The sequence below is a fragment of the Brachybacterium sp. P6-10-X1 genome (genome assembly GCF_001969445.1).
Lineage (GTDB): Bacteria > Actinomycetota > Actinomycetes > Actinomycetales > Dermabacteraceae > Brachybacterium.
This window is the reverse complement of record NZ_CP017297.1, coordinates 1,826,629-2,288,001: the sequence shown is the minus strand read 5'-3', so window position 1 is coordinate 2,288,001 and position 461,373 is coordinate 1,826,629. Positions and strand designations below refer to the sequence as shown.

General features: G+C 71.3%; 400 protein-coding genes, 11 tRNA genes, 3 pseudogenes and 1 riboswitch (2 of these 415 cut by a window edge). Of the genes and pseudogenes, 256 read left to right on the top strand and 158 right to left on the bottom strand.

Going from position 1 to position 461,373, the window contains the following annotated elements; all coding sequences use genetic code 11:
• Positions 1-1,428 carry the 3' portion of a DUF3488 and transglutaminase-like domain-containing protein gene (locus tag BH708_RS10430; protein WP_076808507.1) on the top strand. It extends 1,242 nt beyond the left edge of the window, so 1,428 of the gene's 2,670 nt are visible here — the last part of the coding sequence; its start codon lies beyond the left edge, outside the window; its stop codon occupies positions 1,426-1,428.
• A 75-nt stretch (positions 1,429-1,503) separates the two neighbouring features.
• On the opposite strand, the gene BH708_RS10425 is transcribed toward BH708_RS10430, so the two are convergent.
• On the bottom strand, positions 1,504-2,949 hold the full coding sequence (locus BH708_RS10425; protein ID WP_076808506.1) for an NAD(P)/FAD-dependent oxidoreductase: 1,446 nt from the start codon (positions 2,947-2,949) through the stop codon (positions 1,504-1,506).
• A 563-nt stretch (positions 2,950-3,512) separates the two neighbouring features.
• On the opposite strand from BH708_RS10425, the gene BH708_RS10420 reads away from it, so the two are divergent.
• From BH708_RS10420 to BH708_RS10400, 5 genes are all read left to right on the top strand, one after another.
• Positions 3,513-6,002 (top strand): bifunctional UDP-sugar hydrolase/5'-nucleotidase, encoded by a 2,490-nt coding sequence (locus BH708_RS10420; RefSeq protein ID WP_076808505.1) that lies wholly within the window; start codon positions 3,513-3,515, stop codon positions 6,000-6,002.
• A 253-nt stretch (positions 6,003-6,255) separates the two neighbouring features.
• A complete protein-coding gene (locus BH708_RS10415; protein WP_076808504.1) occupies positions 6,256-9,015 on the top strand; it encodes an ExeM/NucH family extracellular endonuclease in 2,760 nt (919 codons plus the stop codon).
• A 60-nt stretch (positions 9,016-9,075) separates the two neighbouring features.
• Positions 9,076-10,482, top strand: coding sequence for an APC family permease (locus BH708_RS10410; RefSeq protein ID WP_076808503.1), 1,407 nt, complete (start codon positions 9,076-9,078; stop codon positions 10,480-10,482).
• Positions 10,483-10,614: 132 nt separating this feature from the next.
• Positions 10,615-11,064, top strand: a complete 450-nt coding sequence (locus BH708_RS10405) for a helix-turn-helix transcriptional regulator (RefSeq protein WP_076808502.1) — start codon at positions 10,615-10,617, stop codon at positions 11,062-11,064.
• Between the two features lies 1 nt (position 11,065).
• Positions 11,066-11,731: an SRPBCC domain-containing protein gene (locus BH708_RS10400; protein WP_076808501.1), complete on the top strand. Its 666-nt coding sequence runs from the start codon at positions 11,066-11,068 to the stop codon at positions 11,729-11,731.
• 144 nt (positions 11,732-11,875) lie between these two features.
• Here BH708_RS10400 and BH708_RS10395 read toward each other — a convergent pair whose 3' ends face one another.
• From BH708_RS10395 to BH708_RS10380, 4 genes are all read right to left on the bottom strand, one after another.
• The gene (locus tag BH708_RS10395; protein ID WP_076808500.1) at positions 11,876-12,634 is read right to left on the bottom strand and encodes a class I SAM-dependent methyltransferase; all 759 of its coding nucleotides are present in this window, start codon (positions 12,632-12,634) and stop codon (positions 11,876-11,878) included.
• A 286-nt stretch (positions 12,635-12,920) separates the two neighbouring features.
• A complete protein-coding gene (locus BH708_RS10390; RefSeq protein WP_076808499.1) occupies positions 12,921-13,826 on the bottom strand; it encodes an alpha/beta hydrolase in 906 nt (301 codons plus the stop codon).
• A 113-nt stretch (positions 13,827-13,939) separates the two neighbouring features.
• A complete protein-coding gene (locus BH708_RS10385) occupies positions 13,940-14,632 on the bottom strand; it encodes a hypothetical protein (protein WP_076808498.1) in 693 nt (230 codons plus the stop codon).
• Between the two features lie 194 nt (positions 14,633-14,826).
• Positions 14,827-16,317 (bottom strand): NAD(P)/FAD-dependent oxidoreductase, encoded by a 1,491-nt coding sequence (locus BH708_RS10380; RefSeq protein ID WP_076808497.1) that lies wholly within the window; start codon positions 16,315-16,317, stop codon positions 14,827-14,829.
• 227 nt (positions 16,318-16,544) lie between these two features.
• On the opposite strand from BH708_RS10380, the gene BH708_RS10375 reads away from it, so the two are divergent.
• The 3 genes from BH708_RS10375 to BH708_RS10365 all read left to right on the top strand — a co-directional run bounded on the left by BH708_RS10375 (position 16,545) and on the right by BH708_RS10365 (position 20,844).
• Positions 16,545-17,681, top strand: coding sequence for an ROK family transcriptional regulator (locus BH708_RS10375; RefSeq protein WP_076808496.1), 1,137 nt, complete (start codon positions 16,545-16,547; stop codon positions 17,679-17,681).
• 68 nt (positions 17,682-17,749) lie between these two features.
• Positions 17,750-19,264: a sugar porter family MFS transporter gene (locus BH708_RS10370; protein ID WP_076808495.1), complete on the top strand. Its 1,515-nt coding sequence runs from the start codon at positions 17,750-17,752 to the stop codon at positions 19,262-19,264.
• 29 nt (positions 19,265-19,293) lie between these two features.
• Positions 19,294-20,844: a sulfatase-like hydrolase/transferase gene (locus tag BH708_RS10365; RefSeq protein ID WP_083713476.1), complete on the top strand. Its 1,551-nt coding sequence runs from the start codon at positions 19,294-19,296 to the stop codon at positions 20,842-20,844.
• 124 nt (positions 20,845-20,968) lie between these two features.
• On the opposite strand, the gene BH708_RS10360 is transcribed toward BH708_RS10365, so the two are convergent.
• Positions 20,969-22,438 (bottom strand): NAD-dependent succinate-semialdehyde dehydrogenase, encoded by a 1,470-nt coding sequence (locus tag BH708_RS10360; RefSeq protein WP_076808494.1) that lies wholly within the window; start codon positions 22,436-22,438, stop codon positions 20,969-20,971.
• Between BH708_RS10360 and BH708_RS20500 the strand changes: the two genes are divergently transcribed.
• The 4 genes from BH708_RS20500 (at position 22,437) to BH708_RS10340 (ending at position 28,502) form a co-directional block, all read left to right on the top strand.
• Positions 22,437-23,024, top strand: coding sequence for an aldolase/citrate lyase family protein (locus BH708_RS20500; RefSeq protein ID WP_083713475.1), 588 nt, complete (start codon positions 22,437-22,439; stop codon positions 23,022-23,024). The two genes, BH708_RS10360 and BH708_RS20500, sit on opposite strands and share 2 nt — an antisense overlap.
• A gap of 123 nt (positions 23,025-23,147) precedes the next feature.
• Entirely contained in the window at positions 23,148-24,323 is a 1,176-nt protein-coding gene (locus tag BH708_RS10350) for an exonuclease SbcCD subunit D (RefSeq protein WP_076808492.1), read from the top strand.
• Positions 24,320-27,463, top strand: coding sequence for an AAA family ATPase (locus tag BH708_RS10345; protein WP_076808491.1), 3,144 nt, complete (start codon positions 24,320-24,322; stop codon positions 27,461-27,463). Before BH708_RS10350 ends, BH708_RS10345 begins: the two co-directional genes overlap by 4 nt.
• An 85-nt stretch (positions 27,464-27,548) precedes the next feature.
• A complete protein-coding gene (locus tag BH708_RS10340) occupies positions 27,549-28,502 on the top strand; it encodes a beta-ketoacyl-ACP synthase III (protein ID WP_076808490.1) in 954 nt (317 codons plus the stop codon).
• A 154-nt stretch (positions 28,503-28,656) separates the two neighbouring features.
• On the opposite strand, the gene BH708_RS10335 is transcribed toward BH708_RS10340, so the two are convergent.
• The 3 genes from BH708_RS10335 to BH708_RS20005 are packed head-to-tail and all read right to left on the bottom strand — an operon-like array spanning position 28,657 to position 30,468.
• On the bottom strand, positions 28,657-29,091 hold the full coding sequence (locus BH708_RS10335; RefSeq protein ID WP_157235856.1) for a hypothetical protein: 435 nt from the start codon (positions 29,089-29,091) through the stop codon (positions 28,657-28,659).
• Positions 29,092-29,099: 8 nt separating this feature from the next.
• The gene (locus BH708_RS10330; RefSeq protein ID WP_076808488.1) at positions 29,100-29,768 is read right to left on the bottom strand and encodes a VanZ family protein; all 669 of its coding nucleotides are present in this window, start codon (positions 29,766-29,768) and stop codon (positions 29,100-29,102) included.
• 10 nt (positions 29,769-29,778) lie between these two features.
• Entirely contained in the window at positions 29,779-30,468 is a 690-nt protein-coding gene (locus tag BH708_RS20005; RefSeq protein WP_172805753.1) for a TetR/AcrR family transcriptional regulator, read from the bottom strand.
• Between the two features lie 252 nt (positions 30,469-30,720).
• Here BH708_RS20005 and BH708_RS10320 point away from each other — a divergent pair, with 252 nt between their 5' ends.
• Both BH708_RS10320 and BH708_RS10315 read left to right on the top strand, forming a co-directional pair.
• Positions 30,721-31,341, top strand: coding sequence for an N-acetyltransferase (locus BH708_RS10320; RefSeq protein ID WP_076808487.1), 621 nt, complete (start codon positions 30,721-30,723; stop codon positions 31,339-31,341).
• Between the two features lie 67 nt (positions 31,342-31,408).
• Entirely contained in the window at positions 31,409-31,951 is a 543-nt protein-coding gene (locus tag BH708_RS10315) for a hypothetical protein (RefSeq protein WP_076808486.1), read from the top strand.
• Here the strand turns inward: BH708_RS10315 and BH708_RS10310 are convergent.
• Positions 31,890-32,381 (bottom strand): Lrp/AsnC family transcriptional regulator, encoded by a 492-nt coding sequence (locus tag BH708_RS10310; RefSeq protein ID WP_076808485.1) that lies wholly within the window; start codon positions 32,379-32,381, stop codon positions 31,890-31,892. The two genes, BH708_RS10315 and BH708_RS10310, sit on opposite strands and share 62 nt — an antisense overlap.
• Positions 32,382-32,454: 73 nt before the next feature.
• Between BH708_RS10310 and BH708_RS10305 the strand changes: the two genes are divergently transcribed.
• From BH708_RS10305 to BH708_RS10275, 7 genes are all read left to right on the top strand, one after another.
• Complete coding sequence (locus tag BH708_RS10305; protein ID WP_253705301.1) at positions 32,455-33,429, top strand: AzlC family ABC transporter permease; 975 nt, start codon at positions 32,455-32,457, stop codon at positions 33,427-33,429.
• Entirely contained in the window at positions 33,422-33,748 is a 327-nt protein-coding gene (locus BH708_RS10300) for a branched-chain amino acid transporter permease (RefSeq protein ID WP_076808484.1), read from the top strand. Before BH708_RS10305 ends, BH708_RS10300 begins: the two co-directional genes overlap by 8 nt.
• A gap of 217 nt (positions 33,749-33,965) precedes the next feature.
• Positions 33,966-34,475, top strand: a complete 510-nt coding sequence (locus tag BH708_RS10295) for a DUF456 domain-containing protein (RefSeq protein ID WP_076808483.1) — start codon at positions 33,966-33,968, stop codon at positions 34,473-34,475.
• On the top strand, positions 34,472-36,724 hold the full coding sequence (locus BH708_RS10290) for an ABC transporter ATP-binding protein (RefSeq protein WP_076808482.1): 2,253 nt from the start codon (positions 34,472-34,474) through the stop codon (positions 36,722-36,724). The genes BH708_RS10295 and BH708_RS10290 overlap by 4 nt, the downstream gene beginning before the upstream one ends.
• Entirely contained in the window at positions 36,721-38,598 is a 1,878-nt protein-coding gene (locus BH708_RS10285) for an ABC transporter ATP-binding protein (protein ID WP_083713473.1), read from the top strand. Before BH708_RS10290 ends, BH708_RS10285 begins: the two co-directional genes overlap by 4 nt.
• A gap of 5 nt (positions 38,599-38,603) precedes the next feature.
• Entirely contained in the window at positions 38,604-39,008 is a 405-nt protein-coding gene (locus BH708_RS10280) for a hypothetical protein (protein WP_076808481.1), read from the top strand.
• 130 nt (positions 39,009-39,138) lie between these two features.
• Positions 39,139-40,173 (top strand): class I SAM-dependent methyltransferase, encoded by a 1,035-nt coding sequence (locus BH708_RS10275; RefSeq protein WP_076808480.1) that lies wholly within the window; start codon positions 39,139-39,141, stop codon positions 40,171-40,173.
• A 294-nt stretch (positions 40,174-40,467) separates the two neighbouring features.
• On the opposite strand, the gene BH708_RS10270 is transcribed toward BH708_RS10275, so the two are convergent.
• Both BH708_RS10270 and BH708_RS10265 read right to left on the bottom strand, forming a co-directional pair.
• A complete protein-coding gene (locus tag BH708_RS10270; RefSeq protein ID WP_253705300.1) occupies positions 40,468-41,103 on the bottom strand; it encodes a hypothetical protein in 636 nt (211 codons plus the stop codon).
• Positions 41,104-41,754: 651 nt separating this feature from the next.
• Entirely contained in the window at positions 41,755-42,471 is a 717-nt protein-coding gene (locus BH708_RS10265) for a DUF6318 family protein (RefSeq protein ID WP_076811121.1), read from the bottom strand.
• A gap of 325 nt (positions 42,472-42,796) precedes the next feature.
• On the opposite strand from BH708_RS10265, the gene BH708_RS10260 reads away from it, so the two are divergent.
• The 8 genes from BH708_RS10260 (at position 42,797) to BH708_RS10225 (ending at position 52,200) form a co-directional block, all read left to right on the top strand.
• Positions 42,797-44,533 (top strand): ABC transporter ATP-binding protein, encoded by a 1,737-nt coding sequence (locus BH708_RS10260; RefSeq protein WP_076808478.1) that lies wholly within the window; start codon positions 42,797-42,799, stop codon positions 44,531-44,533.
• Entirely contained in the window at positions 44,533-46,599 is a 2,067-nt protein-coding gene (locus BH708_RS10255; protein WP_076808477.1) for an ABC transporter ATP-binding protein, read from the top strand. The genes BH708_RS10260 and BH708_RS10255 overlap by 1 nt, the downstream gene beginning before the upstream one ends.
• A 130-nt stretch (positions 46,600-46,729) precedes the next feature.
• Positions 46,730-47,662 (top strand): ABC transporter substrate-binding protein, encoded by a 933-nt coding sequence (locus BH708_RS10250; protein ID WP_076808476.1) that lies wholly within the window; start codon positions 46,730-46,732, stop codon positions 47,660-47,662.
• Positions 47,659-48,675 (top strand): amino acid ABC transporter permease, encoded by a 1,017-nt coding sequence (locus BH708_RS10245; protein ID WP_216639462.1) that lies wholly within the window; start codon positions 47,659-47,661, stop codon positions 48,673-48,675. Before BH708_RS10250 ends, BH708_RS10245 begins: the two co-directional genes overlap by 4 nt.
• Positions 48,675-49,535 (top strand): amino acid ABC transporter ATP-binding protein, encoded by an 861-nt coding sequence (locus BH708_RS10240; protein WP_083713470.1) that lies wholly within the window; start codon positions 48,675-48,677, stop codon positions 49,533-49,535. The genes BH708_RS10245 and BH708_RS10240 overlap by 1 nt, the downstream gene beginning before the upstream one ends.
• Before the next feature lie 190 nt (positions 49,536-49,725).
• Positions 49,726-50,574, top strand: coding sequence for a hypothetical protein (locus BH708_RS10235; RefSeq protein WP_076808475.1), 849 nt, complete (start codon positions 49,726-49,728; stop codon positions 50,572-50,574).
• 61 nt (positions 50,575-50,635) lie between these two features.
• Positions 50,636-51,502 carry a hypothetical protein gene (locus BH708_RS10230; protein ID WP_076808474.1) on the top strand — a complete coding sequence of 289 codons (867 nt, stop codon included), beginning with the start codon at positions 50,636-50,638 and terminating at the stop codon, positions 51,500-51,502.
• Positions 51,499-52,200, top strand: coding sequence for a hypothetical protein (locus BH708_RS10225; RefSeq protein WP_076808473.1), 702 nt, complete (start codon positions 51,499-51,501; stop codon positions 52,198-52,200). Before BH708_RS10230 ends, BH708_RS10225 begins: the two co-directional genes overlap by 4 nt.
• Positions 52,201-52,304: 104 nt before the next feature.
• Here the strand turns inward: BH708_RS10225 and BH708_RS10220 are convergent, their stop codons facing one another.
• Positions 52,305-54,590, bottom strand: a complete 2,286-nt coding sequence (locus BH708_RS10220) for an HAD-IB family hydrolase (protein WP_076808472.1) — start codon at positions 54,588-54,590, stop codon at positions 52,305-52,307.
• Between the two features lie 178 nt (positions 54,591-54,768).
• Here BH708_RS10220 and BH708_RS10215 point away from each other — a divergent pair, with 178 nt between their 5' ends.
• From BH708_RS10215 to BH708_RS10185, 7 genes are all read left to right on the top strand, one after another.
• Positions 54,769-55,545, top strand: a complete 777-nt coding sequence (locus BH708_RS10215; protein ID WP_076808471.1) for an SDR family oxidoreductase — start codon at positions 54,769-54,771, stop codon at positions 55,543-55,545.
• A 4-nt stretch (positions 55,546-55,549) separates the two neighbouring features.
• A complete protein-coding gene (locus BH708_RS10210; RefSeq protein WP_076808470.1) occupies positions 55,550-56,434 on the top strand; it encodes a 1-acyl-sn-glycerol-3-phosphate acyltransferase in 885 nt (294 codons plus the stop codon).
• Complete coding sequence (locus BH708_RS10205; protein ID WP_076808469.1) at positions 56,431-58,137, top strand: FAD-binding oxidoreductase; 1,707 nt, start codon at positions 56,431-56,433, stop codon at positions 58,135-58,137. Before BH708_RS10210 ends, BH708_RS10205 begins: the two co-directional genes overlap by 4 nt.
• A gap of 109 nt (positions 58,138-58,246) precedes the next feature.
• Complete coding sequence (locus BH708_RS10200) at positions 58,247-59,014, top strand: histidine phosphatase family protein (protein WP_083713911.1); 768 nt, start codon at positions 58,247-58,249, stop codon at positions 59,012-59,014.
• Positions 59,011-59,445 carry a hypothetical protein gene (locus tag BH708_RS10195; protein ID WP_076808467.1) on the top strand — a complete coding sequence of 145 codons (435 nt, stop codon included), beginning with the start codon at positions 59,011-59,013 and terminating at the stop codon, positions 59,443-59,445. Before BH708_RS10200 ends, BH708_RS10195 begins: the two co-directional genes overlap by 4 nt.
• Positions 59,446-59,975: 530 nt before the next feature.
• Positions 59,976-60,749 (top strand): ThuA domain-containing protein, encoded by a 774-nt coding sequence (locus BH708_RS10190; protein WP_083713469.1) that lies wholly within the window; start codon positions 59,976-59,978, stop codon positions 60,747-60,749.
• A complete protein-coding gene (locus BH708_RS10185) occupies positions 60,739-61,983 on the top strand; it encodes a Gfo/Idh/MocA family protein (protein ID WP_253705299.1) in 1,245 nt (414 codons plus the stop codon). Before BH708_RS10190 ends, BH708_RS10185 begins: the two co-directional genes overlap by 11 nt.
• Before the next feature lie 15 nt (positions 61,984-61,998).
• On the opposite strand, the gene BH708_RS10180 is transcribed toward BH708_RS10185, so the two are convergent.
• A complete protein-coding gene (locus BH708_RS10180) occupies positions 61,999-63,873 on the bottom strand; it encodes a gamma-glutamyltransferase family protein (protein ID WP_076808466.1) in 1,875 nt (624 codons plus the stop codon).
• Between the two features lie 128 nt (positions 63,874-64,001).
• Entirely contained in the window at positions 64,002-65,048 is a 1,047-nt protein-coding gene (locus tag BH708_RS10175) for a cation diffusion facilitator family transporter (protein WP_253705298.1), read from the bottom strand.
• A gap of 56 nt (positions 65,049-65,104) precedes the next feature.
• On the opposite strand from BH708_RS10175, the gene BH708_RS10170 reads away from it, so the two are divergent.
• Entirely contained in the window at positions 65,105-65,452 is a 348-nt protein-coding gene (locus tag BH708_RS10170; RefSeq protein WP_076808465.1) for a metalloregulator ArsR/SmtB family transcription factor, read from the top strand.
• 216 nt (positions 65,453-65,668) lie between these two features.
• On the opposite strand, the gene BH708_RS10165 is transcribed toward BH708_RS10170, so the two are convergent.
• From BH708_RS10165 to BH708_RS10155, 3 genes are all read right to left on the bottom strand, one after another.
• Positions 65,669-65,741: transfer RNA gene (locus BH708_RS10165), tRNA-Arg, on the bottom strand.
• A gap of 108 nt (positions 65,742-65,849) precedes the next feature.
• Positions 65,850-66,863, bottom strand: coding sequence for a hypothetical protein (locus BH708_RS10160; RefSeq protein ID WP_076808464.1), 1,014 nt, complete (start codon positions 66,861-66,863; stop codon positions 65,850-65,852).
• Positions 66,864-67,023: 160 nt separating this feature from the next.
• Complete coding sequence (locus tag BH708_RS10155) at positions 67,024-67,686, bottom strand: cell division protein CrgA (RefSeq protein ID WP_083713467.1); 663 nt, start codon at positions 67,684-67,686, stop codon at positions 67,024-67,026.
• Between the two features lie 114 nt (positions 67,687-67,800).
• Here BH708_RS10155 and BH708_RS10150 point away from each other — a divergent pair, with 114 nt between their 5' ends.
• The 3 genes from BH708_RS10150 to BH708_RS10140 are packed head-to-tail and all read left to right on the top strand — an operon-like array spanning position 67,801 to position 69,451.
• Positions 67,801-68,526, top strand: a complete 726-nt coding sequence (locus tag BH708_RS10150) for a DUF881 domain-containing protein (RefSeq protein ID WP_076808463.1) — start codon at positions 67,801-67,803, stop codon at positions 68,524-68,526.
• Entirely contained in the window at positions 68,523-69,269 is a 747-nt protein-coding gene (locus BH708_RS10145) for a class E sortase (RefSeq protein ID WP_253705297.1), read from the top strand. The genes BH708_RS10150 and BH708_RS10145 overlap by 4 nt, the downstream gene beginning before the upstream one ends.
• Positions 69,269-69,451 (top strand): hypothetical protein, encoded by a 183-nt coding sequence (locus BH708_RS10140; RefSeq protein WP_076808461.1) that lies wholly within the window; start codon positions 69,269-69,271, stop codon positions 69,449-69,451. Before BH708_RS10145 ends, BH708_RS10140 begins: the two co-directional genes overlap by 1 nt.
• A gap of 66 nt (positions 69,452-69,517) precedes the next feature.
• Here the strand turns inward: BH708_RS10140 and BH708_RS10135 are convergent, their stop codons facing one another.
• Genes BH708_RS10135 through BH708_RS10100 form a run of 8 tightly spaced genes read right to left on the bottom strand, consistent with a single transcriptional unit; the run spans position 69,518 to position 79,351 of the window.
• Positions 69,518-70,210 carry an aminodeoxychorismate/anthranilate synthase component II gene (locus tag BH708_RS10135; RefSeq protein WP_076808460.1) on the bottom strand — a complete coding sequence of 231 codons (693 nt, stop codon included), beginning with the start codon at positions 70,208-70,210 and terminating at the stop codon, positions 69,518-69,520.
• Positions 70,203-72,410: a Stk1 family PASTA domain-containing Ser/Thr kinase gene (gene pknB / locus BH708_RS10130; protein ID WP_083713466.1), complete on the bottom strand. Its 2,208-nt coding sequence runs from the start codon at positions 72,408-72,410 to the stop codon at positions 70,203-70,205. Before pknB ends, BH708_RS10135 begins: the two co-directional genes overlap by 8 nt.
• On the bottom strand, positions 72,407-73,897 hold the full coding sequence (locus BH708_RS10125; protein WP_076808459.1) for a serine/threonine-protein kinase: 1,491 nt from the start codon (positions 73,895-73,897) through the stop codon (positions 72,407-72,409). The genes pknB and BH708_RS10125 overlap by 4 nt, the downstream gene beginning before the upstream one ends.
• Positions 73,894-75,339: a penicillin-binding protein 2 gene (locus BH708_RS10120; protein ID WP_076808458.1), complete on the bottom strand. Its 1,446-nt coding sequence runs from the start codon at positions 75,337-75,339 to the stop codon at positions 73,894-73,896. Before BH708_RS10120 ends, BH708_RS10125 begins: the two co-directional genes overlap by 4 nt.
• The gene (locus tag BH708_RS10115) at positions 75,336-76,763 is read right to left on the bottom strand and encodes an FtsW/RodA/SpoVE family cell cycle protein (protein WP_083713464.1); all 1,428 of its coding nucleotides are present in this window, start codon (positions 76,761-76,763) and stop codon (positions 75,336-75,338) included. Before BH708_RS10115 ends, BH708_RS10120 begins: the two co-directional genes overlap by 4 nt.
• A complete protein-coding gene (locus tag BH708_RS10110) occupies positions 76,763-78,088 on the bottom strand; it encodes a PP2C family serine/threonine-protein phosphatase (protein ID WP_076808457.1) in 1,326 nt (441 codons plus the stop codon). Before BH708_RS10110 ends, BH708_RS10115 begins: the two co-directional genes overlap by 1 nt.
• Complete coding sequence (locus tag BH708_RS10105; protein WP_076808456.1) at positions 78,085-78,612, bottom strand: FHA domain-containing protein; 528 nt, start codon at positions 78,610-78,612, stop codon at positions 78,085-78,087. Before BH708_RS10105 ends, BH708_RS10110 begins: the two co-directional genes overlap by 4 nt.
• Positions 78,613-78,619: 7 nt before the next feature.
• Positions 78,620-79,351: a DUF3662 and FHA domain-containing protein gene (locus tag BH708_RS10100; protein ID WP_076808455.1), complete on the bottom strand. Its 732-nt coding sequence runs from the start codon at positions 79,349-79,351 to the stop codon at positions 78,620-78,622.
• Between the two features lie 229 nt (positions 79,352-79,580).
• On the opposite strand from BH708_RS10100, the gene BH708_RS10095 reads away from it, so the two are divergent.
• The 3 genes from BH708_RS10095 to BH708_RS10085 all read left to right on the top strand — a co-directional run bounded on the left by BH708_RS10095 (position 79,581) and on the right by BH708_RS10085 (position 84,696).
• The gene (locus tag BH708_RS10095) at positions 79,581-80,411 is read left to right on the top strand and encodes a serine hydrolase (protein ID WP_253705296.1); all 831 of its coding nucleotides are present in this window, start codon (positions 79,581-79,583) and stop codon (positions 80,409-80,411) included.
• Positions 80,408-81,217: a serine hydrolase gene (locus tag BH708_RS10090; RefSeq protein WP_076808454.1), complete on the top strand. Its 810-nt coding sequence runs from the start codon at positions 80,408-80,410 to the stop codon at positions 81,215-81,217. The genes BH708_RS10095 and BH708_RS10090 overlap by 4 nt, the downstream gene beginning before the upstream one ends.
• 335 nt (positions 81,218-81,552) lie before the next feature.
• Positions 81,553-84,696 (top strand): alpha-mannosidase, encoded by a 3,144-nt coding sequence (locus tag BH708_RS10085; RefSeq protein WP_076811104.1) that lies wholly within the window; start codon positions 81,553-81,555, stop codon positions 84,694-84,696.
• A gap of 45 nt (positions 84,697-84,741) precedes the next feature.
• Here the strand turns inward: BH708_RS10085 and folP are convergent, their stop codons facing one another.
• On the bottom strand, positions 84,742-85,716 hold the full coding sequence (gene folP, locus BH708_RS10080; RefSeq protein ID WP_083713463.1) for a dihydropteroate synthase: 975 nt from the start codon (positions 85,714-85,716) through the stop codon (positions 84,742-84,744).
• A 147-nt stretch (positions 85,717-85,863) separates the two neighbouring features.
• Here folP and BH708_RS10075 point away from each other — a divergent pair, with 147 nt between their 5' ends.
• From BH708_RS10075 to BH708_RS10065, 3 genes are read left to right on the top strand one after another with little or no spacing between them, the layout of a single operon-like run.
• Complete coding sequence (locus BH708_RS10075; protein ID WP_076808453.1) at positions 85,864-87,012, top strand: NAD-dependent epimerase/dehydratase family protein; 1,149 nt, start codon at positions 85,864-85,866, stop codon at positions 87,010-87,012.
• A gap of 10 nt (positions 87,013-87,022) precedes the next feature.
• Positions 87,023-88,141: a glycosyltransferase family 1 protein gene (locus BH708_RS10070; protein ID WP_076808452.1), complete on the top strand. Its 1,119-nt coding sequence runs from the start codon at positions 87,023-87,025 to the stop codon at positions 88,139-88,141.
• Positions 88,138-88,779, top strand: coding sequence for a GNAT family N-acetyltransferase (locus BH708_RS10065; RefSeq protein ID WP_253705295.1), 642 nt, complete (start codon positions 88,138-88,140; stop codon positions 88,777-88,779). The genes BH708_RS10070 and BH708_RS10065 overlap by 4 nt, the downstream gene beginning before the upstream one ends.
• 96 nt (positions 88,780-88,875) lie before the next feature.
• Here BH708_RS10065 and BH708_RS10060 read toward each other — a convergent pair whose 3' ends face one another.
• Positions 88,876-89,697, bottom strand: coding sequence for a C40 family peptidase (locus BH708_RS10060; protein WP_076808451.1), 822 nt, complete (start codon positions 89,695-89,697; stop codon positions 88,876-88,878).
• A gap of 504 nt (positions 89,698-90,201) precedes the next feature.
• Between BH708_RS10060 and BH708_RS10055 the strand changes: the two genes are divergently transcribed.
• From BH708_RS10055 to BH708_RS10025, 7 genes are read left to right on the top strand one after another with little or no spacing between them, the layout of a single operon-like run.
• The gene (locus tag BH708_RS10055; protein WP_083713461.1) at positions 90,202-91,104 is read left to right on the top strand and encodes an ABC transporter ATP-binding protein; all 903 of its coding nucleotides are present in this window, start codon (positions 90,202-90,204) and stop codon (positions 91,102-91,104) included.
• On the top strand, positions 91,101-92,129 hold the full coding sequence (locus BH708_RS10050) for an aliphatic sulfonate ABC transporter substrate-binding protein (RefSeq protein ID WP_076808450.1): 1,029 nt from the start codon (positions 91,101-91,103) through the stop codon (positions 92,127-92,129). The genes BH708_RS10055 and BH708_RS10050 overlap by 4 nt, the downstream gene beginning before the upstream one ends.
• Positions 92,130-92,167: 38 nt before the next feature.
• Positions 92,168-92,974, top strand: coding sequence for an ABC transporter permease (locus tag BH708_RS10045; RefSeq protein ID WP_076811096.1), 807 nt, complete (start codon positions 92,168-92,170; stop codon positions 92,972-92,974).
• The gene (gene acs, locus BH708_RS10040) at positions 92,971-95,112 is read left to right on the top strand and encodes an acetate--CoA ligase (protein ID WP_076808449.1); all 2,142 of its coding nucleotides are present in this window, start codon (positions 92,971-92,973) and stop codon (positions 95,110-95,112) included. The genes BH708_RS10045 and acs overlap by 4 nt, the downstream gene beginning before the upstream one ends.
• A gap of 53 nt (positions 95,113-95,165) precedes the next feature.
• Positions 95,166-96,404, top strand: coding sequence for a dimethylsulfone monooxygenase SfnG (gene sfnG / locus BH708_RS10035; RefSeq protein WP_076808448.1), 1,239 nt, complete (start codon positions 95,166-95,168; stop codon positions 96,402-96,404).
• A complete protein-coding gene (locus BH708_RS10030; protein ID WP_371330001.1) occupies positions 96,401-97,789 on the top strand; it encodes an O-acetylhomoserine aminocarboxypropyltransferase/cysteine synthase family protein in 1,389 nt (462 codons plus the stop codon). Before sfnG ends, BH708_RS10030 begins: the two co-directional genes overlap by 4 nt.
• Complete coding sequence (locus BH708_RS10025; RefSeq protein WP_076808447.1) at positions 97,786-98,310, top strand: CoA-binding protein; 525 nt, start codon at positions 97,786-97,788, stop codon at positions 98,308-98,310. The genes BH708_RS10030 and BH708_RS10025 overlap by 4 nt, the downstream gene beginning before the upstream one ends.
• An 83-nt stretch (positions 98,311-98,393) precedes the next feature.
• Here BH708_RS10025 and BH708_RS10020 read toward each other — a convergent pair whose 3' ends face one another.
• Positions 98,394-98,750, bottom strand: coding sequence for a glyoxalase/bleomycin resistance/extradiol dioxygenase family protein (locus BH708_RS10020; RefSeq protein WP_076808446.1), 357 nt, complete (start codon positions 98,748-98,750; stop codon positions 98,394-98,396).
• An 81-nt stretch (positions 98,751-98,831) separates the two neighbouring features.
• Positions 98,832-99,494 carry a pentapeptide repeat-containing protein gene (locus BH708_RS10015; protein WP_076808445.1) on the bottom strand — a complete coding sequence of 221 codons (663 nt, stop codon included), beginning with the start codon at positions 99,492-99,494 and terminating at the stop codon, positions 98,832-98,834.
• Positions 99,495-99,533: 39 nt separating this feature from the next.
• On the opposite strand from BH708_RS10015, the gene BH708_RS10010 reads away from it, so the two are divergent.
• Positions 99,534-99,992: an HIT family protein gene (locus BH708_RS10010; RefSeq protein WP_076808444.1), complete on the top strand. Its 459-nt coding sequence runs from the start codon at positions 99,534-99,536 to the stop codon at positions 99,990-99,992.
• Positions 99,989-100,507, top strand: a complete 519-nt coding sequence (locus tag BH708_RS10005; protein ID WP_076808443.1) for a GNAT family N-acetyltransferase — start codon at positions 99,989-99,991, stop codon at positions 100,505-100,507. Before BH708_RS10010 ends, BH708_RS10005 begins: the two co-directional genes overlap by 4 nt.
• A gap of 43 nt (positions 100,508-100,550) precedes the next feature.
• Here BH708_RS10005 and BH708_RS10000 read toward each other — a convergent pair.
• Positions 100,551-100,624, bottom strand: a tRNA-Met gene (locus tag BH708_RS10000).
• A gap of 512 nt (positions 100,625-101,136) precedes the next feature.
• On the opposite strand from BH708_RS10000, the pseudogene BH708_RS20345 reads away from it, so the two are divergent.
• Positions 101,137-102,429, top strand: a pseudogene (locus tag BH708_RS20345) (DUF222 domain-containing protein); the annotation flags it as partial.
• 581 nt (positions 102,430-103,010) lie between these two features.
• Here the strand turns inward: BH708_RS20345 and hemL are convergent.
• From hemL to hemE, 8 genes are all read right to left on the bottom strand, one after another.
• Positions 103,011-104,342 carry a glutamate-1-semialdehyde 2,1-aminomutase gene (gene hemL, locus BH708_RS20340; RefSeq protein WP_076808440.1) on the bottom strand — a complete coding sequence of 444 codons (1,332 nt, stop codon included), beginning with the start codon at positions 104,340-104,342 and terminating at the stop codon, positions 103,011-103,013.
• A gap of 61 nt (positions 104,343-104,403) precedes the next feature.
• Positions 104,404-105,432 (bottom strand): porphobilinogen synthase, encoded by a 1,029-nt coding sequence (gene hemB, locus BH708_RS09980; RefSeq protein WP_076808439.1) that lies wholly within the window; start codon positions 105,430-105,432, stop codon positions 104,404-104,406.
• Positions 105,433-105,465: 33 nt separating this feature from the next.
• Positions 105,466-106,239, bottom strand: coding sequence for a uroporphyrinogen-III synthase (locus tag BH708_RS09975; RefSeq protein WP_253705538.1), 774 nt, complete (start codon positions 106,237-106,239; stop codon positions 105,466-105,468).
• A gap of 7 nt (positions 106,240-106,246) precedes the next feature.
• Entirely contained in the window at positions 106,247-107,245 is a 999-nt protein-coding gene (gene hemC, locus BH708_RS09970; protein WP_076808437.1) for a hydroxymethylbilane synthase, read from the bottom strand.
• The gene (locus BH708_RS09965) at positions 107,242-108,426 is read right to left on the bottom strand and encodes a ferrochelatase (protein ID WP_076808436.1); all 1,185 of its coding nucleotides are present in this window, start codon (positions 108,424-108,426) and stop codon (positions 107,242-107,244) included. Before BH708_RS09965 ends, hemC begins: the two co-directional genes overlap by 4 nt.
• 39 nt (positions 108,427-108,465) lie before the next feature.
• Complete coding sequence (gene hemQ / locus BH708_RS09960) at positions 108,466-109,167, bottom strand: hydrogen peroxide-dependent heme synthase (RefSeq protein ID WP_076808435.1); 702 nt, start codon at positions 109,165-109,167, stop codon at positions 108,466-108,468.
• A complete protein-coding gene (locus BH708_RS09955; protein ID WP_076808434.1) occupies positions 109,164-110,633 on the bottom strand; it encodes an NAD(P)/FAD-dependent oxidoreductase in 1,470 nt (489 codons plus the stop codon). Before BH708_RS09955 ends, hemQ begins: the two co-directional genes overlap by 4 nt.
• Positions 110,630-111,685 (bottom strand): uroporphyrinogen decarboxylase, encoded by a 1,056-nt coding sequence (gene hemE / locus BH708_RS09950; RefSeq protein ID WP_076808433.1) that lies wholly within the window; start codon positions 111,683-111,685, stop codon positions 110,630-110,632. The genes BH708_RS09955 and hemE overlap by 4 nt, the downstream gene beginning before the upstream one ends.
• A 297-nt stretch (positions 111,686-111,982) precedes the next feature.
• Between hemE and BH708_RS09945 the strand changes: the two genes are divergently transcribed.
• A complete protein-coding gene (locus BH708_RS09945) occupies positions 111,983-113,503 on the top strand; it encodes a glutamyl-tRNA reductase (RefSeq protein WP_083713457.1) in 1,521 nt (506 codons plus the stop codon).
• On the opposite strand, the gene BH708_RS09940 is transcribed toward BH708_RS09945, so the two are convergent.
• Positions 113,487-113,894 carry a hypothetical protein gene (locus tag BH708_RS09940; RefSeq protein ID WP_076808432.1) on the bottom strand — a complete coding sequence of 136 codons (408 nt, stop codon included), beginning with the start codon at positions 113,892-113,894 and terminating at the stop codon, positions 113,487-113,489. The genes BH708_RS09945 and BH708_RS09940 overlap by 17 nt on opposite strands.
• A gap of 54 nt (positions 113,895-113,948) precedes the next feature.
• Between BH708_RS09940 and BH708_RS09935 the strand changes: the two genes are divergently transcribed.
• Positions 113,949-114,227, top strand: coding sequence for a hypothetical protein (locus BH708_RS09935; RefSeq protein WP_076808431.1), 279 nt, complete (start codon positions 113,949-113,951; stop codon positions 114,225-114,227).
• Positions 114,228-114,258: 31 nt separating this feature from the next.
• Here the strand turns inward: BH708_RS09935 and BH708_RS09930 are convergent, their stop codons facing one another.
• Genes BH708_RS09930 through BH708_RS09915 form a run of 4 tightly spaced genes read right to left on the bottom strand, consistent with a single transcriptional unit; the run spans position 114,259 to position 122,193 of the window.
• Positions 114,259-116,400, bottom strand: a complete 2,142-nt coding sequence (locus tag BH708_RS09930; RefSeq protein ID WP_076808430.1) for an acyltransferase family protein — start codon at positions 116,398-116,400, stop codon at positions 114,259-114,261.
• A gap of 17 nt (positions 116,401-116,417) precedes the next feature.
• On the bottom strand, positions 116,418-117,725 hold the full coding sequence (locus tag BH708_RS09925; RefSeq protein ID WP_076808429.1) for a M18 family aminopeptidase: 1,308 nt from the start codon (positions 117,723-117,725) through the stop codon (positions 116,418-116,420).
• A 29-nt stretch (positions 117,726-117,754) separates the two neighbouring features.
• The gene (locus BH708_RS09920) at positions 117,755-119,812 is read right to left on the bottom strand and encodes a DUF6541 family protein (protein WP_076808428.1); all 2,058 of its coding nucleotides are present in this window, start codon (positions 119,810-119,812) and stop codon (positions 117,755-117,757) included.
• A gap of 14 nt (positions 119,813-119,826) precedes the next feature.
• On the bottom strand, positions 119,827-122,193 hold the full coding sequence (locus tag BH708_RS09915) for an acyltransferase family protein (RefSeq protein WP_253705536.1): 2,367 nt from the start codon (positions 122,191-122,193) through the stop codon (positions 119,827-119,829).
• 409 nt (positions 122,194-122,602) lie between these two features.
• Here BH708_RS09915 and tgt point away from each other — a divergent pair, with 409 nt between their 5' ends.
• Positions 122,603-123,907, top strand: coding sequence for a tRNA guanosine(34) transglycosylase Tgt (tgt, locus tag BH708_RS09910; RefSeq protein ID WP_083713454.1), 1,305 nt, complete (start codon positions 122,603-122,605; stop codon positions 123,905-123,907).
• Positions 123,908-123,925: 18 nt separating this feature from the next.
• Positions 123,926-125,506 carry a PQQ-binding-like beta-propeller repeat protein gene (locus tag BH708_RS09905; protein WP_076808427.1) on the top strand — a complete coding sequence of 527 codons (1,581 nt, stop codon included), beginning with the start codon at positions 123,926-123,928 and terminating at the stop codon, positions 125,504-125,506.
• A 78-nt stretch (positions 125,507-125,584) separates the two neighbouring features.
• Here the strand turns inward: BH708_RS09905 and BH708_RS09900 are convergent, their stop codons facing one another.
• Both BH708_RS09900 and BH708_RS09895 read right to left on the bottom strand, forming a co-directional pair.
• Complete coding sequence (locus BH708_RS09900; RefSeq protein WP_083713452.1) at positions 125,585-126,364, bottom strand: hypothetical protein; 780 nt, start codon at positions 126,362-126,364, stop codon at positions 125,585-125,587.
• A gap of 60 nt (positions 126,365-126,424) precedes the next feature.
• On the bottom strand, positions 126,425-129,409 hold the full coding sequence (locus BH708_RS09895) for a glycoside hydrolase family 2 TIM barrel-domain containing protein (protein ID WP_076808425.1): 2,985 nt from the start codon (positions 129,407-129,409) through the stop codon (positions 126,425-126,427).
• 196 nt (positions 129,410-129,605) lie between these two features.
• Here BH708_RS09895 and BH708_RS09890 point away from each other — a divergent pair, with 196 nt between their 5' ends.
• On the top strand, positions 129,606-131,159 hold the full coding sequence (locus BH708_RS09890) for a DUF3375 domain-containing protein (RefSeq protein ID WP_076811088.1): 1,554 nt from the start codon (positions 129,606-129,608) through the stop codon (positions 131,157-131,159).
• Here the strand turns inward: BH708_RS09890 and BH708_RS09885 are convergent.
• Positions 131,129-131,548: an MGMT family protein gene (locus tag BH708_RS09885; protein WP_083713451.1), complete on the bottom strand. Its 420-nt coding sequence runs from the start codon at positions 131,546-131,548 to the stop codon at positions 131,129-131,131. The genes BH708_RS09890 and BH708_RS09885 overlap by 31 nt on opposite strands.
• A gap of 153 nt (positions 131,549-131,701) precedes the next feature.
• Here BH708_RS09885 and BH708_RS09880 point away from each other — a divergent pair, with 153 nt between their 5' ends.
• Positions 131,702-132,769: a YeeE/YedE family protein gene (locus BH708_RS09880; RefSeq protein WP_076808424.1), complete on the top strand. Its 1,068-nt coding sequence runs from the start codon at positions 131,702-131,704 to the stop codon at positions 132,767-132,769.
• Between the two features lie 113 nt (positions 132,770-132,882).
• Positions 132,883-133,113: a sulfurtransferase TusA family protein gene (locus tag BH708_RS09875; protein ID WP_076808423.1), complete on the top strand. Its 231-nt coding sequence runs from the start codon at positions 132,883-132,885 to the stop codon at positions 133,111-133,113.
• A 73-nt stretch (positions 133,114-133,186) separates the two neighbouring features.
• On the opposite strand, the gene BH708_RS09870 is transcribed toward BH708_RS09875, so the two are convergent.
• Positions 133,187-134,488, bottom strand: a complete 1,302-nt coding sequence (locus BH708_RS09870) for a hypothetical protein (protein WP_076808422.1) — start codon at positions 134,486-134,488, stop codon at positions 133,187-133,189.
• 187 nt (positions 134,489-134,675) lie between these two features.
• Between BH708_RS09870 and BH708_RS09865 the strand changes: the two genes are divergently transcribed.
• The 7 genes from BH708_RS09865 to BH708_RS09835 all read left to right on the top strand — a co-directional run bounded on the left by BH708_RS09865 (position 134,676) and on the right by BH708_RS09835 (position 144,507).
• Entirely contained in the window at positions 134,676-135,359 is a 684-nt protein-coding gene (locus BH708_RS09865) for a DUF4194 domain-containing protein (RefSeq protein WP_076808421.1), read from the top strand.
• A 200-nt stretch (positions 135,360-135,559) separates the two neighbouring features.
• The gene (locus BH708_RS09860) at positions 135,560-137,503 is read left to right on the top strand and encodes a glycosyltransferase family 2 protein (protein ID WP_076808420.1); all 1,944 of its coding nucleotides are present in this window, start codon (positions 135,560-135,562) and stop codon (positions 137,501-137,503) included.
• 102 nt (positions 137,504-137,605) lie between these two features.
• On the top strand, positions 137,606-139,366 hold the full coding sequence (locus BH708_RS09855) for a CDP-glycerol glycerophosphotransferase family protein (protein ID WP_157235848.1): 1,761 nt from the start codon (positions 137,606-137,608) through the stop codon (positions 139,364-139,366).
• A 207-nt stretch (positions 139,367-139,573) separates the two neighbouring features.
• A complete protein-coding gene (locus BH708_RS09850; protein ID WP_076808419.1) occupies positions 139,574-141,595 on the top strand; it encodes a glycosyltransferase family 2 protein in 2,022 nt (673 codons plus the stop codon).
• On the top strand, positions 141,592-142,398 hold the full coding sequence (locus tag BH708_RS09845) for a polysaccharide pyruvyl transferase family protein (RefSeq protein ID WP_076808418.1): 807 nt from the start codon (positions 141,592-141,594) through the stop codon (positions 142,396-142,398). Before BH708_RS09850 ends, BH708_RS09845 begins: the two co-directional genes overlap by 4 nt.
• 272 nt (positions 142,399-142,670) lie before the next feature.
• Positions 142,671-143,618 (top strand): ABC transporter permease, encoded by a 948-nt coding sequence (locus BH708_RS09840; protein ID WP_076808417.1) that lies wholly within the window; start codon positions 142,671-142,673, stop codon positions 143,616-143,618.
• Complete coding sequence (locus BH708_RS09835; RefSeq protein WP_076808416.1) at positions 143,611-144,507, top strand: ABC transporter ATP-binding protein; 897 nt, start codon at positions 143,611-143,613, stop codon at positions 144,505-144,507. The genes BH708_RS09840 and BH708_RS09835 overlap by 8 nt, the downstream gene beginning before the upstream one ends.
• Before the next feature lie 84 nt (positions 144,508-144,591).
• On the opposite strand, the gene BH708_RS09830 is transcribed toward BH708_RS09835, so the two are convergent.
• The 4 genes from BH708_RS09830 to BH708_RS09815 form a co-directional block, all read right to left on the bottom strand.
• The gene (locus BH708_RS09830; protein WP_076808415.1) at positions 144,592-145,299 is read right to left on the bottom strand and encodes an SDR family NAD(P)-dependent oxidoreductase; all 708 of its coding nucleotides are present in this window, start codon (positions 145,297-145,299) and stop codon (positions 144,592-144,594) included.
• Positions 145,292-145,978 (bottom strand): 2-C-methyl-D-erythritol 4-phosphate cytidylyltransferase, encoded by a 687-nt coding sequence (locus BH708_RS09825; RefSeq protein WP_076808414.1) that lies wholly within the window; start codon positions 145,976-145,978, stop codon positions 145,292-145,294. The genes BH708_RS09830 and BH708_RS09825 overlap by 8 nt, the downstream gene beginning before the upstream one ends.
• Positions 145,979-146,202: 224 nt before the next feature.
• Positions 146,203-147,453: a CDP-glycerol glycerophosphotransferase family protein gene (locus BH708_RS09820; RefSeq protein WP_076808413.1), complete on the bottom strand. Its 1,251-nt coding sequence runs from the start codon at positions 147,451-147,453 to the stop codon at positions 146,203-146,205.
• A gap of 2 nt (positions 147,454-147,455) precedes the next feature.
• Complete coding sequence (locus tag BH708_RS09815; protein ID WP_076808412.1) at positions 147,456-149,225, bottom strand: glycosyltransferase; 1,770 nt, start codon at positions 149,223-149,225, stop codon at positions 147,456-147,458.
• A 432-nt stretch (positions 149,226-149,657) separates the two neighbouring features.
• Here BH708_RS09815 and BH708_RS09810 point away from each other — a divergent pair, with 432 nt between their 5' ends.
• The 3 genes from BH708_RS09810 to BH708_RS09800 all read left to right on the top strand — a co-directional run bounded on the left by BH708_RS09810 (position 149,658) and on the right by BH708_RS09800 (position 156,081).
• A complete protein-coding gene (locus BH708_RS09810; protein ID WP_076811085.1) occupies positions 149,658-151,736 on the top strand; it encodes an SIP domain-containing protein in 2,079 nt (692 codons plus the stop codon).
• A gap of 89 nt (positions 151,737-151,825) precedes the next feature.
• Positions 151,826-155,224, top strand: coding sequence for an ATP-binding protein (locus BH708_RS09805; RefSeq protein WP_253705535.1), 3,399 nt, complete (start codon positions 151,826-151,828; stop codon positions 155,222-155,224).
• A 326-nt stretch (positions 155,225-155,550) separates the two neighbouring features.
• Complete coding sequence (locus tag BH708_RS09800; RefSeq protein ID WP_076808411.1) at positions 155,551-156,081, top strand: hypothetical protein; 531 nt, start codon at positions 155,551-155,553, stop codon at positions 156,079-156,081.
• Here BH708_RS09800 and BH708_RS09795 read toward each other — a convergent pair.
• The gene (locus BH708_RS09795; RefSeq protein ID WP_083713445.1) at positions 156,044-157,537 is read right to left on the bottom strand and encodes a phosphotransferase; all 1,494 of its coding nucleotides are present in this window, start codon (positions 157,535-157,537) and stop codon (positions 156,044-156,046) included. The two genes, BH708_RS09800 and BH708_RS09795, sit on opposite strands and share 38 nt — an antisense overlap.
• Positions 157,538-157,622: 85 nt before the next feature.
• Here BH708_RS09795 and BH708_RS09790 point away from each other — a divergent pair, with 85 nt between their 5' ends.
• A complete protein-coding gene (locus BH708_RS09790) occupies positions 157,623-159,587 on the top strand; it encodes an Ig-like domain-containing protein (protein ID WP_076808410.1) in 1,965 nt (654 codons plus the stop codon).
• Positions 159,588-159,707: 120 nt separating this feature from the next.
• Here the strand turns inward: BH708_RS09790 and BH708_RS09785 are convergent, their stop codons facing one another.
• From BH708_RS09785 to BH708_RS09760, 6 genes are all read right to left on the bottom strand, one after another.
• Positions 159,708-160,310 carry a LytR C-terminal domain-containing protein gene (locus BH708_RS09785; RefSeq protein WP_076808409.1) on the bottom strand — a complete coding sequence of 201 codons (603 nt, stop codon included), beginning with the start codon at positions 160,308-160,310 and terminating at the stop codon, positions 159,708-159,710.
• Between the two features lies 1 nt (position 160,311).
• Positions 160,312-161,721, bottom strand: coding sequence for a beta-N-acetylhexosaminidase (locus tag BH708_RS09780; RefSeq protein ID WP_076808408.1), 1,410 nt, complete (start codon positions 161,719-161,721; stop codon positions 160,312-160,314).
• A 305-nt stretch (positions 161,722-162,026) separates the two neighbouring features.
• Positions 162,027-163,013, bottom strand: coding sequence for a peptidoglycan-binding protein (locus tag BH708_RS09775; RefSeq protein ID WP_253705534.1), 987 nt, complete (start codon positions 163,011-163,013; stop codon positions 162,027-162,029).
• 627 nt (positions 163,014-163,640) lie between these two features.
• A tRNA-Pro gene (locus BH708_RS09770) sits at positions 163,641-163,717 on the bottom strand.
• A 56-nt stretch (positions 163,718-163,773) separates the two neighbouring features.
• Positions 163,774-164,712, bottom strand: coding sequence for a metallophosphoesterase (locus BH708_RS09765; protein ID WP_076808406.1), 939 nt, complete (start codon positions 164,710-164,712; stop codon positions 163,774-163,776).
• A 1-nt stretch (position 164,713) separates the two neighbouring features.
• Positions 164,714-167,116, bottom strand: a complete 2,403-nt coding sequence (locus BH708_RS09760) for a transglycosylase domain-containing protein (protein ID WP_076808405.1) — start codon at positions 167,114-167,116, stop codon at positions 164,714-164,716.
• A gap of 239 nt (positions 167,117-167,355) precedes the next feature.
• On the opposite strand from BH708_RS09760, the gene BH708_RS09755 reads away from it, so the two are divergent.
• From BH708_RS09755 to BH708_RS09740, 4 genes are all read left to right on the top strand, one after another.
• On the top strand, positions 167,356-167,658 hold the full coding sequence (locus BH708_RS09755) for a WhiB family transcriptional regulator (protein ID WP_076808404.1): 303 nt from the start codon (positions 167,356-167,358) through the stop codon (positions 167,656-167,658).
• A 68-nt stretch (positions 167,659-167,726) separates the two neighbouring features.
• Positions 167,727-167,897 (top strand): DUF4177 domain-containing protein, encoded by a 171-nt coding sequence (locus tag BH708_RS09750; protein WP_076808403.1) that lies wholly within the window; start codon positions 167,727-167,729, stop codon positions 167,895-167,897.
• A 4-nt stretch (positions 167,898-167,901) separates the two neighbouring features.
• On the top strand, positions 167,902-168,420 hold the full coding sequence (locus tag BH708_RS09745; RefSeq protein WP_076808402.1) for a RidA family protein: 519 nt from the start codon (positions 167,902-167,904) through the stop codon (positions 168,418-168,420).
• 5 nt (positions 168,421-168,425) lie between these two features.
• On the top strand, positions 168,426-169,247 hold the full coding sequence (locus tag BH708_RS09740; protein WP_083713443.1) for an MBL fold metallo-hydrolase: 822 nt from the start codon (positions 168,426-168,428) through the stop codon (positions 169,245-169,247).
• Between the two features lie 387 nt (positions 169,248-169,634).
• Here BH708_RS09740 and BH708_RS09735 read toward each other — a convergent pair whose 3' ends face one another.
• The gene (locus BH708_RS09735) at positions 169,635-170,312 is read right to left on the bottom strand and encodes a Crp/Fnr family transcriptional regulator (RefSeq protein WP_076808401.1); all 678 of its coding nucleotides are present in this window, start codon (positions 170,310-170,312) and stop codon (positions 169,635-169,637) included.
• Between the two features lie 158 nt (positions 170,313-170,470).
• On the opposite strand from BH708_RS09735, the gene nth reads away from it, so the two are divergent.
• From nth to BH708_RS09715, 4 genes are all read left to right on the top strand, one after another.
• On the top strand, positions 170,471-171,163 hold the full coding sequence (nth, locus tag BH708_RS09730) for an endonuclease III (RefSeq protein ID WP_076808400.1): 693 nt from the start codon (positions 170,471-170,473) through the stop codon (positions 171,161-171,163).
• Positions 171,160-171,849: a CoA pyrophosphatase gene (locus tag BH708_RS09725; RefSeq protein WP_076808399.1), complete on the top strand. Its 690-nt coding sequence runs from the start codon at positions 171,160-171,162 to the stop codon at positions 171,847-171,849. The genes nth and BH708_RS09725 overlap by 4 nt, the downstream gene beginning before the upstream one ends.
• 220 nt (positions 171,850-172,069) lie before the next feature.
• Complete coding sequence (locus BH708_RS09720) at positions 172,070-172,456, top strand: cold-shock protein (protein ID WP_076808398.1); 387 nt, start codon at positions 172,070-172,072, stop codon at positions 172,454-172,456.
• 4 nt (positions 172,457-172,460) lie between these two features.
• Complete coding sequence (locus tag BH708_RS09715) at positions 172,461-173,576, top strand: DUF3027 domain-containing protein (protein WP_083713442.1); 1,116 nt, start codon at positions 172,461-172,463, stop codon at positions 173,574-173,576.
• Between the two features lie 278 nt (positions 173,577-173,854).
• On the opposite strand, the gene BH708_RS09710 is transcribed toward BH708_RS09715, so the two are convergent.
• The 5 genes from BH708_RS09710 to hisE form a co-directional block, all read right to left on the bottom strand.
• On the bottom strand, positions 173,855-175,081 hold the full coding sequence (locus BH708_RS09710; RefSeq protein ID WP_305764401.1) for a DNA polymerase III subunit delta': 1,227 nt from the start codon (positions 175,079-175,081) through the stop codon (positions 173,855-173,857).
• Positions 175,078-175,806: a dTMP kinase gene (tmk, locus tag BH708_RS09705; protein WP_076808397.1), complete on the bottom strand. Its 729-nt coding sequence runs from the start codon at positions 175,804-175,806 to the stop codon at positions 175,078-175,080. The genes BH708_RS09710 and tmk overlap by 4 nt, the downstream gene beginning before the upstream one ends.
• The gene (locus BH708_RS09700; RefSeq protein ID WP_083713440.1) at positions 175,803-176,879 is read right to left on the bottom strand and encodes a Gfo/Idh/MocA family protein; all 1,077 of its coding nucleotides are present in this window, start codon (positions 176,877-176,879) and stop codon (positions 175,803-175,805) included. Before BH708_RS09700 ends, tmk begins: the two co-directional genes overlap by 4 nt.
• Positions 176,880-176,993: 114 nt before the next feature.
• Complete coding sequence (gene hisG / locus BH708_RS09695) at positions 176,994-177,851, bottom strand: ATP phosphoribosyltransferase (protein ID WP_076808396.1); 858 nt, start codon at positions 177,849-177,851, stop codon at positions 176,994-176,996.
• 77 nt (positions 177,852-177,928) lie between these two features.
• Positions 177,929-178,180, bottom strand: coding sequence for a hypothetical protein (hisE, locus tag BH708_RS09690; RefSeq protein ID WP_076808395.1), 252 nt, complete (start codon positions 178,178-178,180; stop codon positions 177,929-177,931).
• Positions 178,181-178,459: 279 nt separating this feature from the next.
• Here hisE and BH708_RS09685 point away from each other — a divergent pair, with 279 nt between their 5' ends.
• The 5 genes from BH708_RS09685 to BH708_RS09665 all read left to right on the top strand — a co-directional run bounded on the left by BH708_RS09685 (position 178,460) and on the right by BH708_RS09665 (position 183,780).
• The gene (locus tag BH708_RS09685; RefSeq protein ID WP_076808394.1) at positions 178,460-179,194 is read left to right on the top strand and encodes a GntR family transcriptional regulator; all 735 of its coding nucleotides are present in this window, start codon (positions 178,460-178,462) and stop codon (positions 179,192-179,194) included.
• Complete coding sequence (locus tag BH708_RS09680) at positions 179,191-180,159, top strand: carbohydrate kinase family protein (RefSeq protein ID WP_076808393.1); 969 nt, start codon at positions 179,191-179,193, stop codon at positions 180,157-180,159. Before BH708_RS09685 ends, BH708_RS09680 begins: the two co-directional genes overlap by 4 nt.
• Positions 180,152-181,180, top strand: a complete 1,029-nt coding sequence (locus tag BH708_RS09675; RefSeq protein ID WP_076808392.1) for an ADP-ribosylglycohydrolase family protein — start codon at positions 180,152-180,154, stop codon at positions 181,178-181,180. Before BH708_RS09680 ends, BH708_RS09675 begins: the two co-directional genes overlap by 8 nt.
• A gap of 71 nt (positions 181,181-181,251) precedes the next feature.
• Complete coding sequence (locus BH708_RS09670) at positions 181,252-182,637, top strand: MFS transporter (RefSeq protein ID WP_076808391.1); 1,386 nt, start codon at positions 181,252-181,254, stop codon at positions 182,635-182,637.
• Positions 182,638-182,640: 3 nt separating this feature from the next.
• A complete protein-coding gene (locus tag BH708_RS09665) occupies positions 182,641-183,780 on the top strand; it encodes a family 43 glycosylhydrolase (protein WP_216639515.1) in 1,140 nt (379 codons plus the stop codon).
• A gap of 292 nt (positions 183,781-184,072) precedes the next feature.
• On the opposite strand, the gene BH708_RS09660 is transcribed toward BH708_RS09665, so the two are convergent.
• The 6 genes from BH708_RS09660 to BH708_RS09635 all read right to left on the bottom strand — a co-directional run bounded on the left by BH708_RS09660 (position 184,073) and on the right by BH708_RS09635 (position 193,265).
• Complete coding sequence (locus BH708_RS09660) at positions 184,073-184,927, bottom strand: carbohydrate ABC transporter permease (protein ID WP_076808389.1); 855 nt, start codon at positions 184,925-184,927, stop codon at positions 184,073-184,075.
• Positions 184,924-186,087: a carbohydrate ABC transporter permease gene (locus BH708_RS09655; RefSeq protein WP_076811073.1), complete on the bottom strand. Its 1,164-nt coding sequence runs from the start codon at positions 186,085-186,087 to the stop codon at positions 184,924-184,926. The genes BH708_RS09660 and BH708_RS09655 overlap by 4 nt, the downstream gene beginning before the upstream one ends.
• Positions 186,084-187,430 (bottom strand): ABC transporter substrate-binding protein, encoded by a 1,347-nt coding sequence (locus BH708_RS09650; RefSeq protein WP_076808388.1) that lies wholly within the window; start codon positions 187,428-187,430, stop codon positions 186,084-186,086. The genes BH708_RS09655 and BH708_RS09650 overlap by 4 nt, the downstream gene beginning before the upstream one ends.
• A 367-nt stretch (positions 187,431-187,797) precedes the next feature.
• The gene (gene topA / locus BH708_RS09645) at positions 187,798-190,515 is read right to left on the bottom strand and encodes a type I DNA topoisomerase (protein ID WP_076808387.1); all 2,718 of its coding nucleotides are present in this window, start codon (positions 190,513-190,515) and stop codon (positions 187,798-187,800) included.
• A gap of 102 nt (positions 190,516-190,617) precedes the next feature.
• Positions 190,618-191,610 carry a phosphatase PAP2 family protein gene (locus BH708_RS09640; protein ID WP_076808386.1) on the bottom strand — a complete coding sequence of 331 codons (993 nt, stop codon included), beginning with the start codon at positions 191,608-191,610 and terminating at the stop codon, positions 190,618-190,620.
• Positions 191,607-193,265: a methyltransferase gene (locus tag BH708_RS09635; RefSeq protein ID WP_076808385.1), complete on the bottom strand. Its 1,659-nt coding sequence runs from the start codon at positions 193,263-193,265 to the stop codon at positions 191,607-191,609. The genes BH708_RS09640 and BH708_RS09635 overlap by 4 nt, the downstream gene beginning before the upstream one ends.
• Before the next feature lie 76 nt (positions 193,266-193,341).
• Here BH708_RS09635 and BH708_RS09630 point away from each other — a divergent pair, with 76 nt between their 5' ends.
• A complete protein-coding gene (locus BH708_RS09630; RefSeq protein ID WP_076808384.1) occupies positions 193,342-195,798 on the top strand; it encodes a DEAD/DEAH box helicase in 2,457 nt (818 codons plus the stop codon).
• 110 nt (positions 195,799-195,908) lie between these two features.
• On the opposite strand, the gene crcB is transcribed toward BH708_RS09630, so the two are convergent.
• The 10 genes from crcB to BH708_RS09580 form a co-directional block, all read right to left on the bottom strand.
• Positions 195,909-196,286 (bottom strand): fluoride efflux transporter CrcB, encoded by a 378-nt coding sequence (gene crcB, locus BH708_RS09625; RefSeq protein ID WP_076808383.1) that lies wholly within the window; start codon positions 196,284-196,286, stop codon positions 195,909-195,911.
• Positions 196,283-196,753 (bottom strand): CrcB family protein, encoded by a 471-nt coding sequence (locus tag BH708_RS09620; RefSeq protein WP_076808382.1) that lies wholly within the window; start codon positions 196,751-196,753, stop codon positions 196,283-196,285. The genes crcB and BH708_RS09620 overlap by 4 nt, the downstream gene beginning before the upstream one ends.
• Positions 196,750-197,331, bottom strand: a complete 582-nt coding sequence (locus tag BH708_RS09615) for a universal stress protein (RefSeq protein ID WP_083713439.1) — start codon at positions 197,329-197,331, stop codon at positions 196,750-196,752. The genes BH708_RS09620 and BH708_RS09615 overlap by 4 nt, the downstream gene beginning before the upstream one ends.
• Positions 197,332-197,502: 171 nt before the next feature.
• Positions 197,503-197,835, bottom strand: a complete 333-nt coding sequence (locus BH708_RS09610) for an Rv3654c family TadE-like protein (RefSeq protein WP_083713437.1) — start codon at positions 197,833-197,835, stop codon at positions 197,503-197,505.
• Complete coding sequence (locus BH708_RS09605) at positions 197,832-198,227, bottom strand: TadE family protein (RefSeq protein ID WP_076808380.1); 396 nt, start codon at positions 198,225-198,227, stop codon at positions 197,832-197,834. The genes BH708_RS09610 and BH708_RS09605 overlap by 4 nt, the downstream gene beginning before the upstream one ends.
• Positions 198,227-198,427, bottom strand: coding sequence for a DUF4244 domain-containing protein (locus tag BH708_RS09600; protein WP_076808379.1), 201 nt, complete (start codon positions 198,425-198,427; stop codon positions 198,227-198,229). The genes BH708_RS09605 and BH708_RS09600 overlap by 1 nt, the downstream gene beginning before the upstream one ends.
• A gap of 200 nt (positions 198,428-198,627) precedes the next feature.
• Entirely contained in the window at positions 198,628-199,722 is a 1,095-nt protein-coding gene (locus tag BH708_RS09595) for a type II secretion system F family protein (RefSeq protein ID WP_076808378.1), read from the bottom strand.
• Positions 199,719-201,041: a TadA family conjugal transfer-associated ATPase gene (locus BH708_RS09590; protein WP_076808377.1), complete on the bottom strand. Its 1,323-nt coding sequence runs from the start codon at positions 201,039-201,041 to the stop codon at positions 199,719-199,721. Before BH708_RS09590 ends, BH708_RS09595 begins: the two co-directional genes overlap by 4 nt.
• Entirely contained in the window at positions 201,038-202,210 is a 1,173-nt protein-coding gene (locus BH708_RS09585) for a hypothetical protein (protein ID WP_076808376.1), read from the bottom strand. Before BH708_RS09585 ends, BH708_RS09590 begins: the two co-directional genes overlap by 4 nt.
• 333 nt (positions 202,211-202,543) lie before the next feature.
• Positions 202,544-203,344, bottom strand: coding sequence for an exodeoxyribonuclease III (locus BH708_RS09580; RefSeq protein ID WP_076808375.1), 801 nt, complete (start codon positions 203,342-203,344; stop codon positions 202,544-202,546).
• Positions 203,345-203,408: 64 nt separating this feature from the next.
• On the opposite strand from BH708_RS09580, the gene BH708_RS09575 reads away from it, so the two are divergent.
• The 5 genes from BH708_RS09575 to fbaA all read left to right on the top strand — a co-directional run bounded on the left by BH708_RS09575 (position 203,409) and on the right by fbaA (position 208,044).
• Positions 203,409-204,257, top strand: a complete 849-nt coding sequence (locus BH708_RS09575; RefSeq protein WP_076808374.1) for an SDR family oxidoreductase — start codon at positions 203,409-203,411, stop codon at positions 204,255-204,257.
• Positions 204,258-204,354: 97 nt separating this feature from the next.
• A complete protein-coding gene (locus BH708_RS09570; RefSeq protein ID WP_076808373.1) occupies positions 204,355-204,948 on the top strand; it encodes an orotate phosphoribosyltransferase in 594 nt (197 codons plus the stop codon).
• 339 nt (positions 204,949-205,287) lie between these two features.
• Entirely contained in the window at positions 205,288-206,040 is a 753-nt protein-coding gene (locus BH708_RS09565; protein WP_083713436.1) for a DedA family protein, read from the top strand.
• Positions 206,041-206,276: 236 nt separating this feature from the next.
• Positions 206,277-206,843, top strand: coding sequence for a TrmH family RNA methyltransferase (locus BH708_RS09560; RefSeq protein WP_076811070.1), 567 nt, complete (start codon positions 206,277-206,279; stop codon positions 206,841-206,843).
• Positions 206,844-207,018: 175 nt separating this feature from the next.
• Positions 207,019-208,044, top strand: coding sequence for a class II fructose-bisphosphate aldolase (fbaA, locus tag BH708_RS09555; RefSeq protein WP_076808372.1), 1,026 nt, complete (start codon positions 207,019-207,021; stop codon positions 208,042-208,044).
• A gap of 198 nt (positions 208,045-208,242) precedes the next feature.
• Here the strand turns inward: fbaA and BH708_RS09550 are convergent, their stop codons facing one another.
• From BH708_RS09550 to BH708_RS09525, 6 genes are all read right to left on the bottom strand, one after another.
• Positions 208,243-208,563, bottom strand: coding sequence for a DUF2516 family protein (locus BH708_RS09550; RefSeq protein WP_076808371.1), 321 nt, complete (start codon positions 208,561-208,563; stop codon positions 208,243-208,245).
• A 56-nt stretch (positions 208,564-208,619) separates the two neighbouring features.
• Positions 208,620-209,936 (bottom strand): aromatic acid exporter family protein, encoded by a 1,317-nt coding sequence (locus BH708_RS09545; RefSeq protein WP_076808370.1) that lies wholly within the window; start codon positions 209,934-209,936, stop codon positions 208,620-208,622.
• Complete coding sequence (locus BH708_RS09540; RefSeq protein WP_076811068.1) at positions 209,933-210,367, bottom strand: hypothetical protein; 435 nt, start codon at positions 210,365-210,367, stop codon at positions 209,933-209,935. The genes BH708_RS09545 and BH708_RS09540 overlap by 4 nt, the downstream gene beginning before the upstream one ends.
• A 158-nt stretch (positions 210,368-210,525) precedes the next feature.
• A complete protein-coding gene (locus BH708_RS09535; protein WP_083713434.1) occupies positions 210,526-211,680 on the bottom strand; it encodes a folate-binding protein YgfZ in 1,155 nt (384 codons plus the stop codon).
• Entirely contained in the window at positions 211,673-212,314 is a 642-nt protein-coding gene (locus BH708_RS09530; protein WP_076808369.1) for an FABP family protein, read from the bottom strand. The genes BH708_RS09535 and BH708_RS09530 overlap by 8 nt, the downstream gene beginning before the upstream one ends.
• Positions 212,315-212,464: 150 nt before the next feature.
• Positions 212,465-213,214: a hypothetical protein gene (locus tag BH708_RS09525; protein WP_076808368.1), complete on the bottom strand. Its 750-nt coding sequence runs from the start codon at positions 213,212-213,214 to the stop codon at positions 212,465-212,467.
• A gap of 136 nt (positions 213,215-213,350) precedes the next feature.
• Between BH708_RS09525 and mshD the strand changes: the two genes are divergently transcribed.
• From mshD to BH708_RS09475, 10 genes are all read left to right on the top strand, one after another.
• Positions 213,351-214,280: a mycothiol synthase gene (gene mshD, locus BH708_RS09520; RefSeq protein WP_076808367.1), complete on the top strand. Its 930-nt coding sequence runs from the start codon at positions 213,351-213,353 to the stop codon at positions 214,278-214,280.
• Positions 214,281-214,283: 3 nt separating this feature from the next.
• Positions 214,284-215,228, top strand: coding sequence for an NUDIX hydrolase (locus BH708_RS09515; protein ID WP_076808366.1), 945 nt, complete (start codon positions 214,284-214,286; stop codon positions 215,226-215,228).
• Positions 215,229-215,286: 58 nt separating this feature from the next.
• Positions 215,287-215,889, top strand: coding sequence for a DUF4190 domain-containing protein (locus tag BH708_RS20335; RefSeq protein WP_076808365.1), 603 nt, complete (start codon positions 215,287-215,289; stop codon positions 215,887-215,889).
• Between the two features lie 393 nt (positions 215,890-216,282).
• Positions 216,283-217,419 (top strand): phosphate ABC transporter substrate-binding protein PstS, encoded by a 1,137-nt coding sequence (gene pstS / locus BH708_RS09505; protein WP_076808364.1) that lies wholly within the window; start codon positions 216,283-216,285, stop codon positions 217,417-217,419.
• 100 nt (positions 217,420-217,519) lie between these two features.
• Positions 217,520-218,485: a phosphate ABC transporter permease subunit PstC gene (gene pstC, locus BH708_RS09500; protein WP_076808363.1), complete on the top strand. Its 966-nt coding sequence runs from the start codon at positions 217,520-217,522 to the stop codon at positions 218,483-218,485.
• Positions 218,486-218,492: 7 nt separating this feature from the next.
• A complete protein-coding gene (gene pstA, locus BH708_RS09495) occupies positions 218,493-219,665 on the top strand; it encodes a phosphate ABC transporter permease PstA (protein WP_076808362.1) in 1,173 nt (390 codons plus the stop codon).
• 25 nt (positions 219,666-219,690) lie between these two features.
• Positions 219,691-220,476, top strand: a complete 786-nt coding sequence (pstB, locus tag BH708_RS09490) for a phosphate ABC transporter ATP-binding protein PstB (protein WP_076808361.1) — start codon at positions 219,691-219,693, stop codon at positions 220,474-220,476.
• 1,012 nt (positions 220,477-221,488) lie between these two features.
• Positions 221,489-222,211 carry an ABC transporter ATP-binding protein gene (locus tag BH708_RS09485; protein ID WP_083713905.1) on the top strand — a complete coding sequence of 241 codons (723 nt, stop codon included), beginning with the start codon at positions 221,489-221,491 and terminating at the stop codon, positions 222,209-222,211.
• Positions 222,208-223,560, top strand: coding sequence for an FtsX-like permease family protein (locus tag BH708_RS09480; protein ID WP_076808360.1), 1,353 nt, complete (start codon positions 222,208-222,210; stop codon positions 223,558-223,560). Before BH708_RS09485 ends, BH708_RS09480 begins: the two co-directional genes overlap by 4 nt.
• A gap of 302 nt (positions 223,561-223,862) precedes the next feature.
• Positions 223,863-224,189, top strand: a complete 327-nt coding sequence (locus BH708_RS09475) for a rhodanese-like domain-containing protein (RefSeq protein ID WP_076808359.1) — start codon at positions 223,863-223,865, stop codon at positions 224,187-224,189.
• Between the two features lie 339 nt (positions 224,190-224,528).
• Here the strand turns inward: BH708_RS09475 and BH708_RS09470 are convergent, their stop codons facing one another.
• Positions 224,529-225,290: a CPBP family intramembrane glutamic endopeptidase gene (locus BH708_RS09470; RefSeq protein ID WP_076808358.1), complete on the bottom strand. Its 762-nt coding sequence runs from the start codon at positions 225,288-225,290 to the stop codon at positions 224,529-224,531.
• Between the two features lie 311 nt (positions 225,291-225,601).
• On the opposite strand from BH708_RS09470, the gene BH708_RS09465 reads away from it, so the two are divergent.
• Positions 225,602-226,435 carry an SDR family oxidoreductase gene (locus BH708_RS09465; protein WP_083713433.1) on the top strand — a complete coding sequence of 278 codons (834 nt, stop codon included), beginning with the start codon at positions 225,602-225,604 and terminating at the stop codon, positions 226,433-226,435.
• A 19-nt stretch (positions 226,436-226,454) separates the two neighbouring features.
• On the opposite strand, the gene BH708_RS09460 is transcribed toward BH708_RS09465, so the two are convergent.
• The 4 genes from BH708_RS09460 to BH708_RS09445 form a co-directional block, all read right to left on the bottom strand.
• Complete coding sequence (locus tag BH708_RS09460; protein WP_371330000.1) at positions 226,455-227,267, bottom strand: DNA-3-methyladenine glycosylase; 813 nt, start codon at positions 227,265-227,267, stop codon at positions 226,455-226,457.
• On the bottom strand, positions 227,264-227,602 hold the full coding sequence (locus BH708_RS09455) for a metal-sensitive transcriptional regulator (RefSeq protein WP_076808357.1): 339 nt from the start codon (positions 227,600-227,602) through the stop codon (positions 227,264-227,266). The genes BH708_RS09460 and BH708_RS09455 overlap by 4 nt, the downstream gene beginning before the upstream one ends.
• Positions 227,599-229,023 (bottom strand): adenylosuccinate lyase, encoded by a 1,425-nt coding sequence (gene purB, locus BH708_RS09450; RefSeq protein ID WP_076808356.1) that lies wholly within the window; start codon positions 229,021-229,023, stop codon positions 227,599-227,601. The genes BH708_RS09455 and purB overlap by 4 nt, the downstream gene beginning before the upstream one ends.
• Positions 229,024-229,230: 207 nt before the next feature.
• Positions 229,231-229,644 (bottom strand): phage holin family protein, encoded by a 414-nt coding sequence (locus tag BH708_RS09445; protein ID WP_076808355.1) that lies wholly within the window; start codon positions 229,642-229,644, stop codon positions 229,231-229,233.
• A gap of 409 nt (positions 229,645-230,053) precedes the next feature.
• On the opposite strand from BH708_RS09445, the gene BH708_RS09440 reads away from it, so the two are divergent.
• On the top strand, positions 230,054-231,169 hold the full coding sequence (locus BH708_RS09440; protein ID WP_076808354.1) for a histidinol-phosphate transaminase: 1,116 nt from the start codon (positions 230,054-230,056) through the stop codon (positions 231,167-231,169).
• Here the strand turns inward: BH708_RS09440 and BH708_RS09435 are convergent.
• Positions 231,138-231,677: a hypothetical protein gene (locus BH708_RS09435; protein WP_076808352.1), complete on the bottom strand. Its 540-nt coding sequence runs from the start codon at positions 231,675-231,677 to the stop codon at positions 231,138-231,140. The two genes, BH708_RS09440 and BH708_RS09435, sit on opposite strands and share 32 nt — an antisense overlap.
• Positions 231,678-232,008: 331 nt before the next feature.
• On the opposite strand from BH708_RS09435, the gene BH708_RS09430 reads away from it, so the two are divergent.
• Positions 232,009-233,361, top strand: a complete 1,353-nt coding sequence (locus tag BH708_RS09430; RefSeq protein WP_083713431.1) for a nitrate/nitrite transporter — start codon at positions 232,009-232,011, stop codon at positions 233,359-233,361.
• 310 nt (positions 233,362-233,671) lie between these two features.
• Positions 233,672-234,973: a Gfo/Idh/MocA family protein gene (locus BH708_RS09425; protein ID WP_076808351.1), complete on the top strand. Its 1,302-nt coding sequence runs from the start codon at positions 233,672-233,674 to the stop codon at positions 234,971-234,973.
• Between the two features lie 79 nt (positions 234,974-235,052).
• On the opposite strand, the gene BH708_RS09420 is transcribed toward BH708_RS09425, so the two are convergent.
• Positions 235,053-236,177, bottom strand: coding sequence for a CPBP family intramembrane glutamic endopeptidase (locus tag BH708_RS09420; RefSeq protein WP_083713430.1), 1,125 nt, complete (start codon positions 236,175-236,177; stop codon positions 235,053-235,055).
• Positions 236,178-236,499: 322 nt separating this feature from the next.
• Here BH708_RS09420 and BH708_RS09415 point away from each other — a divergent pair, with 322 nt between their 5' ends.
• The 8 genes from BH708_RS09415 (at position 236,500) to BH708_RS09380 (ending at position 246,098) form a co-directional block, all read left to right on the top strand.
• Positions 236,500-237,981: a glycoside hydrolase family 3 N-terminal domain-containing protein gene (locus tag BH708_RS09415; RefSeq protein WP_076808347.1), complete on the top strand. Its 1,482-nt coding sequence runs from the start codon at positions 236,500-236,502 to the stop codon at positions 237,979-237,981.
• Positions 237,981-239,225 (top strand): anhydro-N-acetylmuramic acid kinase, encoded by a 1,245-nt coding sequence (locus BH708_RS09410; protein ID WP_076808346.1) that lies wholly within the window; start codon positions 237,981-237,983, stop codon positions 239,223-239,225. The genes BH708_RS09415 and BH708_RS09410 overlap by 1 nt, the downstream gene beginning before the upstream one ends.
• 95 nt (positions 239,226-239,320) lie before the next feature.
• The gene (locus BH708_RS09405; protein WP_076808344.1) at positions 239,321-240,451 is read left to right on the top strand and encodes a thiamine pyrophosphate-dependent dehydrogenase E1 component subunit alpha; all 1,131 of its coding nucleotides are present in this window, start codon (positions 239,321-239,323) and stop codon (positions 240,449-240,451) included.
• A complete protein-coding gene (locus BH708_RS09400; protein WP_076808342.1) occupies positions 240,448-241,440 on the top strand; it encodes an alpha-ketoacid dehydrogenase subunit beta in 993 nt (330 codons plus the stop codon). The genes BH708_RS09405 and BH708_RS09400 overlap by 4 nt, the downstream gene beginning before the upstream one ends.
• 46 nt (positions 241,441-241,486) lie before the next feature.
• Positions 241,487-243,028, top strand: coding sequence for a dihydrolipoamide acetyltransferase family protein (locus BH708_RS09395; protein ID WP_076808340.1), 1,542 nt, complete (start codon positions 241,487-241,489; stop codon positions 243,026-243,028).
• A gap of 78 nt (positions 243,029-243,106) precedes the next feature.
• A complete protein-coding gene (locus tag BH708_RS09390) occupies positions 243,107-243,847 on the top strand; it encodes a CrcB family protein (protein WP_253705533.1) in 741 nt (246 codons plus the stop codon).
• Positions 243,844-244,257 (top strand): CrcB family protein, encoded by a 414-nt coding sequence (locus BH708_RS09385; protein ID WP_076808337.1) that lies wholly within the window; start codon positions 243,844-243,846, stop codon positions 244,255-244,257. The genes BH708_RS09390 and BH708_RS09385 overlap by 4 nt, the downstream gene beginning before the upstream one ends.
• Positions 244,254-246,098: a copper resistance D family protein gene (locus BH708_RS09380; protein ID WP_076808335.1), complete on the top strand. Its 1,845-nt coding sequence runs from the start codon at positions 244,254-244,256 to the stop codon at positions 246,096-246,098. Before BH708_RS09385 ends, BH708_RS09380 begins: the two co-directional genes overlap by 4 nt.
• A 58-nt stretch (positions 246,099-246,156) precedes the next feature.
• Here the strand turns inward: BH708_RS09380 and BH708_RS09375 are convergent, their stop codons facing one another.
• The 3 genes from BH708_RS09375 to BH708_RS09365 form a co-directional block, all read right to left on the bottom strand.
• Positions 246,157-247,593, bottom strand: coding sequence for an NAD(P)/FAD-dependent oxidoreductase (locus BH708_RS09375; protein WP_076808333.1), 1,437 nt, complete (start codon positions 247,591-247,593; stop codon positions 246,157-246,159).
• Between the two features lie 170 nt (positions 247,594-247,763).
• Positions 247,764-247,991: a hypothetical protein gene (locus tag BH708_RS09370; RefSeq protein WP_076808332.1), complete on the bottom strand. Its 228-nt coding sequence runs from the start codon at positions 247,989-247,991 to the stop codon at positions 247,764-247,766.
• Positions 247,988-248,992 (bottom strand): N-acetylglucosamine kinase, encoded by a 1,005-nt coding sequence (locus tag BH708_RS09365; RefSeq protein WP_076808330.1) that lies wholly within the window; start codon positions 248,990-248,992, stop codon positions 247,988-247,990. Before BH708_RS09365 ends, BH708_RS09370 begins: the two co-directional genes overlap by 4 nt.
• Before the next feature lie 202 nt (positions 248,993-249,194).
• Here BH708_RS09365 and BH708_RS09360 point away from each other — a divergent pair, with 202 nt between their 5' ends.
• From BH708_RS09360 to BH708_RS09330, 7 genes are all read left to right on the top strand, one after another.
• The gene (locus tag BH708_RS09360; protein ID WP_253705532.1) at positions 249,195-250,172 is read left to right on the top strand and encodes an N-acetylmuramic acid 6-phosphate etherase; all 978 of its coding nucleotides are present in this window, start codon (positions 249,195-249,197) and stop codon (positions 250,170-250,172) included.
• Positions 250,173-250,449: 277 nt separating this feature from the next.
• Positions 250,450-252,237: an ABC-F family ATP-binding cassette domain-containing protein gene (locus tag BH708_RS09355; protein ID WP_157235842.1), complete on the top strand. Its 1,788-nt coding sequence runs from the start codon at positions 250,450-250,452 to the stop codon at positions 252,235-252,237.
• 139 nt (positions 252,238-252,376) lie between these two features.
• Positions 252,377-253,663 carry an O-acetylhomoserine aminocarboxypropyltransferase/cysteine synthase family protein gene (locus tag BH708_RS09350; RefSeq protein ID WP_076808328.1) on the top strand — a complete coding sequence of 429 codons (1,287 nt, stop codon included), beginning with the start codon at positions 252,377-252,379 and terminating at the stop codon, positions 253,661-253,663.
• A 141-nt stretch (positions 253,664-253,804) separates the two neighbouring features.
• The gene (locus BH708_RS09345; protein ID WP_076808327.1) at positions 253,805-254,515 is read left to right on the top strand and encodes an HAD family phosphatase; all 711 of its coding nucleotides are present in this window, start codon (positions 253,805-253,807) and stop codon (positions 254,513-254,515) included.
• Positions 254,512-255,309, top strand: coding sequence for an HAD family phosphatase (locus BH708_RS09340; RefSeq protein ID WP_083713428.1), 798 nt, complete (start codon positions 254,512-254,514; stop codon positions 255,307-255,309). Before BH708_RS09345 ends, BH708_RS09340 begins: the two co-directional genes overlap by 4 nt.
• 235 nt (positions 255,310-255,544) lie before the next feature.
• The gene (locus BH708_RS09335; RefSeq protein ID WP_076808325.1) at positions 255,545-257,476 is read left to right on the top strand and encodes a thioredoxin-like domain-containing protein; all 1,932 of its coding nucleotides are present in this window, start codon (positions 255,545-255,547) and stop codon (positions 257,474-257,476) included.
• A 68-nt stretch (positions 257,477-257,544) separates the two neighbouring features.
• Positions 257,545-259,992, top strand: coding sequence for a sodium/proton-translocating pyrophosphatase (locus BH708_RS09330; protein ID WP_253705531.1), 2,448 nt, complete (start codon positions 257,545-257,547; stop codon positions 259,990-259,992).
• A 210-nt stretch (positions 259,993-260,202) separates the two neighbouring features.
• Here BH708_RS09330 and BH708_RS09325 read toward each other — a convergent pair whose 3' ends face one another.
• Positions 260,203-260,778, bottom strand: coding sequence for a TetR/AcrR family transcriptional regulator (locus BH708_RS09325; RefSeq protein WP_076808322.1), 576 nt, complete (start codon positions 260,776-260,778; stop codon positions 260,203-260,205).
• Positions 260,779-260,898: 120 nt separating this feature from the next.
• Positions 260,899-260,969: transfer RNA gene (locus tag BH708_RS09320), tRNA-Gly, on the bottom strand.
• Positions 260,970-261,273: 304 nt separating this feature from the next.
• Here BH708_RS09320 and dcd point away from each other — a divergent pair.
• Positions 261,274-261,867, top strand: a complete 594-nt coding sequence (gene dcd, locus BH708_RS09315) for a dCTP deaminase (protein WP_076808320.1) — start codon at positions 261,274-261,276, stop codon at positions 261,865-261,867.
• Positions 261,864-262,697: a hypothetical protein gene (locus BH708_RS09310; protein WP_157235839.1), complete on the top strand. Its 834-nt coding sequence runs from the start codon at positions 261,864-261,866 to the stop codon at positions 262,695-262,697. The genes dcd and BH708_RS09310 overlap by 4 nt, the downstream gene beginning before the upstream one ends.
• A 185-nt stretch (positions 262,698-262,882) precedes the next feature.
• On the opposite strand, the gene BH708_RS09305 is transcribed toward BH708_RS09310, so the two are convergent.
• Complete coding sequence (locus BH708_RS09305; RefSeq protein ID WP_076808318.1) at positions 262,883-264,244, bottom strand: MFS transporter; 1,362 nt, start codon at positions 264,242-264,244, stop codon at positions 262,883-262,885.
• Between the two features lie 291 nt (positions 264,245-264,535).
• On the opposite strand from BH708_RS09305, the gene BH708_RS09300 reads away from it, so the two are divergent.
• The 6 genes from BH708_RS09300 to mnhG are packed head-to-tail and all read left to right on the top strand — an operon-like array spanning position 264,536 to position 271,396.
• Complete coding sequence (locus BH708_RS09300; protein ID WP_253705565.1) at positions 264,536-267,460, top strand: Na+/H+ antiporter subunit A; 2,925 nt, start codon at positions 264,536-264,538, stop codon at positions 267,458-267,460.
• Positions 267,450-268,106 (top strand): Na(+)/H(+) antiporter subunit C, encoded by a 657-nt coding sequence (locus tag BH708_RS09295; protein ID WP_076808314.1) that lies wholly within the window; start codon positions 267,450-267,452, stop codon positions 268,104-268,106. Before BH708_RS09300 ends, BH708_RS09295 begins: the two co-directional genes overlap by 11 nt.
• The gene (locus tag BH708_RS09290; protein WP_076808312.1) at positions 268,103-269,665 is read left to right on the top strand and encodes a Na+/H+ antiporter subunit D; all 1,563 of its coding nucleotides are present in this window, start codon (positions 268,103-268,105) and stop codon (positions 269,663-269,665) included. Before BH708_RS09295 ends, BH708_RS09290 begins: the two co-directional genes overlap by 4 nt.
• Positions 269,662-270,201 (top strand): Na+/H+ antiporter subunit E, encoded by a 540-nt coding sequence (locus tag BH708_RS09285; protein WP_076808310.1) that lies wholly within the window; start codon positions 269,662-269,664, stop codon positions 270,199-270,201. The genes BH708_RS09290 and BH708_RS09285 overlap by 4 nt, the downstream gene beginning before the upstream one ends.
• The gene (locus BH708_RS09280; RefSeq protein ID WP_076808309.1) at positions 270,198-270,809 is read left to right on the top strand and encodes a monovalent cation/H+ antiporter complex subunit F; all 612 of its coding nucleotides are present in this window, start codon (positions 270,198-270,200) and stop codon (positions 270,807-270,809) included. The genes BH708_RS09285 and BH708_RS09280 overlap by 4 nt, the downstream gene beginning before the upstream one ends.
• Complete coding sequence (gene mnhG, locus BH708_RS09275) at positions 270,806-271,396, top strand: monovalent cation/H(+) antiporter subunit G (RefSeq protein ID WP_076808307.1); 591 nt, start codon at positions 270,806-270,808, stop codon at positions 271,394-271,396. Before BH708_RS09280 ends, mnhG begins: the two co-directional genes overlap by 4 nt.
• Positions 271,397-271,530: 134 nt before the next feature.
• Here the strand turns inward: mnhG and BH708_RS09270 are convergent, their stop codons facing one another.
• On the bottom strand, positions 271,531-273,261 hold the full coding sequence (locus BH708_RS09270; RefSeq protein ID WP_076808306.1) for a formate--tetrahydrofolate ligase: 1,731 nt from the start codon (positions 273,259-273,261) through the stop codon (positions 271,531-271,533).
• Between the two features lie 262 nt (positions 273,262-273,523).
• Here BH708_RS09270 and BH708_RS09265 point away from each other — a divergent pair, with 262 nt between their 5' ends.
• Positions 273,524-273,886, top strand: coding sequence for a hypothetical protein (locus tag BH708_RS09265; RefSeq protein WP_076808305.1), 363 nt, complete (start codon positions 273,524-273,526; stop codon positions 273,884-273,886).
• A 51-nt stretch (positions 273,887-273,937) separates the two neighbouring features.
• Positions 273,938-274,156, top strand: a complete 219-nt coding sequence (locus BH708_RS09260; RefSeq protein ID WP_076808303.1) for a hypothetical protein — start codon at positions 273,938-273,940, stop codon at positions 274,154-274,156.
• A 76-nt stretch (positions 274,157-274,232) separates the two neighbouring features.
• On the opposite strand, the pseudogene BH708_RS09255 reads toward BH708_RS09260, so the two are convergent.
• Positions 274,233-274,484, bottom strand: a pseudogene (locus tag BH708_RS09255) (restriction endonuclease); the annotation flags it as partial.
• A gap of 65 nt (positions 274,485-274,549) precedes the next feature.
• Here BH708_RS09255 and BH708_RS09245 point away from each other — a divergent pair.
• Positions 274,550-275,715, top strand: a protein-coding gene (locus BH708_RS09245; RefSeq protein WP_253705564.1) for an IS3 family transposase whose coding sequence is annotated in 2 segments (ribosomal slippage) — positions 274,550-274,834 and positions 274,837-275,715 — 1,164 coding nt in all. Because the reading frame shifts where the segments join, the coding sequence is not laid out codon by codon here.
• A gap of 175 nt (positions 275,716-275,890) precedes the next feature.
• Here BH708_RS09245 and BH708_RS09240 read toward each other — a convergent pair.
• Entirely contained in the window at positions 275,891-276,580 is a 690-nt protein-coding gene (locus tag BH708_RS09240) for a TetR/AcrR family transcriptional regulator (protein WP_076808298.1), read from the bottom strand.
• A gap of 63 nt (positions 276,581-276,643) precedes the next feature.
• Between BH708_RS09240 and BH708_RS09235 the strand changes: the two genes are divergently transcribed.
• The 3 genes from BH708_RS09235 (at position 276,644) to BH708_RS09225 (ending at position 279,027) form a co-directional block, all read left to right on the top strand.
• Positions 276,644-277,399: an SDR family oxidoreductase gene (locus BH708_RS09235; RefSeq protein WP_076808296.1), complete on the top strand. Its 756-nt coding sequence runs from the start codon at positions 276,644-276,646 to the stop codon at positions 277,397-277,399.
• A gap of 29 nt (positions 277,400-277,428) precedes the next feature.
• On the top strand, positions 277,429-277,758 hold the full coding sequence (locus BH708_RS09230) for a nuclear transport factor 2 family protein (protein WP_076808295.1): 330 nt from the start codon (positions 277,429-277,431) through the stop codon (positions 277,756-277,758).
• 102 nt (positions 277,759-277,860) lie between these two features.
• Entirely contained in the window at positions 277,861-279,027 is a 1,167-nt protein-coding gene (locus tag BH708_RS09225) for a low temperature requirement protein A (protein ID WP_076808293.1), read from the top strand.
• Positions 279,028-279,584: 557 nt separating this feature from the next.
• Here BH708_RS09225 and BH708_RS09220 read toward each other — a convergent pair.
• Positions 279,585-279,791, bottom strand: coding sequence for an AlpA family transcriptional regulator (locus tag BH708_RS09220; RefSeq protein ID WP_076808291.1), 207 nt, complete (start codon positions 279,789-279,791; stop codon positions 279,585-279,587).
• Positions 279,792-279,992: 201 nt separating this feature from the next.
• Between BH708_RS09220 and BH708_RS09215 the strand changes: the two genes are divergently transcribed.
• Complete coding sequence (locus tag BH708_RS09215) at positions 279,993-280,670, top strand: hypothetical protein (protein WP_157235836.1); 678 nt, start codon at positions 279,993-279,995, stop codon at positions 280,668-280,670.
• A 157-nt stretch (positions 280,671-280,827) separates the two neighbouring features.
• Positions 280,828-281,817 carry a site-specific integrase gene (locus BH708_RS09210; protein WP_076808288.1) on the top strand — a complete coding sequence of 330 codons (990 nt, stop codon included), beginning with the start codon at positions 280,828-280,830 and terminating at the stop codon, positions 281,815-281,817.
• 68 nt (positions 281,818-281,885) lie between these two features.
• On the opposite strand, the gene BH708_RS09205 is transcribed toward BH708_RS09210, so the two are convergent.
• From BH708_RS09205 to BH708_RS09190, 4 genes are all read right to left on the bottom strand, one after another.
• Positions 281,886-281,958, bottom strand: a tRNA-Phe gene (locus BH708_RS09205).
• A 294-nt stretch (positions 281,959-282,252) separates the two neighbouring features.
• A complete protein-coding gene (locus BH708_RS09200) occupies positions 282,253-283,275 on the bottom strand; it encodes an NADP-dependent oxidoreductase (RefSeq protein ID WP_076808286.1) in 1,023 nt (340 codons plus the stop codon).
• Positions 283,276-283,457: 182 nt separating this feature from the next.
• Positions 283,458-283,531, bottom strand: a tRNA-Asp gene (locus tag BH708_RS09195).
• A gap of 131 nt (positions 283,532-283,662) precedes the next feature.
• Positions 283,663-283,735 (bottom strand) — tRNA-Glu (locus tag BH708_RS09190).
• A gap of 120 nt (positions 283,736-283,855) precedes the next feature.
• Here BH708_RS09190 and BH708_RS09185 point away from each other — a divergent pair.
• On the top strand, positions 283,856-284,221 hold the full coding sequence (locus BH708_RS09185; RefSeq protein ID WP_076808284.1) for a metallopeptidase family protein: 366 nt from the start codon (positions 283,856-283,858) through the stop codon (positions 284,219-284,221).
• A 53-nt stretch (positions 284,222-284,274) separates the two neighbouring features.
• On the opposite strand, the gene BH708_RS09180 is transcribed toward BH708_RS09185, so the two are convergent.
• Positions 284,275-284,961 (bottom strand): response regulator transcription factor, encoded by a 687-nt coding sequence (locus BH708_RS09180; protein ID WP_216639514.1) that lies wholly within the window; start codon positions 284,959-284,961, stop codon positions 284,275-284,277.
• Positions 284,943-286,082, bottom strand: coding sequence for a sensor histidine kinase (locus BH708_RS09175; RefSeq protein WP_076808282.1), 1,140 nt, complete (start codon positions 286,080-286,082; stop codon positions 284,943-284,945). Before BH708_RS09175 ends, BH708_RS09180 begins: the two co-directional genes overlap by 19 nt.
• Before the next feature lie 199 nt (positions 286,083-286,281).
• On the opposite strand from BH708_RS09175, the gene BH708_RS09170 reads away from it, so the two are divergent.
• The 6 genes from BH708_RS09170 to BH708_RS09145 all read left to right on the top strand — a co-directional run bounded on the left by BH708_RS09170 (position 286,282) and on the right by BH708_RS09145 (position 292,466).
• Positions 286,282-287,313 carry an ABC transporter ATP-binding protein gene (locus BH708_RS09170; protein WP_083713425.1) on the top strand — a complete coding sequence of 344 codons (1,032 nt, stop codon included), beginning with the start codon at positions 286,282-286,284 and terminating at the stop codon, positions 287,311-287,313.
• Between the two features lie 121 nt (positions 287,314-287,434).
• On the top strand, positions 287,435-288,169 hold the full coding sequence (locus tag BH708_RS09165; protein WP_076808280.1) for an ABC transporter permease: 735 nt from the start codon (positions 287,435-287,437) through the stop codon (positions 288,167-288,169).
• Positions 288,170-288,288: 119 nt separating this feature from the next.
• Positions 288,289-289,923 (top strand): alpha/beta hydrolase, encoded by a 1,635-nt coding sequence (locus BH708_RS09160; RefSeq protein ID WP_076808278.1) that lies wholly within the window; start codon positions 288,289-288,291, stop codon positions 289,921-289,923.
• 168 nt (positions 289,924-290,091) lie between these two features.
• Positions 290,092-290,164: transfer RNA gene (locus tag BH708_RS09155), tRNA-Thr, on the top strand.
• Positions 290,165-290,379: 215 nt separating this feature from the next.
• On the top strand, positions 290,380-290,862 hold the full coding sequence (locus BH708_RS09150) for a Fur family transcriptional regulator (RefSeq protein ID WP_076808276.1): 483 nt from the start codon (positions 290,380-290,382) through the stop codon (positions 290,860-290,862).
• A 110-nt stretch (positions 290,863-290,972) separates the two neighbouring features.
• Entirely contained in the window at positions 290,973-292,466 is a 1,494-nt protein-coding gene (locus BH708_RS09145; protein WP_076808274.1) for a catalase, read from the top strand.
• Positions 292,467-292,901: 435 nt separating this feature from the next.
• On the opposite strand, the gene BH708_RS09140 is transcribed toward BH708_RS09145, so the two are convergent.
• Positions 292,902-293,285, bottom strand: a complete 384-nt coding sequence (locus BH708_RS09140; RefSeq protein WP_076808272.1) for a universal stress protein — start codon at positions 293,283-293,285, stop codon at positions 292,902-292,904.
• 103 nt (positions 293,286-293,388) lie between these two features.
• Positions 293,389-294,063, bottom strand: coding sequence for a 1-acyl-sn-glycerol-3-phosphate acyltransferase (locus BH708_RS09135; protein WP_083713424.1), 675 nt, complete (start codon positions 294,061-294,063; stop codon positions 293,389-293,391).
• Between the two features lie 256 nt (positions 294,064-294,319).
• Here BH708_RS09135 and BH708_RS09130 point away from each other — a divergent pair, with 256 nt between their 5' ends.
• The 9 genes from BH708_RS09130 to BH708_RS09090 all read left to right on the top strand — a co-directional run bounded on the left by BH708_RS09130 (position 294,320) and on the right by BH708_RS09090 (position 305,741).
• On the top strand, positions 294,320-296,266 hold the full coding sequence (locus tag BH708_RS09130; RefSeq protein ID WP_083713422.1) for a Gfo/Idh/MocA family protein: 1,947 nt from the start codon (positions 294,320-294,322) through the stop codon (positions 296,264-296,266).
• Positions 296,267-296,994: 728 nt separating this feature from the next.
• The gene (gene nrdH, locus BH708_RS09125) at positions 296,995-297,252 is read left to right on the top strand and encodes a glutaredoxin-like protein NrdH (protein ID WP_076808271.1); all 258 of its coding nucleotides are present in this window, start codon (positions 296,995-296,997) and stop codon (positions 297,250-297,252) included.
• A gap of 22 nt (positions 297,253-297,274) precedes the next feature.
• Entirely contained in the window at positions 297,275-297,673 is a 399-nt protein-coding gene (gene nrdI, locus BH708_RS09120) for a class Ib ribonucleoside-diphosphate reductase assembly flavoprotein NrdI (RefSeq protein WP_076808269.1), read from the top strand.
• A gap of 5 nt (positions 297,674-297,678) precedes the next feature.
• A complete protein-coding gene (gene nrdE / locus BH708_RS09115; RefSeq protein ID WP_076808267.1) occupies positions 297,679-299,811 on the top strand; it encodes a class 1b ribonucleoside-diphosphate reductase subunit alpha in 2,133 nt (710 codons plus the stop codon).
• A 395-nt stretch (positions 299,812-300,206) separates the two neighbouring features.
• Positions 300,207-301,412 (top strand): D-2-hydroxyacid dehydrogenase, encoded by a 1,206-nt coding sequence (locus tag BH708_RS09110; protein WP_157235833.1) that lies wholly within the window; start codon positions 300,207-300,209, stop codon positions 301,410-301,412.
• Between the two features lie 3 nt (positions 301,413-301,415).
• Positions 301,416-302,195 carry an IclR family transcriptional regulator gene (locus BH708_RS09105; protein ID WP_076808265.1) on the top strand — a complete coding sequence of 260 codons (780 nt, stop codon included), beginning with the start codon at positions 301,416-301,418 and terminating at the stop codon, positions 302,193-302,195.
• A gap of 334 nt (positions 302,196-302,529) precedes the next feature.
• Positions 302,530-304,149, top strand: coding sequence for an MFS transporter (locus BH708_RS09100; RefSeq protein WP_253705530.1), 1,620 nt, complete (start codon positions 302,530-302,532; stop codon positions 304,147-304,149).
• A gap of 109 nt (positions 304,150-304,258) precedes the next feature.
• Entirely contained in the window at positions 304,259-305,227 is a 969-nt protein-coding gene (nrdF, locus tag BH708_RS09095; RefSeq protein WP_076808264.1) for a class 1b ribonucleoside-diphosphate reductase subunit beta, read from the top strand.
• Positions 305,228-305,456: 229 nt separating this feature from the next.
• A complete protein-coding gene (locus BH708_RS09090; RefSeq protein ID WP_076808262.1) occupies positions 305,457-305,741 on the top strand; it encodes a GlsB/YeaQ/YmgE family stress response membrane protein in 285 nt (94 codons plus the stop codon).
• Between the two features lie 212 nt (positions 305,742-305,953).
• On the opposite strand, the gene BH708_RS09085 is transcribed toward BH708_RS09090, so the two are convergent.
• Positions 305,954-306,634, bottom strand: coding sequence for a YigZ family protein (locus BH708_RS09085; RefSeq protein WP_076808260.1), 681 nt, complete (start codon positions 306,632-306,634; stop codon positions 305,954-305,956).
• A gap of 123 nt (positions 306,635-306,757) precedes the next feature.
• On the opposite strand from BH708_RS09085, the gene BH708_RS09080 reads away from it, so the two are divergent.
• A complete protein-coding gene (locus BH708_RS09080) occupies positions 306,758-307,354 on the top strand; it encodes a hypothetical protein (RefSeq protein ID WP_157235830.1) in 597 nt (198 codons plus the stop codon).
• Positions 307,355-307,558: 204 nt separating this feature from the next.
• On the opposite strand, the gene BH708_RS09075 is transcribed toward BH708_RS09080, so the two are convergent.
• The 3 genes from BH708_RS09075 to ectA all read right to left on the bottom strand — a co-directional run bounded on the left by BH708_RS09075 (position 307,559) and on the right by ectA (position 309,989).
• The gene (locus BH708_RS09075; protein WP_076808258.1) at positions 307,559-307,951 is read right to left on the bottom strand and encodes an ectoine synthase; all 393 of its coding nucleotides are present in this window, start codon (positions 307,949-307,951) and stop codon (positions 307,559-307,561) included.
• Positions 307,952-308,074: 123 nt separating this feature from the next.
• The gene (ectB, locus tag BH708_RS09070) at positions 308,075-309,352 is read right to left on the bottom strand and encodes a diaminobutyrate--2-oxoglutarate transaminase (RefSeq protein WP_076808257.1); all 1,278 of its coding nucleotides are present in this window, start codon (positions 309,350-309,352) and stop codon (positions 308,075-308,077) included.
• A gap of 85 nt (positions 309,353-309,437) precedes the next feature.
• Entirely contained in the window at positions 309,438-309,989 is a 552-nt protein-coding gene (gene ectA, locus BH708_RS09065) for a diaminobutyrate acetyltransferase (protein WP_083713421.1), read from the bottom strand.
• 341 nt (positions 309,990-310,330) lie between these two features.
• Between ectA and BH708_RS09060 the strand changes: the two genes are divergently transcribed.
• Together BH708_RS09060 and BH708_RS09055 are read left to right on the top strand one after the other, a co-directional pair.
• On the top strand, positions 310,331-311,842 hold the full coding sequence (locus tag BH708_RS09060; protein ID WP_076808255.1) for a sodium:alanine symporter family protein: 1,512 nt from the start codon (positions 310,331-310,333) through the stop codon (positions 311,840-311,842).
• Positions 311,843-312,008: 166 nt separating this feature from the next.
• Positions 312,009-312,081 (top strand) — tRNA-Lys (locus BH708_RS09055).
• Positions 312,082-312,142: 61 nt separating this feature from the next.
• On the opposite strand, the gene BH708_RS09050 is transcribed toward BH708_RS09055, so the two are convergent.
• Positions 312,143-312,784: a DALR anticodon-binding domain-containing protein gene (locus BH708_RS09050; protein WP_371329999.1), complete on the bottom strand. Its 642-nt coding sequence runs from the start codon at positions 312,782-312,784 to the stop codon at positions 312,143-312,145.
• A 6-nt stretch (positions 312,785-312,790) separates the two neighbouring features.
• On the opposite strand from BH708_RS09050, the gene BH708_RS09045 reads away from it, so the two are divergent.
• Genes BH708_RS09045 through BH708_RS09035 form a run of 3 tightly spaced genes read left to right on the top strand, consistent with a single transcriptional unit; the run spans position 312,791 to position 317,573 of the window.
• Positions 312,791-313,588 (top strand): GrpB family protein, encoded by a 798-nt coding sequence (locus BH708_RS09045; RefSeq protein ID WP_371329998.1) that lies wholly within the window; start codon positions 312,791-312,793, stop codon positions 313,586-313,588.
• Between the two features lie 58 nt (positions 313,589-313,646).
• Positions 313,647-314,738 (top strand): phosphotransferase family protein, encoded by a 1,092-nt coding sequence (locus tag BH708_RS09040; RefSeq protein WP_076808252.1) that lies wholly within the window; start codon positions 313,647-313,649, stop codon positions 314,736-314,738.
• Between the two features lie 9 nt (positions 314,739-314,747).
• Positions 314,748-317,573, top strand: a complete 2,826-nt coding sequence (locus BH708_RS09035; RefSeq protein ID WP_076808250.1) for a BTAD domain-containing putative transcriptional regulator — start codon at positions 314,748-314,750, stop codon at positions 317,571-317,573.
• A gap of 39 nt (positions 317,574-317,612) precedes the next feature.
• Here BH708_RS09035 and BH708_RS09030 read toward each other — a convergent pair whose 3' ends face one another.
• The 3 genes from BH708_RS09030 to BH708_RS09020 form a co-directional block, all read right to left on the bottom strand.
• On the bottom strand, positions 317,613-319,175 hold the full coding sequence (locus BH708_RS09030; RefSeq protein ID WP_076808248.1) for an MFS transporter: 1,563 nt from the start codon (positions 319,173-319,175) through the stop codon (positions 317,613-317,615).
• A 37-nt stretch (positions 319,176-319,212) separates the two neighbouring features.
• A complete protein-coding gene (locus tag BH708_RS09025; RefSeq protein WP_076808247.1) occupies positions 319,213-319,857 on the bottom strand; it encodes an NADPH-dependent FMN reductase in 645 nt (214 codons plus the stop codon).
• Positions 319,858-320,113: 256 nt separating this feature from the next.
• Positions 320,114-320,752 carry a TetR family transcriptional regulator gene (locus BH708_RS09020; protein ID WP_083713416.1) on the bottom strand — a complete coding sequence of 213 codons (639 nt, stop codon included), beginning with the start codon at positions 320,750-320,752 and terminating at the stop codon, positions 320,114-320,116.
• 125 nt (positions 320,753-320,877) lie between these two features.
• Between BH708_RS09020 and BH708_RS09015 the strand changes: the two genes are divergently transcribed.
• The 5 genes from BH708_RS09015 (at position 320,878) to BH708_RS08995 (ending at position 328,407) form a co-directional block, all read left to right on the top strand.
• Positions 320,878-323,292 (top strand): PEP/pyruvate-binding domain-containing protein, encoded by a 2,415-nt coding sequence (locus BH708_RS09015; protein WP_076808245.1) that lies wholly within the window; start codon positions 320,878-320,880, stop codon positions 323,290-323,292.
• Positions 323,289-324,665, top strand: coding sequence for an MFS transporter (locus BH708_RS09010; RefSeq protein WP_076808243.1), 1,377 nt, complete (start codon positions 323,289-323,291; stop codon positions 324,663-324,665). Before BH708_RS09015 ends, BH708_RS09010 begins: the two co-directional genes overlap by 4 nt.
• 324 nt (positions 324,666-324,989) lie before the next feature.
• Positions 324,990-326,207 (top strand): sensor histidine kinase, encoded by a 1,218-nt coding sequence (locus BH708_RS09005; RefSeq protein ID WP_157235827.1) that lies wholly within the window; start codon positions 324,990-324,992, stop codon positions 326,205-326,207.
• A complete protein-coding gene (locus BH708_RS09000) occupies positions 326,204-326,875 on the top strand; it encodes a response regulator transcription factor (protein ID WP_076808241.1) in 672 nt (223 codons plus the stop codon). Before BH708_RS09005 ends, BH708_RS09000 begins: the two co-directional genes overlap by 4 nt.
• Positions 326,876-326,997: 122 nt before the next feature.
• Entirely contained in the window at positions 326,998-328,407 is a 1,410-nt protein-coding gene (locus BH708_RS08995) for an acyltransferase (RefSeq protein ID WP_076808239.1), read from the top strand.
• Here BH708_RS08995 and BH708_RS08990 read toward each other — a convergent pair.
• On the bottom strand, positions 328,368-329,756 hold the full coding sequence (locus tag BH708_RS08990) for an amino acid permease (protein ID WP_076808238.1): 1,389 nt from the start codon (positions 329,754-329,756) through the stop codon (positions 328,368-328,370). The two genes, BH708_RS08995 and BH708_RS08990, sit on opposite strands and share 40 nt — an antisense overlap.
• A 307-nt stretch (positions 329,757-330,063) precedes the next feature.
• Here BH708_RS08990 and BH708_RS08985 point away from each other — a divergent pair, with 307 nt between their 5' ends.
• The 4 genes from BH708_RS08985 to BH708_RS08970 all read left to right on the top strand — a co-directional run bounded on the left by BH708_RS08985 (position 330,064) and on the right by BH708_RS08970 (position 333,859).
• Positions 330,064-331,149, top strand: coding sequence for an acyltransferase (locus BH708_RS08985; protein ID WP_172805751.1), 1,086 nt, complete (start codon positions 330,064-330,066; stop codon positions 331,147-331,149).
• Between the two features lie 149 nt (positions 331,150-331,298).
• Positions 331,299-331,943: a GntR family transcriptional regulator gene (locus BH708_RS08980; RefSeq protein ID WP_076808234.1), complete on the top strand. Its 645-nt coding sequence runs from the start codon at positions 331,299-331,301 to the stop codon at positions 331,941-331,943.
• A gap of 290 nt (positions 331,944-332,233) precedes the next feature.
• The gene (locus tag BH708_RS08975; RefSeq protein ID WP_076808233.1) at positions 332,234-333,610 is read left to right on the top strand and encodes an MFS transporter; all 1,377 of its coding nucleotides are present in this window, start codon (positions 332,234-332,236) and stop codon (positions 333,608-333,610) included.
• A gap of 69 nt (positions 333,611-333,679) precedes the next feature.
• Complete coding sequence (locus tag BH708_RS08970) at positions 333,680-333,859, top strand: hypothetical protein (RefSeq protein ID WP_076808231.1); 180 nt, start codon at positions 333,680-333,682, stop codon at positions 333,857-333,859.
• A gap of 50 nt (positions 333,860-333,909) precedes the next feature.
• Here BH708_RS08970 and BH708_RS08965 read toward each other — a convergent pair whose 3' ends face one another.
• Both BH708_RS08965 and BH708_RS08960 read right to left on the bottom strand, forming a co-directional pair.
• Positions 333,910-334,326: a hypothetical protein gene (locus BH708_RS08965; RefSeq protein WP_076808229.1), complete on the bottom strand. Its 417-nt coding sequence runs from the start codon at positions 334,324-334,326 to the stop codon at positions 333,910-333,912.
• A 101-nt stretch (positions 334,327-334,427) separates the two neighbouring features.
• Complete coding sequence (locus BH708_RS08960; RefSeq protein WP_076808227.1) at positions 334,428-334,889, bottom strand: VOC family protein; 462 nt, start codon at positions 334,887-334,889, stop codon at positions 334,428-334,430.
• A 188-nt stretch (positions 334,890-335,077) separates the two neighbouring features.
• On the opposite strand from BH708_RS08960, the gene BH708_RS08955 reads away from it, so the two are divergent.
• Complete coding sequence (locus tag BH708_RS08955; RefSeq protein ID WP_076808225.1) at positions 335,078-336,700, top strand: FGGY family carbohydrate kinase; 1,623 nt, start codon at positions 335,078-335,080, stop codon at positions 336,698-336,700.
• Between the two features lie 224 nt (positions 336,701-336,924).
• On the opposite strand, the gene BH708_RS08950 is transcribed toward BH708_RS08955, so the two are convergent.
• Positions 336,925-337,341: a cupin domain-containing protein gene (locus BH708_RS08950; protein WP_076808224.1), complete on the bottom strand. Its 417-nt coding sequence runs from the start codon at positions 337,339-337,341 to the stop codon at positions 336,925-336,927.
• 126 nt (positions 337,342-337,467) lie between these two features.
• Complete coding sequence (locus tag BH708_RS08945) at positions 337,468-338,334, bottom strand: NAD(P)H-binding protein (RefSeq protein ID WP_253705529.1); 867 nt, start codon at positions 338,332-338,334, stop codon at positions 337,468-337,470.
• Positions 338,335-338,513: 179 nt separating this feature from the next.
• On the opposite strand from BH708_RS08945, the gene BH708_RS08940 reads away from it, so the two are divergent.
• On the top strand, positions 338,514-339,128 hold the full coding sequence (locus tag BH708_RS08940) for a TetR/AcrR family transcriptional regulator (protein ID WP_076808220.1): 615 nt from the start codon (positions 338,514-338,516) through the stop codon (positions 339,126-339,128).
• Between the two features lie 215 nt (positions 339,129-339,343).
• Here the strand turns inward: BH708_RS08940 and BH708_RS08935 are convergent, their stop codons facing one another.
• From BH708_RS08935 to BH708_RS08925, 3 genes are read right to left on the bottom strand one after another with little or no spacing between them, the layout of a single operon-like run.
• Positions 339,344-340,264: a carbohydrate ABC transporter permease gene (locus BH708_RS08935; protein ID WP_083713411.1), complete on the bottom strand. Its 921-nt coding sequence runs from the start codon at positions 340,262-340,264 to the stop codon at positions 339,344-339,346.
• Positions 340,261-341,217, bottom strand: a complete 957-nt coding sequence (locus tag BH708_RS08930; protein ID WP_083713410.1) for a carbohydrate ABC transporter permease — start codon at positions 341,215-341,217, stop codon at positions 340,261-340,263. Before BH708_RS08930 ends, BH708_RS08935 begins: the two co-directional genes overlap by 4 nt.
• 34 nt (positions 341,218-341,251) lie before the next feature.
• Positions 341,252-342,526, bottom strand: coding sequence for an ABC transporter substrate-binding protein (locus tag BH708_RS08925; protein WP_253705528.1), 1,275 nt, complete (start codon positions 342,524-342,526; stop codon positions 341,252-341,254).
• A 100-nt stretch (positions 342,527-342,626) separates the two neighbouring features.
• Here BH708_RS08925 and BH708_RS08920 point away from each other — a divergent pair, with 100 nt between their 5' ends.
• Positions 342,627-343,823, top strand: a complete 1,197-nt coding sequence (locus tag BH708_RS08920; RefSeq protein WP_076808218.1) for an ROK family protein — start codon at positions 342,627-342,629, stop codon at positions 343,821-343,823.
• Between the two features lie 64 nt (positions 343,824-343,887).
• Positions 343,888-345,003, top strand: coding sequence for a Gfo/Idh/MocA family protein (locus BH708_RS08915; protein ID WP_076808217.1), 1,116 nt, complete (start codon positions 343,888-343,890; stop codon positions 345,001-345,003).
• Between the two features lie 113 nt (positions 345,004-345,116).
• Here the strand turns inward: BH708_RS08915 and BH708_RS08910 are convergent, their stop codons facing one another.
• The 5 genes from BH708_RS08910 to BH708_RS08890 all read right to left on the bottom strand — a co-directional run bounded on the left by BH708_RS08910 (position 345,117) and on the right by BH708_RS08890 (position 350,921).
• Positions 345,117-346,064 (bottom strand): glycine betaine ABC transporter substrate-binding protein, encoded by a 948-nt coding sequence (locus BH708_RS08910; RefSeq protein WP_076808215.1) that lies wholly within the window; start codon positions 346,062-346,064, stop codon positions 345,117-345,119.
• Between the two features lie 82 nt (positions 346,065-346,146).
• Positions 346,147-347,046 carry a proline/glycine betaine ABC transporter permease gene (locus BH708_RS08905; protein ID WP_076808213.1) on the bottom strand — a complete coding sequence of 300 codons (900 nt, stop codon included), beginning with the start codon at positions 347,044-347,046 and terminating at the stop codon, positions 346,147-346,149.
• A complete protein-coding gene (locus BH708_RS08900) occupies positions 347,043-348,332 on the bottom strand; it encodes a glycine betaine/L-proline ABC transporter ATP-binding protein (RefSeq protein WP_083713408.1) in 1,290 nt (429 codons plus the stop codon). The genes BH708_RS08905 and BH708_RS08900 overlap by 4 nt, the downstream gene beginning before the upstream one ends.
• Positions 348,333-348,813: 481 nt before the next feature.
• Positions 348,814-349,563, bottom strand: a complete 750-nt coding sequence (locus BH708_RS08895) for a dienelactone hydrolase family protein (RefSeq protein ID WP_076808211.1) — start codon at positions 349,561-349,563, stop codon at positions 348,814-348,816.
• 101 nt (positions 349,564-349,664) lie between these two features.
• Complete coding sequence (locus tag BH708_RS08890) at positions 349,665-350,921, bottom strand: calcium:proton antiporter (RefSeq protein WP_076808209.1); 1,257 nt, start codon at positions 350,919-350,921, stop codon at positions 349,665-349,667.
• A 436-nt stretch (positions 350,922-351,357) separates the two neighbouring features.
• Positions 351,358-351,455, top strand: a riboswitch (TPP riboswitch).
• Here BH708_RS08890 and thiM point away from each other — a divergent pair.
• The 3 genes from thiM to thiD all read left to right on the top strand — a co-directional run bounded on the left by thiM (position 351,447) and on the right by thiD (position 354,047).
• On the top strand, positions 351,447-352,286 hold the full coding sequence (gene thiM / locus BH708_RS08885) for a hydroxyethylthiazole kinase (RefSeq protein ID WP_076808207.1): 840 nt from the start codon (positions 351,447-351,449) through the stop codon (positions 352,284-352,286). It overlaps the preceding riboswitch by 9 nt.
• The gene (thiE, locus tag BH708_RS08880) at positions 352,283-353,008 is read left to right on the top strand and encodes a thiamine phosphate synthase (protein WP_083713407.1); all 726 of its coding nucleotides are present in this window, start codon (positions 352,283-352,285) and stop codon (positions 353,006-353,008) included. Before thiM ends, thiE begins: the two co-directional genes overlap by 4 nt.
• Complete coding sequence (thiD, locus tag BH708_RS08875; RefSeq protein WP_076808206.1) at positions 353,001-354,047, top strand: bifunctional hydroxymethylpyrimidine kinase/phosphomethylpyrimidine kinase; 1,047 nt, start codon at positions 353,001-353,003, stop codon at positions 354,045-354,047. Before thiE ends, thiD begins: the two co-directional genes overlap by 8 nt.
• 131 nt (positions 354,048-354,178) lie before the next feature.
• Here thiD and BH708_RS08870 read toward each other — a convergent pair whose 3' ends face one another.
• Both BH708_RS08870 and BH708_RS08865 read right to left on the bottom strand, forming a co-directional pair.
• Positions 354,179-354,391: a hypothetical protein gene (locus tag BH708_RS08870; protein ID WP_076808204.1), complete on the bottom strand. Its 213-nt coding sequence runs from the start codon at positions 354,389-354,391 to the stop codon at positions 354,179-354,181.
• Positions 354,392-354,555: 164 nt separating this feature from the next.
• Complete coding sequence (locus BH708_RS08865) at positions 354,556-354,837, bottom strand: hypothetical protein (RefSeq protein WP_076808202.1); 282 nt, start codon at positions 354,835-354,837, stop codon at positions 354,556-354,558.
• Positions 354,838-354,992: 155 nt separating this feature from the next.
• On the opposite strand from BH708_RS08865, the gene BH708_RS08860 reads away from it, so the two are divergent.
• Positions 354,993-356,456, top strand: a complete 1,464-nt coding sequence (locus tag BH708_RS08860; protein ID WP_076808201.1) for a SulP family inorganic anion transporter — start codon at positions 354,993-354,995, stop codon at positions 356,454-356,456.
• An 82-nt stretch (positions 356,457-356,538) separates the two neighbouring features.
• On the opposite strand, the gene BH708_RS08855 is transcribed toward BH708_RS08860, so the two are convergent.
• On the bottom strand, positions 356,539-358,662 hold the full coding sequence (locus BH708_RS08855; RefSeq protein WP_083713901.1) for an alpha/beta fold hydrolase: 2,124 nt from the start codon (positions 358,660-358,662) through the stop codon (positions 356,539-356,541).
• A gap of 87 nt (positions 358,663-358,749) precedes the next feature.
• Here BH708_RS08855 and BH708_RS08850 point away from each other — a divergent pair, with 87 nt between their 5' ends.
• Positions 358,750-360,060: a DUF2252 domain-containing protein gene (locus BH708_RS08850; RefSeq protein ID WP_076808199.1), complete on the top strand. Its 1,311-nt coding sequence runs from the start codon at positions 358,750-358,752 to the stop codon at positions 360,058-360,060.
• A 204-nt stretch (positions 360,061-360,264) separates the two neighbouring features.
• Here BH708_RS08850 and BH708_RS08845 read toward each other — a convergent pair.
• Positions 360,265-360,337, bottom strand: a tRNA-Arg gene (locus tag BH708_RS08845).
• Positions 360,338-360,413: 76 nt separating this feature from the next.
• Between BH708_RS08845 and BH708_RS08840 the strand changes: the two genes are divergently transcribed.
• Together BH708_RS08840 and BH708_RS08835 are read left to right on the top strand one after the other, a co-directional pair.
• Positions 360,414-361,901, top strand: coding sequence for a nitrilase-related carbon-nitrogen hydrolase (locus BH708_RS08840; RefSeq protein WP_076808198.1), 1,488 nt, complete (start codon positions 360,414-360,416; stop codon positions 361,899-361,901).
• 61 nt (positions 361,902-361,962) lie between these two features.
• Positions 361,963-362,676, top strand: a complete 714-nt coding sequence (locus BH708_RS08835; RefSeq protein ID WP_076808196.1) for a copper resistance CopC family protein — start codon at positions 361,963-361,965, stop codon at positions 362,674-362,676.
• Between the two features lie 503 nt (positions 362,677-363,179).
• Here BH708_RS08835 and BH708_RS08830 read toward each other — a convergent pair.
• Positions 363,180-363,383 carry an antitoxin gene (locus BH708_RS08830; RefSeq protein WP_076808195.1) on the bottom strand — a complete coding sequence of 68 codons (204 nt, stop codon included), beginning with the start codon at positions 363,381-363,383 and terminating at the stop codon, positions 363,180-363,182.
• Positions 363,384-363,546: 163 nt separating this feature from the next.
• Between BH708_RS08830 and BH708_RS08825 the strand changes: the two genes are divergently transcribed.
• From BH708_RS08825 to BH708_RS20330, 3 genes are all read left to right on the top strand, one after another.
• Positions 363,547-364,404 (top strand): DeoR/GlpR family DNA-binding transcription regulator, encoded by an 858-nt coding sequence (locus BH708_RS08825; RefSeq protein ID WP_083713405.1) that lies wholly within the window; start codon positions 363,547-363,549, stop codon positions 364,402-364,404.
• 70 nt (positions 364,405-364,474) lie between these two features.
• Positions 364,475-369,295: a DUF4011 domain-containing protein gene (locus BH708_RS08820; RefSeq protein ID WP_076808191.1), complete on the top strand. Its 4,821-nt coding sequence runs from the start codon at positions 364,475-364,477 to the stop codon at positions 369,293-369,295.
• Complete coding sequence (locus BH708_RS20330; RefSeq protein WP_253705527.1) at positions 369,292-369,600, top strand: hypothetical protein; 309 nt, start codon at positions 369,292-369,294, stop codon at positions 369,598-369,600. The genes BH708_RS08820 and BH708_RS20330 overlap by 4 nt, the downstream gene beginning before the upstream one ends.
• A gap of 62 nt (positions 369,601-369,662) precedes the next feature.
• Here the strand turns inward: BH708_RS20330 and BH708_RS08810 are convergent, their stop codons facing one another.
• Both BH708_RS08810 and BH708_RS08805 read right to left on the bottom strand, forming a co-directional pair.
• Positions 369,663-370,073 (bottom strand): hypothetical protein, encoded by a 411-nt coding sequence (locus tag BH708_RS08810; RefSeq protein ID WP_076808188.1) that lies wholly within the window; start codon positions 370,071-370,073, stop codon positions 369,663-369,665.
• Positions 370,074-370,110: 37 nt separating this feature from the next.
• Positions 370,111-370,344, bottom strand: a complete 234-nt coding sequence (locus BH708_RS08805) for a hypothetical protein (RefSeq protein WP_076808187.1) — start codon at positions 370,342-370,344, stop codon at positions 370,111-370,113.
• A 172-nt stretch (positions 370,345-370,516) separates the two neighbouring features.
• Between BH708_RS08805 and BH708_RS08800 the strand changes: the two genes are divergently transcribed.
• The gene (locus tag BH708_RS08800) at positions 370,517-371,569 is read left to right on the top strand and encodes a DUF368 domain-containing protein (RefSeq protein ID WP_083713404.1); all 1,053 of its coding nucleotides are present in this window, start codon (positions 370,517-370,519) and stop codon (positions 371,567-371,569) included.
• Positions 371,570-371,593: 24 nt separating this feature from the next.
• Here BH708_RS08800 and BH708_RS08795 read toward each other — a convergent pair whose 3' ends face one another.
• On the bottom strand, positions 371,594-372,073 hold the full coding sequence (locus tag BH708_RS08795) for an ATP-binding protein (RefSeq protein WP_076808185.1): 480 nt from the start codon (positions 372,071-372,073) through the stop codon (positions 371,594-371,596).
• 86 nt (positions 372,074-372,159) lie between these two features.
• Here BH708_RS08795 and proC point away from each other — a divergent pair, with 86 nt between their 5' ends.
• Positions 372,160-373,026: a pyrroline-5-carboxylate reductase gene (gene proC, locus BH708_RS08790; RefSeq protein ID WP_076808183.1), complete on the top strand. Its 867-nt coding sequence runs from the start codon at positions 372,160-372,162 to the stop codon at positions 373,024-373,026.
• 113 nt (positions 373,027-373,139) lie between these two features.
• On the opposite strand, the gene BH708_RS08785 is transcribed toward proC, so the two are convergent.
• Together BH708_RS08785 and BH708_RS08780 are read right to left on the bottom strand one after the other, a co-directional pair.
• A complete protein-coding gene (locus BH708_RS08785; RefSeq protein WP_076808181.1) occupies positions 373,140-373,805 on the bottom strand; it encodes a TrkA family potassium uptake protein in 666 nt (221 codons plus the stop codon).
• Positions 373,806-374,016: 211 nt separating this feature from the next.
• Positions 374,017-375,330 (bottom strand): TrkH family potassium uptake protein, encoded by a 1,314-nt coding sequence (locus BH708_RS08780; RefSeq protein ID WP_253705563.1) that lies wholly within the window; start codon positions 375,328-375,330, stop codon positions 374,017-374,019.
• Positions 375,331-375,591: 261 nt separating this feature from the next.
• Between BH708_RS08780 and BH708_RS08775 the strand changes: the two genes are divergently transcribed.
• The 4 genes from BH708_RS08775 to BH708_RS08760 all read left to right on the top strand — a co-directional run bounded on the left by BH708_RS08775 (position 375,592) and on the right by BH708_RS08760 (position 380,812).
• The gene (locus BH708_RS08775) at positions 375,592-376,902 is read left to right on the top strand and encodes an acetoin utilization protein AcuC (protein WP_076808177.1); all 1,311 of its coding nucleotides are present in this window, start codon (positions 375,592-375,594) and stop codon (positions 376,900-376,902) included.
• 188 nt (positions 376,903-377,090) lie between these two features.
• On the top strand, positions 377,091-378,875 hold the full coding sequence (locus tag BH708_RS08770) for a dynamin family protein (protein ID WP_076808176.1): 1,785 nt from the start codon (positions 377,091-377,093) through the stop codon (positions 378,873-378,875).
• The gene (locus BH708_RS08765; protein WP_076808174.1) at positions 378,872-380,584 is read left to right on the top strand and encodes a dynamin family protein; all 1,713 of its coding nucleotides are present in this window, start codon (positions 378,872-378,874) and stop codon (positions 380,582-380,584) included. The genes BH708_RS08770 and BH708_RS08765 overlap by 4 nt, the downstream gene beginning before the upstream one ends.
• 129 nt (positions 380,585-380,713) lie before the next feature.
• Positions 380,714-380,812, top strand: a complete 99-nt coding sequence (locus BH708_RS08760) for a 30S ribosomal protein bS22 (RefSeq protein WP_076808172.1) — start codon at positions 380,714-380,716, stop codon at positions 380,810-380,812.
• A 121-nt stretch (positions 380,813-380,933) separates the two neighbouring features.
• Here BH708_RS08760 and BH708_RS08755 read toward each other — a convergent pair whose 3' ends face one another.
• Entirely contained in the window at positions 380,934-381,239 is a 306-nt protein-coding gene (locus BH708_RS08755) for a glutaredoxin family protein (RefSeq protein ID WP_076808171.1), read from the bottom strand.
• Between the two features lie 237 nt (positions 381,240-381,476).
• Positions 381,477-382,007, bottom strand: a complete 531-nt coding sequence (locus BH708_RS08750; protein ID WP_076808169.1) for a YceI family protein — start codon at positions 382,005-382,007, stop codon at positions 381,477-381,479.
• A 135-nt stretch (positions 382,008-382,142) separates the two neighbouring features.
• On the opposite strand from BH708_RS08750, the gene BH708_RS08745 reads away from it, so the two are divergent.
• The 6 genes from BH708_RS08745 to ccsB all read left to right on the top strand — a co-directional run bounded on the left by BH708_RS08745 (position 382,143) and on the right by ccsB (position 387,790).
• Entirely contained in the window at positions 382,143-382,691 is a 549-nt protein-coding gene (locus BH708_RS08745; protein ID WP_076808167.1) for a MarR family winged helix-turn-helix transcriptional regulator, read from the top strand.
• A 96-nt stretch (positions 382,692-382,787) separates the two neighbouring features.
• Entirely contained in the window at positions 382,788-383,435 is a 648-nt protein-coding gene (locus BH708_RS08740) for a histidine phosphatase family protein (protein ID WP_076808165.1), read from the top strand.
• Positions 383,432-384,028, top strand: coding sequence for a TlpA disulfide reductase family protein (locus tag BH708_RS08735; protein ID WP_076808164.1), 597 nt, complete (start codon positions 383,432-383,434; stop codon positions 384,026-384,028). Before BH708_RS08740 ends, BH708_RS08735 begins: the two co-directional genes overlap by 4 nt.
• Positions 384,025-384,861 (top strand): cytochrome c biogenesis CcdA family protein, encoded by an 837-nt coding sequence (locus BH708_RS08730; RefSeq protein WP_076808162.1) that lies wholly within the window; start codon positions 384,025-384,027, stop codon positions 384,859-384,861. The genes BH708_RS08735 and BH708_RS08730 overlap by 4 nt, the downstream gene beginning before the upstream one ends.
• Complete coding sequence (locus BH708_RS08725) at positions 384,861-386,708, top strand: cytochrome c biogenesis protein ResB (RefSeq protein WP_083713402.1); 1,848 nt, start codon at positions 384,861-384,863, stop codon at positions 386,706-386,708. The genes BH708_RS08730 and BH708_RS08725 overlap by 1 nt, the downstream gene beginning before the upstream one ends.
• Positions 386,705-387,790 (top strand): c-type cytochrome biogenesis protein CcsB, encoded by a 1,086-nt coding sequence (gene ccsB, locus BH708_RS08720; protein ID WP_076808160.1) that lies wholly within the window; start codon positions 386,705-386,707, stop codon positions 387,788-387,790. The genes BH708_RS08725 and ccsB overlap by 4 nt, the downstream gene beginning before the upstream one ends.
• Before the next feature lie 17 nt (positions 387,791-387,807).
• Here ccsB and BH708_RS08715 read toward each other — a convergent pair whose 3' ends face one another.
• Positions 387,808-388,161: a PLD nuclease N-terminal domain-containing protein gene (locus BH708_RS08715; RefSeq protein ID WP_076808159.1), complete on the bottom strand. Its 354-nt coding sequence runs from the start codon at positions 388,159-388,161 to the stop codon at positions 387,808-387,810.
• Between the two features lie 75 nt (positions 388,162-388,236).
• On the opposite strand from BH708_RS08715, the gene BH708_RS08710 reads away from it, so the two are divergent.
• A complete protein-coding gene (locus tag BH708_RS08710) occupies positions 388,237-388,578 on the top strand; it encodes a DUF4229 domain-containing protein (protein ID WP_076808157.1) in 342 nt (113 codons plus the stop codon).
• A gap of 98 nt (positions 388,579-388,676) precedes the next feature.
• Here the strand turns inward: BH708_RS08710 and BH708_RS08705 are convergent, their stop codons facing one another.
• The 3 genes from BH708_RS08705 to BH708_RS08695 form a co-directional block, all read right to left on the bottom strand.
• Complete coding sequence (locus tag BH708_RS08705; RefSeq protein ID WP_076808155.1) at positions 388,677-389,573, bottom strand: 1,4-dihydroxy-2-naphthoate polyprenyltransferase; 897 nt, start codon at positions 389,571-389,573, stop codon at positions 388,677-388,679.
• 164 nt (positions 389,574-389,737) lie between these two features.
• Positions 389,738-391,105, bottom strand: coding sequence for an AMP-binding protein (locus BH708_RS08700; protein WP_083713401.1), 1,368 nt, complete (start codon positions 391,103-391,105; stop codon positions 389,738-389,740).
• 7 nt (positions 391,106-391,112) lie between these two features.
• Positions 391,113-392,108 (bottom strand): 1,4-dihydroxy-2-naphthoyl-CoA synthase, encoded by a 996-nt coding sequence (locus BH708_RS08695; RefSeq protein ID WP_076808153.1) that lies wholly within the window; start codon positions 392,106-392,108, stop codon positions 391,113-391,115.
• A 202-nt stretch (positions 392,109-392,310) separates the two neighbouring features.
• Here BH708_RS08695 and BH708_RS08690 point away from each other — a divergent pair, with 202 nt between their 5' ends.
• Genes BH708_RS08690 through BH708_RS08680 form a run of 3 tightly spaced genes read left to right on the top strand, consistent with a single transcriptional unit; the run spans position 392,311 to position 396,823 of the window.
• On the top strand, positions 392,311-393,288 hold the full coding sequence (locus BH708_RS08690) for an o-succinylbenzoate synthase (protein WP_076808151.1): 978 nt from the start codon (positions 392,311-392,313) through the stop codon (positions 393,286-393,288).
• 47 nt (positions 393,289-393,335) lie between these two features.
• Complete coding sequence (menD, locus tag BH708_RS08685) at positions 393,336-395,204, top strand: 2-succinyl-5-enolpyruvyl-6-hydroxy-3-cyclohexene-1-carboxylic-acid synthase (protein ID WP_076808149.1); 1,869 nt, start codon at positions 393,336-393,338, stop codon at positions 395,202-395,204.
• Positions 395,201-396,823 (top strand): S1C family serine protease, encoded by a 1,623-nt coding sequence (locus BH708_RS08680; RefSeq protein ID WP_253705526.1) that lies wholly within the window; start codon positions 395,201-395,203, stop codon positions 396,821-396,823. Before menD ends, BH708_RS08680 begins: the two co-directional genes overlap by 4 nt.
• Positions 396,824-396,847: 24 nt before the next feature.
• Here the strand turns inward: BH708_RS08680 and BH708_RS08675 are convergent, their stop codons facing one another.
• Positions 396,848-398,161: an isochorismate synthase MenF gene (locus BH708_RS08675; protein WP_076808145.1), complete on the bottom strand. Its 1,314-nt coding sequence runs from the start codon at positions 398,159-398,161 to the stop codon at positions 396,848-396,850.
• A 171-nt stretch (positions 398,162-398,332) separates the two neighbouring features.
• On the opposite strand from BH708_RS08675, the gene BH708_RS08670 reads away from it, so the two are divergent.
• Positions 398,333-399,955 carry a DUF6350 family protein gene (locus BH708_RS08670; RefSeq protein ID WP_076808144.1) on the top strand — a complete coding sequence of 541 codons (1,623 nt, stop codon included), beginning with the start codon at positions 398,333-398,335 and terminating at the stop codon, positions 399,953-399,955.
• Here the strand turns inward: BH708_RS08670 and BH708_RS08665 are convergent.
• Entirely contained in the window at positions 399,933-400,358 is a 426-nt protein-coding gene (locus BH708_RS08665) for a hypothetical protein (RefSeq protein ID WP_076808142.1), read from the bottom strand. The genes BH708_RS08670 and BH708_RS08665 overlap by 23 nt on opposite strands.
• Before the next feature lie 118 nt (positions 400,359-400,476).
• Here BH708_RS08665 and purN point away from each other — a divergent pair, with 118 nt between their 5' ends.
• The 3 genes from purN (at position 400,477) to ppk2 (ending at position 403,934) form a co-directional block, all read left to right on the top strand.
• Positions 400,477-401,049 carry a phosphoribosylglycinamide formyltransferase gene (gene purN / locus BH708_RS08660; RefSeq protein WP_076808140.1) on the top strand — a complete coding sequence of 191 codons (573 nt, stop codon included), beginning with the start codon at positions 400,477-400,479 and terminating at the stop codon, positions 401,047-401,049.
• Between the two features lie 169 nt (positions 401,050-401,218).
• Positions 401,219-402,901: a bifunctional phosphoribosylaminoimidazolecarboxamide formyltransferase/IMP cyclohydrolase gene (gene purH, locus BH708_RS08655; RefSeq protein ID WP_076808139.1), complete on the top strand. Its 1,683-nt coding sequence runs from the start codon at positions 401,219-401,221 to the stop codon at positions 402,899-402,901.
• 127 nt (positions 402,902-403,028) lie between these two features.
• Positions 403,029-403,934 (top strand): polyphosphate kinase 2, encoded by a 906-nt coding sequence (gene ppk2, locus BH708_RS08650; protein WP_076808137.1) that lies wholly within the window; start codon positions 403,029-403,031, stop codon positions 403,932-403,934.
• Between the two features lie 541 nt (positions 403,935-404,475).
• On the opposite strand, the gene BH708_RS08645 is transcribed toward ppk2, so the two are convergent.
• Positions 404,476-405,990, bottom strand: coding sequence for an aspartate ammonia-lyase (locus BH708_RS08645; protein WP_076808135.1), 1,515 nt, complete (start codon positions 405,988-405,990; stop codon positions 404,476-404,478).
• A gap of 88 nt (positions 405,991-406,078) precedes the next feature.
• Here BH708_RS08645 and BH708_RS08640 point away from each other — a divergent pair, with 88 nt between their 5' ends.
• The 4 genes from BH708_RS08640 to galK all read left to right on the top strand — a co-directional run bounded on the left by BH708_RS08640 (position 406,079) and on the right by galK (position 410,622).
• Entirely contained in the window at positions 406,079-406,369 is a 291-nt protein-coding gene (locus tag BH708_RS08640; RefSeq protein ID WP_076808133.1) for a DUF3017 domain-containing protein, read from the top strand.
• Positions 406,370-406,649: 280 nt separating this feature from the next.
• Positions 406,650-408,137 (top strand): threonine/serine exporter family protein, encoded by a 1,488-nt coding sequence (locus tag BH708_RS08635; protein WP_076808131.1) that lies wholly within the window; start codon positions 406,650-406,652, stop codon positions 408,135-408,137.
• The gene (locus BH708_RS08630; protein WP_076808130.1) at positions 408,134-409,219 is read left to right on the top strand and encodes a beta-propeller fold lactonase family protein; all 1,086 of its coding nucleotides are present in this window, start codon (positions 408,134-408,136) and stop codon (positions 409,217-409,219) included. The genes BH708_RS08635 and BH708_RS08630 overlap by 4 nt, the downstream gene beginning before the upstream one ends.
• Before the next feature lie 134 nt (positions 409,220-409,353).
• On the top strand, positions 409,354-410,622 hold the full coding sequence (galK, locus tag BH708_RS08625; protein WP_083713400.1) for a galactokinase: 1,269 nt from the start codon (positions 409,354-409,356) through the stop codon (positions 410,620-410,622).
• A 33-nt stretch (positions 410,623-410,655) separates the two neighbouring features.
• On the opposite strand, the gene BH708_RS08620 is transcribed toward galK, so the two are convergent.
• Together BH708_RS08620 and BH708_RS08615 are read right to left on the bottom strand one after the other, a co-directional pair.
• Positions 410,656-411,717, bottom strand: a complete 1,062-nt coding sequence (locus tag BH708_RS08620) for an adenosine deaminase (RefSeq protein ID WP_076808128.1) — start codon at positions 411,715-411,717, stop codon at positions 410,656-410,658.
• 37 nt (positions 411,718-411,754) lie between these two features.
• Entirely contained in the window at positions 411,755-412,999 is a 1,245-nt protein-coding gene (locus tag BH708_RS08615) for a pyridoxal phosphate-dependent aminotransferase (RefSeq protein ID WP_076808126.1), read from the bottom strand.
• Positions 413,000-413,335: 336 nt separating this feature from the next.
• Here BH708_RS08615 and BH708_RS08610 point away from each other — a divergent pair.
• From BH708_RS08610 to tuf, 15 genes are all read left to right on the top strand, one after another.
• Positions 413,336-413,408 (top strand) — tRNA-Trp (locus BH708_RS08610).
• 63 nt (positions 413,409-413,471) lie between these two features.
• Positions 413,472-413,744 (top strand): preprotein translocase subunit SecE, encoded by a 273-nt coding sequence (gene secE / locus BH708_RS08605; RefSeq protein WP_076811017.1) that lies wholly within the window; start codon positions 413,472-413,474, stop codon positions 413,742-413,744.
• A gap of 76 nt (positions 413,745-413,820) precedes the next feature.
• Positions 413,821-414,723 carry a transcription termination/antitermination protein NusG gene (gene nusG / locus BH708_RS08600; RefSeq protein ID WP_076808124.1) on the top strand — a complete coding sequence of 301 codons (903 nt, stop codon included), beginning with the start codon at positions 413,821-413,823 and terminating at the stop codon, positions 414,721-414,723.
• Between the two features lie 196 nt (positions 414,724-414,919).
• The gene (gene rplK / locus BH708_RS08595) at positions 414,920-415,351 is read left to right on the top strand and encodes a 50S ribosomal protein L11 (RefSeq protein ID WP_076808123.1); all 432 of its coding nucleotides are present in this window, start codon (positions 414,920-414,922) and stop codon (positions 415,349-415,351) included.
• A gap of 5 nt (positions 415,352-415,356) precedes the next feature.
• Positions 415,357-416,076 carry a 50S ribosomal protein L1 gene (rplA, locus tag BH708_RS08590; RefSeq protein ID WP_076808121.1) on the top strand — a complete coding sequence of 240 codons (720 nt, stop codon included), beginning with the start codon at positions 415,357-415,359 and terminating at the stop codon, positions 416,074-416,076.
• Between the two features lie 331 nt (positions 416,077-416,407).
• Positions 416,408-417,271: a serine/threonine-protein kinase gene (locus tag BH708_RS08585; RefSeq protein ID WP_076808119.1), complete on the top strand. Its 864-nt coding sequence runs from the start codon at positions 416,408-416,410 to the stop codon at positions 417,269-417,271.
• 388 nt (positions 417,272-417,659) lie between these two features.
• Complete coding sequence (gene rplJ, locus BH708_RS08580; RefSeq protein ID WP_076808117.1) at positions 417,660-418,175, top strand: 50S ribosomal protein L10; 516 nt, start codon at positions 417,660-417,662, stop codon at positions 418,173-418,175.
• Between the two features lie 140 nt (positions 418,176-418,315).
• Entirely contained in the window at positions 418,316-418,702 is a 387-nt protein-coding gene (rplL, locus tag BH708_RS08575; protein WP_076808115.1) for a 50S ribosomal protein L7/L12, read from the top strand.
• A gap of 882 nt (positions 418,703-419,584) precedes the next feature.
• Positions 419,585-423,073, top strand: coding sequence for a DNA-directed RNA polymerase subunit beta (gene rpoB, locus BH708_RS08565; RefSeq protein ID WP_076808112.1), 3,489 nt, complete (start codon positions 419,585-419,587; stop codon positions 423,071-423,073).
• Positions 423,074-423,177: 104 nt separating this feature from the next.
• Positions 423,178-427,062, top strand: coding sequence for a DNA-directed RNA polymerase subunit beta' (locus tag BH708_RS08560; RefSeq protein ID WP_076808110.1), 3,885 nt, complete (start codon positions 423,178-423,180; stop codon positions 427,060-427,062).
• A gap of 375 nt (positions 427,063-427,437) precedes the next feature.
• Positions 427,438-428,685 (top strand): resuscitation-promoting factor, encoded by a 1,248-nt coding sequence (locus tag BH708_RS20540; RefSeq protein WP_076808108.1) that lies wholly within the window; start codon positions 427,438-427,440, stop codon positions 428,683-428,685.
• A gap of 530 nt (positions 428,686-429,215) precedes the next feature.
• Complete coding sequence (gene rpsL, locus BH708_RS08550) at positions 429,216-429,590, top strand: 30S ribosomal protein S12 (protein WP_076808106.1); 375 nt, start codon at positions 429,216-429,218, stop codon at positions 429,588-429,590.
• Positions 429,590-430,060, top strand: a complete 471-nt coding sequence (gene rpsG, locus BH708_RS08545) for a 30S ribosomal protein S7 (protein ID WP_076808104.1) — start codon at positions 429,590-429,592, stop codon at positions 430,058-430,060. Before rpsL ends, rpsG begins: the two co-directional genes overlap by 1 nt.
• Before the next feature lie 90 nt (positions 430,061-430,150).
• Positions 430,151-432,298: an elongation factor G gene (fusA, locus tag BH708_RS08540; protein WP_076808103.1), complete on the top strand. Its 2,148-nt coding sequence runs from the start codon at positions 430,151-430,153 to the stop codon at positions 432,296-432,298.
• A 128-nt stretch (positions 432,299-432,426) separates the two neighbouring features.
• Complete coding sequence (gene tuf, locus BH708_RS08535; protein WP_076808101.1) at positions 432,427-433,614, top strand: elongation factor Tu; 1,188 nt, start codon at positions 432,427-432,429, stop codon at positions 433,612-433,614.
• Positions 433,615-434,028: 414 nt separating this feature from the next.
• Here the strand turns inward: tuf and BH708_RS08530 are convergent, their stop codons facing one another.
• Entirely contained in the window at positions 434,029-435,090 is a 1,062-nt protein-coding gene (locus BH708_RS08530; protein WP_076808099.1) for a general stress protein, read from the bottom strand.
• A gap of 317 nt (positions 435,091-435,407) precedes the next feature.
• Here BH708_RS08530 and ngcE point away from each other — a divergent pair, with 317 nt between their 5' ends.
• The 14 genes and pseudogenes from ngcE (at position 435,408) to rpsQ (ending at position 444,892) form a co-directional block, all read left to right on the top strand.
• Positions 435,408-436,853: an N-acetylglucosamine/diacetylchitobiose ABC transporter substrate-binding protein gene (gene ngcE, locus BH708_RS08525; RefSeq protein WP_253705525.1), complete on the top strand. Its 1,446-nt coding sequence runs from the start codon at positions 435,408-435,410 to the stop codon at positions 436,851-436,853.
• A complete protein-coding gene (locus BH708_RS08520; protein ID WP_076808096.1) occupies positions 436,853-437,818 on the top strand; it encodes a carbohydrate ABC transporter permease in 966 nt (321 codons plus the stop codon). The genes ngcE and BH708_RS08520 overlap by 1 nt, the downstream gene beginning before the upstream one ends.
• Positions 437,818-438,753, top strand: coding sequence for a carbohydrate ABC transporter permease (locus tag BH708_RS08515; RefSeq protein WP_083713399.1), 936 nt, complete (start codon positions 437,818-437,820; stop codon positions 438,751-438,753). The genes BH708_RS08520 and BH708_RS08515 overlap by 1 nt, the downstream gene beginning before the upstream one ends.
• Positions 438,754-439,188: 435 nt before the next feature.
• Complete coding sequence (gene rpsJ, locus BH708_RS08510) at positions 439,189-439,497, top strand: 30S ribosomal protein S10 (protein WP_076808092.1); 309 nt, start codon at positions 439,189-439,191, stop codon at positions 439,495-439,497.
• An 11-nt stretch (positions 439,498-439,508) separates the two neighbouring features.
• The gene (gene rplC / locus BH708_RS08505) at positions 439,509-440,189 is read left to right on the top strand and encodes a 50S ribosomal protein L3 (RefSeq protein ID WP_076808090.1); all 681 of its coding nucleotides are present in this window, start codon (positions 439,509-439,511) and stop codon (positions 440,187-440,189) included.
• Between the two features lie 5 nt (positions 440,190-440,194).
• Complete coding sequence (gene rplD / locus BH708_RS08500) at positions 440,195-441,151, top strand: 50S ribosomal protein L4 (RefSeq protein WP_076808089.1); 957 nt, start codon at positions 440,195-440,197, stop codon at positions 441,149-441,151.
• Complete coding sequence (rplW, locus tag BH708_RS08495; RefSeq protein ID WP_076808087.1) at positions 441,148-441,450, top strand: 50S ribosomal protein L23; 303 nt, start codon at positions 441,148-441,150, stop codon at positions 441,448-441,450. Before rplD ends, rplW begins: the two co-directional genes overlap by 4 nt.
• Positions 441,451-441,496: 46 nt before the next feature.
• Entirely contained in the window at positions 441,497-442,333 is an 837-nt protein-coding gene (rplB, locus tag BH708_RS08490; RefSeq protein ID WP_076808085.1) for a 50S ribosomal protein L2, read from the top strand.
• A 15-nt stretch (positions 442,334-442,348) separates the two neighbouring features.
• Positions 442,349-442,630, top strand: a complete 282-nt coding sequence (gene rpsS, locus BH708_RS08485) for a 30S ribosomal protein S19 (RefSeq protein ID WP_076808083.1) — start codon at positions 442,349-442,351, stop codon at positions 442,628-442,630.
• 52 nt (positions 442,631-442,682) lie between these two features.
• Positions 442,683-443,036: a 50S ribosomal protein L22 gene (gene rplV / locus BH708_RS08480; protein ID WP_076808081.1), complete on the top strand. Its 354-nt coding sequence runs from the start codon at positions 442,683-442,685 to the stop codon at positions 443,034-443,036.
• A 10-nt stretch (positions 443,037-443,046) separates the two neighbouring features.
• Positions 443,047-443,886 (top strand): 30S ribosomal protein S3, encoded by an 840-nt coding sequence (gene rpsC / locus BH708_RS08475; protein WP_076808079.1) that lies wholly within the window; start codon positions 443,047-443,049, stop codon positions 443,884-443,886.
• A gap of 6 nt (positions 443,887-443,892) precedes the next feature.
• The gene (gene rplP / locus BH708_RS08470; RefSeq protein WP_076808078.1) at positions 443,893-444,312 is read left to right on the top strand and encodes a 50S ribosomal protein L16; all 420 of its coding nucleotides are present in this window, start codon (positions 443,893-443,895) and stop codon (positions 444,310-444,312) included.
• Positions 444,312-444,542 (top strand): annotated as a pseudogene (rpmC, locus tag BH708_RS08465) (50S ribosomal protein L29); the annotation flags it as partial. The gene rplP and the pseudogene rpmC, both read left to right, overlap by 1 nt.
• Before the next feature lie 23 nt (positions 444,543-444,565).
• Positions 444,566-444,892, top strand: a complete 327-nt coding sequence (gene rpsQ / locus BH708_RS08460; protein WP_076808075.1) for a 30S ribosomal protein S17 — start codon at positions 444,566-444,568, stop codon at positions 444,890-444,892.
• A gap of 919 nt (positions 444,893-445,811) precedes the next feature.
• Here the strand turns inward: rpsQ and BH708_RS08455 are convergent.
• Positions 445,812-446,225, bottom strand: coding sequence for a hypothetical protein (locus tag BH708_RS08455; protein WP_076808073.1), 414 nt, complete (start codon positions 446,223-446,225; stop codon positions 445,812-445,814).
• 407 nt (positions 446,226-446,632) lie between these two features.
• Between BH708_RS08455 and rplN the strand changes: the two genes are divergently transcribed.
• From rplN to rplQ, 19 genes are all read left to right on the top strand, one after another.
• Positions 446,633-447,001, top strand: a complete 369-nt coding sequence (gene rplN, locus BH708_RS08450) for a 50S ribosomal protein L14 (protein ID WP_076808071.1) — start codon at positions 446,633-446,635, stop codon at positions 446,999-447,001.
• Position 447,002: 1 nt separating this feature from the next.
• Positions 447,003-447,389, top strand: a complete 387-nt coding sequence (gene rplX / locus BH708_RS08445) for a 50S ribosomal protein L24 (protein ID WP_076808070.1) — start codon at positions 447,003-447,005, stop codon at positions 447,387-447,389.
• Position 447,390: 1 nt separating this feature from the next.
• A complete protein-coding gene (gene rplE, locus BH708_RS08440) occupies positions 447,391-447,960 on the top strand; it encodes a 50S ribosomal protein L5 (protein WP_076808068.1) in 570 nt (189 codons plus the stop codon).
• Position 447,961: 1 nt separating this feature from the next.
• A complete protein-coding gene (locus BH708_RS08435) occupies positions 447,962-448,147 on the top strand; it encodes a type Z 30S ribosomal protein S14 (protein WP_010550318.1) in 186 nt (61 codons plus the stop codon).
• Positions 448,148-448,217: 70 nt separating this feature from the next.
• A complete protein-coding gene (rpsH, locus tag BH708_RS08430; RefSeq protein WP_076808066.1) occupies positions 448,218-448,616 on the top strand; it encodes a 30S ribosomal protein S8 in 399 nt (132 codons plus the stop codon).
• Between the two features lie 18 nt (positions 448,617-448,634).
• The gene (gene rplF / locus BH708_RS08425; RefSeq protein ID WP_076808064.1) at positions 448,635-449,177 is read left to right on the top strand and encodes a 50S ribosomal protein L6; all 543 of its coding nucleotides are present in this window, start codon (positions 448,635-448,637) and stop codon (positions 449,175-449,177) included.
• Between the two features lie 2 nt (positions 449,178-449,179).
• Positions 449,180-449,566, top strand: coding sequence for a 50S ribosomal protein L18 (gene rplR, locus BH708_RS08420; protein ID WP_076811014.1), 387 nt, complete (start codon positions 449,180-449,182; stop codon positions 449,564-449,566).
• A 37-nt stretch (positions 449,567-449,603) separates the two neighbouring features.
• Positions 449,604-450,293 carry a 30S ribosomal protein S5 gene (rpsE, locus tag BH708_RS08415; RefSeq protein WP_076808062.1) on the top strand — a complete coding sequence of 230 codons (690 nt, stop codon included), beginning with the start codon at positions 449,604-449,606 and terminating at the stop codon, positions 450,291-450,293.
• Positions 450,290-450,472, top strand: coding sequence for a 50S ribosomal protein L30 (gene rpmD, locus BH708_RS08410; protein ID WP_076811012.1), 183 nt, complete (start codon positions 450,290-450,292; stop codon positions 450,470-450,472). The genes rpsE and rpmD overlap by 4 nt, the downstream gene beginning before the upstream one ends.
• Before the next feature lie 5 nt (positions 450,473-450,477).
• Positions 450,478-450,939 (top strand): 50S ribosomal protein L15, encoded by a 462-nt coding sequence (gene rplO, locus BH708_RS08405; RefSeq protein ID WP_076808061.1) that lies wholly within the window; start codon positions 450,478-450,480, stop codon positions 450,937-450,939.
• Between the two features lie 157 nt (positions 450,940-451,096).
• Complete coding sequence (gene secY, locus BH708_RS08400; RefSeq protein ID WP_076808059.1) at positions 451,097-452,398, top strand: preprotein translocase subunit SecY; 1,302 nt, start codon at positions 451,097-451,099, stop codon at positions 452,396-452,398.
• On the top strand, positions 452,395-452,994 hold the full coding sequence (locus tag BH708_RS08395) for an adenylate kinase (RefSeq protein WP_157235822.1): 600 nt from the start codon (positions 452,395-452,397) through the stop codon (positions 452,992-452,994). Before secY ends, BH708_RS08395 begins: the two co-directional genes overlap by 4 nt.
• A complete protein-coding gene (gene map, locus BH708_RS08390) occupies positions 452,991-453,839 on the top strand; it encodes a type I methionyl aminopeptidase (RefSeq protein WP_076808057.1) in 849 nt (282 codons plus the stop codon). Before BH708_RS08395 ends, map begins: the two co-directional genes overlap by 4 nt.
• Positions 453,840-454,214: 375 nt before the next feature.
• A complete protein-coding gene (infA, locus tag BH708_RS08385) occupies positions 454,215-454,436 on the top strand; it encodes a translation initiation factor IF-1 (RefSeq protein ID WP_076808056.1) in 222 nt (73 codons plus the stop codon).
• Between the two features lie 22 nt (positions 454,437-454,458).
• On the top strand, positions 454,459-454,572 hold the full coding sequence (gene rpmJ, locus BH708_RS08380) for a 50S ribosomal protein L36 (protein ID WP_076808054.1): 114 nt from the start codon (positions 454,459-454,461) through the stop codon (positions 454,570-454,572).
• A 214-nt stretch (positions 454,573-454,786) separates the two neighbouring features.
• Positions 454,787-455,161 (top strand): 30S ribosomal protein S13, encoded by a 375-nt coding sequence (gene rpsM, locus BH708_RS08375; RefSeq protein ID WP_076808052.1) that lies wholly within the window; start codon positions 454,787-454,789, stop codon positions 455,159-455,161.
• 104 nt (positions 455,162-455,265) lie between these two features.
• On the top strand, positions 455,266-455,670 hold the full coding sequence (gene rpsK / locus BH708_RS08370) for a 30S ribosomal protein S11 (RefSeq protein ID WP_076808050.1): 405 nt from the start codon (positions 455,266-455,268) through the stop codon (positions 455,668-455,670).
• Between the two features lie 159 nt (positions 455,671-455,829).
• Entirely contained in the window at positions 455,830-456,825 is a 996-nt protein-coding gene (locus BH708_RS08365) for a DNA-directed RNA polymerase subunit alpha (RefSeq protein WP_076808048.1), read from the top strand.
• Between the two features lie 27 nt (positions 456,826-456,852).
• Positions 456,853-457,398 (top strand): 50S ribosomal protein L17, encoded by a 546-nt coding sequence (rplQ, locus tag BH708_RS08360; RefSeq protein WP_076808046.1) that lies wholly within the window; start codon positions 456,853-456,855, stop codon positions 457,396-457,398.
• 220 nt (positions 457,399-457,618) lie between these two features.
• On the opposite strand, the gene purL is transcribed toward rplQ, so the two are convergent.
• Both purL and BH708_RS08350 read right to left on the bottom strand, forming a co-directional pair.
• Entirely contained in the window at positions 457,619-459,946 is a 2,328-nt protein-coding gene (gene purL, locus BH708_RS08355) for a phosphoribosylformylglycinamidine synthase subunit PurL (RefSeq protein WP_076811008.1), read from the bottom strand.
• A gap of 219 nt (positions 459,947-460,165) precedes the next feature.
• Positions 460,166-461,373 carry the 3' portion of an acyl-CoA dehydrogenase gene (locus BH708_RS08350; protein ID WP_076808044.1) on the bottom strand. 919 nt of this gene lie beyond the right edge of the window, so the window shows 1,208 of its 2,127 coding nt (coding positions 920-2,127); the start codon falls outside the window, past its right edge; the stop codon is at positions 460,166-460,168.

Genomic DNA, 461,373 nt, shown 5'->3' with positions numbered 1-461,373 from the left:
AGCAACCCCGCCACCGCCGACGAGCTGCGCAGCGTGGACCCCGCCGTGTTCGAGCAGCCGTTCGAGGCCGGCTACACCTCCCGGGAAGAGGTGCCGCAGATCGCCGAGGAGCTCGCCGTCCAGGTCGCCGAGGACGCCGGCGCAGAGAACGCCTTCGACACCGCCGTCGCCTACCAGCAGTACTTCCGCACGACCTTCGCCTACTCGCTGACCGTGAACTCCCCGCCGGGGGAGGACCCGCTGGAATCCTTCCTCTCCGACCGCATCGGCTACTGCGAGCAGTTCGCCTCCACCTTCGCGCTGATGATGACCGCGCAGGGCTACCCCACCCGCGTGGCCATCGGCTTCACCCCCGGCGACCAGCAGGGGGAGGAGTGGTCGGTGAGCTCGAACAACGCCCACGCCTGGCCCGAGGTGTGGTTCGGCCCCGAGCACGGCTGGGTGCGGTTCGAGCCGACGCCCGCGGCCGCCGCCAACGGCGTCAGCGCCCCGGGCATCACCGAGGAGGACGGCGGCGCCGAGGAGGAGCCGAGCACCGCCGCGCCCAGCGAGGAGCCGACCGAGGAGGAAACCTCCCCGGAGTCCACCAGCGAGGACCCCACCACGGGGGAGGACCCCACCGGCGCCGACACCACCGAGGCCGGCACGTCCGACGGCGGGGGACTGGCCCCCGATCCCCGGACGGTCGAGCGCGTCGAGAGCGGGCTGTACAGCGGTCTGGCCGCCGGGGTGCTGATCGCGGCGGCCGGCGCCGCGGCCGTGGTGCTGATCCGTCGGCGCCGCGTGCACCTGCGCGAGCAGCGCTGGAACGCGCTGGTGTACGGCGGGACCGACGGTCGCGAGGACCCGGATGTGACCGAGCGGGACCGTCGACGCGCGGGCGAGCTGGCCTGGTCGGAGCTGACCGGCGAGCTGACCGTGCGCGCCCGGGTGATCCGCCTGCTCGGGTGGACCGGGGCCTGGGGCACCCCGCCGCAGCAGATCGCGCTCGACGAGACCCTGCCCCCGGCCCGTGCGCTGGAGGACCTGCTCGACCAGATCGCCGAGGGCGAGCTCGAGGTCACGCCCGGGCACCGCGAGGCCGCCGCCCGCGTCTCCTCCGCCTACACCGCCGCGCGGTACGCGGCGCCGCTGCCGGGGGTGGGGGAGTTCGGGGCTGGTGCCCCGTCGGCCGCCGGCGGCGCCTCGCGCGCCGGCGGACCGTCGGAGGTCGCTCGACCGTCGCGTCAGGTGCGGGACGAAGGGGCCGGAGCGACCCGAACGTCACGCTCGACGGAGCCGCGAGCAGGTGGGCCGGCGGGACCGGGCGCTCGGAGCAGCGACGACGGGGCGCCGGTCGGGCAGCGTACCTCGACGGGCACGATCGTCATGCCTCCGCTGCGCGCGGACTCCGACCAGCTGATCGCGCTGATCCGCACCTCCCGCTGACGGGGGCCGGTCCCGCTGACGGCAGCCGGTCACGGCATCATGCGGCGGCCCGCCGGAGCGCGCACCTCCCGCCGCTCAGTCCTTGATCGGGTCGGAGACGTCGCGGGCGCCCGGCGCTTCCTGAGCCGCCTCGCGAGTGTGGGGCGTGCTCGCGAGGGCGCCCTTGCCGAAGTAGCGGTGCGGGGCCTGCGCCTCGAAGATCCGGGCCGCGCGCAGGGAGTCCACCTCGCCGACGACGGGGTTGGGCTGGTGGGTGGCGCGGGTGCCGCCGTACAGCGAGATCAGGTTCATCGCGACGGCGCGCTGGTTGCGGTGGCCGATCATCTTGACGATGTGCACGCCCAGCCAGGCCGACCAGCCGAGCGATCCGGTCAGCCCACCGATCACGGGGATCTCCGCGATCGCGGCGTGACGGCCGATCGTGGCCATGGTGCCCAGGTTCGTGTAGGAGAACTTCTTGCGCGACTTGCCGGCGACCTCCGCGGCGATGTTCTTCGCCGCCGCCTGGCCGGTCTGGATCGCGGGCTGAGCGAGCTGGGGGAGGGGGTCGTCCTGGCTGGCGATGTCGCCCGCGGCGTACACGCCCGGGAAGCCCTTGACCTGCAGGTAGTCATCGACGGCGAGGCGGCCCCGCTTGTCCTGCGGCAGCCCCCAGTCCTTGACCGACTCGGGGATGGCCACGCCGGCGGCCCAGATGGTGATGTCGGATTCGAGGACCGTGTCGTCGTCGAGGACCACGTGGTCGTAGCCGACGGACTTCACGCCGTGGCCCAGACGCAGCGTCACGCCGCGATCCTCCAGCTCGTCCGCCGCGTACCGGCGGAACTCCGGCGCGAACTCCTTGATCAGCTCATCACCGCGGTTGAGCACCGTGACCTGCAGGGTCCCCGGGTCCATCTCGGGATAGAGGATGTCGAGCTCCTGCATGCGGAAGTCCGCCAGCGCCCCGGCGATCTCCACGCCCGTCGGCCCGCCGCCGACGATGCAGACGTTGAGCTTGTCGTGGATGGCTGCGTCCTCGCGGGTTGAGCGCTCCAGCTCGGAGAAGACGCGGTCGCGGATGGCCAGGGCCTGCGAGCGCGTGTACATCGGCATCGCGTGCTCCTCGGCGCCGGGGGTGCCGAAGTAGGTGGTCGTCGCGCCGTTGGCGACGACGAGGTAGTCGTAGGCCAGCTCCTGGACGCCCTTCTGGCCCTCGTTGAGACGGACCACCTTGCGCTCGGGGTCGACGCCCTCGATCTCACCCTGTCGGTAGCGCATGTTCGGGACCTTCAACGAGAGCCCGCGCAGGAACATGGTGACGTCGCCCGGATTCAGCCCGGCGGTGGCGACCTGGTACAGCAGCGGCTGGAACGTCTTGTAGACGTTGCGGTCGATCAGGGTGACACGCACCCGGGCGTCGCGCAGGGCTCCCACGGCATGGGCGCCGGCGAAGCCACCCCCCAGGATGATCACGTGCGGCCAGCTCGCGCCGTCCTTCGCGGGGACGGTGGGGCGCGGGGTGAGGAACGGCAGGACCATGGGGACTGACTCCTTGGAGTGACGGTGGTCGGCCTCCCCGCGGGATGCTCGTGGCATCCCTGAGCGGGTGCCGGCGTCGGCGGGAGATGGGTGAGGAGCGGCGGGCTGCGGGCGGTGCCGGGTGCGACCCGGGATGACGAACCCGAGATCGGTCGGGCTCGGAGCCGGAGACGGGCGCAGGGATGGCGGGCCGTCCGAAGTCCTCATCGATGCTACCCACTTCCGACGGGCGGGGGAACCTGGCGGTAGGTGCGCCTGGTGGGGTGTCACACCTGGTAAGCGGTCACCGGTGGTCCGGCTCGCTGCGTGTGCGGCGGTCCGACGTCGACGGCCGAGGCACGGGATGTTCTGTGACGGCGGAGCCGCCGAGGCGATGAGTCAAGCGGCGGTAAAGGCGCTATTGCGGTCTGATCACGGCAGGAGCGCGGATCGTGCCGGAGGGTGAACATTCGATGACAGGTGTCGGCCAGGTCGGGGAAACCTGGGCGTGTCCTGGTCCGCATGGACTGAGATAGCCGGAGCGCACCGCCATCCCCTTTTCTCCCTCCTCAGGAGCCCTCCTCATGTTCGACATCCCTGCCCGCCGCCTCGCGCGGGGCGTCTCCGTGGGCCTCGGCGCCGCCGCCCTGGTGGCCGCGTCGGCCGTCGTGCCGCTCGGCGCCGCCGTCGCCGCCGAAGCGGGCGACGAGGTCAATCTGCTGACGTTCAACGACTTCCACGGTGCGCTCGACGCCGGCGACGCCTTCGCCTGCACCGTCGTGACCGCCCAGGGGCAGCACGACAACTCCGCGCTGCTGTCCGCCGGGGACAACGTCGGCGGCAGCGCCTTCGTCTCCGCCGTCGCGGACGACGAACCGACCCTCGACTTCCTGAACGCCCTGGGTGTGGACGCCAGCGCGATCGGCAACCACGAGTACGACCAGGGTCAGGACGACCTCAACGGCCGCATCTCCGACAGCGCGGACTTCCCCTACCTCGCCGCGAACGTCTTCGACGAGGGCACCGACGCCCACGCCCAGCAGCCGTACGCCATCGTCGACGCGGGGGACGTCAAGGTCGCCGTGGTCGGCGCCGTCACCACCAAGACCCTCAGCAAGGTCAGCCCCGCGGGCATCGAGGGTCTGGACTTCCGCGACCCGGTCGACTCCGTCAATGCCGCCGTCGAGGAGCTCGAGGCCTCCGACGAGGAGTACGACGTCATCGTCGCCTCCTACCACGAAGGCGCCTCCGGCAACGGGGCCCCGGGAGAGGCCCCTGCCAACTCCGACCCGATCTTCGACCGGATCGTCACCGAGACCTCCTCCGAGGTCGATGCGATCTTCAACGGCGACTCCCACCAGACCTACGCCTACGACGCCCCCGTGCCCGGCCAGGACGGCGAGGTCCGCCCGATCGTGCAGACCGGGTCCAGCGGTGCGAACCTCGGCTCGGTCACCCTGCAGCTCGGGGACGACGAGGACTGGGACGTCGTCGAGGGCGGCACGGAGCTGATCCCCACCGAGAACACCGACCCCGCCGACTGCGCGGGCGACGACACCTACGAGGAGGCCGCCACCGTCGTCGCCGACGCCGTGGCGAACGCCGAGGAAGCGGGGTCCGTCGAGGTCGGGACCATCGCCGACGACATCACCACCTCCTGGGGCTCCACCGTCGCCGAATACGACGAGGACGGCATCCGCCGGACCCAGGACCCGGTCACCGACCAGGCCAACACGAAGGGTGATGACCGCTCCCGCCACTCCGCCGCCGGTGACATGCTCGCCGACTCCATGACGTGGTGGCTCGAGAACGAGGGCGCCGCTCAGGACCACGAGGTGATCGGCTGGATGAACCCCGGCGGCATCCGTGCCGAGCTCTGGTACGACGCGGCCGGCGCTGACGGCGACGGCGTGGTCACCTACGCGGAGGCCAACTCGATGGTGCCCTTCGGCAACACCCTGAACACCGGCGAGGTGACCGGCGCCCAGTTCGTCCAGATGCTCGAGGAGCAGTGGCAGCGCGACGAGTCCGGCGCACCCACCAGCGAGTTCCTCGCCTTCAGCGTCTCGGACAACGTCCGGTACACCTTCGACTCCACCGCCGGGATGGACGAGCACATCACCGAGGTGCGCATCGACGGCGAGCCGATCGACCTCGAGGCCACCTACACCATCGTCACCGCGAGCTTCCTCTTCGAAGGCGGCGACAACATGTGGACTCTCTCCGAGGCCAGCGACGTCAGCGACTCCGGCGTGCTGGACCGCGATGCCTTCATCCAGTATCTCCAGGCGCACCCGGGCCTCGAGCCGGACTACTCGCAGCGTCAACTGGACCTGCAGGTCCTCGACGCCGGCGAGTACGACTCCGACGAGGACGTGGACCGCGACCCGGTGCTGCGCATCGGCGGCCTCGAGTCCCTGAGCCTCGGAGCTCCCCGGATCGAGTCGGTCGTGGTCGATGCCGGTGAGTACGGCACCTTCGAAGCGCCCTACGCGATGGTCGAGGAACTGGGTCGCGCCTACGGCGACGTGACGCTCACCGACTGGCTGTGCGTTCCGGAGGGCACCGTGGTGCCGCTGAGCATCACCGCCATCCCGGACACCGGCACCGCGATCAGCGTCGACGCCCCTGCCTTCACCTGGACCTCCGGCGGCGCGCCCGACAGCTGCACCACGGACGACGACGAGGGCGCCACCCCGCCGCCGAGCGACGGTGGCGGCGACGACCAGGGCGGTGACGACCAGGGCGATGACGGTGCCGAGGGTGACGGCGCGCAGAGTGACGACACTGCTCAGGGCGGCGATGACCAGGTCGAGGACACGCAGGGCGAGGACACGCAGGGCGACGCTCAGGGAGGCGACGAGGGCAACGATTCCCAGGACGATGACACCGTCACCCCGGTCGTCGACGACACCACGGGCGGCGCCTCCACGGACGGGACCACGGCGGGCGAGACCCCGTCGGACCTCGCCCGCACCGGCGCCGACGTCGGCCCCCTCGCCGCGGTGATCGGCTTCCTCACCCTCGCCGGGCTGGGAGGGCTCGGACTGCGTCACCGCCTGTCGCGCCGCTGAACCACCCGGACAGCCTTCCCGCTCATCGAGTGCGACGTCCGGAACCCTTCGCCGCAGCTGAGACGTCCCGGAGGTCGCACTCGAGACGCACGACCGACCGACGACCGCGAGATCACCGCAGCGCGATCACCGGACGATCACCTCACGACGGCCGTACGACGGCCCCACGACCGCTGGACCGGGGCGAGATCCGCCCCGTCCGTCGGACCCCCGCAGCAGACTCACCCCATCCCCATCCCAGGAGTCCCCCGCGATGAGCACCCCCACCCACGGCGCCGCGCTGCGCACGCATCTGGCCCGCGTCGGGTCCGCGGCCGCAGCGCTCGCCCTCGGCATCAGCCTCACCCCCGGCCTCGTCCCCTCCGCCCAGGCCGCCGTGGTCACCCCCGGCGACCTGCAGATCAACGAGGTGTACGGCGGGGGCGGCAACTCCGGCGCCACGGTGCAGAACGACTTCGTCGAGCTGCGCAACACCAGCGGTGAGGACCTCTCCCTGGACGGCTGGTCGCTGCAGTACGCCTCGAAGACCGGCAGCTTCCACAACACTCTCCCTCTGGAAGGCGCCGTCCCGGCCGGGGGCACCTTCCTCATCGAGCTCGCCGACGGCAACGGCAACGGTGACCCCCTGCCCGAGGCCGACCTCGTCGGCGGCATCAACGCCTCCGGCTCCGGCGGAGTGTTCGCCCTGTCCGACGCCGAGGGTGAGCTCGCGTGCCACGGCGCCACCTGCGCTGAGGACCCGGCCGTGGTCGACCTCATCGGCTGGGGAGAGGCCGTCACGTTCTCCGGCGGAGCGCCCGCGCCCGCGACCACCAATGCCACCTCCGTCTCCCGCGTCGAGGCCACCGGCGAGAACTCCACCGACTTCGTCGCCGGGGAGCCCACCCCCACGCCCTCCGGCGCCGAGCCGACCGACCCCGGCGACCCCGGTGACCCGGGCGATCCCGAGGACCCGCCGGCCGACCCCACCGCCGCGACGATCGCCGAGATCCAGGGCACCGGCGCCGCGAGCCCCCTGGACGGCACCTCCGTGATCACCGAGGGCATGGTCACCGCGGTCTACGCCGACGGCGGCCTGGACGGCTATGTCATCCAGACCGGCGGCACCGGGGGAGAGGTGGACCTTTCCTCCCATGAGGGATCCACCGCGCTGTTCGTGTACTCCCCGGAGACCTCCGCCGAGGTCAGCATCGGCGACTCCGTGCGCGTGACCGGCGAGGTCTCCGAGTACCACGGCTCCACCCAGGTCTCCGTCGGCGCCGACGGCCTGGAGAAGCTCACCGAGCCGCTCGAGACGGTCCGGCCGGTCACCCTCGAGGGTGACTTCCCCACCGACGAGGCCCGGCGCGAGAGCCTCGAGCACATGCTGTACCTGCCCGGCGAGGGCGACTTCACCGTCACCGACGTGTACGCCACCAACCGGTATGGCGAGGTGGGCCTGGCCATCGGCGACCAGCCTCTGCAGCAGGCCGGGGACATCATGGCCCCCGGCCCGGAGGCCACCGCCTACTACGAGCAGCAGGCGCAGAACCTCGTGCTGCTGGACGACGGCCGCACCACGAACTTCGCCGAGAACCCCGAACAGCCCATGAGCTGGCTCACCACGACGGAGCCGGTGCGCGTCGGCGCGGCCGCCCGCTTCACCGACCCCGTCGTGGTCTCCTGCTCCTTCGACCAGTGGCGGCTGAACACCACCACCCCGTGGAGCGGGGCCGGCACCGACGGCGTGGACTTCGAGGACACTCGCGAGGACGCTCCCGACGAGGTCGGCGGTGACCTGCAGATCTCCACCTTCAACGTGCTGAACTACTTCACCACCCTCGGGGAGGACACCCCCGGCTGTGAGCCCTACACCACCATGGACGGCGAGGGCACCTCCGTGCGCGGCGGCTGCGACCTGCGCGGCGCCTGGGGAGCCGACGACCTCGAGCGTCAGCAGACCAAGATCGTCGAGGCCGTCTCGGGCACCGGCGCCGAGGTGGTGGGACTGACCGAGATCGAGAACTCCGCCCGCCTCGGGGAGACGCCTGACGAGGCGACCGCCACCCTGGTCGCCGCGCTGAACGAGCGCGACGGTAAGGGCACCTGGGACTACGTGCCCACCGGTGACGCCTACGCCGCCCAGGGACTGGACGGCGGCCAGGACGCGATCACCAACGCGATCATCTACCGGCCCGCGGCGGTGAAGCCCTCCGGCGAGGTGCACATCCTGGCCGGTGACGAGGCGTTCGACAACGCCCGCGAGCCGATCGGGCAGGTGTTCGTGCCGGTCGACGGCAGCGGCGACGAGCAGGTCGAGGGCGAGCCGTTCTTCTTCACCATCAACCACTTCAAGTCCAAGGGATCCGAGGACGCGGAGGATGCCGATCTCGAGGACGACCCGGTCCAGGGCAACGCCCGCACGTCGCGTCTGCAGCAGGCCGAGGCGCTGCTGACCTGGAGCGAGGCCACGGCCGACGAGCTCGGGGTCCAGGATGTCTTCCATGGCGGCGACTTCAACGCCTACACCCAGGAGGAGCCGCTGCAGCTGTTCTACGAGCAGGGCTACGCGGACCTCGGGGACACCTACGACCCGGAGGGCTGGTCCTACAGCTATGGCGGCATGGTCGGCTCGCTGGACCACGTGCTCGCCGATGCGGATGGCGCCGAGCGGGTCACCGGCGCGACGGATTGGCAGATCAACGGCCCCGAGTCCGTGATGACCCAGTACTCGCGCTACCACAACAACGCCACCGACCTCTACGAGGACGGGGTGTTCGGCTCCTCCGACCACGATCCGATGATCGTGGGCCTGGACGCCGGCTTCCCCGAGGACGGCTCCGGCGGCGAGGACGACGGGGCTGACGAGGGCGACGGGCATCCCGGCCAGGGCGAAGAGCATCCCGGAAAGGGCCACGGCAACGGCCATGGCCACGGCCCGCGCGAGAACGACAACCGCGGCCCGGGCAACGACAACGGCTCCGGTCCGGGCAGCAACAGCGGCATCGGCCATGGCTCCGGCCGCAACGGCTGAGTCGAGGCCGAGGGACGAGCTCCGTGGCCATCTCCCCGATCCCTGCCTGAGAATGGTTCCATGAGCACCTCCCTCGGCCCCGCCTCCGGGGCCCTCGCCCGTCGCCTGCGCCTCGGGGATGCCGTCGTCATCGGGCTCGCCTCGATGATCGGGGCCGGCGCCTTCGTCTCCCTCGGCGCCGCACAGGACCTGGTGGGCACCCTGGCACCGCTGGCCGTGCTGATCGCCGCCGTCGTCGCCCTGGGCAACGCCACCTCGACCGCGCAGCTGGCCGCCCAGCACCCGTCCTCCGGCGGCACGTATCACTTCGCCAATCAGCAGCTCGGTCCCTGGTGGGGCTTCCTCGCCGGCTGGTGCTTCGTGATCGGCAAGATCGCCTCCTGCGCCGCGATGGCCCTCGTGGTCGCCGCGTACCTGGTGCCCGAACCGGCCCAGCGCCTGGTCGCCGCCGTCGTCGTGATCGCCCTGACGGCGGTGAACCTCGTGGGCATCACGCGCACCGCGGCGCTCGCCCGGATCCTGGTCACCGTGGCGATCGCAGCGCTCGTGCTGACCGCAGGGCGCCTGGTCGTCGGCCTCGCCGCGACCCCGATCGAGCCGACCGAGGGCCTCGACTCCACCGATGGCGACGCCGGACTCACCCATCTCTCGGCCATCCCCGGGCCCCTCGCCGGCCAGCGCACCGGTCTGTGGGACGGCGGCCTCGCCGGGGTGCTCGGCGCCGGGTCCGGCGGCACCGTCGCGATCGCGCTCGCCGTGCTCCAGGCCGCCGCGATCATGTTCTTCGCCTTCGCCGGCTATGCCCGCGTGGCCACCCTCGGTGAGGAGGTCATCGAACCCCGCCGCACCATTCCCCGTGCGATCCTGGTCGCCCTGGCCGCGGTCTGCGCGCTGTACCTGACGCTGTCGATCCTGCTCGTGTTCGTCGGCCCTGCTCCCGGCGGCCAGGGATGGGGACCGGCCCCGTTCCTGACCGCCCTGGAATCGGTCGAGGCCGGAGGGGTCTGGCACGCGATCATCACCATCGGGGCGGTCGCCGCGGCGGCCGGGGCGCTGCTGGCCCTGATCGCCGGCGTCTCCCGCACCGTCCTCGCCATGGCGCGCGGGGGAGACCTGCCCCGATACCTCTCGCGCTCCAGCAACCGCTACGCGGTGCCGCAGCGCGCCGAGATCGTGGCCGCTCTGGCCGTGCTGGCCCTGGTGCTGCTGGCCTCCGACACGCTGGTCGCGATCGCGGCCTCGGCCTTCGGAGTGCTGCTGTACTACGCGGTCGCGAACCTCGCCGCGTTCACCCAGGCGGGGCAGTGGCGTCTGTATCCGCGGTTCCTGCAGGTGGTGGGTCTGGTGGGCTGTCTGGTCCTGGTCGCGGCCCTGCCCGGGCGCTCCATCGTGGCGGGCCTGGGGCTGGTCGCGATCGGTCTCGCCTACCGGGGCATCGTGCTCGCGGTGCGGCGGAGCAGGACCTGACCGCCCCGATCGACGATCGGGCATGGTCGACGATCGGGCACGGTCGACGATGCGGAGCCAGCGCCCCTGCCGCCCTCGCCACCCGGTCGAATCACCCTTGACTTATATAAGCGTGGACGCAAGGATGGTCTCGTGCACGCTCTCGACGTCCTGGGTGACCCGGTGCGGCGCAGGATTCTCGAACTCCTCGCCGACGGGGAGCTCAGTGCGGGCGAGATCGGCGCGGCGGTGCAGGAGGAGTTCGGGATCAGCCAACCGGCGGTCTCCCAGCATCTCCGTGTCCTGCGGGAGCACGGTTTCGCCCTCGTCCGGCCGGAGGGCAGGCGCCGCCTGTACGCGGTCGACCCCCGCGGGCCTCGGGAGGCCCGCGACTGGCTGAGCCCTTTCGAGAGGTTCTGGCTGCCGGCGCTCGATGCCCTGGGCACCGAGCTCGCCCGCGGGAAGCGGCAGCGCCGCCTGTCGGCCCAGCTGGAGTCCGACGCAGCGGGGTCGTCGCCGGCGCCGCACGGTCCACCCACCTCGACGACTTCCACCCACCATCGACGACACCCACCCACCACCAACACCGCGAAGGAGACCTGACATGGTCGACGTCCCCACCCAGCTCGCATCCGTCAGCCGCAGCTACCGCACCGAGGAGGTCGACGGCGAGCCCTCGCACGTCCAGAGCCTCGAACAGACCTACCCCGCCGCGATCGACGACGTCTGGGACGCCGTCACCTCCGCCGAGCGGATCCCGCGCTGGTTCCTGCCGATCAGCGGCGACCTCCGCCTCGGCGGCCGCTACCAGTTCGAGGGCAACGCCGGCGGCGAGATCCTCGTCTGCGAACCGCCCGCCGACGGCGCGGCCGAGTACCGCGTCACCTGGGAGATGATGGGCGCGGTCTCGTGGGTGACCGTGCGCCTGGCCGCGGACGGGGAGCAGACCACCCGCTTCGAGCTCGAGCACGTCAGCCACACCGAGGACATCCCCGCCGAGATGTGGGAGACCTTCGGGCCCGGCGCCACCGGCGTCGGCTGGGACGGCGGACTGTTGGGCCTCGCCCTCCATCTCGGGGCGACCGACGGCTCGCTGGCCCCCTCCGAGGCCGAGGCCTGGGCGGTCACGGAGGAGGGCACGTCCTTCTATCGCGGGGCGGCCGACGGCTGGGCCGTGGCCCACACCGCCTCCGGTGAGGACGCCGACGTCGCCCAGCAGCGGGCCGACGCCACGTACGGGTTCTACACCGGCACCGAGCAGCAGGGCTGACCAGGGGCCTGACCTGGGGGGGGATGCCTGACGTCCGGGGAGGCGGGTCCGGTAGGGAGCGTGCCCGGCCGATCGGCCGTGCGGGCTGTGCAGTCCTCTCGCGGCCCGCGCGCCCCAGGCAGAGTGGGCCCCGCGCGGAGCTCGTCAGATCGCCCGGGCGATCACCACGAACTCGCGGCCCGGGCGGTCCGGGGCCTGCCGGATCTCCACGATGGTGAAGCGCGCTGCCTCCACGGAGGAGCGCAGCTCGTGCTCCTCCCGGAAGCGCAGCGTGGTGGTCGAGGTGCGCGTCGCACCGTCGAGGAAGGTGAACTCATCGGCGAAGGTGACCAGCGGGAGGTCGACCTCGAAGCGAGTAGGGCGGGAGATGACCCGACCCGTGCCCGGCACGTCCCACGCCTGCTGAGCCGTCTCGGCCTGCCACTCCTCCCAGGCGCGACGCTCGGGCCGACGGGACTCGAACACCAGGTGCCCGCCCCGACGCAGCGTGGCACGGATCCGCTGCAGGGTGCGTGACCAGGCCTCGTCGGTCGTGAACACCTGCGCCACGTTCCCGGTCATCACCGCGGCATCGGCCCCGAGCTCGGGGAGGTCCTCGGCGGTGCCGTGGATCCAACGCACGATCTCGGCCGACGGTTTGCTGCGCGCCACCTCGAGGGAGGCCGCGGCGGGGTCGACCCCCGTGACGTCGAGGCCCGAGGCCGCGAGCCGCACGGCCAGCGCTCCCGTTCCGCACCCGACATCGATCACGGAGCCTGCGTCCAGCTCGGCGAGGATCGCCTCGTAGTGGTCGAGGTCGTCACGCTCGCCGTCGAAGGTGTCGTAGCAGGCCGCGAGGCGCGGGTCCGAGTACAGGGCATCGGGGGCGGCACGGGGTGGGGGAGCGGCGGGCTCGGAGGTCACGGGTCGAGAGTAGGAGGCGGCGATCCCGTTCGGCGAGCGAACTCTCGTCGTGCGGGGAGCCGACGGAGGGCGTGTTCCGGTCGACGGGGTGTGACGGGTCGACGGCCGTGCCGGTGGGGGCCTCGAATCCACGGGCGCTCGGTGAGCAGGTCCCCTCCGTCTCGGCTCCGTCTCGGCTGTGGCTGCTGGCATGGCGCCACCGGATGCGGCCCGACGGCAGCGTGCCCCGGAGCCGGTGCCCGAGGAGGTCACGGGGCGCCGTCCGAGCGCGGCTGGGGCGACACCCTCACCCCTCGAAGCATTCGCGCAGGAACACCACCTGGTCACCGACCACGCGCGACCACAGATCCGGGTCGCCGTAGAAGTCCATGTGGGTCGCGGGATACGACCGCAGCCGACCGTGCGGCGCGCGCCCGGCGAGCTGCGCGGCGAGCTCGGGTGGCGTCTCGGTGTCGTAGGCGGCCACGCACACCAGCAGGGGGACCCTGATCCGGTGGGCGAGGTCGCTGGGCCGATAGCGGATCATGTCGAGCACGCCGCCCGGGGCGATGACACTCGGTGCGCCCTCCTCCGCGCCCAGCGATTCCACGTGCTGGGCCGCGTCCGCGGACGTGACCAGGGCGAGCTCGCCGGGTCGGCCGACCATCGGGATGTAGTGCGGACCCTTCCCGCGGCGGCGCCGCAGCCGGTCCCGTGTGATCGCGGCCAGGAGCCGGAGGGTCTGCCGCGGGCCGCGGCCCTCGACCCTGCGCGGGAATCCGTTGAACGGCACCTGCGCGATCACGCCGCAGATCGCAGCGCCCTCGGAGGCGAGGTGCACGACGTGGGCACCGCCGAGGGAGACGCCCCACAGGGCGATCCGGTCGGTGTCGACGCCCTCCAGCCGGCGGGCCGACGTGATCGCGCTGCGCAGGTCCTTGCGCCGGCCTGCCAGATCCAGCACGTGACGCGGTGTGCCGTCGCTGTCACCCCAGCCTCGGTAATCGATGGCCAGCGCTGCGAACCCGGCCTCGGCGAGGGAGCTCGCCTGCCTGCGGAGACGGGCAGCGGTCCCGCCGACGCCATGGCACATCACCACCAGCGGAGGTGCGCCGGCAGGGTTCGGTGGTCGATAGAGCTGACCCGCGCAGCGCACCCCCTCGGAGTCGAACCAGATCGTGGTGGGGGTGATCGTCTCGTGCTGTGCGGACATCGTCTCCTGCTCCTCGGATCAATTGTCGGCGCGGGATGGATGTTGCCATCGCCGCGAGGGGCTTGTTCCGGCGCGAGGACTCGTGCGCTGCGGTGACGCGGTCGCGCGCCTGCTCAGCCGAAGGCCGTCCAGGTGGTGTCGGCGTCGATGAGCCAGTGGTTGCGCAGTGTGAGCGCGCGTTCCGTCGCGGCCAGGATGCCGGCGACGAAGAGGGTCGTGTTCGCCCAGACCGGCAGCGAGATCGGCGAGGTGAAGGTGCCGACGCGCTCGGCGACCACGTCCATCCTGGTCACCAGCTCCGCAGCCTGGGGGATCATCAGTACCAGTCCCACCAGCAGCACCACGATGGCGAGGGCGCCGATCACAGCACTGGCGCGCGGGAACCGTCGGCCGAAGCGGGCCCGCAGACCCTCGAGCGAGCGAGGGTGCGGGCGCAGGGCGCGGGCGGAGCCGTGCTCGGGCACGTGGTGCATGCGGGTCAGGCCGTAGGCGCTGGTGGCCACCTCGATCACTCCACCAGGAACAGCGAAGGCCACCGGCGGATTCGCGATGTGCTGCTGCACTCCGTCGCGATACAGGGACACGGGCGCGTGCCGTGAGCCCTCGGCGAGCTGTCCGCCTTCGAGCTCCGCGGCGAGGTATCGGACGTCGACGGCATAGCGCTCGGGCCGGTCCTGGTCGTCGGACGGCTCGAGGAAGAACTGGGTGCGGGTCAGCAGGTGCCACCAGCGAAGGTCGCGCAACGGGCTGCCGTCACCGGGACGGGCGCGGCGGAGCTGACGCCGGCGTCTGAGCGTGGCGAACATGATCCTCCCAGGGGCGACCGGCCCAGGGCCGACGGGTGCTGTCGGCCCCCATTCCACCGGATCGGCACGGTTCGCCACCAGTGCGATCTGTCATCTCCTCCGAAGGTGCGAGAGACAGCGGCGGGGGTGCCGAGCCGATGCGCCCGGCTCAGCCCGCCCATAGCGCCCGGTTCCGTCGACGCGCGGCACCCGGCTCAGGCCCCCCGCAGTTCCTGCGGCAGCTCCTCCAGCAGCCGCAGCCACAGTTCGGAGACCGTCGGGTAGCTCGGCACCGCGTGCCGCAGCACGTGCACGGGCACCTGGCCGGTGATCGCGATCGTCGCGGAGTGGATCACCTCGGAGGCCTCGGCGCCGACGAATGTCGCCCCCACCAGAGTCTTCGTGTCGGTATCGACCACGATCTGGGCGGTCCCGGTCACGTCGTCGCGCAGCAGCGCGGATCCTGCCGCCCCGCCAAAGGGGACCTGCGCGGTGACCACCGCGTGCCCGGCTTCGCGGGCCGCCGTCTCGGTGAGGCCGACGGAGGTGACCTGCGGATCGGTGAACACCACCTGCGGCACCGGCACCGTCTCGGGCACCGGCTCCAGCGCCTCCCCGGTCGCGCCGGCGCGGATGGCCTGGCCGATCACCCGGGCGCGGTACTTGCCCCAGTGCGTCAGCGGCGCCTCCCCGCCGGCATCGCCCACGGCATGGAGCCAATCGGGAAGCGGGGCACCGGTCGCATCGTCCGAGGTGGGGCGGGGCGCGCCGGTGATGTCCTCGGTCGTCAGCCCGAGGTGCTCGAGCCCGATGTCCTCCAGCGCTGGTCGGCGGCCGGTGGCGGCCAGGATCTCATCGGCGGTGACGTCCCGTCGGCCGCGGGCATCCTCCACCTGGAGCCGGACCGGCCCGCCGTGGATCCTCCCGAGCCCGGTCCCACGGACCGCGGCGCGCTCGCCGGAGACCACCGAGGTGCCCAGCTCGACGGTGACACCGAGCGCCTCGAGGGCGTCGAGCACGTGCTTCCCGGCGAAGGGCTCGAAGCCGGTCAGCAGGCCGGTGCCGCGCACCAGCATCGTCACCTGCGATCCGAGGGCGGCCATCCAGGTCGCGGCCTCCACGGCGACCACGCCGCCGCCGATGATCACCAGCTGCTCGGGGACCTCCTGCACCCCGGTCGCATCGCGCGACGTCCAGGGGGCGAGTGCCTGCAGCGGTTCGGGGATGACGGCCTGCGATCCGGTCGCGAGCACCACCGCACGACGGGCCCGCACGCGGGTCGGCGCCGAGCCGTCGCCGGACTCGACGAGCACGTCGCGCTCGCCGGCGATCCGGCCGCGTCCGCGCACCACCTGCAATCCCGCCCCCTCGGCCCACTCCACCTGGCCGGTGTCGTCGTAGTGGGAGACCCAGGTGTCGCGCCGGGCCAGCAACTCCTCGCGCTGCACCGTCGGGGTGGTGACCCCCGGCAGGTGCGCGGCGGCGTCGGCCACGGACAGCGGGCGCAGCAGCGCCTTCGAGGGCATGCAGGCGTAGTAGGAGCACTCCCCGCCGAGCAGCTCGCCCTCGACGAGCACGGCGGTCATCTCGGTGCCCTCGATCGCGTACTGGGCGACGTTCTCGCCGACGGGGCCGCCGCCGAGGACGACGACGTCGGCGGTGAGGTCGGGGGCGGAGGTCGGGGTGGACTGCGCATCAGGAGCCATGCAGGCACGCTACGCCTGCCGGGGCGCGGCGTCACGGGTGCGGTCGGTGCTGGTGACGGTCCGGTCCGGGTGGGCCGCCCGACGCCGGGAGCTCGAGGACGGCTGCACCGGAGGTGTGCCTCCGCTGCAGCGGCCGAGCATCACCGTCACATGTGATGTGAGGTACATCTGCGCGCTAATTCTGCACCCGCCACCCGGAAGAAATCGCGCCCTCTAGCGTGGGCGCCATGTCCACGACGGGGTCTCATCAGGCTCCCGCCTCTGCACGCGAGAGGGAGGTCATCGAGGCCTTCCGTGCAGGCGGGGTGCTGACCCGCGCCCGGATCGCCGAGACGACGGGACTGGGACGCTCCACCGTCTCCGCCGTCCTGACCCGCCTGACGGACGAGGGCGCGATCGCGGTGGTCGGGCACGACGAGCAGGACGGCCGCGGCCGCCCCACCGAGCGCCTCGCAGTCGATCCCGACGCCGTGCGCGCGATCGGCATCGACCTCGCCCACGGCGCGGTCCGCGTGGTCACCCTGAACATCCTCGGCGAGACGCTCGCGCAGGAGGAGCGCGCACACGAGGACGCCCTCGGCGTCGGCCCCCGGCACCGGATCGTGCACGAGCTGCTCGACGGGCTCGAGCTCCCGGAGCGCACCCCCGCCCTGCGCGGCATCGGCCTGGGCGTCTCCGGCCCGATCTCCCTCACGCGTCCGGAGCGGGCCCCCTGGCGCGCCCTCGTCGCCGACCTCACCGCGCGTCACGGCGTTCCCGTCCAGGTGGACAACACCACCCGCTTCGCCGCGTTCGCGGAGCACCTGGCGAGCGCGGAGGACGGGCGCACTACCCTGCACGTGCGCTGCTATCAGGGCGTCGGAGGGGCCGTCGTCCGGGAGGGCGCTCTCGACCTCGGAGCGGCCGGCATGGCCGGGGAGGTGGGCCACCTCCCGGTCGAGGAGCCCGGCATGACCTGCCGCTGCGGACGATCCGGCTGTCTGGAGACGGTCGCCTCCACCCCTGCCGTGCTCGCCGCCCTGCGGACCCACGGGATCGTGCTGCGCTCCCCGTCAGAACTGCCCGGGGCGCTCGTCGCCCACCCGACGGCGCTGCGGCCCGTCCTCGATCGCGTGGCACGGTCGATCGCGCGCGCCCTCGTCCTCACCACCACGCTGGTGGACCCCGACGAAGTCATCCTCACCGGCGACCTCTTCGACACCGACGACCATCTGCTCGACGCCGTCCGCCCCCTCGTCGCCGAGGGGGTGGGGGAGCGGTTCCCGCTGGTGCCGCTCGCCCGCGGCCGCCTCGACGCCTTCGCCGGCGCCGTCGGCGCCGCCCTCGTCGTGCTCTCCCCGCGAGGTCGCGCCACGCAGGGATGACTCCCCGCGCCCGACCGCCTCCGGCAGCCTCCCCGACGCCCCTGTCGACCAGGAAAGGACCTGTTCGCATGACCCGTCCGACCCCCGCTTCCGCCGCCTCCTCGCCCACCGCGGCGAGCCCCACCGTCCCCCGCGCCGCACGTCGCCGCGCACTGGGCGCCGCACTGGCCGCGTCCATCTCCGGTCTCATGTTCGGCTGGGACGCGATGGCGCTGAACGTCGTCAAGAACGCACTGGCCTTCCACACCGGCGCGAGCACCGGCATGCTCGGCTTCGCCGTGGCCTTCGGCGTCCTCAGCGCCGTGCTCGGGGCGTTCCTCGCCGGGCGCCTCTCCGACAGGATCGGCCGCCGGGCGATCATGGTGATCGCCGCGATCCTGTTCATCGTCTCCTCCGTCGGCACCGCCTTCGTCGGCAGTTCGATGGCGATGTTCCTGTTCTGGCGCCTCTTCTCCGGGATGGCGATGGGTGCGGCGATGACCATCGCCCCCGCCTACATCTCCGAGACCTCGCCCGCCTCGATGCGCGGCATGCTCGTCTCCCTGCGCCAGTTCATGCTGATCATCGGGCTGTTCGTCTGCGGCCTGCTGGGAGACGCGATGCTCGGGGCCGCTCCGTCCCCGACCGGGGACGCGCCGCTGTCGACCTCCCACCTGGGGGTCGCGGGCCTCGACCTCGAGGTGTGGCAGTGGGCCTTCCTCTCGGTCGCCGTCGGCGGCGTGATCTACCTGGTCGCCTCGCTCGTGACACCCGAGTCGCCACGCTTCCTCATCTCCCGCGGCCGTCTCGAGGAGGCCCGCGCGGTGCTCGTGCGCACCGTGGGTGAGCAGGGCGTCGATCAGCGCGTCGAGGAGATCAGGTTCTCGCTGGGCGATCACGGCGGCGGATTCCGCTCCCTGCTCGCCCCGAGCGGATCGAACCTGCAGCGCATCGTGTGGGTCGGCATCGGCCTGGCCGCGCTGCAGCAGCTGGTCGGGATCAACGCGATCTTCTACTACGCGACCACGATCTTCTCCACCATCGGCTTCGACGAGCAGGATGCCCTCCAGCAGACCCTCGTCCTGACGGGCGTGAAGATCGCAGCGATCATCGTCGGCATGCTGCTGGTGGACCGGATCGGGCGGCGACCGCTGCTGCTGTGGGGCTCGGTCGCGATGTTCGCGGCCCTCGTGGTCACGGCGATCGTGATGCTCACCGCCCCGCAGGTCGCCCAGGACGGCGGCGGTCTCGCCCCCGACCTCGCCTCGAATCCGATGCGTGGGGTGCTGGCCCTGGTGGCGCTGTGCCTGTACGTGTTCGCCTATGCGGGCACCTGGGGACCGATCATGTGGGTGCTGATCGGCGAGATGTTCCCCAACCGTCTCCGGGGCGCCGCGACCTCCGTCGCCGGCGGGGTGGAGTGGGCCTCGAACTTCGCCGTCACCCTGACCTTCCCGGTGCTCGCCGCCTGGTCCATCGGGACCACCTACGCCCTCTATGCCGCCGTCGCCCTCGTCTCGATCGTGTTCGTGCTGAAGTTCGTCCCCGAGACCAAGAACCTCGAGCTCGAGCAGATGGACCAGCTCGCCACCTCCCGCTCCTGACCTGCCGCCCCGACCGGAAAGGCCCCCGCATGTCCACCACCCCCTCCGCATCCGTCGCCGCCACCACCGGCTCCGCCGCACCCGAACCGCAGGGTCGCCGCAGCATCCTCATGCTCATGACCGACCAGCATCGGGTCGACACCATGGGCTGCTACGGCAACACGATCTGCCGCACCCCGACGCTCGACGCGCTCGCCGCGAGCGGGACCCGCTTCGACAACTGGTTCACGCCGACGGCGATCTGCACCCCGGCCCGCGCCTCCCTCTTCACCGGCGCTGCGCCCTTCCGTCACAAGCTGCTGGCCAACCACGAGCGCAACGTCGGCTACATCGAGGACCTCCCCGAGGACCAGTGGACGGTGCCCGAGGCGCTGCGCGAGCACGGCTACGAGTGCGGACTCGTGGGCAAGTGGCACGTGGGCGAGGAGCGGACCGCCGCCGACTTCGGCTTCGAGGCGGAGCACTACCCGGGCTGGCACAACACGGTTGACCATCCCGACTACGTCGCCTGGCTCGAGGAGCACGGTCATCCGCCCTACGCGATCAGCGATCGCATCCGCGGCACCTTCCCCAACGGGGAGGTCTCCAACCTGTTGGCCGCGCGACTGCACCAGCCGCTGGAGGCGACCTTCGAGCACTACCTTGCCGACCGCACCATCGAGATGCTCACCCGCTACGCCGAGGGCGCCCGCACCGGCGAGGCCCCCTTCTTCGTGGTCTCGAGCTTCTCCGGCCCGCACCTGCCCTACGTGATCCCCGACGAGTACTTCGACCTGTACGACCCGGCGGACGTGGAGCTGCCGCGCTCGATCGCCGAGGACTTCGCCGACAAGCCCCCGGTGCAGGAGAACTACTCCCGGCATTGGGCCTTCGACACCCTCACCGAGGAGCAGTCGCGCAAGCTCATCGCCGTGTACTGGGGCTATGTGACCATGATCGATCACGAGTTCGGGCGCATCCTGGCGGCCATGGAGGAGCTGGGCCTGGCCGACACCACCGCCGTCGCCTTCAGCTCCGACCACGGGGAGTTCACCGGCTCCCACCGGCTGCACGACAAGGGTCCGGCGATGTACGACGACATCTACCGCACCGGCGGCCTGCTGCGGGTGCCCGGGTGCCCGCCCCAGGAGCGCGAGGAGTTCGTGACGCTGCTGGACCTGCCGGCGACGTTCCTCGATCTCGCGGGGCTCGACACCTCTCCCGCGGTGGACTCACGTTCCCTGCTGCCGATCGTGCGCGGCGAGCAGGTGGAATGGGACGACCACGTGCTGTGCGAGTTCCACGGGCACCACTTCCCGATCGCCCAGCGCATGCTGCGCGGTCGCCGCTACAAGCTGGTCGTGAACCCGGAGTCCCGCAACGAGTTCTACGACCTGGTGACCGACCCCGACGAGCTCACCAACCGCTACGACGACCCGGAGCTCGAGGAGCCGCGTTCGGAGATGCTCGCCGACCTCTACCGGCGGCTGCAGGCGCGCGGCGACAACTTCTATCACTGGATGAGCTCGATGTACGAGGTGGGGCGCCTCGACCACGACCCGACCATGTCGGGCCTGGACGAGGCGACCTACCAGGGGTAGCGGACGACGGCGGAGCGGTCGGTGGTGCGGTCGACGGGGCGGCCCCCGGCGGCGACCGGCGGTGGGCCAGCGGCTCGTCGCTGGCGCTTGGCCGACTGCCCGGCGCTGCCCCGGCACCGCCGGTTCAGAAGGGCGACGGGGTGAGGGTGTACTTCGACTGCAGATACTCGTGGATGCCCTCGGCCCCGCCCTCGCGGCCCAGGCCCGACATCTTCCAGCCGCCGAAGGGCGCGGCCGCATTGGAGACGACGCCGATGTTCAGCCCCATCATCCCTGTCTCGAGCAGCTCGATCATCCGTTGCCCGCGGGCGAGATCCCGGGTGTAGACGTAGGAGACCAGTCCGTACTCGGTGTCGTTGGCGAGCGCGACGGCCTCGTCCTCGGTGTCGAAGGGGACGATCGCCAGCACCGGCCCGAAGATCTCCTCGCGCAGCAGCGCGCTGCCCGGGGCGACGTTCGTCAGCACCGTGGCCTCGAAGAACGTGCCCGGACCGTCGATCGCCGACCCGCCGGTGGTGACCTGCGCCCCGCGCTCGACGGCATCGTTCACCAGGGTTCCGGTCTTGTCGACCGCGTCGGCGTCGATCAGCGGCCCGATCGTCACCCCCTCCTCGGTGCCGCGCCCCATGCCCAGGTGCTGGACCCGTTCGGTGACGCGACGGGCGAACTCCTCGGCCAGCGAGCGGTGGACCAGGAAGCGGTTCGCGGCGGTGCAGGCCTGCCCGATGTTGCGGAACTTCGCCGCGAGCGCGCCCTCGACCGCCTGCTCCAGATCGGCGTCCTCGAACACGACGAAGGGTGCGTTCCCGCCCAGCTCCATCGAGGTGCGCAGCACACCCGGTGCCGCCTGGGCCAGGAGCTTCTGCCCCACACCGGTGGAGCCGGTGAAGGAGAGCTTGCGCAGCCGCGGATCGGCCAGGATGGGCTCGGAGACCGTGCGCGAGGAGGTCGAGGTGACGACGTTGACCACGCCGGCGGGGAGGCCCGCCTCCTCCAGCAGCGCCACGAAGAACAGGGTCGTGAGCGGGGTCAGCTGCGGTGGCTTGATCACCACGGTGCATCCGGCCGCCAGCGCCGGCGCGATCTTGCGGGTCGCCATCGCCAGCGGGAAGTTCCACGGCGTGACCAGGTAGCACGGTCCGACGGGATGCTGCGAGACGATCATCCGGCCGTGTCCCTCCGGGGTCGCGCCGTACCGTCCCTGGATCCGGCCGGCCTCCTCGCTGAACCAACGCAGGAACTCCCCGCCATAGGTGACCTCCCCGCGCGCCTCGGCCAGGGGCTTACCCATCTCCAGCGTCATCAGCAGAGCGAACTCCTCGGCACGCTCCTGGAGCAGATCGAAGGCGCGCCGCAGCAGCTCGGCCCGCTCCCGCGCCGGGGTCGCGGCCCAGGCAGGGAAGGCATCCGCCGTCGCGTCCATCGCCTGCTGGGCGTCCGCGCCCGAGGCGGAGGCGATCGTTCTGAGCACCTCGCCGGTCGCGGGATCGCGGACCTCCAGCGTCTTCCCGCTCCCGGCGGCGCGCCAGCTGCCGGCGATCAGCAGCCCGTCGGGCACGCGGGCCAGCAGATCCTGCTCGCGGTTCTCGGTCATGATTCTCCTTGCGACGTGGTGGGGACGTGGGGGGGGTGGGGGAGGGCCGACGGGTCGACGCCACCGTCGGAGGGCCGATGGGTCGACGCCACCGTCGAAGGGTCGACGGGCAGGCGTCGTCCTCTCGAGAGTGCGCGGTCCCGGATGCTCAGGCGGCGGCCGAGCTCCCGGCGGATTCGGCGTCGGCGGCCGGCAGCAGGTTCCCGCGGAAGCCGAGCACGTGGCGCTGTTCGTGCAGATCGAATCCGCCGAGGCGGTGGAGAACATCGAGAAGATCCTCGCGGTCGACGGGATCGACGGCGTCTTCGTCGGCCCTTCCGACCTCGCGGCCTCGATGGGGGTGCTCGGCCGGCAGTCCCACCCCGACGTGGTCGCGAGCGTGCGCCGCGTGATCACGGCGGCGACGGCGGCGGGCATGCCCGTCGGCGTGAACGCCTTCGACCCGGAGGTGGCTCGGGGGTATGCGTCCGACGGGGTCGACTTCCTGCTGGTCGGCGCCGACGTGGCGATGCTGGCGCGGGGCTCCGAGAACCTCGCCGCCGCCTGGGTGCCCGCCGAGGACGAGAGCGGGCGGGCCTCGTCCTGAGAGGACGGCGGCCCGACGGGCTTCCCGGGGAACGGCGGCCCGAGGATCCTCCCCGGTGCCCCGGCGTCCACCGCGGAGCGTCGGCATGCTCGTCCGTCGGCCCCCGCTCGTAGGCTCGGACCCATGAGAATCCTGCACACCTCGGATTGGCACCTGGGGCGCACCCTGCACAAGGTCGACCTGCACGAGCACCAGGCCGCTTTCCTCGACTGGCTCGTCGACCTGGTGCGGGAGAAGGAGGTCGACGTCGTCGTCATCCCCGGCGACGTCTACGACCGCGCCGTGCCCGCCGTGACGAGCGTGACGCTGCTGGACGACGCCCTCGCGCGCCTGGCGGACACCGGCGCCACCGTGGTGCTGACCTCCGGCAACCACGACTCCCCGGAGCGGCTCGGCTTCGGCCGCGCGCTCATGCGCGCCGGGATCCACCTGCTCACCGACGTCCCCGGCATCGAGCACCCCGTCAGCGTCGAGGACGAGCACGGCGAGGTGCTCTTCTTCGGCCTGCCCTATCTCGAGCCGGACAGGGCGCGCACCGAGCTCGCGGCCGACGGCGAGCAGCCGCTGGCCCGCAGCCACGAGGCGGTCACCCGCGCCGCCCTGGACCGCGTGCGCGAGCGTGCCGCCGCGCATCCGGGGGCGCGCACGGTCGTGCTCGCCCACACCTTCGTCACCGGGGGAGAGGCCTCCGATTCCGAGCGCGACCTGTCCGTCGGCGGTGTCGACTCGGTGCCCGCCGGCGTGCTCGGCGGCATCGACTACCTCGCCCTCGGCCATCTCCACGGCTGCCAGGACCTCACCGCCACCGTCGGCGCCCCCGCCTGGTACTCCGGCTCGCCGCTGGCCTTCTCCTTCTCCGAGCGCCGGCACCGCAAATCCGTGCTGCTGGTCGACCTCGGCGCCCGTGACGAGAACGGCACCGCCGCGGTGAGCGTGGAGCGGATCGCGACTCCCGCCCCGCGGCGCCTGACCGAGCTGCGCGGATCGCTCGAGGAGATCCTCGCGCAACAGGATTCTCACGGCGGTGACTGGCTCAAAGCCGTCGTCACCGACGCCGCCCGGCCCGCCCACCTGCAGGAGCAGCTGCGCGAGGCGTACCCGCACCTGCTGGTCACCGAGTACGAGCCGGAGGGTCGCACCGCCTCGGAGCACACCCCGGTGGTGCGCCGCGAGCAGAACCCGCTGCAGGTGATGGACGAGTTCCTCGCCGCCACCACCGGTGCCGATCCCACAGCCGGCGAACATCAGGTCCTCGAGCGCGCCTACACGCAGGCGCGCGGCCAGCGGGAGGCCTCATGAAGCTCCACCACCTGCGCTTGACCGGCATCGGCCCCTTCGCCGGCACCATCGACATCGATCTCGCCGCCCTCGGCGCCAGCGGCATGTTCCTGCTCGAAGGTCCGACGGGATCGGGCAAGTCCACGATCGTGGACGCGATCGTCTACGCCCTGTACGGCCACGTCGCCGGGAGCGCCACCAGCGGAGACCGCATCCGTTCCCAATTCGCGGCCCCCACCGAGCCCAGCGTCGTCGACCTCGTCTTCGAGACCGGCTCCGGCATCTACCGCGTGCGCCGCCGGCCCGAGTTCCAGCGCGCCAAGAAGCGCGGCACCGGCACCACGAAGGAGCAGGCCAAAGCCGTGCTGTGGCGGATCGGCTCCCCGCAGCTGATCCCCGCCGTCATCGCGGACACCGCCGGCGGCGGGGCCGATGTCCAGGCGCTCGCTACCCGCATCGACGAGGTGGGCCGGGAGATCCAGCGCGCCGTGGGCCTGACCCGGGAACAGTTCACCCAGACGGTCCTGCTGCCGCAGAACGAGTTCGCCCGCTTCCTGCGCGCCGGCACCGGGGAGCGCCAGCAGGTGCTCCAGCGCGTCTTCGGCACCGAGATCTACGCCGACGTCGAGAAGCAGCTCGAGGAGATGCGCAAGACCGCCAAACGGCAGGTCGACGCGGCGACGGGGACCCTCGGCCGTGCCCTGGCCCGCTACGTCGAGGCGACCGGCGTCGACGAGGAGCATGCCACCGCCCTCCAGGAGGCCGCCGCCGCGCTGCGCCTCGAGCCGCTCGCCACCCTCGCCGATGAGCACCTCGAGGCCGCCGCCGCCCGCGCGCAGGAGGCGCACGGCCACGCCGAGACCGCTGCCGCCGCCGAACAGGCCGCCCGCACCGCCGCCGACGCGACGGACGCGGCCCGGAAACGCATCGACCGCCGCCGCGAGCTCGACACGCTCGCCGCCCGGCTGGAGACCGAGCGCCCCGCGATCGACAGCGCCCGCACCGCCCTGCGCCGCGACGAGGCCGCCCGACCGGTCGTCGCGCTGCTGCAGCGCCGGGACCGGGCCTCGACGCAGGCGGGGGAGGCCATCGAGCAGCTCGCGCAGCAGGCGAGCACCACCCGCGAGGAGCACCCGGAGCTCGTCGACCTGCTCGGTCCCGCTGCGCATGCCGCTGCCGCCGATCAGCAGCTGGCCGCAGCGGCGGACGAGGCCACCTCCGCCGCGGGTGCGCTCGCCGATCTCGTCGCTCTCGAGACCGCCCTGCCCACCCGCGGCAAGGAGCTCGCGGACCGTCGCGAGGCCCTGACCGCATCGGCCACGGCCCTCGAGACGCTCATCCAGCAGGCCGCTGCCCGCCCCGCGGAGCGCGAGCAGCTCGTCGCCGACCGCGCGCGGGAGCGCACCGCCGCTGCCGCGCTCGGGGACGCCCGCCTCGCCCAGCGCACCGCCGAGGAACAGCGCCGCGCCGCCACCGCGGCCGTCGCCCAGAAGAAGGCCGTCGACACCGCGAAGGACAGGGCCTCGCGCACGCTGGCCACCGCCAAGGACTTCGCCGAGACCGAGGCGGAGCTGCGCCGCCGCCGCTTCGCCGGCATCGCCGCCGAACTCGCCGTGGACCTCGCCGACGGCGAGGCCTGCCCCGTCTGCGGTGCCCTGGAGCATCCCGATCGCGCCGATCAGTCCGAGGACGCCGTCAGCCCCGAGCAGGTCGAGGAGGCCGAACAGCGGCGGAAGACGGCCGAGTCCGAGCAGGCCGGCGCCGAGCAGGCCCATGCCCTCGCCGCCCAGGAGCTCACCCGGTTGCAGGACGCCGCCGGGGAGCTCACCGCCGAGGCCGCCGAGCAGGCCGTCACCGCGGCGACGCAGAACCTGCGCACCGCTCGTGACGCAGAGGCGAAGGCCGCCGAGCTGGACGCGACGATCACGCGCCACGACGAGGAGAGCGCCCGACTGGACCGGCGCCGCGAGCAGGACGCCCTGGCCGTCGAACGTGAACGCACCGCCCTCACCGGGCTCGAGCAGACCCTCGAGGCCGACCACGCCAAGGTCACCGAGGCCCGCGGAGAGCACGAGTCCCTCGCCGCCCGGCGCCGCGGCCACCTCGCCACCGCCCGCGCGGCGACCGGCCTGCGCGAGGCGCTGCGCCGACGGACCGAGGCCGAGCAGCGCGCCGCCGAACTCGCCACCGAGGCGGAGCAGGCCCTGGCCACCGCGGACCTCGCCCCGGAAACGCAGGCCGGTGCGACCGGCGAGGACGACCTCTCCGCCGACGGGCCGGCCCGCACCACGGATGAGCAGGCCCGCGCCGCCGTGCTCGAGGAGGACGAGCGCCACCGCCTCGCCCGCCTGCTCGAGACCCGCACGGTGGAGGAGTCCCGCCTGTCCGACGGCCTCGCCGAGGAGGGGATCGCCGGGACGACCGCGAGCGACGAGGCCCGCGAGCGGGCCGATGCCGCGCGCACCGCGGCGACCGAGAAGCTCACCGCTGCCCGGGCCGCCGCCCGCGAGGCCGCCGACCTCGCGGCCCGCCGGGGCGCCGTCGCCGAGCGCGGGAGAGAAGCGCGCGCGGCCCTCGCCACGGCATCGGCCCAGGTGGAGACGGTCAGCGCGGAGGCCGGGGTGGTGGTGCGCGTGGCAGACCTCGCCACCGGCCGCTCCGCCGACGGCGAGCGCGTGCAGCTGTCCACCTATGTGCTCATGTGGCGGCTGGACGCGGTGGTGCAGGCCGCGAACGCGCGCCTGGCTCTGTTCTCCGGCTCCGACCTCGAGCTGCTGCGCGACACCGGCAGGCGCGGCGCCCGCAAGACCGGCCTCGACCTGCTGGTCATGGACCGCCGCACCGATCAGGTGCGCGTGCCCGAGACCCTCTCCGGTGGGGAGACCTTCTTCGTCTCCCTCGCCCTCGCGCTCGGTCTGGCCGACATCGTCACCGGCGAGGCCGGCGGAGTGCGGATGGAGACCCTGTTCATCGACGAGGGCTTCGGCTCCCTGGATCCCGAGACCCTCGAGACCGTGGTGCGGGAGATCGGGCGGCTCGCCGAGCACGGCCGCACCATCGGCATCGTCAGCCATGTCGGGGACATGAAAGCGCAGATCGCCGAGCAGATCCATGTGCGCCGCGGCGCCGATGAGCGTTCCCACGTGACCATCACGGCCTGAGACCGGCGGCGCGTCCCATGCGCGATCATGGGATCCCCGCGGCCCGACGCGCCGTTCCTCGATCCACCTCCAGGGAGGCTCCTTCGTGAATCCCACCTCGCCCGGCTCCGCGATCATCGGCGTCGGCCATCACCGACCCGAGCGGGTCCTCACCAATCATGACCTCGAGAAGATGGTCGAGACCAGCGACGACTGGATCCGCCGCCGCACCGGCATCCAGGAGCGCCGCATCGCCGGGGACGCCGAGACCGTGGCCGAGATGGCGACCCGTGCCGCACGGTCCGCCCTCTCGGATGCGCGGATCGATCCGGCCGAGGTCACCCAGGTGATCGTCGCGACCTGCTCCGATGACGAGAGGTCCCCGAGCACGGCCGGTCGCGTCGCTCACGCCCTCGGCCTCTCCGCGCCGGCCGCCTTCGACATCGGTGCCGCCTGTTCCGGTTTCGGCCACGCCCTGGCCGTCGCGGACCAGGGGATCCGCGCCGGCGCTTCCACCGCGACCCTGGTCATCGGCGCCGAGAAGCTCTCCGCCGTCACCGACTTCACCGATCGCACCACGTGCGTGCTCACCGCCGACGGCGCCGGCGCCGTCGTCCTGCGTGCGGCGGAGGAGCCCGGGATCCTCCCCGTCGTCTGGGGCACCGTCCCGGAGCTCGTGGACGCCGTGACCATCAGCCCTCCCGGGGGATTCTTCGCCCAGGACGGCCGTCAGGTGCTCGGATGGGCGCTGCGGGAAGCTCCCGGCATCGCCCAGCAGGTCGTCGAGGCGGCCGGCCTGACGATGGAGGACATCGACGTGTTCGTCCCGCACCAGGCGAACTTGCGCATGATCGAGCCGCTCGCCGCGTCGCTCGGGCTGCGCGAGGACGCCGTCGTCGCCGATGACGTCATCACCTCCGGGAACACCTCGGCGGCCACGATCCCGCTGGCGATCTCCCGGATGCGCGAGGCAGGTCGTGTGCCCTCCGGGGCCACGGCGCTGCTGCTCGGCTTCGGGGGCGGTTTCTCCTACGCGGGGCAGGTCGTGCGGCTGCCCTGACCGACGCGGCAGGACGGGTTTCACCCCCACCTGGCCGGCCGCGCGTCCCGCCGGTCCCCGGCCCGCCAGGGCCTCCACCGACACCTGCCTGTCGCGTCCCACCGGCGCCTGCCTGTCGCGTCCCACCGGCGCCTGCCTGCGCGTCCCCCTCACGTCACCGGGCGAGTTCGGCGATGTCCTCCGGCATGTCCTCGCTGCCGGGGGTCTTCGTCCACGCCCCGTCCTCGCCGCGGCGCACGCTCGCGTTGCCGTGATCGGTCGAGAGCACCCACAGCACGTCGTCGCCCAGCTCCCACACCACGCCGGGCACGTCCCGGTTCGCGTGGCCGAGGTCGTCGGACCACACCTCGGTGCCGTCGACCGTGCGGATCGTCGGTCTCAGCTCGACCCCTTCCGCCAGCAGCACCGCCGTGAAGTCACCGGACGGCGAGGTCACCGGGCGCTCCTGCGTGGCCTGGCGCTCGTCGGCGGCGCGAGAGGCGCAGGAGGTGACGGCTCCCGCCGCGAGCACGCCGGCCGCCGCCAGCAGGGCCCGCCGGCTCGTGCGCCGTCCCGCCGCAGTGCTCGACTCCATCCGTGCTCTCGCCATGGCTCCCCTCAACGCCGCGGGTCCCGATCGGAGGCATCCTGCTGCGGGCGGGCCCGTCGGCCCTCATCGTCCAGCGGCCGTTCGTGGACGAACAGCGGCACGCGCAGCCGGGTCAGCACAGGGGCGAAGAACGCGCCGAGCAGAGCGCCCAGGGAGTTGGCGAACACGTCGTCGATGTCGGCGATCCGCACCCCGCAGGGGTACAGCCCCCACGCGCCGGTGTACTGGGTGGCCTCGATGAGCACCGACAGCATCACCCCGATCGCCAGCGAATTCGTCACCTCCAGGCGGAACACTCCGCGCAGCACCGCCCCCAGCGGCATGAACAGCATGACGTTCGCCGCCAGCTGCAGAATCGGCCAGCTGACCAGCAGGCCTGGCAGCGAGGTTCCCTCGGCGTGCACCTCGAACAGCTGCAGCAGGGTGTTGAAGGGATAGGGCCGCAGCTCGCCGCCGGACCGGTTGCCGCACGTCGCGGCGATCTCGTAGGCGGGAGCGACGGTCAGCCCGGCCAGGGCCATCGTGTAGATGCAGATGGCCGCCACGCCGACCAGCCGCAGCGGCCGCACCCGCCCGAAGCGGTGCCGCTGCAGCAGCACGGCGGGGGACAGGATGATCACGAAGACCCCGAGGCCTCCGACCACCCCCACCACACCCAGGCGCAGGAACTCGTTCACGCAGGGAACGCTACGGGTCGGTGCTGAGCGGATCCAGGGGTGGGTCGGGGACGACACAGGTCAGGCCCCGGAGCACCACGCGGAGCCCCTCGCTGAAGGCCGTGTCCGCGTCGAAGGAGTCCTTCTCAGGTCCCGCGCTGAGCTCGCTGAGCCATGGATGCTTCCGGCGCGCGCCGCTGCGGTCGAGGCGTCGGACCTCCTCGGCCCACCAGGCCCGGTACGAGGTCCCGGAGAGATCTGACTCGCGCTGCTCCGTCCGCAGCAGCAGCGCCATGCCCTGGATGTAGGCGCTGAAGGCCAGGTAGCGCGTGAACGCGGCGTCCGTGTCCAGGCCGATCGCGACGAACGCCTCGACGGCGGCGCGGGAGGCGTCGAGGACGGCCGGAACCAGCGGCGGGCGCGTGCTGGCCAGGACATCGACGAGCCAGGGGTGCTCGCGGTAGGCGCGCCACTCCGAGACGGCGAGCCGAGCGAGCGCCTCGGCCGGTGCTTCGCTCCGCGGCGGCGTCGTCGCGTGCCGCGCGAGGACGTGGTGGACCATCATCGACACGAGCCGGTCGCGACTGCCGAGCTCGCGCTGCGCAGCCGCCAGTGCCAGTGCGCTCCGATCCGCGACCGAACGCAGCGTCACGGCCGCGATCCCGTGCGCATCGGCGAGGGCGATCGCGGCCTGCAGCGTCGCCGAGGACTCCCGCGCCACCGGTGCCGGGCGCCCGGACGCGCTCAGTCGTCCCTCATCGCGGCGGCGCCGGTATGCCCGCGCCTGGCACGAACGCGAGCAGTACCGGCGCGGTCGCCCGGTCCGTTGCACGACGTCCCAGCGGCGCCCGCACTCCACGCATCTCATGACGACGACCTTTCGACGCACGCTTCGTGTGACGAAACCACTGTAGAGGGATGCCGGTGGTGGGTGACCCTGAAGGCCGGACCCCGACCTTCGCAAGGAGCGCACATGACCGTACCGGCCACCACGACACGACTCGCCATGACCTCCGAGCTCGACCAGGTGACGGCGCTGTGCGTCGCGGCGTTCGCGGACGAGGCCGTGATCACCTGGGTCCTGCCCGACCCTGCGACGCGGCGTGCGTCCATGCGCAGCATGTTCGACACCTCGCTGGCCGCGGCCATCGAGGCCGAAGCCCTGGTCCTCGCCGTCTCCGGCGCGGATGAGCCGATCGGCGCCTCGATCTGGATCCCGCGCACGAGCCGTTCCGAGGCGGCCGCACCCCAGCCCGGGGATGATCCGGTGGCACGCCGCCTGGCGGCGGCCCACGACGCCACCGAGGCCCGGCGGCCCAGCACCGCGCATCTGTCCCTGTCCTCCATGGCCGTGCTGCCGGAGCATCGTGGACAGGGGGCAGGAGGAGCGATGATCGCGTCGGGAACGGCCCGGGCGGGCGAGCTCGGTCTGCCCGTGCATCTGGAGGCGTCCACGCCGCAGAACCGCTCCCTCTACGCACGGCACGGATTCCGCGACCACGGCGAGCCGATCCGACTGCCCGAGCAGGGCCCCGCCCTGCAGCCCATGTGGCTCGACCGTGACCGGTCCGCGACGGTTCCCCCGACGGTATGACCGTGATCGGACCCCAGGTGGATCCGCTTCCTGCGCCGGCCGCGACAGACTGCCCCATGATCGAGACGTGGACCTGGCAGATCCCCTTCGCCCTGGTCGGCGGCACGCGCTGATCACCCTCCTGCCCGCGATGCTGACCATGGTCGCCGTCCTCGCCGTGGCGCTGACGTGGACACTCGCCACCGGGGAGCGGGAGCTGCCGACGCCGCTCGTCCCCGGTGCGGAGCTGCTGCGCCCGGCGGCCATCGGACTGGGAGCGCTGGTGACCGTGGTGCTGCCGGCGCTCCGGGGCAGCGGGGCCTCGCCCGGCCAGCGGCTGGTCGGCATCCGCCCCACCTGGAACGGCCGACGGGGCAGTCTCCGCCAGCGCCTGCTGCGCGCCCTGCCGGTGGCCGGCGTGTACGCGATCGCCCCGGGTCTCGCCGATCTCTTCGCCGCCGCGCACCTGCCCCTGCTGCCCTCGCTGAGCGGTGCGGCGACCGCCGCGGTGACGCTGGGGACCATCGCCGTGGTGCTGCTGGTCGATCCTCGCGGACTGTCCGGTCTGATCAGCGGCGCGACGATGGTGGATCGGAGGACGGTCGAGCGCGGGCCGGCCGCTGGCTCTTGAGCACCTTCATCGCGAATCGCGAGGAGATCTTGGCGACCCCGGCGATGGTGATGATCTGCTCGGTGAGGAAGTGCTCGTAGGCCTCGAGATCGCTCACGGCCACCCGCACGAAGTAGTCGGGGGCGCCGAACAGCCGGTACAGCTCGACGACCTCGTCGAAGGCGGCCACCGTCGTCTCGAAGTGCTCGACGGTGCCGCGGTCATACGCCGTCAGCTCGACATCGAGGATCACCTCGAAGGCCTGATCCAGCGCGGCGGGGTCCACCTGCGCCGAGTACCCGAGGATCACGCCGTCCGCCTCCAACCGCTGCACCCGGCGCAGACAGGGGCCCGGCGTGAGGTGCACCTTCTCGGCCAGGGCGACGTTCGACAGGCGTCCGTCCTCGCGCAGGTGATCAATGATTGCGCGATCGACGTCATCCAAGCTCATCTGTTGCATCATAGCCGCCGCGGACCCGCAATCTCGCAACCCGCTGGCGGGCGAGTCTTGGAATGATTGCAGCATGACGGATCTGAGTATCGCGCGTCGGCCCGGAGCGGCCGCCGACCCGTGCGCGAGGGACGCGCCGGCGGCCGACGGCCTCCCGTCGGACGTCCCGAGGGTCGGCATGATGGGCGGCGTCGGTGCGCCCGGCGTCGCTGGGGTCGACCGGGCGCCGGGAGTCGGTGGCGCCCCGGGCACGCCGACGCGTCGCCGGGAGATCGTCACCGGCATCCGTCTCTCCGTCGCGGCGGGCCTGGGCATGTTCCCCATCGGCATCGCCTTCGGACTGCTCGTGGTCCAGACCGGCCTGCCGTGGTGGGTCGCCCCGGGGCTGTCGCTCTTCCTGTTCTCCGGCTCCGTCGAGCTGCTGCTGGTGGGCCTGATGGCGGCCGGGACCCCGCTGGCGACCATCGCCCTGACCGCGGTGCTGGTGAACTTCCGGCACGTCTTCTACGCCTTCTCCTTCCCGCTGCGGGTCGTGCGCCATCCGCTCGCGCGGCTCTACTCCGTCTATGCCCTGATCGACGAGGCCTACGCCGTCGCGGCCTCCCGCCCCGGCACCTGGACCGGGGCACGCCTGGTCGCGATGCAGCTGGCCTTCCAGAGCTACTGGGTGGGAGGCGGCCTCGTCGGCGTCGCGATCGCCTCGGTGCTGCCCACCCGGATCGAGGGCCTCGAGTTCGCGCTCTGCGCCCTGTTCATCACCCTCACCCTGGACGCCTGTCGGTCCCGCCGCGAGATCCCCTCCGTGGTGCTGGCCGGCCTGGCGCTCGGCCTCGCCCTGGTGCTGGTCCCGGACTCGGCGCTGTTCGTCGGCCTGCTGGGGTTCGTGGCCCTGCTCGTGCTGCGCTGCCTGCTCACTGCGCGGAAGGCGTCGGTCTCTGCGGGAGACAGCGATACCCGAGAGAGCGATACCGGAGCCGGCAGCGCAGGAGCCAGCGGCGCCGGCGCCGGAAGCTCGGGAGCCAGCGGCACCGGAGCCGGCAATGCCTGAGACCTGGTACTTCCTGGCCGTCATGGTGATCGGACTGGGCATCACCTTCGCCCTGCGGGCCGCGCCCTTCGCGATCCTCGGCCCCCTGCGGGACTCCTGGTTCGTCGGCGTGATGGCCGTGTGGATGCCGGTGGGGATCCTCGCGATCCTCACCGTCTCGACCCTGCGCACCTCGATCGACGCCGAACCCGACCGGATCGTCCCCGCCGTCGCCGCGACCGCCGTGACCGTCGCGGCGCATCTGCTGGGCGGTCGGCGAACCCTGATCAGCGTGGGCCTGGGCACCCTGACCTTCGTCGCCCTGGTGAATCTGGTCTGACGCCGCGGGGCCCGGGCGGCTCGAGCCGGGGCGCGACCGGGCGGGGTGCGGCTCGTGGGGCCGGCGGTGCTCCGTCGGACCCGATCGGGACGTGGGGACGCGTGACTCCTTGACCGGTTCACCGCGTGCGGGTGCGCGCCGATAGGATGGTCCAGGCCCGGTACAGCGCTTGCCCGTCGGCCGTCAGCGCCCCATCCCTGCTTCTCCCGGAGGACCCGTGGACTCCCTCACCGTCCAGATCATCGTGACCGTGCTGGTCGGTCTGGCGTACATCGTCGGCCTGGTCGGGATCATCGTGCCCGTGCTGCCCGGCACCATCACGCTGGTGATCGCGACGCTGATCTGGGCGATCGTGATCGGCGGCTGGACCTCCTGGGTGGCGTTCGGGATCATCCTGGTCCTCGGTGCGATCGGCATGACCACGAGCTACGTCCTCACCGGCCGCACCCTGCACCGCGCCGAGGTGCCGATGTGGCCGATCTACGTCGGGATCGCCAGCGGCATCATCGGCATCTTCGTGATCCCTTTCCTGGGCCTGCCGATCGGGTTCGTCATCGGGCTGTACATCGCCGAGGCGCTGCGGAAGAAGGACGCGAAGAAGGGCTTGAGCTCCGCGTGGATCGCCATGAAGGCGCTGGGCCTGGGAATCCTGATCGAGTTCTCGCTCGCCATGGCGTCCACGATCGTGTTCGCGGTCGCTGTCGTCACCCATTTCGTCACGGCATGACCGCCCCGACCCCGCGCCCCGACAGCCCCCGCACCGCGACCGGCAGGACCGGCGCGACCACCACGGCCGACCCCTCGGCCCGCACCACCGGCGACCCCACCCCGTCGGCCGGTCCCGAGCGGCCGATCTCGAATCTGGACCGCCAGCATCCCGCCGTGCTGGTCCCGGGCCTCAAGCGCCTGCTGAAGGGCTCGTGGGAACAGCGCACCTGGTTCATCCTGGCGGTGCTCGGCGCCACCGCCTTCGCGCTGCTGCAGATCGCGACCTCCGCGATCATCGGCCGCGTCACCGAGGACGTCATCGTGCCCTCCTTCGCCGGCGGCGCCCCGGAGCTGGGCCTGGTCCTCGCCGGCGGCCTGGCCATCCTCGGCATCGCCGTGGTCCGCGCCGTCAGCGTGATGGCCCGCCGCGTGTTCGCCGCCGCCGCCCAGTTCGAGCTGTTCGGCCTGTACCGGGAGCGACTCGCCGCGGTGTACGCCAAGGTGCCGCTGCTGTGGCACCGCCGCCAGTCCACCGGCACGCTGCTGAGCTCGGTCTACGCCGACGTCGAGGCCACCTTCTTCGCGATGGCGCCCTTCCCCTTCGCGCTGTCCACGATCGTGATGCTGGCGTATGCCACGGTGGTCGTGGCCCGCATCGACCCGGTGATCCTGCTGGTCATGCTCGCGCTGATCGTGCTGCTGATCATCCTCAACGTGCTGCTGCAGCGATTCGCGACCCCGATCGCCGTGCGCTCCCAGCAGCTGCGCGCCGAGGTCGCCGAGATCGCCCACGAGTCCTTCGACGGGGCGAACGTGGTCAAGTCCCTGGGCCGCGAGGACGTCGAGGAGAAGCGGTTCGACCGTGCCGCCGACGACCTGCGCGAGGCCGGCATCCGCTTCGGCTACGTCCGTGGCTGGTTCGACCCGCTGATCGACGCCCTGCCCAACCTGGGCATCCTCGCGGTCGCGGTGCTCGGCGCCTGGCGGATCGGCGACGGCCACCTGACCACGGGGCAGCTGGTCGAGGTCTCCTACCTGTTCACGCTGATGGCGCTGCCGATCCGCTCCTTCGGCTGGGTACTGGGCGACCTCTCCCGCACCGTCGTCGGCGGCGGCCGCGTCCAGCAGATCCTCGACGTCACCGAGGAGCGCGGCTACGGCCCCGATCCGCTGCCCGAGGGGCCGGGCGTGCTCACCCTGGACGAGGCCACTTTCGTCTACCGCGACGACCCCGCGCAGGTCATCCTGGGGCAGGGTGCGGACGTCGGGGACCACGTGCGCACCTCCGAGGCGCTGAGCGAGGTCAGCCTGCGCGCTGATCCCACCGCCGGCACCCGCGTGCTCGCCGTCGTCGGCGCCACCGGCTCCGGGAAGTCCACGCTCGCCCTGCTCACCGCCGGGCTCGTCCATCCCACCTCCGGCGCGGTGCGCCTGGACGGTGCGGACCTGCGCTCGCTCACGGCCGACGCGCTGACCGCCGACGTCGCCCTCGTGCTGCAGCAGGCCTTCGTCTTCGACGAGACCGTGCGCTGGAACGTCACCCTCGGCGACGACATCGACGAGGACACGGTGCGCTGGGCGCTGCGCATCGCTCAGGCCGAGACCTTCGTCGACGCCCTGCCCGAGGGGCTGGACACCGAGCTGGGCGAGCGCGGCGGCTCGCTCTCCGGCGGTCAGCGACAGCGCATCGCTCTGGCCCGGGCGCTGGCCCGTCGACCGCGTCTGCTGATCCTCGACGACGCCACCAGCGCCTGCGATCCCAGCGTGGAGCTGGCGATCCTCGACGGGATCCGCCGCGAGATGACCTCCTCCACCCTGCTGCTGATCGCCTACCGCAAATCCACCATCTCCCTGGCCGACCAGGTCGTCTTCCTCGACCACGGCCGCGTCGCCGGATCCGGGACCCACGAGGAGCTGCGTGGACGCAGCGAGGGCTACCGCTTCCTGGTCGACGCGTACGACGAGGCCGCGATCAGCCACAACCTGCTGGAATCCTCGGGTCCTCCGCCCAGCGACGGTCCCGATCCGTCGGTCGCCGTTCCCGCCCAGCGTGCTCGCACCGTCGCCGACGCCGTGGAGCGCCACGGCACCAGCCGCTTGCGCCACGAGGACGACACGGCGATGGCCGAGGACTGCGAGGAGAGCTGGGCCGACGGTGATCGCGCCGACCACGTCCGTGCCGGCCCCGACAGCGCCGACCCCGACAGCGCCGACCCCGACCGCTCCGGCCCCGACCGCTCCGGCCCCGACCGGGAGGAGGACCGATGACCGCACCCACCCGCGACTCCTCCCGCCTGGGCAGCGAGACCACCGCCGACGAGTCGGCCCTGCACACGGTCCGCCGTGGCCTCGCGCTGACGCCCGACGCGCTGCGGGGCCTGTGGATCACGATCCTGCTCGCCGTCATCGCCACCGCCGGCAAGGTGGTGGTGCCGATCGCGGTCCAGGCCATCCTCGACCGCGGCATCATCGCGCCCGAGACCCCGAACATCGCCTTCGTCGCCGGTGCCGCAGGCCTGGCCGCGCTCGTGCTGCTGGTCTGCGCGCTCGCCAACATCGTCATGAACCGGCGATTGTTCCGTCTCGCCGAGACGTCGCTCGCCACCCTGCGCAAGCGCGCCTTCCGCCACATCCACGACCTGTCCCTGCTCACCCAGGGCACCGAGCAGCGCGGGGCCCTGGTCTCCCGCGTGACCAGCGACGTCGACACCGTCAGCCAGTTCATGAGCTTCGGCGGCATCATGCTGGTGGTGATGAGCATGCAGCTCGTGCTCGCCACCGTCGTGATGGTGTTCTACTCCTGGCCGCTGGCGGTCGTCGTGTGGATCTGCTACCTGCCGATCCTGCTGGTCATGGGGACGCTGCAGCGTCGCATCCGGGCGCGGTTCCAGCAGGTGCGGGCCGAGGTCGGCCGCATGCTCGGCGCCGTCTCGGAATCCTTGGTCGGCTCCGCCACCGTGCGCGCCTACGGCATCGAGGCCCGTACCCGTCGCACCCAGACCGACCGTGTCCGCGACGTGCGCGACGCCCAGTTCTCCGTGCTGAAACCGCAGTCCGCCTCCTTCTTCCTCTCGGAGACGGCCGACGGTCTGGCCACCGCCGTGGTGGTCGTGATCGGGATCCTGCTGGGCACCGAGGTGCTGGGGATCTCGCTGCCCGGTGCGGACCTCACCGCCGGTGGCGTGATCGCCTTCGTCTTCCTGGTCTCCCTGTTCAGCCAGCCCGTCCGGATGGGCATCGAGATGCTGATGCAGGCCCAGAACGCGGTGGCCGGCTGGCGTCGTGTGCTCGGCGTGCTCGACACCCCGGCCGACGTCGCGGACCCCGGTGGTGCCCTCGACCCCCAGACCGGCATCCGCTCCGCGCCCGTGCCCGGTGCGACGGCGCTGCCGGAGGGTCTGCTGGACATCGAGATCCGCGACCTGCGCTACTCCTACCCGACCGGGCCGGAGGTGTTGCACGGCATCAGCGTCGACCTCCCCGCCCGCAGCCGCATCGCGATCGTCGGGGAGACCGGCAGCGGCAAGACCACCTTCGCCAAGCTGCTGACCCGCATGATGGACCCTGCCGGCGGCGAGCTGCTCATCGGCGGGATCCCGCTGCACCTGATCCCGTACTCGTCCCTGCGCTCGCGCGTGATCATGGTGCCGCAGGAGGGCTTCCTCTTCGACACCACCGTCGCCGGCAATCTCCTCTACGGCAGGCCGGAGGCGACGGGTGAGGACATGCGCCGGGCGCTGGACGAACTGGGTCTCGGCACCTGGGCCGACGAGCTGCCCGAGGGGCTGGACACCCCGGTCGGCCAGCGCGGCGAGTCCCTCAGCGCGGGGGAGCGGCAGCTGGTGGCGCTGGCCCGCGCCTACCTCGCCGACCCCGATGTGATCGTGCTCGACGAGGCGACCAGCGCCGTCGACCCCGCGGCCGATGTGCGCCTCCAGCAGGCCATCGACGGCCTCGCCCGCGGTCGCACCACGATCACCATCGCCCACCGGCTGTCCACCGCCGAGCGCGCGGACCGCATCATGGTGCTCGACCACGGCGACCTGGTCGAGCACGGCACCCACGACGAGCTGGTCGAGCTCGACGGCGGCATCTACGCGGGCCTGCACCGGTCCTGGGTGGCCCACCGGGCCTCGCGGTGACGCCCATGGACGCTCCGGGGACGGGGGCGGACGACGCACGGAGCGGACGCGGCAGCGCCCGCACGTCGATCGGGGTAGCGGCCGTGCTGCTCAGCGCCGTGGGCGCCGTGTGGTCGGCGCTGCTCACCGTGCTCATCGTCCTGACCGCACGCGTCACCTATGACCTCCCGCCGCCGGAGGGGGCCGCGGAGGCCACGGAGCACCACGACTGGAACACGCCCACGCTGGCGTTCACCGCCGTCTCCGGACTCGCGTTCCTCCTGGCTCTCGTCGGGCTCGTGCTCGGCGGGTGGGGGCTCCTGCGCCGACGCGGTGCCCGTGCCCGGGTGCTGCTCTGTCCCGGTGCGGCGATCCTGCTCGCGACGCTCGCGATGCTGCTCGCCACCGAGGTGCCGGTGCCCACGTACTGACGACCGGATGCTGCGTGCCGAAGCTGGTGGCGACCTCCGGACGCCGGGGGCGACGTGGGCGACCGGGCCCGGCACTCCGGCGCCCTCGGCCGGCGTCGCAGCGCGCCGACGCGGAGCCTACGATGCTTCCGTGCCCGACCCGTCGACCTCTCTTGACTCCCTGCACCCTCCCGTGCCCCCGATCTCCTCGCGCGCGGAGCCCCGTTTCGCGAGCGCCGCGCGCAAGGGAGCGCTCGCCGATGCCTTCCAGGAGCAGGGCGAGGACTACGACCGCCTGCGTCCCCGCTACCCCGATGCCGTGATCGACGCGGTTCTCGAGCAGGTCCCGTCGGGACCGGACGGCGGTGCGGTGCGCGCGATCGATCTCGGGGCCGGCACCGGGAAGCTCTCCTGGGCGCTCGTCGGCCGCGGTCTCGACGTCACGGCGGTGGACACCAGCGCCGCCATGCTCGAGACCGCCCTGCGCCGCGTCCCGTCGGCGCCGGACGGCGAGCACCCCGCCTCGGCCGGCGGGGCCACGGTCGGCGAGGCCCTAGCCGGCGGGGCCCTCGCCACCGGCACGCCGACTCATGGGGCCCCGGCCCACACAGCCTCGACCCCAATGGCCCCGGCCCACACGGCCTCGGCCTCAGCGGCCCCGACCCTCACCACTCACCTCGCCCCCGCCGAGTCGACGGGCCTCCCCGCCGGCTCCGCCGAACTGATCACCGTCGCGCAGGCCTGGCACTGGTTCGACGCGCCGGCGGCGTCGGCCGAGGTCACGCGCCTGTTGGCGCCGGGCGGCGTGCTGGCGCTGGTGTGGAACATGCTCGACGTGACGATCCCATGGGTGCACCGGCTCTCCCGGATCATGCACGCCGGCGACATCCACCGCGAGGATTTCCTCCCCACCGTCGAAGCCGGGCTGGAGCTCACCGACCGGGCCGTGCACCGGTGGGAGGACCCGATGCGCACGCAGGACGTCATCGACCTCGCCCGCACCCGCAGCTACGTCATCACCGCTTCCGAGGAGCGCCGCGCGAAGGTGCTCGCGAACCTCGACTGGTACCTGCACGAGCATCTCGGCCACGCCCGCGGCAGCCTCGTCGGCGTCCCATATCGCACCAATTGGTTCCTCTACCGGGTGGCCACGGGAGGGGCCTTCGCCCCGAACCTCGCTTCATGACCGGGACGTCCAGCCCCGCGACCGGCGCTCCCTGGTTTGCGGGCGGGACGTCCAGCCCGCGACCGGCGCTCCCTAGTCGTCGACCTGACCGCGCTGTCGATGAGGAGGAGCCGATCATGCTCCGGGGCCCGGCCAGTCCGGAAGATGCCCCGGGAACACGAACGAGTACCGTCCGCCGTTGCGCACATGGTGTTTTGAGTACCTGAAAGCACCACGTACGCAACGGTGGGAAGTCGGAGCGCCATGTACGCAACGGTGAGCACCGCCTCGTCGCGCAGCAGCATCGACGCCGGTTCAGGTGCTCGGTCGCCAGCCCCGCTCGATGAGCTCTGCGCGGACCATCCGTACCGCCTCCGCGCATTCATCGGAGAGATCGTTCTTGTAGAGGCGGATCTCGACGCATCCTGCCGCTTTCACTCCCCGGGCACGGCGGATGTCGCGTTGGATCTGCTCCTCGTCGTTGTGTCGTTCGCCCTCGTACTCGACGCATACGCCGAAGTCCTGCCACTGGAGATCGGGCGAGTGCCGCCTGACCCCGTCCGCACCGATGAGCGGGACGTTGATCTGCGGCTCCGGCAGCCCAGCAGCGATGAACGCGAGTCGCAACATCGTCTCCTTGGGGGAGTCCGCACCGATGCGGACATCGGTGGCCGCCGCCCGGAGCTTCCGGGCATATCTGCCGGTTGCCACAGAGCGCAGCGTGGCCGGGCTGCACCAGGGGCGCTTCCTGCCTTCGAAGTCGGGGCGAGGGATGCGGACAAGATGATCACCGGCCGCGATCAGGTCAGGCAGCGAGAGGTGGCGGGCCAGATCACGCCAGGTGCGCGCCCGGGTGGTCATCAACAACCGGGATGTGTGTCCGCCCCCGGGCAGCCGGTAGGTCGAGCGTTGGACTTCTTCCGGTGTCACGGTGAGATCGTGCCAGGTCACCGTGGGATCGGAGCGTCCTCGCGAGCCACGTGTGGCGACATGGACGGGTGTGTGGCGGCTCCACCTCTCGAGGTCGAAAGGCATAGGGATGGTGAGGAGTCGTGCGGCGGAGAGCCCCACGATCACAATGTCCGGGTCGTTCCGGCACAGCGCCGCAGCGACGTCCGTCTCCCTGAACGCCACGCCGTGCAGCGCGTACATTCCTCGGCGCACTCGCACGAGGTCCGACCGACGCATCCGATCCGGCGAGAGGCCGGCGCGCAGTGCTTCAGCGCGGGTGAAGACCGGCCACGGAAGGGTCGAGGGAAGGTCGGCGGGGCGACGGATCATGAGGACAGCTTGGCTCGGTTCATGGAGCCGCTGAGAGTTGTCCACAATGACCAGATCAGGGCAGGCTTTCGCCGAACCCGACGTGAAGGCGCGGCAATCTCGAACGCCGAGCCGGCAGGGTCCGTGCGACAGACCGCGCGCGAGCTCGTTCGTTCCAACGGTGCACAGTTGGCGCTCTGAGCGATTGAGAGCGCCGTGAACGCAACGGTGGACGGCGGGAGCCGCGGGAATGACACGGTGGGTGAGCAGGGTGGCTGGGTAGTGGAGGGGTCGGCCCGCGGCGTCCCCTGTGCCGGAGGCCCGTTGCGAGGACGGGGATGCTCACCCTGCGGCGCCGCCGTCGGAGGCTCCGCCGGAGTTCGACGCGCCGCCGGCGCCACCAGCGCTGCCCCCGTCCGAGGGGGCGCCACCTCCCTCGGGGGCGATGCTCATGTCGGTCACGCGCCAGCGGTCGCCGTCCCAGGCGATCTGCGCGACCAGCTGACCGGAGACCGGCTGGAGCTGGCTGGCCTGCAGAGACGGATCATCGACCAGGATGCTGGCTTCCTGCGTGAAGTCCGCGACGACCTCGCCGGTGGCGGGCGGCTCCCCGGTGCCCTCGAAGCTCGTCGAGCGCACCTCGAAGTCGCCATCGACCAGGTAGCCGCCCTGGTCGGACAACAGCTGGGCGTTGTCGAGGAACGTCGAGCACACTCGGCACGCGGGATCGACGGAGTCCTCCCACACGGAGGTGTCCCCGCTGCTCATCATGTAGCTGTAGGACTCCAGCAGATACGTCAGCGTCGCTTCGGCGCCCTCCGGGGTCTGCTTCGTCAGCCCCGCGGGCTCGTCGGGGCGGGGCAGGTCGGGGCGCGGCGGCTGATCGGCGGGATCGACCGTCGGCCGGTTGTCCGGGTTCGCCGAGGCGTCGGGGTTCCCCGTCGCCTGCTGCTGTTCGTCGTCGGGCCCGAGCACGGATCCGAGCCCGATCACGCCGATCGGGACCACCAGCACGAGCGCGAGCACGGCGATGATGATGCGTTGGACAGGTCGATTCACGCGGCCCACGGTAGACGACGCACCTCCACCCCCCGGGAGAGGACGTCGGGGGCATCACGCCCGAGGGCGGCCCGACCAGGAGCACGTCCCGACCACGAGAGCGCCCGAGCAGGCGGCGCGCACGTACCGGAGTCCCCGAGCCGGCGAGCCCCCGAGCCCGGCGCCGGGCACATCACCGCCCCACACCTCACCGGCATCACCGGCACCCCCGATCGGTGGACCGACGGAAGTCTGATGCCGATCGTCGGGTCCGAGGCCTAGACTTCGCAGGGCGCGCAGTCCGGCTCTGTCCGGTCCTGTCCCGTGCCGATGACGAAGGAGTTCCGTGACCCTGCTGCGACTCGCGCTGAGCGCCGTGAAGCCCTACCGATTCTGGATCGCCCTGGTGGTGGTGTTCCAGATCGTGGGCGTGCTGGCGGCGCTGTATCTGCCCACCCTGAACGCGGACATCATCGACGACGGTGTCGCGAAGGCCGACATCTCGGTGATCTGGGATCTCGGCCTGCTGATGCTGCTGATCTCCTTCGGCAACATCATCGCACTTGTGGTGGCGAACTTCTTCGCCGCTCGTTCGGCGATGCGGGTGGGCAAGGACCTGCGCTCGAGCGTCTTCTCCCGGGTCGGGACGTTCTCCCCGAAGGAACTCAGCGAGTTCGGCACCCCCTCACTGATCACCCGCTCCACCAATGACGTCCAGCAGGTGCAGATGCTGGTCTTCTTCTCGCTGAACATGCTGGTGCAGGCTCCGGTGACCGGGATCGGCGGCGTCGTGATGGCGCTGCGGGTGGAGCCGGGCATGGCCTGGCTGATCGCGGTGATGGTGCCGATCATGCTCGCCGCCGTCGGCACCCTGATCTTCCGCGCGGCCCCGCTGTTCAAGCAGATGCAGGGGAAGATCGACGACATCAACGGGGTGCTGCGCGAGCAGATCACCGGTATCCGCGTGCTGCGCGCCTTCGTGCGGGAGGACCGCGAGCGCGAGCGCTACGGCGTGGTCAACGACCAGCTCACGGATCTGAACCGTCGCATCGGGCTGCTGATGATCCTCATCCAGCCGATCATCATGATCGTGCTGAACGTCTCCAGCGTGCTGGTGCTGCTGGTGGCCGCGCCCCGCATCGAGGCCGGGCAGATGGAGGTCGGCTCCATCACCGCGTTCATCGCCTACCTGATGCAGATCCTCATCGCCGTCATGATGGCGACCTTCATGACCATGATGATCCCTCGCGCGATGGTCTCGGCCGAGCGTATCTCCGCGGTGCTGGAGACGGAGACCAGCGTCCACCAGCGCACCGACGGCGTCCGCGATCTCGAGGGCCCGGTCGAGCTGACCTTCCAGGACGTCTCCTTCACCTATCCCGGCGCCGAGCGCCCGGTGCTGGAGAACATCTCCTTCTCCGCTCGCGCCGGTCAGACGGTGGCGATCATCGGCGGCACCGGAGCCGGCAAGACCACGCTGATCAACCTGGTGCCGCGACTGATGGATGCCAGCGAGGGCCGGGTGCTGCTGAACGGCCATGACGTGCGCGACCTCGACGCCCGTGTGCTCTGGGACGCGGTGGGCCTGGTCCCGCAGCGGCCCTACCTGTTCTCCGGCACCATCGCCTCGAACCTCCGCTTCGGCGATCCGTCGGCCGACGATCAGCAGCTGTGGCACGCGCTGACCGTCGCCCAGGGCCGTGACTTCGTGGCCGCGATGCCCACCGAGCTCGAGTCCACGATCGCGCAGGGCGGCACGAACGTCTCCGGTGGGCAGCGGCAGCGGCTGTGCATCGCCCGGGCGCTGGCGGCGAAGCCGTCGCTGTACCTGTTCGACGACTCCTTCAGCGCGCTGGACCTCACCACCGACGCGAAGCTGCGTGCGGCGCTGGTCCCCGAGACCCGTGATGCGCTGATGCTGATCGTCGCCCAGCGCGTCACCACCATCACGAACGCGGACCTGATCCTGGTGCTCGACAACGGTCGGATCGTCGACCAGGGCACGCACCTCCAGCTCCTGGAGAGCTCGGAGACCTACCAGGAGATCGTCCGCTCCCAGGGCGTCGAGGAGGAGGTGGCCTGATGACTGCTCCCGACGAGAAGAAGCACGAGCTCGCGGGCGACGAGGCGTCGACGGCCGCCGAGATCGCCAGCGAGAAGGATGCCGAGCGCGGCCTGCGGCCCGGGCAGAGCGCCAAGAATTTCTGGCCCTCGACCAAGCGGCTGGTCCGGGAGATCGGACCGGAGGCCAAGTTCATGGTCCTCTCGGTCCTCATCGGCGTGGTCTCCGTGGCGCTCAGCGTCGTCGGCCCCCGGATCCTGGGCCACGCCACGGACATCATCTTCACCGGCGTCATCTCCAAGAATCTTCCCGCCGGCACCGACCCCGACGAGGTGATCGACCAGATCCGCTCCCGCGGCCAGGAGCAGTTCGCCGAGATGCTCTCGGGGATGACCCTGACGCCCGGACAGGGCATCGACTTCACGGCGCTGCACCAGACCCTTGCCCTGGCCGTCGGCCTCTTCATCGGCTCCGCGCTGCTGATGTGGCTGCAGGGCGTCGCCCTGAACCGGGTCATCTACCGCATCGTGTACCGCCTGCGCCGCGAGGTCGAGGAGAAGCTGCACCGGCTGCCGCTGGCGTACTTCGATCGGATGAAGCGCGGCGAGATCCTCTCGCGCGTCACCAACGACATCGACAACCTCCAGAACACCCTGATGAACACGGTCACCGGATTGGTGAACGCGATCCTCACGGTGCTCGGCGTCCTGGTGATGATGCTGACCATCTCCTGGCAGCTGTCGCTGATCGCGCTCGCCGTGATCCCCGTGGCGGTCGTGGTCACCGGCATCGTCGGCTCCAAGGCGCAGAAGCTGTTCGCCCAGCAGTGGGACGCCACGGGCGTGGTCAACTCCGAGGTCGAGGAGGCCTACACCGGTCACGCCCTGGTGACCGTCTTCGGCCGCCGCGAACAGATCGCCGAGCGCTTCGAGGAGCGCAACGAGAACCTGTTCAAGGCCAGCTTCGGCGCCCAGTTCGTCTCCTCGCTGATCATGCCGCTGATGATGTTCGTGGGGAACCTGTCCTACGTGGCGGTGGCGATCGTGGGTGGCCTGCGGATCGTCTCCGGTCAGCTCACCCTCGGCGACGTCCAGGCCTTCATCCAGTACTCCCGCCAGTTCACCCAGCCGTTGTCGCAGATCGCGTCGATGGCCACCATGCTGCAGTCCGGCGTGGCCAGCGCCGAGCGCGTCTTCGAGCTGCTGGACGCCGAGGAGCAGGAGGCGGAGACCACGGTCGACACCGCCGCCGCCGGCATCCGCGAGGGCCGCGTCGAGTTCGAGCACGTGCGCTTCTCCTACACCCCCGAGCGCGAGCTGATCCGGGATCTGTCCCTGGTCGCGGACCCCGGGCACACGGTCGCGATCGTCGGGCCGACGGGCGCCGGCAAGACCACGCTGGTCAACCTGGTGATGCGGTTCTACGAGGTCGACGGCGGCCGGATCACGATCGACGGGATCGACATCCGCGACCTCACCCGCGCCCAGCTGCGCGAGCGCACCGGGATGGTCCTCCAGGACACCTGGCTGTTCAAGGGGACCCTGCGGGAGAACATCCGCTACGGCCGCTTGGACGCGTCCGACGAGGAGGTGCTCGAGGCGGCCCGGGCCACCCACGTGGACGACTTCGCCCGGCAGCTGCCCGAGGGGTACGACACGGTGGTCGACGACGACGAGTCCTCCCTCTCCGCGGGCGAGAAGCAGCTGATGACCATCGCCCGCGCCTTCCTGGCCCGGCCGAACCTGCTGATCCTCGACGAGGCCACGTCCAGTGTGGACACGCGCACCGAGGTGCTGGTCCAGAACGCGATGAACCGGCTGCGCGCGGGGCGGACCTCCTTCGTCATCGCCCACCGGCTCTCGACCATCCGCGACGCCGACCTGATCCTGGTGATGGAGGCCGGGGACATCGTCGAGCAGGGCACCCACGAGCAGTTGCTGGCCGCCGACGGGGCGTACGCCCGGCTGTACCGCTCGCAGTTCGAGGGGGCCGCGGTGGACATCGAGCTGGAGGAGGAGCTGGCCGGGCGCGGTGCGGCGGCCGAGGTCCCGACGACGACGGGCTCGATCGCGCTCGGAGAGGGATGAGGCGGTGCGCCGATCGTTCCGGGCTGCGCCGACGGTTCCGGGCTGCGCCGACCGTGCCGACCGCGCCGGACCATCGTGAACCATGCGACAACGATTGGTTTTCATACAGTGTCGTGAATACTATTCACGGGTGTCTTCGATCCGACCCCGCCGGCGCACCCTGCTGCGCGCGCTCCCGCTGGCCCTCGGCGGCGCGGCCCTGGCGCCCGCGCTCGGCGCCTGCACGCACGCCTCCGAGCGTCTGGACGCCGAGACGAACGCGATCCCCGAGGTGGACTTCCGCGGCATCGAGGAGGTCGCCGATCTGGCCGCCCTCGTCCCGGCCGAGATCCGCGAGCGCGGCGAGCTGGTCAACGGTGCGGCGCTGAACTACGCGCCCGGGGAGTTCGTCGGCTCGGACGGCGGGGCGGTCGGCTACGACATCGACATCCTCACCGCCATCGGACGGGTGCTGGGCCTGGGAACCCGCACCGAGTCCGCGGTGTTCGCCCAGATCATCCCGGCGATCGGCTCGACGTACGACGTCGGCATCTCCAGCTTCACCATCAACCCCGAGCGGCTCGAGCAGGTCTCGATGGTCTCCTACTTCGCCGCCGGGATGTCCTACGCCGTCAAGACCGGCAACCCCTACGGCATCGTCCCGCCGGACCTCTGCGGCACCCGCGTCGCCCATCAGGTCGGCACCTACATGGACGACGTGGTCGTCGAGCGCGACGAAGCCTGCCGGTCCGGCGGCGACGCGGGCATCGTCGACCAGCCCTACGTCGGCAACGCCGACGCCGCGACCGCCGTCGCCGGGGGCAAGGCCGACGTCCTGATCGGCGACTCGCCCGTCATCGCCTACGCCGTGAACCGTTCCCGGGGCACCCTCGAGCAGGTCGGCGACATCGAGGACGCGGCGCTGAACGGCATCGTCGTCGCCAAGGACCAGCCGGAACTGGCCGAGGCCATCCGCGCGGCGGTGCAGCACCTCATCGACTCCGGCGCCCTGCGTGAGATCCTCGCGGCCTGGGGCAATGAGAACGGCATGATCGAGACCTCGGAAGTGGACCCGCAGCAGTGAGCACACAGACCTCCGCCCCCGCCGGCCACCGGCCCGGCTCCGACCCGATCCCCGGTCGGATCCGGGCCAAGGCCAGCCCGCGCCCCGGCACCTGGATCAGCGCCGTCGTCGTCGCGCTGCTGGTGCTGGGCCTGATCAACTTCCTGATCACCAACCCGGTCTTCGACTGGGCGACCGTGGCGACCTACATCCTGGACGTCAAGGTGGTCCAGGGTGTCGGCTGGACGCTGCTGATCACCGTGCTGGCGATGGTGCTCGGCACGATCGTGGCGCTGACCGCCGCGATCATGCGCCGCAGCGAGAATCCCGTGCTGCGCGGGGTCTCCTGGGCGTACATCTTCATCTTCCGCGGCACTCCGGTGTACACCCAGCTGGTGTTCTGGGGTCTGTTCACGGTGATCGTCCCCAAGATCGCCCTCGGGATCCCGTTCGGACCCGAGTGGTTCTCCTTCTCCACCCGCGACTACTTCCCGGCCTTCTGGGCGGCCGTGGTGGGGCTGGGGCTGAACGAGGGCGCCTACCTCGCCGAGATCATCCGTTCCGGCCTGAACTCCGTGGACAAGGGCCAGACCGAGGCGTCGAAGGCCCTGGGCATGGGCAACGGCACCATCCTGCAGCGCATCATCATCCCGCAGGCCATGCGCGTGATCGTGCCGCCGCTGGGCAACGAGACCATCGGCATGCTGAAGACGACCTCGCTGGTGCTCGCCGTGCCCTTCACCCTCGATCTGACCTTCGCCACCAACGCGATCGCCAACAAGCTCTACGCTCCGATCCCCCTGCTCATCGTGGCGGCGATCTGGTACCTCGCCATCACCAGCGTGCTGATGATCGGCCAGTACTATCTCGAGCGGTACTTCGGCCGCGGCTTCGATGATCGTCCTGGCGGGGCTCCGCGGCGCCCGGGCAGTGGTTCCCGCCGCTCGCGCAGCGGATCGCGCCGAGCCCGCCAGGCCGCTGTGAACCGCGCCGGCACGACCCCCAAGGACTCGCTCCCGGAGGTGGAGCTCTGATGACCCACGCCGCCACCCCAGCGCCCGACGGCTCCGACGGCTCCGCATGCGACGCCGGGGCCGCCGCGTCCAGCGCCGCCGCCCCCGACGGGATCCCGCTGATCCAGCTCGAGGGGATCCACAAGGCCTTCGGCCCCCTGCATGTGCTCAAGGGCTGCGACCTGGAGGTCGCCCCCGGTCAGGTGACGGTGCTCGTGGGCCCCTCCGGCTCCGGGAAGTCCACGTTGCTGCGCTGCATCAACCAGCTCGAGGAGCCGACGGCCGGGCGGGTGCGCATCGCCGGTGTCACCCAGGGCTACGCCGAGCAGCCGCTGTCCGACGGGCGCTGGCAGAAGCTCACCACCGCCCAGATCGCCCAGCAGCGCTCCCGCATCGGCATGGTGTTCCAGCGCTTCCACCTCTTCCCCCACATGACGGCGCTGGCCAACGTGATGGAGGCACCGATCCAGGTGCTGGGCCGCAGCAAGGCCGCATCGCGCGACGCGGCGCTCGCCCTGCTCGAGCGGGTGGGCCTGGCCGATCGCGCCGATCACTATCCCTCGGAGCTCTCCGGCGGCCAGCAGCAGCGGGTGGCGATCGCGCGTGCGCTGGCGATGGAGCCCGAGCTGATGCTCTTCGACGAGCCCACCAGCGCGCTCGACCCGGAGCTGGTCGCCGAGGTGCTCGCGGTGCTGAAGGAGCTGGCCGAGGGTGGGATGACGATGATCGTCGTGACCCACGAGATGGGCTTCGCCCGTGAGGTCGCCGACCAGGTGGTGTTCATGGACGACGGCATGATCGTCGAGCAGGGCACCGCCGAGCAGGTCATCGAGCACCCTCGGTCGGAGCGGCTGAAGGGCTTCCTCGCCTCGGTGCTGTGAGACCCGTGGCGCGCCACGGGTCGCCGTGCATCACGCGGCCCGCTCGACGGCCGGGCCCGGTGTGGGGACTTCTCCCCATCGCGCCACCGCGCCTGTTTCCCTAGGATCATCCGGGAACAGATCACACGGACCGCGCAACGGTCGCAGCCTGGCACCGACGCCGGGTCGGGGACGAAGGGGAACGATCGGCATGGCAGGCTTCTACGGCGCGGACACCGAGCAGCTGCGCGGCTTCGGTGACCTCCTCGACGCGCGCAGCGGCCGGCTCTCCGACCTCGCCTCCCAGCTCGCCTCCCAGGTCAACTCGGTGGAATGGGTGGGTTCCGACGCCGACGACTTTCGCGCGGACTTCTCGGGCCGGGTGAGCGGACTGTTCGACGCCGCCGACGGTCTGATGCGTCAGCGGCGCAGCGAGGTGGGGGAGCACGCCGAGCAGCAGGACGAGGCCAGCAGCCCGGGCGACGGGGGATTCCTCGATGCGATCGGCGACGCCTTCGGCGACGCCGTCGATGGCGTGGTGGATGCGGCGACATCGATCGGGACCGGCATCTTCGATGCCCTGACCAGCACTGAGATGGGCTCGCTCAGCGGCCTGATAGGAACCGGGCTCGACATCGCCGACCTGACGATGGAAGGTGGGCTCCCGAAGGGGTGGAGCAACTTCGGCAAGGGCCTGGGTGTCTTCGGTGCAGCCACCGGCGCGTACCAGATCTACGAGAACTGGGGCGACACCAGTGCCGAAGGCATCCTGAACCAGGTGGCAGGCGGTCTGAGCGTCGTGTCCGGGGTGGCGGCGTTCGTCCCGGGCGGGCAGGTCGTCTCCCTCGTCGCCGGCGGACTGGCTGCCGGCATCAACACGGGTTTGATGATCGCCGAGAACTGGGACGCCATCTCGTCGACCGTCTCGGACGCCGTCGACCTCGCCGGGGCCGCGGGCGAAGCGGCGGGCGAGTTCGTGGCCGACGCGGGCGAGGCGGCGGGCGATTTCGTCGGTGACGTCGCCGGCGGTGCCGCAGACTTCGTCGGCGGACTCTTCTGACCGACGCCGGCGACCACGTCTGATCTCGAGCAACGAACCCGACGACCAGTAAGGTGACGACATGACCACTCCCGGATCCGGCCGCGCCACGGACGTTCCCGATTACGACACGAATGACCTTGCCCAGGCGACCGGGGTCATCACCCAGGAGCTCAGCGAGCCCGTGGAGCTGATCGTGTCGCTCTCCGACGAGGAGCTGCTCGCGATCGAGGGGATCCAGCATCGCCAGCTGGTTCCGCTCCCGTGGGCCGAGAAGAACCTGCGCAGCGACGAGCAGCGTGCGATCGCCACCGCGACCGCGACCCGTTCGCTCATCGCCCGCGGCCTGGTGACCATGGACGCGGTGAAGGATCCGCGCAAGGCCGACGAGCCGGGCCCCGGGGACCGGATCGCCCCGGCCCTGCGCGGAACGGTGGTGGCCCGTCGGACGTCCGACTGGGTCGTGGTCGCGGAGCGGACGACGTCGCAGGGCCGTGCCAGCGGATTGTTCTACGTCTTCGACATCGAGGGCGGCCGCAGGGTCCTGTTCGAGGTGTTCGATGCGCAGGGAATGCACCTGTTCTTCCTGCTGGAGTTCAAGGACTTCGCGGAGCAGTTCTGGCTGTGGATCGATCCCGCCCGCGAGATCGGGACGGAGGACGGCGAGCCCGAGGAGTTCCCCGCGGCGACGTTCGACTCCAGTCGGAGATCCGAGACGCTCAAGGAGTCCCGTGCCGCCACCGCGGTGGTGATCCGAGGCCGCGAGGCCGAGGGCACCGCCCAGTTCAGGCTCTTCGCCCGCCCCGGGGTCGTCGAGCTGATGGAGACCGACGGCGAGGGCGACGACGCGGTGAACCGGGTGGCTCCGGTGTCGCGGGAGAGCCTCGACGAGCTGGTGACCTCCCTGCTCGAGCCTGCCGATGCGACATCGGCCGGCGCAGGCGAGTGACGCTGCATCGTTTCCTCGAGCGCCATCGGGACGAGCTCGGCGCACCGGTGCAGATCCATCACAACCGATTCGGGCCGGGGACCGTCCTGGTGGGGGTCGGGATCTGGCTGCTCTGCGGGGCGTTCCTCCTGCTGGCCCCGGATCTCCCGGTCGGCGGACTCGTCGCCGTCCTGAGCATCCTCGCCCTGGCCGTCGCAGCCGTGCTCGTCCTCATGCTGGGTGAGGTCGTCGTGGTGTGCGAGCGCGGTCTGGTGCTCGGCCCCACCGGCCTGTTCCGTCGCCCGTTCCTGGTGCGGTACGACCAGATCACCCCGGGATCCCTGGTGCCGGTGCACCGCGCGCGCCGGTACACCAGCACGACCGGCCGGAAGAACCGCACCGCCATCGTCCGCAACTTCGAATGGGTCTCGCGGGGAATCCACTTCGTCGGGCCGGCCGCCGGGGACGCGCTGCGCGGCGGCGGGCGGCCCGGCATCATCGCGACGAATCACCAACGGTCCGTCGACGGGCGGTGGATCTGGTTCCTGGGCACCGGATCGACAGCACCCGAGACCGTCACGGCACAGATCGCCCAGGCGTCAGGCCGGGCCGGTTTCTCCGAGCTGGCGCGGGCGACGGCGACAGCCCCGCCGCGCGCGCTGTCGGGACGGCGGGCCGACGTCGCTCGACTGCTGCCGGGGTATCCGGCACCGCGCTGAATCCCGGCGGGACGTCCGGCACCGCCCGGGATCCCTCCCCGGGAGCGTGCGCGGCACGATCCCCGGCGCGGCGCCGTCGTCGGCCACCACGCGGGGAGCGCGCCTCACCACTCCAGGATCTGCCAGCGCTTCTTCTTCGCCACCGCGTACAGCCCCAGGTCCGGGGCGATCGCGGTGGGCGTCCCGACCAGGTCCAGCCAGGCGGCGTCGGCGTGCGAGTCGCCGTAGCCGTAGGAGGCCGCCAGGTCCGCACCGTGTTCGTCGGCGTACTTGCTCAGCCAGTTCGCGCGGGCCTCGTCGACCAGCGGGGGAGTGGCCAGGTAGCCGGTCATGACCCCGGTCTCGTCCTCGTCCATGTGGGTGGCGACGACGTCGTCGAACAGGTCCGCCAGCGGCTCGATCAGCACGTCGAGCGCGCCGGAGACGAGGACGGTGCGGTGGCCGGCGGCGCGGTGGCGCTCGATCACCTCGAGCGCCTCGGGGCGGATCGAGGCGCGGATCCGGCGCCCGGCCTCGCCGTGCATCAGGGCGCGCAGCTCGTCGCCTCGGTAGCCCTTGTAGCGACGGTTGACCAAGCGGATCAGCTCGGAGCGGTCGCGCTGCTCGGCCCGCAGGTAGCCGGGGACGGCGGCCAGCAGGCCACCGATCTCGGCCGGCCACGCCCGGCGCGGCCGGGTCGCGCGGACCACGGCGAAGTACTGCTGGACGATGTTGGTGGCCAGCACCGTGCCGTCGAGGTCGAAGACCGCCAGGGCGTTCTCGTCCTGCTTCAGGGACGGGGCGGGGCGCGAGGCGCGCTTGCGCTGGGCGGACTTCGCCCGGGAGTAGGCCTTGGTCAGCTCGGTGACGGCCGGAAGGTGCTGCTGCGTGAAGTAGTCGCGCCAGGTGATCCCGGTGACATCGAAGTCGTGGTCCTCCAGGAAGTCGGCCGACAGCTCTCCGCGCAGCGCCCGGGTGTTGGCGTCGTCGAAGACCATCTCGGTCTTCGTGTACTGGCGGTACAGCTCGATGTACATCCGCAGGGTGGTGAGCCCCGAGGTCGCCTTGTGGAGGCTGGAGGTCCACTGTCGGGTCCGCTTCGTGGCGGGCAGGAACGCGACCGCCGCGGAGCCGGCCTTCGCGGCGAGCTCCTTCGCGCGGAATCGCTGCTCGACCATCTCGACGGCGGGGAAGGTCCACTCGGGGACCTCGATCGGACGGCCCTTGTCGTCCTCGAGCGGGTGCTCGACGAAGTACTCCCGCACGGCGGTGAACATCTCGTGGAAGGGCAGCGGGTTCGAGGCGCCGGAGACGACCTGGAAGTACGCATCGTCGCCGCGGCGGGTGACGTCCTGCGTGGCCAGGGCGACGATCACGTTGACCACGTAGTCGACGGGGATGATGTCGAGGATCGAATCGGCCAGGCCCGGGAACTCGGGCAGGGCGCCGCGGCCGTAGGCCATGATCAGCGGGTCGGCGACCTTGTAGCCGTCGATCCAGCCCGGGTACGGGTGCTCGACGGCGGATTCGATGATCGAGGGGCGCACGAAGGAGACGCGATGGCCGGCCTCTGCCCACAACTCCTCGGCGACCTGCTCGGCCATGGCCTTGGTGAAGGTGTAGATGTCGGTCCAGCCGACGGACTGGGCGCGGGTGCGGCCGAAGTCGACCAGGCGCTCGGTCACCCAGTCGCGACGGGCCTCCTCGGACGCGGCGGCGACGGCCTTGGGCCCCATGCGCCCGTCGCGCAGCGTGGCGCCGCGGATCTGCGAGCGCAGGGTCTCCGGCCGACGGGACTCCGCCTCGACGCGATCGCGGGCCTCGAGGGCCGCCCGGTACTCGGCGCGCCAGTCGACGTCCGTCTGCAGCGGCCCCTCCTGGCGCAGGCCCTTGGCGATGCCGCCGACATAGGCGGTGGAGACGTGGATGACGTGCGGGTCCTGCCCGGAGGCCAGCAGCGCCTCGTACAGGTTCTGGGCGCCGCCGACGTTGGTGCGGAAGGCGTCGTCGATCGGCGGGTCGAAGGAGACGGAGGAGGCCGAGTGGATGACGACGTCCAGCGGCGCCTCGATCGCTGGCATATCGGTGAGATCGCCCTCGAGGACCTCGACCCGCTCGTCGAACGCGGCCTTCACGACGGCCTTGCCGTCGCTCCCGTCGGCGCTGAGCGCGTCGGACCAGGAGGAGAAGATCGGCTTGCGCAGCAGCTGTTCGAGGCGCTTGCGCCCGGTGAGCGAACCCTTGGGCCGCACGACGGCGGTGACGTGGGTCCCCTCGGTGGTCTCCAGCAGGGAGCGCAGGACCGCCTGCCCCAGGAATCCGGTGACGCCGGTCAGCAGGATCCGTCGGTCCCCGTCTCGGGGCCCGCCGGGGGCGGCGGACGGGTCGGCGGACGTGGAGCTGTTCGACATGGGATCCCTCTGTGGACGGGTGCGGCAAGCGGTGGAGGCGGGGGCGGGGGCAGCAGACGGGCCGGGCGGCAGGAGCCGGGAAGGTCGGGGCCCCGGTCGCGATCCACGCGCCTCGAGGCCACCTCACCAGGGGTCATTCCTGCGCTGGTCAGGGCGGCGCTAGTGTATCGTAGCCGCCATGCATAGGGCCCTCATCACCGGTGGCACCGCGGGCATCGGGGCCGCTTTCGCACGAGCTTTCGCAGCCCGCGGAGCAGCGCTGGTGCTGGTCGCGCGCGATGCGGACCGCCTGGACGACAGTGCCACCCAGCTGCGCGACGCGTACGGCGTCGAGGTCGAGACCCTGGTGGCGGACCTCTCGGACCGTGCGGCGCAGCAGCGGGTGGCGGACCGCCTCGAGACCGACGCCGACCCGGTCGACGTGCTGGTGAACAACGCGGGCTTCTCGGTGAGGGCGAGCCTGCTCGAGGAGGACCTCACCGCGCACGACCGCGGCTTCGAGGTGATGATCCGCGCCGTGCTGAAGCTCGGTGGAGCGGCCGGACGCGGAATGGGCCGGCGGGGCCGAGGCTGGATCATCAACGTCGGCTCGGTCAGCGCCCTGGTCACCCAGAACAACTACTCGGCCATCAAGGCCTGGGTGGGCAACTACTCCGAGTCCCTCGGGGTGCAGCTCGACGGCAGCGGCGTGCAGGTCACGGCCCTGATGCCGGGATGGGTGCGCACCGAGTTCCACAACCGCGCGGGCATCAAGGGCTCCTCGATCCCCGGTGTGCTGTGGCTGGACGCGGATCGTCTGGTCGCCGACTGCCTGCGCGATGTGGCCCGCGGCAAGCCGGTCTCCATCCCGTCCAAGCGCTGGAAGCTGATCGCCGCAGTGCTGCGCACCACGCCGCGCGGGGTGGTGGCTTCCCTCAGCGCCGTGCTCAGCCACCGCCGCAGCAGGGAGAAGTGATCGGATGAGCCCTCAGGACCCCACGGATCCCGGCGAACAGCATCCCGACGAGCAGTTCTCCGACGAGCGGCAGCACGCCGGCGACGCGAGGAAGCACCCCGCCGGGGGCAACGAACCCGGCCCCGGCAGGCGGCTGATGGATTCGCTCTCGGCCCGGTCCCGCGGCGAGGGCTGGGAGAAGCCCCAGGGGGAACTGGCGAAGTACCGCTCCACCTGGCGCGCTGGTGTGCGCTTCGTCCTCCAGCGCGTGATCTTCCGGGCGGTGGTGAACTCCGCCGTGACCCCGCAGGTGAAGACGCACCGGCGGGTCAAGAGCATTCGCGGGCCGTTCGTGCTGGTCGCCAACCACACCAGCCACGTGGACGGCCCGCTGCTGGCGATGAGCCTGCCCTGGACCCAGGGGCGGTTCCTGTGCACGGGCGTGGCCACGGACTACTGGTTCGACCACTGGCATCGCCGGATCTTCGTGCGCCTGATGATGAACGCCTTCCCGATCGACCGCGGGGGGTCGCGCAAGCACTCGGGCACCTCCCGCAAGCTGCTGCGCTCCGGGGTCCCGATCCTGGTGTTCCCCGAGGGCGGCCGCCAGACGACGGGGAAGATGGCCGACTTCAAGCCCGGCGCCGCCGCGCTCGCCATCGGCGTCGGCGTGCCCGTGGTCCCGGCGGCCATCATCGGCGGGTACGAGGCGATGCCGAAGGGCCGCAGCTGGCCGACCAAGGGCCGCCCCCCGGTCGCCGTGGTGTTCGGCGACCCGATGATCTCCCACGAGCACGAATCCGCGGTGGCGTTCTCCGAGCGCATCCGCGAGCGCGTGAAGAACCTGTACGACGAGCATCACGACGAGGTCCTGGGCGCCGGAGTCCGGGACGAGGAGGGACCCGCATGAGCGATCGGCTCAGCGCCCGCGAGGTCAAGCGGCACAAGTGGTGGGGGTGGGGACTGGACGACGTCACCTTCCGCTATGACAACAAGCCCGCCTTCCCCGCGCTGGCGCGGAACAAGGTCGGCGTCGACCTGGACTCCAAGCAGCCCGTCGAACCGGAGCTGGCGGATTTCGAGGTGCCGGCCGGTCGTCTGCCGGACGCGGTGCGCACACAGCTCGTCGGCGTCGTCGGCGAGGAGAACCTGGCCGATGACGACGAGTACCGCGTCGTGCACTCCTTCGGCCGCTCGCTGCCGGATCTGTTCCGCGTGCGCGCCGGCGACTTCGCCCGTCTCGTCGACGCGGTGGTCTATCCGAACTCCGAGGACGAGGTCGCCCAGGTCCTGCGGATCGTGCTGGATGAGGATCTGGTGCTGATCCCCTACGGCGGCGGCTCGTGCATCTCCGGTTCCGTCACGCCCGACGTCGACGAGCAGCGCCCCGTGCTGACGATGAACCTCGGCCGGATGCGGGAGGTCCTGGAGATCGACGACACCGCGGGCCTGGCCCGGGTGGAGGCCGGCGTGTACGGACCGGACCTCGAGGAGCAGCTGAACGACCTGGGCTGGACCGTCGGCCATTTCCCGGACTCCTTCACCTACTCCACCCTCGGCGGCTGGGCCGCGACCCGCTCCTCGGGCATGCAGTCGGACAAGTACGGCGACATCGAGGACATCGCGCGCGGCCTGCGCATGGTCCACCCCGACGGCACGGCGGTCACCAAGGCGATCCCGGGCCGCGACTCCGGCCCGTCCGTGCACGAGATGATCCTGGGCAGCGAAGGACGGCTCGGCGTGATCACCGAGGTGACCGTGCAGGTCCACCGCATCTCCCCGGTCCGCCAGGTGATCGCCTACATGTACCCCGACTGGGAGCACGGCATCCGCGGCATGCACGCCATCGCCCGCTCCACCGACGTCACCCCGACCTTCACCCGGCTCTCCGACGGTCCGGAGACCGAGTTCAGCCTGTCCATGGTCAAGGAGCCCACCTCGACCAAGGGGAAGGTCGCCGCGAAGGTGCAGGACGGCCTGTTCTCCTACCTGCGTTCGAAGGGGTGGGACACGACCAACGAGATGTCGATCTCCTACGTGTGCTTCGAGGGCTCCAAGGAGTCGGTCGAGCAGCAGAAATCGCTCGTGAAGAAGATCGTGAAGAAGGCCGGCGGCATCACCCTCGGCGCGGGGCCCGGCGCGATCTACGACCAGAAGAAGTTCGACACCCCCTACCTGCGCGACTTCCTGCTGAACTACCAGGTCTTCGGCGACGTCTGCGACACCGGGGCGACCTGGTCGAACATCAACGAGGTCCATTCAGCGGTCTATGACGCGTTCTACGCGGTGCAGGAGGAGCAGGGACTGCCGGGCTTCATGTTCTGCCACATGTCGCACAGCTACCACTCCGGCGCGTGCCTCTACTTCACCTTCGCCTTCCCGTACTCGTCCGACGAGCAGGCGCTGGCGCAGTACTACGCGGCCAAGAACGCGGTGCAGCAGGCCTTCGTGGATCTGGGATCGACGGTCTCCCATCACCATGCGGTGGGCATCGAGCACCAGCCGTGGATCACCGAGGACATCGGTGGGGTCGGTGTGCGCATCGTCAAGGGTCTGCTGGCCGACAACGACCCGGGCCGGAACCTGAACCCGGGCAAGGTCACGACTCCCTGAGCACCCCGGGCACAGCCACCACCTCCCTGAACAGGGCGGACCGAGGCGAGGAGCCGGGAGCGTGCCGTGCGGCGGTGCTCTCCCGGCTCCGATCCAGGACGAGGGAGCGATGAACAACGACATCTGGGTGCTGCGGCACGGCGAGTCCACGGCGAACGTCGACGGGCTGATCGTCTCGGCTCCGGGGACTCGCGCCCTGGTCGAGGTCGGCCTCACGTCGCGCGGCCGTGAACAGGCCCGACAGGCGGGACGCCGAGGGCTCGAGCAGGGACTGGGGGCCGATGCACTCGTCCTCTCCAGCGATTTCGCCCGCGCTCGCCAGACCGCAGAGGAGTTCGCGGGCGTCCTCGGAGCGCAGGACCCGCGCCTGGATCCGCGGCTGCGGGAACGCAGCTTCGGGATCCACGACGACGGTCCCGCGAGCGCCTACGAGCAGGTGTGGGCCGTGGACCGGGAGCGCGGCGCCCACGAGGGCGGGGTCGAGCCGGTCCAGGACGTGGCGAGGCGCATCGGGCAGGTGCTGCGGGAGGTCGACGCGCCGGACGTCGACGTCCCGGTGGTCCTGGTCGCCCACGGGGACGTCCTGCAGATCGCGCTCGCCGTCAGGGCGGGCGTGGATCCCCACGACCACCGCGACGTCCCGCACCTGGGCAACGCCGAACTGCGACGGCTCGGCGACGCGCGGCTCGTGGACACGTCGGTGGGCGAGGGGACCCCGACGGTCGACGTGACCTCGGGACACGACGGAACCCCGGGACACGACGGAACCCCGGGACACGGCGTCGCCGATGACGGCACCCCGTCGGATCGCCGGGCCGACGGCCGGATCCCGACGCGCCGCGATGCCGACGAGGGGGCGCCGGGGGCGGCTCCATGAGCATCGACCGGCCCGGGGGCATGGAGCTCGTCGTGCGCGGCGACAGCGAGGTCGTCGGGGTGCTCGTCGAGACGTTCTTCGTCGGCCGAGGATGGCGCCCTCGCCCGCGCGGTGAAGGTCGGGTCGACTACGAGTGCGGCAGCCGTCGTCGGACCCTGCTGCTGGGCGGACTCGCCGGTCGGAGGTTCTTCCTGACCGCGCAGGTCGCGCTGACCGGGTCCGGGCGCAGGGCCGGGAGCGAGGGCGACGCCGAGGCCGAGGGCAGGACGGTGGCCCGTTACACGTGGGGCGCGGGGGAGGGGCGGTGGCTCGGCGGATCGCTCGGACGCGCCCGGGCGCTGCGGGTGCATGCGGCGACGGCGCGCGCCCTGGAGGCGGAACTGGATCGGACGGGTCGACTGCTGGCGGTGCGAGGTCTCCCGGGCAGCTGAGCGGCACCGCGCGTCCGGGCACCAGACCCTTCCCGTGCGTGCAGGTCTCCCGTGCGAGCATGGTCCGGGCTTCTCTCGCGCTCCGGGACCCGAACGCGCGAGAGGTTCCCTCGCCATTGAGGGAACCTGACGACGACAGTAACCCGCTACCGATGAGTAGTACGTCACAGGCGGGTCACAGTTCGGTCGAGCTCACCCGGGCGAGCTCTGCGTTCCCGGTGCTTCCGCTGGCTTTGGCACCGTCTGCGCAGAGATGGATCGCGGGTGCATGGCGGGGACGGAGCTCGGGCCCGTGGGAGTGCGTGCGGGGAACGGATCTCGGGGCTCGTCGGGCTGAGCTCGCTCGGGCGGGCGGTGCTGCCGTCCCGTCCCTCCCGGCCCTCGGCCCCGTGCCGAGTCAGCGGCACCTCGCGACTGATTCCGGCGCGTCGCGCAGCGGGGGCTTCCATCGTGGGAATGCGCCTCTACGATGGACGGACCGCGCTGCTGGGGTCGCCCGCAGCGCATTCCCCATCCAGCAAAGGACTGCAATGACACTGCGTATCGCCGTGTTCGGCGAGAACAGGCACGAGAAGGTCGACCCGAAGGTGCAGGAGGTCTACCCCGAGGGCATGCACACCGTCATCGCCGACGGCCTGCGCGAGCAGCTGGCCGCCGACGGCGTCGACGCCGAGGTGCGCATCGCCCTGCTCGACGACATCGACCACTCGCTGTCCGAGGAGGCCCTCGCCGAGACCGACGTGCTGACCTGGTGGGGCCACATGGCCCATGCCGACGTCCCCGATGAGATCAGCGATCGCGTGGTCCGCCGCGTCCATGAGGGCATGGGCCTGATCCCGCTGCACTCGGCCCACTACTCCAAGCCGTTCAAGGCGCTGATGGGCACCACCTGCTCCCTGCTCTGGCGCAACGACGGCGAGGAGGAGCGGGTCTGGACCGTCAACGGCTCCCACCCCATCGCCCGCGGCGTCCCGCACCCGATCGTGGTCCCCGAGCAGGAGATGTACGGCGAGATGTTCGACATCCCCGCCCCCGACGAGCTCGTGTTCGTCTCCTCCTTCGCCGGCGGCGAGGTGTTCCGCTCCGGCGCCGCCTTCCGCCGCGGAAAGGGCAAGGTGTTCTACTTCAGCCCCGGCGACCAGGAGTACCCCGTCTACCGCCAGGCGGAGATCCGCCGCGTGCTCGCCAACGCCGTGGTCTGGGCCCGTCCCGAGGACCGGGCCGCGGAGCCCGTCAAGATCGCCAACGCACCGCGCGACTGGTTCCGCGGCGAAGGTCCGGAGGCGGTCACCCGTGTCATCTGACGTCGATATCGCCGCACGCACCGCCGATCTCGCGATCGCCGACGGGACCGACACGGCCGCCGCGCCCACCCTCGCCCCGCATCTGACCGACTTCCCCCGCCTGCCGGCGGACCGCCCTGCCCGGGTGGTCGTGGTCGGCGCCGGCGGGATGGGCGGCTGGTGGGCTCGCGAGGTGGTCGCCAGCGACGTCGCCGAGCTGGTGGGCGTGGCGGACCTCGTCGAGGGCGCCCCGCAGAGGGTCATCGAACAGTCCGGGGTCGCGGATCCCTCGGCCGTCGCGGCTGGTACCGACGGGGTCGACCTGGCCTTCGAGCTCGGCGCCGATCTGCTCATCGACCCGACCGTGCCCGTGGCTCACCACCCGGTCACCCGCAAGGCGCTGCACGCCGGGATCCCGGTGCTCGGGGAGAAGCCGGTCACCGAGACGCTGCCCGAGGCGCTGAGCCTGGTGGCGCACACCGAGCTGACCGGGGTGCCGTTCATGGTCTCCCAGTCCCGGCGCTTCTTCCGCCAGGTGCGCCAGCTGCGCAGTTTCGTCGCGGCCCACGGGCCGACGGTCCTCACCAGTGCCTTCTTCTCCCTGTTCACGGAGATGGAGGGGTACCGGCGCACGCAGCTGCACCCGCTTCTGCGGGACATGGGCATCCACGCCTTCGACACCGCCCGCTACGTGATGGATGCGGATCCGGTGGCGGTCACCGCTCGGGGCGCTCAGCCCGAGTGGAGCGTCTACAGCCACGACGCGACGGTCACGGCGACCTTCGAGATGTCCGACGGCTCGCTGTTCGTCTACAACGGCACCTGGAACGCCCGCGGGCTGCCGACCTACTGGAACAGCGAATGGCGGATCGGGGCCCAGCAGGGCTCGGCCACCTGGGACGGCACGAACGCCCCGGTCCTCGGCACCGAGGACGCGGAGGAGACGGCCCGGCTGCAGGCCGCGGTCGACGCCGAATCGGATCCGGAGCCGGACCAGATCGCCGCGTCCCTCATCGAGTGCGTCAGCGCCCTGCGCGAGGGACGCACCCCGATGTGCGAGGTCCACGAGAACCTGCTCAGCTTCGCCATGGTCGAGGCGGCCGTCGCCTCCGTCGACCGCGGAGAACGGGTGGAGATCGACGACCTGCTCGAGCAGGCTCGCGTCGAGGCCATCGCCGCCGAGACGGACCCGCGGGCCCGCGACCTCATGCAGTCGTGGAGCTCGGTGCGGGAGGCTCTCGCCGCCGCCCAGTGAGGTCCCGGGGCCCGGTCAGCGGCCGACCGCGTACCCCTGGGCACCACGCGGGTTGGCGGCGGCGCCGAGCACGCCGGTGGCCGGATCGCGCAGGACGCAGGACAGGCGCCCCAGCGACCAGTCACCGGCGCGGGTGATGCGGTGCCCGCGGCGCTCGAGCGCCGTGATGACCTCCTCGCCGAGACGGTCCTCCACCACTGCCCCGCCCGGTTCCCAGGTGCGCGGCCAGAACGAGCCGGCGACCGCTGTGCTGTGCAGTGCCGGCGCATCGATCGCGGCCTGTGGGGACCATCCGCCCACCAGCACGCGCAGGATCAGCAGCAGCTGCCACTGGTCCTGCTGATCTCCGCCGGGGGAGCCGAGGGCCATCACCGGCTCGTCGTCCTGCAGCACCAGGGTCGGGGTCAGCGTGGTGCGCGGGCGACGTCCCGGGGTGAGCGCCGAGGGCGAGCCCTCCTCCAGCCAGGTCATCTGCAGTCGCGTGCCCAAGCAGAATCCGAGGCCGGGGATCGTGGGGGAGGACTGCAGCCAGCCGCCCGAGGGCGTCGCGGAGATCATGTTCCCGAATCGGTCGACGACGTCCAGGTGGCAGGTGTCCCCGCGCACGCTGCCGTCGGCATCGGCACCGGGGTCCCCGGCCGCGGTCGCATCGCGCGCGGCCGGGACGGTGGGCTCCCCGCCGCCGGCCGCCGACGGGTCGTGCCCGGACCGCGCCGCCTGCTCCGCGGCGGTGCGCACCGTCGGGTTCCAGCCGGATGCGCCGTCGAGGCGGCCGGGCCGGAACTCGTGGGACGCCCGAGGCCCGATCAGCGTGCGACGCCGGGCGGCGTAGTCCTCGCTCAGCAGCACCGAGAGATCCACCTCCCGGGCATCCCCGTAGTGGGCGTCGCGGTCCGCATAGGCGAGCTTGAGCGCTTCCAGCACGGTGTGGGCACCGAGCTCGGTGGACGGATCGAGATGGTCGTCGGGCAGGCCCTCGAGGATCGCGAGGGTCTGCAGCAGCACCGGTCCCTGCCCCCAGGGTCCCGTCTTGGCGATCGTGTATCCGCGGAAGGAGAGCGTGGCGGCGTCCTCGAAGGACGCCGAGGAGCCGGCGAAGTCGGCAGCGGTGATCACCCCGGCATGGTCGGCGCCGTCGGAGTGCCGGTGCGCGGAGGCGGCGAAGGCGGCGGCCTCGTCGGCGACCCGTCCCGTGCGCCACTCGGTGCGGGCCGCGGCGACCCGTGCCGCCCGTGGGTCGGGGACGTCCTCGCCGACCGCATCGCCCGCCGCGATCAGCTCCCGCAGCACCTGGGCGTACTCGGGCGCGGTGATCCGGTCGCCGGGGCGGGGCACGCGGCCCTGCGGCATCCAGCGCGCCGCGGAGGTGGGCCAGTGCGCGGTGAACAGCTTCGCGACCGCTGCGATCTGATGGCACACCCGCTCCAGGACCGGGTGGCCGTCCTCGGCGTAGTCGATCGCGTACTCGAGCACGTCGGCCACCTCCCAGGTCCCGTGCTCCTGCAGAAGCAGCAACCACGCATCGACCGCGGCGGGCACGGCGGCCGCCAGGGCGCCGGCCCCGGGCACCAGGTCCAGTCCCTCCGCGAGGTAATGCTCGGCCGTGGCACCTGCCGGGGCGGCGCCCTGCCCCATCAGCACCACGGGCCGCCCGGGCTCCTCGGCGGTGGCGAACACGCCGGTCATGTCACCACCGGGGCCGTTCAGATGCGGCTCGACCACGTGCAGCACGAAGGCACCCGCCACCGCGGCGTCGAAGGCGTTCCCACCGCGTTCGAGCACCGACTGCGCCGAGGAGGAGGCGAGCCAGTGGGTGGAGGCGACCATGCCGAAGGTCCCGCGGAGAGTGGGACGCGTGGTGAACTCGCCGGGAGCGGTGAAGGTGGGCATCGGTGTCCTCCTGGGCTGCGGGGTCGAGGACATGCTAGGCCGTCGGTCCCATCGCCCCGTCCGCCCCGGCATCGTCCGCCGCACCCGGCCCGGTCCGTCATGTCGCTCCCCTGCGGCCCTCTGTCCTGTCACCGACGGTTCGTGGACCGCTCCGGAGCGGCTCGGCCGACGGTGCGCACGAGGACCCGCTCGAGATGGGGCAGCTCGTGGTGCAGCGCGGTCTCGACGCAGGTCGCGATCTCGTCCGCGGCGGTGAGCTCGAGGTCCGCGGTAAGCACCAGCCGCAGCTCGGCCTCGAGACGATGGCCGATCCAGCGGGCCCGCACCTCGTCGGCCGTGAGCACGCCGGGGACGGTCGCGGCCACGGTCTCGATCTGTTCCAGGAGCGCCGGATCGATGCCGTCCATCAGCCGTCCGACGACGGTGCGCATCGACGCGATCAGCACGGCGACCACGACCGCGGCGATCAGCAGGCCGATGACCGGGTCCATCCACGGCAGGCCGAGCCAGGCCCCGATCACACCGATCGCCACGGCGAGCGAGGTCAGGGCGTCCGTGCGGGCGTGCTGCCCCTCGGCGATCAGGGCGGCGGAGCCGATGCGTCGGCCCGCACGGATGCGGTAGATCGCCACCAGTTCGTTGCCGGCGGCACCGACCAGGGCGGCGGCCAGCACCCAGCCCAGATGGGTCATGTCCCGGGTGCCGGCCAGCGAGCGCACGGACTCCCAGACGATCAGTCCGGCCGAGAGCGCGATGACGGCTCCGATCAGCAGGCCCGCCAGGTCCTCCGCCCGCCGGAAGCCGTAGCTGTACCGGCGGGTCGGGCTCCGGCGGCCCAGGCGGAAGGCGATGATCAGCGGGAGCGTCGTGGCGAGATGACCGAGATTGTGCAGGGTGTCGGCGAGCAGCGCCACGGAGCCGCTGAGCGCGACGATCACGATCTGCAGCGCCGCGGTGGCCCCCATGCCGGCGAGGCTGATCCAGGCTGCGCGCAGACCGATCGCGCTGGCCTCCTCGGCAGTGCGGATGGCCTCGCCGTGATCGTGGCTGTGGGGGATCAGCGCGTGGCGTAGTCGGCTCCGGAGGCCGTGGTGCGTGTGGTCATGTCCGTGCTCGTCGACGTGGGCACGGACGTCGCCGTGCACGGTCGGGTGGGTGCCTGGGGTGCCGTTCACCGTAGCAATGTATCCGCGCAAGCATGCAGATAGCAAGTTCCCCGTACGATGGGGGCATGCATGAGGAGCCCGTGCGTGCCGTTCCCGACGAGGAGCATGCGCAGATCGCCGCGAGCACCTTCCGCATGCTCTCGGATCCGACGCGGGTGAAGATCCTCTGGGCGCTGTTCCAGGGGGAGTCCAGCGTCAATGCGCTCGCCGAAGCCGTCGGGGCGACGCCCGCAGCGGTCAGCCAGCATCTGGCGAAGCTGCGGTTGTCGGGGCTGGTGGAGAGCCGCAAGGAGGGCACCTTCGCCTACTACCGTGCCAGGGACCAGCACGTGCGCCGCCTGCTGACCGAGACCCTCTCGCATGCCGAGCACGTCACGGGGGCGGCCAGAGAACTGGACCCGCACAGCTACTGAGCGGCAGTGTCGCTCTCCTCGTGCCGACGGCCCTCGTGCCCGACGGTGCCCGTGCCCGACGGCGCCCGGGCTTGCCGTCCGACGCGTCGCTATGGGTCCCCGTATCCGACGCGTCAGGCCGTACTGCGCGCACGACCCGCACGTCCGCGCACGACCTGCACGACGAAGCCCCTCACCGCATCGATTCGATGCTGTGAGGGGCTTCGTCCACAAAAGTGCGCCCGGAGGGATTCGAACCCCCAACCTTCTGATCCGTAGTCAGATGCTCTATCCGTTAAGCTACGGGCGCTTGTCGGCGTTCCGACCTGCTCGAGTCTAATGCTCGGCCCAGGTGGGCGCCAATCCAGGGGTCATGACCCTGCTCACACGGTCCTGGAGGGGCGCGCCGACCCGCGGATCACTGTCCCGGAGGCTGCGGCGGACGGCTCCAGGGATCCTGCGGCGGCTGGGCGCCGCCGTCCTGCTGGCCGGGCTGCGGCGGCTGGTTCCAGCTCTGCCCCTGCTGATCCTGACCGCCCTGCTGTCCCGGCTGCGGAGGCTGGCCCCACGGCTGGCCCTGGTCTCCTTGGGGCGCGGCGGGAGGAGGAGGTGTGCCCTGCCCCCACGGCTGGCCTCCCTGCGGGGGCGCGGGCGGAGCGCTGCCGGAGGACATCGAGGCCGCACCGGCCGCACCGCCGAAGGCCGCCGGGGCGTTCATGGCGGAGCCGCCGGGGCCGCTGGAGCCGCCCTTGTTCCGGCGGGCACGGATCACGAAGAAGATGACCGCCGCGATCGCGAGCAGCAGGAAGAACCCGACGACCACCACGATGATGATCACGACGATCCAGGGGAAGCCACCGGCCTCGGCGGTGATGTCCACGCCCTGGGAGAACTCGACGACGTCGGTGTAGGTGACGGTGCTGCCGTCGATGGTCCCGCCCTGGGACTCCAGGACCTTGCCCGGGAAGGTGAACGTGACCTCGAACTCGAAGGCCGAGACGTCGATGCCGTACATCGAGCCCAGTGTGTCGAGGTCCGACTGGTTGATGCCCTCGGATCCGAGATCCATGACGAAGTGGTACTCGCCGTCCTGCTCGGTCAGGTCGAGGCCCTCCCCGAAGTCCGCGCGGGTGCTGGTGCCGGAGATGCGGCAGCCCCAGATGTCGCCGTCCTCGTAGGCCTCGACCGGGGCGGACAGGAGGTCGTCGTTCATGTCCCCCATCAGGTCATCGCACATCGCGTCCGGGGAGTCGAAGCTCTCCCCCATGGTCTCGAGGACGTTCTTGTCCAGGCCGAAGTCCATCGCGATGGCGATGGTGTCGACGTCCTTGATGTCGAAGTCAGCGCTGAGGCGCCCGCACCCGGCCAGCAGCAGGACGAACGGCAGGACGAGCGCGGCCAGAAGCCGGCGCCGAGCCGAGATGGTGTTCATGGTTCCCCCGTCGGGTCAGGATCTGTGGACCGCGGCGCGCCCGGACCGCGGGCGACGACGGGTCCAGCGTACCTGGGCACGACGAGATCCGCGGTGGGGAGAACTCCCCATCGCGCGGGATCTCGGCCGGTCGAGGGCGTCCCCTCGCGAGCGCCGGATCCTACTTCCAGAACATGAGCATGCCGCCGCCGACGAGCATCACGCCGAATCCTGCGGCGAGGTTCCAGTCCCCGATCGGCAGCGGCAGCGCGCCGGCCGAGAGGTAGAAGGCGACCAGGTAGGCCAGGCCCACGAGGAGGAGCACGACGGCGGTGGGGGCGAGCCAGGCGGGGTTCGGCGCCTCGGCGGCGACCCGCCGCCCCGTCGTCCGCGCGGACTCCGCCGCCGCGGCCTTCTTCGGCGACCCGGCGCGGGTGGCGTCCTTCGCCTTCTCGCTGACCTCGCTGCCCGCGGCGCCGGCAGAGCCCTTGCCGGACGTCGCGGCCTTCGAGCCCTTGCCCTTGCCCGAGCCCTTCGCCGCGACGGTGTCCTTGCCGGCACCCTTCGTCCGCGCGACGGGATCCTTGCCGGAAGCGCGCGTTGTGCTCTCTGTCGTGGAACCGCTCCCGCCGGATCCGCTCTCCGCAGGGTCGCTCGGCGCGGTGCCGTCCGTCCCCGTCTCCTCGGCATCCGTGGCGGTGCTCTGGGCGTCGTCCCCGGCCGCGGCGTCGGCGGAGTCGGGGGAGAGGTCGTCGAGATCGTCCGCCCCGGGCTGGGCGGCCGTCGTCCCGGCCGTGGCCTTCGACGCGGCCTGCGCCGACGACTTCTTCCTGCTCTTGGCCATGAAACGGTGCTCCCTCGAAGCGGCCTGTCGTGCGGCGTGGCGCACGGGCCCGCCGATGCGGACCTTGGCCTAGGGTAATGGTCGTCGGACGAGCACGCGAAGCGAGGTGTGAGCATGGCAGAGGACGCCGGGCGATACCGCGGTCCCCGCCGCCGTGTCGGCGTCGCGCTCGTGATGGTGCTGTGCGGCGTGCTGTTCGCGACCACCGCCCGGATCTCCGGGGGCGGGTCCATCCGCGACGAGAGCGGCGACGTGGTCAGCGTGCTGACCGAGAGGGGCCGCACCATCGAACGGCTCACCGACGAGGTGGCCGACAAGCGTGCCGAGATCGATGAGCTGTCCGCCGCCGGCGGGGACGCCGCTGTCCAGGAGCGCAGCGCCCAAATGGCGGGAGCCGTCGGCCTGAGCGAGGTCAGCGGTCCGGCCCTGGAGATCACCCTGACCGACGCGCCGACGGGTACGCTCGGCGCCATGGACGATGTCGAGCCCGACGACCTCGTCGTCCACCAGCAGGACATGGAGTCCTACATCAATGCCCTCTGGGCGGGCGGTGCCGAGGCGATGATGCTGCAGGACCAGAGAGTCGTGGCCGACAGTGCTTTCCGCTGCGCCGGCAACACCCTCCTGCTCGAGGGGCGCGTGTACTCCCCACCCTTCGTCATCACCGTCATCGGACCCACCGAGCAGATGCTCGCCGCCCTCGACGACGCCTCCGGCGTGCAGATCTACCGCGAATGGGTCGATCTCGTCGGTCTCGGCGAGCAGATCAGGACCCTCGAGGAGACCACCCTTCCCGCCTTCGAGGGCTCCCTGACCCTCGAGACGGCGCAGGCCGGATGATGGCCGCGCGCGCCGCCCACCGCGCCCGCTCCCGCGGCGCCACCGTGCTCGGCCGGGTGATCGGGGTCCTCGGCGAACTGCTCATCACTCTGGGCGCTCTGCTGCTGCTCTTCCTGGTCTGGCAGCTGTGGTGGACCGATGTCGTGGCCGACCGTGAGCAGTCCGGCATCATCGCGGGTCTGGAGGACGAGTGGGGGAACGTGGACGAGGAGCGCATCGCCCCTGCTCAGGACGGGCCGCCGCCCGTGCCCGACACGCTCGGGGACACGAAGGTCTGGGCCACCATGCACGTGCCGGCCTTCGACCGTGAGCGCTTCCCGCTCGCCGAGGGGGTGAGCTTGGAGAAGGTCCTGAACGTCAAGGGTGCCGGGCATTACCCCGAGACGGCTCTGCCCGGTCAGGTCGGGAACTTCTCGGTGGCCGGCCACCGCAACACCTACGGACGGGTCTTCGAGGACATCGCAGCGCTGGAGACCGATGATCCGATCGTCGTCGAGACGGCCGACGCCTTCTACGTCTACGAGGTGACCGAGTCCCTGATCGTGGATCCGAGCGCCGTCGAGGTGATCGCCCCGACGCCCGGACGGATCGGGGTCGAGCCCACCGAGTCGATGATGACCTTGACCGCCTGCCATCCGATGTACTCCGCCCGCGAGCGGTACATCGTCCACGCCGAATTCGCCTACTGGACGGATCGCGACGACGGCATCCCCGAAGCGCTCGCGTCGACGGAGGAGAACTGATGTACGCCTGGCTCTTCCGTCACCTGCCGGGTCCGCTGTGGGCGCGGATCCTGCTCGTCGTGGTCGTGCTGGCCGCGCTGGTGGTGGTGCTGTTCGGCTGGGTGTTCCCCGCCATCGCCCCCTACCTGCCGCTGAACGACGGCCTGGTCGGCGGGGCGGGGGGCGGGACGCCGGCACCCTGACCGTCGTCCCGACCGGCCGGAGTCGGCGCACGGAGTGACCTCACGGCATCGCCCGCGGCCCTCGGGTCAGCCCGCGGTCATCAGAGGCACGAGCCCCTTGGAGCGCACGACGGCGTCGCGTCCGTCGCACAGCTCGAGGAAGTGGGCGAGCATCAGGTGGCCGTTCTCGGTCAGCACCGACTCCGGGTGGAACTGCACGCCGTGCAGCGGCAGCTCCCTGTGCGCGAGCCCCATGATCATCCCGTCGGCGGTGCGAGCGGTGACGTCGAGGCAGGCAGGGATCGTGGCCGGGTCGACCGTGAGCGAGTGGTACCGGGTCGCGATCATCGGCGACGGGGCGGCGGCGAACACGCTCCTGCCGTCGTGCGTGAGCTCGCTGGTGCGGCCGTGCATGAGCTGCGGGGCGTGCCCCACGGTGGCTCCGAAGTACTGGCCGAGCGCCTGGTGACCCAGGCACACCCCGAGCAGCGGAACGGCGTGCTCGGCGCAGGCCCCGATCACCTCGAGCGAACGCCCGGCGGTGCTGGGGGTGCCGGGGCCGGGGGAGACCAGGACCCCGTCGAAGCCGCTCAGGTCGACACCTCCCGCAGCGTCCGCGGGCACCTCGTCATTGCGCACCACCACGGTCTGCGCGCCCATCTGCTGCAGGTAGCCGACGATCGTGTAGACGAAGCTGTCGTAGTTGTCGATCACGAGGACGCGCGCGCCGGGCGCGCTCGTCCCGGTCCCGCCCGCGGCGGACGTCCCCGGCTCAGTCATTCCCGTTCCCCGTCCCGCGGTCGCCGGCACTGCCGTTCGCAGCTCCGTTCGCGGTGCCGTCGGCGTTGCCGTTCGCGCCGCCTCCGTTATCGCTGGGAGGGTCGCTGGGCTCGTCCGACGGGGTCTCGCTGGGCGTCGGGCTCTCGCTCGGTGCATCGCTGGGCGTCTCACCGGGCGCGTCGCTGGGCGAATCCGTCGGCGTCGGGGAGTCCTCCGGCCCGCTGGAGACCACGATGTTGACCGTGGATCCCCGTTCGGCCTTCTCGTTCGCGCCGGGTTCGGTCCGGATCACGCGGCCCTCCTCCACGGAGTCGGAGGCCTCCTGCTGGGTGTCGATGCCGAAGCCGGCGTCCCCGAGGGTCTTCTGGGCCTCGGAGAGGGTGTGCCCGGTGACGTTCGGGACCGTCACCGGACCCGGGGCCGCCGCCACCACCAGCGAGACGGTGGAGCCGTAGGGGGCGGTGCCGCTGTCGGCCGTCGGGGTCTGGCTGAGCACGGTCCCGGGATCGGCGTCGGTGGTCTCCTTCTCGGAGGGCTCGGGCACCTCGAAACCGGAGCCCTCGAGGGTCTCGGTGGCCTGGTCGACGTCGGTGCCCTCGACATTGGGCACCTCGACATCGCCCGAGGCGAAGCGCACCTCGACCTCGGAGCCCTTCTCCGCACTGGCGCCGCCCTGCGGGGTGGCGCCGGTGACGGTGCCCTTCTCCTGCGGAGCATCCTCCGGCTCCCCCTCGACCATCACGAGGCCGACGTCCGCGAGAGCGCTCTCGGCCTCATCGCGCGTCATGCCCACCAGGTCGTCGGGGACGGTCACCGCCTCCGGGCCGGCCGAGACGGTCACCTCGACGGTGGAGCCGACGGCGACCTCCTCACCCTCTCCGGGGGTGGACTCGATGACCACGCCCTCGTCGACGTCCTGGGACTCGGCCGAGGTGAACTCCCCCTCGAGGCCGGCGTCGTCGAGCAGCGAGCTCGCGTCCTCCTCGGTCTGTCCGGCCAGCTCCGGGACCGGCACCATCTCCGGCCCGGTGTCCCAGGGACGCAGGACGGCCAGCGCGGCACCGATCAGCGCCAGCACGGCGACGATCACCAGGATGATCAGCCACCAGGGACGCTTGCGCTCGGGCTCGTGCTCGACCTCGTCGGGGGAGTGCGGCGACCCCGCCCCGGTGGCGATCGGAGTCGGGTCCGTGGACCACTCGGAGGCCCGTGCCCCGGCGCCCGCGGCGCCGACGCCCGCCATCGCCGGCAGTGCCTCGGTGGCGTCGTCCATCGGGTCCAGCACGGTCGTCGCCTGCCCGTCGGCACCGGCCGGGACCGCTCCGCCGACGAGGGCCGGGGTGCGCCCGGCGACCACGGCGGCGATGTCGCGCGAGAAGGCGACCGCGCTCGGATAGCGCTCCTCGCGGTCCTTGGCGAGACCGGTGAGGATCACCGCGTCCAGCTCCGGGGTGATCGACGGGTTGTACGCCGACGGGGGCTGCGGCTGCTCCCGCACGTGCTGGTAGGCGATGGAGACCGGGGTGTCGCCGGTGAACGGCGGACGGCCCGTCATCAGCTCGTACATCACGCAGGCGGCGGAGTAGATGTCGGAGCGGGCATCGACCAGCTGGCCGCGGGCCTGCTCGGGGGAGAGGTACTGGGCGGTTCCCATGACGGCCTGGGTGGCGGTCATCGCGCTGGTGGCGTCCGCGATCGCCCGGGCGATGCCGAAGTCCATCACCTTGACCGCGCCGGCGTCGTTGATCATCACGTTGCCGGGCTTGATGTCGCGGTGGACGATCCCGGCCCGGTGCGAGTACTCCAAGGCGCTCAGCAGCGCGACCATGATCTCCCCGGCCTTGCGGGCGCCCATCGGGTTCTCGGGATCGATGTGCTCGCGCAGGGTGGTGCCGTGCACGTACTCCATCACGATGTACGGGATGGTGACGTCCGCGCCGGTGACCGTCCTCTGATGCTCCTCGCCGGTGTCGTAGACCGCGACGATCGACGGATGGTTCAGGGCGGCGGCGCTGTGGGCCTCGCGGCGGAACCTCTCCTGGAAGTTCGCATCGCGGGCGAGGTCCGAGCGCAGCACCTTGACGGCGACCGTGCGGTGAAGGCGGGTGTCCTCCGCCAGGAACACCTCGGCCATGCCGCCGGTCCCGAGGATCTTCCCCAGGGTGTAGCGGCCCTCCAGGACCACGTTCTCTTCGCTCACTGAACACCTGTCCTCGTGCCGTGGTCGACACCGACCGATTCGATCATCGTACGTGCTGAGGCCGCGTCCCCGGTGCCGGGGTGATCCACGCCCAGCGCCCCCAGGGGCAGCCATCCCAGACCGCCCGCCACGGCCACCGCGATCACCAGCACCAGCAGGATCAGCAGCACCAGGCCGGGCAGGGTGAACGGGCCGAGGGTGCGACCCGTCGACGTCCCGCGGACCGTGCGCTCCGAGGCGGCGGTGTCCACGTCGCCCAGGGCGCCGGGCGCCGTGGCCCGCTCCGGACCGCCGGCCGTCGGACGGCGGGAACGTCCCGCCGCGGGACTCGCGGCCGAGTGCTCCGCCGATGCCGTGCGCGGGGTACCCGGCGGCGGCGCCGGGGAGGCGGCCGACCTCGCCGAGGGCGCCGACGGTCCCGACAGCGCCGAACCGCCGGAGGCCGCCGAGGCGCCCGAGCGGTGACGGACGCCGCGCCCACGACCGGACATCGGCAGCGGCATGGCGGCCGTCCGGGTCCCGGTCGGCGAGGCCCCGGGCCGCTCGCGCTCGGGACCGGAGCCGTGGCCCGAGCCGGGGGACCGCACGGCATTCTCCCCCGTCCAGTCGTGGTCCTCGACGCGGGTGAGGGGGATCGCCCCGGTCGTGAAGCGGGGCTCGACGCCGCGCTGGATCGCCTCGAGGATCCGGGCCACCGCCGCCGCCGAGCGGGGACGGTTCGCCGGGGCCTTGGCCAGGGTCATCATCACCAGCTGGCGCAGATCCGCGCTGAGCGTCTCCGGCAGCTCCGGCGGCTGCTGCTTGACCTGGGCCATCGCGATCTCGACCTGACTGGAGCCGGTGAAGGGGCGGTGCCCCACCAGCATCTCGTAGGCCACGATCCCCAGCGCGTAGATGTCCGACAGCGAGGTGGCCTGCTTGCCCATCGCCTGCTCGGGGGAGAGGTACTGGGCGGTGCCCATCACCAGCCCGGTCTTGGTCAGCCGCGCCTGGTCCTTGCTGCGGGCGATCCCGAAGTCGGTGATCTTCATGGACCAGTCGTTCTCTTCGTCGACCAGCACGTTCTCCGGCTTCACATCACGGTGGACGACACCCTTGGAATGGGCGGCGTCCAGCGCACGGGCCAGCTCGACGAGGATGGAGACGACCCGCTTCTCGGGCAGCCCGCCGGTGTTCTCCTCGATGATGTCCGACAGCGGACGTCCCGGGCAGAGCTCCATGACGATGTAGGCGCGCCCGTCGAGCTCCCCGTAGTCGTACAGGGCCGCGATCGCGTCGTGCGAGAGGGCCGCGGTGTGGCGGGCCTCCGCCCGGAACCGCTTGAGGAAGCCCTCGTCGCCCGCGTACTCCTCGCGCAGCACCTTGATGGCCACGTCGCGCTCCAGCTCCTGGTCGCGGCCCTTCCAGACCTGCCCCATGCCGCCGGTGGCGATCAGGGACGTGAGTTCGTAGCGCCCTTCGAGCACCAGCCCCGCCTCGGTCCTCATTGCGTGAACACCGCCTCCATGACGTCCTGCGAGATCGGTGCCGCCGTGCGCGACCCGTATCCGCCCTCTTCGACCAGGACCGCGACCGCGATCTTCTGGTCCTCCTGCTGCCCGTATCCGACGAACCACGAATGCGGCGCCCGGTCCTCGCCCCACTCGGCGGTGCCGGTCTTCCCGCCGACCTCGACCCCGTCGACCGCGGCGGCCGTGCCGGTGCCGTCCTCGACCACGCCGACCATCATCTGGCGCATCTGCGCGGCGTTCGAGGCGCTCAGCGGCTGGCCCAGCTCGGTCGGGCTCAGCTCCGCCACCGTCGACAGATCGTTGGTGCGCACCGCGCTGACCAGCTGCGGTTCCATCACCACGCCGTCGTTGGCCATCGCCCCGGCCACCATCGCCATCTGCAGCGGCGTGACCCGGTCCTCGTACTGGCCGATCGAGGTGGTCGCCAGCTGGGCGTCGTCCAGATCGCTGCCGATCGAGGACGGGGTCACCGACAGCGGGATCTCCATGCTCTGGCCGAAACCGAACTCCTGGGCCGTCTGCCGCAGCTGGTCCTCCCCGAGGGACACCCCGAGCTGGGCGAAGGAGGTGTTGCAGGACTGGCGCAGCGCCTCGGCGAGGGTGGACTCGTCATTCGGACCGCAGGGTTCGGTGCCGCCTGCGGCGTGGTTGTTCATCACCGCCGAGGAGTTCGGCAGCTGGTACGTGCCGGGACCGGGGATGACCGTATCGGCCGTGTAGTCCCCGGTCTCGAGCGCGGCCGCGGCTGTGACCAGCTTGAACGCCGAGCCCGGGGGGTACAGGTCCCCGCCGATCGCCCGGTTGGTCAGGGGGCGGTCGGGGTCCTCGTTCAGCGCCGCCCAGGCGTCCTGCACCGCGGCGGTGTCGTGCGAGGCCAGCCGGTTGGGGTCGTAGCTGGGGGAGGAGACCATGGCCAGGATCGCACCCGTCTCCGGGTCCAGGGCGACGACCGAGCCGCGGCGTCCGTCCAGCGCCTCCCAGGCGGCCTCCTGCGCGGCGGAGTCGAGGGTGAGCTCGACGGTCGCGCCCCGTCCCTGCTCGCCCGAGAGGATCGCGGAGATGCGGTGGTAGAACAGGGCGTCGGCCTCGCCCGAGAGCGTGTCGTTCAGGGCGCGCTCGATGCCGGAGAAGCCGTAGACCACCGAGTAGTAGCCGGTCACCGGGGCGTACATCGCGCCGGGATCGTAGCTGCGCAGGTAGCCGTAGGTGTCTCCCGAGGCGGTGGAGGTGGCGATCGGGTCCCCGTCCACGACGATCGGCCCGCGGTGGCGGCCGTACTCGTTGTAGGTGGTGCGCAGGTTCTGCCCGTTGGCGTTGAGCCGGTCCTGGGCGATGACCTGGAAGTACGTGGTCGACGTGAACAGCAGCACGAAGAGCACGCTGACCACCAGCCACACATGACGCAGGGGCTTGTTCATGCCGTCACCTCCGAAGCCGGTCGGCCGGCGCCGCCGGCACCACCTCCGCCGCCACCGCCGACGCCGACCCCGCCGGGGGAGCCGGGGACCTGCCGGGCGGCGGGCCGACGGGCGGCGTCCGAGAGGCGCACCAGGATGCCGGCGATGATCCAGTTGCACACCAGCGAGCTGCCGCCGGCGGCGAGGAAGGGCAGTGTCAGGCCGGTCAGCGGGATCACCCGGGTGACGCCGCCGACGACGACGAACACCTGCAGGGCGATCACGAAGCCGAGGCCGCCCGCCAGCAGGGTGCCGAAGCCGTCGGAGATGCCGACGGCCGCGCGGACCGCGCGCTGGACCAGCAGCAGGTACAGCAGCAGCAGGGCGAAGGCCCCCACCATGCCGAGCTCCTCGGCGAAGGAGGTGAAGATGAAGTCGGACTCCGCATGGGGCACCACGTCCGGGCGCCCCTCACCCAGGCCCGCCCCGGTCAGACCGCCGTTGGCGAGGCCGAACAGGCCCTGGTTGATCTGGCCGCAGGTGGAGAAGTTCTCGCTGGCCAGCGGATCCAGCCAGCAGGTGATGCGGGTGCGGACGTGACCCATCTGGGTGGCCGCGAACACCGCCGGGGGCAGGAACATGACCGCCCCGATCACCAGCCAGCTGAGCCGGTCGGTGGCCACGTACAGCATCACCACGAACAGGCCGAAGAACATCAGCGAGGTGCCCAGGTCGGTCTGGAACACCAGCACCGCCATGGCGAATCCCCAGGCCACCAGGATGGGGCCGAAGTCCGACCAGCGCGGCAGGTGGATGCCGAGCACCTTGGGGCCGGCCAGGGCCAGCGTGTCGCGGCGGGAGACCAGGTACCCGGCGAAGAAGATCGCGAAGGCGATCTTCGCCAGCTCCGCGGGCTGGAAGCTGTTGCCGGCGATCGAGATCCAGATCCGCGAGCCGTTGCGGGCCGAGCCGAGCCCGGGCACCAGCGGCATCAGCAGCAGGACCGCCCCGACCACGGCGCTGATCCAGGTGTAGCGGCGCAGCCGGCGGTGGTCGCGCAGGAGCACCACCACCGCGATGCACAGCAGCGTCCCGACGATCGCCCACAGCATCTGCCGGTCCGCGCTGGCGGAGGTGCGCAGTCCGTAGATCTCGTTCGCGGCGTGCACGCTCTCGATCACGGCGATGCCCAGCAGGTTTAGCAGCACCACCAGGGGGAGGATCACCGGGTCCGCGTAGGGCGTGCGCCACATGACCACGATCTGCAGCGCCAGGGCGAGCAGCGCCGCGCCGATGCCGTACTGCATCAGGTTCCCCGGCAGCTCGTCGAAGCGGCCCAGGTGCACCAGCGCATAGGCCCCCACGCCGATGACCACGGCGAATGCCAACAGCACCGCCTGGATGACGCGGCGCGGGCGGGCGGTGTAGGAGACGATCGTGGCCACTACGAGTCCTCGCCGCCGTCGGAGGCCCCGGTCCCGTCCGTGCCGCCGCCGTCGGAGGGTTCACCGCCGCCGTCGGACGGCGCCGGATCCGTGGCCTCCGGGGGCCGGTCCGCCAGGGCAGCCTGGTCCAGGCGCTCGACGATCGCCTCCGCGGACTCGCGGTCGTCCGCGGAGATGGTCCGTTCCACCTGCTGCCGGGTGACCTCGGGGAGGTCCTCGAGGGAGATGTCCGTGACCTCCACCGGCTCCGACAGCGAGATCGGGCCCAGGTCCTGCGACAGTCCCTGGTAGAGCACCACGTTGGTGCCGTCGGTGCCGACGAAGAACTGGCGCTGCGACCAGGCATAGCCGGCCCACAGCACCCCGCCGAGCAGAGCCACCAGCAGCGTCACGGCCACCAGCGCGGGCCACGGGCTGCGGCGCGGCGGCTCGTCCTCGGAGAAGTCCTCGTCCTGGTAGGGGGCGTCGGACTCGTCGCGGGTCAGCGCGGCGGCCTTCGCTGCCGGGCCGGAGGCGGCGGTCGGCTGGTGCCGGGTGCGGGCCGCCGAGCCGACGATCTGTGGGGACGTGGAGGGGGCCTCCTCGCCGCGGGGGAGGTCGTCGAGGTCGACGACGTCGGCGATGAGGCAGGTGATGTTGTCGGGGCCGCCGCCCTTCAGCGCCAGTTGGATCAGCTCGTCGGCGCACTCGCCGGGATCCTCGAAGGCCTTCAGCGTCGCATCGATGGTGTCCAGCGAGACCAGGCCGGACAGCCCGTCCGAGCACAGCATCCACCGGTCGCCCGGGTGGGCGGGGCGCAGCGAGAGGTCCAGCTCCGGATCGGCGTCGACGTCGCCGAGCACCCGCATCAGCACCGACCGCTGGGGGTGGCGCTCGGCCTCCTCCTCGGTCAGCCGGCCCTCGTCCAGGAGGCGCTGGACGAAGGTGTGGTCCTTGGTGACCTGGATGGTCTCCTCCTCGCGCAGCAGATAGGCGCGGGAGTCGCCGATGTGGGCGAGGGCGAACTTGCCCTCGGCGCGCAGCATCGCGGTGATGGTGGTGCCCAGACCACGCAGCTGGGGCTCGTCGCGGGCGCGGCGCAGGATCTCCTGATTGGCGTCGAGCACCGATTCCTCGAGGGTGGCGACGATGTCCGAGGCCGGGGTCTCGGAGTCCAGCCGGGCCAGTCGGCCGATCGCCACGGAGGAGGCGACGTCGCCGCCGGCGTGGCCGCCCATGCCGTCGGCCACGACCAGCAGGTGACTGCCCGCGTACCCGGAGTCCTGGTTGTTGGACCGCACGAGGCCGACGTCGGAGCGGGCGGCGTACCGCAGGGCGATGCTCATCGCGGACCTCGTCTCAGCTCGATCTCGGTGCGGCCGATCCGCACCTGGGCACCGGGCCGGAACGGCACGGCCCCCTCGATCCGTCGCCCCGACACCAGGGTGCCGTTGGTGGACCCGAGGTCCTCCACGATCCATTCGCCCTCGCGCTGGAACACGCGCGCATGACGGTTGGAGGCGTAGTCGTCATCGAGCACGAGGGTGCACTCCGGTGCGCGGCCGATGAGGATCGGGGTGGAGCCCAGCGTCAGCGAGGTGCCGCGCAGCGGGCCCGCCGTGACCACCATCGCGGTGGCGGTGGCCTCCGGATCGGTGCGCAGCGCCGCCGGGTCGGTGCCCGACGAGCCGGCGGTCCCGCCGACCGGCCCCGAGGCGGGCCGCTGCTCGCGCCGGGGGTCACGGCTGGAACGGTTGACCACCGTGGTGCCGAACAGGTCGTTGCGCAGCACCAGGACCACCACGATCACGAACACCCACAGCGCCAGGACGAATCCCAGGCGGAGTGCGACGAGGGTCAGTTCGCTCATCGGGCGCTCACCAGGTGACCGGACCGGCCGCCGGGAGCAGCACGGTCAGCCGGGTGCGGCCGATCTTGATCAGGGAGCGGTCCTGCAGGGCCACGGGCGTGGTGATGCGCTCGCCGTCGACGAAGGTGCCGTTGGTGGAACCGAGGTCGGTGGCCACCAGGCCGCCGGCGGGCTCGTTCCCGACGGACGCATCGGTGCGCAGCTCGAGGTGGTGGCGGGAGACCCCGGTGTCCTCGAGGATGATGTCCGCGTCGCCGCCGCGCCCGATCACGGTGACGGGGCCGGTCAGGAGGTACTGCTGGCCGTCGATCTCGACGATCGGGCTGCCGCCGGACTCGGTGCGGGCCGCGCCCGTCGCGGGGGCCACGCTGCCGCGCTCGGTGCGGGACTCGGTCTCGAACCGGCCCGCGCGCACCTCGTCGTCGGCCGCGAGGTCCACGTGGACCCCGCCGACGAACATGTAGCGCTGCTTCTCCGCATGTTCCATGAGCACCCGCTGGAGCTCGTCGAGCAGGGTGTCCTGCCAGGAGGCGAAGCGCTCGTGGTCCTGCGAGTGCAGGTAGATGGTGTAGACGTTCGGGGCCAGGGTCCGGGTGCGGTCGAGCACCTGGATCTGGTCGTCGCATTCGCGCTTGAGCCCCTGTGCGAGGTCGAGCGGCTTCAGCTGGCCGCGACCGGGCGAGAACACGCTCGTCACGCCGCGGTCGAGCCCGCGCTCGATCCGATCCAAGATCCCCACGGTGGTCCTTCGCTGTCGCTGTGCCTGCGCCCCGACGGCCGACGGGGCTGTTCGCCCTCCCGATCGTAGCGCGTGGCCAGGTCATCGAACCGGCGACAGGGCGGTGGGGGTGGCAAGGGAATCGTGCAGGTCTCGTAAAGGCGTCCCCGCCCGGGCCGTGACGAGGGTCGGCCCTCGGACGGGAGACCGGCCCGTGCCCTGCTCGTCGGCCTGTGCCATATTTGGAGGTGTGGAGAGCGAGACCCTGCCCGAGATCCCCGTCGACGTCCCGTTCGAGCACGCCATGGGGGTGTCCGACGCCGAGCGCACCCTGTGCGTCCAGGGGGAGCCGGGTCGGGTCTGGGACCTGGCCAGCGTCTCCAAGCCGCTGGCCGCCCTCGGGGTGCTGATCGCCGTGGACCGCGGACTGCTCGACCTCGCCGAGCCCGCCGGCCGGGAGGGCGCCACGGTGCGCCACCTGCTGGCCCACACCGCCGGATATGCCTTCGACGGTCGGGAGCCCGTCAGCGCCGTCGGGGCCCGGCGCATCTACTCCAACACCGGCTTCGAGGTGCTCGCCGCCCACCTGGAGGACGCCACCGGGTACGAGTTCGAGGACTGGATGGAGCAGACGGTGGTCCAGGGCCTCGCGCTGCGGGACCTCGAGGCGACCGGCTCCCCGGCGGCCGGATACCGCGGCAGCATCCGCGACCTGCTCGCCGTCGGCCGCGAGCTGCTCGCCCCCACCCTGATCTCCACCGAGCTGTGGCGCGAGGCGACCAGCGTGCAGTTCCCGGGCCTGGACGGCATCCTGCCCGGCTACGGCCGCCAGCAGCCCAACGACTGGGGCCTCGGGTTCGAGATCCGCGACGGCAAGTCGCCGCACTGGACCGGCGAGAGGACGAGTCCGCGCACCGTCGGGCACTTCGGCCAGTCCGGCTCCTTCCTCTGGGTCGACCCCGACGCCGGTCTGACGGCCGCCTTCCTCGGCGCCGAGCCCTTCGGCGCGACGCACGTGCGGATCTGGCCGGGCCTGACCGACGCGATCCTCGAGCGCCACGGCGACGGCTCGGCGCGATGAGCGCTCTCGCGACGCTCGACGAGCTCGGCTTCGAGGCCTGCGCGGTCGTGCTGGGCCCCGAGGGTGTGCGTGAGCAGCGCGGGGACGTGGACCTGCCCCGGCCCTGGCGCTCGGTCACCAAGACCCTCACCGGTGTCGGCGCGGCCGTCGCGCTGCAGGAGGGGCGCGTGGGCCTCGACGACCCGGCCGGCCCCGAGGGCTCCACGCTGCGCCATCTGCTCGCTCATGCCTCCGGGTACTTCTACGAGTCCGCGCGGACTCTGCAGGCCCCCGGTCTGCGCCGCCACTACTCCAATTACGGCATCGACGAGGCCGCCCGCCACCTCGAGCGCGCCACCGGCCATGACATCGGCGACTGGGTCCAGGAGAAGGTCGCCGACCCGCTGGGGATGAGCCGCCTGGACTGGGGCGGCTCGCCGTCGGTGGGCGCCGTCGGCCCCATCGCGGATCTGGCCCTCCTCGCCGCCGAGGTGCTGCGGCCGACGCTGCTGGACCCCCCGTGGTACCGCGAGCTGACCACCGCCCAGTTCCCCGAGCTGGTGGGCATCATGCCCGGCTTCGGCAAGCAGACGCCGAATCCCTTCGGACTGGGGTTCGAGGTGCGGGGGACCAAGTCCCCGCACTGGACCGCGACGCACAACTCCCCGGCGACGGTCGGTCACTTCGGCATGCGCGGGACCGCGTTCTGGGTCGACCCCGAGGCTGACCTCGCCCTGGTGATCGGCAGCGCCCACGATTTCTGCGACGCCCACCGCGAGGTCCTGCCCCGCCTGGGCGATGCGGTGCTGGAGGCCCACGCACGGTGAGTCCCGCGACCTCCGCTCGCCGGGGGGTGGGCGCCGAGCCCGTGTGAGGACGACACGCCTGCCCGTTCCACCGATGCGTTCCTTCGGCGGGTCGGATCAGTGGAATCGGCGAGAAGGGCCGGCGTGTCCGGCACCTCCCACGTGTCCCATGTGTCCGACGTGTCCGACGTGTCCGACGTGTCCGGCACGACCGGGCGAGGTGACGTGCGCCTCGGGCGGTGGCTACAGTCGAGCGGACGGAGACGGCCCCCGCCGCCGTGGAGGCATCGGTCGGGGACCGTGACCCCGACCAGTCCGACGCACGCCGCGCCACGAGCGCCCGAGGAGCCGCCCAGATGTTCGATGACAGGGAACTGACCGAGTCCCGGATCCGCCGCTTCACCCAGGACCACCTGGTCCCGCGGATCTACCAGGAGACCGCCCCGGTGCATCTGAGCGCTCACCGGCTCGCCGGGGAGCCGATCCCGCCCCGGGAGGCGATCATCGAGCGGGCCGCGCAGTACGAGCCGCTCGAGGTGGGGGCGCCGCTGGGGCGGGCCTGGTCCACCACCTGGCTGCACGTGACCGGCACCGTCCCCGCCGACTGGGCGCTCGATGAGTCCTCCGCCCCGGAGCTGCTGGTCGACCTCGCCTTCACCGGCCAGCCCGGCTTCCAGGCCGAGGCGCTGGTGTTCACCCCGGACGGAGTGCCGGTCAAGGCCATCAACCCCGACAACCGCTACCTCCCGGTCACCCCGGGCGAGGAGCTGGACTACTACCTCGAATGCGCCGCGAACCCGCAGGTCGCCGGTGGCTGGACCTTCGAACCCACCCCGCTCGGCGACCTCGCCACCGTGGGCGACGAGGAGCTGTACTCGATCACGGAGCTCCACCTCGCCCGCCGCGACGTGCGGATCTGGGAGCTCGCGGAGGACTTCCGGGCACTGACCGGACTGATGATCGAGCTGCCCGGGACCAGCCCGCGCCGTCACGAGATCCTGCGCGCCCTGGAGGCCGCCTGCGACGTCGCCGACCCCGACGACATGCCCGGCACCGCCGAGGCCGCCCGGGCGGTGCTGCGCCCGGCCCTGGAGCGCCCGGCGAACCGGTCCGCGCTCACCGTGCTGGCCACGGGGCACGCCCACATCGACTCGGCCTGGCTGTGGCCGGTGCGGGAGACCGTCCGCAAGGTGGCCCGCACCTTCTCCAACGTCGCCGCGCTGATCGAGAACGACCCCGACGTCACCTTCTCCGCCTCCTCCGCGCAGCAGTACGCGTGGCTGAAGGACCGCTACCCGGAGCTGTTCGAACGGATCCGCGGCCACGTCGCCGAGGGCCGCTTCGTGCCGGTGGGCGGCATGTGGGTCGAGTCCGACACCAACATGCCCGGCTCCGAGGCCATGGCCCGCCAGTTCATCGCCGGCAAACGGTTCTTCCTGGAGAATTTCGGGGTCGAGACGCGGGAGACCTGGCTGCCGGACTCCTTCGGCTACTCCGCCGCGCTGCCGCAGATCGCAGCCCTGGCCGGTCAGGAGTTCTTCCTGACCCAGAAGGTGTCCTGGAACCAGGTCAACACCTTCCCCCACCACACCTTCCGCTGGGAGGGCATCGACGGCACCAGCGTGTTCACCCACTTCCCGCCGGCCGACACCTACAACGGGATGCTCTCGGGCCAGGAGCTGGCCTACTTCGAGCGCAACTTCAAGGAGAAGGGCCGCTCCACGATCGGCCTGGACCTGTTCGGCTGGGGCGACGGCGGCGGCGGACCGACCCGCGAGATGATGGCAGCCGGGCGCCGCGCCGCCGATCTCGAGGGCTCGCCGAAGGTCGAGTTCGGCACTGCCGAGGACTTCTTCGAGCGAGCCCGGGACGAGTACGAGGACGCTCCGGTGTGGAACGGAGAGCTGTACCTCGAGCTCCACCGCGGCACCTACTCGGCACAGCTCGGGACCAAGCAGGGCAACCGGCGCAGCGAGCACGCGCTGCACGAGGCGGAGTTCCTGGCCTCCCTGGCCGCGATCCGCGCCGGCGTCGAGTACCCGCACGACGAGCTCGAGGCGCTGTGGGAGAACACTCTGCTGGGGCAGTTCCACGACATCCTGCCCGGCTCCTCGATCGCCTGGGTCCACCGCGAGGCCGAGCGGGGCCATGCCGCGACCGCCGAGCGCGCCGAGGAGATCATCGCCGGGGCGCTCGCCGCGCTCGCGGAGACCGGCGGCGCGAGCCCCGGGGACGCGGACGGGGGAGCGACCACCGGCTGCGAGCCCCCGGTGCTGCTGAACACCGCCCCGGTGCCCCGCCGCGGGGTGCCCGCCTATGCGGCAGGCACGGCCAGCACCGGTCCCGAGGGCGTGGTGGTGTTCCGCGAGGGCGGCACCATCACCATCGAGAACGCTGCGCTGCGGGCCGTGCTCGACGCGACCGGGGCGATCACCTCGCTGGTGGACCGCGCCGGCGGTCGCGAGGCCATCGCCCCCGGTTCCCGCGGCGCCCTGCTGCAGCTGCACCGTGACACCCCCAACGCCTGGGACGCCTGGGACATCGACGAGTTCTACCGCCACGTGGTGCGCGATCTCGAGGCCCCCACCGACGTCGAGGTCAGCGAGGAGGGCGCGGGGGTGCGGGTCGCCTTCACCTACACCACCGCCCAGGGCGAGGGGGCCGCGACCTCCGGGGTCACCGGAGCCGGGTCGACCATCGTGAAGACCTACGTGCTGCGCCCGGGCGACGTCTCCCTCGAGATCGGCCACGACATCGACTGGCGCGAGCGCAAGAAGGCCCTCAAGCTCGCCTTCGGCCTGGACGTGCGAGCCTCCCACCTCAGCAGCGAGATCCAGTTCGGCCACATCGACCGTCCGATCCCGGTGAACACCTCCTGGGACGCCGCCCGCTTCGAGACCTGCGCGCACCGCTGGGTGCACCTGGCCGAAGGGGATTACGGGGTGGCGATCGCCAACGACTCCACCTACGGGCACGACGTGCTGCGCACGGTGCGCGAGTCCGACGGCGGCACCACCACGACCGCGCGCCTGACCCTGGTGCGCGCCCCCGAGTACCCGGACCCCGGCGCCGACCACGGGACGTACTCGCTGCGGGTGGCCGTCCGGCCCGGCACCTCGATCACCGGAGCCGTCGAGGAGGGGTATCGGATCAATCTGCCCGAGCGGCGGGTGAACGCCGCCGTCGCCGCCGCCGTCGCGCAGCCGCTGGTCAGCGCCGAGCCCTCGAGCGTGCTGGTGGAGACCATGAAGCTCGCCGAGGACCGCTCCGGCGATCTCGTGGTGCGCCTGTACGAGTCGCAGGGGATCCGCTCCCGCGCGACCGTCCGGCTCGATGCGGCCCTGGACGAGGGAGACGTCGCCGTGGTGGACCTGCTCGAACGGCCCTTCGCCGACGACGCCCCGGCACATCTGTCCGCCGTGGGTCAGGACGAGGGCGGCGCCGTGCGGCTGACCTTCCGGCCCTTCGAGATCAAGACCCTGCGCATCGCCCGCCGCTGAGCTCGGGGCGGCGGGGAGGACCGTCGAGCCGCGGCGCCCCGCCGCTCACATGTTGTGGATCAGCGGGCCGGCGGGCTCGCGCCAGCCGGACAGGACCTCGAGCATGCGCACCATGCGCACGGTGGCGGCGACGTCGTGGACCCGCAGGACGCGGGCACCCTGGCGCATGGCCCAGGCGGCCGCGGCGAGCGAGCCCTCCAGCCGCTCCTCCTTGGCCAGACCCAGCGACTCGCCGATCACGTCCTTGCGGGACAGCGCCGCCAGCACCGGCAGCCCGAGGGAGGTGTACTCGGACCAGTCACGCAGCAGCTCCAGGGTCTGCAGGGTGTTCTTGTTGAGATCCGGTCCGGGGTCGAGGACGATCCTCCCGCGCGGGACGCCGGCCTCGAGCGCCCGTTCCAGGCGGGCGGCGAGGAAGTCCCGCACCTCCTCGACGACGTCCTCGTACCGCGGCCGGGGGTACTCCTGCCGAGGGTGGGCCAGCGAGTGCGTGATCACCAGCGAAGCCCCCGTGCGGGCGACGGTCGAGGCCATGTCGGGGTCCGACAGCCCGGTGGTGTCGTTGATCAGGTCCGCCCCCACCTCGATGCTCGCCGCGGCGACGGAGGCATGGAAGGTGTCCACCGACAGCAGCACGTGCACGGGCAGCTCGCGGCGCAGCGCCCGGAGCACCGGGACCACGCGGTCGATCTCCTCGGCTGCCGGCAGCGGCGCGCCCGGGGCGAACTTCACGCCGCCCACGTCGATGATGTCGGCGCCCGCCGCAGCAGCCTCGAGACCGGCGGCGACCGCGGTCTCCAGAGCCCAGGTGCGGCCCTCGTCGAAGAAGGAGTCCCTGGTGCGGTTGACGATGCCCATCACCAGCACACGCGTGCTGGTGTCCGGCAGCGGACGGGGGGCCGGGGCCTCCGGACGCGGGAGCCGCGCCCGGTCGCCCACCGGAGCTTCAGCCGTGCGGGCTAGAGTGGCGTCCGCCGTGAGGGAACTCTCCGGCGAGCTGTCGTCGTAGGCGTTCGTCATGGCGGGTTCCTTCGCTGTTCACGCGGGTGTTCCTCATCTTTGAGCGGCACCCGACCTGCACTATCGTGAGATGACCACGAAACTACACGATCCGGATGCGGTGCCTTTCCGCAGGCCGGGACCCGGACCCCTGGAAGGACTCACCCCATGAAGATCGTCGTCGCCGGCGGAGATGGATTCTGCGGATGGCCCACTGCTCTGTATCTTTCGCAGAAGGGCCATGACGTCACCATCATGGACAACCTGGTGCGGCGCGAGATCGACGAGGAGCTGGGCTCCAACTCGGTGACCCCGATCCTTCCGCTGCAGGAGCGCGTGGCGGCGTGGAAGGAGGTCTCCGGCAAGGACATCGCGGTCGAGATCGCCGATCTGACGGACTACGACGCGGTCGCGAAGGTCTTCCAGGAGGTCCAGCCGGAGTCCTACGTGCACTTCGCCGAGCACCGCTCCGCGCCCTACTCGATGATCGATCGCGAGCACGCGATCGAGAACCATCGCAACAATGTCGAGGGCACCCTGAACGTGCTGTGGGCGATCAAGGATTTCGCCCCGGACTGCCACCTCGTCAAGCTCGGCACCATGGGCGAGTACGGCCAGCCGAACATCGACATCGAGGAGGGCTGGATCGAGGTCGAGCACAAGGGCCGCACGGACCGCCTGCCCTACCCCAAGCAGCCGGGGTCGTTCTACCACCTCACCAAGGTGCACGACAGCGACAACATCATGTTCGCCTGCAAGATCTGGGGCATCCGCGCCACCGATCTCAACCAGGGCGTCGTCTACGGCCTGGAGACCGACGAGACCCGCCTCGACCCGCGCCTGGTCAACCGCTTCGACTACGACGCGGTGTTCGGCACGGCCATGAACCGCTTCATCATCCAGGCGGCCATCGGCCACGACCTCACGGTCTACGGCAACGGCTCCCAGACCCGCGGCTACCTGGACATCCAGGACACCGTGCGCTGCATCGAGATCGCCTGCGAGAACCCTGCCGACCGCGGCGAGTTCCGCGTCTACAACCAGTTCACCGAGCAGTTCTCCGTCAAGGAGCTGGCCGAGAAGGTGCAGAAGGTGGGTCGCGACCTGGGCCTGGACGTCGAGCTGGCCACCACCGAGAACCCGCGCGTGGAGAAGTACGACCACTACTACAACGCGGTCAACACGAACCTGCTGGACCTGGGCCTGCAGCCGCACCTGCTGACCGACGAACACCTCGCCGAGGTGCTCAAGGTCGCGATGAACAACACCGACCGGGTCAAGCGCGAGCTGGTCATGCCCACCGTCACCTGGAAGTGAGAACCCTTCCGTGAAGATCGCGATCGTCACGGAGACCTTCGTGCCGTCCGTCGACGGCGTGGTGACGCGCCTGCGCCACGCCGTCGACCGGTTCACCGACCTCGGACACGAGGTCATGGTGATCGCCCCTGCGCTCGGCGTGTCCGAGTACCACGGGGCCAGGGTGGTGGGCATCCGTCCGGTGACGCTGCCGTTCTACAAGCATCGCCGTTTCACCCTGCCCCACCCCACCGTGGACGGCATCATCCGCGGCTTCCACCCGGACGTGGTGCACGCGGCCCAGCCGTTGCTGCTGGCCTCCTCGGGCGCGTTCGCCGCGCACCGGCAGCGGATCCCGCTGGTGGCGAGCTATCACACGCACATCCCGCGCTACCTGGACCTGTACAAGGCCTATCGCTGGGGGAAGCGGCCCGTGTGGTGGCAGATCAAGCGCAACCACGCGCTGGCCGACGTCAACATCGCCACCTCCGAGACGATGCGCGCGGAGCTCGCCGAGAAGGGGCTGCGCGACCTGCACGTGGTGCGGCGCGGGGTGGACACGGAGACCTTCCATCCCCGCTTCGCCGCGGAGTCGATGCGCGAGCGCCTGACCGAGGGGCATCCGGAGAAGAAGCTGCTGGTCTTCGTGGGCCGGCTGGCCGCGGAGAAGGAGATCCACACCCTGCGGCCGATGATGGAGCGCCGTGACGACGTGGCCCTGGCGATCGTGGGGGACGGCCCCTACCGCGCGGAGCTCGAGCGGCACTTCGCCGGCACCGCGACGCTGTTCCCCGGTTTCATGGACGGCGAGGAGCTCGCCAGCGCCTTCGCCAGCTCCGACGCCTTCGTGTTCCCCTCGGTCACCGAGACCCTGGGCCTGGTGATCCTCGAGGGCATGGCCTCCGGGCTCCCGGTGGTCGCCGCCCGCTCGGGGCCGACGATGGAGCAGGTCACCGATGGGGAGAACGGGCTGCTGTTCGATTCCGGGGACGAGGCGAGCCTGGATGCGGCGCTGACCCGTCTCGGGGACGGCGCGCTGCGCGGACGCATCCGCGAGGCCGCCCGCGCGGAGGCGGAGAAGTTCTCCTGGGAGAACGCCTCCGACGATCTGCTGCGCTACTACGAGATGGCGATCGAGAAGCACCGGTGAGCACCACGACCCCGATCCCCGCCACCGCCTCCGTCCCCACCGGTGCGATGGACCAGCCCCGCGGGGTGGTCCTCGTCAGCGATCGGGTGCGGCTCGAGCCGCTCGGACCGCAGCACGTCCAGGGCCTGCGCGAGGTCGTGGCCGACGGGGAGATCTGGCGGATCCCGTATGCGCCCCATGTTCCCTCACCCGAGCAGGTCGCCGGCGCGGTCGCGGCCCAGCGTGCCTCGGACGAGGCGGGCAGGACGGTCTCCTGGGCCGTGGTCGATCGTGCGAGCGACCGGGTCGTCGGGCACACCACGTTCCTGAACATCTCGGTGCGCGACCGCCGCCTCGAGATCGGCTCCACCTATCTGGCGGGGTCCGTGCACCGCACCGGGCTGAACGCCGCGGTGAAGCTGGTGCTCCTGACACATGCCTTCGAACAGCTCGGCTGTCTCGGCGTGGAGTTCCGGGTCCACCATCTGAACATCGCGTCCCGTCGCGCCGTGGAGCGGCTCGGCGCCCAGCAGGACGGCATCCTGCGGGCGCACCGGATCATGCCCGACGGGACCCTGCGCCACACCGTGGTCTACTCGATCCTCGCGGACGAGTGGTCGGGCGTGAGGGCGTCGCTGGAGCACCGCCTGCGCAGTTGATCACGGTGTGGCCGACGTGCCACGAACGCCCGAGGCCCGGCCCCGCGCAGGCGGGACCGGGCCTCGGGCGTGCGGCCGCTGGGGCCGGGGGATCGATCAGCGGTAGGTGACGAACCCGGTCGGGCTGCCCCAGATGTCGCGCTCGACGACCTCGCCCTGGGAGCCGGACGCGTCGATGATCTTGCCGTCGCCGGCGTAGATCGCGATGTGGCCCGGGTAGGTCACGAGGTCGCCGGGCTGGGCCTCGGCCTCTGAGATGCTGCGTCCCTGCTCGGCCTGTGCGCCGGAGGTGCGCGGCACGTCGATGCCGGCGGCCTCGTAGGCGTAGGCCACCAGGCCCGAGCAGTCCATGCCGCTCATCGAGTCGCCGCCCCAGGAGTACGGGGTGCCGATCGCCGAGCGGGCGGCGTCGACGATCGAGCTGCTGCCGTCGGAGGTCGGCACCGCGGTCGCGCCCGCGGCGGAGGCCGTGCCCGTCTCGGCGGAGTCGCCGTCGAGCGCGCCGTGGGTCTCGGGTCCCACCACGCCGTCGACCTCGAGGCCCTGCTCGGTCTGGAAGCTCGTGACCGCTTCGTGCGTCATGGAGCCGAAGTACCCGGTCTCGGGCAGGTCGGCCCCTTCGGCGTTGAGCGCGTCCTGCAGCGCCTCGACGGCCTCGCCGGAGTCGCCCTGGCGCAGGGTCTCCTGGCCGGTGTCGGCGGAATCCTGCGCGGGGGCGGACTGGGAGCTGCTGGGCGCCTCGTCGCCGCCGACGAGACCCTGGTCGTTCGCCATCGCGGCGGAGCCGCCGGTGAAGGCGGTGCCGACGAGGACGGCGCCCAGGACGGCGCTTCCGCCGAGACCGCGGGCGGCGCGGTGGGAGGTCGCGAGGGGAGTGACGGCGCGGCCGTGGGCGCGGTGGGTGTTCTGTCGTGCCATGAGTGCGAATCATTCCTTTCGATCTCATGTGGCGAGATCGAGCGCTGGTCTGTGGTCCGTGGCATCGGTCGGCGAGAGGTCGCGGGTCGGAACGGGGTGGTGCCGAGCCGATCGACCGGCCGTTCGGGCGATGCGAGATCCACCGTAGGAGTCGCCCACAGGGCCCCGGTACCGGCTTGAACGAGTCGGGCGGCGGGATTTACGGAGCATTGACGCCTGAGAGGACGTGGGTCACCGAACCGGGGTCGGTTTGACCTTCCGGGATGGCGCACGCCACTCCCGGAGGGTCAGGGTCACCCCGTCGAACACCTCGGCGCGCAGCAGGACGGGATCCTGCGGACCGACGGCGTCGGGTCCGCGGGCCGAGGGGTGCCCCCCGCTGATGTGAGCCAGCTCTCGCGTCGTGCGGGCCCGGCCCGTCCACAGCGGTCCTTCTGGCCGAGAATGTTTCGGCGTATGACGGGGTGCTGGCGTGCAGCGCCCCGTCGGCAGAAGGATGCCTGCATGACCAGCACGGTGTCCGCCGACCCGATCCCCGACGCGCGCTCTGCCCCTGGGGAGCGTCCCGGAGGCCCGCCGCCGCGCCCGCACGGCGTGCGCCTGGACCAGGTCGCCCGCTCCTTCGAATCCCCGCAGGGCCGCCAGGTCGTGCTGCGCGATCTCGACGTCGAGCTCGACTCGGGGGAGATCGTCGCGGTCGTCGGCCCCTCCGGCTGCGGCAAGTCCACGCTGCTGCGCCTGGTCGCCGGGCTCGACGCCCCCAGCGACGGGGCGATCCGCATCGGAGCCGCCGCGATCCGCGGCACCGACGAGCGCACCGCGGTCGCCTTCCAGGAGCCGCGCCTGCTGCCCTGGCGCACCCTCGAGCAGAACGTGGCCCTGGGCCTGCCGCGCGGCACCGCCCGGCAGGCAGGTCGCGAGCGGGTGCGGCACCTGCTGCGGCTCGTCGGCCTCGAGCACGCCGCCGCCCAGCGGCCCCGCGAGGTCTCCGGCGGCATGGCCCAGCGCGCCTCGCTGGCCCGGGCGCTGGCGCGCAGTCCCGAGGTGCTCCTGCTGGACGAGCCCTTCGGCGCGCTGGACGCCCTGACCCGGCTGCGCATGCAGGACCTGCTGCTGGAGATCCACGCCGCCGAGCCCACCACGATCCTCGTGGTCACCCATGACGTCGAGGAGGCTCTCCACCTCGCCGACCGCGTCCTGCTGCTGCGTTCCCTGCGCGAGGAGCCGAGCGCCTCCTCGCTCGCCCGCACCGTCGACGTGCCCGGGGAGCGTCCCCGTGACCGCGCCGATCATGCCCTGGCAGCCCTCCGCGTCGAGCTGCTCACCGGCCTCGGCGTCCGGTCCCCGCAGGCAGCTCCTGCCGCCCCCCGCACCGCCGAGCCCACCACCACGGAGAACCCCTCATGACCCACCGCATCAGCCGCCGCACCGCCACCGCCCTCGGCCTCTCCGCCGTGGCCGGGATGGGCCTGGCCTCCTGCGTCCCCGGAGAGGGCGCACAGCAGTCCACCGGCGGCGGGCAGTGGTCGACCGGCGAGCTCACGATCGACTGGGCCACCTACAACCCGCTCAGCCTGATGATCCGCGACCAGAAGCTGATCGAGACCGCCCTGGGCGACTCGGTGACCGTGTCGTGGGTGCAGTCGGCCGGCTCCAACAAGGCCAATGAGCTGCTGCGCTCAGGATCGGCCGACGTCGCCTCCACCGCCGGATCGGCCGCGCTGCTGGCCCGCGCCAACGGCTCCCCGATCAAGGTCATCGACATCTACTCCCAGCCCGAGTGGTCGGCGCTCGTCGTCGGCCCCGACAGCGACATCACCGGCCCGGCCGACCTCGCCGGGCGCTCCGTCGCCGCCACCAAGGGCACCGACCCCTACTTCTTCCTGGTCCAGGCCCTGGCCGAAGCCGGCCTCACCGTGGACGACGTCACGATCCAGCTGCTCCAGCACGCCGACGGACGCGCGGCCCTGGACGGCGGCTCCGTGGATGCCTGGGCCGGGCTGGACCCGATCATGGCCGCCGCCGAGGTGGAGTCCGGAGCCCAGCTGGTCTACCGCAACGTCGACTTCAACACCTACGGGTTCCTCAACGCCACCGAGGACTTCATCGACAACCACGCCGACGTCGCCCAGGTGGTGGTCGACGCCTACGAGCAGGCCCGCACCTGGGCGCTGCAGAACCTCGACGCCACCGCGCAGCTGCTGGCCGACGCGGCCGGGATCGACCTCGAGATCGCCACCACCGTGATCCAGCAGCGCTCCAACCTGGACGTCAGCGGCGTCCCGGGCGATGACCAGCGGGCGGTGCTCGAGGCGATCTCGCCGATGCTCGCGGACTCCGGGGACATCGCGGGCGGGACCGATGCCCTGGCCGAGGCGGTCTCCTCCATCGTCCACGCCGACTTCGCGACCGCCGCGGCGGAGCAGCAGTGAGCACCGCCGTCGAGCCGGACACAAGGGGTTCTGACGCGGTGGCCGGATCCGACGCGCCGGCCGGGCCCGTCGGGCGGCGCATCGGCTTCTGGGACCGCCCCGGCACCCGGCTCGCCGCCGGCGCCGTGCTGCCGCTGCTGATCCTGGTCGCCTGGCAGGTCTCCACCGCCAGCGGCCTGGTCCCCGCCTACCGCCTGCCCGGCCCGCTGGCCGTGGTCCGCGCCGGGGCGCAGCTGATCGAGCAGGGCGAGCTGGGCCTGCACATCGCCATCTCCGTCCAGCGCGTGCTGATCGGCTTCGCGGCCGGGGCCGTCGCCGGTCTCGCGGTCGCCGCGGTGGTGGGCCTGTCCCGCGCGGGCGATGCGCTGCTGAACCCGACCCTCTCCGCCCTGCGCGCGGTGCCCTCGCTCGCCTGGGTGCCGCTGCTGATCCTGTGGCTGCAGATCGGGGAGGAATCGAAGGTCACGCTGATCGCGATCGGCGCCTTCTTCCCCGTGTTCACCACCGTGGCCGCCGCCCTGCGCCACATCGACCCCCACCTGGTGGAGGCCGGGCGCTGCTTCGGCCTGCGCGGCTGGTCCCTGTTCCGCACCATCCAGCTGCCCGCCGTGCTGCCTTCGGTCGTCTCCGGCCTGCGGCTCGCGCTGGCCCAGGCCTGGCTGTTCCTGGTCGCCGCCGAGCTGATCGCTTCCTCGATGGGCCTGGGATTCCTGCTCAACGACTCCCAGACCACCGGCCGCGTGGACCGGATCCTGCTGACCATCGTGCTGCTGGCCGTGCTGGGTTCGCTGTCCAACGCCCTGCTCGGGCTGGCCGAGAAGAAGCTGCTGAAGAGGTGGACATGACCCTCGCCGACGCTGCCATCGCCGACGCTGCTGTCGCCGACGCCTCGGCCGGCTCCGAGGCGCGGCTGGTCGAAGCGCGCAGCTACCCGCCGCCCGCCGCGGTCACCGCGCGGGCGAACGTCGACGCGGGCATCTACGAGACGGCGTCGGCCGATCCGATCGCCTTCTGGGCCGACGCCGCGCGGCGCCTGGAGTGGCGCACCCCGTGGCACACCGCCCACGAGTGGGACCCGCCGACCCCCGAGGCCGGCACCGGTGCGCTGAGCGTGCCCGCCGCCCGCTGGTTCGTCGGAGGTCGCGTGAACGTCGCCGAGAACTGCGTGGACCGTCATGTCCGTGCCGGCAACGGCACCCGGGTCGCCCTGCACTTCGAGGGCGAGGGAGGGGACCGCGAGTCCGTCACCTACGCGGACCTCCAAGACCGGGTGAGCCGAGCCGCGAACGCTCTCACCGACCTCGGCATCGGTCCCGGCGACCGCGTCGTCGTCTACCTCCCGGTGCTGGTCGAGACCGTCGTCATCGCGCTCGCCTGCGCCCGGATCGGCGCCGTGCACTCCCTCGTCTTCGGCGGCTTCAGCGCCGAGGCCGTGCGCTTCCGGCTCCAGGACACCCGCGCGAAGCTCCTGGTCACCTCCGACGGACAGTTCCGCCGGGGGAGGGCCGTGGAGGTGAAGTCCGCCGCCGACGAGGCCGCCCGCGACCTCGAGCACCTCGAGCACGTGCTGGTGGTGCGCCGCACCGGGGGCGACATCGCCTGGACCGCGGGCCGGGACGTGTGGTGGCACGAGACCGTGGGCGTCGCCTCCGAGATCCACGAGCCGGAGGCCTTCGACGCCGAGCATCCGCTGTTCATCATCTACACCTCCGGCACCACCGGGAAGCCCAAGGGTCTCGTGCACACCGCAGGGGGCTACCTCGCCCACGCCTCCTGGGCGCACTGGGCCCACTTCGACGCGAAGCCCGAGGACGTCCACTGGTGCACCGCGGACCTCGCCTGGGTCACCGCCCACACCTACGAGATCTACGGCCCGCTCAGCAACGGCCTCACCCAGGTGATCTACGAGGGGACCCCGGGCGAACCCACCCGCGAGCGGCACCTGGAGATCATCGAGCGCTACGGGGTCACCGTCTACTACACCGCGCCCACCCTGATCCGCACCTTCATGTCCTGGTTCGGCAGCGAGCTGCCGGCCGGCCACGACCTGTCCTCGCTGCGGCTGCTGGGCACCGTCGGCGAGGCCATCAACCCCGAGGCCTGGGTGTGGTTCCACCGCACCTTCGGCCGCGGCGAGCTGCCGATCATCGACACCTGGTGGCAGTCCGAGACCGGCGCCGCCATGCTCGCCCCGCTGCCGGGTGTGACGACCTTGAAGCCCGGCTCGGCGACCGTGCCGCTGCCTGGCATCGACCTGGCCGTGGTGGACGCGACCGGCGCCGAGCAGCCGCCGGGCGTGGCCGGCACGCTGGTGGCCCGTCGGCCCTGGCCCGGGATGGCCCGCACCGTGTGGGGCGACCCGGAGCGCTATCGCGACTCCTACTGGAAGGACTACGCCGGCTGCGGAGAGCACGGAGGGTTCTACGTGGCGGGCGACTCCGCCACGGTCGACGCCGACGGCTGCTTCTGGATCCTCGGCCGCCTGGACGACGTCGTGAACGTCTCCGGACACCGCTTGTCCACCATCGAGATCGAATCCGCGCTGGTGGCTGACCCGTCGGTCGCCGAGGCCGGCGCCGCCGGGGTGGACGACGCCCTGACCGGCCAGGCCGTGGCGGTGTTCGTCGTGCCCAGCGGCGGAGACGGGGTGCCGCCGGGCGGGACGGCACCGGGCGGGACTGCACCGGTCGCCGCCGTGCTGGATCCGGCCGCGCTGCGCGCCCGGGCGGCCCGCGAGATCGGGCCGATCGCCACGCCGAAGCACATCCTCGAGGTGCCGGACCTGCCCAAGACGCGCTCCGGCAAGATCATGCGCCGCCTGCTCGCCCAGCTGGTCCACGCCGAGCGGGCTCGCCGCGCGGGGCGCGAGCCGCAGCCGCTGGGGGACATCACCTCCCTGCAGAACCCCGAGGCCGTCGACGCCGTCGCCGCAGTCCTCGCCGCTCTCCCCACCGAGGACCCCGCCGTCGCCCCGCAGAGCTGACCGACCCCGACCCGATCGACCCCGACCCGACCGACCCCGACCCTGGAGGACCCATGAGCATCACCGTCCCCACCTCGACCTTCGAGACCCCGCTGAAGTTCGCCTACTGGGTGCCGAACGTCTCCGGCGGCCTCGTCGTCTCCACGATCGAGCAGCGCACCGACTGGCAGCTGCCCTACAACTCCCGCCTCGCCCGGATCGCGGAGGACTCCGGCTTCGAGTACGCCCTGACCCAGACCCGCTATGCCGCCAGCTACGGTGCGGACAAGCAGCACGAGGCCTCCGCCTTCTCCCTCGCCCTCCTCGCGGCCACCCAGCGCCTGCGCGTGATCGCCGCCTTCCACCCCGGCATGTGGCACCCCGGCGTGCTCGCCAAGTGGCTGATCACCGCCGACCAGATCTCGGGGGGCCGCGCGGCCGTCAACATCGTCTCCGGCTGGCTGAAGGACGAGTTCGTGAAGTTCGGGCTGCCCTGGCTCGAGCACGACGAGCGCTACGTGCGCACCGAGGAGTTCATCAGCGCCCTGCGCGGCCTGCTCACCGAGAGCGGGTACTCCCAGGACGGGACGTACTACTCGATCGACGACTTCACCCTGAACCCGGGGCCCGTCGACGTCCCCGGCCGCCCCCACCCGGAGATCTTCTTCGGCGGCAACTCCACCGCCGCGCAGGCCGCGGCAGGTCGCGTCGCCGACTGGTACTTCTCCAACGGCCGCACGCTCGAGGGCTACGAGGAGAACGTCGCCGGGGTGCTGGCGTCGGCGCAGCAGGCCGGTCGGCAGCCGAGGTTCGGCCTGAACGGCTTCGTCATCGCCCGCGAGTCCCGCGCCGAGGCGGAGGAGACCCTTCGCGAGATCGTCGCCAAGGCGCATCGCCCGGCCGTCGAGGGCTTCCAGAAGTCCGTGCAGGAGGCCGGGGCCTCCACCTCCGACGGCAAGGGCATGTGGGCCGGCTCGTCCTTCGAGGATCTCGTGCAGTACAACGACGGCTTCAAGACCCGCCTCATCGGCACCCCCGAGGAGATCGCCGACCGCATCATCGAGTACAAGAAGGTGGGTGTGAACCTCATGCTGACCTGCTACCTCCACTTCCAGGAGGAGGTCGCCGCCTTCGGTCGGGACGTGCTGCCGATCGTGCGGGAGAAGGAGGAGGACCTCGCCCGCACCCGCGGCACCGAGCTGAACACCGAGCTGCTGCCCGTCGCCCCGGGCGTCAGCGCCGACGAGGCCGCGACCGCGACCGCCGAGACGCTGCCGGCGGACCACCCGGCCACGGCAGGGGTGGCCGCGTGAGCGAGACGACCCCACAGACCCAGCAGGTGCCGTCGCCCGCGGTGCCGTCGGCCCCGGAGCGCAGCTTCGGCTTCCGCACCCGCGCCCTGCACGCGGGCGGCACGCCCGACGCCCAGCACGGCTCCCGGGCGGTGCCGATCTACCAGACCACGTCCTTCGTCTTCGACGATGCGGCCGACGCGGCGAACCTGTTCGCCCTGCAGAAGTACGGCAACATCTACTCCCGCATCGGCAATCCCACCGTCGCGGCCTTCGAGGAGCGCATCGCCTCCCTCGAGGGCGGCATCGGCGCGGTCGCGACCGCCTCGGGGATGAGCGCCGAGTTCATCACCTTCGCGGCGCTGGTCGGTGCCGGCGATCATGTGGTCTCCTCCGCGCAGCTGTACGGGGGAACCGTCACCCAGCTCGACGTGACCCTGCGCCGCTTCGGGGTGGAGACCGGCTTCGTCGCCTCCTCGGACCCGGCGGACTTCCGCGCGGCCTTCCGCGAGGAGACCAAGGTGCTCTACGTCGAGGTGATCGGCAACCCCTCCGGCGAGATCGCCGACCTCGAAGGCCTCGCCGCCGTGGCGCACGAGCACGGCGTGCCGCTGGTGGTCGACGCGACCCTGGCGACCCCGTACCTGGTGCGACCGCTCGAGCACGGGGCGGACATCGTCATCCACTCCGCCACCAAGTTCCTGGGCGGGCACGGCACCACCCTCGGCGGCGTGGTCGTCGAGTCCGGCCGCTTCGACTGGGGCAATGGGAAGTTCCCCTCGATGACCGAGCCGGTGGCGTCCTACGGCGACATCAGGTGGTGGGACAACTTCGGCGAGTACGGCTTCCTCACCAAGCTGCGCTCCGAGCAGCTGCGCGACATCGGGCCCTCGCTGTCCGCGCAGGCCGCCTTCCAGCTGCTGCAGGGCGTCGAGACGCTCCCGCAGCGCATGGACGCCCACCTCGCCGGGGCGAGGGCGGTGGCGCAGTGGCTCGAGACGGATCCGCGGGTGTCCTACGTGACCTGGGCCGGACTGGATTCACATCCGCATCATGAGCGCGCTGCGCGATACCTGCCGCTGGGCCCCGGTGCCGTCTTCGCCTTCGGGGTCGAGCCGGCCGGGGAGTTCGCCGGCGACGAGGAGCAGGCCGCCGCGGCCCGCGCCACCGGCGAGGCCGTGATGGAGAATCTGCAGCTCGCCTCGCATCTGGCGAACATCGGCGATGCCCGCACCCTGGTGATCCACCCGGCCTCGACCACCCATCAGCAGCTGTCCGAGCAGCAGCTCCTCGAGGGCGGGGTGCGCCCGGACCTGATCCGGATCTCCGTGGGCCTCGAGGACATCGAGGACATCCTGTGGGACCTCGACCAGGCGATCACGGCCGCGACGGGAGTGCAGCGATGACGGATACGGCACAGCAGACCCAGCAGGTTCAGCGGACCTGGCAGGGCCCGTCGGCCCCGGAGCGGCTCGGGATCCTGCGCCGCGCTCGCTCGATCGCGATCGTCGGCGCCTCCGCGAATCCGGCGCGGGCCAGTTACTTCGTGGCGACCTACCTGCTCTCCAGCTCGCCCTACGAGGTGTACTTCGTCAACCCCCGGGCCGAGACCATCCTGGGCCGGCCCGCCCACGACTCGCTCGCCGACCTCCCGGTGGTCCCCGACCTGGTGGACGTCTTCCGCAAGGACGCCGACCTGCCGGGCGTGGCGCAGGAGGCCGTGGACGTCGGCGCGGGAGCGCTGTGGCTGCAGCTGGGATCGTGGAACGAGGAGGCCGCCGCGCTCGCCGAGGGCGCCGGCCTGGACGTCGTGATGGACCGCTGCGTGAAGATCGAGCACGCCCGCTTCCACGGCGGGCTGCACCTCGCGGGCTTCAACACGGGGGAGATCAGTTCGAAGAAGCAGCGGGTCAGCGGCCGCCGCTGAGCGTACGATCGCGCATCAGGCGCGGGTCGGGGATCACCTCGGCCCGCGTTCTGCTGCGCGGGGGCGGGAGCGGGCCGGACGGGTCAGGTCAGCGGACGCGAGAAGTCGATCGTGATGCCGGGAACGGCAGCGATCCGCACGCAGGCCGAGCGCTCCCCGAAGTCCATGTCCGTCGGTTCCCGAACGGCGGCGGCGCCCCGGGAGACAGCCTGCCCGAAGGCCGCGTCGACGTCCTCGCAGACCATGTGGAGGACGATCCCGCGCGAAGGCTCCTCGCCGTCCCCCGGGGCGTTGAGCCACAGCGGGATGCTGTCCGGTGCGGTCAGCGAGGCGAAGCTGCCGAAGTCGGCCTCGATGCTCCAGCCCGCGACGTCGCGCAGGGAGATGGCGGCGGCGGACGGATCCTCCACGAGGAGGGTGAGGGCACGGATCCCGGGCATCGGGCGACTCCTTCGTCGGGGTATGAGCTCGGCGCCAGCGTAGTACGGGGGCGGGCGAGGGGCCCGGGGAGGGACCGATGATCACCCCTCGACGCGGATCCCCAGGTGATGTGCGAACGCAGGGGCCAGCACCGCGACCTGCTGGGCGTCGAGCGTCGCCCCCTTCATCCCCTCGAGGTTGCCGATCGCGCCCATCTCGAGACCCCGCAGGTCCACGTCCGCCAGCCGCGCGTGGGCGAGGGAGACGCTGCCGGCGCGGCAGTTCACGAAGGCGACACGGGCCGCGGTCGCCCCGGTGAGGTCGAGCTCCTCGATCGTGCAGTCCTCGAACAGCACGTCCTCGAGGGTGGAGGCGCGCAGATTCAGCCAGTCGAGCTTGCTGCCGACGAGGCGGGCCTGCCGCACCTCCGTGTCGTCGATGTCCAGCGCGCCGATCCGGGAACCGGTCAGCTCCACGTCCCGCCAGGTGGAGCGCGTGGCGTTCAGGACCGGCGCATTCAGCCGGTCGATCCGGGTCTCGATCAGCCGGGCGTGCTGCAGGACCGCCTCGTGGGCGGTGACGCCGAGCAGCTCGCACTCGGTGAAGGTGGCGCCGGTCAGATCGCGGCCGGAGAGATCTCCGCCGGTGACCCGCACGGCGTCGTACGTGCCCTGGGCGTGCAGCTCGTCGGCCTCGAGATCCTGCAGCTCGGGCAGCACGAGCCGCTCGAGGACGGGTCGGCGGGTGGTGGAGCGGGGGCGCATGGGACTCCTCGGGAGGTCTTGTCGTGCGAGCCTGGGACGATGGAGCGCCGATCCTCTCAGCCCCCTCCGTCGGCCGACGGCGGACCCTGCGTGTTCTGCGCGCTGCTGGAGGGGCGCGGGACCGCCGCATGGGTCCACCGAGGGGACCGGGCGTCGGCGCTGCTCCCGCTGCCGGACAGCAGTCTGGCTCCGGGACACTGCCTGGTCATCTCCCAGGCGCACGTGATCGGGATGCAGGATGCGCCGGCCGACGTCCTGCAGGCCGTCACCTCGTGTGCCCAGGCTCTCGCCCGCGGCATGCAGGCGGTTCTCGGAGCGGCCGGCGTCAACGTCCTCCATGCCAGCGGAGCGGCGGCGGGGCAGTCCGTGGGCCATCTGCACCTGCACGTCGTCCCGCGCTGGGACGGAGACGGGCTCGAGACGTGGCCGGAAGGACGGTCGGCGCACGAGCTCCCGGGGGATTGGCTCCCCGCGCTGCGGGACGGGGTCGCGCGGTGAGTCCGCTCGTGCTGGTCGACGCGACGGCCGACGACATCGGCGTGCTGGAGCGGGCGATCCATGCGGCGTGGAGATGGCGCGAGGCGTGGGACGAGGACTCCTTCACGCGGCACCGGGCGACGTGCGGTGCGGACTCGTACATCGACGACTTCGGCCGGCGCGCCGGCGATATCGGGGTGATCGCTCGTGACAGCGGCACGGGGAGAGCGATCGGGGCGGCATGGTGCCGATTCTTCACCGTCGTCGACCACCGTGCCGGATTCCTCGCCGAGGACGTCCCGGAGCTCGTCGTCGCGGTCGAGCAGGAGGCGCGTGGCCGTGGTGTGGGCCGCGCCCTGATGGAGGCCCTGCTGCACCGGGCCCGTGAATACGGGGTCGATCGGGTGAGTCTGCACGTGAGCAGGGAGAACGACCGGGCGCGACGGCTGTACGAGGCTCTGGGGTTCTCGGACTCGGGATGCGGGGACGAGCAGGGAGCGGTGCTGGTGCGGAGCACGGCGAACGTCCCGAGGTGAGCGCCGACCACTGATCCGCGGGAGCAATCCCGATCACCGGGCGACGCTCCGGCAGGATTCGAACCTGCGACCCACTCCTTATGGGGGAGCTGCTCTCCCGGGCTGAGCTACGGAGCGATGCGTCGGGGACCGGCGACACGACTCCATCCTCGAGGCTCGGGCCTGACGCTGTCGAGCGTCCCGTCATCAACCGACGCAGGGGGACGCGGGGCGTCGAGGAGGTTCACCATCTCTCGCGCGCCGGAATCCGGAGCGCGACGCGGTGCGGACCTTCCTCCACACAGGGCAGTTATCAACAATGTCTTCCGAATCGTGCACAATTCCGCGCCAGAAGTGTGTGATCGCGTCCGCCGATCATGCTTTTCCTTCACGGGGGGGTGGTCATCCACATTCGGCAGGAGATGAGCCGTGGTCGTCGACGCCGAGCCCTCGGCCGTGCGATCCGCTGATGGGGCGAAGGGCTTCGGGACCTGCGAAGAGAGCACTACTCGTGCCGCTCGACGCTCGCGTCTCGAGATGCGCATCTCGAAGGTCGGACTCGACGTCACCATCCTTCCTCCCCACAAGGAGGTTTTCCACATTCGTTCCCGCAGGCTTCGATTGTCGGCGCCTGAGCGGATGATGGAGACATGAAGGATTTCGCGCAGGGGTTCGAGGCGGCGGGGGTCGAGGATCCGACCCGCCAGCTGCTCGATGCCGTCCGCGAACAAGGGCCGGCCGCGCTGGCCGAGCTGCTCGGAGACCAGGGATTCCTGCTCGCCGAGCTGGCCACCGATCCCGGTGGCCTCTTCACGATCTCCGGGGCCACCTCGGACCAGTACTCGGCCGTGATCAAGCGCCTGCAGGAACAGCGCGCTGCGATGGACGCGCTGGAGATGCGAGCCATGGTCGGCCACGCCGATGCGACGCGCGCCGAGCTCCGCGCCGAAGCTCTGGCCGAGGCCGCGCAGGAGGCCGATGCCTCCGCCTCGGAAGCGACGACCGAGATCCGGGCCGAGAACTCCACCGCCCGCGACATCTCGATGAGCACCCGGCGCGCACCCGCCACCGCGAGCCGTACCCTCGCCGCGGCCCGCCGGCTGGTCGACTCGATGCCGGAGATGCTCACGGCGATGGCGACCGGGCGGCTCACCGCCACCGGCGCCCGTTCCACCGCCACCTCGCTCGGACCGCTCACGCCTGCTCAGCGCGAGCACGTCGATGCGATCCTCGGCGCCCGCCTGGCGGAGATGGACAGCTGCGGGTCCGAGCAGTGGAACGGCGCCGTCGCGGCCGCCATCGCGGAGGCCGATCCCGACGGGGAGGCGAAGCGTCATCACCGCGCCCGGCAGCGCCGCAGCGTGACCCTGCGGCGCGGACAGAACGGTATGGCGACCCTCCGTGCCCACCTGCCCGCCCTGGCGGCGAACACGATCCGGAAACGACTCTCCCTCGAGGCCGAACGGTTGCGCGCGACCGGGGATCGGCGCGGGCACCAGCAGATCCAGGCGGATGCCTTCGTCGACACCCTCCTCGGAGCGGAGGACGGCATGGACCGCACCGACCTGGACATCGGCGTGATCATCACCGATCGCACCCTGCTCGACCCGCAGCGCGGGGATCCGGCGCACATCGAGGGCTATGGCCCGGTGCCTGCCGAGTCCGTCCGGGAGGACCTCCGCGGGCCCCTGCGCGCGCTGAGCGACCAGGGCGCCGACGAGCTCGGCGGCGACGACGGCGCCGCCGCCCGCCTGGCCCTGCGACGGCTGTACACCCACCCCACCACCGGGGAGCTGGTCGCCGTCGAGTCGGTCGCCCGCGAGTTCCCGAAGGGTCTGGCGCGCTTCATCCGCTGGCGGGACCTGATCTGCCGCGGGCCGCACTGCAATGCACCGATCCGCCAGAGCGATCACATCCGCCCCCATGCGGCCGGTGGCCACACCTTCCTCGACAACGGGCAGGGTCTGTGCGCCTACTGCAACGACAAGGAGAACCAGACCACCTCCGTCGAGCGTGATCGAAGCAAGCCCGGCCACCGGGTGCGCTGGACGAGCCGCAACGGCACCACGCGGACCACCGGCGCCGCACGCTTCACGGCGCCCGTCGAGACGCCGGCCTCCCCGGTGGACGAGACCGCGTCGGCATCCGGCACGGACCGGACCGACATCGCGGGCGATGACACCGAGAGGGAAGCCCTCCCGGAAGCTCTCGAGGCAGGGCCGTCCGACGAAGAACCCGTGGGTGTGCCCGAGAGCCCTGGCGGGGATCTCCGCACGGAGCCGGCGGTCACCGCAGGAGGATCGACCGTCATCGACGCGGTTCCCGGCGCCGACCCCGGCCTGCGATTCGACGGGGACCCCACGCCCACGCCGGAGGGCGATGACCAGGGCGACACGTCCGCGGCCGCCCCGAGGCTCGCGCCGCGCGAACGACCGGCAGCACCGGACGGGCTCGATCAGGCGGCCCGGCCCCGGCCCGGCACCCGGTGCCGATCACTCATCGACGGGGCGCGGGCCCCGCCCGGTCAGACCGACGCGGCGGCTCTCGCGGCACCCGGCAGCGCGTCGGCGATCCGATCCAGCACCTCCGGGGTGTGGGCGGTCGAGACGAACCAGGCCTCGAAGGCCGACGGCGGCAGGTACACACCAGCATCCAGCATCGCGTGGAAGAACCGGGTGAACGCCGCGGTGTCCTGCACCTTCGCGTCGTCGTAGCCGGTCACCGGCTGTTCGCGGAAGAACACGGAGAACAGGGTCCCGGCATTCTGGATCACGTGGGGCACGCCTGCCGTGGTCAGCGCATCGGCGACCATCTGCTGCAGAGCCCGCGAGGTCGAGGCCAAGGTCGCGTATGCCGTCTCGTCCAGCTCGGCGAAAGTGGCCAGACCTGCGGCCGTCGCCAGCGGATTCCCCGACAGGGTGCCCGCCTGGTAGACCGGTCCCGCCGGGGCCAGCAGACCCATCAGATCCTTCCGGCCTCCGAAGGCGCCGACCGGCAGGCCGCCGCCGATCACCTTGCCGAACGTCATCAGATCAGGGGCCCAGCCGTCACCATCGACCCCGTAGTAGCCCTCGCGGCTCGCCCGGAAACCGGTGAGCACCTCGTCGCTGATCAGCAGGGCGCCGCTGGCGTGCGCAGTCTCGGCCAGGAAGCGGTTGAAGCCGATCCCGTCCTCCTCGCGCGGAGGCACGACGCCCATGTTCGCCGGCGCCGCCTCCGTGATCACGGCGGCGATCTCCCCGCCCCGCGCGGCGAACAGGGCCGAGACGGCCTCACGATCCCCGTAGGGCAGCACGACGGTGTCGCGCGCGGTCGCGGCGGTGACCCCGGCCGAGCCGGGCATCGCGAAGGTCGCCACGCCGCTGCCGGCCTCGGCCAGCAGGGCATCGACATGCCCGTGATAGCAGCCGGCGAACTTCACGACCACGTCACGGTCGGTCGCGGCTCGCGCCACCCGCAGCGCACTCATCGTCGCCTCGGTGCCGGAGTTGACCAGGCGCAGCTGCTCGACCGGCGCGATCCGGGAGACGACCTCCTCGGCGAGCGCGACCTCCCCGGACTGCGGGGCGCCGAAGGACAGCCCCCGCCCTGCCGCGTCGCGCACCGCCTCGACGACCGGCTCATGAGCGTGGCCGAGGATCATCGGCCCCCACGACCCGACCAGGTCCACGTACTCGCGGCCGTCGGCGTCGTGCAGCAGCGCGCCCTGTGCGGAGGTGAGGAACGGTGGGGTGCCGCCGACCGAGCCGAAGGCTCGCACCGGCGAGTTCACGCCCGAGGGGATCACCTGCTGGGCGCGGGAGAAGAGATCGGCGGAGGCGGTGGTGGCAGCGGCAGGGGCATGGGCGGAGGTCATCGGGTGCTCCTCGGGTGGTCGGGTCGGGCGGTCTCGGGGCGAGGGTTCGCCGGGGCGTGCGTCACCGGAACTCGCGCAGGTGGGCGGGCAGGCCGTCGCGGTACCAGCCCGCGACCTCGCCGGCGTAGTAGGTCAGCACGGTCGAGGCGCCCGCGCGGCGGAAGGCCAGCAGAGACTCCAGCACGGTGCGGTCCCGGTCGATCCAGCCGTTCGCGGCCGCCGCCTCGATCATCGCGTATTCGCCGGAGACCTGGTAGGCCCCCACCGGCACGGGCGAGGCCGCGGCGACCTCCCGCAGTACGTCGAGATAGGGCAGGCCGGGCTTGACCATCGCCAGGTCCGCGCCCTCGGCCACGTCGAGCTCCAGCTCGCGCAGCGCCTCCTGGCCATTGGCGGGATCCTGCTGATAGGTGCGCCGGTCGCCCTGCAGCGAGGAGTCGACGGCCTCGCGGAAGGGTCCGTAGAACGCCGAGGCGTACTTCGCGGTGTAGGCGTAGATCGCGGTCTCCAGGTGCCCGGCGGCATCGAGGGCGTCGCGGATCGCGGCGATCTGACCGTCCATCATCCCCGAGGGTCCCAGCAGGTGGGCGCCCGCCTCGGCCTGGGCCAGCGCCATCTCGCGGTACCGCAGCAGCGTCGCATCGTTGTCCACGCGCCCGTCGGTATCGAGCACCCCGCAGTGGCCGTGGTCGGTGAACTCATCCAGGCACAGGTCCGCCATGATCACGGTGTCATCGCCCAGCTCGTAGCGCAGTCGGGCCAGCGCTCGATTCAAGATGCCGTCCGGATCCGTCGCCCCGGAGCCGACGGCGTCCTTGTGCTCGGGCACGCCGAAGAGCATCACCCCGCCGACGCCACCCTCGGTCGCCTCGGCCGCGGCGCGCACCAGGGAGTCCATCGTGTGCTGGACGACGCCGGGCATGGAGGAGATCGGCGTGTTCTCCCGTGCGCCCTCCCGCACGAACATCGGCAGCACGAGGTCCGCGGGACGCACGGTGTGTTCACGCACCAGCGAGCGCATCGCGGGGGTGGATCGCAGCCGACGGGGGCGGTCGATCGGGGTGGGGCCGAAGCGGTCCGGGACGGTCATGAGGAACTCCTTCGGACGGAGGGGCGGGGCGGTTCAGGAAGGGCGGGAGGCCAGCGCGGACAGCACCGCGCCGACGAGCGCGTCGTCGGTCGGGGCCTCCGCCTGCACGGGAGTGGGGAGACCGGCTGCGCGAGCGGCCTCGTCGGTGGGGCCCCCGATCGTGATCACGGCGGTCGAGCCGTGCACCCCGACGGCGGCCGCGGCGCGGGCGATCATCGGACTGGTCAGCACGATCGCACCGTACTCGCCGCGGCGGAGGGCGTCGGCGGTCGCGGCCGGCAAGGGCACGGTCCCGGGGCGGTACGCGATGACCTGTTCGAGGCGATAGCCCTTCGCCGCCAGCCCCTCGGGCACGGTCGGGGAGGCGGCCGCCGAGGCGGGCAGCAGCGCCTCGGCCGTCCCGTCGGCCACCGGAGGCATCATCTCCACCAGCGCTGCGCCGGATCCGTCCGCGACCAGGGAGGCCGGGGCGCCGGCGGCGGCGAGGGCCTCCGCAGTTCCGGTGCCGACGGCGACGACCTGGGTGGTCGCCGGGATGACGAGACGCGGTGCGGTTCCCGTACTCGACGCGGCCAGGAGCGCCTCGACCGTCGTGCGGGAGGTGACCACCAGGTGCGTGTACGCCCCGGCGGCGAGCCGCTCGCACGCCGCGGCGAGTTCCGCCCCGCCCTCGAGCGTGAGACGGACGAGCGGCCGATGCTCGACGACCAGGCCCTGCTGCTCGAGCAGGGTCACCAGCGCGCCCGCGCGCCCGGTCGGTCGGGTGACCAGCACGGGGCGGGACGACGTCGGCATTGGAGCGCTCATCGGCGGATCAGGCCTTCGCCTCGGCCAGGATCTGCCCGGCGCCGCGCTCGAGCAGGTCCGCCGCGAGCTCGGTGCCGAGCCGGAAGGGCAGCGAGTGCTGTCCGGAGGCGGCGTCCTCGGCCGGGTCGAAGGCGACGCGTGCCGAGCCCTCGACCACGTGGGAGCCGTCGGGCCGGATCGCGAGCGCCCGCAGCTGGAGCTTGTCCCCGAGGATCTCGCCGTAGGCGCCGACCGGGGCGGAGCAGCCCGCCTCCAGCGCCCGCAGCAGCGCCCGCTCCGCGGTGACCGCGGCGCGGGTGACCGGGTCGTCCACGGCGGCCATCCGCGGCCCGAACCAGGCCGGGGCGGTATCCGCCGTGGCACCGTCCAGGGCGGCGACGGTGGCCTCGACCGCCAGCGCACCCTGGGCCGGGGCGGGGAGCATGATCTCCACCGGCAGCAGCTGGCTGATCACCGCGTCGCGGCCCACCCGCTGCAGACCGGAGGCGGCCAGCACCACGGCGTCGAGGTCCGCGTCCTCGCCGAGGGCCCGGGCCAGGCGCGTCTCGACGTTGCCGCGGATCGCCCGCACGTCCAGATCCGGGCGGGCGCGCAGCAGCTGCGCGGCTCGGCGCGGGGAGCCGGTGCCGACGCTCGCTCCCTCGGGCAGCTCCTCGAGACGCAGCCCGTCGCGGGCGCAGAGGGCGTCGCGGGGGTCCTCCCGGGGCGGGATGCAGGCCATGCGGATGTCCGGAAGCTCTGCGGTGGGCAGGTCCTTGCAGGAATGGACCACCACGTCGACCGTGCCGTCCAGCAGCGCCTGGCGCACGGCCGTGACGAACACGCCGGTGCCGCCGATCTGGGCGAGCGGGCTGGTGCGGTCGATGTCGCCGTGGGTGCTCACGTGGACCAGCTCGACCTCGCGGCCGGTGCTCTCGACCAGGGCCTCGCCCACCTGTCCCGACTGGGTCAGGGCGAGGGCGGAGGCGCGGGTGCCGATCCGCAGCGGGGCCGAGCCGGCTGTCATGAGGACGCTCCCGCCGGGGCCGCCTCCCGCTCGCGCAGGTGCGCCGCGATCTCGGCCAGGGTGTTCACGCTCTGCTCGGCCGGCACCGCCGTGCCGGCTCCCGTCTGGCAGCAGTTGTGGCCGCACACGTCCTCGACCGCCCCGAGCTCGGTGACCGCCGCCCGCTCCCGCGAGGGGTCGAGGTGCTCGGCGACGATGTCCGCCAGCGCGGCGATGAAGCGCGGATCGGTGCCGGAGGTGGCGACGCGGCGGAAGGCCAGCTGCTTCTGCTCAGCGGTCTCCTTCGCCTCGGTGTCCAGGTCCCAGATCACCTCGACGTGGTCGGTGACGAAGCCGATCGGCACCACGACCACCGCCTCGGCGGAGCCGTCCTCGGCGACGCGCTCGATGACGTCGTTGACGTCGGGCTCGAGCCATGGGGTGTGCGGGGACCCCGAGCGGGACTGGTAGACCAGCTCCCACGCCGGCTCGACCGGCAGATCGTCGTGCAGCTGGTCCATGACGTAGCGGCAGGCGGCCAGGTGCTGGCGCACGTACCAGTCGCCCTGCGCCTGGCCGTCCGGGGTGACCGGTCCCGAGGCGTCGTTCATCGCCGTGGGGATCGAGTGGGTCGAGAACAGCACCCGCACCTGGTCGGTGTCGTGCCCGGCGCGCTCGAGGTCGGCCAGCGCCGCTCGCACCCCGTCGACCACCGGGGCCAGGAAGCCGGGGTGGTTGAAGTAGGAGCGGGTCTTGTCGATGGTGACCTCGTCCAGCAGGCCCGCCTGGTCCAGGCGACGCGCGAAGTCCTCGCGGTACTGGCGGCATCCGGAGTAGGAGGAGTAGGCGCTGGTGAGCAGGGCGAGCACGCGGCGGTGCCCGTCGGCGTGCAGCGAGGAGATCGCCTCGGCCGTGTACGGCTCCCAGTTGCGGTTGCCGAAGTAGATCGGCAGATCGATCTCGCGGGAGGCGAGCTCCGTCTCCAGCGCCGCGATCATCGCGCGGTTCTGGGCGGTGATGGGGGAGCGTCCGCCGAGGGCGCGGTAGTGGCCGGCGACCTCCTCGAGACGCTCATCGGGCACGCCGCGGCCGGCGGTGACGTTGCGCAGGAAAGGGATCACGTCCTCCTGCCCCTCGGGGCCCCCGAAGGAGGCGAACAGGATCGCGTCGTACTGGGTCGTATCGAGCGGGGGAATGGTCATCGGTGGTGTTCCTCCGGGAACGGGTGGATGGCGGGGTGCTCAGGCGAGCAGCTCGGCGACGTCCTCGAGGGCGGCGAGCCGGCGTCCGGTGTGGAAGGGGAGCTCGTCGCGCACGTGCAGACGGGCGTCGGAGTAGCGCAGGTGGCGCATCATGTCGACCAGCTCGTGCAGATCATCCGCTTCGAAGGACAGCAGCCACTCGTAGTCGCCGAGGGCGAAGGCCGCCACCGTGTTGGCGTTCACCTGCGGGTACTCGCGGCCCAGCATCCCGTGCTCGCGCAGCATCCGGTTGCGCTCGTCCTCGGGCAGGAGGTACCAGTCGTAGCTGCGCACGAAGGGGTAGACGGTGATCCACTCCTTCCGCTCGCTGCCGGGCACCATGTAGGAGGGCACGTGGCCGCGGGCGAACTCCGCCATCCGGTGCACGCCGACGCCGGCCCACTCGCGGTGCAGCCAGGTGCCCGGCAGGGAGCGCTCGAACTCGCGCAGCGCGGACTGCAGGGCCGCCGGGTCGTCGGCGGCGAGCCAGAGCATCAGATCGGCCTCGGCCCGGAAGCCGGAGACGTCGTAGAAGCCCAGGATCTCGGCCCCCTCCGCGCTCATCAGTCCGGTGACGTCGCCGAGGGCGGCGGTGATCTGCTCGGTGGTGACCTCGCCGTCCTCGGTCAGGCCGGAGATCCGGCGGAAGACGGTGTAGCTGGTGTAGCGGGTGGTCTTCGCGAGCTCTTCGGGGGCGGTCATGAGCGGGGTCCTTCCGGGGTGGATGAATCAGGAGCGGATGAGTCCGAGGTGGCGGCGTCGGCGCGGACGATCGCGTCGATGCCGGTGCCGGCCCGCCAGGAGCCGACGAGTTCGAGGGTGCGGGCGGCCGGGAGCGCGGTGAGCAGCTCGCCGAGGGTCTCGAGGGCGGCGCGATGGCCGGGCCGGGCCTGGCGCATCGCCCGGTCCCAGTCGATCACACGCGCGGCGCGCAGCTGCTCGGGACCCAGCTCGGTGCCGAGGATCCGGGAGGCGTCGGCGAGGGCCAGGTCGACGATCTCCTCGCGCGGCGGCAGCTCCTCCCCGGGACGACCGTAGGACAGCCGCACCACGTGCGGGCTCCGGGCCGACGGCAGTGCCGTGCGGGCCAGCCGCTGGACGTGGGCCCACTTGGCGCTCGCGTGGGTCAGGGCCTTCGCCCGGATCCCCGCGGTGCCCGGCGCGACCAGGGCGCCGGTGCCGGAGGGGAAGGCGTCCAGCGCCGGCGCGTCGAGCACCAGCACGGCCAGTCGTACGGCGGCCGACGGGGCCTGGGGGATCGCCTCGGCGATCTCGCGGAGGTCCCCGCCCGCAGTGGCCAGCAGGTCGTGGGCGGTGTCGGGCGGGCAGGCGAGGACCAGGCGGTCCGCCGTGAGGCTCTCGTCGCGCTCGGTGCGCACCACCCAGTCGGCCCCGGAGCGCTCCACGGCGCGGGCCGTGATTCCGGTGCGGACGATGCCGCCGGCCGCGAGGAACTCGTCCCGCAGCGCGTCGGGCAGCGCGGCGAGGGTGGGGGCGAGGGAGTGGACGCGGGTGCCGGCGCTCGCGGTGCTGCCCCCGCGCAGACGGCGGACGGCCCCGGTCAGGGAGCCGTGCTCGGCCAGGCCCGCGCTGAGCTGCGAGGAGCCGGCGGCGAACTCGAGAGTCGCGGGATCGGCGGAGTGCACCCCGCCGACGATCGGGGCGACCAGCCGTTCGAGCACCGCGGGCCCGAGCCGCCGGGTGACCACCTCGGCGACGCTCGCGCCGGACCGGGCGCCGACCCGGGCGGGCAGGAACCGCTCCAGGCTCGCGCGCAGGGCGGCCCGGGTGCCGAGCACGGCACGGACGTCGGCGGCCAGCGGGTGGCCCGGGATGCCCAGCAGCGACCCGCCCGGGGCGCGGTGCACCCCGGCGTCGGAGACCACCCGGCTGCCGAGGCCCTCCCGTGGGGCCACGACGAGCTCGGCCAGGCCCAGCTCCGCGACCAGGGCGTCGACCGCGCCGGAACCGGTGGCGTACGCTTCCGCGCCCGCGTTCAGCGCGAGGTCCGCGGCGGCGTCCTCGCCCGGGAGCTCGACCGCTGCGATCGCCCCGCCCGCGGTGCCGGTGGCCTCGAGCAGCACCGTCCGGTGCCCGGCGCGCTGATGGCGACGGGCGGCCAGCAGCCCCGCGAGGCCGCCGCCGACGACGAGGGTGCGCTCGCTCATGCCCGGTGCGCGTCCGTCCCGTGCGCGTCCTGCTCGTGCAGGAAGCTCACCAGGTCGGTCAGGACCTGCGGATCGGTGTCCGGCGGGACGCCGTGGCCGAGGTTGACCACGTGCCCGCTCGCCCGGGACCCGGCCGCCAGCACGTCGCGGGCCTCGGCGAAGCGGGCCTGCTCGGAGGTGAACAGCACCGCAGGGTCGATGTTGCCCTGGATCGGGGCCCCCGCGGGGAGGACGTCGAGCGCCTGGTCCAGGCGCAGGCGATGGTCCACGCCCATCACGGTCGCCCCGGCGTCCCACATCTGGGGCAGCAGGTGCGCGGCGCCCACCCCGAAGTGGATGCGCGGGACCGGCAGGTCGGCGACGCGCGCGAGCGCGGCGGCCGAATGGGGCTGGACGTGGGCGGTGTACATGTCGGCGCCGAGAGCACCCACCCAGGAGTCGAACAGCTGCACCGCGGAGGCCCCGGCCAGCACCTGGGCGCGCAGGAAGCGGCCCGAGAGCTCGGCGACCCAGCGCGCCAGACGCTCCCACACCTCGGGCCGGGAGCGCATCAGGGCGCGGGTGCGCAGGTGGTCGCGGCTGGGACCTCCCTCGACCATGTAGCTGGCCACGGTGAAGGGGGCGCCGGCGAAACCGATCAGCGGGGTGGTGCCGAGCTCGGCGACGGTCAGCCGCACGGCCTCCCGGATCGGTTCGAGCGCCGCTGAGTACTCGTCGTCGAGCGGGGGCAGGGCGTCGACGTCGGCCTCGGTGCGGATCGGGTGCTCGAAGACGGGGCCGACGCCGGGCCGGATCTCGACGCCGAGACCTGCCTGGCGGGCGGGGACCACGATGTCGGAGAAGAAGATTCCGGCGTCGACGCGGTGGCGGCGCACGGGCTGGAGGGTGATCTCCGCGGCCATCTCGGGGCGCACGCAGGAATCCAGCATCGTGGTGCCCTCGCGCAGGGCGCGGTACTCCGGCAGGGAGCGGCCGGCCTGTCGCATGAACCACACGCTGGGGGTGTCTGCTCGGTCACCTCTGAGCTCTCGCAGGAGCGAGGCGTCGGCCACACCGCCCTCGTCGACGGACCGTCCGGCGGGATGTCCGGGAGGCAGCGCGGAGGCGCCGTCGGGGGCTGCGTCGAGGGTCGGGGAGACGGCCGCTGCGGAGTCGTCAGGAGTGCTGCCACCGCGTGGGCCTGCGGCGATCCCGGTTTCTGACACGCGTCGCGATCGATCTGACGCGATGTCGGCATAAGGTGGCTCTGACGTGCTGTTCTGTGTCATGACGCACCCATTGTGCACATGCTTCCCGAAAGGTCGATCCAGCCTCTTCGGCCCGTCGGCGGGCGGGCCTAGACTGCGGACATGCTCGCCGCCCTCCGTGCCACCCATGAGCATCTCGATCTCGAGGTGCTCGACGCCCTGACCCGTGACGCGGGCACCCTTCCGGCGGTCATCGAGCAGCTCCAGACCGAGCGGGCGGAGGCGAGCGGCGCCGCCCCGGTGGTGGCCGGGCAGGTGGTGGTCAGCACCTGCAACCGCCTCGAGGTCTACCTCGACGTGGACCGCTTCCACGAGGGCATCGACCTCGTGATCGACGCGATCGCCCGCACCAGCGGGCTCGAGCGCGACGTGGTCTCGCTGTGCTTCGACGCCGCGATGGACGCCCCCGTCCCGCAGCACCTGTACGAGGTCACCTCCGGACTGCGCTCCCTGGTGCTCGGCGAGGCCGAGATCGCCGGTCAGGTGCGCCAGTCCTACGAGGCCGCCCGCCGCGACGGCCGCACCACCTCGATGCTCCACGATCTCTTCCAGCACGGTTTCCGCTGCGCGAAGCGGGTCGCGACCCAGGCCCCCGTCGGCGCCGCCGGACGCTCCGGTGCGGCGGTCGCGGTGCAGCGGGCCGGGCTCGAGCTCGGGGGCTTCGAGTCGCGCACCGTGCTGATCGTCGGCACCGGCGCCTACGCCCGCCTGGGGCTGGCCGAGCTGGCCCGGCGCGGCGTCACCGATCTGCGGGTGTTCTCCCCCTCGGGACGCGCCGCCGGCTTCGCCGAGCGCCACGGCGCCGAGGTGGTCGCCGTGGACGGCCTGGACCGCGCGCTGCGCGAGGCGGACCTGGTGCTGGCCTGCTCCGGCCGCGGCACCTCGCTGTTCCCCGAGCAGTTCCTCGGCGCCGGACGCACCGTCGTGCTGGACCTCGCCCTGCACTCCGACCTGCACCCGCTGGTCCGCCACCTCAAGGGCGTGACCGTGCTGGGGCTGAGCGACCTCACGCTCGGGGTCGGGGCCGGCGACGACCCGGCGCTGACCGCGGCGCGCGAGATCGTCGAGGAGACCGCGGAGGCCTTCCGCGCCCAGCAGGAGGTGCGCCGCATCGATCCCGCGATGGCCGCCATGCGCCGCGAGGTGGCCGACGCCGCCGACGACGAGATCGACCGGCTGCGCCGCGAGGTCGCGGGGGAGACCGCCGACGTGCTCGACCGCAGCGTGCGCAGGATCCTCGCCAAGGTCATGCACCACCCCGCCGAACGGGCCCGGCACCTGGCCGAGGCCGGCTTCGCCGACGCCTACGTCGAGGCCTTCCACACCATCTTCGGGATCGACATCTCCTCCGGGACCACGGCCGACGGGACGAGCGACTCCGACGACGTCGTCCCGGCCGGCTGGATGCGGGTGGACCGCACGGTCCCGCCGCAGCTGACCGACCGGGCACCGGGGACGGACGCCCCGCGGATCGATGACCTGGGCGCACAGGCCTCGGAGTCCGTCGCCACCGCGACCCTCGCCCGCCTCGCACTGCGCGAGGACCACTGCCCGGCCGGGTTCGGCCGGGGCGCGGGCGATGCCGATCCCGGCACGGGCGGGCGCGTCAGCCCCGACGCCTGAACAGACCCCGCCGCGGGGGCCGGCCCCGCTCGGCGCGACGGTCGCGCTGACGGGATCGCGGCTCCGGTGATGCGGGCGGCTCCGCATCCTCGAGGTCCTCGCGCTCGATCCGCAGCCCCTCCTCGTCGACCCAGTCGTCGGTCCATCCGACGTCGGACTCGTCGCGCGGGCGGTAGCTGCGGCGCGGGCCGAGGACGTCCCGGGCGTCCGCCGGCTCGATCTCCTGCGGGGCGGAGACCACCTCACCGCGATGCGGGACCGGGCAGGTCCAGAAGTACGGGCAGCCCGGGCAGCCGGCGGTCTCCTCGTCCGGGGCCGCCTCGCGCTGCATCTGCACCCCGTCGATCTGCTGCAGCATGCGCAGACGCGACTCGTAGGGATTGATCTCCATGGCCTGCCCAGACTACCGCCCACGAGACGCCGGGGCGGGCCGTAGGATCGGACGATGAGCACCCCGCAGCAGCGCATCCACGAGTCCACCCGTCGCCTGCTCGACCTGCTCGAGACCGGCGAGTCCCTCACCCCGGAGGCGGTCGAGCTGCGGGCCGAGCTCGCCGAGGCGACCGCCGAGGCAGGGCACCTCGAGGACGCCTTCTACCAGGCCGACGAGCTGCTCAAGGACGCCCGCCGCGAGCACGGCCCCGACCACCAGGCCGTCAGCCGGGCCCGCGCCGCCGTGGCCGCGGTCGAGGAGATCGCGCGGCGCGGCGTCGAGGGGCCCTGACCGCGCCCGGCGTCGCACGGACCGGTGCGGGTCACCAATCGAAGCCGCCCGCGGCCAGCTGGGCGTCGACGCCGTCCTGCATCGTGGCGGCGTAGGTGCCGGTGAGGTGGTCGCCGTCGAGGAAGACCATCACCTTGCCGATGACCGGGGAACAGGTCCCCTCCGGGCAGACCAGCGGAACCGGATCGACCGGCACCGCCTTCTCGCCGACGGTGCTCAGCAGCTCCGCGTCGGGCCGCTGCTCGGTCAGCGGCACGGGCAGCGGGACCTCGCAGGCGGCGGCATCGGGGCCGTGCTCGGCCGCGCACTGGGCCGGGTCCTCCGTGAAGCGCGGCAGGGCGCGCACGGCCAGCACGGTGGTCCCGCGCCCGGTGATCGCGGGAAGGGTCGTGTCCATACCCGGGGTGAGGGTCTCGGTCCCGTCGCGGCCGAAGGCGGTGGTGGCCAGGGCCACGGCCTCGGGGTCGATGCGGTCGAGATAGTCGGCCGCGGCCTGCGAGAAGGCATCGCAGTCCGGACTGATCCCGGCGTCCGGGGCGAAGGTGCAGCCGCCCTTCCACAGCGTCACCAGGGTCCAGCCCTCGCGCTGCGCGAGTTCGATCAGGGACGCGGAGAACTGCTCCATCCGCGAATCGCCGACGCTGACGATCACCGGGGCGTCCACGCTCTCCCCGGGCACGACGCGGCACAGGGCGCCGAGCTGCTCGGCCTCCGTGCCGCGGGGCGCCAGCTGCTCGGTGCACTCCTCGTCCCCGCTGACCCAGTCCTCGCCGACCAGGGCCGCGGTGGGGATCACGGCGGCCGACGGATCCGCCCCGGGCGCGGGCTCGTAGTCCTCGGCCAGCACCCGGGCGCCGGGATTGTCGGCCGCGGCCTGGGTCTCCGCCGCCCGCTGCCCGGCCAGAAGGTACTGCTGGGCACCGATCACCGGGGCGAGGCCGAGCACCAGGCAGGCGACGGCGACCAGGCCGGAGCGTCGGGCCCGGGCACCGGCCCAGGGCCAGCGCCGGACCGGGGTGTCCACGAATCGGGTCAGCAGCCACGCGGCTGCGAGCGAGACCAGGATCAGCACCAGGCCGTCGAGCAGACCGGCGCGCGGTTCCCCGGTGTGGGCGAGGTACAGGGTCAGCAGCGGCCAGTGCACCAGGTACAGGGCGTAGGAGATGTCCCCGAGCACCTTCGCGGGGCCGGTGGCGAGCAGATGGTCCACCGACAGCCGGTGGCCGGTGGTGCCGACGACGAGCACCAGGGCCGCGGCGGCCAGGGGCCAGGCGGCGATCCATCCGGGGAAAGCCCCCTCCACGTCGATCAGCAGCCCGCAGGAGACCAGGCCGGCGATCCCCAGCCAGCCCGCCACCACCCGCGGCGCCACACCCCCCGGGGTCTTCGCGCGATGCCGACCCCGCCCGGCCCGACGCGTGGCGCTGCGCGCTTCCCACCAGGGCAGCAGCAGGCCCAGCAGGCTGCCGGCGGCGAACTCCCACAGCCGGGTGAACGTGTCGAAGTAGGCGATCTGCTGCTGGCTGGCGGTCGAGTGCACCGACCAGACGAAGGAGGCCACCAGCACCGCCGCGAACACCACGGCCAGCACCGGTCGCACGGGGCGGCGCAGCAGCCGCGCCGCCACCACGGCCAGGGCGATCAGCAGCGGCCAGGCCAGGAACACCTGCCCTTGGATGGACAGCGACCAGAAGTGCTGGAAGGGGGAGGGCCCTGCCGCGTCGGCCGCGTAGTAGTCCACCCCGCGCCGGATCAGCACCCAGTTCTGCACGTGCAGCAGGGAACCGGCGGCATCGGTCAGGGCGGGCATCCAGCGCTGCGGCGGCAGGATCAGCCAGACCCCGGCCAGGGTTGCCAGCGAGACCACCGCCGTCGGCGGCAGCAGACGCTTGAAGGTGCGGGCCCAGTAGGCGAGCGGCCTCGTCGCGCCGCCCCGGTCGATGATCCGCAGGAACGTTCCGACCAGCAGGAACGAGGAGATGAACAGGAACACGTCGACCCCGCCCGAGACCCGGTCGAACCACACGTGGTACAGCACGACCAGAGCGATCGCCAGCCCGCGCAGCCCGTGCAGCTCGGGCCGGAACCGCCCGGCGTGGGTCGAGAGGGCGGGAGCGGGCACGGGCCCGTCGGAGCCGGCCCCGGGGGCGGACGCCGGAGCGTCGTGAGTCATCAGGGCGCGTGGACGCGTCAGCCGCGCAGGAACGCGGCGCAGGCCTGCTGCAGCAGCAGCGGGTCCGCACTCGCGCACATCTCCCGGGCCGAATGCATCGACAGCAGGGTGAGGCCGACGTCGACGGTGGTCATCCCGAGCCGGGTCGCGGTGATCGGTCCGATGGTGGATCCGCAGGGCATGGCATTGTTCGACACGAAGGTCTGGTAGGGCACCCCGGCGCTCTCGCAGGCGGCGACGAAGGCCGCGATCCCCACGGCATCGGTGGCGTAGCGCTGCTGGGCGTTGATCTTCAGCATCGGCCCGTCGCCGAGACGGGGCCGCGTGACCGGGTCATGGCGCTCGGGATAGTTGGGATGGGCGGCGTGGCCGGCGTCGGCCGAGAGCACCATCGAGGAGGCGAGCACCTGACGGCGCGAGGCCTCGTCGCCGCCGAGTGCCGCGTGCATCCGCACCAGGACGTCCTCGAGGAAGGGGCCGCCGGCCCCGGAGCGGGAGGAGGAGCCGACCTCCTCGTGGTCGTTGGCCACCATCAGCGCGATCGGCGCGCCGGCCTCCGGTCCGGTGCCCGCGACCGAGATCAGGGCCTCCAGCTCGGCGTGGACGGAGGTGAGGTTGTCGAGCCGGCCGGAGGCCAGGAACTCCTCGTGGGCTCCGAACAGGGCCGGGGCCTGGGAGTCGACCGTGACGATGTCGAAGCCGACGATGTCCGCGGCGCGGACGCCGGCCTCCGAGGCCAGCAGCTCCATCACATCGCTCTCGCCGAGGGCGAGGATCGGCTGCAGGTGGCGCTGGGGATCCAGGCGCAGCCCGTCCTGGTTCACGGCGCGGTCCAGGTGCACGGCGAGCTGGGGGACGCGCAGGATCCCGGGCGTGGCCACCAGGGCGGTGGTGCCGTCGGCCAGGGCGAGCCGCCCGGCCAGGCGCAGCTCCCGGTCCAGCCAGGAGTTCAGCAGCGGGCCGCCGTAGATCTCGACGCCCACCTGGGCCAGGCCCTCGGCGCCCAGCTCCGGGTTCGGCTTCAGCTTCAGGGCGGGGGAGTCGGTGTGGGAGCCGACGATCCGCCATCCGGTGGTGGCATCGGCGCCGGCCGGGGCGGACCAGGCGATCAGGGAGCCGTCGCGGACCACGTAGCGGTTCCCGGCGACGTCGGCCGGGGCCCAGGGGGTGGTCTCCTCCAGCGCGGTGAAGCCGGCCCGCTCGAGCCGGCGGGCCGACTCGGCCACGGCGTGGAAGCTCGAGGGGGAGGCGGTGACGAAGTCCCCGAGGTCTTCGGCGGTGGTGCGGGCACGGGGCGAGGGCGCGGCGGCGGAGAGCGGAGTCACCCGTTCATTGAACCATCACCGCAGCGCTCTCAGCAGGCGTCGATCTCGTACAGGCGCACGTCGCCGACCTGGTGGACGAGGTCGAAGCCGGGCGTCTCCTCGGTGATGCCCGCGAAGCCCAGGTAGCCGGAGTCCTCGATCTTGTTGCCGCCGAGCCGGTGCTCCTCGAGGTCCAGGTAGTACAGCGGCTGGTCCGCGGGCAGGGCCGCGCAGACCCGGGGGTCGGAGGCGATGTCCTCGAGATGGGCGTCGACGTACTTCTCCTCGGGGGTGCGCTTCACGGTCATGTAGATCCGGGAGACCTCGCGGTCGCCGAAGGCGTAGGCCAGCCCGCCGCCCTCCCAGGGGTCGGTGACGACATAGCCGTCCTCGGGCACGTGCCGGGGCAGGTCCTCGAACATGGCGAACTCGGTCCCGGAGACCAGATCGGCGATCTCCCAGGTGCGATAGGCGTCCGAGACCGTCTCGAAGCGCGCCTGGACGTGCGGGTCGCTCGAGACGTGCCAGGACAGCGCGGTCGAGGCCAGCACCCCGATCACCAGGGCGGCCGCGGTGGGCAGCGCGCCGGGGGCACCGCGCGAGGCATCGGAGGCGCTCTCGCCCTCGGTCCGATGCGCCCGCCAGGCCGCGACCGCGCGGCGCAGGCCTCGCAGGAGCAGTTCGACGCCCGCCACGACCAGCGGCACGGCCACCAGGGTCAGGACCGCGGCGGTGCGGAAGTTGTCGCGGTACAGGAAGCCGGACAGCAGGTTGCGCCAGAAGGCGTCCTGCGCCGCCGAGGAAGCCCAGTAGACGGCCACCGGGCCCAGCATCGCCAGCAGCACCAGACGGTCGCGGCCCCGGCCGAGCAGCGCGCCGAGCAGGCCCAGGGCGCTGAGCACCACGATCAGCGGGAGAGTGAAGCGCTCCATCGCGCCGCCCAGGAAGGCCTCGCCGAGGGCCTGCGGGGTGGACTGGAACGCCGTCCACGGGGCGGTGTCGGTGCTGGGGGCCATCGTGGCCCACACCGCCGCGATGCCGGCCGCCACCACCGCCGGTACCGCGGCACGCCCCAGCTCTGCCGCGGGGACGGCCCGCAGGGACCAGCCGCGGGAGGCATGGCGCGCGCTCGAGCCGGCGGGCCGGCGCAGGGCGCCCAGCACCGGGCCCCGCAGCTGCCGGACCAGAGCGAGGACCGTGATCGGCAGCGCGATGATCAGCCCGGCCAGCGCCGCGCCCGGGTGGGCGATGCCCACCCCGATGCCCATCACCGCGATGATCGCGGCGATCCGCACCGGCGCGGCGAGCAGCTCGCGGTCCAGGGCCAGATGGATCAGGACCGCCGCCAGGGCGGGCGCGGCGGCGAGACCGAGGATCGTCGGGTACACCAGCCCCCAGTCCAGCAGCACCAGGGGGAAACCGGCGAAGGCGAGGGACAGCGGGCCGGTGACCAGGCGGGCCACGGGCGAGGGGCGCACCAGCACCTCGACCAGCAGCCACACCGACAGCGGCCAGATGCCGAGCACCGTCACCAGGGTCAGGGCATGGACGGTCTGGGCGAGCCCGAGCCCGCTGAGCTCCTGGACCAGGGCGGCGGCGGTGTGCCAGCTGTTGGGGTACACGGCGCCGCGCAGCAGCTGCCCGGTGTCGAAGGGGGTCGCCTCACCGGTGCGGACGATCGTCTCGATGGCGTTGAGATGGAAGGCGTTGTCGTAGCGCTGGGCGATCGTGGTCGGCTCGACGAAGGCGCTCAGGAACAGCGGCACCAGAAAGATCAGGGCGATGACCTGGCCGACCAGGTACTGCCCGGCCGCCGCCGCGGACAGCGGCGACCAGCGCGGGGTGCGGCGGCCCCAGGGGGTCGCCCAGGACCACAGCGCGCAGGCTCCCGCTCCGAGCACGGTGGTCGCCAGCATCCACGGCAGGCCCCAGGCGGCGTCGACCACGGCGGCCAGCAGGGTCGAGATCGCCAGCAGGGCGAGAGACACGGGCGGGGCGGCGACCAGCGCCGTCGGCCACGAGACGCGGCAGCACAGCAGGGCCGCTGCCCCGGGTGCCACCAGCAGCGCGACGGCGACGAGCACCCCGGGGATCACGTCGGTCCACATATCTGCTCATCCTGTCATGCGGTGGGGGCCGGGAATCGCTCCGTGAGCTCCTCGGTCAGGGGGCCGGCGAGGACGGTCTCGACGAAGGTGCGGGTGAGGTGGTCGTCGTCCATGTAGACATAGGACTCACCCAGGATCGGGGAGCACCGGCCGTGTGGGCAGATCGACTCGCCGAGATCGACCAGGGCGAGACGGTCCTCGGCCCCGGGCAGCTCGGCGAGGTCGGCGGCGGGATTCGTCGGGGCCAGCTTGTCCGCGGCGTCGGCCCCGCAGGCCGCGTCGGCGTCCGAGGGGGCGCCGCCGTCCTCGATCACCGCCTCCGCGCAGGCGAACTGGTCCTGCTCCCAGCGCGGGGTGTCGCGCACGCCGATCACGTGCACGCCCTGCTGCAGCAGGGCCCGGATCGCGGGCGCGGTGCCCTCGGGCATCGTCTCGCCGTTCTCGTCGTCGCCTTCTGCGAGTCCGGTCCGGGTGACGGTGGTGAGCACGAGCTCGGGGGAGTGCTCCTCGACGTAGTCCAGGACGTACTGGTCGTAGCCGCGGCAGTACGGGCTCTGCTCCACCTCGGTGGTGAATCCGCAGGCGTCCATGGAGAGGTTGACGATCTGCAGGTCGTGCTCGCTCGCGTACGGGATCAGGGCGGGGATGAACTGCCGGGCGTGGGAGCTGCCGACCACCACGATCGTGCCCTGGGCGGCCTGGTCGGCCGGAAGCAGCTGCTGGCAGTTGACGTTGTGGAAGTCCTCGTCAGGGGCCCAGGGGCCGCCGCACCGCTCAGGCAGGTCGGGCCACTGCGCACCGAGCTGCCAGCCGTGGGGGAGGATCTCGGGCGGGGCCTCGGTGGCGACCTCGGTGGCGACCTCCTCGGCCGGCAGATCCTGCGCGGCGGCCACCGGAGTCGGCGGTTCGGCGCGGTTCAGCCCGATCCACCAGCCGCCCGCGGCGACGGCCACCAGCGCGAAGCTCGCCGCGACCGCGGTCAGCGCCCGGGAGGGCCGGGCCTCGAGCCAGACCGAACGTCGCACCGGTGCGTCGACCGCGCGGGTGATCAGCCAGGCCAGCAGCACCGAGCCGGCCAGCACCACGAGGCCGTCCAGCAGCCCGGCGCGCTGCTGGCCGCTGCGGTGCAGCCACATCACCAGCACCGGCCAGTGCACCAGGTACAGGGCGTAGGAGATGTCCCCGATGAAGGCGGCCGGTCTCGTCGAGAGCAGGGCGTCCACACCCCAGCGGCGCCCGGAGTGCCCGGCGACCACCACGGCCCCCGCGGCGACCAGCGGCACGATCGCGATCCACCCGGGGAACATGGTGGACACGTCCAGCACGATGCCGCAGGCCAGCAGGGCGGCGATGCCCGCCCAGCCGAGCAGGGCGCGCCCGGTGCGCAGTCGCGGCACCTGCCCCTCCTCGGGCCGACGGGCGCCGGTGAGACGGTCGAGCGCCGGCAGCGCGAGGGCGAGCAGGGACCCGGCCGCGAATTCCCACAGCCGGGCGGCGGTGTCGAAGTAGGCGACCTGCTGCTGGGTCTGGGTGGTGATGATCGACCAGGTCAGCGAGGCCCCGCCGATCGCGAGCATGAGCGCGATCAGCGGGCCGCGCACGCTGCGGCCGCGACGCGCCCGCCGCACCATGAGCAGGAACAGGAGCGGCCAGACCACGAAGGCCTGTCCCTGCACGCTGAGGGACCAGAAATGCTGCAGCGGGGAGGCGCCGCCGGCGTCGCGGGCGTGGTAATCGACCTGCAGGAACACCAGCAGCGCGTTCTGCACGTACGCGGCCGATGCCACGGCCTCCTGCATCACCGTCGGCCAGAGCGAGGAGGGCAGGAAGACGGCGGTCCCGGCGAGAGCCAGCAGGATCGTCACCGCGGCGGGCGGCATCAGGCGCTTGAAGGTGTGCAACCAGTAGCGCGGCACCCCGAGGGGGCGCCCGCTCTCCAGGCGGCGCACGAAGGTGCCGGTGAGGAAGAAGGCCGAGAGGAACAGGAAGACGTCGACGCCGCCGGAGACCCGGCCGAGCCAGATGTGGTAGATCGCCACCAGGCCCAGGGCGACCGCACGCAGACCGTGCAGCTCATGACGGAAGGCGGGGCGCCCTGGTGTCGGCGTCTGCTCGGAGGCCGGGGCGTCGGGCGCCCCGGGGGCCGCGGCGGGGCCGGCGTCAGCGGCGGTCCCCGGACCCGCCTCATGGATCGGTCTCCAGGTGCCGGAGACGGAGTCGGCGGTGGACCAGGCGTCCTCGGCTTCCCGCTCGGCGTGGGCCTCCAACGGGCCCTGGAGCCAGTCGCCGAGGGAGGAGGCGGCCGAGGGCAGGGGGCCGGCGGTCCACGCGGCGAGGCGTGAGCGGGCCGGGGGCGCGGGCTCCGGGACAGGGTCCGCCACGGGTTCCTGGGTCCAGTCCTCGAGGTCGTCGATCGGCGCGGCGGCCGGCTGCTCCCAGGGGGAGGCATCGGGTGCGGTCGCCGGAGCGGGGACCCCCGCATCCTCGGCAGATTCCTCGGCCAGAGCGCGCTCCAGGGCGCGCCGACGGGCCAGCTCCTCCTCGCTCAGCGGGCGTGCACGTCGGCCCCCGCGGGGGGAGCTGGAACCGGAGGCGGGGGGATCACCGGGCGAGCTGATCGTGGTCCCCCTCCCGTCGCTGTCGGCCCTGTCGCGCAGGGGCGGGTGCCGTCCCGCCCTCGCGGCGCTGCGCTGGATCCTAGTGGATCGAGATGGACGCGGAGGCGTCGCGACGTCCGCCGGGGCGGGGCCCGGTCCCCGGAGCCGCGCAGGACCATGGCACCATGTCCCGGTGACCGCTCAGAGTGCCGACCCCGCCCGCCCTGCCGATCCGGTCGATCCCGGGCCGGCCCCGTCGGGCTCGGGCTTCGAGATCCTCGCCCGGGCCGGGGACACGGCCCGCGCCGGCGTGATCTCCACCCCGCACGGTCAGATCGCCACCCCCGCCTTCGTGCCCGTGGGCACCAAGGCCACCGTCAAGGCGGTGCTGCCGGAGGCGATGAGCGAGCTGGGAGCGCAGGCGCTGCTGGCCAACGCCTACCACCTCTACCTCCAGCCCGGCCACGACCTGATCGACGAGGCCGGCGGGCTCGGCGCCTTCATGAACTGGCCCGGCCCCACCTACACCGACTCCGGCGGTTTCCAGGTGATGAGCCTCGGCGCCGGCTTCAAGAAGGTGCTGTCCAGCGAGTTCTCCGGGGGCGAGAAGGCTCGCACCTCCTCCGGGGAGGACGACGCGGTCGCCGAGGGCAAGGAGCGCCTGGCGCACGTGGACGACGACGGCGTCACCTTCCGCTCCTTCCTCAACGGCGACGTGCACCGCTTCACCCCCGAGGTCTCGATGCAGATCCAGCACGGACTGGGGGCCGACATCATGTTCGCCTTCGACGAGCTGACCACGCTGATGAACTCCCGCGGCTACCAGGAGCAGGCGCTCGAGCGCACCCGGCGCTGGGCGATCCGGTGCCTGGCCGAGCACGCCCGGCTGACCGCCGAGCGCACGCACCGCCCCTACCAGCAGCTGTGGGGCGTCATCCAGGGCGCCCAGTACGAGGACCTGCGCCGCCGGGCCGCCCGCGATCTCGGCGTGATGGACTCGGACGGGCAGGTCTTCGACGGCTTCGGCATCGGCGGGGCGCTGGAGAAGGAGAACCTCGGCACCATCGTCGGCTGGGTCACCGAGGAGCTCCCCGAGGACCGGCCTCGACACCTGCTGGGCATCAGCGAGGTCGACGACCTGTTCGTCGCGATCGCCGCCGGCGCCGACACCTTCGACTGCGTCTCCCCGTCCCGGGTGGCGCGCAACAGCGCCGTCTACACCGCGACCGGGCGCGTGAACCTCACCGGCTCCCGCTTTCGACGCCGGTTCGCGCCGATCGACGAGACCTGCGACTGCTACACCTGCACCCACTACACCGCGGCCTACGTCCACCACCTGTTCCGCGCCAAGGAGATGCTCTCGGCGACCCTGTGCACGATCCACAACGAACGCTTCGTGGTGCGCCTGGTGGACCGGATCCGCGCCTCCCTGCTCAGCGGCGACTTCGACGCGCTGCGGGAGGAGACCACCGGCGCCTACTACGGCTCGCCCCGATGAGCGCATGGTGAGCACGCGATGAGCGGGACGTCCCCCCGGGCGCCGGGTTCCGACGCGTCCCCCGACGCGGCGGGATCCGGGGCTCCGGACACCACCATCGCCATCGGGCTGGCCGTGGTGCTGCTGGCGCTGGCCGGGACCGCCGCGCTGCTGGGCGGGCAGTTCCTGCTCGGGGCGCTGCGCCTGGCTGCCGGGATCCTGGCCGGGGCGGGCGCGGGCCTGCTGCTGCTCGTGCTGCTCGGCGCGCGGGTCGGCCGGCGACGGCGCCGGCTGGTCGCAGGGGTGCTCGCGCTCGCCGTCGCGCTGGCGCTGACGGTTCCCGCCGTGGTCACCACCCGCGTCCCGCCGCTGGCGGAAGCTGCCGCGGCGAGCATCCCGGCACTCGGTGAGGGCGACACCGTGCACTCCGTCCCCGCCGCGGACTCCCCGGTGCTCGTGCGCCGCGCCGACGGCACCGGTCAGCTGCTGGGCCAAGGTGCTGCGCACGAGGTCGACGCGACCACGGAGGACGTCCTCGCCCTCTCCGCCGACGGCACCCGTCTGATCCAGGTGACCGGCGGCGAAACCCTCGTCTCCGACCTCACCGGCTCCGGGGTCGACGAGATCGCCGCCGTGTCGGGGATCCCGATCGCCCTGACCGACGACCTGCTGGTGGTGCGTCACTGCGCGTCCGACGGCGCCGAGGAGTGCACCCTCAGCGGCTACGACCTCACCACCCCCGACAGCCCGCGATGGACCCTCTCCGCCCCCGCGACCCAGGAGGCACGGGGCATCGACCCCGCGGGCATCGAGGTGCCGGCACGGCCGGATGCGGCCCCGGGCCCGCTCGACGCCGTGCGCGCCACCGGCGTGCTGCCCGCCGTCCCGCTGCGCTTCGACCCCGCCCAGGGGTGGATCCAGCTCGACCCCGCGACCGGCTTCCCCGTCGGCCGGGTGCTGACCGATCCCGAGCAGCCCTGCCGGGTGACCGTGAACGGTCCGACCCCGCGCACCGACGCGCCCGTCGTGGTCACCGTCTGCTCCGCCGCCGACGGGGCTCTCACCGCCACCGCGCACGTGCGCGGGGAGGTGCTGTGGACCTCCGAGCCGTCCCCGGCAGGGCAGTGGAACGTGCAGATGGACCATGGCCGGGTGCTCGCCACCGGCACCGAGGAGGGCACCGGGATCAGCGGCGAGATCGTCGCCTCGGAGCACCGCGCGGCGTGGACCGAGCCCGGGGCGGGGGCGCTGGACGAGGCCGTCGAGGCCACCGTCCGGCTCGGGATCGACGGGGCCCGGATGGTGCGGGCCAACACCTCCGGGCAGCTGGTCGCCTACGACACCGCCGACGGCACGAATGTCTGGACGCTTCCGCTGCCGGCCCCCGACTCCCCGGTCCACGGGACCCTCGAGGCGGACACCGCCGTGGTGCTGGACCATGTCGAGCGCACCCGCTCCCTGCAGCCGCGCGGCGCCCAGCACCTGCGCGTCGTCGACGCCGACGGCGGCACTGTCACCGCGGAGGCCGTCGTGACCGCGGACGTGCGGTCCGTGCACGGGGTCGGGGACGGCCGAGCGCTCGTCACCGTCGGCGACCGGACCCTGCTGCTGGGCCGGTGACCCGGCACGGCCCCCGGAACGGGCGACGGCCCGGCCCTCCGCGAGGAGGACCGGGCCGTCGCCCGAGGAGGAGCCGGCTCAGGCGTTCTGCTTCGCCCAGCGCCGGGCCGTCACCGCGCCGACGATCAGCGCGGCGAAGATGATCAGGTTGCGGATGATCTCGAGGATCACGTACACGATGCTCATGACGCCGAGGGTCGACATGTCGCCCGCCCCGGCGACGACCGCGACGTAGATGCCGTAGAGGATCCAGTACAGGACGACGGCGACGACCACGGTCGCGGCGACGATGATCGCGCCGGCGCGGCCGCGCCCCGACGCCTGGACCGCGACCCAGACGGCGATCACCAGCAGCGCCAGGGACACGACGATGTTCAGCAGCAGGAACAGGATGTTCACGACCACGCTGCCGCCCGCGACGGCCATACCGCTGTCGAGCGACCCTCCCGAGGTGAGTCCCCCCGAGAGCATCCCGAAGCCGAACGCCACGATGCCGTGGATCACGCGCACGGCGATGACGGCGATGACCAGGTACATCATCCAGGTCACGAGCTTGCCCAGGGTGGACGACCCGCCGGTCCCCATCGGGGAGGAGAATCCCGCCGCGCCCGGGTAGGTGGCGCCCGGTGCGGGGTATCCGGTGCCCGGTGCGGGGTATCCGGCGCCCGGTGCCGGGGAGCTCTGGCCCCACTGCGGAGCCGGTGCCGGGCTGGGCTGCCCCCACTGCGAGGGGGACTGCGCCTGCGGTGCGCTCTGCTGCGGGGGCTGTCCCCACTGCGGCTGTGCGGGCTGTTCGTCCTGCGGGGGCTGCCCCCACGGCCCCTGCTGTCCGTCCTGTGGTCCGTACCCCTGCGTCATGAGTCTCCCTCTGCCCTGCATCGTCCGGGAACCGCGCGGCACCCCGCACCAGGTTACCGGTCAGGCGCCCAGCGCCTCCAGGCGGAAGGAGAAGGTCTCCTCCCGGGCGGGGAGCACGTACTGCGGCAGCGGCAGCGGGCCGCAGGCCGCCGAGCCCACGCCGTGCAGCGCGGCGGAGAGCGTCACCCAGGTCCGGCCGTCGGGCCGCAGCGCGCCGTCATGCGCCCGGGCGTCCAGTTCGGTGGTCGACCAGGGCCGCACCGCCAGCCCCAGCCCCGTGGGCGCCCGGAGCCCCAGGGAGGGCCCCGAGCCGCCGGTCAGCTGCGCCCGGACCACGCCCGCACGGTTGCCGTTCTCCTGCGGGAACACGTAGGGCACCTGCAGATCCGCCACGGAGGAGCGCCGGGTGGCGAAGGTGGTGCCGCCGCCGGTATCGGGATAGGACTCGTGGGGGCCGTACCCGGTGTACTCGACCTGGTCCGGCTGCGAGGGCAGGGCGAGGGACCACCCGATCCGCGGCAGCGGCAGGTCCTCGGGCCAGAAGGCCGACGGGGTCACCGTCACCTGGACGTCCACCCCGGTCGCATCGCCGCGGAAGCGCTCGGTGACGTCCGCCCCGAGCGCCGAGCCGTTCAGACCGATCCGCGTGCGGACCACCAGAGCGTCCCCGTCGGCGCCGATCTCCACCAGGCGGCGCCGGGCCACGTCGAGCCCGATCCGCTTCCAGCGCGCCTCGAGCGGGTTGCGGGTGCGGGCGCGCTCGTTGTCGACCGGGGCGCGATACAGATCCACCCCGGCCTGCTCGAGGTTCAGCGCGCCGAGCCCGACCAGGCGGCCCAGGTCGTCGAGGCGGGCCGGGCCGAGGTTCCAGCTGCCGTCCTCGTCCCGCTGCGGGGCGAGCGCTTCGCCGGCCGACGGGGCGACGGCGGTGCGCAGGCGCTCGGCGTCCGCGTGGTCCGCGGAGACGATCAGGTGCCCGGCGGGGACCGGGCCCTGAGGCTCGCGGGTCAGCAGCCGCATCGTGGTGGTCGGGCCGTCGTGCGCCGGCAGCGCCACCTCGGCGACCTCGCCGGGCGCGAGAGCGGGCAGTTCGATCTCCTGCCAGCTCTGCTGGGCGTCCACGGACACCTCGGCGCGCAGGTGGGCCAGGTCCGAGAAGGCGTAGCGGTTGGTGATCCGTGCGCTGGTGGGGGAGACCTCGATCCCGACGGGGGAGTAGTGGTGTTTGGCATCCAGCAGCGCCGGGGACGGGGTGCGGTCGGGCAGCACCAGCCCGTCGGCGACGAAGTTGGAGTCGTGCAGGCGTTCGCCGAAGTCCCCGCCGTAGCCGTGGATGCGGTTGCCCTCGGCGTCGGTCGTCTCGAGGCCGTGGTCGATCCACTCCCAGATGAATCCGCCGTGCAGCGCCGGGTACTGCTCCGTGAGCTCCATGTACTCCTGGAGGGAACCGGCGCCGTTGCCCATGGCATGGGCGTACTCGATCCACACGAAGGGCTTGCTCAGCGCGGGCGGGGCTGCGAAGTGGCCCTCCGGCACGTCGAGCGCGAAGCCGCGCAGCATGGCCGTGAGCTTGTCCTGGTACTCGGGGGACAGCTCCCGCCTGCCGATCTGCTCGGTCTCCTCGACCGTGGAGTACATCAGGGAGAACACGTCCACGTACTCCGCGGCGTAGTCCTGCTCGTAGATCACGGGGCGGGTGGCATCGGTGGCACGGACCGCGGCGACCATCGCCTCGGTGACCGGGCCGCTGGCCGCCTCGTTGCCGATCGACCACATCACGATCGAGGCGTGGTTGCGGTCGCGGCGCACGAAGCGCTCCGAGCGCTCCACCAGCGACTCCTCGAACAGCGGATTCCGGGCGGGCCCCTCCGCGGCGCCGGTGCCGTCCTCGCCCCCCGTGGAATCGGCGTGGAAGCCGTGGGTCTCGAAGTCGCCCTCGCAGATCACGTACAGGCCCGCCTCGTCGCACACCTCGAGGAACCGCTGGTGAGGCGGGTAGTGGGAGGTGCGCACCGCATTGAAGTTGTGCTGTTTCATCAGGGCGACGTCCAGATCCTGGTTATCCAGCTGCTGGGCGCGGCCGACGACGGGATCCGCCTCGTGGCGGTTCACCCCGCGGAAGACGATGCGCTCGCCGTTGACGCGGAAGATCTCGCCGTCGACCTCCACGCGCCGGAAGCCCACGCGCAGGGTCACGGTCTCGGCGTCGGTGCGCACGGTGACGTCGTACAGGTGGGGGTCCTCGGCGGACCAGGGCCGCACCTCGCCCACGTCGACGGCGTCCTCGCCGGTGGGGGAGGTGAGGTCGAGGCCCGGGATCCCGAGCGTGGCCGGGAGCGCGGAGCCGTCCGCCGCGCAGGCGCTCGCCCTCAGCGTGCCGCGTCCGGTGGCGGGGTCGTAGTCGGCGACGGTGACCAGGTCGTGGATGCCGCCGGTGGGGCGCAGCAGCAGGTCCACGCTGCGGAAGATGCCCGAGGCCCACCACATGTCCTGGTCCTCGACGTAGGTGTTCACCGACCACTGCACCACGCGCACGTCCAGGCGGTGCTCGCCGGGAGCCGCCAGGGCGTCGGTGACGTCGAACTCCTGGGTCAGTCGCGAGCCGGCGGTCACGCCGATCTCGGCTCCGTCGATCCAGACCTTCGCGGCGGAGTCCACGCCCTGGAAGCGCAGCAGCACCCGGGCCCCGGCGGCGAGCTCCTCGGCCCAGTCCGCGGGAACGGACACGGTGCGGGAGTAATGGCCCGTGGGGTTCTCGTCGGGCACGTGGGGCACGTCCCGGGGGATCGGGTAGATCACGTTGGTGTACTGCGGGGCGCCGTAGCCCTGCAGCTGCCACAGCCCCGGCACCTCGATCTCGGTCGGTCCCCCCAGGTCGGAGCCGTCGGCCCGCGTGCCGTAGCGGAACTCCCAGGTCCCGTCGAGGCTCAGCGCGGCGGCATCGGAGTGCAGGTGGGCGCGGCCCCGCAGGCGGTTCCGACCGGCGGGGAGCTCCTCCCACCAGCGGTCGGTCGGATCGGCGGCGGGCACAGGGGTGGCGGACATCCGGCGGGGCTCCTCAACGAGATCGTGAACGTTCACGAGGCGAGTCTACCCGGAAAGCCGTCGTCTCCTCCGACCTCCTGCGCACGGAGCTGCGCTGTGCGGCACGGTGTCGGGTTTCGCCCTGGTCGATGTCGATCGCACGCAGGAGGACCGGGCCCGTCACCCCGTGGCGTGCACGCCGGTAGACTCCCTCGTCGTGACCACGACCGAGCCGAACCGGTGGACCGACCGCCGCAGCGACGCCGTGTCCGCGCGCAAGGAGGCCTACGAGCAGCTGCGCCGGGCCAGCACCTGGCGCCTGCTCGCCGCGACCAAGGCTCCTGCCGTCCTGGCGATCCTGCAGTCCGTCTTCCCTGCCGGCGACCGGCGCCTGCCGCGCAGCGAGCTCGTCGCCCGCGTCGGCGCGCACCTCGCGCTGCTGCACGACGAGGATCCGGCCCCCGCGGACGCCGCCGACGCGACCGACGGGGACGACGACGGTGCGGAGAGCCGCGGCGGCCGCAGCGCCGCCGACTACGTGGACGGCTGGGTGCGCGAGGGCTACCTGACCCGTCGCGACGACCCGCAGCGCACCGAGACCACCTTCGAGCCCTCGCCCGCCACGATCGACGCGATCCAGTTCATCGCCTCCCTCGAAGAGCACCGGCCCACCACCACCGAGTCGCGGCTGACCCTGGTGGTCCAGCAGTTCGAGCGCCTGGCGCACGAGACCGAGACGGACCGCGACGTGCGCCTTGCGGACCTCCAGCGTCAGCGCGAGCGCGTCGAGGCGCAGATCCGCGAGCTCGCCGAGGGCGAGCTCATGCTGCCCAGCGAGGAGGCCTCCACCGACCGTCTGCGCGACATCCTCCAGATCGCCTCCGAGCTCTCGGGGGACTTCCTCCAGTACCGCGAGGACCTGCGCGCCGTCGACCTGCACCTGCGCGAGCAGATCCTCTCCCCGGAGACCTCCCGCGGGGAGATCCTCGAGCAGCTGCTGGCCGGGGACGACCTGCTGGGCCAGTCCAGTGTCGGCCGCACCTTCACCGCGTTCTTCCGGATGCTCAACGACCCGGGTCAGACCCGCACCGCCCAGGAGCTGGTCGACCGTCTGCTCGAGCGCGACTTCGCCCGCAGCCTCAGCCGGGACGAGCGCGAACGTCTGGCCAACGTGTTCAGCGACCTCTACGACCCGGCGCAGGAGGTTCTGGACGTCAAGACCGAGCTGTACCGCTCGCTGGCCCGCTTCGTGCGCTCCCAGGACTTCCGTCAGCACCGCGTGCTGCTCGAGGCGCTGCAGGAGGCGCAGGGCGTGGCCCTGGCGCAGAAGGACGAGGTCGCCACCCGCACCCCGTTCCCGCTCGAGCTGGACCTCTCGCGGGTCCAGCTCTCCTCGGTGTCCCAGCATCGGCTCAAGGACCCCACCGACCCCGGGGCGCCCGCCGAGGCGGAGGTCCATGACGCCACGGCGCTCAGCGTGGAGGTGCTGGCGGACCTGGTGCGCGCCAACGACATCGACCTGGTGGGGCTGACCGGCCACGTCAACGACGTGCGGGGCCGTTCCGGGCAGGCCTCGATCGGCGACGTGCTGCGGGAGCAGCCCGCCCAGCAGGGACTCGCGAGCGTCATCGGCCTCATGTTCCTGGCCACCTCCCATGCGCAGGAGCGCGAGGGGTCCACCGAGATCATCACCTGGCAGGAGCTGGACGGGAACGTCTATGCGGCGAAGGTCCCCTCGTTCTACTTCCTGGACGACGTGCCGGTGGAGTGAGCGGCGTCGCCGGCGCTGTCACCGACGTCGAGGCGCTCGAGCTCCGCGAGCGCCGGTGCCGACTCCGTCCGCAGCTGCTCCAGGTCCGCACCGAACTCCGCCATCCGGCAGCCGAGGCCATTGCGCTTGATCGTGATGCCCTCGTCCTCCCAGTGGGGGAGGGCCCGACCCAGCAGCGGATGATCGCCGGAGGCGTTGGTCACCCGCCACCACGGCACCCCCGAGCCCCAGGTGCGCAGGATCCGCCCCACCAGACGGGGTCCGACGCCGACGACGGCACCCACCTCGCCGTAGGCGGCCACGCGTCCTGGCGGGATCGCCTCGACCACGCGCAGCACCCGCTCGACCGTGAGGTCGTCCATCCGGGTGCGCGGGCGGTTCGTGCTCATGGAGCCAGTCTGGCACCCGGGCCCCCGGTCCGGCGCTCGCGGGTGCGGACGGCAGGGCGGACGGCAAGGACGCTCTGCTCCGCCGGTCACATTTCCCGTCATCCTCCGACACCCGGGGTTTCCCTTATGGTGCTCATTAGTTAACGTATTCGGATGATCCTCACCGGCCTCGTCCTCGGCGCCGCGCTCGGCTACGTGTTGCAGCGCTCGCGCTTCTGCGTCACCGGCGCCTTCCGCGACCTCTACATGGCGCGCTCCTCGCGCTACTTCGTCCCGTTCCTGCTGGCCATCGCGATCCAGGCGATCGGCGTCGCCGCCCTGACCGGCGTCGGAGTGATCGCCCCCGAGCCGGCGAGCTTCGCTCCGCTGGCCGTGATCGGCGGCGGCTTCCTGTTCGGCATCGGCATCATCATGGCGGGCGGCTGCGCCACCGGGACCTACTACCGTGCCGGGGAGGGCCTGCTCGGATCCTGGGTGGCCCTGATCTTCTACGCGCTGTTCGCCGCGGTCATGAAGTACGGACCGCTGGCAGGCTTCAACGAGGCCGCACGCGCCCGCACGGTCGGGGACGCCACCATCCAGGAGACCCTCGGGGTGAGCGTCTGGGTGCCTGTCGTCGCCTTCAGCGCGATCGTCGCCGTGCTGGTGGTCCGCCAGCTCCGCATCAATGCGCGGCACCGGTCCGCGAAGCTGCCGGCTCGCCGCTCGGGCCTCGGCCACTATCTCGCCGACGTCGCCTGGAACCCATGGGTGGGCGGTGTGCTGCTGGGACTGATCGCCATCATCGCCTGGGTGCTGTCCACCGCGGCCGGTCGCAACGGCGGCCTGGGCATCACCACTCCCTCGGCGAAGATCGTCACCTTCCTCACCACGGGCGACATCACCCTCGTGGACTGGTCGGTGATGCTGGTCCTGGGCATCCTGGTGGGCTCCTTCATCGCCGCCAAGGCCTCGGGCGAGTTCCGCTGGCGGGTGCCGGATGCCTCCACCATGCTGCGCAGCGCCGGCGGCGGCGTGGCGATGGGCATCGGAGCCGCGCTCGCCGGCGGCTGCACCATCGGCAACTCCCTCGTCGAGACCAGCCTGTTCAGCTATCAGGGCTGGGTCTCGTTCCTCGCGATCATGCTCGGCACCTGGAGCGCCGCCTGGATCTTCCTGGTGCGGCCGCAGAAGGCGGCCGCCGCGAACCGTCCCGCCCCGGTGCTCACCCCCGCCGCCTGAGGTGTCGGCCGACGGCTCGGAGGACCACGACCGACGACCCGGCGCACGACGGACGATCGACCACCACCCGACCGACCACGACCCGATCGACCACGACCCGATAAGGAGTTCCCATGGCCGCCTACACCCTCCAGACCAACGGGGCCGTCTGCCCCTTCCCCCTGATCGATGCCAAGAACGCGATGGGGCAGCTGAGCTCCGGTGACGACCTGATCATCGGTTTCGACTGCACCCAGGCCACCGATTCGCTGCCGCAGTGGGCCGCCGAGGACGGCCATGACGTGGTCGCCTTCGACCGGGTCGGCGACGCCGGCTGGTCCATCACGGTGCGCAAGGGAGCCTGAGCGCAGCCCCGACGAACGACGCCGGCCCGGGAACCCTCGAGGGGTCCCGGGCCGGTCTCGTGTGAGGTCGAGGTCAGTCGCGTCGGTCGGTGCCGTCCTGCGGCCTGCGCCCCTCCGGCGCACCCTCCTCGGGTGGCCGGAACTCGGGTGACCGTGGCGCCGGAGCGCCGTCCTCGTCCGTCGGGGACTGCTCGTCGACACCCTGCTGTCGGAACTCGGCGGGTTCCGCCCCGTCCTGGTCCTCGCCGTAGGGCGAGACGTTCGCCTCGTTGTTCGCCTCGTTGTCGCGACGCGGATCGTCCGTGGAGCGCGCGGGGGCAGCGCCCTGCCCGTCCCCCCGTCGGGGCCGGCCATGGATCGGATCGGTCGGCGCGGCGCGCCGGACCGGGCGACCGGTGTCGTGGATCCGCGGATCCCGCGCCGCGTCGTCCTCGCCGCGAGCCACCCGCTCCTGGAGAGTCTCCTCGTCGAGCGGCTCCCCGAGGGCGTCGGCCCCGTCGGACCCGTCCGTGCGGTCCCGAGGAAGCGGCTCCTCCCTGCCTGCTGCGGGGGGCGCGCCGGTGTCCTCCCGCTGTGCGGGATGCTCGGCGTCGGTCCCGGTGCCGCGACGGCCCTCGGCAGCGCCGTGGGCGCCCTGGGCGCCCAGGGCGGTCCGGTCCTCGCGGACGGGCGGGGCGTCCCGGTCGGCCTCGAGAGGTCGGTGATCCTCCGCCGGTGCGTCACGGTGCGCGGGCGAGCCTTCGCGTGCCACCTCGTCCGGCGCGGCCTCGGTGCTCGCCCTGCGGTGCGTGGGGGCGGTGGGGCGGTCGCCAGAAACGTCCTCGACGTGGCCGCGCCGATCGTCATCACGGTGGCGGTCATCGTCCCGACCCGCGGTGGATGCGGCGCCGGCACCGGCCCCGGCCGCTCCGGCGACGCCCGCGGTCGCGGCGGCCCGGCCGTCATCAGCGCTGTCCACCGGGCCGCGTCCATCGTCCGGGGTGCCGGGATCGAGACGATCGGCCTCCGTGCGGCGCTCGTCGACCGCGGTGCGCTCCCGCTCGACGGCGGAGCGCTCCTCCTCGGCCTCGACGCGTCGGCGCTCGGCGGCGATCTGCTCCTGCTCGGCCTCGGCGGCCTTCTGATCCGCCTGCAGCCCGGCACGCTCGGCCTCGAGCTCGCGCTCCTTGGCCGTGAGATCGCGCTGCTGGACGACCTTCTCCTCCTGCGCCGCCTGCTCGCGGAGCTCGGCGGCGCGCCGTCGGTCCTCGGCCTGCTGGCGGGCCTTGCGTCGTCGCGATGCAGACATTCCCACCGCGATCAGGATGAGCAGGATCAGAAGGATCGCCACGATGATCACGATGAGGACGGGCGTGGAGATCGGAAGGTTGTCCATGGTCGACTCCTTGCACGGGGACGGGACCTGACGGACCGGATGAGATCCGGCTCGTGGAGGTGATTCCACCAGAAGCAAGGCCGAGATGGTGTCATTTCCGCAACGATCGACCGCTCGGAAGGGTCCTCGGGGACGGTGCCTGCACGCTCCACGAGCGCCGGCGCCGCCGCCGGTACAGTGTGTCCCCGTGACCAGCTCTGTGCCCCGTACCGAAGCCGATGACCCCCGGGAAGCCGGTGCCGAGGACGCGACGTCGCTGCCCGGCACCGCCCTCGTCGAGGACTCCCGGCGGGTCCTCGTGCACCTGCTGCAAGGCCCGTTCCTGGACGGTCGCCGCGAGCCGGCGCGCTATGCCCAGCTGCTGCGCGATCGCGCCGGGATCGAGGCCCGCCTGGCGGACCTCTTCCTCGAGCTCGTGGTCGACGACGATGCCCAGGTCGCCTTCGCGCGCCAGAGCGAGTCCGACCCCGACGCGCCCAAGCTGCTGCGCCGTCTGACCGGTCTGAACCGCCTGGATTCCGTGCTGCTGCTGGTGCTGCGCCAGATGCTGTTGACCCAGTCCTCCCGCGGCCAGCGCACCGTGGTGTCCGAGGCCGAGATCCAGCAGGCGCTGGCTGCTTACCGCCGCACCACCTCGACCGATGAGGCCGGCTTCGCCAAGGAGGTCCGGGCCGCGATCGCCAAGATCCAGCGGGCCGGCCTGCTCGACGAGCAGGGCGATGACTACGAGGTCTCCCCGGTGCTGCGACTGATGATCGGCCCGGACACCGCTCGCGAGTTCATCGCGCTGTACCGGCAGGCCGGAGTCGGCGGTCTCGAGGACCCGGCGGACGACGCCGAGGGCACCGACGGGGCAGCCGAGGACGTCTGAGCAGACTTCCCGTTCCCGACCGATCGGTAGAAATATGACAGGGGTTCAGGAGCCCACCTGGGATGGGCCCCCTGGCGCCGACGATATGGGCTTGCCTGAGCGCTCATGATGTGAGGGCATGCCTCCATGCGGCATCCAGCAGGAGTGACGCCGCGCGATCCGTGTACGCCGAGGGGGCCACGGATCCGAGGAGGTCCGTCGTGGCTCACCACCCTGGCGACCAGCCGCTCGTATCGCTCGTGATCCCGGTGTACAACTCGATGCCGTACCTGCCGGAGACGCTCGATGCGATCCCCGAGCAGCGGCTCGGTCCCGCCGAGCTCGAGGTCATCCTGGTCAACGACGGCTCCGATGACGGATCCGAGAAGGTCCTGGCCGAGTACGCCGAACGATGTCCCGATTACCGGGTCCTGGATCAGCCCAACTCCGGCGGTCCGGCCGATCCCTGCAACAAGGGCATCGCGGCTGCGCGCGGGAAGTACGTGTTCGTCCTCGGCTCCGACGACGTGCTCACCGAGGGAGCGCTCGGCGAACTGGCGGCCTATGCGGAGAAGGAGGGCTCCGACATCGTCCTGGCGAGGATGGTGGGCCTGAACGGGCGCCACGCCCCGGGGTCGATGTTCACGCAATCCAAAGCCGTGGCGCACCTGGTCGAGGACAGCCTCTTCAACTCCTTGACGGCGATCAAGCTGTTCCGGACGGACCTGGTGCGCAGGACGGGCGCGCACAACCCGACCCACCTGCGGGTCGGCTCGGACCAGCCGTTCACGTTGACCTGCTATCTGGCCGCGCGGAAGATCAGCATCCGCGCCGACCGGGCCTACGTGCTGATCCGCACCAGGGAGAGCGGGGACAACGTCACCTCCGATCCCCGGACCTCGCGGGACTACACAGCGCTGCTCTCCGCGACCGTCGAGGTCATCGTCGACGGGACCGAGCCGGGAGAGCTTCGCGACGGTCTGCTGCGGCGTCCGGTGCGCGGAGCGCTGCGCAAATCGGTCCGCTCCCGATTCCTGGACCTCTCCGAGGCGGAGCAGGAGGCCGTCGTCACCGATATCCAGGAGGCGATCGGTCCGTACCTCACGGAGCACGTCTGGGGACATCTGGAGCCCATGTACCGGCTGAAGGTGAGGCTCGCTCTCGCGGGGCGCACCGAGGCTCTGCGAGAGCTGATCCGGTGGGAGGCGGACGACGGCGAGGAATCCCTGGTCCTCGAGGACGGAGCCTTCCGCTTCGATCTGCCGACGGATCTGGTGGAGACGATCGGGCGGGAGGAGCTCCGGGACGTGAAGGTGGTCGGGGTGGTCGCTCTCGAGGAGCTCGTCGTCGAGGCCGGGCACCTCCGGATCGGTGCCCGGGCTCAGGTCCGGCGCAGCACGACCTCTCCGGACGGCGTCCTGCTGCGCATCCGCCGGCGCGGGAGCGAGGAGAGCTTCGACGTGCCGGCCCACGATGTGGAGCTCGCGAGGGAGGGCGAGCCCTCCGGGAGCTCCGGGGCCGCGGTGCGCTTCCATGCCGACGTCGAGGTCTCCGGACTGGAGAGCGCGGTCTGGGACGTCCATGTCGTCCAGCGGTACGGGGGCCAGGAGATCCAGAACCGGCTCGGTGGTCGCCGGGGCCCCCACATCACCTCGGAGCGACGCCTGGTGACCGACGAGGACGGCCGGGAGGTGGGGACGGCCTACTTCACCCGGGGCTTCGGGAACCTCTCCGTGGACATCGGGTACGTCCGCGTCACCAGGGTCGGCCCGCTGGCAGAGATGCTCTCGGTGCTGGAGATCGCGCCGGGCCGGCGCGTCGCCCTGCTGCGGGTCCAGCGTCCCACGACCCTGCGGATTTCCACGCTCCGCGGCCTCGACCAGGACCGCCCCGGCGAGGAGATCCCGACGGTCACCCTGCGGGACGGGCTGCTCGCGGCGGCCCTGCCCTCCGCGATCCGTGACCCGGTTCGGAGGATCCGGGTGGCCGATGCCCACGGGGCCGTGATTCTGCGCCTGCCCGACGCGGTGGCGTTCCCCACCGTCGATCCGCCGGGACGCAGCGTCCCGGACGGCGCCGCGACGGCCGTCGCGGACGCGGCACGAGCGGCCCGGGACCTCGCCCGTCGAGCGGGGCTGCGCCCGCCGCGCCGAAGGGCGCGCTGATCCCGGCGCGCACGCCGGGTGCGCTTCGCGTGGCAAGATCGTGCGGTGCCCCGCCCGAGACGGGGCGCATCCTCCTGCCCCCGGAACGAGAGGTGCCACGGCGTGAAGGTGATCAGCATCCAGAAGGCCGCGGACATGCTGTCCCTGTGGTCGGTCGTCGTGAACACCCTCGCGGTGCTGTCGATCGTCGTCGTCGTCGGGTTGGGCGACCAGCGGCTCGCCGTGATCGCCCCGCTCGTGCCGCTGGTGATCATCCTGGTGCGCCAGCGAGGCGCCCTCACACGGCCGCCGCGCGGCATCGGCGGCATCGGCCGGTACCTGACCGCCCGCTACCTCCTCATCGCGGCGTCCGCGGTGCTGCTGTACACGGTCGGCGACGTCCGCGTCCTGGAGCTCGTCGCCGCCGTCCTGGCCGTCGGGGCGCTCGCGGTCGAGCCGATGCTGCGCTCCCTGAACGGGGTCGCCGTCCCGTACGCCGCGAACTTCCCGGGTCATGAGGGCCGCAACCGGGCATCGTTCCGCTACGGCTGGATCTTCCCGCTGAACCTGCTGGGACTGCTCGCTCTCGCCCTGGCGACCCTCGCCCCCGGCGTGCTGCTGCCGGTGACCTCGCTGATCTCGCTCGCCTCGCTCGTGATGTCGCTGATCGCCCTGGCGGACTGCGTCGGCCGCATCCGGGAGCGTCGACGCTTCCAGACCCGCCTGCCCGAGACGCTCGAGGCGATGGAGCCAGGGTTCTACGTCTACTGGCACGCCCCGCCCCGCTCCGCCTTCCAGGTCACCATGTGGCTGCCCCACCTCGAGCGGCTCGGCGTCCCCTTCGTCCTGGTGGCGCGCACCGTCCCGAACTTCCGCCAACTCGCGAACGCCACGGAGCATCCGGTGCTGCTGCGCCGCTCCCTGACGGACCTCGACGACCTGATCGTGCCCTCGGCCCGCGGCGTGTTCTACGTGAACAACGCCATGCGCAACAACCACATGGTGCGCTACGCCGGGCTGACCCACATCCAGCTCCTGCACGGGGAGTCCGACAAGGCCTCCAGCGCCACTCCGGTCATCCGGATGTACGACCGGGACTTCGTGGCCGGGCAGGCGGCCATCGACCGCTTCGACACGTTCGGCGTCCCGATGCATCCGGAGATCTTCCGGATCGTCGGCCGCCCCCAGGTCGAGGACGTCGAGGAGGCGCGCGGACCGATCGGCGAGCTCGAGGACCGCTCCGTGCTCTACGCGCCGACCTGGCTGGGCTACCAGGCCGAGACCAACTACTCCTCGCTGCCGATCGGGCCGGCGATCGTGCGGGCCCTGCTCGAGCGCGGCTGCCGTGTCGTGTTCCGCCCCCACCCCTACAGCTCCCGCTCCCCGGAGCTGCGCGAGTCCTGCCGCCAGATCCGCGAGATGCTCGCGGCCGATGCCGCCGCCGGCGGCCGCGAGCACCTCTACGGCGACCTCGCGGAGAACGAGATGAGCGTCGTGGACTGCTTCAACGCCTGTGACGCCATGATCTCCGACGTCTCCGCCGTGGTCGGGGACTTCCTGCACTCGGGCAAGCCGCTGGCGATGGTCTCGCCGCGCACGGGGGCCGAGGAGTTCGTGCAGGAGTTCCCGATGGCGCGCGCCGCCTATGTGCTGGTCTCCGAGGGCACCGACCCGCAGAATCTCCACGAGGTGCTGGACGACCTGACCGGTGCCGATCCGCACGAGGCCGAACGGAAGGCATGGGCGACCTACTACCTCGGGGACATCCCGCGCGAGAACTATGCGGATCGTTTCGTCGACGTCGCCCGCGAGGAGCTCGGTCTCGCAGCGTCCGATGAGGCGGAACTCACGCCCGGTGGCCCTGGGCCCGGGGGCGCGTCCTGAGCGCAGACGGGGTGCTGTGATCCCCCTGTGACCTGGGTGGGTGCTCGGAAGCAGCCTGTCGGCGCGGCGTGTTCGGGGTCTGACCTGCACGGGAGCCGGTGCTACGCTTCCGGCCAGCTGCAGCCCCGGCGATCGGGAGCGTGGGGAGGACGTGCGTCGAGTTCGGTCCTCGCACCTCGTCGATCGCCCTGAGAGATGAGGTCCGCCATGACCCCCCAGGTCTCTGTGATCGTCCCGGTCTACAACTCCGTGAACTACGTGCGTGAGGCGATCCGGTCGGTGCGCGAGCAGACCATCGACCCGGACGCGATCGAGATCCTCGCCGTCGACGACGGCTCGACCGACGGCAGCGCCGAGATCCTGGCCGAACTGGCGGCCGAGGACGCCCGGATCACGGTGATCACCCAGGAGAACTCCGGAACCCCCGGGGGTGGCCGCAATCCGGCGATCGGTCGGGCGACGGGCGAGTTCCTCTTCTTCCTGGACTCCGACGACCGGCTCACCCCCGATGCATTGCGCCGTATGGTCGAGGTCGCCCACGCCGAGGAGTCCGACGTCATCCTCGGCAAGATGACCAGCACCGACAAGCGCCAGGCGCCGGGCACAATGTTCCGTCGGACGGTCCTGGACGCCGACCTGGTCGAGCACAAGGTCTTCAACACGCTCGGACCCACGAAGCTGATCCGCCGAGAGATCATCGACCGTCTCGACCTGCGCTTCTCCGATGATCAGAAGGTCGGCGAGGACCAGCCCTTCATGGCGGCCGTCTATCTCAACGCCCGCAAGATCTCGATCCTCGCCGACATGGACTACTACGTCATCCGGCACCGGTCCGACGGCAGCAATCTCACGCTCGTGCGGCAGAGCTCCGAGTCACAGGTCCAGATCGCCGTTCGACTGAGCCAGGTCATCGAGCAGTACACCGAACCCGGCGAGCTGCGCGACGCCCTGCTCAAGCGACCCATGGGCTGGTCCATGCAGCGCGCTCTCGACTCCCGCTGGTTGCAGCTGGACCGCGCCGAGCAGGAGAGGCTGGTCGAGACCTTCCGTGCGAAGGTCGGTCATCTCTACACCGAGGGGGTGCGCCGCGTCATCGAGGACGACATCCGCATCGAGATGGATCTGCTGACGGCGGGGGAGCTCGACGGCCTGCAGGCCTTTGCCTCCTACCTCGCGGAACGTCCCAAGGAACGGATCACCTTCCGCGACGGCGAATTCCGACGCCGGTTGCCCGAGGACCTCCTGCACCTCGTCCCCGCCGAGGAACTGGTGGTCATGCCCCCGAAGATGACCTGCCGTCTCGAGGACGTGCAGGTGAGCGGGGAGCGCGTGACCGTCGCGGCGACGGTCCGGATCCCGGGCCTCGACGGAGCTCCGGACGGCCTCGGACTGCGAGCGCACCTCCGCGGCGGTGACGACGTCGAGGAGCTCCGCACCGTCTCCGAGGATCTCGAGGCGGGCGCGGTGTCGTTCGCCGTCAGCGGCACGCTGACGGGTCTGAGCCGTGGCCTCTGGGACCTGTACGTCGTCGTCCGCTTCGGCACGTTCGAGAAGCGGATGCGGCTCGGAGCCTCGCGGGCCCGCTCGATCGAGCCCGAAGGCGTCTCCAACCTCGACGACGACCCGGCTCCACGTGACCGGGTGATCGCCTACTTCACGGATGGGCACGGCAACCTCTCGATCGACCGGGGAGCCGTGAAGCACCAGAACCTGACCGTGGCGAAGGCCCTCGGCCTCACGCTCGACGAGAACGGGCGCGCGGTGCTGCTGGTGGCGACGACGAGCGCGCCGACCCAGCAGGACGAGTTCTTCGGGTACATCGACGGCGTCCGGCAGCACAGCGGGCGCCAACTGCTTCCCGTGACCCGGCTCGGCGAGCGGCTGGTCGGTCTGCGCCTGCCGATCACACCGGAGATGATCGGGGCGACGGTGCGGGTGACGGCCGTGCTGGGTGGGGCGAAGACCACCCTGCGGGCGAGCGGCACCGAGTTCTGGCCGGCGCGGGGCGCCGGCTTCGGGCTCACCGTCGACGAGGGAGGGACGCTCCACGTCACGGCACCGAACGAGAGCGGGCGCAACCGCTTGCCGCTGCCCACCTTCGATCCTCGCACCCGCAGTGACCGGCTGCGGGAGGCGCGGGACCGGGTGGCCTCGACGGTCCGTGGGCTCCCCGTCGTCGGCCCCGCGCTCACCGGCGTCGTCCGTCGCGTCCGGGACCGGCGCTCATGAGCGCTCCGATCAAGACCTTCTGGTGGCGCTGGAAGTACCCCCACCGACTGAACTTCGGCGACGAGCTCACCCCGCCGCTGGTCGAGCGCCTGACCGGACGGCGGGTCACCTGGGCGCCCCCGGAGAGGTGCGACCTGGTCGGCGCCGGCTCCGTGGTGCAGATGATCCTCAAGCGCCGGCAGCAGAACCAGCCCCGCATCTGGGGCAGCGGATTCATCCGCGCCGCGGCCGACGGGGAGGAGCCCGCCCGGCTCGACGCGCTCGCGGTGCGGGGCCGATCCACCTTGGGACGGGTCGAGAACCTCTCCTCGCGCGAGATCGCCCTGGGTGACCCCGGGATCCTCGCTCCGCTGCTGGTGGAGGGCACCGTGAGGAAGCGCTACTCGCTCGGCGTGATCCCGCACTACCACGACGTCTCCTCGCCGGTGGTCGAGCAGATGCGAGCGCTGGGCCCCGGCGTCCGGGTGATCGACGTGGCGTGGACCCCGCAGGAGGTCGCCCGGGAGATCGCCGCCTGCGACGCCGTGATCTCCTCGAGCCTGCACGGGCTCATCTTCTCCGACGCCCTGGGCGTCCCGAACGCCCACATCCGCCTCGGCGACAGGCTCAAGGGCGGGCTGTACAAGTTCCACGACTACTACTCGGCCTATCCGGTCGCGGATCGTTACCGCGAGTACACGGTGCCGACCGGGGGACCGCAGTCCCTGCGCGCCGTCGTCGATGCCGTGATCGACGGCTACGCCGAGCCCGTCGGCCTGCATGACCTGCAGGAGGGACTCACGCGGGCGCTGCGCGAACTCTGAGGGCCTGCAGCCTCCCGGAGAGGGCGTCGGAGGCGCCGATCGCGGCGTGTGCCGCGGGTGTCCGGACGCAGTTCGCCGGGGTCTGAGCGCCTCGTCACGCTCACGAGCGGTGTGCGTCACCGCGCCTGGGGTGTGAGCGGATCCCACCGTAAGGTGGGTGCTCGCATGCGGCAGGGGTCCCGGACGTGGACGGCCCCGTCGCTATCATGAACGACAGTCCGAGGACCGTACGGCCGCGAAGCAATCGCCCTCGGCGAGATGGGAGCAGCGTCTTGACGAATGTCGAGCCAGGGCTCGAGGCAGTACCGACGGTGCCGCCCCCGCTGGAGCGCACCTTCGCACCGTCCGCCGTGGACGCCGCCGTCCGGGACAACGCTCTCGAGGCGATCGGGGTCCGCCCCCGGCTGGGTGCGTACTTCAAGGAGCTGTGGGAGCGTCGCGCGTTCATCCGGGTGATGGCCGTGTCCAAGGCGTATTCCGAGAACCAGGGCACCTACCTGGGTCAGGTCTGGACGCTGATCTCGCCGATCATCAACGCGTCGGTGTACGTGCTGATCTTCGGGTTCCTGCTGCAGATCGGCCGGCAGGGGATCGAGAACACGATCGCGTTCATCGTGGTCGGCGTGTTCATGTTCCGCTTCTTCGAGCGCTCGGTCATGGCCGGCGCCCACTCGCTGAACAAGAACATGAACCTGGTGCGCTCGGTGCAGTTCCCCCGTGCGGTGCTCCCGATCGCCGGCGTGCTCGCGGAGCTCACCGTCCTGGGCCCGGCCCTGGTGGTCATGTGTGTGATCTCGTACCTCTCCGGGTTCCTGCCCATCGCGGGGAAGGTCACGATCGACTGGTACTGGCTGCTGCTGATCCCGGCGGTGATCCTGATGTGGATCTTCTCGACGGGCTGCGCCTTCATGGTGGCGCGGTGGGTCGCGATGACGCCGGACCTGGACAACCTGCTGCCCCACGTCATGCGGGTGCTGATGTACGCCTCCGGCGTGATCTTCTCCATGGAGCGGGTCGTGGGCGTGTTCAGCTGGGGGTGGATCCTGGAGTACCAGCCGGTGGCCGTGTACCTCTACCTGGTGCGCTCCTCGCTGCTGAACGAGCCCGCGTACACCCCCGATGCCACGATGTGGCTGTTCGGGGTCATCTGGGCGGTGCTGTTCAGCGTCATCGGATTCCTCGTGTTCTGGGGCGGAGAGGAGCGGTACGGACGTGACTGATACCCATGACGAGATCGACTTCGAGATCGATCCGGAGGACCTGGACCAGGCGCCGCCCGAGGAGATCCCCTCGGACCAGCTCTCCCTGCTGGTCAACGATCTGCACGTGTCCTATCGCGTTTTCGGCGCGAAGAAGGTCGGGCACGGACCGGGGCGGAAGTCCGGCCTGCTGGGCCGCCTGGCGCGCCGCGGCGCCGCGGACCCGCCGGTCCGTGAGGTCAAGGCGATCAAGGGGATCTCCTTCGCCGCCCGCCACGGCGAGGCCATCGGCATCATCGGCGTGAACGGCTCGGGCAAGTCGACCCTGCTGCGCGCCATCGCAGGGCTCGTGCCCCCGGCGGGGGGGACGGTGCACGTCGCCAGCAACCCCTCGCTGCTCGGTGTGAACGCCGTGCTCATGAAGGACCTCACCGGCGAGCGCAACATCATGATCGGCGCACTCGCCAACGGTCTGACCCTCGAGGAGACCCGGGCCAAGTACCAGGAGATCGTCGACTTCGCCGAGATCGGCGACTTCGTGAACCTGCCGATGAAGTCCTATTCCTCCGGCATGGGGGCGCGGCTGCGTTTCGCCATCTCCGCCTCCGCGGTACCGGACATCCTCATGATCGACGAGGCGCTGGCCACCGGCGACGCCCACTTCCGCGCCAAGAGCAAGGCCCGGATGGACGAGATCCGGCAGTCCGCGGGCACCGTCTTCCTGGTCAGCCACTCGCTGGCGACGGTCCAGAGCATGTGCACGCGGGTGCTGTGGGTCCATGAGGGCCGACTGGTGATGGACGGCGATTCGCGCGAGGTGTGCCAGACCTACAAGGAGTACGTCCACGCACGGAACGCGCAGCGCAAGCGTTCCGCCGCGAAGGCTGCGAAGGCCGGGAAAGAGGGCTGAGGCCCCGCGGCGGTTCCCGCGCCGGACGAGAGCAGGGCCCGTGCACCAGTGGTGCACGGGCCCTGCGTCATGAACGCGCCGGGGTCATTGACGCACGACGATGTTCTCCGAATCGATGAAGCGGCCCACCGGCGAGGACATCGTGTTGATGACCTGGGCGACGTGCTCGGGCTGCATGATCGTGCTGGGATCCTCGTCCGGGGCGAGCGTCTTGCGCAGGTCCGTCGCCGTGCGCCCGGGGGAGAGGCACACGACGCGGGTGCCGTAGATGGACAGCTCCTCGCGCATCACCTGGCTCATGTTGATCACGGCGGCCTTCGAGGCCGAGTACGTGAGCCAGCCGGAGCGGCCGTTGATACCGGCGGTCGAGGCGATGTTGACGATGAGATCGAAGCGGTTGCCCCGGTTCAGCAGCGTCTTGACGATGGTGAACGGACCGTAGAGGTTCACGTTGATCGTCTTCTCGAAGTCGGCCATCTTGACCTGCTGGAGCGGCACCGGATTGGTGTATCCGGCGTTGTTGACCAGCACGTCGATGTTGCCGACCTCGGCGTGCGCCTGCTTGATCGCCTTCTTCAGGGCCGGGCGGTCGCCGACGTCGACCTTGATCGGCACGATCCGGCGCCCGATGGGCAGCTCCTTCTCGAGCTCGGCGACGTTGTGGTCGAAGTCCTCGGAGTCACGCGCGCACATCACCACGGTGGTGATGTCGTCGTTGTTGAGGATGAAGCGGCGTGTGGTCTCGAGGCCGATGCCTCGCGATGCTCCGGTGACGAGCGCGGTCTTACTCATCGTCGTCCTCCTCGGGTCGCAGGAGGAATCCTGCCATCTTCAGATCGGTGCTGGTGGTGACCTTGAAGTTGCGGTCCGAGCCGTCGACGAAGTGGACGGGGAACCCGCTGTCGGCGACCAGCGTGGCGTCCTCGGTGTACTCGGTCTCCCGCTCCAGGGCCCGCGTGTGCGCACCCTGCAGGTCGGACTTCGAGAACTTCTGCGGCAGCTGCACGTTGCGCAGCCGATCGCGCTCGAGGGAGCCGGTGACCGCGGAGGTCTCCGGGTCCACGGGAGCGACCGTGAAGGAGATCTCGGACATCAGCGAGACGTTGCGATGATCCGAGTCGATCAGCCGCTGGAAGTCGGAGGTCTGCACCAGGGGACGCGCCGACTCGTGGATGATCACGTCGTCGTTGGTGCAGTGCGGGAGCATCGCGGCGACCGAGGAGTGCCGGGACTCCCCGGCCTCCACCAGCGTGACCGGCGTCGAGATCGCATAGGCCTCGAGGACCTCCTCGACCTGCCCGCGCCAATCCGGGGGGTAGTTCACCACGATCTGCGAGATCTGCTCGACCCGGTCCGCGGTGACGAGTGCGTACACCAGGATCGGTATCCCTCGGAGTTTGAGGAGCTGTTTCGGCTGGTTCGCACCGGTGCGAGAGCCTATCCCACCGTTGAGGAGGATGAGTGAGTACATATGGGTTCCTTCGTGCGGGGTGGCGGGTCGGCGCACAGGTGACGGGTCACCTGGTCACAGGCCCGCATCCGTCGAGTTCACGGGGCTGTCACCGGGACGGCCCGTGGCGTTCACTGTACAAGTCCGCGGTGGCTTTCCCGGGCGGCACACGGGAGGGCGAGTCTCATCCCTCACTCGTCCCTCACTCGCGATCGATCGGTTCGGCTCCCGCGTCAGCGGGCGGCTCAGCTCGCCTCGGGGGAGGCGATGCCCTCGTTCTCCTGGATCCGACTCCACAGTTCGTCCCGGCGGGCGGACAGGTGGCGGCAGGCATCCAGGAACCGTTGCAGGGAGGCGCCGGGGGTGGTGTCCCCGAGGTAGTACTCGGTCAGCTCGATCCGCTTCTCCCGCAGCGGGTCGTGCTCGATCAGCTCGTGCGTCGTCCGCCCGGCGTCGGCCGCGTCCGCGGCGGTCAGGCGCGGCACCACGCCGAGCAGCTCGGTGGCGGCATCGTGCGCCTGCGGATCGGTGGAGCGGGTGATGATCAGCGGTCTGCCCGTGGGCAACCAGTCGTTCGCCACGGCGGAGACGTCGCACAGCAGCAGATCCGCATCGGCGAAGTCCTGCTGCAGGGAACGGTCCGTGCTGACCAGCGAGCCGGCGGCCTCCACCTGCGCGCGCAGCGCGGCGTCGGCCTCCCCGTACTCGGGCACCCGGACCCCGGTGAGCGGGTGGGGGCGGTAGATGACCTCGATCCCGGACCGGACCAGGGAGGCGACCGTCGGCTCCGCGTGGGTGAGCAGGGAGCAGTACCCGACGGAGGCCTGGCCACCCTCCCAGGTCGGGGCATAGAGCACCACCGGGCGGTCGTGGGCGCCGGGGCTGCGGGGCACCGAGTCGGTGTCCAGCGAGGGGCGACCGATCGGGATGCAGCGGGCGGCCGCGTCGAACAGGGAGGTGTATCGCTCCAGCCGGTCGATCGCAGCCTGGCCGGCGACGAAGGAGTAGTCGTAGGCCTTGACCTGGTTGGAGACGGAGACCGCCTTGTCGGAGTCGCCGTGCAGCAGCGAGATGTGGATCGCCGAGCGTGAGCGCAGGGCCGCTGTGTTCAGCGGGTTGAAGTTCACGTACAGCACCAGCTTGGTGCCGCTGCGCAGGATGATCGCATCCAGCGTGGCGTCCAGGGCGATGGTCACCGTCGTCAGCGAGCTCTCCTCACGGATCGCGGCGGCGGTGCGGGAGTCCATGCACACGATGGTCACGCCCTGGGCCGCGTCCAGCTCGCGCAGCGGCCCGTACCAGCTGCGCAGTTGATAGAGGCTGTCGATCGTGTCGGGGAAGTACACGATCACCTCACCGTCCAGGCTCGCTCCGCGGAGGGCCTCGTCGTCCCCGAGGCCGTCGGGCATCCCGCCGGGCAGCAGGCGATAGCGGCGCAGCAGCTTGCCGCCGAGGCTGCGCACCCTGCGGCGGAGGGCGTTCCCGCGTGCCGGCATGATCACGTCCTCTGCGTCGTTCGGGTCGGGTCGGTCGAGGGGGTCGGGCTCGTCGGGCTGTCCGGCGATCTCGGTCCGGTGCTGCGGTCCGTGCCGATCAGGGCGGCCCAGGAGTCGGCGGTGGTGTGCCGAGGAAGGGCCCGATGGTACCGGCGGCGCAGTCTCCCCCAGGACACGGCGAGGTCGAGGTGCGAGCGCAGTGTCCGTGCCAGGGAGCGTCGGGCGTCGGAACCGGGCACCGTGAACGCCGTCAGCGGCCGGCCGTCCTCGGTGATGATCACCGTGTCGGCCCCCATCGTCGTGCGCCAGTGCACCGCGTCGGCATCGACGGCCAGGACCACCTGCGGCGGACGGTCGGGCCGCAGCATCCGCACCACCGCACGCAGCAGGGCCGGCAGCAGGGGCAGCGGCCCGACGCGCGTCGGGGTCGTGGTCCGGTCGACGTCGTGCTCGGTGTGCCACGCCTCCGCGACCCGGGCCCCCTCGGTCCGGGCGCGGTGCAGGTCGCTGCCCAGCCAGGCGTCGGGGCCCGCCCGGAAGGCGGCGATGCCTTCCTCCCAGAGCTCGGCGGTCAGCAGGTGACCGGCCAGGGCGTGCTTGACCTGGTGCAGCAGCGAGGAGAGGACCACGCCGCGCCCGGCGCCGTAGGCGGCGGCGATCGCGAGGCGATTGCGGTGCAGCACGCGCGCGGTCCACGTCATCTGCGTGCGGTAGGCGTTCCACGGAGGATGGTGCACGGAGGTGCCCGGCAGCACCGCATGCGCGTACCCGTGCGCGGCGGCGCGCAGACCGTACTCGGCGTCGTCCCACTTCAGGAACAGGGGCGCGGGCAGGCCCAGGTCCGCGATGGTCCCGGGCGGGAACAGGGTGCCCCACCAGCCGGTGTAGTTCACGGCCGAGCCGGGGGAGAGGAAGGTCCATTGCGGCGGGATGGTCCCGGCCAGGTCGACGCCGTCCCCGAGGCGATCGGCGGGCTGCCACTGGAAGACCCCGGTGCGCACGGTCTCGGAATGGGCGACCAGTCGGGTGGGGGTGGTGGAGGAGAACAGCGGGGTTCCGAGGATCGTGGGCCGCCCGGCCAGCGCCTGGTAGGTGAGCATCCGCCGCAGCGACTCCTCGCTGAGGACGGCGTCGTCGTCGGAGAACAGCACGGCGGCGCCGGGGTCGTCGGCGGCCTCGAGCATGCCCCGGGCGTATCCCCCCGAGCCGCCCAGGTTCTCCTGGGACACCAGGCGGATCGCGTCGGTGGCGGCGCGCAGTCGGGTGAAGGCGGCGTCCTCGGCCAAGGTGCTGCCCTGGTCGATCACCACCACGGTGCTCACGACGTCCATACCGGCGAAACGGCGGGCCTGCTCCCTCGCGTCCGCCTCGCGGCGGTAGGTGGGGACCACCACGGTCACCGGAGGCAGGGTGATCTCGGCCATGATGCTCCAGGTCGCCGCCGTCGCATCGCCCTCGACCCAGAGCCAGTCCGCGTCGAGGTCGTCCTCGGTCAGCTCGCGCCGGCCGTCCATGATCGGCCCCAGCCGCAGGGCGTGGCCGTCCCGGGAGCCCCGCAGAGCGGCGGCCCCGCCCTCGACGCTCACGGTCACCGACCGCCCGGCCAGGACCGGCCGCCACCAGGCGGCGGGGAAGGCCTGGCCCCAGAGAGAGGTCGCGGGGTCCAAGGGGGAGGTCTGCAGGGTCAGCGGCGTCGCGCCGGCAGATGGGTCGGTGCCGTGGTCGCGGCCGGGCTCTTCCGGCCGACGCGAAACGGTCCGCGCGTCCTGCATCGATACTCCTCACCGTCGGCTGACAGGCTCCACCACTGCTCGCCGTGCACGGCGAACCGGAAGGCGGTCGAGCAGGGCCGATCGCCGCGGTGGCGACAGCATCACCTCATCGGTGCCGGGACTATATCAACGCCAGCCACGGGTGCACGGGACCCCTGCGTGTGCCGCGTGAGAGCTTCTCCCGCTGGTGACGCCCCGTCCGTGGACGCTCGGGCGGGCCGGAGGGGCGGGTCTGCTCGTCGGCCCCGCGGACGTGATGCCTGTCGCACCTGGAGCCGTCCTCCCTCCTGCGGCGTGCATCGACGCGGCGCGAACGCGGTGCGGGCGCGAGAGGCAATTGCGCGCCGTGCGGCTTGCGGAATAAGGTCAGGTTTGCCGCACCATCGTCGATCCGGTGATGCCATCCCGGGAGGAGCCGCAGTGACGCTCGACATGACGCGCACCCGTGACCCCCTCGCGGCGCGCCCGGCCGACCAGGATGCTCCGCCCCGAGCGCTGCTCGAAGCGCGCCGCCTCCATCTGGCCTACGACCGGCGCGAGGTCGTCCACGACCTCAGCCTGGGCCTGCCGGAGGGGCGCATCACGATCATCGTCGGCGCCAACGGCAGCGGGAAGTCCACCGTGCTGCGCGGACTGTCGCGGCTGATGACTCCGCGCCGCGGCGACGTCCTGCTGGACGGCACCGACATCCACTCCCTGGGCGGCAAGAGTCTCGCCCGTCGCCTGGGCCTGCTGCCGCAGTCCCCTCAGGCCCCCGACGGCGTCACCGTGCGCGAACTCGTCTCCCGCGGGCGCTTCCCCCACCAGGGCCTGGTCCCGCGATGGCACGAGCAGGACGAGCGGGCCGTCCAGGAGGCCCTGGCCGCCACCCGCAGCGAGGAGCTGACCGACCGCCCCGTCTCCGAGCTCTCCGGCGGGCAGCGCCAACGGGTCTGGATCGCGATGGCGCTGGCCCAGGAGACCGAGGTGCTGCTGCTGGACGAGCCCACCACCTACCTCGACGTCACTCATCAGCTCGAGGTGCTCGACGTGGTCCGGGAGCTCAACCGTCGTCTCGGCACCACCGTCGGCATCGTCCTGCACGACCTCGGCCTAGCCGCCCGCTACGCGGACCATCTGGTCGCGGTGCTGGACGGCGAGATCCACTCCGAGGGCGCTCCTGCCGACGTGATCACCGCGCCGATGGTCCGGGAGGTCTTCGATCTCGACGCCCTCGTGGTGCCCGACCCCGTGACCGGCAGCCCGATGGTGCTCCCGCTGGGCCGCGAGAGCTTCGACGCCGACGTGGCGGCCCTGCGGCCCGCCGCCGCACGTGACGTCCCCGACCCCCGCACCGCCCCCGACCACACCGCTGCGGAGGACCGCTCCGCCCCCGCCGTCACCCAGGAGGACGCCATGACGACGACCACCCAGGCCACAGCGGCCGCCGCCCACCGTGCCGCGACCGCCGCCAGCGCGAGCGCAGCGGCGGTCGCCACCACCACCGTGCCCGCTCTGGCCCCCGCTCTCGAAGCCAGCCCTCAGCTGGCCTACGAGCTGCGGGTCGGAGCCATCACGCCGATCGGGAAGAACCTGCTGCGGTTCACGCTCACCTCCCCGGACCTGGTGCACTTCGGCGCCGGCGGGCATCCGCTGGACATGCGGATCAAGCTGATCATCCCGGGCCCCGAGGAGTTGGCCGACCACTTCGCCGCCGTGCGGCCGGGCGCCCTGCTCGATCCCGCCACCCACGCCGAGTGGTACCGCACCTGGCTGCGGATCGATCCCGCCGACCGCGGCTGGATGCGCACCTACACGGTGCGGGCGCAGCGCGGGGCCGGCCACCCCGGCAACCTCACCGAGCACCCCGAGATCGACATCGACGTGGTCCTCCACCTCGATGCGGAGGAGCTCCCCGGCAGCGGCGTCGCCGCCCGCTGGGCCCGCGACGCCCGCGTGGGCGACACCATCTCGATGCTCGGCCCCAACCGGCACGTCGTCGGCCCGGACTACGGAGGCATCGAGTTCCGCCCCGGCGCGGCCCGCACCGTGCTGCTGATCGGCGACGAGACCGCCGCCCCCGCGATCTGCTCGATCCTGGAGGCCCTGCCGGAGTCGATCGCCGGGCACGCCGTGATCGAGGTGCCCGACGCCTCCGACCAGCAGCAGGTGCTCACCCGCTCGGGCGTCCAGGTCACCTGGCTCGCCCGCGGCGAGCGACCCCACGGTGAGCTGATGACCGCGGAGGTGCGGCGGCTGATGTGCGAGGGCGCCCAGGCCTTCCGGATCGAGGCCGGCCTCGGCCTCGATGGCACCGGCGACACCTCCGAGCGCGCGGAGCTCGAGGACATAGACATCGACTCCAGCATTCTGTGGGAGACCACCACCGGTCATGGCGCCTTCTACGCCTGGCTCGCGGGAGAGGCGGGCACCATCAAGACGCTGCGCCGTCACCTCGTCTCCGAGCTCGGCATCGACCGCCGCCAGGTCTCCTTCATGGGGTACTGGCGCCAGGGCCGGCCGGAGGGCTGAGTGCGCGAGATGCCCGCGCCGGCCACGACGCGGCCCGCGCCGACCGCGACCGGGCCCGCGCACACCGCGCTCCTTAGTAGTCTGGCCGCGTGACTTCCGCGACCGACACCGCCCAGGACGGCCTCGACCTGCCGGGCATGCCCGAGGCCGACGAGACCGCGCAGAGCGCCCCGCGCGACCCCGATCATCCGCATCCGGGGCAGTGGCGCCTGACCGCGGTCCAGGTCTCGAACTGGGGGACCTTCCACGGCACCCACGACCTGCCGATCTCGCCCAAGGGGTACTTCCTCACCGGCGGGCCCGGCACGGGCAAGTCGACCCTGCTGGACGCGATCAGCGCCCTGCTCACCCCGCCGCGCTCGCTGCAGTTCAACGCCGCGGCCTCCGACGCGGGCCCGGCGCGCTCGAAGTACCGCCGCACCGTGGCCAGCTACGTGCGCGGCGCCTGGGCGATGCACTACGACCAGGCCACCGGCGAGTTCAGCCAGGAGGTGCTGCGGGAGAAGACGACTCTGTCGGTGCTCACGCTGCGTTACGGCGACGGGATGGGCGGCACCGTCCAGCTCTCGAGGCTGCTCCTGCTGCATGCGGGCCACAGCTCCGACTCCGACGTCAAGAGCCTGTACGTCATCTCCCGCACGCCGCTGGACGTCACCGACCTGCGCCAGTTCGTCTCCTCCCAGATCGAGGGCAAGGCGCTCGAGGCCGCCCACCCCGGCACCGACACCTTCCGCCAGTTCCGCGAGTACCGGGCCGCCTTCTGCCAGCTGCTGGGCATCCCGGACGAGAAGGCGCTGGGGCTGCTGCACAAGATCCAGTCCGCCAAGGAGCTCGGCGACGTCAACGCCCTGCTGCGCGACTACATGCTCGATGCGCCCCGTACCTTCGAGCTCGCCGACCAGGCGCTGGCGAACTTCCAGAACCTCTCCGAGGTGTACGAGGCGCTGGTCACCGCCCGCGAGCAGCGGGACCTGCTGCGCGGCCTGCGCGGCAACCATGAGGACTGGTCCGCCATGCGCGAGCGCGGCGGGGCGCTGGTGGACCGTCGGGCCGACATCGACGTGTACGCCGCTCAGCACCTGGTGCGCCTGCTGGGTGAGGAGACCGAGCGTCTCCAGCTGGAGCGCGACAGCCTCGGCGCCCAGCAGCGCCGCCTGACCCAGGACGTCGCCGAGGCCCGCTCGGACCTCACTCAGCTCAAGGAGCAGCGCAAGCGGGCCGGCGGCGGCGAGATCGACGACTGGAAGCAGCAGATCGCCGGCCTCGAGGTCGAGCGCGACCGTCGTCGCGAGCGCGGCACCGAGTTCGCGGCGCAGCTGGCCACGGTCGAGTTGCGCACCCCCGCCGGGGAGGACCTCTTCCTCGCCCTGCAGCGCGAGGTCGAGGCCCTGCGCGAGTCCCTCGAGACCGAGGAGAAGGGGGCGGACGCCGCCCGCTGGGAGGCGGAGGCGCGGGTCCGGGAGCTGTCCGCCACCCTCGAGAGCACCCGGGAGGAGCTGGCCTCGCTCACCGCCCGCGCCTCGAACCTGCATTCCGAGGACGTCGCCCTGCGCGATCACATCGCCGCCGAGGTGGGGATCGCCCCCACCGAGCTGCCCTTCGCCGCCGAACTCCTGCAGGTGCGCACGGGCGAGGAGGAATGGACCGCCGCCGCCGAGCAGGCGCTGCGCGGCCTGGCCCGCTCGATCCTGGTGCCGGACCGCGTCTACCGGGAGGTCGCCGCGGTCATCGACCGCACCAAGCTGCGCCGTCGCATCTCCTACAACCGGGTCAACACCGACCTGCGCCGCCCCGCGAAGTCGATCGACGAGCGGTCCCTGGCCGCCAAGCTCGACGTCAAGGACGGCGAGTTCCACGTCTGGCTCAGCCATGAGATCGCTTCCCGCATGGACTACACCTGTGCGGAGTCCCTCGAGGAGTTCACGCGGCTGAACCGGGCGGTGCTGCGGTCGGGCCAGATCAAGCACTCCGCCAGCCGCCACGAGAAGAATGCCGACCGCCGCATCAACGACCGCTCGCAGTGGGTGCTCGGCTTCGACAACCGGGCCAAGCGCGCCGTGTTCGAGGCCGAGCGCACCCGCGCCGAGCAGGAGCTGTTCGAGGCGCAGGCGCGCCGCAAGGACGTCGAGACCGAGCGCGAGCAGCGCCGGGAGCGGCTCTACGCCCTGCAGTCGATCAGCGCGGTCGAGTGGGACGACATCGACGCCGCCTCGGTCGCGCGTCGGATCGCGAACCTGGGCGACATGGTGCGTGCCGCCGAGGACGGCTCCGCCGCGCTCAGCGAGCTGGCCCGGCAGATCGACGAGGTCGAGCGCTCCATCGCCGACTCCGACGAGGAGCTGCTGGAGGTGGTGCGCACGGCCGGCAAGCTCGGCGAGCAGACCGAGCGGGCCGAGGAGCGCCTGGCCGAGGCCCGCGAACGGGTCGCCGAGTCCAGTCTGGACCCCGAGGTCGAGGCCGAGCTCGCCGAGCGCTTCCGGGCGATCGCCCCGTCCCTGGTGATCGGCAACATCGACCAGGTCACCAAGGACGCCTCGGCCACGCTGGACGCCGAGCTGATGGCGCTGACCCGCCGCACCTCCCGCGCGGAGGAGGACATGCGCACCGCCATGCGGGAGTTCTCCCGTCGCTGGCCCGCGCAGGCCGGGGACACCGCCCCGACCCTCGAGGGGGTCGACGACTTCCTGGCGATCCTGCAGCGGATCGAGGAGGAGAAGCTGCCCGAGGTCGAGGACCGCTTCTTCGAGTTCTTCACCGGCAACACCCTCGGCGACGTGCAGGCCCTGGCCACCGCGATCGCCCGGGAGCCCGCGGAGATCCGCAAACGCCTCCAGCGCATCAACGCGCTGCTCGCCCAGGTCGAGTTCCACTCCGGCCGCTATCTCCAGCTGTCGATGCGACCGGTGCACCTGGCGGCGCTGGACGAGTTCAAGAGGGCGCTCGAGGACGCCGTCGCGGACACCGCGCTGAACGACATCAGCCGGGACCGGGACCTGGCCGAGGAGCGCTTCTTGTCCCTGCGCCACCTGATGGACATGATCAGCGCGGCCCGCACTCGCGAGGACCAGGTCTCCCGGGTGATCCTCGATGTGCGTCGCCACGTGCACTTCCACGCCGAGGAGGTCGACGCCGAGGGCACGGTGGTCCACGCCCACGAGTCCGGCGGCCCGCTCTCCGGCGGCCAGAACGAGCGCCTGGCCACGTTCTGCCTGGCCGCGGCCCTGCGCTACCAGCTGGCAGGCACCGGTGCCGAGGTGCCTCGCTACGCCCCGATCATCATCGACGAGGCCTTCTCCAAGGGCGCCGGCAAGTTCATCACCGCCGCCATGGAGTCCTTCCGCCACTTCGGGTTCCAGGTGATCCTGGCCAACCCCGGCAAGAACCCGCAGGCCCTGGCCCCGTTCATCGGGGGAGTCGGCGTGGTCTCCATCCGGCAGGACCGGTACTCCTCGGTCGCCCCGGTGCAGTTCGTCCCGACCGAGGAATGAGCCCCACCGCCCCCGACCCCACCGCCCCCGACCCCACCGCCCCCGACCCCTCCGCCATCAGCCCCACCGCCCCCTCGCTCCGGGCGACTTCTGCGGTGACGTTCCTTCTGCGCGTCATGGCAACGGGAACGCAGAGCTCGAACTCGCCCCGAGGTGTTACCACGAAGTAGTCTGGTGTGTGCATGGGGAGTTCTCCCCATCGGCAGGACCGGTACGGGCCGATACCCTGATCCGGATTCGCCCGGGTCGGGTGGAGCCGGCAGAACGCCGTCGGACCGAACAGGGCCGTCGGGCCGGACAGTGCGAGACGCGTGAGGTGGACAGCGATGTCAGCGCTCCCCACCGGATCGACCCCCTGGACCACCGGATCGACCCCGCAGATCGTCGGCCAGGACGAGACCCACGCCCGCATCCACACCCTGCTCACCGCTGCCACGGCCGCGCTGCTCGAGGAGCAGCCCGACCTGCTCGGCTTCGAGGACCATCGGCCTCAGCGCGACCGCTCCTCCGGTGTGTCCTGGCGCGGCATGGAGACCTTCTGCCACGTCAGCGCGCTGCTGGCCAGTTCGGGGGTGCCCGGCCGGGTGGATGCGGGGGCAGCCCGCCTTCTCGGGGCCGCCGACGCGGTCGCCACGGTGCGTGGTCTCCATCGCCGTTCCGAGAGCGATGCCCACGGGATCTGCGGTGCGAGCTGGACCGACGCCACCGGTGACCTGCTCGAGGTGATCGTGGGGGTGCGGGTCGCGGTCCGTGCCGTCAGCGCACCCTTCCTGCCGGGATCGCTGCGTCCGGTGGGATCGACCAGCCCGCCCTCGCCGATCAGCCCGCTGACCCCGCCTCCGCGGCGGCTGAGCTGATCCGCTCCAGGGCGGCCAGCGGGATCGGCAGCCAGTCCGGCCGATTGCGCGCCTCGTACAGCGCCTCGTAGACGGCCTTGTCGGCTTCGAAGGCGGCGAGCACCCGCGCTTCGGTCCGCTGTCCGCTCAGCGCTCCGTATCCGGCCAGGAAGGCCGAACGGGAGGCGGCGGTCCATGCCGCGGCATCCCGGGAGTGCTCATGGGCGACCGCCCCGGAGACGTAGTCCAGACTGCGCAGCATGCCGGCGACGTCCCGCACGGGGGAGTCCGGGCGGGACCGCTGGGCGAGCGGGCGCAGCGGCTCGCCCTCGAAGTCCAGCAGGACCCAGCCGCGGTCCGGGGCCCGCAGCACCTGCCCCAGGTGCAGATCACCGTGGATGCGCTGCAGGGGAGGCCACGGCATCTCTGCGGCGGCCGCGTACAGCGCCTCGAGCGTCGCCCGGTGTGCGGCGACCCGGGGGACCTCCGCCGCGACCTCCGCGAGGCGGCCGCGCATCTGATCGATCATCTCGGCGATCGGGACGGCGTCGGCGGGGACGGTCCCCAGGGCGGCGGCGAGATCGCGATGGACCTCGGCGACGGCGGAGCCGAGCTCCCGGGCCGGCCCGGTGAAGTCCTCGCCGACGAGGGCGCGACGCAGCGCGGTGTGCCAGGCATCCTCGACATCGGGCAGGAACTCCTGGGCCAGCAGCGACTGGGTGCGCACCTCGCCGACCCGGACGGTCGCCGACCCGACCAGCGGCGGGACCCGGGTGCTGCCCGCGGCGGTGAGCGCGCCCTGCAGCACGACGTCGGGGTTCTGCCCGTGCTGGAGCACCCGGAACACCTTCAGGATCAGCGGAGAGGCGCCCTCGGTCTCGATGATCATCGAGGAGTTGGACTGCTCGCCGTCGAGCGGGCGGCTGCGCATCGCACGACCCAGCGGGAGCGGGCCGTCCGGGGTGGTCCGATGGGAGGCCAGGGCGAGGGACGGACCGAGCGCTCCGTCCCCGGAGACGAGGGTGGCGATCAGCGCCGCTCTCCCGTCGGCGTCGAGGGTGGCGTCGTCCGCGCGCAGGGGCCCGCCCGGGACCGCCAGCACACCGACCTCCGAGCCCTCCTCACGACCCCCGGCAGGAGCGTCCGGGCGACGCAGCACCAGCGGCACCTGATAGAGCGTGGGGACGGCGGCGTCCCCGGGGCCGGACCCCGGCACGGCCGCGGCGAGGACGACGAGGACGGAGATATGGTCGTCGGCCACCCGCAGAGGTGCCCAGCCTCGGATCGAGACGGCGGGGGTCCCGGTGCCCTTGCGGGCGTACCAGCGCTGGGTCGGCATCCAGGCCGCCAACTGATCGGTGAGTGCGCCGAGCAGCTCCTCCAGGGGCGGCAGGGCGGTGACGTCGATCGTGGCGGTGTCGATCGCAGGGTCGTCGATCGCGGAGGTGGAGGGGACCGGTGAGCTCGGCTCGTCCATGACCTCACTGTAGAGGGCCGCGGACCGGGCGGCGGCGGAACCGACCGTCCGGCTCGGGCGGAGCTCCCCTTGCTACCCTGACCGGGTGCCTGAGCAGACGACGCGTCCCCGTGCGCGCGCGGGCCTGAGGAGGGCCGTCGCGCGCCTTGCCGCGCTGGTCGCCTCCGGGGCGCTGACCCTGACTCTGACACTGCCCGCCGCGGCGCTGGGGGAGGACGGCCCCTTCCCCTTCCCGGCCGAGACCTCGAGCCTCGCCATGGTCCCCGGGGCCGTCACGCGAGTGCCGCTGGACTCCCTGGTCGAGGACGACGTCGAGAGCCAACTCGAACTCGACACCGCGCGGCTGGTGGTGCCGCAGGCGGTCGACGGGGGCGCCCCGGACCGGATGACCCTCGGCGAGGACGCCCGGAGCATCTCCGTGGCCGGGGAGGGCACGTGGTCGCTGATCGGGAACGATCTGGTGTTCACCCCGCTCAGCGGTGTCGACGGCCCCAGCACCCCGGTCGCCGTGACCGTCGGCAGCATCCACGCCAGTCGCTCCCTGCCGGAGGTCTTCACCCCCGAGGTGCTGGATCTGGAGCAGATCTCGACGCGGGGCTCTGCGGAGGAGCCCACCGAGATCGCGCTGGACGACCAGGTCCCCGAGGGGGGCTCGGTCCGCCTCGAGCTCGCCGGGCTGCCCGCCGGCTCCACCCTGGTGGCCGACGGGAGCCGCGCGACGGTCCCGGAACAGGGCATCTGGCAGCTCTCGGCCGACGGCGACACCCTCCGTCACGCCCCGGCGGCGCCGGGGCTCGGGCGCCAGCTGGATCCGGTGCGGGTCGTGGTCGAGGACGCCGAGGGCACCGTCGTCGGCGCCGGCGAGGTCGAGCTGACCGTCCCGATCATCTCGGACCTGGACTGGTCGGCACCGTACGGGGAGGACATCCTGTTCGTGGTGGGGGAGGGGCAGCAGTATGTCGACCCGGAGACGCTCCGCCTGGTGCCGCCGGCCGGGCAGGACGGCGTGAGAGTCTCCGAGGACGGCACCGAGGTCGAGGTCCCCGGGCAGGGCTCGTGGGTGCTGGACCGCGACCGTGCCACCGTGCGCTTCTCCCCAGAGAGCGCCGAGGTGCGGGTGACCGCGCCGATGGGGATCACCGGCGGGGACGGGCAGGGCCACACCTCCGGGACCGCGCTGCTCAGCACCGCCTACCCGATCCTCATGGACCGGGAGGCGGCCGCCACCCCCGGCAACGTGGTCACCTTCGATCTGACCACCGGGATCCGTGACGTCCGCACCGATTCCCTGCGCTTCGATCCCGGGGCCCTGCCCGAGGGGGCCGAGCTCTCCGAGGACCGCACCGAGGCGGTCGTCGAGGGGGAGGGCACCTGGCGGATCGACGTCGAGACGCGCACGGTGACCATGACCCCCCAGGAGAACTTCACGGGCGTCTCCTCGCCGGTGGGCATCACGGCGCAGGGCGTGTACGCGGACAACCGGGTCGAGGCGAGCTTCCAGGCCACCGTCTCGCCGGTGATCGCGACCATGCGCGATGACGAGGAGCGCACCGCGCCGCAGACCCCGGTCACCGTGGACGTGCTCGGCAACGACACCGCGGGCAGCGGCTCCCAGCCCTTGGTCCCGGAATCCGTCTCGATCTCGTCGCTGCAGGCCACCAATCTCAGCGAGCTGGAGGACGGACGGGGCAAGCGCCTGGTGATCCCGTCCGAGGGCACCTACACGGTCAACGCCAATGGAGCCGTCACCTTCACCCCGGCTGAGGGGTTCGTCGGCCGCACCACCCCGATCACGTACCACGTGAGGGACAGCGAGGGGATCCCGACCACCGCCGGTCTGGTCGTCGAGGTGGACCGCAACCTCACCGGTGCCGCGGACACGGGTCACGAGGTCAGCGGGATCAACAGCCTGCTGGCCGGGCTGATGCCCTCGGCGCCCGCCACCGCGATGGTCTACGGCACCATCGTCCTGCTGCTGCTGTTCGGCGGCGGCATCGCCTTGTGGATCGGCACCCGCATGGAGGCCGACCGGCGCGCCTGGCAGGACTGAGCGACGAACCGTGAGGCCGGAGTCGTCGGCGAGGGACGAGTCGGCGGCGGAGGGCGAGGGGGAGGAGTTCGGTCGGGAGAGCAGGACTGAGCGACGAACCGTGAGGCCGGAGTCGTCGGCTCAGCAGCCCTCGGGCATCGCGACCGGCTCCTCGAGGGCGGCGGTGGCGTCCGACTCCTCCGCCAGTCCGTCGAACCCTCTGCCGAGCAGCAGGGACACGGTGGCGTCCTCGCGGTCATCCATGCTCAGCGTCGCCTCCGGGAGCTGGGCCAGGACCGATTGGGCCGCCAGGTAGCCCGAGGGGCCGTAGACGATGGTGGCCGGACCGCTGGCGCTGCGGGTGTTACCCGGATCCCCGACGGTGTATCCGCGCTGGCCGAGCTGTTCGGAAGTCTCCCCGGCCAGCCCGCTGCGGCTGGTGCCGTTCAGGACGGTGACGGTGACCTCGGCGGGGTCCAGCGGGACCGCGCCGGACTCGGGACAGGTCAGCTCGGAGGGGGCTGCGTCGTCGCCCTTGGGGGCGATCACCCCGGGCTCGGCGACCGGTTCCCGGAACTCCCCCACGGCGTACGCGCCGATCCCGACCAGGATGATCGCGAGCACCGAGAAGAATGCCAGCTGCGTCGCGCGGAGGCGTCGCGTCCGGCGCACGCGCTGGTCGCGGCGCCGGACCTCGTCGGCCGATCTCCCGTAGGGATGGGCGTCGTGGTGGGAGGAGGGCATGTCAGTCCAGCGGGCGGTAGCGGATGCCGAAGGCGTCCAGGCGCGGCAGATGGCCGCGCAGTCGCTCCTCGAACTCGTCCCAGCTCTGCTCGGGCGATCCCCAGGCACGCTCGGCGAGCGCGCACATCCGGGGGAAGGCCATGTACTCGAGCTGTGCCGCGGTGGGCGTGTACTCCGACCACAGCTGGCCCTGGACGCCGATCAGCAGCGAGCGCTGCTCGTCGGTGAGCTTCGGCGGGGAGAGCGTGGCCGTGTACACGTCCTCGACGGTCGTCAGACCGCCGATGGCGAGCGGCTCCTGCGCCGGATCGGCCTGGTAGTGGTCGAAGTAGGTGTGCTCGTTGTTGGCGATGATGGTCTGGAACCCCCGGGCGGTGGCGGTCTTCAGGCCGTTCCCGTGGCGCCAGTTCATGATCACGGTGTCGTCGGGCAGATGGCTGTCGAGCACCTCGTCCCAGGCGATGATGCGCTTGCCCGCCTCGGCGAGGACGTCGGCGGCGAACTGGGTGAACCGTCCCTGGATCTCGGAGACGCGGGTCAGGCCCCACTCGTTCATCCGGGTGCGCGCCTCGGGTGAGCGCTCCCATTCCACCCGGGGGCACTCGTCGCCGCCGATGTGGACGTAGGGGGCCGGGAAGATCTCGGCGATCTGGGTGAGCACGTCCCGCACGAAGTCGAAGACCTCGTCGGAGACGCCGAGGACATGGTCGGAGATGCCCCAGACCTCGCGCACCCCCACCTGCTGCTCGGGGAAGTTCCCGAGGTTCGGGTAGGCGGCGATGGCTGCCTGCATGTGGCCGGGCAGGTCGATCTCGGGCACGATCATGATGCCTCGCCGGCGCGCGTACTCGACGAGGCCGCGCAGCTCCTCCTGGGTGTAGGAGCCGCCGTGCGGTGTGCCGTCGAACTCCCAGGAGGTCTCGTCCGCGCCCATGTGGCCGACCAGGGTCTGCTCGCGCCAGGCCCCGACCTCGGTGAGCTTCGGGTATCCCTTGATCTCGACGCGCCAGCCCTGGTCGTCGGTGAGATGCAGGTGCAGGATGTTCAGACGGTGCAGCGCCATCGCGTCGATCAGCGTCTCGATCTCGGCCACGGTGCGGACGTGACGGGAGACGTCCAGGTGCATGCCGCGCCAGGCATGCTTCGGGTAGTCGCTGATGGTCACGCAGGGGATCGCCTCGCCCGCTCCGGTGACGATCTGGGCGAAGGTGTTGCGGCCGTCGGCCAGCGCGGCCTCGCTGCCCGCGGTGAGGCTGGCCCCCTGCGGGGAGATCGACAGCGCGTACTCCGTGCGCGGGAGATCCTCGGTGAGGCCGACGGAGAGCCCGTCCCAGGGGGCGCTGGTCTCCCACACGCCGTCCGACCAGATGACGGACTGGGGGAGGGGGACGAGGGCGATGGGATCGGGCATCAACTTCTCCTGGGACGGCGATGTCGTGTGTCTCACCCAGTTTGCCACGCCCCGCGCGTCACGGTGGGCCGTGCGGGAAGGGCGGACCGCGCGGTCATGCGGCGCGCCCAGGGCAGGGTGCGAGGCGCGGTCGGGGCCGGGACGCGCCGTTGGGCCGTGGACGGCCCTCGGGGCCCCGGACGCACAGGAGCCCGGTCGGCGATGCCGACCGGGCTCCTTCACGACGTCCTGCTCCTTCCCGGTGACGCTGGCGCGTCGAGCAGGTCGTCGTGGCTGGGGACGCCCCCTACACGATGATCAGCGGATCAGCGATAGGTGACGAAGACGTGCGGCGCATTCCAGATCGAGCGCTCGACGACCTGCTGGCGGGAGCCGGAGGCATCGATGATCCGCCCGTTGCCGACATAGATGCCCATGTGGCCGTAGTTGTTCGACGTGAACGCCACGAGGTCGCCGGGCTGTGCCTGTGACCGGGGGATGATCTTCCCGCCGAAGACATAGCCCTTGGCAGTCTTGCGCGGCAGATCGATCCCGGCCTGGTTGTACGCGTAGTGCACCAGACCGGAGCAGTCGAACCCGGTGGAGGGGGATTCCCCGCCCCACTGGTATCCCACGCCGGTCTGCGCGCGGGCCGCGTTGATGATGGCCTGCCCGCTGACCGAGGCCCCCGACTCGGAGCCGCCGCCGGAGCCGCCGGAGATCCGGACGCTGCTGTAGAGGGCGTCCCAGGTGTTCGGCCCGACGACGGTGTCCACGCGGATGCCGGCGGCGGACTGCAGGGCCCGGACCGCCTGGGCGGTCCTGGGTCCGAACGAGCCGTCGACCGCGAGCGAGGCGCCGCTGTCGTTGAGCTGGGACTGGAGCGTCCGGACGGCGGATCCACGATCGCCCGTGCGCAGCTTGGGCTGCGAGGACGACGAGGAGCTGTCGGCCAGGGCGTTCCAGGTGTGCGGGCCGACCACGCCGTCCACGGCGATGCGGGCCGAGGACTGCAGGTTCTTCACGGCGCCCAGGGTCCTGGACCCGAACACGCCGTCGACCGCGAGTGAGGCGCCGTGGCTGTTCAGCTCACGCTGGAGGTGCCGGACGGCATCGCCGCGGGAGCCGAGGCGCAGTTTGACGCCGGCGTACTGGGACTGGGGAGCGGCCGGTGCCACCGACGGCGCCACGGCCGGAGCCGAGGGACGGACGGTGCCGATGGTCGCCGGGGACGGGCCCTGGGCCGTGGCCGATGCGGTGCCCGTGAGAGCGGCGGTGGCGGAGACGGCGCCGATGGCGGCGACGCCTCCCACGCCTCGACCGACCGGAGCGGCGAGGCCCCGATAGTCGATCACGGCACGGCCGGCTGCCCGGTGTGTGCCTCGAGGAGCTGTGCGGAACATGTGAAGCGATCACTTTCTCCGTCGCCTCGCGGGCCCGAACGCGTCGCGCGCGCAAGGCCGGCGCCCGTCACCCAGGGAAGAGGAGGAAGCAACCGGGCCGGTGACGGGTGGGCGGCGACACGGTCAGCGCCCCTGATCATGGGACACCGCTGGTCACTGTATGTGCAGGTCACACACAGCCCCCAGGGACATTTGCCGACCATGACCGATAGCTTTACCAAGATTTTGCTCACATTCGGACAATTCCCCTGTGTTGTTCCCGCGCATCGGGAATTGTGTGTGTTAATTACCGCGTTGTCATTCCCTGCCATGAAAAGGGGCAAAAGGGGTGGTTCGAAGGTGGCGCGGCCGTTCCGGGGCCTGGCCGAGACGCGTCCGGGACGGGGTCGGGCGAGTCCGGGTCATGCCTGGTCGCGCGGAGCGGCGGGGCGGGCTGGGCGCCGGGTGGACAGATCGTCGCGCGAACAGCTCGGCCATGCGAGGACGGGCCGGAGCCGAAGCTCCGACCCGTCGTCGGTGGCGCCGTCATGGCACCGGTGGTCGGGGTGACAGGATTTGAACCTGCGACCTCCTCGTCCCGAACGAGGCGCGCTACCAAGCTGCGCCACACCCCGGTGGTGCCCACCGAAGCGGTGCACCGAGGAGCAACTTTAGCAGGGGTTCGGAGTGCTCAGGACCGCTGTCCGGGTCGCGGAGCGCGCAACGTGAGCAAGGTCGCCTCGGGTGGGGTGAACAGGCGATAGTCGGAATAGGGGCTCGCCCCCAGGCCGGCGCTCACATGCAGGGGCACTCCCTGCCAGTCCGAGAGACCGCGCGCCTGCTGTCGGGGGAGGTCGCAGTTGGTCACCAGCGCGCCGAAGCCCGGCACGCGGAGCTGACCGCCGTGGGTGTGGCCGGCCAGGATCAGATCGGCCCCGTCGGCCACGAAGCCGTCCAGCACGCGACGGTAGGGCGCGTGGGCCACTCCGAGGCGCAGCACGTGGCCGTGCTCGGGAACAGGAGGCGAGGGGTCGGACGCAGGGGGTATCTCGTCACGGTCGAGGTGCGGGTCGTCGACCCCGACGAGCCGGACCTCCAGCCCGCCCAGCTCGATGCTCGCCCGGGCGTTGGTGAGGTCCTTCCATCCGTGCGCCGACAGGCGGCGCGCCAGTTCCGGGGTCGGCAGGGTGGGCTCGGTGCGCTCGGTGAGCCCCTCGGGGCGCGCATCGGGCAGCAGGTACCGGGCCGGGTTCTTCGGCGCCGGCTCGTACATGTCGTTCGACCCCATCACGAAGGCGCCCGGACGGCGCAGCAGGGGGTCCAGGGCCTGGGCGAGCACCGGGACCGATGCGGCCGAGGCGATGTTGTCCCCGGTGTCGATGACCAGGTGCGGGCGCAGTGCGGCGAGGTACTCGAGGAAGGCGAGCTTGCGGTGCTGCTGGGGCATCAGGTGGATGTCGCTGATGTGCAGCAGGCGGCGGGTGCGCGCACCCGGAGGTAGGATGCGCAGCTCGATCTCACGCAGCGTGTACTGGTGGATCTCGACATACCGGGCCCAGCCATGCGCCGCCGCCCCGGCGCCCAGTCCTGCCAGGCCCACTGCGGCGGAAGCAGCGAGGAGGGGGCGCACCTCAGCCCCGTCCGGTGGACTGGCGGATGACCACGGTCTCGCCCTCCGGCAGCTTGGCCCCCGGGCCGGGGTCCGTGCCGATCACATACCACTTGCCGACCGAGTTCGACGGCTCGTTGCGGATCTCGTAGGAGTATCCGGCCGCCTCGAGCGACGCCTTGGCCTCGGAGAGCACCATGCCGGCCACGTCGGGCACCGTCCCCTTCTGCACAGCATCGTTCGCGGCGCTGCCGTCCTTGTTCTTCGGCTTCGCGGGGAACGGTTCGCTGGGCATGCCCTGGCTCGCCTTGGTCATGAACTCCTGCCAGGTGGGCAAGGAGACCGTGTTGCCCCAGACGTGCCCGCTGCGGAGCATCTTCCCGTCGACCGAGAACCCGCCGGGGCGGACGTTGGCGTTGGGGTGGCCGAACCACACGGCGGTCGACATCTGGCGGGTGAAGCCGACGTACCAGGTGTGGAACTGCGACCCGGAGGTGCCGGTCTTGCCGCCCGCGGGATGGCCGGGGATGATCTTGCCCTTGCCGGTGGCCCTCGGGTCCTCGAGGTCCTGCTGGAGGGTCCAGGCGATCTGGTCGGCGACCTCCTTGTCGACCGCCTGGTGGCAGTCGGCGCCAGTGGTCTCCATCTCCTCGCCGTTGCGGTCGATGACCGCGGTGATGGCCTGCGGCGTGCAGTAGGTGCCCCCGGCGGCCCAGGTCGCGTAGGCGCCCGCCATGTCGAGAGCGGAGATGCGCACCTCACCGAGGACCACCACGGCGGGGGCCAGCTCGGTGCCGTAGACGTCGGCGATGTCGTTGTTCCAGGTCGCCGGATCATAGGGGTTGTGCGTCGCCGGGACCACGCCGATGTCGCGGGCGCCTTCAGCGATCTTGCACAGGTCCAGCTGGCGGGCCATGTTCGCGTAGGCGGTGTTGATGGAGAACTTCGTGCCGTTCAGGACGGTCTCCATCGGCGAGATCGGCACCGACACGGCGTTGTCCGGGTTGTACCCGGGCTCCTCGTACCACCGCCCGCGCGGGAGGCACTGGGCCGGGAAGGTCTTCATCGGCTCGCGGGTCGTGCTGACCTTGTCGTAGATGCTGTGGCCGCTCTTGAGCCACTGCTGGAGCACGAGGGGCTTGAACGTCGAGCCGACGGGGAAGCCGCTGCTGCCGCCCAGCGCCCGGGGGACGTTGTAGTTGATCGCGGTCTCGCCGGGCTCGACCTCCGCATGGGGGTTGAACTCCCGGTTCTCCGCCATCACCAGGATGTTGCCGGTTCCCGGTTCGACGGTCACGATCGAGTGGCCGAAGCCGCTCTCGGAGTCCCCGGGCACCTTGCGCTGGAGGATGTCGTTGGCGGTCTTCTGCTTCTCGGGGTCCAGGGTGGTCTTGATCGTGAGACCCCCGCCGTAGAGCAGCTCGCGCCGCTCCTCGTAGGTGGGGGCGAACTCCGGGTCGTTCAGCAGGGACCGCGTCACGAAGTCACAGAAGAAGCCGTCGGCGCCGGCGGAGGTGCAGCCGGCCCGGACGTTCTGGATGTCCAGCATGTCCTCGACCGGCTGCTCGGTGTACTTGTCGTACTCCTGCTGGGTGATGAAGTCCTGCCCCAGCATGTCCCGCAGGACCTCGTTGCGCCGCTTCTCTCCGGCCTCCGGATGGGAGACGGGGTCGTACTGGTTCGGACCGTTGGTGACGCCGGCCAGCAGGGCGGCCTCACCGGGGTTGAGCTCCGAGGCGTGCTTGGAGAAGTAGTGGCGCGCCCCGGTCTCGACCCCGTACTGCGAGGGCCCGAACTGGGCGACGTTGAGGTAGGCGTTGAGGATCTCGTCCTTGCTCCACTGCTTCTCGAGCGAGATGGCCAGCTTCGCCTCGCGCAGCTTGCGGCCGTAGGTCTGCTCGGTCGCCTCGAGCTGGTCCTCCTTGTCATTGCGCTGGACGGCATCCATCAGGAGGGCGTTCTTCACGTACTGCTGCGTCAGCGTCGACCCGCCCTGGGTGGCGCCACCGGCCGCGTTGGACGCGAAGGCGCGCAGCATGCCCTTGGGGTCGATGCCGCCGTGCTCGTAGAAACGGCGGTCCTCGACCGCGACCACCGCATGCTGCATGTGCGGCGAGATCTCCTCGAGCGGCACCATGATGCGGTTCTCGGTGTAGAACGTCGCCAGCAGGGACCCGTCGGCCGCCTCGATCCGGCTCGCCTCGTTCAGCGGCTCGACCTCGAGCTCGGAGGGGTAGGACTCGAACAGCGCCACCCCGTCCTTGGCGACGGCCGAGGAGGCGGAGACGGCCGGCAGGAAGAAGGCCGCGAGGAGCACCCCGGCCAGGGCGGAGACGGCGAGCATCCCCAGCATCAGGTACAGGGTCTGCGCCAGGGCGACGGGGAGGGAGCGTCCGGGGGCGGAGCTGGACGGAGTGCGGGCCATGATCCAACAGTACGGCGGGCGGGTGTGCTGGAGCACGAGGCGGGCCGGGCGTGGACAAATCTTCACGAACTCGATGCAGGGATGTGACCGGGCGCGAAACGGGCCGACCAGCGGAGGTGCCGGCGCGGACGCTTTATCACGGAATGGTCTCGGCCGCCCGAGAATTTGGCACTGTGGCGAGGGTCTCCTTACAGTGGTCGAAGAAATCGGGTCAACGACGATCTGGAAAGAGGTTGCAGATGACCATCGGGGGGGCTCCCATCACCGCGGATTCGAGCTGGGCCGCACGCGGAGCTTGCGTGACCATGGACCCGGACGGATTCTTCGTCCAGGGCGCGGAGCAGCACGCGGTCAAGACCGCCTGCGGGGCGTGTCCGGTGAGGACGGAATGTCTCGCCGACGCCTTGGACAACCGGGTCGACTTCGGCGTATGGGGTGGGATGACCGAACGAGAACGTCGCCGACTGCTGCGACGGCACCCTGAGGTCACCGACTGGTCCACCGTGCTGCGGCGCGCCTCCCAGGAGGCCGTCGGCAGCTGAGCGACGACGGCCGATCGGGCGGGACCTCCGGGCCCGCGCAGAAGGGGTGCGGCCGGTAGGCTCGCCCCATGAGCACAGTCACCCGCTGGGAGTACCTGACCGTTCCTCTGCTGATCCACGCGACCAAGCAGATCCTCGACAACTACGGCGAGGAGGGCTGGGAGCTGGTCCAGGTCGTGCCCGGGCCCAATCCCGAGAACCTGGTCGCGTATCTCAAGCGCCCGCGCTCCGAGGGCTGAGCAGATGGCCATCACCGGTCAGGGGCACGGAGCGCGGGTCCGCGCACGGCTGGCCGAGCTGGACCTGAGCCTGCCCGCCGTGGCCGCACCGGTCGCCGCGTACGTGCCCGCCGTCGCCACCGGGAACCACGTCCACACCTCCGGTCAGCTGCCCTTCGTCGACGGCGCGCTGCCGGCGACCGGGAAGGTCGGCGCCCAGGTCACCGCGGAGCGCGCCGCCGAGCTCGCGGCCACCTGCTGCCTCAACGCCCTCGCAGCGATCGAGGACCTGGTCGGCGACCTCGACCGTGTGGTGCGCGTCGTCAAGCTCACCGGCTTCGTTGCCTCCGATCCCGCGTTCACCGCGCAGCCGGCGGTGATCAACGGGGCCAGCGAGCTGCTCGGCGAGGTCTTCGGTGAGGCAGGGCGCCATGCCCGCAGCGCCGTCGGCGTGGCGGTGCTCCCGCTGGATGCGCCCGTCGAGCTGGAGCTGGTGGTCGAGTTGGACGGCCCGGCCGTCCTCGACCCCTCCCCGGCTCCCTGAGCGTCGTGTCCGAGAGCACCCCACCGCGTGACCCCGAGGCGCCCGCGGTCGAGCTGATCGCGATCCGGGCGGACAATCCCGGTCCGATGACGCTGACGGGCACCCGCAGCTACGTGCTGCGCGACGGCGACGAGGTCTGGGTCGTCGACCCCGGCCCGAAGGATCCCGAGCACCTCGCCGAGCTGCTGGTGGCCTGCGGCGACGGGACGCGGCCGCGAGGAGTGCTGGTCACCCACCGCCACCTCGACCACACCGCGGGGGCGGCGACCCTGGCCCGTCAGCTGGCCGCCCGCGGAGGGGTCGAGGTCCCGCTGTGGGCCGCGGACCCCAGCGCCCTGCCCGGAGCTCGTCCGCTGCCCTCGACCCTCGAGGGAGATCACGGTGCGGTCGGCCACGTCATCCATCTGCCCGGCCACACCTCCGACTCCGTCGGCCTGTTGCTGGACGGCGGGCGCCTGCTCAGCGGGGACACTCTGCTGGGCGGCTCCTCCACGGTGATCGTGCCCGACGACGGCGGCACGATCGCGGAGTACCTCCAGTCCCTCGCGATCCTGCGGGCGATGGCGCAGGACGGGCGGATCGGCTCCATCCATCCCGGCCACGGCACCCCGTACGAGAACCCTTTGGAGGCCCTGGAGGCGATCGAGGAGGCGATCGAGCACCGCCGCGAGCGCATCGAGCAGGTGCGCCGGGCACGGACGGCGGGCGTGCTCACGCTCGAGCGGTTGCTGCGGGCGGTCTACGGCCCGGACCTGCCCGAGAACCTGCAGAAGGCCGCGCGCTGGAACCTCCGCGCGACCCTCGAGCACCTCGCCGACGGGCACTGACGGGCCGACGGGCCGACGGGCACTGACGGGCTGCGCCGACGCGGCGCCGACACTGCGCAGACGCCGAGACGGGCATCGACGCCGAGCCGGGCACCGACGCGGCACCCGACGTCGAGGCGCGCACCGACGCAGGGCAGACGTCGAGACGGGCACCGACGCCGAGACGGGCACCGACACAGCACAGAGGTCGACGACACGCCATCGGGCAACGCCGATTCCCCCGATCCGGCACGCTGACGGTGCGGATCGGGGGAATCGGTGTGCGTATCGGGCCCGTGGACAGCGCTCCCGTCGACAGTGCCCCCGTCGACAGTGCCCCCGTCGACAGTGCTCCCGTCGACAGCGCTCCCGTCGACAGTGCCCCGGCGGCGGAGAGTCCCGTCGGACTCAGCGGGCGCGGCGGCGCAGGCGCTCCACGTCCGAGATCAGGACCGCGCGAGCCTCGAGCCGGATCCATCCGCGCGAGGCGAAGTCCGCGAGCGCCTTGTTCACGGTCTCGCGGGAGGCGCCGACCAGCTGGGCCAGCTCCTCCTGGGTGAGCCCATGGGCGACCATCACGCCGTCGTCGGTCTGGCGACCGAAGCGCTGGGCGAGGTCCAGGACGTTCTTGGCCACGCGCCCGGGGACGTCGGCGAAGACGAGATCGGCGAGCGACTCGTTCGTCTTGCGCAGACGCCGCGCGAGCGAGGCGAGCAGATGGCGGCCTACCTCGGGGCGCTGGGCCAGGACCCGGTAGAGGTCCTGCTGCGAGAGCGAGTAGAGCGTCGACTCGGCGACCACGGTGGCGGTCGCGTTGCGCGGTGCCGGGTCGAACAGCGACAGCTCGCCGAGCGTCTCGCCCGGGCCGAGCACGGCCAGCAGGTTCTCCCGGCCGTCGCCCGAGGCGTGACCGACCTTGACCTTGCCCGATCCGATGATGAAGAGCCGATCGCCCGGATCGCCCTCGCGGAAGATGATGGCGCTGCGGTGATAGTCCTCCTGCTTCATCGACGCCAGCACGGCCTGCTTGCCGTCCTCGTCGAGCGCAGCGAACAGCGGCGATGACCGTACGATGTTCTCGTCCACGGAACCTCCTGATGGTGGGGTCCCGAATACCGGGACCGTGCTGTGCTACCCATGGTGACCGACGCCACGAACTGCGGTGGCCACTGTCACATGATGGGGAAACACTATCGCGCCAACGCCATCGGGTCCCGCCACAGCCTGAATCAGGAGCACATCGAATGCCGACGGCCACCCCGCGAGCCACCGTCGAGGACCCTCTCCTCGACCCGGCGGATGCGGGCCGCGTCGCCGCCTCCCTCGCCGCGGAGTACGTCGGGGCGCGCACCGAGCTCGACCATCGCGACGGTTTCGAACTGCTGGTCGCGACGGTGCTGTCGGCCCAGACAACCGATGTGCGGGTCAACCAGGTCACCCCTGATCTGTTCGCCGCCTGGCCGGATGCGGCCGCGCTCGCCGGAGCCGACGACGACGCGGTGGCCGGCGTGGTCCGACCGCTCGGAATGGGGCCCACCCGGGCGCGTCGGATCATCGGGCTGGCCCGAGGCCTGGTGGCCGACCACGACGGGGAGGTCCCCGACGACCAGTCCGCACTCGAAGCCCTGCCCGGTGTGGGGCGCAAGACGGCGCACGTCCTGCGCGGCGCCTGGTTCGGTCACTCCCTGCTCGCCGTCGACACCCACGTCGGCCGCCTCGCCCGCCGGCTGGGCTGGACCGCGCGCACGGATCCGCGAGCCGTGGAGGAGGACGTCGTCGCCCGCGTCGACGCCGACGGCACGGGCGGGCCCGCCGAGGACCTGACCCTCCTCGGCCTGCGCCTGATCCTGCACGGCCGCCGGGTGTGCACGGCGCGCGCCCCGCGCTGCGGTCGCTGCGTGCTGGCCGACGTGTGCCCCAGCGCGGGAGCGGCATGACCGACGCCTCGCCCGCGTTCGGTGCCCTGCCCGGCTTCCTCACCCCGCTCGCCGAGCGCGCCCGACGCGGGGAGGCCCTGGTGCGGCGTGACACCGACCCCCGCGACCCCGCCCGCGGCCCGGGAGCCGTGCGCCGCAGCGCTGTGCTGCTGCTGGTCACCGGGACCAGCCTGGAGGAGGCGCACGTGGTGCTCGAGGAGCGCGGGCACGCGATGCGGTCCCAGCCCGGTCAGTTCTCCCTGCCGGGCGGCGGCTCCGATCCCGGTGACCGCGACGACGTGCACACCGCGCTGCGGGAGGCCGAGGAGGAGACCGGCCTGGACCCCCGCCATGTGCAGGTCGCGGGTGCCTTCGCGCCGATCCCGATGCCGTGGCGGGTCCAGCGGGTGACCCCGGTGCTGGGCTGGGCCCCCGCTCCGCTCCCTCTCGCAGCGGCCGACCCGATCGAGGTGGAGCGCGTGGTCTGGGCGCCGCTGGTCGGCCCCGGCTCGCTGACCGATCCGACGCACCGCCGACGGGGCCTGCTGCGCGGCCAGGGCGTCGGGCCCGTGTTCGAGCTGCCCGAGGACGCGTTCGTCTGGGGGTTCACCGCCATGATCCTCGAGCAGATGCTGGTGGGCCTGGGTCTGGACCCGGTCTCGCCCGTTTCCCCGACCCGGGAGATCCCGCCGGAGCGTCGTCGTTGAGGCCGACGCGGTGCCGCCCCGCCCCGGGGCCTCCGGTGGCTGCGGTCACGAACGGGAATCCGCTCGCCACGCCGTCGGCTGCGCACGATAGACTCCATCGTTGCCGGACGGACTCCGGCATCCCGCGGAGCACAGCGACCCGTCGGCCCTGCAGCGGGCCCGTGAGCTCCCGGGTCCTGACCCAGCGGACCGCCATCACAAGACAAGGAATGGGATCCACGTGCCACGCGGCAAGGTGAAGTTCTACGACGCCGAGAAGGGCTTCGGCTTCATCCTCGATGACGAGGATGGTCAGAGCGTGTACGTGCACGCCTCGAACCTGCCCGAGGAGGTCACGGCGCTGCGCCCCGGCGCCCGCGTCGACTTCGACATGGTCGACGGCCGTCGCGGTCCCCAGGTGCTCTCGCTGCGCCTGATGGAGCCCGCACCGTCCGTCAGCCGCGCCCGCCGCGCCAAGCCCGACGAGATGGCGGATATGGTCGAGGACCTGATCCGCCTGTTGGACGACGCCTCCAACGGGCTCCGCCAGGGCCGCTATCCCGATCGCGGGCACTCGCAGAAGATCTCCACCGTGCTCCGTGCCGTCGCCGACAACTTCGAGGCCTGAACATATGACCCAGCCGACCACCGCCCCCCGTCGATCCCGCACCGCCCGGCCCAAGCTGGACGCGGTGGCGGCCGACGCCGTCGAGCTCGCCCGCGAGGCGCTGCTCGAGGTCACGGACCCGGGTCAGGTCGGGGAGCACCAGCGCGTCGAGGTGAGCGGGGAACGGCTGGTCACGCATGTCTTCGACTGCGCCATGCCGGGATATCGCGGCTGGTCCTGGGTCGTGGTCCTCGCGCGGGCACCCCGGGCGAAGGCGCCGACAGTCGCCGAGACCGCGCTCCTGCCGGGCGAGGAGGCGATCCTCGCTCCCGAGTGGGAACCATGGTCCGAGCGTCTGAAGCCCGAGGACGTCGGGACCGACGATCTGCTGCCGTACCACGAGCAGGACGTCCGTCTCGAGCAGGGTTACGAGGCCACCGGCGACGAGGACGCCGATCGTGTCGCGCTGTGGGAGCTCGGCCTGGGCCGCTCCCGGGTGCTCTCGCCGCTGGGACGCGCCGAGGCCGCCGAGCGCTGGACGGAGGGTGAATTCGGCCCCCGCCAGATCTCCGCTCGGGGTCGCAAGGGGACCGTCTCCGCCAGCTGCTCCAGCTGCGGCTTCCTCTCGAAGCTCTCCGGCTCCCTGCGCGGCGAGTTCGGCGTGTGCACCAACGAATGGTCCCCGGCCGACGGCAGGGTCGTCCACCTCGGCTTCGGCTGCGGGGCGCACTCCGAGACGGGCCAGCAGGAGGACGACCACGAGATCCCGCGCGGCACCGGCGTGGTGGTCGACGAGCTCGACGTCGAGATCCAGCAGAAGCCGACGGCGGGTGCGCCCGCCGACGTCGTGACGCCCGCTGATGGTGCGCAGGCCCCGGAGGAGGTGCGCTCCTCCGGGACGGCGACGAATCCGGAGAGCACTGACGGGTCCACGGAGCCGACGGAGTCGGCGGATGTCGACGCGGTGGCCGCGGAGGTCCCCGAGGCGGACTCGCCCCAGGACGAGGCCCCGGTCCAGGCCGACGTGACGGAGACCGGCGCCCCGGAGGATCCGGCCGCGGCCGTGAGCACGTCCACGGTGCCTGCCGAGGCCGAGGCTGCCGACGGTGCGTCCGACGGGGACCAGACCCCCCAGGCCTGACCGACCCTCACCGGCTTGCGAGCTGTCTGACCCCCGAGCCACGCGAGTCTCGGTCGACGCGACTCTCGGTCCGCCCGGCTCTCGGTCCACGCGATGGTGCGCTGTGCTTCCACCCACGGAAGCACAGTGCACCATCGCGTGAGGGGCGGCTGGCCCTCGCGTGACGGAGGGACGGGACGGCCGCGCATCCCGGTGACCGAACGGTCGGTGCGACGTGCAGCGTGCGGCAGGGCGGCGTGCGCCGGCGACGTGCCCTCGGTGAGCGGACGTGCCCTCGGTCAGCGCTGGTCGAGAGCGATGCGGGCCAGCAGCGCCTCGATCGCCAGCAGCGGCGGCACGTTGCCGCTGATGCGGGTCCGAGCCTCTTGGACCGCCTCCAGCAGCTGCAATGTGGTCCGTCCCGTGCCGTTCGCGGCGACCTGCTCGAGCTCCGCGGCGACCTCGACGTTGACCAGCTCGCTGCCGGTGTCCAGCTGTCGGCTCAGCACATCACGGAGCACCGAGTGGACATCGAGCAGGTAGCGGTCCAGCACATCGCGCACCAGACGCGTCTGGCGCCGCTTGGCGTCCTCCTCGAGCTGGCGCACCTGGGAGCGCAGCGAGGGCGGGACCTTGCCGTCGTCGATCCCCGCCGAGCGCAGGAAGCGCTCCTTCTCCTCGACGGCGACGGTATCGGCATGCGTCTTGGCCTCCGCCGTGGCACGGTCCACCAGCGACTGCGCCGCCAGGACCGCCTGCCCGGCGCCGCGCAGGGACAGCAGTGTGCGCGCGGAGTCCTCCCGGGCCGCCAGGGCACCCTCCTGCGTGGCATACCGCAGCGCGAGACCGATGTGCCCCTGGGAGGCGCGCGCCGCTCGCAGGGCCAGGTCCTCCGGGACGCCGTCCCGGCGACGCAGCAGGTCCGCGACCACGTCCGAGGACGGGACCGAGAGCGTCACCTGGCGGCAGCGCGACCGGATGGTCGGGGCGAGGTCCTCGGCCGACGGGGCGCACAGCATCCAGACCGTCGCCGGGGGCGGTTCCTCGATGGACTTCAGCAGCACGTTGAAGGTTCCGGCGCTCATGCGGTCGGCGTCCTCGACGATCAGCACCCGGTGCCGTCCGGTGGCGGGGGCGCGCTGTGCCGTCAACACCAGGCCGCGCACCTCGTCCTTCGCGATGGAGAGCTTGTCGGTCGCGACCACCGTGACGTCCGGATGGGTGCCCGCGAGCACCGTGCGGCAGGCGTGGCATCGCCCGCAGCCGGAGCCGAGCTCGCATTGCAGGGTGGCCGCGAAGGCTCGGGCGGCGGTGGAGCGTCCGGACCCGGGAGGCCCGGTGATCAACCAGGCCTGGGCGAGGGATTCCGGGGACGAGGCGGCGCGCCGGAACTGGGCCACCACCGCCTCCTGGCCGACGACATCGGCCCACGCCCCGTCTCCGGCCCGCGCCCCGTCACCGGCCGGCGTCCCGGGGCCACCAGGAGACGCCTGCGCCACCGGGCCACCGGGATCGGCTGCGGTCACAGCTCGTCCCGGTGCTTGGTCGGCGGAGCAGGCTCGAAGGTGGGATCGAACAGGTCGAGCACCTCGGCGACGGAGTCGAGCACCTGGGCGTGCACCTGATCGCGCGGTTGTGTTCCATCGATGACGGCGAAGCGCTCCGGATCGGCCTCGGCGAGGTCCAGGAACTCCTGGCGCACGGTGGCATGGAAGGTCCCGCCGGCGTTCTCCAGACGGTCCTGACCGGTCACGCGGCGCTCGTCGAGGGTCTCCGTCGGGACGTCGAGCAGGATCGTGCGGTGAGGGAGCAGACCGCCGACCGCCCACAGCGAGAGGGACCCGATCTCGTCGGGCTCGAGGGAGCGTCCCGCCCCCTGGTACGCGATCGAGGAGTCGAGATAGCGGTCACCCAGGACCAGGCCGCCGCGCGCCAGATGCGGGCGCACCAGGGTGGCGACGTGATGGGCGCGGTCCGCCGCGTACAGCAGAGCCTCGGCGCGCGGATCGACGTGCTCGCCGTGCAGGAGGAGCTCGCGGAGCGACCGGCCGAGCTCGGTGCCGCCCGGCTCGCGCGTGGTGAGGATGAGGTCCTCGGCGACGGACCGGTCGGTGACCAGGTGGTCACGCAGCATCTGCATCTGGGTGGTCTTGCCGGCCGCCTCGCCACCCTCGAAGGAGATGAACACGCCGCGCTTGGGCGGGTGCGGGGAGGGGACGCGCAGGCCCCGTGAGGATTCCAGGATGCTCATGAGGGCTCCTCCGCGGGGTAGACGACGCCGAGCTCGGCGCGGACGGCGTCCATCGTGTCCATCACGCTGAGCGTATCGGCCCAGCTCATCAGCGGCGACTCGAGGTCTCCGGCGGTGATCCGACGGGCGGCCTCCGCGATCTCGAAAGCCATGCCGTCGCCCGGGTCACCGGCATGGCGGAAGGATGCCGAGCGGCCGTCGAGCAGCGTGACCGTGAGGGTGCCGGGGGCGAAGAACGCCCCGGACAGCCGGGCCGATCCGGTCGTGCCGCTGACCACGGCCTCGGTGGGGGTGCGGGCGAGCAGGGTCGAGGAGAGTCGCGCGCGGCCTCCGCCCTCCGCGCGCCCGAGCAGGGCGAGGTACGCGTCTACGCCGGTGGCCGTGAGGTCGCCCCGGACCGCCAGGTCGGTGAGGTCGCCGAGGACCATCTGCGCGAACGAGAGCGGGTACACCCCCAGATCGAGCAGGGCGCCGCCGCCGAGCTCCGGGGCGTACATGCGATGGGCGGGGTCCTCCGGGAAGGACTGCCCATGATCGGCGGCGACCTCGATGACGTCGCCGAGCAGACCGGAGGAGACCACCTGGCGCAGCACGTCGTACTGCGGCAGGAAGCGGGCCCACATCGCCTCCATGGCGAACACGCCGCGCTCCCTGGCCAGTTCCAGCAGGTCGCGGGCCTGAACGCCGTTGAGGGTGAAGGCCTTCTCGACCAGTACGGGGACGCCCGCCTCGAGCACGGGTCGGGCCAGCTCGTGGTGCTGGGCGTGCGGGGAGGCGACGTAGACGGCATCGAGGCCGCCCGCGGCGAGCATCTCCGCCACGGAGGAGAAGGCCTGCTCGACGCCGTGCTCCGCGGCGAAGGCCTCCGCCCGCCGCTGCGAGCGGGAGACCACGGAGACCACGCGGGAGGCGGTGGCCCGGTGCGCGGTCGCCGTGAACTGGTCGCCGATGTGGCCGGGGGAGATCACACCCCAGCGCAGGCCCGGTGCCGTGGACGGCTCGGGGACGGTGGAGGCGGGCAGGGACAGCGCCGGCACGGCGGCATCGCCCGGGGGCTCGTCGGTCGCGTTCATGGGTCCAATCTACCCAGCGCCCCCGACACCGCGATGGTGTCGGGGGCGCTGGGGAGAAAGGTCAGCCGTCGGCTGAATCCCGGGGTGACGCGTCGGTCGGCGCTCAGGGAGACCTCAGATGCGGCAGGCCTGGATCGCGGTGACCAGGATGGCGCGGGCGCCGACGTCGTAGAGGTCATCCATCATGCGGTGGGCGGAGCGGGTGTCCACCATCGCGCGCACGGCTGACCATTCTCCGCCGTGCAGCGGTGAGACCGTCGGGGACTGCAGGCCGGGGGTGATCTGCACGGCGCGCTCGAGCAGGGCGGAGGGGATGTCGTAGTCGAGCATCACGTACTCGCGGGCGACCAGCACGCCGCGGATGCGCCGCGCGAGCACCTCGAGGGAGTGGGTGCCCTTCTCGTCGAGCTCGAGCCCGGGGCGGGAGAAGAGCACGGCCTGGCTGGTCATGATCGGCTCGCTGAAGGGTGCGAGGCCCGCCGCGCGCAAGGTGGTGCCGCTCTCGACCACGTCGGCGATGACGTCGGCGACGCCCAGCCGGATCGAGGATTCGACGGCGCCGTTGAGGTGGACCACCTCGGCGCTGATACCGCGCTCGGTGAGATAGTCCTCGACGATGTTCTCGTAACTGGTGGCGATGCGGGCGCCCTGCAACTCGGAGACGTCGCTGCGGGTGCCGACGGGGGCCGCGAAGCGGAAGGTCGATCCGGCGAAGCCCAGCGGCAGGATCTCGTCGGCCGGGGTGCGGGAGTCCAGCAGCATGTCTTGGCCGGTGATGCCGACGTCCACGGCCCCGGAGCCGACGTAGACCGCGATGTCGCGGGGGCGCAGATGGAACAGTTCGACCTCGTTCTCCTCGTCGACCACGACGAGCTCCTTCGCTATGCCACGGCGCCGGTATCCGGCCTCCTGGAGCAGGTCGACGGCGGGGTCGGACAAGGCGCCCTTGTTGGGCACGGCGATGCGGAGCACGGATCCTCCTCGGCCGGCGCAGCGGCCTCGAGACGGGGCGGGACGACAAGGACGGCGAGCGAGCCGCCGGCTCAGAGCTATCGGGAGACGTCCTCGAGGGAGATGTCCTGGACGGCCCTCATCACCTGCAGGAGATGGAGCAGCTGGCTGATCTCCATCGCCGCGTCGTCGGTCTCGTCCGCGCAGGCGATCTGTACCTCGGTGGACGCTTCCGTGATCTTCTTGCCGATCTGGACGACGCCGTCGAGTTCGCGGACGGCGTCCGACCTCTCGGGCTGGTCATGGGACTTCTCGGTGAGCTCGGCGAACAATGCCTCGACATCCTTCACCCCACAGGCTACGCGTCCTGGCAGGAGGCCTCGTACGGCGGCCTGCCGGTTGCCACGGAGTCGGCGACTCCGACCAGGGACCGACACCGAAGTTCGTGGAAAGCATCGCGTGTGAGCGATCGGTGCAGGTGCTGGCCTGCCCGGCTGGCTGTGACGCGCCGTGACGTCCTGGTCACCGCGCGGGGAGACGCGGCCGGTCGAGCATCGATGGCGTCGCCGCGAGCAACTCGCGACGGAGCACAGCTGGCGAGTCGGCCACGCACTTAGTATACTAAGTGCATGTCTACGACTCCGACGCCGCCCCCTCGCTCTCAACGGGCCCTGTACCGCCTGGTGCAGTCGGACCTGCAACGGCAGATCCTCTCCGGGGATCTCCAAGCTGGCGACTGGCTGCCTTCGGAGGCGGCGCTGTGCCGGGAGTACGGCGTCTCGGCGACGTCGGTGCGACGGGCTCTCCTCGAACTCAAGCGTCTACGCCTGGTCGAGCGATACCAGGGGCGCGGCAGCGTCGTCACGGCCAACGAGTTCCGTGCGGTCAGCCCGATGCTCGGACTCGGGCGCGAATTGCGTCACCGGGGGTTCGACGTCAAGCCCGAGGTGCTGTGCAACGACGCCGAGGCTGCAGACGCAGAGGTCGCTGTGTCGCTCGGCATAGACGCGGGCGAGACGATCCAGCACATCCGACGGCGTTATGTGGCCGACGGTGAAGCGATGGTTCTTCTCGACCACTACCTGGTGACGCAGCCGAAGGTCGACTACTCCGAGTTCACCGGAGACTCGCTGTACGCGTTTCTCGCCGTGCGCAACGTTCTTCCCGCCCATGCTCGGGAGCGCATCACCGCGATCAACCTCTCGGATGACCTTTCCTCTGTGCTGGATGTCCCGGAGGGGCAGGCCGTCTTGATGCGAGAACGCACCTCCTTCTCGCCCGAGGGTCGACCGGTCGAGTTCACGCGCTACTTCTTTCGCACCGATCGCTACTTCCTGGAGCTCGACCTGGAGATGCAGGAATGACGCCCGAGGTCCACGTCGACTTGACGGTCGCGGGCGACGCGAGCATCGATCACTTCGTCCAGGTGCCCCACATCGCCCACAGCGACAACAAGGCGATCGGACAGTACCTCGGCAGCTTCGGCGGTGGCATGAGTGCCAACTTGGCTGCTGCAGCTGCCGCGCACGGCGTATCGTCCCGCCTGGTCACGTCGGTCGGCGACGACGAGGAGTCCGCTCAAGCACTGGCAATGTTGCAGGATCTGGGCGTCGACGTCGACAGTGTGCAGCGGGTCGCGGGCCAGCGCACGTGGATGTGCTTCATCCAGCTCGACGACAGTGGCGAGAAGGCTCTCATCGGCGCCGACACAGGGATCAAGCTTCCCGAGGCAGGACGCATCGGCAGGGACGTCCTGGCAGGTTCTCGGATCGTGGCCCCGCTGGCCGACGACCTGTGCTGGGCTCTCGAGATCGCTCAACAGGCCCGATCAGCGGGCACCACAGTGGCGATCGATCTTGAGCCAGATGCCTTCGAGCCGGGCACCTCGGTGCTGCGTGATCTCCTCTCGCTCTCGGACCTCGTCTTCATGAACAGCGGCTCGGCGGCCAAGCTCTCTGGCGGCACCGGCACGCACGCCCACGTCGATGCAGCTCGCGCCTGTCACGAGCGAGGAGTGTCCACCGTGGTCGTCGGCCGGGGTCGCCACGGCGCCTTCTGCTCCACCCTCCACGAGGGCACCTGGACAGCCGAGGCCGTCGCCCCGCCAGGGGTCGTCGACACCACCGGCGCGGGAGATGCGCTGGCCGGAGGGTTCCTCGGCAGCCTGCTGCACGGCTTTCCCATCGAGGAGTCGCTGGGCCGCGCCGTCTCGCAGGCGACGGCCAGTACGGAACACCTCGGCTCACGCACGTACTTGGAGGACCTGGACGACATCGAAACCCTCCTGCAACGACACCCCATCACGATCGAAAGGATCCCGAATGACTGACCTTCTGACCCGATTCCGCGGCAGCCTCGCCGCAGCGTGTGTCGCCGACGCGCTCGGAGCACCCACGGAAGAGCTCAGCCGACGCCAGATCCGGGCTGCGTTCGGCGGATACGTCACCGAATTCCACGCTCCCCTTCCCGGAGCGCCGTATGCCCATGGTCGCTCGGCCGCTCAGATCACCGACGACTCCAGTCAGATGCTCATGCTGTCCGATCTTCTCGCCCGCACGGACGGCAAGATCACTGCGGAGAGCATCACCAGCATGCTGATCGAATGGTCCGGTGATGAGCGGTACTTCCCGCACTTCGCAGGGCCGACCACCCGAGCGGCGATCGACGCACTCGCAGGCGGTGCGGACCCGTGGGACGTCGGCAAGGCCGGCTCGATCATGACCCAGGGAGCCAGCAATGGTGCCGCGATGCGCATCGTGCCCGTCGGACTGTTCCACCACGGCGACATCGACGCAGCAGTGGAGACTGCGTTCATCACGTGCGTTCCCAGCCACAACACGAGCCTGGGCGTCTCCGGAGCCGCAGCGATCGCCGCAGCCGTCGCGGTGGCGTGCACGGACGGGGCGACTGTTCAGGATGTGGTGGCGGCGGCGAAGGAGGGGGCCGAGCGCGGCGAGGAACGTGGCCGGAAGGACGGCCGTGACGTCCCCGGACCGAGCATCGCGCGCCGCATCGACCGGGCCGTCGCTCTGGGGGCCGCCTCAGGCAGCGACGACGAGATCATCGCCGACATCGAAGCGGAGATCGGTGTCGGCCTCCCCGCCGCCGAAGCGGTTCCGGCAGCCGTCGGGTTCTTCGCAGCCGCCGGCGGTGACCCCGTCCGGACCGCCCAGCTTGCCGCGAACGCCGGCGGGGACAGCGACACCATCGGGTGCATGGCCGCCGGTATTGCCGGTGCCCACTCAGGATTCGAGGCCCTGGACGAGGCCCTGGTCGACGAGGTCGAGAAGGCCAACGACATCGACATCGCGGCAGCAGCCCGCCTCCTGCTGACAGCAGCAGAGCGCTAAGACCGGGAGGCCCCGCGCGTCGATCGGCGAGCGGGGCACCCCCGTCCCCTTCTCGAAGAAAGGTCTCAAGGATGAGTTCCACGATGCAGAGCAACGGCGAATACGCGAAGGTGAGAGCCTCCGAGAGGCTCTCTTTCGGCGCCGGTGATCTCGCCACCAACATCGCCTGGGGAGCGATGTCCACCTACATCGTCTTCTTCTACACCGATGTGCTCGGCCTGGCGGCCGCGGCGATCGGAACGATCATGCTGCTTTCACGATTCCTCGACGGGATCTCCGACGTCGCCATGGGAGCGGTCGTCGACCGCACCCGCTCGAAGCACGGGAGGGCACGGCCCTGGCTGCTGTGGCTCGCGATCCCGTTCGCCATCAGCCTGGTCCTGGTCTTCACCGTCCCGGACGTCTCGAACGCATGGCGAATCGCCTACATCGCCGTGTTCTACAACGTCCTGGTGCTGGTGTTCACGGCGATCGTCATCCCCTATGGGACCTTGAACACCCGTATGACCCGTGACTTCCAGCAGCGATCCTCGCTGAACGTCACACGCATGTTCGCGGCCACGGCCGGAACGCTCCTCGTCACCGTCGCGACGATTCCGCTCGTCAACGCCCTCGGAGGGGATCAGCGCGCATGGATCCTCTCCTTCGTCGCATTCGGGGCGATCGCAGCCGGCCTCTTCCTGATCACGTACCGCAACACCCGCGAGCGGATCACGGACCCACTGTCCGCAACCCAGCAGCCACCGCTCAAAGAAAGCCTGAAAGCGGCTCTGAGCAACAAATACTGGGTGATCCTGTTCCTGATCTTTCTCGTCTTCAGTGTTGCGGAGTCGCTGTACACAGGGGCATCAGCCTATTATGCACGATATATTCTGGGAGACACGAGCTTCGTTGCCCTGGTGTCCTTCCTGCTGTATATTCCGGCTCTGATCGGCATGGTGTTCATGCAGCGTTTCTACCGGCGGTTCGGGAAGATCACACCGATGATCGTCGGTGCCGTGATCTTCGTCGTCGGCTCCGTCATCATCGCGATCGACCCCTCCAACATCAACCTCGCCATCATCGGCACGCTGGTGCGAGGCGTGGGACGCATCCCCATCTTCGGAGCGATCTGGGGCATGCTCCCGGACACCATCGAATACGGCGAGTGGAAGACCGGTCGTCGCATCGAAGGGGTGCTCTACAGCGCCGGCAGCATGGGGCAGAAAGCCGGTTACGGCGTGGGGGCGGCCGTGCTCGGGTGGATCATGAGCGCCGCCGGGTACAGCGGCCTGCTCGCCACGCAGCCAGACAGCGCGATCACCGCGATCACCGCGATCTTCATCTATGTGCCGGCAGCCCTTTTCGTGGTCCTGATCGTCCTGTTCTTGCTGTACCGACTCGAGCGCATCTATCCCACCGTGGAGTCAGATCTGGCGGCCCGGCGCAGGGCATCCGAGACCGCGCACACCGAGTGAGCGGTGGACGGCCGCGTGCGGGCCGACGAGCCACCTCACACGTCCCACATGACACATGAAGGAGAAACCACGATGGCAAAATTCGATCCGACACTGGTCGGATGCCGCGGCGACTGGAAGAAGTATGCAGAGAACCCCGTCTTCGGGGAGCACGACGACTTTCGTTTTGACGTGCACGTCCTCACGGTCGACGGCCTCTTCCGGATGTATTTCTCATGGCGGAAGCATTACAGTATCGCCGTGACCGAGAGCCCTGACGGGGTGCACTGGTCCGAGCCGAAGCTCGTGCTCGAACCGCGGCCCGAGACCGGCTGGGAGGACGATGTCAATCGCCCCACGGTCGTCCACAAGGATGGGCTCTACCACATGTGGTACTCCGGTCAGACCGCGGGCCGGGAGTTCTCGTCCGCGGAGTGGACCCAGGTGTACGTCGAAGCGGCCTCGAACGACAAGGGCACCTCAGACATCGGGTACGCCGTGAGCCGTGACGGATTGACCTGGGAGCGGCGGGACGAGCCCGTTCTGCGGCCCACCCAGGGATGGGAGCAGTCATCTCTCATGTGCCCGTCTGTTCTGTGGGACGAGTCCGAAGGCAGGTACACGATGTGGTACTCCGGAGGAGGCTGGTTCGAACCGGACGCCCTCGGCATCGCCACCAGCAAGGATGGCGTGACCTGGGAACGCCCCCTGGAGACCCCGGTGTTCACGGCCGAACCGAAGAACATCTGGGAACGCGAGCGCGTGGCAGGCGCCCACGTCGTCCATCACGAGGAGTGGTACTACCTCTTCTACATCGGGTACGAGGACATGTTCAAAGCACGCATCTGCATCGCCCGATCGCGCGACGGGTTCTCCTCGTGGGAACGGCATCCCCAGAACCCGATCCTGTCGGCCGGAGTCCCGGGTGGCTGGGACTCGGAGTCGATCTACAAGCCGTTCGCCATGTACGACGAGGTGGATGACCGGTGGACCATGTGGTTCAACGCTCGCACGGGAACGACCGAGCAGATCGGCGTGGCTTATCACGACGGAGCGGACCTCGGGTTCGATTCTTCGTCCGCATCTCCTTCTCGCGAGCTGGCAGAACGTCCAGATCTCTGTCGTTCTCCCACGTGCGACCGGCACGGAACGACCAGACTCTGAGGGGCGACTCGGTCGGCGGAAGGGGCCGCTGCACGATCAGGTGACAGCTGGGACAGGCCGCCGGGCAGGCGGTCGGGTTCACGATGGTCTCGTGTTCGATGGGGCTCGACCGGCACGGTCGAACTAGTCGGCGGCGGGAGGTTCGCGCGCTCGGGGTGGAGACCTCGATGCGGAGCTCCTCGCGGCTGCGCCGACGACGCTGTGTCAGCACATTCTTCTGGAGCGGCGCGAAGAACGGGTCCATCGCCGCGTTCTCCTCCCGCTCGTTCCGCTGTGCGTCGCAGTTCGGTGATCAGCCCTTGACGGACCCCGCAGTCATGCCGCGCACCAGGAACCTCTGCAGGGAGAAGAACACGATCATCGGGATCACCATCGAGATGAAGGCCCCGGCGGTCAGGATCTCGGCACCCTGACCCTGCGTGCCCAGCATCTGCTGCAGGTTCACGATGATGGTCTTGTTCTCCCCGCCGCCCAGGAACAGCTTCGCGATCAGCAGGTCGTTCCACACCCACAGGAACTGGAGCGTGGCGAAGGCGGCGATCGCCGGGGAGGACATCGGCGCGACCAGACGCCAGAACGTCTGGAAGTGCGAGGCCCCGTCGATCTTCGCGCTCTCGACGACCGAGCCCGGCAGGGTGGTCATGTAGTTGCGCAGGATGTACACCGCCAGAGGCATGCCGAAGCCGGTGTGCAGCATCCACACCGCCAGGAACTGGCCGTTGATCCCCAGGCCGCGCGGGCCCAGCAGATCCAGCATCGGTTGGAACGAGACCTGGATCGGGACCACCATCAGCGCGACGATGATGATGAACAGCACGTCCTTGCCGCGGAAGTCGATGAACGTGAACGCGTACGCGGCGAAGGCCGCGAACATGATCGGCAGCACCGTCGCCGGCACCGCCACCACCACCGAGTTGATCAGCGAGCCGGTCACCGACGGATCGGTGAGCACCTGAGCATAGTTGTCCCACGTCCAGCCGCCTTCCCACAGAGCCGTCCACCAGCCCGTGGAGGCCGCCGCCTCGCGGTCGCGGAAGCTCGTCACCAGCAGACCGATCGTGGGGATCGTCCACAGCAGCGCCAGCAGCGGCATGGCGATGATGGCGACGGGGGAGCGTTTGCGCCCGTCCTGCATGGTCCCGTTCATCGGTTCGCCTCCTGCTGCCTGAAGCTCTTGACCTGGTAGATCAGGATCGGCACCACGAGGAGCAGGAGCACGACCACGATGGCCGAGGCCTGCCCGGCCTGCTGATCGGTGAACAGCTTCCGGAAGAAGAGGTTCGCGATCACGTCGGAGTCGTACAGGCCGTTGGTGGTGACGTAGATGAGGTCGAAGACCTTCAGCACCAGGATCATCACCGTGATCAGCACGGCGATGAGCGTGGGCCGCACCTGCGGGAACACGATCTGCCAGAAGATGCGGATCTCGCTGGCGCCGTCCATGCGTCCGGCCTCGACCGTGTCCTCGGGGACCCCCTTGATCGCCGAGCTGATGAGCACCATCGCGAATCCCGTCTGCAACCAGATCAGGATCACCATGAGCGCCAGCGAGTTCAGCCGGGCGGTGTCGATCTGGTACCACGGCTGGGGGGACCCGCCGAACGCCGTGACGATGGCGTTGAGCAGACCGGTCTGGGCCTCCCCGGGGGAGTTGTAGGCGTACACCAGCGCCCAGATGGTCGCCGCGCCCACGAAGCTGATCGCCATCGGCAGGAAGATCAACGACTTCGCCGCGTTCTCGCCGGCGGGGGAGAGCTTGTCGGCCAGCACCGCGACGGCGAGACCGAAGGCGACCGTGACCACCGGGACGATGAGGATCCACAGGAAGTTGTTCAGAAGGGTGGACCAGAAGTGGCCGCTGGAGAAGATCGCCTGGTAGTTGTGCAGCCCCACCCACGCCGTCGAATCGTCGTTGGCGAAGGAGTACACGATCGTCTGCACCGTCGGGTAGAGCAGGAAGATCCCGATCAGGCTGAATCCGGGCAGGAGGAACGCATAGGGGATGAGCCCGGCGGAGAACCGCGCGGGGAAGCCCTCGATGCAGATGTTCAGGAAGAGGAAGAACACCACCGAACCGCCGATGCCGAGAATCAGCCCCAGCAGTCCGATGAGGATCCCGGAGTTCGCGAACCACTCGGGGTAGTAGGCGAAGGCGAGGAACGCATTGCACACGAACCAGGCCGTGACCGCCATGCCGACGGCTCCGACGAGCACGCGCACGGGGCGCGCTGTGCCGTGCTTCGTCCCGTCGGCCTCCGCGGGAGGCGGGGCCTGCGGACCCTTGTGGGTCTGCGTCGCGGTGGTCACGACGGCCACCCGTTCTCGATCTCGTCGCAGACCTCCTGGGAGGTCTTCGCGCCCTGCAGCCACTCGACCATGCCCTTCCAGAAGGACCCGGAGCCCACGGCCGTCGGCATCAGGTCCGAGCCGTCGTAGCGGAACGCGGCCGCCCCCGAGGCGATCTCGGCGATCTTCCGGGTGATCTCGGAGGAGTACCGCGACTGGTCGAAGGTGCGGTGGGGGCTCAGCCAGCCGCCCGCCTCCGCCCACTCGCCGCCGAACTCGTCGGAGGTCAGGAACTCCATGACCTTCACGGTGTCGTCGTTGAGGGTGAACAGGGTGGCGAGGTCGCCACCGCCCAGGATCGGTTGGCCGTCGAAGCCGCCCTCCCAGCTGGGCATCGCGTACACGCCGACCTCCTCGTCCATGGTCGCCTGGATGTCCTCGGGGAAGAAGCCGGTGACGAAGTTTCCCTGGCGCACGAGCATCGCCTTCGGCGGGTCGTCGAACAGGGGCAGCGGCGCCTCGGAGAAGGGCGTGGAGATGATGGCATCGGTGCCGCCGAGCACGTTGCCCTCGGTCTTCAGCAGATCGCCGACGAGGTCGAACACCTCCACCACCTCCTTCGCGTTGAAGGGCATGCGGTGCTTGACCCAGTCGTCGTAGACCACGGGGCCGTGGACGCGGAGCATGAACTCCTCGATCCAGTCCGTGCCCACCCAGCCGGTCGCCTGGTCGGCGCCCCAGCCGTCGGACCACGGCGTGATGCCGTCGGCCTTCATCTCGTCGGTGATCTGGTAGAGCTCCTGCATGGTGGCGGGCTCGTCCCCGTAGCCACCCTCCTCGTACGCCTTCTTGGGGTACCAGATGAGCGACTTGCAGGCCATGCGCATCGGGGCGCCGTAGACGCGTCCCTGCAATCGGGCCGAGTCCAGGAAACCGGGGATCAGGGTCGAGTTCAACTGGTCGTAGTCCAGGAACACGTCGATCGGGGTGATCGTCCCCTGCTCGGCGAGATCGAACATGCCGCCGGGCTGCGGGAACAGGGCGATGTCCGGGGCTGCCCCGGCCCCCACGCGCTGCTGGACCGTGTTGGTGAAGTCGGAGTCCGGCGTGTACTCGATGGTGATGCCCGAATCGGACTGGAAGCCTTCGAGCGAGGCCATGAAGGCGTCCCGCTCCTGGCCCCCGAAAGCGCCGAGGATCGTCACCGTGCCGGAACCGGGCGTGTCCCCCGGGGTGTATCGCTCGACCGGACCGCTGCCTCCGCTGCCAGCCGGATCGGGGTTCTGCAGGCATCCGGTCATCCCCAGCGCTGCGGTGGCCGCGGCTGTGGACATGACCGCACGCCGGCTGAGACGTCGGTTCATGATCACTCCTTCGTGAGTCAGAGGCGAGCTCCTGGTCACACTGTAGGCCGGTCGCACCGGCAGGGCAGGCGCGGGGCGGCTCGTCGCGACCTCGATGCTGCGTTGTGACCTGACATGCGCGGATGCGACCGGAGTGGTCCAGTTCTCGGAGCATACGCGCACGGCGACCGTTTTGCCCGATCCCGGAGGGGTCATGTGCGGAGCGTGGGCGGCACGAGGCGTGAGGCGACCTCGGGCGAGGGTGGGGGCCTCCGACAGCGGCGGGTCCGACGGGAACCGTCCGATCAGCACGCGACAGGGGCACGGCCCCGCTGACCCGTGCCCCTGTCGTCTCGTGCGACCGACCCCTGTCAGGGGCCGCCGCGCCTTACTTCTTCGTAGTCGAGCTCTTCGTCGTCGTGCTCTTCTTCGCGGTCGAGCTCTTCGTCGCGGTCGAGCGCTTGGCCGGGGTCTTCTTCTTCGCGGGCCCCTTCGCGCGCTTCTCCGCGAGCTTCTCGACCGCGACCTTCTCGGTGATCTCCTCGACGCTCTCGGTGGAGCGCAGCGAGACGTTCGTGGCGCCGTCGGTGATGTACGGGCCGAAGCGACCGTCCTTGATCACGATCGGCTTCTCGCTGGTCGGATCGGTGCCGAGCTCCTTCAGCGGTGGCTTGGCGGCGGCTCGACCCCGGGTCTTGGGCTGGGCGTAGAGCTTCTCGGCCTCCTCCATCGTGATGGAGAAGATCTGGTCCTCGGTCTCCAGCGAGCGGGAGTCCGTGCCCTTCTTGAGATACGGGCCGTAGCGGCCGTTCTGCGCCGTGACGGGGGTGCCGTCCTCGGTGGTGCCGACCACGCGCGGCAGGCTCAACAGCTTCAGCGCGTCCTCGAGGGTGACGGTGGCCAGGTCCATGGACTTCAGCAGCGAGCCAGTGCGGGGTTTCGGCTTCTTGGACTTCGGCGTCTTGTCGCCCTCGACCTCCGGCAGGACCTCGCTGACGTAGGGACCGAAGCGGCCGTCCTTGGCGACGACCTCGTGGCCGGTCTCCGGATCGGTGCCCAGCACCCGCCCGTCGTCCTTGGCCCGCTCCAGCATCTCCTGCGCCACCTCGACGGTCAGCTCGTCGGGAGCGACGTCGTCCGAGACCGAGGAGCGCTGCGGAGCAGCGCCCTCGATGAGCTCACCGTCCTCGTCCCGCGCCGCCCTTTCGACATACGCGCCGTAACGGCCCACGCGCAGCGTGATGCCCTCGCCGATCTCGATGCTGTTGATCGCTCGGGCGTCGATGTCGCCCAGGTCGTCGACCATGCGCTTGAGCCCGATGGGGCCCTGTTCGCCGTCTCCGAGGTAGAACTCCTCGAGGTACTGCTTGCGGCCCAGCTCGCCCTGGGCCATCCGGTCCAGCTGCTGCTCCATCTGGGCGGTGAAATCGTAGTCGATGAATGCCCCGAAATGCTCCTCGAGCAGGCGCACCACGGCGAAGGCGGTCCAGCTGGGCACCAGGGCGCTGCCCCGGCGCAGCACGTAGCCGCGGTCCTGCACCGTGGCGACGGTGGAGGCATAGGTCGAGGGGCGGCCGATGCCGCGCTCCTCCAGCGCCCGCACCAGCGAGGCCTCGGTGTAGCGCGGGGGAGGCGTCGTGGTGTGGCCGTCCGGGGTCAGCTCGCGGGTGTCGAGCTGTTGGCCCTCCTCCATCTGCGGCAGGCGCTTGTCGCCGGAGTCGTCGTTGCCGTACCGGCTGGCATCGCGCCCCTCCTCATAGGCGGCCAGGAAGCCGCGGAAGGTGATCACGGTGCCGGCGGCGCGGAAAGTCGCCGTGCGCCCGGACTGCGTCAGCGAGAGCTCGACGGTGGAGGTGGTGCCCTTGGCGTCGGCCATCTGCGAGGCGACCGTGCGCTTCCAGATCAGCTCGTACAGGCGGAACTCGTCGCCCGAGAGCTGCCCGGCCACGTCCGCCGGGGTGCGAAAACGATCCCCGGCGGGGCGGATCGCCTCGTGCGCCTCCTGCGCGCTCTGGGACTTGGTCTGGTAGTAGCGCGGCTTGTCCGGCACGTACTGGGAGCCGTACAGCTCGGCGGCCTGGCCGCGGGAGGCCGTGATCGCCTCCCCGGAGAGCGTGACCGAATCGGTACGCATGTACGTGATGTACCCGTTCTCGTACAGCGACTGGGCCACCCGCATCGACTGGCGGGCCCCCAGGCGCAGCTTGCGGGAGGCCTCCTGCTGCAGCGAGGAGGTGGTGAAGGGCGCGGCCGGCCGGCGGGTGTACGGCTTGGACTCCAGCGCGGCGACCTCGGCGGGGGCGTCAGTCAGCGCCTCGACCAGGGTTTTCGTGGATTCCTCGGTCAGGACGGCGGCGTTCTTCGCCTTCGGCTTCAGCGTGCCGTCGTCGGCGAAGTCGGAGCCGGTGGCGACGCGGGAACCGTCGACCGTGGCGATCTTCGCGCTGAACTGACCCGTCTCGGCCGCGAAGGTGCCGGTCACATCCCAATAGTCGGCGGGGACGAAGGCCATCCGCTCCCGCTCCCGCTCGACCACGAGGCGGGTCGCGACCGACTGCACCCGCCCGGCGGAGAGGGACGGCTTGATCTTGCGCCACAGCACCGGCGACAGCTCGAAGCCCACCAGGCGGTCCAGGATGCGGCGGGTCTCCTGCGCATCGACCAGATCGGTGTCGATGTCACGGGTGCTCTCGAGAGCGCCGAGGATCGCGTCCTTGGTGATCTCGTGGAACACCATGCGCTTGACCGGCAAGGACTTCTTGGGCTTGAGCGTCTCCAGCAGGTGCCAGGCGATCGCCTCGCCCTCGCGGTCCTCATCGGTGGCGAGGTAGAGGGTGTCGGCATCCTTGAGGGCCTTCTTGAGGTCCGCGACGGTCTTCTTCTTCTCCGCGTTGACGATGTAGTACGGGTCGAAGCCGTTCTCGACGTCGACGCCGAACTTGCCGTACGGCCCCTTCTTCATCTCGGCCGGCAGGTCACGGGGCACCGGGATGTCACGGATGTGCCCCACCGAGGCCATCACGTCGAATCCGTCGCCGAGGTAGGGCGCGATGGTGCGCGCCTTCGTCGGGGACTCGACGATCACCAGATGCCGTCCGCCTGTCACGTTGATACGTCCTTCCTCGCCGCGTCGCGTCGCGGCCCGTCCGCCATCGCTGGATGCTGTGGTCCGGGGTCCACCGGGCTCTCCCGAGCGCTCGGCGATTGCTCACGGTACACGGTCGCCGGAGCGGCTCCTGTGTGAGATCGGCGAGCGCAGGACGAGCACCAGCGCCATCCACGCAGCGGTGCCGCCGCCGATCAGGGCGGCCATGGCGGGGAAGGAATCCTGCTGCTGGGCGACGTCCTCGAGATCCAGCGGGAGCCGCAGGGAGGACAGCTCGAGCGATCCGTAGGCCAGCCCCGCCACGCCTGCCAGGCCGAGCAGCGCGGCGATCATCGCGTCGGCCCGAGACATGCGCGGACGACGCCGCGGGCCGCCGGCCGGACTCGCCCCGCCCCGTCGACGTCTTCCGTGCCCCGGAGAGGGCGCGGCCCGGCCGAGCCGGCGGCGGGTGTGCAGCCCGTCGAGGAACAGGACCAGGAAGGTCCACCCGGCCACGATCAGGATCGCGCCGATCACATCGCTGGGCCGGTGCCAGCCCAGTACCAGGGTGCCGATGCCCGCCGCGGCGGTCCACAGGGCGCCCAGCGGGGCGAGGACCACGCGCGCCCGGCCCGAGGCGAGCACCACGGCGATCGTCGCGGCCGCGGCCAGGGTGGTGTGGCCGGAGGGGAAGGAGTTCGGGGTGATGTCGATGCCCGGGCCCAGCGCCTCCCGGGAGACCACCAGGTGCTTGAGGACCTGGGTGGTGAGGTTCGCGCCGACCACCAGCAGGCCCAGCGGGAGCAGCAGGTACAGGCGTCGACGCAGCAGCACCAGCACGACGGCGGTCGCGAGCAGCCCGGCCATCACCGGGAGGCTCACGGTCCCCACGGCGGATGCCGCGTACTGGCCGAGGGTCCCCTCGTCGTCCTGGGCTCCCGAGAGGATCAGCTGGTCCAGCCGCTGCCCGCTCGCGGTGCCGACCGCTGTGCGGACCAGCAGCACGATCAAGGCGGCGCAGGCGGCCGCGGTCAGCAGGGCCAGCAGCGGCCGGACCGTCGCGCCGCGAGGGCGCTGCGGCGTCGGGGCGGCGGGGGCGTCGAGAGGATCGTTCACAGGGTCACCATCGATGTGATGACGAGGTCGCGCAGGCTCGGCAGCACCTGCTCGAGGGCCTCGTCGGGGTCGGCATCGGTCAGGGCGCACACCGCGGAGACGATCTGGGCGACGGTGAGGGTGCCGTCCAGGGCGCCGACGGTCGCGGCCAGGATCTGATCGGTGCGGACCACGCGGGCGAGGCCCGCTCCCTGGACCAGCTCGATCAGCATCGGATCCCAGGCGCCCGGCGTCAGATGGCGGCGCTCGACGACGTCATCGGCGCGCACGAGCCGATCCGCCGCGAGAGCGTCGTCGTCCCGTCCCGCGAGGACGTCGAGCGCCATGAGCCCGGCGGCGAGGTGGGATGCCAGGGAACCCGTCCCGGTGCCGGTGGCCACCTCGGTGCGCAGCACGCCGCGGCGAGCGGCGGTCGGGCCCGCGTCCGGGCGGCGCAGCAGGAGATAGCCGAAGCCGACGGCCTCGACGTCGCGCCCGGCGAAGTCCTCGAGCCAGGACCCCACCAGGGCGGGCCAGCGCGGATCGCGGGCGGTGACCCCGGCGTCGCGGACCCAGGTCTCCGCGTACTGTGCGGGATCCTCCTGCTCGCGCTGGATCACCCACGCGTCGACGCCGTCCTCCGCGGCGGGCGCGAGCCAGGAGCGAGGATGCTCGTCGAAGGGTGCGCCGTGGGCGATCTCCCAGTTGCCGAGCAGGACGGCGCGGCCGCCCGGCGCGAGATGGGCGGGCAGGGCGCTCAGCAGCTCGGCCAGCAGGGTGTCGCCGGCGAGGCCGCCGTCGCGGTAGGTCCACACCGGGGTCCCGGTGGCGGTTCCGTCGGCCGGGACCGACGGCTCCGTCCCGACGTCCTGGGGGACCTCGCGCGCCCGGCCCCGCGGGGTGATGACGAAGGGCGGGTTGGAGACGATCAGGTCGACGGTCTCCTCGCCCACCGGCTCCAGCAGCGAGCCCTGGCGCAGCTCGAGTTCGATCCCGTTCAGCGCGGCGTTGAAGGCGGCGAAGTCCAGGGCCCGCTCGGACAGGTCGGTGGCGATCACGCGGTCGGCGTGACGGGAGGCATGCATCGCCTGGATCCCGCCGCCGCAGCCGACGTCCAGCACCGTTCCCACCGGGTCGCGCGGCGTGATCCGGGCCAGCGTGAGCGAGGCGCCGCCCACACCGAGGACATGCTCGGGCGACAGCTCACGGCCGGTCGCCATCTCCGAGAGGTCCGAGGCGATCCACCAGGAGATCTCGCCCGCGTCGTCGCTCGCGGCATAGGGGGCGAGGTCGATCAGGGCACGCAGCGGGGTGTCCGGATCGTCGGCGGCGCGATCGTCCCGGGCGTACGCCTTGGGCTCGGCGGCCGGCGCCAGCAGACCCAGGCGCAGGGCGCCGTCGACGCCGAGGGTGGGCAGGGCCGTCCGAACCAGCGAGCGCGGCACCACGGCGCCCAGGGTGAACAGTCGCAGCAGCACCGCGGCGGGATCGAGCAGCGGCTCTGTCACGCGACGGGCAGGGACCGCGTTCTCGCGCGCCAGCGCCGCGGCCGCGACGGGCCCCAGCAGGGCCTCGAGCGCCTCGCTCGTGTACGGGGCGGCGAGCAGATCGGCACGCAGGGCCGGGATCAGCGCCGGCAGTGCCCTCGGGGGAGCCGATGGTGCGTCGGATGGCATGGCTACGATTGTGCCCCAGCCACCCGGCACCGATCGGGAGCGCGGGTGTGGGACATGTCGAGGAATCGAGGAGCGGATGCGGGCAGGCAGAGCGGCCGACCTCCTGGCCGATCTTTCGCAGCCGCTGACCCGCCGGGCCTGCCTCACCCACGTCGAGCAGCGTCCCGCCCGGCCCGGGCGGCGCGGCAGCTTCCCCGACTGGGCCGATCCGCGTCTTCTGACGCACCTCGGCGAGCAGGGGATCACCGCGCCCTGGACCCACCAGGAGCAGGCCGCGCAGCTGGCGCACGAGGGGACGAACGTGGTCCTCGCCACGGCGACCGCCTCGGGCAAGTCGCTGGCGTACCTGCTGCCGATGCTCACCGCCGTCGGCGCGCGCGAGCTCGACCCCGGGGCGCGCCGCGCCACCGCCCTGTATCTCTCGCCGACGAAGGCGCTGGCTGCCGATCAGCTGACCAACATCACCGCGATGGCGGACGGGGCCGGGCTGCGCGATGCCCGGATCGCGGTCTACGACGGCGACACCCCGACCGAGCAGCGGCGCTGGGTGCGTCGGCACGGCACCGTCGTGCTGACCAACCCGGACATGGTGCACTTCGGGATCCTGCCCGGGCACGAGCAGTGGGCGAGCTTCTTCCGGGCGCTGCGCTACGTGGTCATCGACGAGTGCCACAGCTACCGCGGCGTCTTCGGCAGTCATGTGGCGATGGTGATGCGGCGCCTGCGACGGATCGCCGCCCATTACCGCGCCGAACCCACGTTCATCCTGGCCTCGGCCACGACCGCCGACCCCGAGCTGTCGGCGAGCCGGCTGATCGGTCAGGACGTCGCACCGGTCACCGAGGACGGATCGCCGCGGGCCGGATTGACCGTCGGCCTGTGGGAGCCGGGCACCCGCACCCGGGTCGACGGCCGGGGCCCCGAGCCCGACCCGACGGAGACGGACGAGGCCGCGGACGGGGACGACGGCCCCGACGGGACGCGGCACCGGTCCGGCTCCGAGGAACCGCTGCGCCGCTCGGCCACCAGCGAGGCGGGCGCACTGCTGGCGGACCTCGTCGAGCAGGACGTCCAGACCCTCGTCTTCGCCCGCTCCCGTCGCGGTGCGGAGCTGGTCTCCAGCGGGGCCCGGCGCCTGCTCGAGCAGAAGGCCGAGCACGCGCTGTCCCCGCAGCTGGCCGACCGGGCGCGACGGGTGGCGGCCTACCGCGGTGGCTACCTGGCCCGGGAGCGCCGCGAGCTCGAGGACGCCCTGCGCTCCGGGGACCTGCGGGCGCTGGCCTCCACCAACGCCCTCGAGCTGGGCATCGACATCGCCGGGCTCGACGCCGTGGTGATCGCCGGCTGGCCCGGCACCCGCGCTTCCCTGTGGCAGCAGTTCGGACGCGCCGGCCGCCGCCAGGAGCGCGGGGGTGATGCGCTGGCGCTGTTCGTGGCGCGGGAGAACCCGCTGGACACCTACGTCGTCCACCATCCCGAGACGTTGTTCGGCGCCGAGGTGGAGGCGGCCGTGTTCGATCCCGCGAACCCCTACGTGATGACGCCCCACCTCTGTGCCGCGGCCTCCGAGCTCGCGATCCGAGACGGCGAGGAGGAGATCTTCGGGCCCACCGCGCGGGAGCTGCTGAGAACCCTGGCCGCCCGCGGGGTCCTGCGCGCCCGGCCGAGCGGATGGTACTGGACCATGACCGCGTCCGCCCACGAGCTGACGGATCTGCGCGGCAGCGGCGGGGAGCCGGTGCGGATCGTCGAGGAGGCCAGCGGCACCCTGTTGGGCACCGTCGACGCCGCCAGCGCCCACACCCAGGTCCACGACGGTGCCGTCTACATCCACCAGCGCACCAGCTACGTGGTGCGCCACCTCGACGTCGAGCAGGCGGTCGCCTTCGTCCGCCGCGAGGACCCGCTGCACTCCACCCACCCGCAGTCCACCTCGACCATCCGCATCCGCCAGACGGACCGCGAGGTCGCCTGGGCCGACGGTGTCCAGCTCTGCTTCGGCACCGTGGACGTGACCGACCAGGTCACCGGCTACCAGGTGCGGGACGTGTTCACCCAGGCGGTGCTCGCCCAGCACGCGCTGGACCTGCCCCCGCGCACCCTGACCACGAAGGCCGTGTGGTGGGTGATCCCGCAGTCCCGGACCGATGCCGCCGAGATCCCTGGTGAGGAGCTGCCCGGCGCGCTGCACGCGGCCGAGCACGCCGCGATCTCGATGCTGCCGCTGCTGGCGACCTGCGACCGCTGGGACATCGGCGGGGTCTCTGCCGCCCAGCACGAGGACACCGGCGAGCCGACGATCTTCGTCTACGACGGCGCTCCGGGCGGGGCCGGCTTCGCCGAGCGCGGGGCCGACGACGCCGCCGCCTGGGTGCGGGCCACCGCGGACATGATCGCCGAATGCCGCTGCGAGGCGGGCTGCCCCGCCTGCGTCGTCTCCCCCAAGTGCGGCAACGGCAACGAGCCGCTGTCCAAACCGGAAGCGGAGAAGCTGCTGGACCTGCTGCGGCCGGAGGCCCCGGCGACGTCCTGAGCCGGGACCGTCCCGGGTCGGCGAGGACGTCCAGGGTCACCGGCCTTCTCGACACCCGGAGCCGGGGGCCGGCGGGTGCGCGAGCGGGGCCGGCGGCTGCCGGGACGGACTCAGAGCATGCTGCCGAGCCAGAGGCCGAGCGCCGCCAGGATGCACGTCCCGAGCAGGCTGCCCAGGCCGTTCAGCATCCCGGCCCCGAGGCGTCGTTCCTGGAGCAGCCGCACGGTCTCGATGCTCGCGGAGGAGAACGTCGTGTACCCGCCCAGGAAGCCCGTGCCGAGCACCAGCTGCCAGGGCCCGGGCGCCGCATGGGCCAGCACCGCGCCGGTGAGCAGCCCCAGCAGCAGCGAGCCGCTGAGGTTGATGAGGATCGTGCCCCACGGCGCGGAGCCGTCGGTGCGGTCGCGGATCATGCCGTCCAGCAGGAATCGGGTCGCGGCGCCGATCCCGCCGGCGACCGAGAGCAGCAGGAACAGCAGCGGCGTCATCGGCGCCCCTGCGTCGAGGGCGTCGCCGTCGTGCGCGGTCCCGTCGCCGGGCGCGGGCTCAGCGCCGCGGCGACGGCGATGCCGGCCCAGGTCGCGAGGCCCCCTCCGAGCACCGTCATCAGGCCGTAGGCGACACCCGCAGCGGGGGAGCCGCTGCCCATCAGCAGCGCGGTGTGGGTCGCGAGCGTGCTGTAGGTGGTGAAACCGCCGAGGAACCCGGTACCCAGGAGCAGGCGCATCCGCTGCCGTCGGCCCTGGTCCGGGCCGCGGCGGGCGAGGGAGTCCAGCAGCAGCCCCAGGAGGAACGCCCCCAGCACGTTGATCAGCAGGATCGTCGAGGACACGCCGCCGACATCGGGGATCTCGGTGTCCAGCCCCGCTCGGCAGGCCGTGCCCGCCGCGCCGCCGAGCGCGACCAGGGCGAGGAGCCCGGGCCGACGGTGGGCGGGGCGCGGTCGGGCGCTCATGCGTACTCCTCGGGGTGGTCGGGGAGCACCGCGCCGTCGGAATCCGGGCCCAGCGGCACCACCATCACGGGGCGGTGCTGACGGTGGGCGAGCTGGACCGCGACGGATCCGCCGAGCAGCTCGTGAAGCGATCCTCTCCATCCGGCCTCGCGGGTGCCGACCACGATCATCTCGGCGTCGACCTCCTCGGCGAGGGCGGCGAGCTCCTGGGCCGCACCGCCCGCCAGGGATCGGGCCGACCAGCGCACCGGCAGCGGGTGCAGGGCCGCGGCGATGGCCGTCTCGAGGCCGGGGTCGAGGCCGTCGGCCGGTGCCTCGACCAGATCCGGATCCAGCGGCAGGGTCGCCAGGGCGCCGTCGGGCATCTGGGCGAGGACGTACCGGGACGTGTCGACCCAGGCGCACAGAAGGTCCGTGCCGAGACGGTGGGCGAAGGACGCCGCGGTCCGGACGACGACGGGTGGCTGCTCGGACACCACGGCGACCAGGACGGGTCCGGGGCGGTCGTCGTGGGCTGTCGGCTCGTCGTCCTGCCGTGCGGGGCCGTCGTGCGGTGCGGGGGGTGGGGTGGCGGTCATCAGGTCTCCTACCTTCGGGCGCGCCGGCGCCGATCGGGTAGGGACTGTTGTCGGAGATCCGAGGTTGGGTACGGCGAGCCCCACCGCCGCGACGCATGGCGTCAGAGGGTCACTCTGGCATGCCCCGGAGCCTCGCGCAATCGAGGCGAGCACCTCGGTGGCCCGGCACGGTCAGGGCAGCTCCTCGGGTCCGGGCCCCGCCCGGGCTCGAGCGCTCGCCGGGGGCAGTGGCGAGGCGTCGACCTCGACCTCCACCAGGACGTCCCAGGCGCGTCGCTCGCAGCTGGTCAGCCGGGCGTCGTTGCGCGCAGCGGCCTCCGCCGCGACCTCGCAGGGCCGGGTGCTCGCGGCCGCGAGGGCGTCGGCCCCGGCGAGGGCCGCCAGATCCGCGGCGGTGGCCGCCTGCGACGCCGCCAGCACCCCGGTGCCCAGTAGGGACAGCCCCGCGACGGCAGCGGTCGCGGCCCCGGTCCAGGCCAGCACCCCGGCGGCCCCGGTGCTCATGAGCCGCCGCCGTCGACCAGATGCGGCTCCCGTCGAGCCTCGGCATCGGCCGACAGCTCCCAGTGAGCGCCCGACAGCGTCCCGACCGGAGCCTCCACCACTCGCGTGACCTCCACCTGCACCCACGCTCCGCGGCCGGAGACCTGCACCTGGACGTCCTCGCCACCGATCCGCTGCGCGGTGTCGACCGCAGCGGCGGCCGGCTCACCGCGAGCCAGCTCACGGGCAGCACCACGAGCCGCGCTCTCGAGGCGGAGCTGGGTGCCAAGACCGGCTCCGACCAGCAGGATCACGATCACCATCGCGACCACCACGGGCAGCACGATCGCCGTCTCCGCCGTGGCGGACCCCCGGTCGTCCCGCCAGGGGGACGACCGGGCGGACCGCGTCATCACGACCCCATCGACAGAGCGGACGTGATGATGCCCAGCAGGAGCTCGCGCACCTCGCCGGACGCCAGCAGGGCGACCAGGACGGCGGCGAAACCGCAGGCGGCGAGCACGGTGATGGCGTACTCGGCGGTGGATGCTCCGGTCTCGTCCCGCATCACGCGGTCGAGCCCGCGACGCAGCTGGTTCTTCGTGGCGGACATGGACTTCTCCTTCACCTCGTGGACGGCGCGATACCGTCCGATTCGTGAGCGGCGCATCGTCGCCCGACTCGGAGGCGACGAGCTGCCGCGGGCGGACGGCGGCTGCCGTCCTGATACGGCGGCCACAGCCGCCACCTCTCGGCGTCTCACCCGCCGTGGGCCGTCCGACGGCGGGCCCCGAGCCCGGGGCGGCGCGGTGGTCATGGCAGCACCGACCCCGTGGTGGTGAGCGCGAAGGTGCCGCCGAGCAGGGACATCACGGTCGGGATGATCCCCAGCACGACGAAGGCCGGCAGCAGCGTGATGCCGGTGGGGAGCACCAGACGCACCGCGAGCTGGGCCGCCCGCACCTCCGCGGACCGGGCGCGCCCCCTGCGCCCGTCCCGGGCCGCAGATCGCAGCACGCGCGACAGATCCGCTCCGGCCGATTCCGCCAGGACCGCGGACTGCCCCAGCGGGGCGAAGACCGGCGGGAGGTCCCGGGCGGCGAGCGCGGCGGGCAGCCCGGCCTCGAGCGCGGCGGCCGATCGACCCAGCAGCTGGGCATCCGGTCCTGCGGGCAGAGCCTGTGCGACCGCGGCGACGGAGCGGGACAGGGGCAGGCCGGAGTCGAGGGCTCCGGCGATCAGCTCCAGGACGACCGACGGGTCGACGCGGCCGGAGTGGGGCGGATCCGCCTGGCGGATCAGGCGCCGCATCCACCACCAGCCCGCAGCGGTCAGCGCGATCCCGAGGGCCGCCAGCAGATTCCCGGACGGCGAGGTGAGCAGCAGGTGCAGCGGATCCCCGCCCAGCAGCATCCCCAGCCCGAGCCCGGCCAGCGGCAGCACCAGCAGGATCCGGGCGGTCGAGCGCGGCCCCGCGAAGGCCGTGCGCCGGGCCAGGGAGGCATCGTGCAGGTCCCGCAGGGCATCGGCGAGACCCTGCAGCATCCCGGCCGTGGGCGCCCCCGTGCGCTCGCACACCGCGAGCGCGGCGCCGAGTGATCCGATCGTCTCCGAGCCGTGCAGCCGGCCCGGGGCCGCTCGCCGGGGATCCGCCCCGGAGGCCGCGGCGCGGGCCAGCTCACGAAGCTCCCCCACGGGCAGCGTCCGGGCGACCGCGCCCCAGGCACGACGGATCGACGCCCCGGAACCGATCACCGTGGCCAGCTGCTCCACCATCCGCGCCACCTCGAGCGTGGTCGCGACCGAGCGCCGGGCCCGCGGGCCCGCGGCCTGCGCAGTCGCAGGGATCGCGGGCGGCGTCACCACCCAGACCAGGCAGAGCGCGGACAGGAGCGCGAGGATGATCATGCCGCCCTCCGACCGGTCCGGGACGACGAGGACGCGGAGAACATGGACCGGCCGGACGACGACGGTGCATCCGTGCCCGGTGCGTCTGCAGCCGGTGCCGGGGAGTCCGCCGCCTCCGGGGCGATCGCCCCCGACGCGGGGGAGGACGTGCGCGAGCCGCGTGCCAGTCGCTCGGCCAGAGCGGTGGCGGCCGGCCCCTCCCGCAGACCGCCCTCCTCGACGCGCAGGGCGGTGGTGGCGCGCAGCATCCCCTCGCGATCGCGGTGCAGCACGGCGATCTCCTCGAGCACACGGAGGCCGCCGCGCCGTCCGAGATGCACGACGACCTCCAAGGCGCTGCTGACCTGGGCGGCGAGCGCCCCACGGTCGAGACCGCCGAGGGCGCCGAGGGCCTCCAGCCGGGCGGGCACATCCGCGGCGGTGTTCGCGTGGACAGTGCCGCAGCCGCCCTCATGACCGGTGTTCAGCGCCTGGAGCAGCTCGCGGATCTCCGCGCCGCGGCACTCCCCGAGCACGATCCGATCCGGGCGCATCCGCAGGCTCTGCCGCACCAGGGTCGTCAGATCCACGGCGCCGGCACCCTCGCTGTTGGCGTGGCGGGACTGCAGGTGCACCACGTGCGGATGGTCCACGGCGAGCTCGAGGACGTCCTCGACCACCACGATCCGCTCGGTGGGCGGGGCCTCCCGCAGCAGGGCCGCGAGCAGGGTCGACTTGCCGGTCCCGGTGCCGCCCGTGACGAGGAACGGCACCCGGGCGGCGACCAGGGCGAGCAGCACCGCACGGGCCTGCTCCCCGACGGTGCCGAGCTCGCCGAGCGCTGTGAGGTCGAGGCTCTCGGTGGAGGGCAGACGCAGGGAGAGTATCGTGCCGCCGGGGGACAGCGGCGGCAGCACGGCGTGGACGCGGATCCCCGAGGGCAGGTGGGCATCGGCCCACGGGACGGCGTCGTCGAGACGCCGCCCGCCCGCGGTCGCCAGGCGCACCGCGAGGTCTCGGGCCGGGGCCGGGGGCAGATGCACCGTGGTGGGCCGCAGGCCGTCGGCGTCGTCGACCCAGACCGAGCCGTCGTCGTTGACCAGCAGATCGGTCACCCCGGGGCCGACGAGGGACTGCAGGGGGCCGAGCCCGTCGATGTGGTCACGGACCCGGGTGGTGATCTCGAGAGTCGCTGCAGCGCCGAGCACGCGCCCCGCACCTCGCAGGACCCGGGCGATACGCGGTACGTCGACGGGTCCGGGGGAGCGGACCAGATCCTCGCGCACGAGCTCCAGGAGGTCAGAGAAGTCCTCGGGTGCGGTGGTCCCGGGCGCCGTCATGGCACGAGCTCCGCGCCGGTCCGGGCCAGCAGGCGCCGGGCCGCTCGGTCGGCTCCGCCCCGGCGCACGTCCAGCAGGGGGATGGCGCCCCGGGGGCTGTCGCGGAAGGCGCCGGCCAGCGGAAGGGCGAGGTCCTCGCAGACGTCCTGCGGGGACAGGTGGCCGCGCCGGCGTGCCATCACCTGCGTCGGAAGGTCGAGCTGAGGCCAGCTGCGCAGGCGCCGGGAGGTCGCCCGCACCGCATGATCGGTGGTGGGCACGACCAGAAGGAGCTGGTCGGCATGCTCGGCGGCGACCGGCACCAGGGCGGAGTCGAGGTCCACGATCACGGTCCCGCCCAGCGGGGAGAGCGCAGAGAGCACCTTCGACAGGGAGGACGGGTCGGGCCCGACATGATCCTGGGCGACGAGCAGGGAGACCTCGTCGACCCGGGGCAGCCCTTCCCGCAGCGCCTCCCCGTCGTCGGGGCCGAGACCGTCGGCATCGGCCCATCCGATGCCGGTGGAGCCGACCCCCTCGACCAGCAGGTCCAGGCCGCCGCCCAGCGGGTCGGCATCGACCAGCACCACCGAGCCCCGCGAGCGCGCTGCCGCCGCGAGGCGGGCGGCGAAGCTCGACGCACCGGCCCCGCCGCAGCCGCCGGTCACGGCGACCACGGTCGAGGCAGTGCGGGGACGAGCGAGCTCGGCGAGGAGGGAGAGCAGCTCCTCGGAGCCGTCGGGCAGGGGGATCACGGCCCGGGCCCCGGCACTCAGCGCCCGCTTCCACGCGGCCACGGGGACGTCGGGCCCGTCCATCACCACCAGCAGCGGGGTGTGGGACCCGGTCGGAGGGCGCTCACCGCCGGCGAGAGCGGCCCCATCGATGACGGCAGCGGCGGGCAGACCCGCCGAGGAGCCGTCGCGGGTCGTGTCGATCAGGTCCATCCCCACGGCGGTGGCGTGATCGCGCACCTGCTCCCGCAGAGCGTCCCCGGACCCCAGCCAGCGCACCTGGGGACGCTCCTGCGGGGGCGGCTCGTCCGGCTGCGTGATGGGGCCGGGGAACCGCGCGCGCCGACGCCGGGGGACGGCATCCCAGCGGCCCGACGGGTCGGTGGGGACCGCCGCATCGAGGAGGTCCTCCAGGGGTGGAGGGCGACGGGCCGGTGTCGTGGTGGTGCTGGTCATGCGGCCATGGTGGCCAGCTCAGGAGCCGCAGCGCACCGCGTCGACCTCGATGGTGGACAACCACCCTCTGGGGAGGAAGGACGCCCCGGGCACGGGGCTTGCACCCGCCGCGCCCCCGGCGTAGTGTGATCTGCACAACGACGAATACCGGCACCGGAACCCACGTGCGACTGGTCCCCGCAACGGACCGGCTGTGAGGCGTCGAAAGCGCCACCGCAGCCACACACTGTGCACGCCTGATACCGATGCAGATGGCTCGTCCGGAGCGGCGCCGCGAGAGATCGCGACGCCGCTCCACCATGTGTGGGGCCGGTCGTTCAGAGCCCCGGTCGCTCAGAACTCCAGGTCGACGACCACCGGCGCGTGGTCCGACGCGCCCTTGCCCTTGCGCTCCTCCCGGTCGATGAACGACCCGCTCACCGCCGCCTGCACGGCGGGGGAGCCGAGCACGAAGTCGATCCGCATGCCCTCCTTCTTGGGGAAACGCAGCGCCTGGTAGTCCCAGTAGGTGTAGATCCCCGGGCCCGGGTGGTCCGGACGCACCACATCGGCGTAGCCCGCGTCCACCACGGCCTCGAAGGCGGCGCGCTCCGGCGCGGTCACGTGGGTCTTGCCGTCGAAGGCGGTCATGTCCCAGACGTCCTCGTCCTGCGGGGCGACGTTGAAGTCGCCCACCAGCACGGTGCGGGCCTGCGGATCCGTCGCCAGGTCGCGCTCGCCCTCGGCCCGCAGCGCCTCCAGCCAGCGCAGCTTGTAGGCGTAATGGGGGTGGTCGAGCTCGCGCCCATTGGGCACGTACAGCGACCAGATGCGCAGGCCGTCACCGACCACGCCGCTGAGCGCACGGGCCTCGACGACGCCGGCCCCGTCCTCGGGCCAGGCCGGGACCGCGGGCAGTTCGGTGCGCACGTCGCGCAGGCCTATCCGGGAGATCAGCGCCACGCCGTTCCACTGGTTCAGGCCGTGGGCGCTGACCTCGTACCCCGCGTCGGTCAGGGCGGTCAGGTCGAGCTGCTCGGGCTTCGCCTTGGTCTCCTGCAGGGCCAGGACGTCCACGTCGTGGCGCTCCAGGAAGGCGAGCACGCGCTCCATCCGTGCCCGCAGCGAATTGATGTTCCAGGTCGCGATGCGCATGACACGATCCTACGGGGGAGCGAAGACACCCGTGCTCCGCCGCGAATCGACGTAAGCTCGGGACATGACGCGCGCACTGGTCACCGGGTCGACCTCCGGACTGGGTCTGGAGTTCGCCTGGCAGCTGGCCGGCACCGGGCACGATCTCGTGCTGGTCGCCCGCGACGAGGATCGCCTGCGCGCCGTCGCCGAACAGATCCGCGACGTCCACACCGTCGCCGTCGAGACGCTGCCGGCCGATCTCTCTGACCGGGAGCCGCTGGAGCGGGTCGCGATCCGCATCACCGACCCGGTGGACCGGGTGGACCTGCTCATCAACAATGCGGGCTACGGCCTGCGGGGCGGCTTCCTCGAGGTCGGGGTCGAGGACCACGAGAAGCAGATGGACACGCTGATGAAGGCGGTGCTGGTGCTGTCCCACGCTGCCGCGCGCACCATGGTCCAGCGCCGTCGCGGGGCGATCCTCAACGTCAGCTCCCTGGCCGGCTACACCACCGCAGGCCCCTACGCCGCCTCCAAGAGCTGGGTCACGGTGTTCACCGAATCCCTCGCCATGGAGCTCAAGGGCACCGGGGTCACCGCGACCGCGCTGCTGCCCGGCTTCGTCCAGACCGAGTTCCACGAGCGGGCCTCGATGAGCATGGACGGGCTGCCGCGGATCACCTGGCTGAAAGCCCCCTTCGTCGTGGAACAGGCGCTCAAGGACACCGCCAAGGGCACGGTGCTGTCGATCCCCTCGGTCACCTACCGCACCGCGGGGGAGTTCTCCCGGATCGCGCCGCGTCCGCTGGTGCGCGCCATGACCTCGCAGTCCTGGTACCAGCATCTGCAGCGACGGGCCGTGAAGCGCTCCCGACGCAAGGCCTCCCGACGCAAGCTCCATGCGCCATGGGAGCGGGATCCGGAACCGTAGATCCGGAGCAGGGGCTCCTGCCTCGCCGCTCTCCTCCGCGGCCCGCCCCGTTCGCGCAGCGCGTTCCGGTCCCGGCGTGGTCGATTACGCTGAGCCCATGACCGAGACCAGCTCTGAGCCCGTCCCGTCCGACTCGATCGATGCCGCGCGCGAACGCCTGCGGGAGCTGATCCGTGATCTCGCCGTCGTGCGCGGACAGGTCACCCTCTCCTCGGGCGCGGAAGCCGATCACTACGTCGACCTGCGCCGCATCACCCTCCACCACGAGGCGGCGCCCCTGGTGGGCCGCGTGATGGTGGATCTGCTGCGCCGGGAGGGACTGCTGCCCGGCGTCGACGCCGCGGGCGGGCTCACCCTCGGCGCCGATCCCGTCGCCACCTCGATCCTCCACGCCTCCGCGGCCACCGGCACCCCGCTGGACGCCTTCGTGGTGCGCAAGGCCAACAAGGCCCACGGTCTGCAGCGCCGCATCGAGGGCCCCGAGGTGGGCGGTCGTCGCGTGGTCGCCGTCGAGGACACCTCCACCACCGGCGGCAGCGTGCTGACCGCCTGCGAAGCGCTCGAGGAGGCCGGGGCGAGGATCGACGCGGTCGCCGTGATCGTGCACCGCTCCGAGGCGTCCCGCGCGGCCGTCGAGGCCGCGGGGTACCGCTATCTCGCCGCCTACGACATCTCCGAGTTCGAGATCTGACGGGTCCCGCGCGGGCGGCGTGACCGACGGGGTGGCGTGACCGCTCGGGCGGAGTGACACGTTCATCGGGATGGCAGGTCGGGCGGAGTGACCGGCGCGACAGCCCGGCCGATCCGGCCGGGCGTCCCGTGAGCAGGCGGAACAGCGCTGGTGAAGGTCCTGCGCAGTCCACCACCTCCTCGGGGGACCTGCAGGGATGACCGCATAGCATGGGCGGGGCGGTTCGGGGGCCCGGCCGAGTCCGATCCGGTCGACGAGAACCCTTCCGCGTGACGACCCTGCCGCCACGCCGTCCGGTCCGGAGCCCGCGCCGGCCGACCGAGCATCGAGGAGACCCGCATGAACATCGTCGACTGGGCCGTGAGCACCATGGACAGCCTCGGCACCCTCGGTGTCGCCTTGCTGATCTTCCTGGAGAACCTGTTCCCCCCGATCCCCTCCGAGGTGATCCTGCCGCTGGCCGGCGTGGCCGCGGCAGGCCCGAACAACACGTACTGGGCGATGCTGCTGGCCTCGATCAGCGGCTCGATCGCCGGGGCCTGGCTGCTGTACGGCCTGGGCCGCCTGCTCGGCCCGGAGCGCCTGCGCACGATCTTCCTGAAGCTGCCGCTGCTGCACGTGAAGGACTACGACAAGACCGTCGACTTCATGGACAAGCACGGCCACAAGGCCATCTTCTTCGGCCGCATGGTGCCGGGCGTGCGCTCGCTGATCTCCATCCCGGCGGGTCTGTACGCGATGCCACTGGGCATGTTCACCCTGCTCACCCTTGCCGGCAGCACCATCTGGAACACCGTCTTCCTGACCATCGGCTACGTCATGGGCAGCAACTGGACCGTGATCGAGCCGTACACCGACATCTTCTCCAACGTCGTCTATGCGATCGTCGCCCTGGTCATCCTGGTCTTCGCGATCCAGCTCATCCGCCGCGAGGTGGCCCGTCGCCGGCTCGGACTGCCGGATCCGGACGAGGCGCTCCTCGAGCAGGAGGAGAACAGGACCGAGGACTCCGGGCGCGACGGCGCGACCGAGGACTCCGGGCGCGACGGGACCACCGCGCGGCCCGACGGGACCTCCGGGTCCGCGCGGTGAGTGCGGAGTCTTCCGCCGGCGGGCCTGCGCCGGGCGAGCCCCGGGGCGGCGCGGACGCATCGGGTGAGCCCCGGGGCGGCGCGGACGCATCGGGTGAGCCCCGGGGCGGCGCGGACGCATCGGGTGAGCCCCGGGGCGGCGCGGACGCATCGGGTGAGCCCCGTGATCCCGGTAATGCGCCGGATCGCGTCGTCGGCGTCGGACCCCATCCCGAGCCGTGGCCGACGGACCCGCACCTGGACCCCGAGCTCCTCGCCGCCGGGGACCGCCGCAACGTCGAGGACCGCTTCCGCTACTGGCGCCGCGAGGCGATCGTGGCCGAGCTCGACACCCGCCGCCACGACGTGCACGTGGCCATCGAGAACCTCGACCACGACGCGAACATCGGCTCCGTGGTGCGCACCGCGAACGCCTTCGCCGTCGGCGCCTTCCACATCGTCGGTCGACGGCGCTGGAACCGTCGCGGGGCCATGGTCACCGACCGCTATCAGCACGAGATCCACCATCCGGATGCGGCGGACCTCGTCGCCTGGGCCCGCCGGGAGGGTCGGCCGCTGGTCGCGATCGACCTGGTGCCCGGGGCGATGCCGATCGAGCGCACCCCGCTGCCGCGCGACGCCGTGCTGGTCGTGGGGCAGGAGGGGCCGGGCGTGAGCCCGGAGCTCCTGGCCGCCGCCGACCTCGTCGTCGGCATCACCCAGTTCGGCTCCACGCGCTCGATCAACGTCGCCGCCGCGGCCGCGATCGCGATGCACACCTGGATCCTGCAGCACGCCGAGGTCCCCGAGGGGCCGCTGCGCTGAGCCGTCAGCGCGCCGCGATCGCAGCCCTCGGCCCGTCCCGGCCCCTTCCGCGGGATGAAAGGCCCGGTCGGCATGGAGGCGCCCTATGGGACAATGGGGAGGATAGGACGGCCCTGCGCGGCGCACAGCGCGCCCCCGGCCGTCATCACGCCGCTCGACCCAAGGAGAATGCCTCATGGCAGTCGCAACCCCGGATCAGTACGCAGAGATGATCGACCGCGCCAAGGCGGGCAAGTTCGCCTACCCGGCCGTCAACGTCTCCAGCTCCCAGACGGCCACCGCCGCGCTGCAGGGCTTCGCCGAGGCGAACTCCGACGGCATCATCCAGGTGTCCTTCGGCGGTGCCGAGTACCTCTCCGGCTCCACCGTCAAGGACCGCGTCGCGGGCTCCATCGCGCTCGCCGAGTACGTGCACGCCGTGGCGAAGAACTACTCGATCACCGTCGCGCTGCACACCGACCACTGCGCCAAGGAGGTCCTGCCCACCTGGGTCGAGCCCCTGATCCAGTGGGACCTCGAGAACCGCGTGAACAAGGGCCTGGACCCGCTGTTCCAGTCGCACATGTGGGACGGCTCCGCCGTGCCGGTCGACGAGAACCTCGAGATCGCCGAGCGCCTGCTGGAGAAGTCCGTCGAGGCCAAGAAGCTCCTCGAGATCGAGATCGGCGTGGTCGGCGGCGAAGAGGACGGCGTGCAGGCCAACGTCTCCAACGACAAGCTCTTCTCCACCCCCGAGGACGGCCTGAAGACCGCCGCGAAGCTCGGCCTGGGCGAGAAGGGCCGCTACCTGACCGCCCTCACCTTCGGCAACGTGCACGGCGTCTACAAGCCGGGCAACGTGAAGCTGCGCCCGAAGGTCCTGGACGAGATCCAGACGGCGGTCGGCAAGGAGTACGGCACGGAGCGTCCGTTCGACCTGGTCATGCACGGCGGCTCCGGCTCCACCGAGGAGGAGATCTCCGAGGCGCTGGACTACGGCACCATCAAGATGAACATCGACACGGACACCCAGTACGCCTTCACGCGTCCGGCCGCGGCGCACATGTTCGACAACTACGACGGTGTGCTGAAGGTCGACGGCGAGGTCGGCAACAAGAAGGCCTACGACCCCCGCGCCTGGGGCAAGAAGGCCGAGGCCGGCATGGCGGCTCGCATCGTCGAGGCCTGCGAGAACCTCCGCTCGGCGGGCACCCACGCCTGAGCTGACGCGAGCAGATCCGCCCCTGGGCGGAACATCGCACGAGAAGAGGACCCCGGAGCACGAGCTCCGGGGTCCTCTTCTCGTGGTTCACCTCATCACGGCGCGACGGTCGGCGCGGCATCGCCCAGGACGCGGTCGGCGCGGTGGCCGATCGGCGCGGTCACCACGCGGTGCCGTCCCGGTGGTGGGCGGCGACGGTCACCAGCGGTTGCCGGCGGCTCGCCCCATCACGCGCTTCAGCGCCGGCAGGACATCGGCCAGGAAGATGCCCGCGATGACGATGCCGATCAGCATGAACAGCATGGAGGGCCCACCGCGGCCGATCGGATAAGGCAGGGACAGGAAGCCCACCAGCACGGCGACGCCGGTGAGCACGGACCAGAAGACCTTCGTGCGCTTGCCGGCCGCGACGTAGGCATCGGCGCGGAACCTCAGCGCGTTGACGAAGGCCCAGACCTCCGCCGCCAGGAGGGCCAGGGCGAGCACGAGGAAGATCCACATCTGGATGAGGGCGATCATCGCACCAGGATACGGGTCGGGACTGAAGGGACGCCGGGCGGGGCGAACATGACGGGTCACCGCCGCCGGTCGGGGTCGGAGCGGGAAGTGATCAGCAGCTCGAGGGCCTCGGTGGTGGCCGGGGGCTCCAGAGCCCGCATCTCCGTCGTCAGCGGACGTGGACCGATGGCGTCGCCGTCCGCGGCGATCACCAGGCTGGGCAGGAACTGCTTGGCCTCGGCTGCGGTCAGCCCGGTGGCCTGGAGCAGGTCGATCGCGAGCGAGCGCAGCTGGACCGTGAGCGTGACGCCCTCGAAGTGTCCGGCGCGGCCCGGCCGGACGCCCTCGTCGTTGCGCAGCAGCATCTCCGGCGTGAGGTAGGAGCAGTACAGCTGCAGCTTGCGCCGAGCGGTGGTGAAGTCGACCTCGTCGTGCGTGACCGCGGTGGACAGCTCCGTGACCGCGTCCCGGGCGGCCAGCAGGGCGTCGGCCAAGGTCGAGTGCGCATCGCCGTGGACGGCGTCGAGGAACTCCGTCTGTCTCCGGGCGATCACGCGCATGTTCCGCATCGCGCGGTCGGAGCCGATCAGCAGGTGCTCCAGACGTCCCACGTCGTCGGCGTGGCGCAGCCCGGACGGGGAGAAGGTCGCCATCTCGTTGGCGACGTCATTGGCCAGGGTCCACTCGTCGGTGTACTTCTGGGAGGAGTCGCGCAGGGTGACCAGCGCGGCCTGCGAGACGTCCCGGTCGCCGCTGCGCGCGGCCAGGGCCAGGGACACCAGGGAGTTCTCGAGCTCCTGGTAGAAGGAGATCGCCGCGCGGGACTGCAGGCGCCGCGGATCCCCGGAGAGCAGCAGGTGGACGATGATCGCGACCACCACCCCGGTGACCGCGTCCAGCACGCGCCCACCCGGTGTCATCGTCGGCGTGATCGGCATGATCATCACCAGCAGCGACTGGATCGCGGTCTGGAAGCCGAACAGGTTGGACTTGTCGATGAACCGCGCGAGCATGCCGGCGCAGAACACCACCACCAGGATCTGCCAGGTCCCCGAGCCGATGACCTGCCGGGCGACCTCGCCGAGCAGCACCCCGAACATCACCCCGGAGGCCATCTCGACGATCTTGCGCATCTTCTTCTCGATGCCGAAGCCGATGATGACGAAGGCGACGATCGAGGAGAAGAACGGGAACTCATGACCCCACAGCATGCTGGAGACCAGGTATGCGAGGCTCGCGGCCACGGCGGCGCGGCTGATGGTCAGCACGTCCTGGCGCCCCCGGGACAGCCCGGTGACGAACCAGGAGGAGACCGAGGAACGGGCTCTCTCGAGCACCGGGATCGCCGTGGTCGCGGTGGAGCTCTTCGAAGAGGTCTCGTCGTGGCGATTCATGGGCGCACCGGGTCCTCGAGCCGCATCTCCAGCAGCTCCTCGAGGCGGAAGGTGTCCCCGTCACGCGCCCCGCGGCCCACCACCAGCGGCGCCATCGACGGCTCGGGCGTGGCACCGCGCAGCCGGGCACGCAGACCGCCGTCGACCCGCATCACGTAGTAGCGGCCCTCGGCGTCCACGGCGAGGGAACGGTCCTGCTTGAGGTACCAGCCCTGGAGCGCCGTGCGGATCGTGCCGGAGCCGGTGTACGGCCGCGCGCGCAGCGCGACCGGAGCGATGCCGGCGTCCTGGAAGCGCTCGACGGCCTCGCGGATGATGGACGTCGCCCGACGGTGCTCGTCCGCGCGGGCCGCCTGCAGCGCCTGCTCCTTGACCTCGAACACCTGCCGACGCTGTCGGCTCCAGTCCTCCTGGTCGGCCTGTGCACTCATGGTCGTCATTCTTCCAGGTCCGCGCCGGGCGCACAGGCGTCGGCCGTAGGAGGGCGGTGCGGATGCTGTGGTGACGGCGTGGACGCCGGGCCCCGGATGTGAGGAGGGGGTGGATCCGGCCCGATGCCGAGTCCGCCCGTCAGCGCTCGGCGGCCGCCTCAGAGCTTGGCGGTGACCGGGCGCTCGCCGTGCTCGCGGGGCACCACGATCGGCTCCTGCGAGGCGTCGATCCACACGGCGTCGGAGCCGCCGTCCCCGGTGGAGACGGGGACCTGCACCATCAGCGCGCCGTCGAGCGGGACCGCACGACGGATGACGGCCAGGGCGATCGGGCCGAGGTCGGCGTGCAGCGCGGCGGAGGTGACCGTGCCGACGACCTTGCCGTCGGCGTTCTCCAGACGCACCTCGCCCCCCGGGGCGACGGGGACGTCCTGGGAGCCGTCCAGGTGCAGCATCACCAGGCGCCGCGGCGGCTGGCCGAGGTTCAGCACCTTGGCGACGGTCTCCTGGCCCCGGTAGCAGCCCTTCTCGGTGTGCACCGAGGTGCGCAGGAGGTCCAGCTCATGAGGGATGGAGCGCTCGTCGACCTCCCGGGTCGCGCGGGCCCGATGATCGGCGATCCGCAGCGCCTCCCAGGAGCTCATGCCGGCCAGGTGCTCGTCGCGCCAGGGCAGGTGGGCGAGCGCGCCGGCATCGGCGACGGTGAGCACGGCGCCGACGGGGTCCTCCGGATCGGGGCCGTAGGCGACCCCGCCCGGGGCGACCTGCGGCCACGGCTCGGCCCAGACGGCGACGGGCTCCGGCAGCTCCAGCCCGGCCAGCACCTCGCCGGCCGGGGCGAGGGCGCCCAGCACCCGCAGGTCGTCGCGATCGGTCAGCTCGACGCGGGCCGCGAAGCGCATCATCTCGAGGTACTGCCGCAGACCCTGGCGGCGGCCGGCGTCCAGGATCAGCAGCAGCGCGTCCTCGTCCAGCACGACGGCGGAGGCGAGGTGCTCGACGCGGCCGCGCGGGGACAGCACCGCCAGGCTCGCCGACGAGCCGACCGGGGTGCCCGCGAGCACCTGGGTGCTCACCGTCGTCATCCAGCTGCGAGCATCCGCCCCGCGCACCTCGAGCACCTCGAACTGGCCGAGGTCGACGACGGCTCGGCCCTGCAGCAACCGGCGCTGCTCGCGCAGCGGAGCGCCGTAATGGGCAGGCACGGACGCATCCGGGCCGTCGCCGAGGACGGCTCCGGTGCTCAGCAGCGGACGGACGCCGCGCGCAGGCTGCTCGGGCTGGGGGTCGGGGAGGGCATCCTGATCAGGCACGGGTGAGCTCCACGGAGAGGTAGGGGGTCATGGTCGATCCGTCGTCCCCTTCCGCGCCCGCGGGCAGGCGCTGCTCCCACAGCCACATCAGGCGTCCGCTGACGTACCCGAACATGCGGGTGGCGGAGACCTGGGCCGGGGTGTCGGGGGCGGCGAGCGCGAGCTGCACGCGGGGCCCGCGGACCTCGCCCGACCAGCTCTCGTCGGCCCCGTCGCGGCGCTCGAAGTGCGCCTGGAGCGCATGGGAGACGAATCCGGCGGGGTCGCCGGGCTTCGCGGCGCGAGCGGCGGCCAGGTCCTGGCCGGGCAGGGGATCGCCGACGGTCCAGATGCCGTCCTCGCGCATCAGCAGGGTCCGCTCGCCCGATCCTGCGGGAGCGGGCGTCGCGGCCTCGTCACGGGAGAAAGCGCTGGTGGGGGGCAGAGGAGCGGGGTCGTCGACCTCGTGGATCGTCGAGCGCCAGCCGAGGGTGCCGTCCTCCCGGGCGCTGCAGACCAGCTGCTGCTCGATCCGCCGGTCGGAGGCGTCGGGGTCCTCGGGGCGATGGAGGGCACCGGTTCCCTGCCAGGTGCCGATCAGCCAGGCCAGCGGATACAGCGACTCGGGCATCGAGGCATCGAGCGTGATGGGCATGGGATTCGCAGCGGCCGATCAGTGGTCGAACAGGCGGGAGATCACCAGGGCGGCGAAGGCCAAGGTGCCGAGGCCCACCAGGACCACCAGGATGATGAAGAAGATGGAGAGTGCGGACATGGCACCGAGTCTATCGTCCCGGGCCGGCCCTCAGGGGAGCAGGAGCACGGCGAGGTGGGCGAGGACGCCCGCCGTGGCGACCGGCACCGCGCCCACCGCGAGAGAGGGCACCGGTTCCCGGGCCACGAGCGAGGAGCCCACCAGCAGCTGCGCGCAGCCGGCGCCGATCGTGATCAGCAGGCCGAGGCCCGCGGCGATCAGGAGGCCGAGGCCCGCCAGCGAGGTGGCCAGCAGAGCGGTCACGCCGATGCCTGCCAGGGCGGAGACGATGGAGCGCAGCGTCGGCGGCAGCGGCGTCGCATTGAGCAGCAGGGTCGCGGCCAGCCCGGCGGCGACGGCCGCGACCAGGCCGCTGCGGCCGCTCGAGATCGCTTCGGTCTGGGCGAGCACCCAGGTCGCCGAGATCCCGGCGACGAACACGCCCGCGATGGTGCCGGTCAGGGATGCGGTCAGGTCCCGGCGGTCCGATCGCAGCATCTGGTGGGCGAAGGCGGCGAAAACTCCCACGGCACAGACCATCACGATCCCGGAGATCGGCGAGAAGCGGTCCGTCGAGCTCGCGGCGAGGACGGCGCCGGCCACTCCGACTCCGGCGAGCACGGCACGGGTGCCGACGGGGGAGGGGAGCTCGAGCAGATCCGGCCAGGCGAGCGCGACCAGCAGTGTGAGCAGTGCGACAGCCCCTGCCATGAGGGTGGGTGAGGCGGGACCGGTGAGGGAGACCAGGGCGAGCAGGAGCGCCAGGGCAGCGCCGAGCGGAGCGCGCTCGGGTGCGGTCATGGGGCCTCCCTCGCACTCGTGTCCGGTCTCTGCGCGGTCGCCGACGGCGGTCGTCTAACGGGCGCTACAGTGGCAGTCTACGAGCGCCCGCTGGCGGCGGCACACTCAGCATCATCCAGAGCCCCGGAAGGACCTCATGATCACGACGGCTGCTCTGTCGCAGTCCCACGGCGCGGCGATCCAGGAGCTGCTCGAGGCGGTCACTGCCCACGACGGGGTCTCCCCGTTGGACGAGGCGGCCCGGCTCGCGATCACCGCAGGAGACGCGCAGCACCTGCTGCTCGGACCCGATGGTGACGCGCCCACGGAGGCCGACGAGGCCGCGGTGCCGCCGACCGGCTATGCGAGCGTCCTGGCCGACGGCACCGTCCAGGGGATGGTCCGTCCCGATCAGCGCCGTCGCGGACACGGCACCGCCCTGTTGCGCGCAGCGCTGGACCTGCGACCTGACGCCGGGGTGTGGGCCCACGGCGCGCTCGAGGGCTCCCTCGCCTTCCTCACCGATGCGGGACTGCACGAGACCCGTCGACTGCTGACCCTCCACCGGCCGCTGGGGCCGGCGCACCCGGTGCCCGAGGTGCCGGCGCCGACCCTGGAGGACCTGCAGCTGGACACCTTCGTGGCGGACCGCGACGCGGACGCGTGGCTCGAGGTCAATGCCGCAGCCTTCGCGGACCATCCCGAGCAGGGCGCGCTGACCCGCGAGGACCTCGATCAGCGCCTGGCCGAGCCGTGGTTCGATCCCGAGGACCTGCTGGTCGCCCGCCGTGGCCAGGACCTCGTCGGCTTCGTGTGGGTCAAGCGCGAGGCGGAGGTCGAGGCAGGCGCCGGGGCCGGGGCAGCGGACGCAGAGATCTATGTGGTGGCGACCTCGCCCGCGGTGCAGGGCCACGGCGTGGCCGGCCACCTGCTGGCCACCTCGCTGACCCGGCTGCAGGAGGCCGGGGTGCCCGGTGTGGAGCTGTATGTCGAGGCCGACAACGCCCCCGCGCTGGCGCTGTACGAACGGTGGGGATTCCGCGTCTCGGGCCGGGACGTGCAGTTGCGCATGGCAGAGAAGAGCTGATCGATGCAGGTCGCCCCCGGGAAGCCGCCTCCCGTCCTCGCCGCCGGGGCCCTCGCCTGGCGGGAGGGGAAGACAGGGACCGAGGTGCTGCTGGTGCACCGGCCGCGCTACGACGACTGGTCGATCCCCAAGGGCAAGCTCGACAAGGGCGAGACGTTCCCGGCCGCCGCCGTGCGCGAGGTCGCCGAGGAGACGGGATATCGGGTGCGGCTGCACCGGCCGCTGCCGGCCTCTGTCTACCTGCTGCCCGACGGTCGCACCAAGATCGTGCAGTACTGGTGCGGGACCGTGCGGGCGACGTCGGCGCCGGGTCCCGTGGACGCCTCCGAGGTCGACGACGTGACCTGGGTGCGCCTGGAGGATGCCGAGCACCTGGTGACGCGTCAGGGCGACCAGGTGTGCCTGGCCACTCTGCGCAGGTACCGGGAGGCCGAGGAGCTCACGACCGTTCCGATCATCATCCAGCGCCACGGTGCGGCGCTGGCGCGCAAGAAGTGGCGCAAGGGGGAGACGAGCCGCCCGTTGAACTCCAAGGGGCGCAAGCAGGCCCAGGCCCTGCCCCTGCTGCTGGACGCCTTCGACCCGCGCAGCATCGTGAGCAGTCCTTGGAAGCGCTGTGTGGCCACGGTCGATCCGCTGGCCCGGGTCGAAGGGCTCACGATCCGCACCAAGGACGCGCTGACCGAGGCGGATCACGAGGACCATCCCTCCAGGACCCGGGCCGTGATCGAGCGGGTGCTGCACGAGGCACAGGGCACCGTGGTGTGCACACACCGGCCCGTGCTGCCCTCCGTGATCCGGGCCGTCCGGGAGGTGGCCCGCCCCGGCGCCGCGCTCGAGCTGCCGCGCCAGGATCCGTACCTCGCGGCCGGGGAGGCCCTGATCCTGCACACGACGTCGCAGGGTGCGGTGGTCGCCATCGAGCGTCACCTGCCCAACATCAGCTGACGCACCACGCAGCAGATACGATGTGCACGACTTCCGAGCAGGGGACGAGGGGCAACAGATGAGCATGTGGGACCCGGCCGGGTACGACGGGAACGACCGCGATCGCGGGAGCGAGGACAGCCGACGCTCGGCGGATCCCTACGCCGACGGGACCTGGGGGCAGGACCCCTACGCGTCGAGATCGCACGGAGATGACCCGTACGAACCGGGCAGTGCCGACCCCTATGCGTCCGGCGATGCCGCTCCGTACGGCGGCGCGGCCTCCGACGACGGTTTCGGCTCCTTCTCCGCCTCCTCCGGTCCCCCGGGCGCAGCGGGCCACGGCTCCGTCGGACCGACCTACGGCGCCGGCCCGGCATGGCCCGCGGCCGCTCCCGGCTACGCCCCGCCCCCGCCCACCTCTGCGATGGCGCTGACCGGATTCATCGTCGGCCTCGCCTCCCTGGTCCTGTGCACCGGGCTGACGGCGCCCGTGGGCCTCGTCTTCTCGATCCTCGGCATGCGCGAGACCGGCCCGACCGCGGAGCCCGTCAGGGCAGGGCGCGGATTCGCGATCGCCGGTCTGGTGATCAGCATCCTCGGCACGCTGCTCCTCGCGCTCTTCGTGGCCTACATCGTGCTCATCATCGGATTCGGCATCTACGCCGGCTCGACCTCCTGAGCGCTGACCCGGCCCGCTCCTGAGCGCTGCCCCGGCCCGTTCCCGAGCGTCGACCCGGCCCGTTCCCGAGCGGTGCCCCGGCCCGCTTCCGAGCGCTGCCCCGGCCCGGCATCGTGCGGTCGACCGGGGCCGGGCCCGGGCACGCCCGGGGAGCCCGGACCGCGGTGCCGGAGAGCGGTGCGGATCACAGGTGCACGGCGGGCCCCGCGCCGCTGTGACCTGATCGGTATCTGCGGCGCCACCAGGGCTTTCTTGAGGCCGATCGTGCTGTTCACCTGCTGTTCACGCGCGAGCGGGCGGCTCGTCACCTGCGCTCCTTAGCGTCAGCGCCGACAGACTTCGCACCACGTCGCCTCATGCGTCCCCGGGCCCTCGGCCCCGAAAGGAACAGCAGTGAACGTTCGCAAGAACAAGCTCGTCTCGCTCGCCGCACTCGGCCTGGTCGGCGGCCTCGCGCTCTCCGCCTGCAGCGGGGGGTCGTCCGCCTCCTCCGAGGGGTCCGATGCCGGGGGTGCCGCCGGCGCCGGCAACTACGCCGAGCTGACCGGCAACCTCGCCGGCGCCGGGGCGTCCTCCGCGGCCAACGCTCAGACCGCCTGGACCGAGACCTTCATGGGGATGACCCAGGCCGAGGGCGGCGACCTCACGGTCACCTACGACGCCACCGGGTCGGGCACGGGCCGCGAGCAGTTCCTCGCCGGCCAGGTCTCCTTCGCCGGCTCCGACGCCGCGATGGACGAGGAGGAGCTGGCCGCATCCACCGAGGTGTGCAACGGCGAGCAGGCCTTCAACGTGCCGCTGTACATCTCCCCGATCGCCGTGGTGTTCAACCTCGAGGGCGTCGACAGCCTCAACCTCCCGCCCGAGGTCCTCGCCGGCATCTTCGCCGGTGACATCACGACCTGGAACGATCCGAAGATCGCCGAGCACAACCCGGACGTCGACCTTCCCGATACCGACATCGTCCCGGTCCACCGCTCCGACGACTCGGGCACCACCGAGAACTTCACCGATTACCTCTCCCAGAACGCCCCCGACGCGTGGACCCATGGTCCCGTGGAGACCTGGCCGATCTCCGGGGGGCAGTCCGGCAACGGCACCTCCGGCATGATCTCGACCGTCCAGGGCGGCGAGGGCACCATCGGCTACGCCGACGCCTCGCAGGCTGGCGACCTCGGCGTCGCCGCCGTGCAGGTCGGCGACGAGTTCGTCGAGTACAGCTCCGAGGCGGCCGCCAAGGCCGTCGACGTCTCCCCGCGCGCCGAGGGCCGCGAGGAGAACGACATCGTCTTCGAGCTGGACCGCACCACGGAGGAGTCGGGCGTCTACCCGATCGTCCTGGTCTCCTACCTGGTGATGTGCGGCTCCTACGCGGACGCCCAGACCGGCCAGGCCGTGAAGTCCTACGCCTCCTTCATCACCTCCGAGCAGGGCCAGCAGATCGCGGCCGAGAACGCCGGGTCCGCCCCGCTGACCGAGGAGCTCTCCGCCGAGGTCCAGAAGTCGATCGACAGCATCAGCGTCGGCTGATCATCGCTCCTGCACAGGGTCGTGCCGCCGAGCCATTCGTGGCTCGGCGGCACGACCATGTCACCGCCCCCGCCCCCGAAGAGCTCTGAGGAAGGCCCCTGTGAGCACCACTGACGTCGCGCCGGAGACCCCGGACGCACCTCCGACCTCGATGAGGACCAGCGGACGCCGGCTGGGCGACTCCGTCTTCTCGGTCCTGAGCATCGGCTCGGGACTGCTCATCTTCGTCACCCTCGCCCTGGTGGCCGTCTTCCTCACCAGCGAGTCCGTCCCCGCCATGAGGGAGAGCCGGGAGATCCTCGGCGACGGCGCGAAGTTCTCCTTGGTCGAGACGACGCTCCCGCTGATCTTCGGCACCGTCCTGGCCGCCGCGCTCGCCCTGGTCATCGCGATCCCGATCTCCGTCGGCATCGCCCTGTTCATCTCGCACTACGCGCCGCCGCGCATGGCCTCCGGGCTCGGCTACATGATCGACCTGCTGGCCGCCGTGCCCTCGGTCGTGTACGGCCTGTGGGGCGGGATCTGGCTGGTCCCCAAGATGGAGCCGCTGTACGTCTTCCTCAACACGTACTTCGGGTGGATCCCGCTGTTCGCCGGCGACCCGCATGCGCCGATGCGCAACCTGGCCTCCGCCGCGATCGTGCTGGCCGTGATGGTGCTGCCCATCATCACCGCCGTCGCCCGCGAGGTGTTCCTGCAGACCCCCAAGCTGCAGGAGGAGGCCGCGCTCGCCCTCGGCGCGACGCGCTGGGAGACCGTCCGCACCGTCGTGCTGCCCTTCGGTCGCAGCGGCGTCGTCGCCGCCTCGATGCTCGGCCTGGGCCGCGCGCTCGGCGAGACCATGGCCGTGCTGATGATCCTCGCGCCCGGAGCGACCTTCTCGTTCCACATCCTCGAGGTCGGCATGCACCAGACCATCGCCGCGAACATCGCCGCGAAGGAGGCGGAGTCCGCGGGCACCGAGATGTCGCTGCTGATCTTCACCGGGTTGGTCCTGTTCGTCCTGACCTTCCTGATCAACGCCGCCGCCCGCTGGATCGTCGCCCGCAGCGGCGCCAAGAGCTGAGGTCATCATGAGCACCACGACCCCCACCTCCGAGTACACGCCGCCGACCACGATGCGGTCGGCACAGGAGCGCCGCCTGCCCTGGTACCACCTGGTCCTGACGGGCCTGGCCGGTCTGCTCGTCGCGATCGCCGTGCTCGCGATCGTCGACGCCCTGTCGATCCCCAGCGCCGTCCTGCTGGGCTTCCTGCTCCACCTGGCCTTCGGCTACCTGTACGCGAGGATCCGCGAGGGCCGCCGCTGGGCGATGGAACGACTGATGACCCTGCTGGTCATCGGAGCCTTCGCCGTCGCGATGTTCCCTCTGCTCTCCCTGCTGTGGGAAGTGGTCTCCCGTGGCCTGGTCCGCGTCATCGAGGCGGCGCCGAGCCCCTTCGCCTTCTGGACCTCGGACATGTCCGGGATCATCGGCGGCGCGGATGCGGGCGGTGTCGTCCACGCGGCCATCGGCACGCTGCTGATCACCTTGTGGGCATCGATCATCTCCATCCCCATCGGGCTGTTCACCGCGATCTTCCTGGTCGAGTACGCCGACTACGGCTGGCGCCGCGTGCTGGGCAAGGGCGTGACCTTCCTGGTCGACGTCATGACCGGCATCCCCTCCATCGTCGCCGGCCTGTTCGGCCTGGCGCTGTTCATCGCGATCCTGCCCGACGAGGGCGTGCGCATGGGCATCATGGGCGCGGTCGCGCTCTCGCTGCTGATGATCCCCACCGTGGTCCGCTCCAGCGAGGAGATGCTGCGCCTGGTGCCGATGGACCTGCGCGAGGCGTCCTACGCCCTGGGCGTGCCGAAATGGCTGACCATCGTCAAGGTCGTGCTGCGCACCGCGATCGCCGGGCTGACCACCGGCATCACCCTGGCCATCGCCCGGGTGATCGGCGAGACGGCCCCGCTGCTGCTCACCGTCGGGATGGTGACCTCGGTGAACTGGAACATGTTCGACGGCCGCATGGCGACCCTTCCGACCTTCATCAACCAGCAGTACAAGGCCGGCAGCGCGAACTGCATGAGCGATACGGTCACCGACCCGTTCACCCAGCAGGTCTACGCCTGCGCGACCACGGCCAACATCGATCGAGCCTGGGCCGCGGCCTTCACCCTGATCGTCATCGTGATGGTGCTGAACATCATCGCCCGACTGGTCAGCCACTACTTCTCCCCGAAGCTCAGCCGCTGAGCCGGGCCTCACGAAAGGACACCCGATGGCAGCCCCTCAGCCCATCAACGTCGAGGACCTCGACATCTACTACGGCGACTTCCTCGCCGTGGAGGGCGTCGACGTCCAGATCCGCCCCCGGTCGGTGACCGCCCTCATCGGCCCCTCAGGCTGCGGCAAGTCGACCTTCCTGCGCACGCTGAACCGCATGCATGAGGTCATCCCCGGCGCCTATGCCCGGGGGAAGATCGAGATCAACGGGGAGAACATCTACGACCCCCGGGTCGATCCCGTCAACGTGCGCCGTCGCGTGGGGATGGTCTTCCAGAAGGCCAACCCGTTCCCGACCATGTCGATCCGGGACAACGTCCTGGCCGGCGTGAAGCTCAACAGCCGTCGCATGTCGAAGACGGCGAGCGAGGAGCTGCTCGAGAGCTCGCTGCGGGGCGCCAACCTGTTCGAAGAGGTCAAGGACCGTCTCGACAAGCCCGGGATGGGTCTGTCCGGTGGACAGCAGCAGCGTCTCTGCATCGCCCGCACCATCGCGGTCAAACCCGAGGTCGTCCTGATGGACGAGCCATGCTCCGCGCTCGACCCGATCTCCACCCTCGCGATCGAGGACCTCATCCACGAGCTGAAGGAGGAGTACACGATCGTGATCGTCACGCACAACATGCAGCAGGCCTCCCGCGTCTCGGACCGCACCGGCTTCTTCAACATCGCGGGCACCGGCAAGCCCGGACACCTCATCGAGATCGACGACACCGACACCATCTTCACCAACCCCACGAACAAGCAGACCGAGGACTACATCTCCGGTCGCTTCGGCTGATCCGGGCCGTCGGCCGCCTGGGCTGTCCCAGGTCTCCGGTCGGCTGGGCTGTCCCGGGCCTCCGGTCGGCTGGGCTGTCCCGGGTTTCCGATCGCTTGGGCTGATCCGGGCTGCCGGCCGCCTGGGCTGTCTCGGGTCTCCGGTCGGCTGGGCTGATCCGGTCGACGAGGCGGTCCGGCGCAGGGCCGGTGTCGAGCCGTCGCACCCTCGACACGCCGAAAACGTGCTCGCCGGTTCCACTTTTCCGTTTCGTGGCTGGTGCGGATCGGTGGAGCGGGCAGTGCGTGGCGGCGTGTCGCCGTGCGGGGACGTGTCGCGGGTGATGCAGCGCGGGGGCGTGGTGCGGGTGGTGCGGCGCGCCCGAGGTCGGTCGCCGGTTCCACTTTTCCCTTGCGTGGGTGGTGCGGATCGGTGGAGCGGGTCAGTGCTTGGCGGCGTGTCGCCGTGGCTCACGGACACGCAGCACACGGACACGCAGTTCACGGACAACCAGCTCACGGACACGAAGCACACGGGCTCGTACGTCCCCGAGCGGCGGACACCGGGGCCGTGTGCCAGCGCGGACGCAGGGCGGCGCGGAGCAAGGATCGATGAAGGGTCGGCACCACGAGGATCGTCCACCCACGGTCTGACCTCGGCGTCACAAGATCGATCTGCGGGCCGACGCGCACCCGGCCCCGTGCGAACGATGCTGGGGCCCATGAACACCGCTCCGTACCCCGCATCCACACCCGCATCCGCCGGCCCGAACGGCGCGGCAGTCGACGCTCCCCACGGCGCGACCGACCCCGTGCCCGGCGCGCCCGCCGCCCCGGCCCGCCCTGTCCCCGGCGCGCCCGCCGCCCCGGCCGACCACGTGCACGGCGCACCCGCCATCCCGGCCCAATATCAGGCGCCGGCCCCGCATCAGGCGCCGCCCACGCCTCAGCCGACGGCGTCGCACACGGCCGCGGCCTCAGCCGGCACGCCCAGCACGCATCCCGCTCCGGTGCTCTCGGCCCGGCACCTGACGATGACCTACGGCGAGCAGGGCACGGCGACCCATGCCCTGGACGGCGTGGATCTCGACATCGCCCGCGCCGACTCCCTGGCCGTGATGGGCCCGTCCGGCTGCGGCAAGACCACGCTGCTGCACGTCCTCGCCGGTATCCTGCGGCCCACCTCCGGCACCGTGCAGCACGACGGCACGGACCTCGCCGCACTCGGCGACCGCGCGCGCACCCGCCTGCGCCGCAGCGACTTCGGCTTCGTCTTCCAGGACGGCCAGCTGCTGCCCGAGCTCACGGCGCTGGAGAACGTGATCCTGCCGCGCCTGCTCGCCGGCATCTCCCGCCGCTCCGCGACCGCGGAGGGCCGCGGATGGCTGGACCGGCTCGGGCTGCAGGGGATGCATGATCGCCGGCCCACCCAGCTCTCCGGCGGCCAGGCCCAGCGGGTCGCCATCGCCCGTGCCCTCGCCGGGCGCCCCTCGGTGGTCTTCGCCGACGAGCCCACCGGCGCCCTCGATCAGGGCACCGGCCAGACCGTGCTGCAGATCCTCGTGGACACGTGCCGAGAGTCCGGTGCCAGCCTGGTCATGGTCACCCACGATCCGCAGGTCGCCGCGGTCTGCCGACGCACCGTCGCGATGCGCGACGGGCGCATCGCCCAGGAGTTCGTCCGCCCCGCCGCGCAACCGTCGCAGGGCCCGTCGGCCCAGGAGCAGCCGATGCAGGATCCGGCGGTGACCCGATGAGCGCCCTGCTGGCCTCCGCCCCGCTGCTGCTGCGGCGACGCGGCGCCCTCGCAGACATCCTGCCGGTGATCGCCTTCACCGCGGCCACCGCGATCACCGCGACCGTGGTCGGCGGCGCCGCCGCCTTCGTCGGCCGCCTGCCCACCGGCGATGCCCTGCCCCGGACGGGGGAGGAGTCGATCATGGGCTTCCTGGTCATGTGCGCGATCGTCGCCTCCGTGCTGCTGGTGCCCAGCGCCGTCGGCCTCGGCGGATCCGCCGCCCGGCTCTCCCTCGCCCGACGGGAGAAGGACTTGGCCACGATGCGCCTGGTCGGCGGCACCAGCGGCCAGGTCGGCTCGGTCGCCGTGCTCGATGTCGCTGCCCAGGCGCTGCTCGGCGCAGTGCTCGGGATCGGCGTGCACCTCGCCGTCAGCCCCGCGCTGACCCGCCTCGACTTCGGGATCACCCCGTTCACCACGGCGGATCTGCTGATGCCCTGGTGGGCCTACCCGATCCTGGTGATCGCTCTGATGCTGATCGCCGTCGGTTCGGCGACCGTCTCCCTGACCGGGGTGGTGCTCAGCCCGCTCGGGGTCGCCCGCGACTCCCGCGTGGTGCGCATGTCCGTGATCCGCCTGGTCCTCTGGGCCGCGCTGATCGTGGGATTCCTCGTCTTCATGCAGATCGGTGGAATGATCTTGGGGCAGGTGGCCGACGGGATGCTCGCCGTCGCGATCATGATCCTCTTCGTCGCCGCCATCGTCGCGAGCATCAACGTCGTCGGCCCCTTCATCGTCTGGGTCACGGCGCTCGCGCTCGCCAAGGCCGCGCCCACCCCGTCGCTGATGGTGGGCGCGCGTCGCCTGGCCGGCGAACCGCGGGCCGGCTGGCGCGCCGTCTCCGGCATCACCTTCGCCCTGGTCATCGCCGGATTCCTGACGGTCATCGCGACCCTGGGGGAGAGCAGCAATCCGGAGGAGGCGATGATGTTCACCGCCATGACCACGGGAGGACTGCTCACCCTGGGGATCGCCGCCGTGCTCGCCGCGGTCAGCACCGGCGTCTCCCAGACCGCCCGGGTGATCGACCAGGCGCCGCGCCTGCGTGCCCAGCACATCGCCGGCGCCGAGGTGGGTCAGCTGCACCGGGCGAGGATCGCAGAGATCGCGATCCCGGTGGGGCTCAGCTCGGTGATCGCCACCGGGACGGCTCTGCTGGTGATCACCTCGTTCCTCGGCGGCGCCCCGAGCGATCCGCTGATGGCGGTGCAGTACCTGGTGTGTGTGCTCGGCGCCTACGCGCTGGTGATCGCCGCTGTGCTGGTGGGTTCGCCCCTGGTGAAGCGGTATGCGGTGCGGGCGGTCTGATCCGGATCCGCCCAGCACGCCGCGAGCGGTCGGTCCCTTCCCGGACCGGCCGCTCGCTGAAGGCGGGGGAGCGGCTCGCCTCCCACAGGGAGGAGCACGGCGGATCGCTCGCGGGACGGCTGCTCGCCTGCGGTGAAGACCGATCGCCTGCGGTGAGGACCGATCGCCCGCGATGTCGGCTGATCGCCCGCGGCGAGGGCTGTCTGCCCGCAGCGAGGGCTGTCTGCTCGCGGTGAGGGCTGTCTGATCGCGGTGAGGGCCGGCCGCCCGCGGCGTGGGGCGCGGCCATTAGGCTGGGTGGCATGGATTTCGAGACCGTCGCCCCCACCGCCGTCCCCGAAGGGGCGCATCTGATCGATGTGCGTGAGCAGTCCGAGTGGGACGCGGGCCACGCCCCGAGCGCGCAGCACCTCCCGGCGAGCTCGCTGCTGGAGAACCTCGAGCAACTGCCGGAGGACGACGAGGACCTCTACATCGTCTGCCGCACCGGCGGGCGCAGCTTCCAGGTCGCCCAGTGGCTGACCGGCAACGGCTTCGACGCCATCAACGTCGGCGGCGGCATGGACCAGTGGTTCGAGTCCGGGCTCCCGATCGAGTCCGACGGCGAGGGCGACGCCTACATCCTCTGAGCCCGGTCGGCGGCGTCGACGCTGGTCGGGCACGCCGGATACGCCGGTCGCCCCGGGCACGCGAGACACGCCGGACCATCGCGCCGGTTCCACTGAACGGACCCGCAGACGAAACGTATCGGTGGAATGGGCAGGCGTGTCGTCCTCACGTGACCTCAGAGCCCACTCAGCGGGTGTGTCGTCCTCGCGTGGAGCGGAGCTTGCCTCGAGGGGACATGTCGTCCTCACCCGGCGTCAGGGCCCGTTGAACGGTCGGGAGTGTCCGCTCCGTCCGGCGTCGGTGCCGGCGCCGGTGCGACGGGCTGTCGCGGCGCCCCGCCCGGAACGGGCAGCAGCCGCTCAGGTCGAGATGACGCTCTTCAGCAGCGCGTAGCCGACGAAGGCGAACACGTCGAGCAGAGTGTGCGCGATGACCAGCGGCATCGTGCGCCGGGTGCGTCGGTACCATTCGCCGAACACGATCCCCATCGCGAGGTTCGCCAGCCCCGGTCCGACCCCCTGGTACGTGTGGTACGCCCCGCGCAGCACCGCGGAGACGATGATGATCCGCCGGCCCGACCAGCCCAGGCGCTCGAGCCGCTGGTACAGGTAGCCGACGACGATGATCTCTTCGAGCACGGCATTCTTGACCGCGTGCAGCACCAGCACCGGGAGCGTCCACCAGTGAGTATCCAGCGCCGCGGGGATCACCTCGACGGTCGCGCCGAGCGCCCGGCCGAGATAGTAGATCGCGAGTCCGGGCAGCCCGACGCCGGCGGTGATCGCCACGCCCCAGGCGAGATCGCGCAGCGGTCGGCCCAGGTCCATGCCCAGATCTGCCAGTGCCTGTTTCCATGAGCCCGCGGTCAGCGCGAGCAGCAGGATGACGAGAGCGACGGGCACCAGGGTGAAGCTGATCGAGAGCAGCTGGTAGAACAGATCGGCCCACGGGTTCTCGCGGATCGAGGAGTTCAGCGACGTCGACTGCGAGGACAGGGGACCGGTCGCCAGCGCTTGGACCAGGGCGATCAGCGAGTACACCGCGCTGCGACCCAGCGACAGGGCGAGGACGAGGACGACCTCGACCCGCACCCAGGTTCTGCTCGGCGTGATGGTCTGCACGTCGACATGATCCCACCGGCGGGCATCCCCCGGGGCTCGGCGAGGAGACGGAGCAGACGAGGCCCGCGGTGCATCCCCGTCGCCGACGTCCGCATCCCCGGTGCCCGAGCACGGAGCCCCGGCACCGAGTTCTGCGCTGCCGGTTCTGTCCCCGCTTCCCTGCTGCCGAGTTCTGCGGTGGTGGTGCCAACGCCACGTATGGGAACGAATGCGCAGAAGTCGGTCGGGTGGGGCCGGGGAGGGGCAGTGTGGGACCGGGGAGGGACAGCGCGGGACCGTCACGGACTCGGCGTCGTGACAGACTCGGGGCCATGACCACCCCAGCATCTGAGCAGCGCCCGACCAGCACATCCGGCCACATCGGCCCCACCAGCACAACCAGCCCCGCCAGCTCCACCAGCCCCGCCAGCTCCACCGGCACGTCCAGCTCCACTGCCCCGGCCCGTTCCATCGGCCGGACCCGCCCCGCCGTCCTGATCACCGGGGCGAACCGCGGGATCGGCCGCGCCGTGGCCGACGAACTCGCCGCCGACCACCACCTGATCCTGGGCGGGCGTGACGGGGCCGCGCTGGCCGAGCTCGCCGCCCGGTACCCGTCGGCCGAGCCCTTCGCCGCCGACCTCGCCGACCGCGAGGCCACCGCCGCCGCTCTACAGCGCCTGGACCTGCGCGACGGGCTCGCCGGCCTCGTGCACTCGGCGGGGATCCTGGTCAACGGCACCGTCGCCGAGTCCGATCCGGCGGAGTGGACCGAGTCCTTCGACCTCAACGTGGTCGCGATCATGGAGCTGACCCAGCTGCTGCTGCCCGCCCTGCGCACGGCCCGCGGCACCGTCGTGATGATCAACTCCGGCTCCGGGTACAACGCGGTGCCCACCCGCGGCGCGTACAGCGCCTCGAAATTCGCCCTGCGCGGACTGGCCGACTCTCTGCGCCTGGAGGAGCGCGAGCACGGGGTGCGGGTCAGCTCGATCCATCCCGGACGCGTCGCCACGGACATGCAGCGCCAGCTGCGTTCCTTCGAGGGCGGCGAGTACCAGGAGGAGAACTACATGCAGCCGGCGACGGTCGCCGCCACCGTCGGTCTGGCGCTGCGGCTCCCGGCCGACGCCAGCATCGACTCGATCTCGGTACGACCCCGCTGACCTGCTCCCCACCGACCACTCAGCGGTTCATCCGGCCGGGCCCGGAGACCGTCGGGTCCCCGGCGATCCGATAGCGCCAGGGGAACAGCTCCGGATGCGAGGCCTCCTCGCGCAGCCCGATCCGCGGCCCGACGGCCAGGCGCGGATGCGGCAGCAACGGCGTCTCGCCCGGGAGCTCGCCGTCGGCGAGGTCGCGCGCATCGAGGCGACCCGCCAGGTGCATCCCGCTGCGGGGATCGCACAGGTCCAGACCGTCGTCGTCGAAGGTGACCCCGCAGGCCACGGTCGCCCGCCCGGGGCCGCGGGCCAGGTCCCGGTCGCTGCGGCACACCCCGGAGGCGCGACGCCGTGAATACGCCAGCTCGTGACCGCCGACGATCTCGCCGGCCCGGACCAGGCACCCGGTGCCGCTGCCCTCGACGTCGGCGACGACGTTCATGCACGAGTGCAGTCCCATGTGCCGGTAGACGTACAGGTGCCCGGGCTCGCCGAACATGGTGGCGTTGCGCGCAGTGCGGCCCCGGTAGGCGTGCGAGCCCGGGTCCTGCGCGCCGACGTACGCCTCGACCTCGGTGATCCGCAGCGCGACGCCACGGCCGACGAGCACGCAGCCCAGCAGCAGCGGGGCCAGCTCGAGCACGTCGCGATCCCCGAAGCTGCGCGGCAGAGCGGCGGCGGCGAACGGGTCCGGGTCCGGGACGGAATCGGCAGAGGGACTCAGGTCGGCGGAGGACCGCGGGTCGGGGGAGGACCGCGGAGCGGGGGAGCGCCGGGAGCCCCGGGCCGACGAGTCCGAGGTCGACGAGTCCGGGGCGAGCGGGTCGGTGCTCACTTCATGAGCCGCTTGACGGCGCCCATGATCTCGTCCATCTTGCGGTCCAGCTCCTCGGTGTCCCCGGAGTGGGCGGCATCGTGGACGCAGTGATGGATGTGGTCGTCGACCAGCCCCAGGGCCACCGACTCCAGCGCCTTGGTGACCGCGGAGATCTGGGTGAGCACGTCGATGCAGTAGGTGTCCTCCTCGACCATCCGATGCACTCCGCGCACCTGACCCTCGATGAGCTTCAACCGGCGCAGGTACGGCGACTTCTGGCCCTGGTAGCCGGGGTCGCCGTGGGTGCCGTGGTCCCCGGGATGCGGGCTCGGCACCGCGTCGTCCTCGGTCATCGCGCCTGCCCTCCGTCGTCGTCGAGGTGACCGACCAGCGCGGAGGCGTACCCGGTGTAGGTGTGCGGCGTCAGGGCCAGCAGCCGATCGCGCTCGGCCTCCGGCAGGCCCAGGGAACCGACGAACTCCCGCATCCCGTCACCCGTGACGCGGTGGCCGCGGGTGAGCTCCTTCAGCCGTTCGTAGGGGCTGTCCATCCCCTCCGCGCCCTGCACGCCGAGGGTGCGCATCACGGACTGCACCGCCTCGCCGAGCACCTCCCAGTTGCCCTCGAGGTCCGCCGCCATCGCGTCGGCATCGACGTCCAGGCCCGCCAGGCCCCGGCGCAGGTTCGAGATCGCCAGCAGGGAGTGGCCGAGCGCGGGGCCGACGTTGCGCTGGGTGGTGGAATCGGTCAGGTCCCGCTGCAGGCGCGAGGTGACCAGGGTCTGGGACAGCGAGTCCAGCAGCGCGGCGGAGATCTCGAGGTTGGCCTCGGCGTTCTCGAAGCGGATCGGGTTGACCTTGTGCGGCATCGTCGAGGAGCCGGTGCCGCCCTGGGCGGACAGCCGCTGGCGGAAGTAGCCCAGCGAGATGTAGGTCCAGATGTCGGTGGCCAGGTTGTGCAGGATCCGGCCGGCGCGGGCGATGTCCGCATAGATCTCGGCCTGCCAGTCGTGAGACTCGATCTGGGTGGTCAGCGGATTCCAGGTGAGCCCCAGGTGCTCGACGAAGCTGCGGGAGACCTGCTCCCAGTCGGCCGACGGGACGGCCACCGCGTGCGCGGCGTAGGTGCCGGTGGCGCCGTTGATCTTGCCGAGGACCTCGTCGGCGGCGATCCGACGGGACTGCCGGCGCAGACGGTGGGCGAAGACCGCGATCTCCTTGCCCAGCGTGGTGGGGGTGGCGGGCTGGCCGTGCGTGCGCGAGAGCATCGCCACCTCGGCGGTGGCCTGCGAGAGGCTGGTGAGGTCCCCGATGACGTCGTGCAGGGCGGGCAGCCACACCTCGTGCACGGCGCCCTGGATCATCAGGGCGTAGGAGAGGTTGTTGACGTCCTCGCTGGTGCAGTAGATGTGCACCACCTCGGCCAGCGGTTCGAGACTGGTGCCGGCCAGGCGGCGCTTGATGTAGTACTCGATCGCCTTGACGTCGTGGACGGTCTCCCGCTCGATCTCCGCGTGCTCGGCGATGCCCTCGGCCCCGAAGTCCTCCGGGATGGCGCGCAGCAGGGCGCGCTCGTCCGCGGTGAGGGAGCGCAGCCCGGGGATCACGCCGCCATCGAGCAGGTGGATCATCCACTCGGTCTCCACCACGAGGCGCGAGCGGTTCAGCGCGGCCTCGGAGAGGTGGTCGACCAGGGGAGCGGTCTGCGCCCGGTAGCGGCCGTCGAGAGGGGTCAGGGCGATCGGCGGCGTGATGTCCGCGAAGGAATGAGCCATGGCGGCATTCTCCCAGAATCCTGGTCCGACGCGACGGGGTCTCACACCGCCGGGCCCAGCGGGCGTCGGCGCCGGGCCGACGAGGGTCGACGAGTCATTCGCCCGGGCCGACGAGCCACTCGGCCGGGCCGATGAGCCACTCGCCCGGGTCGAGGGGTCGTTCGGCCGAGCGGCCGGTCACGCCGTCCTCCCGGGTAGCGGACCGTGTCAGTCGCGCACCTCGCGTCGGCGGTCGTCGCGGTCATCACCCAGTCCGGTCACGGCCTCCACGATCGCGGAGAGGACGCCGATGATGATGCCGGCCAGCAGCGCCCACCAGAAGCTGTCGAAGTCCAGGGTGAGGCCGAGGAGCCCCGAGACCCAGCTGGTCAGAAGCAGCATCAAGGTGTTGATGACCAGCTGGAACAGTCCGAGCGTGACACATGTGATCGGGAAGGCGAGGAACGACAGGATCGGCTTGACGATCGTGTTGATCAGCGCCAGGATCAGCGCGATCGCGCCGATCGTGAGCACCTGGGTGAGCGCGGTCGCGCTGTCGTCGCCCAGATGCATGCCGGGCAGGATCAGGGCTGTCACCCACAGCGCGAGGCCGGTGACGATGACGTGTCCGAGGAATCGCATGGGCCCATTGTCCTCGTCACGACCCGGCGATGCACGGGGGATTCCCCCACACCCCGCGCGGACCCCACCGTCCCACGACCACGGCGGGGTGCAGGCGACTCCGAAGGCGGCGTCCTCGCCCCCGGTCTCCGTGCCCTCGGCGAGCTGCCCGGTCTCCGCGCCGAGGAAGCTGTTCACCCCATCCCCCTTGTCGGTCGTGGGCGCCGATCGTCGATCACCGACGCGACCTCGTCCTCGATCGCCCGCGCTCCCACCTCTCGGATCCGGCCCTGGGTCGAGTCCCGGCGACCGCCGATCGAGTCGATGTGCACCAATGTCCGGGTTCTCCGCAGCACGGTCGATGGGGAGAGGTGCCCATCGGAGGAAGGGCGCGGCGCGGAGCCCTGCCGGTGCGCCCTACTCTGGAGACATGTCTGCGCAGACCACCCACGACCAGCTTCCCGAACCCGCCGAGAAGGTCCGGATCCGCCCCGGGCTCGAGGCCCTGCCAGCCTACGTCCCCGGAAAGCCCGCGGCCGACGACGGCACCCGGCGCTTCAAGGCCTCCTCGAACGAGTCGCCCTTCCCCCCGGTCGATGCCGTGCGCGAGGCCGCGATCACCGCCCTGGACGGCAGCAACCGCTACCCGGACATGGCCGCCCTCGACCTGCGCGCAGCACTCGGCGTCCAGCACGGCGTGGATCCGGCCCAGATCTCCGTGTCCACCGGCTCGGTGGCCGTCAGCGGCGACCTCGTGCGCGCCGTGGTCGGCGAAGGCGACGAGGTCGTCTACGCCTGGCGCTCCTTCGAGGCCTACCCGATCCTGGTCGGCTCCCACGGCGGCGTCTCGGTGCAGGTGCCGCTGACCGGCGCCTTCGAGCACGACCTCGAGGCGATGGCCGGCGCGGTCACCGAGCGCACCCGGCTGATCATCCTGTGCACCCCGAACAACCCCACCGGACCGTCACTGTCCACCGAGCAGATCGAGGAGTTCCTCGACCGCGTCCCCGAGGACGTGGTGGTCGCGATCGACGAGGCCTACCGGGAGTTCCACGACCCGGCCACCGTGGCGGGAACCGCCGGGATCTTCCGGCGCCACGGCAACGTGGTGCTGCTGCGCACCTTCTCCAAGCTGCAGGGGCTGGCGGGCCTGCGGATCGGCCACGCCGTCGCCCACCCCCGTCTGGCCCGGGCGCTGAGCCAGGTCACCGTGCCCTTCGGGTCGAGCCTGCCCGCGCAGGCCGCGGCGCTGACGAGCCTTCGCGGCGAGGTGCAGGAGGAGCTCGCCGGGCGGGCGGCGTGGATCCGGGACGAGCGCTCCCGGGTCACCGCCGCGCTCTCCGAGCAGGGATGGCGGCTGCCGGACTCCCAGGGCAACTTCGTGTTCTTCCCGCTGGGGGAGGACAGCGCTGCCTTCGCCGCCTTCGCCGACGAGCGCGGCCTGGTGCTGCGCGCCTACGGCAGCGACGGGGTGCGGGCCACCATCGCCGAGCAGGAGGCCAACGACCTGCTCATCAAGGTCGCGGGGGCGTGGCGGCAGCGCTGACGACGAGGGTCCCGGCGACGAGGTCGTGCGGGCCCCGCCCCGTGCCGCGCAGGCCCGTCAGCGCGAAGGTCCCGATCACGCCGTAGGTGAGGACCGAGGCGACCACGGTCGCCGGGCGCAGCGTCTCGAAATCCCCGTACGCGGCGCCGACCGCGGTGACGTGGCCGAGCTGCCAGGGCACGAAGATCTTCACCGTGTTGCGCAGCAGGGCCCGCGGCAGCGGGATCGGTGCTTCGTCCACGGCGGCGCCTCGGAGGTCTTTCACCTGCAGACCGCGGCGGCGCTTGCCCCAGGTCGCCCGGCTCGGCCCGGATTCGGCGCGCGCCGCCACCACGGTGGCGATCGCCGGGTGCACGGCGCTGACGGCGTAGGCGTAGGAGCGGTGGGATCCCAGATCGGTCAGCGCATTGACCGCCAGGCCGAGCGGGATGATCGCCGCAGCGATCCCCAGGTACCCGGTGCAGTCCAGCAGGTACCCGGTCGCCCGACGTCGCGCGAGAGCGTGCATGAGCCCATCGAAGCACCTCGGCCCCTGGCGAGCATCCGCATTTCGTCGGGGACCGGGAGCCGGGACCGGGGTCGGAGGTCGGGACGGGCCCGGGATCGGGACGAGCCCGTGGTCGGGACGAGCCCGTGGTCGGGACGGGCCCGGGGATCGGGGCCGGCTGCCGGTGACGCCCCACCGTCGGCGATCGGTCGGCACCCGGCCCGGCACGCCGCGGACACCGCTGCGTCTCTCCGTGATCGACCTGTAACCTGGTGCGCAGCAGAACGAGGCCGACCTGTGGGCCTTCTCGCGACCGGAGCGGACAGGCCCCGGGCGAGAGGAGAGGACCACGATGCAGGCGCGCAGCAATGCCCCGACGACGGGGACGGGGGGGTCCCCGTCGCGACTCGGCGGCCCGCGCGCCTACGTGGTCTGGATCGCCGCCGTCCTCGCCTACTCGGTGGCCGTCCTGCAGCGCACCACCATGGGCGTGGCCGGCCTCGAGGCGACCGAGCGCTTCCAGGCCTCCGCCACCATCGTCTCCACCTTCGTGGTGCTGCAGCTGCTGGTCTACGCCCTGGCCCAGGTCCCGGCCGGGCTGCTGCTGGACCGCTACGGCTCCCGCGTGACGATCACCGCCGGGGCTGGGCTGATGGCCGCCGGCCAGCTGCTGATCGCCGGCAGCGACACCGTCGCCCTCGCCGTCGTCGCCCGCATCATCGTCGGTGCCGGGGATGCCCTGACCTTCTCCAGCGCGATCCGCCTGGTGCCGGCCTGGTTCCCCACCGCCCGCGTCCCGATCCTCACCCAGGTCACCGCGATCCTCGGCCAGGTCGGCCAGATCGCCTCCGCGGTGCCCTTCGTGGCCGTGCTGACCGTCGCCGGCTGGTCCCCGGCCTTCGGTGCGGCCGCCGGGGTCAGCGGCGTCGCCGCCCTGCTCGCCGTGCTGGTGATCCGCGCGACCCCGCCCGGGGCCCCGCGCCCCCGCACCAAGCAGGACCTGCGTCGGATCCCTCTGCTCGTCGGCCGCATCATCCGCCATCCCGCCACCCAGCTGGGCTTCTTCACTCACCTCAGCTCCGGCTTCCCCGGCATCGTGTTCTCCATGATGTGGGGATACCCGTACCTCACCGCGGGGGAGGGGCTCAGCCGGCCCGCCGCCTCGGCCGTGATGACCGTCCTGGTGGCCGTCGGCATCATCAGCGGTCCCGTCATCGGCGCCCTGACCCAGCGCCACCCCCTGCGCCGTTCGACCTTGGTGCTGCTGGTCATCGCCACCATTCTGGTGCCGCTGGTGACCGTGCTGCTGTGGCCCGGTCCCGCCCCGATCTGGCTGCTGCTGATCCTGGTCGCGGGGCTGTCGATCGGCGGGCCCGGCTCGAACATCGGCTTCGACTTCCCCCGCACGGACCTCGCCCGGCACCGCCTGGGCACGGCCACCGGCGTGGTGCTGATGGGTGGGTTCCTCGCCGCCCTGGTCGCGATCCTGCTGATCGGCGTGCTCCTGGACCTGCAGCGGCCCGACGGGAACTACGACCTGCAGTCCTTCCGGGTGGCCTTCGCCGTGCAGATCCCGATCCTGCTGCTGGGCATCACCGGGATGCTGATCAGCCGACGCCGCCTGCGCCGCCGCATGGCCGCCGGGGGACGGGTCGTGCCACCCTGGCGCGAAGTGTTCCGCGGCGGCCGCTGGCGCCGGATCTGAGCTCGCAGCGCTCATCACCAGGCCCGCGACGCGCGACCTACGACGCACGACCCGTGCTCCGCGCGCGATCTGAGCTCCGCGACGCGCGCCTCGTGCTCCGCCCCCGTGGTCACCAGGGTCTGATGTGTCGCTACCCCTGGTCGCTGCGGTCTGACGCGTCGAATAGTCCCGCTCTATCCGACGCAACAGACCCTACGGTCGGATGAGGCTGCGAAGAGGCCCGGTGGCTGCTGGCGCACTGTCCAGGGCTTGCCGCACCCTGTGCGCGTGCCGTAGCGTTTCTCCCAACACTTAGTTTCAAGGAGGAAGTATGTCGTTCACGCTGGGCATCGTCGGGATCGGACAGTTCGGTTCGCATTTCGCGGAGCTGTTCGCCGCCCACCCCGAGATCGAGTCGCTCTACGCGGTCGACGCCGTCCCGGAACGCATCGACGCGGTCGAGAGCCGCGAGGGCAGTCGGGTCCGCTTCGCCCGGCGCTTCGACACCTACGAACAGCTGCTCTCCTCCGACGTCGACGCAGTCGCGATCTTCACCCAGCGCTGGACCCACGGCGAGCACGCCCTGGCCGCGCTGCGGGCCGGAAAGCACGTCTACTCCGCGGTGCCGATGGCGATCGACGAGGACGAGATCCGCGCGATCACCGAAGAGGTCCGGCGCACCGGGCTGGTCTACATGATGGGCGAGACCAGCCAGTACAACGCCGCCGTGGTGCTGGCCCGCCGCATCCATCGCGCCGGCGCCTTCGGTGAGGTGTTCTACGCCGAGGGCGACTACGTCCACGACATGGACCTGGGCTTCTACGACGCCTACAAGTACTCCGGCGGCGAGCAGTGGAAGTCGACCGCCTCCTACCCGCCGCTGCTGTATCCCACCCACTCCATCGGCGGCATCCTCGGCGTGCTGGGGGAGCGTCATGCGGTCTCCGTCTCGGCGCTGGGTCGGCCCGACACCCGCGGCGACGGCGTCTTCGACAAGGACGTCTCGATGTTCGACAACGACGTCTCCAACGCCTTCGCGCTGTTCGAGATGGACAACGGTGGTGCCTTCCGCACCAATGAGCTGCGCCGGGTGGGCTATCCCAGCCACAAGCGCGAGTCCCGTTTCCGCTTCTTCGGCGAGGCCTCCAGCTTCGAGGAGACCATCGACGTCACCTACTGGCACGACAAGCGCCGCGTCCTCGAGGTGACCGACCTGATCGCGACCGGCTCGACCATGAGCCTGGACGATCCCCGCCTGGCGGACGTCTCCCCGGACCTGCGCGACGCCTTCGTCGCCGGCGCCGCCCCCGCCCATCACCAGTCCCGTCTGCCGAAGGAGTTCCAGGGCATGCCCAACGGTCACGAGGGCGCCCACCACTTCCTGGTCGACGACTTCGCCCGCGCCGTGGTCGACGGGGCCCAGCCCGTGGTCAACGCCTGGCAGGCTGCCCGCTACACCCTGCCCGGGGTGATCGCGCACCAGTCGATGAACCGTGGCGGGGAGCGACTGGCCGTGCCGGATCTCGGCGACTGCCCGCTGGCGGTCCAGGACCTCGACGCCGAGCAGGAGGCGCTGGATCTGGACGCGCTGTACGAGCAGCAGGAAGCGCGGCGCGGGCTCGTCGCCGAGTGACCGAGCGGGCCCGTCGCCGAGTGACCGACCGGGTCGGGTCTCCGAGGGGGCGACCGGCCAGGGCCGGTGCCGCGTCGGGTCACGTCGCCCGGTGCGGCACCCCGTCGGGGCTCCGGTGGTCGCGCCCGGTGACCGCGGGGTCCCCGACGGCCTCGGCCTCGATGTCCGCGCCCTGTCGGGCATCGCTGACGTGCAGCTCCCGACGCTCCCGCCGCAGCCGAGCCCACGGCACCACGACTGCCGCGGCCACCAGCATCAGTGCCACCCCGACGATCCCCGAGGCGTTGTCGACGAAGGGGTTCATCGCGTCCATCGTCTGCGCCGTGGAGACCAGGCCGATCACCATCGGCGTGGCGGAGTTGTTGGTGGCGTGGGCGATCGCGGCGGGGATCGGGTTGCCGCCGGAGCGCTCGGTGAGGCCGTTGTACAGCAGGCTCATCGCGATGCAGGGCAGCAGGAACATGGCGATCGCGGCCGCGCGGGGCTGGCCCGCGTAGTTGTACCCGATCAGGACCACGGGCAGGTGCCACAGCGACCAGATGATCCCGCCGAGCACCGAGGCGCGGAGAGTGCCCAGCGGTTTCAAGGCGGGCCACAGCCAGCCGCGCCACCCGATCTCCTCGCCGAGCGCGAACAGCGTGGTGATCGCGATGCCGATCGCGACGGTGGCGAGCACGGCGGCCGCCGCGGCGGCCGGGGGGACCTCGGTCCCGGCGGCCGTGGACAGCTGCTCCGTGGCCAGCGCCAGCCAGGTACGACCGGTGAGGTCACCGGGAACCCCGCGCAGCACCATCAGCACCGCCCCGAGCAATCCCAGAGCCAGCGTGAGGACGAGGGCCAGCGGGCCCCACGTCAGCAGCGCCCGCCACCGCCCGCGGAATCGCAGCCCCACCCGGGTGCGCCAGGACGTCTTCTCCACGGTCTTGGCCAGGATCACCGAGGCGACGGCCGGAGCGAGCATCCCGACGGCGATCACCGGGGTGAACAGGGGATGGGTGATGCCACCGGGCAGGAACCAGAACGGCAGGGCGCACAGGGCGAACAGGCCGTAGGAGATGGCCAGGAACACTCCGACGCGCCGCCAGGGGACCGCGGCGAACTCGGCACGCGGGGCCGGACGGTGTCGCCGCCCCTGCGGTGTCGCTGGTGCCGGGCTGTCGCCGACGGCGGGTGGGTGGGACTCGGGACTGGTCGAGGTGCTCATGTATCGACCCTTCGCCCGGGTGTGACACCGGTCAATGCTGATTCCCCGATGCGCACCCGTCGTCTGCCCGGCTCTCGCCCTGGGTCGTGCGCGGAGCCGCCGGAGGTCGAGGATCCCGGTGCCGTCGGGCGGTCGGGGGCCGACGAAAGTGCGGGGTCGCGGGGTCGAGCCCGACGGGACGTCCGGTGCTGAACCGGCCCACCCCGGCACCGCTCGCGATCGATATGCTCGATCCTGCCGTCCGCCCACCGCCGCGCCTCCGCGGCGTGGCGACGGGACACCCCGCGGCGTCGTCGCCGCGGACCCTGAGGCAGGAGAGCAGATGACGTCCAGCCCGACGAGCACCGACCTCGTGACCTGGGACGCCGATGCGCTCGGCGTGCTCATGGCGCCCTTCACCGGCACCGAGCTGCCGGCCTGGACCGTCGACGCGCTCGAGGCGGGTCTGGCCTCGGTGATCCTCTTCGGCCACAACACCCCGGACCCGTCCACGGCGGCGCGGCTGGCCCGTGCCGTCCACGCCTGCGCCGAGGACTGCGTGGTCGCGATCGACGAGGAGGGCGGCGACGTCACCCGCCTCCAGGCGGCGACCGGCTCCTCCCTGCCCACCGCCTGGGCCCTGGGCGAGGTCGACGATCCCGAGCTGACCCGCCGCGCCGGCCACGCCCTGGGCGGCGTCCTGGCCGCCTGCGATCTCGACCTCGACCTGGCCCCGGTGCTGGACGTCTCCACCGACCCGGCCAACCCCGTCATCGGCACCCGCGCCTACAGCGACGACCCCGACCGGGTCGCCGCCCACGCCCGTGTCTTCGCCACCGGGCTGATCGAGGCCGGACTCGGCACCTGCGCGAAACATTTCCCGGGCCACGGCGCGACCTCCACCGACTCCCACACCGCGCTGCCCCGCATCGACCTCGAGCGCCGGGAGTTCGAGCGCGACCACCTCGCCCCCTGGCGGATCCTGCCCTGGCTGGACGCCGCCATGACCGCCCACGTGCTGGTCCCCGCCCTCGGCGAGGGCCCCGCCTCGATCTCCCCCTGGACCCGACCCCTGCTGGAGAAGACCGTCGGCGGCACCTTCCACGGCCTGCTGATCACCGACGCCCTGGAGATGCGGGGCGTGGCCGCCGAACCCGGCTTCCCCGAGGCGGTGGTGCGCGCGATCGAGTCCGGGGCCGACCTGCTGTGCCTGGGAACCTCGATCGGCCGTGACGACCAGCAGATGCTGCGAGAGGCCCACGACGCCCTGGTCGGCGCCGTCGCCTCCGGCCGGCTGCGCCGCGAGGAACTCCACGACCGCGCCGAGCGCACCCGCGAGCTCTGCCGCCGAGTGCGCACCCGGCGCCGCTTCGTCCCCGCCCCCGACCTGCCGACGGCGCTGGAGCACGCCGAACAGGTCGGCGCCGACGCCGCCGCCCGCGCCGTTCGCACCCGCGGCGCCCGGCTCGATCTCACGGCGGTGACCGTGCTGGACCTGCGCAGCCGGGCGGACCACGCCTCCGGGGCCCGCCCCCAGCAGCTGATCGCCGCCCTGCGCGAGCGGGGTCTGCGCGCCGACGTCCCGGACTACCCCGACCAGGTCCCGGCCACCGGGCAGGTCCTCGCCCTCACCCGCCTGCCGCGCAGCGACCGGGAGGAGGGCGCCCTGCTGACCGCCCTGCTGGCACGTCGACCCGACGCGATCGTCGTGCACGTCGGCGTGCCCGACGCCGCCCCCGAGCACCGCCACCTGGTGCTGGCCCACGGCGCGGGACGCCCCCTGATGCGAGCGGCCGTGGCCGCGATGCGCGGCGAGGCGCGCTGATGCGCGTGCTCGGCATGATGTCCGGGACCAGCCTGGACGGCATCGATGTGGTCCTGGCCGACTTCTCCCGTGACCCGGATGACCCTGGCACCGCTCGGGCGCACCTGCTGCACGTCGGAGAGCAGCCCTGGCCCGCTGCCGCCCGCGACGCGCTCCGCGCCGCCCTGCCGCCGGCCGATGCGGACGCGGAGACCTGGAGCCGCCTGCACGCCGCCGTCGGGGACGCCTTCGCCGACGCCGCCGCCCGGGTGTTCGCCGAGCACGGGAGCGCCGACCTGGTCGCGACCCACGGACAGACCGTCTATCACGACGTCCGCGACGGCCGCGTCCTCAGCACCCTGCAGATCGGGGACCCCGCCCGGATCGCCCGCGCCACCGGCGTGCCCGTGCTCAGCGACCTGCGCAGCGCCGACGTCGCCGCCGGCGGGCAGGGAGCGCCTCTGGCACCGCTGCTGGACCAGCTGCTGCTCGGCGCCGACCCCCGCGAGCGCACCGCCGTCCTGAACATCGGCGGGATCTCCAACGTGAGCCTCGTCGGCGGTGAGGCCCCCGCAGGTGACGAAGCACCGGCGGGCGAGGCGGTCGCGGCCGAGGTGATCGCCGGGGATCTCGGCCCCGGCAACGCCCTGCTCGATGCCGCCGTGCACGCGGCGACCGGCGACAGCGCCGACCACGACGCCATCCGCGCCCGCACCGGCACCGTCGACCCCGAGGCCCTGGCGACGCTGCTGAGCGACCCCTTCTACGCCCGGCCCCTGCCGCGCTCGACCGGCCGCGAGCACTTCGACGGCGCCTACGTGAGCCGCCTGCTCGGGGACGAGATCGTCCCCGCCATGACCCTGCCCGACCTGCTGGCGACCCTCACCGAACTGACCGCCGTGACCATCGCCCGGGCGATCCGGGAGCTGGGCGCCTCCCGCGTCGTCGGCTCCGGCGGCGGACTGCGCAACCCCCTGCTGCGCGCGCGCCTGGCCGCACACCTGGACCCCGTGCCGCTGCTGGACGCGGACGCGCTCGGCATCCCGGCCGACGGGAAGGAGGCGCTGCTGATCGCCCTGCTCGGCTATCTCGGCGCGCACGGGCTGCCCGGCACCCTGACCCGCGCCGACGGCACCGCCCATACCGGCGCGAGCGCCCCCGTGGTGCTCGGCTCCCTCACCCCGCCCCACGGACTGCGGGACCTGCCGACCGACCCGTCCGATGCTCTGCCGCTCCGCCGTCTCGAGCTCGCAACTCCACAGTGACCTGGGAATCTTTCTTCCTTACGGCACCGTAGGTTACGCTCCTCGTCGTGAGCGTATTCCGATCCACGATCCCTGACGTCGCGGCCGAGGAGCCGATGATCCAGCTCCTCGCGGCCGACGGCACCCGGACCCCGCATCCGGAGCTGGACGAGGTCCTCGCCGGCCGCGGGGGCGACGACGACCTCGCCTCCCCGCAGCGCCTGCGCGGCTACTACCGCGACATGGTGATGATCCGGGCGGCGGACCTCGAGGCGACCAGCCTGCAGCGCCAGGGCCAGCTGGGACTGTGGGCCAGCGCGCTGGGGCAGGAGGCCGCCCAGATCGGCGCCGGCCACGCCTCCCGCGAGCAGGATTACCTGGTGCCGACGTACCGCGAGCACGGGATCGCCTGGGCGCGCGGCATCGAGCCGTGGCGCCTGCTGGAGTCCTACCGCGGCGTCAGCCACGGCGGCTGGGACCCCAATGAGCTGCGCACCCATCCGTACATGATCGTGCTCGGGTCCCAGGCGCCCCACGCGGTCGGGTACGCCATGGGGCTGCAGCGCGACGGCGTCGTCGGCACCGGCGACCGGGAGACCGACACCGCTGTCCTCGCCCTGTTCGGCGACGGGGCCTCCAGCGAGGGGGAGGTCTCGGAGTCCTTCACCTTCTCCGCCTCCTTCGGCGCCCCCGTCGTCTTCTTCACCCAGAACAACCAGTGGGCGATCTCCGTGCCCACCTCCGTCCAGTCCCGGGTCCCGCTCGCGCAGCGGTCCCGCGGTTGGGGCATCCCCTCGGTACGGGTCGACGGCAACGACGTGCTCGCGGTCCTCGCCGCCGTCCGCGAGGCGCTCGATGCCGCCCGCGCGGGGGAGGGGCCGCGCTTCATCGAGGCCCTCACCTACCGCATGGCCGCCCACACCACCAGCGACGACGCCTCCCGCTACCGCCCGTCCTCCGAGGAGGAGGAGTGGGCCGAGAAGGACCCGATCCTGCGCCTGCGCCGCCACCTCGAACAGCTCGGGGAGATCGACGAGGCGTTCATCGCCCGCTGTGACGAGGAGGCCCACGACCTCGCCATGGCCCTGCACCACCACATCCACGGCATGGAGGATCCGGACCCGGCAGACATGTTCACCCATGCGTACGCCGAGCCCCACCCGATCGTCGAGGCCGAGCGCGAGCAGTACCTCGAGTACGTCGCCCAGTTCGAGGACGACGCCGAGCAGACGGGAGAGCGCTCATGAGCTCGACATCGACCACCAATCTCCCGATCGCGAAGGCGATCACCGCCGGGCTGCGTGATGCGCTGCGCGCCGACGACAAGGTCCTGCTGATGGGCGAGGACATCGGCGTGCTCGGCGGCGTCTTCCGCGTCACCGACGGCCTGCACGCCGAGTTCGGCCCCCAGCGCGTGGTCGACACCCCTCTCGGGGAGGCCGGGATCGTCGGCACCTCCGTGGGCCTGGCCGTGCGCGGCTACCGGCCCGTGGTCGAGATCCAGTTCGACGGCTTCGTGTTCCCGGCGTTCAACCAGATCACCACCCAGGTCGCCAAGATGCACAACCGCACCAACGGCACCGTGCACATGCCGATCGTCATCCGCATCCCCCACGGCGGCGGCATCGGGGCGATCGAGCACCACTCCGAGAGCCCGGAGGCGCTGTTCGCCCACACCGCGGGCCTGCGGATCCTCGCCCCCTCGAACGCGCAGGACGCGTACTGGATGACCCGTCAGGCCATCGAGTGCGAGGACCCCGTGATCATGTTCGAGCCCAAGAAGCGGTACTGGGTCAAGGGCGACGTGGACCCCGACCGGCGCCCGGAGCTGTCCCCCTGGCAGGCGGAGATCGTCCGCCCCGGGGCCGACGCGACCCTGCTGGCCTGGGGCCCGAGCATGCCGCTCGCGCTCGAGAGCGCGGAGGCCGCCACCGAGGACGGCATCGAGCTGGAGGTCATCGACGCCCGCTCGCTGGCCCCCGTCGACTATCCGACCATCGCCGCGTCGGTGCGACGCACCGGCCGCCTGCTGATCACGCACGAGGCCCCGGTGCTCGGCGGGCTCGGCGGCGAGATCGCCGCCCGGATCTCCGAGGAGTGCTTCTACCACCTGGAGGCCCCCGTGATGCGGGTGGGCGGCTACCACCTGCCCTACCCGCCGGCGCGCATGGAGAACGCCTACCTCCCCGACCTCGACCGGGTGCTGGACGGCGTGGACCGTCTGCTCGAGCACTGACGGCCTCCTGCCGGGCGGCCGAGCCCCTGCGTGAAAGGATCGACTCATGAACGATGGGCCAGACCAGACTGCGACTCCCTCCTCCTCGGCGGTCGTCACGATCGCGCTCACCGATCCCGGTGAGGGGCTGACGGAAGCCGAGATCATCGACATCAAGGTCGCCGTGGGCGACACGATCGCCATCAACGCCCCCGTGGTCGAGGTGGAAACCGCCAAGAGCGCCGTGGAGCTGCCCAGCCACGTCGGCGGCACCGTGGTCGCGATCCTGGTGGCCGTGGGCGACGAGGTGCCCGTGGGCACGCCGCTGCTCGAGATCGACACCGCCGGGGGCCCCGCGCTCAGCGGCGGCTCCGCCCCTGCCGCCGCGGCCGACGACGCGCAGACCGCCGCCGAGGTCGCCCCGCAGGGCGCGTCGGCCGACGCGGGAGCACCCGCCCCGCAGGATCCCCGGGTCTCGGCCCCGGCCCAGCAGGGCACCCCCGCCGCGCCCGCCACGGAGAAGCCCGGGAACGAGGAGGAGCCCAAGAATCTCGTCGGCTACGGCGCGAAGGCAGCCCCGCAGCGCCGCCGTCGGCGGAAGATCGCCCAGGACGACGGCCCCCAGATCCCGATCGACCGCATCCTCGCCAAGCCCCCCGTGCGCAAGCTCGCCCGAGACCTCGGCATCGCGCTCGCCGACGTGTTCGCCACCGGGCCCGACGGCACCGTCACCCGCGACGACGTCCTCGCCGCCCAGCAGCGGGCGATGTCCGGGGACACCTCGTACGCCCCGGACCCGGGAGCCGACGGGCACTACTTCCCCGAGGAGTCCCCGCAGGCTCCGGAAGGGCTCGGAGGCGCCATGAAGACCACCCGCGACCAGCCCTTCGCCCGGGTCACCAGCGACGAGCGCACCACCCGCGTGGCCATCCGCTCGGTGCGCAAGCGCACCGCGGAAGCGATGGTGGCCTCGGCCTTCACCGCCCCGCACGTGACGGTCTTCAACGAGATCGACATGACCCGGGTGGTGCGGATCGTCGCGGACCTCAAGGCCTCCCGGGAATGGGCCGACGTGAAGATCAGCCCCCTGGTCGTGATCGCGAAGGCGCTGCTGGTGGCGATCCGTCGCAACCCCGAGGTCAACGCCTCCTGGGACGAGCAGAACCAGGAGATCGTCTACAAGCATTTCGTGAACCTGGGTATCGCCGCCGCCACCCCGCGCGGGCTCATCGTCCCCAATCTCAAGGACGCGCACCTGATGACGCTGCGCGAGCTCGCCGAGGGGATCGACGAGCTCGCCCGCACCGCGCGCGCCGGGCGGACCTCCCTGTCCGACACCCGGGAGGGGACGATCACCATCACCAACTTCGGCGTGTTCGGGATCGACTCCGGCACCCCGATCCTCAACCCGGGCGAATCCGTGATCGTCGGCGTCGGCGCCATCAAGGAGAAGCCCTGGGTGGTCGACGGACAGATCGTCCCGCGTCAGGTCGCCCAGCTCGCGCTGAGCTTCGACCACCGCCTGATCGACGGGGCGCTCGGCGCCGAGCTGCTGCGCGACGTCTCCGCCGTGCTCGAGGACCCCGCGCTGGGTCTGGTCTGGGGCTGACCGGCGTCCGGATGCGGGGTTGCGCACCTCTGCGGGAGCCTGGGACCGTCCCGGCACGCTCGTCGGTACCCTGATCCGGTGACCCCGAGCCCGACCACGCCACCGCACATGCGCCGCGACGACCCGCGGATGCAGACGGTCGAGATGGCCGCCCTGCGGCTCGAGGACGTCAGCGACGGCGACACCTTCGGCTCGGGGCCGGTCCAGGCCCGCCTGAGTCCGCGCCGGATCGCCCTGCTGGTCGCCGCCGGCGGAGCGATCGGGTCGATGCTGCGCTTCCTGCTCCAGGTGCTCGCCCCCACGGTCTCCACCCCCACCCTGGTCGAGCTGCCCTGGTCGACCCTGTGGGCGAACGTGCTGGGCTGCCTGGCCCTGGGCGTGCTCACGGGCGCGCTCGAGGTGCGCCCCGGCCGGCCCTGGATGCAGCCGCTGCTCGGCACCGGTCTCTGCGGCGGGTTCACCACCACGTCCATGGTGGTGCTGGAGGGCGCGGCGATGATCGGCGCGGACTTCCCGATGCAGGCCTTCGCCTACGCCCTGCTGACCGTCTTCGTGTGCTTCGGTGCCATGATCGGAGGCATCCTCGGCGGGCGGCGGCTCGCTCACCGGGCGGCCGCGCGGAGCGAGCGCGACGGGCGCGGGAGCTCCCGCACCACACGGGACGGCACCTCCGCCGAGCAGATCGACTCCGACGCCGCGCCCCGCGCGGAGGACGTCGTGCCGGGCGAGACGCACGCCGAGCGGCCCGTGGACGACGTCGACCCGCCCGCGGCCCGCCCCGAGCGGGGCACCGCCCGGAGCCCGGAGGAGGAGTCATGAGCGCGGGGCCCTTCCTGCTGGGCGCGGTCCTGGTCGCGATCGGCGGTGCCGGCGGCTCCGTGCTGCGCTGGTGGCTGCGCGAGGCCGGCATGCGCCGAGCGGCCCGCCGCAGCAGCGACGGGGACCTGAGAGCCAAGCCCTGGCTGACCTTCCTCGCCAACGCCCTGGCCTGCTTCGTGCTCGGGATCGTGGTCGCTCGCCTCGGATCCGCCGTCTCCGGAGTCGGCGAGCTCGCATTCCTGCTGCTGGCCGTGGGCTTCTGCGGCGGTCTGTCCACCCTGTCCACCGCCGCCCTCGACATCGTCGAACTGCTGCGACGCGGCAGCTTCGCCCTCGGCGTCGCCTACTTCCTGCTGACCATCGGCACCGGGATGGCCCTGCTGTGGCTGGGGCTGGTGATCGCCTCGTGACCACGACCACGCAGCGACGAGCCGCTCCGGCGGTCGTCGCGATCCTGCTCGGCGCGCTCGTCGTGCTCGCCCTGATCTCCGACCTGGCGGCCGCCGCGGCCGGCGGGGACAACCTCGTGCTGCGCAACGCCGGGCCGGTGGCGCGCCACGGCGGCCCGATCGCCGCGATGATCGCCGACCTCGCCGCGGCCGTGACCCTGGGAGGGGCGGTCGTCGCCGGCTGGCTGCTGCACCAGGAGGCCGACCGGGCCCGGGCGATGACGCTGGTCGCGATCGCGGCGGGCGTCACCACCCTGGCCCGGGGCGCCTCCCTCGCCTTCTCCTACGCCCTGGCCACCGGCCAGCCCATCATCTCGGCCCGCTTCGGCTCCGATCTCAGCGTGTACCTGGCCACCGATCTCGGCGTCTGGTACGTGACCGCGCTGGTGATCGCGGCGGCCGCCACCACGATCGCGGTCATCGGCACCACGCCGGCGGTCGCCCGCGCCGTGGCCGTCGCCGCGGGTCTGGTCGCCTTCTCCAGCGCGATGACGGGCCATGCCGGCGGCGGCCAGGACCACGAGGTGGCCACCTCCACGATGCTCGTGCACCTGCTGGCCGTGGGGGTCTGGCTGGGGGGCCTGGGACTCCTGCAGACCCTGCCGCGCAGCGTCCGCGACGATGCGCGCGTGGTGCGGGGCTACTCCCATCTGGCGCTGATCTGCTGGGTCGCCCTCGCCCTGAGCGGGGTGTGGGCGCTGGCGGTGCGCATGAATTCGGTGGGGGAGATCCTCACCAGCGCGTACGTCCAGCTCGGCGTGGCCAAGGCCGTGCTGCTGCTCGCGCTGGGAGCACTGGGGGCGCTGCAGCGCCGGCAGATCGCGACCGGGTTCAGCGCCGACGACACAGGACGCCAGGCTGCGAGCACCTATCGCCGTCTGGCGATCCTCGAGCTCGCCCTGATGGGTCTGGCCGTGGCGCTCGCCGCCGCCATGAGCTCCTCCCCGCCCCCGGCCGACGACGGCACCCCGCCGCCGGGCCCGGCAGGTGTCCTGACCGGATATCCGCTGCCGCCCGCCCCCGACCTGGGCGCCGTGCTCACCGCCTGGCGGCCCGCCCCCTTCGGGATGCTGCTGGCCTGCGTCATGGTGCTGGTGTGGTGGAGGCCGCGCGGTCCGCAGCGGGACCGCGGCGCGAGCCGGCGCCTGGTGCTCGCCGGCATCGTGCTCGTGCTGCTGACCAGCGGACCGCTGAACGTGTACTCGAAGGTTCTGGTCTCCGCGCATCTGCTCCAGCATGCGCTGCTGCTGGCCGGGGCCGGAGTGCTGCTGGGCAGCGCGATCGCGGTCCCGTCCCTGCTGCGCCGCGCGGTGGGACGCCGCTGGTGGTTCGCGGCCCTGATCGCCGCCGCACCGCCGGCCCTGCTCGGGGCGGTGTACGCAGGACCGTTCCTGCGCCCTGCGCTCGACGGCCACGCCGCGCACCTGGCGCTGCAGTTGCTGGCGCTGGGCGGCGGGGTGCTGAGCGCCCTCACGGTGCGCGCCGCGAGCGGCGTCGGCGCGCGGCTCCTGGTCGCCGCGGCACCCTTGGCGCTGGGGCTGGCCGGGGGGATCCTGCTGGTCGGCACCGACCGGCTGATCGCGGCGAGCTGGTTCGGGGCGACCGGGCGGACGTGGCTCGCCGACGCTCTGGCGGATCAGCAGCGCGGGGGGATCGCCGTGCTCGCCGTGGTCGCAGTGACGGCCCTCGCGGCCGGTTACGCGCTGCGGCCCCGACGTGCGACGGGCCCCCGGCCCACGCCGAGTTCCCGGCGTGAGGGCTCCCCCGATCAGGACCCGGAAGCGGCCCGGCAGGCGCGGTGACGCCCGGCCGGGCGGTTCCGGCGAACAGCTCTCGCGCCCGGGCGAACAGCTCCCGTGCTCAGGCGAACAGCTCGCGCACCGTGCGCAGGCGCGCCAGCAGGGTGTCGCGATCCACGGAGGGCACGAGATCCTCGCCGGTGGCGTCGGCCCCTCCGCCGCCGGCCGGGGTGCTGCGCGCGGTGACCCGATTCGCCCCGAGCACCCCGCCCAGACGGCCCCGCACGCCGTTCTCGGCAGGGGCGGCCGCGGTCGGCACGGCGCTCTCGGATCCCGCCCGCAGGCGCTGGAACTGCCGCAGGGCGGGGGAGTCCTCGTCCCGGGTGGCGGCCAGCACGTAGGCCGCCAGATCGGCCTGCTCGACGAGAACCGGCAGCACGCCGCCGGAGACCCGCTGCTGACCGAGCACCACGAAGTCGTCGCGGCCGCGCGGGAAGGCACCGAGGAACAGGTCGGGTTCGCCGTGCGTGGTGCGCGGGACGATCTCCTCGCTCAGATGATCGGCGCCGACTTCATAGCCGGTGGCCAGGACGATCAGGTCGGGGGCGTAGCGGATGTGCCCGGCGTGGGTCTCGGGGCCGTGGTGGGTGAGGGTGCCGTCGGCGTCGATGCCGGTGACCTCTCCGGCGGGCGTGATCCGGCCCTCGCGCACGCGATCCAGCACATCGTCGGAGATGATCACGGAGTCCTCGAGCAGCGGGGCGGCCGGGCGCGGCAGCCCGGCGTCGGCGGGGTGGCCGACGCTGCGGCGGACGACGGCCTCCGCGATCTTGGCGTTCAGACCGCCGAGCACGGAGGGCTCGCGGGAGGCGGCGACGTCGCCGGGGACGCCGCCGATCCGTCGCGGAACCACCCAGTGCCCCGTCCGCATCGACCAGCGCACTTCGAGGGCGCGGCGGGCGGCGTCGACCGCGATGTCGGCGGCGGACTGCCCGGAGCCGACGACGAGCACGCGCTGACCCTCGAGCCCGTCGGGCCCGCCCCACTGCGAGGAGTGGATGACCCGCACGGAGCGCGGGACGTCCGCGGCCCAGTCCGGCCGGTGCGGGCGCTGGGAGATGCCGTGGGCGGAGATCACTGCGCGGTAGATCATGATCTCCCCGGTGGAGAGCTCGACCTGCCACACGCCGTCGTCGAAGGGACGGGCGGAGCGCACGGCCACGCCCGGGCGGAACTCATCGGTCAGCTGATGGCGCGCCGCATAGGCGCGCAGGTACTTGGCCATGTGGCCGGGGCTGAGGAACTCGGGGAAGGACACCGGCTGCAGCATGTCCTCGTACTGCGTGAACTCGCGAGAGGAGATCATCTCCATCGCCGGCCACACCGGGGTGTCCTCGCGCTCCTCGTTCCAGATGCCGCCGACGTGCTTCGCACGGTCGACCAGGTCGAAGGGGACCTCCAAGGCCTTCAGGGCCGCGGCGGCCGCGAGACCGGCGGGCCCGGCGCCGATGATCAGCACCTTCTCGCGGGTGGAGATCTGGTCGTGGAGGTCGGGCATCGAGCAGAACCTTCCGGGTGGGGCGGCGCGCGGCGGCCGGGAGGTTCCCCGGACGCCCGGCTCAGCGGCGGGCTGACGCTGGCCATCCTAGTCTGCACCTAGTCTGCACCTGGTCTGCACGGCTCCGGGCACGCACGCACTGCGCCGACGCGAGGCACGGTGGGGCGTGGTCAGCCGATGGCGGTGCGACGCGCCGAGACCCTCAGGGTGATGCCGATCGTGCGGGACACGTGGGCGAGGATCACGTGGTCGCGCAAGAGTCGGCGGGTGCCGGTGTGGTCGGGGCGGCGGCGAGACGGACTGCGACCGGTCCGGCGCCGGCCGGGAGACGCGTCGGCGACGGTCCCCTCGCCGAGGACGTCGGGGCGCGGGGCCGGGGATCGCTCATGCAAACTCATGCAAGGACGTCACCTGCCTTCTCACGGGCCAGCAGCAGTGCGCCCGGGAGGCCGCTCGGGACGGTGCAGTAGGTGCGCCCGTCGGCCCGCAGCCCGGTCGCGACCTCGTCGTGGATCGGGCCCGCGGAGGCCAGCACCGAACCGGCCAGCACCACGGGAAGGCCCGCCCGCGGGTCGAGTGCCCGCACGGTGTCCATGACGTGCCGCACCGCGGTGTCGAGGATCTCGCGAGCGACGGGGTCCTCGGGGACCGACCCGGGCAGGCGGGCGAATCGTCCGAGCGCGGCCGGGGCCCCGGCCGGCAGGACGTCGTCGAGGGCCCGGATCAGGTCCTGGCGCGGGTCGCCGGTCGGGGAGGGTGGCAGCAGGCCGTCGCGCAGGTCCAGGTCCAGCAGGTCGGCGACCTGCTCGGTCAGTCGGGTGCGTCGCCCGCGCCCGTCGAGATCGGCAGCGACCGCCTGCAGGGCGCGACGCCCCAGCCACACCGCCGAGCCGATGTCGCCGAGCAGCCAGCCCATCCCGTCCCGGCGCGCGACCGCCTCGCGCTGCTGGAAGCGGACGGCTACCGCGCCGGTGCCGGCCAGCACCAGCAGCCCGTCATCGCCCATGCCGCCCGCGAGGAAGGCGGTGTGCAGATCGTCGGTGACCAGGATGCGGTCCTCGGGGATGTCCAGACGCTCGAGCCGCTCGCCGACGGCGGCGGCCACGTCGCGCGCCCGGGCCGGTCCGGCCCCCGAGATGCCGAGCGCGACCGCTGCGACGTCCATCGCGTCGCCGAGCTCGTGGCGACCACGGTCCAGCACCATGCGCACGGTGTCGGCCAGATGGTCCAGGGCGGCGGAGCCCGAGGAGCGCAGGTTCGCGCCGGGACCCTCCACCTCGGCGGCCACCCCGCCACCCAGCGGAGCGAGGGCCAGGCGCGAACGGGTTCCGCCGATGTCCCCGGCGATCACGACGCGGGTCGGGCGGGCGGCGGTCGGGCGGGAGGTGTCGTCGTCCATGGTGGTCCTCCTGTGGCCCTGTGGCCCTGTGGTCGTGAGGCGGTGGCTGTGGCGCAGTGGTTGTGGCGCAGTGGTTGTGGTGCGGTGGCTGTGGCCCTGTGGCGATGACCCCGGGATCGGGCCCCATCGTAGGGCGGGGTTCACCGGGACGGCGGTCTCGCTACGCTGGGAGCGGCCCCCGGCCCCGATCCCAGGAGACCCCGTGACCGACCCCGATGATGCGACGGCCCTGGTGGACCTCGCCTCCCCGACCGAGGAGCGCAACCCGGCCAGCGCCGAGCTGGACGCGCTCGATGCCCGCGGCATGGTGGACGTGATCCTCTCCGAGGACGCGACCGTCGCCGCGGCCGTCCAGGCGCAGGCCGGGCCCCTGGCCGAGCTGGTCGAGGTGTGCGTCAGCGCGATCTCTGGCGGGCGCACGGTCCACTACGTCGGCGCCGGCACCTCGGGGAGGCTGGCCGTGCTCGACGCGGTCGAGCTCGCCCCCACCTTCAACGCGGACGAGTCCATGGTCACCGCGCACCTGGCCGGCGGCCCGGGCGCCTTCCTCGCCGCCGTCGAAGGCGCGGAGGACGATGCGGACGCCGGTGCGGATCTGGTCGCGCAGAACTGCGAGCTCGGGGACGTCGTCGTCGGCCTGGCCGCCAGCGGTCGCACCCCCTTCGTGCGCGGCGCCCTGGCCGAGGCCCGCGAGCGGGGCCTGCCGACCGCGCTGATCTCCGCGAACCCCCAGGCGCAGCTCGCCTCCGCTGTGGACATCCCGATCCTGCTGGACGTCGGCCCCGAAGTGGTCACCGGCTCGACCCGGATGAAGGCCGGCACCGCCCAGAAGCTCACCCTGAACGCCCTGTCCACCGCCACCATGGTGCGTCTGGGCACCACCTTCGGGAACCTCATGATCGACGTGCGTCCCACCAACGCCAAGCTCGTCGGCCGCACCGTGCGAATGCTGGTGCAGGCCACCGGTCAGAGCGCCGAGCGGGCCGCGGAGGTGCTCGAGGCCGCCGCCGGCAGCGTCCGGCCCGCCCTGGTCGCCCTTCTCGCCGAGGTCGACGTCACCGCCGCCGAGGCCGCGCTGGCGCATCACCCCCGGGACCCCCGACGGGTCGGTGACCCCGCCGGGATCCGCTCGGCCGTCGCGGCCCTGCGAGAAGGGACCGACGAGCCGGCCGGGCCGTGACCACTCGGTCCCACGCGTCGGAAGGGCGGTCGGTGCGGTCCGACGTGTCGGATGGGACGAGTCAGTCCGACACGTCGGACCGTACGCCCAGCCGGTGCACCAGGCTCGGCGCCTGTTGAGCGCCCGGCGGGTGCACCCGGCTCGGCATGACCAGCAGGCGCTGCACGGGCTGCGGAAATTCCCTCGACGCGGCCGTCGCCGGATCCTTACACTCGCTCCCATGCGCTTGTGATCAGCCCCCGCCCCTCACCGCTTCCTCGTGATCCGGAGCTGATCCATGTCCATGCACCCCGCGCGCTCCGCCGCCTCGGCCACCCCGACACCCGCGGCCGACCCCGCGCCGGCGGCCCTCACCACGGGCTCCGGGGACCCGCGCCTGCACCTGCGGGCGGACGGGATCTCCTTCTCCTTCCCCGACCGCCGCGTCCTGACCGACGTGAGCCTCGTGGTGCCCGCGGGACGGCCCACCGGGCTGCTCGGGGAGAACGGCAGCGGCAAGTCCACCCTGCTGCGCATCCTCGCCGGGGGCCTGGCCCCCGATACCGGGGCCGTGCAGGCCCCGGGCCCCGTCGGCGTCCTGCACCAGGAGCTGCCCGCCGGCCCCACCACCGCGCTCGCCGACGTGGTCGCCGACGCGCTGGAGCGGTCCCGACGCCTCGAGCGTGAGCTCGTCGCCGCGGGCGAGGCCCTCGCCGCGGACGACGAGCCCGCCCCGCGTGCCGCGATCCGATTCGACGAGTTGCTCGCCGAGGCGACCCTCGCCGACGTCTGGAACGCGGACCGTCGGGCCGAGGCCGTCCTGGCCGGGCTGTCCCTCCAGGAGATCGACCCCGCGACACCCCTCGGCGAGATCAGTGGTGGCCAGCGCGAACGCCTCGCCCTCGCGCACCTGCTGATCGCCCGCCCCACCACCTGGCTGCTCGACGAGCCGACCAACCACCTCGACGACGACGGCGCCGCCTTCCTCGCCGCCACGATCGCCGCCCACGGGGGGGCCGTGCTCATCGCCAGCCACGATCGCGCCTTCCTCGACGACGCCACCGCCGCGCAGCTGGACCTGGACCCCGCGGAGAGCCCGGTCCGCAGCGAGCCGGGCGGGCTGACCGTCTCCACGGGCGGGTTCAGCGACTACCTGCTGGCCCGCTTCGCCGCGAGGGACCGCTGGGAGCACCGCTTCCGCGCCGAGCAGGACGAGCTGAAGGAGCTGCGGCAGGCCGTGAAGGACTCCGCGACGGTCGGGCATCCCGGCGCGGCGCCGCGCACCGAGGGCGGGATGGCGAAGAAGTTCTATGCGGACCGCAACGCCACCGTCGTCTCCCGCCGTCTGCGCGAGGCCCGGGCTCGTCTCGCCCAGCTCGAGGAGGACCAGGTCCGCAAACCGCCGGCGGAGCTGGAGTTCACGCATCTGCCCCCGGTCCCCGGCCGGGGTGGGGGAGCGGACGGCCGCTGGGCCTCGGGCAGTGGTCGAGGAGCAGCCGGAGCGGTGCTGCTGACGGCGCGCGAGGTCGCCGTCGACGGCCGACTCGCCCCCGTCTCCTTCAGCCTGTCGACCGGCGAGCACCTGCTGATCACCGGGGCCAACGGCTCAGGAAAATCGACGCTGCTGGAGACCGTGACCGGCCACCTGGCCCCCACGCACGGCACCGTCGACCACCCCCGGGGCCTGCGCATCGGTCATCTCGGCCAGGATGATGCGGCGATCCCGGGACGCACCGTCGGCGAGCATCTGCGGGCGGCGGCGTCGGGTACGGAGGCGGGCGCGGCCCGTTCCCGGACGGCTGACGACACCGTGCCCGAGCTGTTCGGCCTGGTCCATCCCCGCGACCTGGCCCGGCCCCTCGAGCTGCTCTCCCGCGGCCAGCTGCGCCGGGTCATGCTCGCCGCCGTGCTGCTGGACCCGCCCGAGCTGCTGGTCCTGGACGAGCCCACCAACCACCTGGCGCTGGTCACCGCGACCCGTTTCGAGAACGCGCTGGCGGACTGGCCAGGCACCGTGCTGATCGCGTCCCACGACCGCTGGCTGCGCAGCCGCTGGCAGGGGGAGACGCTCGCCCTGACGGGATGAGGCCCGGCTGCGGCCTGCGGGCGACGTCCTCGCGGGCGGTCGCGGCGTGGACGACGACGTCATACGGGTTCATGATCCTCGGTGCTGCGAGGGCGATGCGCCAGGCTGGGGGCAACACCACGTCGACAAGGAGACCTCCGTGACCGAGCAGCCCCAGAAGTTCGAGACCCTGGCAGTCCACGCCGGCCAGCAGCCGGACTCCGACGCCGGTTCGCGCGCCCTGCCGATCCACCAGACCACCAGCTTCGTGTTCCCGACGGCGGAGTCCGCTGCGGACCGTTTCGCGCTGGCGGAGGCCGGCCCCATCTACACCCGCATCACCAACCCCACCCAGAGCGCGGTCGAGGACCGGGTCGCCGCTCTCGAGGGCGGTGCGGCCGGTCTTCTGGTGGCCTCCGGGCAGAGCGCCATCACGCTGTCGATCCTGAACCTCGCCGGCGCCGGGGATTCCGTGGCGGTCTCGCCGAGCCTGTACGGCGGGTCGTACAACCTGTTCAAGCACACCCTGAGCCGCCTGGGCATCACGGCGCAGTGGGTGGACGATCCCACAGACCCTGCTTCCTGGCGTGCCGCGGCCGACGAGACCACGCGGGCGTTCTTCGTCGAGTCGATCCCCAACCCCAAGCAGGACATCCCGGACCTGCGGGCCGTCGCCGACGTCGCCCACGAGGTCGGGGTGCCGCTGATCGTCGACAACACCGTCGCCACCCCGTTCCTGCTGCGGCCGCTCGAGCACGGCGCCGACGTCGTCGTCCACTCCGCCACCAAGTTCCTCGGCGGCCACGGCACCTCGATCGCCGGCGTGATCGTGGACGGCGACAGCTTCGACTTCTCCGCCCAGGCCGAGAAGTACCCGCAGTTCACCGAGCCCGACGAGTCCTACAACGGCCTCGTCTTCGCCGGGGTGCCCGCCGCTTTCGCGACCCGTGCCCGCACCAACCTCCTGCGTGACCTCGGCCCGGCCATCTCCCCGTTCAACGCCTTCCTCATCGGGCAGGGCCTGGAGACGCTGCCGCTGCGCATGGAGCGCCATCTGGAGAACACGCACCAGGTCGCAGCCTTCCTCGAGGCCGACGACCGCGTGGGCACCGTGACCTGGGCGTCCCTGGACTCGTCCCCCTACAAGGCGACCGCGGACACGTATCTCCCGCGCGGTGCGGGCAGCGTGCTCGGATTCGTCCTGCCCGGTGGTCTCGAGGCCGGCCGTCGCTTCGTCGACGCTCTCACCCTGCACTCGCACGTGGCGAACATCGGCGACGTGCGGTCCCTGGTGATCCACCCCGCCTCGACCACCCACTCCCAGCTCAGCGAGGAGGAGCAGCGCGCCGCCGGCATCGAGCCCGGCTTCGTGCGCCTGAGCGTCGGCGTCGAGCACATCGACGACATCCTCGCCGATATCGAGCGGGGGCTGGTCGCCGCGAGCTGAGCGCCGCGCGGCCCGTCGGTCGGCGTGGCCGGGGAGCGCGGCCCGTCGGTCGGCGTGGCCGGGGCCAGGGGGTCCCGTGAGGCCGCGCCGGGCGCGCTGAGACATCGTGCAGGGGGGGGGGATCGATACGCTGGAGGCATCATGAGCTCCGCACCCGTGCCCCTGCCGTCGTCCCCGCTGGACACCTGGCCGCCCGCCTGGACCCCCGCCGCCGTCATCTTCGACTTCGACGGGCTGCTGGTGGACACCGAGGCCGAATGGGTCCGTGTGCAGGACGCCTACCTCGCGATGCACCAGGTCCGGATGAACCCCGCCACCCGACGCCAGGTCACCGGGCAATCGGCGGAGATGGTCGTGACCGTGATCGGCCGCCTGGTCGACAAGGCTCCCGAGATCGTCGCCGAGGAACTGCTGGCCGCCCACCGCGAAGGCCTGCGGGATCGCGAGCAGCTGGTGCCGCTGCCCGGAGGCATGGAGGCCGTGCGGGCCGTGGCGGCGAAGCGTCCGGTCGCGATCGCCTCGAACTCACCGCGGGACATGCTCGATCACAAGCTCGAGGCCACCGGCCTGGACGCGGTGGTCGACGCTCACGTCGCGGTCGAGGACATCACCCATCCCAAGCCCGCACCGGACATCTACCTGCGGGCCGCCGAGATGCTCGGCGTCGACCCCACCGACTGCCTCGGCTTCGAGGACTCAGAGACCGGAGCGTCCGCCGCGCTCTCCGCCGGGCTGCACCTGATCGCCGTGCCGTCCATCCCCGGGCAGGATCCCCGCGCCCAGCGCCGCCTGACCACCCTCGAGGACGACGTGCTGACCGACTGGATCGCCGGCTGGGACGTGCGGCGATGAGTCCCGTCCCCGCCCCCGGCGCAGGTGATCGCACGGCCGGAGCGGCGTCCCCGGGAGCGGCGTTCCCCGCTGCATCGGCTCCTGATCCCGCCCCCGGCGCCTCGGCTCCCGCCTCTGTCACGGGCAGCCCCGAGCGGTTCCGGCAGGTCTTCGGCGACTGGACACCGCAGGCGGTCGTCTTCGACTGCGACGGGCTGCTGCTGGACACCGAGAGCGTCTGGCAGCTCGCCCAGGACGCCGTGGTCGCCGCCCACGGGGCTCGACTGCGCCGGGAGGACGACGCCGCGCTGCACGGCTCGACCATCGAGGACGCGGCCGCGATCCTCGCGGAGCGGTCCGACAGCAGCAGCGAGGCGCTCCTGGCCGACCTCCACAGCGCGTTCGACCGTGAGCTCGCCGGTGGTATCCGCCTGCTCCCGGGTGCCCGCGAGATCATCGTGGCCGCCGGGGCGCGCGTCCCGCTGGGCTGCGCCTCGAACTCGTGGCTGGAATCCCTCCAGGACAAGCTGCACCTCGGAGGCCTGCGCGAGCACTTCGCGGTGCTGGAGGCCTCGGACACCGTCGAGCGCCCGAAGCCGGCCCCCGACATGTACGCCGCGGCGGCCCGTGCCCTCGGGGTCCGGCCGGGCCAGGCCCTCGCCCTCGAGGATTCCGGGACCGGAGCGCGCGCCGCCCGCGACGCCGGGCTGCGCCTCATCGCGGTGCCGGCGCCCGGCCATCCCGCTCCGGCGGCCGATCTCGTCCTGGACTCCCTGACGGACCCGGACCTGGCGGCATGGGTCGCCACCTGGTGAGCAGGCCGATGTCCCTGCCCGCGCTCCGACCCGCACCCCTGCCTGCGCGCCGGCCCGTGCCCTTGCTCGCGCTTTTCCCTGCGCACAGCTCCACGCGCCGGTCCCCGGACGGGTCCGGAACCCGTGTCGCCTCTCCGCCGCCGCCCTCGACCGCTCCCGCGGGTCGGGAGTGCGAATGTCCACGACCGTCATCTGAGTTGGCCACTGCGCCTCGAAACAGGGTTCACTGGACCCCATGACCACACCGAGCGACCCCTCCGCGCCCTTGACCGACCGCGCCCACGGTTCCCCGCTGCGTGGGCGCGGGTGGCTGAACACGGGCGGCGTCGACCTCGACCTGGAGTCGCTGCGGGGAAAGATCGTCCTGCTGGATTTCTGGACGTTCTGCTGCGTGAACTGCCTGCACGTCCTGGACGAGCTGCGGCCCCTGGAGGAGAAATGGGCCGATGAGCTGGTCGTAGTCGGCGTCCATTCCCCGAAGTTCGAGTTCGAGAAGGACCCCGAGGCACTGGCCGCGAACATCGAGCGCTACGAGGTCTCCCACCCCGTCATCGACGATCCGGAGCTGGAGACCTGGTCCGAGTACGGCGCCCGGGCCTGGCCGACCCTGATGGTGCTCGACACCCACGGGCGCATCGCCGGCAACCTCTCCGGCGAGGGGCACGGGGAGAACATCGACCAACTGGTCGCCCGTCTCGTCGTCGAGGGGGAGGCCGACGGCTCGCTGCGCCGCGGACCGGCGCCGACCGTGCTGACCGAGCGGGTGCCCCAGACCCTCCGCTTCCCCTCCAAGCTCACCACCCTGCCCGACGGGCGACTGGTCGTCTCCGACGCCGGCCAGCACCGCCTGGTGGTCTTCCAGAACGACGGCCAGACCGTCGACGAGATCATCGGCACCGGCGCTCGCGGCCATGTCGACGGCGACGGGGAGACCGCGCAGTTCGCCGAGCCCAACGGTGTCCTCGCGCTCCCGGACGAGATCGCCTCGGAGGTCGGCTACGACCTGCTGGTCACCGACACCTCCAATCACCTCCTGCGCGGGGTGAAGGTGGGCCAGGATCGTCTGCTGCGCTCGCGCACCGCGACCGAGGTGAGCACCGTCGCCGGTTCGGGCTCCCAGTGGATGCAGGGCGATCAGCAGCCGCGCGGCGAGGGCGACGCGCGCAACTACGCGCTGTCCACCCCGTGGGACGTGACCTGGTCCCGCGTGCTCGGCCGCTCGGTGATCGCGATGGCCGGCGTCCACCAGCTGTGGACCTTCGACCCGGTCACCGGGGCTCTCATGGTGCTCGCCGGCACCACCCAGGAAGGATTGGTCGACGGGCCCGCCGTCTCCTCCTGGTGGGCGCAGCCCTCCGGCCTCGACGAGCTGCGCGACGGCCGCATCGTCGTCGCCGACTCCGAGACCTCTGCGGTGCGTGTGCTGGACCCGCAGACCATGCAGGTCAGCACCCTCGTCGGAGAGGGCCTGTTCGACTTCGGTCATGTCGACGGGTCCGCGGACATCGCCCGCCTCCAGCATCCCCTGGCGGTCACCGCGCTGCCCGACGGACGCATCGCCGTCGCCGACACCTACAACGGGTCGATCCGGATCATCGAAGAGCACACCGAGGACGACGCGGCCTCGAGCGCCCCGGTCACCGTCGTCACCGTCGCGACCGACCTCGACGAGCCCTCCGCGGCGATCGTCGGCCCCCCGGTCGACGGCATCGGCCAGCTGATCGTCGTCGAGTCCGGGGCCCACCGCGTCACCTGGGTTCCGGTCGCCAAGGCCGCCGAGCGCGTCATCGACCTGGGCGCCCAGCGCTCCGAGCGCCCCGTGACCGACGTCGGCCCCGGACCGCTGACCGTGCGCGTGCTGTTCACCCCGCCCGAGGGGCACAAGCTCGACGACTCGCTGGGCCCCTCCACGCAGGTCACCGTCTCCACCACCCCGTCGGCCATGCTCACCGGCGGCTCCGGCGTCGACACCTCGCTGGAGCGCACCCTCACCCTGGATCCCGCCTACCCCGAGGGCGTGCTGCACGTCAGTGCCCGCGCCGCCTCCTGTGACGCCGATCCCGCGGTCGAGTTCCCCGCCTGCCACATGCATCAGCAGGACTGGGGCGTGCCGATCCGCGTCGTCGACGGCGCCCCCACCCATCTGGATCTGTCCCTGCTCGCCTGAGCCGCTCTGCGACTCTGCCGAGCCCCGACGTCGGAAGCTGTCTCTTGGACCTGATCACTCAATTCCCCTTGGGCGATGACATCGCCGTGACCCTGCTGGTGCTCGGCGTGCTCTCGGTGGCCGCCCTGATCGCCGGTGCCGTCGTCCCCAGTCGCCTGCAGCGCGACGAGGACGCGGTCGAGGTGGACGACGACCTCGGACGCCGCCTCGGCCGACAGCTGTCCGCCGCAGGATCGATCATCCTGTGGGTCGGACTGCCTGCCGTGGTGCTGCTGTACCTGGTGCCGGGATCGACCGACGACCGCATCCTGCGCTCGGCGATGATGCTGGTCGGCCTGGCGCTGGGACCGCTGGCCGCCTGGCGCGGACTGGCCGTGCAGCTGGCCTCTCTGGGCCTGGACCCCGAGCGCCGCCCCGCCCTGATCTCCCGGCTGGGGGCGCTGACCGTCACCGGGGCGCTGGCCCTGGCGATCCTCCCGGTCGCCATCATCGTGTGGTTCCTGCAGGCGGCCGGGTCCTCGGCGCTGATGGCGCTGGCCGGGGGCGCGGCCATCTCGGCGCTCGCCCTCCGGGTGACCTCCGCCCCGCTCGAGACCGCCGCGGCCTCCTCCGCGATCCTGGTCGGGGCCGACGAGCACGAGATCGACACCGACGACCCGGCCAACCTCGGAGCCGCCCCGCTGCGGGGTGCGCGCATGTTCCGCCGCGGCGCCGCCGGCAGCGCCGACCTGGTCGCGCTGACCACCGCGGCCTCGGCCATGGGCATCATGCTGGGGGTCCCGGTGCTGGCCGCCGAGGGCATCCTGGTCGTGCTGCTCGCCCTCGGCGTCGCCCTGCTCGCCGGCGGCGTCGTCGCTGTCGTCCCGCACCGGGGACGGCCCGGCCACGAGCGCGGGGCGCTGCGTCTGGGCGGGGTCATCCCCGCTCTCCTCGGCGGCGCCGGGATGGTCGCGGCCGCCGCGCTGTGGCTCCCCTCGGCCTACAAGGACCTGCGCTTCGGCCACGTCGGCATGGAGAACTTCACCGATCAGGCCATCGCCGGTCCGCAGCCGTTGCCCCGTGAACAGCTCGAACCGCAGATCGCCCAGGCCGGCGCCGATCTGGGGAAGCTGGTCTCCCAGACCGACGACTCCCGCCCCGCGAGCGCACTGCTGGACATGGTCACGCTGTACACGATCTCGCCCAGCGTGGTGGCCGCCTCCGCCCTGGGGATCGGCGTCGTCGTCGCGCTCGCCGCGATCCTGCTGCTGGACGGGACCGGCAATCGGGTCGGCTCCACCGTGCTGCGCACCGCCCGCACCAGCCGCACCGGTGGCGCACTGGGCACCGCCGCCGGCCTCGGCTCCACCGCGCTGCTCGCGGCGGGGGCCCTCGCCCTGCTGCTGATCGTCGCCGGCGTGCTCAGCGTGCTCAGCGCGGGCGTGCCGGGCATGGCACTGGCCCTGCTGTCCTACACGGGCCTCGGAGCGCTGGTGGTGGCCGTCGCCCACGCCGGATCGCTGATGGCGCCGACCCTCGTGGACCGACCGGAGGCGGAGCGCTCGCTGCGCGATGCCGGTGCCGGCGCCTCCACCGGCCCTCGGGCCGCCCTGCTGCTCGCGGCGACGCTCACGGGGCTGGCCGCGCTCGGCCCCATCGTCACCGCGCTCCAGGTCGCACCCCGGGCGGCGACCGTCTGGGAGGACCGCGCCCTGCACGGGCTGAGCCCCACCTCACTGTCCCTGGTGGGCGGGATCGGCCTCGGCGTGGTCGCGGTGCTGCTGGTGACCGCCTCGCTCCTGGACGGCGCCCGCCGACTGGGCGCCAGCGCCGTCGTCGGGACCCGGGCGGCGATGCTCGAGAAGCGCGCCTCCGTGAACCTCGAGGACCTGCCGGACATGGTGCGCCGTGCGGTGCTGCCCGCCGTGGTGATCGTCGTGCTGATGCCGATCGTGGCCGGCTTCGGCCTCGGCCCGGCCGCGCTGCCGGGGCTGGTCATCGGGGCGGTCCTGACCGCCCTCGCCCTCGGCCTGTGGTCGCTCGGGGCCGGTGCGACCCTGGAGAACGCGGCCGCGATCATCGGTCACGGACGCTACGGCGGCCCCGGCTCCTGGGGACACTCCGGTGCCCTCGGCGGTGCGGTGCTGACCGGCACCCTGCGCTCCGTGATCGGGTCCGTGGCGCTGCCGCTGCTGCTGACCTCGTCCCTGCTCTCGGCCCTCGGCGTCTCCGCCATCGTGGCGATGAACACCGACGGAACCAGTGTGTATCTGCGCTGGGGTATCGCCGTGATCGCCCTGATCATCGCGTTGACCTGCTGGGTGATCGCCTCGACGGCGGCCGAGGTCGACCTGGAGGACGAGGTCGGGGAGATCTCCCGCCCGCTGTTCTCCCGCGCCGAGGAGGAGTCCTCGGACGGTCTGGACGCCATGGACTGGGAGGTCGAGGAGGACGCCGAGCAGGTTCCGGCGGCGGCTCAGAAATCTGCCCGCTCCGGGAAGCGGGGCCGGCGCGGGAAGGGCGACGACGTCCGCTGAGCGGTCGGTGGAAGGGCGACGACGTCCGCTGAGCGGTCGGTGGAAGGGCGACGACGTCCGCTGACCGGTCAGTGCCGGGCGGGACCCGTGCTGTTGCGTCGACGGATTCGGGACGTGAGCGGCACGCGCTGAGCCATGAGTACAGCTCGCGCCGCTCACGTCCCGTTTCTGCGGACAGGGCGCGCAGACCCCGGGACGGGACGTCGCGGATCAGACCGCCGCGCCGAGCCCCCGCAGCACGAACCGCTCCAGCGCGGGCCGCGAGAACCGTCGAGCGGCCGAACCGACCAGCAGCGAGTTGATGATCGGCACGGTCGCATCGACGTCGAGGTCGGCGGCGAAGTCACCGCTGGTGATCCCGTCGTGCACGATCCGACGCAGCACGTCCTCGATCAGCACCACGTGCTCACGCATCCGCGCGACGGCATCCTGGGTCAAGGACGCCTTGCCCATCGACTGCGGCATGTGGAAGGAGACCGTCAGCTCCAGCTGGGTGCGCACGTAGGCGAGCGCGGCCTCACGCGGCGTGGCCGAGTCGCTGACCCCGGCCCGCAGCTGGGCGATGTAGTCGGAGGTCTCATGGAGCGCGTACTCGACCAGCAGGGTCTCGCGGTCCGGGAAGTGGTTGTACATCGCGGTGCGGCCGACTCCGGCGGCGGTCGCGATCCGCGAGAACGTGATCCTCTCGAAGTCCTGGGTCTCCAGCAGCTCGGCGAGCGCGATGAAGATCTTCTCGCGCGTGCGTTCGCGATGCTCCTCGAGGGAGCCTCCGATGATCTTGGGCATGACGCATTCTTACACCACGACGAAAGGGGGCGGAGAATCGCGCCGACGCCTGCGGTGCAGCTCTCCTGTCGGGGCCGGACACGGAAGAACCGTCGGCTGTGGGGCCGACGGTTCCAGGAGAGCGGGTGACGGGAATCGAACCCGCGCTGTCAGCTTGGGAAGCTGAAGTTCTACCATTGAACTACACCCGCGCATCGCCGACCGGGCCTCGACGACCTCCGCGATCGCCGTTGCTCGGGGCAACGCGGACCAGCATACCTGAGCTGGGACCATGGTGCGAACCGTGCCGAGAGGCGCGTGCCGGGTCGGAGCGCGGCGTCGTACCGCAGGAGGAGGGCAGATGCATCGTCGGGTACTGGCGGTGTGGCGTGCGTAGTGGCGATATGGGCAGCGCTCACGCTATGTCGCCCGTAGGCGACCATGAGCCCCGAGCTGCGGCGGCCGACGGAGTGGTCACCCCTGCCCTCGTGGCAGCGGTGCGGATAGGCTGGCGCCGTGCTGCTGAGCGACCATGACATCCGGAGCCAGATCGATGCCGGACGGGTGCGGCTGGACCCCTTCGACGCCTCGATGATCCAACCCGCCTCCGTCGACGTGCGGATCGACCGCTACTTCCGGCTCTTCGACAACCACAAGTACGCGATGATCGACCCCGCCCAGGAGCAGGGAGATCTCACCCGCGAGGTCGCCGTGGACCCGCAGGAACCGTACATGCTCCATCCCGGTGAGTTCGTGCTCGCCTCCACCTTCGAGCAGATCACCCTGCCCGAGGATGTCGCCGCCCGGCTGGAGGGCAAGAGCTCGCTGGGTCGGCTGGGCCTGCTGACGCACTCGACGGCCGGCTTCATCGACCCCGGCTTCCAGGGGCACATCACCCTGGAGCTGTCGAACATGGCGACCCTGCCCGTGGCGCTCTGGCCGGGCATGAAGATCGGCCAGCTGTGCTTCTTCCGGCTCTCGAGCGCCGCGGACAACCCCTACGGCAGCGCCGGCAACCTCAACCGGTACCTCGGCCAGCGGGGGCCGACGCCCTCACGGTCCTCCCAGAACTTCCATCGCACCCCGATCCCCGTGCAGGAGGGACAGTGACCGACCACAGCGCCGCGACCGGCGGCGACATGTCCGGCCGCACCGGCCACCGGGTGCAGCTGCCGCGGGGGACCGACCCGCAGGACGTGCTGGCGATGGTGCGCAACGTCCGTCCGTCGGCACAGCTCGGGGCCGACGGGGCCATCGACTGCGGGGACGGTGCCCGTCTGGTCCCGGACCCCTCTCCGCGCGGTGCCGGCCGCTGGACCCTGGACACGCCGCGCGAGCGGGAGGATCCGATGCCCGAGGGCATGACGGACTCCCACGGCTACGGCCGGGCCTTCCCGGACGGAGCGCCCTTCGGGGCGGAGCGGCGCGCCCTCGACCTCGCCTGGTCGCTGGGCCGGAGGCTGCACGGCGCGGTGGTCACCGACGACGGCAGCCGCCTGGAGCCGCATCCCTTCCATGTGCGCGACCTGACCGTGGTCTCCCCGCATGTCCTGGCCCCGGAGTCGTTCGCCCAGCTGCTGGCGCCGCTGGAGCCCGAGGCGGAGCTCGACGAGGTCCCCGAGGACGTCCCGCGTTCCGGCTACAGCGCCACCATCCCTCTGGACGAAGGGGGCCACATCGGCGTGCGGGTCACGCGCAGCTCCCGACCGACGGCCCTGGCAGAGCTGAGCTGGTTGGACGATGCGGTCGACTACGAGCTGGTGCACGTGCCGGCCGACGAGGCGGAGGACGCCGTCGAGGCACCCGACGTCGAGACCGCCGAACGCTGGTCGCAGGCCTACCGGCGGATCGGCCTGATCGCGGGACTGCTCACCGAGACCGTCGGCGGTTACATCGTCGACCTCGAGGGGTTCCTCGTCGATCCCGGCCACCTCGCCTGATCGGGCCACCTCGACTGATCCGGCCACCTCGCCTGATCGGGCCACCTCGACTGATCCAGCTACCTCGACTGTTCCGGCCACACCGGCTGATCGGGCTGCGCGGCTGTCCCGCTCCGCGGCTGACCGGCGCCGGCGCCTTCGGGTCCGGTCTCCTGTGGGCACCTGAACGGCCGGTCCCGTCGGCCTCAGGTGTCGGCGGGAGCCCGTCCCGCAGCGCCGAGCCGGATCGGCAGGAAGGCGAGCAGCCCCACCGCCATCACCACCACGATGCCGAGGATCCCGGCCTGGGTGGACCCGAAGATCGCCACGGATGCGGCGAAGGCTGCGGTGCCCAGGAAGCCCAGCGCGCGCCCGGTGGTGGCGTACAGGCCGAAGTTCTCCGTCTCGCGGCCGGGCTGCGACAGGCGCGTGAGCAGGTTCCTGGAGGCGGACTGCACCGGGCCGACGAACAGGCAGATCGCCAGGCCCGCCACCCAGAACACCAGGGTGGAGCCGAAGGCCAGCACCACCAGGCCGAGCACGATGATGCCGAGGCAGCCGATGATGATGATCCAGCGGGTGCCGATGCGGTCGTCGGCCCGACCCCCGAGGAAGACCCCGACACCGGCGATGAGGTTGGCGGAGATGCCGAAGATGATGATCTCGACGGTGGTGAAGCCGTAGGCGTTGGCGGCCAGCACTCCGGCGATGGAGAAGACAGCGCCCAGCCCGTCGCGGTAGACCGCCGAGGCGACCAGGTACTGCAGCATCACGGGCTCCTCGCGGAAGGCCCGCACCACGCGCCGGGCGATGCTGGCGTAGCCCTGCCACGGGGTCCACCTCTCGCCGGGGGCGGAGGCGGGATGCTTCGGGGCCCAGAGCATCAGCGGCAGCGTCCCGACCAGGATCCACAGCGCCACGAACAGCGGGATCGCCCGGTAGTTCCAGCCACCCTCTCCGGTGATCCCGAGCAGACCCGTCCCCGGCATCACGAAGAGCACGAGCACCGCAGCCAGGCACACGATCGAGCCCCAGTAGCCCACCGCCCAGGCGGTCCCGGAGACCCGGCCACGGTTGGCGGGGGTGGACACCTCCGGCAGCACGGAGTTGACGAACACCCCGGCCAGCTCGCTGAACACGACGGCGAGCGCGATCAGGGCGGCGCCGAGCACCAGGTAGTCGGCATCGAGGGCGACCATGGGCATCAGCGCCACCACCACCACGGTGGCCAGCGTCGTGATCCGCAGCAGAGCGTTGCGGGCTCCGCCGCGGTCGGCGAGATTGCCCAGCAGCGGGGCCAGCAGCGCGACGGCGACGGCGCCGATCGCCTGCCAGGTGGTCAGCACCCGGGAGCCGTGGTCCTGGGCCGCGGTGATCGCCTCACGGCCGACGGCGCCCTCGGCGGCGACGGCACTGGCGACATAGGTCGCGAACACGAACGTCAGGATCACAGAGCTGAAGGCGGACATCCCTCCGTCCCACAGGGCGAAGGAGACGACGGGGCGACGGGCGAGTCGGGGTGCGGTCCGCGTCTCCGGACGGTCGCCCTGGTCCTCGGTGGTGGCCATGGACACACTCTACGGAGCCCGCGGGGTCGATCCCGCACCCGCGAGGCACGCCAGGAGAGCTCCTGCGCCCGCGCGAAGATCCCGGACCCGCGGGAAGAGCCCGGACCGGCGCGAAGATCCCGGACCCGCGGGAAGATCCCGGACCCGCGGAAAGAGCCCGGACCCGCGAGAAGAGCGAGACTTCTCGCGGGCCCGGGGCGACATTTCCCCCAGGAACCGGGGTGCGACCTCCCGTAGAATGTTCGCGGCCCCCTTCACTCCTGCACGATGGACGGAGACTGCGTGTACTCGATGCTCCTCGCCCATCTGGTGGCGGCCCTGCTGGGGCCTCTCCTGGTGCGGCTGATGGGGCGCAGCGCGTTCTTCCCGCTGTCCGCGGTGCCCGCCGCGTCCGCGATCTGGCTGGCCACGATCGACCCGGTCGCACTCGCCGAGGATCCGCTGGAGATCTCCGTCCCGTGGATCCCCGCCTTCGGTATCGACCTCGCCTTCCGTCTGGACCCGCTGAGCTGGGTGATGGCCCTGATTGCCACCGGCATCGGCGCCATGGTGCTGCTGTACTGCGCGCGGTACTTCAAGGACACCGAACCGGGGCTGGGCCGTTTCGCCGGAGTGCTGACGGCCTTCGCGGGCGCCATGGTCGGTCTGGTGCTCTCCGACGACGTGATGGTGCTCTACACCTTCTGGGAGCTCACGACCGTCTTCTCCTACCTGCTCGTCGGCCACTACCAGGAGAAGCAGGCCTCCCGCCGTGCGGCCATGAACGCGCTGATCTCCACGACCGCCGGCGGGCTGGCGATGCTGGTGGGACTGCTGATGCTCGCCGGCGAGGCCGACTCCCTGCGGCTCTCGGACATCGTCGCCTCGCCGATGTGGGCCGACGCCGGGCCGTTCCTGATCGTGGCGGTGCTGCTGATCCTCGCCGGGGCCACGACCAAGTCCGCCCTGATCCCCACCCACTTCTGGCTGCCCGGTGCGATGGCCGCCCCCACCCCGGTCTCCGCATACCTCCACGCCGCGGCGATGGTGAAGGCCGGGGTGTACCTGATCCTGCGGATGGGTCCGGCGCTGACCCACGTGGAGATCATCACCATGATCATCGCCGCCCTCGGAGCGGCGACGATGATCCTCGGCGGCTGGCGCGCGCTGCGCCAGACCGACATCAAGCTCCTGCTGGCCTACGGCACCGTCTCCCAGCTCGGCTTCCTCTCCGCCGTGGCGGGCGTGGCCACGCACGACGCCCTGCTGGCGGGGCTCGCGATGCTCATCGCCCATGCCGTGTTCAAGGCGCCGCTGTTCATGGTCGTCGGCATCATCGACAAGAAGTTCGGCACCCGTGACCTGCGGGTGCTCTCCGGTGTGGCGAAGGTCGCGCCGGTGGTCACCGTGATCGGCGTCGTCTCGGCGGCCTCGATGGCGGCGGTGCCCCCGCTGTTCGGCTTCGTCGCGAAGGAGGCGCTGTTCACCGCGCTCTGGTACGGCGGGAGCTGGCAGCGGGTCCTGCTGATCGCGCTGGTCGCCGGCTCGATCCTGACCGTCGCGTACTCCTGGCGGTTCGTCCACGGCGCCTTCGGCAGCGCCCCGGGGGCGCCCGCCGTCGAGAAGCCGACCATCCCGGTGCTGTTCTGGCTCCCGCCCGCCCTGGTCGCGACGGCGTCGATCGCCCTGGCGGCGCTGACCGGGCCGCTCGAGACGATCCTGCGCGGCTTCTCCTCGGCGCTGCCGGACACCGGCGAGGGTGTCCACCTCGTGGTGATCCCGCACCTGGGGGTGCCGCTGCTGGCCTCCGTCGTCGCCCTCGGCGTCGGGATCCTGGCGTGCCTGGCGGCGAAGCCGCTGGCCCGGTTCCAGAAGAAGGTCTCGCCGCAGAGCTGGGCGAACGAGGAGCTGCTCGACCGGATCGATGCCGAGCGCGCCTTCCGCCGCATCATGCGTCTGGTCGATGCCGCCGCGGTCGCGATCACGCCGCTGTACCAGCGAGGGTCGCTGCCCTACACGCTGGGCACCATGCTGCTGGTGCTGATCGCGCTGGTCACCCCGGTCGCCGTCTCCCTGTCGCCCGTGCCGGACAACCTGGTGCTCTTCCACCATCCCGTCGAGCTGATCGTGCTGCCGGTCGCGGCGCTCGCGGCTCTCGGCGCCGCCCGCTCCCGGCGCCGGCTGCGCGCCGTGTTCCTGATCTCCGTGACCGGCTATGCCGTCGCCGTGCTGTTCCTGGTCGCGGGCGCCCCGGACGTGGCGACCACCCAGGTGCTGGTCGAGACCGCGATGACCGTGGTGCTGGTGCTGGTGCTGCGCCGGCTGCCCACCCACTTCTCGCGCCGGCCGCTGAAGATCGGGGCCTGGGGCCGCTGGGCGATCGCGATCAGCACCGCTGTCGTGCTGTGCGGCGCCGCTCTGTACGCCGCCGATGCCCGCTACCTCGACCCCCTCGGCCCGGGATTGATCGAGACGGCCTACACGATCGGCGGCGGCCACAACGTCGTCAACGTGACCCTGGTCGACGCCCGCGTGTGGGACACCATGGGCGAGATCTCGGTGCTGCTGGTGGTCGCCACCGGTGTCGCCTCGCTGATCTTCGTCACCCGGCGCGAGCAGTCGATCTCGCGCGTCCGGGACCTCGACACCGACACGTCGATCTGGAGGCGCCGCACCGACTCCGCCCTGCCTCAGAACGCCCTGGACTTCGATGCGCGCCCCGAGGACGTCGCCGGAGGCAACCGCTGGCGCACCTGGCTCTCGGCCGGGCTCACCCTGGCTCCGGAGCGGCGCATGGTGGTGCTCGAGGTGGTCACCCGCATCGCCTTCCCCTTGATGATGATGTTCTCGCTGTACCTGCTGATGGCGGGGCACAACCTGCCCGGCGGCGGCTTCGCCGGAGGTCTCGTCGCCGGTCTCGCCCTCGCGCTGCGCTACCTCGCCGGCGGGCGCTACGAGCTCTCCGAGGCCGCGCCCGTGCAGGCCGGGTTCGTGCTCGGCACCGGGATGGCCATCGCGGTCCTGGCCGGTGTGCTGCCGGTGCTGATGGGCGGCAGCGTGTTCTCCACCGCGACCCCGGTGGTCCACGTGCCGATTCTGGGCGAGCTGCACTTCCCCAGCGCCCTGCTGTTCGACACCGGCGTGTACCTCGTGGTGGTCGGCGTGATCCTCGACTTCCTGCGCACCCTCGGCGCCCAGATCGACCAGCAGCAGGAGGTGGAGAGCGATGTCCGTTAGCCTCGCCCTGCTGCTGACCGCGGGGGTGCTCGTCGCCTGCGGCGTCTACCTCGTGCTCGAGCGCACGCTGACCCGGGTGGTCCTCGGCTTCGTGCTGCTGAGCAACGGCGTGAACCTGCTGTTCATCGTCGCCGCCGGCCGGCCCGGGCTGCCGCCCTTCGAGGGCACCGCCGACCCGGAGGACATGACCGACCCGCTGCCGTTCGCGATGGTGCTCACCGCGATCGTCATCTCCCTGGGCATCACCGCCTTCGGCATCGCCCTGGCCTACCGCGCCTGGCAGCTGTTCGGCCACGACGAGGTTCCCGACGACGTCGAGGACCGCCGCGTGCTGCGCCGCCGTCGCCGCCGCTCCGAGGACACCGAGAAGCTGCCGTGGTCGCAGGCCCTGTCGGAGGAGTCGCGCCGTGGCGCGCTGATGCACTCCCAGGGCTTCGCCCCGACCGACGAGGACCAGCTCGGCTCCGACCTCACCAGCGCCGAGGACGTCCCCCAGGACGCCACCGAGGCCGACGAGGGCGGCACGTCCTCGCCGCGGCGAGGATTCCGCCGCAGCGAACGCGATCACCACGCGGCCGACGCCCCCGGAGCCGGCCCCGCGACGGAGACCGACCGGGAACACACCGACGGACGGGGGGAACTATGAGCATCGAGCTCCTCCTCGCCCTGCCGGTGATGCTCCCGCTGGGCGGTGCCGCGGCCTCGCTGCTGCTGCGCCACCACGCCCGCATCCAGATGTGGCTGTCGATCCTCACCCTGGTCGCCATCCTCGTCGTCGCCCTGACGATGGGCTGGTACGTCACCCAGGAGAGCGTGCTGGTCCTGCAGATCGGCAACTGGACCCCGCAGCTGGGCATCGTGCTGGTCGCCGACCGACTGACCGCCCTGATGCTCGTCGTCTCCAGCTTCGTCACCCTCACGGTGCTGATCTACTCCAGCGCGCAGACGGTCGACGAACGAGTGGGACGCACCCCGGTGGCGATCTACCACCCCACCTACCTGGCGCTGGTGGCCGGGGTGTCGATGGCCTTCCTCGCCGGGGACCTGTTCAATCTCTACGTCGGATTCGAGGTGCTGCTGGCGGCGAGCTACGTGCTGCTCACCCTCGGCGGCTCCGCCAGCCGCATCCGCGCCGCCACCACCTACGTGATCGTCTCCCTGCTGAGCTCCGTGATCTTCCTGTCGGCGATCGCCGCCGTGTACGCCGCGACCGGCACCGTGAACCTGGCCGAGCTGGCCGTGCGCCTGGACGGCCTCGAGCCGGGAACCCGCATGATGCTCGAGCTGATGCTGCTGGTGGCGTTCGCGATCAAGGCCGCGATCTTCCCCCTCAGCGCCTGGCTGCCGGACTCCTACCCGACGGCGCCCGCTCCGGTGACCGCGGTGTTCGCGGGACTGCTGACCAAGGTGGGCATCTACGCGATCCTGCGCCTGGAGACGCTGCTGTTCCCGGCCTCGCAGATCCAGAACCTGCTGCTGGGCGCGGCGGCGCTGAGCCTGTTCGTGGGCATCCTCGGCGCGGTCGCGCAGACGGATCTCAAGCGTGTGCTGTCCTTCACGCTGGTCTCCCACATGGGATACATGCTGTTCGGCATCGGGATGAGCACGCAGCTGGGCATGGGTGCGACGATCTACTACGTCGCCCACCACATCACCGTGCAGTCCGTGCTGTTCCTCGGCGCCGGCCTCATCGAGACCCGCGGCGGGACCACGAACCTCATCAAGCTCGGCGGGATGGCGAAGCTGGCCCCGCTGATCGCGGTCCTCTTCTTCGTCCCGGCGATGAACCTCGCGGGCATCCCGCCGTTCTCCGGCTTCATCGGGAAGGTGGGGCTGATCGAAGCCGGCATCGAGTACGACCGCGCTTCGGGTTGGATCCTGATCGGGATCAGCGTGATCACCAGCCTGCTGACCCTCTACGCGATCGCGAAGATCTGGAACCGGGCCTTCTGGCAGCCCCCCAGCGAGGAGATCATCTCCCGCGCCGTGGTGATCCCTCGGGTGATGACCGGTGCCACGGCGGCGCTGATCGCGTTCTCCCTGCTGCTGACGGTGCTGGCCGGGCCGATCATGACCTACGCGAACGAGGCCGCCTCCTCGGTGCTCGAGCGCACGCCGTACGTCAGCGCGGTGCTCGGCGACGACCGCGCCGCGGATCTCGTCTACCGCATCGATGACGCCGGAGAGAAGGTGGACGCGCGATGACGAGCAAGCGACTGCGCGACCTGCGCCGTTCCTGGCTGTGGATCGTCCTGGCCGTGGCCCTGTGGTGCCTGCTGTGGGGCGGGGTCGACCTCAAGAACGTCCTGGGCGGCACCTTCGTCGCGGTCCTCGTGTTCGTGCTGTTCCCGATGCCGCCGATGGGCCACGAGCTGACCGTTCGCCCGCTGTGGTTCGCGCGGTTCCTGCTGCGCTTCATGTACGACCTGTGCGAGTCCGCGCTGCAGGTGGGCTGGTACGCGATCCGTCCCGGGCCGCAGGTGCCCAGCTCCGTGATCGCGGTGCGGATGGCCTCGCGCTCGGACCTCTTCCTCACCACCACCGGGGTGCTGTGCACGCTGATCCCCGGCTCCGTGGTGGTCGAGGCGCAGCGCGCCACCGGCACCCTGTTCATGCACGTGATCGGGGCGGGCACGCCCGACGAGGTCGAGGCCGCCCGACGCCGGGTCCACGCCCAGGAGGAGCGGCTGCTGTGGGCCGTCGGCAACCGTGAGGTGCTCGAGGAGGCGGGTCTGCGATGACACCCTTCGACATCGTCCTGGTGGTCGGCGGCGGGGTGCTCAGCCTGACCGCGCTGGCTGTCGTCTACCGCATGATCGTCGGACCCACGATCCTCGACCGCGCCGTCGCGATCGACTCGCTGGTGGTCCTCGTCGTGCTCGGCATGGCGCTGTACGCGGCGTCGGCGGAGGCGCCGTGGGCGGGCCCGGCGATGCTCGGGCTGACCGGGCTGGCGTTCATCGGCACGGTCACCTTCGCCCGCTTCGTGGGACGCGAGGAGCCCGTGCCCGGGCGGCGCCTGCGCCGCGACGGATCGGCGACCACCACCGGGCCGATGGAATCCATCCACTTCCAGCACCTCGATCCGTCCCGGGAGGCCCGGTCGGCCGAGCCCGTCAACGAGGTCGACGAGACGCTGGGGACGTCCCAGGACTCCGCCCACGGCTTCGGTGCCGAGGAGGGCACACGCGGGTTCGAGGACGAGGATCCTGAGCACGGCGTGGGTGCCGCCGACGACTGGCGGAACACCGAGGAGGACCGGGAGCCCGGCGGCGAGCTCGGCTTCGGGGACCCGGACGGGACGAGTCCGGACGGGACGGCCACGGACGGGACGGAGGAGCATCGATGAGCGCGCTCGACGTCGCCGCCACGGTGCTGATCGGCATCGGGCTGCTGCTCGCGGTGGTGGCCGCGATCGGCCTGAACCGCTTCGACGGGGTGCTGATGCGTCTGCACGCCGCCTCCAAGCCGCAGACCCTCGGCCTCCTGCTGGTCTTCACGGGGGTCAGCCTCCACGTGGGCTCGTGGGGCCTGGCCTCGTTCCTGGTGGTCGTGCTCCTGGCGCAGATGACCACCGTGCCGGTGGCGAGCATCATGGTGGGACGAGCCGCCTTCCGCCGCGGGTTCGTGCGCGGCGGCGACTACGCGATCGACGAGCTCAGCCCGCGCCTGGCGACCCCGTCGGACGACGATGACGACGAGGACGGCTTCATCGACGAGGCGGGCGACGACCACGAGGGGATGGCCTCCGACGGCGAGGAGCGGTTCCCCGAGAACGTCGTGGCCACCACGGCGGACGCGGTCACCGATCACAACTGGGAGGAACCGGAGGCAGGCTCCGCGGACGTGGACGACGGCGACATCATCGACGTCGATCTCGAGGACGAGACCGAGCGGGAGGCCGAGGAGATCGCCGAACGCGACCCGCGTCCTTGAGCGACCTCGGATCCTGACGCACCGGCGCATGGATCCTGGCGCACGCCATGGCGCGCTGTGCTCGCGTTCGTGGAAGCACAGCGCGCCATGGCGTGAGAGGCGATGTGTGAGACGAGCGGTCGGAGCCCGTCAGCTCAGAACAGCCCGACCGACTCCCCGTCGTCGGTGACGCCCATGCGGGTCGCGGCCGGTTCCTTCGGCAGCCCCGGCATGGTCATGATCGCGCCGGTCATGGCGACGACGAAGCCTGCCCCGATCTTCGGCACCAGGTCCCGCACGTGCAGCACGTGTCCGGTGGGCGCACCCAGCAGCTTCGGGTCGTCGGAGAGGGAGTACTGGGTCTTGGCCACGCATACCGGCAGCTGGTCCCAGCTGTTGCGCTTCAGCATCCGCAGCTGGGCGGGCGCCCGGTCCTCGAAGACGACGTCGTCGGCCCCGTAGATCTCCCGGGCCAGGGTGCGCAGCGACTCCTCGATCCCGTCGGCGGGGTCGTAGAGGTGGTGGAAGCCCTCTGTGCCGCCCCCGCGGCGTGCGTGAGGCCCTCCCTGACCACCGGCCCCGTCGCTCCCGTCGGCGGGCTCCATCGCCGCGAGCAGTTCGTCGGCCACCGCGAGCCCGCCCTCGCCGCCCTTGGCCCAGACCTCGCTGAGCGCGGCGCGGAAGCCCTGCTGCCGGGCCCAGTCGAGCACGGCCTGCAGCTCGGCCTCGGTGTCGGTGGGGAAGCGGTTCACGGCCACGACGGGCTCGAGCCCGAACTTGCGGAGGTTCTCGACGTGCCGGCCGAGGTTCGCGGTGCCGGCCAGGGCGGCCTCGACGTTCTCGGAGGCGAGGTCGTCCTTGGCGACGCCGCCGTGCATCTTCAGGGCGCGCACGGTGGCGACCACGACGGCGCCGTCGGGGGAGAGGCCGCCCAGACGCGCCTTGATGTCCAGGAACTTCTCGGCGCCGAGATCCGAGCCGAAACCGGCCTCGGTCACGGTGACCTCGGACAGCGACAGCGCCAGCTGGGTGGCCGCGAGCGAGTTGCAGCCGTGGGCGATGTTCGCGAAGGGGCCGCCGTGCACGAGTGCCGGGGTGCCGCCGAGGGTCTGGACCAGGTTCGGCAGCAGGGCGTCCTTCAGCAGCATGGTGATGGCCCCGGCGACGCCGAGGTCCTCGACGGTCACGGGGGAGCGGTCATAGGTGAAGCCGACCACGACCCGGCTGACCCGGGCCTCGAGATCGGCGAGGTCGGAGGCCAGACACAGGATCGCCATGATCTCGGAGGCGACGACGATGTCGAAGCCGTCCTCGCGGGGCACGCCCTGGGTGGGTCCGCCGAGGCCGACCACGATCGAGCGCAGCGCGCGATCGTTGACGTCGAGCACACGCTTCCACTGAATGCGCCGGGGGTCGATGCGGAGCTGATTGCCCTGCTGGATATGGTTGTCGATGAGGGCGGCGAGGGTGTTGTTGGCGATCTGGATGGCGTGGAAGTCACCGGTGAAGTGCAGGTTGATGTCCTCCATGGGGACCACCTGCGCGTAGCCGCCGCCGGTGGCGCCGCCCTTGATCCCCATGATCGGGCCGAGCGCCGGCTCGCGCAGCGCGACCATCGTGCTCAGCCCTCGGAGGGTGAACGAGTCGGCAAGGCCCACGGTGGTGGTCGACTTGCCCTCTCCCGCAGGGGTCGGGGACATGGCCGAGACCAGCACGAGCTTGCCGTGCGAGGCGGGGGCAGACATCTTCCGCACGTCGACCTTCGCCTTGTCGGAGCCGTAGGGCACCAGGGCGTCGGCGGGGATCCCCGCCCTCTCGGCGATCTCGGCGATCGGTCGCAGGGTCGCTGCTTGGGCGATCGCCAGATCCGGGTTCTCGGCAGACATCGTCGTCCTCCACGGGGTCGGGGCCCGGGCCAATCCGGGTGGGTGATGCCCCTCACCCTATGGTGCCCGGCGGTGCGCCCGCGAGGGGGCGTCGGGCGAGCTATTCCTCGTCCTCGGACCCCTCGCCCGCCAGCACCTCGGGCACCGTCAGCCGCGACGATTCGGGCGCAGGCGCGCTCCATGCGAGCTCAGTACGGAGCGTATTCAGCGGGATCTCGTTCCGGAGGCGAGGATCGGCCGGGTGGGCTTACGATGGACCGTCATGAGCGAGAAGCACGAGTGGGTCAGCGTCACCCGGGAGGACGGGGAGACCGTGGGGTACCTCGAGCCGCTCACCGAGGACTACGACGTCGTCCAGCCCCGTACGCTGCTCGGTCATGCTCTGGGCAGCCCGGGGGAGTTCGAGGACGGGGAGCAGCGGTTGACCGCGCACGGCATCTCCGAGCTCGCCGAGCAGTGGGTGCTCGACGCCGATACCGAGGGTGAGGTCGCGGGCCTGACCATCGTGGAGCTGTCGCCCCAGGGTGTGCGACTGGCGGACTACCTGGCGACGAAAGGCCTGATGGCCACGGAGAACCTCGAGGTGGCCTGGCCGGACGTGGAGGAGCGCCTCAGCCGGAGGTGAGCTCCTTCCGCGCCGTCGGGACCGCGCCCGGGCCTCTCTCGAGAGGAACGCGTGACCCGCGCCGGCGAGACCGACGATCTCACCGCCGAGGTCGCCGCCCAGCACCAGGTGCGCGAGGACCGCATGCGCCCGCGGATGTCGGGTCGGACGATGGGCTGGGGCCCGTCCGAGCCGACCCGCTACCACCTGATCATCGACACCTCGCAGATGAGCCTGGACGGGACGGTCGAGAAGATCCTGGCTGCGGCGAGGGCGCAGCACGGGGAGTGAAGTGCCCCGCCGTCGATGTACCGGCGGCGGGCGCCTCAGGCTCGCACCCCACGGGGCCCGACCTGTGCGTGACCTTTCAGAGGTAACGCTGCACGGCTTCTCTGATCGAGTCGGAGTGCGCGTAGATCTCATCAGTGGAGTCGATGGGGTGGCGGGTCTCCGTCTTCGACTCGTCGAGAAGCCCCAGGTACTTCTGCTTCGTATTGAAGTGCAGACGAGCAACGGGCTTGCGATTGTTGTCGTCGATCAGAACGGCGAAGTAGGACTTCTGATCCCGATGGACGATGCGGTGCGGCTTCACCTCGCTGCACGCAATGGCCTTCGGGACTGATGCGCCATCAGGTGTCAAATGATCTGTGGCGCCCAGCGGCGTTGCAGGAAAGGATGTGCATCATGCCTGCTCCCTACCCCCAAGAGTTTCGAGACGACGTCGTCCGCGTCGCGAGGAACCGTGAACCTGGCCAGAAGCTCGCCGTGATCGCGAAGGACTTCGGGATCTCCGAATCCTGCCTGACGAACTGGATGCGCCAGGCCGACGTCGAAGACGGTGCCCGGCCCGGGAAGACCCGAGAAGACTCGACCGAACTACGTGATCTGCGGCGACGCAACCGGCTGCTCGAGCAGGAGAACGAGGTCCTGCGCCGCGCTGCCGCCTACCTTTCCCAGGCGAACCTGCCGGGAAAAAGCTCTACCCGCTCGTGAGCGAGCTCGCCACCGACGGGATCCCCGTCGCGGTGTCCTTGCGGGTCTTGAAGCTCTCCCGTCAGCCCTACTATCGCTGGCGGAAACATCAGGTCACGGAGGCGGAGGTGGTCGAGGCGTATCGCGCCAACGCCCTGCTGGACGCCCACCGCGACGATCCCGAGTTCGGCTACCGGTTCCTGGCCGGCGAAGCCGCAGATGCCGGCGAGCCAATGTGCGAACGGACCGCGTGGAGGATCTGCCGGGACAACCGGTGGTGGTCCGCATTTGGGAAGAAGCGCGGCAAGAACAGGAAGCGACCAGGCGCACCCGTCCACGATGACCTGGTCAAGCGGGACTTCACCGCCGACGACGTGAACGAACTCTGGCTAACAGACATCACTGAGCACTGGACCGACGAGGGCAAGCTCTACCTCTGCGCGATCAAGGACGTGTTCTCCGGCCGGATCGTCGGCTACTCGATCAGCGACCGGATGAAGGCCCGCCTCGCGGTCAACGCCCTGGACAACGCGATATCCAGGCGCCGCGACGCGGCCGGTTGCCTTGTCCACTCGGACCGTGGATCTCAGTTCAGGTCACGGAAGTTCGTGCACGCTCTGAACCGTCACCACCTCATCGGATCGATGGGCCAGGTCGGTGCTGCCGGTGATAACGCTGCAATGGAGTCGTTCTTCGCACTGCTCCAGAAGAACGTCCTGGATCGCAAACGGTGGCGGACCCGAGAAGAGCTCCGCATCGCGATCATCACCTGGATCGAGAGGACCTATCACCGACGTCGCCGGCAGGCCCGTCTGGGCCGATTGACCCCCATCGAATACGAGACCATCATGAACCCGACCGTCAGCCTGGCGGCCTAACCCCAGCTGACACCTGATGGCGCATCAGTCCCCATCTACGACGGCCTAGTGTTGAGTTAGGCACTCTGTACGCGCGGCGCGAATCCTGCCCGCTGGCACGGCGTTGGTTTGATCGAAGAAGGTCTCTTGTCTACCTCCTGAACCGCTGTGCCTCTCCGAAGCTCGTGGCACTCGCCTACTGCAGCTTCTCAACCCTGCTCAACCGGCCGAGCCATTCGATGAGGAGCTTGGTCTCCGCCCTGCCGAGGACATCTGGTTGTGCTGCAGCGAGCTCGATGGCAGTGGTGAGCGAGTCGTTGGCTCGTGTTCCCTTGCCGGTGATCGCCGAGATAGCGCCTTCACGGACAGTTTGAGACAGGGCAGGATCCGGCGCTGCCAGGATGATCTGGCGCAGGGTGACGCCGATGTTGGTCACTAGGATGTGCGCGGCAGCCTGCTCAGAGGGCACCAGAAGCCTGCCCTGTTCGGCGGCCCGCGCCGTGAGCGCGCGCAGGATCTCGCTGGGACGGGACTGCGCCTCGGGGGAGTGCCCAGGGCGGACCTTCCCGTACATCAGAGTGTAGAACCCGGGGTTGGCCAGACCGAAGGCGACGTGGGCATCCCAGCCGGCACGGATGTCCTGGATGGGATCGCCCGAGGACTCCATCGACGACTTCTCGTTCAGGTAGAGGTCGAACCCGTGCTCGATGACAGCGTCGATCAGCCCTTGCTTGGAGCCGAAGAAGTGGTAGAGCGTCGGCATCTTCACCCCGACTGCGTCGCACACCGCGCGCAGGGAGAACTCCTCGCCGGGGGCGGCGGCGATGAAGTCGGCGGCTGCCGCTATCAGTCGCTCCCGTGTATCGCTTGTCGGTGCTCCTGTCATAGTGCTACGTTAGCGTATGTAGCAGAGTAATACTGTTGCATACCAACGATATGGAGGGCTGTCATGGCCGATCACACGCTCAACGGCAAGAACGTCCTGATCGCGGGCGGCGCGAAGAACCTCGGCGGGCTGGTCGCTCGTCAAGCAGCCGAGGCCGGCGCGAACGTCGCGATCCACTACAACTCCGACTCCAGTCGCGCGGACGCGGAGCAGACGCTGGCCGCCGTCGAAGCGGCTGGAGGCAAGGGCGCGGTGTTTCAGGGGGACCTCACGGTTCCGGCGAACGTGGCCGAACTGTTCGCCGACGCTGAGGCGGCTCTGGGGACGATCGATGTCGCGGTGAACACGGCGGGCAAGGTGCTGCGCAAGCCGATCGTGGAGACCACCGAGGACGAGTACGACTCGATGTTCGACATCAACTCCAAGGCCGCTTACTTCTTCATCCAGGAGGCCGGCAAGAACCTCGCCGACGGCGGCAAGATCATCACCATCGTCACCGCGCTGCTGGCCGCGTTCACCGACGGCTACTCCACCTACGCCGGAGGCAAGTCGCCGGTGGAGCACTTCACTCGCGCCGCGGCCAAGGAGTTCGCCGACCGAGGCATCTCCGTCACCGCGATCGCGCCCGGTCCGATGGACACGCCGTTCTTCTACGGCCAGGAGACCCCGGAGCGGGTCGAGTTCCACAAGTCGCAGGGTATGGGCGGTCAGCTCACGAAGATCGAGGACATCGCCCCGATCGTCCGCTTCCTCGCCTCCGAGGGCTGGTGGATCACCGGCCAGACGATCTTTGCCAACGGCGGCTACACCACCCGCTGAGCTCGACCCTACGAAATAAGGAGCGCCCCATGGCAGCACCCACCATCCCCGAACCCGTGGCCTCGTTCATCACCGCGGTCAACGACCACGACGAACAAGCCTTCCTCGACGCCTTCGCTCCTGACGGGACCGTCGACGACTGGGGCCGCGACTTCACTGGGCGCGAGCAGATCAAAACCTGGAGCGACAAGGAGTTCATCGGTTCGCGCGGCACCCTCGCGGTCGAGGAGGTCGACATCGCCGCTAGCACGATCACCGTCATCGGCGACTGGCGCTCCAACCACGCGAACGGCCGCTCGAAGTTCGTCTTCGACGTCGACGGCGACAAGCTCGCGAAGATGACGATCCGCGAAGGCTGAGAGCCGGCACGAGCGTCTCGAGCGGGCGTCCAGCCAGTTGGACGCCCGCTCGTCGCTGTCGTCTTCGAGGCCCCCGCACCACACATACGAGGTTCACCAACCATGACTACCGTCCCGCTCGCCCGCATCGGGCACCGTCGATCCGAGGTCGGCCCCGTCGAGCTCTTCTTCGACCTGGTCTACGTCTTCGCCATCATCCAACTCTCGCACCTGCTCATCGAGCACCTCTCCTGGGAGGGCGCTGCCCAGACCATCGTGGTGTTCGCCGCGGTGTGGTGGGGCTGGAACTACACCGCCTGGGCGATGAACTGGCTGGATCCGAGCCGCACCCCAGTGCAGCTGCTCTCCGGGGTGCTCATGCTCGCCGCACTGGGCATGTCGATCGCTATACCCAGCGCCTTCGGCGACGGAGCCTGGCTCTTCGTCGGGTGCTACCTGTTCATGGGCCTCCTCCGTCCTATGTTCATGATGATCACCTACCGCGGCCACCAGCTCGCAGCCAACTACCGCATGCTGCTGCTGTGGACCCTGCTGGCCGGCATGTTCTGGGTCCTCGGTGCGGCACTGCCCCTCGAGTGGCGGCTGGGTCTCTGGTTGATCGCGGTGCTCATCGACTACGCGGCCCCGCTCGCCCACTACCGGATCCCCGGTATCGGCGCAGCCCCCATGCACCAGTGGGACACCGACGCCGAGCACCTGGCCGAGCGCAACCGTCTCGTCTTCATCATCGCCCTGGGCGAGTCCATCCTGCTCATGGGCGGCAGCATCGTCTCCCACGGGCAGCTCACCCCCGGCCTCGCTCTGAGCTTGATCGTCGGCTTCGCGTCCCTGTTCGTGCTCTGGTGGAACTACTTCGCCCTCGCTGGCCCTGATACCCACGGCGGGGACTCGTCAACTGGGGCTCTCCGATCGGCCTACGCCTATGCGCATGCTTTTATGGTCTTGGGCGCGATCCTCGTCGCCGTCTCCATCGAGCTGCGGCTCTCCCACGACCACCTCACGCCCGCAATCGTTCTCGTGACGGCCGCAGGTCCGCTCGTATACCTGGCAGGGAACCTGCTGTTCCTCCGGTCCCGATTCGGACGCCTCGCACGGTCACGATTCATCGCAGCAGCCGTGCTGGTGGGGATCATGATCGCCGCGATGCTGCTGATCGATCACCTGCCGGTGATTGCGTTGAGCGTCGCTGTACTCTCCGTGACGGCTATTCTCGCCGCCCACACCGCGTACACGACATCGAAACAGTCGGCGCTCGATAACCGGCGATGACCTGGCAACCTCTATCTGAGATCCTTCTGCGCCCGATCGCGGTGCTCAGGAGCGAGCGACGCGCTTTGCTTTTCAACTGCGATCCTCGGTCATAGCTGGCCGACCGCATCGCGGTGAGAATGCTCCTTTGCGTCGCCGGTGGCTATGCGCACCTGGTCTCGGCCGTGCACTGTACGAACGGATCAGAGCAACGCTCTGACCCGCGGGATGATTAGCGCTGGCAACTTGACTACTCATCGTCAGAGGTTGGTTTGTAGCGGAACTCGGTCGAGTCCCGGTTCGATGCCTGACAGGCAGGGCCGCGCTCACGACCATCTGCGCTAACTGGAGTGCAGGGCGGGATCGATGCGCATGGTGGCGGTTACCGAGGAGTGCTCTAGATATAGTTGGGCGCGACCCGGCGTCACTCCCATAAGGGGACAAGGTCTTGGCTTGCCGTCCGGAAAGAGATGTTGCTTCTTAACGCCTGCTCGGACTTCCAGATGGAAGTGGCTCTTCGTCCCGTCACTTCCCATCGCGGGCCGTGGTGCTGTTTCCTCCCGGCACCCTGAGCCCCTTCAATTGCTCGCGCCCGCGGGCTCGAGCTGTGCCTCGAGCCAGGCGTCGACGTCCGCCCGCCTCCAGCGGACAGCAGTGCCGATCTTCAGTGCCCGCGGCAGAGGCTCGCCGAGGGAACGCTTGCGGTAGATCGTCGACACAGACATACCAGTGAGCGCGGACAGCTCCTTCACGTCGAGCAGTGCGCCTCGTGAGTTCTCGTTCATCACCCGTCCTCCTTCTTTCAGAATCTTGTAACGTGTGCGCCACGCTATCACAGGTTACATATAACTGGTAGGCTGTTATGTATGGAGTTTTCATCAATCGCGCAGTCCGTCGGTGCCGCCGTCCGAACGTTTCGGCGTCAGCACGGGCTCACGCTCGAGTCCATCGCGTTGAGCGGCCGTCGGTACGGAGCGACGTGGAGCGTGTCGAGCATCCAGGCCATCGAGGAGGGGCGCGCAGCGCCGACGCTGCCCTCGCTACTCACGCTGGCGCTCGTTCTCGGGGAGCTGAGGGGTAGGCCGCTCACGCTCGTCGATCTCCTCGGGCCCGCCGAGGCATTCGAGAAGCCGGCTGTCGGAGACCAGGGCAGGCCGATCCCTCGGGCCGTGGTCGAGCGTGCCCTGCGTGGTGAGCCGGTCGAGGTCGCCGGCGAGGACCGCGCGCTTTTGCTGGACGCCCGCATCCAAGGCGGCGAACCGTTCGGCCGGCCCGGCGACCCCGCCGATGGCTTGAGCGCAGAACGGCTCTCGCGCGTCGACCTGGCGATCGAGTCCGCAGTCCACGGCCGCGGCGGAGCGCCGCTGACGGACGAGGAGATGTCCGACGCGCTCGACGAGCTGGTAGAGCAGAGCCAGCAGCCGCCGGAGCCCGATGGCGGCGAAGCGACGTCGCTTCCGCCGAGCCTCGCCGAGGCACGTGCGGCGAGGAAGCTCGAGATCGCTCCGGAGGAGCTGCAGTACCTCGCGCGCGCTCTCTGGGAGCAGGGTCTCGAGGCGGAGGCCGCCGAACGGGCAGGAGAGCGCAGTACGCCGCAGGCGCGGGGGCGAGTGACCCGCGTACTCGTCGCCGAGCTGCGTGAAGCGATCGAGGCGGGAATCTGATGGGCCGGCCGAGGCTCGAGATCGGCACCTACGGCAGGGTCCATCTCGTTGAGACGTCCGGGGGAGTTGGCGGGCGCGTACACGATATCGATTCGCCGACGGCAAATCCCGTCAGGTCGAGCGCTCCGGCACGAGTCGGACGAAGGCCGAGGCGGCGTTGAAGAAGGCGCTGCTGACCATCGAGGACAGCCAGGGAGGTGAATTGACGCCCTCGACGACGCTGCGGCAACTCGGTCAGCGGTTCCTCGCTCACAAGCGCGACCTCGAGCGGTCCGATGGCACCATCGAGACCTACGGCTACGCCGTGACCGCGCACATCACCCCGCGCCTGGGTGACCTCACCGTCGTCGAGGCCAAGCCGGACCGTCTGCAGAAGTTCCTCAACACCGTCCACAAGGAGTCAGGTCCAGGGGCGGCGAAGAACTGCCGGTCGACGCTGAGCGGGATGATGGCGCTGGCCGTGAGCAACGGTGCGGCCCCGCGCAATCCGGTCCGTGACATTGCGCGGATCAGTCAGGCGAAGGGCAAGAGGGGCTCCTCGGCGATCGAGCCGCAAGATCTGCCGGATCTCCTGAAGAAGCTGCGCGCCGCGCCATCGCTGATCGAGCAGGACACCGTCGAGTTATTCGAGTTCATGTTGGCCTCCGGTTGGCGCGTCGGGGAGGTCTGTGCGCTCGACATCGGCTCCATCGACTTTGACGCCGAGACTGCCGAGGTCGAAGCGACAAACGTTCGCGTGACGGGTCGGGGGATCGTCCGGCAGTTGGTGCCGAAGACCGAGTCGGCCTGGCGCGTCACCCCGCTTCCTCGGCCGACAATGGACCTCTTGCGTCGTCGCCACAAGAGGTTGAAGGACGACACAACCCTACTGTTCCCGACCGTGCTCATGCGCCTGCGCGACCCGTCGAACACGCAGCGCGAGCTGCGCGACATCCGCGAGTCGATCGGGTTCCCAAAGCTGTCGACGCACACGTTCCGCAAGACTGCCGCGACGATGCTGGATCGAGCCGACATGAGCGCGGCGGAGATCGCCGCCTACCTGGGCCACGCAAACCCGTCGATGACCCAGGACGTCTACATGAACACCCTCAAGGGGGACACGCGGGCAGGCTCGGTCATGCAGGAACAGCTGTCCGACTTGATCTGAAAGTGCGGGGTTTGTGCGGGGCCTCTGACTCTTAGAAACAGAAAACCCCCGGTTTCCGGGGGGTTTCGTGGCTCCGACCGGCGTCGATCCGGTGACCTTTCGATTTTCAGTCGAACGCTCTACCAACTGAGCTACAGAGCCGTGACCGCCGAGAGCGGCCGAAGCCCAGGTTAACAGGGTCCGAGCGCTGCACCCAACCGGCTCTGCGCAGTGAGAGGCATGCCACGGGCACGGCCGACGGACCCCGTCGGAGTGGGCCGCCGCCGGAGCCCCGTCCGCCGGGTTCCGCGGGTGCGGTGTCGCGAGCGCGCCCCGGGCGCTCTGGGTGGCTGCGCCGGGAGAGGTCCGTGAGGCCCGCGAGGTCCGCGAGATCCGCGGGGCCCGCCGGTCGCGCCGGTCGCGCCTGACGCGGCCGACGCGCCCGACGCGGCCCGGTCAGGAGACCTGGACGATGGCCTTGCCGAAGTTCTCCCCGCGCAGCAGTCCCCCGAAGGCCTCCGGGGCGCTGTCCAGACCCTCGGTGATGTCCTCGGTGTACCGGACGCGGCCGTCGGCCACCCACCCGGTCATGTCGCGCAGGAAGTCCTCGAACATCGCCTCGACGAACTCGCGCTGGATGAAGCCGCGCAGGGTGAGGCTCTTGGTCAGCACGGCGCCCATCAGCAGCCCGGAACGGTCCGGCCCCTCGGGGAGGTCGGTCGCGTTGTAGGTCGCGGCCAGGCCGCACACCGGCACCCGGGCGAACTCGTTCAGCTGCGGCAGCACGGCGTCCCACACCGGTCCGCCGACGTTCTCGAAGTACACGTCGATCCCGTCGGGCGCGGCCTCGGCGAGCCGGCCGGGCAGGTCCGGGGCGCGGTGATCCAGGGCCGCGTCGACGCCGAGCTCCCGCAGTCGGGCGATCTTCTGCTCCCCGCCGGCGATGCCGATCGCGCGCGCCCCGTGGATGCGGGCGATCTGGGCGACGGCGGAACCCACGGGGCCGGTCGCCGCGGCCACGGCGACGGTCTCGCCGGGCTGCGGCCTGCCGATCCCCAGCAGGCCCGCGTAGGCGGTGAAGCCGGGCATGCCCAGCACGCCCAGGGCGGTGGTGATCGGTGCGGCCGCGGGGTCCAGGCGGCGCAGGCTTGCGGCCGGTTCGACGCTGTACTCCTGCCAGCCGCCGTAGGACAGGACGACGTCGCCCGGGGAGAAGGCGTCGTCCGCGGACTCGACCACCTCGGAGACGGTGCCGCCGACGATCACGTCCCCGATCTCCATGGGGGCGGCGTAGGACTTCGCATCGCTCATGCGCCCGCGCACGTAGGGGTCCAGGGAGACGTAGCGGGTGCGCAGCAGGACGTCGCCGGGTCCGGGGGAGCGGATCTCGACGGCGTCGTGCTGGAAGTCGTCGCGGCCGGGTTCGCCGTGCGGCCTCGCGGCGAGGCGGATGCGGTGGTTCAGCGTGGGGGTGCTCATTCCTCGAGCGTATGCCCGTGCCTCCGGTGCGATGTGGCCCCGCCCCGCGTGCGATGAGCCACGACGGGGCGGGCCCTGGGCCGACGGGGGTCTGCGACGCCGACGGGGTCCACCGCCGTGCGGCCCGCGGCCCCCGGACACGACGAAGGCCCCGGAACAGGTTCCGGGGCCTTCATCTGCGGCGACCCTGACCGGACTTGAACCGGCGACCTCCGCCGTGACAGGGCGGCGCTCTAACCAACTGAGCTACAGGGCCTTACGTTTTCTCGGCGCTCGCGCGCTTCGACCTGGACAACTCTACCGGACGTTCTCGGGGCTTCGAACCACATGGGCTGTGAGCCGCCTCGCACTCCGGTCTCCTCCGCTCCGTCCGCCGAGCGGTCGGAGTACCCCCAACGGGATTCGAACCCGTGTCGCCGGCGTGAAAGGCCGGTGTCCTGGGCCTCTAGACGATGGGGGCCCGAGCAGAGAACTGCCCGGGAAGAGCATACCCATCCTGGCGGCGTCGCGCCGAGGCCAGGACCGCGGATGCGGCGTATCCGACACGGCCACGCCGGGAACGCCATGGTTCGATGGACCCATGATCCGGATCAGCCGTGAGGACTTCGACGAGGCGGTCGACGACGCCCTGGACTCGCTGCCGGAGGAGATCGCGCGGACCATCGCCGAGGCGAACGTGGCGATCCTGGTCGAGGAGGAGCCCGACCGCGCGCAGTCCGGCGGCACCGAGCTGCTGGGTCTGTACGAGGGGGTCCCGCTGGACAAGCGCTCCGTGTTCGACGGTTTCGCCCAGCCCGACCGGATCTTCGTCTTCCGCGGCCCGCTGCAGCGCGTGGCGCGCTCCCGCGACCACCTGGTCGAGCAGATCGCGGTGACCGTCCTGCATGAACTGGGGCACCTGTTCGGCATCAGCGACGCCCGCCTGCACGAGCTCGGCTGGGGCTGAGCCTCACGTCGCGGCGTCGGGGCCGATCGCGGCTCCCGCGCCGGCCGCACAGCTCACTCCGCGGCGTCGGCGTCGAGGTCGCTGAGCCCGGCCTCATGGGCGATGATCGCGATCTGCACGCGGTTGGTGCAGTCGAGCTTCGCGAAGATCTTCGAGACGTGGGCCTTGACCGTCGCCTCGCTCATGAACAGCCGCATCCCGATCTGCGCGTTCGACAGCCCCGCGCCGACGGCGCCGAGCACCTCGGTCTCCCGGTCGGTGAGCTGATCGAGACCGGGGTGGCGGTCCTGGCGGGTGCCGGGGTTCGCCTCGGAGAAGTGCGAGAGCATCCGCCGCGTCACCGTCGGCGAGAGCATGGCCTCACCGCCGGCGACCACGTGCACGGCGCGTGCCAGCTCCTGGGGCGGGGTGTCCTTGAGCAGGAATCCGCTGGCCCCCGCCTCGAGCGCCTGGAACACGTACTCGTCCATGTCGAAGGTGGTGAGCATGACGATCTTGGGCGGGTTGGGCAGCGCCGAGACCGCCTTCGTCGCCGCGATGCCGTCGAGTCCGGGCATGCGCACGTCCATCAGCAGCACGTCGGGGCGGTGCTTCTGCACCAGGGTCACCGCCTCGGAGCCGTCGCTGCCCTGGCAGACCACCTCAAGGGCCGGATCGGCCCCCAGGATCATCGCCAGACCGGCGCGCACCAGGGAGTCGTCGTCGATCAGTCCCACGCGCGTCACGTCGTCATCGGCCACGGGATCACCGCCCTCACTTCGAAGCGTCCATCATCGGTGGGGCCCGACGTGATCGTGCCGCCCGCGTGCGACACGCGGGTCTCGATCCCCGACAGGCCCATCCGGGCCCCGGGCAGGTCCGTCGTGAACCCCTTGGGCAGTACATTACTGACCTCGATCACCAGTTCCGTGCCCGGCTCACCGATCAGCGCCACCCGTGCCCGGGTGTGCAGGGCATGCTTGTGGATGTTCGTCAGCCCCTCCTGCACCACGCGGAAGGCGGTGCGGGCGAGCTGGTCCGGCACCGGGTCGTCGATGAAGTCGAACAGGTCCACCGCGATGCCGGCATCCTTCGAGGTGGCCACCAGGCGCCGCACGTCCTCCCAGGTGGGCTGCGGGGCGAGCGGGGCCTCCTCGCCGTCGCTGCGCAGCACCCCCAGCACCTCCCGCAGCTCCGAGAGAGCAGTGGTGGCCGTCTGCCGGATCAGCCCCGCGGACTGCTGGACCTGCTCACGCTCGAGGGTGGGGTTGACCTCGAGCGCGCCGGCCTGCAGGGCCACCAGGGAGATCTTGTGGGCGACGATGTCGTGCATCTCGCGGGCGATGCGGGTGCGCTCGGCGCGGCGCGCCTGCTCCTCCGCGGCGGCCTGACCCGACTCGGCCTGTTCGGCGCGCTTCTGCAGCTGCGCCAGCAGCATCCGCCGTGTCGAGGTGTACATACCGGTGGCGGCCGAGGCGGCGACGACAAGCACCGTGACCACGATCCCCATGATCCCGACGGAGCCGGTGGCGCTCGCGGTCCCCGCCACCAGCGAGGGCACCACTCCGCTGGCGGCGGCGAGCAGCGAGACCAGCAGCGTGCGCAGCCGGTGGTGGCTGCGCGTGGCATAGGTGTAGGTGCCGATGATCAGGATCGCCAGCGACCATGTCCCGGCGTTCGCTATCAGGATCAGCGGCAGCAGCCACGGCCAGTGCCGGTGCCGCGCCAGCAGTGCGAGACCGAGCACGACGGTGGCGGCCGCCCGCCACACGTCCTGGGCGGTGGAGCTCAGGACGACCCCTAACACCACCTCGGCCAGCACGACGGCGAGGAGCAGCACCTCCTGCCAGATCCGCCGCACCGGCGCTCCCAGTTCATCCACCCGGTCACTGTATCGGCGGCGGCCGCGCACCTGACTCCGCGACCGTCGGGGGCGCCGTGATCGAGCCGCAGGTCGTTCTCGCCCCCGACGGAGGTCGGGGGCCCGGACGGCACCGGGCCCCCGTCGGCCGACGTTCGTCGCCCGGCTCCTGACCCGTGGTCGCTGTCCGCCGGCACGGCCGACGGGGGAACCTCGAGGCATGAGCGAACAGACCTCCGCCCCGACCGGCCGCGGCCCAGCAGCCCCCGCCGGCGCCCCCGCCACCACCGTCCCCGGTGCCGCCGCCCTCGAGATCCGCGGCGTGACCAAGCGCTACGGCGGCCGCGCCGCGGTCGATGACCTGGACTTCGTCTGCCACCCCGGTAGCGTCACCGGCTTCCTGGGCCCCAACGGCGCCGGCAAGTCCACCACCCTGCGCATCCTCACCGGCCTCGCCGACGCCGATGCCGGCCAGGCCCTCGTCGGCGGTGCCGAGTACCGCAGCCTCGACCATCCCGCCCGCACCATCGGCGTGATGCTCGACGCCGGCGGCCTCCACCGCGGCCGCACCGGGCTGGAGACCCTGCGCCTGACCGCCCGCACGATCGGCATGCCTGCCACGCGGGCCGACGAGGTGTTGGAGACGGTGGGACTGGCCCACGCCGGCGCCAAGCGCGTGGGCGGCTACTCCTACGGCATGCGCCAGCGGCTCGGCATCGGCGTCGCCCTCATCGGGGACCCCGCCGTGCTGGTGCTCGACGAACCCGCCAACGGTCTGGACCCGGAGGGGATCCGCTGGATGCGCCGCCTGCTGCGCTCCTTCGCCGACGCCGGCGGCACCGTGCTGCTGTCCAGCCACCAGCTGCGCGAGGTCCAGGCCACCGTCGATCGGCTGGTGGTGATCGCCGGCGGGCGTCTGGTCCGCGAAGGCACCCTCGATGAGCTGACCAGCGAGGGCGGCACCCGCGTGGGAGCGCTGGACCCGAAGGCCCTTCGCGCCGCGCTGGACGCCCACGGCATCGCCTACGAGCACCGCTCCGGCGACGAGCTCGAAGTGAGCCTCGCCCCCGAGGACGTCGGACGCCTCGCCCTGCGTGAGCAGATCGTGCTCACCTCGCTGGGCGCCACCGACCACGGCGGCCTCGAGGAGGTCTTCTTCGCCCTCACCGGGCAGACCGAACCGGATGCGGGACAGCCCGCCGACGATCCCACGGCGAACACCACCGCCGCGGCCACCGCCGCCCTGCTCTGACCCCGCCCTGCTCCGACCCCGTCCGGATTCCGGCTCGGCTCCGACCCCGTCCGGATCCCGGCCCGGCGATGACCCCGTCCGCGCCCTCCACCCCTTCGTATCCCTCTTCGAGGAGAGACCCATGAGACCCGCACTCGACATCCGCGCCCATCTCGACACCCGCGGCGCCGCCATCCTGATGGCCATCTCCCTGCTGCTGATCGTGGCCTTCGCCGCCCTCGGCGGACTCGTCCAGCCCGCGATCGTCCCCGGAGGCACCTCCGACGTGGAGATCTCCGTCATCGTCCTGTCCCTGCCGCTGTCTCTGATCATCCCGATCATCACGGTGATGATGATCGCGGGGGAGTGGTCCGACGGCTCGATCCAGAACACCTTCCTCCAGCGCCCCGGTCGCGGAGGCGTGCTGGCCTCGAAGGCCGTGGCCACCATCGTGGTGATCGCCGTGATCGTGCTGCTGTCGATCGCGCTGGCCGCCCTGACCACGTGGATCGGCGGGGACCTGATCGGCGACGGCGCCCGCTTCGACTCCCTCGAGGGCGTGTTCACCACCCAGCTCGCCTCGCTCGCCGCGGTGCTGCTGTTCTCCCTCGCCATGGGCCTCGCCCTGCAGTCCACCGTGCTGGGTCTGCTCGCAGCGATCGGCTTCCCCTTCGTCGTCGCCACGGCGGGCAGCGTCGCGATGCTGACCGGGTCCGAGACGGTCACCGACGTGGTCCGCGCCCTGGACCTGCAAGCGGCCGCCGTGGCGCTCGCCGACGGGCAGGCCGGGGCCTTCGAGCTGATCCCGCTCGTGCTGCTGGTGATCCTCCCGGCCGCCTACGGGGCCTGGCGCTGGAACCACCGCGAGGTCGGATGAGCCTCGCCGCCTCGGAGCAGCGGGAGGCCTAGGATGGCCGCGGTCGTCCGCCCGCACGGTGGCCGCAGACTCCTCGCCCGACCTCCCCGCTCCCGCTTCCCAGGACAAGGACCTCCCGCATGACTCTTGCCGCCCTGTCGCGCCGGCCGCTGACCCGACTGATCGCGGCAGCGGCCGCGACGGTGCTGCTGATGAGTGGATGCACCGAGCTCGGTGGCGGGCAGGACGCCTCCTCGCCCGCTGACGAGGAGAAAGAGTCCGGCCGGCACGCCCCGGCCGAGGAGGCGGATCTCCCGCTCGACGACCTCGGCACCTCCGCGGCCCAGGACCTGCCCTCGGACCCCGCCTCGGATCCGGCGTACGCCGAGTACTACGAGCAGGACATCGAGTGGGGTCCGTGCGAGGACCTCGCGGCCGAGGACGCCGAATGCGGCACCCTGACCGTCCCGCTGGCCTGGGACGACCCCTCCCAGGGTGACATCGAGATCGCCGTCGGCCGTCTGCCCGGCAGCGAGCAGGACGCCGGCTCCCTCGTGGTCAACCCCGGAGGCCCCGGCGGCTCCGGCGTGGACTTCCTGGAGTCCGTCCCGTACCTGTTCTCCCCGGAGGTGCGCGGGGCCTACGACATGGTCGGCTTCGACCCGCGCGGCGTGTCCCGCTCCGCCGGGATCGAGTGCCTCAGCGACGAGGAGACCGACCGGTACCGCGCCGAGACCGCGGAACCGGGCACCGCCGAGGCCGAGGAGATGTCCCAGAAATGGGGCACGAAGATCGCCGAGGCCTGCGAGGCGAACTCCGGCGACGTGCTGCCCTACCTCGACACCTACTCCACCGCGCGGGACATGGACGTGCTCCGCGCCGCGCTGGACTCCGAGAAGCTCGACTACTTCGGGTACTCCTACGGCACCTATCTCGGGTCGACCTACGCGGATCTGTACGCCGATCGGGTGGGGCATTTCGTGTTCGACGGGGCGATCGACCCCACGATCACCATGGACGAGCTCACGGCCGGGCAGGCCGAAGGCTTCGAGCAGGCCACCAGCGCGTTCGTCGAGGACTGCCTCGAGAACGCGGATTCCTGCCCGCTCAAGGGCGATGTCGAGGAGGGGAAGCAGCAGCTGCGGGCCTTCTTCGCCGCCGTCGACGAGAACCCCCTGGACAGTGGCGACCCGGACCGCCCGCTGACCGGGGCGCTCGCCCGGTCGGCCGTGCTGATGCTGATGTACAACGACGCGCTGTGGCCCAACGGACGCCAAGCCCTCTCCGAGGCCATGAACGGGGACGGCAAGGAGCTGCTGAGCCTCGCCGACCAGTCCGCCGGCCGGCAGGACGACGGGTCCTACCGCACGAACGCCACCTACGCGATCACCGCCATCAACTGCCTGGACCATCCCGGCATCGCTGACGAGCAGTGGCAGGAGCAGGAGGCTGAGCGCCTGGCCGAGCAGTTCCCGACCTTCGGCCCGGTGATGGGCGGGGACGGCTGTGCCCAGTGGCCGGTCCCGCCGCTGCGCGAGCCCGCCCCGATCTCCGCCGAGGGTGCGGATCCCATCGTGGTGATCGGCACGACCGGTGACCCGGCCACGCCGTACGAATGGTCCGTCTCCTTGGCCGATCAGCTCTCCAGCGGCGTGCACCTGACCTTCGAGGGCAACGGCCACACCGCCTACGGGCGCTCCGGCGGCTGCATCGAGGAGCAGGTCGACGCCTACCTCCTGGAGGACACGGTGCCCGCGGACGGCTTCACCTGTTGAGCGGGCCGCGAGGACGCGACGCCGCATTCGGGGGGCTCCGGGCGACGGGCAGCGGCCGACGGGGTCCCGGCGGCGGACCCGGCGTGACGGGGATCGCCCCGGATCGTTTTGCGCCCGCCGCCTCGTGTCCCGTACAGTGATGCGGTCCGCCGCGTGACCGGCGGGAACGCCGCCTTAGCTCAGTCGGTAGAGCGATTCACTCGTAATGAATAGGTCGCCGGTTCGATTCCGGCAGGCGGCTCGAGCGTGCAGAAGACCCCTTCGCCCGGCAGGATGTGCCCGGGCGGAGGGGTCTTTCTCGTCGGGAGCGGCGGCGTGAGCGGAGCGGGCGGTGCCGCCACGCCCTGGAGTGTCGCGCATCGTGCGCCGCCTCGCGTCGCGACCCGGACCCCATCGCCTCGATCTGGAACACCACCGTTTCTTGAACGAGTCCAGAAAAGCCGCTACGATGGCGTCATGTCGAGCACCGATCACACCTCCGCTCTGCGAGGTGCCGGACTGCGCGTGACCGCTCCGCGGCTCGCGACGCTGGACGCGGTCGCCGCACATCCCCACGCCGACGCCGAGACGATCGCCCGGCAGGTGCGCGAGCGCCTGGGCACCGTGTCCCGTCAGGCCGTCTACGACGTGCTCAACGCGCTCTCCGACGCCCAGCTGCTGCGCCGGGTCTCCGTCGGCGGCCGCAGCATGCAGTACGAGCTGCATCGGCACGACAACCACCACCACCTGGTGTGCCGCGAATGCGGCCGCCTGGAGGACGTCCCCTGCGCGATCGGCGAGGCTCCCTGCCTGCTCCCGCACGACGACCACGGCTTCGAGATCGAGATCGCCGACGTCGTCTACCGAGGCGTGTGCTCCGAGTGCCGGGTGACGAAGACTCTCACCGCCGCGACGGCCCCGTCGGCCGACCCCGTGCCCCGCACCCCCGAGACCCCCTGAGCCTCGGCCCTGCCCGCAGGGCCTCCACTCAGGGTTTCCTGATCCCTCCCACCACTATCCGAACATTACGTGACAACTTGTCAGAAACCGCACGACCTCAGGAGATGCACATGACCGACTTCGACCCGACGATCCCGAGCACCACGGAATCCGGCGCTCCCCGCGAGTCCGATGCTCACTCGCTGAGCATCGGCGCCGACGGCCCCCTGCTGCTCCACGACGTCAACCTGGTCGAGAAGCTCGCCCGCTTCGATCGCGAGCGCGTCCCGGAGCGCAGCCCGCACGCGAAGGGCTCCGGCGCCTTCGGTGAGCTCGAGGTGACCGAGGACGTCTCGATGTACACCAAGGCGGACCTGTTCCAGCCGGGTCGGAAGACCCCGATGGTGCAGCGCTTCTCGACCGTCGCCGGTGAGCTCGGCTCGCCCGACACCTGGCGCGATGTGCGCGGCTTCTCGATGAAGTTCTACACCCAGCAGGGCAACTATGACCTGGTCGGCAACAACACCCCGGTCTTCTTCCTGCGCGACCCGATGAAGTTCCCCGACTTCATCCATTCCCAGAAGCGGACCGCGGACTCCGGTCTGCGCGACAACACGATGCAGTGGGACTTCTGGACCTCGGTGCCCGAGAGCGCCCACCAGGTCACCTACGTGATGGGTCAGCGTGGTCTGCCCAAGTCCTGGCGCCACATGAACGGCTACGGCTCGCACACCTACATGTGGATCAACGAGTCCGGCGAGAAGTTCTGGGTCAAGTACCACTTCCACACCGACCAGGGCATGGAGTTCCTCTCCAACGAGGAGGCCGACCGCCTCGCCGGCGTCGACGGCGACTACCACCGCCGCGACCTCTTCGAGTCGATCGCCCAGGGCGACTTCCCCAGCTGGACCCTCTCGGTGCAGGTGATCCCGTACGAGGAGGCGAAGACCTACCGCTACAACATCTTCGATCTCACCAAGACGGTGTCCCACAAGGACTACCCGCTGATCAAGGTCGGCCGCATCACGCTGAACCAGAACCCGAAGAACCACTTCGCCCAGATCGAGCAGGCCGCCTTCAGCCCCTCGAACACGGTGCCCGGCATCGGCCTGTCCCCGGACAAGATGCTGCTGGGTCGCTCGTTCTCCTACCCGGATGCGCAGCGCAACCGCATCGGCACCAACTTCAACCAGCTGCCGGTGAACCGTCCGATCGTTCCCACCAACTCCTACGACAAGGAGGGGGCGATGGAGTTCTTCCACAGCGAGGACGCGCCGGTCTACGCGCCGAACTCCTACGGCCGCAAGTACGCCGCGGAGCAGGGCCCGGTCGACAACGGCTGGGAGGCCGACGGCGAGATGGTCCGCGCCGCCTATTCCCTGCACGCCGAGGACGGCGACTTCGTCCAGCCCGGCATCATGGTGCGCGAGGTCTTCGACGACGCGCAGCGCGATCAGCTGGTCCAGACGGTCTCCGGTGGCCTGAGCACCGTGAAGGAGCCGGTGCTGTCCAACGCGATCCAGTACTGGAAGAACATCGACCAGACCATCGGTGAGCGCATCGAGAAGGCCATCGGCACCGGTGCGGCCGACGACCAGCCGGGCGGCGATCCGCTGGACGCCTGATCCGGTGATCCGGTGACCGGGCGCTGAGCACGGACCCGGTCTTCCACGGTGGCGCGGCCCGTCCCCTCGAGGGGACGGGCCGCGCCGTCGTTGCCCTCAGGGGTCAGGCACCGCACCGACCACATGCACACCAGCGGGCCGTTCGGGGTGATCGCCTCGGCGATCGAGGTGCCGTCCACGTGCTCGACGCGCTGCGAGAGAGCGTGCTCCCCGTGGGACTGGCGATTGCCCTGCATGCCGAGCATCTACAGGTCGTCGAGGTCGCTGTTCGCCATCTCGTGGCCCAGACCGTGCCGGGCCCAGCGGTAGCCCAGTCAGGCCTCGCGATCGATCGTCGTGGCTCGAGTCATGGGTTCTCCTGCATCTCCTGCGAAGCAGAGGCTGCTCGTGCGCGCCCTCGCATCCGAGATGGGCCGACGTCGGCCGCTGCCGAGGTCAGACGACGAGGACCTCGCTGGGGGAGGAGAGCAGCAGCTTCTGCACGGTCAGGCCCAGCAGGTGGCGGGCGAGATCGTTCTGGTGGCGGATGCCGAGCACCAGCAGCTCCGCCTTCTCCTCCTCGACCACGTCCAGCAGCACGTCGGCGATGTCCTCCTCGGTGTGCTCCTGGCGCATCGCGACCCGCACGGAGGACTGCCGCAGCTGGTCCCGGGCGATCTCGAGCTGCTGATCATCGGCGTGGCGGGGGTCCTCCTGGACACCCTCGCGCACCACGTTGACGACGATGAGTGGGCCTCCGCGTCGTTCTGCCTGTTCGCGTGCGGCCGCCAGCGCCTTGAAGCCCACCTCGGTGGGGATGAATCCGACGACGACTGCCATCTGCTCTCCTCGGGTGCGGTCCGGGCGTCGGCCGCGCCCGGGATGCGCGGCCTGCCCCGATCCTACGGGGTCCGGGATGGTCCCGGCGCGGTCGGGAGAGCGCTCAGAACTCCGACCGGGAGGAGGAGGTGGGGACGTCCGACCGCTGCTGGCCGGACAGGGCCTGGATCTCGTCCATGATCCGTGCGGTCATCAGGCGGCGCTTGACACCCTTGGAGGCGGCGGGGTCGAGGTCGCTGAAGTCGATCGGCGCGCCGATGCGCACCGTGACCGCTCCGCGCTCGGGCAGCTTCGGCTTCATCAGCTCCTGGGTGCCCTTGAGGCCGACGGGGATGATCGGGCGCCCGGATTCGAGGGCGAGCCAGGCCGCGCCCTGCTTGCCCGGGTGGAGCTTGCCGTCCTTGGACCGGGAGCCCTCGGGGTAGATGCCGAACCCGGCGCCCTCGCGGAGGATGATCTGGGCGGACTGCAGGGCGCCCTTCCCGGAGGACAGTGCCTCGCGATCCACGGGGACGGCGTCGACGGCGGTGAAGAACCACCTCAGGATCCGGCCCTTGATCCCCTTCTGGGTCCACAGGCTCTTCTTGGCGACGAACCGGATCTGGCGCGGGAAGGCCACCGGGATCACGAAGCTGTCTATGTTGGAGAGGTGGTTCGAGGCGATGATGAAACCGCCGTCGCGCGGCACGTTCTCCAGTCCCGTGACCCGAGGGTTCCAGATGAGCGAGACGAAGGGACGCACGGCGGTGCGAACACCCATGTAGAAGCGCTGGGTCACGGGGTCCTCCTGAAGATGTCCTGGACTGCGTGCCACGATATATCCGCTCCGGGCCCGTGCGGGACGCCGCATCCCGTCGTGCGCTTCGATGATGCGCAGGTCGCACCGGGGAAGCGGCCAGGTGGCGGTCACCGCCGGTGTGGTAGAACAGGCGTGCGTCACGCGCCGGACCGGACGCGAGGAGCCGGGGACGGCCGAGGCGCTGCGGCGCGCCCGTGGCGGCTGCCGATCCCTGCTGAGCCCGAGGAGCCTGTCGATGCCGAAGACCCTGAACATCGCCGTGATCGGCGCCGGAACCATGGCCCAGGCCGTGCACCTGCCGGTGCTGCGGCGGCGCTGGGACCGGTTCGCGGTGACCGCGCTCGTGGACCACTCGCCGCGGCGGCGTCGGGAGGCTTCCGAGGTGTGGGGGCTGGATGAGGGCGAGCGCTACGAATCGGTCGCGGACCTCATCACCGCGGTGCGGGCGAAGACGGTGAGCGTCGACGCCGCCGTGCTGTCGACCGATGGCCTGCACACGGAGGACCTGCTGCAGCTCATGCGGCGGGGAATCCCCGTCCTGGGCGAGCCGCCGCTGGGCTACTCCGCCGAGGAGATCGCGAAGGTCGCCGACTTCGAGCGGATGACCGGCCGGCCCTTGCTGATGATGGCCTACCCCCAGCAGTACGACGACTCCGTGCGGAAGATGGCGGAGCAGATCGCCCTGAAGGATCTGCGGATGGTCGACCACGAGGTGCTGATGCCGGCGAGCCAGCCGCTGTTCGGCGGCGCGCACGTGACCACCTCCTCCTACGATCTGCCGTCCGAGGTCCGCACCCAGCGCCGCGGTGACCTGCAGGCCGCAGTGGTGGCCGGCTCCGGCGACGGGGCCACCCAGCGCGATCGCGACCTCTACGTCAAAGGGCTGCTGACCGGCGTCGCCCACCAGATGGCCGTCCTCGAGGCCGTCTACGGGCCGATCACGGACCTGGTCGCGGTGAGGCACTGGCCCAAGGGCGTCATCCCCGGGTCGATCGAGCTGCTCGGCTCCCTCGGCGGCGGTGCGCAGGTGCGGCTGGTCTGGCACTACCTGCCCTTCGCGCCCGAGTACTCCGAGCGCATCGAGGTGCTCTCGGCCCGCCGTCGGATGCGGGTCGAGCTGCCCGCCCCCTCGCACGGCGATCGCCGTTCGACGGTCGCGCTGAGGGAGAAGAAGAGCGGTGTGGTCCAGGAGACCGCCACGACCGCCACGAAGGGCTCGGCCGAGCTGATGTGGGAGGCCTTCCACGCCTTCGTCGAGAAGGGCACTCCACCGATCTCCGGGGCCGAGCAGGCGCGCACCCAGGTCATGCTGCTGCGGGAGGTGCTGGCCGCGATCGTGGCCGCCGACGGCCGCAGCATCGAGAAGGATTTTGAGGAGGAGACGGCAGCCGACGACGCGGAGGACGGGGCCGCCGACACGGCAGGCGCGGACGCCGATGACCCTGCGGAGGCGGCGGTCGACGGGACGCCGGCCGTGGCAGGTGACGCGCCGGCCACGACTCCCGCCGCACCGGCGATGACCACGGTGGGGTCGGTGACGACCCGCGCGGAGTCGGGGGACCGTGCGATGTCGACGGGGGACGCGGAGCCGGCAGGGGCCTCCGATCGGGCGCCCGAGGACTCGGCCGGCCAGCCCGACGTCGGGACCGAGCAGGCATCCGGTGCTCGCGAACCGGCGGCCGAGACCCTCGAGCAGGTCGAGGTCGCTCCGACCTCCGGCATAGGGGAGCGGCCTGCACCGGCCGGGGCCCAGATGACCGAACGGCTCCCGTCACCGGAGGAGCTCGATGCGCTCGAGGAGACCAGGGGGAGCGGCCCCGACGCGGACGATTCCACCGCGCCCGCGGAGGCGGATCGCTCCGCTGCTCCCGCGGGGAAGGATCGCGCCGCCCCGGCGGACGCGGAGCCCGTGGACGTCTGGAACCTGGAGACCTCGACCGAGTCGACCTGGCCGCCCACCGTCCGGACGACGAACGCCGCGGGCACCGACACCACGACGCCCGACGACGGCACCACGGACCCGCACGACGCGCCGGTCGCCGACGACGGCACGGTGCCCGCCGACGCCGACGCCGACGCCGGCACGGACACGGGCGCGGAGAATGACACGGGCGCGGACGGCGAGGATGGCACGACGACTGCCGAGCGCGCCCTCGAGCGACCGGAGGACCCGACCCGCTGAGCGTCGAGGAGACCGCTCGGACGGTCTCCTCGCGCGAGCCGCACAGGACCCCCGGAGCCCGGCGCTCCGGGGGTCCTGTGCATGCACCGGGCGTCCCGGAGCCGGGTCGATCCGGGCGCGGACCCGACATGCCCGGAGGCGCGCGCACGACACGCCGGGACGCCGATGCCGCCGCACCGGGAGGCCGGATCACGACACGCCGACGACACGCCGGGACGCCGATGCCGCCGCACCGGGAGGCCGGATCACGACACGCCGACGACACGCCGGGACGCACCTCGGACACGCCGAGGATCCACCTCACGTCCGGTCCGATCCGGGGCTGTCCCGGGCCCTGCGGGCCGTGCGTCATCCACCGTCGGGACCGTCTGTCGGACCCCTCGTCCACACTGCTGTGTGCACGGGTCCTCGGCTTTCGTGCGTGGGCCCCGCGCCCTGTCCCCACTCCTCCCGATCCGTCCACAACCCATCAACACCCGATTGTGGATGACAGGGTTGTAACTCAGTACATCTTGTGGTCGTTCCGTCGAGGCACCACTAGGTGTAGTGTTGACGTTGTCGCAGTGATCCGGTCTCCCCGGGGACCAGCCGCCGCTTCAGAAGCCATGGAGCCGGGGGTGGTGGGGAGATTCCGGAGCTCCGCGACACGGTCTGAGGACCTCCTGTACCACCAGCAAGAAACCACCCTCTTCGCGCCGTCGGCGCGGCGCTCGAGAAAGGCCCTTCCCTTGGACATCACCGTGTACTCCAAGCCCCTCTGCGTGCAGTGCGACGCGACCAAGCGCGCCCTCAACAAGGCGGGCGTGGCCTATGACGTCGTCGACATCACCGAGGATGCCGACGCGCTCGCCCGCATCAAGTCGATGGGTTACGTCCAGGCCCCGGTCGTCATCACCGAGCAGGACCACTGGGCCGGCTTCCGGCCCGACAAGATCAAGGCGCTCTCGGCGGGCGCCGGCGCGGAGCGCCGCGCCACCGCGATCTGATCGGCCTCCGGGAGGTGTCGGCGTGACCAACCTCGTCTACTTCTCCTCGGTCTCGGGCAACACGCGCCGCTTCGTCGAGAAGCTCGGGATGCCGGCGTCGCGCATCCCGCTCTACCCCAAGGAGGAGCACCTCGTCGCCGACGAGGAGTTCGTCCTCGTGGTCCCGACCTATGGCGGGGGCAACGGCCGCGGTGCCGTGCCCAAGCAGGTCATCAAGTTCCTCAACGACGAACGCAACCGGGCACGGATCCGGGGCGTGATCGGTGCGGGGAACACCAACTTCGGGGAGGCGTACTGCTTGGCCGGGGACATCATCTCCGCCAAGTGCCGCGTCCCGTACATGTACAAGTTCGAGCTGTTCGGCACCCCCCGCGATGTGCAGCGGGTGCACGACGGATTGGAAGAGTTTTGGCGACACTGACCGAGATGCCCCCGGTCGAGCACAACAGGCAGCTCGACTTCCACGCGCTGAACGCGATGCTCAACCTCTACGGAGCCGACGGCAGGATCCAGTTCGACAAGGACCGCCTCGCCGCTCGGGAGTACTTCCTGCAGCACGTGAACCCCAACACGGTGTTCTTCCACTCGCTGCGCGAGAAGATGGACTACCTGGTGGAGAACAAGTACTACGAGCCCGAGGTGCTCGCCCAGTACGACTTCTCCTTCATCGAGTCCCTGTCGGAGCAGGCCTTCGCGAAGAAGTTCCGCTTCCCGACCTTCCTCGGCGCGTTCAAGTACTACACCTCGTACACGCTGAAGACCTTCGACGGCAAGCGGTACCTGGAGCGCTTCGAGGACCGCGTGGTGATGGTGGCCCTCACCCTCGCCGAGGGGGACGAGCAGCTCGCCCGGAACCTGGTCGACGAGATCCTCGACGGCCGCTTCCAGCCGGCCACCCCCACCTTCCTTAACGCGGGCAAGGCCCAGCGCGGCGAGCTCGTGAGCTGCTTCCTGCTGCGCATCGAGGACAACATGGAGTCCATCGGGCGCTCCATCAACTCCGCGCTGCAGCTGTCCAAGCGCGGCGGCGGCGTCGCACTGCTGCTGTCCAACCTGCGCGAGTACGGTGCGCCGATTAAGCACATCGAGAACCAGTCCAGCGGCGTCATCCCGGTCATGAAGCTGCTCGAGGACTCCTTCTCCTACGCGAACCAGCTGGGGGCCCGCCAGGGCGCCGGGGCCGTGTACCTCAACGCGCACCACCCGGACATCCTGCGGTTCCTGGACACCAAGCGCGAGAACGCCGACGAGAAGATCCGCATCAAGACCCTCTCCCTCGGCGTGGTCATCCCCGACATCACCTTCGAGCTCGCGAAGCGCAACGAGCCGATGTACCTGTTCTCCCCGTACGACGTGGAGCGCGAGTACGGCAAGCCGTTCGCCGAGGTCAACGTCTCGGACGTCTACCACGATATGGTCGACAACCCGAACATCTCCAAGAAGAAGATCAAGGCGCGCGACTTCTTCCAGAATCTCGCGGAGATCCAGTTCGAGTCCGGCTACCCGTACATCATGTTCGAGGACACCGTGAACCGGGCCAACCCGATCCCCGGAAAGGTCACCCACTCGAACCTGTGCTCGGAGATCCTGCAGGTCTCGACCCCGTCGTCGATGAACGTCGACCTGACCTACGACGAGCTCGGCCGGGACATCTCCTGCAACCTCGGCTCGATGAACATCGCCAAGGCGATGGACTCACAGGACTTCTCGCGGACGATCGAGACGGCGATCCGCGGTCTGACCTCCGTCTCGGACCACTCGGACATCGAGTCGGTGCCGACGATCGCCGAGGGCAACCGCAAGTCGCACGCGATCGGCCTGGGGCAGATGAACCTCCACGGCTACCTGGCGCGGGAGTCCATCTTCTACGGCTCCGAGGAGGGTCTGGACTTCACGAACATGTACTTCTACGCGGTCACGTTCAACGCCATCAAGGCGTCGAACAAGATCGCCAAGGAGCGCGGTGAGGTCTTCTACGATTTCGAGAACTCGGCCTACGGCACCGGTGCGTACTTCGACAAGTACATCGACCAGGTGTGGGAGCCCCGCACCGAGAAGGTCCGCGGCCTGTTCGAGGACTCCGGCGTGCACCTGCCCACTCAGGAGGACTGGAAGCAGCTGCGCGAGGAGGTCGCGGCCCACGGCATGTACAACGCCTACCTGCAGGCGGTCCCGCCGACCGGGTCGATCTCCTACATCAACCACTCCACGAGCTCGATCCACCCGATCGTCTCCAAGATCGAGATCCGCAAGGAAGGCAAGATCGGCCGGGTCTACTACCCCGCGCCCTACATGACCAACGACAACCTCGAGTACTACGAGGACGCGTACGAGATCGGCTACGAGAAGATCGTCGACACCTACGCCGAGGCCACCCAGCACGTGGACCAGGGCCTGTCGCTGACGCTGTTCTTCCCGGACACCGCCACCACGCGTGACATCAACAAGGCGCAGATCTACGCCTGGCGCAAGGGCATCAAGACCCTGTACTACATCCGCCTGCGTCAGATGGCGATCGAGGGCACCGAGGTCGAGGGCTGCGTCAGCTGCATGCTCTGAGCTCGCACCGCGATCTCGCACGACGCCGACGGGCGGGTCTCCTTCCGGGGAGGCCCGCCCGTCGGCGTCTGTCACGGGGACGGTCGATGGCGGTCGGCGGGCGGTCGGCCCTCGCGCGATGCCTCGAATCCACGGGTCCGCCCAGGTGGTGTCCTCCGATGAAGGGCGGGGGAGCGTCATGGATCCGCCGTGGCGGGAATCCGGGCCTGGCCCGTGCCGGAGGGGCCTGGAGGGGCGGAGCCCGCGGTGCCACGTGCCGGTGAGATGACCTGGCGTCATGCCGCAGTGCAATACAGAGAACAGCGGCCAACCCATTGGACATGCTTGTACAGTGATCGAGGGCCCGGACGCGGCGCCCGGCCCGCCAGCCGTCGACATCGAGCACAGGAGCTCCCATGACCCAGCACCCCCTCAGCGCGCACGAGCCTCCCGAGGGGGCTCGGGGGTCCCGTTCCCCTCGCACCCCGCAGGCCCGCGAGGCCCCGGCAGGGACCGGCGAGGCCGCTCGCGCCCCGCAGGCCCGCGAGGCCCCGGCAGGGACCAGCGAGGCCGGGTCCGGGCGTCCCCGCGTCGTGATCGCCGTCGATCTCCCGGAACCGCTGTGCCAGGAGGTCCGGCGGCGGGTGCCCGAGGTGGACGTCGTGTGGGACCACGCCCTGTACCACCCTCGCCGGGGGCCGGCCGACTGGAGCGGGGACCCCGACCACCGCCGCTCCCCGGAGCAGCAGCGTGCCTACGAGGCGATGGTCGATTCTGCTGACGTGCTGTTCAGCCTCCCGGACGTCGACCCCGCGCAGTTGGCAAGGACCGTGCGCGCCAACCCCCGCCTGCGCTGGGTGCAGGCGATGGCCGCCGGCGGCGGGTCCCAGCTGCGGGCCGCGGGCCTCGCATCGGAGGAGCTCGAGCGGGTCGCGGTGACGACCTCCGCCGGGGTGCACGGCTCGCCCCTGGCCGAGTTCGCCCTCTTCGGCGTGCTGGCCGGCGCCAAGACGCTTCCGCGCCTGACGTCGCTGCAGAGGGACCACCACTGGGGCGAGCGCTGGGAGATGCGACAGCTCGAGGACATGACGATCCTGATCCTCGGCCTCGGCGGGATCGGGCGTGCCTGCGCGCTGACGTTCTCCGCCCTCGGCAGTCGGGTGCTGGGCTCCTCGCGCAGCAGCACCCCCGTCCCGCACGTGGACGAGCTGGTGCCGATGGATCAGCTCCCGCGGGCCCTCTCCCGCGCCGACGCCGTGGTCCTCACCCTCCCCGGGACCGCGTCGACCGACGGCCTGGTGGGGGAGGGGCTGCTGGAGTCCGCAGCGCCCGGCATGATCCTGGTCAACGTCGGCCGCGGCACCGTGGTGGACGAGGACGCCCTGGTGGGCGCGCTGGACGACGGCCGGATCGGTTTCGCGGCCCTCGACGTGACCGCGACCGAACCCCTCCCCGCCGACAGCCCGCTGTGGGATCATCCGAATGTCCTGATCAGTCCGCACACCGCAGCACTGTCCTCCGCCGAGGAAGCGCGGATCGCGGAGCTGTTCATCGACAACCTGCGCCGTCACCTCGAGGGCCGGGAGCTGCGAAACGTCGTCGACACCGTGGAGTTCTACTGACCCATGAGCGAAACCAGGGACCCCTCGCCCGCCATCACCCGCGGACTGCGCATCCTCGACGTGCTCGAAAGGGCGGCCGGGAACCCCCAGACCCTGTCCGACATCGCCCGCGCCGTCGGCATCGCGAAATCCTCCGCCTCCAACATCTGCGCCGCCCTGGAGGCGGAACGGATGATCCAGAGGGTGGACAGCGGCTACCGGCTGGGCATGCGGACGGCTGAGCTGGGTGGGTCCTTCGCCCTCCAGTTCAACCAGGTTCGCGAGTTCTTCACCGTCGTGGAGGCGGATCCGCAGCTGTCCGAGCACGTGGTCCAGATCGCCACCCGTGACGAGGTCGATGCCATCTACCTCGCTCGTCACGAGGGTCGTCGCCACCGTCTCGGCACCCCGCTGGGGTCCCGCCTGCCGCTGGTCTACTGCGCCGTCGGGACCGCGATGCTCCTCCGGGAGCCCGAGGACCAGATCGCCCCTCTGCTCCGACAGGACGCGCTGCGCCCGCCCACCTCCCGGTCCTCCCGGGACGCCGGCGTGATCAGCGCGCGGATCCGCCGCGCCCGCGAGGTCGGCTACGCCGTCGATCGCGGAGAGTCCATCGAAGGGGTCCACGGCGTCGCGGCGCCGCTGGAGCCGTGGCGGCCGGGCGATCCGCCGATGGCGATCGGGGTGGCCCTGTCGACTGACGAGGCCGATGACGCGACCATCGAGCGCATCGGAGCGGCCGTCCTCCGTATCGCCACGAGGCTGACGAACCCCCTGGCCCGACGCCCGGAGGCCACGGCCTGAGATGCCCGCGACCAGTCCCGTCCGAATGCTCCGGGCCGGGCTGTCCTCGCGCACCCGCCCGCCCGCTTCCCGCCCGGGCGGCGTGCGCGCGCGGCCGACGCTCGCTGAATCGCGCTGACTGCCGCCGACGCTCGCTGACTCCCACTGACTCCCGCTGACTCCCGCCGACGCTCGCCGGCTCTCGCCCGACGGACTCCGTTGGGGTCGGGATCTCGTCGCGGATGACCGCGTGTTCAAGGGGTTGCACATCGTTCAAAAGAGAGTACGTTGGCGCAGTGAACGTGACCGGGGCCCGCTTCCGACGTGGCCCGCGAACCGCATCGAAGGAGATGTCGTGAGCTTGACACCCACTGCTCCTCGCGCCGACGGCGCGGGGACGATGTCCCCGGCGGAGTACGCCGCGAACCTGAAGAGGGCGACCCTGTCCTCGAGCGTCGGCAGCGCGCTGGAGTACTTCGACTTCGCCATGTACGGCCTGATGACCGCCCTGGTCTTCGACCGCCTGTTCTTCTCCAGCGCCCATCCCGCGATGGCCACGGTCGCCGCCTTCGGCATCTACGGCGTCGGCTTCCTCGCCCGTCCCTTCGGCGGACTGTTCTTCGGCACCATCGGCGACCGGATCGGGCGACGCTGGGTGCTGGTGGCGACGATCCTGCTCATGGGCGGCGCCTCCACCCTGATCGGCGTGCTGCCCACGTACGAGCAGGTCGGTGTGCTGGCGCCGATCCTGCTGGTCGTCCTGCGGCTCGCCCAGGGCTTCGGCGCCGGCGCCGAACAGGCTGGGGCCACGGTGCTGATGGCCGAGTACGCGCCCGTCCGGCGCCGCGGCTTCTTCTCGGCCCTGCCGTTCATCGGCATCCAGGCCGGCACGCTGCTCGCCTCCGTCGTGTTCTTCCTGCTCACCATGCTGCCGGACGAGGCCTTCTTGAGCTGGGGCTGGAGGCTGCCGTTCCTGGCCTCGGCGGGGCTGATCCTCATCGCCCTGTTCATCCGCGCCCGACTGCGTGAGACCCCGTCCTTCATCCAGCTCGAGAAGCAGGAGCAGGTCGCCGAGCGCCCGATCCGGGAGATCTTCACCCGGGGCCGCGCCGGCGTCGTCGTCGGCATCGGCCTGCGCATGGCCGAGAACGGCGGTTCCTACATGTTCCAGTCGATCGCGCTGGCCTTCGTGACCTCCGCGGCCATCGGCATGGACCGCGGGATGGTCACCTGGGGCGTCACCCTCGGCTCCCTGATCGGCATCTTCTCCGTGCCGTTGACCGGGCGGATCTCCGACCGCGTCGGCCGTGTGCCCGTGTATCGCTTCGGCGCGGTCTTCATGCTGGTCTTCTCCGTCCCCGCCTGGTATCTGCTCTCCCTCGGCAACGAGGTCGTCGCGATCGCCGTGATCGCCGTGGGCCTCGGCGTGGCCGTCAACTCGATGCTCGGCCCGCAGTGCGCGATGCTGCCGGAGCTGTTCGGCAACAGGCACCGCTACCTCGGTGTAGCCATGGCCCGCGAGATCTCCGCCGTCCTCGCCGGAGGACTGGCCGGCGTGCTCGGCGCCGCGCTGCTCGCCTGGACCGGCGGCAACTGGATGGTCCTGGCCCTGTACATGGCGACCCTCGCGGCCATCACCACCGCCGCGACCTTCCTGGTCCCCGAGACCCGCGCACGCGACCTGCTGCGGACGGAGGACGCCCTGCGCATCTCGCAGACCGAGTACGACACCGCCACGGACATCACTCTCACCCCGGAGGGCACCGGAGAACCGGAGCGCGCCGACACCCTGAAGGGCTCCGGGACCTCGATATCTGCCGGCGCCCCGAAGCCCGCCGACGCCCCGAAGCCCGCCGACGCCCCGAAGCCCGTCGACGCCCCGAAGCCCGTCGACGCCCCGAAGCCCGTCGACACCTCGGGAGCAACCGGAGACCGCGCCGCTCCGTCCGCGGCCGCGACGGGCCCCGCCGGATGAGGTGTTCGAAGCCACCGCGCCGGGAAGCGGTCCTTGGGCGAGTTCGACGGCCCCTCTGCCTAGACTGGAGAGCATCCGAGACGACCCCTGAGGAGCTAGTGAGGCTGCGGTGAACGACCACCTGAAGACGACGGTCCAGGCGATCAACTGGAACCGGATCCCGGACCCGAAGGACCAGGAGGTCTGGGACCGCCTGACCGGAAACTTCTGGCTCCCCGAGAAGGTCCCGCTGTCCAACGACGTCCAGTCCTGGAACCGGCTCAGCGAGCAGGAGCAGAACCTGGTGATGCGCGTGTTCACCGGACTGACCCTGCTGGACACCGTCCAGGGCACCGTCGGCGCGGTCTCGCTGATCCCTGACGCGATCACCCAGCACGAGGAGGCGGTGTACACGAACATCGCCTTCATGGAGTCGGTGCACGCCAAGTCCTACAGCCAGATCTTCTCGACCCTGTCGAACACCAAGCAGATCGACGAGGCCTTCCGCTGGAGCGAGTTCAACGAGCCGCTGCAGAAGAAGGCGAACATCGTCATGGACTACTACACGGGCGATGACCCGGAGAAGCGCAAGGTCGCCTCCACGCTGCTGGAATCCTTCCTGTTCTACTCCGGCTTCTACCTGCCGATGCATTACTCCAGCCGTGGCGAGCTGACCAACACGGCGGACATCATCCGCCTGATCATCCGGGACGAGGCGGTCCACGGCTACTACATCGGCTACAAGTTCCAGAAGGCTGTCGAGAAGGCCACCCCGCAGCGCCAGCAGGAGCTGAAGGACTACACATTCTCGCTGCTCATGGAGCTGTACGACAACGAAGAGGAGTACACCGAGGATCTCTACGACCCGGTGGGCTGGACCGAGGAGGTCAAGACCTTCCTGCGGTACAACGCCAACAAGGCGCTGATGAACCTCGGCTACGAGGGCCTGTTCCCGCAGGACCAGACCGACGTGAACCCTGCCATCCTCGCCTCCCTGTCGCCGAACGCCGACGAGAACCACGACTTCTTCTCCGGATCCGGGTCCAGCTATGTGATGGGCAAGGCCGTCGAGACCGAGGACGACGACTGGGACTTCTGATCCCATCCCACCGCGGGCGCCGCCCGTGACGTGCGCTGACGGCGCCGGACCACCTGGTCCGGCGCCGTCAGCGCATCATGGCCCGGTCTGATGCGTCCCGTTGCGTGCCGGACCGCCCGGTCGCCGCTGTGACCTGTGACGATGCGGAGATCTTCGCCGTGCCGTGATCTCGTGGCAGATAATCATCATGCATCGCTTCCCCTTTCCCGCACAGTGAGGAAAAGCAGTCATGGGACTTCTCTGGCTCATCATCTCGTGGATCATCATCGGCGGCATCATCGGCCTCCTGGCCAGGGCGCTCATGCCCGGTAAGCAGGCGATGGGCCTCGGTATGACCATCATCCTCGGAGTCATCGGCGCGATCGTCGGCGGGTTCATCGGCAGCCTCTTCGGGGGCGACGGGATCAGCGGCATCATGGACAACCCGTGGAGCATCGGCACGATCCTGCTGTCGGTCATCGGCGCCATCATCGTGATGGCCATCTACGGCCTGGTCACGAAGAACCGCGACTGACCGCTCCTCACCTGCGTCACGGCGGCGCCGTCCCGGACCTCGGGGCGGCGCCGCCGTCGTGCCGGGGCGGTGTCATGTCTGGCCGGGGCGTCGTCATGTCGAGCGGGTCGCTGTCGTGTCGAGCGGGTCGCCGTCATGTCGAGCGGGTCGCTGTCGTGTCGAGCGGGTCGCCGTCATGCCGGGCCCTGACGGCACCTCGCGCGACCCTGCGTTCAGGAGGATTGTTGCGGCGCTTCCGTCTCGAGCGCGACGTCGGCCATCCGGCGCCCCGTCTCCTCCACCGTGATCCGGCCGGAGGACCAGCGGGCGACGTCCGCCCGCAGGGCGGCCAGGTCCTCCGGGGCGACCAGCACCGTCAGCGTCGCGTCCCGGGACGTGTAGACGGTCGGCTCCACCTGCGCCCCGCGAGCGTCGGCCCAGAGGCGGACGGCGTTCTCCGCCAGGCCGATCTCCGCGAGTCCCACGTCCATCTCGGTGACCGCGAGCGAGGTGCGACGACGCAGCGTGGCGGTGGAGACGGCCTGCTCGACGCCGGCGGTATACGCGCGCAGCAGGCCCCCGGCCCCCAGCTTGATCCCGCCGAAGTAGCGGATGACGATCGCGAGGGTGTCGACCATCCCGGCGTGCAGCAAGGACTGCAGCATCGGCATCCCCGCCGTCCCGGACGGCTCGCCGTCGTCGCTGGATCGGTGGACCTCCGCCCGCTGCTCCGTCTCTCCCAGCACCATCGCCGTGCAGTGGTGGCGTGCGTCGGGGTGCTCGCGGCGGGCGGCGCGGATCAGCGCCTCGGCCTGCTCGGGACTCTCCACCCGATGCAGACGGGTCACGAAGCGTGAGCGCTTCTCGACCAGCTCGGTCTCGACGTCGGCGGCGAGCACGAGGGGAGCAGGCATGGCACGAGTCTAGGCGGGGGCCGTGTGAGGGGCGCTACGCTGACCGTGCCCGCTCCGCGGCCCCTGCCGGACCCCGGGCCCGCGTCTGTCCCCGTGCCCATGCCGAACGCCCAGGAGGACCCCGTGACCGTCCCGAACCCCGCACCACAACCGGGCGCGAGCCCGTACGGACCAGCCGGATCCGGCCCCGTTCCGACGCCGAAGAAGACCGGCAAGGCGCCCGTGATCCTGATCGTCCTCGGCGGCGTGATCCTGGCGGTGAGCGTCATCGCGGGCATCGTGATCACGGTGATCGGCATCAGCAGCGCCGCCGGCGGGATCAGCGACATCGAGGTGCTCGACAGCGGCTCGGGCACGGTCACGGCCGAGGAGGGCGATCTGCTGCAGTTCTATGCGAAGGCCGGGACGCCCATGCCGAGCTGCCAGGTCGTCGGCCCCTCGGACGGCGCTCTCAGCGACGGCCCGAACCGCACGAGCTCCACGACGATCGACGGCACCCAGTGGGAGTCCTTCGACATCGCTGAGGTCAAGGAGTCCGGGGAGTTCGAGATCGACTGCGGAGGGACCCCGGTCGCCGTCGGCCCGCCCGTCTCGATCGGCGGGATCTTCGGCGCGGTCGGCGGGGTGCTGCTCGGCGTCGGGGGCGGCTTCGTCGGCTTCGTGCTGCTGGCGATCGGCGTGATCCTGCTGATCATGCGCAGGCGCGCCGCCCGTGCCTAAGGCCTGCAGGGACCCGAGGTCCGCGGGACGGGCCCGAGGTCTGAGGGACGGGCCCGAGGCCCGGGGGCCGGCCCGGCGACGGGCCACCAGGCCCGCGGGCCGGGCGGACGACAGCACGAAGGAGGGGCCCACCGGGAGCGTGATGCTCCGGGTGGGCCCCTCCTTCGCGCGTCAGCCGCCGCACGGCGGCGTCACGGGGACGGCTCAGGCGTTCTCGGTCACCAGCGGGTACACGCCGTTCTCGTCGTGGACCTCACGGCCGGTCACCGGCGGGTTGAACACGCACACGCACTTGATCTCGGTGCGGGGACGCACGATGTGCTTGTCGTGGTCGTTGAGCAGGTAGAGGCTGCCGGGGGCCAGCTCGTGGATCTCACCGGTGGCCAGGTCCTCGATGGTGCCCTCGCCCTGCGTGATGAACACGGCCTCGATGTGGTTGGCGTACCAGAAGTAGCTCTCGGTCCCGGCGTACAGCGTGGTCTCGTGGACCGAGAAGCCGACGCCCTCCTTGGCCAGGATGATGCGCTTGGAGCGCCAGTTCTCCGACTGGATGTCGGCGTCGGTGTCGGTGACCTCGTCGAGGGTGCGAACGAGCATGGGGGTACCTCTTTCGTGGTTTTCGTGGTTTTCGTGGATCAACAGGTCTTCAGGTCCTGAGCAGGCGCTCAGCAGCGTCGACCCGCCCCACGGACGGGGGCGGGCCGACGGGGAGTGGGTGACTCAGGCGGTCAGCGCCTCGTCGACGGCCTTCTCGATGATATCCAGGCCATCGCGCAGCTGGTCATCGGGGATGGTCAGTGCCGGCAGCAGCTTGACGACCTCGTCGTCCGGGCCGGAGGTCTCCACGAGCAGGCCCTCCTCGAAGGCCTGAGTGGTGACCTTGCCGGCCAGGTCACCGTTGGGCAGCCCGAGCCCGCGGGCGAGGCCGCGGCCCTTGACGATCAGCTCGTGCTGGTCGGCGTGTCGGGCGGCGATCTGGTTGAAGCGGCTCTCGACGTAGGCGCCCTTGGAGATCGTGGACTTCTCCAGCTCGTCGTCGCTCCAGAACAGCTCGAAGGCCTTGGTGCCGGAGGCGAAGGCCGGGGCGAAGCCGCGGAAGGTTCCGTTGTGCTCGCCCGGCTCCCAGATGTCCAGCTCGGGCTTGATCAGGGTCAGCGCGAGCGGCATGCCGTAGCCGCTGATGGACTTCGACAGGGTGACCATGTCCGGCTCGATGCCGGCCTCCTCGAAGCTGAAGAAGCCGCCGGTGCGGCCGCAGCCCATCTGGATGTCGTCCACGATCAGCAGGATGTCGTGCGTCTTGCAGAGCTCGGCGAGGCCGCGCAGCCACTCGGCGCGTGCGGCGTTGATGCCGCCCTCGCCCTGGACGGTCTCGACGATCACGGCGGCGGGCTTGTTCAGGCCGCTGCCCCCGTCGGTGAGCAGACGCTCGAGGTACATGAAGTCCGGCACGATCTGGCCGAAGTAGTCGTCGAACGGCATCGGGGTGGAGTGCACCAGGGGGATGCCGGCGCCGCCGCGCTTCATCGAGTTGCCGGTGACGGACAGGGCGCCGAGGGTCATGCCGTGGAAGCCGTTGGTGAAGCTCACGACGGACTCGCGCCCGGTGACCTTGCGGGCCAGTTTCAGGGCGGCCTCGACGGCGTTGGTGCCGCCCGGGCCGGGGAACGCGACCTTGTAGTCGAGATCGCGAGGCTCGAGGATGAGGTCGTTGAAGGACTGCAGGAACTGGCTGCGCACGTCGGTGAACATGTCCAGGCCGTGCACCACACGGTCCTCGAGGAAGTGGTCGATGACGATCTTCTTCAGCTCGGGGTGGTTGTGCCCGTAGTTCAGGGTGCCGGCGCCGGCGAAGAAGTCGGTGTACTCCCGGCCGTCCTCGGCGGTCAGTGTGCTGCCCTTGGCGTGGGTGAAGGTGACGGGCCAGCCGCGGGAGTAGCTGCGGACCTCGGACTCGTAGGCGGTCGTGGTGCTGCTGTGATCAGCGGTGGTGGTCATGTTCTCTCCCTAGAGGGTTGAGGGTGGTCTGGCGGTCTTGGGGCGCGCGGGAGCGCCCGTCGGGACGGGTCGTGCTCGGTGGCGCTCAGGAGCCGGAGGTCAGCTCCCCGATCAGGTGCAGCAGCTCGGCGCCGTGCCCGGGGTCCGGGAAGTCGGCCTCCTCGAAGAGCGGCTCGATGCGGTGGGCGGCGCCGTGGCGCTCGGCGAAGGAGGCGAACAGGCGCTGGGAGGCGGCATTGTCCGCGGTGATGGTGGTCTCCAGGGTGCGTACCTCGGCCAGGTCGGAGACCAGCGCGTCGAGCATCTGGGCGGCGACCCTGCGGCCGCGCATCGAGGAGTCGACGGCGATCTGCCAGATGAACAGGCACTGGGGATCGAGCGGGCGACGGTAGCCGAGCACGAAGCCGACGACGGCGCCGTCCTGGACTGCGACGCGGGAGGTCTCCGCGAAGTCCCGCGCCATCAGGAGGTAGGCGTAGGAGGTGTTCAGGTCCAGCGTCCCGCTGTCCCGGGCCACGCGCCACATGTCGGCGCCCTGGTGGCGGGTGGGGGAGGTGATCTCGAAGCCGGGGACCGGGGTCCCTGTGATGTCTCGGGTCGAGGAGTGGTGGTCGGAACTGGTTGTCAGCTGGCCCATAACGGTTCCCCACGCTATCGACAGTGGCGACGAATGTGGACCCCCGGCCTCGGGGCGGACGGGGATCCTCGGAGTGTCGTGACGCAAACGTGATCCCAGCAGGTCTGACAGCCGGATTGTCGGACAACCCCCGCCTATACGTGCTGAGCTGGGGTTTCGTCGGGAACCCGAGGGGTCATGACGAGAGCTGCGACTCTCCGGTGTGGCATGTGTCACTCCCTTGTGTGGCGCGGCACGATCCTCGCGCGCGCGAGAGACAACGGCGTCGTCGGCGGGCGAGACGGGATCGAGATGGTGGAATCGGCGGACCGCCCGGCGCCCGGCTCGGTACCGTCGGGGTCATGAACCCCCTCGAGACCCTGAACGAGTTCCTCGGCAATGCCGAGGGCTGGCTGTGGACCTGGGCAGGGATGCCCGTGGTCATCGTGCTCGGCCTCTACTTCACGATCCGCAGCGGTGCGGTCCAGATCCGCATGATCCCGGCGATGTTCGGGGCGATCACGCAGAAGGCCCAGCGCGAGCAGGCCGGAAAGGGACACGGGCGCGGCGAGCGCACCAAGTCCCTCAGCGCCTTCCAGGCCTTCTCCATCTCCGCCGCAGCGCGTGTGGGCACCGGGAACGTCTCCGGCGTGGCCGGGGCCATCTTCCTGGGCGGCCCGGGCGCAGTGCTGTGGATGTGGGTCATGTGCCTGCTCACCGGCGCGGCCAGCTTCATCGAGTCCACCCTCGCCCAGCTGTGGAAGACTCGGGCCGCCGACACCTACAAAGGTGGACCGGCCTTCTACATCCAGCGCGGGCTGGGCAGCCGCGGATTCGGGGTGTTCTTCGCGATCCTGTTCATCTTCTGCTTCGCCTTCGCCTTCACCTCGCTGCAGGCCAACACCATCGTCGACGCGGTCACCGGCGCCGTCGCCATCTACACCGACCCGGCCGCGATGCCCTGGCTGCCCGTCGTCCTGGGCGTGCTGCTGGCCGCCCTCACCGCCGGGATCGTCTTCGGCGGCATGCGCCGCGTGGCGACCGTCGCGCAGAACATGGTCCCGATCATGGCGGTCATCTATCTGATCATCGGCATCCTCATCGTCGGCATGAACGTCGGTGAGCTGCCGCGCGTGATCACCCAGATCGTCGAGGGGGCCTTCAACCCGCAGGCCGCCATCGGCGGCGGCATCGGCGCCGCCATCGTCAACGGCGTCCAGCGCGGCATGCTCTCGAACGAGGCCGGCATGGGCTCGGTCCCGAACGTCGCCGCGACCGCCTCGGTGAGCCACCCGGTCAAGCAGGGCCTGGTCCAGACCCTCGGCGTCTACTTCGACACGATCCTGATCTGCTCCATCACCGCGTTCATCGTGCTGGTCGCTTTCCCCGACGTCTCGGCCGGCGGTGAGGGGCTGGTGATGGTGCAGGAGTCGCTGTCGAGCAACCTCGGTGCCTGGGCCGCGATCCTGCTCGCGGTGATCATGTTCCTGCTCGCCTTCACCTCGGTGCTGGGGAACTTCTCCTACGGCGAGGCGAACATGCACTTCCTGACCTCCAAGCGCGGTTGGCACATCGCTTTCGGAGCCGCCGTGGTGGCGCTGGTGTTCATCGGCTCCGCGATCGCAGTCGACCTGGCGTGGACCATCGCCGGGGTCTCCATGGTGTTCATCGCCCTGGTGAACCTGGTGGTGATCGCGATCCTCACCCCCACCGCCGTGAAGCTGCTGCGCCACTACAACGCCCAGCGCGCTCAGGGCCTCGACCCGATCTTCCTGGCCTCGGACCTGCCCGAGATCAAGAACGTCGAGGTCTGGGAGGACGAGGACGTGGCCGACTACCAGCGCGCGCGGGAGCTGGCGAGCTCGCAGAGCTGAGTGCGGGCCGCGGGTTCCCGTGCGTGCGCGCGAGCTGCCGCTCGTGCGGTGCTCCGCGATCCACCGCATGATCGTCGGCGCCGGGGAGGCGGCTCACACCCACCTCCCCGGCGTCGTCCATGTCGCTCCCGCGCCGCTACGATGGACGGGCCCGCAAAGCGGGTCAGGGCCTGTAGCTCAGTTGGCAGAGCATCGGACTTTTAATCCGCGGGTCGAGGGTTCGATCCCCTCCGGGCCCACTCAGGTCCGAGTACACCCGCGCGCCGGGGCGCGCGTGAAACGGTTGTCGCCGGGGAATCATCACATGCGCTCGGGCGCGCTGACTCCGAGCAGGCCGAGGCCGTTGCGGAAGACCTGGCCCGCGGCATCATTCAGCCAGAGGCGCGTGTCGTGCACTGGCCCAGTCGGCGCATCACCCTTGGGCGTCACGCGGCAGTTGCCATACCACCGGTGGTACAGCCCGGCGAGCTCCTCAAGGAAGTGGGCGACGCGGTACGGCTCGCGCACCTCCGCGGCGAACCTGACGATGCGGGGGAACTCTTGGAGGGCGCCGAGCAGTGCAGCCTCGGTCTCGTGCTCGAGCAGCTCAGGCTGGAACGCCGCGCGTGTGATGCCCCGGTCGGCCGCGTTACGCGCGACGTTGATGGTGCGAGCGTGGGCGTACTGGACAGAGAAGACCGGATTCTCGTTCGAGCGCTTCTCAAGGATGTCGAGGTCGATGTCGAGGTTGGTGTCGGCCGAGCTCCGCACGAGGGCATACCGCGCCGCGTCCACGCCCACGATCTCGACGAGATCCTCGAGCGTGACGATGGTGCCGGCTCGCTTCGACATGCGCACCGGACGACCTTCGCGCACAAGGTTGACCATCTGACCGATGAGGACCTGGAGGTTGATTCCGGGCTCATCGCCGAAAGCCGAGCACATTGCCATGAGGCGCTGCACGTAACCGTGGTGATCTGCACCGAGCATCACCAAGCAGCGGTCGAATCCGCGTTCGCGCTTGTCGAGGTAGTACGCAAGGTCGCCGGAGATGTAGGCGGGCTGGCGGTCGGACTAGATGACGACACCATCCTTGTCGTCGCCGAGTCGTCGCCGAAGGCCGTGGTGCGCAGCCAGACGGCGAGCGAGTCACCCACGTCGGCTACAGGGATCGCCCTGGAGCCGACGATGCGAGCATTCCGCTCCGGAAGGTCCGCCAGGCGAGCGGGTAGTGTCACCGCCATGGTCGAGCTGCAGCCGCATCATGAGGCTTGGGCGGGTTCATTCGTTCACGCCGCGGACGAGGCTTCGGCTGTGCTGGGTGGGAGGGTCGACGCGATCGAGCACATCGGGAGCACGGCAGTCCCCGGACTCCTCGCGAAGCCGATCATCGACATGGCGGCACGGGCTGTCGAGGGCGCGGACCCCTTCGCGATGGGGGAGGCGCTGGAAGGCCTCGGGTGCGCCTCGCACGTCACGGGCCCGAAGAACCACGCCGTGTACGTGCGCAGTGCCGAAGCCCGACGCACCCACATCCTGCATGTCTTCAGCGCCGAGCAATGGCCGCACTGCAACCAACGGCTCTTCCGCGACAAACTGCTCCAGGATGAGGATGCCCGCCGCAGGTACCAGCAGCTCAAGGAAGAGATCGCCGGGACCACCGATGGGCGCGCCTACACCGCAGCGAAGAGTTCTCTCATCCAGGAATTGCTGAATGACGAGCGCGAGAGTCGTGGTCTTCCGCCCGTCGAGGCGTGGGACAAGTAGCGAGGTGCAAGATCGCGTCGACAGTTCCGCAGAGCACCGCAGGAGGAGACCGCACGCCATGACGATGACCGATGCGGAGCCGTTCACCGACGACGTGCACGCCGTGGCGGCGCACTATGGCGTGGCGGAGAAGGACGTGGTGCCCGTGCCCACCCAGGGCCAGGTGAACGTCACGGTCTTCCTCGGCGACGAGCTGGTCCTGCGCATCCCGCGCACGCCCGCGGCTGCGGAGCAGCTCGCGAAGGAGGCCGACGTCATCCCTCTGGTCCGGGACGCCGGCGTACCGACACCGGAACTCGTCCGCTACGACGCGTCGTCGAGCGTCGTGAGAGTGCCGTACATGGTCCTGCAGCGGGTGCATGGCACGACTCTGGCAGAACAGCCACCAGGTTCGGCGGAGCGCCGATGTGCGCTCGGATCACTCGGCGAGATCCTGGCGTCGCTCCACCAGATCCGGTACAGCGCGGTCGAGCCCATCGGGGCGATCCCCGAACCCTTCACGTTCTCCCCCTCGGAGCTGCTCGGCCGACTCCTGGACGCGGGAGAGATCGGCAGTGCGCAGCACGAGTGGCTCGGGGAACAGTTCGCCCTTCTGCAGCCCGAGGGTCCGTCGCAGGCGGATCCGGTGCTCCTCCACCGAGACGTGATCCCCGCGAACGTGATGGTCGATCGCGGGGGACGGGTCTCCGCAATGTTGGACTGGGGCTGCGCCGAATGGGGATCGCCTGCTCGCGATCTCGTCGGCCTGCCGATCCGAGAGTTGCCCGACCTGCTGTCCGGGTACCGCTCAGCGCAGGGGGTTGCGCCGCCGGCGGATGAGGCGGGCGGGAGCCTCGCTCTCGAGCGCGATGCGCTCTGGTACCACCTCTACCTCGCGCTGGCGCGCCTGATGAAGGAGCCGTCCACGTCGGAGGATCGCAACTGGGCAGCGCCGCGGAGTGCGACGTTGCTCGAGCTCCTCGCGTTCACCGCCGACGCCGCGCCCGAATCCTGGTCCATGCACCTCCGTCGGAAGTCGCTGGGAACGACGCCCCGCCCTCGCTGCTGGACCCGACCCTCCGGCGGCGCTGAGGCTCGCCCCCGGCACGAGTCGGCGCCCCGAGGGGCCCGCGACGCCGGGAGCCCGGCCACGGATGACCGCGCTCCCTAGGATGGGGGGATGCTGGTCGAGGTGCTGGGACCCGTTCGTCTCACGACGGTCGAGGGAGCCCCGGTCCCCGTGCCGGAGCGCAAGCTGCGCCTGCTCCTGGCCGCATTGGTCGCCGCCGGAGGGGAGCCGATCCCGGCCGATGCGCTGATCGACCGGCTCTGGGGCGAGAGCCCGCCGAGGGATCCCCGCGCTGTGTTGCGCGCCAAGCTCTCCCACCTGCGCTCGCTCCTGGACGCGGCGCAGCCCGGCGCGAGAGAGCTGTTGGAGCGCACGCCGGCGGGGTACCGGCTCGCGGTCGGCCCCGACGCCGTCGACGCGGGCACCTTCGCCACCGCTCTCGCGCGGGCGAGACGGCTGGACGCTCCTGTGCGGACGGCCGAGGCGCTGCGGGAGGCGCTGGACCTGTGGCGGGGGCAGCCCTACGGCGACGTCCGCGACGAGGAGTGGCTCGCCCCGGTCGTCGCGGAGTCGGCGCAGGCGCGCGGGGACGCCGTCGAGCTCCTCGTCGAGACGCTGGTCGAGCTGGGCGAGCCCCAGGAGGCGATCGACGCGGGCATGCCCGCGGTGCCCCTGCACCCCGGCCGGGAGCGGCTGATCGGAGCGCTGATGCACGGCCTGTACCAGCTCGGCCGGCAGCACGAGGCGCTGGCGCTGTACGAGTCCCTGCGCACTCGGCTCGCCGACGAGCTCGGCATCGACCCAGGCCCTCATCTGCAGGGGCTCCACACCAGGATCCTCCGCCAGGATCCATCCTTGGGTCCCGGCGCGGCGCGCGAGCCCGCCCCCGACGTGCCGGCGCGCACGAACCTCCCGGCGGAGACGGCACCCCTGATCGGCCGGCACGACGAGCTCGAGGAGCTCGGCCGCCTGGTGGACGCCTCGCGCCTGGTGACGTTGACCGGCATCGGGGGAGTGGGAAAGACCCGCCTCGCGCTGCACGTCGCACGTGCGCGCGCGACCGAGTTCGACCGCGGCGTATGGTTCATCGACCTGACCGAGCTGTCGCCCACGCCGGTGGGCGAGGGAGGGCACGGGGAGCGCATCGCCCGCTCGGTGATGTCCGCCATGGGCCTGATCCAGCGCGTCGCGGAGGTCGGTGCCCCTGACCCCGACGATGCTCTGCATCGGGTCGGAGAGGCCCTCGGTGCGCGGACGGCGCTGCTGGTGCTGGACAACTGCGAGCACGTCGTCACCGAGGTCGCGGCGTTCGTGGCCGAGCTCCTTCGTCACGCTGCCGGCGCGCGCGTGCTGGCCACCAGCCGCGAACCGCTCGGTCTGCCGGAGGAGCAGCGGGACGACGTCGGCACCCTCAGCACGGAACCAGGTGACGGCGAACCTGCGGAGGCGGTGGAGTTCTTCGTGGCGCGCGCCCGCGCCGCGGACCCGGGGTTCGTGCTCGACGAGGACAGCACGGCGACCGTGACCGAGCTGTGCCGGCGGCTGGACGGGCTGCCCCTGGCACTGGAATTGGCGGCCGCACGCATCCGCGGGCTCACCGTCGACGCCCTCCTGGAACGCCTCAGCGATCGGCTCAACCTCCTGCGCCGCCCCGGCCACGGAGTGCCGCGGCGCCGGCAGACCCTGCGCGGCATGATCGACTGGAGCTGGTCGCTGCTCAGCGAGACCGAGCGCGCAGTGCTGCGTCGCCTCGCGGTCCATCCTGGCGCGATGGGGCTGGAGGCGGCCGAGACGATCTGCGCTCACCCGTCCGAGAACCGCGACAGCACGTCGGCGGAGCGAGCAGAGGTCGTCGACGCTCTCACCAGCCTCGTCGACCGCAGCATGGTCACGATGATCTCCACCCCGGCCGGTGCTCGCTACGGTCTCCTGGAATCGATCGCCGCCTACGCGGGCGAGAAGCTCACGGAGGCCGGTGAACGTGACGCCGTCGCAGGTCGCCACCTGGATCACTATCTCGATCTGGTCCGGCGAGCCGATCGCGGCCTTCGAGGATCTGCTCAGCGCGACTGGCTGATGCGGATGGAGGCCGAACGCGTCCCCGTGCGCCATGCCTTCCACGAGTCCGTCGGCTCCCAGGACGGAGAGCGTGCGGTGGCGCTGGTCCTGGGGACGTTCTGGTACTCCTGGATGAGCGGCAGACAGGCCGACCTCCACGGCGACCTCGCCGCTGCGACCGCGCTTCCCGGCCCCCGGGACAGAGCCTTCGCCTCGGCGACGACCTTGGCCGCGGCGCTCGACCTCGGCGCCGGGGGCGGCGAGGCCCGCGAGCGGATCACTGCTGCCCTGGCGCTGTTCGGCGACGATGCGGCGGCACGTGCCGAGGTGCAGTGGTTCGCGGGCATGGCGTACCTCGCGGCGGATCTGCATGACGAGGGCGAGCGACTCGTCGACGACGCCGTGGATCTCCTGATCCGACGCGGTATGGACTGGGAGGCGGCCGTGGCCGCGTGCCAGCGCGACTGGGTCATCGTGATGGACCGCGGCGAGCCGCCCCGGGGACTGCCGGACGGCCGTGACCCCGAAAGCGTGCTGCGCGCCGTCGGCGATCGCGGGTACGGCCTGGCGCTCGTGGTCGGCGTGCAGTACTGCGTCGCCGAGGTCGAGGGCCACGCCGAACGGGCCGCCGACGCGGCTGACCGGGCACTGGAGATCTGCCAGGACATGGGGTTCTGGTCCGAGGCGGCCTACTGGAGGATCGTCGGGGCGATCAGCTCCCTGCGTTCCGGCGACCTGCCGTCGGCGCGCCGCCGGCTGGAGGAGGGCCGCGCCCTGGCCCAGCAGGTCGCGTCCCAGCACGGACTGGGCTTCGCCGACCAGGTCGAGTCGATGATCGCCCGCCCCGAGGGCGACGTCGATCCGCGCCGCAGGCGGTGAGCTCGCGGCCGTGACGGGGTCCTCCGGACGGGGCGATGCCTACGAACGGCGCTCTGCCGTCGTCCCGTCCTCGGCGGGAAGGTCGACGCCCCGCAGCCCCCGCAGGATCATCATGGTGGCCAGGCCGATGACCAGGGCACCCAGGTAGGCGACGATCGTGCCTCGGGTCAGGGCCTCCTGTGTCGCCAGGAGCAGCTCCTGGCCGACCGAGCCGCCGAGGCTCTCGGCGAGAGCCACCGCACCGCCCGGGCTCTCGCCGGCTGCGTCCACGGCGCGGCCTTCGACCGCGTCGGGGGCGGCGGCTCGCAACGTCCCCTGGAAGACGGACATGGCGAGGCTGCCCAGGAGCACGATCCCCACGGCCGCCCCGAGGCTCGCCGCGATGTCCTGGATCGCGGCGGCCGGGCCGGTCTGCCTCTGCGTCACCGAGGTGACCATGAGCTGCGCGCCCACCACCATCGGTGGGCTCACTCCGACGGAGACGACCGTCATCCCGACGGCGAGCAGAGGCGTCCCCGTCGCCACCATGAGGCAGACCAGGACGAAGGCGGTCCCCAGCACGGCGACGCCCGTTCCTGCCGTCATCACGGTCGAGGGGGCGAACCTGCGCGACAGGGCCGGGGTCAGGGCGGTGGCGATGATCGCGCCGGTCGCGGGGACCGCCAGCAGCAGTCCGAGCGTCGCGGTCGGGATGCCCGCGACCACCTGGAGATACTGCACGAGCACGAAATCCACTGCCATGAAGGCGACCTGGGAGGTGACGAAGACGATGGCCAGGACGCGCAGGACGCGCAGGGAGAACAGGGTCAGGTCCAGCAGCGGGTTGTCGATGCGCCGCTGCCGCCGGAGGAACCACCACCCCAGGGCGATGCCGCCGAGCACGGCCAGAGCGTCGGGGGCCGAGAGCCCGCGGTCCGCGATGTTCTGCAGCCCGTAGACCCCCAGCATGACCGCGGTCATCGAGATCACCACGCTGGCCATGTCGATCCGATCGGTGGTCCGTTCCCCGGTGCGGGGGAACAGCCCCAGCCCGGCCACCAGCGCCACGGCGGCCACCGGGACGTTGACCAGGAAGACCGCACCCCACCAGAGGTGTTCCAGGAGCAGACCGGCCAAGGGTGGGCCGAGTGCTCCGCCGACGGAGAAGGCTCCCATCACCACGGCGAAGCCGATGCCGACATGCGCGGAGCTGCGGAACAGCGAGCGCAGCAGAGCGATCCCCGCCGGGGAGGCGGCCGCCGTGGCCAGTCCGATCAGCACCCGGGCGGCCAGCAGGGTCTGGGCGTCGGGGGCGAAGGCGGCCAGCGCCGACGCCACCGCGTACAGGGCCATCGCGCCCAGCAGCAGTGCGCGAGGGCCGATGCGGCCCGTGAGCCACCCCATCGTGATCACGAAACCGGCGGCGATCAGCTCTCCGATGTGCACGATCCACAGCAGCTGCGGCGTCGAGGGGACCAGCTCCGCGGCGATCGAGGGCATCGCGAGGAAGATCGCGGTGAAATCCGTCGCCATCATGAACAACGGCAGGGCGAGCACCAGCAGTCCCGTCCATGCACGCCATGTCGGTGCAGACGCGTCGAGGGAGGAGTCGTCCGTCGTCACGCGAGATCAGCTCCCGGAGATCCTCGTCCAGGGGTGGTCATACGGACTCGACGAAGGGGTACGGGCGGTCGGTCCGGGCCTGCCGTAGGGTCTGTGCCCACCAGATGAGCTGGCCGAGGAAGCCGTCGGCGAGCGCGGAGGTGCGTTCGACGTCGTGGGGTCGCCCGTCGTGGTCGAAGCTCTGCCAGAAATTGGCGAACATGATCGAGTCACGCAGCGGAACGCTGTGGAACTCGGTGAACACGCTGCGCAAGGCGTCGATGGACTGCAGGCCCCCGGTGATCCCGCCGTAGGAGATGAACCCGACCGGCTTGAGCTGCCATTCGGTGTAGTACCAGTCGATGGCGTTCTTCAACGACGCCGGGTAGGAGCGGTTGTAGATCGGGGTGACCACGACGAAAGCATCCGCGGGCGCGAGGCGACATCCGAGGTCGATGACGGGCCCGGGCTGCTGTGCGCTCTCGTCGTTGCCGCCCAGCACCACGGGCAGGTCGTAGTCGGCCAGATCGATCAGATCGACGTCGACGTCCTCGTGCGTGCGGGCCTGCTCGGCGATCCACGACGACGGCGTCGGGCAGAAGCGGTCGGCGCGGATGCTGCCCATGATCACGGCGATCCGTACGGGAGCGCCCACGGCTCGGTCGCGGGACGGCTGCTCGGCGGGAAGGGCGCGGGAGGTCATCGGTGGTGACTCCTTCGGGAGACGTCATCGGTCGATACCGATGGTGCGTCCGATGCGCTGCGCCGACGTACCGGAAACGTTGCGGTCCCGCCGATGGCTGCTTCTCGTGCGGTCCGGGCCGCAGATCGTCGTGGCGCCGCGGTCGGTGCGCTGCGGAAGGGACATGACGCCCCGAGCCGGGGGAGCCGATGCAGGACCCGACAGATCGCTGATGACGCTCAGGGCGAGCGGAGCATCGAGGGCTCGCACATCTGCGTCATCCCTGCTGCGGGCCTCGAGGAGCCGTCGTGCCGGCGAGGTAGTACTGGATCGCCGGCCCCATCCACGTCGCGAGAGTCTCCGGGGTCGCGGACGCGAGCGGCTCGAGCCCGAGGACGTACCGGCTGAGGGCCAGGCCTATGAGATGGCTGCCGATGAGCTCGGCGCGAAGCTCCGGGTCCTCGCCCGGGATCGCAGGGATCAGGTGGCCCGCGATCTCCCGTCGGATGTACTCGGAGAACATGGTCTCCGAGCGCTCGTCCCCGGGGGAGCGCAGCAGCGCCGCCAGCGGACCCGCGCCCGGTGACGCGTCCCAGCTCTCGACGAAGCGCCGCACGATCCGGCCGCCGAGCTCCTCGGGATCGGCGTCCAGAGCCTCGGTGATCTCGTCGATCGGATTGACGGGGAACTCCATGGCGGTGACGAACAGCCTGGACTTGCTCCCGAAGAAGTAGTGGACCATCGCAGGATCCACCCCGGCCGCACCGGCGATCTCGCGCACGGTGGCGCGGTCGTAGCCGTGCTGCGCGAAGCAGGACCTCGCCGCCTCCAGGATCCGTTCACGACTGCGGGCGCCGGTGCGCCACCGGCCGCGCCGTCGCGCGGGTCCGCTGTGCTCGGCCGACGTCTCCATCATGGTGAATCTACCCGGCCGGCGGGGTTCCTGCCGCCCGATCGGACCGCACGTCTTCCGAGGTGCCGTGCCGTGCTGTACGTTAACTTCATTGTTCGATGAAGTTAACCTCCCGGAAAGGATGCCGCGTGTCCTCCCACACAGTGCAGCTCGGAGGCGCCGCCGATCACGACCTCGTCGGAGGCAAAGCCTCGGGGCTCGGCGCACTGATCGGCCACGGGTTCCCGGTGCCGCCGGGGTTCGTCGTGACCACCGCCGCCTACCGCGACGCCGTCACGGCGGCCGGCCTGTCCCGCCTCCCTCCGGAGGCGGCGCACCGGCGCATCGCGCAGATGGAGATGGACGCGGGGCTCGCCGACGAGATCCGCGCCGCGTACGCCGCTCTGGGGCGACCCGCGGTCGCGGTGCGCTCCTCCGGAACCTCCGAAGACCTGGCCGATCTCTCGTTCGCGGGTCAGCACGACACGTATCTCGGGATCAAAGGGGAGGACGCGCTGATCGCCGCGGTCCGGGACTGCTGGGCCTCGCTGTGGACGCCGCGAGCCGTCTCCTACCGGGAGCGGAGCGGTCACGCGGACGACGACCTCGCCCTGGCCGTCGTGGTCCAGCAGATGGTCGACGCCGAGACGGCGGGCGTGATGTTCACGGCGGACCCCGTCACCGGTGACCGCCGGCACATGCTCGTCGAGTCGGTCGAGGGACTGGGAGAATCCCTGGTGTCGGGGGAGGAGACCGGTGAGCGTCGGACCATCGGCAAACGCACCCTGCGGCAGCTCGACGGCGCGCCCGCCCTGCCGCGGCAGCGAAGCCTGGCGCGCCTCGGCAGAGCGGTCGAGAGAGCCTTCGGGTCCCCGCAGGACATCGAGTGGGCGTACACGTCACGGGGCTACCAGCTGGTGCAGTCCCGCCCGCTCACGGCTCTGCCCCCGGGGCCGACGAGCACGTCGCGCAGGCGCGGCCGCGGCCCGGACTGGCAGATGGCCTTGGACCACATGCCCTACCCTCCCTTCCCGATCGACCAGGACCTGTTGGTGCGTCCCGTCCTCGAGGCGATCCTGCGCGCCCTGCGCTCGGCGGGCCTCACCCCCTCGCGCCCCGAGGACGTGCTGACGGAGATCGACGACGGGGTGGTGCAGATCCGGCCGCCCGCCCTGCGGCCCCAGGGCCGCGCCGTGCTCGGAGTGCCCCGGGCGATGCCCGCCGTGCTGAGGAATCTGTGCGCGCCGGTCGCGGGGTACCGGGACTGGGTGACCGCCGAGCTGCAGCCCCTGGTGGAGCGCATCGACCGGGAGGACCCCGGTCGCTTCGAGGACTCCGACCTGCTGAGACGGATGGACATGCTGCTGAGCGCCCTCGGAGGCAGGCTGTTCCGCCGATTCGCGCTCCTGCCGCGTGGGGTGATCGCCGAGGCCCTCGCGCTGCGCGGCCTTCGGGGGATCATCGGGCCCGAGGAGGCGCGACGCCTCCTCGACGACCTGCTCACCGCCGTGCCGTGCGTGACGACCCGGTCGAACGCGGCGCTCGCCGAGCTCGCCGCCACGATCCGCCGCTCACCCGCCCTGCGCATGATCTACCGGGAGAGCAGCACGAGCGAGGTCCCGAGCCGGCTGCGGGCGTCCGAGGAGGGGCGCGAGCTCGCAGCGCGCATCGAGGAGTTCCTGGCCTCCTACGGATTCCGGGAGATGTCGATCTTCAGCCTCGGCGTCGCCCCGCTGCGGGAACGGGCCGACGTCGTCCATGCCATGCTCGCCGGACTGATCGCGGACCACCCGGAGAGCCAGGATCCGGAGCCCGAGGAGCGAGCCGCCGCAGCTCGCGCAGAGCTCCATCGGCTCGGCACACCCACCGCCCGGCTCCTCCGCGGCCCGATCCTCGCTCTGGTGGACGTCTCCCGCTCCACGATCGCCTTCCGCGAGGACTCCCACTTCCAGCTGGTCATGGTGCTGGCCGTGGCCCGGCGCATGCTGCTCGAACTGGGCCGACGTGCAACCGCTCGCGGTGGACTCGACAGCGCGGAGGACGTGGCATACCTCAGGAAAGACGAGCTGGACCTGCCCCCGCAGGAGATGAGAGCCCTCGTCGAGCACCGCCGTGCCGCACGCGAGCGGTCGCTGGACGGGTACACGATCATCGCCGCCGAGCTGGTGCGACGACGCGGACGCGAGGACGCCGTGGTCGGCGCCACCGCCAGCCGCGGCATCGCCGTCGGGACGGTCCGCATCATCCGCGGCGAGGAGGACTTCGCCACCCTGCGCCGCGGCGAGATCATGGTGTGCCCGTACACCAATCCGACCTGGACCCCTCTGTTCGACCTCGCCGCGGCCGTGGTCGTCGACACCGGCGGGGTGGCCTCGCACGCCGCGATCGTGGCACGAGAGCGCGGCATCCCGGCCGTGATGGGCACAGGCAACGGCACGACGGCGCTGTCCGACGGTCAGCGCGTCGTGGTCGATGCCCACGAGGGATCGGTCTCGCCGGTGACCACCACGAGCGGTGAGGAATCGGGCGCGATCTCCCCGACACGCGAGGACGCCATCGGATGACCACGGCCGATCCCGCTGCACCCACCCCGGTGGGCCGGCCGCGGCTGATCGTCGCGGTGGTCCTGTGCGGCACCGTGGTCGGGCCCCTGAACTCGACCATGATCGCGGTGGCGCTGCCGGGGATGGCAGAGCACTTCGCGGTCTCGAGCGCCTCGATGAGCTGGCTGGTCACCGCCTACCTCATCGCGACGGCCGCCCTGCAGCCCGTGGCCGGCAAGCTCGGCGACCGCGTCGGTCGACGGCCCGTCGTGCTGGGCGGATTCGGCCTGGCGTTCGTGGCCTCCGCCCTGGCAGTGATCGCCCCGGCGCTGTGGATGCTGATCCTCTGCCGGGTCGGCCAGGCCGTCGCCGGGGCGCTGGTCGCCCCCAACGCCATGGCGATGATGCGGGCTACCGCGTCTCCGGATCGGGTCGGACGCGCGTTCGGCATCGTCGGGGCCGTCCTGCCGCTCGCGGCGGCCGTCGGCCCCGTGATCGGCGGTGGCCTGGTCGCGCTGGGCAGCTGGCCGGCCATCTTCCTGGTCAACCTGCCCCTGACCGGGGCGGCTCTGCTGCTGGGCTGGTGGGTGATCCCTCGCGGTGCGGATCATGGGAAGGCCCCGCGGTTCGACGTCCTGGGCGGGATCTGGCTGTCGGCGCTGCTGGTGGGCCTCACCCTGATGCTCGACCTCGGGCCGCAGGGGACGGGCGCGATCCTGGCCTGGGTCGTCCTGGCGGCCGCGGCCGGCGGGTTCGTCCTGTATGAGCTGCGACGGGAGGGTCCAGTGCTCCAGCCGCGCCTGTTCGCCGTGCGCAGTTTCGCCTCGGCCTCGGCAGGGATCGCGCTGTCGAACCTCGCCTTCTACGTGACGCTGCTGGCCCTGCCGCTGCTCCTGCACGCCGAGGGGCGGACGGAGCTCACCATCGGGCTCGTCCTGGGGGCGCTGACCGTCGCCTCGGCGCCGGTCGCGATCCTGGGCGGTCGCCTGGTGGACAAGGTCGGCCCCCGGCGCCCTGCCACGACGGGGCTCGGGGTGATGACCGCAGGGCTCGTGCTGCTGGCCGTGGGGGCGAGCAGCTGGCCACCGGTGGCCCTTGCGGTGTGCCTGGCCGTCCTCGGCGCAGGGGTGGGGCTGTCGATGACGCCGTTCCAGCTGGGCGCCCTGTACGACGTCGCGGAGTCCGACACCGGAACGGCGACCGGCGTGTTCTTCGCGAGCCGCTACCTCGGCAGCATCCTCGGGTCAGCCCTGCTGGCCGGCCCGCTGGCGCCGTCACCGCCGGACGGCTTCCTCGTGCTGTTCGTGGTGCTGGTCGCCGTGGCGGTTCTCGGGGTCCTCGTGTCCTTGCTGCTTCCCGACACCTCGCCCCGAGAGGCCCAGGCCCGGCGCTGACGCGACGACCCATCGGCCGGGCGAGGAGCGCCGTCGGAAATGCGCTCGCCGGGCACCTGGTCGACCATACCGGCGTCAGAGACCTGCTGCTCATCCCGCCGATCGCCATCGGGCCGGCAGCCGTGCTGGTCACGACACGACACAGAACTCCGGACGCTCGCGACCGAGCCACGAGGGACCAGGCTCCGCCACCGGTCGCCTGAGATGCTGCGACGGGAACGCTGCCTCAGGACCGGCGACGGCCGGATGCTCCCTCGCAGGTACCACCGCCACCCCTACTCCTGGCCGATGCGGACCCGGGCACCTGCTCCGTAGGGTCACGGCGTGGACCTTCTCAGCGCCCCAGCTCCTCGAACGCCCTACCGGCGCACCTGGGTGCTCATCGTGCTCATGGCCGTGGCGATCGTGCTGTTCACGGTGCTGGTGGCGCTCCAGTCTGCCGGGTACGGCACGGCGGTGCCCCTGGCCATCCCACCCGGCGCGGCGCTGTGCGGAGCGCCCCTGCTGGCGCTGACCCGACCGCGGGTCGCGATCGTCGTGTTCGGCGTCGCGGCCATCGTGCTCCCGCTGCTGGTCTCCGCAGAGCGGGACCTGTCCTGGCCGTGGCCGTGGTCCGTTCCCGCGATGATCGCGTTCGTCGTGTTCGTGCTGGTGGTCACGGCCTTCCACGGCTGGCGGACGGGCCTGGCGGCCTGGGCGCTCCCCGCCGCGGGGTCCCTCGTGACCGGCTCCCTGTTCGCCGGCGCGGTCCCGCGCGGGGCGACGGGCGTGGATCTGTTGGTGACGGTCTCGCTCGCCGCCGGCGCGCTCCTGGTCGGCGTGCTGATCGCCGGGCGACTCCGCATCGGGGAGGAGCTGGACCGGGAGAGGGAGCACACCGCCGCGGAGCAGGCGCGCCGGCTGCTGATCGAGGAGCGCACGCGGATCGCCCGCGAGCTGCACGACATCGTCGCGCACAGCACCTCGCTGATCCAGGTGCAGGCCTCCACCGCCGAGTACCGGATCTCCGACCTGCCGCCCGAGGCGATCGGTGAGTTCGGCGAGATCGCGGAGACCGCACGGGGCTCGCTGGTGGAGATGCGGCGGCTGCTCGGGGTGCTGCGCACCGAGGACCACGCCCCGGAGCTCACCCCGCAGAGGAGCCTCGAGGACATCACGGAGCTGGTGGAGGGCGCCCGCCGGGCGGGGGCCGAGGTCGGGCTGTCCATGCCCGTGGGCTCGCCCCCGCTCTCCCTGGGAGTGCAGGTCACCGCGTTCAGGATCACGCAGGAAGCACTGAGCAATGCCGTGCGCCATGCTCCCGGCGCACCGGTCGAGGTGGTCCTCGACGCCCCCCAGGACACCCTGATCATCCGGGTCCACAACCGAGCCCCGGGGGACTCCGCCGGGGGTGAGTCCCCAGGCGGCGGCCACGGACTGCGCGGAATGCGCGAGCGCGCCGCCCTGCTCGGTGGGAGCCTGCAGGCCGGGCCCGACCGCGACGGCGGCTGGACCGTCACGGCCGCCCTGCCCATCACCGACCACCCGGAGGAATCCTCATGAGCATCGCCGTGCTGATCGCCGATGACGCCGCGATGGTCCGTGCCGGCTTCGCCGCCCTCCTGGATGCCCAGGAGGACCTGCGCGTCGTGGGCCAGGCCGAGACCGGCACCGAGGCGATCGCCCGCTCCGCACGGCTCGAACCCGACGTGATCCTCATGGACGTGCGGATGCCCGAGATGGACGGGATCGAGGCGACCCGTCGCATCCTCGACCCCGCGAGCCCTGTCGCCCGCCCCCCGCGGATCCTCATGCTCACCACCTTCGACATCGACGACTACGTCTACGACGCCCTCGAGGCCGGGGCCAGCGGGTTCCTGCTCAAGGACGCCTCCGCCCACGAGCTCGCCCACGCCGTGCGCGTGGTCGCCGCCGGGGATGCGCTGCTCTCCCCGGGCATCACCCGCCGGATGATCGCGCAGTTCGCCGCGCGGAAGCCGCGGCGACCGCGGGCAGCGGCCGTGCTGGCCCGCCTCACCGAGCGGGAGCGCGAGGTGCTCGTCCTGCTGGGCCGGGGCCTGTCGAACCGGGAGATCGGCCAGGAACTGTTCATCTCGGACCACACCGTGAAGACCCACGTGGGCCGGCTGCTGACGAAGATCGGCGCCCGCGACCGGGTCCAGGCCGTGATCTTCGCCTTCGACAACGGCCTCGTCGAGCCCGCCCCCTGACTCCGGTACCGCCTGCCCCGGCGGACTCACTCCCCGGTAGGGGGCCCACACCGCACCTGCGGGCGACGTGTCCTCGGGCGCCGCGCTCCTAATCTCCTCGCGACGATCCGAGGAGGACCCCCATGACCCTCAGCCCGAGCCGGCCGCTCCCACCGGCCGACCGCCGCTCCGCACCGCCGTCCACCACGGGGCATCCGCCGCTGCCCGCCGCGCGGGACACCGGCATCGACCTGGTCCGCGCGCTCTGCCTGCTCGCGATCCTCGTCCTGCACGGCCTGCAGGTCAGCGCCACGGTCGGGGAGTCGGGGCCGGCCCTCCAGTACGCCACCCGGGGTGCTGCCTGGTATCCACCGGTCACCTGGATCCTGCAGGTGATGCCGGTGTTCTTCGTCATCGGTGGCTTCGCAGGACTGGTGGCGCACCGCCGCTCCCTCGCGCGGGGCGGCACCGCGACCGCCTTCGTGGCCGGACGCGTCCACCGCCTCCTGCTGCCCGCCGTGGCGACGATCGGCGCCGTCGGCCTCGGCCTCGCGCTGCTGCCGGGCGCAGGGGCCCCGGCCGACCTGATCCGGGAGATCGGACTGCGCTACAGCGAACCGCTGTGGTTCCTCGGCGTGTTCCTCGCCTGCCAGGCCCTGCTGCCCGCCCAGCTCGCACTCCACGCCCGGGCGCCGTGGGCGCTGTTCGCCGCTCTGGCCGCGGCGGCCGTGGCGGTCGACGTGCTGCGCGGCGCCACCGGAGCCGACGCGATCGGCTACGCGAATCTCGCCTTCGTCTGGCTCGCCCTGCAGCAGCTGGGATTCCTCCTCGCCGACGGGCACCTCGAGCGCCTCCCCGTCCCGGTGCGGAAGGCGGCGGGCATCGCGGCCGTGACGGTCCTCGTCCTGGTCGTCGCCGCCGGAGGGTGGTCCGCCGATCTCATCGCGCACATGAACCCGCCGACGACGGCGCTGCTGCTGGTCGGCCTCGCCCAGACCCTGCTGATCTCCCTGCTGCGGCGCCCGCTGACGGCTCTCAGCGAGCGTCCACGCGTCGCCGCATCCACCCGCTTCGTCACGGCGCACTCCATGACGATCTACCTGTGGAACCTGCCGGTGCTGCTGTTCGCGGCGGGGGCCTCCGCGCACCTCGCCCTGCTCGGCGCCGGACCGCTGCCCGAGCCCTCCAGCCCGGCGTGGTGGGTGACCCGGCCCGTATGGCTGATCGGGACGGTCCTGCTCACCCTCGGCGTGGCGTGGCTGCTCGGCGGGATCGAACGCCGCCGCGCACCATGGCCGACGGACTCTCCCCGACGCGCCCTGCAGGGCGTGCTGCTGGGGCTCGCCGCGGTGCTGCTGCTCCTGCTGGCCGGGGCCACACCCCTGACCACGGCGATCGCCGTCTGCCTGGGGTCGATCGCGCTGCTGCGGATCCACCGATCTCGCACACCGTCGGCGTCGCGAGCTGCTCCGTCCGGCTCGACGGGAAGGCGACGCGACCGGCCTGAGCCGGTTCAGCCGTGCTCCACCCGTCGGCGGACCACCGCGCCATAGAGCAGCGACATCACCGCGACGAAGCCGATCCCCACCGCGAGTGCCAGGTGGTAGGCGGGCTGCCAGACCATGATCCCGATCGTGCACAGGATGAACGCGATCGCGAACGCCTGCCCGTAGGGCCACAGCGGCACCGGGAACACCAGCGCCGCCCGCTCGGCGGAGGACATGCCGCGGCGCGAGGCGACCTGGGAGAGCAGGATCATCAGCCACACGAAGATCGTCGCGAAGGTCGCGAGCGAGGCGACGATCGTGAACACCGCCTCGGGCAGCGCCCAGTTCAGCGCCACGCCGACGACCAGCACGCCGAGCATCGCCACGGTGGTGACCACCGGGACGCCCTGCACGGTGCGGGAGAAGGCGAGCGGCGCCAGGCGCTGCCGGGCCATCCCCGAGACCACCCGGCCGGCGCCGAACAGGTCCGCGTTGATCGCCGAGAGCGCCGCCGTGATCACCACGACGTTCAGCGCCGCCGCCGCCCAGTTCACGCCGAGGGTGTCGAAGATCTGCACGAACGGCGACTGCTCGCCGGTGATCGTGCGCCAGGGGGTGATCAGCAGGATCACGCCGATCGCGAGCACGTAGAACAGCAGGATCCGCACCGGCACGGTGTTGACCGCCTTCGGGACGGCCGTGTCGGGGTCCTCCGCCTCGGTGCCCGCGACTCCGATGATCTCCGTGCCGCCGAAGGCGAACAGCACCAGGATGAACGCGCTGATCATGCCGCCGGCGCCGTGGGGGAAGAAGCCGCCGTCGGCCGTGAGGTCCGCCAGCGGGTTCCCGCCGGTCCGTGCGCCGAGGCCGAACGCCAGGATCGCCGCACCGCCGAGGATCATCGCGACCACCGCGGCGACCTTGACGATCGTGAACACGAACTCGAGCTCCCCGAACCAGCGGACGCTCGCGAGGTTCGCGGCGCCCACGATCAGCAGCGTGAGCGCCACCCAGACCCACTGCGCGGTGTCCGGGAACCAGAATCCCATGTAGATCGCGATCGCGGTGAGATCCGCGAGGCACACGATGAGCATCTCGAAGGCGAACATCCACCCGGTGATGTACCCGGCCCACGGGCCCAGGAAGCGGCGGGTGTACTCGGCGAAGGAGCCGGAGATCGGCATCCGCACCGCCATCTCGCCGAGCGCCCGCAGCATGAAGTACACGACCGCGCCGCCGAGCAGGTAGACCAGCAGCACCGAGGGGCCGGCGGCCTGGATCGCGCCGGCCGAGCCGTAGAACAGGCCCGTCCCGATCGCGGAGCCGAGGGCGATGAAGTGGAGGTGACGGGCCTTCAGGCCGGGTCGGCGCCGCGTCGGGGCGGGGGAGGGGTTCTCCTGCGTGGACGTGCTCATCGTGGGGGAGTGCTCCGGGGAGGGGGAGGAAGGGCTTCTTGTGCCACTGACACGGTACGGCCGACGGGTCGGGGCGCGGTACGTGTGTCCGGCCACGTTCTGCCCCACCGGGTCGACGGGTGATCCGCACCCGAGACGACGGGCGCGCCGTGCCCGCGTCCCGCACGGTCCATCGACCGTGCCCTGCTCGCGCTCGATGCGCCGGACCGCGGCCATCGCCCGGACACCGACTCGTCACCCGATGTTCCCCGGGCGACCGGGGCGCGGACGAGGCCGGGCCCGCCGCGTGCGTCTACGCTCGATCGCCATGAGCAGTCTCGAGCCCGGACCCCCGCAGGGGCGGCAGCACTGGATGGACCTGCTGCGGGGTGCGGCGATCCTGCTGGTGATCGTCCACCACATCAGCATCGTCCAGCAGATCTGGGACGGCGGCACCGCGCACGAGGCCGTGCTGCTCTCCGAGGCCGCCAAACCGTTCCGCATGCCGGCGCTGCTGTTCGCCTCCGGCATCCTGCTGCCGCGGTCGCTGGAGAAGCCGGCCGGCCGCTTCCTGATCGGCAAGGTGCGCAGCCTGCTGTGGCCGTGGCTGCTGTGGTCCGTGCTCATGCTGGCGATCATGGGGTGGGGGTTCGGCACCGACCCGCTGTGGTGGGTCAACGGCATGTACACCTGGTTCCTGCTGGCGCTGTTCGTGTACTACGTCGTCGGCCTGCTCACCCGGAGGGTCGCGCCCGGGTGGGTGGCGCTGGCGAGCCTGGCGGCCTGGACCGTGATGCAGATGTTCGGGTCCGCCCTCATCGATCCCAGCTACCGGCCCGACAAGTTCGTGTACTACGCCGTGTTCTTCTTCGCGGGCGCCGCGCTGCGCCGGATCGTGCTGGTCCGCAGGATGCCGCTGTGGGTCCTCGCTCCCGGACTTCTCCTGGCCCTGGGATGGGCGGCCTTCGCCGTGCGGATCGATCGGGACCCGGAGGTGCCGATCCTCTCCCAGCTGGTGGTGCTGGTCGCCGTGCTCGCGGGCGTCGCCCTCGCCCAGCGGCTGCCCCGGATCCGGGCGGTGCGCATGCTGGAGTGGCTGGGGCGCCACTCGATCGTGCTGTACCTCGTCCACCTCCCGGTCATCGAGCTTCTCGCCCGGCACCTCGACCTGCCCCCGAGCCGTGCGACGACCGCGCTCTTCGTCCTGGTCACGCTCGGGGTCTGCGTGCTCGCCGTGCTCCTGCGCCCGGCGACCGGCTTCCTCTACACCCTTCCGGCCCCGGGACGGAGCGCAACGATGCCGGTCCCGCGCGACCATGACGGCGGCCCGAGCGCGCCCCCGGCCGCTGTCGCGGATGCCGAGGCCCCGCTCTGCGAGAGCCGACCCACCGGAGGTCGGCTGCCGACTCCCTGAGGGGAGGACCTCCCGGCCCACGTCCCGCCGTCCTCCTCCGGCGCCGACCGACGAGCCGGGTCGAGACCCCTCCGGAGGATCTCGGTACTGTGGGTCCAGCGCGCCACGCACAGACGGCGCCGCACAGCTCGCGCAGGAGGCCGCCGACGATGCAGGAGGACCGTGTGCCCAGCGCCGCCGATCGCGCGTACCAGAGCATTCGCGAGCAGATCCTCGATGGAGACGTCCCGCCGGGCACGATGCTCGGCGAGTCCGGGCTGGCTTCGCAGCTCGAGATGAGCCGTACCCCCGTGCGGACCGCGCTGTCGCGTCTGCAGGACGAGGGATGGATCAGCATCTATCCCCAGCGCGGGGCCCTCGTCCGCGGGCTCAGCCAGCGGGCAGTCTCCGAGCTCGCCGAGACGCGGGTCCTGCTGGAGCGGGCCGGGGCGGAGCGTGCCGCACCCGATGATCGCGCGCGGATCGCGGCGCAGCTCGCGGAGACCATCGAGGACCAGAGGTCCGCCCTGCGCGCCCACGACCTGCACACCTTCGTGGGCCTGCTGCAGGCCTTCCATCGTGGATTCGTCGAGGCGGGCGGGAACCAGGTGCAGCTGGAGCTGTACGACCGACTGGCCGACCGGCACCGCTTCGCGCTCTCGGCCGACGGGGAAGAGCAGCTGGAGCGCGGCGAGCGCGGGATCGCGGAGCACGTGCAGCTGTGGGAGCACTTCCGCGATGGCGATTCCGAGCAGTTCGCGGACCTGCTCAGCGCTCACGTCTCGGAGAGGGGGGCGCCGCGCGAGGCCGATTGAAGATTGACCGCGGGTGGTCGGGGCGGGGCCGGCTCCTCGACGGGCTCTCGGCATCCACGGCCGATCGTGCCTCGACGACGCCCTCTCCGTCATCTAGGATACAAGTTGTGTCCTAGCCTGGACGGCTGCGGAGATGCCCCGCGTCCGTCCGGGAGCAGGACCGATCCGCCGTTCGGCGATGCACCGCGGCGGGAGCGCTCCGGCCTCATCCGCCCTGCGCGGACTCGCCGGCACCCGCAGCATCCGACCCCGTGTCGCCCGCAGTGCAGGACGAGAGAACAGGACCTCGCATGACGCGAACGACCGCGTCCCTCGCCGCGGCGAGGGATCGCCCGGGAGGTCGGGACACCGCCCAGCGACGCACCCTCGTGGTGCTCGTGATCGCCCAGATCCTGGGCACCGTCGGCCTGGGCGTCGCCCCGTCGATCGGGATCCTCCTGGCGGGCGAGGTCACCGACAACGAGGCCTGGGCGGGACTCGCTCGCACCTCCTCCACCCTCGGGGCGGCGCTGCTCGGGATCCCGCTGGGCAACCTCGCCGCGCGACGAGGTCGACGCACCGCGCTGGCCACCGGCTGGTGGGTGGCCGCTGCCGGGGCGGCGCTGCTGGTCGCCGCGGCGCAGTTCGAGACCGTGATCCCGCTGTTCCTGGGTCTGCTGATGACCGGTGCGGGAACGGCGGCGAGCCTGCAGGCCCGCTTCGCGGCGACCGACCTCGCCGCCCCCTCGACCCGGGCCCGCTCCCTCTCCCTCGTGGTGTGGATGGGCGCGATCGGCAACGTCCTGGGCCCGAACCTCGGCGTGCCGGGGGAGGTGGTCGGGGAGGCGACCGGGCTCAGCGTGTACGCGGCGGCGTTCCTGATCGCCGCCGTGGCCTCCCTGCTCGCCGGCACGGTGATCTTCGCTCTGCTGCGGCCGGACCCGCTGCTGGTCCTCGCCCGACGGCAGAGGGCCTCCGCCCGCGACGTGACGGGGGCCGGGCCCGAGAAGCATCCTGCGGTGACGTCCGAGGCCGCGTCCGACGTCCTGGCCGACGTCGTCCCGGACGCGGAGATCGCAGCTCGCGCCCGACCCCGCCGGGGCGAGCGCTTCCGCCGCATGGTCGCCGCGCTGCGGGTGAACCGTCGGGCCCGCACCGCGCTGGTGGCGCTGCTGACCTCACAGGTCGTCATGGTCTCGCTGATGACCATGACGCCCGTGCACATCGAGCACCAGGGCGGATCGCTGACCGTCGTCGGCCTCACCATCAGCCTCCACGTGGCCGGGATGTTCGGCCTCTCCCCGGTGGTCGGGATCCTCGTGGACCGGATCGGTCACCGCGGGACGATCGCGATCGGCATCGTGATCTTCGCCGGCTCCCTGGCCGCCGCGATCTTCGCAGCGGGCTCCCTCGCGGGAGTCATGGTCTCCCTGGTCCTGCTGGGCCTGGGCTGGTCCTTCATGAACGTCGCCGCCTCCGCCCTGTTCGCCACGGCCATCGCGGACCGCTCGCGCGCCTCCGCGCAGGGCGGCGCGGATGCGCTGTCGAACCTCCTGGGGGCCACCACGTCGTTCGCCGCCGGCCCGCTCATGGTGGCCACCAGCTTCTCCGTGCTCGGCATCGTCGCCGCGGTGCTGCTGGTGCCGATCCTTCTGCTCGTGCTGGATCCGGCTCCTTGGCGGTCCTGACCGCTGCGGGCACAGCTGTTCCCAGCGGGCGTCCAGAGAGGATCCAGTCCCACGTGGTCGACTCGCCCCATGAAGCTCAGCCGACTGCTCTACGCCGGACGGGCCGCGCTGCGGACCGAGAAGGGGCGCCAGATTGCCGGGCGCCTGACCGACACTGCGGCCGACACCGCGCGCCGCGCCTCCCCGCGCCACCGCGCGAGGATCGACAAGGCCCAGCACAGCGCCCGGAAGTACCTCGGTCGCGGCTGACCCGCTGGTGACCTCCGGCGAGTGGCCTGCCGGGGATCTCGACGGCTGACCTATCGGGAACCGTCGACCAGGCGCTCGAGCGCCTCCACGGCGCGTGCGCGGTCCACGCGCTTGCCGAAGGGATGGACGTCGGCCTCGACCACACCGCGCTGCTCGGCGACATACGCCCGCACCTTCGCGTCGAGGGCGTCCGTCGTCGGCGCATGGACCGAGACCGGGGGATCCAGCACGGCGCCGACCAGCGTGGACCCTTCGGGGTAGTAGACGTACAGCACCCGCTGGACGCCGGGGCCGAACAGGTCGCTCTCGGCCGCCTGAGGCAGGCGGCCGAGCACCGTGAACAGCATCGTGTGGGTATCCGCCCGGGCCTCCGGGCCGCGGCGGGCCGCAGCGGGCGGGGCCGTGAGTTCCCCCTGCTCCGCGCGCAGGGCGAGCGCGGCGAGCCGGGCATCGTCGTCGTCGACCATGTCTGCCTCCTGACGGGTGCGGTGGTCCCCAGTATCCGCGACCCGGCGCGCCGGGTCGAGGGCGCTGACCGGTGCACGGATCACGACGGCGCACTCACCGCTCAGTCGAGGCAGAACTCGTTGCCCTCCGGGTCGGCCAGGACCAGGAATCCGATGCTCAGCGGAGGCTCGGGATCATGGCGGGCCAGCCGATCCGCCCCGAGGCCGATCAGCCGCGCGCCCTCGGCCTCGAGCGCCTCCATCCGCTCCTGGTCGCGCAGATCGGAGGCGGTGCGCACGTCGAGATGCACCCGGTTCTTGGCGACCTTGTCCTCGGGGACCTGCTGGAAGAAGATCCGAGGCCCGGCCCCGTCGGGGTCCTCGAGGGCGGAGGAGCTGTTGCGCAGCTCGACCGGCACCTGGTGGGCCTCGAGGAACTCGTCCCAGGCGGCGAGGGGATCCGCCCCCGGGGCGAGCTCCACGCCGGGTGGGGCGGGGTGGACGTACCCGAGCACCTCCTTCCAGAAGATCGAGAGCGAGCGCGGGTCGCGGGCATCGAAGGTGACCTGGATGGTGCTGGACATGGCGTCCTCCGTCGTCGGGTCGCAGTAGGGGTCCCTCGGGCACGGCGGCGTCGCCGGCCTCGCGTCCATGCTGGACCATGGGGAGGACAGGTCCTGTCCTCACAGGGACGACCCGGTGTTCGGGGCGACCCGGGCGCTCGTCCGCGGGCGCCTGCCGCTCGGGCCGCTGGAGCGCCTACTGTGACCCCATGCCGTCCGTGCTGTGTCTGGATCTCGGGACTTCCGCCGCCAAGGCGGCGCTCGTCGGCCTCGATGGCGCCGTCCATGGCCGGGCGAGCTGCTCCTATCCCACGCGCACCACGGCGGACGGGGGAGCGGAGCAGGATCCGCAGGACTGGCTGCGCGCCGCCCGCACGGCGATCACCGAGCTCCTGCGTGACCGGGCCGCGAGCGGTGACCTCCTCGCCCTGAGCCTCACCGGCCAGATGCAGGATCTCCTGCTCCTGGACACCGACGGCGCGATCGCGCCCGCGATCCTCTACAGCGACACGCGGGCCGGGCAGGATGCCGAGGAGATCCACGCGCAGCTGGACCGCGGGGGCGTCTCGTGGAACGCCCTGACGGGCACGGTGCAGGATGCCACCAGCTGTGCCGCGATGTTCCGACGCCTGGTCCGGACCGATCCCGGGCTCTCGGGGCGAACCCGCGGCGTGGTGTTCGGCCCGGCCGGGTACCTCGCGTCCGCGCTCGGCTGCGGCCGGTGGTGCGACCCGACGACGGCCGCCGCCACCGGACTGCTGGAGGCGCGCACGGGGGCGTTCTCCGGGGCCATCGCGCGGGCCGCCGGTCTCGACGAGCAGCTGCTGCCTGCGCTGACCACCGCGACCGGGCAGATCGTCGGTCGCACCGATCCCGCGGCGCAGGATCTGCTGGGCGTGCCCTCGGGCGTGCCGATCGTGCTCGCCCCGGGCGATGCGGGCGCGACGACGCTCGGGATCGTCGGCCTCGAGGTGGGTGATGACTACGCCTACCTCGGCACCAGCGGCTGGCTGGCCGCGGTGACCCCGCGACGCGGGACCGACGGGAGCGCGGCCGACCAGCGCGGGGCCGGCGGGAGTGCGGTCGACCAGCGCGGGGCCGACGGGAGTGCGACCGACCAGCGCGGGGCCGCTGGGAGTGCGGCGACCGCCGAGCAGGCTGGGGTCTCGCACCACCTCGCCCTCGCCGCGGGAACCGACCGCGTCCTGCGGATCTCGGCGCTGCTGGCCGCCGGGGCCGCCGCGGACTGGGCCCGTGCCGCGCTGCTGGGCGGCGCGGGTCCGGCTGAGGCCGATGCGCGGCTCGAGGAGCGGGAGGCACGGGAGGGGAGAGGGCCGACGGGGCTGCTCGCGCTGCCCTCGATCCACGGCGAGCGGTACCCGGTGCGCGATGGCGACCTGCGTGCCGCCATCGTCGGGATGGGCCCGAGCACTCGCGACATCGACATGTACGCCGCCGTCCTCGAGGGCGTCGCCCATGCGCTCGCCTCGGCGGGTTCGGCGCCGTCCCGGGCGGGTCGGGGCACGGGGGAGCGGAGTCGCCCGCTCGCCGTCGCCGGTGGCGGCGCCGCCTCCGCGCCGTGGCTGCGGATGCTCGCCGACGTCACGGGCAGGGAGGTGCGCGCCGTCGACGGAGCGGACGCGGCGCTGATCGGGTGCGCGCTGGCCGCGGCCGAAGCGCTCGAGCAGGGCCACAGCATCCTTCCGCTGGCTCTCCGCTCCGGCGGGCGCTCGGTGGCCCCGGATCCGTCGGCCGCCCGGTCGCACGCCGCCCTGCGGGCCGCTCACCGAGCCCTCTATTCGGCCGTGGCCGAGGTGCGTGCGCTGCACTGATCCGTCGCCCGACGGAGACTGTCGACGTACCGCCGGACGTCGTGCGGTCGACCGGTGCGCCGCAGACCGGTGCGCCGCAGACCGATGCGCCGCCGACCGATGCGCCACCGATCTCGGGTGGTGGTCATCGGGTGGTCATAGGGTGGTCGTCGGTGGTCGTCGGTGGTCGTCGGTGATCGTCGGTGGTCGTCGCCGTGCCGTCCGCGGCGTGCGGTCGGCTGCGCTCAGCGAGCTCGCGCGGCGTCGTTCGCGCGGGCGAACTCCTCGTCGCCGACCGGGTCGAGCCACGTCACCGTCTCGTCGGCATCATCGCCCTCCTGGATCGCGATATGGGCCATGAGCTGGTCATCCATCGCTCCGTGCCAGTGCTCCTCCAGGGGCGGGATCCATACGGTGCGCCCCGGCTCGAGGGTCACCACGGTGCCGTCCCGGGAGACCACCAATCCGATACCGTCGGTGCCGTAGAGGGTCTGGCCGACGGGATGGGTGTGCCAGTAGGTGCGGGCACCCGGGGCGAAGTGGACGTGGGCCACGGCGACCCGGGAGCCATCCATCGCACCGCGGATGCCGTCGACCAGCACCGATCCGGTGAACGTCTCGGCCGGACCGGTCGCGGTCGGCCTCCTCGGCAGCTTTCTCATCGTGGCCTCCTTCGGCGGGACGTGCGGAACCGTCCCCTCCATCAGATACCGGAACCGTGGCCGGGGCAAGGGGCGGGACGCAGGGCGGGACCCGTGGGATCGAGGGCGCCGAGGGATCGCAGCGCTTCAGGAGCGGAGCCTGGCCTGCCCGGTGATGTGCTCGGCCAGCTGGTCGGCAGCGCTTCTGGGCTCGCGCCCGAGGAGCTGGGACAGCGTGGTCGGATCGGGCTGCGCGAAATGACCGCTCCGTGTCGCCTGGAACATCGACAGCGTGAACCGGGCGGCCGCCTCCGGGGTCCCGTGCGCGATCTCGTCGGCCACCCATTCTTCGTCGTCGACGACGACACGCTCGATATGGCGCCCGGTCAGGGCCGAGGCCGCCGAGGCGAAGTCCGCGAGAGTGACCGGCGACGGCGGCGTCAGATCGACGGGGCCCTCGAAGGTCGAATCACCGGCGAGGATCGCCGCGGCCGCCTCTGCGGCGTCGCGCCGATCGACCCAGGAGAACGGTCCATCGGCCGGCTTGGCGATCACCCCTGTCTCCTGCCACGGCCCGAGGAGCTGCCCGAGGGGCCCGTAGAACCCGTTGCGCAGCACGGTCCACGCCACGCCGGACGCGGCGAGGTGCTGTTCGGTGGCGGCATGGATCGCCAGCGGCGGGTACGGGGTGTCGAAACCGGTCCCGTGGGCACCGGTGTACAGGATCCGCCGTGCCCCGGCCTGGACCGCTGCATCGATGGCCGTACGGTGCTGGGTGACGACGTCGGCAGTGACGTCGCTGGAGGAGACCAGGAGCACCTGCTCCGCGCCGGCGAAGGAGTCCCTCAGCGCCACGGGATCGTCGTAGCTGCCCTGTCGCACGCGGATCCCCTGGTCGGCCAGGTGCTTCGCCCGCCCGGGGTCGCGGACGCTGACGCCGATGCGGGACGGAGGGACGCGGCCCAGGAGATGGTCGACCGTGGCCCCGTTGAGGGTGCCTGTCGCTCCGGTCACGATGATCACGATGATGCCCTTTCGTCGAAACGGTTCTGGAGGCCGGCGCTGATGGGGAAGCGGCGGCCAGAGTGGAGGTGCTGATCCGCAGAATCTGACTCGGGCGGTCAACTTCCTGTCGGGAGTCACCCTGCAGTATGTTGACCCATGTGGTCAAGTTGTTCGGCGGAGAAGGAGAGATGATGACCGACACCCGGGGCACATCGACGCTGCGCACGGATGCGCGGCGCAATGTCGATCGGATCCGTGCGGCTGCGGTGGAGGTGTTCCGTGAGCAGGGTCTGTCGGCATCGCTCGAGACCGTCGCTGCCGTCGCAGGGGTGAGCAAGGGGACCGTCTTCAACCGGTTCGGGGGGCGGGCCGGGCTGATCGACGCCGTCCTCGATGACGTGGTCGCGGCCGAGCTGCTCGGGGTCATCGAGTCCACGCGCTCCATCCCCGCCGTGCTGGAACGGATCACCTACTACGTCAGGGCGCTCCGCGATCTGCAGTACCGGGTGCCGGCGGTCAACGATGTGCTGCTCCAGGAGTTCCCCGACTCGGAGGAGCTGATGATCCTGTGCCATGCAGGAGGGGCCATCCATGACGACCTGGTCGAGGACGGGCACGCCGCCGGTGTTCTGGCCCAGGGAGTGACGCCGGACGATCTCCACGTCCTGACCATCAACAATGCACTTGCTCTCAAGCACGGGGCCCGTCCCTCCCGCGAGGACTACGACCGCAGAACCGGCTTCGTCCTCGGCGGGATCTGCCCCTCGGCACAGCCCTCTGCCCAGCGGCGCTCCACGTCGTAGAGGTCGCAGCAGCGACACGGCACGTGCCGCGCACAGGCGCCTTCGCCTCGGGGCCCAGGCCGAGTGGGCCGGCGTCCGCTGCCGCCGGCGCGGTGCGGAATGCCGCACGTGTCCGGGGTCGTGCGCGTGCTCCGGTCGGAGGCCCGCGGTGCTGCGGAATCAGACCGCCGGCACGTCGTCCTCCTGCTTCGAGGGCTCCCCGTCGGCCGTCGGCGTCAGGACTTCACGGCGCCCTGAGTGAGTCCGGAGATGACCCATTTCTGCGTGAGGACGTAGACCACGATCGCCGGTGCCATCGCCATGAGGTACGAGGCGAAGGCGATGTTGTAGTTGTTGCTGAACTGGGTCTGGAACATCTGCTGCAGGACGGGCAGCGTCTGCAGCTCGGGGTTCGTGGTGATCAGGCTCGGCATCATGAAGTCGTTCCACGAGGCCAGGAACGCGAAGATCCCCACCGTGGCGGACATCGGCGCGAGCAGCGGGAAGATCAGCCGTACGAAGACCTGCCAGGTGCTCGCCCCGTCCACCCGCATGGACTCCTCGAGCGAGATCGGGATCGAACGCAGGAACGCGGTGAACAGCAGGGTGTTGAAGGCGAGGGCGAACACGATGTGCAGGATCGCGACCCCGAGGGGGTTGTCCAGCCCGACCATGCCGGTGAGTTTCACCTGCGGCAGCGCCACCACCGGGAACGGGATGAACATCGCCGCCAGCAGGTAGTAGAAGGACCAGCGGAACAGGCGTCGGTCCCAGTTGCGCACGATCGCGAAGGCGGCGAGCGCGGAGATCACGATCTCTCCGACCACCGACACGGCCGTGATGAACGTGGAGATCGCGAGACCGCGCGGGAAGTTGGTCAGCTGCCAGGCCTGCGCGAAGCCCTCGAGCGAGAAGGGGGCCGGCAGGGCGAAGGCCTGGCCCTCGACCGCCTGCGCCGTCGTCTTCAGCGACATGTTCACCGTGACGAACAACGGCACGAGCACGGCGAGCGAGCACACGATGAGGATTGCGGTGGCGGACCAGTTGATGCGATCGGTGCCGATCCCGCCGCGGCGGCCGGAGGCGCTGCGAGCGGGCGAGGTCCCGGCGGCCGGGCCGCCGGGGACGCGGGAGTCCGTGGACTGGGGGATGGTCATGCTCCGAAGCTCGCTTTCCCGGCGGTGAGCCGCAGTTGGATCCCGGCGAGGATCAGGGTGATCACGAAGAACACCGCGGCGTTGGCCATCTGGTAGCCGTAGTCGCCGCCGCTGAAGCCCTTGAAGATCGTCATGGCGATCGAGCTGGTGGCGGTGCCGGGGCCGCCGTCGGTCAGGCCCACGATGATGTCGTAGGCGTTCAGATAGCCCTTGAAGCCCAGGATCGTGTTGATCAGGATGAAGCCCGAGACCATCGGCAGGGTGAGGCGGGTCAGCCGCTGCCAGCCCGAGGCCCCGTCGATCGCCGCCGCCTCGTAGAGCTCGGCCGGGATCGTCACGAGACCTGCGATGTAGATGAGCATCGCGCCGGGGATCGTCGACCACGCGGTGACGATCACGATGCCCAGCCAGGCGAGGTTCTCGTTGGCCAGGATCGACTCCGAGAGGAACCCGATGCCCAGCGCCTGTCCGAGCGCCGGCACCGAGTTGGACAGCAGGAACTTGAAGACGAAGGCGATGATGATCCCGGAGATCACCATGGGGATCACGAAGATCGTGCGAAGCGCCGTCTGGAAACGGATCCGCGAGGTGAGTCCCAGAGCGAGAGCGAAGGCGATCACATTGGCCGCGATGACGGTGACCAGGGCGAAGCCGAGCGTGAACACGTACGCGTCAAGGATCTTGGGGTCCTGGAAGAGGGCGATGTAGTTGCGCAGGCCGATGAAGTCCCAGTCCCCGAAGCCCACCGAGTTGGTGAAGCTGTAGAAGAACCCGATGACCGCCGGCAGCGTGATCGCGAGGGTGAAGATCACCAGGGCGGGGAACAGGAAGACGTAGTAGACCGGATCCACCGTCCGCCGTCGGCGGGTCACGGGCGGGGTGGGGGAGGGGTCGGGCTGGTCGCTCTCCCCGGCGGAGCGGGGATGCGGATCGGTGGATGTCGTCGCTGACATGCGGTGTCCTCGGGGTCGACGGCGGATGGGCCGCTCAGGCGCGGTAGGCGAGCCGGGCGAAGTCGGAGTCGATCTGGGCGAGGATCGGCTCCGGGTCCGCCCCGAGCACGATCGATTGGACGTAGTTCTCGAACGGGATGGTGGGCGGGATGAACTGTGAAGCGCCCATGTAGAACCTCCCCTCGTCGTAGTAGGGCTGCATCTCGGAGATCCGGGGGTCGGTGACCTCCGGGGCGTCCTTCGTGGTGGAGAAGGCCAGGGCCAGTTCGTTGTAGGGGAACTGGATCTCCGGACGCATCAGGTGCTGCAGGAACTGCCGGGCGCCCTCCTGCTCGTCCGCCTGTTCGGGGATCCACAGCGAGAGATCGATGTTCACGCGGATCCGGAGGTCCGCGGGGTCGTCGGTCACGGGCAGCGGGAACGAGCCCAGCTCGATGTCCGTGGCCGCCTTCTCGATCTCCACCAGCGCCCACGGACCCTGGAGGTACATCGCCGCCTCCCCCTGCGCCATCGCCGTGTTCCCGTCCCCGTAGGTGCGGCTGGGGGCGTCCTCGTTGAAGTACGGCAGCAGCTCCAGCATCTGCTGGACCGGCTCCAGCAGCGTCGTCTGGAAGGACACCTCGGAATCGGGGCCGACGTCCTCGCCGATCTCGTTGATCTGCGTGATGAAGTCGCGCACGTCGATCCGGCCGCCGATGACGTAGTCGAACAGACCCTGCGTGGTCGTCCACAGCTCCGGGAAGGTGCCGTAGATCGGGGTGACCCCGGCCTCGAGGAACGTCTCGCAGACCGTGAGGAGCTCGTCCCACGTGGTGGGGACCTCGAGCCCGTTCTCCTCGAAGAGTCGCTTGTTGTAGATGACTGATGCGGCGGCGACCGAGTACGGGATCACGCTCGTGCGGCCCTCGTAGCCGGGATACCAGTCCACCAGGTCCAGCACGTCCGGACGGATCGCGTCGGCCTCGGGGAGGTCCGCGAGGTCCGACAGCGCCCCGCGCTCCATGAACCGCGCCATGTCGAGGTTGTAGTTCTGCAGGGCGAGGTCCGGAGGGTTGGAGCGCACGAAGCCGGCCTGCAGGTTCGTCGCCATGTCGTGGATGTAGGTGTAGTCGGACTGCGCGGCGTTGAACTCGCTGACCAGTTCCCGGAAGTGGGGGACCACCTCACGCTTGGACTGGTAGAAGGTCACGCGCGGCCGGCCGGACGAGCCGCAGGCGGAGAGCCCGCCGGCAGCGAGGGCCCCGGTGGCGCCGGCGGCGAGCAGGGAACGGCGGGACGGTCGCCCGATGCGGGGGGTTCTGGATGACAACAGCGTCTCCTCGGCGGCACCACAGCTGATAATTCAGTTGCTAGATTTAATGCTTGGAGAAAGTATGGTGGTCGTCACAACGGGCGTCAAGGAGGTGCGCATGGGAATGTCGACGAGCGTGCTGCGTCGCCTGAACATCCAGGCGCTGCTGCGCCATGCCTTCGTGGTCGAGCACTTCACCGCCGCCGAGGCGATGGCCGCCACCGGACTGACGCGCGCCACCGTGCTGGGTCTGTGCGATGAGCTCGCGGGTGTCGGCTGGCTCGAGGAGACCGAGGACAGCCGGGTCGCCGGGATCGCGAGCCGCGGCCGACCCGCTCGTCGGCACCGCCTGCGCCGTGACGCCGGGATCATCGTGGGCGTCGATGCCGGGCGCAGCGGCTACCGTGCGCTCTCCGCCGACCTCCAGGGAGAGGTCCTCGCCGCCGCCCACCGCGATCTCGACGCGGATTCGGTGGACAGAGATCTGCGCATCGCCACGGTGCAGGAGCTGGTGGCCGACGTGGTGGCCGCGGCAGGGGCGACCGGCCCGCCGCTGCTCACCGTCGTCGGCATCCCCGCCCCGGTGGACCTGCGCGGGATCTCGCCGGTGGACGTCGGCACGTTCTGGCGGCTCATGAACTCGGACTTCCCCGATCACCTGGAGGGGACCGTTCTCGTCGAGAACGACGCGAACCTCACCGCACTCGCCGAGCATGCCGTGCACCCGGACGACAACCTCGTCGCGCTGCTGGCCGGGGAGCGCATCGGCGCCGGACTCGTCGTCGACGGGAGGCTGCTGCACGGGGCCCGGGGCGGTGCCGGCGAGATGCGGTTCCTCGACGCGATCCTCCAGGACGATCTGGGTGCCGAGGGCGTGGCCTCGCTCGCGAGGCGCTGGGCTCTGGAATCCCTCGCGGGCTTGGATCGCGCCGACTGCCGCTCGTCCCTCGCCGCCCTCCCCTCCGACGCGCTCACCTCCGAGGACGTGTTCTCCGCCGCGGCCTCGGGGGACGAGCTCGCGTGCGACGTGCTCGACCGGATCGGCGAACGGATCGCCCGCATCGCCGCGATCCTCGTCAGCCTGCTCGGTGTCGAACGGATCGTCGTGGCCGGTGCCGTCTCCGACGTGATGGAGCCCGTGCTCGCCCGCACCCGCGACGTGCTGCCCGAGATCGCGCGCGCCCCGTTCCCGGAGATCGTCCCGAGCCGGTTGGGCCGCGACGTCGTGGTGCGCGGGGCGATCGAGCACGCCCTGGCCCGTCTGCGGGCCGATCCCCTGGAACTCCTCGACCCGTCCCCGCGACAGATCGAGTGAATGATCCGCGCGGACCGGGGTTCCCCGGCCCGCGCACCGACCCCCGACGAGAGGACTCAGCACGATGACCGAAGCACAGCAGAATGCCGACGCAGCGCCGGAGACCCCGCGACGACTGCGCGCCGGCGTGATCGGGCTGGGCTGGGCCGGCCAGCAGCACGTGGCCGCCTACGCCGCCGACCCCACGGTCGACCTGGCCGCGCTCTCCGCGATGGAGGAGCACCTCCTGGCGCAGTTCGGCGACCAGCACGACGTGCCGGGCCGCTACCGCGACTGGCAGCAGATGCTCGCCGAGGCCGAGCTCGACGTCGTCTCCATCGCCACCCCGACGTTCCTGCACGCGTCGATGGCCGCTGCCGCGCTCGAGGCCGGGGTGCATGTGATCACCGAGAAGCCGATGGCCCAGAACGCCGAGGCCGCGGCCGGGATGGTCGAGGCCGCGCGGCGCGCGGGACGCGTGCTGGACGTGTCCTTCAACCATCGCCAGCGCGGTGACGTCACCGCGCTGAAGGACGTCGTCGACTCCGGGGTGCTGGGCAAGCTCTACTACGCCAAGACCGGCTGGATCCGCCGCCACGGGATCCCGGGGCTCGGCACCTGGTTCACCAAGGCCGAGAGCTCCGGCGGCGGCGCGATGATGGACATCGGCATCCACATGCTCGACATGACGCTGCACCTGCTGGGGGAGCCGGCCGTGACCGCCGCTTCCGCCTCCACCCACGCCGAGTTCGGCCCGCTGGGCCGGGGCGGCTCCGGTTTCGGGATCTCGCAGGCGGAGGAGGGCGCCCCCTTCGAGGTCGAGGACCTCGCGACCGCCTTCCTGCGCCTGGACGGCGGCGGCACCCTGCTGCTCGAGTCCAGCTGGGCGCAGTGGATCCCGGAGGATCTCTGCTACGTCACCCTCTACGGGGCCGACGGCGGGGCCACCATCGAATGGGGCGGCACCCCCGGGAACCAGACCATCACCGTGTGGACGGAGCTCGCCGGCATCCCCGCCGAACTGCAGCCCGCCGTCGGGGTGGACGGGCGTCATGCCGCCGCGGTCGCATCCTTCCTGCAGAAGGTCCGCTCCGGGGACTGGACGGCGCATGACGGCTCGCTCGCCCTGCGCCGCGCCGAGGTCATCGATGCCTGCTATGCGTCCGCGAAGGCCGGGGCCGAGGTGCGTATCGAGCGCTGAGCGCCCAGAAGCGAGGACGGGCCGGCCACGACGTCGTCGTGACCGGCCCGTCCCGCGTGCTGTCGATCGTGGTGCTCAGACCGCCGCGCGGGTCGACGGTGAGCGTCCGGGGCTCACTCGCCCGGCAGCGGCGGCATGACGTCGGGGTTCTCCTCGAGCCACTTCTCCACCGCCTCGGCCTCCTGGCCCTCCTCGAACTGGTTCACGACCATGTCCTCGAGCGAGCCGAACTCCTCGTCGGTCATCGTCGCCTGAGCGATCCACTCCGCCGCCTCCGGGTTCTCGTCGGAGAAGCCCTTGTGGGCCAGGTGGTGCAGCGACTCCGGCTCGCCGAAGAGGCCGTCCGGATCCTCCAGGGGCACGACCGGGAAGGCCGTCATCGCCCAGAACGGGGTCCACAGGGTCACGACGATGTCCTCCTCGGCATCGATCGCGTTCTGCAGCTCGGTGAGCATCGCCGGGGTGGAGGAGGTGACCAGCTCGAAGCCGTCCAGCCCGTAGCCCGGGATCACGTCGTCCTGGGCGGCGGCGGTGATGCCCGCGCCGGGCTCGATGCCGTAGATCTTGCCGCCGAAGCGGTCGGCCTGACCCTTCAGGTCCGCGATCGACGTGATGTCATCCACGTACTCGGGGACGGAGAAGTTGAGCTTCGCGCCCTCGTAGTAGGCGACCAGGTCCTCGATGTCCTCGCCGTACTCGTCCATGTAGTCGGCGTGGGTGACCTCCGGCCAGGCCGAGGGGTACATGCTCACGTCGCCCTGCGCGAGACCCGCGTACAGCAGCGCCGCCTCGGAGATGGTCTCGTGCTCGACCGTGTAGCCCATGGCGGTCAGACGGTTGTCCAGCAGGTACGCGGTCGACAGCCCGTCGGTCCAGGAGGCGATGTAGCCGAGCGTGATGGTCTTGCCCTCGGGGCCGCCACCGCCGCCGTTCCCGCCGTCCCCGCCGCCCTCGCTGCCGCAGGCGGCCAGGCCCAGTCCCATCAGGCCGGCGCCGCCCACCAGGGCGGAGCGCCGGGTGACGGAGGAGTTCGGGGTCCAGAGCGAGTTTCGCTTGGTCATGATCAGACATCCTTTCCAAGGGTGTTTCTGTGGTTCTGGTCGATGTCGGGACCGGTGCGGACGCGCCGTCCCCGACGGGGAATCAGGCCGTGGCGGCGGCGCGGCGCCGCTTGAACGTCGCGATCAGCGAGCCCTTGTAGTCGCCGGGGTTGCCCAGCGCCGCGGTGACGCGGTCCAGGAAGACCGCGAGGGCGACGACGCCGAGTCCGGCCTCGACACCGAGCGGCAGGTCCAGGGTCGAGATCGCCTGGACCACGAGCTTGCCGGAGCCGTCGGTCCCGGCCATGCCGGCGATCACGGCCATCGACAGGGCCAGCATGATCACCTGGTTGACGCCCGCCATGATGGTGGGGACGGCCAGGGGCAGCTGGATGCCGCGGAGGATCTGCCCTCGCGTGGCGCCGAAGGACTCGCCGGCCTCGACGGTCTCGCCGTCGACCTGCCGGATGCCGAGCTCCGTCATGCGCACGCCGGGCGGCAGGGCGAAGATGATGGTCGAGAAGACACCGGGCACCAGGCCGATCGAGAAGAAGGTGACCGCGGGGATCAGGTAGACGAAGGCGGGCATCGTCTGCATGAAGTCCATGATCGGTTTCACGATGGCGCTCACCGTGGAGCTCATGGCGGCCAGGATGCCCAACGGGACGGCGATGAGCACCGCGAATGCGGTCGCCACGATCACCAGCGCCATCGTCTGGAGCATCGCCACCCATTGGTCCATGGCGACGACCAGGAACATCATCACCAGGGTGCCGATGGCCATGCGCCAGGAGCGCACCACCCAGGCGAGCAGCGCGAGCAGCGGGATCATCACCAGGGCCGGCAGGAACAGCAGCGCATCGGTGAGGTTCCCGACCAGGGTCTCCATCAACCAGGTGAAGGCGTCGAACAGCCAGGCGACGTTCTCCTTCAGCCAGTCGATGCCGCTCTCGGCCCAATCGCCGATCGGGATACGGGGGAAGAGGCCCTCGTCCGGGTTCATCGGTCACCTCCGAAGGTCTCGTGGGTCAGGTCTTCGGGGGCATCGGTCCCGGCCGGCGTCGTCGCGGGCGGTGCTCCGACGAGATCGACGGCGCCGTCGTCGTCCTCGTGCCCCGTCCCAGCGGCGGTCAGGAGCGTCACGCGCGGGATCACGCCGAGGAACTTTCCGTCGTCGTCGACGACGACCAGGGGATTGACGTACTGGGCGGAGGGCGCGAACAGCTCGGCGATCGGCGTGTCGTGGGCGACCACAGGCATCTCGCGTCCCGGCCGCCAGGGCAGCTGCTGCTGTCCCCTGCTGACCGCCTCGGCGACGTCCTCCTCCCACAGGACGCCGCGCGGGGTGCGGTCACGGTGCAGGGCGACCAGCCAGGAGTTCTGGGTCTCGCGCAGCATGCGATGGGCGGTGCGCGGGCCGTGATCCTCGCCGAGCGTCTCGCTGGGCCGCTCGAGGATGTTCGCCGCGGTCATCACGCGGGAGCGGTCGACGTCCTGGATGAAGCGGGCCACGTAGTCGTTGGCGGGCTCGTTGAGGATCTCGTCGGAGGTGCCGATCTGTTCGATCCGTCCATCGCGCATCATGGCGATCCGATCGCCGATGCGCATGGCCTCGTTGAGGTCGTGCGTGATGAACAGGACCGTCTTCTCCAGCTTCTGCTGGAGGTCGATCAACTGATCCTGCATGTCGCGACGGATCAGCGGATCCAGGGCGGAGAAGGCCTCGTCCATGAGCATGATGTCGGTGCCGGCGGCCAGGGCGCGGGCCAGGCCCACGCGCTGCTTCATGCCGCCGGAGAGGTTGTCCGGGCGATATCCGCCCCAGCCCTTCAGGCCGACCATCTCGAGGGCGTCGGCGGCCTTCTTCTGGCGCTCCGCCCGGTTCACGCCGCTGACCTCGAGCCCGTAGGCGGCGTTCTCGCCGACGGTGCGATGAGGGAGCAGGGCGAAATGCTGGAAGACCATGGAGATGCGGGCGCGACGCACCTGGCGCACCTTCGCCGGGGACATGGCCGAGAGCACCTCGTCGCCGATGCGCAGCTCGCCGGCGCTGGCGGGCAGCAGACCGTTGACCATGCGGATCAGCGTGGACTTGCCGGATCCGGACAGCCCCATGACGACGAAGTTCTCACCGGGCTCGACGCTGAAACTCGCATCGATCACCGCAGCGGTGAGGCCTTCCTCGCGCAGTTCGGCGCGGTCCCGGCCTTGCCGGAGTGCTTCCACTCCGCGGGCGGGCCGTCGGCCGAAGACCTTGTACAGGCCGTCGGCGGTGATGACTGGTGGCACGTGGGCTCCTTCGTCGGTGGACGTTCGGCAGGTGCGGACCGACTCCTCTCTGCCTGTTCCCCCGACGTGCAGGACACCGGTCCGAACCTCATGATCGCCCTTCCCCAGGGCCTCGGCAAATGGTTCGTGCCCAGGAACAGGGCTTTTGTCCCCTGACGGGGGTTGCCCGGGAGGGGGTGATAGCAGAGCGGAGACGTTCTGGAAAGCCGTATGGCCTGGGATGACGAGCGCAGGGCTCGCACCACCGATCGGATGTCCGGACTGTCCGACAATCTGGAGATAACTATTCGATCACGTGCGCATGTCCGCGGCACGCAGGGCGGTCGGGGATGACCTGGCGCACGTCGTCGACGAGGGGCTTCCGCGTCGTCGAGGGGTGGGGCCCGATGGGGCCGGGCGTTCGCGGCCGGCCGACCGGGGTGGGTCGGCGGCGGGCCGGGTCGATGGCGCGTGGGGCGGGGCGGGGATCGGGAGCGTCGGGTCAGGGCCGCGTCGGCAGGGTCTCGGCGAGGAAGCCGACCGTCTGCTGCCAGGCCTCCTCGGACGCGGGCGCGTGATGCACGAAGGGATGCGGGTTGTCGAAGGCGTGGCCGGCGCCCTCGTGGAGCTCGAAGCGCACCTGGTCCCGGGTGCCGCCGGCGGTGACCGCCTCGCGGATCTGCTGGGCCGTCCCGAGGGGGATGAAGTCGTCGGCGGTGCCGATGTGGTGCAGGCTCGGCACCCTCACATGGGCCGCCTGCTCCAGCAGGGAGGGCAGCGCGGAGCCGTAGTAGCTCACCAGCACCGAGGGGGCGCGACCCTCGAGCGTCGCAGCAGCGGTGGCCGCGAAGGCCAGGCCGCCCCCGTAGCAGAAGCCGATCACGCCGACCCGTTCGGTCTCGACGGCGCCCTGCGCCCGCAGCGCGTTGAGGGAGGCGAGGGCGTCGGCCTCGGCGCGCTCCCACGGCAGGCGCTCGGCCAGGGCCATGCCCTCGGCGAGCCAGGCCTCGGCGTCGTCCCCGTCCTCCACGCCCACGACCGGTGGGTCAAGGCGCGCGAACAGCTGCGGGGCGAGGACCGCATACCCGAGGGCCGCGAGATCCGCGCAGCGCTGCTGCATGTACGGGGACAGTCCGAAGATCTCCTGCAGCACCACGAGGCCGGGCACCGGCTGCTCGAGGTTCTCGGGGAGCCAGAGCAGCCCGGGCAGGTCACCGGCATCGGTGGGGATCTGAGACGTCGTCGCACTCATCCCTCGAGCGTAGCCGGGTGCTTCCCGTCGCGCGGCGTCGGCCGATCCTCGGCGACGTGCGGCGGTCGCCCGGTTCTCGCTCCCGCGCGGGGAGGAAGGGGTCAGGCGAACAGTGCGAGCGCGTAGAGCACGAACAGCAGGAGGTGGACGGCGCCGTGCACGGCGGTGACGCGTTCGGCGGCGACCGAGATCGCCGAGACCGCGAAGGTCGCCCCGAGCAGCAGCAGGTTCGCACCGGACTCGGCGAAGACCACCTGCTGACCTGTGAGCAGCGAGATCACCAGCACGGTGGGGATCGTCAGGGCGTAGGTCGAGACCAGGGCGCCATGGCACAGGTTCACCACCCGCTGGATCTCCCCGCCCAGCGCCGCCCGGACCGCGGTGATCGTCTCCGGGGTGAACACGATCATCGCGATGAGCACCCCGCCGAGCGCTGCGGGAGCCCCGAGCCGCGCGAGGCCCTCGTCCAGCAGGGACGCCATGTGATGGGAGAGCAGCACGATCGGCAGCACGGTGGCGACCAGCACGGCCGTCCGGGACAGCAGCTCGGCGCGATGGGTCGCGAGCACCTGCGTGATCCCGGCGGCGTCCGAGGCGGAGGGCTCGGCGCCGGCCGGGGCCGACGAGGCTGTGCCGCGGCGGGCCGGCGAGGCTGTGCCGCGGCGGGCCGGCGACGCGGTGGTGCGCGGCGATGCGGTGCCGACGGGCACCTCGATCTCCTGGAAATCCCCGGCCTGTGCCCCGGCCTGCCGCCACAGGAAGAACCCGTACAGCGTCACGACCACCACGACCACCACGACAGCCTGGACCGTGGTGAACGATCCGCCGCGGCCGATCAGCGCCGGCAGGGCGAAGACGAGACCGCCGAGGGCGACGAGCAGCACCAGGTAGGTCGAGGCACCCACGCGGTTCGCCCGCAGGTCGCCGTGGCGGATGCCGGCCACCAGCACGCAGATCCCGAGCGCCAGGTTCAGGATGATCATCGAGACCGCCATCACGGAGTCCCGGGCGATGGTGGTGTGCTCGCCGGGCCCGAGCATCACGGCGGCGATCAGCACCACCTCGATCACCACGATGGACAGCGTCAGCACGAGGGTGCCGTAGGGGTCGCCGAGCCGGCGCGCGAGAGCCTCGGCCTGCTGCACGACGCCGCCCGCGGCGACGATGATGACCGCCACGATCGCGGCCAGCAGCAGGAGCAGGACCGTGCCGGAGGACGTCCCCGGATCCGGGGCGAGCGCGGTGAGGGCGGCGACGGAGGCCCAGCCGAGCACGAGGCGGGAGAGCGCGTCCCGGGTGAGGATCGCGGCGATGAGGGTGCGACCGGTGGGAGCGGAGGAGCGGTCGGGTGACGGCATGGGTGGCGTCCTGTTCCGAGGCCGTCCTCGCCGGGGTCCCGTCGGCCGGGTCGTCCCGGCCACGGCGCCACCGGTCCGAGGGCGGCGCGGCTCCCACGGTAAGCGACCGGGGACGGAGCGGGGAAGCGCTGGTGAGCGACCTGACCGTCACCGCGGCGCGGCCGGTCGTGTGACCGGACCGCGCCGAGGTCCCCTGACAGACGTCTTCGGTCCCGTGGTGTGCGGGCACTCGGGACAGCCTGTCAAATAGTCAAAAAAAGGTCAAGGAAGCGTCATGTGTTCACGGGTGGCGCCCGACCGGTAGGGGCCGGGATCCGGTCGACACCCGGGCAGGAACCGCTCGGCCCCACGCGGCACGCCGGTCGGCACACCGGTCGACGACCGGGCGGTCCCGTGCCGGGGGTCGGCAGGTATCGGGCTGCTGCTAGAGTCGCCGACCAGTGACACGGGGTGCCGTCGAGGTGACGGCTGAGAGCACACCCGTCGAACCTGCCCTGGTCAACGCCTGCGAAGGGATCGTCACCCATGACTGCCAGCACGCCCGGCATCCGACTCCGGCACGCCCTCGAGGTCCTGCGCGAACGCGACCCCCTCGTCCAGTGCCTCACCAACACCGTGGTCCAGCAGATCACCGCGGACGTCCTGCTGGCCGTCCGCGCCGCCCCGGCGATGGTCGACCATCCCCAGGAGGCGCCCGTCTTCGCCGGCGCGGCCGACGGAGTGCTGATCAACGTGGGGACCGTGTCCCCGGACCAGGCTGCGGCGATGCCCGCAACGGCCCGCGCCGCCGCGGAGGCCGGCACACCGTGGGTGCTGGACCCGGTCGCCGTCGGCTCCCTGCCCGTGCGCACCCCGCTCGCCCACGAGCTGCTGGCCCTCGGACCCACCGCGATCCGCGGCAATGCCTCCGAGATCGCCGCCCTGGCGGGCGATAGCGCCGGCGGCCGTGGCGTCGACGCCACCGATTCCGTCGAGGGCGTCCTGCGCGCCGGCGGTGATCTCGCCCGCCGCAGCGGCGCCGTGATCGCCGTCTCCGGGGAGCGCGACGCGATCCTCTCCGCCGACCGCTCCACGGTCCTCACCAGTGGGGACGCCCTGATGCCCCGCGTGATCGGGACCGGCTGCTCCCTCGGCGCGGTCTGCGCGGCGTTGCTCGGCGCCCTCCGCGGCAGCGACCTCACCGCGCACGACGCGGTGCTGGCCGCCCACGCCCTGCTCGGCGCCGCCGGCACCGTCGCCGCCCGCGAGGCCCGCGGCGTCGGAACTTTCGCCGTCGCCTGGCTCGACGCCCTGGACACCCTCACTCCCGAGGATGTCGTGACCCTGGTGCAGATCCAGGAGGGCCCGGCCGGAGCGACGGCATGATGCGACCCTCTTTGCGCGCAGCCCACGCCACCGACCTGCGTCTCTACCACGTCACCGACTCGGAGCTGTCCGGCGGGATCGACGCCGTGCCTGCTGTGGTGCTGGCAGCCGTCCGCGGCGGGGCGGGCATGATCCAGCTGCGGGACAAGAACGCCACCGATGCCGACCTGGTGGCGCTGGTCCGCGAGTGTCGCGAGGTGCTCCGGGCAGAGCTCGGGCCCCGTGCGGCGCAGATCCCGCTGGTGGTCGACGACCGGCTCACCGTCGCCGAGCAGACCCGCTGCCACCTCCATGTGGGCCAGGACGACGTGCCGCCCTCCCGTGCCCGCGAGATCCTCGGCGAGGACCTCATGATCGGCGTGTCCGCCGGGACTCCCGACCAGGTGGAGGAGGCGCTGGCCGACGGGTCGGCCGACATGCTCGGCATCGGCCCGATCCGCGCCACCGACACCAAGACCGACGCCGCCGCACCGCTCGGCCTCGAGGGGCTGGCCGCCTGCCTCGCCCCGTGGGCCGCGGCCCGTCGGACGGCTGGAGCGCAGGGTCGAGACCTTCCGCGCGCCGTGGCCATCGGCGGGATCGATGCCGTGCTGGCCGGGCAGCTGGCGGCCACCGGCATCGAAGGCGTCTGCGTCGTCTCGCGCATCGCCGCGGCGACGGACCCGGAGCGGGCGGCCGCCGAGCTGCTCGCCGCGTTCGAGGAGGGGATCCGTCGTGGATGACGCACCCGGCGCGACCGCCCCGCCCCAGGAATCGTCCCCGTCCCCGGAGCGCCCCGTCATGCGACCGCCCACGTCGCTGACCATCGCCGGCTCCGACTCCGGTGGGGGCGCCGGCATCCAGGCCGATCTGAAGACCTTCACCGCTCTCGGCGTCTACGGCACCTCGGCGATCACGGCGCTGACCGCGCAGAACACCCTCGGAGTGCAGGCCGTGATCCCGGTCGCCCCGCGGGACGTCGCGCGGCAGATCACCAGTGTGCTCGACGACATCCCGCTGGATGCGACGAAGATCGGGATGCTCGCCTCCGCCGAGGTGATCGCCGCCGTGGCGGAGACCCTCGAGAGCCGGAGGGAGGATCTCGGCCGCCTCGTGCTCGACCCCGTCATGGTCGCCACCAGCGGAGACGTGCTGCTGCCCGATATCGCGACGGATCTGCTGCGCGAGCGGCTGCTGCCGCTGGCGGATGTGGTCACCCCCAACCTGCCGGAGGCCGCACGGCTGCTGGGAGTCCCGGAAGCCACCGATGTCGAGGCCATGTGCGAGCAGGCCGAGCAGCTGCGGGGTGTCGGCGTCGACGTCGTGGTCCTCAAGGGCGGCCATCGCGCGGGCGACGAGATCGTCGATGTGGTCGCTCATCCCGGGGGCATCGACCTGCTGCGGGGCGAGCGCGTGCGCACACGAGCGACGCATGGCACCGGGTGCACCCTCTCCGCGGCGATCGCCGCCCAGTACGCCCGCCTCGCCGTCGCGCGGAATCCCGTCGCCGGATCGCTGAGGCGGCTCGCGACCACGCAGGATGCGGCGGACGAGCTGTGCGGGCCCGACGAGCAGGGGTCGGCCGCGGTGCGGGGCTCGGCGGGTGAGCGGGGTCCGGCCCGCTGGCGGGGCGATGACCTCGCGGCGATCGCGGCCGCCCGCGATTTCCTGCAGCGTGCGCTGCGCGGCGGGGCCGAGCAGCAGCTCTCCTTCACCCCGCAGGACGGGCACGGCCCGGTCGATCACCTGGTGACCATCGCCCGTCGCCCGGACCGGGACTGAGCGCGCGCTCGGACATGCCGACGAGCGCGCCGTCGGTCACGACGCCGGGCACGGCGACTCCGGCCCGGGTTCCGCGCCGAGGGCCGTGCCCGGGCGCGGGGCCGCGATGGCAGGGTCCCGGGGCGCGGGTCTCAGGCGCTGCGTGCGGCGAGAGGCTCCGCGCCGATGCGGACGGGACCGGTGACCGCCGGGCGGGAGCCGGTCGTCTCGACCAGATCGACCAGGTGCTCGGTGCTTGCTGCGGGGAAGTCATGGACGTCGGCGGGAATGGTCTGCGGCGCGGTCTCGGCCTCGAGATAGTCGAAGTGGCCGGCCGCGGCGCCATGAGTGTCGGTGACCTTCATCGGATCCTCCTGGAGACGTCAGACGATGATCGCTGGCCCGTCCTGGCCAGGTGAGGACCACCATGGCACCACGACCTCGGATTTCGCGGTACGGCACCTCAAAGAACTGTGGACGGCCGTGGTGTGGGGAGGATCGATCGGTGATCGGCGCTGTGCGGCGACGCTCAGCTCTCGTCGTCGGTCTCGTCGCCGTCCCGGCGGAGTGTCGGATCACCGTGCGCGGCGCGGTAGCGGTCGTCCTCGGCGTCCTCGTCGGCCGTGGACGTATCGCGCGGACGCAGCCCGAGCACTACCCCGAGGGCGCCCCCGATCAGGAACCCGACCACCGCACCCACCAGCAGATTGTCGGTGACCGCGAGCGCGGTGCCGATCCCGACCACGAAGCCGACCATCATGCCGAAGGGGAGCCAGGTGGCGTCGAAGCGGCGGCGCGTGCGGGGAGTCATACGTCCTCTGTCCGGTCGGGGCCCGGCAGGCGCGATACGCGAGCAGGGCACGGTGGTGAAAGCGTAGCCCCGACGCCCGACCGCGGGCATGCCGAGCGGTCGGGTCGAGTCCCACGCCACGACCCGGGGGACCGATGGTCCCGTAATATCCCTGCGTGACCGCTCCCCCCACGACTCTCCAGGCCTTGCGTCGCCCGCGCTTGCTCACCACCGAGGTGCTCGCAGGGGCCGTGACCACCCTCGCTCTCATCCCCGAGGTGATCTCCTTCTCGGTGATCGCGGGGGTCGACCCGAAGGTCAGCCTGATCGCCTCGGTCGTGCTCGCCGTGTCGATGTCGATCCTCGGCGGGCGACCCGCGATGATCACTGCGGCGGCCGGCGCCGTCGCGCTCGTGGTCGCACCTCTGGTGCACACCCACGGGGTCGAATACCTCCTGCCCACCGTGATCCTGGCTGGCATCATCCAGATCGTCTTCGGGGTCACGGGGCTGGCCCGGATCATGCGTTTCATCCCCCGCTCGGTGATGATCGGCTTCGTCAACTCCCTGGGCATCCTCATCTTCACCGCGCAGCTGCACCATGTCCTCGACGTGCCGCGGGCGGTGTACCCGCTGTTCGTCCTCACACTCGTCATCGTGCTCGTGCTCCCGCGGCTGACCAAGGCCGTTCCGGCACCGCTGGTGGCGATCATCGCGGTGACGGCGATCGCGATGATCGCTCACCTGAGCGTCCCGAACGTCGGCGATCAGGGCGAGGTCGCCGGCGGGCTGCCCGGGATCACCCAGCTCCAGGTCCCGCTGAGCCTCGAGACGCTGCGGATCATCGGGCCGACGGCGCTCAGCGTCGCATTCGTGGGTCTCATGGAGACGCTGCTGACCGCGAAGCTCGTCGACGACATCACCGAGACGACCTCGCACAAGGGACGGGAGTCCTGGGCGCTCGGCACCGCGAACATCCTCGCCGGGTTCTGGGGCGGCATCGCCGGCTGCGCCATGATCGGCCAGACCGTCGTGAACGTGAAGCTCGGCCGCGCCCGCACCAGGATCTCCACGTTCATCGCCGGAGTGCTCCTGCTGGTGCTGGTCACCGCGCTGTCTGATCTCATGGAGCAGATCCCCATGGCTGCGCTCGCCGCCGTCATGATGGTGGTGGCCCTGTCCACCGTGGACTTCCATAGCGTGCGTCCCGCGACGCTGAAGCGGATGCCGCTGTCGGAGACCTGCGTGATGCTCGTGACCGTGGCCGTCGTGGTTGCCACGAACAACCTCGCGATCGGCGTCGCGACGGGGGCCGTGCTGGCGATGGTGCTGTTCGCCCGGCGCGTCGCGCATGTGACCACGGTCGAACGGGTCGTCGACGAGGAGTCGGCCGCCTATACGGTGCGCGGCCCCCTGTTCTTCGGCAGCAGCAACGACCTCGTCGAGCAGTTCTCCTACGCGGAGGATCCGCCGCAGGTCACCGTCGACTTCGCCGCAGCGCAGATCTGGGATGCCTCCACGGTCGCCGTGCTCGACTCGGTGCAGACCAAGTACGCCGCCCACGACATCGAGGTGCGCTTCACGGGCCTGGACGAGCACTCGACCCGTTTCCACGGCAGGCTCACCGGCACGCTGAACTGAACGACGACGTCCGCCGCGCGAGCGCGGCGGAGACCGCGGCGCAGGGCACCTGAACGATCACGGGCCGGGTGACCGGGGGCGTTCACCAGGGCAGCACCTCGGGGACCGGGTCGCCGCCGAGCACGTGCTGGTCGCAGAAGGCGAGCACGGCCCGGTTCCACGCCAGGGCGTTCGACGGGGTCAACACCCAGTGGCTCTCGCTGGTCAGCTGCAGGAAACGGTGCGGCATCGTCTGTGGTGGGCCGTCCCACCCCGAGACCAGGTCCCACCACAGTCGCAGCGCCTCGCTGATCGGCACCCGGTAGTCGCGGTTGCCGTGGGTGATGAGCATCGGGGTGGTGATCGCCGCGGCGGCGCGATGCGGGGAGAAGGCGCGGTACCAGTCCGGATCCTCGTCCTCGTGGCGGTGCACGCGCATCTTCGACGCGGCGGCGTCCGTGGTGCGGTGCTGCTGCTCCAGCGCCCACAGTCCGGCGTGCGTGACGATCGCATCGAAGCGGTCCGTGTGCCCGGCGATCCAGTTGGCCATGAACCCGCCGAACGATGCGCCGAGCATCGCGGTGCGGGTGCCGTCGAGCTCCGGGCGGGCCAGCACCGCGTCGAAGAGCCTCTCGCATTCGTCGAAGACCACGTCGGGTCGGCGCGGCCAGCCGCGGTTCAGCCCCGCGTCCCCGTAGCCGGTGGACATCGCCGGATCCGGCATCAGCACCGCGTAGCCGCGCTCCACCGCCAGCCAGGGGCACCAGCGCCAGCTCCAGGCGTTGTAGGACCCGTGCGGACCGCCGTGGATCCACAGCATCGCCGGCGCGGGGGAGGTGGCCGAGGCTGAGGCCGGGACGCACAGCCAGCCCCCGACGCTGATCCCGTCCACGTCCGTCGTCACCCACTCCAGCGTGCCGGGCAGCGCGGCGACGGCGCCCGGGGCGGGCATCTCGCGGGTGGGGCCCGACGTGGGCGGCTCCTGGGCGGTGCCGGTGGACAGGTCAGCGTCGGCGGGCCGCTGGGATGCGACGTCCGCCGCCGCGATCCGCAGCGGCCGGGCCGCGGACCCGATGTCGCTGCGCAGCGCGAGCAGGGAGCCGTCGGCCGCCGGGGCGAGGGCGGAGAAGACCCCGTCGGCCGCCACCGTGCGCGCCGTGCCGGTCGCTGGATCGATCGCGAGGATCGCCCCGGAGGAGTGCAGGTCGCCGGACACCAGGAGGGTGCCGTCCTCGGCCCATTCCACCTCGCCGATGCTCAGGTCGCCGAGCTGTGCGGTGACCGGTGCCCCACCGCCGATCGGATGGATCGCCAGGCGGCTGTAGCTGGTGTCCGTCGGGCTCGAGGCGGTCGACCGGGTCACGGCCAGACGGCGGCCGTCCCGCGAGAACAGCGGGCTGTCGTACTGGGTCTCGTCATCGCCCTGCAGCAGCACGACGCGGCGCAGGGTCGCAGTGTCGATCAGCACGATCGAGCTGCGGGTCTCCCCGCCGCGCACGCGCTGGGTCCAGGAGGTCGCCACCGTGGCACCGTCGGGGGAGAGGTCCGCGGAGGCCGCGTAGAGGGTCACGGTGCCGACGTCCGGGGTGAGGTCGGTGAGGTCGCCGCCCGGGGAGACCAGGACCAGGCGACGGCTGCTGTCCCCGATCTCGTGGTCCCACTGCCGGATCGGCATGCCCGTGTGCCAGATGGTGGTCTGTTTCGCGTCCTCGCGGGCCTTCCGACGCTCGGCGTCGTCCTCGAGGGGCCCGCCCGGCAGCACGGAGGTCGCTGCGAGCATCGTGCCGTCGTCGGCCACCGAGAGCAGCGCGAGCCCGCCGGGCGCGGAGGCGACGACCTCGGCCTCGCCGGTGCGCGGCAGGCGCCAGATCGCTGAGGTGTCCTCCTCGGCATCGCCGCAGGGATCCGCACGGGCGGAGCTGAACAGCAGCGAACCATCCGGGGCGAAGTGCGGGGAGCTCTCGCCCTGTGCGGAGAAGGTCAGGCGGCGGGCAGCTCGTTCGCCCTCGGGATCGAGCTCCCAGAGCGAGGAGACGAGCTTCGCGCCGTGCTCATCGGCCTCCTGGATCGCCGCGACCGCGCGGCCGTCGGGGCCGGCGGCCAGGGAGGTGAGGCGCGGGATCCGCAGGAAGCCGTCGATGTCGGAGAAGTCGGAGAAACCGGTGCTCGAGGGCTCGGCCGGATCGACGGGAGCAGCGGCCTCTTGATGCGTGGCAGGGCGGGGCATCGCCACACGCTATCGTGCGCTCCGGGTTCACGCCCCGCGCATACGACGGTGAGGTCGGGTCCAGCCCCGTTCGCTAGCCTCGGCTCCATGAGCGAGGAACGCGCCGACCGGATCGTCCATCTCCTGGAACGAGACTTCTCGGACCTGATGTCCCGCAATCCGCTGGCCTTCAGGCGCCGCTTCCGGAAGATGGCAGTGGACCCGTTCGCGTTCTACCGGGGTTCGGCGGGGCTCTTCTACGATGACGTCGCGGAGCTCGAGGATCCCTGGGTGGACGACGTGACCTCCCGGGCGTGGATCCACGGGGACCTGCACGCGGAGAACTTCGGCACCTACATGGATGACCGAGGCGTCCTCGTCTTCGACGTCAACGACTTCGATGAGGCGTATCTGGGTCACTTCACCTGGGATCTCCTGCGCTGTGCGACCAGTCTGGCCCTGTTGGGCTGGCGCCGCGCCTTCCCTGATGACGTGATCCGGACGATCGTGGAGCGCTACGTGCGCGCCTATCTCGATCAGGTCCGCCACTACGTCGAGGCGGACGACGACCTGGCGTGGTCGCTGAACATCGACAACGCCGAGGGCACGGTGTTGGCCACTCTCCGAGCGGCACAGGCCTCCACCCGGATCGGGTTGCTCGATCGGGAGACCGCGGACGTCGACCATTCGCGCTCGTTCCGCCGCGATGCCGACAGCCGTCCGCTCGAGGCCGCGGAGCGGGAACGGCTCGCCGAGGCTTATGACCGGTACCTGTCCACGATCCCCGAGGACAAGCGGCTGGACCGCGACGTCGCCTACACCGTCAAGGACGTCGTCGCCCGCAGCGGACTGGGTATCGGCAGCGCCGGATTGACGACGTACAGTCTGCTCATCGAGGGGCACAGCCAGGCGCTGGAGAACGATGTCCTGCTCAGCATGAAGGAGGGCAACGTCCCCGCTCCCAGCGCTGTGGTCCGGGACCCCCGGCTCGCCGAGGCCTTCGAGCACCAGGGTCACCGCGCGGCGATGTCACAGCGCGCCCTCCAGGCGCACGCGGACCCGTTCCTCGGATGGACCGAACTCGACGGCACCGGATTCGTGGTGCGCGAGGTCTCGCCGTACGAGCTGGAGCTGCCCTGGAAGGACCTCGTCGAACCGGAGGACATCGGGCCGCTGGTGGCCGACCTGGGTCGGGCGACGGCCAAGGTGCACTGCGTGGCGGATGCCGATGCCGAGGACAGCGTCGTCGATGTCCAGGTGGAAGACCACGTGGCCGCCGCCGTGCAGGGATCGGAGGACGACTTCGTCGAATGGGTGCAGGACTTCGCGATGACGTATGCGGTGACGACCCGCGCCGATCATCGGCGGTTCGTCAACGCCTTCCGGGCGGGTGCATTCGGAGCCGTCACCGCGATCTGACATCCGCGAGGCGTTCGAAGCGGGCGTCCGGAGCCGTCTCGGAGCCCGCGAGTGCCGACCGATGATGCTGCGGCTCGCCGCGCAGCTCGATGAGCACGGGGAAGACCTCGCACTGCGATGCGAGCAGTGGTCGCGATGCGAGGCGAGCAGCGGTCGCGTTCCTGGCGCGCCGAACACCATGTCCTGCGATGTCCCGCGCCTGCGTGCCCCCGGCGCGATTCGAACGCGCGACACCCGCTTTAGGAGAGCGGTGCTCTATCCCCTGAGCTACGGGGGCCGATCGGTTCCCGGACGACGCCATGGTGCGTCCCACGGACCGCCGACATCCTAGCGCCCCGTGGGAGGATCGCTCCATGTCGAGCTCGCAGCACGAGAGAACCGCCACCACCGCCGCGATTATCCTGGCCGGCGGGGCTGCTGCCCGCATGGGCGGGGAGGACAAGACCCGGCTGCCCATTGCCGGGGCCACCGCGCTCGAGCGCGTGCTGCGTGTCGCCCCGGCCGACCGACGCGTCGTCGTCGGCCCCGGCGGGACCGACGGGGACGCGCTCGCCGAGCGCCACGGCGCCCGCTTCGTCCTCGAGGACCCGCCGCGCTCCGGCCCGCTGGCCGCGCTCGAGCGCGGCGTCGCCGACCTCGAGGATGCTCCGGCCGAGACCACGGTGCTGGTGCTCGGCGGGGACATGCCGCTGCTGCGCCGCGAGACCCTCGCCGCCCTCGCTGCGACCAGCCGAGCCGAGCAGACGGTGGCTGCGCTGACCGCCGAGGACGGTCACGTCCAATTCCTCTGCGCCGCCTGGCCGCTGGAGCGCCTGCGCCGCGCCCTCGCCGACGTCGAGCATCCCGGCGGCGGCTGGGCCGATCTCAGCCTGCGTCGCCTGTATGCCCAGCTCGACGACGACGAGCTGGTCGCCCGCCGGGCCGCCGGAGCGGAGGGCGCGGACATCGACACCCCCGACGCCCTCGAGCAGGTGCGCCGCGCCGCCGGCCCTCGCATCGCCCTGGCCCAGATCGAGGTCAGCGAGGACTCCGGGACCACGGCAGGGACCGTCCGCCGGGCCGTGGCGGAGGCGGCCGATGCCGGTGCCCGGCTCGTGCTGCTGCCCGAGGCCACCCTGACCCCCTTCGGCACCGACCTGCGCGCAGCCGCCGAGACCCGCCACGAAGACTTCGCCCACCTGATCCAGGAGCTCGCCACCACCCACGATCTCGTGGTGGTCGCCGGATCCTTCACCCCGGCCGACGGCGAGAGGGTGCACAACACCGTGATCGTGCGCGGCCCCGTGCGCGTCCGCTCGAGCAGCCGCGACAGCAGCGCCGAAAGCGTCGATCGGGACGCCGACGCCCTCTCCGCCGAGTACCGCAAGATCCACCTCTTCGACGCCTACGGCGTCCGCGAGTCCGACACCGTCGCCCCCGGCGACCAGCTGCTCATGGTCGACCTCGACGGTGCCCGCCTCGGACTCGCCACCTGCTACGACGTGCGCTTCCCCGAGCAGTTCACGGCGCTGGCCCGCCGCGGAGCACACGCCGTCCTGCTGCCGATGGCCTGGGGCGACGGCCCCACCAAGTCCGAGCAGCTGCGACTGCTGCTGAGGGCCCGGGCGCTGGATTCGACGACCGTGGTCCTCGCCGCCGACCAGGCGCCGCCGCCCGAGCATCGCGGCCGGGCGCCCCGGGGAATCGGCCAGAGCGCCGTCGTCGGTCCACTCGGGCAGATCCGCCAGGAACTCGCACGTGAACCCGGGATGCTGCTGGTCGACCTCGACCTCGCCGAGATCGAGGCCGCCCGCGAGGCCCTGCCGGTCCTCACGCATGCCGTCGAGCTGCCCGAGCCGTGAGCGTCTGCGATCTCCCTCACCCTCCAGGATCGGCTCCGACCAGCTGGCGTAGCCTGCTGGAGTGACCACTGCGACCTCTCTGACCAGCCGTCCCAGCCGCCCCAGCCGTCCCACCGCGCTGCTCGCGCTCGCCGCCGCCCTGACACTCGGCGTCCTGACGCTGCTCCCGCTGCCGGCGCACGCGCACGACACCTTGATCGAGACCGATCCGTCCGACGGCGAGACGCTCGAGACCTCGCCCGAGGCGCTCACGCTGACCTACTCGGCGGACATCCTCGAGGTGAGCCCGGTGGTGCGGATCGACGACGAGGACGGGGACACCCTCGCCGAGGTGACGCCCACCGTCGACGGGCCGACCGTGACCGCCGAGCTCGAGGAGCCGCTGGCCGCCGGGACCTACACCGTCCAGTGGCGCGTGGTCTCCAGCGATGGCCACCCGATCGAGGGCAGCTTCACCTTCGACGTCGAGCAGGACGCCGCCGGGGCGGCTGCCCCGAGCGACGAGGAGTCCGGGGCCGGCGACGACGGCGGAGCCGAGGCGAGCGATGCCGGGGGAGCAGAGGAGTCCGCCTCGAGCACCGCGTCCGACGCCGGCGGCTCGGCCGAGGCCGGCGACGGCGGGGGAGCCTCCGGGGGTGATACCTCCTCCGAGGGCTCTGCCAGCGAGGACACCGGCTCCGAGAGCTCGGCGATGCCCCTGCTGCTCGGCATCGTCGGGGTGGCCGTGGTGGGTGTCGCGATCGCCGCCTTCTTCACCCTGCGCAAGCGTCGCTGAGACCCGCGGGGGCGATGTCCTCCGGGAGCGGTGAGGGGGAGCGGTCGGCTACTGGCGACATAGCGTGCACGGTGCCCATATAGGCAGGACACTCGCTGGAGCGCCAGTACACGACCAGGCGTGCTGCGGGTGACCAGGTGGGCAGTGGGTGCCCAGGTGTGCTGTGGTGACCAGGCGTGCGGGGGGCGATCAGGCGTGCTGCGGGTGACCAGGTGGGCTGGGAGCGGTGAGGGGGAGCGGTCGGCTACTGGCGACATAGCGTGCACGGTGCCCATATAGGCAGGACACTCGCTGGAGCGCCAGTACACGACCAGGCGTGCTGTGGGTGACCAGGTGGGCTGTGGGTGCCCAGGTGGGCTGTGGTGATCAGGCGTACTGCGGGCGACCAGGTGGACAGTGGGTGACCCGCCGTGCTCGCCTCGACACGCGTCGGGCGCTGACATGCGAAGCGGCCCCCGATGCCGGAGCATCGGGGGCCGTTCGACGTCAGAGGGGAGGCGAGCTCAGTTGCCCCCTTCCTCCCCCTCGCCGCCGCCGAGCCCGAACTGCTCGCGGGCGGCGTCAGCGCCGGAGTCGACGTGCTCGTCAACCGAATCCGGAGTACGTTCCTTGATCTGCTCGGTCGCGGCGTCGATCCCCTGATCGACCTGCTCCGAGTTCTCCCCGGCGAAGTCCTTGGCCTTGTTCAGCGCGTCATCGAAACCCATGATCGGTGTCCTTTCGTTCGCGGAACCGCCCCGTCCAGGGCGACGCCGTCAACATACGACGGCTTCTCGCCGAGACTCAAATGTGACCTGGACATATGGGCTCATCTGACGATTGCTGACCGCTATCGCTGCATAACGTGACCAGCCGCGCAATACTGGCTGCGTGACTGTGCATAATTCCGAAGCTGACGAGAAGCCCGGCGTGGCCGGCGAGCCGGCGTCCCGTACGCCCCGGGACCGCTCGGCGCGCTGGGACCATGTCCTGACGCTGCTGTCGACAACCAAACGCCTGAGCGTCGCGGAGGTCGCGCGGGAGCTCGGGATCAGCGAGTCCACCGTGCGGCGCGACTTCATGGAGATGGAGCGGGCGCAGCTCGCCCGTCGCACCCACGGCGGGATCGTCGCCGTCGACGTCGCCTACTCGCTGGCCACCGTGCCGCGCAGCACGGACGAGGGGTCGGCCTTCCGCGAGCGTGTCTCCGACCGTGCCGCCTCCCTGGTGCAGCCGGGGCAGATCATCGGCTTCAACGGCGGGCGCACCACCACGTCCACCGCCCGGCGGGCGGTGGCGCGGGGAGATCTCGACTCCCGCGACGGCTCGCCCGGTCTGACGGTGGTGTGCGCCGCGCTGAACATCGCGACCGAGGCGGTGCTGCGCCCATCGGTGCGCACGGTCGTGCTCGGCGGTGTCGCCGAGCCCTACTCCTTCGAGCTCACCGGCCCGCTGGCGACGGCGACCATGCGCGACCTGTGGCTGGACACCATGTTCGTCGGCACCGTCGGGCTCGACGTCGCCGCGGGTCTGACCTGCAACTCCGACGCCGAAGCAGGGGTCACTCGGATCATGATCGGGCATGCCCGCCGAGTGGTGGGCCTGGCGACCCCGGACAAGCTCGGCCACCGCGCCCTGGCGGGCATCTGCCCGGTCTCCGTGCTCACCGATCTGATCATCCCCGGCCCCGTGCCCGACGAGCTCAGGACCCACCTTGAGGAAGCCTCCGTGACCCTGCACGAGGTGTGAGCAGGACGGTCGCCCCACCTGCGGCACGCCTGCACGAGGTCGGGCCGCGGCGCCGGTAGCGTGAGGTCCCATGTGGAGACTCCTGCGCGGCAAGAAGCGCCCCGACGGCACGGCCGAGGACGCGGACGCTCGCGGCGACGCCCTGTCGGCCCTCGCCCGTGAGCGTCGCGACAGCGCGCAGCACGGGGCGCAGGATCAGCAGGACCAGCAGGATCAACGGGACGCGCAGGACCGGCGCCGCGTCGCCGCGCAGCACGACCGCACGCCGGCGTCGTCGTCACCCCGGGAGGCCGGGACGAGCACCGGCGGCTACGACGTCGTCGTGGACCGCCACCTCGACGAGGTCGGAGCCGGCATCGCTCCCGAACAGGACGAGAACGACTTCCCCGCCGAGCCGCGCGAGCACCGCCCCCTCAGCCGCGAGGACCTCGTCGCCGACGCTCTGGACCGCTGGGCCCAGCAGATCACCGGCGGCGTCACCGCCCCCTCCTTCCTCACCCAGCTCCGCGCCGGCTCGACCGTCCTGGACCTGAGCCACTCGCATCCCTCGGGCCTCGCACAGCTCCTGGCCGGCCGCGGCCCGACGCGCCTGTCCTCGCTGGTCCGGGAGGTCGGGGCCCTGGCCGACGCCCGCGCCCACGCCCGCACCATCCGTGAGATCGCCGAGCGCCACGCGGAGGAGGTCGGGCTGACCACCTGCCACCTCGGCATCGGCGAGGCGACCTGGTACCCCGAGGACGGCTCCGCCCCGATCCACGCCCCCGTCCTGGTGCGGCCGGTCACGCTGCGCCTGCGCGGCAACGCCCGCGAGGACGTCGACCTCGAGGTCGACTCGACCGCCGACCTCAACCCGGTGCTGCTGCGCTCGCTGCGCGAAGCCGGGGTCGCGGTCGACGCGCGGGCGCTGCTGGCGACCACCGACGGCTCACACGGCTTCGATCCCAACCCCGTCCTGGACGCCTTCCGCTCGCTCGGCCAGCCGCTTCCGGGCTTCCGCATCACCCACGCCCTCGTGGTCGGCAACCTGATGGATGCCGCAGGCTCCGTCGCGGAGGATCTCGCCGAGGACCGCCCCGACTGGGTCTCCTCCCCGCTGGTGGCCGCCCTCGCCGGTGACGCCGGGGCCCGGACCGTGGTGCGCGGCGTCGAGGCCGAGCAGGCGGTCCCCGAGGTGGCGGAGGACGAGTTGGTCTCCGCGGTCGACCCCGATCACCGCGCCGTCCTGGGGCGGGTGCTCGCCGGTCAGGATCTCGCCGTCGCCGCCCCTCCCGGCACCGGCAGCCTCGACCTCGTCGTCGATCTCGCCGAGGAGCTCAATGCCCGCGGCCGCAGCGTCCTGGTCGTCTCCCGGCGCCGCCGCAATCTGGCCCAGCTGGTCGCCATCGCCCATCAGCGGGGCCTCGAGGAGCTCGTCTTCGACCTCTCGCCGGACCCGTCGCTGCAGCGCAACGCCTCCGCGGCGCTGCTGCGCAGCCTGCGCCGGGCCGGCTCCCACGGACTCGGGGCCGAGGACGCCGCCCCGGCGGAGCTCGCCGAGATGCGGGACATCCTCGTCGGCCACGTCGAGGCCATGCACCGCACCCAGGAGCCGTGGAACGCCACCGCGCACGACGCGCTCTCCGCGCTGGCGGCCCTGACCCGGCTGCGTCCGTCCCCTCGCACCCCGGTGCGGCTGCGGGCAGACGTCGCCGCACAGATGGTCGGGGCGGACCGGGAGCGGTTCACCGCGGCGCTGCGTGAGGCCTCGGACGTCGGCCTGCTGACCACCGGCCCCGAGGAGACAGCCTGGTACGGCGCTCCCATCAGCTCCGACACCCAGGCGGCCCGGGCCGAGGAGCTCATCGACCAGCTGCGCGGGGAGATCATTCCCCAGCTGCGCACCGCGTACGCCGAGACCGGCAGCGACCTCGGGCTCTGCGAGCCCACGACCCTCGATCAATTGACCGATCGGCTCGCCCTGCTGGACCGCGTCCGTGCCCTGCTGGGCACCTTCCAGTCGGCCGTGTTCTCCGCGCAGCTGGCCGATCTCGTCGCGGCCACGGCGGACAAGACCTGGCGCGCCGAGCACGGGGTGACCATGGGATTCGGTCTGCGCCGTCGGCTGCGCAGGGACGCCGCCGCGCTGCAGCGCCCGGCCTCGCTGACCCCGGACCTGCATCGCGATCTCGCCGAGGCCCGCCGGGTCGCCGACGCCTGGCGCCGCGCGGCCGTCACCCGGGATGCGGACGTGCCCGAGGGCGAATCCCGGACCTCCTCCACCCGGTCGAGCCCGGCGCTGCCCGTCGACCTCGACCGGGCCCGTCGCACCGCCGAGCGCACGCAGCGGATCCTCGACGAGCTGGCCGTTCTGCTGGACGGCACCTCGGTCGGGACGGACCTCGCGCGCACGGACATCGACGAGCTCTCACGCCGGGTCGAGGCGCTCGCCGCCGACCGCGGCGACCTCGAGTCCCTGCCGCGGCGCACCGAGCTGCTGCGCCGCCTCAGCTTCGACGGGCTCGGCGACCTGGTCGAGGACCTCCGCGCCCGTCGAGTGCCGATCGAGCAGGTGGGCCCCGAGCTCGAGCTGTGCTGGTGGAGCAGCGTCCTCGAGCTGATCGCCGGCGCCGAGCCCACCATCTCCCAGTACGACGGCACCTCCCTCTCGCAGGTCGCCGAGCGATTCCGGCGCCTGGACGCCGAGGACCTGGCCGACGCGTCGGCCCGGGTGCACGCCGCGGCCGACGAGTCCCGTGTGGCCACGATGAAGACCTACCCGGACACCTCGCGTGCCGCGATCGGCGAGCTCGCGCGGTCCTCGACCGTGTCGATCCGGGACCTCGCCGCGAAGTACGAGGACATCCTGTTCGCGGCCCGACCCGCCTGGCTCGCCTCGCCGTACCTGGTGCCCCAGGTGATCCCGCGCGGCCGCCACTTCGACGTGCTGATCGTGGCCGACGGAGGGCGCCTGCCGACCGCCGCCGCCCTGCCCTCGATCGTGCGGGCCGAGCAGACCGTCGTGGTCGGGGACCCGCTCGAGTACGGCGGCGACGCCGCGCCGAGTCTGCTCGACGACATGCTGCGCATCGCCCCGCACATCGAGCTGCAGCGGGACGCCCACCCCGCCACCGACGGACTGCGCACCTTCGCCCAACGGCGGGCGCTCGTGAGCGAGGTCGTCGCCGTGCCCAGCCCGATCGTCCCCGAGCCCGATCGTCTGGTGCTGGTGGAGAACGGCCGCGGGCCGGTCACCGAGGGCATGGAGTACGTCGAGAGCACCGAGGCCGAGCTGCGCCGGGTCACCGACCTGGTCATCGAGCACGCCCGCTCCCGCCCGGAGCGCTCCCTGGCGGTGCTGACCTTCACCGAGGACCACGCGCGTCGTCTCATGGACCGGATCATGAACACGGTCTCCGTGATCCCCGCCCTGCGCGAGTACTTCGACCCGGCGGCCCGCGAGGTGTTCACGGTCCTGCCGGCCGAGCAGGCCAGCTCGATCCTGCGCGACGACATCATCGTCTCGGTCGGGTTCGGCAAGACCCCGCACGGAAGGCTGCTGCATCGCTTCGGCCCGCTGTCCGAGATCGACGGCCGCAAGGCCCTGGCCACGGTGATCACGCGGGCCCGCGGACGCACCACCGTCGTCTCGTCGATCGATGTCGAAGACCTCGACCACGCGCGTCTGCGCAGCGAGGGTGCCCGGGACCTGCGCGCCATGCTGTGGGTGCTGCGTGGCGGGCCCGACATCCCCGTCGTCCCGCACGTCGCGGCGCTGACCGGGCAGGGCGAGCCGATCGCCCCGCCGCAGCCTGAGGCGCCGCGCTCCGCGCCCGCCGCCCCGGCCCCGCACGGGCAGGACGCGGAGCGGCCCGGCACCGCATCAGCGACCGCACCGGCTGCGGCGGAATCAGCGGCCGACGCCGGCTCGAGCGCCGCCCCTGAGCAGGAGCCCGCCGACGCCGACTCCGGTGAGGACCTCTCCGACGAGGACCTCGATGCCGCGATCGCGGCGGCCCTGGCCCGGAAGTCCGCCGAGACACCGGGCAGCGCCGATCCGGCCCCGGGTGAGGACGCAGTCGCAGTGCGGGCCGAGTCGGACGAGCAGCAGGCCTCCGCGGCATCGCCGTCTGCCGAGTCCCCCTCGGCCGGGTCCCCATCGGCGCCGTCGCCCACGGAGCGGGCCGCGTCCCCGGCGAGCCCTGCGACCGAGGGGACGGATCCGGTCGCTGAGACCTCGGAGTCCGACGAGTCCGCCGCGCCCTCGGAGGCCCCGGACTCTGCCGCGTCCGTGGAGGCGCCGGCGCCGCGCGAGCTCGAGACGGACGCGCTCGTGCGCGACCTCGCCGACCGGCTGTGGCGGCTCGGACTGCTCGTCGAGAGTGACTTCGGGCCGACCTCGGACCGCATCGAGCTGGCGCTGGGCCATCCGGATCTGCCCGGTCGGCTGCTCGTGGCCGTCGACACCGACGGTGCCCGTTACGTCGGCACCTCCAGCCAGCGCGAACGCGACCGGCTGCGGGCCGAGCGGCTCGAGGCCGCCGGCTGGTCCACGGAACGGGTCTGGTCCTGGGCCCTGTTCATCGACCCCGACGGCGAGGCCGAACGGATCCGTCGAGCCGTGGAGCGGGCCCTGCGCCTGGTCCAGGCCGAGGAGCTCTCCGAGTCACCCACCGGGGTGGGCACCATCCGCCATCGCCTGCCGCGTCCGCAGATCCCCGCCGGGCATCAGCTGTCCTTCTACTCCAGCGAGGACTTCGACGCGGTGGTGGAGTACATCTGCTCCGACGGCCGAGCCCGCCTCGAGGAGCACCTGGCCACCGAGGTGCGCAGCTTCCTCGGCTTCGAGCAGCGCTCCGTGCTGCTGGACGTGTCGGTCTCCAGCGCGATCCGCCGCTACCAGGAGCGGCAGTGAGCGGGTCCTCGCCCTGTGGCGGCTCGGAGCCCGGCGGCGGCTCGGGGCCCGGCGGCGGCTCGGGGCCCGGTGACAGCGGCTCCGCGGCGCGCCGGGGGACGGGCCGGGTGGTCATCTCCTCGGTGACCGGGAAGCCGATCGCCTGGGACGAGCCCGAGCAGGCCGCGGAGGGTGGGGGAGAGGATCCGCAGCGTCCGCACTTCCCCGTCCGGGTCGCGGAGGATTCCCCCGAGCCCGGCGCCGACGAGTCCAACGACGCCCGTCTCAGCGGAGACGTCCCGCCGCACTGGGGCCGCGGCCGCTGAGGCTCGGATACGCGGCCGACGCGCTCAGGGCACGATGATCGCCCGTGTCCCGGGCGCGGGCACTACGGACGCTGTCGCATCATGTGGTCGAGGACGGGCTCGAGCTGCTCGCGCGCGAGGCGCTGGACGCCCTCGGCCGAGGGCGGTACAGGCTGTTCGATCACGATCACCTGCCACGGCAGCTCCGCGAGCAATCGCAGCGTCACGTCCCTCTCGCGCTGGAGGTACCGGTGCGCGGTCTCGAGATCACGCACCGGAGGATCGACCGGATAGTCGCCGAGTTTGGCCAGGAACCAGTCCTTCCATGCGGGGCCCTCACGGTCCACGGCCCGGGCGATGGCCTGCGAGGGGTCATCATCGATGTACAGCACGACGGGATCGGCCCCCGCCAATCGCGCCGCCAGGTCCTCGAGGAAGTCCGCCATCTCCGATTCTTCGTAGCCCCACCCCATCAGCGAGGGGATGAACGGCACCAGCGCGTCGGTGACCGCCAGGTCGAAACCTGCGTCGTCAAGACCCCTCCAGATACTCCGCGGTGGTGGTGAGAAGCGTCGACGCCCGCACTTCGCCGGTCGAGGCGAACTCGCGCGCCAGGGGCGCGAAGGCGTCCCGCGTGAGCACGTCCTCCTCGCGGAAGTGATCCACCTGGAGACCCTGATCGCGGAGCCAACCGACCAGATGTGCGCTCAGGGTGGACTTCCCCGCACCGGGCGACGAGGCGGCCACGGCCACGAGCTGAGTCATGGGGGAAGCCTACCGAGCACGGTCCTGATCGACGAAGCCGCCGGGCCTCGCAGACGCGCTCGCCGCCGGGCGTGGCCCTGACTGAGCCGAGGAGCCGGAACAGCCGGTGAGGACGACCACTCATGCGCTGGGCCCCAGGGGCCTTCCGGCACCGGGTTCGTAGAGTGTCCCCATGACGGACGCCGCCTCGAACTCGACGCCCGTGCGGACGACCGGATCGGCGAGGCCACCGGTCGGTCCGCGGCACCGCAATCCCCTGGGCAACCTCCTGCGCGGAGCGCTCATCGGCGTCGTCGAGACGGTGCCCGGGGTCAGCGGCGGCACCGTCGCCCTGGTGACCGGCATCTACGACGAGCTGATCGATGCGGGCCACCACCTCACCCTCGCCGCCCGACGGCTGCTGACCGGCCCGGATCGTCGGGCCGGGATGCAGGAGCATCTGCGAGCCGTCTCCTGGGTGCTCGTGCTCCCGCTGCTGATCGGGATGGCCGCTGCGGTGCTCACCGTGGCGGGACCCGTCGCCGCCCTGGTCGAGGCGCACCCGCAGACCATGCGCTCGGTGTTCTTCGGCCTCGTGCTCGGCTCGGTGCTGGTGCCGATGCGGCTCTCCGGCGGCTCCTGGCGGTCCCCGGAGCTGCTCCGCTTCGGCGCCGGTGTGCTGGCGGGGCTGGCCGTCACCTCGCTTCCCGCCGCCGCGCTCGAGCCCGGCCCGTGGGTCATCGCCCCTGCGGCGGCGATCGCCGTGTGCGCCCTCGTGCTGCCGGGGATGTCCGGCTCCTTCATCCTCCTCAGCCTCGGTCTCTACCAGCCCACCCTGCAGGCCGTGGACGCCCTCGACCTCGGCTACATCGCCTGGTTCGGGCTCTGGGCCGTCGTCGGGCTGGTCGTGATCGTCCGGCTCATGCGGCACCTGCTGACGCGCTTCCACCGCGGGACGATGGTGGTCCTGGCAGGAGTGATGATCGGTGCGCTGCGGAGCCTGTGGCCCTGGCAGGATGCCACCGGCGCCGTGCGCACTCCCGGGGACGACTGGCCGCTGTTGCTGGTCATCGCCGTGCTCGGCGTGCTCGCCGTGCAGTTGCTGGTCCTGGTCGAGTCGCGGAAGATCGCACCTGCCGGCCCCGAGTGCGGCGGTCCGGAGGATCCCCCCGAGCCCGGCTCCTACGGGTCCCAGGATGCCCGCCCCGGGGGAGACGACCCACCGCGCCGGGGCCGCGGCCGCTGAGGCTCGGATGGGCGGCCGACGCGCTCAGTGCTCGATGATCGTCAGCCGTTCCGAGGGGGTCGGCTCCTCCCGCAGCGACGCCAGGTGCTCGTTGCCCGCCTGGTCGACGGTGTGGGCGAACGCGGTGCCGGTGTTCTCCCGCTCCTGGGCCCGTCGGGTCGACTCCTCGAGCGAGGTCGACAGGCGATGCAGGACCACGTCGACGCCCGCCCCTGCGGCCCGCGCCAGCGCCCAGCCGCGCCGGGCGACGGACCACGAGTTCCAGTCCAGCACCGCGTCCACGTCTGCCCGCAGCACCTGCTCGGCGACCGTCCAGATCAGCTCTCGCACCTCGGCGGCACGATCGCCGTAGGCCGGGTCCTCGATCGTGAGGTCGGGATACAGGCGCAGCATCCACTCATCGAGGGTGAACCGGACCGCCGGCTCCTCCTCCGCGAGGCGTCGGGCGAGCGTGGACTTCCCGGATCCGGCGAGTCCGTACAGCAGATGGAGGCGAGCGGTCATGCACCGACCCTAGAACGGCCGGGGCCGCCGCCATGGACCCTCCGGCACAGAACGGATCCCGGGAGGATCCCCGTACCCTGGAGGACATGGAGAACACCTCGCCCCAGAGCCCCGATCCGGCCGCAGTGCAATCCCCCGTCCAGGACCTCACCCAGCTCCGCGTCGCCGTGATCGGCGCGGGCAACATGGGCGGGCCCGTCGTCCGCGCCTTCCTCGCGGCCGGAGTCCGGCCCGGCAAGCTGGCGATCGTGAACTCCACGCCGGCCAGCAGCGAACGGGCCGCTGAGGAGCTCGGTGCGATCGCTGCCTCCCGCGCCGAGGCGCTCGAGGGCGCCGACGTGGTCGTCCTCGGCGTGAAGCCGTATCAGATCCTCGAGCTGGCCGCCGAGATCCGCGAGCAGCTCCCGGCCGGCGCCCTCGTGATCTCCCTCGCCGCCGGGATCGCCCTGTCGCAGATCGAAGATGCGCTGCCGGCGGGACTGAGCGTCGAGCGTGCCATGCCCAACACTCCGATCTCGGTCGGCGAAGGGGCCGTGGGCCTGATGCGCGGCAGCTCCGTCACCGACGAACAGCACGCGCTCACCCGCACGCTGTTCTCCCGGGCCGGGGTGGCCGTGGACATCACCGAGGAGCAGGTCCACGCCTTCATCGCCGCCGCCGGGTCCCTCCCCGGGTTCGTGTTCTCGATCCTGGAGGCGATGAGCGACGAAGCCGTGCGGCTGGGTCTGAAGCGCGATCTCGCCGACTCGCTCGTGCAGCAGACCGTGCGGGGCGCCGCCACCATGCTGATGGAGAGCGGGGTGCACGCCGCCGTCGCGAAGAACGGGGTCTCCAGCCCCGGCGGCACCACGGTGCAGGGTCTCTCGGTGCTCGAGCGGGAAGGCGTGCGTCCCGGCGTGGCCGCGGCGATGGCCGCCGCGGCGCGGACGTCCCGCGAGATGACCGGAGCCTGAACGCTGGTCGCTGACGGGCGCCATCGCGTTCGTCGTGGCACATATGGCACGGCGCATGCCGGAGCGCCCGTCGCTGACCACGCCCGGTGTCTCGTAGTCGCGCGCCATCGGCCTCAGGGCCGGTTGGAGAACTTCTCGATCAGGTGCGTGTGGCCGGAGACGATCACCAGATCGTGCGCGGCGACCAGGGTCTCGGGCACCGCGTAGGTGAAGTCCTTGCCGGGGGACTTCACGCCCACGATCGTCACGCCGAACTTCGCGCGGATGTCGGACTCGCCCAGCGTCATGCCCTGCACCTCGCGGGGCGGACGCATCTTGACGATCGCGAAGCCGTCGTCGAACTCGATGAAATCCATGAGCTTGCCGCCCACCAGGTGTGCGACGCGCTTGCCCGCATCGGCTTCCGGATAGACCACGTGATGGGTGCCGATCCGCTGCAGGATCCGACCGTGCGCGGCGGAGATCGCCTTCGCCCAGATCACCGGTTTGCCGAAGTCCACCAGGTTCGCGGCGATCAGCACGCTGGACTCGATCGAGGTGCCCACCCCGACCACGGCGATGGAGAAGTCTCCCGCCCCGATCTGCTCGAGCACCTCCGGCTGGGTGGCGTCGGCCCGCACCACGTGGGTGAGCTGTCCGGAGTACTTCTGGACCAGCTCCTCACTGGTGTCGATCGCGAGCACCTGCGTGCCCAGCTTCTCGAGCGTCAGGGCGATCGAGGCACCGAAACGGCCCAGACCGATCACCAGCACACCGTCATCGCGCGCACCGCGTGCCATGGCTCCTCCTCCTCGCCTGCCCGGCACCGGGGCCCCGGGGCCGAGCGGGCACAGTCTACGGTCGGGACGCCCCGGGGCGCGGCTTCCGGTCGGGGTGGCCCGGATCCGGCCGTCAGGGGCCACGGACAGGGCAGGCCGGGCTGTTCTCCTCCCGTTCGTCCTGCGTGGCCGGCTCGTTCCTCGCCGACCGCTCGGACTCCGCGTTCGTCGATCAGCCGACGATCGGTCGCTCGTACGGGAGCTGGATCATGCGGGTGCGGTGGCGCAGGGCGAGGGCGGCGCCGAGCGTCATCGGACCCAGGCGGCCGATGTACATGCAGGCGATGATCACCCCCTTCGCCTCGGTGGGCAGCGCCGAGGTGATGCCCGTGGACAGGCCCACCGTGCCGAAGGCGGACAGCACCTCGAACAGCGACTGATCCAGCGAGAAGCTGGTCATCCGCAGCAGGGCGAAGACCGACAGGAACACCACGGTGGCGCTCATGACCAGCACCCCGATGGCCTGGCGGATCGTCTCGTGGGGGATGCGGCGACCGAAGGCCTCGACATCCGGGTTGCCACGGATCTCCGCCCAGATCGACAGCATCAGCAGGGCGAAGGTGGTCAGCCGGATGCCGCCGGCGGTCGAGCCCGAGCCTCCGCCGATGAACATCAGCAGGTCCGTCAGCAGACGCGACTCCGCCGTCATCGATGCCACGTCCAACGTCGCGAAGCCACCCGAACGCGGCATCACCGCCGCGAACCCGGAGGCGAGGATCTTGGTGGGGACCGGGTCGTCGCCGAGGGTGGCGGGGTTCGCCCACTCCAGCACCAGGTAACCCAGCCAGGCCACGCCCAGCAGCAGCGCCGTGGTGGTGAGCGTCAGCTTGGCGTGCAGGCTCCAACGGCGCGGGGTGCGCAGCTTTTTCACGATCACGAGGATCACGGGAAAGCCCAGGGAACCGACGAACACCGCCAGCGCGATCGGGATCGAGAAGAAAGGGTCACCGAGGTACTGCGCGGTTCCCTGCGCCTCGGGGACGAACCCTGCGTTGTTGAAGGCGCTGATCGCGTAGAACAGTCCCAGGAACAGCGACTCCCCGATGCCGTGCTCGGTGGCGAACATATAGGGGGTCAGCGTCACGAACGTCGCCACCTCGAAGGCGGTCGAGGTGATCAGGATGATGCGCAGCACGCCGCCGACCTCGGCCAGCCGTTCCGCCCGCGTCTCGGTCGCGGTCATCACGCGCTGCGCCAGGCCGAGACGATGCATCACCGACAGGCTCAACAGGGAGGCCAGAGTCATCAGCCCCAGGCCGCCCATCTTCATCGCGATCATGATCACGGTGAGACCGAAGGTTGACCAGTGGGTTCCGGTCTCCACCGTCACCAATCCGGTCACGCAGATCGCGGAGACTGCGGTGAACAGCGCGTCGACGAACTCGGTGCGCTGGCCGGAGGTCGTCGCGGCCGGGAGCGACAGCAGCGCGGTGAACAGCGCGATCATCCCTGTGAACACCGCCAGCGTGAAGCGGGCCGGGGTCACTGTGGTCAACGACCTCACCCCAGCGCGCCACCCCGGAACGGGCGGTCGGCCGGCGGACGGCCCGACGCGGCGCATCGCGGACCTGGCCTCGCGTTCGCTCATCCTGGTGTGTCCCCTCGCATCCGGGCGATCTCTGGTCGCGTCCGCGGAAGTCTACGACCGGACTCGCCGCCGACGACGATCGCGTCCCTCTCGCGACGGGCCGCGCCCGCTCCGAGGAGAGGGGCGGCGCATCGTCGGCGCTCTGGGTACGCTCGGACCATGCCCGACGCCGCGCCCATCTCCGAGACCGACGCTCCGACCGCTGCCGTTGCCCCGGACGGCTGCGGGATCGTCTGGTCCGATCAGCTGTGCGAGTACGACTTCGGGCCCTTCCACCCCATGTCCCCGGTCCGGCTCACCCTCACCCGGGAGCTGGCCCGCTGCGCCGGGGTGCTCGACCGTCCCGGGGTACGGACCATCGAGCCCGTCATCGCCACCGACGAGCAGCTCGGCACCGTCCACGACGCCGACTACATCGCCGCGGTCCGCGCGGCATCGGTCCCGAGGGGGAAGCCGGGGCACGACGCCGACGAGGCGGACGACGCCCACGAGAGGGACGCACGGTTCGAGGACCTGATCCGCTTCGGCATCGGCGGGGACGACGTGCCGGCCTTCGCGGGCATGCACACCGCCTCGGCGCGCATCGCCGGGGGCTCCATCGCCGCCGTCGACGCCATCGGATCGGGACAGGTGCGCCGCGCGGTCAACATCGCCGGAGGCCTCCACCACGCCCGCCCGGCGAGCGCGTCGGGGTTCTGCGTCTACAACGACGCCGCCATCGCGATCCGTCACGCTGTGGACCGGGGCGAGGAGCGGGTCATGTACGTCGACGTCGACGTGCATCACGGCGACGGGGTCGAGCTGGCGCTGTGGAACGAGCCGCGGGCGGTGACGCTCTCCGTCCACGAGACCGGGGAGCGGCTGTTCCCGGGCACCGGATTCGTCCAGGACACCGGCGGGGCGGGTGCCCAGGGCACCGCCATCAACGTGCCCCTGCCCCCGCGCACCACCGCCGACGGCTGGGTGCGGGCGATCCGCGCCACCGTGCCCGCCCTGGTCCGCGCCGTGAGGCCGACGTTGCTGGTCACCCAGCACGGGGCCGATACCCACCGGGTGGACCCCTTGGCGGACTTCTCCGTCACCCTCGAAGCGCATCGCGAGGTGATGCTGCTGCTGCGCGAGCTCGCCGACGAGGTGTGCGACGGACGCTGGCTGGCGCTCGGCGGCGGCGGATACGCGGTCATCGACGTGGTTCCGCGCTCCTGGGCGCAGCTGCTCGCGGTGGCCAGCGGGGACGCGATCGACCCCGGCACCCCGCTGCCCCTGTCCTACCTCGAGGCGGAGGCGCGGGCGCGCGGGGAGCACGGACTGTCCCCGGAGCCCGCCATCCGCGTCTACGGTGACGGCCGGGCGCTCGCCGTGCGCGACTGGGAGAGCGGCTTCGATCCCGAGGACCCCCTGGACCGCGCCGTCCAGGCCGCACGGCGCGGTGCCTTCCCCGAGTGGGGACTGGACCCGTTCGTGGACTGACCGGTCGGGCCCTGTCACGCCCGGCCCTGCCACAATCCGTGTCACGCCCCGCCCTGCCACAATGTCGCACGGAAGCCCCGTCCTCGGACCGGCGTCGCGACGCACCGGGGGCGGGACACGACACGGTCGCGACCCACCGGGGCCCGACCTCGCCACGACTCGCCGCACCACGACCACCGGGGGTATGCATGACGACACCGTCGACCGCGGTGCTCGACGACTTCGCCGAGCATCTGCGCGCTCTCGAGCTGCCTCTGCCCGTCGACGGCGCCGACCGGGCCCGCGCCGAGGTCTCCGCGGCCCTCTCCCAGCTCAGCGACCACGTCATCCCGCGCCTGGAGTCCCTCGACGCCCCGCTGCTGGCCGTGATCGGCGGATCGACCGGCGCCGGGAAGTCCACCCTGGTCAACGCCCTGGTCGGGGAGACGGTCAGCCGCTCGGGCGCGATCCGCCCCACCACCCGTCGGCCCGTGCTGCTGCACCACCCCGACGACGAGCCCTGGTTCACCGGCACCCGGATCCTGCCCGGTCTGGCCCGTGTCCACGCGGGCGGGGGCCCGGCTCCCGGGGACGGGGGCGCCGACCCCGCAGATCCGGAGGCGCCCCACGCCGGGGACACCACCGGGGACGTCGATCCCGCCACCAGCCTCGCCCTGCACGCCGAGAGCCGCATCCCGCAGGGTCTGGCGCTGCTGGACGCCCCGGACATCGACTCCGTGGCCGCCGGCAACCGTGAGCTGGCCCGGCAGCTGCTGCGCGCCGCCGACCTGTGGTTGTTCGTGACCACCGCGAACCGCTATGCCGACGCCGTGCCCTGGGAGGTGCTGCGCACCGCGGCCGAGCGGGACGTCACCGTGGACGTGGTCATGAACCGCATCCCGGAGGGGCCCGGTGTCGCCGAGGAGCTCGCCGAGGACCTCCGCGGCATGCTCGAGCACAACGGCATCGAGGTCAGCCGGCTGTTCCTGGTCGCCGAGACCGAGCTGGACGAGACCGGGATGCTCCCCCCGGCCGCCGTCGCAGAGCTCCACGAGCACCTCGCGCGTCTCGCCGCCGACGCCGAGGCCCGCGGCCGCATCGCGCGGCGCACCCTCGCCGGCGCCGTGACCGGTCTGGCCGCCTCCACCCGGCAGATCGCCGAGCACGCGGGCACCCAGGACGCCGAGCGGGAGCGGCTGCGCCAGGAGGCGACCGAGGCGTTCAGCGGCTCCCGCGAGCGCATCGACGCAGCTCTCGGCGACGGGTCCCTGCTGCGCGGAGAGGTGCTCGCCCGCTGGCAGGACGTCGTCGGCACGGGCGAGATGATCCGCGGTCTGGAGAGCTTCGTGGCCCGGATCCGGGACCGGGTGGGACTGGCGCTCACGGGCAAGCCGGCCCCGTCGGTCGCCGCCGAGCAGGCGCTGGGCACCGGCCTCGTGCACGTCGTGGTCGACGAGACGGCTCGCGGTGCGGAGCGGGCGGAGGCCGCCTGGCGCGCGACCGCCTCCGGCCGATCCCTCGCCGAGGGGCTGGATCTCTCCCGGATCCCGGAGAGCTACCGCGAGGAGGTCGCCGCCGGGATCCGCGCCTGGCAGGGCGACGTGCTCGACCTCGTCCGCGAGGAGGGTTCCGACCGCCGCACCCGGGCACGGGTGCTCTCCCTCGGCGTCAACGTGGTCGGCGTCGCACTGATGGTGGTCGTCTTCGCCTCGACCGCCTTCATCCCCACCGGGCTCGAGGTGGGGGCGGGCGCCGCCACCGCCGTCGTCGGCCAGAAGCTGCTGGAGACCGTGTTCGGCGACGAGGCCGTGCGGCGCATGGCACGGGTGGCCCGCGAGCGTCTGACCGCCCGGCTCGACGCCCTGGTCGCCGCGCGCTCCGCCCCGTTCCTCGAGCGTCTCGACGCCCTCGGGCAGTCCGGCTCCGAGCAGCAGCTGGAATCCGACGCCGCGGACCTCGAGCAGCTCGCCCGCGAGATCCGGGAGGCCGCATGAGCCCCCTGCTGAACCGCTCCGCCCCCGCGCCGGCGCCGCTGGCCCAGCGCATCGACGCCCTGGCCCGGGCCGCCGACGCCCTCGAGGGCATCGCCACCGGCGATGAGGTGGATCTGGTCCGGGAGACGCTCTCGCGGATCGACCGCCGCCGAGCCCTCTCGGCCGAGCACACCGTGATCGGTCTGTTCGGCGCCACCGGGTCCGGGAAGTCCTCCCTCCTCAACGCCCTGGCCGGCGTCGACATCTCCCGGGCCGCGGTGCGTCGGCCCACCACCTCGGCACCGGTCGCGGCAGTGCTCGGCGCCGCGGAGAGCGACCCGCTGCTGGACTGGCTCGAGGTCGAGGACCGCCACCACCTCGACGGCACCGGCGCCGCGCTCGAGACCGCGGCCGCACCGGGACGCCGCGGCCGACGCGCACGGCGCAAGGACCCCGAGGCCACCCCCGGCATCGTGCTGCTGGACCTGCCGGATCTCGACTCGGTGGAAGCCGGCAACCGCGCCATCGCCGACCGCATGACCGGGCTGGTCGACGTGCTGGTGTGGGTGACCGATCCGCAGAAGTACGCCGATGCCGTCCTGCACCAGGAGTTCGTGCGCCCCTTCGCCGGTCATGACGCGGTCACCGTGCTGGTCCTGAACCAGCTCGACCGGCTGCGCGAGCCGGAGCGCGAGGACGTGCTGGACTCGCTGACATCGATCGCGTACCACGACGGCCTCGAGGAGGCCCTCGTCGTCGGGACCTCGGCGAGCACGGGGGAGGGCGTCGCGGACCTGCGGGAGCACCTCGTCGGACTCGCCCGCAGCCGCGAGGCCACCGCGGCACGCCAGCGAGCCGATGTGCGCGAGGCGGCGGAGCGACTGCAGCAGGCGGCCGATCCGGAAGGACTTCCCGCCGGCGCTGCGACGGAGGAGGTCGATCGTCTGGTCGAGGACCTCGCCGCCGCCGCCCGCATCGATCCGGTCGCCCGGGCGGTCGGAGCCTCCTACCGGTTCCGGGCCGCCGGACGTGTGGGATGGCCGGTGCTGCGCTGGGCCCGACAGCTGCGACCGGACCCGCTGCGGCGGCTGGGCATCGGCACGGAGCGCGACGGCGAGGGGCTGGAGCGCACCTCCTTGCCGGAGCCCGACGCGGCCGCTCGGGCCCGTGCCTCGGGCGGGGTGCGCCGATTCGCCGATGCGGCCTCGGCGGGCGGCAGCGACCCGTGGCGGGCGGCGGTGCGCGGTGCCGCCCGCGCCCGGGAGGACGAGCTGCCCGATGCGCTCGACCAAGCGGTCGCCGGGGCGGATCTGCGGGCTCGCGGCTCCTCGTGGTGGTGGCCGGTCCTCGATGTGCTGCAGTGGGTGGCGATGCTCGCCTGGGTGGTCGGTCTGGGCTGGTTGACGCTCAACGTCGTCCTGGTCGTCCTCCAGGCCCCGCCGCCGCCGATGCCGATGATCGAGGAGCTGTGGATCCCGATCCCGCTGCCCACCGCGCTGCTGGTGCTGGGCATCGCCGCCGGCATCCTGATCGGTGCGGCGGGCGGCGGGCTCGCGGCGCTGACCGCCATCGGCCATCGCCGACGGGCCCGCCGCGTGCTGCGGGACCGGGTCCAGGAGGTCGCCCGCAGCCACGTGGTCGAAGGGGTCGACGCGGAGCTCGCCCGCGCTCACGAGGCTGCGAGGGATCTCGCACGTGCGCACGGTGATCCCTCCGGGACGCCCGTGTAGAATGACTGGTCGACCGTGGCGCCGGACCCGCGCAGTGCCTCTGCAGATCTCTGTGCAGTCTCCGCGGGCCGCGCATTCAGATCGCCGCTCCATCCCCGCAGGCGCAGGCCTGCAGAACTGAGGCTCCCTATGGGTTCTGTCGTCAAGAAGCGACGCAAGCGCATGTCCAAGAAGAAGCACCGCAAGCTGCTCCGCCGCACCCGTCACCAGCGCCGCAACAAGAAGTGAGCGCCGCCTGACGTGCAACGGCCCCCGCCGATCGGCGGGGGCCGTTGCTGTCGCGAGCTGCGGTGAGTCCGCCGTGACCGGTGGGTGCGGTGCGGTGGGCGGGCCCGGCGTGATCGGTGGCTCAGGCGCGACCGGTCAGGCGCCTCCACCACGAGCGCTTCGCCAGCGCTCCGCGCAGCTGCTCGGCGTCGACCCGGTACCGGGCGTGGACCGCGCCGTCCACGATGATCACCGGCACGTCGTGATCCCAGTCCGTGCGCAGCGTCTCGTCGGCGTCGATGTCCTGCACCTCGACGCTGGTGCCCGCCCGGTCCGCCTCGGACCGGACCACGGGCAGAGCCTCCTCGCACAGGTGGCAGCCTTCCCGGGTGAGGTACAGGATCCGGGCGTCCGGGTCGGTGGGAGCGGGAATGCGGGGGGTGGTCATGGGGCGCACTGTATCGAGAGGATGGCGGTGCCGGCAGCCGCCCGGGCGCCGGGAGCCCGCTGGAGGAGCGGCGCGAGCCGGGTCGAACGGACGATCCTGGCCGGCCAGGACGAGCAGGAGAGTGATGTGCAGGCAGGGGACCTCCGCGGACGACGACGGGCCGCCCGCGGTGTGCGGACGGCCCGTCGGTGCCCTGCTGCGGCGAGGACGTGCTCGCGCCGGGCGTGCGAGGAGGTGTCAGGCGGCGGTCGGCGCCGTGAACTCGGCCTCGACCGAGATCTTGACCTCGTCGGCCACCAGCACGCCACCGGCCTCGAGGGCGGCGTTCCAGGTCAGGCCGAACTCCTTGCGGGAGATCTTGGTCTCGCCCGTGAAGCCCGCGCGGTAGATGCCGAAGGGATCGGTCGCAGCGCCCTCGTAGGCGAAGTCCAGCGTGACCGGCTTGGTGATGTCGCGGATGGTCAGGTCGCCGACGAGGGTGTCGCCCTCGACCTTGGTGGAGGTGAAGGTGATCTCCGGGAAGTTCTCGACGTCGAAGAAGTCGCCGCTGCGCAGGTGGTTGTCGCGATCCTCCTGGGAGGTGTTGATCGAGGCGGTCTTCAGCGTCGTGTTGAAGGCGAGGTTCTGGCCGCCGTCGCCGACCTCGAGGGAGCCCTCGACGTCGGTGAACTGGCCGCGGGCCTTGGAGATGCCCGCGTGGCGCACCGTGAAGCTCGCAGAGGTGTGGGCCGGGTCGAGGGTCCAGGTGCCGGGAGTGAGATCGTTCATGGTGTGTCTCCTTGTGTCGGGTTGTGTCGGGTCCGGGGGACGTGATCGAGGGGACGATCACGAGGCGTATGCTTGAAACCTAAACTATGCTTGGCGGTGACGCAAGAGGCGTCACCACGGAAACAGGAGAGAGTGATGGACACCACCCAGCCCCACGATACGGACCGGGCCTCGCGGCCCGAGGATCTCTGGCTGACCCGCACGGAACAGACGGCCTGGCGCAGCTTCCTGTACGCGACCACGCTGCTGACCGACCGTTTCACGGAGGCGCTCCAGGCCGACCCGGAGATCGACCTGACCCTCGGCGAGTACGAGATCCTGGTGCGGCTGTCCGAGGCTGACCAGCAGTTCCTGCGGATGTCGGAACTCGCCGACCGGGTGGTCCACTCCCGCTCGCGCCTGACCCACACCGTCTCCCGCATGGAGAAGCGCGGGCTGGTCGAGCGGGTGCGCTGCTCGGACGACGGTCGCGGACGCCAGGCGCAGCTGACGGATGCGGGCGTCGCCCTGCTGACGAAGGCGGCACCGACCCATGTGCGCTCCGTGCGCGAGCTGCTGCTGGACGTCGTCGGCCACGACGACTTCCTCGAGCTGGGGCGGATCCTGGGCCGCGCCATCCCGGAGGACGCGCCGATCGGGATCGGGAGTCCGGCTCCTCACGTCCCGGCCGCCTCCCAGGACTGATCGGAGGTTGGGTTGGTACCGTGAAGCGGCTCGAGGCGGCTCGGCCCGACCGACCGCATCGATCCAGCTGATCTCCTGAGTGAGGACCGCGCACCCGTGACCACCACCGCCGTCCACCTCGTCCGCCATGGCGAGGTGCACAACCCCGAGCGCCTGCTGTACGGACGCTTGCCCGGGTACCGCCTGAGCGACCGCGGGCAGCAGATGGCCCAGCGGGTCGCCGACCACCTCGTCGGCTCCGACGTCGCCCTCGTGCGCTCCTCCCCGATGCTGCGCGCCCAGCAGACCGCCGCGCCGATCGCCGCCGCCCACGGGCTCGACGTCACCACGGACCAGCGGATCACCGAATCGGGCAACCACTTCGAGGGGCAGCGCATGGGGTACGGCACGGCGAAGCTCAGCGATCCCCGCAACTGGCGCTGGTTCCTGAACCCGCTGCGGCCCTCCTGGGGCGAGCCGTACCGCGAGCAGGTCGCCCGGGTGACCGCCGCGATCCACGACGCCCGCGCCGCGGCCGAGGGGCACGACGCGGTGCTGGTGCTGCACCAGCTCCCGATCTGGGTGACCCGCCGCAGCGCCGAGGGCAAGCCGCTGTGCCACGACCCGCGCCGCCGCCGGTGCGGACTGTGCTCGGTGACCAGCCTGCGCTTCGTCGGCCCCCATCTGGCCGACGTCTCCTATGCGGAACCCGCGGCCGAGCTGTACGCCGGAGCGGTCGACGCCACCGGAGGACAGCTGACGTGAGCGCGCAGTCCCGTCCGCCACGGCCCAGCCGCCGCGGCCTGCTCGGCGCCGCCGGCGCGGCGTCCACGGCGCTGCTGCTCGCCGCCTGCGGAGCCGACACCAGCGGCCGCTACGAGTCCGGATATGTCTCCGGCGACGGCGTGACCACCGAGATCGCTCCCGCGGAGCGCGATGAGCCGCTCGAGTTCTCCGGCGAGACCTTCGACGGCGAGGACTTCTCCTCCGCAGATCATCGCGGGGAGCTGCTCGTGGTCAACGTCTGGTACGCCTCCTGCCCGCCCTGCCGCAAGGAGGCTCCCGACCTGCAGGCCATCCACGAGGAGTACGCCGACCAGGGAGTCTCCTTCGTCGGCATCAACGTGCGCGACAGCGCCGGGCCCGCGAAGGCCTTCGAGGAGAGCTACGGGATCACCTACCCCTCGTTGCCCGACCGGGACGCGGAGATCATGTACGAGCTGCGGGGCCAGGTCGCCCCGAACGCCGTCCCCTCCACGCTGGTGCTGGACCGCGAGGGCCGCGTCGCCGCCCGCATCTCCGGCGGCATCGATCCCTCGACGCTGCGCTCCATGATCGACAAGGTGCTGGACGAATGATCACTGCCGAGGTCGGAGACGCCTTCCAGGCCACCGCGCTGTCCGGCTCCCTGCTGCTGGCGGTGGCCGTCGCCGCCGCGGCCGGTCTGGTCGCCTTCCTGTCCCCGTGCGTGCTGCCGGTGGTGCCCGGGTATCTCGGCTACGTCTCCGGCCTCGCCGGGCAGGGCGCCGTCGGCACCGGCGGGGCCGGCCGGGTCGGCGGCGGGGGCCGCCGCCGAGCTGCTCCCTCGGGCGGCCGCGCCGGGAGCGGCCGCATGCTTGCCGGCAGCATCCTGTTCGTCGCCGGCTTCGCCGTGGTGTTCATGATCCTCGGCGGCTTCGCCGGAGCGCTCGGCTACCTGCTGCAGGCCTACAGCGTGTGGATCAACCGCATCGCCGGGGCGATCGTGCTGCTGATGGGTCTCGTGTTCCTGGGGGTGTTCCCCGGGCTCGGGTCGAACCGTCTCGTGACCAGCAAGAAGCCCGACGCAGGGCTCCTCGGTGCCCCGTTGATGGGGCTCGTGTTCGGTCTCAGCTGGACCCCGTGCATCGGCCCCACCTATGCCGCGATCGTCGCCCTGTCCCTGGACGGCGGGGGAGATGGCGCGGCACTGCGCGGCGGGATCCTGGCCCTGGCCTACTCGCTCGGCCTCGGCATCCCCTTCGTGCTGTTCGCGCTGCTGTTCGACCGGGCCCTGGGCCTGTCCAAGAAGCTCGCGCGGCACCGACGCACCATCGGCCTGCTCTCCGGGGCGCTGCTGATCGCGATCGGCGTGCTGCTGATGACCGGTGTGTGGGCGGCCTGGATGAGCGAGCTGCAAGGGCTTGTCGCGACCTTCGAGCCGGTGGTGTGATGCGCGAGAAGGACGACGGGCCCGAGACGGCCCCGGACAGGACGGATCAGACCCTGGACCACGACCCGAACGACCCGAACGACCCGAACCACCGCCGCGGACCCCGCGATGCCGGCGGCCCGACCGGCACCGACCGCGGCACGGACATCGCCGCCGACGCCTGGAGCAGCAAGCGCGACAAGGACGCCCCCCGCCCGCCGCGGCGCGGTGCGAACGCCCCCGCGCTCGGCCTGCGGGGCACGCTGCGCTTCCTGTGGCGCCAGCTGACCAGCATGCAGACCGCCCTGATCCTGCTGATGCTGCTCGCCATCGCCGCCGTGCCGGGCTCGTTGTACCCGCAGCGCAGCGTGAACCCCTCGCTGACGCAGGAGTTCCTCGACGAGAACGGCCGCTGGGGCGAGATCCTCGACACCTTGGGCTTCTTCGACGTGTTCTCCTCGCCGTGGTTCTCGGCGATCTACCTGCTGCTGTTCATCTCGCTGATCGGCTGCATCGTGCCGCGAGTGGGGGTGCACCTGCGCCAGCTGCGGGCCCAGCCGCCCCGCACGCCCTCGCGGTTGACCCGCTTCACCGGGTACACCCGCCTCGAGCTGCCGGGGGCGGACGCCGACAGCCTGCTGGAGGCGGCGCACCGCTCCCTGCGACGTTCGCGCTACCGCACCGTCGTGCGCGAGGAGAAGCGCTCGCGCTCGGTCAGCGCCGAGCGGGGGCTGCTGCGCGAGAGCGGCAACCTGCTGTTCCACATCGCGCTCGTCGGCGTGCTGATCTGCGTGGCCGGCGGCCAGCTGACCAGCTACCGCGGGCAGATCACCGTGGTCGAGGGCGAGGGCTTCTCCAACTCCCTGACCCAGTACGACTCCTTCGAGTCCGGCGCCTGGTTCGACTCCTCCGCCATGCCCCCGTTCCAGTTCACCCTGGAGGACTTCCGCGCCGAGTACGTGCTCGAGGGCGCCGACGAGTCCCGCGTGGGCCAGCCGCTGTCCTTCGAGGCCGATATCGCGGTGACCACCCCGGGCGAGGAACACGAGAAGCGCACCCTGCAGGTCAACAAGCCCTTGCACGTCGACGGCAGCTCCATGTACCTGCTCGGCAACGGCTACGCCCCCGAGGTGACCGTGACCGACCCCGAGGGCACCGTGGTGGCCGAGGGGCCCGTGATCACGGTGCCGATGGGAGACACCGGATACACCTCCCAGCTGGTGATCAAGGCGCCCGACGCGCAGCCGAAGCAGACGGCCGTCGTCGGCTTCTTCCTGCCCACCGGGCAGATCGACGAGCAGGGCCCGCACTCGATCTATCCCGATCTGATGAACCCGATGCTGGCGCTGACCGTCTACCACGGCGACCTGGGTCTGGACGCGGGAATCCCGCAGAACGCCTACGAGGTCGACGTCAGCTCTCTCGACCAGGTCACGGGCGAGGACGGCTCGCCCATGCTGATCAAGCTCACCCCGGGCCAGCGCTTCGAGCTGCCCGACGGCTCCGAGATCACCTTCGACGGCGTCCGCCGCTACGCGGCCTTCGACGTCGCCCACGATCCGTTCGAGCGCTGGGTGCTGGTCAGCGCCCTGACCGCCGCGGGTGGACTGATCCTGTCGCTGTTCGTGCCGCGTCGCCGCCTCTGGGTGCGCGTCGCCCGGACCGACGGCACCGGCGGCGCCCGTGGCACCGACGGCACGGTCGTGCTGGAAGTCGCCGGGCTCGCCCGCAGCGACGATCCCGCGCTGGCCGATGACGTGAGCGCTCTGGCGCAGAAGCTCGCCGCGGAGCAGGATGGGCCCCGGCCCTCCGAGAAGACGGGGCCGGAAGCGGCCACCTATCCACCCCCCGAAGGAAGTGCACAGTGATTGACCAGCAGCTGGCGGAGATCTCCAATCTCCTCATCGTGGTGACGATCGTGCTGTACGTGCTCGCGCTGATCGGCTTCTCCGCCGACCTCGCCTCCACCTCGCAGCGTCGCAGCGACGCGCGCCTGGCGGCCCGCGAGGAACAGCAGCAGACGGCGCGCACGGCTCAGCCCGCGACGATCGGCGCGGGCCGCGGCGCGACCTCGAGCCTGCCGGCGGAGGCCGACGGGCCCGGGGCCGGGGCCGGGAGCGCCGGGGGAGGGGCCGAGAACGGCGCCTCCTCGGGCACGATGACGTCCCAGCGCTTCGCCTTCCTTCTGGCCATGGCGGCGACCGTCCTGCACATCTCGGGCGTGGCCTGCCGCGCGATCGCCACTCAGCGGGTGCCGTGGGCGAACATGTACGAGTTCGCCACCACCAGCTCCGCCGTCGTGATGGCCGCCTTCTTGGTCTTCAGCATCAAACGCGTCGAGCTGCGGGTCCTGGGCACCTTCGTGGTCGGCCCGGTGCTGCTTCTGATGCTGCTGGCGCAGACCCTGTGGATCGTGCCGGCCGCCCAGCTGACTCCGAGCCTGCAGAACTCGCACTGGATCTACATCCACATCTCCGTCGCCGTCCTCTCGACGGCCCTGTCCATCCTCGGCGCCGTCGTCGCCTCGATGCAGCTGCTGCAGGCGCGTCACGAGCGCGCCCTGGTCCAGAAGGCTGAGGCCGGCGAGGCGCTCCCCGAGCACTGGGGACGCTTCGGCCACGTGCTGGACCGTCTGCCCAGCTCCACGGTGCTGGAGGGTCTGAGCTTCCGGATCCACTCGGTCGCCTTCGTGTGCTGGACCTTCACGCTGATCTTCGGGGCGATCTGGGCCCGCGAAGCATGGGGCCGCTACTGGGGCTGGGACCCCAAGGAGGTGTGGACCTTCATCATCTGGGTGATCTACGCCGCCTACCTGCACGCCCGCGCCACCGGCGGCTTCCGCGGCAGCCGTGCCGCCGGACTCGCCCTCGCCGGATTCGTGGCCGTGGTGTTCAACTACACGATCGTCAACACGGTGATCAACGGCCTGCACTCCTACTCCGGTCTCTGAGCAAGAGCCCGGGCGCCTCAGGTGTTCGGGGACCCGCCGGCGGGTCCGTCCGTCCCCTCGCCGCCCTGGTCGCGCTGCTGGCGCTCACGACGCTCCCGGCGGATGTCCTCGTCCAGGCGACGCAGGAACTCGGGGTCCTCGTCGGGTGCGGTGGGCCCCTCCCGCCGGGGACGGTCGACCCCGCCCTCGTCCGGCCGATCCTTGCCGACGACCAGCCAGGTGATCGGCCCCACCCAGGGCAGCAGCACGATCAGAGCGACCCACGCCCACTTCGGGATGCCCCGCACCTTGTCGTTCTCGGTCTGGACGCAGTCGGCGAGGGCGAACACCGTCAGAGCGATGGAGAGCACTACCAGGAAGCCGCGAAGCATGGCCGAAGTCTACTGAGCGCACCTGAACCTGAGCAGGGTCGGGGAGCTGCCATCCGGGAGAACTACGCTGGAGCCATGCGAGACATGGCCCTTTTCGCCGTCATCCGGCTGGTTCTGTGGGTGGGGATCTGGTGGCTCCTCACCCTGTTCGACGTCGGGCTGCTGCTGGCGGCCGCGCTGGCGGCGCTGATCGCGATGCTGATCTCGATCCTCTTCCTCGATCGGCTCCGCTCCTCCGCCGCGATGCGCTGGAAGGCGGCCGACGAGCGGCGTCGCGCGCGCAAGGGCCAGCCGGTCGACCCGGACGCCGATGCGGAGGACGCGGTGCTCGACGAGGACGCGGCGGACGGTGAGGACCTGGCGGGCGACGAGGCGGACGACGCCGACCGCGGCACGGGGCCTGCCCGCGGCGAGTGAGTCGCCCGGCGGCGCGCGGGGATCCGGCGCCCTGCGGCCCTCGCCGACGCGAGATCACGCCGGCGGGAGCTCGTCGGCCCCGGCTGCGGCACTCGTGCTCAGAGGGCCAGGCCGAGCAGGAGCAGCAGCGAGAACACCAGCTCGAGCCGGCCCGTCCTGCCCAGCACAGGGATCAGATCGCGGCCCCGGGCGCCGCCGAGGACGGCGCGCACCGGCGCGAAAGCCAACGGCAGGGCCGCGAGCACCAGCAGCACCGGCGGCTGCACCACCATCACCGGGACCATCAGCACGAAGGGCGCCAGCAGGTTCGCGGTGAACAGGGCGCGGGTGCCGCGCTGTCCCAACCGCACCGCGAGGGTGCGCTTGCCGGCGACGGCGTCGGTGGGGATGTCGCGCAGGTTGTTGGTCAGCATCAGGGCGACGGCCAGCAGCCCGATGGCGACCGAGACCAGCAGTGTGACCCAGTTCGGGTGGGGCGTGATCGCGTAGGCGGTGCCGCCCACCGCCACCAGCCCGAAGAAGACGAAGACGAAGAGCTCGCCGAGCCCCCGGTACCCGTAGGGCCTGCGCCCCCCGGTGTAGAACCAGGCTGCGGCGATGGCGGCGGCACCGACCACCAGCGCCCACCAGATCTGCGCGAGAGCGATCAGGGCGATGCCGAACACGGCACCGGCGGCGAGGGAGCCGATCGCGGCCCTCTTCACGGTGCGCGGAGCCGCGGCGCCGGAACCGGTGAGACGGAACGGGCCCACCCGGTCGTCGTCGGTGCCGCGGATCCCGTCGGAGTAGTCGTTGGCGAAGTTCACGCCGATCTGCAGGCTGAAGGAGACGGCGAGGGCGAGCACGCCCCGGGGGATCACCAGGGTCCAGTCGACGGCGCCGGACTGCTCGCCCAGCTGCCAGATCGCGACCCCGGTGCCGGCGGCGACGGGGGCCAGCGCGGCGGGCAGGGTCTTGGGGCGGGCGCCCTCCACCCACTGCGACAGGCCGGCCATCGTGCTCCTCGTGCGATCGGTGGCCGCCCGGTCGGGGGCCTCCCTGAGGATACGCCGCGGTCGGGCCGCGCATCGGGACCGTGTCGGAGAGCACGGGCCGACGGCCCCGGCCGCACCGCGTGAGTTCCCGGCCCGCGGCCTCCGGGGCGGTGCCGCCCGGGCTCTCAGCGCGTGGCGGCGAGGTGGCGAGCGGCGGCGCGGTCGACCTTGCCGATGCCCAGCAGCGGCAGCCGGTCGAGCACGTGCACCCGCTTGGGGATCATGTGTGCGGGCACGTCGCTGGTGCGCAGGGCCGAGCGCACCAGGGCCGTCGCCTCGGCCGGCTCCGCCCCGTCCTCGAGCGTGACCAGTGCTTCGACCCGCTGCCCCCAGTCGGGGTCGTCCACCCCGACCACGACGCTCGAACGCACCAGGCCGCGCAGCATGAGCGAGCGGTCGATGGCCCGCTCCACGTCCTGGGGGAGCACCTTGCGTCCGCCGGTGTTGATCACGTCGTCGGCCCGCCCGAGCACGGTCAGCGCACCGTCGGTGTCCAGCTCGGCGAGGTCGGAGGTGGTGAAGGTGCGTCGACCGTCCGCCGTATGCGCGAACGATGTGGTGTCGGGGGAGCCGTCGGCGGTGAGATACCCGAGCGCGAGGGTGGGGGAGGCGATGACCAGTCGCCCGGCCCCGCCCGCATCGGGCCTCTCGAGGCCGAGCTCGACGCCGGGCAGGGCGATCCGGTCGTAGACGCAGCCGCCCGCGGTCTCCGAGGAGCCGTAGGTGGTCCGCACCCGGATCCGCTGGGCCGCGGCCTTCGCGAGGATCTCCTCGCTGGTGGCGGCACCGCCCACCAGCACCGCGGCGAAACGCTTCAGGACGGAGCGGGCCCGGGCATCGGCCCCGGTCGCGCCGGTGACGATCCGGGTCAGCTGGGTGGGCACGAGCGAGGTGTACGCGGGCAGACCGGCCTGCTCGGCCTGCTCGAGAGCGGGCTCGGCGAGAGCGACGAAGGCGGCGGCGTCGAAGTGGCCGCGCAGGTCCGGCAGCGGATCGGGCAGAGCGGGGTCCTCCCGGCCCAGCACCTGGGCGGTGCGATGGGCGCGGGCGAGGACCTGCACGCCGGCGATGTGCGTCGGGGGCAGCAGGGGGAGCCAGAATCCGTGCCCCTCCGTCGCGGCAGGCGCAGCATTCGCGCCGATCCCGCCGGTCGCGGGGTCGCCGGCCAGCAGGTGGGCGGTCGCATCCTGCAAGGCGAGCAGCGCCTCGCGGTTCAGGGCCACGGCCTTCGCGGTGCCGGTGGACCCGGAGGTGGGCACGACCAGGGCGGTGTCCTCGAACCCCGTCGGCAGCGCGGACGGAGGGTCGAAGGGGCCCAGCCACAGCCGCCCCGTGCCGGCCATGACCTCGCCGATCGCACGGGCGTGTGCAGTCAGCGAGGCGGCGGAGGCGTCATAGGCGGCCGGCACCAGCCAGGGCAGGCCGGAGTCGTCGCGCAGTTCGGTGGTGCTGCACGGATCGGACGTGCCGCGCGGTTCGGACGGACCGGACATCGTGCGCTCAGCCCTGGGGGTGGGGGAACGGCGACCAGTCGGGGGAGCGCTTCTCGAGGAAGGCGTCGCGCCCTTCGGCGGCCTCGTCGGTCATGTACGCCAGCCGGGTCGCCTCGCCGGCGAAGACCTGCTGGCCCATGAGGCCGTCGTCGGCGAGGTTGAAGGCGAACTTCAGCATGCGGATGGCCTGCGGTGACTTCGTGGCGATCCGCGCGGCCATCGCCAGGGCCTCGGTCTCGATCTCCTCGTGGTCGGCGACGCGGTTCACGGCGCCCCAGTCGTAGGCGTCCTGGGCCGAGTACTCCTCGGCGAGGAAGAAGATCTCCCGGGCTCGCTTCTGCCCCACCTGCTTGGCGAGGTAGGCGGAGCCGTAGCCGGCGTCGAAGGAGCCGACGTTCGCGTCGGTCTGCATGAAGCGGGCGTGCTGGCGCGAGGCGATCGAGAGGTCGGAAACCACGTGCAGGGAGTGCCCGCCGCCGGCCGCCCAGCCGTTCACGACGGAGATCACCACCTTGCCCATGGTGCGGATCAGGCGCTGCACCTCGAGGATGTGCAGGCGGCCGCTGGAGCCGGCGCGCACCGGGCCGGTCTCGCCCAGCTCCTCGGCCTCGGCGTACTCGTAGCCGGCACGACCGCGGATGCGCTGGTCGCCGCCGGAGCAGTAGGAGCGGCCTCCGTCCTTGGGGGAGGGGCCGTTGCCGGTGAGCAGGATGACCCCCACTCCGGTGTCGAGGCGGGCATGGTCCAGGGCCCGATACAGCTCGTCGACCGTGTGCGGACGGAAGGCGTTGCGCACCTCGGGCCGGTCGAAGGCGATCCGCACCGTGGGCAGGTCGTGACCGGTCCGCTCGCCGTCGGGGCTCTCGACCCGCTCGACGGCCCGGTGGTAGGTGAGATCGGTGAAGGCCGGCCCGCCGTGCTCGGCGGAGCCCACCTCCCGCCACATCCGGGGGTCGAAGGTCTCGGAGACCTGGCGGGGCAGCGGATCCGGAGGCGTGGTCATGCCTGCCAGAGTAGTCCTGCTGCGGTGGTGATCGTCCCTGGGGTCATCTCCGCCGCGCACGGGACGGAGCTGGCGAGAGATCATCGCGACAGAGCGTCGCCAGGACACCTCCCGGCGCTCCACACCATGTCGCGGCCGTGCCCCGGCTCACGGCCGCGCCCCGGCTTTCGCCGTCCCGGCGCCGGCCCGCTAGCCTGGAGAAATGCAGATCCCCACCGCCCTGCGCGAGCGCGGCATCGACCGAGCGACCGCGTGGACGATCCCCCTGACCACGCGTTTCCGCGGCATCATCGAGCGGGACGGCGTCCTGCTGCACGGACCGGCCGGCTGGGCCGAGTTCTCACCCTTCTGGGACTACGGGACCGAGGAGTCCGCCACCTGGCTGCGGGCCGCGCTCGCCGACGCCACCACGACCCGTCCCGCCCCGGCCCGCGACCGGATCGCGGTCAACGCCACCATCCCCGTGGTCCCGGCCGTGCTCGCCCACCGGATCGCGACCGTCGGCGGTGCCCGCACCGCGAAGGTCAAGGTCGCCGACCCCGCCTCGACCCTCGCCGAGGACGCCGAACGGCTCGAGGCCGTGCGGGACGCCCTGGGGCCCGACGCCCGTCTGCGCGTCGACGCCAACGCCGCCTGGACCCTCGAGCAGGCCCTGGAGGCGCTCCCGGTGCTGGACCGTGCCGCCGACGGGCTGGAGTACGCCGAGCAGCCCTGTGCCGAGATCGAGGACCTCGCCGCCCTGCGCCGCGCCCTGGACGTGCCGATCGCCGCCGATGAATCGGTGCGCCGCGCCGAGGATCCCCTGCGCGTGGCGCGCGCGGAGGCGGCCGACGTGCTGGTGATGAAGGTGCAGCCGCTGGGAGGCGTCCAGCGGTGCCTGGACCTGGCCGAGCAGGCAGGGCTTCCCGTGGTGGTCTCCTCGGCTCTGGAATCCGGGGTGGGCCTCAGCGCCGGCGTCGCCCTCGCCGCCGCCCTGCCCGACCTCTCGTACGCCTGCGGACTCGCCACGGCCACCCTGCTGACGGGGGACCTGGTCACCGATCCGCTGCGCGCCGAGGGCGGCACCCTGCCCGTGGCCCGCCCGGAGCCCGCTGATGCGCTGCTGGAGCGGCATGCCGCCCCGGCGGAGTCGGCCGCCGCCTGGCAGCAGCGCCTGACGGATTGCGCCGACCTGCTCTGAGCCAGGAGCCGGGAGGACCGGTCCACCTGGCGAACTACGCTGGTCCCATGCACGTCAGCGAACACGCCGCCCCGGCCGACGGGATCCCTCTGCCCACCCCGACGGGGTCCGGTGCCGTCGACCAGGCGATCGTCCTCTGGAGTGCCCTGGCGGCGCTCGGCACCACCGACGCGGTCCTCGCTCCCGGGTCGCGCTCCGCCCCGCTCGTCTACGGTCTCGCCGACCCGCAGGTCTCTGCTCCCGCGGCCACCGGTTCGCAGGCCGGCGAACCGCGGCGCCCCGGCCGCATCCGCGCCCACGTCCGCATCGACGAGCGCGCGGCGGCGTTCACCGCGCTCGGGCTGTCCCGCCACGACATGATGCATCCGGCGGTCGTCGTGACCACCTCGGGCACCGCGACCGCCCACCTGCACGCCGCCGTCATGGAGGCCCACCACGCCCGCGTCCCCCTGATCGTGCTGACCGCGGACCGCCCCGCCGAGCTGCGCGACGTCGGCGCGAACCAGACCACCCGCCAGGCGGGCATGTTCCGTTCGCTGACCCGGTTCGACGCGGACCTGCCCGCACCGACCGCGGCCGCCGCCACTCCGGTCGAGCTGCGCACCGCGGTCTCCACGATCGCCCGCGCCGTCGCCGCCGCGACCGGGGACCATCCCGGCCCCGTGCATCTCAACCTCGGCTTCCGCGACCCGCTCGTGCCTCGAGCGGCGCCGTCGGTCGCGCAGACCCGGCCGACTGCGCCGATGACCCCGGTCGGCGCCGGGTCGCAGCGCCTGGTGCTGACCCGTCGCGCACGCCCGATCCCGACGACGCCGCGGCCGGTGCCGATCTCCTCCCGCACGGTCGTCGTGGCCGGGGACGGCGCCGGGAGCGCCGCCCGCGAGCTCGCGGAGCGGCACACGCTGCCGCTGCTGGCGGAGCCGAGCTCGGGCGCGCGGGGAGGACCGTCCTTCGTGCGCGGCTATCCGGCGCTGCTCGGGCAGATCATGGCCGACCGGCAGCACCCTCTGCGACCTGACCGCGCGATCGTCCTGGGCCATCCGACGCTGTCCCGCCCCGTCGTCGGCGCGCTGCTGGGGGCCGAGGACGTCGACGTGATCGTCGTCGATCCGCACCCCGACTGGGCCGACGCCGCGCGCCGTGCGCGGCTGGTGGTGCCGGCCGCGATCGGCGAGGACGGGGCCGACGACGCCGAGCACGCCCGCCGCCGCGACCATCTGGTCGCCTGGCGGGAAGCCGCCGCGGTCGACGGGGGGCGACCCGTCGACTGGCAGCAGCGGGCTGCGCTCGCCGTCTGGGAGGCCACGGGGGGGGGGGACACCCTGGTCCTGGGATCCTCGAGCCTCGTGCGGGACCTCGAGCAGCATGCCGGGTCGACGTCCGGACGGGTGATCGCCGATCGCGGGCTGGCCGGCATCGACGGCACCACCTCGCTCGCCGGCGGCATCGCCCTGGCCCAGCAACGAGTCGACGTCGACGTGGACGCCGCCTCCGTCGACGCCGATACCACCGACGCCGATACCGGCGACGCCGGTGGCGGCCCGGGCCGTGTCCGTGTGCTGATGGGGGATCTGACCGCGCTGCACGATCTCACCGGGCTGATCATCGGCCCCGAGGAGCAGACCCCGGACCTGGACGTGATCGTCGTCGACGACGGGGGAGGGCGCATCTTCTCCGGTCTCGAGCACGCCGCGGCCCCGCCTGCGCTGCTGCGGCGCTTCTTCACCACCCCGCACGGCACCGACATCGCCGCTGCGGCCGCAGCGCTCGGCGCGCGTGCCCGACGGGTCACCCCCGACAGCCTCGCCCCCGCACTGGCCGAGAGAGGTCACGGCCTGCGGATGCTCCTCGTCCAGGATGAGTACAGCCCATATTCGGAGAACCTGGCGATGGAGGTGGTCCCATGGCAGACATGAAGGACGCACACGACCCGTACGAGACTCCGCAGGGCCGGCCCGGCCAGGACCGGTCCGGGGACGATCCGACTCCGCGCTCCCCCGAACAGGACCGGCTCGGCGAGGACCCGACCCCGCGGGAGCCCGAGCAGGCCCGACCACACTTCGACTACGGCGCCCCGGCCCCGGGCGGTCCCGTCGCCTCGGCGCCGTCGGCCGCGCAGACACCGTCGACCACGCCGTCCCCGTCGGCCACGCCGCCGGGATCCGCCGGCAGCTCCGACACCGCGCCCACCGAGCGTCTCGACCCGTACGCCGCAGCCGACGGACCCGGTTCCGCGCGGCCCTGGTCCGCCGCGAGGGAGGACCGCGGCGCCTTCGCCCATCCCGCGGCGTTCGGTGATCCCTACGGGAGCCCGGCACCGGCCGGCCCGGCGATGCAGGCCGGTGCGACCGGCCAGACCGCCGCGGCGCCGGGCGGACCGTCTCCCGCCGGCGCGAGCGGAGGGGCCCCGGCGGCCGCGCGCCGTCGCGGACCAGGGTGGGCCGGGGTGACCGGTCTGGTCGCTCTCGGCATGCTCGTCTCCAGCGGGCTCACGCTCGGCGGTGTCGTCGCCTACGACCAGCTGCTGAGCCCGGAACCCACGTCGACCGCGCAGGAGGCCCCGCCCCGCACCGCCGACGCCAGCCCCGCCTCGGTCTCCACCGTCGACGACCCCGACTGGGCCTCGGTGGCGGAGCAGGTCTCTCCCAGCGCCGTCGCGATCGAGGTCGCCACCGGCTCCGGCACCGCCCAGGGCACCGGCGTGGTGCTCGGTGAGGACGGTTCCATCCTCACCAACAACCATGTCGTCCAGGACGCCCAAGCCGTGCAGGTGACGATGAGCGACGGCCTGAGCTACACCGCCTCGATCGTCGGCACCGATCCCTCCACGGACCTGGCGGTGATCCGGCTGGACTCCCCGCCGGAGGATCTGCAGCCGGCCACCTTCGCGGACTCCTCGACCGTCGCCGTCGGGCAGCCTGTCATGGCGCTGGGAACCCCGCTGGGCCTGGAGAACACCGTGACCACCGGGATCATCTCTGCCGTGGACCGACCGGTCTCGGCCACCGGTGAGGCGGGCGGCTCGAAGGCGACCTACACCTCCGCGATCCAGACCGATGCCGCGATCAACCCCGGCAACTCCGGCGGCCCGCTCGTGGACGCCGCCGGTCAGGTGATCGGCATCAACTCCTCGATCGCCGGGATCCCGAACGCCTCCGGCAAGGCCGGCAGCATCGGGTTGGGCTTCGCGATCCCCGCGAACACCGCGACGATGATCGCCGAGCAGCTCCGGGAGGACGGGTCCGCCGACCACGCCTTCATGGGGGTCACCAGCACCGATGGCACGGCCACCCTCGGTGACGTCGCCCACCATGGCGCGCAGGTGGTCAGCGTCGAGCCCGGCAGCCCCGCCGCGGAGGCCGGACTGCGCAAGGACGACCTGATCACCGGGATCGACGACACCGACGTCGGCGGCGCCGCCGCCCTCACCGGCATCGTGCGCGGCATGGCCGTCGGCTCGGAGCACACCCTGACGGTGGTGCGGGGCCAGGATCAGCAGACCCTGGAGATCACCCTGGGCACCAGCCCGAGCTGACCCGTCCGGCGAGGGTCCGGGAACTCAGGGGAGTTCGGACGGGTCCTCATGGGGCTCGCCCCGCAGCGCGCGCAGCATCGGTCGGCACTTCGCCAGCACCTCGGCGTGCTCGGACACCGGATCCGAGGCGGCCACCAGCCCACCGCCGGCGTGCAGCGTGACCGTCCGGTCGTCACCCAGATGCGCCATCCGCAGGGCGATCGCCCATTGCCCGTCGCCCCGGCCGTCCATCCAGCCCACGGGGGCGGCGTAGCCGCCCCGGTCGCGCGGCTCCAGCCGGGCGATGATCTCGTCGGCCGCTTCCCGTGGAGTGCCCGACACGGCGGCCGAGGGGTGCAGCCGCGAGGCGACGTCCAAGCTGGTCACGCCGTTGCGCAGGCTGGCAGAGACGTCCGAGGCCAGATGTTCCAGTCCCGGCAGCCGCAGGACGAACGGCTCCGGGGAGACGTCGATGCCCTCGGCCAGGCCCGCCAGGCGCTCTGTCACCGACTCCACCGCGAAGGCGTGCTCGGACAGCTCCTTGGCGTCGGAGCGGAAAGCGCGGCGGTCGATCTCGTCGAGCTCGCCGTCGTCCGCCACCGGTCGGGTTCCGGCCAGGACGCGGGAGAACACCCGGCCGTTCTCGGTCTGGGCCAGCATCTCCGGGCTCGCACCGATCACATCGTCGAGGTGGTACACCCAGGTGCTCGGGTAGGCGCGGGCCAGCCGGGCCAGCAGCACTGCCGGTCGGATGCTCTGGGACGCACGGACCGTGGTGCGCTCGGAGAGCACCACCTTGGCGGCACGGCCCTGCCGGATCTCGGCGACGGCCTCGTCGACCAGCGCCTGGTACTCATCGGGTGTGTGGTCCGCCTCGACCTCCAGCGCGTCGGCGGTCGAGGGGCCGACGGGGGTGGAGGGGAACAGGTCGCGCCACGACGTGGGCAGCACCGGATCCTCGTCGACACCGACCACGGTCAGGAACGACTCCCCGTCGTGGACCCCCAGCAGAGCCCGGGGGACCATCAGCTGGGAGGCGCGCTCGGAGCTGTCGGCGTACGAGAAGCTCCCCAGGGCGATCAGTCCACTGGTGCGGGTGCGCACCTCGTCGTCCACCAGGGCGCGGGATGCCAGGCTCTGGAAGGCGGAGCTGGCGGCGGCGAAGCGGTGGGGCCCGGTGGTCCGCGTGGACCAGGCCGTCCCGAGGGCGACCACGCCCTGACCGTGGCGCAGCCAGGCGCCGCTGACCGCGGCGGGAATATGGCCGAGGAGGTCGACGGACTCCTCCAGCCGCAGGGTGCGGACGGACAGCGTCACCGGGTGCTCGGTGTCCTCGGGGTTCAGATTCGGGGCGGGCATCGACATCATTATGCGACACCGAACCCGCCGCGCGCCGTGACCCGCGTCCCGTCCCGGGATGCACGGTCCGGACACGAGGAGGTGCGACCATGGAGCGCGACCCCGAACGTGGGGTCCCCGGACCCGCTTCGGATCCGCTTCCCCCGTCGTGACCCGCCCAAGGAGCAGTTCGTGAGCAGCACCGGCGACAGCATCGCGACACCCCTGGTCCGCGGAGCGCTCGCCGCAGCGCTCTCGCTGGGCACCGCGCTCGCCGTGGTCGTGGTGCCCGCGCTGGCCGCCCAGGTCGCCGGGACCCGCTCGACCGCGAGCGTCCTGGACGCGATCATCATCGCGCTGAACGTCCTGGTGCTGGGCCACGGGGGCGGGATCATCCTGAGCACCGGGGTGATCGACGGATCGGTGACCCTGACGCCCTTCGGGCTGCTCGCCCTGCTGCTGGTCCTGGCCGCGCTCGGGATGCGCCGGGTGGGCCGGGCGCTCCGCCTGGTCCGCGACGACGGGGTGCTGCGCCTCCGTGCCCTGCGCGATGCCGGTGGGGCGCTGGGTTCCTACGCCGTGGTCTATGCGATCGGGGTGGGGGTGCTCGCCGGAATCGGGCGCAGCATCGACACCAGCCCCGTGGTGACCTCCGCGTTCGTCTCCGGCGCGATGGTGGCGGTCCTCGGAGGGCTGACGGGGCTGCTGTGGTCGCTGCGCCGTGAGGCCACCTCGACGGTGCCCGGCGTGCGGGTGCTCGACCTGCTTCCCTCCCCCTACGGCGACGTCGCCCGGGCCGCGCTCATCGCTCTGCTCGGACTGCTCTGCGTGGGGCTGGGGACGACCGTGGTGATGCTGCTGGTGTCGGTGCCGGCGCAGTCCTCCCTGTTCGAGAGTCTGGATCCCGGGGTCACCGGTGGGCTCGTGCTCACTCTCGTCCAACTGGCGCTGCTGCCGCTGCTGGCGGTGTGGGCCCTGGTGGTCGTCGCCGGCGGCACCGTGGGTCTCGGCACCACCACCGAGCTCTCCCTGGGCGGGTCCGAGACGGGCGTGATGCCCGCGCTGCCGATGCTGGGAGCCATTCCCGGGCCCGGTGATTTCCCCGGATGGACCTGGGTGCTGCTGGTGCTGCCGGTGATCCCGATCGCGCTCGGTGCGGTGCGCCTGGTCCGGGACGTGGCGGATCTCGAGCGCCGCGACCGGATCACCGCCTGGATCGCCTATCCCGCCGTCGTGGTCGTCGCCGTGCTGCTGCTCGCGGGGCTGTCCACGGGAGGCATCGGTGAGGGGAGGCTCGTGCACCTCGGACCGCAGATGGGCTCCTTCCTGCTGCCGCTGGTCGGCCTCGCCGTGCTCGCCACCGGTGGGGTGATCGGTGTGCTCGCGACGCCGCTGCTGCCCTGGGCGCGCACGAGCATGACGTCCCTGCGGGCGAGGGTCGACCGGGCCGAGACGAGCGAGCGGGCCCCCTCGGAGACCAGATCCGGGCCGACGCTCCCTGCCCCGCCCCGCCCCGCCCCGCCGTCGTCGGCCGGATCATCCACCTCGCCGGCCTCGGCCTCATCCGCGGCCTCGGCCGCCGAGCCGGCCTCGTCCGCCACCCCCGGCTCTCCCGGCACGCCCGCCGACTCTCCCGTCTCCGCCGGCTCTCCCGGGTACGTCGGCTCTCCCATCTCCGCCCGCTCTCCCGCTTCTGCAGAGGACGCCGTCCTCGACGGGGAGGTCGTGAACGGGCAGGACGCCACGGACGCGTCGACCGATCACGAGCGCGACGCGGAGGGCGAGGACGGCATCAACCGCCCAGCAGAGAGCTGACCCAGCCGGCCATGGAGTCCTGGGCCTCGGTCTCGCACTGCGCCTGTGCCTGCTCCGTGATCGCCGTGGAGCGGCACTCCTCGACCTCCGCCATCGGACCGTAGAACAGCAGCGAGAGCAGGGAACCGGCCACGATCATGAGCGTGGCGGGGACACCCACCAGCACCCCGATCACCCCCATGCCCCAGCGGCCCTCGCGGAAGGACTGCACCGACAGCAGCACCAGCAGCACCATCGCGACCAGCGCGGTGACCCCGGCGGCCAAGGAGAACGGCAGCGGAGCCATCAGCAGCAGCCACGACGCGAGCATCGTCACGACCAGGACGCCCAGAAGTCGTCGGGAGCGGGCCGGGGCCTCGTCGGAGGGGCGCCGATCCTGATCGTCCTGGTGCTCGTTGCTCATCGAACCTATTGTGCCCGGTACCCCTGGGCACGGGCACCGACGTCCGCGACGGCCCGCTCGGGGGTGTCGGTCATGCCGGGCGCTCGCTGCAGGCCCCGCCGGCGACTAGCCTGGCCCGGTGACCCGCACCCCCGTCGCCGTCCTCATCTCCGGCACCGGCTCCAACCTCGCCGCGCTGCTGCGCGCGGCGCAGGAGCCCACGTGCCCTTACGCCGTCGTCGGCGTGATCGCCGACCGCGAGGCCTCGGGCCTCGAGCACGCGCGCGGCGCCGGGATCCCCATCGAGGTGGTGCGCCTGGCCGACCACGCCGACCGCGCCGCGTGGGACCGCGCCCTCACCGCTGCCGTGACCCGTCTGGAGCCCGAGCTGGTGGTCCTGGCCGGCTTCATGAAGCTCGTCGGACCGCCGCTGCTGGCCGCCTTCGGCGGACGCATCATCAACACCCATCCGGCGCTGCTGCCGGCCTTCCCCGGCGCCCATGGGGTGCGCGACGCCCTCGCCCACGGGGTGAAGATCACCGGCGCGAGCGTCATCGAGGTCGATGCCGGGGTGGACACCGGACGGATCCTCGCCCAGACCGCCGTCGACGTGCTCGAGACCGATACCGAGGACACCCTGCACGAGCGCATCAAGGCGGTCGAGCAGCCCCTGCTGGTCGACGTCGTCCGCCGCCTCGCCGCCGCTCGCTGACGGCCCGGACGGGCTCCGGATGCCATGAGGCACGGGGGCCGCTACAGTGGTGGCACACGACTGGCGAAGGTGGGCGACCACCGGGGAGTGACGGTTGTGGGCATCGACCGCCTGGGTGCCCGCTGCAGAGTCAGATCCGCACAGCCCGATCCGAACAGGAGCACGCCTCGTGACCACCGCCTCGCGCCGCCCGATCCGCCGCGCCCTCATCTCCGTCTTCGACAAGACCGGCATCGTCGACCTCGCCCGCACCCTCGTCGAGCATGACGTCGAGATCGTCTCCACCGGCTCCACCGGTGCCACCCTCCGCGAGGCCGGCCTCGCGGTGACCGACGTCGAGGCGGTGACCGGCTTCCCCGAGATGCTCGACGGCCGTGTGAAGACCCTCCACCCCCGCGTCCACGGCGGCCTCCTCGCCGACCAGCGCCTGGAGTCCCACCGCGCCCAGCTGGCCGAGCACGACATCGCCCCCTTCGACCTGGTGGTGGTGAACCTCTACCCGTTCAGCGAGACCGTCGCCGCCGGCGGCACCTTCGACCAGATCATCGAGAAGATCGACATCGGCGGGCCCTCCATGGTGCGCGGCGCGGCGAAGAACTTCGCCTCCGTCGCCGTGGTCGTGGACCCCGAGGTCTACGCGACCGCCGGCGAGGCCACCGCGGCGGGGGGCTTCACCCTGGCCGAGCGCCAGGAGCTCGCCACCATCGCTTTCACCCGCACCGCCGAGTACGACGACGCGATCAGCGACTGGATGCTCGACCAGCTCCCCGAGGTCGAGGGCGATGCGCAGGACGGCGCGCGGGGTGATGCGCTGGATGGTGCCCAGGACGTCGAGGCCGACGCCCCCCGGAGCATCCTCGACCTCAGCGACGAGGACGCCGCCGAGCTCGGCTTCACCGCCACACTGCGCTACGGCGAGAACCCCCATCAGCGAGCCCGCCTGGCGGTGACCGATCCCGCGGAGCCCGGCATCGCCGGCGCCGAGCAGCTCGGCGGCAAGGCGATGAGCTACAACAACTACGTCGACGCCGACGCCGCCGTGCGCGCCGCCTTCGATCACGAGCGTCCGTGCGTCGCCGTGGTCAAGCACAACAACCCCTGCGGCATCGCCGTGGCGGCCGAGGGCGAGGACATCGCCGCCGCGCACCTGCGCGCCCACGGCACCGACCCGCTGTCCGCCTACGGCGGTGTGATCGCGACCAACCGTCCCGTCACGCTCACCATGGCTCAGCAGGTCAAACCGATCTTCACCGAGGTCATCCTGGCCCCGGCCTACGACGACGAAGCGCTCGAGCTGCTGCGCACCAAGAAGAACCTGCGGATCCTGCGCCTGGAGAGCGGGTACTCCCGCGATGTCGAGATGCGAGAGATCTGGGGCGGGATGCTCGTCCAGGACGCCGACGCGATCGACGCCGAGGGCGATGATCCCTCGACCTGGACCCTGGCCGCCGGAGACGCCGCCGACGAGGCGACCCTCGCGGACCTCGCCTTCGCCTGGCGCTCCGTGCGCGCGGTGAAGTCGAACGCGATCCTGCTGGCGAGCGGCGGAGCCGCCGTCGGACTCGGCATGGGCCAGGTCAACCGCCTGGACTCCTGCCGCCTGGCCGTCTCCCGCGCCAACACCCTCGGCCAGCACACCGAGGGGGACCTCGCCCCCGAGCGCGCCCGCGGCGCGGTCGCGGCGTCGGACGCCTTCTTCCCCTTCGCCGACGGCGCCCAGATCCTGCTCGACGCGGGGGTGCGCGCGATCGTCCAGCCCGGCGGCTCCATCCGCGACGAGGAGGTCATCGAGGCCTGCCGCGCCGCCGGGGCGACCCTCTACCTGACGGGCACGCGCCACTTCGCGCACTGAACCGTGTCGGTTCCCGACACCCGGCCCCGGCGTCCTCGCGGCACCGGGGCCGGGTGCGTTCACCGCAGTGACAGCCCTGACCTCTACAGTGAGGGACATACACCAGCGTGATGCCGAAGGAGTGGCCGTGAGGATTCCCGACAACCAGAGCCTGCGCGAGTACATCGAGCATCTGCGCGACGAGGGGTACACGGTCGCGGACGGTCATACGCCTGATCCGGACCTCATCGATCCGCAGGGCAACCCCGTCTACACCTGGCAGGAGGGGTACCCCTACGAGACGCGGATGGATCGCGAGGAGTACGAGCGCGAGAAGTACAAGCTCCAGGTCGAACTGCTGAAGTACCAGTACTGGCTCGAGGACAACGATCAGAAGTCGATCATCATCTTCGAGGGGCGCGACGCGGCCGGCAAGGGCGGCACCATCAAGCGCTTCACGGAGCACCTGAACCCGCGCACCGCCCGCGTCGTGGCGCTGAACAAGCCCAGTGACCGCGAACGCGGCCAGTGGTACTTCCAGCGCTACATCCAGCATCTGCCCACCGAGGGCGAGATGGTGCTGTTCGACCGATCCTGGTACAACCGCGCCGGCGTCGAGCGGGTCATGGGCTTCGCCTCCCCGGAGGAGTACGAGACCTTCATGCATCAGGTGCCGTACTTCGAGCGCATGCTCGTCGACTCCGGCATCTACGTCACCAAGTTCTGGTTCTCCGTCTCCCAGAAGGAGCAGCGCACCCGCTTCGCGATCCGCCAGCTGGATCCGGTGCGGCGCTGGAAGCTGTCTCCGATGGACCTGGAGTCCCTGGATCGCTGGGAGGCATACACGCAGGCCAAGGAGGAGATGTTCCGCCGCACGGACAAGAAGTACGCGCCGTGGACCATCATCCGCTCCAACGACAAGAAGCGGGCACGGCTGAACGCGATGCGCTTCTTCCTGTCTCAGTTCGAGTACGAGGACAAGGACCACGAGGTCATCGGCACCCCGGACCCGAAGCTCGTCATGCGCGGCAAGATGGAAGAGGCCGACGAGTGAGCGTCGCCGTTGCCGTCGACGGGTGAGCATCGCGGCTGGGCCGAGGGGCCCGAGCGGCGACACGTGTGTTGAGGGGCTCGAGCGGCGACTCGTGGGTTGAGGGGCCTGTGCGGTGACTCGTGGGTTGAGGGGCCTGTGCGGTGACTTGTGCGTTGAGGAGCCTCCTGTTGTGTCCTGAGACCGCCATGGGTCGCGACGCGCCGCACCACCCGCACCCGTTCCACCGATCCCGCCCGCAGGCGTCGCGGATCGGTGGAACGGGCGGGCGTGTCGACGCGGGGCCCGGCTCAGACGCCGGTGGGACCCGGAATAGACGCCGGCGCGGCCCGGCTCGGACACCGGCCGGGCCCGGACTAGACGCCGACGCGCCGCACCACCCGCATCCATTCCACCGATCCGGCCCGCAGGCGTCGCGGATCGGTGGAACGGGCGGGCGTGTCGACGCGCGGCCCGGCTCAGACGCCGGTGGGACCCGGAATAGACGCCGGCGCGGCCCGGCTCGGACACCGGCGCGGCCCGGACCAGCCGCCGGCGGGGCCCGTCAGATGTCGGCGGGGAAGTCCATCGGGAGCCTGGTGATCTCCCCGGAGTCCAGGCCCGGGTCCTCGACGGCCGGCATGGTGCCGGTGGGGGTCGCCCGGTGCGGGGCGGTCATCGATGCGGGGGACAGCAGCGCGTTCAGTCGGCCTTCGTCCAGCAGCCCCCGCTCGAGCACCAGGTCGGCCACCGGGCGGCCCGTGTCCAGGGCGTCCGAGGCGACGTCCGTGGCGGCGGCGTATCCGATCACCGGGACCAGTGCGGTGACCACGCCGATGGAGCGGCGCAGATGGTCCTCGAGGATGTCGTGGTTCAACGTGATCCCGGAGATGCACCGATCGGCCAGGGTGTTCATCGCCCGGGTCATGATGCGCGTGGACTCGAGGATGTTGAATCCGATCACCGGCTCGAAGGGGTTCAGCTGCAGCTGGCCGCCCTCGGCGGCGAAGGTCACCGTGAGGTCGTTGCCGATCACCTCGAAGGCCACCTGGTTCACGACCTCCGGGATCACCGGGTTCACCTTGCCGGGCATGATCGAGCTGCCCGGCTGGACCGACGGCAGATTGAGCTCGTGCAGGCCCGCCCGCGGCCCCGAGGACAGCAGGCGCAGATCGTTGCAGATCTTCGAGATCTTCACGGCGATGCGCTTGAGGATCCCCGAATAGGTCACGAAGGCACCGGTGTCGCTGGTGGCTTCGACCAGGTCCGCGGCGACCACGAAGGGCACCCCGGTCAGCTCGGACAGCTCCCGGGCGGCCAGCTGGGCGTAGCGCGGATCGGTGGTGATCCCGGTGCCGATCGCGGTGGCGCCCAGGTTGATCTCCTGGAACAGGGTGGCGGTGCGGGTGAGACGCTGGACGTCCTCGTCGATCGTGGTGGCCCAGGCGTTGAACTCCTGGTCCACGGTCATCGGGACCGCATCCTGCATCTGCGTGCGGCCCATCTTCAGGACCTGGGAGAACTCCTCGCCCTTCTCTCGCAGCGTGGTGATCAGATGGTCCATCGACTCGGCCAGGGCGGGGAACGTCAGCATCATCGCCAGGCGCAGTGCCGTGGGGTACACGTCGTTGGTGGACTGGGCCAGATTGACGTGGTTGTTCGGGTGGAGGTGCTCGTAGTCGCCCTTGTCCCGGCCCAGGATCTCCAGGGCACGGTTCGCGATGACCTCGTTGGCGTTCATGTTGGTGCTGGTCCCGGCACCGCCTTGGATCATGTCCACGACGAAGTGCTCGGTGAGGTCGCCGCCGGCGATCTCCGCGCAGGCCTGTTCGATGGCGGCCGCGCGCTCGTCGTCGAGTGCACCCAGGCGATGATTGGCCCGGGCCGTGGCGCGCTTGACCTGGGCGAGTGCCTCGATCAGGCGGGGGAAATGGCTGAGCGGCACATCGGTGATGTGGAAATTCTCCTGCGCGCGCAGGGTCTGGATGCCGTAGTAGACGTCCGCAGGGACCTCGCGATCGCCGAGCAGGTCGTGCTCCGTGCGTGTCGCGGTGTCGGGCGTCGAACCGGGGCTGGTCATGTCGAGGAGTCCTCCAGGTCGCGAAGTGGTCGACGGCGTTGCCGACCTTCCGGCCAGCGTAGCCGCGCCGGAGCCGTAGCATGGGCACGTGCGTTCCGAGAGTTCTCCCTTCACCGTGGGCGCCGCCTGCCGCCGGCAGTGGGTGCTGGTCCTGTCGGTCCTGGCCGTGGTCGCGATCGCGGTGGTCGGGATCGTCGTCGGCGCGCCCCTGGCAGGTCAACTGCTGGCCGCACTGCTCGGGGTGCTCGCCCTGCTGCGGGCCGTGCTGCCGGTGCAGTCCGCCGGGGCGCTCGCGGTGCGCACCAGATTGATCGACGTCGGGGTGCTCGCCGTCCTGGCTCTCGGGCTCGGCGTGCTCTCGGTCTCCCCGAACCTCTGAGTCGGACCGGGCGGTCCGCCACCCGTCGGCCCGCCTTCCCGCACCCTGTCGGCCCCGCCCCGCCTCCGTCGACCGCTCCCCGCGTCCGTCGACCGCTTCCCGCGCCCCGTGGACCCCTCCCCGCACCCCGTGGGAACCCGTGAACCGCACCCCGCCGCAGCAGCCGTCCGGACGCCCTCGGGCGGTCGGGTGCGGTGCCGCGTCGGCCGCCCGGAATGTGACGAGCACCAGGGTCCCGAGAGCTGTGTACCGAGCTGGTGCGTGTGGGACGATCAGTCCCGTGCCCACCGATCTTGTCCGGCTCCATGCCGTCTTCGACCTCGCGATGAGGGTCGGCGTAGGGCTGCTCGGCAACGGCGCGGCCGCCTCGGAGGTGACCGCGACCGTCCTGCGGATCACCAGCTCCTCCGGCCTGCGCAACGTCTCCGTTCAGGTGACCTTCGACGAGGTGATCATCTCGTATCTCGCCGACGAGTCGGCGACCCCGTTCACCAGGGTCCGCGCCGCCAGCGCCAGGACCCAGAACTTCGCGCGCCTGGCCGCGTTCGAGGACATCACCCACGACTACATCAGCGGTGAGATCCCGCTGGAGGAGGCCCGCCGCGCGGCCGAGACGGTCCCGCAGACGGCCCCTGCCAACAAGCTGCCGCTGGTGGTGCTCGGCTTCGCCGTGATGGGCGGTTCCCTCTCGCTGTACTTCGGGGCGGACCCGCTCGTGCTCGTCGCCGCGACGCTCGCCTCGGGGCTGCTGACCGCCGCCGGGGTGTTCTTGTCGAGGATGCACATCCCGGCCTTCTACGGTCAGGCCTTCGGCGGCTTCCTGGCCGTCGGCGTCGCGGTGCTGGTCGGCCTGATCAACCCCACCGTCAACTCCTCGATCGTCGTGGTCTCGTGCATCATCGTGCAGCTGACCGGTCTCGCGTCCATCGGTGCGGTGCAGGACGCCGTGACCGGCTGGTACCTCACGGCTGCCGGCCGCATGCTGGAGACCCTGATGCTCACCGTCGGCATCGTGGCCGGTGTGCGCGGCGGCATGCTGTTCGCGGACGCGCTCGGCACCGACATCTCGGTCAGCGCCTCGATCCCGATCTCGCTGATCACCATCGTCTGGGTGGTCGTCGCCGGGCTCGGGATGGGCGTCGGCTACGGCGTGGGCACCCATGTGCCATGGCGGATGCTGCCCTGGATCGCGGCCGTCTCGCTGGTGTCCGGGCTGATCTCCCACCTGCTCGCCGGCCTCGTCCTCGATCGCGTGTACGCCGTGGCGCTCGCCGCCTTCATCTCCGGCATGGTCGCCGTGGCGCTGGGCGACCGCCTGCGCGCCCCGGCCCTGGTGTTCGTCATGGGCGGGGTCATCCCGCTGGTCCCCGGCAGCCTCATCTACCGTGGTCTGCTGGGCCTGGGCGACGATGTCGGCTCCGGGGCCGCCGACCTGTTCAGCGCCGGCGAGATCGCGGTCGGCATCGCCGCCGGGATCGTGCTCGGCCAGCTGCTGGCCGCCCGGATCGTCCCCTACTTCCGCCGCACGGGCATCGCCTACACCCCGAGCATCTCCTCGCCGTTCACCACGCTGCGCCGCCGACGTCTCTCCCTGGGCTCGCGCCGCCGGAGGCGTCGTGACGGCCAGGAGGTCGTCGAGCCCTCTACGATGACGGGCGAGATGACAGCGCTGTCCCCCTCGATGTTCGAGGACATCGACGGTCTCGAGGACCTCGACCCTCCGCAGGAGGACCCGGGACGGCGGATCGACTCCGAGGAGAACACATGAGCACCACCGCGACCATCGCCGTCGGCAGCTACTCCCGCAGCGGGAGCGGGCGGGGCTCCGGCCTCGAGCTGCTGCACCTGACCCAGGGCGACGGGGCCGAAGCGGGGGAGGGCGCCGGGGCCCTGACGGTGCGGCGGGGGCCGACGGTCGACCTTCCGGACCCGTCCTTCGTGCTCTGGAGCGCCGACGGCAGCCTGCTGTACGCGGTGCTGGAGACGGACCCCACCCGGGTGGCCGCGGTGCGCGTCGCCCCCGACGGCTCCACGGCCGAGCTCGTCGCCGATCTCACGCTCGAGGGCTCCGGTGGCTGCCACCTCGCCCCGGGACGGACCGCGGGGACGCTGCTGGTGGCCGATTACGGATCCGGCACCGTCGAGACGGTGCGCCTGGACGCGGACGGGGTGCCCGTCGAGCTCATCGACGTCGATCACCATCGCGATCTCGGGGAGGACGGGACGCCCCATCCCCACCAGGTCACCGCGCTGCCCGGCACGGACTCGCTCGCGGTGCCGGACCTCGGCCTGGACCGCGTCTTCCTGTACCGCCAGGACGACGAGGGACAGATGGGACTGGTCGGCGAGATCCCGCTGCACCGGGGCAGCGGCCCGCGGCACCTCGCGGCCGACCATGAATCCGAGCAGCTGCACATCTCCTGCGAGCTCTCCGGCGCGATCGCGACGGCGGTGCGCCGTCCCTCCGAACCGGAGTCGAGCACGCCGCCGGCGCTGCGCGGCTCCAGCCACCGCTGGAGCGTGCGCTCGGTGATCCCCGGCAGCCGGACGGAGGGTGAGAACGCGCTCTCCCACCTCGAGCTGACGGCCGACGAGTCGGTGCTGCTGGTCGCCAACCGGGGACCGGACACCCTCTCGGCGCTGTCGCTGACCATGATGCGTCCCCAGATCAGCTCGGAGATCGAGGTCGGCGCGCATCCCCGTCACTTCACCCAGCTCGGTCAGCTGGTGCTGGTCGCCGCCCAGGAGGGCGACCGGATCGATGTGCTGCGCCGGGACGACGACGTGCTCTCGGTGGCCGCGGATCCGATCCCCGCCCCCTCGGCATCCTGCGTCGCCGTGCGCCCCTGAACTGCGCACGGCGCGCTCCCGAGGCACCGTTCCCGGACTCTTGTCGCGGTGACGGTTAGACTTTCGCACGCTGTGCCGGAGATCGCCCGGGCCCGTCCGGCCGATCCGGCCCCGACAGTTCGGAAGGAACATCGATGAACACTGCCGCAGACGCCGGCACCGATCCCTCCCGCCGCTCCGGCGGCGGGGCCGTGGAGACCGCCCCGGTGACGCTCTCGGCGGCCCCGGATCGCGAGGAAGCCGCCGCCCGCGCCGAGGCGCTGTTCGTCCAGTCCTTCGGGTACGCGCCCGACGGGGTGTGGTCCGCGCCGGGCCGGGTGAACATCATCGGCGAGCACGTCGACTATCAGGACGGGCTCTGCCTGCCGATGGCCATCTCGCACCGCTGCTTCGCCGCGGCGGCCCGCACGCCCACCGACCGCGTGCGGCTGCGCTCGGCGCAGGACGACCGCGTCCTGGACCTGGACGCGCGCGAGCTCACGCCGGGCATCGTCGAGGGCTGGCCGGCATACGTCGCCGGCGTGCTGTGGGCGCTGCGCAAGCACATCTCCGGGGCATCCACGCAGGGGATGGACATCATGATCGACGGCCAGGTGCCGCTGGGGGCGGGGCTGTCCAGCTCGGCCGCGCTGGAATGTGCTGCCGCGGAGGCGATGGATGCGCTGCTGAGCCTGGGCACCCGGCCGCTGGACCGGGTGCGGGCCGCGATCACCGCGGAGACCGACTTCGCCGGCGCTTCCACGGGCGGTCTGGACCAGTCGGCGTCCGTGCTCTCCCGCGCCGGGCACGCGCTGTTCCTGGACTGCCGGGACTTCTCCACCCGTCCCGTGCCGTGGGACCTGGAGACCCAGGGCCTGGCGCTGCTGATCACCGATACCCGTGCCGAGCACTCCCACGTCGACGGGGAGTACACGGCCCGTCGTGCGGACAGCGAGCGGGCGGCCGAGCTGCTGGGCGTCGCCACCCTGCGCGACGCCGATGTCGAGCAGCTCCAGGAGCTGCTCGGGCGGATCGACGACGAGCAGGTCCGTCGTCGGGCCCGGCACGTGCTCACCGAGATCCAGCGGGTGCGCGACGTCGATGCGCTGCTGGCCGCCGGGACGGTGCGGGCGCACGTCGACGAGCTCGGGGCGCTGCTGAACGCGTCCCACGACTCGCTGCGGGACGACTACGAGGTGACCGTCCCGGCGCTGGACGTCGCGGTGGACGCCGCTCGGGAGGCCGGGGCCCACGGGGCCCGGATGACCGGAGGCGGGTTCGGCGGCTCCACGATCGCACTGGTCGAGGCCGAGCAGGCGGAGTCGGTGGCGGCGGCGATCGCCGCGTCCTTCGCCGATCACGGCCTCACGGCCCCGGAGTTCTTCCTCGCTCTGCCGTCCGAGGGTGCTGGACAGGACCGCTGAGCACAGCTGCCGTTCCCGGCTCGGACACGAGGCTCAGGCCTTCTCGCCCGGTTGCGGAGCCGGTGCCGGTGCGGGGGCGGCGAGCCAATCGCGCACCCCCTCCAGCAGTCGTCGGCGGGTGTCGGCATCCGCGGCGGAGACCCGGATCGAGTCCGCGGCGAGGTGCGCCAGCTCCGTGTCGCTGAAGCCGACAGCACGTGCCGTCTCGTACTGCTGAACCAGGCGGGAGCCGAACAGCAGCGGGTCGTCGGCCCCGAGAGCGATCTGTGCGCCGGCGTCGACCAGCTGTCGCAGCGGCACGTCGACGGCATCGTCGACCACCCCGAGCGAGGCGTTCGAGGCCGGGCACACCTCGAGCCCGATCCCGGCCTCGACGATTCGGGCCAGCAGCGCCGGGTCGTCGGCCGAGCGCACCCCGTGGCCGAGCCGGCTCGGGGCCAGGTGGTCCAGGACGTCCTCGATGTGCGCCGGGCCCAGCAGCTCCCCGCCGTGCGGCACCGAGAGCAGCCCCGCCTCGCGGGCGATCCGGAACGCCGGGCCGTAGTCCGCGGTCGTGCCGCGGCGCTCGTCGTTGGACAGCCCGAATCCGATCACGCGTCCGGCATGGAGCGCCGCCAGTCGTGCCAGCGTGCGGGCATCCAAGGGGTGTCGTGTCCGGGAGGCGGCGACGATGATGCCGATGCTCACGCCGGTCTCCCGCTCCGAGCGTTCGGCCTGGTCCAGCACGATCTCCAGCGCGGGGGTGAGACCCCCGACGAACGGTGCGTAACTGGTGGGATCGACCTGGAGCTCGAGGCGGCCCGACCCTTCGGCGGCATCATCGTGCGCGGCCTCATCGACGATGCGCCGCATCGCCGGTTCGGAGTCGACCACGGCGCGGGCGGCGTCGTACTGGCGTTGGAAGCGGAACCAGCCGCGCCGTGTCGGCTCGACCTGGAGCGCGACGTCGTCGGTCAGGGACCGGGGCAGACGGATACCGCGCTGCGCGGCCATCTCGATCAGGGTCGAGGGACGCATCGACCCGGTGAAATGCAGATGCAGATGCGCCTTCGGCAGCGCGACCAGGTCCCGGCCGGCGGCGAGCGCCGCGGTCATCGGGACCTCGCCGTCCTGCCGCCGGGAAGCAGCGGTCTCACTCCGCCAGCAGCGCGGCCACGCGGTCGATGCCCTCGACGAGCTCCTGGTCGTTCAGGGCGTAGGAGAAGCGCAGGTGTCCCGGCGCGCCGAATGCTTCTCCGGGAACGGCCGCGACCTCGGCCTCCTCGAGGATCACCGTGGCCAGCTCCGTCGAGGTGGTGACCTGCCGGCCCCGGATCTGCCGATCCAGCGCCCCGGAGACGTCGGGGAAGGCGTAGAAGGCCCCGGTGGGGGTGGGGACCGTGAAACCGGGCACGCCGGCGAGCTTCTCGACGATGGTCCGACGGCGGCGGTCGAAGGCGATGCGCATCTCCTCGACGGCCTCCATGGGGCCGGTCACCGCCGCGATCGCGGCGCGCTGGGCGATGTTGTTCACGTGCGAGGTCAGGTGGGACTGCAGGTTGCTCGCCGCGGCGATGACGTCCTTCGGCCCGACCATCCAGCCCACCCGCCATCCGGTCATGGCGAAGGACTTGGCCACCCCGCCCAGGATCACCGTGGACCCGGCGAGCTCCGGGACCACCGCGAGGATCGAGGTGAAGGGCACGCCGTCGTAGGTCAGGTGCTGGTAGATCTCGTCGGTGACGATCCAGATCCCGTGCTCGTGGGCCCAGCGACCCAGCTCCGCCAGCTGCTCGGCGCCGAGCACCACACCGGTCGGGTTCGACGGGGAGCAGACGACGATCGCGCGGGTGCGCTCGGTCCGGGCCGCCTCGAGCTGCTCGATCGTGGGCACATAGCCCTGGTCGACACCGGCCAGCACCGGCACCTCGGTGGCGCCGGCCAGACGGATCGCCTCGGGGTAGGTCGTCCAGTAGGGGGCCGGCAGCAGCACCTCGTCACCCGGGTCCAGCAGGGTCGCGAAGGTCTGGTAGACGGCCTGCTTGCCGCCGTTGGTGACCAGGACCTGCGCCGGCTCGATCGGCAGGGAGGTGGAGGCGGAGATCGTCTCGGCCAGGGCCGCGCGCAGTTCGGGCAGTCCGGGCGTGGGGGAGTAGCGGTGGTTCGCAGGGACCGGGGCCGCCTCGGCCGCGGCCTCGACGATGTGCGCGGGCGTCGGGAAATCGGGCTCGCCGGCGCCGAAGCCGATCACCGGTCGACCGGCCGCCTTCAGGGCCTTGGCCTTGGCGTCGACCGCGAGCGTCGCCGAGGGCGAGATCGCGCCGACCCGCTGCGAGATGCGCTCGTGCGGAGCGGAGGGAGAGGTGCTGGCGGTGGGGAGGGCGTTGTCGGAGGTCACCTGCCTATCGTGGCAGAGGTCTCCTCCTCGTGCCAGGACGACCAGCGATCAGATCCCCATCCATCACGCGGGCGGACGGGCGCGGGCGGTCGGCCGCGGGCCGCCGGGTGCGGGCAGTGGGGTGCCGGCGGGCGAGTGGCGCGCGGGCGGCCGGGCCGAGAGGGTAAGGTCCTTTTCGGTCGGCGACGGCACCGGCTCCGGCGCGCCACGGGTGTGATGTGATCTGACGCCAGCGGATTCGCACCCGGCCGCCGAGGCTTGTATGCTGGTCGCTGGTCAGAATCGCGATCACCCCCGAGGTGGCGCGGATCGACCTCGCGGGGGACACCCTCGTGAAGGGCAGTGGCGCAATTGGTAGCGCAGCGGTCTCCAAAACCGCAGGTTGCAGGTTCGAGCCCTGTCTGCCCTGCCGATCCGGCCGGGTCCACCCGGTCGGATGCGGATGACCTCGATGAGATCGGACAGTCCTGACGTGAATTCCAGCCAGAACGCCTCGTCGGCGCCCACCAGGGGCGACGCGCCGGGCTCCGGGTCCAAGAACCCGTTCCTGGCCATCGGTCTGTTCGTCCGCCAGGTCCTCGCGGAGCTCAGGAAGGTCGTCGTCCCGACCCGCACGGAGCTGGTCATGTACTCGTTCACCGTCCTGGTGTTCGTCATCGTGATGATCCTGCTGATCTTCGGCCTCGACGCCGCGTTCAGCTGGCTGTCCCGGATCGCGTTCTCGGACCCCGACGCGGGGCTCTGAGGCCGGCCCGCGCCGCAGGAAGTACGCGTACCGTGCCCGATCAGTCCCCAGCCGTCAGGAAAGCAGGTTCCCGCTGATGAGCGATCAGACCTCATCCCCCGAAGAGTCCTACCAGGACGCCGACGACTCCCTGTCGTTCTCGTCCTCCCCGCAGGCCGCGGCCTCCGCGGAGAGCACCTCCGAACCGAGCGATTCCGCCGACGAGGTCCGTGCGTCCGGCGATGAGGTCGACGAGACCGCCTTCGGCGGCGCCGCTGCCGACGAGGATTCCGACGACGGCTCCGCGGCCGACGAGGACGCGACCGACGAGGACGCCTCCGGTGACACTGCCGCCGAGGGCGAGGGTGCCTCCGCCGATGAGGTTCCCGACGAGGAGGACCCGCTGGTCCAGCTGCGCCGTCATCTGCGCGCCGCGCTCGGCGAGTGGTACGTCATCCACTCCTACTCCGGTCACGAGAACCGTGTGAAGACCCAGCTGGCCACGCGGACCGAGACCCAGGACATGGAGGACTACATCTTCGAGGTCCAGGTCCCGATGGAGGACGCGACCGAGGTCAAGAACGGCCAGAAGAAGATCGTCCGTCGCGTGCGCATCCCCGGCTACGTGCTGGTGCGGATGGACCTGACCACCGAATCCTGGCGGGTCGTGCGGGACACCCCGGGCGTGACCGGCTTCGTCGGCAACGCCACCGAGCCGACTCCGCTGAACTTCGACGAGATCTACTCGATGCTCGAGCCGTCCGTGGGCCTGCCCGAGAAGAAGCGCAGCTCCGGCTCGGCGAGCAAGCCCGCGGCCGCGCAGAAGATGCCCGACTTCTCCGTCGGCGAGTCCGTCACCGTCATGGACGGCCCCTTCGAGACCATGCCGGCCTCGATCTCCGAGATCCACGCGGAGTCGCAGAAGCTGCAGGTCCTGGTGTCCATCTTCGGGCGCGAGACCCCGGTCGAGCTCGGCTTCGACCAGGTCGCCAAGATCTGAGTCGCCACGATCTGATCGGCGCCGCGGCTCCGGCCGCGGGAGTACGACCAGGATCACCCTCGATCCCGGTCGACGCCGACGCGACGTGCAGGTAACGTCGCACCGGACCTTTCCCCGCTCCGTGCGGGAGGCGGTCCAGCTGTGGGAGGAGCGCATGATGAGCCCCGCCCGAACCACGACAGAATGAGGAAGAGCAATGGCTCCCAAGAAGAAGATCGCGAGCGTCATCAAGCTCCAGATCCAGGCCGGCCAGGCCACACCTGCGCCGCCCGTGGGTCCCGCGCTCGGCGCTGCCGGCGTGAACATGATGGAGTTCGTCAAGGCCTACAACGACCGCACGGCGGACCAGCGCGGCAATATCATCCCGGTGGAGATCACCGTGTACGAGGATCGCTCGTTCACGTTCATCACCAAGACGCCGCCGGCCGCTGAGCTCATCAAGAAGGCCGCCGGCCTCCAGAAGGGCTCGGCCACGCCGCACACCGACAAGGTCGGCAAGATCACCCAGGCGCAGATCCGCGAGATCGCGGAGACCAAGATGCCTGATCTGAACGCGAACGACTGGGAGGCCGCGGCGAAGATCGTCGAGGGCACCGCTCGGTCCATGGGCATCACGGTGGAGGGCTGACGACAATGGGATTCCGTAGCAAGGCTTTCAAGGACAGCGCGGCCAAGATCGAAGAGGGGCGCGAGTACGCGCCGCTGGACGCTCTCCGTCTCGCCCAGAAGTCCTCTCCCGCGAAGTTCGACGCCTCTGTCGAGGTCGCCATGCGTCTGGGCGTCGACCCGCGCAAGGCCGATCAGATGGTGCGCGGCACCGTGAACCTGCCCAACGGCACCGGCAAGACCGCGCGCGTCATCGTCTTCGCGACCGGCGCGCAGGCCGAGGCCGCTCTCGAGGCCGGCGCCGACGAGGTCGGCGACGACGAGCTGATCGCGAAGGTCGCCGGTGGCTGGACCGACTTCGACGCGGCCGTGGCCACGCCGAACCTGATGGGCAAGGTCGGCAAGCTGGGCCGCGTGCTCGGCCCCCGCGGCCTCATGCCGAACCCGAAGACGGGCACGGTCACCATGGACGTGACCAAGGCCGTCGGCGACATCAAGGGCGGCAAGATCGAGTTCCGCACCGACCGTGCGGCCAACCTGCACTACATCGTCGGCAAGGTCTCCTTCACCGATCAGCAGCTGGTCGAGAACTACGTCGCGGCCCTCGAGGAGATCCTGCGGCTGAAGCCGTCGGCCTCCAAGGGTCGGTACATCTCGAAGATCACCGTGTCCACCACCATGGGCCCGGGCATCCCGGTCGATGTCAACCGCACCCGCAACCTCCTCGGGGAGACCGACGAGGCCTGATCCTCCCGGTCCTCGACCTGGTTCCCCCGGGGCCAGGTGAGGAGAGCATCCGACGCCCCGTCCACCCCTGCGGTGGGCGGGGCGTCGTCGTACGTCGGGACGTGCCGCATCTCCCGGCGTGCAGGGGCGGGCGCCGCGTCCCCTGCGCCCGACACGCCGACCGGTTCCACGGATTCACTCCGTCGGTGGGATGTATGGGTGGAACGGAGATGTCGGGTTCTGCGTGGTTGCGACCGGGTAGGGGGAGAGCCCGCCGGCGGCTGCTCTCCTTGTCCCGCCGTGACCTGCTGTGCGCCGTGGCACGGCTCGGAAGAATTCCTAGACTGGCGTCGTGATCGATCTGCTCACCGTGCATCGCAGTCCTCACCGCCCGGAGGAGATGGTCCGCGGTGCCGGACGCGTGCTCGCCCGGTACGACCATCGCACTCAGGACTCCGGCAACGTGTCCTGGATCGTGCGCACGCCCGAGGCGGACCTGTTCGTGAAGACCGCTGGAGAGGACGCCTCGCCCCCGGACGGCGCGCCGACCCCGCTTCTGGACCATGCCGCGCGGGTCGCCCTGCTGCGCACGGCGGTGGAGATCTCGCGGACCGTCGACCATCCGGTCCTCGCGCGATTGCGGAACGTCGCGGAGACCCCGACCGGGCCGATGCTCATCTACGACCGAGCCCCGGGCCGACTGGTCGGGGTCCCGTCGGAACACAGGCAGGATCCGGGCTCCTCGTATCGGCGGTTCGCGGCAGCGGAGCCCGGGATCCGGCTGGCTGTCTTCGACCAGCTGCTGGACGCCCACCGGGCGCTGGCGGCCGCCGGCTGGGTGGCCTGCGACCTGTACGACGGCTGCCTCATGGTCGACCTCGCGACGACCCGGCTCACGCTCATCGATCTCGACACCTACCAGCGCGGTGCGTTCCCGAACGGCATGGGCACGATGTTCGGCTCGTCCCGGTTCATGGCACCGGAGGAGTTCGAGTTCGGGGCGACCATCGATGCCCGCACCACGGTGTTCACTCTCGGTCGGCTGATCTGCCACTTCGGTACCGGGCTGACCGAGGACCTCGCTGACTTCTGTGGGGGAGGGGCGGCCGGGCGGGTGATCGCCCGCGCGGCCCGTCCCGCCCGCGAGGACCGGTTCGCGAGCGTCGGAGAGTTCGCCGACGCCTGGTCGACGGCGCGCAGCTCCACCCGGCCGTGACGCGGACGGTGCCCGGCGCACGGCACGTCCTGTGACGTGGACGTGGGTGGGGACGTGGGCGAGGGCTCGGTCCTGGACGGTGGACGGGGCCGATGTGATGCACGACGCCGCCCGTCTCGTGGCGCCGCACCCCGGTCCTGGTCTACTCTGGACGCACCGAAGACCGCCGGTCGTCGTCCTCGACCTCGAGGACGACTGAAGATATCCCGTCCGGGATGGCCTGCGCAGGTGAAGATGCGACTCTCGTACGGTCGCCCGCCCGGCCCCGGCCGGTGCCCTCCGGGGCGTGGGCAGTTCGTGCGTCCGAAGCCTCGACACTTGCGTGTCGAGGCTTTTTCCGTTCCAGGACTCCTTCACCCGGTGGCGAGAGACCTCTGGAAGGAGGGCCATGGCGAACCCCGAAAAGGTGGACGCCGTCGCGGAGATCGCGGAACTGTTCCGTGAATCCGACGCCGCCGTCATCACCGAATATCGCGGGCTCAGCGTGGGGGAGCTCCAGGAGCTCCGTCGCGCGCTGGGTTCCGAGACGACCTACGCCGTGGTGAAGAACACGCTCACGGAGATCGCCGCCCGCGAGGCCGGCATCTCCGGGTTCGACGGCACGCTCAGCGGGCCGACCGCGATCGCCTTCATCAAGGGTGAGCCGGTGGAGCCTGCGAAGGCTCTGCGTGACTTCGCCAAGACTCACGAGCAGCTCGTGATCAAGTCCGGCTACTTCGAGGGCACCACGCTCTCGAAGGAGGACGTCCAGAAGCTCGCGGACCTCGAGTCCCGCGAGGTCCTGCTGGCCACGGCCGCCGGCGCCATGAAGGCGTCGATGTCCAAGGCCGCCGCAGTGTTTGCGGCGCCGCTGTCGAAGACAGCACGCACCGTGGACGCGCTGCGGGCAAAGCAAGAAGCCTGAGTCCTCGGACTTCTTCGCCCCCACAGCCACAGCGCTGTCCCCCGGGCCCCGGCAGGGGTGCCCGGACCGCAAGCCCAGGCGCGTGTGCGCCGCTGATCACCGCAGGGACGCAGGTCCCGACAACAGGAAGGAACGCCATCATGGCGAAGCTCAGCAACGACGAGCTCATCGAAGCTTTCAAGGAAATGTCCCTCATCGAGCTCTCCGAGTTCGTCAAGCAGTTCGAGGACGTCTTCGACGTCACCGCTGCTGCCCCGGTCGCCGCCGCGGCTGCCGCCCCCGCCGCCGGTGGCGAGGCCGAGGCCGAGGAGGAGAAGGATGAGTTCGACGTCATCCTCGACTCCGCCGGCAGCGCCAAGATCGCCGTCATCAAGGAGGTGCGCGCCCTGACCTCTCTCGGTCTGAAGGAGGCCAAGGCGCTCGTCGACGAGGCCCCCAAGCCCGTCCTCGAGGCCGTCAAGAAGGACGACGCCGAGGCCGCGAAGACGAAGCTCGAGGAGGCCGGCGCGACCGTCTCCGTCAAGTGATCGCCGGCGCTCGCCCCGGCGCGCGCCTCACCTGACGGCAGTCGCACTGCTCCTGGAAGGGCCGTCCCGCATCTGCGGGACGGCCCTTCCGCTGTCCTCACTCGCGTCCAGTGCCTGCTGACCCGTGTCCCGGCGTCGACCTGTCGGCTCGCTCTCCGCGCACGTTTCGGGTCCCGGGTGCGTTCCGAGCTGCGATGCGGGTCCTGCGGGGTGTCGTGGGGTGGGTCGCGGGTCCTGCGGGTGCATCCCGGGGCACGGCGAGGGCCCGCGGGATCGCATCCACGGGCGTCATATCAGCACGAAGCGCTCGGAGAGGCGATCAATGCTGGCATGGCGCCGGTGGATGCCGTCGCGGTCCGGTCGGCCTGCTCGGCCCGGTCGCTCCGGTCGTTCCAGTCGTTCCGGTCGGCCCGGTCGCTCCGGACTGCCGGGCCCGGAGCGGAGGACCGGGGCGGAGGGCGGGTAGGAGACCGATGGCGCCGACGGCGTCACCGCCGCCGGCCACCGCTGCGACGTGCCGCGACAACCCGACACACGGGCCGCCTGCTTGACTCCTCAGGCATTTGCCTTCATTCTGTTCGCGTTACGGAGGTTGTCCCTCCCCCGGTGCGCCGCTGAGCAGAGCTCGCGGACCAGCGGTGGATCGGACGCCCCGCCGGAGAACTTCCGCGCCAGGCATATAGCGGCCGACGCGGATGGAGCCGGTCGCGCCGCGACCGTTGCGTCCATCCGCGATTTTGTGTATGCTCGGTCCTTGCGCTGTGCGTCGCCCGTGGGTTCTGCTGTTCTGACTGCTCCGGCAGTCCGTATCTCCTGCTCCACCGCCCTGACGGGTGTTCGCCGCGCCTGGGATTCCGTCATCGGCCTGTGGAAGGACCCCCCTTGGCTGCCTCGAGCACCGATCGCACTAACGACATCGCACTCCGCACCGCCTCACCTCGCGTGACCTTCGCGAAGCTCGGCGACCCCATCGACGTACCGGATCTGCTGAGTCTGCAGACCACCTCGTTCGACTGGCTGCTGGGCAACGACCTCTGGCAGGAGCGTGCCGCGGAGGCCGCTGCCTCCGGTCGTGAGGACGTCCCGCAGACCTCGGGTCTCGCCGACATCCTCGAAGAGATCTCTCCGATCGAGGACTTCGCCGGCAATATGTCGCTGTCCTTCCGGGACCACACCTTCGACGACCCGAAGTACACGGTCGACGAGTGCAAGGAGAAGGACCTCACCTACGCCGCTCCGCTGTACGTCATCGCGGAGTTCATGAACAACGAGACCGGTGAGATCAAGACCCAGACGGTCTTCATGGGCGAGTTCCCGCTCATGACCGACAAGGGCACCTTCATCATCAACGGTACCGAGCGCGTCGTCGTCTCCCAGCTGGTCCGCTCCCCGGGCGTGTACTTCGAGGAGAGCATCGACAAGACCAGCGACAAGCGCATCTACAGCACGAAGGTCATCCCCTCGCGCGGCGCCTGGCTCGAGTTCGAGGTCGACAAGCGCGACCAGGTCGGCGTGCGCATCGACCGCAAGCGCAAGCAGTCCGTCACGACGCTGCTGCAGGCCCTGGGCATGTCCCACAGCGACATCCTCGAGGAGTTCGGCGAGTTCGAGTCCATGCGCTCGACGCTCGAGAAGGACCGCATCGCCTCGCAGGACGAGGCGCTCATGGACATCTACCGCAAGCAGCGCCCGGGCGAGCCGCCCACGCGCGATGCGGGCGAGGCCATGCTCAACAACCTCTACTTCAACCCCAAGCGCTACGACCTCGCGAAGGTCGGTCGCTACAAGATCGGCAAGAAGCTCGGTCTCGAGGGCAGCCTCTCCGAGTCGACCCTCCGCCTCGAGGACATCATCGGCGCGATCAAGTACATCGTCGCGCTGCACGACGGCCTCGCGGAGACCACCAGCAAGGATGGCAAGTCCATCCGGGTGGAGACCGACGACATCGACCACTTCGGCAACCGTCGCATCCGCGCCGTCGGCGAACTGATCCAGAACCAGGTCCGCACCGGCCTGTCCCGCATGGAACGCGTCGTCCGCGAGCGCATGACCACGCAGGACGTCGAGGCGATCACCCCGCTGACGCTGATCAACATCCGTCCCGTGACCGCCGCGATCAAGGAGTTCTTCGGGACCTCCCAGCTCTCGCAGTTCATGGACCAGAACAACCCGCTGTCGGGCCTGACCCACAAGCGCCGCCTCTCGGCGCTGGGCCCGGGCGGTCTCTCCCGCGACCGCGCCGGCATGGAGGTCCGCGACGTCCACCCCAGCCACTACGGCCGCATGTGCCCGATCGAGACCCCTGAGGGTCCGAACATCGGTCTGATCGGCTCGCTGGCGACCTTCGCCCGCATCAACCCCTTCGGCTTCATCGAGACGCCGTACCGCAAGGTCACGGGCGGCCTGGTCACCGACGAGACCGTCTACCTCACCGCGGACGACGAGGATCGCCACATCATCGCCCAGGCGAACGCGAAGATCGGCGACGACGGTCGCTTCGTCGAGGAGCAGGTGCTGGTGCGCCTGGCCGGCGGCGAGCCGGACCTGGTCGACGCGGGCGACGTGGACTACATGGACGTCTCGGCCCGCCAGATGGTCTCGGTCGCCACCGCGATGATCCCCTTCCTCGAGCACGACGACGCCAACCGTGCGCTCATGGGCTCGAACATGCAGCGCCAGGCCGTGCCGCTGCTGAAGGCGGAGATGCCGCTGGTCGGCACGGGCATGGAGCGTCGTGCCGCCGTCGACGCGGGCGATGTCGTCGTCGCCGAGAAGGGCGGCGTCATCGAGGAGCTGTCCGCCGATCTCATCCAGGTCATGGCCGACGACGGCACCCGTCAGACCTACCCGATCGGGAAGTTCCAGCGCTCCAACGCCGGGAACTCCTACAACCAGCGCGTGCTGTTCGACGAGGGTGACCGCGTCGAGACCGGCTCGATCCTGGCCGACGGGCCGTCGACCGATCAGGGCGAGCTGTCCATGGGCAAGAACCTGCTGGTCGCCTTCATGTCGTGGGAGGGCCACAACTACGAGGACGGCATCATCCTGTCCTCGCGCCTGGTCCAGGACGACGTCCTCACCTCGATCCACATCGAGGAGCACGAGGTCGACGGCCGCGACACCAAGCTCGGCAAGGAGGAGATCACCCGGGACATCCCGAACGTCGGCGACGACGTGCTGGCCGATCTCGACGAGCGCGGCATCATCCGCATCGGCGCCGAGGTCGAGCCGGGCGACATCCTGGTCGGCAAGGTCACCCCCAAGGGCGAGACCGAGCTGACCCCGGAGGAGCGCCTGCTGCGCGCGATCTTCGGTGAGAAGGCCCGCGAGGTGCGCGACACCTCGCTGCGCGTCCCTCACGGCGAGTCCGGCACCGTCATCGGCGTGCGCGTGTTCACCGAGGACGAGGACGGGGACATCCTCCCCACCGGCGTCAACGACATGGTCCGCGTCTACGTGGCCCAGAAGCGCAAGATCACCGACGGTGACAAGCTCGCCGGCCGTCACGGCAACAAGGGCGTCATCGCGAAGATCCTGCCGGTCGAGGACATGCCGTTCCTCGAGGACGGCACCCCGGTCGACATCATCCTCAACCCCATGGGTGTGCCCGGCCGTATGAACATCGGCCAGGTCATGGAGACCCACCTGGGCTGGGTGGCCAAGGCCGGTTGGGACCTGGACCCCAGCGACCCCAACGCCGCCGAGCTGCCCGAGGCGGCTCTGCACGGCGAGCCCGACACTCCCGTGGCGGTCCCGGTCTTCGACGGCCTCTCGGCCGAGGAGGTCACCGGCCTGATCGCCAATCACCGTCCGAACCGGGACGGGGTGCGGATGGTCAAGGAGGACGGCAAGGCGCAGCTGTTCGACGGCCGCTCCGGCGAGCCGCTGCCCGAGTCCATCTCCGTGGGCTACATGTACATCCTGAAGCTCCACCACCTGGTGGACGACAAGCTGCACGCCCGCTCGACGGGCCCGTACTCGATGATCACGCAGCAGCCGCTGGGCGGTAAGGCCCAGTTCGGCGGCCAGCGCTTCGGCGAGATGGAGGTCTGGGCCCTCGAGGCCTACGGCGCCGCCTACGCCCTGCAGGAGCTGCTGACCATCAAGTCCGATGACATCGCGGGCCGCGTCAAGGTCTACGAGGCCATCGTCAAGGGCGAGAACATCCCGGAGCCCGGGATCCCGGAGTCCTTCCGCGTGCTGCTCAAGGAGATGCAGTCGCTCTGCCTGAACGTCGAGGTGCTGTCCAGCGATGGCACCGCGCAGGACGTCAAGGAGAGCGACGAGGAGGTCTTCCGCGCCGCGGAGGAGCTCGGCATCGACCTGTCCCGCCGGCCCCACGAGGGCGTCGGCTCCATCGAAGAGGTCTGAGGGACGCGGGCCGGGCCCGACGACGCGAGCCGTCGTCGGCCCCGGCCCCGCCCTCGACCCCCGTTCCCTCAGACACCACTCTTCCGATCGAGAGAAGGACACCTGTGATCGACGTCAACACCTTCGACGAGCTGCGCATCGGCCTCGCGACCGCCGACGACATCCGCGGCTGGTCCCACGGCGAGGTCAAGAAGCCGGAGACCATCAACTACCGCACCCTGAAGCCCGAGATGGACGGCCTGTTCTGCGAGCGCATCTTCGGCCCCACCCGGGACTGGGAGTGCTACTGCGGCAAGTACAAGCGCGTGCGCTTCAAGGGCATCGTCTGCGAGCGCTGCGGCGTGGAGGTCACCAAGTCCTCCGTGCGTCGTGAGCGCATGGGTCACGTGGAGCTCGCCGCTCCCGTCACCCACATCTGGTACTTCAAGGGCGTGCCGAGCCGCCTCGGCTACCTGCTGGACCTCGCGCCGAAGGATCTCGAGAAGATCATCTACTTCGCCGCGTACATGATCACCTCGGTGGACGAGCAGGCTCGGCACGAGGACATGCCCGACCTGCAGGCGCGCTACGACCTCGAGGTCAAGGAGCTCGGCAACGACCGTGACGCCGCGCTGAACGACCGCGCCGTCTCCGCCGAGAAGGACCTCGCCCAGCTCGAGGAGGAGGGTGCCAAGGCCGACGCGAAGCGCAAGGTCCGCGACTCCTCCGAGCGCGAGCAGGCCCAGATCCGCAAGAAGTTCGACGCGGAGATCGAACGCGTCACGGCCATCTGGGAGCGGTTCAAGACCCTCAAGGTCGCTGACCTCGAGGGCGACGAGCAGCTCTACCGCGCCATGAAGCTGCGCTACGGCACCTACTTCGAGGGCGGCATGGGCGCCGAGGCGCTGCAGCGCCGCCTGCTGGACTTCGACCTCGACTCCGAGGCCGAGGCCCTGCGCGAGGTCATCGCCACGGGCAAGGGGCAGAAGAAGGCCCGGGCGCTGAAGCGCCTCAAGGTCGTCTCCGCCTTCCGCTCGACCACCAACGCCCCCGCCGGCATGGTCCTGGACTGCGTCCCGGTCATCCCGCCGGACCTGCGTCCGATGGTGCAGCTGGACGGCGGCCGCTTCGCGACCTCGGACCTCAACGATCTGTACCGTCGCGTGATCAACCGCAACAACCGTCTCAAGCGGCTGCTGGACCTCGGCGCGCCCGAGATCATCGTGAACAACGAGAAGCGCATGCTGCAGGAGTCGGTCGACTCGCTGTTCGACAACGGCCGTCGGGGCCGTCCGGTCACCGGACCGGGCAACCGCCCGCTGAAGTCGCTGTCCGACATGCTCAAGGGCAAGCAGGGACGTTTCCGTCAGAACCTGCTGGGCAAGCGTGTGGACTACTCCGCCCGCTCCGTCATCGTCAACGGTCCGCAGCTGCAGCTTCACCAGTGCGGTCTGCCCAAGGGCATGGCGCTGGAGCTGTTCAAGCCGTTCGTCATGAAGCGTCTGGTCGAACTCAGCCACGCGCAGAACGTCAAGGCCGCCAAGCGGATGGTCGAGCGTGCCCGCCCCGAGGTGTGGGACGTCCTCGAAGAGGTCATCACCGAGCACCCGGTGCTGCTGAACCGCGCGCCGACCCTGCACCGTCTGGGCATCCAGGCCTTCGAGCCGCAGCTGGTGGAGGGCAAGGCCATCCACCTGCACCCGCTGGTCTGCGCCGCGTTCAACGCGGACTTCGACGGTGACCAGATGGCCGTGCACCTGCCGCTGTCGGCGGAGGCGCAGGCCGAGGCCCGGATCCTGATGCTGTCCAGCAACAACATCCTCAAGCCGTCCGACGGTCGCCCCGTGACCATGCCCGCCCAGGACATGATCATCGGTCTGTACCACCTCACGACGCGCCGCGAGGACGTCGCCGGCGCCGGCCGTTCCTTCGGCTCCGTGGCGGAGGCCATCATGGCCTTCGACCGTGAGGACCTGCACCTGAACGCGCCGGTGAACATCCGCTTCACCGACGTGGTGCCGCCGAGCGACTGGGAGGTCCCGGAAGGCTGGACCGAGGGTGATCCGATCCTCCTGGACACCACCCTCGGCACCGTCTACTTCAACGAGACGCTGCCGGTGGACTTCCCCTACGTCCAGGGCCAGGTCGGCAAGAAGCGCCTGGGCGGGATCGTCAACGCCCTCGCCGAGCGCTACGACAAGGGCCAGGTCGCCGCATCGCTGGACGCCCTGAAGTCCTACGGCTTCTCCTGGTCGACCCGCTCGGGCGCCTCCTTCGCGCTGTCCGACGTGGTGACCCCGCCGAACAAGGCGGAGATCATCGCCAGGTACGAGGCGAAGGCCGCACAGGTCCAGGAGAACCGTGACCTCGGCCTGGTCTCCGAGACCGAGCGCAACATGGAGCTCATCGACATCTGGACCGAGGCGACCAATGAGGTCGACGAGGCCATGCGGGAGAACTTCGACCCGACCAACACCATCTACCGGATGGTGGACTCGGGCGCCCGAGGCAACTGGATGCAGATCCGTCAGATCGCCGGTATGCGCGGTCTGGTGAACAACCCCAAGGGCGAGATCATCCCGCGTCCGATCCTCTCCAACTACAAGGAGGGGCTCTCGGTCCTGGAGTACTTCATCGCCTCGCACGGCTCCCGCAAGGGCCTGGCGGACACCGCGCTGAAGACCGCTCAGTCCGGCTACCTGACCCGTCGTCTGGTCGACGTCTCGCAGGACGTCATCGTCCGCGAGGACGACTGCGGGTCCACCAAGGGCCTGATGCTGCCGATCGGGGTCGAGGAGGCCGGTGCGCTGCGCCTCCACGAGCACGTGGAGTCGACGGCGTACGGACGCGTGCTGGCCACCGCGGCGATCGGCGCCGACGGCACGGAGGCGGCCCCGGCCGGCTCCGAGGTGGGCGACGTGCTCATCGAGCAGCTCGTCGAGGCCGGCGTGCGCGAGCTCAAGGTCCGCTCCGTGCTGACCTGTGACTCCGCAGTGGGCACCTGCGCCAAGTGCTACGGCAAGTCGCTCGCGACCGGCCAGCTGGTCGACATCGGCGAGGCCGTCGGCATCGTCGCGGCCCAGTCCATCGGTGAGCCCGGCACCCAGCTGACCATGCGTACCTTCCACTCCGGTGGCGTGGCCAGCGCGGACGGCGACATCACGCACGGTCTGCCCCGTATCCAGGAGCTCTTCGAGGCCCGGACCCCGGCCGGCTTCGCGCCGATCTCGGAGTTCGCCGGTCGCGCGGAGATCGAGGAGAACGACAAGCAGCGCCGGATCACCGTGACCCCGGACGACGGCTCGGACCCCGTGACCTACACGGTCTCCAAGCGCGTCACCCTGCTGATCGCGGACGGCGACCACGTCGCCGTCGGCCAGCAGCTCTGCCAGGGCTCGGTCGATCCCAAGCAGGTCCTGCGCATCCTCGGCCCGCGGACGGTGCAGCAGCACCTGGTGGATGAGGTGCAGAAGGTGTACATCAGCCAGGGTGTGGACATCCACGCCAAGCACATCGAGGTCATCGTGCGCCAGATGCTGCGTCGCGTGACGATCATCGAATCCGGTGACACCGACCTGCTGCCCGGCGACTTCGCCGAGCGGGTCATCTTCGAGCGCGAGAACCGGCGGATCCTGTCCGAGGGCGGCCAGCCGGCCTCGGGCCGTCCGGAGCTGATGGGCATCACCAAGGCGTCGCTGGCGACCGAGTCGTGGCTGTCGGCGGCCTCCTTCCAGGAGACCACCCGCGTGCTCACCGAGGCCGCCCTGAACCGCAAGAGCGATCAGCTCATGGGGCTCAAGGAGAACGTCATCATCGGCAAGCTCATCCCGGCGGGCACCGGCCTGTCGCGGTTCCGTCGCATCGCGGTCGAGCCCACCGACGAGGCCAAGGCGCAGATGTACCAGGTGCCCGGCTACGACGAGCTGGACTTCTCCGGCTTCGGGCAGACCGGTGCCGTCAACCTCGACGACATCGACTACGCCGACCCGTTCCGCACCGACTTCCGCTGAGTCGCCAGGAGCGCTGAGGGGCCGTTCGGCACCTCGGCACCACGACGAGGGGCGGTCCCACCACACGGTGGGGCCGCCCCTCGTCGCGTGTCCCGCACCACGCCCAGTGAGTGCACAGCGGGCGCTGACGTGACCTGGAGGACTCGGATGTTCACGGGAGGGTAAAGACCTCTTGGGCCCTTGCCCAAAGTCTGGGTGTCGGCCTTCCCCGGCGCGGGCGCGGCACGGAACCATGGAACACGGCAGTTCCCGCGACCTTCCCGCAGCGCTCCGACATCGGCAGCGCGCTCGCGCCGGGACTCCTGGCCCCGTCCCCGGGGCACATGTGCTCGAGGAACGAGGGCCGCCGAGGGGTGGCAGAGAACAGGTGGAACAGTGAAGAAGACTCCGTGGATCGTCGCGGCCGCGACCGTGTGCGTCGTCGGTCTGGGCGGTGGGGGCACCGCCTTCGCCATGTCCAACGAGGCGGCGGTGACCGTGTACGGCGAGCAGTCGACCGTGCGCACCTTCAGTCCGACGGTCGCCGAGCTGCTGCAGGCGCAGGGCATCGAGGTCACGGACACCGATCTCGTGGTCCCGGACCTGGGGGAGACCGTCACCGACGGCATGGAGATCCAGGTCGTCCATCGCACGCCGGTGACCGTCACCATCGACGGCGAGGACCAGAAGCTCCTCACCACCGGTGACACCGTCGGAGACGCCCTCGAGGACGTGGACTACGAGGCCGAGGGCGCTCGGGTCAGCCCGGAACCCGAGACCGAGCTGCCGGACGACTCCGCGCACATCAATGTCGTCACCCGCAAGACCGTCACCTTCAAGGGTGCCCGCGGCCAGGACACCTTCGACGTGACGGCGCTGACCGTCGACGAGGCCATGAAGAAGGTCCTCGGCGACATCGAGGACACCGACAAGGCCTCCGTCGACCGCGACTCGATCCTCGAGGACGGCGCGACCATCACCGTCCAGCGCATCCGCGAGAAGGAGCGCACCGAGACCGAGTCCATCCCGTTCGAGACCAAGACGGTCGAGGACGACGATCTGCTCGAGGGCAAGACCGAGGTCACCACGGAGGGCAAGAAGGGCACGACGGAGAAGGTCTACACCGACACCGTCGTCGACGGCGAGGTCACCGACTCCGAGCTGGTCTCGGAGAAGGTCACCTCCGAGCCCGTCGACGAGGTCGTGGCCAAGGGGACCAAGCCGGCGCCCGAGCCCGAGCCCGAGCCCGAGCCGCAGGAGCAGAGCTCGGATTCGTCCTCGGACTCCTCCGACTCCTCGGACTCCTCCCGCTCCGAGAGCTCGTCCTCGCGCAGCTCCGAGCGTGAGTCCACCTCCGAGTCCGGGAACACCGGCGCCTCCGCCCCGGCAGCTCCCAGCGGGTCGGTCTGGGACCGTCTGGCCCAGTGCGAGTCCGGCGGCGACTGGTCGATCAACACGGGCAACGGGTTCTCCGGCGGCCTGCAGTTCACCAAGTCCACCTGGCAGGCCTTCGGCGGCGGGCAGTACGCCCCGGTGGCCCATCAGGCGAGCCGCGCACAGCAGATCGCCGTGGCCAAGAACGTCCAGGCCACCCAGGGCTGGGGCGCATGGCCCTCCTGCACCTCCCAGCTCGGGATCCGCTGAACGGTACCGACCGATCCGGCGGCCCTCGCCCCTGACGGGGCCGATCTGCCGCCGACGTGTACGCCACGAGCGCGCCGCGATCATCGCGGCGCGCTCGTGCGTGGATGGACCGGGCCGGGGACACGCCCAGGACATACGTCGTCATGTGATCTGCGTCGGAACGCCCCAGAAGCTTTGACCCCATGCGGCGCGCCTCAGTAGACTGCCACTGCGTCCGGAGTGCCCTCTGGTCGTGACCCGGGACGAGTCCCGCGATCACCCTGCGGGGAGGTCGCGGAGGGTGTCCCCCGCGAGGAGCGGATCCTCGCGGTGTGCCCGAATGCGGGACGGCTGCCATGCCCGGCACCGCCCGCGGGCACCGATCACGGTCCTCCAGGACGCCCGGCAGGTGCCATCACCTGACGGGCGGGTCGATCCGCCGGCGTTCCCCGGGCGTGGGGACGGTGCATCGGGTCGCCGGCCGCGGGAGCGGTCGAAGAAGTCGATCCTTCGGTGCCAACAGCGCCGAGGGCTGAACAGGAAGAGTAGCTGTGCCCACTATCCAGCAGTTGGTGCGCAAGGGACGGGACGCCAGGTCCGGGTCCTCCAGCACGCCCGCGCTCAAGGGGTCCCCCCAGCGCCGCGGCGTCTGCACGCGCGTTTACACCCAGACCCCCAAGAAGCCGAACTCGGCGCTGCGGAAGATCGCCCGCGTGCGCCTGTCCACCGGCGTCGAGGTCACCGCGTACATCCCCGGTGAGGGCCACAACCTCCAGGAGCACTCGATCGTGCTCGTCCGCGGCGGTCGTGTGAAGGACCTCCCCGGTGTGCGCTACAAGATCGTCCGCGGCGCGCTCGACACCCAGGCAGTGAAGGGCCGCAAGCAGGCTCGCTCCCACTACGGCGCCAAGAAGGAGAAGAAGTAATGCCTCGTAAGGGCCCCGCTCCCAAGCGCCCGCTGGCCGTCGACCCCGTCTTCGGCTCGCCGATCGTCACGCAGCTCATCAACAAGATCCTCCTGGACGGCAAGAAGACCGTCGCCGAGGGGATCGTGTACGACGCCCTCGAGGGCGCCCGTGAGAAGAACGGTCAGGATCCCGTCGTCACCCTGAAGAAGGCGCTGGACAACATTCGGCCATCCCTCGAGGTCCGCTCCCGCCGCGTCGGCGGGGCGACCTACCAGGTCCCGATCGAGGTCAAGCCCGGCCGTGCCACCACGTTGGCGCTGCGCTGGCTCGTCAGTTACTCCCGCGCCCGTCGCGAGAACAGCATGACCGAGCGTCTGATGAACGAGATCCTCGACGCCTCCAACGGCCTCGGTGCCGCGGTGAAGCGTCGCGAGGACACTCACAAGATGGCCGAGTCCAACCGGGCCTTCGCGCACTACCGCTGGTGAGTTCAGGTGGGGTCCTCCTTCACGGGTGGGCCCCACCGACTGCCCTCCGGCACGTCGACCAGCTTCCGTTCTCCAGAAAGGCTCAAGCCCGTGGCACTCGCAGTGCTCAGTGACCTGAACAAGGTCCGCAACATCGGCATCATGGCTCACATCGATGCCGGCAAGACCACCACCACCGAGCGCATCCTCTTCTACACCGGCGTGAACTACAAGATGGGCGAGACCCACGACGGCGCCGGCACCATGGACTGGATGGACCAGGAGAAGGAGCGCGGCATCACGATCACGTCGGCCGCGACCACCTGCTACTGGCACGACAACCAGATCAACATCATCGACACCCCCGGCCACGTCGACTTCACCGTTGAGGTGGAGCGTTCGCTGCGCGTGCTCGACGGCGCCGTCGCGGTGTTCGACGGCAAGGAGGGCGTGGAGCCCCAGTCGGAGACCGTCTGGCGCCAGGCCGACAAGTACGACGTCCCGCGCGTCTGCTTCGTCAACAAGATGGACAAGCTCGGTGCGGACTTCTTCTTCACCGTCCGGACCATCGTGGAGCGCCTCGGCGCCAAGCCGCTGGTCATGCAGGTCCCGATCGGTGCGGAGAACGACTTCACCGGCATCGTCGACCTCGTCGAGATGAAGGCCTACGACTGGCCCGAGACGCTCGAGGAGGACATGCCGGCGATCAACTCCAAGAAGGGTGACCCCTCGCGCGGTCAGTGGCAGCGCGAGATCTCGATCCCCGAGGACCTCGCCGACACCGTCGCGGAGTACCGCGGCAAGCTCGTCGAGGACGTCGCCGAGAGCTCCGAGGAGCTCATGGAGAAGTACCTCGAGGAAGGTGACCTCTCGGTCGCCGAGCTCAAGGCCGGCATCCGCGCCCTGACCGTCAACTCCGAGGCCTACCCGGTCTTCTGCGGCACCGCCTTCAAGAACAAGGGCGTCCAGCCCATGCTCGACGGTGTCATCGACTACCTGCCCTCCCCGCTCGACGTGCCCGCCATGGTGGGCCACAAGCCGAACGACGAGAGCGTCGAGCTGACCCGCAGCGCCGACTGGGACGCGCCCTTCTCGGCCCTCGCGTTCAAGGTCTCCTCGCACCCGTTCTTCGGCTCGCTGACCTACGTGCGCGTGTACTCGGGCCAGGTGAAGCAGGGCGAGCAGATCGTCAACGCCACCACCGGCAAGAAGGAGCGCGTCGGCAAGCTCTTCCAGATGCACTCCAACAAGGAGAACCCGGTGGAGGAGGCCTTCGCGGGCCACATCTACGCCTTCATCGGCCTCAAGGACACCACCACGGGCGACACGCTCACGGATCCGAACGACCAGATCCAGCTGGAGTCCATGAGCTTCCCGGAGCCGGTCATCTCGGTGGCCATCGAGCCCAAGACCAAGGGCGACCAGGAGAAGCTGGGTGTGGCCATCCAGAAGCTCGCCAAGGAGGATCCGACCTTCCAGGTGCAGCTGGACGAGGAGACCGGTCAGACGGTCATCCGCGGCATGGGTGAGCTCCACCTCGACATCCTCGTGGATCGCATGCGCCGCGAGTTCAACGTCGAGGCGAACATCGGCAAGCCGCAGGTCGCCTACCGCGAGACCATCAAGCGCGTCGTGGAGAAGTACGACTTCACCCACAAGAAGCAGACCGGCGGCTCCGGCCAGTTCGCGAAGGTGCAGATCACCTTCGGCCCGCTGACCGATGCCGAAGAGGGCGTCTTCTACGAGTTCGACAACAAGGTCACCGGTGGCCGCATCCCGCGCGAGTACATCCCGAGCGTGGACGCGGGCATCCAGAGTGCCCTCGAGTCGGGCATCATGGCCGGCTACCCGGTCGTGAACGTGAAGGCGGAGCTGATCGACGGGGCGTTCCACGACGTCGACTCCTCGGAGATGGCGTTCAAGATCGCCGGCTCCATGGCGGCCAAGGAGGCTCTTCGCCAGGCGAAGCCGGTCCTCCTCGAGCCCCTCATGGACGTCGAGGTCCGTACTCCGGAGGAGTACATGGGAGATGTCATCGGCGACCTGAACTCCCGGCGAGGTCAGGTCCAGTCGATGGAGGACGCGAGCGGGGTCAAGATCGTCCGTGCTCTCGTCCCGCTGTCGGAGATGTTCGGTTACGTCGGCGACCTGCGGTCCAGGACCCAGGGCCGGGCGATGTACACGATGCAGTTCGACAGCTACGCGGAGGTCCCCGCCAGCATCGCTGAGGAGATCGTCGCGAAGACCCGGGGCGAGTGAGAAGACGGGGGAGCAGGTAGGCTCCTTCTCCTGGTCCCCCGCCTTTCCATCGGACGTCCTCCCCTCCCGGGAGGGATCCGATCCCGATCCAGAAGTACCACGAGAAGAAGTCCTAGGAGGACACCACCATGGCCAAGGCCAAGTTCGAGCGGACCAAGCCGCACGTCAACATCGGCACCATCGGTCACGTCGACCACGGCAAGACGACGCTGAGCGCCGCCATCTCCAAGGTCCTGTACGACAAGTTCCCGGAGCTGAACAAGGCCCGTGACTTCGACACGATCGACAACGCGCCCGAGGAGAAGCAGCGCGGCATCACGATCAACGTCTCGCACATCGAGTACGAGACCGACAAGCGTCACTACGCGCACGTCGACGCCCCCGGCCACGCCGACTACGTCAAGAACATGATCACCGGCGCCGCTCAGATGGACGGTGCGATCCTCGTGGTCGCCGCCACCGACGGTCCGATGGCGCAGACCCGTGAGCACGTGCTGCTCGCGAAGCAGGTCGGCGTGCCCTACCTGCTCGCCGCGCTCAACAAGGCCGACATGGTCGAGGACGATGAGATCATCGAGCTCGTCGAGATGGAGGTCCGCGAGATGCTGACCGAGCAGGGCTTCGACGAGGACGCACCGATCATCAAGGTCTCCGCGCTCAAGGCGCTCGAGGGCGACGAGAAGTGGGTCAAGTCCGTCGAGGACCTCATGGATGCGGTGGACGAGTCCATCCCGGATCCGGTCCGCGATCTCGACCAGCCCTTCCTCATGCCGATCGAGGACGTCTTCACGATCCAGGGCCGTGGCACCGTCGTGACCGGCAAGGTCGACCGCGGCAAGCTCTCGATCAACACCGAGATCGAGATCGTGGGCATCCGTGCGCCGCAGAAGACGATCGTCACCGGCATCGAGATGTTCCACAAGCAGATGGACGAGGCGTGGGCCGGCGAGAACTGCGGCCTGCTCCTGCGTGGCACCAAGCGTGACGACGTCGAGCGCGGCCAGGTCGTCGTGAAGCCGGGTTCGATCACCCCGCACACCAACTTCGAGGCGCAGGTCTACATCCTGTCCAAGGACGAGGGCGGCCGTCACAACCCGTTCTACTCGAACTACCGTCCGCAGTTCTACTTCCGGACCACCGACGTCACCGGCGTCATCACGCTGCCCGAGGGCACCGAGATGGTCATGCCCGGCGACAACACCGAGATGACGGTCGAGCTGATCCAGCCGATCGCCATGGAGGAGGGCCTCGGCTTCGCCATCCGTGAGGGTGGCCGCACCGTGGGCTCCGGCCGAGTCACCACGATCGTCAAGTGATCAGAGCGGGGGCGACCCCGCAGCGGTGACCGCGTCCTGGGGACGCTGCATCGGCGAAGGCCCCGACCCGGACATCCGGGTCGGGGCCTTCTCGCATCCCGGCACCGTGCACCTGCGCCGGAGCCGCGAGCTCCCACCGGCTTCCGGCGAGCACGCGGCGCCCTGTCCGGCGGCGCGTGCTCGCCGAGTGTTCGTGGATGGGAACACCGGCCCGTGACGGGTCGGCCGGTGCGCTGCTGCGGTCTCCACGGTTCCGGCCGTCGGGATCGAGGCCTGGCGGGGTGGGAGGAAGAGAACCCCGCCCCGCCGGAACGGCGGGACGGGGGCGCAGCAGTCAGCCGGGGCGTCACCGCGGTGGCGAATCCGCCGCCGCGGGCGGGTCCCCGCTGAGCCGGAGGCGATGCCTCGGACGGGTCAGCGGGAGCCGCGGTAGGGGTCGTCCTCGGCCGGGGAATCGCTCGAGGGGCGGGAGGCGTCGGGTGCCGACGGGACGTCCCGGCCCTCCGCGGGATCCGCGGGGTGCTCGTCCTCCCGCAGCGGTGTCCCGGCAGGCTGGCCGAAGGACGGACGGCTCGCTCGGGAGGGCGGGGCCTCCCCGGCGCTCGCGGGGGAGGGCATGGTCGGCTGACCGTACGACGGACGCCCGGACTGCGGCTCGGGTGCCGTCGCCCGTCCGGGGGCTGACCCCGGCCACGCGGGAGAGCCCTGGCCGTCCTGGGGCCCCGGTGCCTGACCGACCTTCCCGCGACCGACGTGCTGCTGTCCGTGCCCTTGGTCGTACTGGCCCTGGCCGTACCGCTGCTGACCATAATGCCCCTGACCGAACTGCTGCTGGCCGTACTGCTGCTGGCCGTATTGCTGCTGGTCATGGCGTTGACCGAGCTGTCCCTGGCCGTACTGCTGCGGGGCCGCACTCCCGGCACCGCGGTGGCCTGCGGCGTCGTGGCCGGGCATCGACGCGGTCGGTGGCGGGGAGGTCATCGGCACGGCCCCGGACTCCGCCAGGAGATGACGGGCCTGCTCGGCATGCTTGTGCTCGACGAGCAGCTCGTACTGCATGGGGATCGTGGCGGTCATCGAGGTGAAGTCGCGCTTGCCGCCGGTGAGCAGATGGCCCACCGCGGTCCAGACCGTGAAGAACACGATGCCCATCAGCACGCTGGTCAGCACCACCCAGAGGCTGTTGGGGGAGGTGATCAGGAACAGCAGGATACCGAGGAACAGGCCCATCCACAGGCCGGACATGATGCCCTGGCCGATGATGCGGCCCCAGGTCTTGCGGCCGGTCACACGCTCCATGAGCTTGAGGTCGGTGCCGACGATCAGGGTGGACTGCACCGGGAAGTGCTTGTCGGCGAGGGTGTCGACGACGGTCTGCACCTCCTGGTACGTGCTGTAGACCCCGAGGGACCGCGGGTACTCCAGGTCGTACAGCCGCGCTGTCAGCGGAGAGGGGGACTGCGGTGGCTGGCTCATGGTGCCACCGTAGATCAGGAGTCGGCGAAGCCGCTGGACCGCGGGTGTGTGCGCGGTGGGAAGTGCTGGGAAGTGTGTGGCGCGCGCCCCCGCGAGGGGACTGCCGGTGCATGTGGACGGCCGAGCAGTCGTCCCAGCTCCGGCCGAGCGGCGCCATTTTTGCAACTTTTTGGCCACACGGCTCGATATTCGTGCAGATGTGAGCAGAGCGCTTCTATACTGACTCCAGCGGTGCGACGTCGCGCCGCGTCCTGGACAGGACATCCTCCGTTTCAATGATGAAAGAGGGAGCAATGGACGACCCCAAGGATCCCATCATGCTCGACACTCCGGCCGAGAAGCTCGGAGCGTCCCGACGGCTCTTCCTCGGCCTCGCCGGGGTGGGCACCGGGGCCGCCGCCCTGAGCGCCTGTGCCGCCGGTGGCGGTGGCGGCGGCGGTGACGAGGGCGAGGACGGTTCCGGCGTGGGCACCGGGGAGGGCGACGTCTCCGACGACAACCCCTTCGGCGTCTCGGGCGATGCGAAGGTCGACGTCGTCATCTTCAACGGCGGCTACGGCGACCAGTACGCGAAGGACGCCGGCGAGAAGTACCAGGAGATGTACCCGGACGCCGACGTACAGGTCTCCTCGACCGTGAACATCCAGCCCGATCTGCAGCCGCGCTTCATCGGCGGCAACCCGCCGGACCTCTTCGACAACTCGGGCGCGCAGTCGATGAACTCCGGGGCGCTCGTCGGGGAAGGCAGCGTGGCCGAGATCGATCAGCTCGTCGAGGCGACCTCCCTCGACGGCGGCACCATCAAGGACTCTCTGATCCCCGGCTCGCTGGCTCCGGGGACGTATTCCGGCAAGCTGTACGCCCTCAACTACGTCTACACCGTCTACGCGGTGTGGTTCTCCCGCAAGCAGTTCGAGGAGAAGGGCTGGACCCCGCCTGTCACCTGGGACGACGTGATGACCATCGGTGAAGCCGCCAAGGGCGAGGACATCGCGCTGTTCCCGTGGGGCGGGCAGAACGCCTCGAACTACTATCGCGAGCTCGCCCTCTCGATGGCCATCAAGGAGGGCGGCGTCGAGGTGCAGAAGAATCTCGACCGCCTCGAGCCCGACGCCTTCGAGCAGGACTCCGTCGTCAGCGCGTACGCGGCGATCGAGGATGCCGTCGCGGCCGGATACTTCCTCTCCGGCGGTGCCGGGATCAAGCACACCGAGGCCCAGGCCCAATGGGTCACCGGAAAAGCGGTGATGTACCCGTCGGGCTCGTGGATCGAGAACGAGCAGAAGGGCATCACCCCGGAGGACTACGAGATGGTGGGCGTTCCCACCCCCCAGCTCAGTTCGAGCGGCGCGATGCCCCCGGAGACCATCCACGGCACGGCGGGGGAGCCCTTCTTCGTCCCCAGCGACGCCGCGAACGGGGCCGGGGGGCTGGAGTTCCTGCGGATCATGCTCTCCAAGGAACAGGCGCAGAACTTCTCCGAGATCACCTCGTCCCCGACGGTCCTCAAGGACACCATCCCCGAGGGCGCCTTCGGCTCCACCGCGCTCGCCTCGACCAACGAGATGATCACCGCCGCAGGAGAGAACACCTTCCACATCAGCCACCGCGACTGGTACGGGCTCGGCCCCGACACGGTCACCCTGTGGACGGAGTTCCTCAGCGGCGCTCTGACCGCCGACCAGGCCCGGGAGCGGGAGCAGGCGATGATCGACGCGGTCCGCGAGGACGACAGCATCGAGAAGTTCGACGTTCCCGAGTGATGGCGGCCGTTCCCACTGCAGTCCCCGCGGGTGCGCCGTCGCGTACCCGAGGGGCCCGCCGCAGGATCACACCCGCCCGGGCCCTCTTCTTCGCGGTCTTCCTCGGACTGCCGCTGCTGCTCTACGTCGTCATCGTCGTGTGGCCGGTCGCCCAGGCGATCTACTACTCGCTGACCGACTGGCGGGGCCTGGCGGCCGCCCCCGAGTTCATCGGGCTGGGCAACTACGTCACGCTGTTCCAGGACCCCACCTTCCTCAAGGCGCTGACCAACAACTTGATCCTGTTGGTCGCGCTGCCCACGATCGTGATCGTGCTGGCGTTCGCGCTGGCGATCCTGGTCACCGTCGGGGGCAGCACGCGCGGGCAGATCCGTGGCGTGCGCGGGGCGAACTTCTTCCGCATGGTGAGCTTCTTCCCGTACGTGATCCCGGCCGTCGTGGTCGGCATCCTGTTCGCCTTCATCTACTCACCCAACGGCGGGCTGCTCAATGGCACCCTCGGCCTGGTCGGTCTGGACTCCGGGATCGCGTGGCTGGGAAACCCGGACTACGCCCTGATCGCGGTCATGCTGGCCGTGGTCTGGAACCTGCTCGGGTTCTACATGGTGCTCTTCGTCGCCGCGATCCACGCGGTGCCCGCCGAGGTGGTGGAAGCCGCACGTCTCGACGGCTGTGGACGCATGCGGCTCTCTGTGCAGGTGATCATGCCGATGATCCGGGAGAACGTGTCGACGGCCGCCGTGTACATGGGCATCGTCGCGCTGGACATGTTCGTGTACATCCAGGTGATGACGCCGAACGGCGGCACGGCCAAGAGCACCGAGGTCATCTCCCGGTACCTCTACCAGACGGCGTTCTTCGACTCGCGGTTCGGGCTCGCCTCGGCCATGGGTGTGGTGCTCGCTCTGGTGACGATGCTGATGGCCGTGATCGTCCTGTTCAGCTTCCGACGGAAGGATGTGTGATGGCGAAGAGCCCCGAGTCCGCGGGGGCCGCGCAGGCGGGCCCCGCGCGAGCGCACGCCGTCGACGGCTCCGGATCCCGGGGCCGAGGCGGCCGTTCCGCGTCCTCGGGCGGGGACCGGAGCTTCGGCGTCATCGCCAACGTGGTCCTGACCATCTGGGCGCTGCTGGTGGTCCTGCCGCTGCTGTGGACCTTCTACAGCTCGTTCAAGAACTCTCGGGAGATCCTCACCTCACCGTTCAGCCTGCCCGAGAAGCTGAACGTCGAGAACTTCGTGACCGCCTGGACCGAGGCCGGCATCGGCCGGTTCTTCGGGAACACGCTGATCGTCGTCGGCGGAGCGCTGTTCCTGGTGATGCTCCTGGGCTCCATGTGTGCGTACGTCCTGGCCCGGTACGCCTTCCCCGGGCGTCGGCTGATCTACTACGGGCTGATCGCCGGGCTCACGTTCCCGCTGTTCCTCGCCGTGGTGCCGCTGTTCTTCGTGCTGGAATCGATGGGGCTGCGCAACACCTACATCGGGTTGATCCTGGCCTATGCCGGCTTCGCCCTCCCGTTCACGGTGTTCTTCCTCTATGCGTTCTTCCGACAGCTGCCGGAAGAGATCGCCGAGGCCGCCGCCATCGACGGCGCAGGGGACTTCCGTACCTTCTTCACGGTGATGGTCCCGATGGCGGCCCCGGGGCTCGCCAGCGTGACGATCTTCAACTTCCTCGGCCTGTGGAACCAGTTCCTGCTCCCGGTCGTGCTGAACACGGACGAGAGCAAGTTCGTGCTCGCCCAGGGCCTCGCGAACATGCAGGCGCAGCAGGGCTACCAGTCGGACTGGGGCGCGATGTTCGCCGCCGTGACCATCACGATCCTGCCGGTGCTCATCGTCTACGCGTTCTTCCAGCGCCAGCTGCAGGGCGGCGTCGGACGCGGCGCGGACAAATGACCGACGGGTGATGGTCGAGCCGCCGTGACCGAACGGCGGGCGATCCACCCCGGATCAGGCGCTCGGACCGATCGGTCCTCGGATCAGGCGCTCGGACGGGCCCGGGACCCCGGATGTGATGGGGTGCACCCGGGCCCGTCTTGTCGCCGGCGACGGGCTCTGGCAAACTGTATGGGTTGTCTGCGCGGGCCGACATGCCCGGTTCCGTTCTCCGTGGGTCCAGTACCGCGGCGAATGATCACCGGATGAGGTCCGTCCCGAGGATGCGAACTGCGCCACTGGCGCTGATCGCGCATCGACGAGGGAAGCGACGCAGAAGCAGCCGATTCTCGGCGGCCGAAGGCAGGGCTGTGTGCCCCGCGGAGGCCGACACGCCCGTCCTCGGGTACCGGGAGCGGCTGCATCCATGCCAGACGAGAAGAGAGACAGGACGCCATGGCGGGACAGAAGATCCGCATCCGGCTCAAGTCGTACGACCACGAGGTGATCGACACCTCGGCGCGCAAGATCGTCGAGACGGTCTCCAGCGCGGGTGCGACGGTCGTGGGCCCGGTGCCGCTGCCGACCGAGAAGAACGTGTTCTGCGTGATCCGTTCTCCCCACAAGTACAAGGACTCCCGTGAGCATTTCGAGATGCGCACGCACAAGCGACTGATCGACATCGTCGACCCCACGCCCAAGGCCGTGGACTCGCTCATGCGTCTCGACCTGCCGGCGGACGTCAACATCGAGATCAAGCTCTGAGGCAGGTGGACATGAGCAACGAACTGACAGGGCAGCAGGCCCGTCCGGTGACCGGCGTGCTCGGCACCAAGCTCGGCATGACCCAGGTCTGGGACGACAGCGGAAAGCTCGTTCCTGTGACCGTCGTGCAGACCGGTGCGAACGTCGTCACCCAGATCCGTTCCCTCGAGACCGACGGGTACGACGCCGTGCAGATCGCTTACGGCCAGATCGACCCCCGCAAGGTGTCGGCCCCGCTGAAGGGCCACTTCGAGAAGGCCGGCGTGACCCCGCGCCGTCATCTCGTCGAGCTGCGCACCGCGGATGCCGCCGAGTACAGCCTCGGACAGGAGATCGACGCGTCGGTCTTCACCTCCGGCCAGAAGGTCGACATCGTCGGCACCTCCAAGGGCAAGGGCACCGCGGGCGTCATGAAGCGTCACGGCTTCGCCGGCGTCAGCGCCACCCACGGTCAGCACCGCAACCACCGCAAGCCCGGGTCCATCGGCGGCGCGTCCACCCCCGGTCGCGTCTTCCGGGGTCAGCGCATGGCTGGCCGTATGGGCAGCGATCGCACCAGTGTCCAGAACCTGACCGTTCATGCGGTCGACGTCGAGAAGGGCCTCGTGCTCGTCAAGGGTGCCGTTCCCGGCGCCAAGGGCGGCCTCGTGCTCGTCCGCTCGGCTGTCAAGAGCCCCGCGAAGGAGGCCTGAGCCCGATGGCAGCGAACCTGACCGTCGAGGTGCTCGACACCGCCGGAAAGAAGTCCGGCACCGTCGAGCTGCCCGCGTCGATCTTCGACGTGCAGACCAATGTGCCCCTGATCCACCAGGTGGTCGTCGCCCAGCAGGCGGCCGCCCGTCAGGGCACCCACAAGACCAAGACCCGCGCCGAGGTGCGCGGCGGCGGCAAGAAGCCCTGGAAGCAGAAGGGCACCGGTCGTGCCCGTCAGGGTTCCCTGCGCGCACCGCAGTTCGCCGGTGGCGGCACCGTCCACGGCCCCGTCCCGCGCGACTACGGTCAGCGCACCCCGAAGAAGATGAAGGCCGCCGCTCTGCGGGGCGCCCTCTCCGATCGGGCCCGCAACGGCCGCGTCCACGTGGTCTCGTCCCTGCTCGACGGGGACGTCGCCTCCACCAAGGCGGCCCGCGTGACCCTGTCCCACGTCTCCGACCGCCGGCACCTGCTGGTCGTCGTGCGTCGTGACGACGACCTGGGCGCGCTGAGCTCGCGCAACCTGCCGACCACCCACGTCCTGTACGCGGACCAGGTGAACACCTACGACGTCATGCTCTCCGACGACGTCGTGTTCACCGCCGGTGCGCTGGAGGACTTCGTGGCCCAGGCCACCCTGACCCTTCCCGCCTCCTCCTTCGCCACGGCGAAGGCTGCTGCTGCCGCCCCGGCTCCCGCCGCGCCGGCCGCCGCTGCCGAGGAGGGCCCCTTCGGCGACGGCTCCGCGGCCCCGCTGGCCGACGGCTCCGCGCCCGAGGGCTTCACCATCAAGGGCAACCAGGGTTCGAAGAAGTTCCACACCGAGGACTCCCCGTGGTACGGCCGTACCAAGGCCGAGGTCTGGTTCGCGTCCGAGGAGGCCGCCCTGGCCGCCGGGTTCGTGAACGCGGTCAAGGAGTCCACCCCGGCCGATGAGGCCGCCGAGGAGGAGTCGAAGTGACCTCGCTGAACAAGGATCCCCGCGACGTCCTGCTGGCCCCGGTCGTCTCCGAGAAGAGCTACGGGCTGATGGACGAGGGCAAGTACACCTTCCTGGTGGACGCTCGCGCCAACAAGACCGAGATCAAGATCGCCGTCGAATCCATCTTCGACGTCAAGGTCTCCTCGGTGAACACGATCAACCGTCAGGGCAAGACGCGCCGCACGCGCTTCGGGACCGGCAAGCGCAAGAACACCAAGCGCGCCGTGATCACCCTGACTGACGGAGCCATCGACATCTTCGGAGGGTCGGTCGCCTGAGGCGGCCGATGTCCGAGGAGCCGAAGAGAGTCTGAGGGAAACCCACATGGCAATTCGTAAGAGCAAGCCGACCACGCCCGGTCGTCGCGGCTCGAGTGGCGCCGACTTCGTCGAGGTCACCCGGTCCACGCCGGAGAAGTCACTGGTCCGCCCGCTGTCCAAGTCCGGCGGTCGCAACAGCAACGGTCGCATCACCTCCCGTCACCGGGGCGGTGGCCACAAGCGGGCCTACCGCGTGATCGACTTCCGTCGCCACGACAAGGACGGCGTCCGCGCCAAGGTCGCACACATCGAGTACGACCCCAACCGCACCGCACGCATCGCGCTGCTGCACTACGCGGACGGCGAGAAGCGCTACATCCTCGCCCCGTCGAAGCTCCGTCAGGGCGATTGGATCGAGAACGGCGCAGGGTCGGACATCAAGCCCGGCAACAACCTGCCGCTGCGCAACATCCCGCTGGGCACCGTGATCCACGCGATCGAGCTCCGCCCCGGCGGCGGTGCCAAGATCGCCCGCAGCGCCGGTGCCTCCGTGCAGCTGGTCGCCAAGGACGGGCCCTACGCGCAGCTGCGCATGCCCTCCGGGGAGATCCGCAACGTCGACGCCCGCTGCCGCGCCACCATCGGCGAGGTCGGCAATGCCGAGCAGTCCAACATCAATTGGGGCAAGGCAGGCCGTATGCGCTGGAAGGGCAAGCGTCCGCACGTCCGCGGCGTCGTCATGAACCCCCACGATCACCCCCACGGTGGCGGCGAGGGCCGCACCTCCGGTGGTCGTCATCCGGTGTCGCCCTGGGGTCAGCCCGAGGGCCGTACCCGTCGACCGGGCAAGGAGAGCGAGAAGCTCATCGTGCGCCGTCGTCGGACCGGCAAGAAGCGCTGATAGGGAGAACCGCACATGCCTCGCAGTATCGCCAAGGGCCCGTTCGTCGACGATCACCTTCAGAAGAAGGTCGACGTCCAGAACGACAAGGGCACGAAGAACCTCATCAAGACCTGGTCGCGTCGTTCGGTCATCACCCCGGACTTCCTCGGCCACACCTTCGCAGTGCACGACGGCCGCAAGCACGTCACGGTGTTCGTCACCGAGTCGATGGTCGGCCACAAGCTCGGCGAGTTCGCTCCCACGCGGACTTTCAAGGGCCACGAGAAGGACGACAGAAAGGGCCGTCGTCGCTGATCACCCTCAGCACGGCAGCACGTCCCGACATCCAGAAGAAAGCAGGACAGCAATGGAAGCCAAGGCGCAGGTGCGGCATCTCCGCATGTCGCCCATGAAGGCTCGCCGCGTTGTGGACCTGATTCGTGGCAAGAGCACGGCCGAGGCCCTGGACACCCTGCGGTTCGCGCCGCAGGCCGCCAGCGAGCCCGTCCTCAAGCTCGTCGAGTCCGCGATCGCCAACGCGCGGGTGAAGGCAGATCAGGCGGGGGAGCGCTTCGATGAGCGCGAGCTCGTCGTCTCCGCCGCATTCGTCGATGAAGGTCCGACCATGAAGCGGTTCCAGCCGCGTGCACAGGGTCGAGCCTTCCAGATCAAGAAGCGCACCAGCCACGTCACCGTGGTGGTCGCTCCCGTGAACAAGTAAGGAGTCCCGAATGGGCCAGAAGGTCAATCCGAACGGGTTCCGCCTCGGGATCACCACGGAGCACAACAGCCGGTGGTTCGCCGACTCCTCCAAGGAGGGTCAGCGCTACCGCGACTACGTGAAGGAAGACGTCGCGATCCGCAAGCTCATGTCCACGGGCATGGAGCGGGCCGGCATCTCCAAGGTCGAGATCGAGCGCACCCGGGATCGCGTCCGTGTCGATCTCCACACCGCCCGCCCGGGCATCGTCATCGGGCGCCGCGGCGCGGAGGCCGAGCGTCTGCGCGGTGCGCTGGAGAAGCTCACCGGCAAGCAGATCCAGCTGAACATCCTCGAGGTCAAGAACCCCGAGGCCGATGCCCAGCTGGTCGCTCAGGGCATCGCCGAGCAGCTCGCCGCCCGTGTGTCCTTCCGTCGTGCGATGCGCAAGGGCATGCAGTCCGCGCAGCGCGCCGGCGCGAAGGGCATCCGTGTGGCGGTCTCCGGCCGTCTCGGCGGCGCCGAGATGAGCCGTAACGAGTTCTACCGCGAGGGGCGCGTGCCGCTGCACACCCTCCGCGCGAACATCGACTACGGCTTCTACGAGGCCCGCACCGCCTTCGGCCGCATCGGCGTGAAGGTGTGGATCTACAAGGGCGACGTCACCGCCAAGGAGCTCGCGGCCCAGCAGGCCGCCTCGCAGGGTCCCCGCTCCGGCGGGCGCGGCCCGCGTGCCGAGCGCCCGCGCGGCCGTCGTAACGAGCGCAATGCAGCCGCCCGTCGGGAGAACCAGGAGTCTGCTCCGCAGGCATCTGCTCCCGCCGAGCAGCCGGCGTCCGCTCCCGCAGAGCAGTCCGGAACGGAGGCCTGAGCGACAATGCTGATCCCTCGCAGGACCAAGCACCGCAAGCAGCACCATCCGACGCGCAGCGGCATGGCCAAGGGCGGGACCGAGCTCGCGTTCGGTGACTACGGCATCCAGGCGCTCGCGCCGGCCTACGTCACCAATCGCCAGATCGAGGCCGCACGTATCGCCATGACCCGCTATATGAAGCGTGGCGGCAAGGTGTTCATCAACATCTACCCCGATCGACCGCTCACCAAGAAGCCGGCCGAGGTCCGCATGGGCTCCGGCAAGGGTTCCGTCGAGTGGTGGGTCGCCAATATCAAGCCGGGACGAGTCATGTTCGAGATCACCGGCGTCGACGAGGAGGTTGCTCGTGAGGCCTTGCGCCTGGCGATGCACAAGCTCCCCATGAAGTGCCGCATTCTGAGCCGAGAGGGTGGTGACATCTGATGGCAGCGACCAAGCTCACCGCCGATGAACTCGACAAGCTGGACGACGTCAAGCTTGCCGAGGAGCTGGCGAAGGCCAAGGACGAGCTGTTCAAGCTTCGTTTCCAGTCCGCTACCGGTCAGCTCGAGAGCTCCGGCCGCCTGCGGTCCGTCAAGAAGGACATCGCACGGATCTACACGATCGTGCGCGAGCGCGAGCTGGGCATCCGTCAGGGCCCCGGCTCCGCCGAGTGACCGCGAAGCGAGGAACAGAGATGACTGAGAACACCCAGGCCGATATCCCGGCCGCAGAGGAACTCGACAAGGAGGGGGCGCACGCGTCCTCCCACGAGCGCCCGTACCGCAAGACCGTCCGCGGTCTCGTGGTCTCGGACAAGATGGACAAGACCGTCGTGGTCGAGGTCGAGGAGCGTGTCAAGCACGCCCGCTACGGCAAGGTCACGACGAAGTCCAGCAAGTTCAAGGCCCATGACGAGGAGAACGCTGCCGGCTACGGCGACCGTGTCCTGATCATGGAGACCCGTCCGACCTCCGCCACCAAGCGGTGGCGCCTGGTCGAGATCCTCGAGCGCGCCAAGTGATCCCGCGGTCTTCGTGACCGCACCCGGATCCTGAACAGGGCCGGTCCTCCTACGGGGAGGGCCGGCCCTGTCGTCGTCTCCGGGGCGCCCGTCATCGCTGCCCCGGCTCCCCGCAGACCGTCGCCCAATCACCCGTCGCCCAGCGGTCCGTCGGACAGCGGTCCATCGCCCAGCCGCCGGTTGCCCAGCCGCCCGTCGCCCAGCGGCCCGTCGCACGGCGGTCCGTCGCGCTGCCGTCCGTCGCCCAGCCGCCCGTCGCACGGTCGTGGCTGGTCACGAGCTAGCCGGACTCCTGACGTCCGCGCCGTGCGCGACACGCTGGTACGTGAGCACCGATTCCACCGGTACGAACCGTCCGTGGTGCGTATCGGTGGAACGGCTGTGCGTGTCGGCAATACGGGAGTGCGTGTCGGCGGCTCGGGAGTGGCTCGGCCCCGTACGCCGGGTGAGAGTCGGTCGGCCGCAGCGGAGCGGGTCCGCTGCGCGCCGGGTCCCCGACACGCTGGCGGTCAGCGCCGGTTCCACGGATATGGCCCGTCCATGAAGCGTTTGGGTGGAACGGGCGTGCGTGTCTTGGCTCAGAGGTGCGGTGCGGAGCGGTGCGGCGCGGAACGGTCCGGTGCGAAACGGAACGGCGCGGTGCGGAACACCGCGGAACGGGGCGAGGCAGTGCGGATCGGAACGGAACGGTGCAGTACGGAACGTTCCGGTGCGGAACGGCGCGGCGCGGAACGCCGCGTGGCGGTGCAGGGCAGTACGGCGATGCCGCGATGCGGGTCCCCGCGCGAGTCACGGTGACTCGCGGCGCAGTGCGGCGCTGCGGGCCGCGGGGTTCGGATCGATCCAGGGTCGGCCTCGCGGCCTCGCGGCCTCGCGGCCTCGTGGCCTCGTGGCCTTGCGACCTTGCGGCCTCGCGGCCTCAGCCGGCCGTGAGGTGCACCAGCAGGGCGCCCGCATAGGCGTCCTCGGCATGCGGGGCGCGGATCTCACGCGGCTCGTCGTCGTCGAGGCTGCCGACGAGGACGACGAAGGTCCCGTCGGCCTCTCGGCGCAGCGCGCGGAACATCCCTCCGAGTGCTGCCCGCAGCTGGTCCTCCCGGGGGATCCAGATCGCCTCGTGCTGCTCGACGGAATCCAACGCCCATTCGGTGGTGCCGTTGAAGCGGAAGACCCGCTCCCCAGCGCGGCCCACCCCGGGTTCGACCACCATCGAGGAGAGCATGAACGCCTCGTCGCGGAGCAGCTCCGTGTCGATCGTGAAGAGGTCCCCCTCCACCGGGTCCCAGAGGAGCCCCGACTCCTGCAGCCTGCGGGCGACGTCGATATCGATCATCCCCCGAGTGTACGGATGCTTCGGGAGAGCAAGCACACACCGGCTCGGCAGCTGCGAAGGGGTGACAGGTCAGGTGCCACCCCGTAGACTTGAGCGGTTGCCGGACACCTGTGCGCGCTCACCCTCGGTGCGTGCGAGCAGGAGTCCGCGACAGGATCCGGGACCACCAGATCCGTCCTCGCCGGAGACCGTGCACCAGAAGCGAACGCCACGCGTTCACCATGCCAGTGCTTGAGTCCGGCCGAGGGTTTTTTGGTGCCCGGAGCCCGTCGGCGGTGATGTCCGCGGTCGCACCTGTGACCAGGGGCGATACGGCGCACCATGCAGTGTCCATATTCCGTTCCGCAAGGCTCGGCCCGCTCGCTCCCGCGAGCCGGAAGAGAACCGGTGAGACGATAGGAGAACGAGTGATTCAGCAGGAGTCGCGACTGAAGGTCGCCGACAACACGGGTGCCAAGGAGATTCTCTGCATCCGTGTTCTCGGTGGCTCCGGTCGCCGTTACGCCAGCATCGGCGACACCATCGTGGCGACCGTCAAGGACGCCATCCCCGGTGGCAACGTCAAGAAGGGCGACATCATCAAGGCTGTCGTCGTCCGTACGTCCAAGGAGCGTCGGCGCGCCGACGGCTCCTACATCCGCTTCGACGAGAACGCGGCGGTGATCCTCAAGACCGACGGCGAGCCGCGCGGGACGCGCATCTTCGGCCCCGTCGGTCGCGAGCTGCGCGACAAGCGCTTCATGAAGATCATCTCGCTGGCACCGGAGGTGCTGTGATATGGCAAAGATGAAGATCAAGAAGGGCGACCTCGTCCAGGTCGTCACCGGCCGCACCAGCGACAGCGACAAGGCCGCCCAGCGTGGCCTCAGCGCCGGCGACAAGGGCAAGCAGGGCCGCGTCCTGCAGGTCTTCCCCGACACGCAGCGCGTGCTCGTGGAGGGCATCAACCGCCGCACCCATCACGTCAAGCCGAACCAGGCCGGCGGCGCGGGCGGCATCGAGCAGCGCGAGGCCTCGCTCCACGTCTCCAACGTGGCCCTGGTCGACCCGGAGGACAACAGGCCGACCAAGGTCGGCTTCCGCGTCGAGACCGTCGAGCTCGACAGCGGCCGCTCCAAGCAGGTGCGCGTCCGCTACGCCAAGCGCTCCGGGAAGGACATCTGAGATGAGCGAGACCGTCACCCAGGCGCCCACCCCGCGCCTGAAGACCCAGTACACCGAGACCGTCAAGGCGCAGCTGACCGAGCAGTTCGGTTACGAGAACGTCATGCTGGTCCCGGGACTGACCAAGATCGTCGTGAACATGGGCGTCGGCGACGCCGCCCGCGATTCCAAGGTGATCGATGGGGCCATCCGTGACCTCGCCGAGATCACCGGCCAGAAGCCCCAGGTCACCAAGGCCCGCAAGTCCATCGCGCAGTTCAAGCTGCGTGAGGGCATGCCGATCGGTGTGCACGTCACCCTGCGCAACGCCCGCATGTGGGAGTTCCTGGACCGTCTGCTGTCGACCGCGCTGCCGCGCATCCGCGACTTCCGCGGTCTGTCGCCGAAGCACTTCGACGGCAATGGCAACTACACCTTCGGTCTCACGGAGCAGGTCATGTTCCACGAGATCGACCAGGACAAGATCGACCGCGTCCGTGGTATGGACATCACGGTCGTGACCACCGCGAAGACCGACGACGAGGGACGCGCGCTGCTGAAGCTGCTCGGCTTCCCCTTCAAGGAGAACTGATATGGCCAAGACAGCCCTGATCAAGAAGTCGGAGCGCAAGCCGAAGTTCGCGGTGCGCGCCTACACCCGGTGCCAGCGCTGCGGCCGTCCGCACTCCGTGTACCGCAAGTTCGGGCTCTGCCGAGTCTGCCTTCGCGAGATGGCTCACCGCGGTGAGCTCCCCGGCGTCACCAAGAGCAGCTGGTAAGGACTACCGCCAGAGGTCCCGGGCACAGCGATGATGCCGCGGGAAACCAGGTGAGGAAGAAGCAACAGACATGACCATGACCGACCCGATCGCGGACATGCTCACGCGGATCCGGAACGCCTCAGGCGCGTTCCACGAGACCGCGTCCATGCCGTACTCGAAGTTGAAGGCCCGCATTGCGGACATCCTGAAGGCGGAGGGCTACATCCTCGGCTGGCGCGAGGACGAGGCCGAGGTGGGCAGCGTGCTCGTCCTCGAGCTCAAGTACTCCGACGGCCGGGAGCGTGCCATCTCCGGTATCCGGCGCATCTCGAAGCCCGGCCTGCGGGTGTACGCGAAGTCCACGAATCTGCCCAAGGTCCTCGGCGGCCTGGGCGTGGCGATCCTGTCCACGTCCTCCGGCCTCCTGACCGACAAGCAGGCTGCCCAGAAGGGTGTGGGTGGGGAAGTCCTCGCCTACATCTGGTGAGCGGGGGAGGAGAACACTATGTCCCGCATCGGATTCCGACCGGTCCCCGTGCCGGCAGCCGTCACTGACGTCAGCATCAGCGGCCGCACCATCTCAGTGACCGGCCCCAAGGGCGAGCTCTCGCACGAGGTGCCGTCGCCCCTGACCATCGAGCGCAACGACGACGGCGCGATCGTCGTCCGCCGCCCCGACGACGAGCAGGACAACCGTGCGCTGCACGGCCTGACCCGCACGCTCGTCAGCAACATCGTCCTCGGTGTCACCGAGGGCTACGAGAAGAAGCTGGAGATCGTGGGCACGGGCTACCGTGTGACCGCGAAGGGCACCGATCTCGAGTTCGCACTCGGCTTCTCCCACCCCGTCTCGGTGAAGGCCCCCCAGGGGATCACCTTCGCCGTCGAGACCCCGAGCAAGTTCTCGGTCTCCGGCATCGACAAGCAGCAGGTGGGACAGGTCGCGGCGAAGATCCGTGGTATCCGCCCGCCGGAGCCCTACAAGGGCAAGGGCGTGCGCTACGCGGACGAGACCGTGGTGCGCAAGGCCGGAAAGGCTGGTAAGTGATCATGGGTTACGCACTCAAGCACACCAAGGGCAACCGCGGCAGCAAGCTGCGGGCACGCGGCCGTCGCCACCTGCGGGTCCGTCGCCGCATCATCGGGACCGCCGGGCGTCCGCGCCTGGTCGTCACCCGTTCCGCACGGCACGTCTTCGTCCAGGTCGTCGACGACGGGGTGGGCAGGACCCTCGCCTCGGCCTCGACCATGGAGACGGACCTGCGCGGCGCCGAGGCCACGAAGGCGGACAAGGCCCGCACCGTCGGGACCCTGGTCGCCGAGCGCGCCAAGGCCGCCGGGATCGACTCCGTCGTGTTCGACCGCGGCGGCTACAAGTACCACGGCCGCGTGGCCGCCGTCGCGGACGGCGCTCGCGAAGCCGGCCTGGCGCTGTGATCGCCCCCCGGACACAGGACGAGAAGAGGATCTGAATATGGCTGCACAGCAGCGAAGCAACGGTCCCGCGGCCTCCGGCCGGCGGGACGACAAGTCCACCAACACCACCAGCACCGAGCGCGGCGGGCGCCAGGGCGGCGACCGCGGTGGCCGTCAGGGCCGCGGCCGTGGCCAGGACGCCGAGAAGTCGGCGTTCCTCGAGCGCGTCGTCAGCATCAACCGTGTCTCGAAGGTCGTCAAGGGCGGTCGTCGGTTCTCCTTCACCGCCCTCGTGGTGGTCGGGGACGGCGACGGCACGGTCGGCGTCGGCTACGGCAAGGCCAAGGAGGTGCCCGCGGCGATCTCCAAGGGTGTCGAGGAGGCGAAGAAGAACTTCTTCCGCGTCCCCCGCATCCAGGGCACCGTGGTGCACAAGGTCCAGGGCGAGGATGCGGCGGGCGTCGTCCTGCTGCGCCCGGCCGCCCCGGGCACCGGCGTGATCGCCGGCGGTCCGGTCCGCGCCGTGCTCGAGTGCGCCGGAGTCCACGATGTGCTCTCCAAGTCGCTCGGCTCGACCAACCAGATCAACATCGTGCGGGCCACCGTCGACGCCCTCAAGCAGCTCGAGGAGCCGGAGGCCGTGGCGGCACGTCGTGGCCTCGCGGTCGAGGACGTCGCCCCGGCGGCGCTCCTGCGGGCCCAGGCCGAGGGCCGCGCCGCGGCGCGCGCCGAGAAGGTGGGTGCCTGATGCAGATCAAGGTCACCCAGGTCCGTTCCGACATCGGCGGCAACCAGAGCCAGCGAGCCACCCTGCGCGGCCTCGGCCTCAAGCGCATCGGTGACTCGGCGGTGAAGGAAGACCGCCCCGAGATCCGCGGCATGATCCGCGCCGTCACCCACCTGGTGACGGTCGAAGAGGTGGACTGAACTCCATGACTGACAAGAACACCGACAGCCTGCTGAAGCTGCACGACCTGCGCCCCGCGCCGGGATCGAAGACCGCGCGCACCCGCGTCGGTCGCGGCGAGGCCTCCAAGGGCAAGACCGCCGGTCGCGGCACCAAGGGCACCAAGGCCCGTTACCAGGTGCCGGTCGGCTTCGAGGGCGGCCAGATGCCGATGCACATGCGTCTGCCCAAGCTGCGCGGCTTCACCAACCCGTTCCGCGTCGAGTACCAGGTCGTGAACCTGGCGACCCTGGCCGAGCTGTTCCCCGAGGGCGGCACGGTCACGGTCGAGGATCTCGTCGCCCGGGGCGCCGTGCGCAAGAACCAGCCCGTCAAGGTGCTGGGGACCGGTGACGTGAGCGTCAAGCTCGACATCACCGCACAGAAGTTCTCCGCCTCGGCGGAGCAGAAGATCGCGGCGGCCGGCGGTTCCGTCACCACCGCGTGAGTCTCTTTTGACGGGGCACTGCGGCGCAGAATAATCTGTGCCGCGGTGCCCCGTCGTCATACCGGGGGGCCGGTCCGATGGCCGCCGAGCAACTGCGGCACCGGGACGGACCGGGACGCCCTACGGTCCTGTCCCCGGACCTCCAGGAGGGAAACTGGTGAACTCGTTCGTGCGCGCGCTGCGCACCCCCGAGCTGAGGGCGAAGATCTTCTTCACGCTCGGCCTGATCGCGATCTATCGCCTCGGCGTCTTCGTCCCCACCCCGGGATTCGATTACACCAACGTGATGATGTGTGCCGATCAGTCCGCGGGTCAGGGCGCTTCCGCGATGGGCATGATCAACATGTTCTCCGGCGGCGCGCTGCTGCAGCTGTCCGTCTTCTCGCTGGGCGTGATGCCCTACATCACCGCCTCCATCATCGTGCAGCTGCTGCGCGTGGTCATCCCGCGGTTCGAGGCCCTCCACAAGGAGGGCGCCTCCGGCACCGCGAAGCTCACGCAGTACACGCGCTACCTGACCATCGGTCTGGGCGTGCTGCAGGCGACCACGATCATCACTCTGGTGCGTTCCGGGCAGTTCTTCCCGGGCTGCAACCTCACGCTGGTCCCCGACCAGTCCGTGCCCACGCTGCTGCTGATGGTGCTGGCCATGACCGTCGGCACCGTCCTGATCATGTTCATGGGCGAGATGATCACCGAGCGCGGTGTCGGCAACGGCATGTCGTTGCTGATCTTCACCTCCATCGCCTCGTCCTTCCCGGGCGCCATGGGGCAGGTCTTCCAGCTGCAGGGCTGGATGATCTTCGCCGTGGTCATCGTCGTGGCCCTCGTGGTCATGATCGGCGTCGTGTTCGTCGAGCAGTCCCAGCGCCGCATCCCGGTGCAGTACGCCAAGCGGATGGTGGGCCGCCGCATGTACGGCGGCACCTCGACCTACATCCCGATCAAGGTCAACCAGGCCGGCGTCATCCCGGTCATCTTCGCCAGCTCGATCCTGGCGCTGCCGCAGATGGCCGCCTCCTTCGGCAACCCGGAGGCGAGCTGGGTGCAGTGGATCAACGCGCACCTGGTGATGGGGCAGTCGTTCTCCTGGATCTACGCGGTCGTCTATGTCGCCCTGATCGTCTTCTTCGCATTCTTCTACGTCTCGATCACCTTCAATGCGGAGGAGATCGCGGACAACATGAAGAAGTACGGCGGGTTCGTGCCCAACGTGCGCGCCGGCAAGCCCACGGAGCGCTACCTGCGCTACGTGATCAACCGGATCCAGACCCCGGGCGCGATGTACCTCGCGGTGATCTCCCTGATGCCGCTGCTCGCGTTCGCCTATCTCGGCGTCTCGCAGAACTTCCCGCTCGGCGGCGTGTCCCTGCTGATCGTCATCGGCGTCGGCCTCGACACCGTCAAGCAGATCGACGCGAAGCTCCAGCAGCACCACTACGAAGGGATTCTTCGGTGACCACCTCCTCCTCATCCGCACCCACCGCCCGCCGGCTGCTGATCGTCGGCCCGCCCGGAGCGGGCAAGGGCACCCAGGCCGTGCGTCTGGCTGAGTCGCTGTCGATCCCCGCGATCTCCACGGGGGACATCTTCCGCGCCAACGTCGCCGGAGAGACCGAGCTCGGCGTGCTCGCGAAGTCGTACATGGACGCCGGGGAGTACGTCCCGGACTCCGTCACCAATGACATGGTGCGTTCGCGTCTGGGCGAGGACGATGCGCAGAACGGTTTCCTGCTGGACGGCTATCCCCGCACCCTCGACCAGGTCGAGGCCCTCGACGGAACGCTCGCCGAGCTCGGCACCGCGCTGGACGCCGTGCTGCTGCTCCAGGTCGAGACCGACGCGGTCGTCGCACGTCTCGTCGAACGCGGCAGGGCGGAGGGCCGCAGCGACGACACCGAGGCCACCATCCGACGCCGCCTCGAGGTGTACGCCGAGCAGACGGCCCCGCTGATCGACGTCTACGAGAACCGCGGCCTGGTGCGGCGGGTGGACGGCATGGCCTCGATCGACGAGGTCACGGTCTCGCTGCAGGAGGCTCTCGCAGAGCGATGAGCATCCTCCCGGAGCGGGTGGAGCTGAAGACGCCCGAGCAGATCGAGATCATGCGACGCAGCGGGCAGCTGCTGCACCGTGTGCACGAGATGCTTCAGCGGAGCATCCGGCCCGGCACGACCACCGCCGAGCTGGATCGGCTGGCCCACGAGATGATCGTGGACGAGGGCGCCACCCCGAACTTCCTGGGCTACCAGGGCTACCCCGCGACGCTGTGCATCAGCGTCAACGAGGTGGTGGTCCACGGCATCCCCGACGAGCGGACGCTGACCGACGGCGACATCGTCTCCATCGACGGCGGGCTGATCATCGACGGCTGGCACTCCGATGCGGCGCGCACCCACATCGTCGGCACGCCCCGCTCGGTGGCGGACGAGGACCTGGTCCGGATCACGCGCGAGGCGCTCTGGGCCGGCATCGCCGCCCTCGCCACGGCGCAGCGGGTCGGCGACGTCGGCGCCGCGATCGAGGACTACGTCGAGGACGAGGCCGGGCAGTCCCTGTCCCACCTCGAAGGCTTCGGCGGCCACGGCATCGGCACCGCCATGCATCAGGCGCCGGATGTCATGAACTACCGCACCCGCACCCGGGGGCCGCGCGTGCGCCCCGGGATGTGCGTGGCGATCGAGCCCATGCTCATCCAGGGACAGGGCAACTGGGAGCTCGAGGCCGACGACTGGACGGTGCGCGCCACCGCCGGCGGCCGGGCAGCCCATTGGGAGCACTCCGTCGCCGTCACGGACGCGGGACTGCTGGTGCTCACCGCGGGCGACGGCGGCGCCTCCGAGCTCGCCCTGCGCGGTGTGCGCGCCGCCCCGGACCCGCTGGTCGGCCGTGGGGCCTGAGCCGTCGGCCGACGAACCCTGCTTCGGCGGACGCCCGCGCCGGTGATCGAGCGAGACCTGCCGGAGATCGGGCGGGGAGCGGCGGCGGACGTGATGGGCATCATCACCGCTGGCACTCGCTGTTCCCGGCCGGGGAGTGTAGGCTCGTCCATCGGGTGTGCTCCGCTCGCGATCTCGTCGTGTGCAGTCGTGCAGTCCCGTCGCGCCGACCTCTCGACCGGCTCCGCCGTGTCGAGTCGCCGCGACGACGACGCGCTGCGGCGCCGCCCTCGTTGACCACCGTACCGTCGCCCGACGACCGGTGTGCAAGGACTGAGTATTCATCGAATGCGGAACTCGGCCCCCGGTCCTCCGGAGGCGAGAGATTGGGGAGGCATGGCGAAGAAGGACGGCGTGATCGAGGTCGAGGGTCGAGTCGTGGAGGCGCTCGCGAACGCGCGTTTCCGGGTCGAGCTCGACAACGGGCACATGGTGCTCGCGCACATCTCCGGGAAGATGCGCCAGCACTACATCCGCATCCTTCCCGAGGACCGCGTGGTCGTCGAGCTGAGCCCCTACGATCTCGACCGGGGCCGCATCGTGTACCGCTACAAGTGATCGTCCCGGGAGAAGGAAAGCTATGAAGGTCAAGCCGAGCGTCAAGCCGATCTGTGACAGCTGCAAGGTGATCCGTCGCCACGCGCGCGTCATGGTCATCTGCTCGAACCCCCGTCACAAGCAGCGCCAGGGCTGAACGGATCCGTCCGTCCCGGCACCCGCCGTGACAGCCGCTTACGAGGCGGCGCGCCCCACACGGGCACCGTCCGATCCGTCGGACACACAACAGAAGAGTCGACACCACCGGCCGCCAGGCCGGCCACCCGCAGCGCGGAGGCTGCGGCGTCCCGGGAACAGACCCGAGGGCGGGGTGTCGGATCAGGCCTCCGAGACAGTAGGAGAATCTGCACATGGCACGTCTGGTGGGAGTGGACCTTCCGCGCGAGAAGCGCCTCGAAGTCGCCCTGACGTACATCTTCGGCATGGGCCGTACCCGTGCGCTCGAGACCCTGGCCGCGACCGGCGTCCCCGGTGACAAGCGAGTGCGCGAGCTGACGGACGAGGAGCTCGTCCAGCTGCGCGACCACATCGAGGAGAACTACCGCACCGAGGGCGATCTGCGCCGCGAGGTCGCCGCTGACATCCGTCGCAAGGTCGAGATCGGCAGCTACCAGGGCCTGCGCCACCGTCGCGGCCTGCCGGTCCACGGTCAGCGCACGAAGACCAACGCGCGCACCCGCAAGGGTCCCAAGCGCACCGTCGCCGGCAAGAAGAAGACCCGCTGATCCACGGCGACAGCCGTCGGACCGCAGGAGTCTTCGGACCCGCAGTCACTTCGCGCCGCTGAGGGATCCGGCGCACCCCACACCCACCAGAGGAGTTCCGCCGTATGGCAACCAAGACCCGTCAGGCCGCTGCGCGCAAGCCGCGCCGCAAGGACAAGAAGAACATCGTCAACGGCCAGGCACACATCAAGAGCACGTTCAACAACACGATCGTGTCGATCACGGACCCGACCGGTGCCGTCATCTCCTGGGCCTCCGCCGGGCAGGTCGGCTTCAAGGGCTCGCGCAAGTCGACCCCGTACGCCGCCCAGATGGCCGCCGAGGCCGCCGCGCGCCAGGCGCAGGACCACGGCATGAAGAAGGTCGACGTCTTCGTGAAGGGCCCGGGCTCCGGCCGCGAGACCGCGATCCGCTCGCTGACGGCGACCGGCCTCGAGGTCGGCTCGATCCAGGACGTCACCCCGCAGCCGCACAACGGCACCCGTCCGGCCAAGCGCCGCCGCGTCTGATCGTGCCGGCCGCGACCGGGGCCCCTGCCCCGCCGGTCGCGGCCGATCCCCGCGTCGACGGGCCGCGTCGCCCGTGGCGCCCCTGGACACCACTCACCCTCTAGGCCCACCGCCCCCTTCTGAGCGTCATATGGCGGACGCTCGCAGAAAGGATCCACAGTGCTCATTGCACAGCGCCCCACGCTGACCGAAGAGGTCGTGTCGGACACCCGGTCCCGGTTCGTCATCGAGCCGCTCGAGCCGGGCTTCGGCTACACCCTCGGCAACTCTCTGCGCCGCACCCTGCTGTCCTCCATCCCCGGTGCCGCGGTCACCTCGATCCGCATCGACGGCGTGCTGCACGAGTTCAGCACCGTCCCCGGGGTCAAGGAGGACATCACCGAGGTCATCCTCAACGTCAAGAACCTCGTGGTCTCCTCCGAGAACGATGAGCCTGTCGTGATGTACCTGCGCCGCGAGGAGGCCGGTCACGTGACCGCGGCCGACATCACCCCGCCCGCGGGGGTGGAGATCCACAACCCGGACCTCCACATCGCGACCCTCAACGAGAAGGGCCGGCTGGAGATCGAGCTGATCGTCGAGCGCGGTCGCGGCTATGTCTCGGCCGCCCAGAACAAGGGCGTCGACGGCGAGATCGGTCGGGTCCCCGTCGATTCGATCTACTCGCCCGTGCTCAAGGTGACCTACAAGGTCGAGGCGACCCGTGTCGAGCAGCGCACCGACTTCGACAAGCTGATCGTCGACGTCGAGACCAAGCCGGCCATCTCCCCGCGCGACGCGCTGGCCTCGGCCGGCAAGACGCTGGTGGAGCTGTTCGGGCTGGCCCACGAGCTGAACCAGGAGGCGGAGGGGATCGAGATCGGCCCGTCGCCGACCGACCAGGCGCTGGCTGCCGATCTGGCGCTGCCGATCAACGACCTCAACCTCACGGTGCGGTCGTACAACTGCCTCATGCGCGAGGGTGTGCACACCGTCGGTGAGCTGACCGCCCGTTCCGAGGCCGATCTGCTCGACATCCGCAACTTCGGGCAGAAGTCCATCGACGAGGTCAAGGCCAAGCTCGCCGATCTCGGACTGTCGCTGAAGGATTCCCCGGCCGGGTTCGACCCGTCGGCCATCGAGTCCTACTCCGACGACTTCGGCGACCAGTACTGACCTACATTTTCTTCAAGGAGAACGACCATGCCTGCACCCACCAAGGGCGCGCGCCTCGGGGGATCCCCCGCACATGAGCGGATGATCCTCTCGGGGCTCGCCACCGAGCTGTTCCGCCACAAGGCGATCACCACGACGGAGACCAAGGCCAAGCGCCTGCGTCCCTACGCGGAGCGTCTGGTCACCTTCGCCAAGAAGGGGGACCTCTCCTCCCGTCGTCGCGTGATGCGCACGATCCGTGACCGCGGCGTCGTGTACTCGCTGTTCGAGGAGATCGCCCCGACCTTCTCGGACCGTCCCGGCGGCTACACCCGCATCACCAAGGTGGCCCCCCGCAAGGGCGACAACGCCCCGATGGCGGTCATCGAGCTGGTCCAGGAGGAGTACTCCCCGAAGCAGGCCGTGGTGAAGGAGGCCGAGGGCGCCGCCAAGGGCGCTTCGAAGGCCGACGCCGCCGCTGCCGCGGAGGAGACCGTCGTCGACGAGACCGCGGCCCAGGACCCGGCGGAGGGCTCCGAGGAGACCATCGCGACGGACGTCGAGGACAAGCTCGAGGACGACGACAAGGCCTGAGCCGAGTCGCGCGCACGCGCTTCAGCACGACGAGGGCGGGCCACCGGGAGAGATCCCGGTGGCCCGCCCTCGTCGTGCGTCCGGACGGCGAAGCTCGGGCGGGTGCGCCCGCCCCGGTGCCGGACGGCGGCCCGGTGGGTCGACCCACTGCGGTCCGTGGCCGACCGGAAGGGGCCGCGGTCGGACCCCGGCCCGGGCCCCGACTGCGGCCGGCGGCCGCTCAGCCGAAGTAGCGCGGGAGGGTGCCCTCGCGCAGCTCGCGCAGGGCCCCGATCCCGAGGCCCTCGAGGCCGGCGATCGCGAGCTCCGCGCCGCCGGTGGTGCCCAGACGCAGCGCCGGGACGCCGTGGGCGGCCGCCGAGGCCAGCAGTGCCTGCTCCGTGGCCGCCGGCACGGACACCAGGGCCCGGCCCTGGGACTCGGAGAACAGCGCGGTGAACAGATCCACGCCGTCGCGGTCGGTCAGACCGGCGAGGTCCACCGAGGCGCCGGTGCCGAAACGGGTGACGGCCTCGACGAGGGCCTGCACCAGACCGCCCTCGGACAGGTCATGGGCGGCGGAGACGAGGTCGTCGGTGCTCGCCCCGATCAACACCTCGGCCAGAGCGGCCTCGGCGGCGAGATCGACCTGCGGGGGCAGTCCGCCGAGGTGGTCATGGGCCACCTGGGCCCAGGCCGAGCCGGAGAGCTCCTCGCGGGTGGTCCCCAGCAGGATCACGGACTCGCCGTCGGCCTGCCAGCCCGAGGGCAGGCGGGTCGAGACGTCGTCGAACACGCCGAGCACGCCGACGACGGGGGTGGGGTGGATGGCGGAGTCGATCCGACCGGGTTCGCCGGTGGAGTTGTACAGGGAGACGTTGCCGCCGGTGACCGGAACCCCGAGCGTCTCGCAGGCCTCGGCGAGGCCGCCGATCGCCTCGACCAGCTGCCACATGGGGCCCGGGTCCTCGGGGGAGCCGAAGTTCAGGCAGTCCGTGACCGCCAGCGGGCGGGCGCCGGCGGTGGCGACGTTGCGGTAGGCCTCCGCGAGCGCGAGCTGGGCGCCGGTGCGCGGATCGAGCTTGGTGTAGCGGCCGTTGGCGTCGGTCGCGAGGGCCACCCCGCGGCCGGTGGTCTCGTCGATCCGCAGGACGCCCGCGTCGTCGGGCATCGCCAGCGCCGTGTTGCCGCCCACGTAGCGGTCGTACTGGTCGGTGACCCAGCCCTTCGACGCCAGGTTCGGCGAGCTGATCAGCTCACGGATCGCGTGGCCGATCTGCTCGGGGCCCTCGGGGCGGGGCAGGACCTCGGCCCGATCGGCCTGCAGCGCGTCCTGCCAGTCGGGCCGTGCGTAGGGGCGGTCGTAGACGGGACTGTCGACGGCGACGGTGGCGGGATCGACGTCGACGATGCGGTGGCCGTGGTGGTCGATGGTCAGCCGTCCGTCGCCGGTGACCTCGCCGATCACCGCGGCCTCGACGTCCCACTTCGCCACGATCGCCTCGAACTCGGCCAGCTTCGCGGGGCTGACCACGGCCATCATCCGCTCCTGGGACTCGCTCATGAGGATCTCGCCGGCGGTCAGGGTGGGATCGCGCAGCAGCACCTCCTCGAGGTGGATGTGCATGCCGGAGCGGCCGTTGGCGGCCAGCTCGCTGGTCGCGCAGGAGATGCCTGCGGCCCCGAGGTCCTGGATGCCCTCGACGGTGCCGGCTGCGAACAGCTCGAGGCAGCACTCGATGAGGACCTTCTCCATGAACGGGTCGCCCACCTGGACGCTGGGGCGCTTGACGGGGCCGTCCTCCTCGAAGGTCTCCGAGGCGAGGATCGAGGCCCCGCCGATGCCGTCGCCCCCGGTGCGGGCGCCGAACAGCACGACCTTGTTGCCCGGCCCGGTGGCGGAGGCGAGGTGGATGTCCTCATGGCGCATGACGCCGATCGACAGGGCATTGACCAACGGATTGGCCTGGTAGGAGGCGTCGAAGACGGTCTCGCCGCCGATATTGGGCAAGCCGAGGGAATTGCCGTAGCCGCCGACGCCGGAGACCACTCCGTGGACCACGCGCGCGGTGTCGGGATGGTCGATCGCCCCGAAGCGCAGCTGGTCCATGACGGCGACGGGGCGCGCGCCCATGGAGATGATGTCGCGCACGATGCCGCCGACGCCGGTCGCGGCGCCCTGGTACGGCTCGACGTAGCTGGGGTGGTTGTGCGACTCGACCTTGAAGGTCACCGCCCAGCCGTCGCCGATGTCGACGACGCCGGCGTTCTCGCCCATGCCCACCAGCAGCTTGGCGCGCATCTCGTCGGTGGTGTGCTCGCCGAAGGTGGACAGGTGCTTCTTCGAGGACTTGTAGGAGCAGTGCTCGGACCACATCACCGAATACATGGCGAGCTCGGCGTTGGTGGGGCGGCGGCCGAGGATCTCGCGGATGTTCGCGTACTCGTCGTCCTTCAGACCGAGGTCCGCATAGGGCTGGGTCGTCCCGGGCGTGCCGGCGGCATGCTCGGTGGTGTCGACGTCCCCGGGCGCGGCGGGGGAGGAGGGGCGAGCGTCGTCAGCGGTCATCGAGGGATCGAATCCGTTCATCGCGAGGGCACGGGTGCGCGGGCGGTCGCCGGCGCCGGGATGCGGGCGCGGTGCGCCGCGGCCCCCACAGTCTACGATCGCCGCGCCCCGCCGGGCGGGACCGCCCACGTCCGGCGTGAGCGGTCCCGCCCGGGGCGGCGCGATCGGTGCGGTCCTCGCCTCCCGGGCCGCGCGGACCGCTGATGCGACCCGGTGCGGTCAGCGGCCCGCAGCCTGCTTCCGACGCTGCTTCTCGCGGTCCCGCAGGGCCTTCTCGCTGACCGGTGCGTCGGCGTCGGCCCGCTGCGCACGGAAGTATGCGGCGGCCTCCTCCTGTCGCTCGTGCTCCCCGCCCAGGGCGATCGGAGCGCGGACGTGCCCGGGACGGATGTCGAAGGCGGCGACGAGATCCAGGACGTGCGGGCGCAGCCGCCACAGGAGCCGGCGCAGATCCGCGTCGATCTGGCGACCGCGCTGCGTGGAGATCATGCCGCTGAGCAGGAACCAGGCGAGGTCGTCCTCGATGGTGCTCAGCCCGAACAGGTCGCGCACATCGGTGAGCACCGCACGGGTGCCCGCGTCCTCGAAGCGCTCGATGGCGGCGGTGAAGGCGTGCCAGCGGACCAGGTCGGCGTGGGCACGGGCGGCCTCCAGCATCTCCACCTGATGCTTGTTGACCTCCGCGGCGGCATCGGCGGGATCCATCTTCGTCGCCGAGCGCAGAGCGAGGGCGACCTCCTCGACCTTCACCCGGGCGCGATCGGCGAGCATCCCCTCCTGGAAGTCCGCCTCGCGCATGGAATCGGAGGCGCGCCGAGGGTTGCCGCGGTCGGAGAAGTCCTGGCCGAGGCGTGCCCAGGGCGTGTGACGCTTGGCGAGCACCTCGGCGCGCTGGGCGATGTAGCGGCCGATGCCGGCGCGGTCGACGTTCTTCAGCTCGGAGGTGTAGTCGCTGAGCAGGCGCTTGGCCACCAGCTGCAGCAGCACCGTGTTGTCGCCCTCGAAGGTGGCGTAGACGTCGAGGTCCTGGTGGAGGCCCACCAGCTGGTTCTCGGCGATGAAGCCGGCCCCGCCGCAGGCTTCGCGGCACTCCTGGATGGTGTCCAGCGCCAGGCGGGTGGAGGTGGGCTTGAGCGTGGCGGCGAGGGTCTCCAGGTCCTCGCGGGCCTCGGGGTCGTCCCCGCGACCGGAGAACACGTCGTCGAAGGCGTGCAGCAGCTGCTCGTGGGCGAAGGTCCCGGCATAGGTGGCGGCGAGCTTGGGCAGCAGGCGGTGCAGATGCGCCTGGTAGTCCATCAGCACCGTCTCCTGGGTGGGGTCGGCGGCGGTGAACTGGCGGCGCTGGGTGGCGTAGGTGATCGCGATGTGCAGGGCGAGCTGGCCGGCCCGGTTCGCGGAGCCGTCCAGCGACACCCGCCCCTGGACCA

Excerpts from the sequence above, each read along its gene's own strand:
- BH708_RS10425 (WP_076808506.1), bottom strand. The coding sequence starts at position 2,949 with ATGGTCCTGCCGTTCCTCACCCCGCGCCCCACCGTCCCCGCGAAGGAC.
- BH708_RS10420 (WP_076808505.1), top strand. The coding sequence starts at position 3,513 with ATGTTCGACATCCCTGCCCGCCGCCTCGCGCGGGGCGTCTCCGTGGGC.
- BH708_RS10415 (WP_076808504.1), top strand. The coding sequence starts at position 6,256 with ATGAGCACCCCCACCCACGGCGCCGCGCTGCGCACGCATCTGGCCCGC.
- BH708_RS10410 (WP_076808503.1), top strand. The coding sequence starts at position 9,076 with ATGAGCACCTCCCTCGGCCCCGCCTCCGGGGCCCTCGCCCGTCGCCTG.
- BH708_RS10400 (WP_076808501.1), top strand. The coding sequence starts at position 11,066 with ATGGTCGACGTCCCCACCCAGCTCGCATCCGTCAGCCGCAGCTACCGC.
- BH708_RS10390 (WP_076808499.1), bottom strand. The coding sequence starts at position 13,826 with ATGTCCGCACAGCACGAGACGATCACCCCCACCACGATCTGGTTCGAC.
- BH708_RS10385 (WP_076808498.1), bottom strand. The coding sequence starts at position 14,632 with ATGTTCGCCACGCTCAGACGCCGGCGTCAGCTCCGCCGCGCCCGTCCC.
- BH708_RS10380 (WP_076808497.1), bottom strand. The coding sequence starts at position 16,317 with ATGGCTCCTGATGCGCAGTCCACCCCGACCTCCGCCCCCGACCTCACC.
- BH708_RS10375 (WP_076808496.1), top strand. The coding sequence starts at position 16,545 with ATGTCCACGACGGGGTCTCATCAGGCTCCCGCCTCTGCACGCGAGAGG.
- BH708_RS10370 (WP_076808495.1), top strand. The coding sequence starts at position 17,750 with ATGACCCGTCCGACCCCCGCTTCCGCCGCCTCCTCGCCCACCGCGGCG.
- BH708_RS10365 (WP_083713476.1), top strand. The coding sequence starts at position 19,294 with ATGTCCACCACCCCCTCCGCATCCGTCGCCGCCACCACCGGCTCCGCC.
- BH708_RS20500 (WP_083713475.1), top strand. The coding sequence starts at position 22,437 with ATGATTCTCCTTGCGACGTGGTGGGGACGTGGGGGGGGTGGGGGAGGG.
- BH708_RS10360 (WP_076808494.1), bottom strand. The coding sequence starts at position 22,438 with ATGACCGAGAACCGCGAGCAGGATCTGCTGGCCCGCGTGCCCGACGGG.
- BH708_RS10350 (WP_076808492.1), top strand. The coding sequence starts at position 23,148 with ATGAGAATCCTGCACACCTCGGATTGGCACCTGGGGCGCACCCTGCAC.
- BH708_RS10345 (WP_076808491.1), top strand. The coding sequence starts at position 24,320 with ATGAAGCTCCACCACCTGCGCTTGACCGGCATCGGCCCCTTCGCCGGC.
- BH708_RS10335 (WP_157235856.1), bottom strand. The coding sequence starts at position 29,091 with ATGGCGAGAGCACGGATGGAGTCGAGCACTGCGGCGGGACGGCGCACG.
- BH708_RS10320 (WP_076808487.1), top strand. The coding sequence starts at position 30,721 with ATGACCGTACCGGCCACCACGACACGACTCGCCATGACCTCCGAGCTC.
- BH708_RS10310 (WP_076808485.1), bottom strand. The coding sequence starts at position 32,381 with ATGAGCTTGGATGACGTCGATCGCGCAATCATTGATCACCTGCGCGAG.
- BH708_RS10305 (WP_253705301.1), top strand. The coding sequence starts at position 32,455 with ATGACGGATCTGAGTATCGCGCGTCGGCCCGGAGCGGCCGCCGACCCG.
- BH708_RS10300 (WP_076808484.1), top strand. The coding sequence starts at position 33,422 with ATGCCTGAGACCTGGTACTTCCTGGCCGTCATGGTGATCGGACTGGGC.
- BH708_RS10290 (WP_076808482.1), top strand. The coding sequence starts at position 34,472 with ATGACCGCCCCGACCCCGCGCCCCGACAGCCCCCGCACCGCGACCGGC.
- BH708_RS10285 (WP_083713473.1), top strand. The coding sequence starts at position 36,721 with ATGACCGCACCCACCCGCGACTCCTCCCGCCTGGGCAGCGAGACCACC.
- BH708_RS10280 (WP_076808481.1), top strand. The coding sequence starts at position 38,604 with ATGGACGCTCCGGGGACGGGGGCGGACGACGCACGGAGCGGACGCGGC.
- BH708_RS10255 (WP_076808477.1), top strand. The coding sequence starts at position 44,533 with ATGACTGCTCCCGACGAGAAGAAGCACGAGCTCGCGGGCGACGAGGCG.
- BH708_RS10240 (WP_083713470.1), top strand. The coding sequence starts at position 48,675 with ATGACCCACGCCGCCACCCCAGCGCCCGACGGCTCCGACGGCTCCGCA.
- BH708_RS10235 (WP_076808475.1), top strand. The coding sequence starts at position 49,726 with ATGGCAGGCTTCTACGGCGCGGACACCGAGCAGCTGCGCGGCTTCGGT.
- BH708_RS10230 (WP_076808474.1), top strand. The coding sequence starts at position 50,636 with ATGACCACTCCCGGATCCGGCCGCGCCACGGACGTTCCCGATTACGAC.
- BH708_RS10220 (WP_076808472.1), bottom strand. The coding sequence starts at position 54,590 with ATGTCGAACAGCTCCACGTCCGCCGACCCGTCCGCCGCCCCCGGCGGG.
- BH708_RS10215 (WP_076808471.1), top strand. The coding sequence starts at position 54,769 with ATGCATAGGGCCCTCATCACCGGTGGCACCGCGGGCATCGGGGCCGCT.
- BH708_RS10210 (WP_076808470.1), top strand. The coding sequence starts at position 55,550 with ATGAGCCCTCAGGACCCCACGGATCCCGGCGAACAGCATCCCGACGAG.
- BH708_RS10205 (WP_076808469.1), top strand. The coding sequence starts at position 56,431 with ATGAGCGATCGGCTCAGCGCCCGCGAGGTCAAGCGGCACAAGTGGTGG.
- BH708_RS10200 (WP_083713911.1), top strand. The coding sequence starts at position 58,247 with ATGAACAACGACATCTGGGTGCTGCGGCACGGCGAGTCCACGGCGAAC.
- BH708_RS10195 (WP_076808467.1), top strand. The coding sequence starts at position 59,011 with ATGAGCATCGACCGGCCCGGGGGCATGGAGCTCGTCGTGCGCGGCGAC.
- BH708_RS10190 (WP_083713469.1), top strand. The coding sequence starts at position 59,976 with ATGACACTGCGTATCGCCGTGTTCGGCGAGAACAGGCACGAGAAGGTC.
- BH708_RS10180 (WP_076808466.1), bottom strand. The coding sequence starts at position 63,873 with ATGCCCACCTTCACCGCTCCCGGCGAGTTCACCACGCGTCCCACTCTC.
- BH708_RS10170 (WP_076808465.1), top strand. The coding sequence starts at position 65,105 with ATGCATGAGGAGCCCGTGCGTGCCGTTCCCGACGAGGAGCATGCGCAG.
- BH708_RS10160 (WP_076808464.1), bottom strand. The coding sequence starts at position 66,863 with ATGAACACCATCTCGGCTCGGCGCCGGCTTCTGGCCGCGCTCGTCCTG.
- BH708_RS10155 (WP_083713467.1), bottom strand. The coding sequence starts at position 67,686 with ATGGCCAAGAGCAGGAAGAAGTCGTCGGCGCAGGCCGCGTCGAAGGCC.
- BH708_RS10150 (WP_076808463.1), top strand. The coding sequence starts at position 67,801 with ATGGCAGAGGACGCCGGGCGATACCGCGGTCCCCGCCGCCGTGTCGGC.
- BH708_RS10145 (WP_253705297.1), top strand. The coding sequence starts at position 68,523 with ATGATGGCCGCGCGCGCCGCCCACCGCGCCCGCTCCCGCGGCGCCACC.
- BH708_RS10140 (WP_076808461.1), top strand. The coding sequence starts at position 69,269 with ATGTACGCCTGGCTCTTCCGTCACCTGCCGGGTCCGCTGTGGGCGCGG.
- BH708_RS10135 (WP_076808460.1), bottom strand. The coding sequence starts at position 70,210 with ATGACTGAGCCGGGGACGTCCGCCGCGGGCGGGACCGGGACGAGCGCG.
- BH708_RS10125 (WP_076808459.1), bottom strand. The coding sequence starts at position 73,897 with ATGAGGACCGAGGCGGGGCTGGTGCTCGAAGGGCGCTACGAACTCACG.
- BH708_RS10120 (WP_076808458.1), bottom strand. The coding sequence starts at position 75,339 with ATGAACAAGCCCCTGCGTCATGTGTGGCTGGTGGTCAGCGTGCTCTTC.
- BH708_RS10110 (WP_076808457.1), bottom strand. The coding sequence starts at position 78,088 with ATGAGCATCGCCCTGCGGTACGCCGCCCGCTCCGACGTCGGCCTCGTG.
- BH708_RS10105 (WP_076808456.1), bottom strand. The coding sequence starts at position 78,612 with ATGAGCGAACTGACCCTCGTCGCACTCCGCCTGGGATTCGTCCTGGCG.
- BH708_RS10090 (WP_076808454.1), top strand. The coding sequence starts at position 80,408 with ATGAGCGCTCTCGCGACGCTCGACGAGCTCGGCTTCGAGGCCTGCGCG.
- BH708_RS10085 (WP_076811104.1), top strand. The coding sequence starts at position 81,553 with ATGTTCGATGACAGGGAACTGACCGAGTCCCGGATCCGCCGCTTCACC.
- folP (WP_083713463.1), bottom strand. The coding sequence starts at position 85,716 with ATGACGAACGCCTACGACGACAGCTCGCCGGAGAGTTCCCTCACGGCG.
- BH708_RS10075 (WP_076808453.1), top strand. The coding sequence starts at position 85,864 with ATGAAGATCGTCGTCGCCGGCGGAGATGGATTCTGCGGATGGCCCACT.
- BH708_RS10060 (WP_076808451.1), bottom strand. The coding sequence starts at position 89,697 with ATGGCACGACAGAACACCCACCGCGCCCACGGCCGCGCCGTCACTCCC.
- BH708_RS10055 (WP_083713461.1), top strand. The coding sequence starts at position 90,202 with ATGACCAGCACGGTGTCCGCCGACCCGATCCCCGACGCGCGCTCTGCC.
- BH708_RS10050 (WP_076808450.1), top strand. The coding sequence starts at position 91,101 with ATGACCCACCGCATCAGCCGCCGCACCGCCACCGCCCTCGGCCTCTCC.
- acs (WP_076808449.1), top strand. The coding sequence starts at position 92,971 with ATGACCCTCGCCGACGCTGCCATCGCCGACGCTGCTGTCGCCGACGCC.
- sfnG (WP_076808448.1), top strand. The coding sequence starts at position 95,166 with ATGAGCATCACCGTCCCCACCTCGACCTTCGAGACCCCGCTGAAGTTC.
- BH708_RS10025 (WP_076808447.1), top strand. The coding sequence starts at position 97,786 with ATGACGGATACGGCACAGCAGACCCAGCAGGTTCAGCGGACCTGGCAG.
- BH708_RS10020 (WP_076808446.1), bottom strand. The coding sequence starts at position 98,750 with ATGCCCGGGATCCGTGCCCTCACCCTCCTCGTGGAGGATCCGTCCGCC.
- BH708_RS10015 (WP_076808445.1), bottom strand. The coding sequence starts at position 99,494 with ATGCGCCCCCGCTCCACCACCCGCCGACCCGTCCTCGAGCGGCTCGTG.
- BH708_RS10010 (WP_076808444.1), top strand. The coding sequence starts at position 99,534 with ATGGAGCGCCGATCCTCTCAGCCCCCTCCGTCGGCCGACGGCGGACCC.
- hemL (WP_076808440.1), bottom strand. The coding sequence starts at position 104,342 with ATGACCTCCGCCCATGCCCCTGCCGCTGCCACCACCGCCTCCGCCGAT.
- hemB (WP_076808439.1), bottom strand. The coding sequence starts at position 105,432 with ATGACCGTCCCGGACCGCTTCGGCCCCACCCCGATCGACCGCCCCCGT.
- BH708_RS09975 (WP_253705538.1), bottom strand. The coding sequence starts at position 106,239 with ATGAGCGCTCCAATGCCGACGTCGTCCCGCCCCGTGCTGGTCACCCGA.
- hemC (WP_076808437.1), bottom strand. The coding sequence starts at position 107,245 with ATGACAGCCGGCTCGGCCCCGCTGCGGATCGGCACCCGCGCCTCCGCC.
- BH708_RS09965 (WP_076808436.1), bottom strand. The coding sequence starts at position 108,426 with ATGACCATTCCCCCGCTCGATACGACCCAGTACGACGCGATCCTGTTC.
- hemQ (WP_076808435.1), bottom strand. The coding sequence starts at position 109,167 with ATGACCGCCCCCGAAGAGCTCGCGAAGACCACCCGCTACACCAGCTAC.
- BH708_RS09955 (WP_076808434.1), bottom strand. The coding sequence starts at position 110,633 with ATGAGCGAGCGCACCCTCGTCGTCGGCGGCGGCCTCGCGGGGCTGCTG.
- BH708_RS09945 (WP_083713457.1), top strand. The coding sequence starts at position 111,983 with ATGCTCGCCGCCCTCCGTGCCACCCATGAGCATCTCGATCTCGAGGTG.
- BH708_RS09940 (WP_076808432.1), bottom strand. The coding sequence starts at position 113,894 with ATGGAGATCAATCCCTACGAGTCGCGTCTGCGCATGCTGCAGCAGATC.
- BH708_RS09935 (WP_076808431.1), top strand. The coding sequence starts at position 113,949 with ATGAGCACCCCGCAGCAGCGCATCCACGAGTCCACCCGTCGCCTGCTC.
- BH708_RS09930 (WP_076808430.1), bottom strand. The coding sequence starts at position 116,400 with ATGACTCACGACGCTCCGGCGTCCGCCCCCGGGGCCGGCTCCGACGGG.
- BH708_RS09920 (WP_076808428.1), bottom strand. The coding sequence starts at position 119,812 with ATGTGGACCGACGTGATCCCCGGGGTGCTCGTCGCCGTCGCGCTGCTG.
- BH708_RS09905 (WP_076808427.1), top strand. The coding sequence starts at position 123,926 with ATGAGCGGGACGTCCCCCCGGGCGCCGGGTTCCGACGCGTCCCCCGAC.
- BH708_RS09900 (WP_083713452.1), bottom strand. The coding sequence starts at position 126,364 with ATGACGCAGGGGTACGGACCACAGGACGGACAGCAGGGGCCGTGGGGG.
- BH708_RS09895 (WP_076808425.1), bottom strand. The coding sequence starts at position 129,409 with ATGTCCGCCACCCCTGTGCCCGCCGCCGATCCGACCGACCGCTGGTGG.
- BH708_RS09885 (WP_083713451.1), bottom strand. The coding sequence starts at position 131,548 with ATGAGCACGAACCGCCCGCGCACCCGGATGGACGACCTCACGGTCGAG.
- BH708_RS09880 (WP_076808424.1), top strand. The coding sequence starts at position 131,702 with ATGATCCTCACCGGCCTCGTCCTCGGCGCCGCGCTCGGCTACGTGTTG.
- BH708_RS09875 (WP_076808423.1), top strand. The coding sequence starts at position 132,883 with ATGGCCGCCTACACCCTCCAGACCAACGGGGCCGTCTGCCCCTTCCCC.
- BH708_RS09870 (WP_076808422.1), bottom strand. The coding sequence starts at position 134,488 with ATGGACAACCTTCCGATCTCCACGCCCGTCCTCATCGTGATCATCGTG.
- BH708_RS09850 (WP_076808419.1), top strand. The coding sequence starts at position 139,574 with ATGACCCCCCAGGTCTCTGTGATCGTCCCGGTCTACAACTCCGTGAAC.
- BH708_RS09845 (WP_076808418.1), top strand. The coding sequence starts at position 141,592 with ATGAGCGCTCCGATCAAGACCTTCTGGTGGCGCTGGAAGTACCCCCAC.
- BH708_RS09830 (WP_076808415.1), bottom strand. The coding sequence starts at position 145,299 with ATGAGTAAGACCGCGCTCGTCACCGGAGCATCGCGAGGCATCGGCCTC.
- BH708_RS09825 (WP_076808414.1), bottom strand. The coding sequence starts at position 145,978 with ATGTACTCACTCATCCTCCTCAACGGTGGGATAGGCTCTCGCACCGGT.
- BH708_RS09820 (WP_076808413.1), bottom strand. The coding sequence starts at position 147,453 with ATGCCGGCACGCGGGAACGCCCTCCGCCGCAGGGTGCGCAGCCTCGGC.
- BH708_RS09815 (WP_076808412.1), bottom strand. The coding sequence starts at position 149,225 with ATGCAGGACGCGCGGACCGTTTCGCGTCGGCCGGAAGAGCCCGGCCGC.
- BH708_RS09810 (WP_076811085.1), top strand. The coding sequence starts at position 149,658 with ATGACGCGCACCCGTGACCCCCTCGCGGCGCGCCCGGCCGACCAGGAT.
- BH708_RS09800 (WP_076808411.1), top strand. The coding sequence starts at position 155,551 with ATGTCAGCGCTCCCCACCGGATCGACCCCCTGGACCACCGGATCGACC.
- BH708_RS09795 (WP_083713445.1), bottom strand. The coding sequence starts at position 157,537 with ATGGACGAGCCGAGCTCACCGGTCCCCTCCACCTCCGCGATCGACGAC.
- BH708_RS09785 (WP_076808409.1), bottom strand. The coding sequence starts at position 160,310 with ATGCCCTCCTCCCACCACGACGCCCATCCCTACGGGAGATCGGCCGAC.
- BH708_RS09780 (WP_076808408.1), bottom strand. The coding sequence starts at position 161,721 with ATGCCCGATCCCATCGCCCTCGTCCCCCTCCCCCAGTCCGTCATCTGG.
- BH708_RS09760 (WP_076808405.1), bottom strand. The coding sequence starts at position 167,116 with ATGGCCCGCACTCCGTCCAGCTCCGCCCCCGGACGCTCCCTCCCCGTC.
- BH708_RS09755 (WP_076808404.1), top strand. The coding sequence starts at position 167,356 with ATGACCATCGGGGGGGCTCCCATCACCGCGGATTCGAGCTGGGCCGCA.
- BH708_RS09750 (WP_076808403.1), top strand. The coding sequence starts at position 167,727 with ATGAGCACAGTCACCCGCTGGGAGTACCTGACCGTTCCTCTGCTGATC.
- BH708_RS09745 (WP_076808402.1), top strand. The coding sequence starts at position 167,902 with ATGGCCATCACCGGTCAGGGGCACGGAGCGCGGGTCCGCGCACGGCTG.
- nth (WP_076808400.1), top strand. The coding sequence starts at position 170,471 with ATGCCGACGGCCACCCCGCGAGCCACCGTCGAGGACCCTCTCCTCGAC.
- BH708_RS09725 (WP_076808399.1), top strand. The coding sequence starts at position 171,160 with ATGACCGACGCCTCGCCCGCGTTCGGTGCCCTGCCCGGCTTCCTCACC.
- BH708_RS09715 (WP_083713442.1), top strand. The coding sequence starts at position 172,461 with ATGACCCAGCCGACCACCGCCCCCCGTCGATCCCGCACCGCCCGGCCC.
- tmk (WP_076808397.1), bottom strand. The coding sequence starts at position 175,806 with ATGAGCATCCTGGAATCCTCACGGGGCCTGCGCGTCCCCTCCCCGCAC.
- BH708_RS09700 (WP_083713440.1), bottom strand. The coding sequence starts at position 176,879 with ATGAACGCGACCGACGAGCCCCCGGGCGATGCCGCCGTGCCGGCGCTG.
- BH708_RS09685 (WP_076808394.1), top strand. The coding sequence starts at position 178,460 with ATGTCTACGACTCCGACGCCGCCCCCTCGCTCTCAACGGGCCCTGTAC.
- BH708_RS09680 (WP_076808393.1), top strand. The coding sequence starts at position 179,191 with ATGACGCCCGAGGTCCACGTCGACTTGACGGTCGCGGGCGACGCGAGC.
- BH708_RS09675 (WP_076808392.1), top strand. The coding sequence starts at position 180,152 with ATGACTGACCTTCTGACCCGATTCCGCGGCAGCCTCGCCGCAGCGTGT.
- BH708_RS09670 (WP_076808391.1), top strand. The coding sequence starts at position 181,252 with ATGAGTTCCACGATGCAGAGCAACGGCGAATACGCGAAGGTGAGAGCC.
- BH708_RS09660 (WP_076808389.1), bottom strand. The coding sequence starts at position 184,927 with ATGAACGGGACCATGCAGGACGGGCGCAAACGCTCCCCCGTCGCCATC.
- BH708_RS09650 (WP_076808388.1), bottom strand. The coding sequence starts at position 187,430 with ATGAACCGACGTCTCAGCCGGCGTGCGGTCATGTCCACAGCCGCGGCC.
- BH708_RS09635 (WP_076808385.1), bottom strand. The coding sequence starts at position 193,265 with ATGCCATCCGACGCACCATCGGCTCCCCCGAGGGCACTGCCGGCGCTG.
- BH708_RS09630 (WP_076808384.1), top strand. The coding sequence starts at position 193,342 with ATGCGGGCAGGCAGAGCGGCCGACCTCCTGGCCGATCTTTCGCAGCCG.
- crcB (WP_076808383.1), bottom strand. The coding sequence starts at position 196,286 with ATGACGCCGCTGCTGTTCCTGCTGCTCTCGGTCGCCGGCGGGATCGGC.
- BH708_RS09620 (WP_076808382.1), bottom strand. The coding sequence starts at position 196,753 with ATGAGCGCCCGACCGCGCCCCGCCCACCGTCGGCCCGGGCTCCTCGCC.
- BH708_RS09615 (WP_083713439.1), bottom strand. The coding sequence starts at position 197,331 with ATGACCGCCACCCCACCCCCCGCACCGCACGACGGCCCCGCACGGCAG.
- BH708_RS09610 (WP_083713437.1), bottom strand. The coding sequence starts at position 197,835 with ATGAGCACCGGGGCCGCCGGGGTGCTGGCCTGGACCGGGGCCGCGACC.
- BH708_RS09605 (WP_076808380.1), bottom strand. The coding sequence starts at position 198,227 with ATGACGCGGTCCGCCCGGTCGTCCCCCTGGCGGGACGACCGGGGGTCC.
- BH708_RS09600 (WP_076808379.1), bottom strand. The coding sequence starts at position 198,427 with ATGTCCGCCACGAAGAACCAGCTGCGTCGCGGGCTCGACCGCGTGATG.
- BH708_RS09595 (WP_076808378.1), bottom strand. The coding sequence starts at position 199,722 with ATGATCATCCTCGCGCTCCTGTCCGCGCTCTGCCTGGTCTGGGTGGTG.
- BH708_RS09590 (WP_076808377.1), bottom strand. The coding sequence starts at position 201,041 with ATGACGGCGCCCGGGACCACCGCACCCGAGGACTTCTCTGACCTCCTG.
- BH708_RS09585 (WP_076808376.1), bottom strand. The coding sequence starts at position 202,210 with ATGACCAGCACCACCACGACACCGGCCCGTCGCCCTCCACCCCTGGAG.
- BH708_RS09580 (WP_076808375.1), bottom strand. The coding sequence starts at position 203,344 with ATGCGCATCGCGACCTGGAACATCAATTCGCTGCGGGCACGGATGGAG.
- BH708_RS09575 (WP_076808374.1), top strand. The coding sequence starts at position 203,409 with ATGACGCGCGCACTGGTCACCGGGTCGACCTCCGGACTGGGTCTGGAG.
- BH708_RS09570 (WP_076808373.1), top strand. The coding sequence starts at position 204,355 with ATGACCGAGACCAGCTCTGAGCCCGTCCCGTCCGACTCGATCGATGCC.
- BH708_RS09565 (WP_083713436.1), top strand. The coding sequence starts at position 205,288 with ATGAACATCGTCGACTGGGCCGTGAGCACCATGGACAGCCTCGGCACC.
- fbaA (WP_076808372.1), top strand. The coding sequence starts at position 207,019 with ATGGCAGTCGCAACCCCGGATCAGTACGCAGAGATGATCGACCGCGCC.
- BH708_RS09550 (WP_076808371.1), bottom strand. The coding sequence starts at position 208,563 with ATGATCGCCCTCATCCAGATGTGGATCTTCCTCGTGCTCGCCCTGGCC.
- BH708_RS09545 (WP_076808370.1), bottom strand. The coding sequence starts at position 209,936 with ATGAATCGCCACGACGAGACCTCTTCGAAGAGCTCCACCGCGACCACG.
- BH708_RS09540 (WP_076811068.1), bottom strand. The coding sequence starts at position 210,367 with ATGAGTGCACAGGCCGACCAGGAGGACTGGAGCCGACAGCGTCGGCAG.
- BH708_RS09530 (WP_076808369.1), bottom strand. The coding sequence starts at position 212,314 with ATGCCCATCACGCTCGATGCCTCGATGCCCGAGTCGCTGTATCCGCTG.
- BH708_RS09525 (WP_076808368.1), bottom strand. The coding sequence starts at position 213,214 with ATGACCGCACCCGAGCGCGCTCCGCTCGGCGCTGCCCTGGCGCTCCTG.
- mshD (WP_076808367.1), top strand. The coding sequence starts at position 213,351 with ATGATCACGACGGCTGCTCTGTCGCAGTCCCACGGCGCGGCGATCCAG.
- BH708_RS09515 (WP_076808366.1), top strand. The coding sequence starts at position 214,284 with ATGCAGGTCGCCCCCGGGAAGCCGCCTCCCGTCCTCGCCGCCGGGGCC.
- BH708_RS20335 (WP_076808365.1), top strand. The coding sequence starts at position 215,287 with ATGAGCATGTGGGACCCGGCCGGGTACGACGGGAACGACCGCGATCGC.
- pstA (WP_076808362.1), top strand. The coding sequence starts at position 218,493 with ATGAGCACCACGACCCCCACCTCCGAGTACACGCCGCCGACCACGATG.
- pstB (WP_076808361.1), top strand. The coding sequence starts at position 219,691 with ATGGCAGCCCCTCAGCCCATCAACGTCGAGGACCTCGACATCTACTAC.
- BH708_RS09485 (WP_083713905.1), top strand. The coding sequence starts at position 221,489 with ATGACCTACGGCGAGCAGGGCACGGCGACCCATGCCCTGGACGGCGTG.
- BH708_RS09480 (WP_076808360.1), top strand. The coding sequence starts at position 222,208 with ATGAGCGCCCTGCTGGCCTCCGCCCCGCTGCTGCTGCGGCGACGCGGC.
- BH708_RS09475 (WP_076808359.1), top strand. The coding sequence starts at position 223,863 with ATGGATTTCGAGACCGTCGCCCCCACCGCCGTCCCCGAAGGGGCGCAT.
- BH708_RS09465 (WP_083713433.1), top strand. The coding sequence starts at position 225,602 with ATGACCACCCCAGCATCTGAGCAGCGCCCGACCAGCACATCCGGCCAC.
- BH708_RS09455 (WP_076808357.1), bottom strand. The coding sequence starts at position 227,602 with ATGACCGAGGACGACGCGGTGCCGAGCCCGCATCCCGGGGACCACGGC.
- purB (WP_076808356.1), bottom strand. The coding sequence starts at position 229,023 with ATGGCTCATTCCTTCGCGGACATCACGCCGCCGATCGCCCTGACCCCT.
- BH708_RS09445 (WP_076808355.1), bottom strand. The coding sequence starts at position 229,644 with ATGCGATTCCTCGGACACGTCATCGTCACCGGCCTCGCGCTGTGGGTG.
- BH708_RS09440 (WP_076808354.1), top strand. The coding sequence starts at position 230,054 with ATGTCTGCGCAGACCACCCACGACCAGCTTCCCGAACCCGCCGAGAAG.
- BH708_RS09435 (WP_076808352.1), bottom strand. The coding sequence starts at position 231,677 with ATGCACGCTCTCGCGCGACGTCGGGCGACCGGGTACCTGCTGGACTGC.
- BH708_RS09430 (WP_083713431.1), top strand. The coding sequence starts at position 232,009 with ATGCAGGCGCGCAGCAATGCCCCGACGACGGGGACGGGGGGGTCCCCG.
- BH708_RS09425 (WP_076808351.1), top strand. The coding sequence starts at position 233,672 with ATGTCGTTCACGCTGGGCATCGTCGGGATCGGACAGTTCGGTTCGCAT.
- BH708_RS09420 (WP_083713430.1), bottom strand. The coding sequence starts at position 236,177 with ATGAGCACCTCGACCAGTCCCGAGTCCCACCCACCCGCCGTCGGCGAC.
- BH708_RS09415 (WP_076808347.1), top strand. The coding sequence starts at position 236,500 with ATGACGTCCAGCCCGACGAGCACCGACCTCGTGACCTGGGACGCCGAT.
- BH708_RS09410 (WP_076808346.1), top strand. The coding sequence starts at position 237,981 with ATGCGCGTGCTCGGCATGATGTCCGGGACCAGCCTGGACGGCATCGAT.
- BH708_RS09405 (WP_076808344.1), top strand. The coding sequence starts at position 239,321 with ATGATCCAGCTCCTCGCGGCCGACGGCACCCGGACCCCGCATCCGGAG.
- BH708_RS09400 (WP_076808342.1), top strand. The coding sequence starts at position 240,448 with ATGAGCTCGACATCGACCACCAATCTCCCGATCGCGAAGGCGATCACC.
- BH708_RS09395 (WP_076808340.1), top strand. The coding sequence starts at position 241,487 with ATGAACGATGGGCCAGACCAGACTGCGACTCCCTCCTCCTCGGCGGTC.
- BH708_RS09385 (WP_076808337.1), top strand. The coding sequence starts at position 243,844 with ATGAGCGCGGGGCCCTTCCTGCTGGGCGCGGTCCTGGTCGCGATCGGC.
- BH708_RS09375 (WP_076808333.1), bottom strand. The coding sequence starts at position 247,593 with ATGCCCGACCTCCACGACCAGATCTCCACCCGCGAGAAGGTGCTGATC.
- BH708_RS09370 (WP_076808332.1), bottom strand. The coding sequence starts at position 247,991 with ATGAGTTTGCATGAGCGATCCCCGGCCCCGCGCCCCGACGTCCTCGGC.
- BH708_RS09365 (WP_076808330.1), bottom strand. The coding sequence starts at position 248,992 with ATGGACGACGACACCTCCCGCCCGACCGCCGCCCGCCCGACCCGCGTC.
- BH708_RS09355 (WP_157235842.1), top strand. The coding sequence starts at position 250,450 with ATGTCCATGCACCCCGCGCGCTCCGCCGCCTCGGCCACCCCGACACCC.
- BH708_RS09345 (WP_076808327.1), top strand. The coding sequence starts at position 253,805 with ATGAGCTCCGCACCCGTGCCCCTGCCGTCGTCCCCGCTGGACACCTGG.
- BH708_RS09340 (WP_083713428.1), top strand. The coding sequence starts at position 254,512 with ATGAGTCCCGTCCCCGCCCCCGGCGCAGGTGATCGCACGGCCGGAGCG.
- BH708_RS09335 (WP_076808325.1), top strand. The coding sequence starts at position 255,545 with ATGACCACACCGAGCGACCCCTCCGCGCCCTTGACCGACCGCGCCCAC.
- BH708_RS09325 (WP_076808322.1), bottom strand. The coding sequence starts at position 260,778 with ATGCCCAAGATCATCGGAGGCTCCCTCGAGGAGCATCGCGAACGCACG.
- BH708_RS09305 (WP_076808318.1), bottom strand. The coding sequence starts at position 264,244 with ATGGCCACCACCGAGGACCAGGGCGACCGTCCGGAGACGCGGACCGCA.
- BH708_RS09300 (WP_253705565.1), top strand. The coding sequence starts at position 264,536 with ATGCTCCTCGCCCATCTGGTGGCGGCCCTGCTGGGGCCTCTCCTGGTG.
- BH708_RS09295 (WP_076808314.1), top strand. The coding sequence starts at position 267,450 with ATGTCCGTTAGCCTCGCCCTGCTGCTGACCGCGGGGGTGCTCGTCGCC.
- BH708_RS09290 (WP_076808312.1), top strand. The coding sequence starts at position 268,103 with ATGAGCATCGAGCTCCTCCTCGCCCTGCCGGTGATGCTCCCGCTGGGC.
- BH708_RS09285 (WP_076808310.1), top strand. The coding sequence starts at position 269,662 with ATGACGAGCAAGCGACTGCGCGACCTGCGCCGTTCCTGGCTGTGGATC.
- BH708_RS09280 (WP_076808309.1), top strand. The coding sequence starts at position 270,198 with ATGACACCCTTCGACATCGTCCTGGTGGTCGGCGGCGGGGTGCTCAGC.
- mnhG (WP_076808307.1), top strand. The coding sequence starts at position 270,806 with ATGAGCGCGCTCGACGTCGCCGCCACGGTGCTGATCGGCATCGGGCTG.
- BH708_RS09270 (WP_076808306.1), bottom strand. The coding sequence starts at position 273,261 with ATGTCTGCCGAGAACCCGGATCTGGCGATCGCCCAAGCAGCGACCCTG.
- BH708_RS09265 (WP_076808305.1), top strand. The coding sequence starts at position 273,524 with ATGAGCGAGAAGCACGAGTGGGTCAGCGTCACCCGGGAGGACGGGGAG.
- BH708_RS09240 (WP_076808298.1), bottom strand. The coding sequence starts at position 276,580 with ATGACAGGAGCACCGACAAGCGATACACGGGAGCGACTGATAGCGGCA.
- BH708_RS09235 (WP_076808296.1), top strand. The coding sequence starts at position 276,644 with ATGGCCGATCACACGCTCAACGGCAAGAACGTCCTGATCGCGGGCGGC.
- BH708_RS09230 (WP_076808295.1), top strand. The coding sequence starts at position 277,429 with ATGGCAGCACCCACCATCCCCGAACCCGTGGCCTCGTTCATCACCGCG.
- BH708_RS09225 (WP_076808293.1), top strand. The coding sequence starts at position 277,861 with ATGACTACCGTCCCGCTCGCCCGCATCGGGCACCGTCGATCCGAGGTC.
- BH708_RS09220 (WP_076808291.1), bottom strand. The coding sequence starts at position 279,791 with ATGAACGAGAACTCACGAGGCGCACTGCTCGACGTGAAGGAGCTGTCC.
- BH708_RS09200 (WP_076808286.1), bottom strand. The coding sequence starts at position 283,275 with ATGAGCACCCCCACGCTGAACCACCGCATCCGCCTCGCCGCGAGGCCG.
- BH708_RS09185 (WP_076808284.1), top strand. The coding sequence starts at position 283,856 with ATGATCCGGATCAGCCGTGAGGACTTCGACGAGGCGGTCGACGACGCC.
- BH708_RS09170 (WP_083713425.1), top strand. The coding sequence starts at position 286,282 with ATGAGCGAACAGACCTCCGCCCCGACCGGCCGCGGCCCAGCAGCCCCC.
- BH708_RS09165 (WP_076808280.1), top strand. The coding sequence starts at position 287,435 with ATGAGACCCGCACTCGACATCCGCGCCCATCTCGACACCCGCGGCGCC.
- BH708_RS09160 (WP_076808278.1), top strand. The coding sequence starts at position 288,289 with ATGACTCTTGCCGCCCTGTCGCGCCGGCCGCTGACCCGACTGATCGCG.
- BH708_RS09150 (WP_076808276.1), top strand. The coding sequence starts at position 290,380 with ATGTCGAGCACCGATCACACCTCCGCTCTGCGAGGTGCCGGACTGCGC.
- BH708_RS09145 (WP_076808274.1), top strand. The coding sequence starts at position 290,973 with ATGACCGACTTCGACCCGACGATCCCGAGCACCACGGAATCCGGCGCT.
- BH708_RS09140 (WP_076808272.1), bottom strand. The coding sequence starts at position 293,285 with ATGGCAGTCGTCGTCGGATTCATCCCCACCGAGGTGGGCTTCAAGGCG.
- BH708_RS09130 (WP_083713422.1), top strand. The coding sequence starts at position 294,320 with ATGCCGAAGACCCTGAACATCGCCGTGATCGGCGCCGGAACCATGGCC.
- nrdE (WP_076808267.1), top strand. The coding sequence starts at position 297,679 with ATGCCCCCGGTCGAGCACAACAGGCAGCTCGACTTCCACGCGCTGAAC.
- BH708_RS09110 (WP_157235833.1), top strand. The coding sequence starts at position 300,207 with ATGACCCAGCACCCCCTCAGCGCGCACGAGCCTCCCGAGGGGGCTCGG.
- BH708_RS09105 (WP_076808265.1), top strand. The coding sequence starts at position 301,416 with ATGAGCGAAACCAGGGACCCCTCGCCCGCCATCACCCGCGGACTGCGC.
- BH708_RS09090 (WP_076808262.1), top strand. The coding sequence starts at position 305,457 with ATGGGACTTCTCTGGCTCATCATCTCGTGGATCATCATCGGCGGCATC.
- BH708_RS09085 (WP_076808260.1), bottom strand. The coding sequence starts at position 306,634 with ATGCCTGCTCCCCTCGTGCTCGCCGCCGACGTCGAGACCGAGCTGGTC.
- BH708_RS09075 (WP_076808258.1), bottom strand. The coding sequence starts at position 307,951 with ATGCTCGTTCGCACCCTCGACGAGGTCACCGACACCGACGCCGACATC.
- ectB (WP_076808257.1), bottom strand. The coding sequence starts at position 309,352 with ATGACCACCACCGCTGATCACAGCAGCACCACGACCGCCTACGAGTCC.
- ectA (WP_083713421.1), bottom strand. The coding sequence starts at position 309,989 with ATGGGCCAGCTGACAACCAGTTCCGACCACCACTCCTCGACCCGAGAC.
- BH708_RS09060 (WP_076808255.1), top strand. The coding sequence starts at position 310,331 with ATGAACCCCCTCGAGACCCTGAACGAGTTCCTCGGCAATGCCGAGGGC.
- BH708_RS09040 (WP_076808252.1), top strand. The coding sequence starts at position 313,647 with ATGACGATGACCGATGCGGAGCCGTTCACCGACGACGTGCACGCCGTG.
- BH708_RS09035 (WP_076808250.1), top strand. The coding sequence starts at position 314,748 with ATGCTGGTCGAGGTGCTGGGACCCGTTCGTCTCACGACGGTCGAGGGA.
- BH708_RS09025 (WP_076808247.1), bottom strand. The coding sequence starts at position 319,857 with ATGACCTCCCGCGCCCTTCCCGCCGAGCAGCCGTCCCGCGACCGAGCC.
- BH708_RS09020 (WP_083713416.1), bottom strand. The coding sequence starts at position 320,752 with ATGATGGAGACGTCGGCCGAGCACAGCGGACCCGCGCGACGGCGCGGC.
- BH708_RS09010 (WP_076808243.1), top strand. The coding sequence starts at position 323,289 with ATGACCACGGCCGATCCCGCTGCACCCACCCCGGTGGGCCGGCCGCGG.
- BH708_RS09000 (WP_076808241.1), top strand. The coding sequence starts at position 326,204 with ATGAGCATCGCCGTGCTGATCGCCGATGACGCCGCGATGGTCCGTGCC.
- BH708_RS08995 (WP_076808239.1), top strand. The coding sequence starts at position 326,998 with ATGACCCTCAGCCCGAGCCGGCCGCTCCCACCGGCCGACCGCCGCTCC.
- BH708_RS08990 (WP_076808238.1), bottom strand. The coding sequence starts at position 329,756 with ATGAGCACGTCCACGCAGGAGAACCCCTCCCCCGCCCCGACGCGGCGC.
- BH708_RS08985 (WP_172805751.1), top strand. The coding sequence starts at position 330,064 with ATGAGCAGTCTCGAGCCCGGACCCCCGCAGGGGCGGCAGCACTGGATG.
- BH708_RS08980 (WP_076808234.1), top strand. The coding sequence starts at position 331,299 with ATGCAGGAGGACCGTGTGCCCAGCGCCGCCGATCGCGCGTACCAGAGC.
- BH708_RS08975 (WP_076808233.1), top strand. The coding sequence starts at position 332,234 with ATGACGCGAACGACCGCGTCCCTCGCCGCGGCGAGGGATCGCCCGGGA.
- BH708_RS08970 (WP_076808231.1), top strand. The coding sequence starts at position 333,680 with ATGAAGCTCAGCCGACTGCTCTACGCCGGACGGGCCGCGCTGCGGACC.
- BH708_RS08965 (WP_076808229.1), bottom strand. The coding sequence starts at position 334,326 with ATGGTCGACGACGACGATGCCCGGCTCGCCGCGCTCGCCCTGCGCGCG.
- BH708_RS08960 (WP_076808227.1), bottom strand. The coding sequence starts at position 334,889 with ATGTCCAGCACCATCCAGGTCACCTTCGATGCCCGCGACCCGCGCTCG.
- BH708_RS08955 (WP_076808225.1), top strand. The coding sequence starts at position 335,078 with ATGCCGTCCGTGCTGTGTCTGGATCTCGGGACTTCCGCCGCCAAGGCG.
- BH708_RS08950 (WP_076808224.1), bottom strand. The coding sequence starts at position 337,341 with ATGAGAAAGCTGCCGAGGAGGCCGACCGCGACCGGTCCGGCCGAGACG.
- BH708_RS08940 (WP_076808220.1), top strand. The coding sequence starts at position 338,514 with ATGATGACCGACACCCGGGGCACATCGACGCTGCGCACGGATGCGCGG.
- BH708_RS08935 (WP_083713411.1), bottom strand. The coding sequence starts at position 340,264 with ATGACCATCCCCCAGTCCACGGACTCCCGCGTCCCCGGCGGCCCGGCC.
- BH708_RS08930 (WP_083713410.1), bottom strand. The coding sequence starts at position 341,217 with ATGTCAGCGACGACATCCACCGATCCGCATCCCCGCTCCGCCGGGGAG.
- BH708_RS08920 (WP_076808218.1), top strand. The coding sequence starts at position 342,627 with ATGGGAATGTCGACGAGCGTGCTGCGTCGCCTGAACATCCAGGCGCTG.
- BH708_RS08915 (WP_076808217.1), top strand. The coding sequence starts at position 343,888 with ATGACCGAAGCACAGCAGAATGCCGACGCAGCGCCGGAGACCCCGCGA.
- BH708_RS08910 (WP_076808215.1), bottom strand. The coding sequence starts at position 346,064 with ATGACCAAGCGAAACTCGCTCTGGACCCCGAACTCCTCCGTCACCCGG.
- BH708_RS08905 (WP_076808213.1), bottom strand. The coding sequence starts at position 347,046 with ATGAACCCGGACGAGGGCCTCTTCCCCCGTATCCCGATCGGCGATTGG.
- BH708_RS08895 (WP_076808211.1), bottom strand. The coding sequence starts at position 349,563 with ATGAGTGCGACGACGTCTCAGATCCCCACCGATGCCGGTGACCTGCCC.
- BH708_RS08890 (WP_076808209.1), bottom strand. The coding sequence starts at position 350,921 with ATGCCGTCACCCGACCGCTCCTCCGCTCCCACCGGTCGCACCCTCATC.
- thiM (WP_076808207.1), top strand. The coding sequence starts at position 351,447 with ATGACTGCCAGCACGCCCGGCATCCGACTCCGGCACGCCCTCGAGGTC.
- thiE (WP_083713407.1), top strand. The coding sequence starts at position 352,283 with ATGATGCGACCCTCTTTGCGCGCAGCCCACGCCACCGACCTGCGTCTC.
- BH708_RS08870 (WP_076808204.1), bottom strand. The coding sequence starts at position 354,391 with ATGAAGGTCACCGACACTCATGGCGCCGCGGCCGGCCACTTCGACTAT.
- BH708_RS08865 (WP_076808202.1), bottom strand. The coding sequence starts at position 354,837 with ATGACTCCCCGCACGCGCCGCCGCTTCGACGCCACCTGGCTCCCCTTC.
- BH708_RS08855 (WP_083713901.1), bottom strand. The coding sequence starts at position 358,662 with ATGCCCCGCCCTGCCACGCATCAAGAGGCCGCTGCTCCCGTCGATCCG.
- BH708_RS08850 (WP_076808199.1), top strand. The coding sequence starts at position 358,750 with ATGAGCGAGGAACGCGCCGACCGGATCGTCCATCTCCTGGAACGAGAC.
- BH708_RS08840 (WP_076808198.1), top strand. The coding sequence starts at position 360,414 with ATGTCGAGCTCGCAGCACGAGAGAACCGCCACCACCGCCGCGATTATC.
- BH708_RS08830 (WP_076808195.1), bottom strand. The coding sequence starts at position 363,383 with ATGGGTTTCGATGACGCGCTGAACAAGGCCAAGGACTTCGCCGGGGAG.
- BH708_RS08820 (WP_076808191.1), top strand. The coding sequence starts at position 364,475 with ATGTGGAGACTCCTGCGCGGCAAGAAGCGCCCCGACGGCACGGCCGAG.
- BH708_RS08805 (WP_076808187.1), bottom strand. The coding sequence starts at position 370,344 with ATGACTCAGCTCGTGGCCGTGGCCGCCTCGTCGCCCGGTGCGGGGAAG.
- BH708_RS08800 (WP_083713404.1), top strand. The coding sequence starts at position 370,517 with ATGACGGACGCCGCCTCGAACTCGACGCCCGTGCGGACGACCGGATCG.
- BH708_RS08795 (WP_076808185.1), bottom strand. The coding sequence starts at position 372,073 with ATGACCGCTCGCCTCCATCTGCTGTACGGACTCGCCGGATCCGGGAAG.
- proC (WP_076808183.1), top strand. The coding sequence starts at position 372,160 with ATGGAGAACACCTCGCCCCAGAGCCCCGATCCGGCCGCAGTGCAATCC.
- BH708_RS08785 (WP_076808181.1), bottom strand. The coding sequence starts at position 373,805 with ATGGCACGCGGTGCGCGCGATGACGGTGTGCTGGTGATCGGTCTGGGC.
- BH708_RS08775 (WP_076808177.1), top strand. The coding sequence starts at position 375,592 with ATGCCCGACGCCGCGCCCATCTCCGAGACCGACGCTCCGACCGCTGCC.
- BH708_RS08770 (WP_076808176.1), top strand. The coding sequence starts at position 377,091 with ATGACGACACCGTCGACCGCGGTGCTCGACGACTTCGCCGAGCATCTG.
- BH708_RS08765 (WP_076808174.1), top strand. The coding sequence starts at position 378,872 with ATGAGCCCCCTGCTGAACCGCTCCGCCCCCGCGCCGGCGCCGCTGGCC.
- BH708_RS08760 (WP_076808172.1), top strand. The coding sequence starts at position 380,714 with ATGGGTTCTGTCGTCAAGAAGCGACGCAAGCGCATGTCCAAGAAGAAG.
- BH708_RS08755 (WP_076808171.1), bottom strand. The coding sequence starts at position 381,239 with ATGACCACCCCCCGCATTCCCGCTCCCACCGACCCGGACGCCCGGATC.
- BH708_RS08750 (WP_076808169.1), bottom strand. The coding sequence starts at position 382,007 with ATGAACGATCTCACTCCCGGCACCTGGACCCTCGACCCGGCCCACACC.
- BH708_RS08745 (WP_076808167.1), top strand. The coding sequence starts at position 382,143 with ATGGACACCACCCAGCCCCACGATACGGACCGGGCCTCGCGGCCCGAG.
- BH708_RS08730 (WP_076808162.1), top strand. The coding sequence starts at position 384,025 with ATGATCACTGCCGAGGTCGGAGACGCCTTCCAGGCCACCGCGCTGTCC.
- BH708_RS08725 (WP_083713402.1), top strand. The coding sequence starts at position 384,861 with ATGCGCGAGAAGGACGACGGGCCCGAGACGGCCCCGGACAGGACGGAT.
- BH708_RS08715 (WP_076808159.1), bottom strand. The coding sequence starts at position 388,161 with ATGCTTCGCGGCTTCCTGGTAGTGCTCTCCATCGCTCTGACGGTGTTC.
- BH708_RS08710 (WP_076808157.1), top strand. The coding sequence starts at position 388,237 with ATGCGAGACATGGCCCTTTTCGCCGTCATCCGGCTGGTTCTGTGGGTG.
- BH708_RS08705 (WP_076808155.1), bottom strand. The coding sequence starts at position 389,573 with ATGGCCGGCCTGTCGCAGTGGGTGGAGGGCGCCCGCCCCAAGACCCTG.
- BH708_RS08700 (WP_083713401.1), bottom strand. The coding sequence starts at position 391,105 with ATGTCCGGTCCGTCCGAACCGCGCGGCACGTCCGATCCGTGCAGCACC.
- BH708_RS08695 (WP_076808153.1), bottom strand. The coding sequence starts at position 392,108 with ATGACCACGCCTCCGGATCCGCTGCCCCGCCAGGTCTCCGAGACCTTC.
- BH708_RS08690 (WP_076808151.1), top strand. The coding sequence starts at position 392,311 with ATGCAGATCCCCACCGCCCTGCGCGAGCGCGGCATCGACCGAGCGACC.
- menD (WP_076808149.1), top strand. The coding sequence starts at position 393,336 with ATGCACGTCAGCGAACACGCCGCCCCGGCCGACGGGATCCCTCTGCCC.
- BH708_RS08680 (WP_253705526.1), top strand. The coding sequence starts at position 395,201 with ATGAAGGACGCACACGACCCGTACGAGACTCCGCAGGGCCGGCCCGGC.
- BH708_RS08675 (WP_076808145.1), bottom strand. The coding sequence starts at position 398,161 with ATGCCCGCCCCGAATCTGAACCCCGAGGACACCGAGCACCCGGTGACG.
- BH708_RS08665 (WP_076808142.1), bottom strand. The coding sequence starts at position 400,358 with ATGAGCAACGAGCACCAGGACGATCAGGATCGGCGCCCCTCCGACGAG.
- BH708_RS08645 (WP_076808135.1), bottom strand. The coding sequence starts at position 405,990 with ATGACCAGCCCCGGTTCGACGCCCGACACCGCGACACGCACGGAGCAC.
- BH708_RS08630 (WP_076808130.1), top strand. The coding sequence starts at position 408,134 with ATGAGCACCACCGCGACCATCGCCGTCGGCAGCTACTCCCGCAGCGGG.
- galK (WP_083713400.1), top strand. The coding sequence starts at position 409,354 with ATGAACACTGCCGCAGACGCCGGCACCGATCCCTCCCGCCGCTCCGGC.
- BH708_RS08620 (WP_076808128.1), bottom strand. The coding sequence starts at position 411,717 with ATGACCGCGGCGCTCGCCGCCGGCCGGGACCTGGTCGCGCTGCCGAAG.
- nusG (WP_076808124.1), top strand. The coding sequence starts at position 413,821 with ATGAGCGATCAGACCTCATCCCCCGAAGAGTCCTACCAGGACGCCGAC.
- rplK (WP_076808123.1), top strand. The coding sequence starts at position 414,920 with ATGGCTCCCAAGAAGAAGATCGCGAGCGTCATCAAGCTCCAGATCCAG.
- rplA (WP_076808121.1), top strand. The coding sequence starts at position 415,357 with ATGGGATTCCGTAGCAAGGCTTTCAAGGACAGCGCGGCCAAGATCGAA.
- rplJ (WP_076808117.1), top strand. The coding sequence starts at position 417,660 with ATGGCGAACCCCGAAAAGGTGGACGCCGTCGCGGAGATCGCGGAACTG.
- rplL (WP_076808115.1), top strand. The coding sequence starts at position 418,316 with ATGGCGAAGCTCAGCAACGACGAGCTCATCGAAGCTTTCAAGGAAATG.
- rpsG (WP_076808104.1), top strand. The coding sequence starts at position 429,590 with ATGCCTCGTAAGGGCCCCGCTCCCAAGCGCCCGCTGGCCGTCGACCCC.
- tuf (WP_076808101.1), top strand. The coding sequence starts at position 432,427 with ATGGCCAAGGCCAAGTTCGAGCGGACCAAGCCGCACGTCAACATCGGC.
- BH708_RS08530 (WP_076808099.1), bottom strand. The coding sequence starts at position 435,090 with ATGAGCCAGCCACCGCAGTCCCCCTCTCCGCTGACAGCGCGGCTGTAC.
- ngcE (WP_253705525.1), top strand. The coding sequence starts at position 435,408 with ATGCTCGACACTCCGGCCGAGAAGCTCGGAGCGTCCCGACGGCTCTTC.
- BH708_RS08520 (WP_076808096.1), top strand. The coding sequence starts at position 436,853 with ATGGCGGCCGTTCCCACTGCAGTCCCCGCGGGTGCGCCGTCGCGTACC.
- BH708_RS08515 (WP_083713399.1), top strand. The coding sequence starts at position 437,818 with ATGGCGAAGAGCCCCGAGTCCGCGGGGGCCGCGCAGGCGGGCCCCGCG.
- rpsJ (WP_076808092.1), top strand. The coding sequence starts at position 439,189 with ATGGCGGGACAGAAGATCCGCATCCGGCTCAAGTCGTACGACCACGAG.
- rplC (WP_076808090.1), top strand. The coding sequence starts at position 439,509 with ATGAGCAACGAACTGACAGGGCAGCAGGCCCGTCCGGTGACCGGCGTG.
- rplD (WP_076808089.1), top strand. The coding sequence starts at position 440,195 with ATGGCAGCGAACCTGACCGTCGAGGTGCTCGACACCGCCGGAAAGAAG.
- rplB (WP_076808085.1), top strand. The coding sequence starts at position 441,497 with ATGGCAATTCGTAAGAGCAAGCCGACCACGCCCGGTCGTCGCGGCTCG.
- rpsS (WP_076808083.1), top strand. The coding sequence starts at position 442,349 with ATGCCTCGCAGTATCGCCAAGGGCCCGTTCGTCGACGATCACCTTCAG.
- rplV (WP_076808081.1), top strand. The coding sequence starts at position 442,683 with ATGGAAGCCAAGGCGCAGGTGCGGCATCTCCGCATGTCGCCCATGAAG.
- rpsC (WP_076808079.1), top strand. The coding sequence starts at position 443,047 with ATGGGCCAGAAGGTCAATCCGAACGGGTTCCGCCTCGGGATCACCACG.
- rplP (WP_076808078.1), top strand. The coding sequence starts at position 443,893 with ATGCTGATCCCTCGCAGGACCAAGCACCGCAAGCAGCACCATCCGACG.
- rpsQ (WP_076808075.1), top strand. The coding sequence starts at position 444,566 with ATGACTGAGAACACCCAGGCCGATATCCCGGCCGCAGAGGAACTCGAC.
- BH708_RS08455 (WP_076808073.1), bottom strand. The coding sequence starts at position 446,225 with ATGATCGATATCGACGTCGCCCGCAGGCTGCAGGAGTCGGGGCTCCTC.
- rplX (WP_076808070.1), top strand. The coding sequence starts at position 447,003 with ATGGCAAAGATGAAGATCAAGAAGGGCGACCTCGTCCAGGTCGTCACC.
- rplE (WP_076808068.1), top strand. The coding sequence starts at position 447,391 with ATGAGCGAGACCGTCACCCAGGCGCCCACCCCGCGCCTGAAGACCCAG.
- BH708_RS08435 (WP_010550318.1), top strand. The coding sequence starts at position 447,962 with ATGGCCAAGACAGCCCTGATCAAGAAGTCGGAGCGCAAGCCGAAGTTC.
- rpsH (WP_076808066.1), top strand. The coding sequence starts at position 448,218 with ATGACCATGACCGACCCGATCGCGGACATGCTCACGCGGATCCGGAAC.
- rplF (WP_076808064.1), top strand. The coding sequence starts at position 448,635 with ATGTCCCGCATCGGATTCCGACCGGTCCCCGTGCCGGCAGCCGTCACT.
- rplR (WP_076811014.1), top strand. The coding sequence starts at position 449,180 with ATGGGTTACGCACTCAAGCACACCAAGGGCAACCGCGGCAGCAAGCTG.
- rpsE (WP_076808062.1), top strand. The coding sequence starts at position 449,604 with ATGGCTGCACAGCAGCGAAGCAACGGTCCCGCGGCCTCCGGCCGGCGG.
- rplO (WP_076808061.1), top strand. The coding sequence starts at position 450,478 with ATGACTGACAAGAACACCGACAGCCTGCTGAAGCTGCACGACCTGCGC.
- map (WP_076808057.1), top strand. The coding sequence starts at position 452,991 with ATGAGCATCCTCCCGGAGCGGGTGGAGCTGAAGACGCCCGAGCAGATC.
- infA (WP_076808056.1), top strand. The coding sequence starts at position 454,215 with ATGGCGAAGAAGGACGGCGTGATCGAGGTCGAGGGTCGAGTCGTGGAG.
- rpmJ (WP_076808054.1), top strand. The coding sequence starts at position 454,459 with ATGAAGGTCAAGCCGAGCGTCAAGCCGATCTGTGACAGCTGCAAGGTG.
- rpsM (WP_076808052.1), top strand. The coding sequence starts at position 454,787 with ATGGCACGTCTGGTGGGAGTGGACCTTCCGCGCGAGAAGCGCCTCGAA.
- rpsK (WP_076808050.1), top strand. The coding sequence starts at position 455,266 with ATGGCAACCAAGACCCGTCAGGCCGCTGCGCGCAAGCCGCGCCGCAAG.
- rplQ (WP_076808046.1), top strand. The coding sequence starts at position 456,853 with ATGCCTGCACCCACCAAGGGCGCGCGCCTCGGGGGATCCCCCGCACAT.
- purL (WP_076811008.1), bottom strand. The coding sequence starts at position 459,946 with ATGACCGCTGACGACGCTCGCCCCTCCTCCCCCGCCGCGCCCGGGGAC.